At 64.8% G+C, this 356,826-nt stretch carries 332 protein-coding genes, 4 tRNA genes and 5 pseudogenes; 130 read left to right on the forward strand and 211 right to left on the reverse strand.

All coding sequences use genetic code 11. From position 1 onward, the window contains the following. From AC5RUM_RS08765 to glmS, 8 genes and pseudogenes are all read right to left on the reverse strand, one after another. A pseudogene (locus AC5RUM_RS08765) lies at window positions 1–112 on the reverse strand (inositol-3-phosphate synthase); the annotation flags it as partial. A 170-nt stretch (window positions 113–282) separates the two neighbouring features. Continuing rightward, entirely contained in the window at window positions 283–1,323 is a 1,041-nt protein-coding gene (mgrA, locus tag AC5RUM_RS08770; protein WP_494034576.1) for an L-glyceraldehyde 3-phosphate reductase, read from the reverse strand. 101 nt (window positions 1,324–1,424) lie between these two features. Next, on the reverse strand, window positions 1,425–3,215 hold the full coding sequence (treZ, locus tag AC5RUM_RS08775; protein WP_494034577.1) for a malto-oligosyltrehalose trehalohydrolase: 1,791 nt from the start codon (window positions 3,213–3,215) through the stop codon (window positions 1,425–1,427). Continuing rightward, on the reverse strand, window positions 3,212–5,539 hold the full coding sequence (treY, locus tag AC5RUM_RS08780) for a malto-oligosyltrehalose synthase (RefSeq protein ID WP_494034578.1): 2,328 nt from the start codon (window positions 5,537–5,539) through the stop codon (window positions 3,212–3,214). Before treY ends, treZ begins: the two co-directional genes overlap by 4 nt. After that, window positions 5,536–8,013, reverse strand: a complete 2,478-nt coding sequence (glgX, locus tag AC5RUM_RS08785; RefSeq protein WP_494034579.1) for a glycogen debranching protein GlgX — start codon at window positions 8,011–8,013, stop codon at window positions 5,536–5,538. Before glgX ends, treY begins: the two co-directional genes overlap by 4 nt. A gap of 94 nt (window positions 8,014–8,107) precedes the next feature. Further along, the gene (locus AC5RUM_RS08790) at window positions 8,108–9,652 is read right to left on the reverse strand and encodes an NAD(P)H-hydrate epimerase (protein ID WP_494034580.1); all 1,545 of its coding nucleotides are present in this window, start codon (window positions 9,650–9,652) and stop codon (window positions 8,108–8,110) included. A 16-nt stretch (window positions 9,653–9,668) separates the two neighbouring features. Next, complete coding sequence (locus tag AC5RUM_RS08795) at window positions 9,669–10,016, reverse strand: holo-ACP synthase (protein WP_494034581.1); 348 nt, start codon at window positions 10,014–10,016, stop codon at window positions 9,669–9,671. A gap of 4 nt (window positions 10,017–10,020) precedes the next feature. Continuing rightward, complete coding sequence (gene glmS / locus AC5RUM_RS08800) at window positions 10,021–11,913, reverse strand: glutamine--fructose-6-phosphate transaminase (isomerizing) (RefSeq protein WP_494034582.1); 1,893 nt, start codon at window positions 11,911–11,913, stop codon at window positions 10,021–10,023. A gap of 180 nt (window positions 11,914–12,093) precedes the next feature. Between glmS and coaA the strand changes: the two genes are divergently transcribed. The 4 genes from coaA (at window position 12,094) to AC5RUM_RS08820 (ending at window position 15,789) form a co-directional block, all read left to right on the forward strand. After that, window positions 12,094–13,059: a type I pantothenate kinase gene (gene coaA / locus AC5RUM_RS08805; protein ID WP_400580221.1), complete on the forward strand. Its 966-nt coding sequence runs from the start codon at window positions 12,094–12,096 to the stop codon at window positions 13,057–13,059. Between the two features lie 5 nt (window positions 13,060–13,064). Further along, window positions 13,065–14,048, forward strand: coding sequence for a M15 family metallopeptidase (locus tag AC5RUM_RS08810; protein ID WP_494034583.1), 984 nt, complete (start codon window positions 13,065–13,067; stop codon window positions 14,046–14,048). 90 nt (window positions 14,049–14,138) lie between these two features. Continuing rightward, window positions 14,139–14,528: a large conductance mechanosensitive channel protein MscL gene (mscL, locus tag AC5RUM_RS08815; RefSeq protein ID WP_494034584.1), complete on the forward strand. Its 390-nt coding sequence runs from the start codon at window positions 14,139–14,141 to the stop codon at window positions 14,526–14,528. Between the two features lie 94 nt (window positions 14,529–14,622). Then, entirely contained in the window at window positions 14,623–15,789 is a 1,167-nt protein-coding gene (locus AC5RUM_RS08820) for a hypothetical protein (protein ID WP_494034585.1), read from the forward strand. Here AC5RUM_RS08820 and glmM read toward each other — a convergent pair. Then, complete coding sequence (gene glmM / locus AC5RUM_RS08825; protein WP_494034586.1) at window positions 15,786–17,147, reverse strand: phosphoglucosamine mutase; 1,362 nt, start codon at window positions 17,145–17,147, stop codon at window positions 15,786–15,788. The two genes, AC5RUM_RS08820 and glmM, sit on opposite strands and share 4 nt — an antisense overlap. Window positions 17,148–17,517: 370 nt before the next feature. On the opposite strand from glmM, the gene AC5RUM_RS08830 reads away from it, so the two are divergent. The 4 genes from AC5RUM_RS08830 (at window position 17,518) to AC5RUM_RS08845 (ending at window position 25,192) form a co-directional block, all read left to right on the forward strand. Further along, window positions 17,518–18,630 (forward strand): acyltransferase family protein, encoded by a 1,113-nt coding sequence (locus AC5RUM_RS08830; RefSeq protein ID WP_494034587.1) that lies wholly within the window; start codon window positions 17,518–17,520, stop codon window positions 18,628–18,630. Window positions 18,631–20,137: 1,507 nt separating this feature from the next. Next, complete coding sequence (locus AC5RUM_RS08835; RefSeq protein WP_494034588.1) at window positions 20,138–21,376, forward strand: bifunctional glycosyltransferase family 2/GtrA family protein; 1,239 nt, start codon at window positions 20,138–20,140, stop codon at window positions 21,374–21,376. Between the two features lie 98 nt (window positions 21,377–21,474). Further along, window positions 21,475–23,262: a glycosyltransferase family 39 protein gene (locus AC5RUM_RS08840; protein WP_494034589.1), complete on the forward strand. Its 1,788-nt coding sequence runs from the start codon at window positions 21,475–21,477 to the stop codon at window positions 23,260–23,262. Window positions 23,263–23,326: 64 nt separating this feature from the next. Continuing rightward, entirely contained in the window at window positions 23,327–25,192 is a 1,866-nt protein-coding gene (locus tag AC5RUM_RS08845; protein WP_494034590.1) for a glycosyltransferase family 39 protein, read from the forward strand. An 83-nt stretch (window positions 25,193–25,275) separates the two neighbouring features. Here AC5RUM_RS08845 and rpsI read toward each other — a convergent pair whose 3' ends face one another. Then, window positions 25,276–25,785 carry a 30S ribosomal protein S9 gene (gene rpsI / locus AC5RUM_RS08850; protein ID WP_494034591.1) on the reverse strand — a complete coding sequence of 170 codons (510 nt, stop codon included), beginning with the start codon at window positions 25,783–25,785 and terminating at the stop codon, window positions 25,276–25,278. 36 nt (window positions 25,786–25,821) lie between these two features. Continuing rightward, window positions 25,822–26,265: a 50S ribosomal protein L13 gene (gene rplM / locus AC5RUM_RS08855; protein ID WP_400478972.1), complete on the reverse strand. Its 444-nt coding sequence runs from the start codon at window positions 26,263–26,265 to the stop codon at window positions 25,822–25,824. Window positions 26,266–26,561: 296 nt separating this feature from the next. On the opposite strand from rplM, the gene AC5RUM_RS08860 reads away from it, so the two are divergent. From AC5RUM_RS08860 to AC5RUM_RS08950, 19 genes are all read left to right on the forward strand, one after another. After that, complete coding sequence (locus tag AC5RUM_RS08860) at window positions 26,562–27,227, forward strand: prepilin peptidase (protein ID WP_494034592.1); 666 nt, start codon at window positions 26,562–26,564, stop codon at window positions 27,225–27,227. A gap of 269 nt (window positions 27,228–27,496) precedes the next feature. Then, entirely contained in the window at window positions 27,497–27,697 is a 201-nt protein-coding gene (locus tag AC5RUM_RS08865; RefSeq protein ID WP_494034593.1) for a Flp family type IVb pilin, read from the forward strand. An 89-nt stretch (window positions 27,698–27,786) separates the two neighbouring features. Next, window positions 27,787–28,185: a TadE/TadG family type IV pilus assembly protein gene (locus tag AC5RUM_RS08870; RefSeq protein ID WP_494034594.1), complete on the forward strand. Its 399-nt coding sequence runs from the start codon at window positions 27,787–27,789 to the stop codon at window positions 28,183–28,185. Then, entirely contained in the window at window positions 28,173–29,177 is a 1,005-nt protein-coding gene (locus AC5RUM_RS08875) for a TadE/TadG family type IV pilus assembly protein (protein ID WP_494034595.1), read from the forward strand. The genes AC5RUM_RS08870 and AC5RUM_RS08875 overlap by 13 nt, the downstream gene beginning before the upstream one ends. Before the next feature lie 19 nt (window positions 29,178–29,196). Then, the gene (gene cpaB, locus AC5RUM_RS08880; RefSeq protein ID WP_494034596.1) at window positions 29,197–29,997 is read left to right on the forward strand and encodes a Flp pilus assembly protein CpaB; all 801 of its coding nucleotides are present in this window, start codon (window positions 29,197–29,199) and stop codon (window positions 29,995–29,997) included. Further along, complete coding sequence (locus tag AC5RUM_RS08885) at window positions 29,994–31,196, forward strand: CpaE/TadZ family protein (RefSeq protein WP_494034597.1); 1,203 nt, start codon at window positions 29,994–29,996, stop codon at window positions 31,194–31,196. The genes cpaB (AC5RUM_RS08880) and AC5RUM_RS08885 overlap by 4 nt, the downstream gene beginning before the upstream one ends. After that, a complete protein-coding gene (locus AC5RUM_RS08890; RefSeq protein ID WP_494034598.1) occupies window positions 31,193–32,650 on the forward strand; it encodes a TadA family conjugal transfer-associated ATPase in 1,458 nt (485 codons plus the stop codon). The genes AC5RUM_RS08885 and AC5RUM_RS08890 overlap by 4 nt, the downstream gene beginning before the upstream one ends. 32 nt (window positions 32,651–32,682) lie before the next feature. Next, window positions 32,683–33,603 carry a type II secretion system F family protein gene (locus tag AC5RUM_RS08895; RefSeq protein ID WP_494034599.1) on the forward strand — a complete coding sequence of 307 codons (921 nt, stop codon included), beginning with the start codon at window positions 32,683–32,685 and terminating at the stop codon, window positions 33,601–33,603. Between the two features lie 9 nt (window positions 33,604–33,612). Then, window positions 33,613–34,485, forward strand: a complete 873-nt coding sequence (locus AC5RUM_RS08900) for a type II secretion system F family protein (protein ID WP_494034600.1) — start codon at window positions 33,613–33,615, stop codon at window positions 34,483–34,485. An 8-nt stretch (window positions 34,486–34,493) separates the two neighbouring features. Then, window positions 34,494–34,706 (forward strand): Flp family type IVb pilin, encoded by a 213-nt coding sequence (locus AC5RUM_RS08905; protein ID WP_494034601.1) that lies wholly within the window; start codon window positions 34,494–34,496, stop codon window positions 34,704–34,706. A 284-nt stretch (window positions 34,707–34,990) separates the two neighbouring features. Next, the gene (locus tag AC5RUM_RS08910) at window positions 34,991–35,236 is read left to right on the forward strand and encodes a Flp family type IVb pilin (RefSeq protein WP_494034602.1); all 246 of its coding nucleotides are present in this window, start codon (window positions 34,991–34,993) and stop codon (window positions 35,234–35,236) included. 94 nt (window positions 35,237–35,330) lie between these two features. Then, the gene (locus AC5RUM_RS08915) at window positions 35,331–35,735 is read left to right on the forward strand and encodes a TadE/TadG family type IV pilus assembly protein (protein WP_494034603.1); all 405 of its coding nucleotides are present in this window, start codon (window positions 35,331–35,333) and stop codon (window positions 35,733–35,735) included. Beyond that, complete coding sequence (locus tag AC5RUM_RS08920) at window positions 35,723–36,748, forward strand: pilus assembly protein TadG-related protein (RefSeq protein ID WP_494034604.1); 1,026 nt, start codon at window positions 35,723–35,725, stop codon at window positions 36,746–36,748. The genes AC5RUM_RS08915 and AC5RUM_RS08920 overlap by 13 nt, the downstream gene beginning before the upstream one ends. A gap of 42 nt (window positions 36,749–36,790) precedes the next feature. After that, on the forward strand, window positions 36,791–37,567 hold the full coding sequence (gene cpaB, locus AC5RUM_RS08925) for a Flp pilus assembly protein CpaB (RefSeq protein WP_494034605.1): 777 nt from the start codon (window positions 36,791–36,793) through the stop codon (window positions 37,565–37,567). Continuing rightward, window positions 37,564–38,754 carry a CpaE/TadZ family protein gene (locus AC5RUM_RS08930; RefSeq protein ID WP_494034606.1) on the forward strand — a complete coding sequence of 397 codons (1,191 nt, stop codon included), beginning with the start codon at window positions 37,564–37,566 and terminating at the stop codon, window positions 38,752–38,754. The genes cpaB (AC5RUM_RS08925) and AC5RUM_RS08930 overlap by 4 nt, the downstream gene beginning before the upstream one ends. After that, window positions 38,755–40,368: an ATPase, T2SS/T4P/T4SS family gene (locus AC5RUM_RS08935; RefSeq protein ID WP_494034607.1), complete on the forward strand. Its 1,614-nt coding sequence runs from the start codon at window positions 38,755–38,757 to the stop codon at window positions 40,366–40,368. Window positions 40,369–40,373: 5 nt separating this feature from the next. Then, window positions 40,374–41,306, forward strand: coding sequence for a type II secretion system F family protein (locus tag AC5RUM_RS08940; RefSeq protein WP_494034608.1), 933 nt, complete (start codon window positions 40,374–40,376; stop codon window positions 41,304–41,306). A gap of 7 nt (window positions 41,307–41,313) precedes the next feature. Beyond that, complete coding sequence (locus AC5RUM_RS08945) at window positions 41,314–42,201, forward strand: type II secretion system F family protein (protein WP_494034860.1); 888 nt, start codon at window positions 41,314–41,316, stop codon at window positions 42,199–42,201. 106 nt (window positions 42,202–42,307) lie between these two features. Beyond that, window positions 42,308–42,760 carry an Hpt domain-containing protein gene (locus tag AC5RUM_RS08950; protein ID WP_494034609.1) on the forward strand — a complete coding sequence of 151 codons (453 nt, stop codon included), beginning with the start codon at window positions 42,308–42,310 and terminating at the stop codon, window positions 42,758–42,760. 36 nt (window positions 42,761–42,796) lie between these two features. Here the strand turns inward: AC5RUM_RS08950 and AC5RUM_RS08955 are convergent, their stop codons facing one another. After that, window positions 42,797–43,585 carry a response regulator transcription factor gene (locus AC5RUM_RS08955; protein ID WP_494034610.1) on the reverse strand — a complete coding sequence of 263 codons (789 nt, stop codon included), beginning with the start codon at window positions 43,583–43,585 and terminating at the stop codon, window positions 42,797–42,799. 316 nt (window positions 43,586–43,901) lie between these two features. Between AC5RUM_RS08955 and AC5RUM_RS08960 the strand changes: the two genes are divergently transcribed. Beyond that, complete coding sequence (locus tag AC5RUM_RS08960; protein ID WP_494034611.1) at window positions 43,902–45,497, forward strand: sensor histidine kinase; 1,596 nt, start codon at window positions 43,902–43,904, stop codon at window positions 45,495–45,497. Window positions 45,498–45,552: 55 nt separating this feature from the next. Here AC5RUM_RS08960 and AC5RUM_RS08965 read toward each other — a convergent pair whose 3' ends face one another. The 33 genes from AC5RUM_RS08965 to rpsJ all read right to left on the reverse strand — a co-directional run bounded on the left by AC5RUM_RS08965 (window position 45,553) and on the right by rpsJ (window position 65,391). After that, the gene (locus tag AC5RUM_RS08965) at window positions 45,553–46,035 is read right to left on the reverse strand and encodes a sensor histidine kinase (protein ID WP_494034612.1); all 483 of its coding nucleotides are present in this window, start codon (window positions 46,033–46,035) and stop codon (window positions 45,553–45,555) included. Between the two features lie 85 nt (window positions 46,036–46,120). Then, window positions 46,121–46,861 carry a response regulator transcription factor gene (locus AC5RUM_RS08970; protein WP_494034613.1) on the reverse strand — a complete coding sequence of 247 codons (741 nt, stop codon included), beginning with the start codon at window positions 46,859–46,861 and terminating at the stop codon, window positions 46,121–46,123. Between the two features lie 105 nt (window positions 46,862–46,966). Beyond that, a complete protein-coding gene (gene truA, locus AC5RUM_RS08975; RefSeq protein WP_494034614.1) occupies window positions 46,967–47,857 on the reverse strand; it encodes a tRNA pseudouridine(38-40) synthase TruA in 891 nt (296 codons plus the stop codon). A gap of 31 nt (window positions 47,858–47,888) precedes the next feature. Next, entirely contained in the window at window positions 47,889–48,485 is a 597-nt protein-coding gene (rplQ, locus tag AC5RUM_RS08980; protein WP_494034615.1) for a 50S ribosomal protein L17, read from the reverse strand. Window positions 48,486–48,563: 78 nt separating this feature from the next. Next, window positions 48,564–49,574 carry a DNA-directed RNA polymerase subunit alpha gene (locus AC5RUM_RS08985; RefSeq protein ID WP_056626606.1) on the reverse strand — a complete coding sequence of 337 codons (1,011 nt, stop codon included), beginning with the start codon at window positions 49,572–49,574 and terminating at the stop codon, window positions 48,564–48,566. 131 nt (window positions 49,575–49,705) lie between these two features. Then, window positions 49,706–50,107, reverse strand: coding sequence for a 30S ribosomal protein S11 (gene rpsK, locus AC5RUM_RS08990; protein WP_003803734.1), 402 nt, complete (start codon window positions 50,105–50,107; stop codon window positions 49,706–49,708). A 52-nt stretch (window positions 50,108–50,159) separates the two neighbouring features. Beyond that, window positions 50,160–50,534, reverse strand: a complete 375-nt coding sequence (rpsM, locus tag AC5RUM_RS08995) for a 30S ribosomal protein S13 (protein ID WP_090950898.1) — start codon at window positions 50,532–50,534, stop codon at window positions 50,160–50,162. Between the two features lie 182 nt (window positions 50,535–50,716). Beyond that, entirely contained in the window at window positions 50,717–50,830 is a 114-nt protein-coding gene (gene rpmJ, locus AC5RUM_RS09000) for a 50S ribosomal protein L36 (RefSeq protein WP_009358722.1), read from the reverse strand. Between the two features lie 70 nt (window positions 50,831–50,900). Further along, window positions 50,901–51,122: a translation initiation factor IF-1 gene (infA, locus tag AC5RUM_RS09005; protein WP_009358723.1), complete on the reverse strand. Its 222-nt coding sequence runs from the start codon at window positions 51,120–51,122 to the stop codon at window positions 50,901–50,903. A 195-nt stretch (window positions 51,123–51,317) separates the two neighbouring features. Further along, the gene (locus AC5RUM_RS09010) at window positions 51,318–52,292 is read right to left on the reverse strand and encodes a P1 family peptidase (protein WP_494034616.1); all 975 of its coding nucleotides are present in this window, start codon (window positions 52,290–52,292) and stop codon (window positions 51,318–51,320) included. A gap of 128 nt (window positions 52,293–52,420) precedes the next feature. Beyond that, a complete protein-coding gene (map, locus tag AC5RUM_RS09015) occupies window positions 52,421–53,248 on the reverse strand; it encodes a type I methionyl aminopeptidase (RefSeq protein ID WP_494034617.1) in 828 nt (275 codons plus the stop codon). 121 nt (window positions 53,249–53,369) lie between these two features. After that, window positions 53,370–53,939, reverse strand: coding sequence for an adenylate kinase (locus AC5RUM_RS09020; RefSeq protein WP_494034861.1), 570 nt, complete (start codon window positions 53,937–53,939; stop codon window positions 53,370–53,372). Between the two features lie 5 nt (window positions 53,940–53,944). Beyond that, a complete protein-coding gene (gene secY, locus AC5RUM_RS09025) occupies window positions 53,945–55,255 on the reverse strand; it encodes a preprotein translocase subunit SecY (RefSeq protein ID WP_494034618.1) in 1,311 nt (436 codons plus the stop codon). A 193-nt stretch (window positions 55,256–55,448) separates the two neighbouring features. Further along, entirely contained in the window at window positions 55,449–55,943 is a 495-nt protein-coding gene (gene rplO / locus AC5RUM_RS09030) for a 50S ribosomal protein L15 (RefSeq protein WP_400580277.1), read from the reverse strand. Next, window positions 55,944–56,150 (reverse strand): 50S ribosomal protein L30, encoded by a 207-nt coding sequence (rpmD, locus tag AC5RUM_RS09035; protein ID WP_056626615.1) that lies wholly within the window; start codon window positions 56,148–56,150, stop codon window positions 55,944–55,946. It abuts the gene before it with no gap. A gap of 3 nt (window positions 56,151–56,153) precedes the next feature. Then, on the reverse strand, window positions 56,154–56,882 hold the full coding sequence (gene rpsE, locus AC5RUM_RS09040; protein ID WP_494034619.1) for a 30S ribosomal protein S5: 729 nt from the start codon (window positions 56,880–56,882) through the stop codon (window positions 56,154–56,156). Then, window positions 56,879–57,262, reverse strand: coding sequence for a 50S ribosomal protein L18 (rplR, locus tag AC5RUM_RS09045; protein WP_003803763.1), 384 nt, complete (start codon window positions 57,260–57,262; stop codon window positions 56,879–56,881). The genes rpsE and rplR overlap by 4 nt, the downstream gene beginning before the upstream one ends. Before the next feature lie 2 nt (window positions 57,263–57,264). Further along, window positions 57,265–57,801: a 50S ribosomal protein L6 gene (gene rplF / locus AC5RUM_RS09050; protein ID WP_400580281.1), complete on the reverse strand. Its 537-nt coding sequence runs from the start codon at window positions 57,799–57,801 to the stop codon at window positions 57,265–57,267. Window positions 57,802–57,819: 18 nt separating this feature from the next. Continuing rightward, window positions 57,820–58,218: a 30S ribosomal protein S8 gene (gene rpsH / locus AC5RUM_RS09055; protein WP_018769139.1), complete on the reverse strand. Its 399-nt coding sequence runs from the start codon at window positions 58,216–58,218 to the stop codon at window positions 57,820–57,822. A gap of 82 nt (window positions 58,219–58,300) precedes the next feature. Next, window positions 58,301–58,882: a 50S ribosomal protein L5 gene (rplE, locus tag AC5RUM_RS09060; RefSeq protein WP_400580283.1), complete on the reverse strand. Its 582-nt coding sequence runs from the start codon at window positions 58,880–58,882 to the stop codon at window positions 58,301–58,303. Continuing rightward, a complete protein-coding gene (rplX, locus tag AC5RUM_RS09065; RefSeq protein ID WP_494034620.1) occupies window positions 58,882–59,241 on the reverse strand; it encodes a 50S ribosomal protein L24 in 360 nt (119 codons plus the stop codon). The genes rplE and rplX overlap by 1 nt, the downstream gene beginning before the upstream one ends. Window positions 59,242–59,244: 3 nt before the next feature. After that, window positions 59,245–59,613 carry a 50S ribosomal protein L14 gene (rplN, locus tag AC5RUM_RS09070; protein WP_003803789.1) on the reverse strand — a complete coding sequence of 123 codons (369 nt, stop codon included), beginning with the start codon at window positions 59,611–59,613 and terminating at the stop codon, window positions 59,245–59,247. A gap of 407 nt (window positions 59,614–60,020) precedes the next feature. Continuing rightward, window positions 60,021–60,326, reverse strand: coding sequence for a 30S ribosomal protein S17 (rpsQ, locus tag AC5RUM_RS09075; RefSeq protein WP_400580287.1), 306 nt, complete (start codon window positions 60,324–60,326; stop codon window positions 60,021–60,023). Further along, window positions 60,323–60,658, reverse strand: coding sequence for a 50S ribosomal protein L29 (gene rpmC, locus AC5RUM_RS09080; protein ID WP_400580289.1), 336 nt, complete (start codon window positions 60,656–60,658; stop codon window positions 60,323–60,325). Before rpmC ends, rpsQ begins: the two co-directional genes overlap by 4 nt. 2 nt (window positions 60,659–60,660) lie before the next feature. Beyond that, window positions 60,661–61,077, reverse strand: coding sequence for a 50S ribosomal protein L16 (gene rplP, locus AC5RUM_RS09085; RefSeq protein WP_003803795.1), 417 nt, complete (start codon window positions 61,075–61,077; stop codon window positions 60,661–60,663). Further along, a complete protein-coding gene (gene rpsC / locus AC5RUM_RS09090) occupies window positions 61,078–61,920 on the reverse strand; it encodes a 30S ribosomal protein S3 (protein ID WP_400479013.1) in 843 nt (280 codons plus the stop codon). After that, window positions 61,921–62,286, reverse strand: coding sequence for a 50S ribosomal protein L22 (rplV, locus tag AC5RUM_RS09095; protein WP_003803798.1), 366 nt, complete (start codon window positions 62,284–62,286; stop codon window positions 61,921–61,923). It lies immediately after the preceding gene. A 38-nt stretch (window positions 62,287–62,324) separates the two neighbouring features. Next, a complete protein-coding gene (gene rpsS, locus AC5RUM_RS09100) occupies window positions 62,325–62,606 on the reverse strand; it encodes a 30S ribosomal protein S19 (protein WP_003803803.1) in 282 nt (93 codons plus the stop codon). 12 nt (window positions 62,607–62,618) lie between these two features. Then, a complete protein-coding gene (gene rplB / locus AC5RUM_RS09105; RefSeq protein ID WP_003803804.1) occupies window positions 62,619–63,458 on the reverse strand; it encodes a 50S ribosomal protein L2 in 840 nt (279 codons plus the stop codon). A 29-nt stretch (window positions 63,459–63,487) separates the two neighbouring features. Continuing rightward, the gene (gene rplW / locus AC5RUM_RS09110) at window positions 63,488–63,793 is read right to left on the reverse strand and encodes a 50S ribosomal protein L23 (protein ID WP_011692807.1); all 306 of its coding nucleotides are present in this window, start codon (window positions 63,791–63,793) and stop codon (window positions 63,488–63,490) included. Continuing rightward, window positions 63,790–64,410, reverse strand: coding sequence for a 50S ribosomal protein L4 (gene rplD / locus AC5RUM_RS09115; RefSeq protein ID WP_400580291.1), 621 nt, complete (start codon window positions 64,408–64,410; stop codon window positions 63,790–63,792). Before rplD ends, rplW begins: the two co-directional genes overlap by 4 nt. 4 nt (window positions 64,411–64,414) lie before the next feature. Next, window positions 64,415–65,065, reverse strand: coding sequence for a 50S ribosomal protein L3 (rplC, locus tag AC5RUM_RS09120; protein WP_354215548.1), 651 nt, complete (start codon window positions 65,063–65,065; stop codon window positions 64,415–64,417). Between the two features lie 17 nt (window positions 65,066–65,082). After that, complete coding sequence (gene rpsJ / locus AC5RUM_RS09125) at window positions 65,083–65,391, reverse strand: 30S ribosomal protein S10 (protein WP_003803825.1); 309 nt, start codon at window positions 65,389–65,391, stop codon at window positions 65,083–65,085. A 465-nt stretch (window positions 65,392–65,856) separates the two neighbouring features. On the opposite strand from rpsJ, the gene AC5RUM_RS09130 reads away from it, so the two are divergent. Next, window positions 65,857–67,305 carry a GH1 family beta-glucosidase gene (locus AC5RUM_RS09130; RefSeq protein WP_494034621.1) on the forward strand — a complete coding sequence of 483 codons (1,449 nt, stop codon included), beginning with the start codon at window positions 65,857–65,859 and terminating at the stop codon, window positions 67,303–67,305. Between the two features lie 11 nt (window positions 67,306–67,316). On the opposite strand, the gene AC5RUM_RS09135 is transcribed toward AC5RUM_RS09130, so the two are convergent. The 8 genes from AC5RUM_RS09135 to rpoB all read right to left on the reverse strand — a co-directional run bounded on the left by AC5RUM_RS09135 (window position 67,317) and on the right by rpoB (window position 84,308). Continuing rightward, window positions 67,317–67,442: a hypothetical protein gene (locus AC5RUM_RS09135; protein WP_494034622.1), complete on the reverse strand. Its 126-nt coding sequence runs from the start codon at window positions 67,440–67,442 to the stop codon at window positions 67,317–67,319. Between the two features lie 66 nt (window positions 67,443–67,508). After that, window positions 67,509–71,732, reverse strand: a complete 4,224-nt coding sequence (locus AC5RUM_RS09140) for a hypothetical protein (protein ID WP_494034623.1) — start codon at window positions 71,730–71,732, stop codon at window positions 67,509–67,511. Between the two features lie 162 nt (window positions 71,733–71,894). Next, a complete protein-coding gene (gene tuf / locus AC5RUM_RS09145) occupies window positions 71,895–73,085 on the reverse strand; it encodes an elongation factor Tu (protein WP_003803827.1) in 1,191 nt (396 codons plus the stop codon). A gap of 249 nt (window positions 73,086–73,334) precedes the next feature. Then, window positions 73,335–75,449: an elongation factor G gene (fusA, locus tag AC5RUM_RS09150; protein ID WP_494034624.1), complete on the reverse strand. Its 2,115-nt coding sequence runs from the start codon at window positions 75,447–75,449 to the stop codon at window positions 73,335–73,337. Between the two features lie 69 nt (window positions 75,450–75,518). Beyond that, window positions 75,519–75,989, reverse strand: a complete 471-nt coding sequence (gene rpsG / locus AC5RUM_RS09155) for a 30S ribosomal protein S7 (protein ID WP_011692813.1) — start codon at window positions 75,987–75,989, stop codon at window positions 75,519–75,521. Window position 75,990: 1 nt separating this feature from the next. After that, window positions 75,991–76,365 (reverse strand): 30S ribosomal protein S12, encoded by a 375-nt coding sequence (rpsL, locus tag AC5RUM_RS09160; RefSeq protein ID WP_018773658.1) that lies wholly within the window; start codon window positions 76,363–76,365, stop codon window positions 75,991–75,993. 419 nt (window positions 76,366–76,784) lie between these two features. Next, complete coding sequence (locus AC5RUM_RS09165; RefSeq protein WP_494034625.1) at window positions 76,785–80,684, reverse strand: DNA-directed RNA polymerase subunit beta'; 3,900 nt, start codon at window positions 80,682–80,684, stop codon at window positions 76,785–76,787. Between the two features lie 117 nt (window positions 80,685–80,801). Beyond that, window positions 80,802–84,308: a DNA-directed RNA polymerase subunit beta gene (gene rpoB / locus AC5RUM_RS09170; protein ID WP_400580302.1), complete on the reverse strand. Its 3,507-nt coding sequence runs from the start codon at window positions 84,306–84,308 to the stop codon at window positions 80,802–80,804. Between the two features lie 442 nt (window positions 84,309–84,750). Between rpoB and AC5RUM_RS09175 the strand changes: the two genes are divergently transcribed. Both AC5RUM_RS09175 and AC5RUM_RS09180 read left to right on the forward strand, forming a co-directional pair. After that, window positions 84,751–85,950 (forward strand): acetyl-CoA C-acetyltransferase, encoded by a 1,200-nt coding sequence (locus AC5RUM_RS09175; protein WP_494034626.1) that lies wholly within the window; start codon window positions 84,751–84,753, stop codon window positions 85,948–85,950. Further along, on the forward strand, window positions 85,950–86,471 hold the full coding sequence (locus AC5RUM_RS09180) for an aminoacyl-tRNA deacylase (RefSeq protein ID WP_494034627.1): 522 nt from the start codon (window positions 85,950–85,952) through the stop codon (window positions 86,469–86,471). The genes AC5RUM_RS09175 and AC5RUM_RS09180 overlap by 1 nt, the downstream gene beginning before the upstream one ends. A 70-nt stretch (window positions 86,472–86,541) precedes the next feature. Here AC5RUM_RS09180 and rplL read toward each other — a convergent pair whose 3' ends face one another. The 9 genes from rplL to AC5RUM_RS09225 all read right to left on the reverse strand — a co-directional run bounded on the left by rplL (window position 86,542) and on the right by AC5RUM_RS09225 (window position 93,197). Next, a complete protein-coding gene (gene rplL, locus AC5RUM_RS09185; RefSeq protein ID WP_494034628.1) occupies window positions 86,542–86,919 on the reverse strand; it encodes a 50S ribosomal protein L7/L12 in 378 nt (125 codons plus the stop codon). A 78-nt stretch (window positions 86,920–86,997) separates the two neighbouring features. Next, window positions 86,998–87,585, reverse strand: a complete 588-nt coding sequence (gene rplJ / locus AC5RUM_RS09190) for a 50S ribosomal protein L10 (RefSeq protein ID WP_400580309.1) — start codon at window positions 87,583–87,585, stop codon at window positions 86,998–87,000. Window positions 87,586–87,877: 292 nt separating this feature from the next. Next, window positions 87,878–88,993, reverse strand: coding sequence for a GNAT family N-acetyltransferase (locus AC5RUM_RS09195; RefSeq protein ID WP_494034629.1), 1,116 nt, complete (start codon window positions 88,991–88,993; stop codon window positions 87,878–87,880). Between the two features lie 87 nt (window positions 88,994–89,080). Beyond that, window positions 89,081–90,163, reverse strand: a complete 1,083-nt coding sequence (locus AC5RUM_RS09200; RefSeq protein WP_494034862.1) for a GNAT family N-acetyltransferase — start codon at window positions 90,161–90,163, stop codon at window positions 89,081–89,083. Window positions 90,164–90,318: 155 nt separating this feature from the next. Continuing rightward, window positions 90,319–91,026, reverse strand: a complete 708-nt coding sequence (gene rplA, locus AC5RUM_RS09205) for a 50S ribosomal protein L1 (RefSeq protein WP_400580313.1) — start codon at window positions 91,024–91,026, stop codon at window positions 90,319–90,321. Window positions 91,027–91,226: 200 nt separating this feature from the next. Then, a complete protein-coding gene (rplK, locus tag AC5RUM_RS09210; protein WP_003803853.1) occupies window positions 91,227–91,658 on the reverse strand; it encodes a 50S ribosomal protein L11 in 432 nt (143 codons plus the stop codon). A 132-nt stretch (window positions 91,659–91,790) separates the two neighbouring features. Beyond that, window positions 91,791–92,645 carry a transcription termination/antitermination protein NusG gene (gene nusG / locus AC5RUM_RS09215; protein ID WP_494034630.1) on the reverse strand — a complete coding sequence of 285 codons (855 nt, stop codon included), beginning with the start codon at window positions 92,643–92,645 and terminating at the stop codon, window positions 91,791–91,793. 114 nt (window positions 92,646–92,759) lie between these two features. Further along, a complete protein-coding gene (gene secE / locus AC5RUM_RS09220) occupies window positions 92,760–93,044 on the reverse strand; it encodes a preprotein translocase subunit SecE (protein WP_494034631.1) in 285 nt (94 codons plus the stop codon). Between the two features lie 80 nt (window positions 93,045–93,124). Beyond that, window positions 93,125–93,197 (reverse strand) — tRNA-Trp (locus AC5RUM_RS09225). A 294-nt stretch (window positions 93,198–93,491) separates the two neighbouring features. Here AC5RUM_RS09225 and AC5RUM_RS09230 point away from each other — a divergent pair. After that, entirely contained in the window at window positions 93,492–94,709 is a 1,218-nt protein-coding gene (locus tag AC5RUM_RS09230) for a pyridoxal phosphate-dependent aminotransferase (protein ID WP_494034632.1), read from the forward strand. A 67-nt stretch (window positions 94,710–94,776) separates the two neighbouring features. On the opposite strand, the gene AC5RUM_RS09235 is transcribed toward AC5RUM_RS09230, so the two are convergent. Together AC5RUM_RS09235 and AC5RUM_RS09240 are read right to left on the reverse strand one after the other, a co-directional pair. After that, complete coding sequence (locus AC5RUM_RS09235) at window positions 94,777–95,466, reverse strand: LuxR C-terminal-related transcriptional regulator (RefSeq protein ID WP_494034633.1); 690 nt, start codon at window positions 95,464–95,466, stop codon at window positions 94,777–94,779. Continuing rightward, window positions 95,463–96,896, reverse strand: a complete 1,434-nt coding sequence (locus AC5RUM_RS09240) for an ATP-binding protein (protein WP_494034634.1) — start codon at window positions 96,894–96,896, stop codon at window positions 95,463–95,465. The genes AC5RUM_RS09235 and AC5RUM_RS09240 overlap by 4 nt, the downstream gene beginning before the upstream one ends. Window positions 96,897–97,020: 124 nt before the next feature. On the opposite strand from AC5RUM_RS09240, the gene AC5RUM_RS09245 reads away from it, so the two are divergent. The 5 genes from AC5RUM_RS09245 to AC5RUM_RS09265 all read left to right on the forward strand — a co-directional run bounded on the left by AC5RUM_RS09245 (window position 97,021) and on the right by AC5RUM_RS09265 (window position 101,286). Next, window positions 97,021–98,622: a PspC domain-containing protein gene (locus AC5RUM_RS09245; protein WP_494034635.1), complete on the forward strand. Its 1,602-nt coding sequence runs from the start codon at window positions 97,021–97,023 to the stop codon at window positions 98,620–98,622. Window position 98,623: 1 nt separating this feature from the next. Beyond that, window positions 98,624–98,926 (forward strand): hypothetical protein, encoded by a 303-nt coding sequence (locus tag AC5RUM_RS09250; protein ID WP_494034636.1) that lies wholly within the window; start codon window positions 98,624–98,626, stop codon window positions 98,924–98,926. A 3-nt stretch (window positions 98,927–98,929) separates the two neighbouring features. Next, on the forward strand, window positions 98,930–99,184 hold the full coding sequence (locus tag AC5RUM_RS09255; RefSeq protein WP_494034637.1) for a PspC domain-containing protein: 255 nt from the start codon (window positions 98,930–98,932) through the stop codon (window positions 99,182–99,184). A 192-nt stretch (window positions 99,185–99,376) separates the two neighbouring features. Next, the gene (locus tag AC5RUM_RS09260) at window positions 99,377–100,402 is read left to right on the forward strand and encodes a 6-phosphofructokinase (RefSeq protein WP_494034638.1); all 1,026 of its coding nucleotides are present in this window, start codon (window positions 99,377–99,379) and stop codon (window positions 100,400–100,402) included. Window positions 100,403–100,569: 167 nt separating this feature from the next. After that, entirely contained in the window at window positions 100,570–101,286 is a 717-nt protein-coding gene (locus AC5RUM_RS09265) for a GNAT family N-acetyltransferase (RefSeq protein WP_494034639.1), read from the forward strand. A gap of 10 nt (window positions 101,287–101,296) precedes the next feature. Here AC5RUM_RS09265 and AC5RUM_RS09270 read toward each other — a convergent pair whose 3' ends face one another. The 6 genes from AC5RUM_RS09270 to AC5RUM_RS09295 form a co-directional block, all read right to left on the reverse strand. Beyond that, entirely contained in the window at window positions 101,297–102,844 is a 1,548-nt protein-coding gene (locus AC5RUM_RS09270; RefSeq protein WP_494034640.1) for a DHA2 family efflux MFS transporter permease subunit, read from the reverse strand. Window positions 102,845–102,931: 87 nt separating this feature from the next. Beyond that, on the reverse strand, window positions 102,932–103,354 hold the full coding sequence (locus tag AC5RUM_RS09275; RefSeq protein WP_494034641.1) for an ankyrin repeat domain-containing protein: 423 nt from the start codon (window positions 103,352–103,354) through the stop codon (window positions 102,932–102,934). Further along, window positions 103,351–104,436, reverse strand: a complete 1,086-nt coding sequence (ygfZ, locus tag AC5RUM_RS09280) for a CAF17-like 4Fe-4S cluster assembly/insertion protein YgfZ (protein WP_494034642.1) — start codon at window positions 104,434–104,436, stop codon at window positions 103,351–103,353. The genes AC5RUM_RS09275 and ygfZ overlap by 4 nt, the downstream gene beginning before the upstream one ends. Before the next feature lie 85 nt (window positions 104,437–104,521). Next, a complete protein-coding gene (locus AC5RUM_RS09285) occupies window positions 104,522–105,244 on the reverse strand; it encodes a flavodoxin family protein (RefSeq protein WP_494034643.1) in 723 nt (240 codons plus the stop codon). Between the two features lie 171 nt (window positions 105,245–105,415). Beyond that, window positions 105,416–106,045, reverse strand: a complete 630-nt coding sequence (locus AC5RUM_RS09290; RefSeq protein WP_494034644.1) for a nitrobindin family protein — start codon at window positions 106,043–106,045, stop codon at window positions 105,416–105,418. Window positions 106,046–106,214: 169 nt separating this feature from the next. Continuing rightward, window positions 106,215–106,994, reverse strand: a complete 780-nt coding sequence (locus tag AC5RUM_RS09295) for a permease (RefSeq protein ID WP_494034645.1) — start codon at window positions 106,992–106,994, stop codon at window positions 106,215–106,217. A 364-nt stretch (window positions 106,995–107,358) separates the two neighbouring features. Between AC5RUM_RS09295 and AC5RUM_RS09300 the strand changes: the two genes are divergently transcribed. From AC5RUM_RS09300 to AC5RUM_RS09355, 12 genes are all read left to right on the forward strand, one after another. After that, window positions 107,359–108,060: a winged helix-turn-helix transcriptional regulator gene (locus tag AC5RUM_RS09300; RefSeq protein ID WP_494034646.1), complete on the forward strand. Its 702-nt coding sequence runs from the start codon at window positions 107,359–107,361 to the stop codon at window positions 108,058–108,060. 262 nt (window positions 108,061–108,322) lie between these two features. Then, window positions 108,323–109,294 carry a mycothiol synthase gene (gene mshD / locus AC5RUM_RS09305; protein WP_494034647.1) on the forward strand — a complete coding sequence of 324 codons (972 nt, stop codon included), beginning with the start codon at window positions 108,323–108,325 and terminating at the stop codon, window positions 109,292–109,294. A 104-nt stretch (window positions 109,295–109,398) separates the two neighbouring features. Next, window positions 109,399–111,648 (forward strand): RNA degradosome polyphosphate kinase, encoded by a 2,250-nt coding sequence (locus AC5RUM_RS09310; protein WP_494034648.1) that lies wholly within the window; start codon window positions 109,399–109,401, stop codon window positions 111,646–111,648. A 9-nt stretch (window positions 111,649–111,657) separates the two neighbouring features. After that, window positions 111,658–112,629: an NUDIX hydrolase gene (locus AC5RUM_RS09315; RefSeq protein WP_494034649.1), complete on the forward strand. Its 972-nt coding sequence runs from the start codon at window positions 111,658–111,660 to the stop codon at window positions 112,627–112,629. A 49-nt stretch (window positions 112,630–112,678) separates the two neighbouring features. Beyond that, on the forward strand, window positions 112,679–113,482 hold the full coding sequence (locus AC5RUM_RS09320) for a thymidylate synthase (protein WP_400580347.1): 804 nt from the start codon (window positions 112,679–112,681) through the stop codon (window positions 113,480–113,482). Then, window positions 113,479–114,063: a dihydrofolate reductase gene (locus AC5RUM_RS09325; RefSeq protein ID WP_494034650.1), complete on the forward strand. Its 585-nt coding sequence runs from the start codon at window positions 113,479–113,481 to the stop codon at window positions 114,061–114,063. The genes AC5RUM_RS09320 and AC5RUM_RS09325 overlap by 4 nt, the downstream gene beginning before the upstream one ends. 6 nt (window positions 114,064–114,069) lie before the next feature. Continuing rightward, window positions 114,070–114,288: an NF038396 family protein gene (locus AC5RUM_RS09330; protein ID WP_205652827.1), complete on the forward strand. Its 219-nt coding sequence runs from the start codon at window positions 114,070–114,072 to the stop codon at window positions 114,286–114,288. A 117-nt stretch (window positions 114,289–114,405) separates the two neighbouring features. Then, window positions 114,406–115,497, forward strand: a complete 1,092-nt coding sequence (locus AC5RUM_RS09335; protein ID WP_494034651.1) for a WXG100 family type VII secretion target — start codon at window positions 114,406–114,408, stop codon at window positions 115,495–115,497. 9 nt (window positions 115,498–115,506) lie between these two features. Beyond that, a complete protein-coding gene (locus AC5RUM_RS09340) occupies window positions 115,507–116,154 on the forward strand; it encodes a hypothetical protein (protein ID WP_494034652.1) in 648 nt (215 codons plus the stop codon). Next, window positions 116,147–116,548 carry a hypothetical protein gene (locus AC5RUM_RS09345; RefSeq protein ID WP_494034653.1) on the forward strand — a complete coding sequence of 134 codons (402 nt, stop codon included), beginning with the start codon at window positions 116,147–116,149 and terminating at the stop codon, window positions 116,546–116,548. The genes AC5RUM_RS09340 and AC5RUM_RS09345 overlap by 8 nt, the downstream gene beginning before the upstream one ends. A gap of 85 nt (window positions 116,549–116,633) precedes the next feature. Continuing rightward, window positions 116,634–117,776: an aspartate-semialdehyde dehydrogenase gene (asd, locus tag AC5RUM_RS09350; protein ID WP_494034654.1), complete on the forward strand. Its 1,143-nt coding sequence runs from the start codon at window positions 116,634–116,636 to the stop codon at window positions 117,774–117,776. 207 nt (window positions 117,777–117,983) lie between these two features. Continuing rightward, window positions 117,984–118,970 (forward strand): NAD-dependent epimerase/dehydratase family protein, encoded by a 987-nt coding sequence (locus tag AC5RUM_RS09355; protein ID WP_494034655.1) that lies wholly within the window; start codon window positions 117,984–117,986, stop codon window positions 118,968–118,970. A 279-nt stretch (window positions 118,971–119,249) separates the two neighbouring features. Here AC5RUM_RS09355 and AC5RUM_RS09360 read toward each other — a convergent pair whose 3' ends face one another. The 8 genes from AC5RUM_RS09360 to AC5RUM_RS09395 all read right to left on the reverse strand — a co-directional run bounded on the left by AC5RUM_RS09360 (window position 119,250) and on the right by AC5RUM_RS09395 (window position 126,006). Beyond that, on the reverse strand, window positions 119,250–120,377 hold the full coding sequence (locus tag AC5RUM_RS09360) for a winged helix DNA-binding domain-containing protein (RefSeq protein WP_494034656.1): 1,128 nt from the start codon (window positions 120,375–120,377) through the stop codon (window positions 119,250–119,252). A gap of 122 nt (window positions 120,378–120,499) precedes the next feature. Then, entirely contained in the window at window positions 120,500–121,567 is a 1,068-nt protein-coding gene (locus AC5RUM_RS09365; RefSeq protein WP_400580368.1) for a UDP-N-acetylmuramate dehydrogenase, read from the reverse strand. Between the two features lie 58 nt (window positions 121,568–121,625). Beyond that, window positions 121,626–122,894, reverse strand: coding sequence for an MFS transporter (locus AC5RUM_RS09370; protein WP_494034657.1), 1,269 nt, complete (start codon window positions 122,892–122,894; stop codon window positions 121,626–121,628). Beyond that, window positions 122,891–123,328 (reverse strand): MaoC family dehydratase, encoded by a 438-nt coding sequence (locus AC5RUM_RS09375; RefSeq protein ID WP_494034658.1) that lies wholly within the window; start codon window positions 123,326–123,328, stop codon window positions 122,891–122,893. The genes AC5RUM_RS09370 and AC5RUM_RS09375 overlap by 4 nt, the downstream gene beginning before the upstream one ends. Before the next feature lie 2 nt (window positions 123,329–123,330). Beyond that, a complete protein-coding gene (locus AC5RUM_RS09380) occupies window positions 123,331–123,792 on the reverse strand; it encodes an FAS1-like dehydratase domain-containing protein (protein WP_400580374.1) in 462 nt (153 codons plus the stop codon). A gap of 53 nt (window positions 123,793–123,845) precedes the next feature. After that, window positions 123,846–124,070, reverse strand: a complete 225-nt coding sequence (locus AC5RUM_RS09385) for a DUF3188 domain-containing protein (protein WP_494034659.1) — start codon at window positions 124,068–124,070, stop codon at window positions 123,846–123,848. A gap of 97 nt (window positions 124,071–124,167) precedes the next feature. Further along, complete coding sequence (locus AC5RUM_RS09390) at window positions 124,168–125,115, reverse strand: DUF2797 domain-containing protein (protein WP_494034660.1); 948 nt, start codon at window positions 125,113–125,115, stop codon at window positions 124,168–124,170. A 27-nt stretch (window positions 125,116–125,142) separates the two neighbouring features. Next, on the reverse strand, window positions 125,143–126,006 hold the full coding sequence (locus AC5RUM_RS09395) for an HpcH/HpaI aldolase/citrate lyase family protein (protein ID WP_494034661.1): 864 nt from the start codon (window positions 126,004–126,006) through the stop codon (window positions 125,143–125,145). 362 nt (window positions 126,007–126,368) lie between these two features. On the opposite strand from AC5RUM_RS09395, the gene AC5RUM_RS09400 reads away from it, so the two are divergent. Further along, window positions 126,369–127,388 carry an ABC transporter substrate-binding protein gene (locus AC5RUM_RS09400; RefSeq protein WP_494034662.1) on the forward strand — a complete coding sequence of 340 codons (1,020 nt, stop codon included), beginning with the start codon at window positions 126,369–126,371 and terminating at the stop codon, window positions 127,386–127,388. A 45-nt stretch (window positions 127,389–127,433) separates the two neighbouring features. After that, window positions 127,434–128,357, forward strand: a complete 924-nt coding sequence (locus AC5RUM_RS09405) for a TauD/TfdA dioxygenase family protein (protein ID WP_494034663.1) — start codon at window positions 127,434–127,436, stop codon at window positions 128,355–128,357. A gap of 108 nt (window positions 128,358–128,465) precedes the next feature. Here the strand turns inward: AC5RUM_RS09405 and AC5RUM_RS09410 are convergent, their stop codons facing one another. From AC5RUM_RS09410 to AC5RUM_RS09430, 5 genes are all read right to left on the reverse strand, one after another. Continuing rightward, window positions 128,466–129,446 (reverse strand): aldo/keto reductase, encoded by a 981-nt coding sequence (locus AC5RUM_RS09410; protein ID WP_494034664.1) that lies wholly within the window; start codon window positions 129,444–129,446, stop codon window positions 128,466–128,468. Between the two features lie 148 nt (window positions 129,447–129,594). Next, on the reverse strand, window positions 129,595–131,304 hold the full coding sequence (locus AC5RUM_RS09415; protein WP_494034665.1) for a glycoside hydrolase family 13 protein: 1,710 nt from the start codon (window positions 131,302–131,304) through the stop codon (window positions 129,595–129,597). A 52-nt stretch (window positions 131,305–131,356) separates the two neighbouring features. Further along, window positions 131,357–132,250: a carbohydrate ABC transporter permease gene (locus AC5RUM_RS09420; protein ID WP_494034666.1), complete on the reverse strand. Its 894-nt coding sequence runs from the start codon at window positions 132,248–132,250 to the stop codon at window positions 131,357–131,359. Continuing rightward, entirely contained in the window at window positions 132,250–133,203 is a 954-nt protein-coding gene (locus AC5RUM_RS09425; RefSeq protein ID WP_494034667.1) for a carbohydrate ABC transporter permease, read from the reverse strand. Before AC5RUM_RS09425 ends, AC5RUM_RS09420 begins: the two co-directional genes overlap by 1 nt. 25 nt (window positions 133,204–133,228) lie before the next feature. Further along, window positions 133,229–134,536, reverse strand: a complete 1,308-nt coding sequence (locus AC5RUM_RS09430) for an ABC transporter substrate-binding protein (RefSeq protein WP_494034668.1) — start codon at window positions 134,534–134,536, stop codon at window positions 133,229–133,231. Window positions 134,537–134,761: 225 nt separating this feature from the next. Here AC5RUM_RS09430 and AC5RUM_RS09435 point away from each other — a divergent pair, with 225 nt between their 5' ends. Then, window positions 134,762–135,964 carry an ROK family transcriptional regulator gene (locus tag AC5RUM_RS09435; RefSeq protein WP_494034669.1) on the forward strand — a complete coding sequence of 401 codons (1,203 nt, stop codon included), beginning with the start codon at window positions 134,762–134,764 and terminating at the stop codon, window positions 135,962–135,964. Between the two features lie 30 nt (window positions 135,965–135,994). Here AC5RUM_RS09435 and AC5RUM_RS09440 read toward each other — a convergent pair whose 3' ends face one another. From AC5RUM_RS09440 to AC5RUM_RS09455, 4 genes are read right to left on the reverse strand one after another with little or no spacing between them, the layout of a single operon-like run. Further along, window positions 135,995–137,566 carry a Na+/H+ antiporter gene (locus tag AC5RUM_RS09440; RefSeq protein WP_494034670.1) on the reverse strand — a complete coding sequence of 524 codons (1,572 nt, stop codon included), beginning with the start codon at window positions 137,564–137,566 and terminating at the stop codon, window positions 135,995–135,997. Between the two features lie 7 nt (window positions 137,567–137,573). Next, a complete protein-coding gene (locus AC5RUM_RS09445; protein WP_494034671.1) occupies window positions 137,574–138,230 on the reverse strand; it encodes an NAD(P)H-binding protein in 657 nt (218 codons plus the stop codon). Window positions 138,231–138,285: 55 nt separating this feature from the next. Then, window positions 138,286–138,846: a dihydrofolate reductase family protein gene (locus AC5RUM_RS09450; protein ID WP_494034672.1), complete on the reverse strand. Its 561-nt coding sequence runs from the start codon at window positions 138,844–138,846 to the stop codon at window positions 138,286–138,288. A gap of 51 nt (window positions 138,847–138,897) precedes the next feature. Then, a complete protein-coding gene (locus AC5RUM_RS09455) occupies window positions 138,898–139,053 on the reverse strand; it encodes a hypothetical protein (RefSeq protein WP_494034673.1) in 156 nt (51 codons plus the stop codon). Between the two features lie 20 nt (window positions 139,054–139,073). Here AC5RUM_RS09455 and AC5RUM_RS09460 point away from each other — a divergent pair, with 20 nt between their 5' ends. Next, entirely contained in the window at window positions 139,074–139,799 is a 726-nt protein-coding gene (locus AC5RUM_RS09460; protein ID WP_494034674.1) for an HNH endonuclease family protein, read from the forward strand. 7 nt (window positions 139,800–139,806) lie between these two features. Here AC5RUM_RS09460 and AC5RUM_RS09465 read toward each other — a convergent pair whose 3' ends face one another. Together AC5RUM_RS09465 and yidC are read right to left on the reverse strand one after the other, a co-directional pair. Next, window positions 139,807–140,733 (reverse strand): LssY C-terminal domain-containing protein, encoded by a 927-nt coding sequence (locus AC5RUM_RS09465; protein WP_494034675.1) that lies wholly within the window; start codon window positions 140,731–140,733, stop codon window positions 139,807–139,809. A gap of 46 nt (window positions 140,734–140,779) precedes the next feature. Continuing rightward, window positions 140,780–141,586, reverse strand: a complete 807-nt coding sequence (yidC, locus tag AC5RUM_RS09470; protein ID WP_494034676.1) for a membrane protein insertase YidC — start codon at window positions 141,584–141,586, stop codon at window positions 140,780–140,782. 260 nt (window positions 141,587–141,846) lie between these two features. On the opposite strand from yidC, the gene AC5RUM_RS09475 reads away from it, so the two are divergent. After that, window positions 141,847–142,116, forward strand: a complete 270-nt coding sequence (locus AC5RUM_RS09475) for a DUF6221 family protein (RefSeq protein WP_494034677.1) — start codon at window positions 141,847–141,849, stop codon at window positions 142,114–142,116. A gap of 308 nt (window positions 142,117–142,424) precedes the next feature. Here AC5RUM_RS09475 and AC5RUM_RS09480 read toward each other — a convergent pair. The 4 genes from AC5RUM_RS09480 to AC5RUM_RS09495 all read right to left on the reverse strand — a co-directional run bounded on the left by AC5RUM_RS09480 (window position 142,425) and on the right by AC5RUM_RS09495 (window position 146,015). Continuing rightward, window positions 142,425–142,501: transfer RNA gene (locus AC5RUM_RS09480), tRNA-Met, on the reverse strand. Between the two features lie 61 nt (window positions 142,502–142,562). Next, window positions 142,563–142,634, reverse strand: a tRNA-Thr gene (locus AC5RUM_RS09485). A 276-nt stretch (window positions 142,635–142,910) separates the two neighbouring features. Then, window positions 142,911–144,953 (reverse strand): DEAD/DEAH box helicase, encoded by a 2,043-nt coding sequence (locus tag AC5RUM_RS09490; protein ID WP_494034678.1) that lies wholly within the window; start codon window positions 144,951–144,953, stop codon window positions 142,911–142,913. 408 nt (window positions 144,954–145,361) lie between these two features. Further along, window positions 145,362–146,015, reverse strand: coding sequence for an MOSC domain-containing protein (locus AC5RUM_RS09495; protein ID WP_494034679.1), 654 nt, complete (start codon window positions 146,013–146,015; stop codon window positions 145,362–145,364). Window positions 146,016–146,250: 235 nt separating this feature from the next. Here AC5RUM_RS09495 and AC5RUM_RS09500 point away from each other — a divergent pair, with 235 nt between their 5' ends. The 4 genes from AC5RUM_RS09500 to AC5RUM_RS09515 are packed head-to-tail and all read left to right on the forward strand — an operon-like array spanning window position 146,251 to window position 150,881. Further along, window positions 146,251–146,886 carry a Tat pathway signal protein gene (locus tag AC5RUM_RS09500; protein ID WP_494034680.1) on the forward strand — a complete coding sequence of 212 codons (636 nt, stop codon included), beginning with the start codon at window positions 146,251–146,253 and terminating at the stop codon, window positions 146,884–146,886. 2 nt (window positions 146,887–146,888) lie between these two features. Further along, a complete protein-coding gene (locus AC5RUM_RS09505; protein ID WP_494034681.1) occupies window positions 146,889–148,100 on the forward strand; it encodes a glutathionylspermidine synthase family protein in 1,212 nt (403 codons plus the stop codon). After that, window positions 148,097–149,629, forward strand: coding sequence for an APC family permease (locus AC5RUM_RS09510; RefSeq protein ID WP_494034682.1), 1,533 nt, complete (start codon window positions 148,097–148,099; stop codon window positions 149,627–149,629). Before AC5RUM_RS09505 ends, AC5RUM_RS09510 begins: the two co-directional genes overlap by 4 nt. A 31-nt stretch (window positions 149,630–149,660) precedes the next feature. Then, window positions 149,661–150,881 carry an acyl-CoA dehydrogenase family protein gene (locus AC5RUM_RS09515; RefSeq protein ID WP_494034683.1) on the forward strand — a complete coding sequence of 407 codons (1,221 nt, stop codon included), beginning with the start codon at window positions 149,661–149,663 and terminating at the stop codon, window positions 150,879–150,881. Between the two features lie 26 nt (window positions 150,882–150,907). Here the strand turns inward: AC5RUM_RS09515 and AC5RUM_RS09520 are convergent, their stop codons facing one another. The 8 genes from AC5RUM_RS09520 to AC5RUM_RS09555 form a co-directional block, all read right to left on the reverse strand. Further along, complete coding sequence (locus AC5RUM_RS09520; RefSeq protein ID WP_494034684.1) at window positions 150,908–151,720, reverse strand: SDR family oxidoreductase; 813 nt, start codon at window positions 151,718–151,720, stop codon at window positions 150,908–150,910. After that, window positions 151,717–153,171 (reverse strand): glycosyltransferase 87 family protein, encoded by a 1,455-nt coding sequence (locus AC5RUM_RS09525; RefSeq protein ID WP_494034685.1) that lies wholly within the window; start codon window positions 153,169–153,171, stop codon window positions 151,717–151,719. The genes AC5RUM_RS09520 and AC5RUM_RS09525 overlap by 4 nt, the downstream gene beginning before the upstream one ends. A gap of 85 nt (window positions 153,172–153,256) precedes the next feature. Continuing rightward, window positions 153,257–154,687, reverse strand: a complete 1,431-nt coding sequence (locus tag AC5RUM_RS09530; RefSeq protein ID WP_494034686.1) for an MFS transporter — start codon at window positions 154,685–154,687, stop codon at window positions 153,257–153,259. Beyond that, entirely contained in the window at window positions 154,674–155,219 is a 546-nt protein-coding gene (locus AC5RUM_RS09535; protein WP_494034687.1) for a winged helix-turn-helix transcriptional regulator, read from the reverse strand. Before AC5RUM_RS09535 ends, AC5RUM_RS09530 begins: the two co-directional genes overlap by 14 nt. 94 nt (window positions 155,220–155,313) lie before the next feature. Further along, window positions 155,314–156,651, reverse strand: coding sequence for a glycosyltransferase 87 family protein (locus AC5RUM_RS09540; protein ID WP_494034688.1), 1,338 nt, complete (start codon window positions 156,649–156,651; stop codon window positions 155,314–155,316). Further along, a complete protein-coding gene (locus tag AC5RUM_RS09545; protein ID WP_494034689.1) occupies window positions 156,648–157,811 on the reverse strand; it encodes a cystathionine gamma-synthase in 1,164 nt (387 codons plus the stop codon). Before AC5RUM_RS09545 ends, AC5RUM_RS09540 begins: the two co-directional genes overlap by 4 nt. Before the next feature lie 13 nt (window positions 157,812–157,824). Beyond that, a complete protein-coding gene (locus AC5RUM_RS09550; protein ID WP_494034690.1) occupies window positions 157,825–159,210 on the reverse strand; it encodes a cystathionine beta-synthase in 1,386 nt (461 codons plus the stop codon). A gap of 82 nt (window positions 159,211–159,292) precedes the next feature. Further along, complete coding sequence (locus AC5RUM_RS09555) at window positions 159,293–159,700, reverse strand: VOC family protein (RefSeq protein ID WP_494034691.1); 408 nt, start codon at window positions 159,698–159,700, stop codon at window positions 159,293–159,295. 174 nt (window positions 159,701–159,874) lie between these two features. On the opposite strand from AC5RUM_RS09555, the gene AC5RUM_RS09560 reads away from it, so the two are divergent. The 3 genes from AC5RUM_RS09560 to AC5RUM_RS09570 all read left to right on the forward strand — a co-directional run bounded on the left by AC5RUM_RS09560 (window position 159,875) and on the right by AC5RUM_RS09570 (window position 162,753). Beyond that, window positions 159,875–160,855 carry a DNA-3-methyladenine glycosylase family protein gene (locus tag AC5RUM_RS09560; RefSeq protein WP_494034692.1) on the forward strand — a complete coding sequence of 327 codons (981 nt, stop codon included), beginning with the start codon at window positions 159,875–159,877 and terminating at the stop codon, window positions 160,853–160,855. Window positions 160,856–160,975: 120 nt separating this feature from the next. Then, the gene (locus AC5RUM_RS09565; RefSeq protein WP_494034693.1) at window positions 160,976–161,944 is read left to right on the forward strand and encodes an ATP-binding cassette domain-containing protein; all 969 of its coding nucleotides are present in this window, start codon (window positions 160,976–160,978) and stop codon (window positions 161,942–161,944) included. After that, entirely contained in the window at window positions 161,944–162,753 is an 810-nt protein-coding gene (locus tag AC5RUM_RS09570; protein ID WP_494034863.1) for an ABC transporter permease, read from the forward strand. The genes AC5RUM_RS09565 and AC5RUM_RS09570 overlap by 1 nt, the downstream gene beginning before the upstream one ends. 15 nt (window positions 162,754–162,768) lie before the next feature. On the opposite strand, the gene AC5RUM_RS09575 is transcribed toward AC5RUM_RS09570, so the two are convergent. Then, window positions 162,769–164,445 carry an AMP-binding protein gene (locus AC5RUM_RS09575; RefSeq protein WP_494034694.1) on the reverse strand — a complete coding sequence of 559 codons (1,677 nt, stop codon included), beginning with the start codon at window positions 164,443–164,445 and terminating at the stop codon, window positions 162,769–162,771. A 103-nt stretch (window positions 164,446–164,548) separates the two neighbouring features. Here AC5RUM_RS09575 and AC5RUM_RS09580 point away from each other — a divergent pair, with 103 nt between their 5' ends. Continuing rightward, window positions 164,549–164,827: a putative quinol monooxygenase gene (locus AC5RUM_RS09580; RefSeq protein WP_494034695.1), complete on the forward strand. Its 279-nt coding sequence runs from the start codon at window positions 164,549–164,551 to the stop codon at window positions 164,825–164,827. Window positions 164,828–164,936: 109 nt separating this feature from the next. Here the strand turns inward: AC5RUM_RS09580 and trxA are convergent, their stop codons facing one another. Beyond that, a complete protein-coding gene (gene trxA / locus AC5RUM_RS09585; protein ID WP_494034696.1) occupies window positions 164,937–165,392 on the reverse strand; it encodes a thioredoxin in 456 nt (151 codons plus the stop codon). A gap of 78 nt (window positions 165,393–165,470) precedes the next feature. After that, complete coding sequence (locus tag AC5RUM_RS09590) at window positions 165,471–166,016, reverse strand: acyl-CoA thioesterase (protein WP_494034697.1); 546 nt, start codon at window positions 166,014–166,016, stop codon at window positions 165,471–165,473. Between the two features lie 311 nt (window positions 166,017–166,327). Here AC5RUM_RS09590 and AC5RUM_RS09595 point away from each other — a divergent pair, with 311 nt between their 5' ends. Next, window positions 166,328–167,209 (forward strand): LysM peptidoglycan-binding domain-containing protein, encoded by an 882-nt coding sequence (locus AC5RUM_RS09595; RefSeq protein WP_494034698.1) that lies wholly within the window; start codon window positions 166,328–166,330, stop codon window positions 167,207–167,209. 40 nt (window positions 167,210–167,249) lie between these two features. Beyond that, on the forward strand, window positions 167,250–167,984 hold the full coding sequence (locus AC5RUM_RS09600; RefSeq protein ID WP_494034699.1) for a potassium channel family protein: 735 nt from the start codon (window positions 167,250–167,252) through the stop codon (window positions 167,982–167,984). A gap of 66 nt (window positions 167,985–168,050) precedes the next feature. On the opposite strand, the gene AC5RUM_RS09605 is transcribed toward AC5RUM_RS09600, so the two are convergent. Beyond that, window positions 168,051–168,992 carry a hypothetical protein gene (locus AC5RUM_RS09605; protein WP_494034700.1) on the reverse strand — a complete coding sequence of 314 codons (942 nt, stop codon included), beginning with the start codon at window positions 168,990–168,992 and terminating at the stop codon, window positions 168,051–168,053. Window positions 168,993–169,333: 341 nt separating this feature from the next. Here AC5RUM_RS09605 and AC5RUM_RS09610 point away from each other — a divergent pair, with 341 nt between their 5' ends. After that, on the forward strand, window positions 169,334–169,507 hold the full coding sequence (locus tag AC5RUM_RS09610) for a hypothetical protein (RefSeq protein ID WP_494034701.1): 174 nt from the start codon (window positions 169,334–169,336) through the stop codon (window positions 169,505–169,507). Window positions 169,508–169,568: 61 nt separating this feature from the next. Here the strand turns inward: AC5RUM_RS09610 and AC5RUM_RS09615 are convergent, their stop codons facing one another. From AC5RUM_RS09615 to AC5RUM_RS09625, 3 genes are all read right to left on the reverse strand, one after another. Next, on the reverse strand, window positions 169,569–170,981 hold the full coding sequence (locus tag AC5RUM_RS09615) for an ABC transporter substrate-binding protein (protein WP_494034702.1): 1,413 nt from the start codon (window positions 170,979–170,981) through the stop codon (window positions 169,569–169,571). A gap of 206 nt (window positions 170,982–171,187) precedes the next feature. Beyond that, window positions 171,188–171,269: transfer RNA gene (locus AC5RUM_RS09620), tRNA-Tyr, on the reverse strand. A 116-nt stretch (window positions 171,270–171,385) separates the two neighbouring features. Then, entirely contained in the window at window positions 171,386–171,640 is a 255-nt protein-coding gene (locus AC5RUM_RS09625) for a hypothetical protein (protein WP_494034703.1), read from the reverse strand. Window positions 171,641–171,825: 185 nt separating this feature from the next. Here AC5RUM_RS09625 and AC5RUM_RS09630 point away from each other — a divergent pair, with 185 nt between their 5' ends. Next, complete coding sequence (locus AC5RUM_RS09630; RefSeq protein ID WP_400580448.1) at window positions 171,826–172,317, forward strand: YajQ family cyclic di-GMP-binding protein; 492 nt, start codon at window positions 171,826–171,828, stop codon at window positions 172,315–172,317. A gap of 99 nt (window positions 172,318–172,416) precedes the next feature. Further along, a complete protein-coding gene (locus AC5RUM_RS09635; protein WP_494034704.1) occupies window positions 172,417–172,872 on the forward strand; it encodes a GNAT family N-acetyltransferase in 456 nt (151 codons plus the stop codon). 128 nt (window positions 172,873–173,000) lie between these two features. Here AC5RUM_RS09635 and htpX read toward each other — a convergent pair whose 3' ends face one another. Further along, window positions 173,001–173,870, reverse strand: coding sequence for a zinc metalloprotease HtpX (gene htpX / locus AC5RUM_RS09640; protein WP_494034705.1), 870 nt, complete (start codon window positions 173,868–173,870; stop codon window positions 173,001–173,003). A gap of 47 nt (window positions 173,871–173,917) precedes the next feature. Then, window positions 173,918–175,189: an MFS transporter gene (locus tag AC5RUM_RS09645; RefSeq protein WP_494034706.1), complete on the reverse strand. Its 1,272-nt coding sequence runs from the start codon at window positions 175,187–175,189 to the stop codon at window positions 173,918–173,920. Between the two features lie 76 nt (window positions 175,190–175,265). Here AC5RUM_RS09645 and AC5RUM_RS09650 point away from each other — a divergent pair, with 76 nt between their 5' ends. The 3 genes from AC5RUM_RS09650 (at window position 175,266) to AC5RUM_RS09660 (ending at window position 178,045) form a co-directional block, all read left to right on the forward strand. Next, entirely contained in the window at window positions 175,266–175,724 is a 459-nt protein-coding gene (locus AC5RUM_RS09650) for a Fur family transcriptional regulator (RefSeq protein ID WP_494034707.1), read from the forward strand. Window positions 175,725–175,754: 30 nt separating this feature from the next. Continuing rightward, complete coding sequence (locus tag AC5RUM_RS09655; RefSeq protein WP_494034708.1) at window positions 175,755–177,254, forward strand: catalase; 1,500 nt, start codon at window positions 175,755–175,757, stop codon at window positions 177,252–177,254. Window positions 177,255–177,409: 155 nt separating this feature from the next. After that, window positions 177,410–178,045 carry a DUF2461 domain-containing protein gene (locus AC5RUM_RS09660; RefSeq protein ID WP_494034709.1) on the forward strand — a complete coding sequence of 212 codons (636 nt, stop codon included), beginning with the start codon at window positions 177,410–177,412 and terminating at the stop codon, window positions 178,043–178,045. Window positions 178,046–178,083: 38 nt separating this feature from the next. Here AC5RUM_RS09660 and AC5RUM_RS09665 read toward each other — a convergent pair whose 3' ends face one another. The 9 genes and pseudogenes from AC5RUM_RS09665 to AC5RUM_RS09705 form a co-directional block, all read right to left on the reverse strand. After that, window positions 178,084–178,764, reverse strand: coding sequence for a VOC family protein (locus AC5RUM_RS09665; protein ID WP_494034710.1), 681 nt, complete (start codon window positions 178,762–178,764; stop codon window positions 178,084–178,086). A gap of 82 nt (window positions 178,765–178,846) precedes the next feature. Then, window positions 178,847–180,406 (reverse strand): APC family permease, encoded by a 1,560-nt coding sequence (locus AC5RUM_RS09670; protein WP_494034711.1) that lies wholly within the window; start codon window positions 180,404–180,406, stop codon window positions 178,847–178,849. Window positions 180,407–180,674: 268 nt separating this feature from the next. Then, window positions 180,675–186,311, reverse strand: coding sequence for a peroxidase family protein (locus AC5RUM_RS09675; protein ID WP_494034864.1), 5,637 nt, complete (start codon window positions 186,309–186,311; stop codon window positions 180,675–180,677). Between the two features lie 389 nt (window positions 186,312–186,700). Then, a pseudogene (locus AC5RUM_RS09680) lies at window positions 186,701–187,128 on the reverse strand (DUF779 domain-containing protein). Between the two features lie 12 nt (window positions 187,129–187,140). After that, window positions 187,141–188,163 (reverse strand): alcohol dehydrogenase AdhP, encoded by a 1,023-nt coding sequence (gene adhP, locus AC5RUM_RS09685; RefSeq protein ID WP_494034712.1) that lies wholly within the window; start codon window positions 188,161–188,163, stop codon window positions 187,141–187,143. A 73-nt stretch (window positions 188,164–188,236) separates the two neighbouring features. Then, entirely contained in the window at window positions 188,237–189,760 is a 1,524-nt protein-coding gene (exaC, locus tag AC5RUM_RS09690; RefSeq protein ID WP_494034713.1) for an acetaldehyde dehydrogenase ExaC, read from the reverse strand. A gap of 149 nt (window positions 189,761–189,909) precedes the next feature. Then, window positions 189,910–191,289: a helix-turn-helix domain-containing protein gene (locus tag AC5RUM_RS09695; protein ID WP_494034714.1), complete on the reverse strand. Its 1,380-nt coding sequence runs from the start codon at window positions 191,287–191,289 to the stop codon at window positions 189,910–189,912. Between the two features lie 158 nt (window positions 191,290–191,447). Further along, window positions 191,448–192,881, reverse strand: coding sequence for an FAD-dependent oxidoreductase (locus AC5RUM_RS09700; RefSeq protein ID WP_494034715.1), 1,434 nt, complete (start codon window positions 192,879–192,881; stop codon window positions 191,448–191,450). Window positions 192,882–193,035: 154 nt separating this feature from the next. Further along, a complete protein-coding gene (locus AC5RUM_RS09705; protein WP_494034716.1) occupies window positions 193,036–194,034 on the reverse strand; it encodes a DNA topoisomerase IB in 999 nt (332 codons plus the stop codon). Window positions 194,035–194,229: 195 nt separating this feature from the next. Between AC5RUM_RS09705 and rarD the strand changes: the two genes are divergently transcribed. Further along, complete coding sequence (gene rarD / locus AC5RUM_RS09710; protein WP_494034717.1) at window positions 194,230–195,201, forward strand: EamA family transporter RarD; 972 nt, start codon at window positions 194,230–194,232, stop codon at window positions 195,199–195,201. A gap of 45 nt (window positions 195,202–195,246) precedes the next feature. On the opposite strand, the gene AC5RUM_RS09715 is transcribed toward rarD, so the two are convergent. The 3 genes from AC5RUM_RS09715 to AC5RUM_RS09725 form a co-directional block, all read right to left on the reverse strand. Beyond that, a complete protein-coding gene (locus tag AC5RUM_RS09715; RefSeq protein WP_494034718.1) occupies window positions 195,247–196,113 on the reverse strand; it encodes a universal stress protein in 867 nt (288 codons plus the stop codon). A gap of 252 nt (window positions 196,114–196,365) precedes the next feature. Continuing rightward, window positions 196,366–197,730: a 4-aminobutyrate--2-oxoglutarate transaminase gene (gene gabT / locus AC5RUM_RS09720; RefSeq protein ID WP_494034719.1), complete on the reverse strand. Its 1,365-nt coding sequence runs from the start codon at window positions 197,728–197,730 to the stop codon at window positions 196,366–196,368. Window positions 197,731–197,806: 76 nt separating this feature from the next. Beyond that, a complete protein-coding gene (locus AC5RUM_RS09725; protein ID WP_494034720.1) occupies window positions 197,807–199,237 on the reverse strand; it encodes a gamma-aminobutyraldehyde dehydrogenase in 1,431 nt (476 codons plus the stop codon). 143 nt (window positions 199,238–199,380) lie between these two features. On the opposite strand from AC5RUM_RS09725, the gene AC5RUM_RS09730 reads away from it, so the two are divergent. Beyond that, complete coding sequence (locus AC5RUM_RS09730) at window positions 199,381–200,817, forward strand: PucR family transcriptional regulator (RefSeq protein WP_494034721.1); 1,437 nt, start codon at window positions 199,381–199,383, stop codon at window positions 200,815–200,817. Between the two features lie 45 nt (window positions 200,818–200,862). On the opposite strand, the gene AC5RUM_RS09735 is transcribed toward AC5RUM_RS09730, so the two are convergent. After that, entirely contained in the window at window positions 200,863–202,473 is a 1,611-nt protein-coding gene (locus AC5RUM_RS09735; RefSeq protein WP_494034722.1) for a CYTH and CHAD domain-containing protein, read from the reverse strand. Window positions 202,474–202,612: 139 nt separating this feature from the next. Between AC5RUM_RS09735 and AC5RUM_RS09740 the strand changes: the two genes are divergently transcribed. The 4 genes from AC5RUM_RS09740 to AC5RUM_RS09755 all read left to right on the forward strand — a co-directional run bounded on the left by AC5RUM_RS09740 (window position 202,613) and on the right by AC5RUM_RS09755 (window position 206,646). Then, the gene (locus AC5RUM_RS09740) at window positions 202,613–203,848 is read left to right on the forward strand and encodes an MFS transporter (RefSeq protein WP_494034723.1); all 1,236 of its coding nucleotides are present in this window, start codon (window positions 202,613–202,615) and stop codon (window positions 203,846–203,848) included. A gap of 6 nt (window positions 203,849–203,854) precedes the next feature. Continuing rightward, window positions 203,855–204,535 carry a FadR/GntR family transcriptional regulator gene (locus tag AC5RUM_RS09745; protein WP_494034724.1) on the forward strand — a complete coding sequence of 227 codons (681 nt, stop codon included), beginning with the start codon at window positions 203,855–203,857 and terminating at the stop codon, window positions 204,533–204,535. A 175-nt stretch (window positions 204,536–204,710) separates the two neighbouring features. Beyond that, window positions 204,711–205,286 carry a hypothetical protein gene (locus AC5RUM_RS09750; RefSeq protein ID WP_494034725.1) on the forward strand — a complete coding sequence of 192 codons (576 nt, stop codon included), beginning with the start codon at window positions 204,711–204,713 and terminating at the stop codon, window positions 205,284–205,286. A gap of 163 nt (window positions 205,287–205,449) precedes the next feature. Continuing rightward, a complete protein-coding gene (locus tag AC5RUM_RS09755; protein ID WP_494034726.1) occupies window positions 205,450–206,646 on the forward strand; it encodes an AI-2E family transporter in 1,197 nt (398 codons plus the stop codon). Window positions 206,647–206,779: 133 nt separating this feature from the next. On the opposite strand, the gene AC5RUM_RS09760 is transcribed toward AC5RUM_RS09755, so the two are convergent. Continuing rightward, window positions 206,780–207,319: a hypothetical protein gene (locus AC5RUM_RS09760; RefSeq protein WP_494034727.1), complete on the reverse strand. Its 540-nt coding sequence runs from the start codon at window positions 207,317–207,319 to the stop codon at window positions 206,780–206,782. 170 nt (window positions 207,320–207,489) lie between these two features. On the opposite strand from AC5RUM_RS09760, the gene AC5RUM_RS09765 reads away from it, so the two are divergent. The 3 genes from AC5RUM_RS09765 to AC5RUM_RS09775 all read left to right on the forward strand — a co-directional run bounded on the left by AC5RUM_RS09765 (window position 207,490) and on the right by AC5RUM_RS09775 (window position 210,121). Further along, window positions 207,490–207,780 (forward strand): hypothetical protein, encoded by a 291-nt coding sequence (locus AC5RUM_RS09765; RefSeq protein WP_494034728.1) that lies wholly within the window; start codon window positions 207,490–207,492, stop codon window positions 207,778–207,780. Window positions 207,781–207,787: 7 nt separating this feature from the next. Continuing rightward, window positions 207,788–208,615, forward strand: a complete 828-nt coding sequence (locus tag AC5RUM_RS09770; protein WP_494034729.1) for a DUF1206 domain-containing protein — start codon at window positions 207,788–207,790, stop codon at window positions 208,613–208,615. A 99-nt stretch (window positions 208,616–208,714) separates the two neighbouring features. Further along, window positions 208,715–210,121, forward strand: a complete 1,407-nt coding sequence (locus AC5RUM_RS09775) for an SRPBCC family protein (protein ID WP_494034730.1) — start codon at window positions 208,715–208,717, stop codon at window positions 210,119–210,121. 120 nt (window positions 210,122–210,241) lie between these two features. Here the strand turns inward: AC5RUM_RS09775 and AC5RUM_RS09780 are convergent, their stop codons facing one another. After that, on the reverse strand, window positions 210,242–211,708 hold the full coding sequence (locus tag AC5RUM_RS09780; protein WP_494034731.1) for an FAD-dependent oxidoreductase: 1,467 nt from the start codon (window positions 211,706–211,708) through the stop codon (window positions 210,242–210,244). Window positions 211,709–211,744: 36 nt separating this feature from the next. Then, entirely contained in the window at window positions 211,745–213,031 is a 1,287-nt protein-coding gene (cobA, locus tag AC5RUM_RS09785; RefSeq protein ID WP_494034732.1) for a uroporphyrinogen-III C-methyltransferase, read from the reverse strand. 419 nt (window positions 213,032–213,450) lie between these two features. On the opposite strand from cobA, the gene AC5RUM_RS09790 reads away from it, so the two are divergent. Then, a complete protein-coding gene (locus AC5RUM_RS09790) occupies window positions 213,451–215,373 on the forward strand; it encodes an Rv1352/Rv1906c domain-containing protein (protein WP_494034733.1) in 1,923 nt (640 codons plus the stop codon). A gap of 70 nt (window positions 215,374–215,443) precedes the next feature. Here the strand turns inward: AC5RUM_RS09790 and AC5RUM_RS09795 are convergent, their stop codons facing one another. The 10 genes and pseudogenes from AC5RUM_RS09795 to AC5RUM_RS09840 form a co-directional block, all read right to left on the reverse strand. Next, a complete protein-coding gene (locus tag AC5RUM_RS09795) occupies window positions 215,444–216,457 on the reverse strand; it encodes an ABC transporter permease (RefSeq protein WP_494034734.1) in 1,014 nt (337 codons plus the stop codon). Beyond that, window positions 216,447–217,172 (reverse strand): ABC transporter ATP-binding protein, encoded by a 726-nt coding sequence (locus AC5RUM_RS09800; RefSeq protein WP_494034735.1) that lies wholly within the window; start codon window positions 217,170–217,172, stop codon window positions 216,447–216,449. The genes AC5RUM_RS09795 and AC5RUM_RS09800 overlap by 11 nt, the downstream gene beginning before the upstream one ends. A gap of 47 nt (window positions 217,173–217,219) precedes the next feature. Continuing rightward, entirely contained in the window at window positions 217,220–218,374 is a 1,155-nt protein-coding gene (locus tag AC5RUM_RS09805; RefSeq protein WP_494034736.1) for an ABC transporter substrate-binding protein, read from the reverse strand. A gap of 173 nt (window positions 218,375–218,547) precedes the next feature. Next, a pseudogene (locus tag AC5RUM_RS09810) lies at window positions 218,548–219,870 on the reverse strand (aspartate aminotransferase family protein); the annotation flags it as partial. Window positions 219,871–219,958: 88 nt separating this feature from the next. Next, window positions 219,959–221,125: an RtcB family protein gene (locus AC5RUM_RS09815; RefSeq protein WP_494034737.1), complete on the reverse strand. Its 1,167-nt coding sequence runs from the start codon at window positions 221,123–221,125 to the stop codon at window positions 219,959–219,961. 284 nt (window positions 221,126–221,409) lie between these two features. Then, a complete protein-coding gene (locus AC5RUM_RS09820) occupies window positions 221,410–222,831 on the reverse strand; it encodes a sulfate adenylyltransferase subunit 1 (protein WP_494034738.1) in 1,422 nt (473 codons plus the stop codon). Continuing rightward, window positions 222,831–223,778 carry a sulfate adenylyltransferase subunit CysD gene (cysD, locus tag AC5RUM_RS09825; RefSeq protein WP_494034739.1) on the reverse strand — a complete coding sequence of 316 codons (948 nt, stop codon included), beginning with the start codon at window positions 223,776–223,778 and terminating at the stop codon, window positions 222,831–222,833. Before cysD ends, AC5RUM_RS09820 begins: the two co-directional genes overlap by 1 nt. Beyond that, entirely contained in the window at window positions 223,775–224,542 is a 768-nt protein-coding gene (locus tag AC5RUM_RS09830; RefSeq protein ID WP_494034740.1) for a phosphoadenylyl-sulfate reductase, read from the reverse strand. The genes cysD and AC5RUM_RS09830 overlap by 4 nt, the downstream gene beginning before the upstream one ends. Then, complete coding sequence (locus AC5RUM_RS09835) at window positions 224,539–226,290, reverse strand: nitrite/sulfite reductase (protein WP_494034741.1); 1,752 nt, start codon at window positions 226,288–226,290, stop codon at window positions 224,539–224,541. Before AC5RUM_RS09835 ends, AC5RUM_RS09830 begins: the two co-directional genes overlap by 4 nt. 209 nt (window positions 226,291–226,499) lie before the next feature. Next, on the reverse strand, window positions 226,500–227,264 hold the full coding sequence (locus AC5RUM_RS09840; RefSeq protein WP_494034742.1) for a sirohydrochlorin chelatase: 765 nt from the start codon (window positions 227,262–227,264) through the stop codon (window positions 226,500–226,502). A gap of 60 nt (window positions 227,265–227,324) precedes the next feature. Between AC5RUM_RS09840 and AC5RUM_RS09845 the strand changes: the two genes are divergently transcribed. Further along, window positions 227,325–227,996 (forward strand): trimeric intracellular cation channel family protein, encoded by a 672-nt coding sequence (locus AC5RUM_RS09845; protein ID WP_494034743.1) that lies wholly within the window; start codon window positions 227,325–227,327, stop codon window positions 227,994–227,996. Between the two features lie 14 nt (window positions 227,997–228,010). Beyond that, window positions 228,011–228,433 carry a hypothetical protein gene (locus AC5RUM_RS09850; protein WP_494034744.1) on the forward strand — a complete coding sequence of 141 codons (423 nt, stop codon included), beginning with the start codon at window positions 228,011–228,013 and terminating at the stop codon, window positions 228,431–228,433. Between the two features lie 135 nt (window positions 228,434–228,568). On the opposite strand, the gene AC5RUM_RS09855 is transcribed toward AC5RUM_RS09850, so the two are convergent. From AC5RUM_RS09855 to AC5RUM_RS09870, 4 genes are all read right to left on the reverse strand, one after another. After that, window positions 228,569–229,411 carry a type IV toxin-antitoxin system AbiEi family antitoxin domain-containing protein gene (locus tag AC5RUM_RS09855; protein ID WP_494034745.1) on the reverse strand — a complete coding sequence of 281 codons (843 nt, stop codon included), beginning with the start codon at window positions 229,409–229,411 and terminating at the stop codon, window positions 228,569–228,571. Between the two features lie 348 nt (window positions 229,412–229,759). Next, window positions 229,760–230,860: a polyprenyl synthetase family protein gene (locus AC5RUM_RS09860; RefSeq protein ID WP_494034746.1), complete on the reverse strand. Its 1,101-nt coding sequence runs from the start codon at window positions 230,858–230,860 to the stop codon at window positions 229,760–229,762. A gap of 9 nt (window positions 230,861–230,869) precedes the next feature. Continuing rightward, a complete protein-coding gene (locus AC5RUM_RS09865) occupies window positions 230,870–232,213 on the reverse strand; it encodes a geranylgeranyl reductase family protein (RefSeq protein WP_494034747.1) in 1,344 nt (447 codons plus the stop codon). Between the two features lie 4 nt (window positions 232,214–232,217). After that, on the reverse strand, window positions 232,218–232,997 hold the full coding sequence (locus AC5RUM_RS09870) for a demethylmenaquinone methyltransferase (protein ID WP_494034748.1): 780 nt from the start codon (window positions 232,995–232,997) through the stop codon (window positions 232,218–232,220). A 102-nt stretch (window positions 232,998–233,099) separates the two neighbouring features. On the opposite strand from AC5RUM_RS09870, the gene AC5RUM_RS09875 reads away from it, so the two are divergent. From AC5RUM_RS09875 to AC5RUM_RS09890, 4 genes are all read left to right on the forward strand, one after another. Continuing rightward, window positions 233,100–234,473 carry an isochorismate synthase gene (locus AC5RUM_RS09875; protein WP_494034749.1) on the forward strand — a complete coding sequence of 458 codons (1,374 nt, stop codon included), beginning with the start codon at window positions 233,100–233,102 and terminating at the stop codon, window positions 234,471–234,473. Between the two features lie 183 nt (window positions 234,474–234,656). Beyond that, window positions 234,657–235,466 carry an ABC transporter substrate-binding protein gene (locus tag AC5RUM_RS09880; protein WP_494034750.1) on the forward strand — a complete coding sequence of 270 codons (810 nt, stop codon included), beginning with the start codon at window positions 234,657–234,659 and terminating at the stop codon, window positions 235,464–235,466. A gap of 103 nt (window positions 235,467–235,569) precedes the next feature. Beyond that, entirely contained in the window at window positions 235,570–236,361 is a 792-nt protein-coding gene (locus AC5RUM_RS09885) for an amino acid ABC transporter permease (protein ID WP_494034751.1), read from the forward strand. Window positions 236,362–236,373: 12 nt separating this feature from the next. Further along, on the forward strand, window positions 236,374–237,177 hold the full coding sequence (locus tag AC5RUM_RS09890; protein WP_494034752.1) for an amino acid ABC transporter ATP-binding protein: 804 nt from the start codon (window positions 236,374–236,376) through the stop codon (window positions 237,175–237,177). A 47-nt stretch (window positions 237,178–237,224) separates the two neighbouring features. Here AC5RUM_RS09890 and AC5RUM_RS09895 read toward each other — a convergent pair whose 3' ends face one another. From AC5RUM_RS09895 to AC5RUM_RS09925, 7 genes are all read right to left on the reverse strand, one after another. Further along, window positions 237,225–238,058, reverse strand: a complete 834-nt coding sequence (locus AC5RUM_RS09895; protein ID WP_494034753.1) for a hypothetical protein — start codon at window positions 238,056–238,058, stop codon at window positions 237,225–237,227. Between the two features lie 176 nt (window positions 238,059–238,234). Then, the gene (gene menD, locus AC5RUM_RS09900; RefSeq protein ID WP_494034754.1) at window positions 238,235–240,019 is read right to left on the reverse strand and encodes a 2-succinyl-5-enolpyruvyl-6-hydroxy-3-cyclohexene-1-carboxylic-acid synthase; all 1,785 of its coding nucleotides are present in this window, start codon (window positions 240,017–240,019) and stop codon (window positions 238,235–238,237) included. A gap of 78 nt (window positions 240,020–240,097) precedes the next feature. Continuing rightward, window positions 240,098–242,188 (reverse strand): PhoX family protein, encoded by a 2,091-nt coding sequence (locus tag AC5RUM_RS09905; RefSeq protein ID WP_494034755.1) that lies wholly within the window; start codon window positions 242,186–242,188, stop codon window positions 240,098–240,100. 108 nt (window positions 242,189–242,296) lie between these two features. Beyond that, complete coding sequence (locus AC5RUM_RS09910) at window positions 242,297–243,409, reverse strand: o-succinylbenzoate synthase (RefSeq protein WP_494034756.1); 1,113 nt, start codon at window positions 243,407–243,409, stop codon at window positions 242,297–242,299. A 73-nt stretch (window positions 243,410–243,482) separates the two neighbouring features. Further along, complete coding sequence (locus AC5RUM_RS09915) at window positions 243,483–244,142, reverse strand: class I SAM-dependent methyltransferase (protein ID WP_494034757.1); 660 nt, start codon at window positions 244,140–244,142, stop codon at window positions 243,483–243,485. Between the two features lie 135 nt (window positions 244,143–244,277). After that, window positions 244,278–245,726 (reverse strand): sensor histidine kinase, encoded by a 1,449-nt coding sequence (locus AC5RUM_RS09920; RefSeq protein ID WP_494034758.1) that lies wholly within the window; start codon window positions 245,724–245,726, stop codon window positions 244,278–244,280. Beyond that, window positions 245,719–247,299, reverse strand: a complete 1,581-nt coding sequence (locus tag AC5RUM_RS09925) for a response regulator (RefSeq protein ID WP_494034759.1) — start codon at window positions 247,297–247,299, stop codon at window positions 245,719–245,721. Before AC5RUM_RS09925 ends, AC5RUM_RS09920 begins: the two co-directional genes overlap by 8 nt. A 517-nt stretch (window positions 247,300–247,816) precedes the next feature. Between AC5RUM_RS09925 and AC5RUM_RS09930 the strand changes: the two genes are divergently transcribed. From AC5RUM_RS09930 to AC5RUM_RS09945, 4 genes are all read left to right on the forward strand, one after another. Then, window positions 247,817–249,415: a sensor histidine kinase gene (locus AC5RUM_RS09930; RefSeq protein ID WP_494034760.1), complete on the forward strand. Its 1,599-nt coding sequence runs from the start codon at window positions 247,817–247,819 to the stop codon at window positions 249,413–249,415. Next, window positions 249,412–250,158, forward strand: a complete 747-nt coding sequence (locus AC5RUM_RS09935; RefSeq protein WP_494034761.1) for a response regulator transcription factor — start codon at window positions 249,412–249,414, stop codon at window positions 250,156–250,158. The genes AC5RUM_RS09930 and AC5RUM_RS09935 overlap by 4 nt, the downstream gene beginning before the upstream one ends. Window positions 250,159–250,301: 143 nt before the next feature. Continuing rightward, on the forward strand, window positions 250,302–250,802 hold the full coding sequence (locus AC5RUM_RS09940; protein ID WP_494034762.1) for a hypothetical protein: 501 nt from the start codon (window positions 250,302–250,304) through the stop codon (window positions 250,800–250,802). Window positions 250,803–250,860: 58 nt separating this feature from the next. Further along, entirely contained in the window at window positions 250,861–251,181 is a 321-nt protein-coding gene (locus AC5RUM_RS09945) for a hypothetical protein (protein WP_494034763.1), read from the forward strand. A gap of 35 nt (window positions 251,182–251,216) precedes the next feature. Here AC5RUM_RS09945 and AC5RUM_RS09950 read toward each other — a convergent pair whose 3' ends face one another. Continuing rightward, complete coding sequence (locus AC5RUM_RS09950; protein WP_494034764.1) at window positions 251,217–251,612, reverse strand: hypothetical protein; 396 nt, start codon at window positions 251,610–251,612, stop codon at window positions 251,217–251,219. A gap of 62 nt (window positions 251,613–251,674) precedes the next feature. Further along, window positions 251,675–251,908 carry a hypothetical protein gene (locus AC5RUM_RS09955; RefSeq protein ID WP_494034765.1) on the reverse strand — a complete coding sequence of 78 codons (234 nt, stop codon included), beginning with the start codon at window positions 251,906–251,908 and terminating at the stop codon, window positions 251,675–251,677. A gap of 97 nt (window positions 251,909–252,005) precedes the next feature. Between AC5RUM_RS09955 and AC5RUM_RS09960 the strand changes: the two genes are divergently transcribed. The 3 genes from AC5RUM_RS09960 (at window position 252,006) to AC5RUM_RS09970 (ending at window position 255,209) form a co-directional block, all read left to right on the forward strand. Further along, window positions 252,006–252,926, forward strand: coding sequence for a phosphatase PAP2 family protein (locus tag AC5RUM_RS09960; RefSeq protein WP_494034766.1), 921 nt, complete (start codon window positions 252,006–252,008; stop codon window positions 252,924–252,926). A 127-nt stretch (window positions 252,927–253,053) separates the two neighbouring features. Continuing rightward, on the forward strand, window positions 253,054–253,935 hold the full coding sequence (locus tag AC5RUM_RS09965) for a class I SAM-dependent methyltransferase (protein WP_494034767.1): 882 nt from the start codon (window positions 253,054–253,056) through the stop codon (window positions 253,933–253,935). Next, window positions 253,935–255,209: an aminotransferase class I/II-fold pyridoxal phosphate-dependent enzyme gene (locus tag AC5RUM_RS09970; RefSeq protein ID WP_494034768.1), complete on the forward strand. Its 1,275-nt coding sequence runs from the start codon at window positions 253,935–253,937 to the stop codon at window positions 255,207–255,209. The genes AC5RUM_RS09965 and AC5RUM_RS09970 overlap by 1 nt, the downstream gene beginning before the upstream one ends. 36 nt (window positions 255,210–255,245) lie before the next feature. On the opposite strand, the gene AC5RUM_RS09975 is transcribed toward AC5RUM_RS09970, so the two are convergent. The 6 genes and pseudogenes from AC5RUM_RS09975 to AC5RUM_RS10000 all read right to left on the reverse strand — a co-directional run. After that, window positions 255,246–256,589, reverse strand: a complete 1,344-nt coding sequence (locus AC5RUM_RS09975; protein ID WP_494034865.1) for a GntP family permease — start codon at window positions 256,587–256,589, stop codon at window positions 255,246–255,248. Between the two features lie 106 nt (window positions 256,590–256,695). Continuing rightward, complete coding sequence (locus AC5RUM_RS09980; RefSeq protein ID WP_494034769.1) at window positions 256,696–258,456, reverse strand: ATP-binding cassette domain-containing protein; 1,761 nt, start codon at window positions 258,454–258,456, stop codon at window positions 256,696–256,698. After that, the gene (locus AC5RUM_RS09985) at window positions 258,449–259,294 is read right to left on the reverse strand and encodes an ABC transporter permease (RefSeq protein ID WP_494034770.1); all 846 of its coding nucleotides are present in this window, start codon (window positions 259,292–259,294) and stop codon (window positions 258,449–258,451) included. Before AC5RUM_RS09985 ends, AC5RUM_RS09980 begins: the two co-directional genes overlap by 8 nt. Beyond that, window positions 259,287–260,228, reverse strand: coding sequence for an ABC transporter permease (locus tag AC5RUM_RS09990; RefSeq protein ID WP_494034771.1), 942 nt, complete (start codon window positions 260,226–260,228; stop codon window positions 259,287–259,289). Before AC5RUM_RS09990 ends, AC5RUM_RS09985 begins: the two co-directional genes overlap by 8 nt. A 43-nt stretch (window positions 260,229–260,271) precedes the next feature. Next, the gene (locus AC5RUM_RS09995; protein ID WP_494034772.1) at window positions 260,272–261,819 is read right to left on the reverse strand and encodes an ABC transporter substrate-binding protein; all 1,548 of its coding nucleotides are present in this window, start codon (window positions 261,817–261,819) and stop codon (window positions 260,272–260,274) included. 211 nt (window positions 261,820–262,030) lie between these two features. Then, window positions 262,031–262,387, reverse strand: a pseudogene (locus tag AC5RUM_RS10000) (MFS transporter); the annotation flags it as partial. A 166-nt stretch (window positions 262,388–262,553) separates the two neighbouring features. Between AC5RUM_RS10000 and AC5RUM_RS10005 the strand changes: the two are divergent. Together AC5RUM_RS10005 and AC5RUM_RS10010 are read left to right on the forward strand one after the other, a co-directional pair. After that, the gene (locus tag AC5RUM_RS10005; protein ID WP_494034773.1) at window positions 262,554–262,811 is read left to right on the forward strand and encodes a hypothetical protein; all 258 of its coding nucleotides are present in this window, start codon (window positions 262,554–262,556) and stop codon (window positions 262,809–262,811) included. 2 nt (window positions 262,812–262,813) lie between these two features. Further along, entirely contained in the window at window positions 262,814–263,242 is a 429-nt protein-coding gene (locus AC5RUM_RS10010; protein ID WP_494034774.1) for a hypothetical protein, read from the forward strand. Between the two features lie 108 nt (window positions 263,243–263,350). Here the strand turns inward: AC5RUM_RS10010 and AC5RUM_RS10015 are convergent, their stop codons facing one another. Together AC5RUM_RS10015 and AC5RUM_RS10020 are read right to left on the reverse strand one after the other, a co-directional pair. Further along, window positions 263,351–264,028, reverse strand: a complete 678-nt coding sequence (locus tag AC5RUM_RS10015; RefSeq protein WP_494034775.1) for a DUF6766 family protein — start codon at window positions 264,026–264,028, stop codon at window positions 263,351–263,353. Window positions 264,029–264,109: 81 nt separating this feature from the next. Then, the gene (locus AC5RUM_RS10020; protein WP_494034776.1) at window positions 264,110–264,505 is read right to left on the reverse strand and encodes a hypothetical protein; all 396 of its coding nucleotides are present in this window, start codon (window positions 264,503–264,505) and stop codon (window positions 264,110–264,112) included. Window positions 264,506–264,686: 181 nt separating this feature from the next. On the opposite strand from AC5RUM_RS10020, the gene AC5RUM_RS10025 reads away from it, so the two are divergent. Both AC5RUM_RS10025 and AC5RUM_RS10030 read left to right on the forward strand, forming a co-directional pair. Beyond that, window positions 264,687–266,669, forward strand: a complete 1,983-nt coding sequence (locus AC5RUM_RS10025; protein ID WP_494034777.1) for an APC family permease — start codon at window positions 264,687–264,689, stop codon at window positions 266,667–266,669. A gap of 101 nt (window positions 266,670–266,770) precedes the next feature. Further along, window positions 266,771–268,123, forward strand: coding sequence for a TrkH family potassium uptake protein (locus AC5RUM_RS10030; RefSeq protein ID WP_494034778.1), 1,353 nt, complete (start codon window positions 266,771–266,773; stop codon window positions 268,121–268,123). A 71-nt stretch (window positions 268,124–268,194) separates the two neighbouring features. Here AC5RUM_RS10030 and AC5RUM_RS10035 read toward each other — a convergent pair whose 3' ends face one another. The 3 genes from AC5RUM_RS10035 to AC5RUM_RS10045 form a co-directional block, all read right to left on the reverse strand. Further along, entirely contained in the window at window positions 268,195–269,391 is a 1,197-nt protein-coding gene (locus AC5RUM_RS10035; protein WP_494034779.1) for a type II toxin-antitoxin system HipA family toxin, read from the reverse strand. Then, complete coding sequence (locus tag AC5RUM_RS10040) at window positions 269,391–269,588, reverse strand: helix-turn-helix transcriptional regulator (RefSeq protein ID WP_494034780.1); 198 nt, start codon at window positions 269,586–269,588, stop codon at window positions 269,391–269,393. Before AC5RUM_RS10040 ends, AC5RUM_RS10035 begins: the two co-directional genes overlap by 1 nt. Window positions 269,589–269,816: 228 nt before the next feature. Continuing rightward, a complete protein-coding gene (locus tag AC5RUM_RS10045) occupies window positions 269,817–270,665 on the reverse strand; it encodes a phosphatidylinositol-specific phospholipase C/glycerophosphodiester phosphodiesterase family protein (protein WP_494034781.1) in 849 nt (282 codons plus the stop codon). Between the two features lie 419 nt (window positions 270,666–271,084). Here AC5RUM_RS10045 and AC5RUM_RS10050 point away from each other — a divergent pair, with 419 nt between their 5' ends. Together AC5RUM_RS10050 and AC5RUM_RS10055 are read left to right on the forward strand one after the other, a co-directional pair. After that, on the forward strand, window positions 271,085–272,458 hold the full coding sequence (locus AC5RUM_RS10050; protein WP_494034866.1) for a TrkH family potassium uptake protein: 1,374 nt from the start codon (window positions 271,085–271,087) through the stop codon (window positions 272,456–272,458). Next, complete coding sequence (locus AC5RUM_RS10055; RefSeq protein ID WP_494034782.1) at window positions 272,451–273,143, forward strand: potassium channel family protein; 693 nt, start codon at window positions 272,451–272,453, stop codon at window positions 273,141–273,143. The genes AC5RUM_RS10050 and AC5RUM_RS10055 overlap by 8 nt, the downstream gene beginning before the upstream one ends. 3 nt (window positions 273,144–273,146) lie before the next feature. Here the strand turns inward: AC5RUM_RS10055 and AC5RUM_RS10060 are convergent, their stop codons facing one another. Continuing rightward, window positions 273,147–273,476, reverse strand: a complete 330-nt coding sequence (locus AC5RUM_RS10060; RefSeq protein ID WP_494034783.1) for a hypothetical protein — start codon at window positions 273,474–273,476, stop codon at window positions 273,147–273,149. A 153-nt stretch (window positions 273,477–273,629) separates the two neighbouring features. After that, the gene (locus AC5RUM_RS10065; protein ID WP_494034784.1) at window positions 273,630–274,043 is read right to left on the reverse strand and encodes an SRPBCC family protein; all 414 of its coding nucleotides are present in this window, start codon (window positions 274,041–274,043) and stop codon (window positions 273,630–273,632) included. A 363-nt stretch (window positions 274,044–274,406) separates the two neighbouring features. Here AC5RUM_RS10065 and AC5RUM_RS10070 point away from each other — a divergent pair, with 363 nt between their 5' ends. Then, entirely contained in the window at window positions 274,407–274,634 is a 228-nt protein-coding gene (locus tag AC5RUM_RS10070) for a hypothetical protein (protein ID WP_494034785.1), read from the forward strand. Window positions 274,635–274,687: 53 nt separating this feature from the next. Here AC5RUM_RS10070 and AC5RUM_RS10075 read toward each other — a convergent pair whose 3' ends face one another. Next, complete coding sequence (locus tag AC5RUM_RS10075) at window positions 274,688–275,722, reverse strand: NAD(P)-dependent alcohol dehydrogenase (RefSeq protein ID WP_494034786.1); 1,035 nt, start codon at window positions 275,720–275,722, stop codon at window positions 274,688–274,690. A 107-nt stretch (window positions 275,723–275,829) separates the two neighbouring features. On the opposite strand from AC5RUM_RS10075, the gene AC5RUM_RS10080 reads away from it, so the two are divergent. Next, a complete protein-coding gene (locus AC5RUM_RS10080; RefSeq protein ID WP_494034787.1) occupies window positions 275,830–276,513 on the forward strand; it encodes a TetR/AcrR family transcriptional regulator in 684 nt (227 codons plus the stop codon). A gap of 236 nt (window positions 276,514–276,749) precedes the next feature. On the opposite strand, the gene AC5RUM_RS10085 is transcribed toward AC5RUM_RS10080, so the two are convergent. Together AC5RUM_RS10085 and AC5RUM_RS10090 are read right to left on the reverse strand one after the other, a co-directional pair. Then, the gene (locus AC5RUM_RS10085) at window positions 276,750–277,547 is read right to left on the reverse strand and encodes a hypothetical protein (protein WP_494034788.1); all 798 of its coding nucleotides are present in this window, start codon (window positions 277,545–277,547) and stop codon (window positions 276,750–276,752) included. Window positions 277,548–278,265: 718 nt separating this feature from the next. After that, window positions 278,266–280,428 carry a S8 family serine peptidase gene (locus tag AC5RUM_RS10090; RefSeq protein WP_494034789.1) on the reverse strand — a complete coding sequence of 721 codons (2,163 nt, stop codon included), beginning with the start codon at window positions 280,426–280,428 and terminating at the stop codon, window positions 278,266–278,268. A gap of 341 nt (window positions 280,429–280,769) precedes the next feature. On the opposite strand from AC5RUM_RS10090, the gene AC5RUM_RS10095 reads away from it, so the two are divergent. The 3 genes from AC5RUM_RS10095 (at window position 280,770) to AC5RUM_RS10105 (ending at window position 283,220) form a co-directional block, all read left to right on the forward strand. Continuing rightward, complete coding sequence (locus AC5RUM_RS10095; RefSeq protein WP_494034790.1) at window positions 280,770–281,318, forward strand: signal peptidase I; 549 nt, start codon at window positions 280,770–280,772, stop codon at window positions 281,316–281,318. Window positions 281,319–281,350: 32 nt separating this feature from the next. Continuing rightward, the gene (locus tag AC5RUM_RS10100; protein WP_494034791.1) at window positions 281,351–282,013 is read left to right on the forward strand and encodes a TasA family protein; all 663 of its coding nucleotides are present in this window, start codon (window positions 281,351–281,353) and stop codon (window positions 282,011–282,013) included. 685 nt (window positions 282,014–282,698) lie between these two features. After that, window positions 282,699–283,220: a hypothetical protein gene (locus AC5RUM_RS10105; protein ID WP_494034792.1), complete on the forward strand. Its 522-nt coding sequence runs from the start codon at window positions 282,699–282,701 to the stop codon at window positions 283,218–283,220. On the opposite strand, the gene AC5RUM_RS10110 is transcribed toward AC5RUM_RS10105, so the two are convergent. Next, the gene (locus AC5RUM_RS10110; protein ID WP_494034793.1) at window positions 283,167–283,814 is read right to left on the reverse strand and encodes a sulfatase-like hydrolase/transferase; all 648 of its coding nucleotides are present in this window, start codon (window positions 283,812–283,814) and stop codon (window positions 283,167–283,169) included. The genes AC5RUM_RS10105 and AC5RUM_RS10110 overlap by 54 nt on opposite strands. A 236-nt stretch (window positions 283,815–284,050) precedes the next feature. Next, complete coding sequence (locus AC5RUM_RS10115) at window positions 284,051–286,177, reverse strand: FG-GAP-like repeat-containing protein (RefSeq protein ID WP_494034794.1); 2,127 nt, start codon at window positions 286,175–286,177, stop codon at window positions 284,051–284,053. Window positions 286,178–286,377: 200 nt separating this feature from the next. Here AC5RUM_RS10115 and AC5RUM_RS10120 point away from each other — a divergent pair, with 200 nt between their 5' ends. Beyond that, window positions 286,378–287,466 carry a YncE family protein gene (locus tag AC5RUM_RS10120; RefSeq protein ID WP_494034795.1) on the forward strand — a complete coding sequence of 363 codons (1,089 nt, stop codon included), beginning with the start codon at window positions 286,378–286,380 and terminating at the stop codon, window positions 287,464–287,466. Between the two features lie 8 nt (window positions 287,467–287,474). Here the strand turns inward: AC5RUM_RS10120 and AC5RUM_RS10125 are convergent, their stop codons facing one another. Continuing rightward, entirely contained in the window at window positions 287,475–288,065 is a 591-nt protein-coding gene (locus AC5RUM_RS10125; protein WP_494034796.1) for a hypothetical protein, read from the reverse strand. A 637-nt stretch (window positions 288,066–288,702) separates the two neighbouring features. On the opposite strand from AC5RUM_RS10125, the gene AC5RUM_RS10130 reads away from it, so the two are divergent. Then, a complete protein-coding gene (locus AC5RUM_RS10130; RefSeq protein WP_494034797.1) occupies window positions 288,703–289,212 on the forward strand; it encodes a GNAT family N-acetyltransferase in 510 nt (169 codons plus the stop codon). A gap of 41 nt (window positions 289,213–289,253) precedes the next feature. On the opposite strand, the gene AC5RUM_RS10135 is transcribed toward AC5RUM_RS10130, so the two are convergent. From AC5RUM_RS10135 to AC5RUM_RS10155, 5 genes are all read right to left on the reverse strand, one after another. Continuing rightward, window positions 289,254–289,469 (reverse strand): hypothetical protein, encoded by a 216-nt coding sequence (locus AC5RUM_RS10135; RefSeq protein ID WP_494034798.1) that lies wholly within the window; start codon window positions 289,467–289,469, stop codon window positions 289,254–289,256. 444 nt (window positions 289,470–289,913) lie between these two features. Further along, window positions 289,914–290,063: a hypothetical protein gene (locus AC5RUM_RS10140; protein WP_494034799.1), complete on the reverse strand. Its 150-nt coding sequence runs from the start codon at window positions 290,061–290,063 to the stop codon at window positions 289,914–289,916. Continuing rightward, window positions 290,063–290,575 (reverse strand): acyltransferase family protein, encoded by a 513-nt coding sequence (locus AC5RUM_RS10145; protein ID WP_494034800.1) that lies wholly within the window; start codon window positions 290,573–290,575, stop codon window positions 290,063–290,065. Before AC5RUM_RS10145 ends, AC5RUM_RS10140 begins: the two co-directional genes overlap by 1 nt. 2 nt (window positions 290,576–290,577) lie before the next feature. Continuing rightward, window positions 290,578–291,057 carry an acyltransferase family protein gene (locus AC5RUM_RS10150; protein WP_494034867.1) on the reverse strand — a complete coding sequence of 160 codons (480 nt, stop codon included), beginning with the start codon at window positions 291,055–291,057 and terminating at the stop codon, window positions 290,578–290,580. Window positions 291,058–291,239: 182 nt separating this feature from the next. Next, a complete protein-coding gene (locus AC5RUM_RS10155) occupies window positions 291,240–291,491 on the reverse strand; it encodes a hypothetical protein (RefSeq protein ID WP_494034801.1) in 252 nt (83 codons plus the stop codon). A 692-nt stretch (window positions 291,492–292,183) separates the two neighbouring features. Here AC5RUM_RS10155 and AC5RUM_RS10160 point away from each other — a divergent pair. Next, the gene (locus tag AC5RUM_RS10160) at window positions 292,184–292,978 is read left to right on the forward strand and encodes a hypothetical protein (protein WP_494034802.1); all 795 of its coding nucleotides are present in this window, start codon (window positions 292,184–292,186) and stop codon (window positions 292,976–292,978) included. After that, the gene (locus tag AC5RUM_RS10165) at window positions 292,975–294,135 is read left to right on the forward strand and encodes a hypothetical protein (protein WP_494034803.1); all 1,161 of its coding nucleotides are present in this window, start codon (window positions 292,975–292,977) and stop codon (window positions 294,133–294,135) included. The genes AC5RUM_RS10160 and AC5RUM_RS10165 overlap by 4 nt, the downstream gene beginning before the upstream one ends. A 112-nt stretch (window positions 294,136–294,247) precedes the next feature. Here AC5RUM_RS10165 and AC5RUM_RS10170 read toward each other — a convergent pair whose 3' ends face one another. The 4 genes from AC5RUM_RS10170 to AC5RUM_RS10185 form a co-directional block, all read right to left on the reverse strand. Continuing rightward, window positions 294,248–295,495 carry a MinD/ParA family ATP-binding protein gene (locus tag AC5RUM_RS10170; RefSeq protein WP_494034804.1) on the reverse strand — a complete coding sequence of 416 codons (1,248 nt, stop codon included), beginning with the start codon at window positions 295,493–295,495 and terminating at the stop codon, window positions 294,248–294,250. A gap of 219 nt (window positions 295,496–295,714) precedes the next feature. Continuing rightward, a complete protein-coding gene (locus AC5RUM_RS10175) occupies window positions 295,715–295,861 on the reverse strand; it encodes a hypothetical protein (RefSeq protein WP_494034805.1) in 147 nt (48 codons plus the stop codon). Between the two features lie 411 nt (window positions 295,862–296,272). Then, the gene (locus AC5RUM_RS10180) at window positions 296,273–296,557 is read right to left on the reverse strand and encodes a hypothetical protein (RefSeq protein WP_494034806.1); all 285 of its coding nucleotides are present in this window, start codon (window positions 296,555–296,557) and stop codon (window positions 296,273–296,275) included. Window positions 296,558–296,645: 88 nt separating this feature from the next. Then, window positions 296,646–297,461 (reverse strand): MBL fold metallo-hydrolase, encoded by an 816-nt coding sequence (locus AC5RUM_RS10185; protein WP_494034807.1) that lies wholly within the window; start codon window positions 297,459–297,461, stop codon window positions 296,646–296,648. A gap of 383 nt (window positions 297,462–297,844) precedes the next feature. Between AC5RUM_RS10185 and AC5RUM_RS10190 the strand changes: the two genes are divergently transcribed. Beyond that, complete coding sequence (locus tag AC5RUM_RS10190) at window positions 297,845–299,260, forward strand: phosphomannomutase/phosphoglucomutase (RefSeq protein WP_494034808.1); 1,416 nt, start codon at window positions 297,845–297,847, stop codon at window positions 299,258–299,260. Window positions 299,261–299,322: 62 nt separating this feature from the next. On the opposite strand, the gene AC5RUM_RS10195 is transcribed toward AC5RUM_RS10190, so the two are convergent. The 3 genes from AC5RUM_RS10195 to pdhA are packed head-to-tail and all read right to left on the reverse strand — an operon-like array spanning window position 299,323 to window position 303,135. Beyond that, entirely contained in the window at window positions 299,323–300,759 is a 1,437-nt protein-coding gene (locus AC5RUM_RS10195; protein WP_494034809.1) for a dihydrolipoamide acetyltransferase family protein, read from the reverse strand. Between the two features lie 4 nt (window positions 300,760–300,763). After that, window positions 300,764–301,876 (reverse strand): alpha-ketoacid dehydrogenase subunit beta, encoded by a 1,113-nt coding sequence (locus AC5RUM_RS10200; RefSeq protein WP_494034810.1) that lies wholly within the window; start codon window positions 301,874–301,876, stop codon window positions 300,764–300,766. Next, window positions 301,873–303,135 (reverse strand): pyruvate dehydrogenase (acetyl-transferring) E1 component subunit alpha, encoded by a 1,263-nt coding sequence (gene pdhA, locus AC5RUM_RS10205; RefSeq protein ID WP_494034811.1) that lies wholly within the window; start codon window positions 303,133–303,135, stop codon window positions 301,873–301,875. The genes AC5RUM_RS10200 and pdhA overlap by 4 nt, the downstream gene beginning before the upstream one ends. Before the next feature lie 159 nt (window positions 303,136–303,294). Here pdhA and AC5RUM_RS10210 point away from each other — a divergent pair, with 159 nt between their 5' ends. Next, the gene (locus AC5RUM_RS10210) at window positions 303,295–303,759 is read left to right on the forward strand and encodes an Lrp/AsnC family transcriptional regulator (RefSeq protein ID WP_494034812.1); all 465 of its coding nucleotides are present in this window, start codon (window positions 303,295–303,297) and stop codon (window positions 303,757–303,759) included. 125 nt (window positions 303,760–303,884) lie between these two features. On the opposite strand, the gene AC5RUM_RS10215 is transcribed toward AC5RUM_RS10210, so the two are convergent. The 8 genes from AC5RUM_RS10215 to AC5RUM_RS10250 form a co-directional block, all read right to left on the reverse strand. Then, window positions 303,885–305,276: an O-antigen ligase family protein gene (locus AC5RUM_RS10215; protein WP_494034813.1), complete on the reverse strand. Its 1,392-nt coding sequence runs from the start codon at window positions 305,274–305,276 to the stop codon at window positions 303,885–303,887. 80 nt (window positions 305,277–305,356) lie between these two features. Continuing rightward, entirely contained in the window at window positions 305,357–306,379 is a 1,023-nt protein-coding gene (locus tag AC5RUM_RS10220; protein WP_494034814.1) for a glycosyltransferase, read from the reverse strand. Between the two features lie 56 nt (window positions 306,380–306,435). Further along, a complete protein-coding gene (locus AC5RUM_RS10225) occupies window positions 306,436–307,473 on the reverse strand; it encodes a glycosyltransferase family 4 protein (RefSeq protein WP_494034815.1) in 1,038 nt (345 codons plus the stop codon). A 56-nt stretch (window positions 307,474–307,529) separates the two neighbouring features. Further along, complete coding sequence (locus tag AC5RUM_RS10230) at window positions 307,530–308,597, reverse strand: polysaccharide pyruvyl transferase family protein (RefSeq protein WP_494034816.1); 1,068 nt, start codon at window positions 308,595–308,597, stop codon at window positions 307,530–307,532. Then, window positions 308,594–309,655, reverse strand: coding sequence for a lipopolysaccharide biosynthesis protein (locus AC5RUM_RS10235; protein WP_494034817.1), 1,062 nt, complete (start codon window positions 309,653–309,655; stop codon window positions 308,594–308,596). Before AC5RUM_RS10235 ends, AC5RUM_RS10230 begins: the two co-directional genes overlap by 4 nt. Before the next feature lie 79 nt (window positions 309,656–309,734). Continuing rightward, a complete protein-coding gene (locus AC5RUM_RS10240; RefSeq protein WP_494034818.1) occupies window positions 309,735–310,874 on the reverse strand; it encodes a glycosyltransferase in 1,140 nt (379 codons plus the stop codon). A gap of 1 nt (window position 310,875) precedes the next feature. Then, window positions 310,876–311,205, reverse strand: coding sequence for an acyltransferase (locus AC5RUM_RS10245; protein ID WP_494034819.1), 330 nt, complete (start codon window positions 311,203–311,205; stop codon window positions 310,876–310,878). A gap of 274 nt (window positions 311,206–311,479) precedes the next feature. Further along, entirely contained in the window at window positions 311,480–312,949 is a 1,470-nt protein-coding gene (locus AC5RUM_RS10250; protein ID WP_494034820.1) for a tyrosine-protein kinase domain-containing protein, read from the reverse strand. Window positions 312,950–313,479: 530 nt separating this feature from the next. Between AC5RUM_RS10250 and AC5RUM_RS10255 the strand changes: the two genes are divergently transcribed. The 3 genes from AC5RUM_RS10255 to AC5RUM_RS10265 all read left to right on the forward strand — a co-directional run bounded on the left by AC5RUM_RS10255 (window position 313,480) and on the right by AC5RUM_RS10265 (window position 317,553). Further along, a complete protein-coding gene (locus tag AC5RUM_RS10255) occupies window positions 313,480–314,865 on the forward strand; it encodes a sugar transferase (protein WP_494034821.1) in 1,386 nt (461 codons plus the stop codon). Between the two features lie 267 nt (window positions 314,866–315,132). Further along, on the forward strand, window positions 315,133–316,794 hold the full coding sequence (locus tag AC5RUM_RS10260) for a DUF4012 domain-containing protein (RefSeq protein WP_494034822.1): 1,662 nt from the start codon (window positions 315,133–315,135) through the stop codon (window positions 316,792–316,794). A 156-nt stretch (window positions 316,795–316,950) separates the two neighbouring features. Next, entirely contained in the window at window positions 316,951–317,553 is a 603-nt protein-coding gene (locus tag AC5RUM_RS10265) for an LPXTG cell wall anchor domain-containing protein (protein ID WP_494034823.1), read from the forward strand. A gap of 138 nt (window positions 317,554–317,691) precedes the next feature. On the opposite strand, the gene galU is transcribed toward AC5RUM_RS10265, so the two are convergent. Further along, complete coding sequence (galU, locus tag AC5RUM_RS10270) at window positions 317,692–318,585, reverse strand: UTP--glucose-1-phosphate uridylyltransferase GalU (protein WP_494034824.1); 894 nt, start codon at window positions 318,583–318,585, stop codon at window positions 317,692–317,694. An 86-nt stretch (window positions 318,586–318,671) separates the two neighbouring features. On the opposite strand from galU, the gene AC5RUM_RS10275 reads away from it, so the two are divergent. After that, on the forward strand, window positions 318,672–319,151 hold the full coding sequence (locus AC5RUM_RS10275; protein ID WP_494034825.1) for a VanZ family protein: 480 nt from the start codon (window positions 318,672–318,674) through the stop codon (window positions 319,149–319,151). Here AC5RUM_RS10275 and AC5RUM_RS10280 read toward each other — a convergent pair. The 6 genes from AC5RUM_RS10280 to paaA are packed head-to-tail and all read right to left on the reverse strand — an operon-like array spanning window position 319,148 to window position 324,079. Next, entirely contained in the window at window positions 319,148–319,927 is a 780-nt protein-coding gene (locus AC5RUM_RS10280) for an enoyl-CoA hydratase/isomerase family protein (RefSeq protein ID WP_494034826.1), read from the reverse strand. The two genes, AC5RUM_RS10275 and AC5RUM_RS10280, sit on opposite strands and share 4 nt — an antisense overlap. A gap of 38 nt (window positions 319,928–319,965) precedes the next feature. Further along, window positions 319,966–321,204 (reverse strand): 1,2-phenylacetyl-CoA epoxidase subunit PaaE, encoded by a 1,239-nt coding sequence (gene paaE, locus AC5RUM_RS10285; protein ID WP_494034827.1) that lies wholly within the window; start codon window positions 321,202–321,204, stop codon window positions 319,966–319,968. Window positions 321,205–321,214: 10 nt separating this feature from the next. Then, complete coding sequence (paaD, locus tag AC5RUM_RS10290) at window positions 321,215–321,760, reverse strand: 1,2-phenylacetyl-CoA epoxidase subunit PaaD (protein WP_494034828.1); 546 nt, start codon at window positions 321,758–321,760, stop codon at window positions 321,215–321,217. Then, the gene (gene paaC, locus AC5RUM_RS10295; protein ID WP_494034829.1) at window positions 321,757–322,659 is read right to left on the reverse strand and encodes a 1,2-phenylacetyl-CoA epoxidase subunit PaaC; all 903 of its coding nucleotides are present in this window, start codon (window positions 322,657–322,659) and stop codon (window positions 321,757–321,759) included. Before paaC ends, paaD begins: the two co-directional genes overlap by 4 nt. Continuing rightward, a complete protein-coding gene (gene paaB / locus AC5RUM_RS10300) occupies window positions 322,656–323,051 on the reverse strand; it encodes a 1,2-phenylacetyl-CoA epoxidase subunit PaaB (protein WP_494034830.1) in 396 nt (131 codons plus the stop codon). The genes paaC and paaB overlap by 4 nt, the downstream gene beginning before the upstream one ends. Further along, window positions 323,048–324,079 carry a 1,2-phenylacetyl-CoA epoxidase subunit PaaA gene (gene paaA, locus AC5RUM_RS10305; protein ID WP_494034831.1) on the reverse strand — a complete coding sequence of 344 codons (1,032 nt, stop codon included), beginning with the start codon at window positions 324,077–324,079 and terminating at the stop codon, window positions 323,048–323,050. The genes paaB and paaA overlap by 4 nt, the downstream gene beginning before the upstream one ends. A gap of 465 nt (window positions 324,080–324,544) precedes the next feature. On the opposite strand from paaA, the gene AC5RUM_RS10310 reads away from it, so the two are divergent. The 3 genes from AC5RUM_RS10310 (at window position 324,545) to AC5RUM_RS10320 (ending at window position 328,847) form a co-directional block, all read left to right on the forward strand. Beyond that, on the forward strand, window positions 324,545–325,111 hold the full coding sequence (locus tag AC5RUM_RS10310) for an iron transporter (protein ID WP_494034832.1): 567 nt from the start codon (window positions 324,545–324,547) through the stop codon (window positions 325,109–325,111). Window positions 325,112–325,299: 188 nt separating this feature from the next. Next, window positions 325,300–325,821, forward strand: coding sequence for a hypothetical protein (locus AC5RUM_RS10315; protein WP_494034868.1), 522 nt, complete (start codon window positions 325,300–325,302; stop codon window positions 325,819–325,821). 290 nt (window positions 325,822–326,111) lie between these two features. Further along, on the forward strand, window positions 326,112–328,847 hold the full coding sequence (locus tag AC5RUM_RS10320; protein WP_494034833.1) for a galactose oxidase-like domain-containing protein: 2,736 nt from the start codon (window positions 326,112–326,114) through the stop codon (window positions 328,845–328,847). 123 nt (window positions 328,848–328,970) lie between these two features. Here AC5RUM_RS10320 and AC5RUM_RS10325 read toward each other — a convergent pair whose 3' ends face one another. Further along, a complete protein-coding gene (locus AC5RUM_RS10325; RefSeq protein ID WP_494034834.1) occupies window positions 328,971–330,047 on the reverse strand; it encodes a hypothetical protein in 1,077 nt (358 codons plus the stop codon). A gap of 327 nt (window positions 330,048–330,374) precedes the next feature. Here AC5RUM_RS10325 and AC5RUM_RS10330 point away from each other — a divergent pair, with 327 nt between their 5' ends. Next, the gene (locus tag AC5RUM_RS10330) at window positions 330,375–332,135 is read left to right on the forward strand and encodes a hypothetical protein (RefSeq protein ID WP_494034835.1); all 1,761 of its coding nucleotides are present in this window, start codon (window positions 330,375–330,377) and stop codon (window positions 332,133–332,135) included. A 56-nt stretch (window positions 332,136–332,191) separates the two neighbouring features. Here the strand turns inward: AC5RUM_RS10330 and AC5RUM_RS10335 are convergent, their stop codons facing one another. The 4 genes from AC5RUM_RS10335 to AC5RUM_RS10350 form a co-directional block, all read right to left on the reverse strand. Further along, entirely contained in the window at window positions 332,192–333,118 is a 927-nt protein-coding gene (locus tag AC5RUM_RS10335) for a hypothetical protein (RefSeq protein WP_494034836.1), read from the reverse strand. Between the two features lie 89 nt (window positions 333,119–333,207). Continuing rightward, the gene (locus AC5RUM_RS10340; protein ID WP_494034837.1) at window positions 333,208–335,487 is read right to left on the reverse strand and encodes a PKD domain-containing protein; all 2,280 of its coding nucleotides are present in this window, start codon (window positions 335,485–335,487) and stop codon (window positions 333,208–333,210) included. Window positions 335,488–335,750: 263 nt separating this feature from the next. Next, window positions 335,751–338,066, reverse strand: coding sequence for a PKD domain-containing protein (locus tag AC5RUM_RS10345; RefSeq protein WP_494034838.1), 2,316 nt, complete (start codon window positions 338,064–338,066; stop codon window positions 335,751–335,753). A 128-nt stretch (window positions 338,067–338,194) separates the two neighbouring features. Beyond that, complete coding sequence (locus AC5RUM_RS10350) at window positions 338,195–339,142, reverse strand: SGNH/GDSL hydrolase family protein (RefSeq protein ID WP_494034839.1); 948 nt, start codon at window positions 339,140–339,142, stop codon at window positions 338,195–338,197. 505 nt (window positions 339,143–339,647) lie between these two features. Between AC5RUM_RS10350 and AC5RUM_RS10355 the strand changes: the two genes are divergently transcribed. Then, window positions 339,648–340,040, forward strand: a complete 393-nt coding sequence (locus tag AC5RUM_RS10355) for a hypothetical protein (protein WP_494034840.1) — start codon at window positions 339,648–339,650, stop codon at window positions 340,038–340,040. 73 nt (window positions 340,041–340,113) lie between these two features. Beyond that, a complete protein-coding gene (locus AC5RUM_RS10360) occupies window positions 340,114–341,652 on the forward strand; it encodes a S24/S26 family peptidase (RefSeq protein ID WP_494034841.1) in 1,539 nt (512 codons plus the stop codon). A gap of 154 nt (window positions 341,653–341,806) precedes the next feature. Here the strand turns inward: AC5RUM_RS10360 and AC5RUM_RS10365 are convergent, their stop codons facing one another. Next, window positions 341,807–342,328 carry a hypothetical protein gene (locus tag AC5RUM_RS10365; protein ID WP_494034842.1) on the reverse strand — a complete coding sequence of 174 codons (522 nt, stop codon included), beginning with the start codon at window positions 342,326–342,328 and terminating at the stop codon, window positions 341,807–341,809. Between the two features lie 280 nt (window positions 342,329–342,608). Here AC5RUM_RS10365 and AC5RUM_RS10370 point away from each other — a divergent pair. After that, window positions 342,609–343,041: pseudogene (locus tag AC5RUM_RS10370) on the forward strand (integrase core domain-containing protein); the annotation flags it as partial. A 6-nt stretch (window positions 343,042–343,047) separates the two neighbouring features. Here AC5RUM_RS10370 and AC5RUM_RS10375 read toward each other — a convergent pair. Further along, complete coding sequence (locus AC5RUM_RS10375) at window positions 343,048–343,239, reverse strand: hypothetical protein (RefSeq protein WP_494034843.1); 192 nt, start codon at window positions 343,237–343,239, stop codon at window positions 343,048–343,050. A gap of 106 nt (window positions 343,240–343,345) precedes the next feature. On the opposite strand from AC5RUM_RS10375, the gene AC5RUM_RS10380 reads away from it, so the two are divergent. Next, window positions 343,346–343,552, forward strand: coding sequence for a hypothetical protein (locus tag AC5RUM_RS10380; RefSeq protein WP_494034844.1), 207 nt, complete (start codon window positions 343,346–343,348; stop codon window positions 343,550–343,552). On the opposite strand, the gene AC5RUM_RS10385 is transcribed toward AC5RUM_RS10380, so the two are convergent. The 4 genes from AC5RUM_RS10385 to AC5RUM_RS10400 all read right to left on the reverse strand — a co-directional run bounded on the left by AC5RUM_RS10385 (window position 343,549) and on the right by AC5RUM_RS10400 (window position 346,542). Beyond that, a complete protein-coding gene (locus AC5RUM_RS10385; RefSeq protein WP_494034845.1) occupies window positions 343,549–344,487 on the reverse strand; it encodes an SGNH/GDSL hydrolase family protein in 939 nt (312 codons plus the stop codon). The two genes, AC5RUM_RS10380 and AC5RUM_RS10385, sit on opposite strands and share 4 nt — an antisense overlap. 155 nt (window positions 344,488–344,642) lie before the next feature. Continuing rightward, the gene (locus AC5RUM_RS10390; protein WP_494034846.1) at window positions 344,643–345,380 is read right to left on the reverse strand and encodes a YcnI family copper-binding membrane protein; all 738 of its coding nucleotides are present in this window, start codon (window positions 345,378–345,380) and stop codon (window positions 344,643–344,645) included. A gap of 100 nt (window positions 345,381–345,480) precedes the next feature. Beyond that, complete coding sequence (locus tag AC5RUM_RS10395; protein WP_494034847.1) at window positions 345,481–346,113, reverse strand: hypothetical protein; 633 nt, start codon at window positions 346,111–346,113, stop codon at window positions 345,481–345,483. Between the two features lie 210 nt (window positions 346,114–346,323). Further along, entirely contained in the window at window positions 346,324–346,542 is a 219-nt protein-coding gene (locus tag AC5RUM_RS10400) for a DUF6766 family protein (protein ID WP_494034848.1), read from the reverse strand. Between the two features lie 55 nt (window positions 346,543–346,597). On the opposite strand from AC5RUM_RS10400, the gene AC5RUM_RS10405 reads away from it, so the two are divergent. Continuing rightward, a complete protein-coding gene (locus AC5RUM_RS10405) occupies window positions 346,598–346,825 on the forward strand; it encodes a hypothetical protein (RefSeq protein ID WP_494034849.1) in 228 nt (75 codons plus the stop codon). On the opposite strand, the gene AC5RUM_RS10410 is transcribed toward AC5RUM_RS10405, so the two are convergent. Beyond that, window positions 346,822–347,601 carry a hypothetical protein gene (locus tag AC5RUM_RS10410; protein WP_494034850.1) on the reverse strand — a complete coding sequence of 260 codons (780 nt, stop codon included), beginning with the start codon at window positions 347,599–347,601 and terminating at the stop codon, window positions 346,822–346,824. The genes AC5RUM_RS10405 and AC5RUM_RS10410 overlap by 4 nt on opposite strands. Before the next feature lie 282 nt (window positions 347,602–347,883). Between AC5RUM_RS10410 and AC5RUM_RS10415 the strand changes: the two genes are divergently transcribed. Both AC5RUM_RS10415 and AC5RUM_RS10420 read left to right on the forward strand, forming a co-directional pair. Next, window positions 347,884–348,531, forward strand: a complete 648-nt coding sequence (locus AC5RUM_RS10415) for an arsenate reductase/protein-tyrosine-phosphatase family protein (protein ID WP_494034851.1) — start codon at window positions 347,884–347,886, stop codon at window positions 348,529–348,531. A 395-nt stretch (window positions 348,532–348,926) separates the two neighbouring features. Then, complete coding sequence (locus tag AC5RUM_RS10420) at window positions 348,927–349,079, forward strand: hypothetical protein (protein ID WP_494034852.1); 153 nt, start codon at window positions 348,927–348,929, stop codon at window positions 349,077–349,079. Window positions 349,080–349,126: 47 nt separating this feature from the next. Here AC5RUM_RS10420 and AC5RUM_RS10425 read toward each other — a convergent pair whose 3' ends face one another. Genes AC5RUM_RS10425 through AC5RUM_RS10440 form a run of 4 tightly spaced genes read right to left on the reverse strand, consistent with a single transcriptional unit; the run spans window position 349,127 to window position 351,396 of the window. After that, the gene (locus tag AC5RUM_RS10425; RefSeq protein ID WP_494034853.1) at window positions 349,127–349,888 is read right to left on the reverse strand and encodes an ABC transporter permease; all 762 of its coding nucleotides are present in this window, start codon (window positions 349,886–349,888) and stop codon (window positions 349,127–349,129) included. Then, a complete protein-coding gene (locus AC5RUM_RS10430; protein WP_494034854.1) occupies window positions 349,885–350,688 on the reverse strand; it encodes an ABC transporter ATP-binding protein in 804 nt (267 codons plus the stop codon). Before AC5RUM_RS10430 ends, AC5RUM_RS10425 begins: the two co-directional genes overlap by 4 nt. Beyond that, a complete protein-coding gene (locus AC5RUM_RS10435; RefSeq protein ID WP_494034855.1) occupies window positions 350,685–351,065 on the reverse strand; it encodes a DUF1048 domain-containing protein in 381 nt (126 codons plus the stop codon). Before AC5RUM_RS10435 ends, AC5RUM_RS10430 begins: the two co-directional genes overlap by 4 nt. A gap of 1 nt (window position 351,066) precedes the next feature. Beyond that, on the reverse strand, window positions 351,067–351,396 hold the full coding sequence (locus tag AC5RUM_RS10440; RefSeq protein WP_494034856.1) for a PadR family transcriptional regulator: 330 nt from the start codon (window positions 351,394–351,396) through the stop codon (window positions 351,067–351,069). 209 nt (window positions 351,397–351,605) lie between these two features. Here AC5RUM_RS10440 and trxB point away from each other — a divergent pair, with 209 nt between their 5' ends. The 5 genes from trxB to AC5RUM_RS10465 all read left to right on the forward strand — a co-directional run. Beyond that, entirely contained in the window at window positions 351,606–352,583 is a 978-nt protein-coding gene (trxB, locus tag AC5RUM_RS10445; RefSeq protein ID WP_494034869.1) for a thioredoxin-disulfide reductase, read from the forward strand. A 32-nt stretch (window positions 352,584–352,615) separates the two neighbouring features. Then, the gene (locus tag AC5RUM_RS10450; RefSeq protein WP_494034857.1) at window positions 352,616–353,116 is read left to right on the forward strand and encodes a universal stress protein; all 501 of its coding nucleotides are present in this window, start codon (window positions 352,616–352,618) and stop codon (window positions 353,114–353,116) included. A 98-nt stretch (window positions 353,117–353,214) separates the two neighbouring features. Then, the gene (locus AC5RUM_RS10455) at window positions 353,215–353,490 is read left to right on the forward strand and encodes a hypothetical protein (RefSeq protein ID WP_400579188.1); all 276 of its coding nucleotides are present in this window, start codon (window positions 353,215–353,217) and stop codon (window positions 353,488–353,490) included. Window positions 353,491–353,639: 149 nt separating this feature from the next. Next, complete coding sequence (locus AC5RUM_RS10460) at window positions 353,640–353,897, forward strand: hypothetical protein (RefSeq protein ID WP_494034858.1); 258 nt, start codon at window positions 353,640–353,642, stop codon at window positions 353,895–353,897. Between the two features lie 225 nt (window positions 353,898–354,122). Continuing rightward, on the forward strand, window positions 354,123–356,826 hold a 2,704-nt coding region (locus tag AC5RUM_RS10465), incomplete at its 3' end, for a PKD domain-containing protein (RefSeq protein WP_494034859.1).

Consider the following 356,826-nt stretch of genomic DNA (forward strand, 5'->3'; position numbering starts at 1 on the left):
CCGGGATCGTGGCCTGCGGGTCCGCATCCCGGTAATAGTGGACACCCTGGACCAGCGAAGCGGCGCAGTTACCCACCCCGACGATTGCAACACGAATCGGATTTGAAGACACGGAACTCCTTTGAGAACAAAACTTCACGTGCCCTGCGCATCTGTACCTGGTTGTACGACGGCGGCTGACGGACACGGCGCCACACGGCGCGCTTATCAGTGTAACTAAACAGCGCCGGAGCCGCTGTTATTCCCGGCCGCTCCGGCTACTTCATTACCAAGCGCCGTTACTCAGACCCGCTGTGCCCAGAGGTTGATGTCCGATTCGACGGCGAATTCGTCGATGGCGGCCAGCTCCTCTGCGTCGAACTCCAGGTTGTTGATGGCTCCGAGGGTGTTTTCGAGCTGGGCCACGCTGGACGCGCCGATCAGGGCTGAGGTCACCGGGGATCCCTTGGGCTGGTCGCGGAGGATCCAGGCGATGGCCATCTGCGCGAGGGACTGGCCGCGGCCGGCGGCGATCCCGTTGAGCCCCCGGATGCGCTCCAGCTTGTCGTGGGTGATGGTCGATTCGGAGAGGAACCGGTCCTTGGCCGCACGGGAATCGGCAGGGATGCCGTGGAGGTAGCGGTCCGTCAGCATGCCCTGGGCCAGCGGCGAGAAGGCAATGGACCCGGCACCCACCTGGTCAAGTGCCTCGTACAGGTTGGGGCTGCCGTCCTCGGTCCAGCGGTTCAGCATGGAGTAGCTGGGCTGGTGGATGAGCAGCGGCGTGCCGAGTTCCTTGAGGATCCGGGCCGCCTCCAGCGTCTGCTCGGGAGTGTAGGAAGAGATGCCGGCATAGAGGGCTTTGCCGGAACGCACCGCGTGGTCCAGCGCTCCCATGGTTTCCTCAAGGGGCGTCTCGGGGTCGGGGCGGTGGCTGTAGAAGATGTCCACGTAGTCCAGTCCCATGCGCTGCAGGGACTGGTCCAGGCTGGACAGCAGGTACTTGCGGGAGCCCCACTCGCCGTACGGGCCGGGCCACATGTGGTAGCCGGCCTTGGTGGCAATGACCAGCTCATCGCGGTACGGCTTGAAATCCTCGCGCAGGTGCCTGCCGAAGTTGGTCTCTGCCGATCCGGCCGGAGGGCCGTAGTTGTTGGCGAGGTCGAAGTGGGTTACGCCCAGGTCAAAGGCACGGCGCAGGATGGCGCGCTGTTCGTCGAAGCGCTTGTCGTCGCCGAAGTTGTGCCAGAGGCCGAGGGAGATCGCCGGCAGCTTGAGGCCGCTGCGTCCGACACGGCGGTATGGCATGGTTTCGTAGCGGTGGTCTGCAGCCAAATAAGTCATACGTACCATCCTGCCAGCCAGACAGACGCGCTGGGGCCGGTGTCCATCATCCGGTCAGGGTGACGGGCACCGGCCCACGCAGCAGCCGGGAGGGCAGAGGGTCAGTCTCCGAGGACCGCCGCGCTTAGCCCCGGAAGTTCGACCTTGCCCCCCTCGATGCGGACGGCATCATCGGTGGCCAGGAGCAGCTCGGTGCCTGCCCTGTCCAGGGTGACGGACTGCTCGGCGAAGTTCAGCAGCACCTGCACGCCGCCGCGGCGGAAGCGCAGCCACCGGGCGTCGTCGTCGAACTCCGCGTCGGTGTCCTCGAAGCCCAGGGCGGTGAGGTCCGGCGTGGAACGCCGCAGCCGGATGAGCGCCCGGTACAGCTCCAGCAGCCGGGCGTGGTCACCCGTGGAGGCTTCCGCCCAGTCCAGTTTGGAGCGCGTGAACGTTTCCGGATCCTGCGGATCGGGCACGACGGCGGGATCCCATCCCATGCGTTCGAACTCCTTGATCCTGCCTTCCGCGGTGGCTTTGCCAAGCTCGGGCTCGGGATGGGATGTGAAGAACTGCCAGGGGGTTGTGGCGCCGTACTCCTCACCCATGAACAGCATGGGTGTGAACGGGCCGGTCAGGGTCAGCACAGCCGCGAGGGCCAGGCTGCCGTACGGCAACGACTGGGAGAGCCGGTCCCCGGTGGCCCTGTTGCCGATCTGGTCATGGTTCTGCGAGCAGACCACCAGTGCCGCCGGATGGACGGCGCTGAAGTTGATCGGGCGGCCGTGGCGGCGTTCGCGGAAGCTGGAGTAGCTGCCGTCGTGGAAAAACCCGTCCCGCAGCACCTTCGCGAGGGCGCCCAGCGAATCGAAGTCGCCGTAGTAGCCCGTGGTTTCCCCGCTGACGTTGACGTGGACGGCATGATGGAAGTCGTCGCTCCACTGCCCGGCCAGGCCGTACCCGTTGACATCCCGGGGGTACAGCAGGCGGGGGTTGTTGAGGTCCGACTCGGCGATCAGGGTCAGCGGACGGCCAACCTCGGCCGAGATCTGGTCGGCCAGCGCGCCGAAGTCCTCCAGGATGTGGACGGCGCGCTCGTCCTTCAGCGCGTGCACGGCATCCAGGCGGAGGCCGTCCACCCGGTAGTCGCGCAGCCACATCGCGACGTTGTCGAGGATGTACCGGCGCACGTGGTCCGAGCCCGGCCCGTCGAGGTTGACGGAGTCGCCCCAGGTGTTGCCCTCGCCGTGCTTGAGGTACGGCCCGAACCTGGGGAGGTAATTTCCGCTCGGCCCGAGGTGGTTGTAGACCACGTCCTGGATGACGCCGATGCCGGCGGCGTGGGCGGCGTCCACGAACCGCTGGTACGCGGCCGGCCCGCCGTAGCCCTCGTGCACGGCGAACCACTGCACGCCGTCGTAGCCCCAGTTGTGCGTGCCGTTGAACGCGTTGACGGGCAGCAGTTCCACGTAGTCGATTCCCAGCCCGGCCAGATAGTCCAGCTTTGAGGCAGCGGCGTCGAGTGTCCCCTCCGGCGTGAAGGTTCCGAGGTGGAGTTCGTAGATCACGGCCCCCTGGAGTGCCCTGACCTGCCACCCCGAATCCTGCCACCGGTAGGTTCCGGGATCGAATGTGCGGGACAGTGCGTGGACGCCGTCCGGCTGGCGGCGGGTCCGGGGATCGGGCAGCGGGATTTCGTCGCCGTCGAGCAGGTATCCGTAGTCGACCTCGCCGGCGGCGGGTGCCTCCGCGGCCGTCCACCAGCCCTCATCCTCCGGCCCGGTGCCGGTCCGGCCGGTCATCGGGTAGCGCTCCCCGCCGGCCAGCAGTGTCACGGAGCCTGCATTAGGTGCCCAGATGTCGAACCGCTGCGGCCCGTGGACGGGTTTGGCCGCGTAATTCTGCTGCGTCATGCCTTTTCTCCTGTCTCAGGAACGAGCAGCGCCACCGGGTAAATCCGGAAGATCTCCGATAGCGCCGCTGGCCCGGGGCCGAAGCCCGTACCGGTCAGTTCATCCTTCATGGCGGTCTCAAGCTCGACGGCGGTGTCCCGCCAGCCGCCCGACTGTTCCAGTCCGCGGGGCAGCCGGGTCGCCAGGGTCACCGCGCCCGGCGCTCCGCCCACTCCGCGGTCGAAGCCCAGCAGGTGCGCAGCCGCGGGGCCGCTCGCCTGCACCGGGCGGTACCCGCCAAACAGCTCCGGTCGCTCCCGGCGCAGCCGCAGGGCCCGGGAGGTCACCAGCAGCTTGGCCCGCTCGTCGGTGAAGGACTCCGGCCGTTGGCCGGCGTCCAGCTGTTCCAGGGCGCGTATCCGTTCCGGGAAGCTGAACGGGCGGCGGTTGTCCGGGTCGGTCAGCGAGCGGTCCCAGAACTCGGTGCCCTGATACACGTCGGGCACGCCGGGCATGGTCAGCTGCACCAGCTTCGCCGAGAGCGAGTTCGATGCGCCGTACGGTGCCAGGAGGTCCACGAGGGCCTCCAGTTCGGCGCGGACCTCCGGATTGTCGAACGCGGAGTCGACGGCGGCCGTCAGCTTCTCTTCGAACGCGCGATCGGGATCCGTCCAGGTAGTGGAGTTGCTGGCCTCGCGGGCTGCCTTGAGTGCGTAGGACTGGAGCCGCTCCCTGTCCGCAGGCCATGCGCCGGCAATGGCCTGCCATAGCAGGACGGACAGCGGTCCGTCAGGCAGCGGCGCCAGGGCGTTCAGCCGGTCCAGGGCCTTCTCCCAGTCGGCCGCCACCTCCGAGATGACCGAAATCCGTGCCCGGGTGTCTTCGCTCCGCTTCGTGTCGTGGGTGCTGAGGGTGGTCATGGAGAGCGGCAGCTCCGCCTGGCGGCGGGTCATTCGGCGGTGGAATTCCTCGCCGTCGATCGAGAACTCCGTGGGGTCCGCGCCGACTTCCGTGAGCGTCCCCAGCCTGTTGTAGCGGAAGAACGCGGTGTCCTCCACGCCCTTGGCCATGACCATGCCAGAGGTCTGCTGGAACCTGCGGGAGAGCTCAAGATCCGTGTCCTGCAGCAGCGGGTGCAGAATCCGGATGGCCTGGTCCAGCTCAGGGCGCCACCGGGCAGCGAGCTCGCAGGCTTCCTTCAGGACTTCCCCGCCCGTAGGCAGGTAGGTGCGGTAGACGGGGAACGCCGCGATGATTTCAGCGATCGCATCGGCTGCCGCTTCCGCGGAAATGCCCGAACCGGCCGGGACCAGACGCGCGAGCCGCAGGATCTCGGAGTGAAGAATGCCGTCCGTGATCCGGCGCTTGGTTGCGCGGATCATCTCCTGGTAGTCGGCAGTCTCGCCGCCGCGCAGCCGGGCCTCGATCCGGTCCAGCACGTCGCGTCCCTGCGGATCGACAAACACGCGGTCGACGTCGGCCAGGGCATCGTAGCCGGTGGTCCCTTCGCATTCGAAGCTGGCGGGCAGCTGCTCCCCCGGTTCGAGGATCTTTTCGACCAGCAGGTAGGCGCCGCCGGTTGCCCCCCGGAGCCGCTTCAGGTACCCCTCCGGGTCGGCGAGGCCGTCCGGGTGGTCGATCCGCAGTCCGTCCGCAAGTCCTTCGCGGAACCAGCGCACGACTTCCCCATGGGCCATATCGAAGACGGACGGCAGCTCGACGCGGACACCGGCCAGCGAGTTCACTGCGAAGAAGCGGCGGTAGTTCAGCTCGTTGTCGGCACGCCGCCAGCCCATGAGTTCATAATGCTGCCTGGCGTGCACATCCCGGGGGGAATCACCCTCGGTGTAGCTGCCCTCGGCCAGCGGGAAACGGTGGTCGTAGTACCGCAGTTCACCGTCCTTGATCTCGAGTTGGTCCAGGTCCTCGTCGCTGCCCAGCACCGGAATCCGGATGCGGCCGCCGGCAAGGTCCCAGTCGACGTCGAACGCCTCCGCGTAGGGGGACCCGCGGCCTTCCTTGAGCAGCGACCACCACCATGGATTCTGGGCCGGCGTGGCCACGCCCACATGGTTGGGCACGATGTCGATCAGGACGCCCATGCCGGCAGCACGGGCCGCCCGGGACACGGCGGCCAGGCCCTCGGGGCCGCCGCGCTCCGGGTCCACCACGGACGGATCCGTGACGTCATAGCCGTGGTCCGAACCGCTCTCGGCTTTGAGCACCGGCGACAGGTAGATCCAGTCGACGCCCAGTGAGTGCAGGTACGGCACGGTTTCGGCGGCGTCAAAAAGGGTGAACCCCTGCCTGATCTGGAGGCGGTACGTGGAGACGGGCGTCCTCATGCGTCCTCCCCTGCCTGCCTGCCTGCCTTCGGTTTCCCAGTGCGCTTCCCGCCACTATTCCCTGAGTGCTTTCCGGAATGATGTCCGGTGCGTTTTTCCAGCGGCTTCTCGGCCAGTTTCCCCGCTGGCTTCTCCGCCGGCTTCTCAGCCGGCTGCTCCGTCGGCTTTTCCGCCGGCTTCTCAGCCGTCTGCTCCGCCGGTTCTTCCGCCGGCTGCGGGCCTGGCTCCGGATCGATCTTCGGCGCCGCCTTCTTTGTTTTGCTCGGCTCCGGTACAGCGGGGGCTGTGAGCGCCGCCGTCTCGGTGCTTGTCGACTGCGTCAGGGCCGCCAGCGAGGCCGCCACGGAGTGGTCGGGCTCCTCCTCCGGGGCGCTGTGGGCACGCAGCACCACGAGCGACTTCGCCGCGACCGTCAGACCCTTGCCGGCAGCCACCGGCTCGGAGTCCGCGCCTTCGCCGGCGGTGTCGATGATGATATCCCAGGCCGGGGCGTACTCGTCCGGCGGCAGCTTAAACTCGACGTCACCGTCGTGGGCATTGAAGTACAGCACAAAGTTGACGTCCTGAATGCGCCGCCCGCGGCTGTCCTTGCCCTGGATGCCGTCACCGTTGAGGAAGACACCGACTGAACGACCGAAGCCGCTGTCCCAGTCCTCCGGCTGCATGACGGAGCCCTCCGGGTCCAGCCAGACGATGTCCGGCAGCCGCTCGCCTTCGCCCCGGCGGACCGGCCTGCCGTCGAAGAAGCGGCTGCGTCTGAACGTGGGGTGCTTGGCCCGCAGGGAGTTGACGGCGGCCGTGAACTCGATCAGGGGCTGGTCAACGTTATCCCAGTTGATCCAGGTCAGTTCCGAGTCCTGGCAGTAGCCGTTGTTGTTGCCCTTCTGCGTCCGGCCCAGTTCGTCGCCATGGAGCAGCATGGGAACGCCCTGCGAAAGCAGAAGCGAGCCGATGAAGTTCCGCTGCTGCCGGGCGCGGAGGGCGAGGACCTTGGCGTCATCCGTGGGGCCCTCCGCGCCGCAGTTCCAGGAGCGGTTGTGGGACTCGCCGTCGTTGTTGCCCTCGCCGTTGGCTTCATTGTGCTTCTCGTTGTAGGACACCAGGTCAGCCAGCGTGAAACCGTCGTGGGCGGTGACGAAGTTGATGGAGGCCACGGGCCGGCGGCCGGAGTGCTCATAGAGGTCGGCGGAGCCCGTGATGCGCGAGGCGAACTCGCCCAGCGTTGCCGGCTCGCCGCGCCAGAAGTCACGGACGGTGTCGCGGTATTTTCCGTTCCATTCCGTCCACAGCGGCGGGAAGTTGCCCACCTGGTAGCCACCGGGTCCAACGTCCCACGGCTCTGCGATCAGTTTGACCTGCGAGACTACCGGGTCCTGCTGGATGAGTTCGAAGAAGGTGGAGAGCTTGTCGACGTCGTAGAACTCGCGGGCCAGTGTGGAGGCGAGGTCGAAGCGGAAGCCGTCCACGTGCATTTCGGTCACCCAGTAGCGCAGGGAGTCCATGAGCAGCTGCAGGGAGTGCGGATGGCGGACGTTCAGCGAGTTGCCGGTGCCGGTGTAGTCCATGTAGTGCTGGAGGTCCCCCTCCATCAGCCGGTAGTACGCCTGGTTGTCGATTCCCTTGAAGGACAGGGTGGGCCCGAGGTGGTTGCCCTCTGCCGTGTGGTTGTACACCACGTCAAGGATGACTTCGATGCCTGCACGGTGGAGCGTGCGGACCATGGCCTTGAAGTCCTGGACCTGCTGGCCGGTGTCCCCGGTGGAACTGTAGCTGTTGTGCGGGGCAAAGAACCCGATGGTGTTGTAGCCCCAATAGTTGCTGAGCCCCTTGTCCTGCAGGATGCCGTCGTTCACGAATTGGTGCACCGGCATGAGCTCGATGGCCGTAACGCCCAGCTTCTGCAGGTGCGAGATGACGGAGGGGTGTGCGACGCCGGCGTAGGTGCCGCGCTGCTCCTCGGGGATCTCGGGGTGGAGCTGCGTGAGGCCCTTGACGTGGGCTTCGTAGATGACGGACTGGTGGTACGGGATGCGCGGGAGGTGGTCGCCGTCCCAGTCGAAGAACGGGTTGATGACCACGCCCATCATCATGTGCGGTGCGGAGTCCTGGTCATTGCGGGACACGGGGTCGCCCATGTTGTAGGAGAAGAGGGCGGGATCCCAGTCGATTTGGCCGTGCACTGCCTTGGCGTACGGGTCCAGGAGGAGCTTGTTCGGGTTGAAGCGGTTTCCGGAGGAGGGGTCGTACGGCCCGTGGACGCGGTAGCCGTACTTCTGACCGGGCTGCACGTGCGGCAGGTAACAGTGCCAGACATACCCGTCCACTTCCGCGACGTCCACTCTGGTCTCTGTGCCGTCGTCGTCGAAGAGGCACAGTTCAACCTTGTCTGCCCGTTCGCTGAACAATGCGAAGTTGGTTCCGGTTCCGTTGAAGGTGGCGCCAAGGGGATACGCCGATCCGGGCCAGATTTCCATTCGTGCTCCTATTACGTTGTCCAACATTGCCTCCGGCGGGTGTGTCGTGTACCACCCGCGGCGGGCTCGGTCTTACCGTAGCGGGTGGCGGTGACTATTTGCCGGTCCGCTGATTACTAAGCGTGCTGACTTTACCCCAAATTCCGGGTAAGGCGTCCGCAATCCTGCCTGCTGTCAGCGGCGCGCCGTCCGCGGCGGCCGCCCCCGCACGCGCATGAAGGCTCGCCGCCATGGCGGCAATGGCCGCCCAGCGCTCGTCCGGATCGATGCCCGCCGCCCGGAAGCGGACGACGTCGGGCCCCACCTGGGCGAGCAGAGCACCGATGACGCCGGCCAGCACGTCACCGCTGCCGGCGGTGGCCAGCCAGGGTGTGCCGTCGGACTGGCTGTAGAAGTCCTGGTAGGGCGAGGCCACCAGGGTGGTGGCGCCCTTGAGCAGGACCGTGGCCTCAGTCAGGCCCGCGGCCTGGCGTGCCGCAGAGAGGGTCGCGGCTTCCACGGCCCCACGGTCCAGACCGGCGCCGAGGCGCTGCAGCAGGGTGGCGAGCTCGCCCGCGTGCGGGGTCAGGATTACCTGCGGCGCCAGGACGTCCGGCAACGCCGGGATGGCGCCGGCGTCAGCGACGGTGGGCAGACCGGAGTCGGCGGCGTCGCGGACGTGCTGCATCTGCTCGTCGTCGGAACCGTCCATCCCGGATCCCACGAGCCATGCCTGGACGTGCGTGTCGGCGACGGTTCCGGTGCTGCACACCACTTCCGGGCAGCTTTGCCTGATGAGGTCGGCGACGTCCGGCGGGCCGAGGTAGCGCACCATGCCCACGCCCGCGGCGAGTGCCCCGCGGCAGGCGAGCACCGCAGCCCCCGGGTACGCGCTGGACCCCGCCACGACACCGAGGACCCCCCGGGAGTACTTGTGCGAGCGCCGTTCGGGGTTCGGGAGCAGCGTGGCGAGGTCAGAGGCCTCGAGCCGGCGCAGCGCCGGCCAGGGAAGCCCGTCCTCAATTCCGATCGGGACCACCCGGACCGCGCCGGCGAAGTCCGCTCCGGGGTCGGCCAGCAGCCCGGCCTTGGCGGCGCCGAAGGTGACGGTGAGATCGGCAGGCAGCACGGGACCCGCCGTTTCTCCGGTGTCGGAGTTCAGTCCACTGGGAACGTCGCAGGCCACGGCCAGGCGGGGCGGCTGTTCAGCAAGCAGGGACACCAGGGCGGCGGCGCTGCCGCGGAGTCCGCCTTGGGCCCCGGTGCCCAGCAGGGCGTCAATGACGACGTCGGCCCGGCCGGCCTGCGCTGCCAGGTCACCGGCATTGGCTTCGGTCAGGTGGATGCGGCGGCCGCCGGCCCGTTCGAAGGCGGCCAGCGCTTCGGGGTGGGCGCTGTCCGCGGCGAGCACCGCCGTCGTCCGCATTCCCCGTCCGGCGAGGTGCGCGGCCGCGAAGAGGCCGTCGCCGCCGTTGTTGCCCTTGCCGGTGAGCACCACAACGCTGGCGCCGTAGAGCCGCCGGCCACGGGCGCGCAGTTCCGAGACCACCGCGTTGGCAAGGCCGTAGGCTGCCCGCTGCATGAGAACAGCGCCCATACCGGAACCCAGCAGGGGCTTTTCAGCCTCCCTGATCTGGGTTCCGGTATAGGCGCTGATCATGGTGAGTCCGGAGGGGTCAGCCCTCGGCCAGGACGGTCGCGGTGGCGATGCCGCCATCGTGGCTCATGGACAGGTGCCAGCGTTTGACGCCCTTGGCGTCCGACACGGCCAGCACCGTGCCCTTGACCTGGATGGTGGGGCCGTTCTCGTCGAGTCCGATCCAGCAGTGCTGCCAGTTCATGCCGGCGGGCGCGCCCAGGACCTTGGCCACCGCTTCCTTGGCGGCAAAGCGTGCTGCCAGGGAGCGGGTGTTCAGCTCACGCTCGGCCGGTACGAACAGCCTGTCGCGCAGCCCGGGGGTGCGTTCCAGCTGGCGGCCGAAGCGCTCAATGTCCACGACGTCAACGCCGATGCCAATAATCATGGGCTTACTCTACGGTGACGCTCTTGGCCAGGTTACGCGGCTGGTCCACGTCGTAGCCCTTGGCGGCGGCAAGTTCACAGGCGAAGATCTGCAGCGGCACCGTGGTCAGTAGCGGCATAAGCAGCGTGGGCGTTTCCGGCACGTAGAAGACGTGCTCGGCGTAGTCCCGGACTGCCTCGTCGCCTTCCTCGGCGATCACCAGGGTGCGGGCACCGCGGGCGCGGATCTCCTGGATGTTGCTGACCACCTTGGAGTGCAGCGAGTCCCGGCCGCGCGGCGAAGGCACGACGACGAAGACCGGCTGGCCTTCATCGATGAGCGCGATCGGGCCGTGCTTGAGCTCGCCGGCGGCGAAGCCCTCGGCGTGGATGTAGGCGATTTCCTTCAGCTTCAGGGCACCCTCGAGGGCCACCGGGAAGCCAACGTGGCGGCCCAGGAACAGCACGGACTTCTCGTCTTTCATGCTGCGGGCGAGCTCGCGCAGCTCATCGGCGTTGTCGAGGATCTTCTGGATCTTGGCCGGGATCTTGCCCAGATCCGCCAGCACGTCCTTGATCTGTCCGGAGAAAATGTTGCCGCGCAGCTGGGCAAGGTAGAGCCCCAGCAGGTACGCCGCGGTGATCTGGGCCAGGAACGCCTTGGTGGATGCCACCGCGATCTCCGGACCGGCGTGCGTGTACAGCACGGCGTCGGACTCGCGCGGAATGGTGGAGCCGTTGGTGTTGCAGATGGAGATGGTCTTGGCGCCCTGTTCACGGGCGTAGCGCACGGCCATGAGCGTGTCCATCGTTTCGCCGGACTGGCTGATGGACACCACCAGGGTGTTTTCGTCAACGATGGGGTCGCGGTAGCGGAACTCGTGGGCGAGCTCCACCTCGGTGGGGATCCGGCACCAGTTTTCGATGGCGTACTTGGCCACGAGGCCTGCGTAGGCAGCAGTGCCGCACGCGAGGACGATGATCTTGTCCACCTGCTTGAGCAGCTGAGGATCGATGCGCAGCTCGTCCAGGGTCAGCTTGCCGTTCAGGTCCGAACGGCCCAGCAGCGTCTGTGCCACTGCATCGGGCTGATCGTGGATTTCCTTCTCCATGAAGGAGGCGAAGCCGCCCTTCTCCGCAGACGCCGGGTCCCAGTCAACGTGGTATTCCTTGCCCTTGGCCGGAGCGCCGAAGAAGTCTGTGATCTCCACCGTGTCAGCGGTGATCGTCACGATCTGGTCCTGGCCGAGCTCCACGGCACGGCGGGTGTAGTCGATGAATCCGGAGACATCCGAGCCCAGGAAGTTCTCCCCCTCGCCCAGACCCACCACGAGCGGGGAGTTCCGGCGCGCGGCCACGACGACGTCGGGCTGGTCCGCGTGCACGGCCAGCAGGGTGAACGCGCCTTCCAGGCGCTGGCAGGCGAGCTGCATTGCGGTGGTCAGACCGCCGTCGGTGACGTCGCCGCCGAGCTTGTTCCGGAAGATGTCCCCCAGCAGGGCAGCCGCGACCTCGGTGTCCGTCTCCGACTCGAAGACCACGCCCTTGGACAGCAGTTCCTGCTTCAGCTCGGCAAAGTTTTCAATGATGCCGTTGTGGATCACCGCGAGCTTGCCGCCGTCGGACAGGTGCGGGTGCGCGTTCTGGTCCGTCGGACCGCCGTGCGTGGCCCAGCGCGTGTGACCGATGCCGGTCAGCGACTCAGGCAACGGACGCGCCTCCAGTTCAGCGAGCAGGTTGCTCAGCTTCCCGGACTTCTTCCGCGAGGAAATCTCCCCGTCAGCCACTACGGCCACGCCCGCCGAGTCATACCCCCGGTACTCCAGGCGGCGCAGACCTTCAAGAACAACATCCAGCGCACCGTGGCCGGCATCAGCCCGGCCAGACGTACGCCCTACATAACCCACGATTCCACACATGGGTATAAGCCTAACCGGCTTTGAGGAGAACCGACGTCGGACAAGCTGCGGCACGGCGAGCGGCAAGGGCCTCCAAAGCGGTTGGATGAACGCCTGAAGCGGCAGGAAAGTGCCCGTCATCAGGCGCTTCGCGGCGGGCCGCATTTCGCTCTCGGCGTTGCGAGGGGCAGAATCTCTAGGGTGACTTCGCAACGCAATGAAGCGAACGGGGAAGGTGTCTCGCCGTTCGTGGAGCTGGACCGGCAAACCTGGTCCCGGCTCGCAGCCCAGATGGAGCAGCCCCTTAACGAAGAGGATGTGCTGCGTCTCCGCGGCCTCGGCGATCCCCTGGACATGAATGAGGTCCGGGAGGTTTACCTGCCGTTGTCACGCCTGCTGCACCTTTACGTCGAAGCCGCCGGCCAGCTGCATGCCGCCACCACCACCTTCCTGGGCGAACAGACCCAGCGGACGCCGTTCGTCATCGGCGTCGCAGGATCCGTGGCCGTGGGCAAGTCCACCATCGCCCGCGTGCTGCGGGAAATGCTCCGGCGGTGGCCAGGGACCCCCAACGTCGAACTGATCACCACGGACGGTTTCCTGTACCCGCTCGCCGAGCTCAAGCGCCGGCAGCTGCTCGAACGCAAGGGCTTCCCGGAATCCTACGACCGCCGGGCACTGCTGCGGTTCGTCAGCGAGATCAAGAGCGGAGCAGAGGAAGTCCGGGCACCCTGGTATTCCCACGTCACCTATGACATTGTCCCCGGCAAGGAAGTGGTGGTCCGCCGCCCGGATGTCCTCATTGTGGAAGGGCTGAACGTCCTGGCCCCCGCGAGGCCCCGGCATGACGGCCGCCAGGGGCTGGCGCTGAGCGATTTCTTCGACTTCTCCATTTATGTGGACGCCAAGACCTCCTACATCGAGGAATGGTACGTGGACCGGTTCCGCAAGCTCCGCTCCACAGCCTTCGCGCAGCCGGAATCGTACTTCCACCGCTACGCCACCCTCTCTGACGAGGAGGCCGAAGTTACGGCCCGCGACATCTGGAAGCGGATCAACGAGCCGAACCTCGAGGAGAACGTGTTGCCCACGCGTGGGCGGGCCCAGCTTGTGCTGACCAAGGAAGCGGACCATTCCGTCCGCCGCATGCTGCTCAGGAAGGTCTAGCACACGTGTGCTACGACTGCTCCCCCACACCGGACCTAACGGCAGATAAAGCGGTTTCTGCGCCCAGCCGACGCCTCATCGCGCGGCTGCTGTTCGCCGGAGCGGGGCTGTCCGCGCTGGCTGCCTGCACACCTGCAGGGCCGCAGCCCGCTCCCCCCTCCACAACGGGGACAACGCCGGCGCTGCCGACGGCGTCCGGCTCGCCCGGCGCTTCTTCCGGCTCGATGTCACCGTCGGGGTCGCCGTCCGGCTCCGCCTCTGCCCCTGCTTCCGTGGCTCCGACCGCGGCGACGCCTGCCACGCGCTCTGCGTCGGCAGCGCCGTCGGCCACCACCACCGCGACGGCGGCGCCAGCACCGCCGTCGGCTGCTGCCCGCCTGCCCCGGCAGTACTCGCTGACCGACCCGGCCAGCCCCTGGCTGGTGGTCAACAAGCGGCGCCCGCTGAAGCCCGCCAACTATGTCCCGCGTGACCTCGTCCAACCGCGGGTCGCCCTCGCCGTATCCGGCGAAGCGGCGCTCCTGAACCGCACGACGGCGGCTGCCGCGGAACGGATGTTCGCCGCCGCGGCGGCGGACGGCGTGACCATGACGCTGGCCAGCGGCTACCGTTCGTACACCACTCAGGCGGCGACATACAACGGGTACGTCAGTGCGCGCGGACAGGCGGCCGCCGATACCGCCTCAGCGCGGCCAGGGTACTCCGAGCACCAGACCGGCTGGGCGTTCGACCTCGGCGACGGCGGCGGAGCCTGCAGTTTCCAGCCGTGTTTTGCCGAGCAGCCTGCCGCAGTGTGGGCGAAGGCCAACGCCCACCGGTTCGGCTTCGTGGTGCGGTACCCGTGGATGCTGCACCCCATCACCGGCTATTACTACGAATCCTGGCACCTGCGGTACATCGGCGTGGATGCAGCCGCCGACATGCGGAAGCGCGGAATCGCCACGCTGGAGGAGTACTTCGGGCTCGGAGCTGCGCCGGGGTACCCCTAACGGAAGAGTTCGCGCAAAAAGTTCCAAAGTTTTCCCGGCGTTCCGTTTTGCCTTGGGCAGGGTTACAACGATTGCTATAGCTTGGTTCCCATGCTTACCGGATTCAAGAAATTCATTCTCAAGGGCAATGTCATTGACCTTGCCGTAGCCGTCATCATTGGCGCCGCCTTCAGTTCAGTCGTGGACGCATTGGTTAAGAGCGTCATGATGCCCCTCATCTCCTTGCTGGTGGGAGAGCCCAACTTTGACAACTTCCTCGCCTTCGGGGATGTACGGTTCGGGGTACTCCTGACCGCAGTGGTCAACTTCCTGCTGGTGGCCGCCGCGATCTACTTCGTCATCGTCGTGCCGATGAACCACATGATCGAACGCCGAAACCGCAAGCTGGGCATCAACCAGGACGTCAAGGAGGAAGCCGCCGAAGACCCGAAGATTGCGCTGCTCACCGAAATCCGGGATGCGCTCCAGCGCACTCCCTGAGGTCCCCAGCTACCAAAAGTGGTCTCTCGGGACACAGTCCACGAGAAGGACTATCCCATTGACAGCACCGCGTCCGGCACCAAATGATTGCGCAATGGGGGAATCTAAAAGTATTCAAACGGTAGAAATTGGGCCGCCACAGCGGCGACTACCCGTTTCGGTTGTCTGGATCTGTGGGGCTCTTGCCCTAGTAGCCCGCCTGGCACTGTTGCCTTATGTCAGCGAAGATTCCACGATCTTTCTGTTGCCATGGATGCAGGAATTCCGTGATAAAGGTGCCGCTGCCTTGGGCGGGGAATTCTCAAACTATAATTTTCCGTACCTATTCTTAATGTTTCTGGGGAGCCTCCTCCCCTTGGAACCGCTATTCGCAATCAAGGCCGTTTCTCTGGCCGGTGACATACTCCTCGCCCTCTCCGTTGGAGCCGTTGTGGGGCAGTTCCAGGCTGCGAAGCTACGCCCTGCCACCGCGGCTGTGATCACACTTATCCTGCCTACAGTGCTTCTCAATGCCGGAATGTGGGGGCAATGCGATTCGATCTATACATCTTTCCTGATGCTCTCCCTCAGAAGCCTTCTGCGGGATGAAAGACGCGCCACATGGTTTTGGTGGGCAATCGCCCTATCGTTCAAGCTGCAGGCAGTGTTTTTCCTGCCCGCCTTGGTACTCGTCTCCCTGAGGAACCGTTATAGCCCGGTGCTGCCCGCCATGGCCGTCGGCATATGGGCCGTACTCAGCATTCCCCCGGTACTATTCGGTCGTTCGCTCAGCAGTACGTTGAGCGTCTACATCCATCAAACTCAAGAAACCAGATTGGTGGCTGGTGCCGCGAACATCTATACGTGGTTCCCTCAGGCTTCGGCAGCCCAGGGCAGACTTCCGGCCATCCTCCTCTGCGGTGCCGTACTATTGCTGGCGGCCATGGCATACTGCCGCGGGCAAGATTCCCTGGATCGGCGCGTCCTCCTAGCCATAACGACGGCGGCTATTTGCCCGCTACTACTCCCGCAAATGCACGATCGCTACTTCTTTGCTGCCGAAGTCATGTCCCTGCTTCTCTTGAGACAAAAGAAGCTGTGCGTCGTTCCGTACCTCTTCGCGGCAACTGGTCTGGCTGTATATTGTCTGTACTTCTTGAGCAACCAATACGCGTGGCCCCTAGTTCTTGCGTCGGTCTTCCAATGTTTCGCAGTCGGAACGCTCCTGCGCGCACTTTGGCATAGGGATCAGCAGCCGATAAGTGGCATGTCGCCGGGTTAATCGGTAACCAGTTCAAGGGCGAGTTCAGTTCTGACTACTTGAGCCAGGCGTTCGGCGATGGTTTCGGCCGTGGCCTCGTCGCCCGCCTCCACCATGACGCGCACAACGGGTTCAGTGCCGGACGGACGCAACAGGACCCGTCCGGCGTCTCCCAGTTCGGCTTCCGCGGCCACCACGGCCTGTGTCAGTGCTGGTGTGCTGTGTACGCGGGCGCGGTCCACGCCCCGGACATTGATCAGGACCTGCGGGAGCTTGGTCATCACCGTGGCCAGCTCCTTGAGCGGCCGGCCGGTGAGCGCCACCTGGGCTGCCAACTGCAGGCCCGTCAGGACACCGTCGCCGGTGGTGGCATAGTCGGCGAGGATCACATGGCCGGACTGTTCGCCGCCGAGATTAAAACCGCCGTCACGCATCTGTTCGAGGACATACCGGTCACCCACCCCCGTCTCGCGGATCTCGATGCCGGCGTTCCGGAGCGCGATCTTCAGTCCGAGGTTGCTCATCACGGTGGCCACCAGGACGTTGTCTCTGAGCTTGCCGGCGTTCTTAAGGGCAATGGCGAGGATGGCCATGATCTGGTCGCCATCCACTTCGTTGCCTTCATGGTCAACAGCGAGGCAGCGGTCGGCGTCGCCGTCATGGGCGATGCCGAGGTCGGCGCCGTGCGCCACCACGGCAGCCTTGAGCGGGCCCAGGTGCGTGGAGCCAACGCCGTCGTTGATGTTCAGGCCGTCCGGCTCGGCGCCGATGACCACGACCTCGGCGCCGGCGTCCTTGAAGACCTGCGGGGAACAGCCGCTGGCGGCACCGTGGGCGCAGTCCAGGACCACCTTCAGACCGTGCAGGTTGTGCGGCAGGGTTCCCAGGAGGTGGACGATGTAGCGGTCCTCGGCGTCGGAGAAGCGCTGGATGCGCCCCACTTCGCCGCCGACGGGCCGGAACGGCTCCTTGCCCATCTGCTCCTCGATGGCGTCCTCCACCTCGTCGGGGAGCTTCTGGCCGCCGCGCGCGAAGAACTTGATGCCATTGTCCGGAGCGGGGTTGTGGGAGGCGGAGATCATCACGCCAAAGTCCGCCTTCAGGTCGGCCACGAGATAGGCAGCCGCAGGCGTGGGGAGGACACCGGCGTCGTAGACGTCGATGCCGGAGCTGGACAGGCCGGCCTCCACCGCGGCGGCGATGAACTCGCCGCTGGCGCGGGGGTCCCTCGCCACTACGGCGCGCGGGCGGGCACCTTCGGTGGTGCGTTCATGGCCAAGCACGACGGCGGCGGCCTGGGCAAGCTGCATTGCGAGCTCGGCGGTCAGCAGGCCGTTTGCCAGGCCCCGGACACCGTCTGTTCCAAATAATGTAGACATCGGGTCAAGTGTAGAGGATGGGGTAGGGGGCTGCCGAAGTGGCTTACGTCGTGACCTCCGTACCTGTTACTTGCAGCCCGGATACCTGCCACAGAGCCGTGGACTACCTGTATCCATTTGGACAGTACGTCTCTTTTTCGTGGCATTACCCCTCTTTCTGTTAGGGGTACCCCTCTTTGGGCAAAAGCCTCGCTATCGGTTTTGACACGCCCCTACTATTCCATGCATGACACCTAGCAATGGGGGCTGGCGCTCGAGTTGCCGCGTACAGCCACCGACATCGTGCTGGTCCTATCCGTCCTGATCTGATTCCGCGTACTGCGGGTTGCTCACCGCTGCAATCTGGACCGATGGCAAGGGGACCTACGGCATGTCAGTTCTTCGCATTCAATTGAATAGCCTTACAGGGCTTCGGTTCTTCGCAGCGATGGCTGTCGTCTTCTACCACGTCCATCTCTATTTCCCCGCGATAACGGACAGTCTTGCCATATTCCGGTACGGATTCACGGGTGTCACCTTCTTCTTCATCCTGTCCGGATTCGTCCTGACGTGGTCGCACCGTCCGGACGTCCGGTTCGGGCGGTTCTATTGGAATCGGGTTGCCCGTATCTGGCCTCTCCATTTGTTGACCATGATCCTCTCAATTTGGATTCCAATGTTGAGCGCCTCACCGCCGGCAGGTTGGTCCGCGACACCGTTTGTCCTGACCCTCACCCAAGCCTGGATCCCGGCAAGCGGCTTTCTCAACGCATTCAACGGGGTCTCGTGGTCGTTGTCGTGCGAGGCTTATTTCTACTTATTGTTTCCTTTACTTTTCAGGCACCTTAGCAGTCGCCTACGGGTGGCCAGTATTGCAGGGACCGTCTTCGTGGCGTTGATCATTGTTGGCATTTGCCTTTCCACGTACACCTCGATTCAAACAGCGAATTACCTTTTGGGAACCATGCCGCTTTACCGCATGGGAGAGTTCGTCCTAGGAATTTCCCTTGCGATGGTGATGCAACGGGGCTGGCGCCCAGCCTTTCGTCTGCTGCACGCAATTGGAATGACCGCGTTGCTCACAGTGGGCTTGTTCGTCGCGCCACTGTTCGTGAATGTGATGTCTGGGCCCGTGCCGGTGATCTACGCCAATTTGATCATGATCCCTGGCTTCCTCGCACTCATCGCTACGGCCGCAAGCCGTGACTTATACGGCAGTAGCACCGTGTTCGGTTCAAAGGCTTTGGTCCGGCTTGGCCAATGGTCGTTCGCCCTATACCTCGTTCACGAGTTGGTGATCAGGCTGGCCAGGCCTTTCCTGACTGACATACCGATTGACGGGACCTTCGGAGTCGCTGTCCTTGCCGTCGTTTCGTCGATCGCACTTTCTGGCGTTCTCCATGAGTTCGTTGAGAAGCCCGCAGAAAAATGGCTGCGCTCCCGGGGTGCCCATCAGACCGCGCAGACGGCGAACATAGTCTGGGCACACCGCCCAGAGAAATAGGAACTCTGACGATTCGGCGGTGGATCGGGTAACGGTGGATCGGGTAACCGCGATGCTTGGCTTTGGCTGAAGAGCGCTCGGCTTTGGCTAACGAGCGCTCGGCTTTGCCCTTATGTCGTTAGCCAACGCCGGATCGTTCACAGAGAGCCACCGACTCCGGCAGCGCCAGCCCGGAATCGAGAACGGCGTCAACTGCCTCGAAGCAGTTCGTTAGCGGGTAATGCAACGGCCTGCCTAAGGGCAGGCTATCGGAACTTTCGCCCGGCGACGCCCCCGATTCGTGACTGCCCTTCCGATCAACCCGGCGAGCCGGTGGCTCGGCTGCTCCACCAATCGAAAGAGGACCTCGGCTGCAGGAGCGAGAGTGGCACGGCGAATAGTTAGACATGAAGCAGATTTGTGGTGTGCAGAAAAAGGCGACGGGCACAAGGACCGGTTCGTGGACCAGATAGAGGCTGAAGGACCGCATGCCCAGCCAGTGAACGAGGGAGTTGTTTCCCCTGGCGATCGTCTGGGGCTACGCCATGAACGCATATGCCAGGAGTGCGCCGCCAAGAGTGGCCGTAGCACACCCGAGGAAAACCTAATTGAAGCTCGACACAACCATTGACGCCCCAAACAAGCTCATCAACCCCAACGCCCGATTCTTCGGGACCACGCCTCGAGAACGTCCAGCCGGCCATCAGCGCCCCGACGCCGAAAACGAGAATGTATACCGGACCGGTCATGTGCACCATGGCCCCTGCGCCGATCAGTACTACGAGCCCTGCAATACCAACAAGCCACCGACGCCGGAAGGATTCGGCAACAAACTACATAGAGCGGCAGGAGCAAGGAGAAGGTCATTTCCCACTGCAGGGACCAGAGGGGCGAGTTGAGCTACCCATCGCCCCACAGCAGCAAGGGTCACTGAGAACCTTCGGCAATTCGTCGTGTAGGTAAACCCAAGAACTGAATTCGGGGTCCGCCACCCGCCGAAATGCCCATGCCACGCCAAGCGCAAAAACTAGGGAAGCCCAGTCGGGCAAATAGATCCTGACAATACGTTTCGGAAATACGCCGCCCAGTTTAGTCGAGACTTTTCGACAAACGGAAGAGTCAGACCGAACTTTGTCAAGATGAAGAAAACGTACACCGCTTCCCGACCGGCCCAGATTCGATGAAGGGGCGTGAAGGTAGTCCACCATACCGACGCCTCGAACAATCCCGTCCCAGGCTGTCCACCACAGACAAGAGTTGCGGGGATCCAAGGAAGCAATGATGTATGAGTACGACGAATGCAGCTAGACCCCTCAACTCGTCGAATGACCTGTAGCGCGACGGCGCGCGTAATTCCTTGGAATCCCCCTTTCGCCGCAACATGGACCGCAGGTCACGTTGCACCCGAGTAACAACTACCTGTCCTCCCGGCTCCGCGGATCAGGCGGACTACTTGGTTTATTGGACTGTACCTGTCTTTGCTAAAAAGCCTCGCCCCCGTCCCTCCGGCGCCCATATTATTCGATGCATGACACCTAGCACTGGGGGCTTGGCGCTCGAAATCGTAGTACCGGTTTTCAATGAAGAAGCGGTACTCGAAAGCAGCATCACAAGGCTCGCCGAATATCTGACGCAAGAAATGCCTTCCACGTGGAAAATAACCATCGCGGATAATGCAAGCACCGACAGGACATCGGTGATTGCAGCTCGCCTCAGCGAGCATTTGCCCAACGTTGAGTACCGCCGTCTGAATGTAAAAGGACGGGGGTACGCTCTCCGGGATGCCTGGGGAGCTTCGGAGGCGAAAGTCCTCGCTTACCTTGATGTCGATCTCTCTACTGATCTGGCCGCGCTTCCACCACTGGTAGCACCTCTACTTTCAGGGCACTCGGATATTTCCATTGGTACCCGGCTGGGTCAGAGTTCACGCGTAAGCCGCGGGCCGAAACGCGAATTCATTTCCAGGTCCTACAATTTTTTGCTTCGCCGAACAATGCAGGTGCGCTTTTCCGATGCCCAATGCGGATTCAAGGCAATTCGTACAGACGTTGCACAGCGATTACTTCCGCACGTGGAAGATAACGGCTGGTTCTTTGATACCGAACTGCTGATTATCGCCGAGCGGTCCGGGCTGCGTATCCACGAGATCCCCGTGGATTGGGTGGATGACCCGGACAGCAGTGTCGACATCAGGAAGACTGCCCTCGACGACATCCGGGGCATGGTCCGCGTGGCCGGTTCCCTGGTCAAGGGGTCGATCCCGGTCCAGGCCATTTATGCGGAGTTGGGCCGGGGACCGATCGTACCGCCGGGCCGGCCCAGCTTTTTTGGCCAGGTGGTGCGATTTGGCCTAGTCGGCGCTGTTTCAACGTTCGCATTTGCGCTGCTCTATATGGTTCTCCAAGGTCCATTCGGAGCACAGCAAGCGAACTTCCTGTCCCTCCTCCTGACGGCTGTCGGCAACACCGCCGCCAACCGCCGGTTTACTTTTGGGATCAGCGGGCCGGAAAAGCTGTTTACCCAGCAAGTCCAAGGTCTGATGGTATTTCTGCTGGCATGGAGCATCACGTCGTCTTCGCTTTGGGTGCTTCACTCCGTCAACCTGGACGCCACGGCGAGCATGGAGCTGCTCACGCTGACGGCGGCCAACGTCCTCGCGACCCTAATGAGGTTCGTGCTGCTCCGGATCTGGGTCTTCCGGGTCCGCCGGCGGGATGAACAAACCGTGGTTCTTGCGCTGCGGCCTGCAGGGCAGTCGGTCCGTTGAGCGTCGCTGAGGCGAGGCGGACTGCGGCTCATCGAGTCGAAAGCGCCGCCCGCGGGCCACTGCCATGGGAGAGGATCGGGCTGGCTGCCCTTCTCCTAGTGACTGCTGCGTCCTTCCTGTGGGGGCTCGACCGCAACGGGTGGGCGAATCCCTACTACTCGGCAGCGGCCCAGGCCGGTTCACAGGACTGGAAGGCATTCTTTTTCGGTTCCCTCGACGCCGGCAACCTGATCACGATCGACAAACCTCCGCTGAGCGTCTGGATCATGTCACTCTCGGTGCGGCTCTTCGGGCTGAACGCATGGGCAATTCTGGTGCCCCAGGCACTCACGGGGATAGCGACCACCTGGCTCATCTACAAGATCATTCGCCGCAGCCACCCCGCTGCCCCGGCATTGCTCGGTGGCCTGATCTACGCAACGACGCCCGTTGTGGTCCTCATGTCGCGGTTCAACAACCCCGAGCCCCTCATGGGGCTGCTCACCGTCGCCGCCGTGTACTTCCTTATCCGGGCGCTGGAAGTCAACCGCTGGTCCTGGTACCTGCTGGTAGGGACGGCCCTTGGCTTGGCCTTCATGGCAAAACAGATCCAGGCCTTCCTCCCCATCCCGGCCCTGGTGTTGGCGGTGCTCTTGTTCGGCGCCGGCACCCTGGCCTCACGCCTGGTGAAGCTTCTGGGCGCCCTCGCCACGCTGATCGTCAGCGGCGGCTGGTGGATGGCAGTAGTGGACCTGACACCCAAAGAGAACAGGCCCTACGTCGGCGGATCCGCCACAAACAGCATGCTCGAACTCACACTGGACTACAACGGCCTTGCACGGTTTATTAGGCTTCCCATGAGTACAAGCGGAACAGCCGCAAATCCTGGCGCCGGTGATGAAGCACCCTACGATGGTGGACTGGCTCGGCTGTTTAATGGCAATTTTGCTCCCGAGGCTGCATGGCTACTCTTCACCGCGGGAGCGATCGTCCTGGTATTGGCGGTCTTGCCGTATCTTTTGGATAAATCGGCCTCAGTGCGGGTCATCACAATTGTGGCGGGCACCTGGTTCACCTCGACATACCTGCTGTTGAGTTTTATGGGAACCATGATCCACACGTATTACACTTACTCGTTGGCACCGCCCATGGCGCTCCTGATACCTCTCGGGCTGTCCGTCCTCTGGAAGGCAAGAAAGCGCCTGGCAGTTCGGCTCATTGGAGCTGCCGTCGTTGGAGGCTCCGCGTACGTTGCCATGAGGGTTCTGCAATACAGCGACCAATACCCTGGGTGGGTGACCGCGGGCATTCCCGTTTGCGGATTCCTGGCGGCGATCGGCTGGATTCTCGAGTTGCGGCCCTTTGCTGTTCGCATTCTATGGGCCCTACTGTTGGTCACCCTCGTCGGCAGTCCTGTGGCGACAAATGCATATACTCTGGTCAGCTCGCAAAAGGGCACAAATCCAGTCTCCGGGCCCCTCTCCAGTAATCCCCGCGCCATTTCGCGTCACCTCGAAGAGATACGTCGAGGCAACCCGGAATGGGCCCGGCAAATTGCCTATGGGGACATCCCTGGTCCAGCGGTGGTGGCAGCCCTGACCACCACACCCGCAGAGGCTACATGGATCGCAGCAACATACCCCGCTCAGAACGCCGCCCAGTACCAATTGGCTACTGGCCGGCCGGTGATGGCTATAGGCGGCTGGCTTGGAACGGACCCTGCTCCGACACTGGCGCAGTTCAAGGGGCTAGTGGCTGATGGACGAATCGGATACTTCATTTGGCAACAGGATCTCTTGGATAGGAACGAGCTGAGTGCAGCGACGCTTGAGATTTCGCGCTGGGTGGACGACAACTTTGAGGAGCAGATCATTGATAACGTCAGAATCTACGATCTCCGGCGCTGAGACCGTGCCCGCGGCGGCCCCCACTGCCACCCGCACAAAGTCCACGACGAAGCAGCGTGCAATCTTGGCGATTCAGGGGGTATTCAGGGGACCAGCGGATCACCGCGTTTGGGAACGCCCAGCGCTACTAGCGCTGTTGCTGTCCAATGCGGTGCTGAACTTCACCAACATCGGCATTAACGGCTGGGCCAACTACTTTTACAGCGCCGCAGTGCAAGCTGGCAGCATGGATGCAAGGGCGTTTTTCTTCGGATCCTCGGATTGGGGCAACTCCATCACGGTGGACAAACCTCCTCTCAGTCTGTGGGTGATGGGCCTATCCGTTCGGTTATTCGGATTCAACCCAGTAGCCATGCTCCTTCCTCAGGCGATAATGGGTGTCTGCACCACGTTGCTCATCTACATGATTCTCCGGCGGCATTTCAGTGGACCCGCCGCTCTCTTCGGTGCACTCGTATTCTTCACGACACCAATCGTCACGCTGATGTCCCGCTACAACAATCCTGACCCCCTAATGCTGCTGTTGATGGTGGCAGCCGTCTGGTTCGTATTAGTGAGCATTCAAAGCGGGCGCGGAGGCTTCTTTGTACTCGCCGCCGCCCTTCTCGGGTTGGCATTTATGACCAAACAAATGCAGGGCATGCTCAATGTCCCAGCTTTGGGACTCGCTTACCTATTATTCAGCCCGCAGCGCTGGTCCGGACGCCTCAGGACGGCGGGAGTGGGAATCGCAGTCCTTATCGTGACTGGCGGGCTATGGATGATAATCACGGAGCTGATTCCACAGGGCCACCGCCCCTATATCGGTGGCTCACCGACAAACAGCGTTCTGCAACTTACTCTCGGCTACAACGGCATTGAGAGGATCGTCGGTACCGAAGCGGCGCCGATCGCGAGGCAAATTCCGGATGAGTTCCGCCCTGTTGACAGCGACGCGGGGTTCTTCAGGCTTCTGAACTATAACTACAACCAGGAAGCAACTTGGCTACTCTTCGCAGCCCTCATGGCCTTGGTTATGCTGGCGGTCCTCTGGAACAAGCATCTGAAAACCCCCGCAGCACGCGCGCTGTCCTTGGTCTCGGGGCTCTGGCTGCTGACGGCGTTTCTGTTGTTGTGTTTTATGGGCGACCAGATTCACACCTATTACACCGTAGCCTTGGCGCCGCCGCTTGCATTGGTTCTAGCCATCTCGCTCGCCGGATTAATGGCCACATGGAGCTCGTTGAAGTTTCGGCTCATTGGCGCTTCAATTGCCCTAACGGCTCTACTCTCCTCGTGGCTGATCCTAGGAGGGACCCTGGGATGGCCTGACTGGCTGCCGACAGTCGTCCTCGGGGCGGGAATTGCTTCAATTTCTGCACTCCTGGTCCGGCCGCCAAGCCACAAAGTAGAGGCGGCTGCTGCTGTAGTCCTCTGCGCCTCGCTTCTGTGCGGACCAGTCATCACGTCAATTCACAACGTCACCGTTGGCTTCAACGGCTCCAATCCCCTCTCCGGAGTATTGTCCAAGAACCCAGCGGGCATTAGCCATCTGCTGGAGTCCCTGCGCAAGAATGATCCACCGTGGGCGCACGACGTCGCTTTTGGGCGGGTACCCGAAGCCGAGGTAGTTGACGTGCTGGCGGGAACAAGCGGCTGTACCTGGGCGGCTGCTAGCTATGCAAGCCAAACGGCTGCCCGTCTGCAGTTGGAGTCCGGCCGCCCCGTAATGCCGATTGGTGGTTTTGCAGGTAGCGATCCATCTCCGAGCCTCGAAGATTTCAAAGCCAAAGTGGCTGAAGGACAGATCTGCTATTTCGTCCAGCAGGAAACATTCCTGGAAGTCCAGACAAGCGAATCGAATGTCACAGCGATCTCGACGTGGATCCAGAGTAATTTCCGTCCGGAAAAGATCGGCACTACGACTGTGTTCCGGTTGAGCGCCGAGTAGGACAGCAGAGCCGGGACGGCAGAAGCCCGCCCCACCAACGGCGGGACGGGCTTCTGTGAAGCGGCAGCGCTTCTGAAGCGGGATTAGCGCTTCGAGTACTGCTGAGCCTTGCGGGCCTTCTTGAGGCCGGCCTTCTTACGCTCGATGACGCGGGCGTCACGGGTGAGGTAGCCGGCCTTCTTCAGGGTGGCGCGGTTGTTCTCGACGTCGATCTCGTTCAGCGAACGGGCGATGCCGAGGCGCAGCGCACCGGCCTGGCCGGAGGGGCCACCGCCGTGGATGCGGGCAATGACGTCGTAGGCGCCGTCAAGATCGAGGATCTTGAAGGGCTCGTTGACGTCCTGCTGGTGCAGCTTGTTCGGGAAGTAGTTAGCCAGCTCGCGGCCGTTGATGGTCCACTTGCCGGAACCCGGGACAACGCGAACGCGTGCAACGGCTTCCTTGCGGCGGCCAACAGCTGCGCCGGCAACGGTCAGTGCCGGACGCTCCTTCTTCGGAGCGGCGGCTTCGGCAGCGCTGCTTTCCGAGGTGTAGCTGGTCAGGTTTTCCTCAGCCTCAACGGCTTCGGTGGTCAGTTCATCGTTCTGAGCCACGGTTCTCCTTGTAGATAAAAGTGTTGGTGGCCAGGACTACTGGGCGACCTGGGTGATTTCGAAAGTCTTGGGCTGCTGGGCGGCGTGCGGGTGCTCTGCACCGCGGTAGACCTTCAGCTTGCCCAGCTGCTGTGCAGCGAGAGAGTTCTTGGGGAGCATGCCCTTGATGGCCTTCTCAACAGCGCGGACCGGGTTGGATTCCAGGAGTTCCGCGTAGTTGACGGAGGTCAGGCCGCCCGGGTAGCCGGAGTGGCGGTATGCGCGCTTCTGCTCCAGCTTGGCGCCGGTGAGGGCAACCTTTTCAGCGTTGATGATGATGACGAAGTCGCCCATGTCCATGTGGGGAGCAAAGGTCGGCTTGTGCTTTCCGCGCAGCAGTGTTGCGGTCTGGCTGGCAAGACGACCCAGGACAACGTCGGTGGCGTCAATGACGTGCCACTGGCGGTTGATATCGCCGGGCTTCGGGGTGTACGTACGCACGGTGTTTGCCTCGTTCTTGTTCTGGCGTTCTTGTTTTAGGCGTCACGCGGGGTGCGCCTACTATCTATGCGCGACCGGAACAGAGGTGAGGGCTCTATGTAACCAGTAGTCCCGTACATGCCCGTTGAGTAGCGATCCTGCAACTGGATCCCCAAGGGCACGCATCATCGAGAAAGGACACGCACAACGACTACCAAGAATAGCGTGAACGGGGCGTCGGGGTCAAAATGGGGTATCCGGTGGCGGGGGCTGGGATGCCCGCGGCGGCGCCGGGCCGATCCAGCCAGGGAGTCTTCGTGTCCATTGTAGGTGTGGCCGCCGGCGGCGGACCCGCATTCGTCGTCGCCATCGGCTTGCTCGGCACGGTCCTTGGTGTACTGGCTGAACGGCTCATTGCCCGCTTCCTCCCCCGCATCGGCGGCCTGCCTTCCGTCCGGTCAAGAATTACGACGGCGGCCCTCACCGGAGCCCTCTGCGCCACTTTGGCCCTGCGGCTGGGCATGGACTGGTCACTGCCAGCGTTCCTGGCTCTGGCGGTGCTCGGGGTGCAACTGGCGCGGATAGACCTCGCCCACCACCTGCTGCCCAATCCCCTCGTGCTGACCCTGTTCATTGTCGGGCTGGCGCTGTTCGCGGCCGGCAGCTCGGCCTCCGCAGGCTGGTCCCACCTGCTCCGCGCAGCCGCCGGAGCCGCCATATTGTTCGTGGTCTACCTGATCTTGGCCATTATTTCTCCCCGCGGCATCGGGATGGGAGACGTAAAGCTCGCCGCCCCCGTGGGCCTGTACCTGGGCTACCTAGGCTGGGGCCAGCTGTTCTATGGCGGTGCCCTGGGCTTTGTGCTGGGCGGTATTTTCTCCGTCGTTTTGATTTCTTTTAAGCGCGCCGAAAAACAGGCCGAAGTGGCCTTCGGACCAGCCATGCTGGCAGCAACACTCGGGATAGTTCTGCTCACGTCCTGACGAGCTGCATACGCTCTCCTGCTGCCTGATTCTCAGGAAATAAACGCCAGCCAGGCTTATCAAACCAAGTAGTTTCTCACCTTGGGATTTTCCGACTGAGTACTGCCTTGGGGGGCTTACTTGTGATTCCCCCGGGAAAGTCGGGTATGACTACGCATTGTTGCTTTTCCTTCTCGATGCAATTCTTTTTCTATCGAAGCTCCGGACCTTTCGGATTGGGGGGCCCCGGAATTCGAAGAAAATATTCCATCGAATTAAAGGAAAATACAATGACTACTCTTATGGTCTCCGTTCTTGCTTTCGTTGCGGGAGTTAAGGACCGGTTGTCGTCGGAAAAGGGCGCAACTGCGACGGAATACTCGCTTCTCGTCGGTCTCATCGCACTCATCATTGTCGCTGGCGTGGGACTCTTTGGAACAAACCTGAACACCTTCTTCAGCAACCTGGCCGGTACGGTCGGCGGCTGGTAAGTTCCGCGTTTCCACGGTGTGCCGCGTCCGTCTAGGCGGGCGCGGCACACTACATCTATTTTCAAGCTGCAACTGTCCAGGGGGACCCTTTGAAACGCAGCCAGAGAACTTCCGAGAACGGCGAACGAGGTGCTGTCGCCGTCGAATTCGCGCTCGTTGCCCCGATACTCATCGCCCTGATTATCGCGGTTGTCGAGTTCTCGAACGCATACAACGTCCAGGTTTCTGTGACTCAGGCATCCCGCGAAGCAGCCCGGACGATGGCTATCACAAAAGACTCGGCAAAGGCCACTGCCGCCGGCAAGGCAGGGGCGCCTTCAATCAATAGCAGCCTTCTCACTTTCGACTACTCCGCCGCAACATGTCCCACGGCAACACCGACTCCAAATGCCGTCGTGACCGTGACCTACACCGGCGCACCTCTGACTGGATTCTTCGGATCCTCTCTAATTCTCAAGGGCAAAGGAGCCATGCAATGCGGCGGCTGATCAATCGGATCAAATCCACCGACTCTGGCGAAAGCGGAGCAGCGGGTGTCATGGTCGCCGTGATGATGCTGGTCCTTATCGGTGCCGGCGCACTTGCTGTGGACGTCGGGCAGATCTATGCCGAGCGTGCTCAGCTACAGAACGGCGCCGACGCTGGGGCCCTCGCTGTGGCGCTAAGTTGTGAACAAGGCACCTGCAATTCAGCTTTAGCAGATAGCCTGGCCAACTCCAACGCGAACGACGCCGCTAGCACCGCGGCCGTCGACCTTACTGTGACCGGCCAGGTGACGGTAACTACGTCCACAAAGAATGGCTCATCCAGCTTTCTGACGAACTTGTTCGCAAATGCCCTAAATGCCGGCCCCGTGACGGTGGGCGCTCAGGCGACGGCCGGGCTCGGCCTGCCTGGAAGCGGATCGGGGTTCCCGCTGGCTCTTTCGGACAACTGCTTCAACCTAGCCTCAGGAAGCCAGACGGCCCAAGTCCAGAAAATCTCCTACAAGCCAGGTGGCACATGCACGGGGCCCTCTGGAACGCAAATCGCAGGAGGGTGGGGGTGGCTTGACGAAAGTTCGCCATGCAACGCCAATACAAATGTCGGCACAAACGATATGGGCTCAGATCCCGGAAACAATCCTCCCAGCGGATGTTCGGACGTCCTTGACGCCTGGAAGGCTACGTTGCTGGCAAGTGGCGAAGTCAAAGTCCAATTTCCAGTCTTCGATACGGCAACGGGTACCGGCAATACAGGAACGTTCCACATCATCGGCTACGCCACATTCAAAATCTGGGGCTGGAAATTCGGCAATAACCACCAGTACGAGTTCCGCAACACAAGCACCGACCCCGGTATGACGAGTCATCTCGCCTGTAGCGGAGGTCAGGACCGCTGCGTCATCGGGCAGTTCGTCAAGTACACCGCCATTGGCTCCGGAAGCATCTATCCCGGCGCCGTGAACCTGGGCACATCGGAAATCCGACTCATCAAGTAGTTCCATCTAAGGGGAAAAAATGAAAGCACGCCTACTGGGAGGCATCGCCGCATTGGTTGTAGCAATCGTTGGCACCGTCCTTCTATTCAATTACGTACAGGGCGCTGATCGACGCGCCCTCGCCAACACCGAAACAGAAGACGTATTCGTGGTCAAGCAAGAAGTGCCAGCCGGTACGCCCGGGAGCCAGCTTAGTCAGTACGTGGTCACCAAAGCCGTTCCACGCACGGCTGTGGCCATAGACAGGGTTGATGACCTTGGTACCCTGGGGTCAAAGGTAACTGCGGTGGCACTTGTCCCGGGAGAGCAACTGCTGAACAGTCGCCTCGTTGACGCCGGCGCATTCCTCGGGCCATCCCGTGTCAATGTCCCAGCTGGTCTGCAGGAGATTACGGTACGGCTCGGCATCGACCGCGTCGTCGGCGGCCATATCCAGGCGGGCGACACGGTTGGCGTGTTTATCTCGCTAGGGAACGGCGACGCCGCCACGACTGAAGAGGGCGCTGCCGCGGCCAGTGGAAACGGGACGCAACTGACGTTCCACAAAGTGCTCGTCACAGCCGTTCAATTCAGCTCCGGAGCTCCGGCTCAAACACAGGCAGAGGCGACACAAGCAAGCTCTCAAGGCGCGCTGAATGGAGAGAGCGACCGCAAGCAGGAATCCAGCGATTCTTATCTGATCACCTTCGCGAGGAATGCCGTTGACGCTGAAAAGTTGGTCTACGCTGCCGAGTTTGGGAAAATCTACCTCTCAAAGGAGCCGGCCAACGCCACTGAGGGCACTAAGGGAGTCGTCAATCAGACAAGGGTATTCCGATGAGCCGCTTCATCCTTATCTCCCCCTCTGCTGACTACGAACGGCGGGTCCGCGCATCCATCGCCCCGCTCCGCGGCTCCCTGCAGTGGTACCAGGCGGCCTACCTACCAGAAGCTCCTGAGGACATCCTGAGGCAACAAACAGGCGAATCACCCGAGGTCCTTATCCTGGGACCCGGCCTTCCCCTCGATGAGGCATTAAAGTTCGCGGCAGTGCTGGACCTTCAGTATCCAGAAATCAGCATCATTCTGACCGCCGAAGACGACGGCGAGACGGCTCTAAATGCAATGCGCTCGGGTATCCGAGACATCATCTCGCCGTCATCCGACTCTGATGCCGTGCGGGCTATGGTGGAGAGGGCCAGCCTCTCGGCAGCCGGCCGACGACGGGGGTTGGCACCGACGGCATCGGAAGGTCCGAATGCCGAAGGCGGCCGAATCGTCGCCGTTATGTCCCCCAAAGGAGGCGTGGGCAAGACCACGATTGCCAGTAACCTGGCGATCGGACTAGGTCAAATCGCGCCGATGAGCGTTGTCATCGTTGACCTCGACCTTCAGTTTGGCGATGTCGCCAGCGGTCTTATGCTCGACCCGGAGTTCACCATTACGGACGCGGTCGTGGGTGCAGCGAGCCAGGACGCAATGGTCTTGAAAACCTACTTGTCCGTTCATCCAGGAAGCATTTACGCGCTCTGTGCGCCACGAAACCCTATCGACATGGACAAGATCACCGGCGAACACATCAGCCACCTGCTGCGCCAGCTGCGTTCGGAGTTCCAATACGTGGTTGTGGACACTGCGCCGGGTCTCGGCGAGCATGTCCTGGCGACTCTTGAGCAGGCAACGGATGCAGTTTGGGTATGCGGCATGGACATACCCAGCATTCGCGGTATGCGCACGGGTTTCCAGATCCTCTCAGAGCTCGACCTGCTCCCTGACAACCGGCACGTGGTGCTGAACATGGCCGACCGCAAGACCGGACTGACAGTTCAGGACATAGAGGCGACAATCGGTGCCCCGGTGGACATCGTTCTCTCCCGATCACGGACAGTTCCGTTCTCAACCAACAAGGGCGTCCCCCTGCTGCAGGACGGAAGCCGGGATGGAGTAGCAAAGGGTCTTCGTCAGCTCGTCGAGCGGTTCAAACCCAGCTGGGAAGCACGTCCCCATAAGAAGCTGCATCGAAGGGTGGTAGTGTCATGAATCTTTCAAACCGATTTGCGAAGTTGCGCGCAGACGACGCCGAGGTATTCGAAGTCAGTACGCCGACGGTGTCGCCAGCCCCTCCCTCGACCCTGAGCTCTATCCAGCAAGCCCAGGCAGCCGAGCAGGCGTCAGCGCCGGTCAGCCTCCAGGTCAGCGCAGGAAATGCGAGCGAGGCACTCTCGGCCCTCAAAGAGCGCGCCAGCCAGGCACTCTATGAGCGCTTGGGGTCTCGGATCACCGACTCGTCAATGGAAGAATCCGAGCTCCATCAGTTTGTGAAGGACGAACTGAAGGCTGTAGTCGATGAAGAACAGGTTCCACTTTCGACCGGTGAGCGGCAGCGGCTGACCCGGGAGATCATCGACGACGTCTTGGGCCACGGACCGTTGCAACGGTATCTCGACGATCCAAGCGTCACGGAAATCATGGTCAATCGTGCAGACCAAATCTACATTGAGCGCCACGGCAAGTTGTTTATGACCGATACCAAGTTCGCCAGCGAAGACGCACTCCGTAAAGTTATTGAACGCATCGTCACTCGCATCGGACGGCGAATCGACGAATCCTCGCCATTGGTCGACGCTCGCTTGTCGGATGGTTCCCGTGTCAATGCCATAATCCCGCCGCTCGCTGTCAACGGTGCCTCGCTAACCATCCGAAAATTCGCACGGGAAGCACTCACCGTCGAGAAACTGGTTGGGTTCGGGAGTCTGTCGCCCGAGATGGCTGAACTGCTCAAAGCGTGTGTTTCGGCCAAGTTGAACATCATCGTCTCCGGTGGCACCGGCACCGGTAAGACCACGATGCTAAATGTGTTGTCATCCTTCATCCCTGCCACTGACCGCATCGTGACGATCGAAGATGCCGTAGAACTGCAGCTTCAACAGGACCACGTTGTCCGGTTGGAAAGCCGCCCTGCCAACATCGAGGGTAAGGGCGAGGTCTCAATACGCGACCTGGTCCGCAACTCCCTGCGCATGCGCCCTGATCGGATCGTTGTTGGTGAAGTCCGCGGTGGTGAGTCTTTGGACATGCTCCAAGCAATGAACACGGGCCACGACGGTTCGATTTCAACCGTCCACGCAAACTCACCCCGAGACGCCGTGGCCCGTCTGGAGACCTTGGTGTTGATGGCCGGCATGGACCTTCCCCTGCGTGCCATCCGTGAACAGATCGCATCTGCCGTGAACTTGATCGTTCACATTTCGAGGCTCCGGGATGGGTCCCGCCGGGTCACGCATGTCACCGAAGTGCAAGGGATGGAGGGCGATATTGTGACTCTGCAGGATGCATTTGTCTTTGACTACTCAGCCGGCATCGATGCCAACGGGCGCTTCCTCGGCCAGCCAATTCCGACGGGCGTGAGGCCGCGGTTCACCGACAGATTCGCTGAACTTGGGATCCAGATTTCTCCCGCAGTGTTCGGCGCCCAGGCAGGCAGGGGCCGGTGATGGAGGCTCCAGAAGTCCCGGCCAGCCTCTTCGTGGCTGGAATCCTGTTAGTCTTCACGGCCGTCATTATCTTGTTTGCCGTTGTCTTCAAATCCAAGAACGTCATACCCGTTTCCCGGCGGCGCCCGGATGTTGCTGTGACGCCGTCGGGATTGACGAGGCTCACGGATTCCGCGGTCGGTGCGATCAACAGGGGCCTCAAGGCCCGAAGTGGCTTCCTGGTGGACCGCGAAAAGCTGGAAGGGGCAGGCCTAAAAACCCAGCCTGCCAACTTCCTGCTGATGATGGGCGCTGGGGCGTTTGTCGGCTCGGTAGTCGGATTCCTACTTGGCGGATTCCTCATTGCAATACTTCTGGTCGCGGCGGTCCCGGCAGGGATGCTGGGGTACTTATCCCTGCTGACCTCCAAACGGAGAAGCAAATTCGGAGAACAACTTCCTGACACTCTCCAGATGCTGACCGGAAGCATGCGCGCCGGGCACAGCCTCTTGCGGGCCATCGATGCCTCAGCGCAGGAGTCTGATGCCCCGATGTCCGAGGAACTCAGCCGGATCATCAATGAGACAAGGATCGGGCGGGACCTTGGGGAATCCATGACGGATGTCTCCCGGCGAACCGGCAGCGAGGACTTCGCCTGGATTTCTCAAGCCATAGAAATCCACCGGGAAGTCGGCGGGGATCTGGCCGAGGTGCTGGATCACGTCGGCGAAACCATCCGCGACCGCAATCAGATTCACAGGCAAGTGAAGGCACTTAGTGCAGAGGGGAAAATGTCGGCGGTCGTCCTTATGGGACTTCCTGTTGTGCTCTTCTTCGCTCTGATCATGATCAATGCCCAGTACGCCAAGACATTTACGACCACGGTTCCAGGATTTCTTATGCTGGGCGCGGCCGGTGTGATGTTGACAGCTGGCGGATTCTGGGTCAGCCGTCTTATCAAGCCGAAGTATTAGGAGGGCGAAATGTCACCCATAGCACTTGGCGCAATGCTCGCCATTGTTCTTCCCATCTCGTTTCTGGTGTGGTTGGCCTTCGGAACGGATCGTGTGGCTATCCGCAATATCCAAGCCAACCTCGGGCAACGGGCACGGGAAACTAGCAACGAGAACTTCGCAGCAAAGTTCAACGGATTCGCCCGCCGGATCACACCCGGCAGCTACGAGGCCTGGCTGGACAAGCAACTGGCCGGCGTCGGCCGTCCCAAGGAGTGGCCTCTTGAGCGGCTTCTGGCCGTCAAGCCTTTGCTAGGACTTGGCGCAGGAATCCTTGGGCTTCTCAATTTCCTCGCCTCACCGTCTCCTGTGCGCGTGGCGATCATGATTGCGGCCATTGCCTTTGGCTATTTCGCGCCGGACTTGCTGCTGCGGACTAACGCCGAGAAGCGGAGGAAATCGATCCAACAAGAATTGCCGAACACCCTGGATCAAATGCTTATCTCGGTTCAGGCCGGACTAGGCTTCGAGGCCGCAATGGCCCGCGCAGCCCAGAGCGGTTCTGGCCCCCTGGCTGACGAGTTCATTCGCACGCTCCAGGACTTGCAGGTAGGGCGCTCGCGAAAGGAGGCCTATCTGTCAATGTCTGAACGGGCTGACGTACCCGACCTTCGTAGCTTCATACGCTCCATCGTCCAGGCAGATGCTTACGGCATCGCCATTGCAAAAGTGCTCAAAATCCAAGCGAAGGAAATGCGCATGAAGCGTCGCCAGCGTGCGGAGGAACATGCGATGAAGATCCCCGTGAAGATTCTTTTCCCACTCATTTTCTTCATTTTCCCATCACTGTTCATCATCCTGCTCGGTCCTGCAGTCATGAACATCGTCGCTGCATTCTCCTAGGAGGGGCAATGAAACATCCGCCACAAGTTTTGCCTCACGGCTGGAGTTCTCTTCAACGTTTTCGCACGCAGGAAGAGGGTGCAACGGCAACCGAATACAGCCTTCTCGTCGGTTTTATCGCCATTGTGCTAGTCGCCGGAGTGGGCGCACTCGGTACAGCCATCGACGTCGCCTACATGGGTCTCGTAAATGGCATAAAGACAGCCCTCGGCATCCCTTAGCAGCTTCCCCTTCAGCAGGCTGCCAAATAATCGCGCGCCCCCGCCGGCGCCCAAAAGACCGGACCCCCTCGGATCCCAGCACCGAGGGGGTCCTTTTGCGTGCTGAGGCAATTACGAAGAGGACCAATAACAGAGTAAGCGCAGGAAAAACGCAGGATATGCGCAGCTTGAGAAGGCTTGGCACAGGATGCTGCAAGATCCCTCCCCCTAGGGGAAATCGCGCCGCATTCTATTTACAGAGCTGGTGACGGACCAGCTTCCCAACACTCGCTCAGGAGTACAAAATGCTTGCTCTTTACACCAACCTCTCCGCCCGCCTCCACCGCGACGAGAAAGGTGCCACCGCTGTTGAATACGGCATCATGGTCGCCCTCATCGCCGTCGTCATCATCATCGCTGTGACTCTGCTCGGCGGGACATTGACCGACATGTTCGGAAAGGTCGCCTGCGACCTTCAGGGCGGCGGCAAGGTTTACACGCCGGGCGCCGCCGGCGCAGCTGCAACCTGCGCAGTGCCCGCGGGTCCCTAGCCTTCATTTGAGATCCAAGAGTGGTGGCGGTCTCTGACCGTCACCACTCTGGGAAGACATAGTATCCGGATAGCATTCGGCGGAAAGCAGCGGCATGACCAGGGCTACGGAACGCGGCGCGGTGGCCGTTGAGTTCGCAATTCTTGCGCCCGTCCTGATCATGATCCTCCTCGGCATCATGGAATTCGGCCGGGCCTACAACGTCCAAGTGTCACTGACGAATGCCGCCCGCGAGGGCGTTCGCGTAATGGCTATCGATAACAACCAAACGGCTGCGCTGGCAGCGACCACGAATGGCGCTGACACGCTGAGCCCGAGGCTAAGAAATTCGGACGTGACTATTGCGTTCCAGACCGTCCCACCAACAACGCCGGCTCCGACGTCATGTGCGCCGGGACGCCAAGTGACCGTGACCATCAACTACTCGCTCAGCACGATGACCGGTATTGCTGGTCCATTTGGCATGACTGGAAAAGGAACAATGCTGTGTGGCGGCTAGCAGCATCTGCTGACAGTGAGCGCGGCGGAATCGCCGTTATTGTCGCACTCGCGATGGTTGTAATGCTCGGCTTCGCAGCGATCTCCATTGATGTTGCAAAGCTCTACTCCGAACGCGCACAGCTGCAGAACGGTTCAGATTCGGTTGCCCTGATGGTGGCACACAAATGTGCTAAGAACCTGGCTGACGAGAACTGCTCCGCAACGGCTCCCAGGGCAGCCGACCTGGCCAATAACAATGCGGTCGATGGTTTAAGCAACGTGAAGTCCATCTCCCTCGATAAGTCCAATCGCACGGTTGTGGTGACAACAGGGGCAAAAGAAGCCGGCAGCACCGCAAACAGTGTCTCCCTCTTCTTCGCTGGCGTCCTTGGAATCCCCAGTGCCGAAGTTTCAGCCGCTTCGAGCGTGCACTGGGGAAGCCCTCTTGAGGGCACTACGCCTTTCCCGCTCGCATTTTCGGTGTGCCAGGTTTCGGGCATGGTGGACGGTGCGACGCAGTTGCTGCAGAACCACACCTCTAATGCCAACGCGGACTGTGGGCTGGGGCCTGCCGGAAAGACTGTCCCCGGTGGCTTTGCCTGGATCGTTCAGAGCACCGGCCAATGTGGCGGCCTTGTAAACTTGGCCATCAACCAGAGTGGCAGCGACACCGGCAACGACGGCCCCTCGAACTGTGATGCGGTCCTCAACAAGTGGGCTGCGGAACTTGGTGCCGGCAGACCCGTTACTGTCTTGCTGCCAGTTTACGAGGACGTCAGCGGAACCGGCTCCGGGGCCTCCTACGACTTGCTGGCCTTCGCCTCATTCAGTGTGCAGGGATGGGCATTCAGCGGCGCGGACAAGCTCCCGATGGTCTACAACAACGCCTCGTCTGCCGATAAGGACCTGCAGTGCAAAGGGAGCTGCCGCGGCATCATCGGAAAGTTCGTCAAGTACGTCTCCCTCGCTGACGGCTACAAGCTGGGACCCGTCAGCCCGTACGGCGCCACGGTCGTCGAACTCACCAGCTAAACCTAAGCATTTCAGTGAATCAAAAACCCTCAGGAGCAGATCGTGAAGTCTCGGTTGTTGGCAGGAGCGGCAGCAGTGGTCCTCGCCATCGTCGGCGCGATGTTGGTCATTTCCTACGCCCAAGGCGCGGACCAGCGTGCCGTCCAGAACCTCGAGCCCGTGGCGGTCCTGGTCGTGAAGACCGCGATTCCCGCCGGCACTCCGGTGGAATCCATGACTGCCTCTGTAACCACCGAACAGCTTCCTGCCGCGGCCGTCACTGGCTCCTCCCTCAAGTCCTTTGACGGATCCAAGGGCAAGGTCGCCGCCGTCGATCTTGTTCCCGGCGAACAGCTCGTGACCGAACGCCTGGTCGAGCCCGAAGAACTGAAGACGCAGGGATCGGTAGAAGTCCCCGCAGGCCTGCAGGAAGTCTCCTTCCAGCTCGAGCCGGTCCGCGTCGTCGGCGGCAGGCTGGCTCCCGGCGACCGTGTGGGCGTCTTCGTCAACCTTGAAAAGGGCGCCATTGAAGACAAGCTCGACGTTGAAACCACCAAGCTGACCGTCCGCAAGGCCCTCGTCACAGCCGTGCAGCGCGCCCCGGAGCCTGCCGCGACTGCCGCGCCGGCACCCACAGCGAGCGCCGACCCGAACGCCGGCAATCCGCAGGACACCACCCTCCCAACGGGCTCCCTAATGCTCACCGTCGCCGTCAGCGACGCCGACGCTGCAAAGATCGTTTTTGCCGCGGAGTATGCAGATATCTGGCTCAGCAAGGAGCCCGCGAACGCCAAGGACAGCGGTCCCCGGATCATTCAGCGGAGCGAGGTCTACAAGTGAGCCGCTTCGTCCTGATCACGCCGAGCGCGGACTTCGACAGCCGCCTGCGGCAGGCCGTGGAGGGCGGACTTCAGGGCGGCGTGCAGACGTTCTTCACGAATGTCCTGCCCGCCGGTCCCTACGACCTGTTCGCCCAGCTCAACCAGGAGCGGCCGGAGGTCCTCATCCTCGGCCCGGACGTGCCCATAGACGATGCGCTGCGCCTGGCCACCGTGCTGGACGTCCAAGTGCCGGATCTTACGGTACTCCTGGTGAGCGAACCTGATCCGGAACTCCTCCTGCAGGCCATGCGCGCCGGCATCCGGGATATCCTCAGCCCCTCCGCCGATCCGGCACACATGCGGGTCCTGCTAGAGCGCGCCTGCCAGTCCTTCGCCACTCGTCACCGGCCGGAACAGCCCAGGCAGGCTGAAAGCAAGGGAAGAGTGATCGGCGTCTTCTCACCCAAGGGTGGCGTGGGCAAGACCACCATCGCAACCAACCTCGCTGTAGGCCTTGGCAAGGTGGCGCCCATGAGCGTAGTCGTGGTTGACCTTGACCTGGAGTTTGGCGACGTCGCGTCCGGCCTCTACCTCAACCCAGAGCATACGGTTACGGACGCCGTCTCCCCCGCTGCCAGTGAAGACACCCTGGTGCTCAAAGCGTTCCTCACGGTTCACCCCTCGAGCATCTACGCTGTGTGCGCGCCTGACAACCCGGTCGACGCCGACGACATCGCGCCTGAACAGGTCACCCGCCTGCTGGAACAGCTGGCGGAAGAATTCCAATATGTCGTTGTAGACACTGCCCCGGGCTTGCCGGAGATAGGACTGGCTGCCATGGAAGCCTGCACCGACGTGGTCTGGGTCAGCGCCATGGACATTCCCAGTGTCCGCGGCCTCCGCTCCGGGCTAGAAGTTCTCCGCAAGCTCGACATTCTGCCCGAAGGAAGGCATGTGGTCCTGAACATGGCCGACGCCAAATGCGGACTCTCGGTCCAGGACGTCGAATCCACTATCGGCGCACCCGTGGACGTCAGCGTTCCCCGGTCCCGCGCCATCGCATTCTCTACCAACCGAGGCATTCCGGTACTGCAGGAATCCAAACGGGATCCCGCAGTCAAAGGACTCAATCAGCTTGTGGAGCGCTTCAGCCCCAATGGGCAAGCGAAGGGCCAGCGGCGAACCCACCGACGGGTGGTGGTCTAGATGAAGCTGTCCGAACGGATCCAGCGGGCCCAGCAAAAGTCTCAGGAGCCCGCAGCCGCACCGGCCAAGGCACCCGTCAAGGCAATGGCGACTGCCACTGCGGCCTCCCCTGCCGACCCGGCCCCCGCCGCTGCCACAACTGTGCCCCAGCCGACGCCCACACGGAGCGGAGCGGAAGGTGCGACGGCACAGGGTTCGACGACTGCGCCGGCGGTTCGCCGTGACCCTGCCCGCCCAAAATCCACCAAGCAGGAGCCAGGGGCGAAACCTTCGCAGCCGCCTGGGGCGCAGCAGGAAGTGTTCAAGCCCAAGGCCCAGCAGCCGGTGGACGCCTTTGCGGCGCTCAAGCAGCGTGCTGCAACCGCCCTCTTCGAACGGATGGGAGCCAGGTTCAACGACTCCTCCATCACGGAGAACGAACTGCGCAGCACGGCCAGGGAGGAGCTCATCCGCATCATCGACGCGGAACAGGTTCCCCTGACCGCGGACGAACGCTCCCGCCTGGTGCGCGACGTGGCCGACGACGTGCTCGGCTACGGTCCCCTGCAGCGGCTGCTGGACGATCCCGCCGTCACCGAAATCATGGTGAACCGGATGGACCAGATCTATGTGGAGCGCAAAGGCCAGCTGACGCTGACCGATTCCAGATTCAGCTCGGAGCAGCACCTCCGCAAAGTCATCGAACGCATCGTCTCCAAGGTGGGACGCCGCATCGACGAATCCTCTCCCCTCGTTGACGCGCGCCTGGAGGACGGCTCCCGTGTGAACGCCGTGATTCCGCCGTTGGCCGTGGGCGGTTCCTCGCTGACCATCCGTAAGTTCAGCAAGGTGCCCCTCACGGTCCAGAACCTCATCGACTTCGGAACGCTCACCCCGGAAATGGCGGAACTGCTCAACGCCTGCGTCAAGGCCAAGCTGAACATCATCGTCTCCGGCGGTACCGGCACCGGCAAGACCACGCTTCTCAACGTCCTGTCCTCGTTCCTTCCGGCCAACGAGCGCATCGTGACCATCGAAGATGCCGTGGAGCTCCAGATCCAGCAGGAGCACGTCGTCCGGCTGGAAAGCCGGCCGCCGAACACCGAGGGCAAGGGCGAGGTTACTATCCGCGAACTGCTCCGGAACTCGCTGCGTATGCGCCCGGACCGCATCGTAGTGGGCGAAGTCCGTGGCGGGGAATCACTGGACATGCTCCAGGCCATGAACACCGGCCACGACGGCTCACTGTCCACCGTCCACTCCAACTCGCCCCGCGACGCCGTCGCACGCCTCGAAACGCTCGTTCTGATGGCCGGAATGGATCTGCCGCTGCGCGCCATCCGCGAGCAGATCGCCTCCGCCGTCAACCTGATCATCCAGATTTCCCGGCTCCGTGACGGAACCCGGCGCATCACGCACGTCACCGAGGTCCAGGGAATGGAAGGCGACATCGTCACCCTCCAGGACGCCTTCGTGTTCGACTATTCGGCGGGCGTGGACCAGCACGGACGCTTCCTCGGTTCGCCCATCCCCACCGGCATCCGCCCGCGGTTCATCGACCGCTTTGAAGATATGGGCATCCACGTTTCGGCAGGTGTCTTTGGCGCCCCCGTAACCTCCAGTGGAAAGCAGTGACGTCCATGGTCCTGACGTTTGGAATCATTTTCGTGGTCGCCGCCATCGCCCTTGCAGGCGTGGCAGTGGTGATCCCCCGCACCCCCACAGTCCCGCTGGACCGCCGTCGGCCTTTCCGCACGGAGCCAGACTCGCAGCTGACCCGGTTTGCCGGGTCCGCAGTCCAAGGAATCGAGCGCTTCCTTGCCAAGCGGAACTTCCGCTTCTTCAACCGGGAAACCCTCGAAAACGCGGGCCTGCGCCTGACCCAGGCAGATTTCCTGCTCCTGGTGCTCATCGGCTCCTTCGTGGGCGCCCTGATAGGCCTCGTGGTTGCCGGGCCCTTGCTGGCCATTCTCCTGGTGGTCGCGGCGCCCTTCGTAGGCAAGCTTGTGCTGGGTTTCCTCACAGGCAAAAGGCGGACAAAGTTTGGTGACCAGCTGGGCGATACCCTGCAGCTCCTCTCGGGCAGCCTCCGTGCCGGACACAGTATCCTGCGGGCCATCGACGCCGCCGCCAATGAATCGCAGGCGCCAAGTTCTGAGGAAATGCGCCGGGTCGTGTCGGAGACGAGCCTCGGCCGGGACCTGCTGACTTCGCTCAACGACACTGCTGAACGGATGCAGAACGAGGACTTCGTCTGGATTTCCCAAGCCATCCAGATCAACCGTGAGGTGGGCGGCAACCTGGCGGAGGTCCTGGACCAGGTCAACGAGACCATCCGCGAGCGCAACGAGATTAAGGGCCACATCAAGGCTTTGGCCGCGGAAGGGAAGTTCTCGGCCTACATCCTCATGGCGCTCCCCATCGGCATCGTCGCCATGCTCATGGTGGTCAGCCCGGGATACATGGACAAGTTGGTTTCCACCGTCCTGGGCTGGATCATGATCGTTGCCTCGGTCATCCTGATGACCATCGGTGGTCTCTGGATGCGCAAGATCATCGACCTGAAGTTCTGAGGCAATGATGAATCCTTTGAAAATCCTCTCCCTCCTCCTGATCTGCCTGCCGATCGGCTACCTTGCCTGGTCGCTGCTCTCCACCGACAAAAAAGGCCCGGCGGTCGCCCGCGAGATCCTGTCCAGGGGCGCCGCCGAGGTGGCCGAAGTGGAGAAGGAGGTCAGCACCGGCCTTCTTGAGAAGATCGGCCGCCGACTCACTCCCTCCGGCTACGTGCAGAAACTCGACCGTCTGCTGTCCCTCGCCGGCCGGCCGGCGAACCTGCCGCTGGGCCGCGTGCTTGCCGCCAAACCAGCTTTGGGCCTGCTAGGCGGACTTTTGGGGCTGTACATCGCTTCCATCGCAACCACGCCGATCATCAAGCTCGTGGGGCTGTTCGTCCTGTTCCTTGGCTACTTCATTCCGGATCTGATGCTTTACAGCAAGGGGCAGGAGCGGCAAAAGGCGATGCAGCTGGAGCTGGCCAACACCTTGGACCAAATGCTGATTTCCGTGGAGGCGGGCCTTGGGTTCGAGGGCGCCATGGCCCGGGCGGGCGAGAACGGGAAAGGCCCCCTGGCCGAGGAACTGGTTCGGACGCTGCAGGACATGCAGGTGGGCCGCAGCCGCCGCGAGTCCTACCTCGCCCTGGCCGAGCGCACCAGCATCCCCGAACTCCGGAGCTTTGTCCAGGCGGTGGTCCAGGCCGACACGTACGGTATCGCCATCAGCCGTGTCCTCCGGGTACAGGCCAAGGTGATGCGTGTGAAGCGGCGCCAGCGGGCCGAAGAGAAGGCCATGAAGCTGCCCGTCATGATCCTCTTTCCGTTGCTGTTCTTCATTTTCCCGGTCCTGTTCATTGCCATCCTGGGACCGGCCGTCATCAACACCATCGAAACTTTCAGCGGGCAGTAGGGTCGGAATGCCGCATCTAATCCACGCACCACAAGGAACGCACAGGGTTTCCACAGGATCCAAGTCGGATCAGGTTTTTCCCAAGGTCAGAAAGTAGCCTTAACTCATGTCTAGTTCAGGGTCCAGCACAAGCGACGGCGGCGCCAACGGCGTTTGCCTGCCTGGTCCCGGGGCTGCCGCGCAGGACGAATCGGAACAGGCTGAGGGGATCCCAATCCTGGATCTCACTGTTCTTCGCGAACTCGAAGAGGACATGGGCGGCAGCGGCGCGGCCCGCGCGTTCGCCAAGGACTACATCGGCATCTGGGCGAAGCGGCTGGCATATCTGGAGCGTTCGGTCGCGGACAATGATCCGGAACTCGCCATGGATGCGGTCCTGAGCCTGAAGAATTCCGCGTTCATGGTGGGCGGGTCGCGTCTCGCCAGCCTGGCCGTGGAATCGGAGCGCCTCATCAGGGCCGGTGACCTTCCCGCGCTGAGGATGCTCTTGCCGGTGGTGGCGCAGACAGGCGTGCAGACCGTCACCGCGCTGAAGCGAGCTTATCTCAGAGGACGCTAGCCCGGCTGCCGCCGAAGCAGCCGGACACAGGCAGCGCTACTCCGCCCGCTTCGGCGCCAACCGGTATCCCACACCGCGTACCGTCACGAGCCAGCGTGGTTCCTGGGGATCCTCACGGAGCTTCCGGCGAAGGTTTCCTATGTGGACCTCGACGGCCCGCTCGTCGGCCTCGCTGATGTATGTGTCCTCACCGTAATATTCCCCGCGGACAACCCTGACCAGGTCGGCCCGTGTGCGCACGGCCCCTGTTCCCTTCAGCAGCTCCTGTAGCAGGTCAAACTCGCTGCGGGTCAACGCCAGCGGCGTGCCGCGAAGGGAAACAGTCCGCGTCTCCATGTCGAGCGACAGGCCATTATGCTGCAGCACCTTGCTTCGGCGGACGGTTGTAGCGCCACCGCCGGCGCCGCTGCCACCGGACGACAAGGCCGGAGCATCATCGTCGCCCGCCGATCCGTGCCGCGGCCGGCGCATCATGGCCGAGATGCGGGCCCGCAACTCACGGGGCCTGAACGGCTTGGTGATGTAGTCGTCCGCGCCGCCCTGAAGCGCCGTGATTGTGTCCAGTTCCTCGTCTCTGCCCGTGAGCATGACAACGTACGCGTCACTGAATTGCCGGATTCTGCGAAGAACCTCAAAACCGTCGATGTCCGGTAATCCCACGTCAAGCGTGATCACATTCACCGGATATTGACGCACAACGTCAACACCATCACGTCCCGTGGCTGCAGAGTGCACCTCGAAGCCAGCCTGCTGAAGGACCGCGTCAAGCAGATTGCGGACGTCGTCGTCATCTTCAATCACTACGGCCACGCCAAGTTCGCCCACGATTACCCCATATCAGGTAAAACCACCGCACCGCCCAGCGCAATGCGGAAAGCACTACCTGATTACCTAGGCTACAACGGACTCGGCAACCAGACACCCTAAATTGTGCATATGTTTTGCAACCTACAACCAAGAGCCGATTGGGACTGCCGACACAGAGGAAATGGTGTGCATAATGGCACCATGGGTGGGGACAAAATAATACGGTCTCACGTTTTGATATTCGACTCCAAGGGCGGGGGCTGCGCCCTTGGGTGAACACGTGTTGGTCCGTGACACTGACCGCTTTTACAGAAGGCTGAAGCCGAGAGTCCAGGTGGCGCTTTGCCAACTCCCGGTAACGCTCCTTCTTGCCGCCTTCGCCATAGCCGCGCCTTCAGTGTGGCCCAGGCTCATCGAGAATGCCGTCTTTCTTGCGTCCATAGCCCTGATGGGCGTGTTGTTCCTGGCGTGCTTGGTGGTTCCTTGGGAGCGGCTTCCGGCAAATTCCTACCTCATCATTCCGATTCTTGACCTCCTGGTGATCGGCCTCGCCCGCAACGGAGCCGTTCCTTCTGTAGCTGGCCTGGGAGTGCTGGCAATATTCCCGGTGATCTGGCTCTCGGCATCGGGTTCCTTCGTGAAGACCAGCATTTTGCTCAGTTTCTTCGGACCCCTGCTCATCGGGCTGCCTTCACTGGTGCAAAAGTTCCCCAATATTTCACCTTCGGACATTGCCACTGCCACCCTGTTGCCCCTCATGATGCTGGCCGTCTCCCTGGCAATCCGGTTCGCCAGCGCCAATATCCGTCTGCAGCGCCAACGGCTCGAAAAAAAGGATGCCGAACTCCGGGAACTGCTCATACAAAGCAGAGCTCGTGAAAGGCTTTTCAAAACCATCCTCGACACCATCGACGTCGGTATTGTGGCCGTAGACGCCGACGGCCATAAAGTGCTCGTCAACGACCAGCAAAAAATGTTCCAGCGTGCCGCATCTCCCGCGGGGGGAGCCGCGGAAATCGAGGAATCCAAGCAGCTCATGTTCGGCCAGGACAAGGTCACCCCGCTGCCGGAGGACAAGCGACCGATCCACCGGGCGATTGCGGGCGAGACGTTTGCGAACTATCTGGTGTGGCTCGGCGAAGGCAGCGCGCGGCGTGCCGTTTCCACGGCTGCCCGGATCATGAGGAACGACGACGGCGGGTTCAGCGGCGCTGTCATCGTCTACAGCGATGTGACCGGGCTCGTGGACGCGCTCTCCGCGAAGGAGGAACTGATCTCCAATGTCTCCCACGAATTCCGCAGCCCGCTGATGTCGGTGCTGGGGAATGTTGACCTGGTGCTGGATGAGGCTGACGCCCTGTCACCGGCGGCAGTGCAGCGGCTTGAAGTGGTGCAGAGGAATGCCGAACGGCTCCTGTCTCTGGTGTCCGATCTGCTCGTCTCGGCCTCCGCAGTGCTGGCGGTCCATGCCCGGAGGACAGATCTGGCCAGCCTCATCGACACCACCGTGGGATCCGCCCAGACGCAGGCCGACGCCTCCCACGTCTCCCTCAGCGTCGACGCCCCGGCACCCCTCTGGGCGCATGCCGATCCGCTCCGCATCTCGCAGGCACTCGACAATCTGGTGTCCAACGCCATCAAATACTCTCCGGACGGCGGTGCAGTGACGGTTCGCGCCCGCACCACTGATGACTGGGTGCAGCTACAGGTCCAGGACACCGGAATGGGCATCAGTGAAGAGGAGACCTCCCGGATCTTCACCAGGTTCTTCCGTACCCAGGCCGCCCAGGAGGCGGCAATCCCCGGAGTGGGCCTCGGCCTCTCCATTACGAAGACAATCGTGGAACGGCATGGTGGCGCCATCACGTGCGAGAGCAAGGCGGGCGCCGGGACTACGTTCACCATGACACTGCCCCGGGAACCTTCCTAACCTGTGCAGTTCCATTCGCCGGCTCCCAGCAAGGGCACTCTCAGCCCGGGGACACTCAGTCCAGCGGCAGCGTGATGTTCACGCACGTACCCGCGGAGGACGAGTCGATCAGCATGTGGCCGCCGGCCGTTTCCACGGCGAGCCGCATGAGCCGCAGCCCCATCCCGGAATGCCGGCCCTGGGTTGCTGCCTGGACATCGAAACCGGTGCCGTCGTCGGTCACTTTGAGCTGAACGTCATGGCAGAGGGGCGGATGGCTGAGGCAGCCCAGCCGAATGGTCACGGCCGAGGCGTGGGCGAATTTGTACACGTTGCTGAGGAGCTCCTGGGCGGCCCGATAGAGGAGGGTGGCACACTTCCGGTCCACCTCCATTCCGTGGTGCGGAGCCTCCAGGTGAACCACGGTCCCGCGCTCGCGCAGCGGAAGGGTCAAGCGGTCAATCGCCCCCGCGACGCCAAGCGCATAGAAATCGACCGGATGCGTATCGGTAAGAACGCCGCGGACTGCAACAACCTCGTCGCTTCGTAGTGATTTCATGCTCCTACGGTGCTCCTGCACCCTTGGCATTTTCTTAGGATTTTCCGTGCCACCCCCCGTTTGCAGGGGCACAGTCCACCGCGGGCTACGTCAGCGTGTATCCCAGGCCGCGGACTGTCTTGAGCCACTTCGGAGACCGTGCGTCGTCTCCAAGCTTTCGCCTCAGGTTTCCGATGTGGACTTCGATGACGCGGTCCGTGTCCACTTTCCGGGGGCGTCCGGGTCCCAGGTCCTCGAGCTGCAGGTGGCGGGCCAGCTCGGTCTTCGTCACCACGCGTTTCCCCTGCTCCACAATAAGATGGAGCAGGTCGAACTCTGTCCTGGTAAGTTCCACCGTCCGCCCTGCCAGTCGCACGCAACGGGCAACCGTGTCCACCTCCAGACCCTTGTGCTCCAGGCACCGTGTCACTGCTTCCACGACCGTTTCAGAAATTGCACGCCGGCTCTCCCGCAATTGCCGCGGGCGCCGCAGCATACCGTCGACACGCACGCGGAGTTCACGGGGCCGGAGGGGTGTGACCAGATAGTCGTCAGCTCCGGCATCGAAGGCCTGCACAGTGGCCCCAAGATCACTGCTTTCGCTGACAATCAACAGGTACGCGTGGCTGAACTTCCGGATGCGCCTCACCACCTCGAGGCCGTCCATGTCCGGCAGCGACCCATTCACCGTGACAGTATCCGGCTGCACCGCCCGGACCAGCGCCAGCCCTGCCTCGCCGGTGGCCGAGCAATGCACCTCAAAACCAGCGTCACCAAGGGTCTCGCACAACAGCGCGCTGACCTCCTGGTCCTGTTCGATAACCACAACAACGCGACGATCATTCATCCCTTACCCCCTGTAAGGACTACATGACTAAAGACTGCCTCCCAGCCTACTGGCAGCAGGCCCGGAACTGAGGCAGGGCCCTCAGAAGAGGGTTAATGCAGGGACTTACTCCCGCAGGGCACGCGTGAGTACGGCGCGTGCAAGCAGCTCGTCGTCCGACGGGTAGGCCACTTCCTCCAGCACCAACGGATGCGGGGCCGCCAGCACGGAGCGGGCGTCACGCTTCCTGGCCAGCAGCCGCTCGTGCAGCCATCCCGGCGGCTCGACCCCCTCCCCCACATACAGCGCCGAACCCACGAGCGCACGCACCATGTTGTGGCAGAACGCGTCGGCCTGGACCGTGGCCACAATAACGCCGTCCGGGCCGCGGGTGAACTCGAAGCGCTGCAGTTCGCGGATGGTGGTGGAGCCCTCGCGCGGCTTGCAGTAGGAGAGGAAGTTCTGCAGCCCCAGCAGCTTGGACGCCCCCTCGTTCAGGAGGTCCACGTCAAGCGGCGCCTTGTGCCAGAGCGTGTCGTACCGGCCCAACGGGTCCCAGAGCGCCGGCCCGTCGGCGATGCGGTAGCTGTAGCGGCGCCACAGCGCGGAAAAGCGCGCGTCGAAACCCTCCGGCGCGATGGACACCTGGTGCACCACAATGGCGCCCGTCAGGTCCCCGAGCCCCCGACTCAGTGCACCCCGCAGCCTGCGTAAAAGCGCGACGGCGGGATCAAGTTCGGCGCCACGGTTCAGTCCCAGCCACTCGGCTTCCGTCAGATCAAGGTGGACCACCTGGCCGCGGGCGTGAACACCGGCGTCTGTCCGCCCCGCTACGGTGACCCGGACCGGCCGGCGGATCACCAGCTCCAGCGCCGCTTCCAGGGTTCCCTGGACTGTGCGCAGTCCCGGCTGCACCGCCCACCCGCTGAAGGGGCCGCCGTCGTACGCCAAATCAAGCCGGATACGCAAAAACCCGCCGCCCCCCAATACGGGGGCCGCGGGTTTTTGGTCGTTCATAGACTTAAGTCTATGCGAAGGATTCAGCGAATTACTTCGCGTCCTTTTTGGACTCGTCAGCAGCTTCTTCAGCCGGAGCTTCCTCAGCGGCCGGAGCCTCTTCGGTTGCAGCAGCCTCAGTCTTGGAGGCTTCCGTAGCCTCGGGAGCCTCAGCGGCTTCAGTCTCAGCGGCCTCTGCCTCGGGGGCTTCCTCGGCAGCCGGGGCGGCCTTGTCTGCATCGCGCTTGGCAGCAGCAGTAGCCTCCGCGACTACGGCCTGCTTGGCCGAAACGGGCTCGAGAACCAGCTCGATGACAGCCATGGGAGCGTTGTCGCCCTTGCGGTTGCCGATCTTGGTGATGCGGGTGTAGCCGCCGTCGCGGTTCTCCACTGCCTGCGCGATGTCGGTGAACAGCTCGTGGACGACGCCCTTGTTGCTGATCAGGCCGAGAACGCGGCGGCGGGATGCGAGGTCGCCGCGCTTGGCGAAGGTGACCAGGCGCTCGGCGTACGGCTTCAGGCGCTTGGCCTTGGTGACCGTGGTGGTGATCCGCTTGTGCTCGAACAGTGCGGAAGCCAGGTTCGCGAGCATGAGACGCTCGTGAGCCGGGCCGCCACCGAGGCGCGGACCCTTAGTGGGGGTAGGCATAGTTGTTTCTCCTCATATGGAAGCCGGTGGGGCTGCGCACACCATGGTGCATCCAGCCCGCCGGCCAAGATCTGCTTGTTAGAGCTCGTCGTCGCTGAACGCGGCGTCGTCCTCTTCGATGGCTGCGGCGCGGGCGGCGAGGTCGAAGCCGGGAGGCGAGTCCTTGAGGGACAGTCCCAGTTCAACCAGCTTTGCCTTGACCTCATCGATGGACTTGGCACCGAAGTTACGGATGTCCATCAGGTCAGCCTCGGAGCGGGCAACGAGTTCACCCACGGTGTGGATGCCCTCACGCTTGAGGCAGTTGTAGGAACGGACGGTGAGGTCCAGATCCTCGATCGGCAGGGCCATGTCTGCTGCCAGGGCAGCATCCGTCGGCGACGGACCGATCTCGATACCTTCAGCTGCGGTGTTCAGCTCGCGGGCCAGACCGAAGAGTTCCACCAGGGTGGTACCTGCGGAAGCAACCGCATCGCGCGGGGCGATGGCCTGCTTGGTCTCGACGTCGACAATGAGCTTGTCGAAGTCGGTGCGCTGCTCAACACGGGTGGCTTCCACGCGGAAAGTAACCTTCAGCACCGGCGAGTAGATGGAGTCGACCGGGATACGGCCGATCTCTGCGTCGCCGGACTTGTTCTGAGCTGCCGAAACGTAGCCGCGGCCGCGCTCGATGGTCAGTTCGAGTTCGAACTTGCCCTTCGAGTTCAGCGTGGCAATGTGCAGATCCGGGTTGTGGAATTCGACGCCTGCCGGCGGAGCGATGTCCGCGGCGGTGACGACTCCGGGTCCCTGCTTGCGCAGGTAAGCAACAACCGGCTCGTCGTGCTCGGAGGACACGGACAGGTTCTTGATGTTCAGGATGATCTCGGTGACATCTTCCTTAACACCCGGAACCGTGGTGAACTCGTGCAGCACGCCATCGATCCGGATGCTGGTTACAGCGGCACCGGGGATAGAAGAGAGCAGGGTACGGCGGAGGGAGTTTCCGAGGGTGTATCCGAAGCCCGGCTCCAGCGGTTCAATGATGAAGCGGGAGCGGTTATCGGAGACGACCTCTTCGGAGAGGGTGGGGCGCTGTGCAATGAGCACTTAGGTTTCCTTTCGGCGAGCATCCGCTATATGACGCAACACAGGTGGTGGAAAATCGGTCTGAAGACTTAACGCGCTGGGCTTGCCCGGACCCGGTAAGGGTCCGGGCAAGCTCCGGGCAGCGGAAAAGCTTAGACGCGGCGGCGCTTCGGGGGACGGCAGCCGTTGTGCGCGGCGGGGGTGACGTCCTGGATGGAGCCAACCTCGAGGCCAGCAGCCTGCAGCGAACGGATGGCGGTCTCGCGTCCGGATCCCGGTCCCTTGACGAACACGTCAACCTTCTTCAGGCCGTGCTCCTGTGCACGCTTGGCAGCAGCTTCGGCAGCCATCTGTGCAGCGAACGGGGTGGACTTACGCGAGCCCTTGAATCCAACCTCACCGGCGGAAGCCCAGGAGATGACAGCACCGGTCGGGTCCGTGATGGACACGATGGTGTTGTTAAAGGTGCTCTTGATGTGCGCCTGGCCAAGCGCGATATTCTTCTTGTCCTTCTTACGCGGCTTGCGAACCGCGCCACGAGTCTTCGGGGGCATTTTTTCTCCTACAGAAAGTTATCGGGGGAAAACCGAGTTAATCCCTCAGGGATTAACGGGCCTTCTTCTTGCCGGCGACGGTACGCTTCGGGCCCTTGCGGGTACGCGCGTTGGTCTTCGTACGCTGACCGCGTACGGGCAGGCCCTTGCGGTGACGCAGGCCTTCGTAGCTGCCGATTTCAACCTTGCGGCGGATATCTGCGGCCACTTCGCGGCGAAGGTCACCCTCAACCTTGTAGTTGCCTTCAATGTAGTCACGCAGCTGGACCAGCTCGGCGTCGCTGAGGTCCTTTACGCGGACGTCAGCGCTGATGCCGGTGGCAGCCAGGGTTTCGTGTGCACGGGTCTTGCCCACGCCGTAGATGTAAGTAAGCGCAATTTCCAGCCGCTTTTCGCGGGGAATGTCTACGCCAGCGAGACGAGCCATAGTGGCAGTACTCCTTGAATAAACCGGAGGTCGTAGGCAGTACACCCGCACTTTCAGTGCGGCCCCAGCCTCCGACCGGGGGTTAGCTGTCCGGACTCTTTAGAGCTCAATGTTCCAGTTCAGCTTGTGCTGCCTTTTATTTACTTGCGTGGGTTAGCAACCCAGGGATTCCCGGAAGGGAATTAGCCCTGGCGCTGCTTGTGGCGCGGGTTCTCGCAGATCACCATGACCCGGCCATTACGGCGGATCACTTTGCACTTTTCGCAGATCTGCTTGACGCTCGGCTTGACCTTCATGGCGTTCCTTTGCGTGATAGCAGTTGGTCCGATGGACCGGCCTTCGGCAGTTGCTCTGGCCGCCCAACGTTTACTTGTAGCGGTAGACGATACGACCACGTGTGAGGTCGTAAGGGCTCAGCTCCACCACTACGCGGTCCTCAGGGAGAATCCTGATGTAGTGCTGGCGCATTTTTCCAGAGATGTGTGCCAGGACGATGTGCTTGTTGGTGAGCTCAACGCGAAACATCGCGTTGGGCAGCGCCTCAGTCACTACGCCCTCGATCTCTATGACCCCGTCCTTCTTGGCCATATCCTCCGCTAACTGTTGTTTGCCTCAGCCCACCCGAATTGCACCGGGCATGACTGCGGACGTTTTTTGATTGATTGATCGTCGCCAGCCGGCCGCAAATGGGCGTGGCAGGGCAGACAACCAACATGCAACACTACGGCATTCGGGCCGGAATGTTAAATCCAGCCATGGTAGCGCACAATGCCGCGGTACGCATCAAAATCGGGGCGCATCAAATCTGTATGCCGCGAAGGTGCCTGACTCAGTCGTTACGCCCTCCGCGCTGCGGACCCCGTCCAAAATGGCCAACCGCACGACGTCGGCTGCCGCACTCTGCAGGGTAATGAGGCTTACCTGCCGGGCAGTTTCCGTGCTCCGATCCAGGCTGGCGCCGCCGGTTGCCAGGCAGAACACCGTGTCCCCGTCTGCCAAGGTGTGGCTCGGGTTCAGCGCCCTGGCCAGTCCGGCATGGGCCGCGGACGCGGTCCGCTTGCATTCGGCCGGGTCAAGGTCCGCGTTGGTGGCGACAACGACGAGGGTGGTGTTGAGTGGCGGGTCCTCCCGGTCAGTGAGCTTGTCGAAATCGGTAGCCTCCGTTTTCCCCGGCTCAACAAGCGGCAGGCCCACCGCATTCACCACGGCCAGGGCTCCGACAACCACTCCGTTTTCCAGGGGAACCGAGGCGGTGCCTACTCCCCCCTTGTATTTGCCCCGTCCCATGACCGCTCCGGTGCCAGCGCCCACATTGCCGCGTTCGACGTCGTGCCCTTCCATTTGTGCGCCTGCGGCGGCGGCCGCTGCATAGCCCATCCCGGCGTCGGGGCGGGCCGAGAAGTCGCCGCCGCGGCCGAGGTCGAAGATGGCGGCCGCGGGGACGATCGGAACCACCCCGCCGGTGACTGCGAAGCCGCGTCCGTGCTCCTCGCACCAGCGCTGGACGCCGTGCGCGGTCACAAGGCCGTAGGCGCTCCCGCCCGTGAGGACCACAGCGTCCACGGTCGGGACCAGGGTGGTGGGGTCCAGCGCATCGGTCTCGTGGGTGCCGGGGCCTCCCCCGCGGACATCCACCGAGCCCACGGTTCCCGGCGGCGGCAGGACCACCGTCACGCCGCTCAGCCAGCCGCCGTCGGACTTCTGCCGGTGACCGACCCGCAGGCCAGGCACGTCAGTGATCTTTCCCGTCGCTCCCATGGCTCCCATTGTGGTCCACTCCCTTCGCTGCGATGCGCAAACTCGTCCATGACGCGCAAAATCCCTGGCGCTACCGGAATTCCGGTAGCGCCAGGGATTTTGAGTGTCGCGAGGGAAACTGAGCGTCGTCAGGGAATCGGAACCGGGACCACACCAAGCGGTGCCAGCTGGGCAGCGCCGCCGTCGGGCGCGGACAGCACCCAGATGCCCTTCTCATGGACGGCGACGGAGTGCTCCCACTGGCAGGACCGCTTGCCGTCCGTCGTGACCACCGTCCAGTCATCGTCCAGGACAGCGGTTTCGATGCTGCCGCGCACGAGCATCGGCTCGATGGCGAGGCACAGGCCCGGGCGGATCTTCGGGCCCCGGTGGCTTGAGCGGTAGTTCAGCACGTCCGGAGCCATGTGCATCTCGGAGCCGATGCCGTGGCCGACATAGTCCTCGAGTATGCCCAGTGGTTTGCCCGGCACGGAGGAGACGTAGTCGTCCACGGCGCAGCCGATGTCGCCCACGAATTTGCCGGTGGCCAGGGCCGCGATGCCCCGCCACATGGCGGCCTGGGTGACGTCCGACAGTCGCTGGTCCTCCGGATCAGCGGTCCCAACAATGACAGTGCGGGCAGAATCCGAGTGCCAGCCGTCCACGATCGCGCCGCCGTCGATCGAGATGATGTCACCGTCCCGCAGAACCCTGGGTCCCGGGATCCCGTGGACCACTTCCTCGTTCACGGACGTGCAGATGGTGGCGGGGAACCCGTGGTAGCCGAGGAAGTTGGACTTTGCGCCGGCTTCCAGGAGGACCCCGGCGAACACCTCGTCAAGCTGCTTCGTGGTGACCCCAGGTGCGGCCGCGGCCACAGCAGCGTCCAGGGCGCGGTTCAGGACCAGCCCGGCTTCGTGCATCGTGCGCATCTGGGCATTGGTCTTGTATTCAATCCGTGGCTGGCCGAATGCCATCTGCGGTTTCCTCTCGGTGGTGCCCCCGCCGGCGGATGCCAGCAGGGCTAGCCGTTGTACGGCTAAAAGCCGGAGGCCCCTCCCAATGAACCGGGAGGAGCCTCGTAGCGTGGTTACTGAATCAGGCTGCCTGAGCCTCTTTGATGGCCTGCATGACGCGGTCGGTGACTTCGTCGATGGCGCCGATGCCGTCCACCTGGGTCAGGATGCCGCGCTCGGCATACTTCGCCACCACAGCTTCGGTCTGCTCGTGGTAAAGGTCCAGCCGGTGGCGGATGACGGCCTCGTTGTCGTCGCTGCGCCCGGTTTCCTTGGCACGGCCCAGGAGGCGTGCAACGAGCTCCTCGTCGTCCGCCGTCAGCTGCAGGACCACGTCGAGCCTCTGGTCACCATTGGCCAGAATCTCATCCAGGTAGTCAACCTGGGCCGTGGTGCGCGGGTAGCCGTCCAGCAGGAAGCCGTCTTCGACGTCGGTTTCGCTGAGACGGTCGCGGACCATCTTGTTGGTCACGCTGTCCGGCACGAAGTCCCCGGCATCCATGTACTTCTTGGCCTCGACACCCAGCGGGGTCTCGCCCTTGACGTTCGCACGGAAGATGTCGCCGGTGGAGATCGCAACGACGCCAAGGCGCTCCGAGATGCGTTCCGCCTGCGTACCCTTGCCCGAACCCGGTGGTCCGATAATCAACATTCTGGTCATCGCAATAGCCCTTCGTAGTGACGCTGCTGTAGCTGCGCGTCAATTTGCTTGACGGTTTCCAGGCCAACGCCCACCATGATCAGAATCGAGGTGCCACCGAACGGGAAGTTCTGGTTCGCGTTGATCAGCACGAGCGCCACCAGCGGGATCAGCGCCACGAAGCCAAGGTAAATGGCCCCGGGAAGCGTAATCCGCGACAGGACGTACTGCAGGTAATCCGCGGTCGGCCTGCCGGCACGTATACCCGGAATGAAGCCGCCGTATTTCTTCATGTTGTCCGAGACCTCTTCAGGATTGAAGGTGATCGCGACGTAGAAGTATGTAAAGAAAACAATCATGGCGAAGTAGAGCGCCATGTAGATGGGGTGGTCACCGCGGGTCAGGTTGTTGTTGATCCACTCAACCCACGGCTGGATCGGCTCCCCCTGCTGCGGCTGGTTGAACTGCGAGATCAACGCCGGCAGGTAGAGCATGGAGGACGCGAAGATCACCGGGATAACGCCGGCCATGTTCACCTTGATGGGAATGTAGGTGCTGGTGCCGCCCACAGTCCGGCGACCGATCATCCGCTTGGCATACTGCACCGGGATGCGGCGCTGCGACTGCTCCACGAAGACCACCAGGGCAACCGTCAGGAGGCCGATGGCGAGGACGAGGAAGAACGTGCCCGGCCCCTGTGAGGTCCAGATGGCACCCAGGGAGGTGGGGAAGCCAGCCGCGATGGCGGTGAAGATGAGCAGCGACATGCCGTTGCCCACACCCTTTTCGGTCACCAGTTCGCCCATCCACATGATGAGGCCTGTGCCGGCCGTCAGCGTGATGATGATCAGGATCGTGGTGATGACGCTGTTGTCCGGGATGATCGGCAGGTTGCAGCCGGGCAGGAGCTGACCGGAGCGCGCGAGGGACACCAGCGTGGTGGCGTTCAGCAGGCCGAGGGCAATGGTGAGGTAACGCGTGTACTGCGTCAGCTTCGACTGCCCCGAGGCGCCTTCTTCATGCAGCTGCTGGAACCGGGGAATGACCACCCGGAGCAGCTGCACGATGATGCTTGCCGTGATGTACGGCATGATTCCCAAAGCGAAGATGGAGACCTGCAGCAATGCACCGCCGCTGAAAAGATTGACGAGCTGGTAGATCCCGCCCTGGGTCTGCCCGGTCGACAAGCATTGCTGGACATTCTGGTAGTTCACACCAGGCGAGGGGATGAAGGCTCCCAAGCGGAAGATTGTGATGATTCCCAGCGTGAACAACAACTTGCGTCGCAGATCAGGCGTTCGAAAAGCCCGGCCGAATGCGCTAAGCAAGCGTCCTCCTCAGAAATTAATAAGTCTTGTGATGCGGGACAATAAACCCAACAACCGAGTCTAACGGTTGATTGCGCTATGCGAACAATCCGAAAGACGTCGGGATACGGAAAACTCCCGGCACGGGGGCCTCGGCCCCGCGTACCGGGAGTTCAACGACGGGCATCAGCCCACCGTCCTCTGGAGGCGTCTCCTAGAGAGCGGTGGTGCTTCCGCCTGCTGCAGCGATCTTTTCAGTGGCGCTGGCCGAGAATGCGTGGGCGGTGACGTCAACCTTGACGGTGATGTCGCCGGTGCCAAGCACCTTCACGGGCTGGTTCTTGCGAACGGCACCCTTTGCAACCAGATCCTCCACGGTGACAGTGCCACCTTCCGGGAAGAGCTCGTTGAGACGGTCCAGGTTTACAACCTGGAACTCGACCCGGAACGGGTTCTTGAAGCCGCGCAGCTTCGGCAGGCGCATGTGCAGCGGCAGCTGGCCGCCGGCAAAGCCAGCCTTGACCTGGTAGCGGGCCTTCGTACCCTTGGTACCGCGACCGGCGGTCTTACCCTTGGAACCTTCACCACGACCAACGCGGGTCTTGGCGGTCTTGGCACCCGGGGCGGGACGCAGGTGGTGAACCTTCAGTGCGTTCTGCTTCTCAGCAGCGGCGCTCTGTGCCTTCTCAGCAGTGTTCTTCTCTGCCATTTACTTCGCCTCCTCTACCTTTACCAGGTGCGGAACCGTGTTGAGCATTCCAACGGTCACGGCGTCGGCGGTGCGGACAACGGTGTGTCCGATCCGCTTCAGGCCGAGGGACCGCAGGGTGTCGCGCTGGTTCTGCTTGCCGCCAATGGCGGACTTGATCTGAGTGATCTCCAACTGGGCGTCGGAGGGAATCAGGTTCTTTGCCATTGCTTAGACACCTGCCTTCTGGTTCAGGAGAGCCTTCACCAGTGCCGGCGGGGCGATCTCGTCCAGCGGGAGGCCGCGGCGTGCTGCCACTGCTGCCGGCTCTTCGAGGCGCTTCAGGGCGTCAACAGTCGCGTGAACGATGTTGATGGCGTTCGAGGAACCGAGCGACTTGGAGAGGATGTCGTGGATGCCCACGCACTCCAGTACTGCACGGACCGGGCCACCGGCGATAACACCGGTACCGGCGGAAGCCGGACGCAGCATTACGACGCCTGCGGCGGCTTCACCCTGAACGCGGTGAGGGATGGTGTTGCCAACGCGGGGAACGCGGAAGAAGGACTTCTTGGCCTCTTCAACGCCCTTTGCGATTGCAGCGGGAACTTCCTTGGCCTTGCCGTAGCCGACGCCGACCATGCCGTTACCGTCACCAACGACGACGAGTGCGGTGAAGCTGAAGCGACGACCACCCTTGACGACCTTGGAAACGCGGTTGATGGTAACAACGCGCTCTACGAACTGGCTCTTCTCGGCTTCACGGCCGCCGTCGCGGCCACCACGGCCACCACGGTCGCCGCGGCCCTGGCCACGGTCGCCACGCTCGCCGCGACGGGCGCCACCACGGCGGTCGTCGGCAGCTGCGGGGGCAGTGGTCTCAGTGGCCTCAGCAGCTACGGCTTCAGTCGCCTTCTGATCTGCAGACACAGTGTCCTTTTCCTTGTTTGCTTCCGTCACAGTGACAGCCCACCTTCACGTGCACCGTCAGCGACGGCGGCGATCCGGCCGTGGTACTTGTTACCACCACGGTCGAAGACCACTGCTTCGACTCCGGCAGCCTTGGCACGCTCGGCTACGAGCTCGCCAACGCGCTTGGCCTTGGCGGTCTTGTCACCGTCGAATGCACGAAGGTCGGCTTCCAGTGTGGATGCGCTCGCTACGGTCTGGCCGATGGTGTCGTCGACAACCTGGACAAATACGTGGCGTGCGGAGCGGTTGACGACCAGGCGGGGACGTACAGCCGTTCCGGAGATGCGCTTGCGGATACGAAGCTGGCGGCGGCTGCGCGAAGCAGACTTGCTCTTGTTCGTACGCTTCTTGTTAATTGCGATGGCCATGGTTACTTACCAGCCTTTCCGACCTTGCGGCGGATGACTTCGCCGGCGTAGCGAATGCCCTTGCCCTTATAGGGGTCCGGCTTACGCAGCTTGCGAATGTTGGCAGCAACCTCGCCGACCTGCTGCTTGTTGATGCCTGAGACAGAGAGCTTGGTCGGCCCCTCTACTGCAAAGGTGATGCCGGCCGGTGCCGAAACGCTGACCGGGTGGCTGTAGCCGAGAGCGAACTCAAGGTCAGATCCCTTGGCCTGAACGCGGTAACCGGTACCGACGATTTCAAGCTTCTTCTCGTAGCCTGCGGTGACGCCCTGGATCATGTTAGAGATCAGGGTGCGGGTCAGGCCGTGGAGCGAACGGGAGGCGCGCTCATCGTTCGGGCGGGTGACGGTCAGGGTGTTGTCGTCCAGAGCAACCTCGATCGGGCTGGCCACAGTGTGGCTCAGCTCGCCCTTGGAACCCTTGACGCTGACGACAGAGCCGTCAACCTTAACCTCAACGCCGGCAGGAACGGTGATGGGGAGACGTCCAATACGTGACATTATTCTCTTCCTTTCCCGTTACCAGACGTAAGCGAGGACTTCGCCGCCCACGCCCTTCTTGCCGGCCTGCTTGTCAGTCAGGAGGCCGGAAGAGGTGGACAGGATTGCGATACCCAGGCCACCCAGCACGTGTGGCAGGTTGGTGGACTTCGCGTAAACGCGGAGACCCGGCTTGGAGATGCGGCGGACACCGGCGATCGAACGCTCGCGGTTCGGACCGAACTTCAGCTCGAGGGTCAGCTTCTTGCCGACCTCAGCGTCTTCTTCCTTCCAGCCGGCGATGAAACCTTCCGCCTTCAGGATGTCAGCAACGCGTGCCTTGAGCTTGCTGTAAGGCATAGACACGGAATCGTGGTATGCCGAGTTTGCATTGCGCAGACGTGTAAGCATGTCTGCGACAGGATCTGTCATAGTCATTTGGGCTCTTGCCCTTCCTCGTAACGGTTTCCGCCGCGCTGTCCCTGAGGGATCAAAACGGCCGGACCTTTTACGTAGCTAATTAAGCTTCGGTCTTGAACGGGAAACCAAGCGCCTTGAGCAGCGCGCGGCCTTCGTCGTCGGTCTTGGCGGTGGTCACAACCGTGATGTCCATACCGCGAACGCGGTCAATGGAATCCTGGTCGATCTCGTGGAACATAACCTGCTCGGTCAGACCGAAGGTGTAGTTGCCGTTGCCATCGAACTGCTTGCCGCTGAGGCCGCGGAAGTCACGGATACGCGGCAGAGCCAGCGTGACCAGACGGTCCACGAATTCCCACATGCGGTCGCCACGCAGGGTAGCGTGTGCACCGATGGGCATGCCTTCGCGCAGCTTGAACTGGGCGATCGACTTGCGGGCCTTGGTTACCTGCGGCTTCTGGCCGGTGATCAGGGTGAGGTCGCGGACAGCGCCGTCGATCAGCTTGGAGTCCTTGGCGGCATCTCCAACACCCATGTTCACAACAACCTTGACCAGACGGGGAACCTGGTTGACGTTCTCGTACTTGAATTCATCCTGCAGCGCAGCCTTGATGGATTCTGCGTACTTGGTCTTCAGACGAGGAACGATCTTCGTTGCCGGAGTCTCGAGAGTCTCAGTCATTAGATGTCCTTCCCGGAGCTCTTGGCCACGCGGATGCGGACGGTCTTCTTGACGCCGTCCTTCTCAACGGTGTCGAGGCGGAAACCGACGCGGGTCGGCTTCTTGGTCGACGGGTCCACGAGAGCCACGTTGGAGATGTGGATCGGTGCCTCGACGACCTCGATGCCACCGGTCTTGGTGCCGCGCTGCGACTGACCGACCTTGGTGTGCTTGGTTACGCGGTTGATGCCTTCAACCAGCACGCGGTTGGTGTCGGGGAAGACGCGCAGAACCTTGCCCTGCTTGCCACGGTCGCCGCCGCGCTCAGCCTTGGCGCCAGTGATGACCTGAACCAGGTCACCCTTCTTGATCTTAGCCATGGACTAGAGCACCTCCGGAGCCAGAGAAACGATCTTCATGAACTTCTTGTCACGGAGTTCACGACCAACCGGTCCGAAGATACGGGTACCGCGGGGGTCACCGTCGTTCTTCAGGATCACAGCTGCGTTCTCGTCAAACTTGATGTAGGAACCATCCGCACGGCGGCGTTCCTTCTTGGTACGGACGATGACAGCCTTGACGACGTCGCCCTTCTTTACGTTGCCGCCCGGGATTGCGTCCTTGACGGTAGCGACGATGACGTCGCCGATGCCTGCGTAGCGACGGCCAGATCCACCGAGAACGCGGATGGTAAGGATTTCCTTAGCACCCGTGTTGTCGGCGACCTTCAGTCGCGACTCCTGCTGAATCACTATTTACTCCTTGCGTCGCGCGGGTTCTCAGACCGAAAATCTTCCTACGGAATGAGCCTTGCGGAACGGTTGATCGGGGTGTCTCTTGACCTGCCTGGATTTTGCCAGACCAGGCCTAAACGCCCGTGCCAAAAACATTTGCTTCCCAGGCGGTTTTGGACGCAGTCCAAGCGCAAGGGGGCACTATGCCGTGGCACGATTGTTTACGAGGTTTGCTGACGGCACAAAAGGCGCCATACAAACTCAAAATCTTAGCACAGTTCGCGCCCAGCCCCATATCACAGCAGCCGCCTCCGTGTTAAGCCGGGCGGCCGCCGTCGGACGTCCCATGTAAACGGGAAAACCCCCGCTCCCAAAGGGAACGGGGGTTTCCGGTGCAGCTACTGGAAACAGTAGGGCTGCAGGTGTTACTTGGCCTTCTCGAGGATCTCCACCAGGCGCCACCGCTTGCTGGCGGACAGCGGGCGGGTCTCGGCGATCACGACGAGGTCGCCGATGCCGGCGGTGTTCTCTTCGTCGTGGGCCTTCACCTTCGACGTGCGGCGGATGACCTTGCCGTACAGGGCGTGCTTCACGCGGTCCTCAACCTGGACAACGATGGTCTTTTCCATCTTGTCCGAGACCACGTAGCCGCGACGCGTCTTACGGTAACCGCGCTCGGCAGCTGCCGTTGCGGAACCAGTTTCCGTCACGTTCTCGTCCTTTTCACTCACTTGGCGTCCTCCTCGGTCTCAGCCTCGGCCGGCTTCTCAGCCTTCTCAGCCTTGGCTGTGGACTTCTTGGACTTCTTTTCTTCCTTGGCTTCCGCAACCGGTGCGGCAACCTCGGCACGAATGCCCAGCTCGCGCTCACGGAGAACGGTGTAGATGCGTGCGATGTCCTTCTTTACCGCGCGCAGACGACCGTGGTTCTCCAGCTGACCGGTGGCGGACTGGAAACGCAGGTTGAACAGCTCTTCCTTGGACTTGCGGAGTTCTTCAACGAGACGCTCGTTGTCGAAACCGTCCAGCTGTGCGGGTGCGAGATCCTTCGACCCTACTGCCATTTCTATTCACCACCTTCGCGACGCACAATGCGTGCCTTCAACGGCAGCTTGTGGATTGCCAGGCGCAGGGCCTCGCGAGCTACCTCTTCATTGACACCGGAGAGTTCGAAGAGAACCCGGCCCGGCTTGACGTTGGCGACCCACCATTCCGGAGAACCCTTACCGGAACCCATGCGGGTTTCGGCCGGCTTCTTCGTCAGCGGACGGTCCGGGTAGATGTTGATCCAGACCTTACCGCCACGCTTGATGTGGCGGGTCATCGCGATACGGGCAGATTCGATCTGACGGTTCGTGACGTAAGCCGGGCTCAGGGCCTGGATACCGTACTCACCGAAGGAGACCTTGGTGCCGCCCGTGGCAGCGCCGGAACGACCCGGGTGGTGCTGCTTACGGTGCTTGACTCGACGTGGGATAAGCATTTAAGCCTGTCCTCCTTCTGCTGCCTGTGCCGGAGCGGCAGAAGCAGCCTCGGCTGCCGGAGCTGCAGCAGCAGGTGCTGCGTCGGCTGCCGGACGGTCGGTACGACGGCGGCGGTCACCACGGTCGGCGCCACCGGGGCGGCCCGGACGGTCGCCGGAGCGTCCGCGGGACGGAGCAGCAGCTGCCTGCTGAGCCAGTTCCTTGGAGGTGACGTCACCCTTGTAGATCCAGACCTTCACGCCGATGCGGCCGAAGGTGGTCTTGGCTTCGTAGAAGCCGTAGTCGATGTTCGCGCGGAGGGTGTGCAGGGGCACACGGCCTTCGCGGTAGAACTCCGAGCGGGACATTTCTGCGCCACCCAGACGGCCGGAGCAGGCGATACGGATACCCTTGGCACCGGCACGCTGCGCGGACTGCATGGCTTTCTTCATCGCACGGCGGAACGCCACGCGGGAAGTCAGCTGCTCGGCAACACCCTGGGCAACAAGCTGGGCTTCCATCTCGGGGTTCTTGACCTCGAGGATGTTCAGCTGGACCTGCTTGCCGGTGAGCTTTTCGAGCTCGCCGCGGATGCGGTCTGCTTCAGCGCCGCGGCGGCCGATGACGATGCCCGGACGTGCCGTGTGGATGTCCACGCGGACGCGGTCGCGGGTGCGCTCGATCTCAACCTTGGCGATACCGGCGCGCTCCATGCCCGTGGACATGAGCTGGCGGATACGGATGTCTTCGCGAACGAAGTCCTTGTACCGCTGACCGGACTTGGTGCTGTCAGCGAACCAGTGCGATACGTGATCGGTGGTGATGCCGAGTCGGAACCCGTGCGGGTTTACTTTCTGTCCCACTTAGCGAGCCTCCTCTTTCTCCGGGGTAGCGACTACCACGGTGATGTGGCTGGTGCGCTTCTTGATCTGAAATGCACGACCCTGAGCACGCGGCTGGAACCGCTTCATGGTCGGGCCTTCATCAACAAACGCTTCGCTGATGATGAGGTCACCTTCGTCAAACGCAACGCCGTCGCGGTCCGCGAGGACCCGGGCGTTGGAGATTGCCGACTGAACTACCTTGAATACCGGCTCAGAAGCTGCCTGGGGGGCAAACTTCAGAATTGCCAGAGCCTCGTTCGCTTGCTTACCACGAACAAGGTTGACGACGCGCCGGGCCTTCATAGGCGTTACGCGGATGTGACGCGCAATTGCCTTGGCTTCCATTGCTTTCCTTCTCTCGTCTTTGACGTAAGTGCAGGCGCCTAGCGGCGCTTGCCCTTACGGTCGTCCTTGACATGGCCGCGGAATGTCCGCGTCGGAGCGAATTCGCCGAGCTTGTGCCCGACCATCGACTCGGTGACAAACACCGGGATGTGCTTGCGTCCGTCGTGCACGGCGATCGTGTGCCCGAGCATGTCGGGGATGATCATCGAACGGCGGGACCAGGTCTTGATGACGTTCTTGGTGCCCTTTTCGTTTTCCCTTGCTACCTTCACAAAGAGGTGCTGGTCAACGAAAGGACCTTTTTTCAGGCTGCGTGGCATGTGTCCAGGCTCCTATCGCTTGTTCTTGCCAGTACGACGGCGACGAACAATAAGCTTGTCGCTCTCTTTGTTGGGACGGCGGGTACGGCCTTCAGGCTTACCATTCGGGTTGACCGGGTGACGTCCACCGGAGGTCTTGCCTTCACCACCACCATGCGGGTGATCGACCGGGTTCATGGCGACACCACGGACGGTCGGGCGAACGCCCTTCCACCGCATACGGCCGGCCTTGCCCCAGTTGATGTTCGACTGCTCGGCGTTGCCGACCTCGCCGATGGTTGCGCGGCAGCGCACATCAACGTTGCGGATTTCGCCGGAGGGCAGACGCAGCTGGGCGAAACGGCCTTCCTTGGCGACGAGCTGAACAGAAGCTCCAGCGGAACGGGCCATCTTGGCGCCGCCACCCGGACGCAGTTCAACTGCGTGGATAACGGTACCGACGGGGATGTTGCGCAGGGGCAGGTTGTTGCCAGGCTTGATGTCAGCGTTGGCGCCGGCCTCCACGAAGTCGCCCTGGGAGAGCTTGTTCGGGGCGATGATGTAGCGCTTGGTGCCATCAACGTAGTGCAGGAGGGCGATGCGAGCCGTGCGGTTCGGATCGTACTCGATTTCGGCAACGCGGGCGTTGACGCCGTCCTTGTCGTGGCGGCGGAAGTCGATCAGACGGTACTGACGCTTGTGTCCACCACCCTTGTGACGGGTCGTGATCTTACCGGTGTTGTTACGGCCACCCTTTTTGGGCAGCGGACGTACCAACGACTTTTCCGGCGTCGACCGCGTGATTTCGGTGAAGTCCGCTACGCTCGAGCCGCGACGGCCCGGGGTAGTCGGCTTGTATTTACGGATTCCCATAATTCATTTCCTCGTTAAAGTGGTCTCCGCTACGCGAGCGGACCGCCGAAGATGTCGATAGTGCCTTCTTTGAGGGTGACAATCGCACGCTTGGTGTTCTTGCGGGTACCCCATCCGAATTTGGTGCGCTTGCGCTTACCGGCACGGTTGATGGTGTTGATCGATTCGACCTTGACGGAGAAAATCTTCTCCACGGCCAGCTTGATCTCGGTCTTGTTCGAGCGGGGGTCCACCAGGAAGGTGTACTTGCCCTCGTCGATCAGGCCGTAGCTCTTTTCCGACACGACGGGTGCAAGCACGACGTCGCGGGGGTCTTTGATGGTGGCTGCGCTCACTTGGCATCCTCCTCGTTCTTTGCAGCCTTGTCAGCAACGAATGCTTCGTAGGCAGCCTTGGTGAAGACTACGTCGTCAGAAACGAGAACGTCGTAGGTGTTCAGCTGGTCTGCGTACAGAACGTGAACTTCCTCGAGGTTGCGCACGGACAGTGCAGCAACATCGTTGGCGCGCTCAATGACAACGAGCAGGTTCTTGCGCTCGGAGACGCCGCGCAGCGTTGCCAGTGCTTCCTTGGAGGACGGCTTGGAGCCGGCAACCAGTTCAGCAACGACGTGGATGCGTCCGTTACGGGCGCGGTCAGACAGTGCGCCGCGGAGTGCAGCAGCAATCATCTTCTTGGGGGTGCGCTGGCTGTAGTCGCGAGGGGTCGGACCGTGGACAATGCCACCACCGGTCATGTGAGGAGCGCGGATCGAACCCTGACGGGCGCGGCCGGTACCCTTCTGCTTGAACGGCTTGCGGCCTGCACCGGAAACTTCGGCGCGGGTCTTGGTCTTGTGGGTACCCTGGCGAGCAGCAGCGAGCTGTGCAACGACGACCTGGTGCAGCAGCGGCACGTTGGTCTGAACGTCGAAGATCTCTGCAGGCAGGTCAACCTGGACAGTGTTAGCCATTGGACTAGGCTCCCTTCACGGCGGTGCGTACGAGTACGACCTGGCCGCGGGCACCGGGAACGGCGCCCTTGATCAGGAGCAGCGACTTCTCGACGTCAACCGCGTGAACAGTGAGGTTCAGCGTGGTGTGACGAACGGCGCCCATGCGGCCGGCCATTTTCATGCCCTTGAAGACGCGGCTCGGGGTGGATGCGCCACCGATTGAACCGGGCTTACGGTGGTTCTTGTGGGCACCGTGGGAAGCTCCAACGCCGTGGAAGCCGTGACGCTTCATGACACCGGCGAAGCCCTTACCCTTGGTGGTGCCGATGACGTCGATCTTCTGGCCGGCTTCGAAGACCTCTACAGAGAGCTCCTGGCCCAGCTCGTACTCGGCAGCATCTGCGGTACGGAGTTCGACGACGTGGCGGCGAGGCGTGACGCCTGCCTTCTCAAAGTGACCAGCCAGCGGCTTGGTGACCTTGCGGGGATCGATCTGGCCGTAGCCGATCTGAACGGCGACGTAGCCATCAGTGTCTGCGTTGCGCAGCTGGGTGATGACGTTCGAGTCAGCCTGGACAACAGTGACGGGGATGAGCTTGTTGTTCTCGTCCCAGACCTGGGTCATGCCGAGCTTCGTGCCCAGCAGGCCCTTTACGTTACGGGTTGCGGTCATAGTCTCTCAGCACCTCCCTACAGCTTGATTTCGATGTTCACGTCGGCCGGCAGGTCGAGGCGCATAAGCGAGTCAACTGCCTTCGGCGTGGGGTCGATGATGTCGATCAGACGCTTGTGCGTGCGCATTTCGAAGTGCTCGCGGCTGTCCTTGTACTTGTGGGGAGAGCGGATAACGCAGTAAACGTTCTTCTCCGTAGGCAGCGGCACGGGGCCGACTACCGTTGCGCCTGCGCGCGTGACCGTCTCAACGATCTTCCGTGCTGAAACGTCAATGACCTCGTGGTCGTATGACTTCAGCCGGATGCGGATTTTTTGTCCCGCCATGTCGCCTGACTCTCTTTCAGTCTGTGCTTCCCCTGGTTGGGGCTGCCCTGTTCACTTACTCGTTGTGTGGCTGCCGAAGCATTTGAAGTTAGGACTACCACCCGCCGCACAAGCTGAATCCGGAAGAATCCGGGTTCCTCAACCTGCCGGCGTAACCGACCCCCGCGGTCGGGCGTGTCGCACCTTCGAAGCGTGCGAGCCCGCAGTTCCATGGGGGGTGGGTTATGTTTGGACTTCGACTTGGACCCTGGCACCCGGCATTATCCGGATCGGGACGCGAAGAAGCGCTTGAACAACTCATCTAGTATGCCGGATTTTGCCCGGGGAAGCGAATCAGCCCGCAGCGCGCCCAGTACGGTCCAAGTTGGGGCCAGCGGGGGCCGGTTGGCCGGCACGTTGCCCGTCCCACCAGGCCCTATAAGCGGGGTCATTGCCTTCGGAAAATTTCGAATGGATGATAGATGAGTGGCCGGGCAGAATGCTGACGCCGTAGACAACTCTTCCGTGCAGGACCTCGCAGGGCGGCTCAGGCCCGGGTTCACCCTGGGAGTGGCGGCTGCAGCCTTTCAGATCGAGGGCGCCCTGGCGGCCGACGGCCGGGGCCCGTCAGGCTGGGATGCGTTCGCCGCCAAACCCGGCAAGATACTGAACGGGCACTCCCCCGCGGTGGCCTGCGACCATTACAACCGGGTTCCCGAAGACATCGCCCTGATCCGAGAACTGGGCATCGATTCCTACCGCTTCTCGCTGTCCTGGCCGCGAATCCAGCCGGACGGCCGCGGTGCCTTCAACTCCCAGGGGCTGGGTTTTTACGACAGGCTCATCGACCAGCTGCTCGCAGCCGGCATCTCCCCCATGGTGACCCTCTACCACTGGGACACACCGCTCCCCCTCGAACACAGCGGCGGCTGGATGAACCGCGCCACGGCGGAGCATTTCGCGGCGTATGCCGCGGCCGCCGGCAAACGGCTAGGCGACCGCGTTGCGCAGTGGGTCACGCTCAACGAGCCCGTCTCCGTGACCCTGAACGGCTATGCGCTTGGCGTGCATGCGCCTGGCCGGGACCTGCTCTTCAATGCCCTGCCCTCGGTGCATCACCAGCTGCTGGCGCACGGGCTTGCCGTCCAGGCGCTGCGTGCTGCCGGCGTTATCGGCGGCATCGGCGTGACGAATCTTCATTCACCCGTGCGTCCGGCCTCGGGGAGGTTCACCGACCGCCTGCTGGCCAAGGTGTTTGACCTGGTCCTCAACAGGATCTACGCCGATCCCATTCTCCTGGGCCGCTATCCCAAGCCTCCCGCCGCTGCCCGCCCCTGGTTCAGGTACCTTACGAGGGCTTCCGACGACGACCTCCGCCTCATCAGCCAGCCCCTGGATTTCTACGGGGTGAACTACTACTACCCGGTGAAGGTTGCCACCGGACGGGGTCCGGCCAGAAGTCCCGCGGGCAGGACCGAGGTCATGGCCCGTATGCCGTTCCATATGGCGCCCTTCCCGGAATACGACATCACGGGCTTCGGCTGGCCGGTGGCGCCCGACCATCTGGGAATTCTGCTGCGCGAACTCAAAGACAGGTACGGGGCGGCCCTGCCTCCGCTGTACATCACCGAGAGCGGCGCGAGCTTCCCGGAGCCGGAGCACGTCACCGGGCCCATCGAGGATGCCCGCCGGATCGAGTATCTGGCCCACCATCTCCATCATGCGATGGCTTCCACCGCACCGGGTGGGATTGCGCACGACGTGGAACTGCTGGGGTACTACGTCTGGACGCTGATGGATAACTTCGAATGGGCAGCCGGGTATTCGCAGCGCTTCGGTCTGGTCCATGTGGACTTTGACACGCTCAAACGCACGCCCAAAACGTCGTTCTACTGGCTGCAGGCCCTCAGCCGCGCCCGGCAAGCACGCGCTTAAAAGACCTGGCGCTATTTGTTCTTGTTGGCGCGGTTGATGCGCTTGGCGCGGTCAATCTCATTGCGGAAATACTTCTTGGCCCAGAAGACACCCGCCACAACCGCTGCAACCACGACCAGGAAGATCAGAAATTCCATGATGCGCCCCCTCTCTCTTGGGGCAACGATATCAGGGCACGGCCAAGCTATACGGACAGGTGCCGCTCAGTCCATCCCGGCCGGCTTACCGCGGCTGAGCTTCCAGAGGGCGAGTGCGATGAGGCCTGCTGCGATCAGGGCAAGAAGTGCATACGTGTACTGGCGCATGGCCCACATGATGCACAGTGCGACGCCCACCGCACCCCATCCAACAAAGAGCCGTTCGCCGTAGCCCAGCCCCGCCACGAGCAGCAGGGAGAAGAATGCCAACACCCAAAGCTGCTGGGCGCCATCGCCGCCGAGGATCACCAGGACCCCGCACAACGAGAGCAGACCGGCGGCAAGGCCCAGGTACAGCTTTCCGCCAGCGGCGTGGCCGGACCGGTAGCGCAGCACGCCCAGCGCCGCAGCCCACACGACGTACCACTGGAGCGTCCAGAATGGGTCGGGCGGGAGCAGGTCGGGCGAAATGGCATCATCCCAGAACGGGCCAGGCCACCCGGGTTCGGCAAAGAGCGCCGCGCGCTGGACCGCGGCAGTCACTGCCAGGGAACCGAGCTCCGCGGCAGGCCTCCGCACCGTGGCCGGTGCCTCCAGCCAGACGACGACGGCGGTTACGGTTACCAGCGCAGCCCCCGCCCAGGATGTAGCGCTGTACAGCAACCCCGTTAGACCTGCGGCGGCAAACCCCAGGACTGCTGCTCCCACCAGGGAGAGGTAGGGAATGTCGCGATACCGGCCGGCCGCCTCGACCGATCCGCCGGCCCGCCGCGTCGCATCTGGCAGCCGCCGGCCGCGGAGCCTGCCCGCCGCGTAGAGTGCCACGGCCGCTGCACCCCCGCCACCCAGCCACGGCAGGTAAAAGCCCCACGGTCCCGACGCGTCTCCCAGGGCGTCCTCCGCCGCCATGACCGCACCAGCCAGCGCCGCCAGAACTGCCGGCGGGTAGAAACCGGGGAGCGGGTCGAGGTGCGCAGCAGCGAAACATGCAGCCGAGAGCGCGAGCACAGCCAGCCCGGAAATCCACTCCGCGGACGGCGGAGCCAGCGCGGCCGACGCGGAGCCGAACGTGAGTGCAGCCGCCAGCCACAGCCAGCGGTCGACCCCTTCGCCTAAGCGGTGCCGCCACAGAATCCCCCCTGCCGTGGAGGCCAGGGACAGCGCCAGCAAAGCCAACGCGACGCCTGTGTGGGTCAGCACGGGGGCTGCGAGGAACACGGCAGCCGAGGAAAGCGGAGGGAAGGGCAGCAGCGGCCCCAGCGCGATCACGGCGAAGGCCGCAGCGTAGACGGTGAGGTAGACAGCTCCGCGGGCGGCAAAGAACCGGCCGGCCGCAACGGCGGAGAGCAGCAGCAGAAGCAGGGACAACAGCACGACCCAACGGCCGCCGTCGTCCGCGGTAAGGTCCCCACCGAACGGCTGGGCAAGATATACGAGCGGAAGCAGCGCCTGGCCTGCCAGCGTGATCCAGACCGCTGCCTGCTGGAACGGGACGTCTGTCAGCCGGTACCGCATGACCCAGCGGATGACGTGCTGCGCCGCGAGCACCAGCGCGAAGGCCACCGCGACGACGGTGGCTGATGCCGAGACGTCGTAGCTGAGCACCACCGCCAGCGCCGCAGCCAGGACGCGGGCCGTCGCGAAGTACCCGCCTCTCCACATGCGGTTCTCCATGCCAACCACCATGGCTGCGCTGAAGACCGCGAAGACGGCCAGCAGAATCTCAACGGCGGGAAGGTTGTCGCCGCGTATCAGCAGCAGGAAGGCGAGGGTAGCAGGAGCGAACACTGCCGACCATGGCTGACGCCGGAGCAGATAGCCCGCAGCGGCGGCACCGGTGGAGAGGAGCACCGTGGTGAACAGGGCATGCGTCGACAGCGTCTCCCGATCGAAGACGGATGCAGGGACATCCACCGCCACGATAGCTGCTGCCTGCAGCACGAGAAGGACGGCGGCGTCCGCCAAATCACGTCCTTCTGCCGTCCCCCGGAGTGCCGCCCGCAACGGAACAGCGAGCTGAAGGAACAGCGCGACGGCGAGGACAGTTGCCGGCGCAAGGTTCTCCCCGCCGAGCCGCACGGGGCCGGCGTCGCGGACGAGCTGGTGGAACAGGGTCAGCACCAGTGCCGTTGCGGCAGCACGGGCGAGCCACCAGTAGCATCGCCCGCGCGTGGTTCCTCCACGGACAAAAGGCAGGGCTGGCGCTCCCCTGTTCGCCGTGGGGGCAGCGTCTTTCCCTGCGCGGGCGGCCGTCAGCGCAAGGTAGGCCGTGGTGGCGAAAAGCGCAGCATTGCCCAGCGGGAGTGTGAGGGTTTCGAAGGCGAGGGGCACGGCCGCAGCGGAAACGAACAGCGGAACGGCCTCGGGGATGGATGGACGCCAGCCACCCTTGTTTTCCTGCCGCGCAAACAGCATCACGCCCACGACCAGCGAAGCAAGAAGCTGGGCACCGAGGGCTATGCCTCCTACGTGCTCCGCCTCAGGAAACAGCGAGGTCTCCTCCTCAACAAGTGCCAGCACCGTCATGGCTCCCACGCCTGCAGCGGTGAACAGCGCCAGGGTTGCCTGCGGCGCCAAGGCCCGAATGCGGCGCCGGAGCAAGGCAGCCGTGCCCAGCTGCTGAAGGGCCAGTACCAGGACCAGCACCAGGACGGCGTACTGGAACCGTGCGTCGCTGTCACCAACGACCGCTGCCGTCACAACCGGTGCAGCGAGGCTCACGGCCAGGCGCGCCGCGAGGAGGAAATGGAGCCGCAGCGGCGCAGCCGGCGGGAGGGACCGCAGGATCCATAAGACCGCTCCGGCGACGAGCAGTCCAGCCAGAGTCCACGCACCCAGCGGGCCCGCCAGGAGGATGGCCATGCCGAGCGCACCAACAGGGGCCCACTCCGCAGCCCCGCGTTGCTTGGCCGCAAGCACCATGCCTGTCAGGAGCGCCAACCACGTCAGTACCGGCAGCATCCACCCTTCAGCTGTGCCTGCCAGCCCCATCATCAGATCCAACGGCTCCGCGGCCGCGAAGACCACGGTCACCAGCAGCTGACCGCCAAAAGTGGCGAGCACGTCCGCCTGCCACCGGCGGTGGCGTATGACGCCGGTGACCGTGTCCTGGAACGGCCCCCTTCCCAGGCGGCCGGCAATAAGGACCGTTGCCAGTGCCTGGGCTGCCAGCAGCACGGCTGCCGCGGCGAGGGCGGCACTCCCCCGGTTTGTCAGGTCCCATACCGCGACGGCCGCCGCCACCGTCAGACTGACCCTGGCCGCCAGGAACTGAAGTGTTCGGAAATGCGTCCCTGGTGACACCGAGGTCACCGCGAAGTAGCAGCCGCACATCGCCATAATGCGCGCATAATCCCCCAGCCCAAGCATCAGCGGAACGACCGTGGCTGCAACCGCCACCGCCGGAACGATGAAGGGATGCAGCCGGGCTAGCGGCCGGAGGTACAGCGGCGGCAGCCACCGGGGCTGCAGGATGGCAAGGACGGTGAAGAACACCGCCACCCCAATAAGTGCCGTGAAATACCAGATCAGCGCCCCGCCAAGGACCGCGACCCCCGACCATGCGGTGGTTGCAAGGAATGACAGCGAGAGATAGACCAGGACCCGGCTCTCCAGGCGAACGGCCGCTACCGCATAGGCCGCAGTTCCTACGGCTGAGGTGGCCAGCCAGGAGAGCGGCGCATTCTCCAGGGCAAGGGTGTCCATGGCCAGGCCGGCAACCGGTATCAGGGCCAGCCCTGTTCCGGAGAAGGCGACGGCGGCCGGCTTAAGCCGCGGTGCACGTTGGTGCAGGACCAGGCCCGCCACATAGAACAGCGCCGTGATGGTGCAGACACCCGCGAACCGCAGCGGTGCGGGGAGTCCGGTGCCGATAAAGAGCGATCCGGCGGCGACGAGGAGCAGGCTGGCAACGTAGAGCGTCACGTTGATGTTTTGCCGCTCGCGCTTGGCCCGTGCCTGCTCGCGCTCGGCCCGGAGTTCGGCGTCTGTACGGAGTTCGATGTCTGCACGAGGAGGAACGGACGACGGACGTTCCGAGACGGCCGGTCCTGCTGCGTGACCGGCCCGGCGTGGCTGCGGTGCCAGCCGCCGGGGTTCGGGCCACGCAGACTTGGGCACGCTGGCTTGGGGTGCACCGGCTTGGGGTGCACCGGCTTGGGGTGCTTCCGCCGGGGGCGCAGCGCCCGCGGCATGAGCCGCAGCTCCGGACTGGGCCAGCGCGTCCACCCAGCCCTGAAGGTGTCCGGCCCGGTAGCCGGCGTTGTACGCCTCATCCGTTGAGGTCCACATGCCGCCGCCTTCCGACTATTGCTGACGGACATGAGGTCCCTGCAGCAATTAATCCAATGAATGGATTAAGAGTAGCAAAAAACAGCCCCGCTGCACTAGCAGCGGGGCTGTTTAGAAGATCCGTCCGGCCCTTAGGCCTTCCGATCCATGATCAGCAAGTTACTACTTGATGATCTTGGTGACACGTCCCGAACCAACGGTGCGGCCGCCTTCGCGGATAGCGAAGCCGAGGCCCTCTTCCATAGCGATCGGCTGGATGAGCGCAACGGTCATCTCAGTGTTGTCGCCGGGCATAACCATTTCCGTGCCTTCGGGCAGGGTGATAACGCCGGTGACGTCCGTGGTGCGGAAGTAGAACTGCGGGCGGTAGTTCGAGTAGAACGGGTTGTGACGTCCGCCTTCGTCCTTGGAGAGGATGTAGACGTTGGCCTCGAAGTCGGTGTGCGGGGTGATGGAACCCGGCTTGACGACAACCTGGCCACGCTCGACGTCATCGCGCTTCAGACCGCGGAGCAGGAGGCCACAGTTCTCGCCGGCCCATGCTTCGTCGAGCTGCTTGTGGAACATCTCGATACCGGTGACCGTGGTCTTCTGGACCGGGCGGATACCGACGATCTCGACCTCAGAGTTGATGGCGAGGGTTCCACGCTCGGCGCGGCCCGTAACAACGGTGCCACGGCCAGTGATGGTGAAGACGTCTTCAATCGGCATCAGGAACGGCTTGTCGCGGTCACGTACGGGGTCCGGAACGGACTCGTCGACAGCAGCCATCAGGTCCTCAACGGACTTGACCCACTCGGGGTCGCCTTCCAGGGCCTTCAGGCCGGAAACGCGGACAACCGGAGCTTCGTCGCCGTCGAAGCCCTGCGAGCTCAGGAGCTCACGAACTTCCATTTCGACGAGGTCGAGGAGTTCCTCGTCATCAACCATGTCTGCCTTGTTCAGCGCGACCAGCAGGTAGGGAACGCCAACCTGGCGGGCGAGCAGAACGTGCTCGCGGGTCTGGGCCATCGGACCGTCAGTGGCGGCAACCACGAGGATTGCACCGTCCATCTGAGCAGCGCCGGTGATCATGTTCTTGATGTAGTCAGCGTGACCCGGAGCGTCTACGTGTGCGTAGTGGCGCTTCTCGGTCTGGTACTCAACGTGGGAGATGTTGATGGTAATGCCGCGCTGACGCTCTTCGGGAGCAGAGTCGATCGACGCGAAGTCACGCTTCTCGTTGAGAGTCGGGTACTTGTCGTACAGCACCTTGGAAATGGCGGCCGTCAACGTCGTCTTACCGTGGTCAACGTGACCAATGGTACCGATGTTAACGTGCGGCTTAGTCCGCTCGAACTTTGCCTTTGCCACAGGTTCCTCCTAGAACGTTTTTCAAATGACTTACCCTTCGACCGCGCTTGTCGCGGCAGAAACTCCAGTAAGTCTACTTGGGGGGCTTTGGATTGGTGAAATTGCAGATTCAGGAACTAATACTAGCCCCTAGAGCCTGTTCGGCTCAGGCGGCCGGATCCGGTCTGGACCGGAGGCCGGCCGCCTGAGCCAGGCGGGTTCCCGTTGCCGGAAAACGCACCCGAGTTTTTCGCGTGAACAGTCGGAAGACTATTCGCCGCGGGTCTTCTGGATGATCTCGTCGGCAACTGCCTTCGGGACCTCGGCGTAGCTGTTGAACGTCATGGAGTACACAGCGCGTCCCTGGGTCTTCGAACGCAGGTCGCCGATGTAGCCGAACATGCCGGACAGCGGAACGTGCGCGCGGACAACCTTGACGCCCTGGGCATCCTCCATGGACTGCATCTGGCCACGGCGGGAGTTGAGGTCACCGATAACTTCACCCATGTATTCCTCAGGGGTGCGGACCTCAACATCCATCAGCGGTTCGAGCAGAACAGGGTTCGCCTTGCGTGCGGCTTCCTTGAAAGCCATACGGCCGGCGATCTTGAACGCCATTTCCGAGGAGTCAACATCGTGGTAGGCGCCGTCAATCAGCGTGGCCTTGATGCCGACAACCGGGTATCCGGCCAGGACGCCGTCGTTCAGCGCATCCTGGATACCGGCATCGACAGACGGGATGTACTCGCGCGGAACGCGGCCACCGGTGACCTTGTTCTCGAACTCGTACAGCTCGCCCTCAGCGGTGTCCAGCGGCTCGATCGCAATCTGGATCTTTGCGAACTGGCCGGAACCACCGGTCTGCTTCTTGTGCGTGTAGTCGTGACGCTCTACAGCGCGCTTGATGGTCTCGCGGTAAGCAACCTGCGGCTTGCCAACATTGGCTTCGACCTTGAACTCGCGGCGCATGCGGTCCACCAGGATGTCCAGGTGGAGCTCGCCCATGCCGGCGATGATGGTCTGGCCGGTGTCTTCGTTGAGGGAGACCTGGAAGGTCGGGTCCTCAGCGGAGAGCTTCTGGATGGCCGTGGAGAGCTTCTCCTGGTCACCCTTGGTGTTGGGCTCGATGGCAACCGAGATCACGGGCTCCGGGAAGCTCATGGACTCGAGGACGATCTGGTTGCTGGCATCGCACAGGGTGTCGCCCGTGGTGGTGTCCTTCAGACCGATGGCTGCGTAGATGTGGCCGGCGGTAGCGCCCTCAACAGGCATTTCCTTGTTGGCGTGCATCTGGAACAGCTTGCCGATGCGTTCCTTCTTGCCCTTGGTGGAGTTGACCACCTGTGCGCCTGCTTCCACGTGACCGGAGTACACGCGGATGAAGGTCAGCTGGCCGAAGAACGGGTGAGCCGCAATCTTGAACGCAAGAGCCGAGAACGGCTCTTCCGAAGAAGGTGCGCGGGTCAGTTCCTTCTCTTCGTCGCGAGGATCGTGACCGATCATCGGGGGGACGTCGAGCGGGTTCGGCAGGTAGTCGACGACGGCATCCAGCATCGGCTGAACGCCGCGGTTCTTGAAGGCGGAACCACAGAAGACCGGGTAGATCTCGGAGTTGATCGTCATCTTGCGGATGCCGGCCTTGAGCTCGTCGATGCTGATTTCTTCACCCTCGAGGTACTTCTCCATGAGTTCCTCGGAGGATTCAGCAACGGCCTCGACGAGGTTCGCGCGGTATTCCTCGGCCTTGGCCTGGAGGTCTGCCGGGATCTCGCGGATCTCGTACTTGGCACCCATGGTGACGTCACCCTTGGCATCGCCGGGCCACACCAGGGAGCGCATGTAGAGCAGGTCCACGACGCCGATGAAGTCGTTCTCGGCACCGATGGGCAGCTGCATGACCAGCGGCTTGGCGCCGAGGCGGCTGATGATGGTGTCTACGGTGAAGTAGAAGTCAGCACCGAGCTTGTCCATCTTGTTGACGAAGCAGATACGGGGAACGTTGTACTTGTCAGCCTGACGCCATACGGTCTCGGACTGCGGCTCAACGCCTTCCTTGCCATCAAAGACGGCAACGGCACCGTCGAGGACGCGCAGGGAGCGCTCAACCTCAACGGTGAAGTCCACGTGGCCGGGGGTGTCAATGATGTTGATCTGGTTGTTTTCCCAGAAGCAGGTCACGGCGGCAGACGTGATGGTGATGCCGCGTTCCTTCTCCTGTTCCATCCAGTCGGTGGTCGACGCGCCGTCGTGCGTTTCGCCGATCTTGTGGTTCACACCTGTGTAGAACAGAATGCGCTCGGTGGTGGTGGTCTTGCCAGCATCAATGTGGGCCATGATGCCGATGTTGCGGACCTTACTAAGGTCTGTAAGCACGTCCTGTGCCACGGTGTCTCCCTTTCGGATGGACTACGCGTTCGCCGCCGGCTCGTCTGAGCCGGCGGCGTCCGGGAAGTTTTACCAGCGGTAGTGTGCGAAGGCCTTGTTCGACTCGGCCATCTTGTGGGTGTCTTCGCGACGCTTCACAGCGGCACCGAGACCATTGGAGGCATCCAGGATTTCGTTCTGGAGACGCTCGGTCATCGTCTTTTCGCGGCGGGCCTTGGAGTAGCCGACCAGCCAGCGCAGCGCGAGGGCGGTGGAACGGCCGGGCTTGACCTCAACCGGAACCTGGTACGTGGCGCCACCGACACGGCGGGAGCGGACCTCGAGGGAAGGCTTGACGTTCTCCATAGCCTTCTTGAGGGCAGCAACGGGGTCGCCGCCGGACTTGGCACGTGCACCCTCGAGGGCACCGTAAACGATGCGCTCTGCAGTGGACTTCTTGCCGTCAACGAGCACCTTGTTGATCAGCTGGGTGACCAGCGGGGAGCCGTAAACGGGATCTAGTACGAGCGGCCGCTTGGGGGCCGGACCCTTGCGAGGCATATTACTTCTTCTCCATCTTTGCGCCGTAGCGGCTGCGGGCCTGCTTACGGTTCTTGACACCCTGGGTATCGAGGGCGCCGCGGACGATCTTGTAGCGGACACCGGGGAGGTCCTTCACACGACCACCACGAACGAGCACAATGGAGTGCTCCTGGAGGTTGTGGCCTACACCGGGGATGTAGGCGGTGACTTCAATGCCACCGTTAAGGCGCACACGTGCAACCTTACGCAGAGCCGAGTTCGGCTTCTTCGGGGTGGTGGTGTACACGCGGGTGCAAACACCGCGGCGCATCGGGCTGCCGTTAAGCGCGGGAGCCTTGGTCTTTTTGACCTTCGGCGTGCGGCCCTTGCGGACCAGCTGGTTAATCGTAGGCACTTTCGTGTTCTCCGTTTTATCCGGAGCGGCCTCTTACAGCCGCTCTCTTTTTGCTTTGCCCCGCCGCCCGAGCTTTGAAGAAGTCTCCAGAGCAGCTGAGGCGAAGCCTTAATAGTCGGATCGCACACATGGGGAATGACCGGACTTTCGTCCTCAAAGGTCCCTAGGCATGCAAAAATGTGGCATACGTTGCACAAGAACCCTGCAAACCGGAAACGTCGCTCTGGTTCTGCCTTTAGGCTGATACAGCCTTCTAGCTAAACCGGGCGCACTCATCCACTGCCACAATAACAATTGGTACTCAGTCTAACACGGACGGGTCCCAGGCCTTAATCGGGCCGGGACGGGACGGGAAAGGCCCCGCCCCCGCTCCGCTGAGGAAAGCAGAGCGCGAACGGGGCCTTTCGCCAGGCGTTCCGTTACCGGAAGTCGTTGCCCAGGTCGTAGTCATCCAGCGGGATGGCGTGGAACTCAGGAGCTCCGTCGCCGCCCAGGGAATCGTAGGAGAAGTCGCTGAATGCGCTCGGGCCGGTGAACAGGTTGGCCTTTGCTTCTTCAGTCGGTTCCACCGTGACCTCGGTGTAGCGCGGGAGACCCGTGCCGGCCGGGATCAGCTTACCGATGATGACGTTCTCCTTGAGGCCGAGCAGCGGATCGCTCTTGCCTTCCATGGCGGCCTGCGTCAGGACGCGGGTGGTCTCCTGGAAGGAAGCTGCGGACAGCCAGGACTCGGTGGCCAGGGAGGCCTTGGTGATGCCCATGAGCTCAGGACGTCCGGAAGCCGGAGTCTTGCCCTCGGACACAACGCGGCGGTTGGCATCCTCGAAACGGCTGCGCTCGGCCAGCTCACCCGGGAGCAGGTCGGATTCGCCGGATTCGATGACCGTGACGCGGCGCAGCATCTGGCGGACGATGACTTCCACGTGCTTGTCGTGGATGCCAATACCCTGGCTGCGGTACACGCCCTGCACTTCGTCCACAAGGAACTTCTGTGCGGCACGCGGGCCCATGATGCGCAGGACCTGCTTCGGGTCGACCGGACCGTTGATGAGCTTCTGGCCCACCGTGACGTGCTGGCCGTCCTCGATCAGGAGGCGCGAACGGCGCAGGACCGGGTACGCGATCTCCTCGGAACCGTCATCAGGCGTGATGACCAGGCGCATCTGGCGCTCGGACTCTTCGATGGTGATGCGGCCGGCTGCTTCAGCAATCGGCGCGACACCCTTAGGAGTACGGGCTTCGAAGAGCTCCTGGATACGGGGCAGACCCTGGGTGATGTCGTCACCGCCGCCGGCGGAAACAGCACCACCGGTGTGGAACGTACGCATGGTCAGCTGGGTGCCCGGTTCACCGATGGACTGCGCGGCGATGATGCCGACGGCCTCACCGATGTCCACGGTCTTGCCGGTGGCCAGCGAACGGCCGTAGCAGAGGGCGCAGGTGCCGACGCTGGACTCACAGGTGAGTACGGAGCGGACCTTGACCTCGGTGATCCCGGCGGCGAACAGTTCGGCAATGACGACGTCGCCGCAGTCGGTGCCGGCCGCTGCCAGGACGTTGCCCTTGGCATCGGTGACGTCGACCGCGAGCGTACGGGCGTAGGCGCTGTTCTCGACGTTCTCGTCCAGCACCAGTTCACCGTTGGCGTCGGCGACGGCGATCGGAGTCACCAGGCCGCGCTCGGTGCCGCAGTCCTCTTCGCGGACGATGACGTCCTGCGAAACGTCCACCAGACGACGGGTCAGGTAACCCGAGTTGGCGGTACGCAGCGCGGTGTCAGCCAGACCCTTACGGGCGCCGTGCGTGGCGATGAAGTATTCCAGCACCGACAGGCCCTCACGGTAGGAGGACTTAATCGGACGCGGGATGATTTCACCCTTCGGGTTGGCCACCAGGCCACGGATACCCGCGATCTGACGGACCTGCATCCAGTTACCACGTGCACCGGAGGACACCATGCGGTTGATGGTGTTCATCGGTGACAGGCTGTCACGCATTGCCTGGGCAATCTCGTTGGTCGCCTTGTTCCAGATCTCGATCAGTTCCTGGCGGCGCTCGTCGTCGTCGATCAGGCCCTTGTCATACTGGCCCTGAATCTTCGCAGCGCGCTCCTCGTAGCCGGCCAGAAGCGCCGGCTTGGAGGCCGGGACCTCAATGTCGGAGATGGCGACGGTGACGCCCGAGCGGGTGGCCCAGTAGAAACCGGCATCCTTCAGGTTATCCAGCGTTGCCGCGGTAACAACCTTCGGGTAGCGCTCGGCGAGGTCGTTGACGATGCGGGACAGTTCGCCCTTGTCGGCAACAGCCTCAACCCACGGGTAGTCCTCAGGCAGGGTCTCGTTGAAGAGGACCTGGCCCAGTGAGGTTTCAACCAGTGCGGGCTGACCCTGCTCCCAGCCTTCGGGTGCTTCCCAGCCGGCGTAGGGGACGAAGCCCTCGAGCCGGATCTTAACCTGGGAGTTCAGGTGCAGCTCGTGGGCATCGAACGCCATGATGGCTTCGGAAACCGAACCGAAGATCCGTCCTTCGCCCGCCGAACCGACACGCTTGGTGGTCAGGTGGTACAGGCCGATGATCATATCCTGCGAAGGCAGGGTTACCGGACGGCCGTCGGACGGCTTCAGAATGTTGTTCGAGGAGAGCATCAGGATGCGTGCCTCAGCCTGGGCTTCCGGGCTCAGCGGCAGGTGGACTGCCATCTGGTCGCCGTCGAAGTCAGCGTTGAAGGCACCACAGACCAGCGGGTGAAGCTGGATGGCCTTGCCTTCAACAAGCTGGGGCTCGAACGCCTGGATGCCGAGGCGGTGCAGGGTAGGTGCACGGTTCAGCAGCACGGGGTGCTCGGTGATGATCTCTTCGAGGACGTCCCAGACCTGCGGACGGTAACGCTCAACCATGCGCTTGGCCGACTTGATGTTCTGGGCGTGGTTGAGGTCAACCAGGCGCTTCATCACGAACGGCTTGAACAGCTCCAGGGCCATCTGCTTGGGCAAACCACACTGGTGCAGCTTCAGCTGCGGGCCGACGACGATGACCGAACGGCCGGAGTAGTCAACGCGCTTGCCGAGGAGGTTCTGACGGAAACGGCCCTGCTTGCCCTTGAGCATGTCGCTCAGGGACTTCAGCGGACGGTTGCCCGGTCCGGTGACCGGACGGCCGCGGCGGCCGTTGTCGAAGAGGCTGTCAACAGCTTCCTGAAGCATGCGCTTCTCGTTGTTGACGATGATCTCCGGAGCACCCAGGTCAAGCAGACGCTTGAGGCGGTTGTTGCGGTTGATCACACGGCGGTACAGGTCGTTGAGGTCGGAGGTCGCGAAGCGGCCACCGTCCAGCTGGACCATCGGGCGCAGTTCCGGCGGGATCACCGGGACAGCGTCCAGCACCATGCCGAGCGGGCTGTTGTTGGTGGTCAGGAACGCGTTGACAACCTTCAGACGCTTCAGGGCGCGGGTCTTGCGCTGGCCCTTGCCGTTGGCGATGACGTCGCGCAGTGCGTCCGACTCGGCCTGCATGTCGAAGCTTTCAAGACGCTTCTTGATGGCTTCGGCACCCATGGAGCCTTCGAAGTAGATGCCGTAGCGGTCGCGCAGCTCGCGGTACAGGCCTTCGTCACCTTCGAGGTCGGCGACCTTCAGGTTCTTGAACCGGTCCCAGACCTGCTCGAGGCGCTCGATCTCGGCGTCCGCACGCTTGCGGACATTCGCCATCTGGCGGTCAGCCGAATCGCGGGCCTTCTTCTTGTCGGCAGCCTTGGCGCCTTCACCCTCGAGACGGGCAAGCTCGTTCTCAAGGTCACGGGCGATCGTCGCGATGTCGGAGTCGCGGTTGTCGATCAGCTGCTTCTTCTCGATGTCGTGCTCAACCTGCAGGTTGGGCAGCTCCGCGTGGCGGCTTTCCTCATCGACGCTGGTAATCATGTAAGCAGCGAAGTAGATGACCTTTTCGAGGTCCTTCGGTGCCAGGTCAAGGAGGTAGCCCAGGCGGGAGGGAACACCCTTGAAGTACCAGATGTGGGTTACAGGCGCAGCCAGCTCGATGTGGCCCATGCGCTCACGGCGCACCTTGGCACGGGTGACTTCAACGCCACACCGCTCACAGATGATGCCCTTGAAGCGCACGCGCTTGTACTTGCCGCAGTAGCATTCCCAGTCACGGGACGGGCCGAAGATCTTCTCGCAGAAGAGGCCGTCCTTCTCGGGCTTGAGCGTGCGGTAGTTAATGGTTTCCGGCTTCTTAACCTCGCCGTACGACCAGCCGCGGATGTCTTCCGCGGTGGCGAGGCCGATCTGCATGAGGCCGAAGGAGGATTCGCTGGACATATGGTCCCTGTTCTCTCTTGTTCTCTAAATTCTGAAGTCTTGGTTGCGGGATGAGGAAGGTGACGCCTGGGAGAAGACAGCGCGGCGGGGCCGCGTGCTTTTCCCAGGTCGTACTCCTTAGACCTCTTCTACGGAACTGGGCTCTGCACGAGACAGATCGATGCCCAGTTCTTCCGCAGCCGTGAAGACTGCGTCATCAGAGTCACGCATTTCAATTGTGGTTCCGTCCGTGGAAAGCACTTCCACGTTCAGGCACAGCGACTGCATTTCCTTGATCAAGACCTTGAAGGACTCAGGAACGCCCGGCTCGGGGATGTTCTCGCCCTTGACGATGGCTTCGTAGACCTTCACACGACCGTGGATGTCATCCGACTTGATCGTCAGGAGCTCCTGGAGCGTGTAGGCGGCGCCGTAAGCTTCGAGCGCCCACACTTCCATTTCACCGAAGCGCTGGCCACCGAACTGTGCCTTACCACCCAGCGGCTGCTGCGTGATCATGGAGTACGGGCCCGTGGAGCGCGCGTGAATCTTGTCGTCCACCAGGTGGTGGAGCTTCAGGATGTACATGTAGCCGACCGAGATCGGATCCGGGAACGGCTCGCCGGAGCGGCCGTCGAACAGGCGGGTCTTGCCCGAGGAGTTGATCAGGCGCTCACCGTCGCGGGTCAGGTTGGTGGAGTCCAGCAGGCCCGTGATTTCCTCTTCGCGGGCACCGTCGAAGACCGGCGTTGCAACAGTGGTCTGGCCACTCTCGCGCGGCAGGTTCGGCAGCTGCTTGGCCCACTCGGGCTCGCCTTCGATCTTCCAGCCGGTCTTGGCAACCCAGCCCAGGTGCGTTTCCAGCACCTGGCCGACGTTCATACGGCCCGGCACACCCAGCGGGTTCAGGACGATATCGACGGGGGTACCGTCGGCAAGGAAGGGCATGTCCTCGACCGGAAGGATCTTGGAGATAACACCCTTGTTGCCGTGGCGGCCGGCGAGCTTGTCGCCGTCGGTGATCTTACGCTTGGCGGCCACGTAGACGCGGACCAGCTGGTTCACGCCCGGGGGCAGCTCGTCGTCGTTGTCGCGGTCAAAGACGCGGACGCCGATGACGGTGCCCGACTCGCCGTGGGGCACCTTCAGGGAGGTGTCGCGCACTTCGCGGGACTTCTCACCGAAGATGGCGCGCAGCAGGCGCTCTTCCGGGGTCAGTTCGGTTTCACCCTTCGGGGTGACCTTTCCGACCAGGATGTCGCCTGCTTCAACCTCGGCGCCGATGTGGATGATGCCGCGCTCGTCCAAACCTGCAAGGACTTCCTCGGACACGTTGGGGATGTCACGGGTGATTTCCTCGGCACCAAGCTTGGTGTCGCGGGCATCGATCTCGTGCTCCTCGATGTGGATGGAGGAAAGAACGTCCTCAGCCACGATGCGCTGGGACAGGATGATGGCATCCTCGAAGTTGTGGCCTTCCCATGACATGAATGCCACGAGGAGGTTCTTACCGAGGGCGAGTTCGCCCTGGTCCGTTGCCGGGCCGTCAGCGATGATGCCGCCGACTTCCAGGCGCTGGCCTTCGCTCACCAGAACGCGGTGGTTGTAGCAGTTGCCCTGGTTGGAGCGGGCGAACTTGTTGATGCGGTAGTTGGTCTCCGTACCGTCGTCGTTGAGCATGATGACGAGCTCAGCGGAAACCTCGGTGACCACACCGGCCTTCTTCGCGATGACAACGTCACCGGCATCGACGGCTGCTGCGCGTTCCATGCCGGTACCCACGAACGGGGCTTCGGAACGGACCAGCGGCACGGCCTGGCGCTGCATGTTGGCACCCATGAGTGCACGGTTGGCGTCGTCGTGCTCGAGGAACGGGATCAGGGCGGTTGCCACGGACACCATCTGGCGCGGGGAAACGTCCATGAACTGCACATCGGCTGCGGGAACGAGAACGGGCTCGCCTCCACCACCGCGGGCACGGACCAGGACGGTCTCTTCAGCGAACTTCTTGTTGGCGTCCAGCGGAGCGTTGGCCTGTGCGATCAGGACCTCGGCTTCGTCATCGGCCGTGAGGTACTGGACCTCGTCGGAAACCACGCCGTCCTTCACAAGGCGGTACGGGGTTTCGATGAAGCCGAAGGGGTTGATGCGGCCGTAGGATGCCAGCGAACCGATCAGACCAATGTTCGGGCCTTCAGGCGTTTCGATGGGGCACATACGTCCGTAGTGGGACGGGTGAACGTCTCGGACTTCCATGCCTGCACGGTCACGGGACAGACCGCCCGGGCCAAGTGCCGACAGGCGGCGCTTGTGGGTCAGACCCGACAGCGGGTTGTTCTGGTCCATGAACTGGGACAGCTGGGACGTTCCGAAGAACTCCTTGATCGCTGCCACCACCGGGCGGATGTTGATCAGGGTCTGCGGCGTGATCGCTTCGACGTCCTGGGTGGTCATACGTTCGCGGACGACGCGCTCCATACGGGACAGGCCGGTGCGGACCTGGTTCTCGATGAGCTCGCCGACGGCGCGGATGCGGCGGTTACCGAAGTGGTCGATGTCATCGATTTCGACGCGCAGCTCGTGGTCTTCGCCGTCGCGCTTGCCCATGAGGGTCTTCTCACCGGCGTGCAGCGCAACCAGGAACTTAATCATGGCGACGATGTCTTCAACGTGCAGGACCGAGGCTTCCTTGTCGCCAAGGGAGCGGTCGATGCCAAGCTTGCGGTTGATCTTGTAACGGCCGACCTTGGCCAGATCGTAGCGCTTGGAGTTGAAGTACAGGTTGTCCAGCAGGGACTGGGCAGCCTCGACGGTGGGCGGCTCGCCCGGACGCAGCTTGCGGTAGATGTCCAGCAGGGCGTCTTCGCGGGTTTCGGTGGCGTCCTTCTCCAGCGTGGCGCGCATGGAGTCGTACTGGCCGAACTCTTCGAGGATCTGGCCTTCGGTCCAGCCGAGGGCCTTCAGCAGCACGGTGACGGACTGCTTGCGCTTGCGGTCGAGGCGCACGCCGACCTGGTCGCGCTTGTCGATCTCAAGCTCGAACCATGCACCGCGGGACGGGATGATCTTTGCGGTGAAGATGTCCTTGTCGCTGGTCTTGTCGGCGGTGCGCTCGAAGTAGGCGCCCGGCGAACGGACCAGCTGGGAAACGACGACACGCTCGGTGCCGTTGACGACGAAGGTGCCCTTCTCGGTCATCAGCGGGAAGTCACCCATGAACACGGTCTGCTGCTTGATTTCGCCCGTGTTGTTGTTCATGAATTCGGCTTTGACGTACAGCGGTGCCGAGTACGTTGCGTCCCGGTCCTTGCATTCGGCCATGGTGTACTTCGGGTCAGCGAACTCGGGATCGGAGAAGCTCAGGGACATGGTGCCCTGGAAGTCCTCAATCGGGGAGATCTCTTCGAAGATGTCGGAAAGACCGGAGGTGGTGGCGACGCTGAGGTCGCCTTCTTCGACGGCCTTCGCTACGCGTGCCTGCCAGCGTTCGTTTCCGACCAGCCAGTCGAAGCTGTCCGTCTGGAGGGCAAGCAGATTCGGAACGTCAAGAGGTTCGTGAATCTTTGCGAATGAGAGCCGGCGAGTTGCACCATCGGTGCTTGCCGTGTTAGCGGTTTCGTTATTAGAGGTGCTCGAGGCGACCAAGAGGGATCCTTCCACAGACCTTCAGGCGTTTTCAGATCTCCCCCGCTATGTACCCTGCGAAAGTGACTCCGCAGTGCTACCAACCGGTTCCGCTATATGACCCGGACCTGGTCTGCCCATGCTGGTGACGTTGTACACGGCACATTGATGGAGCAGCTGCCAGGAGAAGCCCACCGCTATATGAAGGCTGAAGGTAAACAGGGAAGACGCAAATATCTACGATACGGCAAAACCTTACGCGTGTCTACCCCACTTCGGTTGGTATTGCAAGCACTGTTGCCGAAGGCACCTATTCATCAGCCGGAGGCGCCAATGTGTCAGGCACGATCTGCCCGCCGGAAAGCACTCCGGAATTCCGTCCGTCCGTACAACGTTTGAATGGATAGGTGACCATGTTCACGCTAACCTAGGCCTATATCGCCACAAATCAGGAGAGACTACCATGAGCAACTCCGCAGACAACAACGATGTTGTCGTCCTGTCCGGTGCACGGACGCCGCAGGGCCGTCTCAACGGCCAACTGGCGAGCTTCACCGCCGTCGAACTCGGGACGCACGCCATCACGGCGGCCGTCGCAGCCAGCGGTGTCCGCGCCGACCAAGTGGACGCGGTCATCATGGGGCAGGTGCTGCAGGCGGGCGCCGGGCAGAACCCGGCCCGGCAGAGCGCGATCGGTGCCGGAATCGGCTGGAACGTGCCCACGGTGACCATCAACAAGGTGTGCCTCTCCGGGCTGACCGCCGTGATCGACGCGGCGAGGATGATCCGCAGTGGCGATGCCGCCGTCGTCGTTGCAGGGGGCCAGGAGTCCATGACCCGGGCGCCGCACGTCCTTCCAGGTTCTCGGCAGGGCTGGAATTACGGCGCCGTCCAGGCACTGGACGTCGCCGCGCACGACGGCCTGACGGACGCCTTCGACGGACAGTCGATGGGCCTCTCCACGGAAAGCAAGAACCTTGTGCTCGGCATCGACCGTGCCTCGCAGGACAACGTCGCCGCCCAATCGCACCAGCGGGCGGCCCTCGCCGCGAAAAACGGGGTCTTCGACGACGAGATCGCGCCCATCAGCGTCAAGCAGCGCAAGGGTGATCCGGTGGTTGTCACCTCCGACGAAGGCGTCCGCCCCAATACGTCGGTGGAATCCCTGGCAGGACTCCGCGCCGCGTTTGTCACGGACGGCACCATCACTGCGGGCAACTCCTCTCCGCTGTCCGACGGCGCCTCCGCACTCGTCCTGACGTCCCGCAGGTTTGCGGAGGAGAACGGCCTGGAATACCTCGCCGTGGTGGGCAAGCCGGGCCAGGTGGCGGGCCCCGACAACTCCCTGCACTCGCAGCCCTCCAACGCGATCCGTAACGCACTGGACCGCGCCGGCTGGACCTTGGCCGACCTGGACTTCATTGAGATCAATGAGGCGTTCGGTTCGGTCGCCGTGCAGTCCCTCAAGGACCTCGACTATCCACTGGAACAGTGCAACATCCACGGCGGGGCCATCGCCCTGGGCCACCCCATCGGCGCCTCCGGTGCCCGGATCGCCCTCCATGCGGCGCACGAGCTGAAACGGCGCGGCCAAGGCAAGGCCGCGGTTTCCCTGTGCGGCGGCGGCGGCCAGGGCGAAGCCCTGCTGCTGTACCGCGACTGATGGAAGCCTTGTCGGCGCCCGGGGCTGACGGCTCCGGCGCGACCGGCGCCGGAAGGGAGCGCTTCCTCGCCGACGCCGCCGCCCGCGGCCTCGACGTCGAAATCGTGGAGCGGCTTGCCGCCCACAGCCTCGAGGAGGCCGCGCAGATCCTCGGGATCACGCCGGCCGACATCGTGAAGTCCCTCGTGGTGAAACACAAGGACGGCAGCTTCCTGTTCGCCCTCATTCCCGGGGACCGCCAGATTTCCTGGCCCAAGCTCAGGAATCTCGTGGGCGTCAATAAATTGTCCATGCCCACAGCGGACGTTGCCTTGGAAGCCACGGGCTACGAGCGCGGAACCATCACCCCGCTGGGCAGCACGAGGGCCTGGCCCGTGTATGCAGATGAGACCATTGCGGGCCGCCGCATCTCGATGGGCGCCGGCCAGCACGGCTACAGCGCCTTCGTCGAAGCCGATGCCCTGGTGGCCGCGCTCGGCGCCGTGCTGGCGGACATCAGCGACCCCAACCAGACCAGTTAAACGCTGGAATCCCCTTAAACGCAGGAATCCCCGCCCACCGGAGTGGACGGGGATTCCTTCAAAGCAGTCGTTACTTGAGGGTAACGGTGGCACCGGCAGCCTCGAGCTGCTCCTTTGCCTTCTCGGCAGCTTCCTTGGTGGCGCCTTCGAGAACAGCCTTGGGAGCGCTGTCAACCAGGTCCTTGGCTTCCTTGAGGCCCAGGGAAGTGATGGCGCGAACTTCCTTGATCACTGCGATCTTCTTGTCGCCGGCAGCTTCGAGAACGACGTCGAAGTCGGTCTTCTCTTCAGCCTCTTCTGCAGCGCCACCGGCAGCGGGGCCGGCAACAGCAACAGCAGCAGCGGTAACTTCGAAGGTCTCTTCGAAGAGCTTGACGAACTCGGAGAGCTCGATGATGGTCAGTTCCTTGAAAGCTTCAATGAGCTCTTCGTTGGTGAGCTTCGCCATGGTTGGCGTCCTTCCTATAGTGGTGATCGGCGGCGGCATGCCGTGCCTTTTCACCGGAGTCTGGTTTGAAAAGAGAAGTTACTTCTCTTCTGCGGCGGCTTCAGCCGGAGCTTCGGCCTCTGCTGCTTCTGCGGCGGGTGCTTCTTCAGCGGCGGGAGCAGCGGCTTCAGCCGGAGCACCGTTCTCTTCTTCAAGCTTGAGGCGCAGGGCGTCGATGATGCGTGCAGCAGCGGCGGCAGGGGCCTTGAGGACGCCTGCAACCTTGGCGAGCTGCAGCTCGCGGGACTCGAGTGCTGCCAGGGCAGCAACTTCGCTGGCGTTCAGTGCCTTGCCCTCGAAGTAACCGGTCTTGATGACCAGCTGCTTGTTGGTCTTGGCAAAATCCGTCAGGCTCTTGGCAGCTGCAACTGCGTCACCCTTGATGAACGCGATTGCAGTGGGGCCGGCGAGCTGGCCGTCGAATGCTTCGACACCGGCTTCCTTGGCTGCAATGGCGGTCAGGGTGTTCTTGACGACCGCGAACTTGGTGTCCTGGCCGAGAGAAACACGCAGCTGCTTGAGCTGTGCAACGGTGAGCCCACGGTATTCGGTCAGGACAGCGGCGTTCGATTCCTTGAAATCGTTAGTGATCTCAGCTACTGCTGAAACCTTGGTAGGCGTTGCCATAACCCTCCTTCCGGGGATAGTGCCGGTATTCCGGGTCCCCGCTCAGGTGAGCTAAAACTAAAAACGCCCCGCGCAGATGCACGGGGCTGGGCTCAACGCAGTAAGAACTGCGGAGCTTTGCTTCGTTCACCTGCGTTGGCCGCCCTATGTCAGGGTCCTTCGTCCGGAAACCCACTGGTTCTTCCGCGCGCAACTGCAGAGTTGAGCTGAGCTCGAAAGAGTGGATTTCCAACAACCGACGGTCTTTGGTAGTTCAAGCTTACGGGACACGGCACCGGACCGCCAAATCGGCCTAGCTGTTGCTGGGCCCGGTGTCCGGAAGTTCCTTCTGCCAGATCCCGGTGACGCCCGCCGTCGTGAACCCCAGTTGGCGGTTAACCGTCAGGAGGTACCGGTTCTCCGGGGCGTTCCACGTGTAGATCACGCGCGCGTCGGGGAACTGCTCCGTGAGCCGCTCCATGTTGGCCACCTTGATCAGCAGGCCCAGCTTGTTCCCGCGGTGTTCCTGCAGCACCACGGTGTCATCCTGAAAGACAACGTCCTGCCGCTGCGCCAGGACGCTGATGGTGGTCAGCCCCACCAGCGTTCCCGAGGCAATGTGTTCGACGGCGGTCACCACCGTGCGCCGTCCCTGGGCGATGGTCACGTCTTCCGCTTCCCGCAGGATGCGGGCATCGAACACCATTCCGTCGCCCTCGGCACCCGGGGAAGGCAAGGCATCCCCGCCGGCCTGGTTCTCCAGGACCGCGACGGCTTCCAGCCAGCGTTCCGGGCACCGGTCGGTCCAATGGTGCAGGCGGTACCGGCCGTTGTTGGTTTCCTGCGCCTCAGCCTCGAGTTCCGCCACGAGCTTGGTGTCGAGCGGCAGGGCGCAGGAACTGAACTGCTCGATGTGCTGGAGGGTGTAGCCGGTACGGCGTGCGAAGTCGACTTCCCTGCTCCCGAGCGGCACGAAGCCCTGCCCGGATCCCGGCACCAGCTGCTCCTCTGCAAATTCGTGCAGCGACGCCCCGGGGTGGTTCGTGTCGATCAGGATCATGGACCTGCCCTCGTCGCGGGCAAAGCCTTCCGCGGCCTCCAGCAGCTGCCGGCCGACCCCTTGGCCCTGGTATTCAGGCAGGATGTCCAGCGTGAACTCGGCCAGGTCAAGGTTGTCCGTCAGGGGCAGGGCGATGTCCACGGTGCCCACGATCTCGCCGTCAATCTTGGCAACGAGGATGACCTGCCGCTCATAGGGATCGTCCAGTTCCAGGAGCTTCTCCAGCGGGGCGTACGCGAGGTCGTCGCTCCCCCATGTCTGCATCCTGACCTTGCGGCCCACTTCCACTGCGGCCAAAAAGTCAGCAGCATCGGGCGCATCGATGGAACTTGGGATGAACAACTGCTCTATCCGCACTTCACTTGCCATGGGGCATCTTCCCAGCCGTTTCTGCCTCTTGCCGTCTCAGGGACGGGTTTAAGTCCACGCGGAGTATCCATCGCCAGCATATGCCGGTTAGCGGCGGCGCTGCCACTCACCGTCGTACCCGGCGGGCCGGAAGCCGAGCGCCACATTAATGGCGAGCATATGGCCGTTCTCCGCGGCGTTGAACGTGAGGACCCGCTCCACCGATGGATGTTCCGCTGCCATGCGCCGCAGATTGAGGATCTTGACCAACATGCCCAAGCGGTTGCCCCGGTGCTTCCCGGCCACGAGGGTGTCCTCCTGCTCCGCGATCCAGGGTTTCGAGGCGGAGTACTGCAGGACCGAATACGCGGCAAGCTCACCGCTTGCGGTGTGCCGTGCCACGGCAACGAGGGACTCCTGTCCTGTTGCCTTCCACTCATCCTCGACGTGCCGGACCCGTTTGGCATCCCATGTTTCCGGATCGTAGTGGAGCGCCCCGGCCGGGCTGTCGATGCTCATCCGGGACATGAGCACGGCCATCTGGTCCACATATTCCTCCGGGCACCGGTCCGTCCAGCTGAGGAGTTCATAGCGGTCGCCGGCGACGGCGGACGCCTCGCGTTCCAGCGCGTCCAGCATCCCGTCCGATGGCGGCATGTCCAGCGCACTGAACCGCGTCACCTGCTCCAGTGTGTAGCCGGCGGCCAGGGCGAACCTGACCGCGCGGGACTCCGCGGGAACTCCGCCGGTGCCTGTTCCCGGCTTGAGGATGCCGGATCCGTCCGGATCGAAGCCGGGAGGGTGCTCGGTGAAGCTCTGCAGGGTGGTCCGGCCGCTGTTCGCGGCAACATCCTCGGCGTGCTGCAGCAGCGCCCGCCCGATGCCGCGGCCGGTGAACTCGTTCAGCACGTCAACCCGGACCATGGCGTCCTGCAGGTTCTCCTCCAGTGGCAGCCTGATCCACGATCTGGCGGCCAAGCGCCCGTCAAGGCGCACGAAGAACAGGCGCATCTGCTGGTACTCGTCGTCCCGCCAGGCCTCAAGGCGGGCTTCGCGGGGCATGGCGCGGTCAAGGTTCCCCCACGTTTCCAGCACCAGGGCATCGCTGAGCTCGCTGTACTCCAGGAAGTCTGCAGCGTCCGGCGCTTCAAGGGAGGTGGGAAGTACCAGAGGTTCTATGCGGTAAGACATCGTCGTCACCGGTTCAGCCTAGCCTCGCGGCCCTGCCTGCTCCAGAGGAAGGCTCTGGCTGCCCGCAGCGAATCCGTGCAACGAAAGAACCGCCCGGCGCAGTGCCGGGCGGTTCTTTCGTGTCTGCCGGAAATCCCGGCGGGCGTTCGCGAGGATTAGGCCTCGATCAGCACCTTGGTGACGTTGGGGTCAACGGTGATGCCGGGACCGAACGTGGTGGCAACCGTTGCCTTCTGGATGTAGCGGCCCTTGGAAGCGGACGGCTTCAGGCGAAGCACCTCTTCGAGAGCGGCTGCGTAGTTCTCAGCCAGCTTGACGGCGTCGAACGAAACCTTGCCGATGATGAAGTGCAGGTTGGAGTGCTTGTCGACGCGGAAGTCGATCTTTCCACCCTTGATGTCGTTGACGGCCTTGGCGACGTCAGCGGTCACGGTGCCGGTCTTCGGGTTCGGCATGAGGTTACGCGGGCCGAGGACCTTACCGAGGCGGCCAACCTTGCCCATGAGGTCAGGGGTGGCAACGGCTGCGTCGAAGTCGGTCCAGCCGCCGGAGATCTTTTCGATCAGGTCGTCGGAACCAACGAAGTCGGCGCCGGCAGCGATTGCTGCTTCAGCCTTGTCGCCGGTTGCGAAAACGAGAACGCGGGCGGTCTTACCGGTGCCGTGCGGCAGGTTGACGGTGCCACGGACCATCTGGTCAGCCTTACGCGGGTCAACGCCCAGGCGGAAAGCGACCTCAACGGTCGCGTCGAACTTCGAAGGGTTGATTTCCTTCGCCAGGCTGATGGCCTCGAACGGGGCGTAAACCTTGTCTGCCTCGATCTTGGCTACGGCTGCCTCATATGCTTTGCTGCGCTTTGCCATGCTGCTTATTTCTCCTTGTGCAGTTGTGGTCTGCGGACCGCGCTGGGCCCTGCCACAGTCGGAAGTCCGGCTGGTTTCATCCGGAGCGGATTTCCGACATTACGGTTTGTGCCGGTTGTCCGGCGTTGGTGCCGGTTTCCCGGCGGTGCTGCCCGTCGTCGTCGTCGGTTTCCCGAACCCAACATCAGGCAGCGAGGGAATTAACCCTCGACGGTGATGCCCATGGAGCGGGCGGTGCCGGCGATGATCTTCGCTGCGCCTTCAAGGCTCGTGGCGTTGAGGTCTTCCATCTTGGTGGAGGCGATCTCATTGACCTGGGCCTGGGTCAGCTTGGCAACCTTGACGGTGTGCGGGGTAGCTGAACCCTTGGCGACGCCTGCAGCCTTCTTGATGAGCTCTGCAGCCGGCGGGGTCTTGGTGATGAACGTGAAAGAACGGTCCTCGTAGACCGTGATTTCAACGGGAATAACGTTTCCGCGCTGGGCTTCCGTTGCAGCGTTGTACGCCTTGCAGAATTCCATGATGTTGACACCGTGCTGGCCAAGCGCAGGACCGATCGGCGGGGCCGGGTTGGCGGCACCTGCCTGGATCTGCAGCTTGATGAGGCCGGTGACCTTCTTCTTGGGAGCCAATGTAGGGTCCTTCTCTCAAATACGTCCTGGGACACAGGAGCGTGCCTCAGGTGGTTGACCGCCATGGCGAGGCGGCCTGCCGTCCCGGAACTGCTAAAGCGGGCAGTTCCGGGACGAAATCTACGGGTGTTGCTAGATCTTGGAGACCTGGTTGAACGCCAGGGTAACCGGGGTTTCGCGTTCGAAGATGGAAACCAGCACCACCAGGGTCTGGGACTCCACCTTGATCTCGGAGATCGTGGCAGGGAGGGTCTCGAACGGACCTTCCTTGACGATGACCGATTCGCCGACTTCGAAGTCGACGTCGACCGGGGCAGCAGCGTGCTTGACCGGCTTGCCCTTCTCGGCCTGCTCTTCTTCGAAGACCGGGGCGAGCATGGAGAAGACCTCGTCCAGGCGCAGCGGCACGGGGTTGTGGGCGTTGCCCACGAAGCCGGTGACACCGGGCGTGTGGCGGACGGCGCCCCAGGAGGCGTCGGTCAGATCCATGCGGACCAGGACGTAGCCGGGGATGCGGACGCGGTTGATGACCTTGCGCTGGGCATTCTTGATCTCAACGACTTCTTCCATCGGCACCTGGATTTCGAAGATGTAATCTTCCATGTCCAGGGTCTGGATGCGGGTCTCAAGGTTGGCCTTCACGCGGTTCTCATAGCCGGCGTAGGAGTGGATGACGTACCAGTCACCCTCCTGGCGGCGCAGTTTCGCCTTGAACTCTTCGGCGGGATCCGTGGCCTTGGCGGCGGCAGCTGCCAGGGCGTCCGACTCGGCGGCCGGCTCCTCGTCGCCCTCGGCGGCGTCTTCGGAGTCAGCTTCATCGGCGCCGTCAGCAGCGCCGTCCTCAGCCTCTGAGGCGGAGTCGGCGTCAGCGGCGCCGTCGAAATCGGGTGCAGCAGACTCAACCTCAGACCCTTCGGCGGACTCCGCCGCCGGATTCTGGGTTTCATCCAGCTCAGTCTCAGTTACCTCGAGCTTGTGCTCAGACACTTGGTCTCCTGCTTCCTCATTGCCTAACTTGCCTATTTAAATGGCTCAATTCCGCACACTCCGCAGCTCCTCCGAAAATCGGAAGAGTCCACGCAGTCTGCGGACCGATCGCCCTTAGCGGTCCGAGGGGGCCGTACCGCCGAAGACCCAGCTCACCGCGGTGCCGAAGCCCAGATCCAGCAAGGTGACGATGACCATCATGATGACCACGAATACCAGCACCACGAGTGTGTAGTTGACCAGTTCCTTGCGGGTCGGTGCAACGACCTTCTTCAATTCGCCGATGACCTGGCGGATGAAGAGTGCGATTCGAGCGAAGAAGCCGGCCTTGGCGGCGTTCTTTGCGGGGCGGCCCTTGGAGCTGCTTGCAGCTGTTTCGGTCACCTGGTCCTCACTCATCCTCGCAATGTCGGATTACCCGGCTCTGAACTGAACCATGGTTGCTGCGCTTGCTCCGGCTTCCGCCGGAACAGCTTGCGCAGGGCAGACAGGACTCGAACCTGCAACCTGCGGTTTTGGAGACCGCTGCGCTACCAATTGCGCCACTACCCTATGGACCAACACTGATCCGTGTGGGTCGAAAACTGATTCAGGCCGCACTCGATCCCAGAACTTTCCTGAGGCGCACGTCATCATCGTGTTTTCAACACCGGAGAACTAGTCTACGCAACAACTTCGCTCACGTCGAACCAGCCTCGTTTCGGTCCGTTCTTCGACGGCGGAGTCCCACTGCCAAGCAGTCACAAACCCGCGCCCCACCTCGAACGATCCGGTGAACAGCATAGAGTAGATTCCGTCGAATTCCACCATTCAGCTACCGAGCTGCAATCGAAGAACGGACCCGCCATGTCTGCCGCCCGCGTTTCCCAGCGCATTTCCGCCATTGCCGAATCCGCCACCCTGGCTGTCGATGCCAAGGCCAAGGCGCTAAAGGCGGCCGGCCGGCCCGTGATTGGCTTCGGCGCAGGCGAGCCCGACTTCCCCACCCCGGACTACATCGTCAAGGCCGCCATCGAAGCCGCAGGCCAGCCGAAGTACCACCGCTACTCCCCTGCCGCCGGCCTGCCGGAGCTGAAGAAGGCCATCGCGGAGAAGACCTTCCGGGACTCCGGTTACAAGGCCGATCCCTCCCAGGTGCTGGTCACCAACGGCGGCAAGCAGGCCGTCTACAACACCTTCGCCACGCTGGTGGACCCGGGCGACGAAGTGATTGTCCCCACACCTTTCTGGACCACGTACCCGGAAGCCATCCGGCTGGCCGGCGGTGTGCCCGTGGAGGTCTTCGCCGGACCCGAGCAGGACTACCTCGTCACCGTGGAACAGCTGGAGGCTGCCGTGACGGACCGCACCAAGATCCTGCTCTTCGTCTCCCCTTCCAACCCCACCGGCTCCGTTTACTCCCCCGAACAGGTCGCCGAAATCGGCAAGTGGGCTGCCGCCAAGGGCCTCTGGGTGGTCACCGACGAGATCTACGAGCACCTCACCTACGACGGCGTCCCCTTCACCTCGATCGCGACCGCGGCCCCCGAACTCGGCGACAAGGTCGTCATCCTCAACGGTGTGGCCAAGACCTACGCCATGACCGGCTGGCGCGTGGGCTGGATGATCGGCCCGGCCGACGTCATCAAGGCTGCCACCAACCTCCAGTCCCATGCCACGTCCAACGTGTCCAACATCCCGCAGATCGCGGCCCTCGCCGCCGTGTCCGGTCCGCTGACCGCCGTCGACGAGATGAAGGTGGCCTTCGATCGCCGCCGCAAGGCGATCGTCGCCGGCCTCAACGCCATCGAGGGCATCGAATGCCCGACGCCGAAGGGCGCCTTCTATGTCTACGCGGACGTTCGCGCCCTGCTCGGCAAGGAGTTCCCGACGGCGAACGGCCCCGTCCGCCCTGCAACGTCCGCCGAGCTCGCGGCGCTGATCCTGGACGAGGTTGAGGTGGCCGTGGTTCCCGGCGAGGCTTTCGGCCCCTCCGGCTACCTGCGCCTGTCCTACGCCCTCGGCGACGACGACCTGGCCACCGGTGTTGCCCGTCTGCAGGACTTCCTGGGCAAGGCCAAGTAGCAGGCGCTCTCGCACTTCCCGCCGCGCTGGGGTTACGCGGCTGGACGTGAGGGAGGGTTCCGGCGGGTTACAGCAGCCGGCGCTCCGCGGCCCACTTGGTCAGTTCGTGCCGGCTGGAGAGCTGCAGCTTCCGCAGCACCGCCGAGACGTGCGTTTCCACGGTCTTGATGGAGATGAACAGCTCCTTCGCCACCTCCTTGTAGCTGTAGCCGCGCGCGATGAGCCTCATGACCTCGAGTTCGCGGGCTGAGAGCTTGTCCAGTTCGTCGTCGGCAATGTCGGCGGGGGCGGTACCGAACGCATCCAGGACGAAGCCGGCGAGCCGTGGCGAAAACACGGCGTCGCCGCCGGCCACCCTGAAGACGGCGTCGGTGATCTCCGCCCCGGAAATCGTCTTGGTCACATAGCCGCGGGCTCCTGCACGGATCACGGCGACCACGTCCTCGGCGGCGTCCGACACGCTGAGCGCCAGGAACTTCGTGGTGCCAAGCAGCGCAGCTGAGCCGGCGATGACCTCCCGTCCGCCCCCGCCCAGGCCGCCGGGGAGGTGCACATCGAGCAGCACCACCTCGGGCCGCGTGCGGGCGATGACCTCGATGGCCTGCTCCACCGTTCCCGCCTCCCCCACGACGATCACCCGCGGATCGAGGTCGGCCTTCAGCCCGGAGCGGAAGATTGCGTGGTCGTCCACGATCACCACCCTCACGGTTCCGTCGTGGCCTCCTGCCTGTGGCCCGTTCAGTGTCGGCGTGCTCATGGCTTTCCTTCCCCGTCTTCAGCCGCGGCGGCAGGAAGCTTCAGGCGAACCTCCGTGCCGTCCGGGCTGCTGTTGATGTCGGCGGTGCCGCCGTGCCGTTTCATCCGGCCAATGATTGATTCGCGGACGCCCAGCCTGTCTTCCGGGACCGCCTGCAGTTCGAATCCTGCGCCGCGGTCCTTCACGAAGACTTCAACGCCGCCGTCGGACACCTCAAGGTACACGGAGACGGGACCGCCGCCGTGGCGGGAGGCGTTGAGCATGGCCTCGCGGCTGGCCTGGACCAGGGCCTCGTGCCGGTCGGTCATCGCCGTGTCGCCCACGCTCACCACGTCCACCGCATTGCCCAGGCCGTCCTCGACCTCGGCAGCGGCCGCCTTGATCCGGTCAGAGAGCTGACCGGGCTCCTTGGCCGGGTCCTTGAAGAGCCAGCCGCGGAGTTCCCGCTCCTGTGCCCGGGCCAACCGCACGACGTCGTGCTCGTTGCCGGCGCGGCGCTGGATCAGGGCGAGGGTCTGCAGCACGGAGTCGTGCAGGTGGGCGGCGATTTCCGCGCGCTCGCTCTCGCGCACCCTGCCGGCGCGTTCGGTCTCGAGGTCGCGCCAGAACTTCAGGCCCCACGGCAGCAGCACCAGCGCTACACCGCCGAGCACCGCCACGGACGCCAGCAGCGCCAGCCAGGTCTGTTCCCAGGAGCCGGAGCCAGAGACCATCACGAGCACGCCGGCCACTACGAGCGCCAGCCCGGCGGCCAGCCGCGCCCAGCCGCCCGCCTGGTCCGCCTTGGTCTTGTCCATCAGGCCGGCGCGGCGTGTCTCGTCGAGTTGCATCCAGGCGATGGCGGCACCGCCGAGGATGGCCGCGGCGGGGATGAGGGTCCCCAGCGGGACGTCCGCACCGAGCAGCCTGGCAATCAGGATCCCCGCCACGAGCAGCAGGCCCGAACCAAGCAGGATTTCCTTGCCGTAGCGCATGCTGCGCACCCGGAACCAGGCCCCCGTGCTACCGGCGGAGACGCCCTCGGCAGCCGGGCCGGCCGGCGTCGGCTGGAACAAGGTTCCGGCGTCGTACGCTGCGGACGGGAAGGCGGCTGCGGAAGGTTGGGGGACGACGGCGGACTGGACTGCGGGATCGCCCGCCATGGGGCTGGTCACCGCGGGCCCGCTCACTGCGGGGCCGCTCACTGCCGGCGCAATGGGCGACGCCGGGCGCTTTGCGCTCCGCCGAGCGGCTTCGTCTGCGGTTGGAACCATGATCCAGAGCCACGCGTAGAAAACGAGCCCCGCGCCGCCGGCGAGCGCGGCCACGGCCATCCCGAGGCGCACCATGCGGACCGGCCAGCCGAGGTGCGCTGACAGGCCGGAGCAGACTCCGGCGATCACGCGGTCGCTGCTGCGGACGAGCGGCGGGCGGACGGGAACGGTGGTCATGCATCAATCCAAACACGGATCAGGGTTTCGGGGACCGCATTCCGGCCCGGACCAGGGGCCAGTCAGGGGCGGCTCAGGGTACTCCCCAATAGAGGCAGAGACCGTGGAACGGCAGTATCGAAGTATGAACTCGCAAAACCCAAATCCCTCTGATGGGCAGCAGCCCTCTGACATGTCGGACGACCAGACTCGTCCCCTCGAGGCAACCAAGCCATCCCCGCCGGAGCCCGGCGCCCCCGAACTGCCCGGCACTCAAGAGCTGCCCGGCGCCCACGAACTGCCTGGTGGCGACGGCGGATCCGGTGGTCCCGCCGCCGGCGGTCCTGTCTTCGGCACGGGCTATGGCCAGGCGCCCCGGCAACTGGACTTCTTCGACTGGATCCGCAGCCACGGCGTATACCGCGGACGCGACCGCTGGATCGGCGGCGTCTCCAGCGGCATCGCCGAGCGGATGGGCATCGATCCACTGATCGTGCGGGGCATCTTCATCGTGCTGACCCTGTTTGCCGGCATCGGTGTGGTGCTTTACGGCATCGGCTGGGCGCTCCTCCCGGAGCCGGACGGCCGGATCCACACGCAGGAAGCAGGGGCCGGCCGCTGGACCAGCGGCATGACGGGCGCCCTGGTCACCACGGTTATCGGCTTCACGGGCATGGGCGGCGGCTACTGGGGCTGGGGCCGCGACGGCTTCGGCTTCTTCTGGGCGCTGTTCTGGATCGGCGGCCTTGTTTACCTCATCTACTTCCTCACCCAGCGCAACAGAAAGCGCACTGGAGCAGCCATGAACCACACACCGGCGGACAGCCGCTCCGCATATGGATACACAGCCACAAGCGGTTCCCCCGCCGACGGCTCTGCAGCCGCGTTCGCTGCGGGCACGCCTGCCGCGTCGACGACGTACGGTGCCGGGCCGGCGTCGGAACCCCACCCGCCGTACGCGCCCAACAGCCCGTACGCCCCCAACACCCCGTACGGCGCCCAAACACCGTACCGCGGCACCGGCCAGGGCAATGTCCCCCCGTACGGCGGCGGCTTCGGCAGCGTACCGCCGCGCGGACCGGCACCGGTGCCGACACCCGTTCCGACACCGAAGTCAAAGCCGGCAGGCCCTGGCGCCCCCGCCGTGGCCATCACCGCAGGCCTCGCGCTGCTGGTCGGCGGCTCGCTCAAAGCGCTCGACGCCGGAAACGTGATTGATCTGGGCGATTCCGCGAACGCAATAGTTTGGGCCAGCGGCGCTGCCGTCCTCGGCCTTGGAATCCTCCTGGCCGGTCTGCGGGGCAGGACATCCGGGGTCCTCGGCTTCTTCGCCGTGGTTGCCCTGATCATCGGCGGCATCTTCAACTCGGTTCCGAACGGTGACCGCTTCCGCTTCCAGAACGCAGACTGGAACCCCGCGAGCATCGAGCAGGCCCGCGACGGGTTCCAGATCACCGGAGGCCGGGGAACCGTTGACCTCACCGGACTGAACCCGGCCGCGCCGCTGCCCGCCGACGTCGTCGTCCCCATGGACGTGACCGCCAGCAACGTCACGGTCATCCTGCCGAGGACAGTGCCGGTGGACGTCCGGGCCGACATGACGCTCGGGAACCTGCATGAAGGCACGAACCAGCGCGGCGGCATCACCTCCAGGCAGAGCAGCTACAACACGGACAGGCCCGGCGCCCGGCTGATCCTGCAGATCGACGGCACTGTCAGCACCATCACCATCCAGGAAGGAAACTGACATGAGCAGCTTCGACCCCAAACCGGCCCCCTCCTCCACGCCCGACACCTCCAAGGCCCCGGATCCGATGACGGCCGAGCCGGGTGAGCAAGCCCCCGCTTCGGCACGCGTCGGGACCATCGTCTGGGGGCTCGTGGTTCTCGCGCTGGCCGTCCTGATCATCATCTCCCAGCTGGGGATCGTGGTCCTGAACGGAACGTACGTCCTGATCGGCCTCATGATCGGCGCCGGCGCCGCCCTGGTCATCGGCGGACTACTTTCAGCCCGCCGACGTGACAATGGCCCCACAACCGGGAAGGCTTGAGGCATGGAAAAGTTCTACAGCATCGTCAGGGGCCTCGGCCTGAAACGCGGTCCGCAGCGCTGGCTCGGCGGAGTCTGCGGCGGGATCGCCGACAAGTTCAATGTGGACGTCGCCTACGTCCGGATCGGTTTCCTCATCTTCTGCCTCCTGCCCGGTCCGGCTGTGGTGTTCTACCTGGCGGCATGGCTGGTCCTGCCGAACCAGAACAACGTCATCGCCCTCGAATCCTTCCTCGAGAAGCGCGGCAACCGCTCCTGACGGACGACGGCGGCCGACCAGTTCGGTGCCCCTGCTCCACGGAGCAGGGGCACCGCTGCTTAAGCGGCACGCCCCCCGGCGGGCACTACATGTAATCGTTTGTGTCCTCGACCACACTGCCCACTAGAATCTAGGTGAGCTCAGCGTGGCGCTCTGCCTGTATACCTTCGAACCAGGATTTGAGCCGAAATAATGAAAATTGGAATCCTCACCAGCGGCGGCGACTGCCCCGGACTGAATGCCGTGATCCGCGGTGCGGTCCTTAAGGGCATCGCCATCCACGGCCACGAATTCGTGGGGTTCCTCGACGGATGGCGCGGCGTGGTCGAGGGGGACATCATCCCGATCCCCCGCACGCTCGTCCGGGGCATTGCCAAGCAGGGCGGCACCATCCTTGGTACCTCCCGCACCAACCCGTTCGAGGACGGCGGCGGACCGGAAGTCATCAAGGCCCACATGGACCGGCTCGGCATTGACGCCATCATCGCCATCGGCGGCGAAGGCACCCTCGCGGCCGCCAAGCGCCTCACAGACGCCGGCCTGAAAATCGTGGGCGTTCCCAAGACCGTGGACAACGACCTTGACGCCACGGACTACACGTTCGGTTTCGACACCGCCGTGCAGATCGCCACCGAAGCCATCGACCGCCTGCGCACCACCGGAGAATCACACCACCGCTGCATGATCGCCGAGGTCATGGGCCGCCACGTTGGATGGATCGCACTGCATGCCGGCATGGCCTCGGGCGCCCACGCCATTCTGATTCCGGAGCAGAAGGTCAGCATCGAGCAGATCACCAAATGGGTGACCGAGGCCCATGACCGTGGCCGTGCGCCGCTTGTGGTGGTTGCCGAGGGCTTCGTGCCGGAACACATGGAGTCCCCGCACTCCGAACGCGGCCTGGACACCTTTGGCCGGCCGCGGCTGGGCGGCATCGCCGACCAGCTCGCCCCGGAAATCGAAGCCAGGACCGGCATTGAAACCCGCGCCACCATCCTCGGCCACATCCAGCGCGGCGGTGTTCCGTCCGCCTTCGACCGCGTGTTGGCCACCCGCCTTGGCATGGCCGCCATCGACTCCGTGGTCGAAGGCCGCTGGGGCACCATGGTGTCCCTGAACGGCACCGACATCGACCACGTCGGCTTCGAAGCGGCCCTCGGCAAGCTCAAGACCGTCCCGCAGCACCGTTACGACGAAGCCGCGGTCCTCTTCGGCTAACCCGCCGCTCCTGCGCCCGCTCCTTCCCTCTCGTTCCCGCGGCGCGAACTGGCAGATAATGCCCGCTTCTCTGACTTTTGAGGGCATTATCTGCCGGTTCGCGCGTCCCGGAAGGGCTTAGATGTCCATTCGCGCTCGTGGGCGGCGGGGGTCGGTAGGCTGGAGTCATGAGCCTTGAGTCCCACTCCGCCGCCATCATTCAGCTGGCCTGGGCACGCCGGCTGGGGCTCGACGACGGCGCTTTCGCCAGCGCATTGGAAACCGGCGAGCGTATCACCCGGGCGGACGATTCGGCCCGCTCCGTGGAGTTCGTCCGCCTGTTCGGCAGCTCCGCGCTTGTGGGGCCGCAATGGGCCCTGGACGCCGCCGCCGGAATCGCCGATGAGGAAATGGCTCAGCACGTGACGCTGCTGACCATCACACGGCAGCACGGCGGCCACGGGCAAGGCTCTGCCGCGCTGTTCTTCGCCGACGACCTGCCGCTGCTGCAGCTCTCCGGGGAGCTGACCGTCTCCCACGGGAATCCGGAGGCCATCGAACTGGAGGGGCTGTGCCCGCCTGACGACGTCAACGAAGTGGGGCTCTCGGACCTCGAAAACCGCTACACGATCCTGCACCATGAGGATGGCCGCAACGTTCCTGTGGCCTGCGGCGCGTACTCCGAGTGGGAAGGGATCCTGGCCCACATGGGCGTGCTCGTGGCACCGCGGTGGCGCCGCCGCGGCGTGGGGTCGCTGGCAGCGTCGATCGCAGCCCACGAGGCGCTCGCATCGGGGCTGACGCTGCAGTGGCGCTCCGACGTCAGCAACAAGGGCTCGCTGGCCATTGCGCGGAGCCTGGGCTTCGCCACGGGCGGTATCGAGACCAGCGTGCTGCTGGGCTGAGGCATCGCGGCTAGGGCGACTTGGCCGCTGCCGTTTCCGCAGCCGCCGGCTGCTGCCCGCCCCAGCCCTGCACGGGATTTGGCCGGGCGAAGAAAAGGGCCACAGCGGCGCCCAGCACGATCACGGCCGCAGGCAGCATGATCGACTGGCCCATCGCCGTCGAAAATCCTTCATGGAGCGCCTCCGGAAGCTGGCCGCCGAAGCTCATTGCCTCGCCGCCCGGCCCGGCCGTAGCGGCTTCCCCGCCCGCGCCGGCCTCCCCTGGCGCGCCGGCGGCCGGAAGCTCGGCCGCGAGCCGGGCCTGCATGAGGACAGCAATGGCCGCACTGCCGAGGACGGCGCCGATCTGCCTGGTGGTGTTGTACACGCCGGCTCCGGCACCGGCCTGCCGCGGCGGCAGATTGCGGGTGGCCGTGGAACTCAGCGGAGCCCAGATGCCCGCGTTCGCGAAGCCAAGCAGGGCACTCGGCAGCAGGAACAGCCATACGGGGGTGTCCGGGTGCATGAGGGCAGAGTTCCAGAACAGCGCCACGGCCATGAGCAGCAGCCCGGCGGAGGTGAGGTATTTCGGGTTCACCCGGTCAATGATCCTGCCGACCGCCGGGGCCAGGCCGCCGGAAATCAGCGCCATCGGCACCATCATCAGCGCCGACTGCGTGGGCGTCATGCCACGCACCATCTGGTAGTAGAAGACCAGCGGCAGCCCGAAGGCCGTAACTGTGAACCCCACCGTGGTGATCCCGATGTTGGCGAGCGAGAAATTGCGGTCCTTAAAGAGGCCCAGCGGCAAGAGCGGTTCGCCTTTGTTCACGGCCTGCCAGCCGACGAAAAGCACCAGCACAACGATTCCGCTGATGATCAGTCCCCAGACCGTCACGGGTCCGGCAATGGTGCCCCAGCTGTACGTCTCGCCCTCCTGGAGGCCAAACACCAGCAGGAAAAGCCCGACGGCGCTGAGCACCACGCCGGGAACGTCGAACCTGTGCGGGTGGGTGGTCAGGGACGGCACGAAACGCCAGGCGAGGATGAATCCCACGATCCCGATAGGGACATTGATAAAGAAGATCCACTCCCAGCCCAGCCCGTCCACCAGCACGCCTCCGAGGATCGGACCCACCAGCGTGGCCATGCCTGCGGTGGCACCCCACAGCCCCATGGCGGCTCCACGCCGGTCCGGCGGAAAGATCCGGGTTATCACGGCCATGGTCTGTGGCGTCATGAGCGCAGCACCGAGACCTTGAAGGACACGGGCAGCGATCAGCATCTGGACACTGCCGGACAACCCGCACCACAGCGAGGCCACGGTGAAAACGACGAGTCCGGACAGGTAAAGGCGCTTGGGCCCGAAGCGGTCCCCCAGCCTGCCGGTGATCAGCAGCGGCACGGCATACGCCAGCAGGTAGGCGCTCGTGACCCAGATGACGGCGGTGATGTCCGTCCCGAGCCCTTCCATGATCCGCGGATTGGCCACGGAAACGATGGTGGTGTCGATCAGGATCATGAAGAATCCGATGACCAGAGACCAGAGGGCAGGCCACGGCCTGCTGACGTTTTCCAAAAAAATTCCTAAGGTGCGGGCGGCTGCTGGGAGCAGACAGCCAGTGAGTGCAGGCGGCTGCTGGGTGCTGGGGCTGGCGGTGAGTGCCTAAGCCAGCAGGTCCTGGATGTCCTTGCGGGCGAACATGTCCGCCGCGGCGCGCGCCGAGGGGGTTCCGGCGTCGGGATCGGCGCCGGCGTCGAGCAGTACCCGGGCCACATCCGTGTAGCCCTTGAAGACCGCGCCCGCCAGGGGTGTCTGACCGCGCCCGTTGGCCTGGTTCGCGTCGCCGCCGTGGTACAGGATTAGCTGCACAGTCTCTGCATGCCCGTGATAAGCCGCGAGCATGAGCAGCGAGTCCCCGGCGGCGTTGGTGAGCGTGGCCGGGGCACCGGCGTTGAGGTAGCTGCGGAGCATCTCGGTTTCGCCGTTGCGTGCGGCGTCGAAGAGCCGGTGCGCGAGTTCGAGCGTCTCTTCGTCCATTCCGGCGGCGGTGCTGCCCGGGGCGTTCGGGTCGGTCTGGTCTGTCATTTGTGGGTCCCCCTCAGGAATCCGGTCTGCCGGCCAACCACCTGCCCGGCGTCGGGAGCCACGATTACTTCCTGCGCGGCTGTGTACGGCTCTTCACCGTCCATGACAGTCAGTATTTCATCCGGCCCGACAGAACGCTTTATGACCGCCAGTGCAATGGGACCCATCTCGTAGTGCTGGGCCACGGACGTGACGGTGCCCACCTTGCGCTCGCCCACGAGCACGGAACTCCCGGCCTCCGGCATGGTGTGCTGCGAACCGTCGAGCTGCAGGAACACGAGCCTGCGCGGCGGGTGGCCCAGGTTGTGCACACGGGCAATGGTCTCCTGGCCCTTGTAGCAGCCTTTGGCCAGGTGGACGGCGGTCCGGAGCAGGTCCAGCTCGTGCGGGATGGTCTTGTCGTCCGTTTCGGCCCCGAGCCGGGGCCGCCAGGCCGCGATGCGCAGGGCTTCGGATGCCGAGACTCCGGCCAGCGGCCGGTCGGCCACCGTTGCTTCCAGCTCCGCGGCGGGGACCAGGTATTCGAACCACGGACGCTCTGCGCCGGGATGGGCGTCCTCGCCCACTACCGAATAGGCGTACCCGCCGGCGCCGACGTGCGGCCAGGGGTCCTGCCAGACCTTCAGCGCGGACCATTCCGGCACGGCCCGGGTGGATCCCAGCACGGCCCAGTCATCCGAGACGTCCGCAATTTCCACGCGCAGCATGAACTTCATCTTGTTCAGCCACTCCGCGAGCGGGGCAGCCTCGGCGGCTTCCACAATGAGCCAGGTGGTCCCGCCGTCGTCCACTACCCGGGCGTCGAATTCGATGCGGCCCTGCACACTCAGCAGCAGCAGCTCGCTGGACTCACCGGGCTGCAGGTTGGTGACCTGCTGGGAGGACAGCGTATTGAGCCAGCTCAAGCGGTCCGGCCCGCTGACGGTCACCACGCCGCGGTGGGAAAGGTCGACGACGGCGGTCCCGGCAGCGAGGGCGCGCTGTTCGCGCAGCGGCTCACCGTAGTGGGATGCGACGCCGGAATCGGCGCCGCCCGCTTCGACGGCTCCAGGGCGCGACAACAGAGGGCTCTTGATAGTCATATGAAGGGAACGTCCTTGGCTTGGCGGGTATTCCGGAGCAGCGAATCGGTGCACCGGCTCGGTGAGGTCCGGCGCCCCGGCCCGCTCAGCGGTATTCCGGGTTTTCGAAACCGAACTTCGATCCGGCCTTCCATTCTTCCGGAAGGTTGCCGTACGCGGGAATCCCGCCGGCGTCCTTGAGCGTCCGGGCCAGATGCAGAAGATTCCACGTCATGAACGTGGTGTTTCTGTTGGTAAAGTCACTCTCCGGGCCGCCGGACCCCTCGTCGAGGTAGCTGGGCCCGGGACCGACCGGGCCGATCCAGCCGGCATCAGCCTGCGGCGGAATTGTGAAACCGATGTGCTGCAGGCTGTAGAGGACATTCATGGAGCAGTGCTTGATGCCGTCCTCGTTCCCGGTGATCAGGCAGCCGCCCACTTTCGGATAGAACGCCCACTGGCCCTTGTCATTGAGCTGTCCGGAGTGTGCGTAGAGGCGCTCGATGAGCTTCTTGGTCTGGGATGAGTTGTCACCGAGCCAGATGGGCCCGGCGACCACCACGATGTCGGCCTCCTGCACCGCCGGGTACAGCTCGGGCCATTCGTCAGTTTCCCAGCCGTACTCCCGCATGTCGGGGTAGACGCCGCTGGCGATGTCATGGTCCACGGTCCGGATCAGGCGGGTGGCCACTCCCTGCTTTTCCATAATGCGGCGGCTGAGCCGGATCAGCCCCTCGGTGTTGCTCTTTTGCGGGGAGCGTTTAAGGGTGCCATTGAAGAACAGCGCCTTGAGGTCGCTGTAGTCCGCCGGGGCTTGGGCTTCATCCATGACGTGCTCCCTGGGTTGCGTCGGGCAGAGGGTCAGAGACCTCAGACCAACGTAACGGACGGAAGGCGCTTGGAACAGCAGCGAATACCGGCCGGACAACCGGCGGAGGCCGGGACGTCAGTGCGCTTTAAGGGGACGTCAGTGGGTAAAGCGGTGGGCGCTACCCGAGGATCAGGAGACGCGTTTCAGGAACGCCGAGGCGTGTGCTTCCAGGCCGTTGCCCGGCTCCGACGATTTGGCCGAGGAGGCGCCGCCGGTGGCAACATCCCACCGCCACAGCAGATTCCCGTCCACCAAACCGAAGATCCGGGTGGCCGCGCTGTAGTCCTTCGAGTGGCTCCCCCGCATCACCATGTCGGTGCTCAGCTGGATCTGCGGCCCCTTGATCTGGCCGTAGTACAGCTCGGAAATCCCGCCCGGATGGGAGATGGACACGGAGATGTCGAATCCGCCGTCCTTGTTCCGCAGCGCCTCCACCTCGTCGGCACTCTTTAACGCCGGCACGATATCCGCGGGAACAAGGCCGGGGCCGCCGTCGGCATCCAACTGTTTGCGCTCAAGCGCCCAAAATCCGGTCTCAACCGTGAGGGGCCGGAGTTTGGTGCCGTCCTCGTCGGTCAGCCAGCTTTCTGCACGGTACTGCAGGTACGGCAACCCGTTATGGGTGAACGAAACGTGCTGAAGAAAATGCTCAGACCCTTCGTCGCCTGACCCGAGCCGTCCGCGGCCCTCCCACTCACCAATGAGCCAGGATAACGGGACCAGTTCGGGAGTCAGGTCTGTGGGTATCTCGATAGGCACAGCTGTTACCTCTTGAAGCAGCTAACAGGGAAGTGGTTCTACTTCTGTCCCTTGAACAGGCGGTAGACCACAAAGCCGGCAAACCAAGCCATGGCAAGGCTCGCGATGCCGAGCAGGACAAGGAAGAAAATTTCATATGCAAGTACGGACATGGTGCCATCCTAACGCGTTAGTAGATGAGTAGTTTGTCTATGAAGTAGGCAAGTGATCCAACCGCCGAAACGGGCGCCAGTCCCATCCCCAGGGCAGCCGGAAAGTTCAGGGGGACACTCCGCAACGTCACGAGCCGCCGGAAGCTGACCAGCACCGACCCCACCACCACACCGAAAACTGCGGCAGGCAGCACGGCGACGTCGGAGAGAACGAGCCCGGCCAGCGGCCCGGCAAGTCCTGCGAGAATGATCCCCAGCGGAGCGACGATGCTGTCGGGCCAGCGGATCAGGCCCGCCAGCAGGGCAACCGCAGCGCTCACACCGGCCACAAGCATCATTTCCTTGACCCCGTTGAACCGGGCCCCGGCGATCCACCCCGCGCCCAGGCAGGACAGGAGAACCCCCACACAGCAGCCCAGCGTTGATTCCAGCCGTTGTGCCTGGCCCGTTCCGCGCACGATTTGGACGAGGAATACGGACATGACCCCCAAGGCGATGAATCCGGGCGTCCAGTCGAGGTAGCCGGGCGCGGGAACGGTGGCCGCCGCCACGGCCGAACCGGCGCCCGAGAGCCCGATCACCGCCGCGAGTGTCTTCTTGGCCGGGATGCCGAGGTAATGCGGCCAGCCCAGGCCAACGGCCAGGGCAACCACCACCGCCACAGCAAGCAGGACATCCGGCGTCCGGTAAATGCTGGCGATGATGACGGCCAGTCCGGCGAGGCCGATGACCCCGATGCTCCAGGACCCCACGGCGGCCCCGGAAGGCGCGGCAGCGCTCATCTCAGGCGCGGCCATCGCGTCCTCCTCTTGACTCTGCACTCAACTTCGCTGCGTCCTCATCTGCCTGTGCCTTGACGGGCTGGCCGTCGGCGGGCGGTGTCGTCGGCGGGTTGGGCCGTTGACGGGCTGGGCTGGAGCCCTGACGGTTCAATCCTGCCCTATGTGACTGCCATATGTCGCAAATGAGGCGCGTTGCAGGCGCGAATCAGTGTCGGCCAGAGAGGCGTTGGGTATACTCAAAGCTCAGCTACGCTTCCCGCAGGGAAATGGAGACACTGGCCCGCCAGCGTGTCCGAGGCTCCTGCGGCCAGCACAGTACCGACCGGTGAAAGCCCGGTTCAGTCGCCCAATGATGCGCGGACGGCCCCTTGGAGGAACAATGTCGCACATCCTGTTACTGACCAACAGCACCGGATCCTCGGTGGACATCCTGCCTGCCTTGGAGCTCCTGAACCACCGGGTTCACATCCTCCCGGCCGAGCCCACTGCCCTGCTGGAAACGGACCCCTGCGACATCGTCCTCCTGGACGCGCGTAAAGACCTCGTCGGGGCCCGGTCCCTCACCCAGCTCCTGAAAGCAACGGGCCTCAGCGCACCGCTGGTGCTGATCCTCACCGAAGGCGGCATGGCCGCCGTGTCTTCCGCCTGGGCGGTCGATGACATCGTCCTGGATTCCGCCGGCCCCGCCGAGGTGGAAGCCAGGATCCGCCTCTCTGTGGCACGGGCCGTCCCCGAGGAGGAGGACACCCCGTCCGAGATCCGGGCTGCCGGCGTCGTTATCGACGAGGCGAGCTACACGGCGCGGGTCAACGGCGCGGCGCTCAACCTGACGTTCAAGGAATTCGAGCTCCTAAAGTACCTCGCGCAGCACCCCGGCCGCGTATTCACGCGCCAGCAGCTGCTGACCGAGGTGTGGGGCTATGACTACTACGGGGGCACGCGCACCGTCGATGTGCACGTGCGTCGGCTGCGCGCCAAGCTGGGCGCGGACCACGAGAACCTGATCAGCACTGTCCGCAACGTCGGGTACCGGCTCACGCTGGTGCGCAAGCAGGAGGACGAGGAACTCGCCGAGGCCTGACCGGACCCGCCGCCAGCCTCAAGCAAGGCAATCTCTAAGCAAGGCAAACTCTGAGCAACGCAAAAGGCCCGGGCTATTTCGAGTCCGGGCCTTTTGCGGTTCTTCAGTGGAGGACATACGGGTCGAACGTATCGAGGCCACCCCAGTGGTGGATCCCCCTCACATTCAGCTTCAGAAGCCGAACGAGATATCAACTATACCGGCCTCTCCCGGCGGCTCCAAATCGGGCATCTCTGCGGTCACTGCGTATAGCCTTGACACCATGAGCCCTGCGCACCCGGAGAATTGGCCCGTCACCGTCGTCAAGGGCGGTGTTGACGAACAGCTGCTGCGGGACATCAGGACCCTGCTGGAAGCGGCCGAGGAGTCGGACGGCAACCCTTCCATCTCGGAACAGACCCTGGTGACGCTGCGCGCCGCGGACACCGGCCCCCATTCCCTGCTGACCCTGGCCCTCTACGCGCCGGACGAGGATTCCGATCCCGCCACCGCCCAGGATCTGGCGGGCTTCGCCGTCGTCGTTGAGGAGGAGGACGCCACGGGCGTCCTTGAGATCGCCGTGCACCCGAGCTACCGAAACCAGGGTGTAGCGGACAGGCTCGTGGGCTCCCTGAAGTCCGTCCGAGGATTCGACGGGCTGAAGGCCTGGTCCCACGGCAACCACGAGGCCGCCGCGGAACTGGCCGCCCGCTACGGATACGGCCCCGTCCGGGAACTGTGGAAGATGCGGCTGGCCACAGCGGCGGCTGAACTGCCCGACGTCAGCCTTCCGGACGGCGTGGTGCTCCGCGCCTTTGAGCCGGGCAAGGACGAGGACGCCTGGCTGGCGGCGAACCGCGAGGCGTTCGCCCACCACCCGGAACAGGGGTCCATGACCAGGGCAGACCTTGAGGCGCGGATGGCGGAGCCGTGGTTCGATCCCGCAGGCTTCCTCCTCGCCGAGGACAGGGACGGGCGGTTGCTCGGCTTCCACTGGACCAAGATCCACCCGCAGCACGGCGACCATCCCGCGATCGGCGAGGTTTACGTCGTCGGGGTGACGCCTGCAGCACAGGGCATGGGCTTGGGCAAGGCACTGACGGTTGCCGGCATCCGGTACCTGCAGCAGCAGGGCCTTCACGCCGTCATGCTTTACACGGATGCGGACAACGCCCCGGCCGTGTCGCTGTACCGTCGGCTGGGCTTCACGCGGTGGGACGTCGACGTCATGTATGGGCCGCTGGACGGGCGTTAGCCCAGCCATTCGACGCTGAGCGCGGTCCCCGCTAAATCTGCGGGTCCCGCCGGGGCGGATGATTGTAAGGTTGAAGCTAAATCCCCCAGCATCAAGGAGAGAGCATGCAACCGGAATCCGCCGGATCAGCAACGACCGAAATCAAGGCGGCCCCCGTGCGTGCCCGATTCGGCTCCTCCGAGGTGCCCGCGTCCCGTGCCACGCAGGACCGGATCGACATCCCTGAATTCGCCGCCATCCTTGAGCCGGAAGGCGAAATCAGCCCTGACCGGTTCCTGGACCGGGAACTGAGCTGGCTTGCCTTCAACGCCCGGGTCCTTGAACTGGCCGAAGACCCCAACCTCTACCTGCTCGAGCGGGTCAGCTTCCTGTCGATTTTCGCCTCCAACCTTGACGAGTTCTTCATGGTCCGGGTGGCCGGCCTGAAGCGCCGGATCGCCACCGGACTCGCGGTGCCCTCCCCCGCCGGCCTCAGCCCCGTCCAGGTCCTGGAACAGATCGGCGAGGCGGCGCACAAGCTGCAGGAACGCCACGCCAAGGTCTACGCCGAGCAGATCCGGCCCGCCCTCGCGTACGAGCACATCCACCTCATGCACTGGGACGAGCTCGACGACGACGCCAAGCACCGCCTCAGCGTCATGTTCGCGGAAAAGGTCTTCCCCATCCTCACCCCGCTCGCGGTGGACCCGGCCCACCCCTTCCCCTACATTTCGGGGCTGTCCCTGAATCTGGCCGTGGTGGTCCGGAACCCGGTGAGCGACAAGGAGCTGTTCGCACGTGTCAAGGTGCCGGACCAACTGCCGCGCCTGATCTCCATCGACGGCCCGCGCGCCGGGTCGGTGCCTGGGCGCGTTGCCCGGTTCATCGCCCTTGAGGAAGTCATCGCCGTCCACCTCGACCAGCTCTTCGCCGGCATGGAAGTCCTCGAGCACCACACGTTCCGCGTCACACGCAACGAGGACGTGGAGGTGGAGGAAGACGACGCCGAGAACCTCCTGCAGGCCCTTGAGAAGGAACTCCTGCGTCGCCGGTTCGGCCCTCCCGTCCGCCTCGAAGTCACCCACGACATCAACCCCAACATCCGGGCCCTGCTGATCCGGGAACTGGGAGTGGAGGAATCCGAGGTCTACTCGGTACCTGCCCCGCTGGACCTCCGCGGACTCTCCGTCATTGCGGGCATTGACCGGGCAGACCTGCACTACCCGAAGCACGTGCCGCACACGTCCCGGTACCTGAACGAATCCGAAACGTCCAAGGCGGCGAACGTCTTCGCCGCCATGCGCCGCCGCGACATCCTGCTGCATCACCCCTATGACTCGTTCTCCACGTCTGTGCAGGCGTTCCTGGAGCAGGCCGCCGCCGACCCGAAGGTCCAGGCCATCAAGCAGACCCTGTACCGCACCTCCGGCGACTCGCCCATTGTGGATGCCCTGATCGATGCGGCGGAGGCAGGCAAGCAGGTCTTGGCCCTGGTGGAGATCAAGGCCAGATTTGATGAACAGGCCAACATCTCCTGGGCGCGCAAACTTGAACAGGCCGGCGTGCATGTTGTGTACGGCATCGTGGGCCTGAAGACGCACTGCAAGCTGTCATTGGTGGTGCGCCAGGAAGTTGACGGTCTGCGCCGCTACTGCCACATCGGAACGGGCAACTACCACCCCCGCACGGCGCGCTACTACGAGGACCTCGGCCTTCTGACCGCCAATGAGCAGGTGGGCGAAGACCTCTCCAAGCTCTTCAACCAGCTCTCCGGCTACGCCCCGAAGTCCACCTTCAAGCGGCTCCTGGTGGCACCGCGCTCGGTGCGCTCCGGGCTGATCGACAGGATCGAGACCGAGATCCGCAACGCCCGCGCCGGAATTGCGGCCCGCGTGCAGATCAAGGTCAACTCCATGGTGGACGAGGCCATCATCGACTCCCTCTACAGGGCATCCCAGGCCGGCGTGAAGGTGGATGTCATTGTGCGCGGCATATGCTCGCTCCGGCCGGGCATCCCCGGGCTGAGCGAGAACATCACGGTGCGCTCCGTCCTTGGCCGTTTCCTCGAGCATTCCCGCGTCTTCGCCTTCGGCAACGCGGGCAACCCCGTGGTCTACATCGGATCGGCCGACATGATGCACCGCAACCTGGACCGCCGGGTTGAGGCGCTGGTACAGCTCTCCGGCGGCGAGGACACCACGTATGTCCTGGACATGCTGCGCCGCTACATGGACCCCGAAACCGCAAGCTGGCACCTGGACAGCAGTGGGGACTGGACCCGGCACCACCTTGACGAGGACGGCAGGGAACTCGACGACGTCCAGTCCTGGCTCCTGGCCTCCCGTTCCCGCCAGCGCGCAACAGCCCGGCGGTAGGACCAGAGTTTGAAGAGCGATTCACCGGTAGCAGACCAGACCGACCACCCCGGCGAGCCCGTTGCCGTTACCGCGGCCGGCGCCATACCTTGGCGCGTCAAGAACGACCAGCTGGAAGTCCTGCTGATCCACCGGCCCAGGTATGACGACTGGTCGTGGCCGAAGGGCAAGCTCGACGCCGGCGAGACAGTCCCCGAGTGCGCCGTCCGGGAAGTGATGGAAGAGATCGGGCTGCTGGCTCCCCTGGGCATCCCGCTCCCGCCGATCCACTACCACGTCCCTGCGGGACTGAAGGTGGTCCATTACTGGGCGGTGGAAGTCGTCAACGGAGCTCACCTGCGCCCTGACGGCAAGGAAGTGGACAGCGTCATGTGGTGCACTCCCGAGAGGGCGGCCACCATGCTGTCCAATCCATCGGACATTGGGCCGCTTGAGTTCCTGGCGGAGGCGCAGGCCCGGGGGGAGCTGCACACCTGGCCGCTGGTCATCGTGCGCCACGCAAAGGCCAAGCCGCGGTCCTCCTGGACCAAAGCCGAAGGCGAACGTCCCCTCGCGGCCACGGGTGTGCGGCAGGCCCAGGCCGTCAGCAGGCTTCTGCGGGTCTGGAAGCCGATGCGCGTGGTCACGAGTCCGTGGCGGAGATGCGTCTCCACCATCGCGCCCTACGCCAAGGCTTCGGACGCCAAGGTGAAGCTCGTGGACGCCCTGACCGAGCACCGGCACGCGCGGAACCCGAAGAAGACGGCGGCTGCTGTTGACGCGCTGTTCGACAAGCAACGGGCCGTGGTGCTGTGCACGCACCGCCCGGCCCTGCCCACCGTCCTGAAGCAGCTCAGTAACTCGATGAGCCCCAGGCTTCAGGGCGTGCTTCCCGTGGCCGACCCCTATCTGGCACCCGGGGAGATGATCATCTGCCACGTTGCCCACGGCAGCAAGAGCAGGATCGTGGCCGTGGAACAGTTCAAGCCGTTCGACGACTGAGCCGCCAGCCCTCCGGGGGCGGCGGGCTGGACTCCACTAGACTGGACGCGTGAGCATCCCAACGCCCTATGAAGACCTCCTGCGCGATGTCATGGCCCATGGCACGCACAAATCAGACCGCACCGGAACGGGCACCAGCAGCGTGTTCGGGCGCCAGATGCGCTTTGACCTCGGCAAGAGCTTCCCGCTCATCACCACCAAGCGTGTGCATTTCAAGTCAGTGGCCGTCGAGCTGCTGTGGTTTCTGCGCGGCGAAACCAACGTCAAGTGGATGCAGGACCAAGGTGTCACCATCTGGAACGAGTGGGCGGACGCCGACGGCGAACTTGGCCCGGTCTACGGCGTTCAGTGGCGCAGCTGGCCCACACCCGATGGCGGTCACATCGACCAGATTGCCGAGCTGGTCGCGAACCTGAAGGACAACCCCGACTCCCGCCGGCACATCGTGTCGGCCTGGAACGTGGCCGAGCTCAAGGACATGGCCCTCCCGCCGTGCCACGCGTTCTTCCAGTTCTACGTGGCCGACGGCAAGCTGTCATGCCAGCTGTACCAGCGTTCTGCGGACATGTTCCTGGGGGTGCCGTTCAACATCGCCTCCTACGCACTGTTGACGTGCATGCTTGCCCAGCAAACCGGGCTGGAACCGGGTGAGTTCGTCTGGACCGGCGGCGATGTCCACATCTACGACAATCACATGGACCAGGTCCTGAAGCAGCTGGACCGTGAGCCGTATGAGTATCCCCAGCTGAAAATCACCCGCAAGCCGGCCTCGATTTTCGACTACACGCTGGATGACTTCGAAGTGGTCGGCTACCGGCACCACCCCACGATTAAGGCACCGATCGCCGTATGAGCACCGAGGAGACCATAGATCCGCAGGCCTTCAGCGACGGGATCGCTGCGAACACGACCGGGATCGGGCTGGTCTGGGCGCAGACCACGTCGGGCGTCATCGGCAGGGACGGCGACATGCCCTGGCACCTCCCGGAAGACCTGAAGCACTTCAACAAGGTAACGAGCGGCCATCCGGTCATCATGGGCCGCAAGACGTGGCTGTCCTTCCCGGACAAGTACCGGCCACTTCCCAACCGGACCAACATTGTCATCACCCGGCAGGAAAACTGGGGCGGGACGCCCGAGGCGGAGGGCGCCGTCGTCGTCAAATCCCTTGACGACGCGCTTCTGGAGTCGCAGTTCGCGCCCGGCTGTGAGGCGATCTGGATCTTGGGCGGCGGCGAAATTTTCAGGCAGTCAGTGGACCTCGCCAACATTGCCGTGGTCACCACGATCGACGTGGAGGCCGACGGCGACACGCACGCACCACAGCTGGGCGCAGCCTGGGAGGCTGAGGACTCAGTACCCCGCGAAGGCTGGCTGACGGCAGCCAACGGCACCCGTTACCGGTTCACCAAATGGAACCGCAGAGAAGGTTAGACACCAATGCTTAAGAAACCCGAAACACTCTTCGTGCTCGGCTACATGCTGCTGCCACTGCTGGCCCTGTTGTCAGCCATTGTCGGCCTGACCATGATCCTCGGCGGAAACAAGATCGCGGGCATCATCGTGCTGGTCGTGGTCACCCAGGCGTTCGCCTTCGGGGCCTTCTTCGCCCTGCGCGCCCGCAAGAATGCCGTGCTGGAAGAGACCGACCGGCAGTAGGGACCACGCGATGGGGAGGGCTGCCCATCGCGGCGGCGCAGCGCTGCAACTACAGTGTTGCAGGACTCAGCAGCCGTTCAGACACAGAACGTTGAAACTTCGGGGGATGATGCCACAGTGGCAGGCAATTTGTGGGGCGCAGATGTGGCGCAGCTCCGCACACTCGCACAGCAGTTCGGAAAGGTTTCCGACAACCTGCTGCAAACGTCATCCCATCTGACCAACCAGATCAACAGCACCCCGTCGTGGAAGGGCAACGACGCCAGCCAGTTCCGCTCGGCCTGGAATGCCGACCACAGGGCACTCATCCAGCAGACTGCACGCGCCCTCAAGAACGAGTCAAGAAGGCTGCTGGACAACGCCAGTGAGCAGGAGAAAGCCAGCGATGCTGCCCCCGGGTCCGGCGGCGGACCGGGCACTCTCAGCGATCCGGGCGGGACGCTGCCAGGTGTGGTGGGCGGCGTGCTGCTCGGCGGGCTCGGCGGACTCAGGTCCTTCCTGACGTTCCAGAAGTACATCAAAGCTCCGCTCACACTGGCCAAGCACGTGGGGCAGTACGGCTGGGTGCTCAAGAACCATCGGGCGGACTTGGCCCAGGCGTTGCTGACCAAGGGCCGGCACCGGCTCGGCGGGCCCGTTTTTGACAGCCGCCACCTGCTGCAGACCACCAAAGGGACCGCCGCCCTCGAAGGCCTTCTGAGTAACTCTTCGAAGGCAAGCCGCGGTCTCGGCATCATTGACAAGGCGTCGGACATTGCCTCGCTGAAGAACCTGCATAATTACCCAGGACTTACCAGGCTCGCCCCGTTACTGGAAGAAAAGCCCTGGATTGGTGCGGGCTCTAAGTTCGAGTGGCTCGGCAAGTCGGGCCTGGCCCGGGGGCTGGGCTGGGCAGGCGTCGGCTTCAGCGCCGTTGACTCGGTTAACAGCTTTGCAAACGGCGATATCAAGGGCGGGGTGGGCAGCGCGCTCAAGGCAGGCCTGGGTGTTGGATGCTTTTTGCCGCCACCCGCTGGTACTGTCTGCCAGGTCGCCAGCGTTGGGGTGCTCGTCTACGAGAACTGGGACACCATCAGCAGCGTCGGAAAGAACATCGGCGAAGGCGTGGCCAACGCTGTGAAGGATCCCGGAAAGTTTGTCAGCGACACGAAAGATACGCTGGTGGATGCCGGCAAGTCCGTGGGCAATTTCCTTGGAATCGGCGATTAGGAGACAGGCATGACTGTTCAGGACCAAACCCAGCAGGAGCCGCGGCTCGGCGTCGACGTCATCGGCTTCGGTGTGGGCGAGTTTGCATATCTTCTGAACGTCTTCGAAGGTCCCGCACGGGATCGATCCGTCAGCGTGTTTCACGCGGAGGAAATGGTCGACGACGTCACCCTGTCCACAGCAGGTGCATCCTCGCTGTTGGCGCGGGACATGGCCACTGTCGATGAGGACGGCGAACTCGGCGTTAAGGGGGTGGCCGCTGCCGTGGCCACGGCGCTGGGGCAGGCCACCCGCTGGACTGAGATTTCCCTCCTAACAGCCGAAACCATGGACAACGTCGCCTTTATTGAAGGGTCCGATGTAGCCATCATGCTCCAGCCACGGCTGCTCGGAACATGGTTCGTGTTCGCCAAGGACCCCTCCCTGTCCTCGGCAGAAGCCATCCTGCGTATCGTCCGGCAGCACGTCTCAGAGAATCCAGAAGGCTCGGCATATCTCGTGTTCAAGACCCTGGACTCCGAGCAGCACCTCCTGGTCCGGCGCGAAGCCGACACCTGGACCACCGGGGTCCCGGACTTCGACAAAGATGAGGTCGCCGAGACTCCGCGCCGTGACGACGCCGGGCTGCTCGCTGCGATTGAGGATGCCCGTGGCTAGGCGCAGCGAAGGAGTCCCCCAGGACCCGGGCTATGCACCACCCGGGCCCTCTAAGGATCAGCTGATCCACCGTCGGATCGAGAACGGCGAGGTGGTGGGCTACACGCCTGCCGAGTACGGCGTACGCAAGGACGATGGCTTTAGCCTGGTGAAGCCGGTGAACAGCTCGGCCGGGCTGCTGTTCCTTGCAGTCCTGATCAGCCTGGCTTTTGGCGGCATGCTGTATGGAATTGTGCAAATGGCCCTCACCGACCAGTGGCATATCCTGGGCGAAATCTGGTGGATGTACGTGTTGATCCTCTTTCCCCTCTTTGCCGGCTGGTCCAGCTACTTCAAGGAACGCAAGGCCGAGAAGCTGCGCAAGTCCCGGAACCTGCCGCGGCCGGTTGACTAGTTCCAACGGGTGCAGCTGCCTGGCACGAGCGGCCGGAGTGACGTAACCGACTGCGCCCCGGCGCTGCAAAGTCTAAACTGGCCAAATGACTACAGCAGCTACTCCGTCCGTTGGACTGGTCGGTTGGCGTGGCATGGTCGGCTCTGTCCTGATGCAGCGCATGCAGGATGAGGGCGACTTCGCCAACATCAACCCGGTATTTTTCTCCACCTCAAACGCAGGCGGCGCCGCCCCGACTCTTGCCGGTACGGCCGCCGGTGCGGCCGGCAAGCTCGAGGACGCGTTCGACGTCGACGCGCTGGCGAAGCTGCCGATTATCGTCACCGCCCAGGGCGGCGACTACACCAAGCAGGTCCACGGCGAGCTGCGCAGCCGCGGCTGGGACGGCCTCTGGATCGACGCCGCGTCCACGCTGCGGATGAACGATGACTCCATCATCGTGCTGGACCCGATCAACCGCGACGTCATCGACAAGGGCCTGGCCAACGGCACCAAGGACTTCATCGGCGGCAACTGCACTGTCTCCTGCATGCTCATGGGCCTCGGCGGGCTCTTCAAGAACGGCCTCGTCGAGTGGGGCACGTCCATGACCTACCAGGCCGCCTCCGGCGGCGGTGCACGGCACATGCGTGAGCTCCTCAGCCAGTTCGGCACGCTCAACGCCGAGGTCAGCACCGAACTGGACGACCCGGCGTCGGCCATTTTGGACATCGACCGCAAGGTCCTGGCCCACCAGCGCACCGACATCGACGCCACCCAGTTCGGCGTGCCGCTCGCCGGTTCCCTGATCCCCTGGATCGACGCGGACCTCGGCAACGGCCAGTCCAAGGAAGAGTGGAAGGCAGGCGTGGAGACCAACAAGATCCTCGGCAACTCCGCCGACAACCGGGTTGTCGTGGACGGCCTGTGCGTCCGGATCGGTGCCATGCGCTCCCACTCCCAGGCGCTCACCCTCAAGCTGCGCGAGGACCTGTCCGTCACCGAAATCGAAGACATCCTCGCCAAGGACAACGAGTGGGTCAAGGTGGTGCCCAACACCAAGGAAGCCTCTATGGCCGACCTCACCCCGGTTGCAGCCTCAGGCACCCTGGACATCCCGGTGGGACGCATCCGCAAGCTGGAAATGGGCCCGGAGTACATCAGCGCCTTCACGGTGGGCGACCAGCTCCTGTGGGGAGCCGCCGAACCGCTCCGCCGCATGCTGAACATCGCCACCGGGACGCTTTAGCCCGACCGCATCCCCGCACGAGCGGCCCTGCCCCGCATAATCCGCCTTGCCCAAGGCCGCTTATGCGGGGCGGGGCCGCTTTTGCATCTCCGACCGGGCGAGGGTGGCCTGCAGGGCCCCAGCGGGTTGAGATCGATCTGACGGCTGACCATCTGCTGCCAGCGAAACCGTCTGGCCACGTGGTGATCCCGGTGCTTGTGTGTCGGTATGGAGATCCTGGTTCTGGGCGGAACGGCATGGGTGGGTCGGGAGCTGTCGCGCCAGGCGATCAAGCGCGGTCATCGGGTGACCTGCCTCGCGCGTGGCGAGAGCGGTGAAGTGGCGGACCGAGCGACACTGGTCGCCGCCGACCGGCGCGATCCGTCGGCGTACGGGCCCCTGCTCGACCGCGTGTGGGACGCGGTCGTCGAGGTGTCATGGCAGCCGGGCTTCGTTCGTGGGGCACTCGGTGTGCTGGGCAGCAAGGCCGGGCACTGGGTGTATATCTCGTCCGGCAACGCCTACGCTTCCCACGCCGCGCCGGGGGCGGACGAGTCCGCGGCCCTGCTCGCCCCGACTGACCGGAGCGAGGTCGATCGCGAGTTGTACGGTGAGGCGAAGGTCGCTTGCGAGCAGGCGTCGTCGGCCGCTGTGGGCGACCGCCTCCTGATCGCACGAGCCGGGCTTATCGGCGGCCCGGGCGACCACAGCGGGCGCTCCGGCTACTGGGTCGCCCGCGCTGCACGCGATCCGCAAGGGCCCCTGCTGGTCCCCGACACACCGGCCATGCCGACCCAGATAGTCGATGTGAGGGACCTCACCGCCTGGCTGCTCGACGCCGCAGAGAGGGGAACCACCGGCACCTACAACGCAGTCGGCCCGGTCGTTCCGTTCGGAGAGTGGATCGAGCTGTGCCGCGCCATTGGCGGGCACACCGGTCCGGTGGTCACCGCCGAATCGGCGTGGCTGCTCGCCAACGGCGTGGCCCAGTACATGGGGTCCGAATCGCTGGCGATGTGGCTAGTCGAGCCCGGCTGGGAAGGGTGGTCGGCCCGGGACGGTTCCTCGGCACGCGCCGCGGGGCTGCGTCACCGGCCCCGGGCGGAGATGCTGGCCGACACGCTGCGCTGGGAACGCGAGCAGGGGCTGGACCGGGAAAGGCGCGCAGGCCTCAGCGCGCAGCGCGAACGCGAGTTGCTTGACGCCCTCGGCTGATGGAGCTGGACTGGTCTCGCACACCCGTTGCGTTGATGCCGCTGGTGCGGGGAGCTACCCCGAGATCCCCCAACTCCGGGCAGCCCCGGCTCTGGTCTCAGCTCGAGGCTCGCAGATGGTTGACTGTTTGACAGATACAGAAGCATCCAAGACTGCCCAGGTTCGTTCCGGCCGCGGCGAGACGCGCCGTATGTGGACAACCAGCGGGCCTCCCCGGCTTGACCGGCCCTCGACCGCACAACCGTCGCTGCCAGGGCCGGTCAAGCGGGGCAGGGCCGGTCAAGACGCGAGGAATCTTTCGTACCGCTCAACAGCCCTGGTGAACGCCGCCAGGGGCGAGGGGCCGAGGGGCCTGGTGTCGTCGAAGGGCTCGGGAACGAACCGGGCAGCGCGCCCTGTCCCCTGCCGCGCCCATGTGCCGACCACTTCGCCGCCCGCGACGATCGCCTTCTTGAACACCCCGTTACCGCCCGGGACGATCTTCTGGGCGTGCTCCGGCGGCAGCACCAGGCTGCGGTCCGTGTATCCGAGCACGAACTCGTCGAACCCTGGCAGCGCGAGAACCGTGCGCTGCCCCGGCACACCGTCGTCCAGCAGCGCGGCTGTCCCGGGTGAGAGCCAGTAGCCCGTTCCGTCAAACTCCAGTTCCACGAGTTCCCCGCGCACCGCGGCCAGGGCTGCCCGTGCTTCCGTCAGAGTGGTGTTGGACCACCAGGCGAAGTCCCGCACCGTCGCCGGTCCGTGGCCTCGCAGGTACCGCAGCAGCAGTTCGGCGAGGCCCTCCTCGCGTCCGAGGTCCCGGGAGGTGGCGATCCAGTCGTCGAATGCCACGAACTTCTGTTGGTTGCCCTCCAGCGGCCCAGGCACCAACGAGGCGCTTTGACACAGCAGCCCCAGCAGGTGGACGCCGCGCTGCCCCGTGGGCGGTTGGCCGCCTGCTTCGAAGGCTGCGAACAGCTCGCCCCGGGTGGCCCCGGCCGGCCTGCCGGATTCACTGCCTGCCCCGGAAACCAGGTCCAGGGCGATCTTCCGGCAGACTTCGACGTCCCCGGCGGTGATCTCCAGCTGGCGGTGACGGCTCGCCATGCCCTGGACCAGCCGCGGTGTGGTGATGTTGAGGATCCACCGCAGATCCTCCGGGGCGAGCAGGTGGAGGGTGCCGCGCATCGGCCAGGACCGCACCACTGTTCCCGAATTCAGGGCGGCCCGCACGTCGCTGAGTCCGGCCCCGGGAACGCGCAGGCCAACTGCCCACATCGCCGCCTGCAGATCCTGCGCCTGCAGGGCAGTCATGCCGCGGACGGCCTCGGGCACGCCGGCGAACCCCTTCCCAAGCAGCCCTTGCGACGCCAGCCGCAGCCGCCCGATGATTCTAGGAGTGACCCGTGTCCGCGCCGGCGATGCCATGACCCCATCCTAAGACCGCAGAACCCCCGGCGGGCCGGGCCGCACCGGCGGGCGCAGGAGGCAGTGTCTGGCGCAGGAACAGTGCCTGGCACAGGAAGCACCGCCTGGTGCAGAAGAGGTGCCTAGAGCTCGACGCCGATCAGCAGGGGTTCCGGGTGCAGCTCAATGCCGAAACGCCCGACGACGCCGTCCCGCACCTCGCGCGCGATTGCCACCATATCGGCGGCGCTGGCGGAGCCGCGGTTCGTGATGGCGAGGGTGTGTTTGGTGGATAGCGAAGCCCGGCCGCCGGAAACGCTGCCGGCGTCCAGCCCGAAGCCCTTTCCGAACCCGGACTGGTCGATCAGCCACGCCGCGGAAAGCTTGACGAGGCCGTCCGAGCCGCCCGGGTACCGGGGCGCATTTTCCGGCAGGGCGGCCGCGACGTCCTCGGGCACCATCGGATTGGTGAAGAACGATCCCGTGGAGTAGGTGTCGCGGTCGGCGGCGTTTAGGACCATGCCCTTGGACGCACGCAGCCGGAGCACCTCCCGGCGGACATCGTTGGAGTAGGCCCGCTGCCCCTGGTCAACACCCAGGACCCTGGCCAGCTCAGCGTAGCGGACGGGGGCGCTCATCCTGCCCAGCGGAAGCTGGAACTCGACGGTGAGGACAATGTAGCGGGGGGACCCGTTGACCGTGGTCTGTTTGAGGATCGAATCCCGGTAGCCGAACTTCAGCTCGGAGTTGGTAAAGGTCTTCACGGCGTTGCGTTCCCTGTCCCACGTGCGGACCGCGGCGATGGTCTGGGATACCTCGGACCCGTACGCGCCCACGTTCTGCACGGGAGTGGCGCCGGTGGCACCGGGGATGCCGGCGAGTGCCTCGATCCCGGACCAGGCGTGCAGCACCGCATGCTCCACGAGGGCATCCCAGTTGTGGCCGGCCTGGACCACCACGGACACGCCGCCGCAGGAGTCCTCCGCGCTGACGGTGAACCCCTCCGAGGCGATCTTCACGACGGTCCCGGGGAACCCGTCGTCGGAAATCAGCAGGTTGGAACCGCCGCCGATGATCAGCACGCGCTCCCCCGCGGCGTCCGCCGCACGCACCGCCTCGATGATTTCCGCTTCCGTGCGGGCCTCGATGTAGTTGCCGGCCGGGCCGCCGACGGCAGCGGTGGTCAGATCGTAAAGCATGGTGGGAGTCACCTGTCCAGCTTAACTTGGATTGCCGGTGTGCCTGTTATCGGGCCTTCCGCGAGTGACGTTACGGCACTTTCCGTGCCACCGGAGAGAGCAGGAAGCTCACCACGAGGACAGCCATGACGGCGAGCAGGGAGTGCAGGATTCCGACGTGTTCGGCCAGGAGGCCCAGCAGCGGCGGCCCGCACAGGAAGGCACCGTATCCAATGGTCGACACCACCGACACACGGGCGGCCGCTTTGGCGGGATCATCGGCGGCGGCGGACATTCCGACCGGGAATCCCAGCGAGGCACCCAGGCCCCAGATGGCCAGGGCCGCGAATGCGAGCCACGGCACCGGTGCGAACACGAACAGGGCCAGTCCCGCGACGGCGAGCGCGGAGCACCAGCGCATGACGGGCACCCTGCCGAACCGGTCGAGCAGGACTGTTCCGGCGAACCTTCCGATGGTCATGAAGGTGACGAAAATTCCGTAGCCTGCTGCTCCGGCTGCGTCCGACTGGTGGTGGCCGTCCGCGAGCGCGAGCGCCACCCAGTCCCCCGCCGCGCCTTCGGCCAGTGCCAGGCCGAGGACCATGACGCCCAGCAGCAGCGTCCGTTTGTCCCGCCAGGCCTGCGCGATCTTGCGCTTGTTGTCCAGCGGGGCGTCCCCGCCTTCGGTTCCCGGGCGGATGATGGGGATCGGTCCGGTGGACGGGTTCTCGAAGGTGTCCGGACGGTAGGGGGCCGCGCGTTCAACAGGCGTGATGTCCGCACGGAACCAGCGGGCCGCCGTCGTCACCGAACCCGCCACCACCAGGCCCGCCGCCGCGAGGTGCCAGAACACGGGCACGTCCGCGCCCGCCGCCCAGGCCCCCAGCCCGGCACCGGCCACGGTTCCCAGGCTGAAGGCGCCGTGCAGCCGCGGCATGATGTGGCGTCCGACGGCACGCTCCACTGCGGCGCCCTCAACGTTGGACGCAGTGTTCCAGCTCGCGGTCCCGAGACCGATTACGACCAGTCCGGCAGCCACCGCCAGCGGACTGGCCAACACTGATGTGCCGAATCCGGCCAGGACCAGCCCGGCGCCCACCATGATGCTGCCGGTGCGGATGGTGCGCTTGGAACCGAGCCGCAGCACGATCAGTCCCGATGCGGATACCGACAGGAACGACCCGGCCGACATGCACAGCAGCAGCAGCCCGATGGTCGCCGGTGTAAGGTCCAGTCCGTCGCGGATGGCGGGCAGTCGTGCGACCCATGAGGCGAAAGCTAGGCCGCTCGCTGCATAGGCCACCACCACGGCGTTGCGCCAGTGGGTGACCTCCGGTGTCTGGACGGCGGTGGAACTCAAGGGAGCTTGACGAGCGCCTGGGCCTTCACGAGGACTTTCTGTCCGTCAAAGACGACGGCGAGGTCCACGCGGGCCGTGCGCGCATCGGCGTCGAGCGCACCGATGGTGCCGCTGACGTCGAACACGGCCCCGGGATCGGAGGATCCGGTGGTGTCGGTGACCAGCACCGGCTTCGTGAAGCGCGTTTGGTAATCGACGACGGCGGCCGGGTCGCCTGCCCAGTCGGTCACCAGCTGCACGGCGGCACCCATGGTGAACATGCCGTGGGCGATGACGCCGGGGAGTTCCACACCGGTGGCGAACGCCTCGTTCCAGTGGATGGGGTTGAAGTCGCCGGACGCGCCGGCGTACTTGACCAGGTCCTGGCGGGTGACGCCGATGCTCCGGCTGCCGATGTCCTGGCCGACGGTCAGTTCTTCGAAAACGGCATTCATGGTTACTGTCCCTCTCCGCGGACCAGGATGGACGACTTGGTGGTGGAAACGGGCTCCCGGCCGTCGCCGTCGGTGAGGGCGAAAATTTCAGCCCGGGTGGTGATCATGGCGCCGCCGCCCATGGCGCGGACGCCGTCCACATGCAGTTCCGCCACCAGGCGGTCGCCGGCGAAGATGGGGCGGTGGTGGGTGAAGCGCTGGTCGGCGTGGACCACGCGTGAGAAGTCGATGCCGGCTTCCGGGTCCTCGATCAGCTGCGCGTCGGCCCGCTGCGCAATGATGATGGCGAACGTCGGCGGGGCCACGAGATCGCGGTGCCCCAGGCCCTGTGCGGCGTCAACGTCGAAATGGGCGGGGTGGGTGGCCTTGACGGCCCGAGCGAACTCGCGGATTTTCTCGCGGCCGACGTCGTACACCTCTGCGGCAGGGTAGCTCCGGCCCTGCAGATCCGGATTGATAGTCATGGCCTCAACCCTATCGGGGGTGGGCGTGGACCACCCAGTCGGGCCGGCTGCCGCTACCTTTTATAGGACTTGCGGATCTGCTGGCCGCGGACCACGAGGGCGACGACGTGCAGGACCAGGCCCAGGCCGATCACGGGCAGCGAGGCGATCATCAGCCCCTGGTTGTGCGTGCCGTTCCCGGCGAGGTTGAGGATGATGCCCGCAGCGATCAGGCCCATCGCGCTGAATACCAGGACTTTGTAGGATGCGGGGGCCGTGGCCCAGAATTCGTTCAGCACCATGACAGTCTACAAGCCGCCCGAATCCTGGAGTTCACGACTGGAGTCCCGGAATGGCCTGGCAAGCCAGGACGGGGGCATTCCGGAGCGGGCGCCATTAGAACAGCGCTTCCTGCACTGCCGGCACGCCGGAACTGAACTCCCCGAGTTCCACGTACCTGGCCTTCAGCTGCCCCAGGCTGACCACGAAGTCGAGATCCGAGCCGTCGATGACAGCCAGGCCATGGCTTCCGCACAGTGCCCCGAGGGTGAAGCCGTGGCTCCCGCTGTACAATGCGTGCGGATACGCATGCCGCGCGGCGGCCCTGCAAATGCCGGCGGCTTGCCCGGGGCGCACCCACTGCTCGTCCACCGTTTCAAAACCCCCTGCTGCGGTGCCAGCCAGCAGCGACCGCACCTGGTCCGCGATCCGGCGGTTCAGCCGGTCCAACTCTCCGCCGGGCCGGGGATCCGCCAAGGCAGCGGCTTTCGCGGCCGAGCGCACCTGCTGGGCCAGGCCGGCCTCACGCGTGACCATGTCCTCCAAAAGACGCACGACGCGTCCGTCGTCGGCGTGCGCCACATAGCGGCCCACCACGGCACCCTGCTCGGCCAGCCGGTTCCATTTCCGGGGCTGCGATGCCGTGCCGATTTTGCTGGCGCCATTGGCGAAGGTGGCCACGTACAGCCAGTGCGGCTGCATGAGGTAGCTTCGCAGCCCAGGCGGCACCCGGCCGCCCCGGTGGAAGTCGTGGATGAGCCGGGAGTCGTCCACCACAAAGCAGCGCTCACACTGGCTGCCCCGTGCCGCCGGGAACCGGTTCGGGCACGGCACATGTTCCCGCTCCGATGCGGAAAAAACCCTGGTGTGCCCGAGGCAGTGCTTCCCGCCATCCGCGACCCGGAAGCCCAGCCGCGTGCCGGCGTCGAGCCTTAACCCGCGAAACCCATGCTCCGGCGAAAGCGGTTGCAGGCGCAGCACGGGACGGCCGCCGTTGGCCGCGGGAGACTCCGGAGGCGGGCCATCCCAAAAGACCCCGTGCACCAGATAACGGGTATCGGTCACGGGGTCTCCTGGCAGTACGGGGGCCGGCTACAGCGCCGGCTGCACCCCAAAGGCTACCGCGAGCTTCATGATCTTCTCGGCACGGCCCAGGCGCGGCAGATCGGAACCGTCGCGGATAACGCGGCCGTTGGCCTCGAAGTCGGCCATGAAGTCGGTGGCCCAGGCGACGTCGGACGGCGTGGGGCTGATGACCTCGTTGATGACGCTTGTCTGGTCAATGGCCAGGCACAGCTTGCCGGTCATGCCCATCATCACTGTGACGCCGGTCTGCTCGCGCAGGATCGGGTGGTTGGTGCCGACGGTGGGACCGTCGATGGGTCCGGGCAGGTTGCCGACGCGGCTGGCCACCACAAGCTTGGCGCGCGGGTATGCCATGGCTTCCTGGGTGTTGGCCATGCCGGTGTCGCGGCGGAAGTCGCCGGATCCGAAGGCGAGGCGGAACGCACCCTGGGCCTTCGCGATGTTGTTGGCTTCCTCAATACCGACGGCGCTCTCCACGAGGGGGATGACGGGCGTCTTGCCGTCCATGCGGTGGAAGCTCTCCGTGACCTGGTCGGCCGATTCCGTCTTGGCCAGCATGACGCCCAGCAGGCCGGGCGTGCCGCGGAGGCCCGCGAGGTCATCGGCCCAGAAAGGGCTGATGGCGTCGTTGATCCGGACCCAGGCCTGGCCGCCGGCTGTCAGCCAGTTCACCACGTTGTCGCGCGCCGTGTTCTTCTGTGAGGGGTCCACCGCGTCTTCGATGTCAAGGATGATGGAGTCCGCGCGGGACACCGCCGACTGGTCGAAAAGTTCGGTTTTCATTGCGTTGACCAGCAGCCACGAACGGGCGATTTCGGCAGGGATGTTGCGTTCGTGCCGGGTGATCTCGGCGGTGGAAGTAGACGTCATACATATACCGTATCGGGCCTGCACCTGCTAAGGCGAAGATGACCGGCCTGCCGCGGTGATCAATACGACCAAAAGCCCAATCCTAGGCTCCCGCGGGGACGTTCCGCCAGCCTTCCGTCACAGACGATAACACGCCGCAACCGGATGTCTCATGACCCTCCGTTGCGCCCTGTTTCCGCGGATTTCCAAGGGTGTCCCGCCATGAACCGTGCGCTTTTCCCGGCACCTGAAGTGCGCTTACATCGATCCATCGGCCGCCGCGGAGGCCGGCAGGAACGGCCCCAGGCCGCCCGCACCGAACCACCGGCACCAAGAAGCGCCTGTTACACCTGAACGCCAGCAATGAAACCGAAGGAACCCCCATGAAACGACACCTGACCATCCTGAGTGCTGCGGCCGCCGTCGTCATCGCCCTGACAGTGTCCGGCTGCGGCGGGCCCTCGGTGGCCGGCACCGCTGAACCGGGAGCCAATGAGGTCAAGGAGCTCCGCTACCAGGGCTGGGCCAACACCGTGACACTCCCTGAACTGGCCGAAGACCTGGGCTACCTGGGCGACGTGAAGCTGAACTGGGTGGGCAACACCATCAGCGGCCCGCAGGACATCCAGTCGGCGGCCACCGGCCAGACGGACTTCGGCGGCGCGTTCGCCGGGGCCGTGGTGAAGCTCGTCGAGGCCGGGGCGCCTGTCAAAGCCGTGATCAATTACTACGGCGAGGACAGCAAGACCTTCAACGGCTTCTACGTCAAGGCGGACAGCCCCATCAAATCCGCCAGGGACTTCATCGGCAAGAAGATCGCGGTGAACACCCTGGGCGCCCATTCGGAGGCCGTCATCAACACCTACCTCCGCAAGAACGGGCTCAGCGCGGACGAAATCAAGCAGGTCCAGCTCGTCGTGGTCCCGCCCAACGACACCGAGGAAGCCATCCGCCGCGGGCAGGTGGACGCAGGCTCCCTCGGCGGCGTCCTCCAGGACAAAGCCATCGCCAACGGCGGGCTGCGTTCCGTCTTCAGCGACTTTGACCTGTTCGGCAGCTTCGCCGGCGGACCGTATGTCCTGCGGGAAGATTTCATCGCCCAGAACCCGAACACCACCCGGACGTTCACCACCGCCGTGGCGAAGGCAATCGAGTGGGAACGCACCACTCCCCGCAAGGAAGTGATCGCCCGCTTCACCAAAATCCTGAACGAGCGCGGCCGCAATGAAAACCCGGCCGCCCTGCAGTACTGGAAGAGCGTGGGCGTTCCCGCCAAGGGCGAGATCAAGGATGAGGACTTCACCCGCTGGAGCGAGTACCTGAAGTCCGCCGGCATCATCAAGGACGGCTTCGACGCCAAGAAGCTCTACACCAACGAATTCAACGGCCTCATCTCCAAGTAACCGCCGCTCCATCACCGCAAGGAGCACAACAGTAAGGGAAGAACCATGACCGCCATCACCGAAACGAAACTCGAATTCGCCAAGCTGGGATCCCGCATCGGCGCCGAAATCCGCGGCCTTGACCTCAGCGGGGACCTCAGCGCCGAAACCGTGGCGCAGATCCGCGCGGCCCTGAACGAGCACAAGGCGCTCGTCTTCCGGGAAGCAAATATCCTCTCCGACGAGGCCCAGGTGAAGTTCGCCAGCCACTTCGGGCCGCTGACCAAGGCCCACCCCACCGTGGCGTCCGTGGAGGGCGAGGAAAACGTCCTGCCCGTGGACAGCGAGAACGGCGCCGCCAACAACTGGCACACAGACGTCACGTTCGTGGTCAACCCGCCGCAGGCGTCGACTCTGCGCAGCATCGACGTGCCGGCGTACGGCGGCGAGACACTGATTGCGTCCTCCGCCGCCGCGTACCGGGACCTGCCGGATGAGCTGCGGAACTTCGCCGACACCCTGTGGGCCATCCACACCAACGACTACGACTACTCCGTGCCCAAGAACCTGGAGCACGCCAACGCCGAGGAGCGCCGCAAGGAGTTCACCCGGCTCAAGTTCGAGACCGCGCACCCGGTGGTTCGCGTCCACCCGCTGACCGGCGAGCGCGGATTGTTTATTGGGGGCTTCGCGCAGCGTCTGCGGATCGTTGGACTGTCCAACACGGAGTCCAGGGACATCATCCGGCTGCTCCAGGCCTATGTCACGCGGCCCGAGAACGTGGTGCGCGTGGACTGGGAGCCCAACCAGGTGGTGCTCTTCGACAACAGGATCACCCAGCACTACGCTCCGGACAACTACGACGGCCAGCAGCGCAAGCTCAACCGCGTCACCATCGCCGGGGACATTCCGGTGAGCGTGGACGGTACCCCGAGCCAGGCGCTGAAGGGCGACTCGTCCACGTATTCGGAGGTTGCCCCGCTGAGCTGACGCACGCCGTCGGCCCTTCCAGGGACGCCCCCACCCAACTGGTTCGCAGCAGGCGCCGTTTTGAGCGTTCAGAACGACCGCAGCTGCGGGCCAGTTGGGTTTACGCGGTTAAGGGATGGTGCTCCCCCGGGCCGTGACCCACAGCCGGTACCATTCCTCGCGGGTCATGGTCTCCGCCACCCTGGACGCCCCGGCGCAGGCCCGGATCCGGTCCGGGTTGGCCGTGCCGATCACCGGAGCGATCCCGGCCGGGTGCTTCATCAGCCACCCCAGCAGCACGGCCTCCCTGGTGGTGTCCCTGTCCCGTGCCATGTCGGAGAGCAGCTGGGCGGTGGCCCCTTCGGCAAGCGTGGGCCGTTCGGGCGGATTGCCGGTGTAGTGGCCCCGCGCCAGGGCACCGTAGGCCTGCAGGGTGATCCCCCGCCGGGCACAGTATTCCAAGGTCCCGTGCGGGAAGCTGTAGTCCGCGGCGCCCGGGTGGTTGACCAGCACCGTGCTCTCCAGCCAGTCGCGCTTGAGCAGGCTCAGCTCGAGCTGGTTGGCGATCACGGGCGTCTCGAGGCTGTCCTGCAGGAACTCGATCTGGGCCGCGGACATGTTGGACACGCCCAGTGCGCGCACCTTGCCGTCCGCCATCAGCTTCCCGACGGCGGCGCTCACCTCTGCCGGGTCCATCAGGGGGTCGGGGCGGTGCAGCAGGAGGACGTCGACGTGGTCAGTGCGCAGCCGTTCGAGGCTGCCGTTCACCCGTTCGATGATGGCGTCACTGCTCAGGTCATAGTGAGTCTCCAGGCCCCGCTCATTGAGCCGGATGCCGCACTTGGTCTGCAGCTGGATGCGGTCCCGCAGCCCGGGAGAGGCGGCCAGGACTTCGCCGAAGACTGCCTCGGATTTTCCGTTCCGGTAGATGTCCGCATGATCGAACAGCGTGACCCCGATGTCCATCGCGGCTTCTACCGCCGCAGCCGCGGTTTCGACGTCGGTGACGGTGTACGGGGCCTCCGACCAGTTCCCGCCCAGGCCCATGCACCCATAGATCAGCCGGCCGGCGGTCCCCCGGTCGGACGCCGTTGCAGTTTGTTCAGTCATTGCATCACTCTTTCACTTCCGCCGGATAAGGCCCAGCGCTTAAATGCGCCGGTGGCGGCACCCTGGCACAGGGCACCGCCACCGGCGCGCTTTCACTCCTGTCCGCTGCTGCTGTGGTTCGCTGCTGCGGCGGTTCGCTGCTGCGCGGTTAGCGCAGCCAGGCCGTGGCGTTGGCCGGCAGCCTGCCGCCTTCCAGCGGGGCGCTGCTGACCAGCACGGTTCCGGCGGGAAGCTCGACGGAGGTGTCGCCGAAGTTGGTCACGGAGTGCCAGCCGCCGGGTCGGCTGAAGTGCAGGACCTCCGGGTTGCCGGTTTCGATCCATTCCAGCTCTTCCGCGGCCTGCAGTTCGCGGCGTAACTTCAGCGCCGTGCGGTACAGCTCGAGGGTGGAGCCTTCCCTGCCGTCCTGTGCCTCGACGGCGTATTTGCGGAACCAGTCCGGCTGCGGGAGGTGCGCCCCGCCGTCGCCGAACCCGAAGGACGTGCCCTCGACCGACCAGGGCAGCGGCACGCGGCAGCCGTCCCGGCCCACCTCCACACCCTTGTTGCGGAAGAACGAGGGGTCCTGGCGCTCGGATTCCGGGATTTCCGCGACTTCCTGCAGGCCCAGTTCCTCGCCTTGGTACAGGTAGGCCGAGCCGGGCACCGCAAGCATCAGCAGGGTGGCCGCACGGGCACGGCGCTCGCCGAGCTCAACGTCCAGGTCCTCCTTGGGACCGCCGGCCAGCAGCCAGTCCTTGCCGTCCTGGCCCTTGGCGTGCTTGCCTTTGGATCCCTTGGGCAGGCCATAGCGGGTGGCGTGCCGGACGACGTCGTGGTTGGAGAAGACCCAGGTGGAGGACGCTCCGGTGGCGGCGGCCTCTGCCAGGTTGCGGGTGATGATTTCCTTGAATTCCTCGGCGTCGAAGTCGGCCTGCAGCAGGTCGAAGTTGAACGCCTGGCCCAGTCCCTCGGGGCTGGCGTAGCGGGGACGGCGCGTGGCGTGCACCCAGGCCTCGGCGACGGCGGTGCGCGGCGGGTTGTATTCGTTGAAGACCTCGCGCCACTCGGCGTAGACCTCGTGGACTTCATCGCGGTCCCAGAACGGGTGGGAGCCGTCGGCGAAGCCGTCCGTGCCGGTGTTGGCCGCGCTCAGTTCCAGCTTGGACAGCAGCGGCTCGGTGAGATCCTTGGTCAGAGCGTGCGCGACGTCAACCCGGAAGCCGTCCACGCCGCGGTCGGACCAGAAGCGCAGGGTCTTGAGGAAGTCGTCGCGGATCTCGCGGTTGGCCCAGTTCAGGTCCGGCTGTTCCTTGGCAAAGATGTGCATGTACCACTGGCCCGGCGTGCCGTCCGGTTCGGTGATGCGCTCCCAGGCGGGACCGCCGAATACGGAGTCCCAGTCCGACGGCGGGAACTCGCCGTTCGGGCCCTTGCCGTCGCGGAAGATGTAGCGGTCGCGGGCAGGTGATCCCTTCGGGGAGGCGAGGGCCTCCCGGAACCATTGGTGCCGGTCCGAGGAGTGGTTCGGGACGATGTCGGCGATCAGCTTGATCCCGGCGGCGTGAAGTGCCGCCGCCATCTCGTCAAAATCGGCCAGCGTGCCGAGCTTCGGGTCCACGTCGCGGTAGTCGTCCACGTCGTAGCCGCCGTCGGCGAGGGCCGAGGGGTAGAACGGGCTCAGCCAGACGGCGTCGATTCCCAGCGACTTCAGGTACGGGACCTTGGCGGTGATGCCTTTGATGTCACCCAGTCCGTCCCCATTGGAATCGGAGAAGCTGCGCGGGTAGATCTGGTAGACAGACGCCTGGCGCCACCAGTTCGGATCGGCAAGATGGGCGGAATCGGACAGGGTTGCCAGAGTGGCAGTGGTGGACAAGGGATGATTCCTTTTCTTGTGGTTTGTTTCGTTGCTGGATGGAATGTTGGGTCTACTTGACTGCACCACGCATCACTCCGGACAGTACCCACCGCTGAGCCAGGATGTAAACCACCAAGGTGGGTGCCATGGCCATGAGGTACGACGCGAACGCGAGGCTGTAGTTGGTGTTGAATTCGCCTTGGAAAAGCATCTGCACGACGGGCAGGGTCTGAAGGGCCGGGTCGGCGATCATCATCTGGGGCAGCAGGAAGTCGTTCCACGAGCCGAGGAAGGCGAAGATGCCCACGGTCGCGTTCATGGGGGCCAGCAGCGGGAAGATGATCTTGCGGAACACCTGCCAGGTGGTGGCGCCGTCCATGCGGGCCGATTCCTCCAGTTCCACCGGGATGGAGCGGACAAAGGCGATGTAGAGCAGCGTGTTGAAGGAGATGCCGCCCAGCACGTGCAGGAACACGACGCCTGCGGGATTGTCCAAGCCAAGGAGCGCCGTCTGCTTGATCAGCGGCAGGATGATCACCGGGAACGGAATGAACATGGCCGACAGCAGGTACACAAACGAACCCCGGAAGAACTTCCGGTTCCAGTTCCGGGCGATGGCGTAGGCCACGAGCGAGCTGCAGACCAGGGATCCCAGGACGCTGAAGACCGTGACGAAGGCTGTGGACATGAAGGCCCGCGGGAAGTTCGTGGCCACGTACGCGGCGGCGAAGTTCTCCCAGTTCATCGGGGTCGGCCAGGCCAGGCCCGATCCGCCGATCTGGTCCGGGGACTTGAGCGCCATGGCCACGGTGAAGTAGAGCGGCAGCAGGACGGTCAGGGAGGCCACCAGCATCAGGGCGGTGAGCCACCAGTTGACCTTGTAGCCTTCGCGGCTGGACTTGCGGGTCCTGCCGGCCGGCGGTGCCGCAGGGTTCACGGGTTTGGAAAGTGTGGATGCGGTCATTAGAGAGAAACCCCCCGGCGCTGGATGAGGCGCAGCTGGATGACGGAGATCAGCAAGGTGATCAGGAAGTAGATGACGGCGTTGGCCATCTGGTAGGAGTAGTCCCCGCCCGTAAAGCCGGAGAAGATGCGCATGGCCACGGACTGTGTCGCCATGCCGGGTCCGCCTCCCGTGAGGCCAACGATGATCTCGTAGGTGCCCAGGAAGCCCTTGAAGCCGAGGATCACGTTGATCACCAGGTACCCCATGATCAGCGGAAGCGTGAGGCTGAGGAACTGCCGGAAGCTGCCGGCACCGTCCAGGTCCGCCGCCTCATACACCTCGGAGGGCACGCTTTGCAGACCGGCCAGGTAGATGATGGTGGCGCCGGGGGCGGCCTGCCACACCGTGACCAGCACAATGGCGATCCAGGCGAGGTTCTCGTTCGCCAGGATGCTCGTGGCCAGAGGTGTGTAACCAAGCCGTTCCATCAGCACCGGCAGGGTGTTGGAGAAAAGGTAGTTGAAGACGAAGGACACGATCAGCGCGGACAGCACCATGGGGATGAAGAACACGGTGCGGATCCCGGTCCGCCATTTGATCTTGGCATTCAGGCCCAGGGCAATGGCGAGTGCCACCACGTTCACCACCACCGTGGTGGTCAGGGCGAAAACGAACGTGAAAATGTAGGACTGCAGTACTGCCGGATCTTTGAAGATGTTGACGTAGTTGGACAGTCCGATGAACTTCCAGTCGCCGTAACCGGCATAGTTCGTGAGGCTGAAGAAGACGCCGACGAGCGCCGGCAGGGTGATGAAGAAGGCGAACAGTGCCAGGACAGGCACCACCATCCAGTAGTACGTGGGATCGATGCCGTTCCTGGACCGGAACGCTCGGGGTTTTTCCACGGCGGATGTCGGGGTCTTCTGTCCTGCGGGACGGGCTGTCTGGGCCACCCGGGAAGTGATAGTCATTGGGGCTCCTGAAGTCGGGGTGGGGTCAGACCGCGGTGCGCTCGGCGACGCGGCGCCATTCGTCGTCGAGGGCGGCGAGGAACTGCTTGCCGTTCCTGCCGTACACAAAGGACTGGACGTAGTTGTACAGCGGCACCGACGGCGGGAAGTAGGTGGTGGCTCCCTGGTAGTAGCGCCCCTCGTTGACGGAGGCGCTCAGGCCGGTGATCTGCGGGTTCTCGACGGCGGGTGCGTCCTTGAGGGGCGAGAATGCGGCGTTCTTCTCGTTGTAGGTATTCACCACTGACGGTTCCAGGAGGTAATTGACGAACCGCTGGGCCGCGGCCATGTTGGGGGTGTTGCGGGTGATGGACAGCGCCATGTCCACGTTCACGCGGGCTTTGGTGTCTGCGGGGTCATTGGTGACCGGCAGCGGGAAGGACCCGAGCCTGACGTTCTTGTTGGCTGCCACCAGCTGCGACAGCGCCCACGGGCCCTGCAGGTACATGGCGGCCTGCCCCTTGGCGAACGCGGCATTGCCGTCCGCGTAGTTCTTGCTGGCTGCGCCGTTTTGTGAGAAGGCTGCCAGTTGCAGCATTTTGGGCAGCGCCGGTGCAAAGTTGCTGGTGAAGGACTCCGGAGCGTCCTGGGTTATGGCGGCTCCCCGTGCAGTGAGCCTGGAGAAGAAGTCCGCCACGTCGAGCGTGCCGCCGGCAACGTAGTCGAACATGCCCTGCCCCAGGGTCCAGCTGTCCTTGAACGTTCCGTAGATGGGGGTGATGCCGGCTACCTTGAACGTTTCGCACGCGGCCACGAACCCGTCCCAGGTGGTGGGAACCTGCACGCCCTTGGCCTCGAAGATGTCCCGGTTGTAGATGACGCCGGCCGCGGCCAGCGAGAACGGCAGGGCGCTGGTTTCGTTGCCCTTGTACTGACCCCAGGAGCTGACCAGCTCCTGGATCTTGGGATCAATGGTGGCTGCGACAGGCATGTCGGACAGATCGGCAAAAACGCCCTTGCGGACGAAGTCGGCGGTTGCCTGCGCGAAGCCGCGGGTCACGACGTCCGGCGGATCGTTGCGCACGAGTCCGGGGACGAAGTTGCCCTCGTTGAAGTCCTGGATCACGCGGATATCCGGGTTCAGCGCTTCGAAATCCTTGATGACCTGGTTGAAGTAGGCCACGACCTCGGGCTTGTTCTGCATGAACCGCAGCGTGGTGATCCCGTTCTGCGTGCTGGGCGTCGCGCCGCAGCCGGCCAGGGGAAACATGGCGGCGGCGCCGGCCAGGCCGGCGGCCTTCAGCAGTGCGCGCCTGCTCAGGGGTGCAGCAGTGCTGCGCAGGGCGGCCTTCACAGGGCGGAAACCGACGTGCGGGCGGTGTGGGGCAGGCGGGTCGGGGGTCCGGGCGGGCAGTGCTTCAGGATGCTGTTCACGGTTGCTCCTTTGCAAAAGGCTGGGGGAAGGACTGGAAGAAAAGCCAGTGGTCGGCGGCCGTCCGGCCCACCGGGCAAGTTTATATGGAATCTAAATTTAGTTCCTCAAGTATTATGTGGTGAAAAGCACAAGGAGGTCAACACCATGTCTGAGATGACGGCGGCAACGCCCCAGCTGTTGCGGCGGGTCAGTGCCGGGGCTGTCCTGGACTTCATGCGCGCATCCCAGGCTGTGACCGTCACCGAAGTCATGCAGGCGACGGGCCTGACGCGGGCCACCGCCATCTCGGTGTGCGAAGACCTCATGGAGCGCGGCTGGATCAGGGAACTGGAAAACCAGCGGGCCTTCGGCGGCTACCAAAAGGGCCGGCCGGCGCGGCGGTTCGAGCTCAACGAGCGCGCCGGCTATGTCCTTGGCATGGACGTAGGCATCTCCAAGGCCACCGTGGTGGTGTCCGATCTCCGCGGAAAAGCCTTGGGTCGGTCCAGCCAGCCCTTTGCCGGCGCGGAAATCCCTGCCGAGGAACGCATCGCAGTCATTGACCGCACGGCCATGATGGCCCTGCACAGCGTGGGCGCCTCGCCCGACTCGGTGCTAGCCGTCTGCGCCGGCATCGCCGCGCCGGTGGACCGCAACGGGGACGTTCTCGTCACCCAGCACTTCTGGGGGCTGTTCGACGTCGGTCTGAAGGCCGCGCTCCGGGACCTCCGCGGATGGACGGTACTCCTCGAAAACGACGCCAACCTGGCCGCCCTGGGAGACCGCTGGCGCGGCGCGGCCGCCGGCGTGGACGACGTCGTCGTCATCCTGGCAAGTGAACGCTTTGGTTCCGGAATGATCGACGGCGGGCGGCTGCTGCACGGCAGCGGCGGCGGCGCCGGCGAACTGGCGTTCCTAGACATGGTGGAGGGCGTGGGCGACACCTTCGGCATCGCCACCCTGGCGCGGATTTGGGCGGCGGAAGCCCTTGCGGGGAAGGCCAAGACCTCACTCCGGGAGCATGCGGCCGAGGGCGCGGAAGCAGAACATGTCTTTGCCGCCGCCGCTGCCGGCGATGCGGTCGCCTTGAAGATCCTGGACCGGCTGGCCGACAGGATGGCCCGCGTCATCGGTGCCGTGGCCACCATCATCAACCCCGAGCTGGTGGTAATCGGCGGCGCCGTGGCAAACTCCGCAGGCGTGCTGCTCGACTCGATCGCGGAGCGGCTGAAGGAGTTCACGGTCACCCCGCCGCGGGTTGCCGTTTCCCCGCTCGGGGACTCGATCGTGACCGTGGGCGCCGTCAGGTGTGCCCTGGATTATGTGGAGAGAAACAGCCTGGATCTGGAGCTGTCCCTACCCGCCTAAACAGCGCATCGCCGCCAGGCGCCAGACGAACTACTCCGGCATGATCATGGTGCGCAGGTCGAGCTGCCGGAGCACCCTGTCGGCCACCTCGGGATCCATGTCCGGCTCATTGCGGGCCGCCACGACTTCCTGGCGCGCCGCGTCCAGGGCGATGGTCTGGACCGTGATGGCCAGTTCCCTCCCCCGCTCGCGCTTCTCGGCCAGGCTCTCATTGCGGAGGCTGCCGTCCAGCAGCTCGGCATGGAGCCTGGTCATCTTCTCCTTCACCAGGGCCACCTTCTCGGGCGGCAGCTCCTTCACGAGCTCGTTGTCCTTCAGGGCCGCCACGGCCGCCGCCTGCGCGCGCCGGGCCAGCAGCCGCGCCGCATCCCGCTCCTCGGTTCCGTCCTGGGTGGCCTTCAGGACCTTCATCAGCCACGGCAGCGTCAGCCCGGGCAGCACCAGCGTGGCCAGCAGCACCGCACACGCGATGACGAGCAGCTGGTCGCGGGCCGGGAACGGTGTGCCGTCCGCGAGGGTGAGCGGAAGCGCCAGCGCAAGGGCCAGCGTGGCGAGGCCGCGCATGCCGCACCAGGTCAGGATCAGGACCTCTTTTGCGGACGTCGGCTGCAGCACGTTCTTCCGCTTGCGGGCGGACACCGCCAGCAGCCCCAGCCAGCCGAACCGCACCGCGAAGACCAGGATGCAGACCACCACGGCCGTTCCCACCATGCCGAGGACCGCCGAGCCCTCCGTGCGGATCACATCCTGGATTTCGAGCCCCACGAGGCCAAAGGCCAGCCCGGTGACGAGGAGCTCCACCACGTCCCAGAACGCCGTTCGCGTGACCCGCTCGGCGGCGTCCTGCGGGCGGGCGTGCCGCTGCATTTCCAGCGCCGTGACCACGACGGCGATCACACCGGATGCGTGGAATTCTTCCGCCAGGATGTAGGCGGCAAACGGCACCACCAGTGTGACCGCGCTGCGCGCGACCATGGAGGCGACCAGCCGCGTGATCAGCGACGTCAGCCAGCCCATGGCGATGCCCACCACGACGGCAAGTGCCGCTCCCACGAGGAACTTGAGGACGACGTCGGGCCCCAATTTGGTGCCGGAGACGGCGGCCGCCACGGCGGCCTGGAAGATGACGATGGCGGCGGCGTCGTTGAACAGGCCTTCGCTCTGCAGCACCGTGATCAGGCGCCGCGGCATGTGGACGCGGCCGGCAACAGATTCCACGGCCACCGGATCCGGCGGGGCCACCATCGCGCCCAGGGCGATGGCGGCGGGGATGCCGATCCCCGGGATCATGAGCCACGCAGCGCCGGCCACTGCCGCGGTGGAGATCACCACGAGGGCCACAGCCAGCATGATGAGTGTGCGCCACCGGACCCGGAAGACGGCCCAGGAGCTGCGCTGGGCCGTGGCGAACAGCAGCGGCGGCAAGAAGAGGGGCAGGATCAGCTCCGGCGGGATCTCCAGGTCGGGGAATCCCGGAATGAACGTCAGGGCCACGGCCAGGAGGAGCATCAGCACCGGGTACGGCAGGCGCAGCCGGTCCCCCAGCCCCACGGCCACCACGGTGGCGAGCAGGAGTCCGATGATAAGTGCGAGCTGGTCCATGAGCCCCTTACTTGGGTTCCAGCGCAGCCGAAACGGGCAGGGTGCCGTCCCGGAATTGGATGGTCCTGCCGGCGCAGCCGGGCAGGTCCAGCACCGCTGCGGCGACGATGGCCACGTTGGCCCGGGACGTCGCGGTGCCGGACGATGTGTCGGACGGGTTGACGTCAATCAGCCCGTTGCCGGGTCCGTCCGTCAGGGAACCAGGTCCCAGGATGGTCCAAGAAAGCCCGGAGCCGCGGAGGTATTCGTCTGCCGCGGCCTTGGCCTCGGCGTAGGCGTGGAAGCTGTGGTCCGCGGGCACACCGTGGTCCGGGCCGGCGCCGAAGTAGGAGACCATGACGTACCGGTTCACGCCTGCTTCCACGGCGGCATCCATGGAGCGGATGGCGGCGTCGCGGTCCACCGCGTAGGTGCGCTGCGGGTTCCCTCCCCCGGCGCCGGCTGACCAGACCACGGCGTCGTGGTTCCGGAGCGCTGCGGCGATTTCCGCCGTCGTCGAATTTTCCACGTCAAGGACCGACGGCGACGCGCCGGTGGCAGCGACGTCGGCGGTGTGGTCAGGGTTGCGGATGAAGGACGTGACGCTGTGCCCCTCGTCCGTGAGCAGGGCGGACAGCTGGAGGGCCACTTTGCCGTGGCCGCCGATAATCGCGATGCGGGTCATGCACCCATTCTGTCCCAGCGTGCGGCTGCGTCCCAGCCGGGAGTCCAGCCGGGCGTCAGGTGCGGTTGGCGTAGCGAAGGAATACGACGCCGTTGCGGAAGCGCCGTTCTTCCAGCAGCTCAAGGCGCAGGCGGACGTCGTCCGGGAGGTACTTTTTGCCGCCTCCCACCGCCACGGGCGAGATGAACATCTGGAATTCGTCCACCAGGCCTGCCCGGATGGCGGCGGCGGCGAGCTCCGGACCGCCCACGGCAAGATCTCGCCCTGCGTCCGCCTTGAGCTGCCTGACGGCGCCGGCGTCGAACTCCCGTTCGATGCGCGTCCGTTCGCTGGACGGCCTGTCCAGTGTCCGGGAGAACACCACCTTGTCAGCCGCCTTCCAGAGCTCAGCGAAGTCCTGGATGTAGGGAGGTTCCTGCGCGTAGGCTGAGGGGTCTTCCCACGCCACCATCACCTCATAGAGGCGCCGCCCGAACAGATAGGTGCCGATGCCGCGCTGGAGTCCGTTGACGAAGGTGTGCACTTCCTCGTCCGGCTCGCCCCAGTCGAAGCGGCCGTCGCGGTCCGCCACGTAGCCGTCGAGGGACATGATGAACGAGTAGATCAGTTTGGCCATGCCGGGCCTCCTGTGGTGTGCCTGATGCGGTCCGAGCCTAGGCTCCCGACCCTAGATTGCCCGGCCCAGGATGACAACGTTCCAGGGCTTCCGGCGGCCAGCCGCAGCAATGGCACAGGATTCCATCAGGACCTCATCAAGAATCCGGCCCGGGGCAGCCACGACTGTAATGCTGGATTCCGCGTCAACTTCTGCGCCACTTTTCACGAACCTTTGATGGGGGAATCATGCCGGCATACCGGTTCAAGCAGGTCCGCAAACGGGCGGCAGCACTGGCCGCACTTATCAGCCCCGCGGCCTGGGGCAGGTCCCTTGCCGCGTCGGCCGTTGCGGGCGGCCTGCTGCTCGCCGGCGTGGCTGTCCCCGCGGAGGCCGCTTCCTACTACTCGGCGCCGTTGCGCACCGCGGCCCGGTCCCTTGCGGTGGCGGCCGAGAACAACACCGGGTACGACAGGAACCGCTACTTCGGCTACTGGAATGACGCCAACCGCGACTGCCAGAACACCAGGGCCGAAGTCCTCCTCCAGGAGACAAGGTCGGCCGTGACCTACACGACGGCGCGGCGGTGCACCCTGCGGACGGGCCGCTGGGTATCTCCCTGGGACAATCGGACCCACACCTCGGCGTCGGCCGTGGAGATCGACCACACCGTGCCGGTCCACGAGGCGTGGGGCTCGGGGGCGCGCTACTGGTCGCAGGCGCGGCGGGTGGCGTTCTACAACGACCTTGGCGACTCCCGCTCCCTGAACGCACTGACAGCGGCGCTGAACTCCGCAAAGCAGGCCAGGGGGCCGGAATCGTGGATGCCCCCCGCAAACCGCTGCGCCTACATCGGCCAGTGGGTTGCGGTAAAGATCCGGTGGGGCCTGCGGGTGGACAGCGCGGAGAAGGCCGCGCTGGTCCGCTATGCGGACTCCTGCCCGAATGTGCGCGTCAGCGTCACCAGGGTGTAGGGCTGCTTCATGCCGGGGCGCCTGGCGTTTTCTGCCAGGCGCCTGGGCTTGTTCCAGGCGCCGGCGGGTTCAGGTCGATGATCGGAAGGTGGCCGTCCGTGCGGATGGCGTCACCGCCGCCGTTGCGGTGGTGGTAGCCGGAGGAGAAGTTGCGGATCACGTGCACTGATTCCACCGCGTTGGCCGCCCGGAGGGTTTCGATGATGAAATCCCGCTCTTCGTCGGTCCGGTCCGCGATCTTGTGGGTGATTTGGAACGTGAAGAGGGACAGGCCCACGCTTCTGTCATACGTGCCGGCACCCACCCAGTCCACGGCGAGCCCGCCGGGCAGCATCCAGCCATCCGGACATTTCCAGAACCGGACATGGTGCCGTTTGCGGGGGTTCCCCTCGATCTCACGCTGGAACGCCATGTCCTGCCGGTTCCCGAAGACGTAAAGGGAACTCACGGGCGCTGCCGGATAACTGCGGCCCATGACGGTCGATTCCAGGGTTCGCCAGGCGGTGCGGGGCGTCACCGGGTCAGCCTCGACCCATCCCGCGGTGGTCATGGCGTGCCGCAGTTCCTCCGCCGGACCGACGACCGCCAGATTGACCGGATCACCGAGCACCCCGTCACCGGTGCGCGCACGGCCGATGAAGTAGTCCGGAATGTACAGGCTGCTGAGAATCTTGTGGATGCGTGGCAGGAGCGCGTAGGCCAGGATCAGCCACACGGGCAGGAACACCCACACCTGTTCGGGCCCCCGCGCGAGGCGTGCCAGCAGGAAGTAGTAGACCGCCCAGCCCACTGCCACAGTAATGGCCCCATACAGCAGTCGCTGAAGCACCGCCAGTACCGTGGCCCAGCGGCTCTGCCTGCGTTCCGTCCGGCTCTCCGGCCGGGAATGGTCCGGTTCAGCCGGAGCTGGCCTGTTCCCCTCACCCGACGTCACTGCCCGTTCTCCTCCCATTGGCGGATTGGTCACCATGAACACTCTGTCATCCCTGCCCGTCTTTGAGCGGGTCGGTGACAAACCAGTGCTGCACCATGGTCCACAGGTTGCTGACTGTCCAGTAGATCAGGACGCCGATGGGAAAGAGAACGCCGCCCACGCCGAACACGACCGGGAGGATATAGAGCAGCACCTTTTGCTGGCGCATGAATGGGGAAGCTATGGCCTCTTCAGGCATGTTCCTGGCCATGATCTTCTTCTGTGTGATGAACTGCGCGGCGGTCATGGTCAGGATCATGACGACGGTCAGGATGGTGACCACTGCCGGGTTGCCTTCGCCGCCGTGCAGCAGCGATGCGGACAGCGCGGCGCCGAAAATGGTGGACTCATCGAATTGCACCACCTGGTCATGGCTCATCGCACCGATGCCGCTGCCCTGGTCACGGGCCGCGCTTATGCCGGACAGCACGGTGAACAGCGCGAAGAAAAACGGCGTCTGGATCAGGAGGGGCAGGCACGCGGAGAACGGGTTAGTGCCGTGCTGCTTGTACAGGGCCATTTGTTCCTGGGCCATGGCCTGCCGCGACAGCTGGTCGGTCTTGCCCTTGTACTTGTCCTGCAGCCGCTTCAGGTCAGGCTGCAGGAGCCGCATGCGGCGCTGGGCTTCGACCTGCCTGAGGAAGACGGGAATCAGGGCCGCTCGGATCACACAAACGAGCCCGATGATGGACAGCGTCCACGTCCAGCCACTCGCTGCCGGCATGCCGAAAACGCTCAGGCCCTCATGGAAGCCAGCCAAAATAGCGGACACAAGCCACTTGAACGGAAACAGGATTGCTTCGAAGAAGTCCACCGATATCCCCATTCGTAAGGTGCTGCCAAGCTACGGCGAAAGGGGGCACTTGTCACGGTCCGTGGCGCGGGCTTTTTCAGATCGGGGCAAGCAGGGCGAACGGAGCAGCCCGCAACGCCCAGGTCACGGCCAAGCTGACCAGTATGCCGCTGTATCGCACTTCATCTTGGTCCCGGCCTCCTAATTCAGGGCCACGTCACTGACCGGTTGGGAACGATCAACCGCTCATGGGATGGATAGCAGGATGGCAGGATGAAGGCATGGATATCATTGATTTCCTCGAAGCACGCATCGCCGAAGACGAAACAGAAGCGCGGCGGGGCCTCGAGCAGCTCGGTACGGCCGCAGCTACGGCTGACCTACGCGCTTTCGCCGAGTGTAAGGCGAAACGCAAGATCATCGCCCACCACGACCGCATCGACTGGGACTTCGAACCCGCAGGTGACCGGGACTACGTGGAGAAATTCCTCTTCATCCTCGCCGAGGTCTACGCTGACCACCCCGACTACCGCGAAGACTGGCGGCCATGAACACCACGCGTTGGTCCGTCAGAGACCCGGGCTGAAGCCGAAACGCTGGCACCTGTAGCCTGGGGAAGCGGTGACCCCTATTGTGCAGGACCTGATTCAGTGCGGTGCGTAGCCGATACTGGCATCGATGCTGGATCTATCCCTGGAAGCGGCCCGCTCGACCAGTCCTATCGGGCCACGGGACTGGCCTCGCAGCTCCTCAGGAGGCTTAGCCGGCTTGGGGAATCATCCAGTTAGTTGGGTTTCCGTTGGATCGGGCACTTAAAACAAAAGCAGGCCAGCGGCGCAATGCCTCTGACCTGCAGTCTTGGTAGCGGTGGGGAGGCTCGATCTCCCGACCTCACGATTATGAGTCGTGCGCTCTAACCAACTGAGCTACACCGCCACGAATGAGAAAAACCTGTGTCACGCCGGTCAAGACCGCCCTGACACAGGCCCTCATTCAGAGCCCCCCACCGGAATCGATCCGGTGACCTCGTTCTTACCAAGAACGCGCTCTACCACTGAGCTAGGGGGGCAACGAGTAAATACTCTACCGGAAGATTTCATCCTCAACAAATCGGCGGAAGGACGGCTCCGGCACTACCGAAACAGTTGCGCACGAACGTTTTTTATGGGAGTCCGAACGGCTGTCCAAGGCCTCCACGGGGCTGGCCGGATTGTGAGATGCAGCTCCTTTAAAGCACTCAGGGACCGGCTCGAAAGCCGGTCCCTGAGTGTAACCGGAAACCACTGCCGGGAAACTACTCCCCCGGGCCCGCGGTCACCTGGCGGTGCTTACCATTTGGCTGTGGTTACCACTTGCCCTTGCGGTTGAAGTCGCGGTGTCCGCCTTCGCTGCCGTGGCGGGGCTTGCGTGCGCCGTCGCCATGGCCGCCGAAGCGGGAATCGCTGGCCTGGCCGCGGCTTGCACCGCTGTCAGCGCCGAAGCTGCGCTCGGAACGCTCGCTGTACGAGCGGCCGCCGCGGTCCGCCGAGGAGCGCTCGCCGTCGTTCTTGCGGAATTCCTTCTTGAAGCCGCCGTTGCCCTTGAAGTTGCCGCCGCGGTCGCCGCGGCCGCCCTGGTAGCCACCGCGGTCACCGCCGCCACCGGATGGCTTGCGCCCGTTGTCCAGCTCGAGGTGGATCAGCTCGCCGCCGATGCGGGTGCGGGACAGGGCGCGCAGCTGCTCGGGGCTCAGGTCCGCCGGGAGCTCCACGAGGGAGTGGTCCGAGCGGATGTCAATGCCGCCGATCTGGGCCGAGGAGATGCCACCCTCGTTGGCGATGGCGCCCACGATGGAGCCCGGCATGACGCGCTGACGGCGTCCGACGGCGATCCGGTAGGTGGCGTTGCCCTCGGTCAGCGCGCGGGTCGGGCCACGCGAGCCGAAGCCGTCCTTGGAGCGCTCACGCTTCTGGAACTCGGGAGCAGCAGGCAGTTCCTTGACCAGGAGCGGCTGTCCGCCCTGAGCCATGACAGCCAGTGCTGCAGCGATCTCCGCGGCGGGAACGTTGTGCTCTTCCTCGTAGGAGGCGATGAGGTCGCGGAACGCCGAGACATCCTCGGATTCCAGCGTCTCGGTGATGCGCTCGGCGAACTTGCCCAGACGCAGCGTGTTCACGGTCTCAGCGGTGGGCAGGTGCATCTGCTCGACCGGCTGGCGGGTGGCCTTTTCGATGGAGCGCAGCAGGTACTTCTCCCGCGGCGTCATGAAAAGGATGGCGTCGCCGGAACGGCCCGCACGGCCGGTGCGGCCGATGCGGTGCACGTAGGACTCGGTGTCATGCGGGATGTCGTAGTTAATCACGTGGCTGATGCGTTCCACGTCAAGACCACGGGCTGCGACGTCGGTGGCAACCAGGATGTCGATGCGGCCTTCCTTCAGCGCATCAACAGTGCGTTCGCGCTGCTGCTGCGGGATGTCGCCGTTGATGGCGGCAGCCTGGAAACCGCGGGACTTCAGCTTGTCGGCGAGGTCCTCGGTGGCCATCTTGGTGCGCACGAACGCGATGACCCCGTCGAACTCTTCAACCTCGAGGATGCGGGTCAGCGCGTCGAGCTTGTGCGGGCCCATGACCTGCAGGTAGCGCTGCTTGGTGTTGGCACCGGTGGTGGTCTTGGACTTCACCGAGATCTCGGCCGGGTTGTTCAGGTACTGCTTGGACATCCGGCGGATCTGGCTCGGCATGGTGGCCGAGAACAGCGCAACCTGGCGGTCCGAGGGGGTCTGCTGGAAGATCTGCTCCACGTCTTCGGCAAAGCCCATGCGCAGCATTTCGTCGGCCTCATCCAGCACGAGGTACTGAAGCTCCGACAGGTCCAGGGACCCCTTGGAGATGTGGTCAATCACGCGGCCCGGGGTACCGACAACAACCTGGGCACCGCGGCGCAGGCCTGCGAGCTGGGGGCCGTAGGCGGAGCCGCCGTAGACGGGGAGAACGGTGAAGTCTTCGATGTGCTTGGCGTAGGAGGTGAAAGCCTCGGCAACCTGGAGCGCCAGCTCACGGGTCGGGGCGAGCACCAGGGCCTGCGTCTTACGCGACGGGCCGTTGAGGTCGTGGAGCTCGGCAAGGCGGGACAGTGCCGGTACTGCGAATGCTGCAGTCTTACCGGTGCCGGTCTGGGCGAGGCCCACGACGTCGCGGCCTTCGAGCAGCAGCGGGATGGTTGCTGCCTGGATCGGGGATGGCTTTTCGTAGCCGACGTCCTGCAGGGCGGCGAGGACGCGGGGGTCGATGCCGAGGTCGGTGAAGCGGACGCCTTCTTCTTCGGTCGTGGCGGCAGCTTCACGTGCTGCGGCCTCGGGGTTGACCGTGTTCTCGGTGTCGATGGCGTCGTTGTGATTTTCGGGCATAGGGAAGTTTCCTCATCCATAGGGGGCCAGGCGGCACAACCCGAGGTGAGCGGAGCCGCAGTACATGTGCCGTGGTTGCCGGGCATACATTGACCGGCCGGTCACGTAGAAGTCCGGCGCTTTCGCAATCCCGTGGCAGGACTTCCCGCTGCATCTCTTGGCTGCTATCCCAGCAGTCTGTACAGCGTTTTCTTTAGCCGGCTCTCCCTATGAAAATGCCCGCATCACAGTTGCGGACTCCAACACTTGCCAGTCCTGCCTCAAAAATTGGGCAGGAATAAGGGATTTCCGGAGTGGGGGATGTTTCAAGTGTAGGGCATACTTCCGCCCAACGATAAACCGAGGCCCCTGCAGCACCGGTGACCTTGGCCACACGCCCAGCAGCCAACCTGCATTTTCCGCCCCGCTTCAGCTGCCGACGCGGCGGAGCAGCTTCTCGAACTCGTCGTGGTACTCGGGCTGGAGCCTGACCTCGCCGTCCGCCTCGGCGTCCCGGAGCGCCTCCATGGCTTCAACATCGGGTTGGCTGAACCAGCGCCCGATGGTCACACCATGCCTCGGCACGAACAGCCGGTGAATGTGGTCCCCCGCCTGGATGGATCCGGTGCGGATCACGCGAAGGTAGGTGCCAACACGGCCTGCCTCCGTGAAGCGCTTGACCCACTGGCTCTCCCCCATGCGCCGCTGGAACGCAGCGCAGGGCACGCGCGGCGAGGTGACTTCGACTTCCACATCCAGCCCGATCTTCCATCGCTCGCCAATGACGGCACCGGTGGCCTCGATGCCGGAAACCCTCAGGTTCTCCCCGAAAATGCCCGGCGGCAGTTCACGCTCCAGCTCGCCGACCCAGTAGTCGGTATCGGCCTGGGAATAGGCGTACAGGGCCTGGTCCTCCCCGCCGTGGTGGATCCGGCTGGCTTGGACATCACCATGCAGGCCGAGTTTATGCACCTTCACCGGCCCGTCGACGGGGCGCTTGTCGATTGCGGTGACGCCCACGCTCCCTTCATCAGGCAGGAGCTGGTGTACCCGGCAGACGGCGAGCAGAGTGGCTGTGTCCATGGCAACAGTCTAGGTTCTCGGGCCCACCGGGTCGTCCGGCGGGCTCCTGATGCGTTATCACCGCATTTTTTGTTCGCGGCGTGGCAGTGCAGACACTAGGCTGGCTGCAGGATTTGCGTGCGGTTTCGGCCCGCCAAGGACGGCAGCGCCAACGGCGAGGCCCGCCCGGCCGGGAACACATCAGCCAAGTACAGATCGGCCAGGAACAGATCGGCATGGACCAGCAGGGGGAACCATGGACCCGGAGAAAGACCAGTCCAAAGACCGCGACGACGGTGCAGGCGGGGACGCGTCTGGAGCCGGCGGCCCCAAGCCGCCGCCCTGGCAGGTGCCCAAGCCGGAGCTCCGCCCCGAGCTGCTGAACCCCGAGCTGTTAAACGCAGAAGCAGGGAAAGACGGAGCGGGAAAAGACCAGCCCGGGCAGCCCACCCCCATCGTTGACCCCTTCGCCCGGGAACGCGAGCGCGAACTGAGCTCGGCGGCGGCCCGGAAGAAGCGCTCGCAGCGCCGCACCGTAGTGGTGGGCCTGGGCGTGACCGCGTTGCTGGCGGGCACCATCACGGCGATCGTGGCCAGCAATGAACAGGAGCCCGACTACGCACAGGTGTGCTTCAACGAGGAAACCGGCGAACGCGTCGAAGACACCCAGTGCACCAGCACGGCAGGGCGCGGCGGCGCCCTGTACGCCTGGTACTTCTATGCCCGCGGCTCCAGCGTTCCGGGCGTGGGCCAGAGCCGGACCGCCTATCCGAACTTCACCAGGACTGTTCCGCAGGGCGCCAAGACATCCACGGGATACAGCACGAAGGGCGGCACGGTCAGCAGGGGCGGCTTCGGCAGCAGCTCCAAGGGCGGAAGCACAGGGGGCTAGGGGTGAAGAGACTGACCGCTGCGCCCCGGCCGGACTGGAAGCAGAAAATCGAAGAGCAGGGCCTGGTTTTCTCGACCACCACCATGCCCGACGGCAGAAAGATCGAGTACTGGAACGAGTCCGCGTACTACGAGTTCACCATGGACGAGGTGGAAGCGCTCGAGGTCACGGCCGAGGAGATGCACGCGATGTGCCTGGAGGCCGCGAAGTTCCTGGCCACCGGTGCCATGGGACCCATTGGCATCGGCCAGCAGGGCCTGGAGCTGGCGGCCGAGTCGCTGCAGGCCGGAGACATGGACATCTACGGCCGCTTCGACTTCATCTATGACGGCCAGGGCGGCGCCGCCAAGATGCTGGAGTACAACGCGGACACACCGACCGGGCTGATCGAGGCCGCCGTGGCCCAGTGGTTCTGGCTGCAGGACGTCTTTCCGGACAAGGACCAATGGAACGGCATTCACGAGGCCCTCATCCGGCAGTGGAAGAAGCTCCAGTACCGCACGGGCATGAGCACGCTCCACGTCGCCCACTCGGAGGCCGAGGAATCCGGCGAGGACTGGATGACCGCGGCCTATATGCGGGACGTTGCCAGCCAGGCAGGGTGGACCACCATCGGCATCAACATGTCGGACATCGGCTGGGACCCCAATCTGAACCGCTTCGTGGACCTGGACAACTTCATGATCAGCACCATCTTCAAGCTCTACCCGTGGGAGCTGATGCTGAAGGAGCCGTTCGGCCACCGCCTCCTGCAGCGTGCCCACAATCCGCGCTGGGTGGAGCCAGCCTGGAAAATGCTGCTGTCCAACAAAGCGCTGCTGGCCGCGCTCTGGCATTTGTACCCGGACCATCCCAACCTGCTGCCTGCCTACCTGAACGAGCCAGGGCCGCTGAAGGAGTGGGCGGCCAAGCCGCTGCACGGGCGCGAGGGCGACAACATCAAAATCCATGCCGAAGGCATCAGCCTCGAGCAGCCCGGCGGGTACGGCCGCGAAGGCTGGTGCTACCAGCAGTTCCACCCGCTCCCCGACTTCGACGGCAACCACCCCGTCCTTGGCCTCTGGGTGGTTGACGGCGAGTCCGTCGGCTGCGGCATCCGCGAATCCGACGGCCCCATCACCGACTACTTCTGCCGGTTCGTGCCGAACACCATCGACGCACCGGCGCCCCTTTCGGCCCAGGCCCATTCCAACAAGGCAGGTATCGCACTATGACCATCGGAACCACGACGGCGGGCGGAGGCGCCGGGAAGCAGCCAGGCGGCGCCGTCCCCGCCAAAGGACTGCACGCGGGGATCCTGGACCTGGGCGACTCCGTCATGCTGGGCTTGGCCTCCACCGCGCCCGTCTACTCGCTGGCTGCGACCCTGGGCCTGATCGTGGCTGTGAACGGCAACTACACACCACTGATCCTCGTCCTGGGCTTCATCCCCGTGCTGTTCATCGCCTACGCCTTCCGGGAACTCAACAGCGCCCTGCCGGACTGCGGCACCACGTTCATCTGGGCACGCCGCGCGTTCGGCCCGTGGGCGGGCTGGCTCGGCGGCTGGGGGGTGGCGCTGGCCGGCATCGTCGTCCTGGCCAACCTTGCCCAGGTGGCCGGACAGTATTTGTGGCTGCTGGTGGGAGACGGTTCCCTGGCAGAGAACACCGTGCTGGTCACCGCGACGGGGGTGGTGTTCATCGCCTTCATGACCCTGGTGAACTACCGCGGGATCCGGCTCGGCGAGCATGTCCAGCGCGTGCTGACATACATCCAGTACATCTCCCTGGGCGTCTTCGCTGTAGCGATTATCGTCAGGATCGCGGGCGGGGCGCCCGAGGGCCAGGCGTTCGATTTTGAGTGGTTCAATCCTGTCGGTGCCTTCGCTGATCCGGGCGCGGTGGTCCATGGAGCCCTGCTGGCCCTGTTCATCTACTGGGGGTGGGACACCTGCCTGGCGGTGAACGAGGAAACAGAGAATCCGTCCACCACCCCGGGACGGGGCGCCGTGATCTCGGCCTTCGTCCTGGTGGCCATCTACGTCTCCATGGCACTGCTGGTGATGATGTACGCCACGGTGGGGTCCGAGGGCATCGGCCTCGGCAACAGCGAGAACGAGAACGATGTGTTCCTTGCCATGAAGGACGTGGTGCTGGGCCCCTGGGGCTGGCTGATCGTCGTCGCCGTCCTGGCGTCCGTGCTCTCCTCGACGCAGACCACCATCCTTCCGACGGCGCGCGGCACCCTGTCCATGGGTGTCCACGGCGCGTTGCCGCCGAAGTTCGGCGAGGTCCATGCCCGGAACCAGACGCCCGGGTTCTCCACGCAGGTGATGGGCGCCGCGGCCATCGCGTATTACGTGGCGATGAGTTTCCTCAGCGAGAACCTGCTCTCCGACTCCATCAGCTCCATCAGTCTCTTCATCGCGTTCTATTACGCCCTGACCGGATTCGCGTGCGCCTGGTACTTCCGCGGGACCCTTCGCGACTCGGCGAGGAACCTCTGGTTCCGCGGCATCCTGCCACTGCTGGGCGCCCTCACCCTGACCGGCGCGTTTTTTGTGTCGGCGGTCCAGATGTGGGACCCGGCGTACGGTGACACAGAGATCTTCGGGGTTGGCGGCGCGTTCGTCAGCGGCGTGGTGCTGCTGGGCCTGGGCGTGGTCCTGGCCGTGGTGTGCCGGTTCCTGCCGTCGACGCGAGCCTATTTCCATGGCAGGCAGCCCGTTGCGGCTGCGCCCCAGGGCAGCCCCAACGGATAAGGCGGCCCGATGCGGGCCGTAGGATGCTGGCATGAGCAACGACGCCCTTGATCCCGCGGCAGCATCGGCCGAGTACGGTCTTTCCGACCCATCTGACATCCTGGCCCTGGATTCGCTGCTGACCCCGGACGAACTGGCGTTGCGGCAACGGATCCGCGACTTCACCGACCAGCAGATCCGGCCGGACATCGGCGACTGGTACGACCGCGGCGTCTTCCCCGGGCACCTGCCCGCGCAGCTGGGCGAGCTGGGTGTGCTGGGCATGCATCTGGAGGGCTATGGCTGTCCGGGCCGCACGGCGGTGGAATACGGGCTGGCCGCGATGGAGCTCGAGGCCGGCGATTCCGGGATCCGCACGTTCGTCTCGGTCCAAGGCTCGCTGGCCATGACCGCCATCCACAAGTGGGGCTCGGAGGACCAGAAGCAGGAATGGCTCCCCCGCATGGCCGCCGGCGAGCTGATCGGCTGCTTCGCGCTGACGGAGCCGTCCGCCGGGTCGGACCCGTCCTCCATGACCACCGTGGCCAGGCAGGACGGCGCCGGCGACGATGCCGGCTGGATTCTGGATGGCACCAAACGCTGGATCGGGCTCGCATCGATTGCCGACGTGATGGTCGTGTGGGCCAGGACCGACGACGGCGTCCGCGGCTTCCTCGTGCCGTCCGGCACCGCGGGGGTCACCGCGGCGCCGATCGACCGGAAACTCTCGATGCGCGCCTCGATCCAGTGCGACGTCACGTTCGACGGCGTCCGGCTGGGACCGGAGGCCCTGCTGCCGGGTGCGCGCGGACTCAGCGGACCGTTCTCCTGCCTCAACGAGGCCCGCTACGGCATCGCGTGGGGCGCGATGGGCGCTGCCCGCGACTCCTACGAGGCCGCCCTGAAGTACGCGATGGACCGGCAGCAGTTCGGCAAACCGCTGGCCGGCTACCAGCTCACCCAGGAAAAGCTGGTGAACATGCTGCTGGAGGTCCAGAAGGGCACCATGCTTGCCCTGCAGCTGGGCAGGCTCAAGGACTCCGGCAGGCTGCAGCCGGAACAGATTTCCCTGGCCAAGCTGAACAACGTCCGCGAGGCCATCAAGGTCGCCCGTGAGGCCCGGACCATCCTGGGCGGCAACGGCATCACGCTGGACTACTCTCCGCTGCGGCACGCGGCGAACCTGGAGTCGGTGCGCACCTACGAGGGCACGGATGAGGTGCATACGCTGATCCTCGGACAGCACATCACAGGGCTGTCCGCCTTCCGGTAGGCAAGAGCAGCTCAGTCAGGCGGAAGTCAGGCGGAGAAGCCGCCGTCCGCCTTGATCAGCTGGCCGGAGACCCAGCGTCCCGCCGGGGAAAGCAGGAAGGCCACCGTGCCGGCCACGTCGGCCGGCGTTCCCAGCCGTCCGCCCGGCTGGTGCCGGGTCACTTCGTCACGCACTTCCCGGCTCATCCAGCCGGTGTCCACCGGCCCCGGGTTCAGTACGTTCGCGGTGATGCCGAGCGGCCCGAGCTCCCGGGCGGCAGCTATGACGATCCGGTCCAGCGCACCCTTGGACGCGCCGTACGGAAGGTTGAACGCTGTGTGGTCACTGGTCAGCGCAACAATCGCGCCGCCGTCGGGCGCTGCCTGCCGGGCAAAGGCAGCGACCAGCTGCCAGCTGGCGCGGGTGTTCACGGCGAAGTGGCGCTCGAAGCTTTCCAGCGACGTGTCCAGGACGCCCGAGTCGACCGACTCCGCGTGGCTCAGCACCATGCCGTGGAGCGTTCCTGCCTGCTCCGCGGCAGCGGCCATCAGCCGGTCCACGGCCTGTGGATCCTGAAAGTCCGCGGGCAGGGACACTACATTGGCGCCGATGGCCTCCAGCTCTGCGGTGAGCCGTTCGACGTCGTCCGGCTGGATTCCCCACGGCATCCTGGCGTCATAGTCCCGCCAGTAGGTCAGAACCAGGTCCCAGCCGTCGGCGGCGAGCTGCCGGGCGAGGCCGGCGCCGATCCCGGCCAGCCGGCCGACGCCGGTGACGAGGGCCGTCCTGCGCTGATGTTCTCCAGGCTGGTGCTCTGCAGCCTGGTGCCCTGCAGGCTGGGGCTCCACGCCGTGGCTCATGCCGGCAGCTCCTTGAGGTTCCCCCGCCGCAGCACCATGAACCAGCAGGCCAGGATTGCCAGCGCGCAGAATACGCCTGCGCTGGATGCCATGATCCACAGCCCGGGCGTTTGGAGGTCGAGGTTCTCTGCTCCCAGGGCCGTCCCGATGGTCTTGGGTGAAAAGAAGAACACGATGGTCGAGACGCCCAGCAGGCAACCCATGAGGCAGCGTGTCGCACGATGCCGCCTCGGCATTTCACGAAGGGTCCAGGCGAAGGCCGGCAGCACCGCTGCCATCCAGACCCAGTGGTGGGACCAGGACACAGGACTGATCAGCAGCATGGTGAGGGCCGTGGCCGAAACGGCCACCACCCTGGCGCCTTGCTCGCTCGCGATCCTGATGACTGCCGCGCCCAATGCCACCGCGATCAGGCTCAGGACCAGCCAGGGGACGGTGACGCCGGCGGCAGGGACACCGAAGTGGAGCAGCGCACCCTTGATGGAAAGGTTGTCCACATACCCCGCCCCGCCGATCCGGGACGTGTCAGGAAGGATCTCAAGCCAGAACCGCACGGAATCCGCAGGCCGGAGGAACCAGCCGAGCAGCACGGTGGCGGCAAATCCGGCGCCCATGTTCAGGAGTCCGCGCCAGTCCTTGCGCATGAGGAAGTACAGGCCAAACACGAGTGGCGTCAGCTTGATGCCCGCCGCCACGCCCACCAGGAAACCGCGCCCGGGCAGGCCGCGGCTCCAGCGGGCATTTCGGCCCAGCAGGTCCGCCGCCATCATCCCCATGAGCAGGATGTTGATCTGGCCGAAGGCCAGGGTTTCCCGCCACGGGCCGAGATTCAGGACGGCCAGCAGCAGCACCACCGCCCCGAGCCGGTTCCGCAGGGAGGGCCACGTGGCCGCGGCGAAGGTGCTGCGCCAGTCGGATTTGGCGTTCCAGTACCGGACAGCCCCCGCCGCAACCCAGACTGCTACGGCCACTCCGGCCGCGTTGAACAACATCAGGGCGGCAGCCTGCGGCAGCTGCGCCAGCAGGCTGAAGAGAAGCGCAGCAAACGGCGGGTAGGTGAAGGGAAGCTGCGGGCCGCCTGCCCACTCCAGCGTCAGGCGGTACAGCCCCGACGGGCCCAGGCCCGTCTCGTGGAGCACCTTGCCGCCGTGCCAGTAGACGCTGAAGTCCAGGCCGCCCTTCTCGCTCCAGACGCCAAGCCGTGCGGATATGAAGACGGCGGCGGCCAGCACGGCAGCCACGGTGAGGAGCTCCGCGGCGGCGACCGCCAACCGGGGATCGCGCAGCGCGCCCGGCCCGGTAGTTTGCGCCGGGCCTCCGCGGGTCAGGGCGTCAGCGGGCAGGGCGTCAGCGTGCCGGGCTTCGGTGAGCGGGACATCAGGATGCAGGGCCTCAGTGAGCGGGGCGCCGGAACGCGGCCTGTCCTTCGCTTGGGCGTCGAGCAGTGCCATTGAGTGTCCCCCGTTGTGTGATGCCGCCAATCCCGCGGGGCCCGGTCCGGGTCAGGTGCCCGGGTCGGCGCCCGCGCTCATTGTACTAACGGCCTGCGGCTTCGATCGAAGCCTTGCGCCCCGTGTCCCCCACTTTCGAAGCGTCCTTCCGGATTGTGGCGCTGATGACCGCGGCAATGGTGCACATCGCCGCCGCGCCGAGCCAGGCGTAGGTGTAGTGGCCCGTGGCGTCCCGGATGGCCCCCGCGGCAAGGGCGGCTGCGGCGGCGCCCAGCTGGTGGGCGGCGAACACCCAGCCGAACACCACACTGCCGTCGGCGCCGAACACCTGCCGGCAGATGGCAGCGGTGGGCGGCACGGTGGCCACCCAGTCCAGCCCATAGATCACGACGAACACAATCATGCTGGGCTGGACCGTGGCGCTCAACAGGAGCGGGAGCACCAGCAGCCCGATTCCCCGGAACTGGTAATACACCGCGAGCAGGATCCTCGGGTTGAAGCGGTCGGTCAGCCAGCCGGAGGCGATCGTGCCAAGGATGTCGAAAATCCCGACGACGGCCAGCAGGCCCGCCGCCGTGGTTTCCGGCATGCCGTGGTCATGTGCGGACGGGATGAAATGCGTGCCGATGAGTCCGTTGGTGGTGGCACCGCAGATGGCGAAGCCGGCGGCGAGGGCCCAGAACGTGCGCACCTTGCTGGCCCTCTTGAGCACCTGAAGGGCGCGGACGGCGGCGTTGCCTGCGGGGCGCGCCGGCGGCACAGCGGCAGCCTGCGGCACAGCGGAAGCGGCTGCCCCTGGCCTGGCCTCCTGTGCGGCGTCACCTGCCGCAGCCTCCTCGCCGTAGGGCAACACCCCGACGTCGGCCGGTGAGTTCTTCAGGAACCTCAGCACCAGCGGGACCACGGCCAAGGCGCCGGCCGCGATCAGCAGCGAGGCCTGGCGCCAGCCGGGGTCCTGCGCCAGCATGGCGATAAAGGGCAGGAAGACCAGCTGACCTGCGGCGCTGCCTGCTGTCAGGATTCCGATGACCAGCCCGCGGCTCCTGGAAAACCACGTGTTGGCGATGGTGGCCGCAAAAACCAGCGCCATGGAACCCGTGCCCAGTCCGATCAGCAGTCCCCACGTCAGCAGGATTTGCCAGGACTGGTTGACCAGCACGGTCAGGGCACTGCCGGCGCCGATCAGCATGAGTGCGAAGGCTGTGACGGCGCGGATGCCGAACCGCTCCATGAGGGCGGCGGCGAAGGGGGCGGTGAGGCCGAACAGGACCAGGTTGATGCTGACAGCCGCGGACAGCACAGTGGTGGACCAGCCGAACTCCTGCTGAAGCGGAACCATGAGCACACCAGGTGCGGCCCGGAAACCTGCCGCGCCAACGAGGGCAAGGAACGCCACGGCGGCCACAACCCAGGCCGGGTGCAGGCGGCGCTTCCGGGAGGGCCCCGGCGTCCCTGGTGGCGTCCCTGCCTGCGCGTCATCTTCCTTGCTGGCGGCGGTCGCCTCAGGGCTGCTCATGCGGCTGTTCCTTTGTCTCCGGTTGCGTCTCTATGGTTCGGTGCTGCCTGGCGGTTGCCACAGGCACTGGCTTATCGGTCCTGGCCAGGCTGTGCCAGCTCGTGTTTTCCGCGGTGAGCCGCTCGCCGCACTCCAGGCAGGTGTCAGCCGAACTTGTCCGATGGCCGCACGTCGAATGAATAACATACATGTGGGCCTGGTCCGACGGGGCAGGCAGATGCTTTTCCGCCCAGATCACGACGGCGTTGAGCACCGGCAGGGCATCCTCGCCCTTCGCGGTGAGCACGTACTCCTGGCGGGTGCGGCCGCCGTCGTCGTACGGCTTTTTGGTCAGCAGCCCGGCGTCCACCAAAGCGGTGAGCCGCCTGGTGAGGACGGAATCCGCCACGCTGAGCCGTTCCCGCATAGCGTCAAAGCGCCCGTTGCCGAAAAACACCTCACGCAGGACAAGCATGCCCCACGGATCGCCAAGGATGTCGAAGCCGCGGGCCATGGCGCAGGTGTGGTGGGACCAGTCGGAACGAAGGGGCACGCTGCGACCCTAGCTGACTTCCTTGAAGAAAGCTAGCTGCTGGATCGAGAAGGCACTTCGCGGCAGTGTTGCCCGGAAACACTGCCGTGAAGTGTCATCTCGGCGAGGAGAAAAGGGTCCGGGACGGCCGGTAGGCCAACGCCCAGTACACCAGAAGGGCGATCCCGCAGAGCACACCCAGGCTGGCTGCCATCAACGGCCACTGGGTCGAAGGGTCCTTGCCCCACTCTTCGGCTCCGGCCATCATGGCGAGGTCTTTGGGCGCCAGGTAGAAAGCCACGGCGGACGCCGCCACGATGATCCAGCCGGCCAGCTGCATCTTCCCGCTCCGTGTGGGGACCCGGTGCATCGCAAAGGCCATGGACGGCAGCGCTACGGCCATCCACACCCAGTGGTGGGACCAGGAAACCGGGCTGATCAGGAGCATCAGCACGGCGGTTGCGGACACTGCCACGAAGTTTTCGTCGACCGCATGTGCCCACTTGATCACGAGCGCGGCCACGGCCACGAGGGCCAGCGAGAGAACAAGCCACACCACGCTGGTTACTCCGGAGTCCGGCATCCCGAAGTGCAGCAGCAGGCCTTTGACGGACAGGTTGTCCACGTATCCGGGGCCGCCGATGCGGCCGGTGTCGGGCAGGATCCTGGTCCAGAAGGCGGCCGAGGCATGCGGCAGCACCGCCCACGCGAGCGCGATGGAGCCGAAGAATCCGGCGGCCATCCAGGCCAGTGCCTTGAAGTCGCGGCGGACCAGGAAGTAGAGGCCGAACGCCAAGGGGGTCAGCTTGATGCCGGCGGCGACGCCGATCAGCAGACCCGCCGGCCACCGGATTTCGCCGGCCCGTGACTTCCCGTGCAGGGCAAAGTCGGTCAGGATCACACCCATCAGGATGATGTTGATCTGTCCGAAAACAAACGTGTCGCGCCATGGCCCCATGAGCAGGATCGCCCCGGTCCCGGCCAGCGCCACGGTCCGGAAGCGCCAGTCAGCCGCTGCCTCGCGCCACCGGCCCAGGCCGAAGTAATGGCGGCTGAGCCAGGCGGAGACCACAGCGGCTCCGCCGAGCGCGGCACCGATGAAGAGCGCGCTGCTCTCCCCGAATGACAGGGTTGCGAGGCCGGCGAAAAGCAGCGCGGCGAAGGGTGGGTACGTAAACGGCAGCCCATCACGTGCCGCGTACAGTTCACTGACTCCGCCCTCACCGGACTGCAGCACTTTGGTGCCGCCGTAGTAATACACCTCGAAGTCGTTCATCACCGGGGCGTAGTGGGAGTAGAGCACGGCCAGGGCGGCGGCGGCGGCGATTGCGCCGGCCGCCGTCGCCAGCCATCCGAAGATGGTCCGGCCGGCTTTCGGTGCTGCCGATGTGGAATGTACCGCCTCGGAAGGTGCTGCCTGTGTCTGGTCGGGGGCCTCCGGGGTCACCTTCACTGGATGAACGCGAAGGCTTGCTCGAGGTCCGCGATGAGGTCCTCAACGTCCTCGATGCCGCAGGACAGCCGGATGAGGTCGACGGGGACCGCCAGTTCGGTGCCCTTCACCGAGGCGTGCGTCATTTCAGACGGGTAGTTCATCAGTGACTCGATACCGCCCAGGGACTCCGCAAGAGTGAAGACCGACGTGGATTCGGCCACCTTGCGCGCCGCCGCCTCGCCGCCCTTGAACTGGACGGAGACTATGCCGCCGAACTTTTTCATCTGCTTCTTGGCCAGATCGTGGCCCGGGTGCGAGGGCAGGCCCGGATACAGCACCGCCTCAACCTCGGGACGTTCCAGCAGCCATTCCGCCACGGCCTGGGCATTGTCGCTGTGCCGGTCCATGCGGATCCCCAGCGTCTTCAGCCCGCGCGTGGTGAGGAAGGCGTCCATCGGCCCGGAGACCGCACCGACGGCGAACTGCACGAAACCGATCTTCTCTGCCAGGCCGGCGTCCTTGACCACAAGTGCGCCGCCCACCACATCGGAGTGCCCGCCGATGTACTTGGTGGTGGAGTGGACCACGACGTCGGCACCCAGGGCGAGCGGGGTCTGCAGGTAGGGGGACGCGAAGGTGTTGTCGACGATCAGGAGGGCCCCGGCGTCGTGCGCCACTGTGGCGAGCGCCTCGATGTCGGTGATCTTCATCAGCGGGTTGGAGGGGGTTTCCACCCACACGAAGCGCGTCTTGTTTGCGGCCACGGCAGCCGCCACGGCGTCCAAGTCCGACATGTCCACGGGGGTGTTGCCGATCCCCCAGTCACCGAGTACCCGGCTGATCAGGCGGTAGGTGCCGCCGTAGGCGTCGTTGCCGAGCACGATGTGGTCGCCCGGCCGCATCAGGGCCCGGATGAGCGAATCCTCGGCGGCGAGCCCCGAGCTGAAGGAGTAGGCGTGCGTGCCGCCCTCGAGCGCCGCGAGCTGTTCCTGCAGGGCGTCGCGTGTGGGGTTTCCGCCGCGGCCGTACTCGTAGCCGTCGCGGAGGCCGCCGATGCCGTCCTGTGCATAGGTGGAGCTGAAGTGCAGCGGCGGTATGACGGCACCGGTGCGGGGCTCAAAAGCCTGGCCGGCGTGCACGGCCCGGGTATTGAATCCTTGGTTTTCTGAGACAGACATGGGGCTCCTTGGGCTAGTTGCTGAGATACGCGAGGAGGTCGTGGCGGGTGAGGATGCCCACAGGGGCGCCGACGAACGTCACCATCACGGTGTCGACGTCGGAGAGCAGTTCACGGGCCGCGGAGATGGTCTCCAGCGAGCCGATGACCGGGAGCGGCTTCCCCATGTGCTCGGAGATCTTGTCCGTCAGATTGGCTTCGCCGCGGAACAGCTTGGCGGTCAGGGAGCGTTCGTCCACGGCGCCGAGGACCTCGCCCATCACCACCGGGGGCTCCTGGGACAGCACCGGTATGTGGCTGACGCCGAACTCATTCATGATGTTGATGACGTCGCGGACGGTCTCATTGGGGTGGATGTGGACCAGGTCCGGCAGTTCACCGGTCTTGGACTTGATGACCTCGCCCACGGAGGCTTCCTCGCCCCCGGAGAGGAAGCCGTAGGAGCGCATCCACTGGTCGTTGAAGATCTTGGCGAGGTAGCCGCGGCCGGAGTCCGGCAGGATCACCACCACCACGGCGTCCTCGGGCAGGTTCTTGGCGGTCTGGAGCCCGGCGACGACGGCCATGCCGGAGGAGCCGCCCACCAGGAGGCCCTCCTCGCGCGCCAGCCGGCGGGTCATGGCGAACGAGTCGGCATCGCTGACCGCGATGACCTGGTCCGGAACGGATTTGTCGTAGTTGGCGGGCCACATGTCCTCGCCCACGCCTTCGACGAAGTACGGCCGGCCGGTGCCGCCCGAGTAGACAGAGCCGGCGGGATCCGCCCCGATGATCTTGACCCGGCCGCCGTCGGACTCCGGGCGGTCCGCCGAGACCTCCTTGAGGAACCGGCCGGTGCCGGTGATGGTGCCGCCGGTGCCGGCACCGATGACGCAGTGCGTGACCTTGCCGTCGGTGTCGCGCCAGATTTCCGGGCCGGTGGTTTCATAGTGGCTGCGGGGCGCGGCGGGGTTGGAGAACTGGTCCGGTTTATAGGCACCGGGAATCTCGGTGACGAGGCGGTCCGAGACGCTGTAATAGCTTTGCGGGCTGTCCGGGGCGACGGCGGAGGGAGTCACCACCACTTCCGCGCCGTAGGCCTGAAGCACGGCGCGTTTGTCCTCCCCCACCTTGTCCGGGACCACGAAAATGCACTTGTAGCCCTTTTGCTGGGCCACAAGTGCCAGGCCGACGCCGGTGTTGCCGGAGGTCGGCTCGATGATGGTGCCGCCGGGTTTGAGCTTGCCGTCCCGCTCCGCTTCCTCGATCATCCTGGCCGCGATGCGGTCCTTGATGGATCCGCCGGGGTTCACATATTCCAGCTTCACGAGGACGGTGGCTTTGATGCCGTCGGTGACGTGGTTGAGCTTGATCAGCGGGGTATTGCCGATAAGGTCCAGAACGGACTGGGCGTACTTCATGGGTACCAACTTACCGTCTTGCCCGCAGGCCGGCGTTCCGGGTGGCAGCGGCCGCCCGGAGGTTCAGGATGACGTTGGCTCCTTAGCCTCCCGCTCCCTCTGCGCCCCCGGCGGGGAGGTTCTCCCACAGCCCCAGAACGTTCCCCTCGGTGTCCTTGAAGTAGGCGTAGAAGCCCATCCCCGGGATGGCGTCCTTCGGCTTGACCACGGAGCCGCCGAGCTTCTCCACCTGCGCCAGCGTGTCGTCGATGCTCTCCACGTCGACGGTGATGATGGGGGTCTTCAGTTCACCTTCGCGGGCGAACAGGCCGCCGTTGATGGCGCCGGGACTCTTCGGCATCCCGGTTTGCTCGTCGCTGGGCGTGGTGATCACCACGTTGTAGTCCATCTCCGGCATGGCGTTGATGGTCCACTGGAATGCCTCCCGGTAGAAGTCCGTGGCCCTGCCCTGATCGTCGGCGGGGATTTCGAAATGCACAATGCCTGCCATGGTGCCCTCCTGGGTTTGGCTGATCGGCGCGGACGCCCCGCGCCACACCTGGGATTGTAGTCCTCCCCGCTGCGGGGGATAAGGCCTGCCGGGCAAGGCCGCCCGGCCGTCCCTGATGTCAGCGGTCCGGATGTCAGCAGTCCCCATGTCAGCCGTCCGTGGGACGATGATTCCATGACCATCACGGACGTCCCCGCCAGCGTTGCCGCTGCCGCCGACGCCTCAGTGCGATGGTATGCCGGCGGCCCCTACAGCCTGCGCCAGACCCTGGGCACGCTCATGCGCGGCAACGGCGATCCCTCTTTTGCCTCACGCCCGGACGGCCTGTGGGTGGCATTCACGACGCCGGACGGCCCGGTCACCCTTCGCCTCACCAGCGCCGAACAGGGCCCGGACCCATATGTCGATGCACAGGCCTGGGGACCGGGTTCGGCGGCGGCCGTGGCCACCGTGCCGCGCCTGCTGGGAGCCGGCGACGACTGGTCCGCTTTTGACGAGCCCGGCTTCCACGCGACGCTCCCGCGGCTGGTCCGGGAAGCACGACGCCGGAACCTTGCGATCCGTCTCCCGTCCACCGGGCGGATGGTGGATTCCCTCGTGCCCACCATTTTGGAGCAGAAGGTCACCGTGATCGAGGCCCGCCGGGGATTCCGCTACCTCATGTACCGCCACGGCACTCCCGCCCCCGGAGCCTTGACGGTGGCGCCGGCCGGGCTGCTGGTACGGCCCACGCCTGAACAGTGGCTCCGCATCCCGTCCTGGGAGTGGCACAAGGCCGGCGTGGGGCCGCAGCGGTCGGCCACCGTCATGCGGGCGCTGCGTTCCGCCGTCGCGCTTGAACGGCTGGCCACTCTGCCGGCGGCGGAGGCTGCCGCCAAAATGCAGACCATCCCGGGCATAGGGGTGTGGACCACCGCCGAGGTGGTGCAGCGGACGCATGGCTGCCCCGACTCGATCGCGGTGGGCGATTACCATCTTGCGGCCGATGTGGGCGCTGCGCTGACCGGCAGGAGGACCGACGACGCCGGAATGCTGGCCCTGCTGGAGCCGTGGCGTGGCCACCGGCAGCGCGTGGTCCGGATGATCGGACTCAGCGGCTTCAGAAAGCCCACGTTCGGGCCGCGGATGACCATCCAGGACCACCGGCGCCACTGAGCCCGTCACCCGGCCGCAACTGTCCGTTCGGGTCGGGTCCCGCTCAGCGGACCGTGGACGCCGGAAACGTCACAGGTATACCGTGGGCGGAGGATGGAGCCCGGAACCTTGGAGCGTCCAGTGATTCACACCCGGAAACTCACCAAGAACTTCACGGTCAAGAAGGACACGGTGGAGGCGGTCAAGGGCGTCGACATCGACGTCGCCCCCGGCGAACTCGTGGCATTCCTCGGCCCGAACGGAGCCGGCAAGTCCACCACCCTGCGCATGCTGACCACGCTGCTCAGGCCGACCTCCGGTTCAGCCACGGTGGCGGGGCTGGACGTCGTGGCGGACCCGGCGGGGGTGCGGGCCAGGATTGGCTACATCGGCCAGGGCAACGGCGGCGGACACAGCTACCGCGTCATCGACGAGATGATGATGCAGGGCCGTTTCTACGGGATGAACACCACAGACGCCAAGGCGCGCGCCGAGGAACTGCTGAAATCGCTGGACCTGGCGGACCTCGCCAAGCGCACGGTCATCAAGCTCTCCGGCGGCCAGCGGCGGCGGATGGACGTTGCGCTGGGGCTGATGCACTCGCCCCGGCTGCTCTTCCTTGACGAGCCGTCCACCGGCATGGATCCGCAGAACCGCGCGAACCTTTGGGAGCACATCATGCGCATGCGGGCCGAGCACGGGACCACGATCGTCCTGACCACCCACTACATGGACGAGGCGGATTCCATGTCGGAACGCGTCATCGTCATTGATCACGGACGCATCATCGCGGACAACACCGCCGCCCGGCTCAAGGCCGACCTCGCCGGGGACCTGCTGGCCGTGGAGGTGGCTGCGGGTGCTGCCGCTGAAGTGCGCGGGCTGCTGGGGCGGGCCGCCGCCCAAGGGGAGATGGACGAATACGCCCACGACGGCGTCGTCCGCTTCCGGCTGCGCCTCACCGACGGCGCCCGGCTGGCGCCGGAGCTGCTGAGGAAAATGCACGACGCCGGCGCTCCCGCACAATCCGTGGAACTGAAACCGCCGACGCTCGATGACGTGTTTCTGGAACTGACCGGACGCAGTCTGCGCGAAGGGGCTGAGGTGTGATGGCTGGACCTGCCACACACATGGAGCCGTCCGAGAAACCGGGACTGGACCGCGTCCTGCGGGACACCTGGTACGTGTTCTGGCGGGAAATGCTGCTGCCGCTGCGGGACCCGTTCTCGCTCGTGTTCTCGCTGCTCCAGCCCCTGGTGTTCCTTGGTCTTTTCGGGCCCCTGCTCGGTTCGGCCGTGGGAGCCCCGGCGTTCGGCGGCCAGTCAACGCTGCAGTGGTTCCTTCCCGGCGTCGTCGTCATGATCGCCCTGTTCGGCACGTCCATGACCGGGTCCAACCTGCAGTACGAGCTGATGACGGGTTCCTACGAGCGGATCCTGGCCACTCCCCTGTCCCGCTCGTCGCTGATGATCGGGCGTGCCCTGAAGGAGTGGGCACCGCTCGTGGTCCAGGGCCTGCTGATTTCAGTGGTGTGCATTCCGTTCGGCTTCGTCCTCCATCCGCTGCACGTCCTTCTCGGGCTCATCATCCTGGGGATCTTCGGCATCGGGCTCGGCGCACTGTCGTACTCGCTGGCCCTGGTCTCGCAAAACAAGGAGTGGATTTTCTGGGGTGTGCAGCAGACCCTGCTGTTCCCCTTGATGATCCTGTCCGGCATCATGCTGCCCATCGAAGCGGGACCGGAGTGGATGAAGGTAGCCAGCCTCTTCAACCCGCTTACCTACCTGGTCAACGCCGAGCGCGAACTCTTCGCGGGCGCCGTCGGCGTTGACACGCTGTACGGCCTGCTCGCCGCCGTGGCAACAGCCGCCGTCGGACTCTTGGTGGGCGTCCGGGCGATCAGCCGGAACACGAGGTAGCCCCGCAGGGCCCCATCAGAGACCCAGCCGGGCCACCGCTTCCTCGCGCATCTCAACCTTGCGGACCTTGCCCGAAACGGTCATGGGGAAGCTCTCACGGACCTCGACGTACTTCGGGATCTTGTAGTGTGCCAGCTTGCCACGGCAGAAGTCGGCCACGGCGGCTGCGTCCAGCGGCTCCGCCCCAGGTTTGAGGATGATGCAGGCCATCAGTTCCTCGCCGTACTTGGTGTCCGGCACGCCGATCACCTGAACATCCTGGATGGCAGGATGCGTGTAAAGGTACTCCTCGATTTCGCGCGGATAGATGTTCTCGCCGCCGCGGATCACCATGTCCTTCATCCGGCCCTCGATCACCAGGTACCCGTCCTCGTCCATCCGGGCCAGGTCCCCGGTGTGCATCCAGCCTTCGGCATCGATGGCCTCGGCCGTCTTGTCCGGCTGGTTCCAGTAACCCTGCATGACGGCGTAGCCGCGCGTGCACAGTTCACCGATCTCCCCGCGCTCCAGGACCTCCCCGGTTGCCGGGTCCACGATCTTGCTCTCCAGCCGCGGCATGGTGCGCCCCACGGTCCGGGTGCGGTGCTCCAGGGTGTCGCCGCTGCGCGTCATGGTGGACACCGGCGAGGTCTCGGTCATGCCGTAGCAGATGGCCACATCCCGCATGTTCATCTCCGAGATGACCCGCTTCATCACCTCGATGGGACACAGTGAACCGGCCATGACACCGGTGCGCAGGGTCGACAGGTCGTAGGAGGCGAAGTCCGGCAGCGCCAGTTCGGCGATGAACATGGTGGGTACGCCGTAGAGCGACGTCCCGCCGAAATCCTGCACCGCCTCCAGGGCCGCCGCCGGCGTGAAGCTGCGTCCGGGAATGATGGTGGCGGCCCCGTGGCTGAGTGCATTGATATTCCCGATCACCATGCCGAAGCAGTGGTAGAACGGCACCGGAATGACCACCCGGTCGTGTTCGGTGTAACGCAGCAGCTCCCCGATCGAGTAGCCATTGTTGAGGATGTTGTGGTGCGTAAGTGTGGCGCCCTTCGGGAAACCGGTGGTCCCCGACGTGTACTGCAGGTTGACGGCATCGTGCGGATCCAGTTCGGACATGCGCGCCTTCAGGCTTGAATGCCCGACGTCGTCCGCCCGCTTGAGCAGCTCCGCGTACGTCAGTTCCTGCTCACTCTGGGGGACGCCGGCGTCGAGCCCCTCCGATTCGAAGTCCGGCAGGAACACCAGCTCGCGCAACTCCGGACATTCGCCAAGCGCCTGCCGTGCCATGCCCACGTAGTCGCTGTTCCGGTCCGTCGGCGCTGTGACCAGCATGCGCATGCCGCCCTGTTTGACCACAAATGCCAGCTCGTGGCTGCGGTAGGCGGGGTTCACATTGACGAGGATCGCGCCGATCTTGGCCGTCGCGTACTGCAGGATGGTCCACTCCGCGCAGTTGGGGCTCCAGATTCCGATCCGCTCCCCCTTCGCGACGCCCAGCGCGAGGAGCGCGCGGGCGAGGCGGTCGACGTCGTCGTTCAGTTTGGTGTAGCTCCAGCGCCGGGCGTCCGCGCCGGGCACTGCGGCCGCCTCGATCAGAGCGTCGTGGAAAGGAAACCGGGCCACGATCCGCTCGAAATTCTCGCCGATGGTTTCATCAAGCAGCGGAACGTCAGTGTCCCCGGCTGTGTAAGCGCGCATGTTGGCACGCTACCAACTGCCCCCGGGCAAAAGAAGCGCAACAGTCGAGTGTCCGGCGTAAACACGTCCGGGAGCGCCGGCGGTGGCCGGTATTGTGAAAGCCATGAGTGCACCCATCGACCTGCAGGCAACGTTCATCCCCAACGACGGCGAATTCTTCCGCGTAAAGCTCGCCCTCGAAATCGCCATCGACGAAGTGGTCAACGAGCCCGGCTGCATCCGCTACGAGCTCACCGAGGCCACCGAAGAAAAGCTGGTCCTGACCGAACGGTGGGCTTCCGAGGAGGACCTGGAAAAGCACTCCAAGGGCACCGCCGTGCAGGACCTCAATGAATCCCTCAGCGCGCTGCTCGCCGAGCCGGTCAGGCTCGAACGCCTGTAGTCAGCAGAAGCACAAAAGGCGGGATCACGCCGCGCCCGGAACCGAAATTCCCGGGCGCGGAATGACCCCGCCTTTGCGCTTGATGGAGCTTGGAAGGCTTCAGTGGACCTTAGAAGTCCGGGATCTGCGATCCGTCCTGGGTACCCGTGTTCTTGCCCGTGCCGTTACCGGTGCTGGTGCTGGTGCCTGCGGCCGCAGCGGCCTCGGCCTGCGAGCGCGCCACGTGGGCGTGGACTTCGGCCATGTCGAGCGCCTTGACGGCGTCGATGACCTGTTCGAGCTGGGGGGCATTCAGTGCACCGGGCTGGGAGAAGACCAGCACCTTTTCGCGGAAGGCCATCAGCGTGGGGATCGATGTGATGCCGGCTTCCGCAGCCAGCTGCTGCTCGGCCTCAGTATCCACCTTGGCGAAGACGACGTCGCTGTGCTTTTCGGAAACTGCGGAATACGTGGGCCCAAACTGCTTGCAGGGACCACACCATTCGGCCCAGAAGTCAACGAGGACAATATCGTTGTTCTCAACGGTTGATGCGAACTGTTCACCTGTAATGTCTACGGTTGCCATGTGTCCACGGTACGCGAGCCAGCTCCGGATGTCCCTTCGAAGCGGTCCTTGTTCGCTACACGCGTCACCGGGAATACATCAGGCCCAGGCGTGCGGCGCCGGCCGGCGTGAGCCGGGCAGCGCGTTGTTTTCCCGCCACTCGTGGATCCAGTCCGGAAGCTCCAGTTCTTCCGGGGGCGCACCAAACTCTGCAATGATCTCCTCCTGGCTGACTGGCCTTCCCCTGCTCACCAGCCGGGTGGCGATGTAGGCCCGGGCATAGATTTCACCGTCCACCACCATCCGCTGCTCAAAGTAGATGGCCTTGGCATCCAGTCCGATGATCCTGGACTCGATGGTGTACCGCTGCCACAGCTGCAGCGAGCGGCGGAAGGTGATGGTCTCACCCGCAGCCACCGGAGTCCAGCCCCGCCGCCGCATCCTCGCCCACGTGCCGCTGCGGACCATCAGATCGAAACGCCCGAGGTCCATCAGCGAGAAGTACATCCCGTTGTTCACATGCATGGCTATGTCTATATCGGTCGGAAGCACGCGGAGAGGGAGGGAGGACGCCTCCCATACGCTGAGCGGCGGGCGCCTGGAGGAAGTAACCAGCAGCAGGAGTGTTCGCAGAAGCAAGTGCATGACCTACATGTTACCCGCGGGTAACAAGCATGCCACTCGTGACATCTCCTCGCCGGTGCGGCCTGCGGGATTCAAGTAGGGGCTGCGCGGAAAGACAGGTATTGCCTACCCGTGCGCCGGCGGAAACGCCCCTCCTACACTCAACACTGCTGGGCAGACGCGTTAGTGAGCGCGTCCCTCTCTCAATTTAATGGTCAAGCGTAGCGTCAAGCGGTCCCGCCATTTCCGCGCGGGCGCCGTACCTTGTCTGCGCTTGACCGCCCAGCTAGCGGCCGCAGATTCTGCAGCCGCACGACGGTTCAGGGTCAGCCATGGATCAGCAGGAAAAAACCAGCCGGCACCGCGGGGCGGTCTATCTTTTTGGCCCGCAGCCCGGAACGCTGACCACGGGATTCGACATCAGGGCGCTCGTGCTCGCAGGAGTACTGCTGCTCAGTGCCGCAACCCCCATTTGGTCTGCGGCTCCGACCCACGACTCCCCCGCGGCGGCAGGCCAGGTGATATCGGCCCCGGCCAGGGACGATGCCATTCCATGGGCCGGCCTACCAGGCACCGTTACGGACATGGCGGCGTCAGCACCCGCTGCCAAGGGGCCTGCTACAGAGGCGCCAGCCGCCTCTGCTGCCCCGGCCGCCGTGTCCGCTGCGGGTCCGGCAGTGGCTCCGGCGGCGAAGGCACCCGCCCCTGCGGTGAAGGCCGCGGCCCCGGCTCCGGCCGTGAAGCCTGCAGGGCCCGTCCCGGCTGTGAAGGCTGCGGCACCCGCCCCGGCACCCGCTCCAGCCAAGCCAGCACCGGCCGCGCCCGCACCTGCTCCGGCACCCGCACCCGCACGGGCCCCCGCCCCTGCTCCTGCTCCGGCACCGCTGGTCCGGACCATCTATGTGGCGGGTGCAGGAGGGCAGGACATGGTGGACCGGTGCATTGGGCCTATCCATTTCACACCAACCGACGGATACTCGCTCTTCATCACGGAACACGACTTCTGCGGCGGCTGGGCCCGCTTCTCGGGCATCCAGGTCGGCGAGCGCGTCGACCTCGCGGGATATGGATCCTATACCGTGGCGGCACGCAGCCAGGTGCCCAACGGCGGCACAACGAACGATGTTGCGGCCGTGTTCGGCGGGTTCCCGCGGGCGGTCCTGCAGACCTGCATCCCCGGGACCACCCAAATGCTGGTCATAGCGCTGAACTGAGCGGGCAGCTGGGCCTGCCTGTGCCCGTATGATTTTGCGCATGACGCAGCAACGCTACCGGGACCTTGCCGAGTGGCCGCTGATGGGGACGGCCGTCGTCTTCCTCGCGGCCTATGCCTGGCAGGTCGTAGGCAAAGTTGAGGGCCGGGGCAACGAGTGGCTCGAGGCCACTCTGTGGATCACGTGGGGCATCTTCGCCCTGGATTATGCGGTGAACCTGTGGCTTGCGGAGAACCGCCGCCGCTGGTTCCTCTTGAACCTTCATGAGTTGCTGATCGTTGCCCTGCCGGTATTCCGGCCGCTGCGGCTACTGCGGCTGGTGACCCTGCTGTCGGTGCTCCACAGGACAGTGGGCGAATCGTTGCGGGGACGGGTTGCGACCTATGTGGCAGGCTCCGCCACACTTCTGGTCTTCGTGGGCGCGTTGGCGGTGCTCGACGCCGAGCAGTCGGCTCCCGATGCGAAGATCCTGACCTTCGGCGACGCAGTGTGGTGGGCAGTCACCACGATCACCACGGTCGGCTATGGAGACCTGTATCCCGTCACCGGCCTGGGCCGGGCGGTAGCCGCAGCCCTCATGATGAGCGGAATTGCCGTGCTGGGCGTGGTGACGGCCTCCATAGCTTCCTGGCTGGTCCAGCGGGTCAGCGAAACCGCCGAGACCGCCGTCGAAACAGCCGAACAGCCTGTCCTTGCAGAAGTGAATGACCTTACTGCAGAGGTGGCCGCCCTCCGCCGTGAAATTGCGCAGCTCAGGAGCGAACGGGCGTCCTAGAGCGTACGCTGCCTCAGGCAGCGGAGGGGGCTTTCCCTTTCATGTGCGGTTCGATGCGCGGTTGGCTCATTTACCGCCTGAGGTTTCTGTGGCTACCTCGGCACGGGCTGTTTTCGCATAGACCTCTTTGCTGACTTCATAGCCATGCTGGTCGAGCTTGAGCGCTTCCTTGTTGACCTCCACGAGTTTTGCGTCGGTGAGCTTTTCGACCTTGGACAGGTCCAGGGTTTCCTGGTCCGCACCGCCCACGGCGGTCACTTTCACAAGCCCGGTCCCTGCTGAATAGAACTTGCGCTGGTGGCCCACAGCGGGTTCCAGCGGATTGTGCTCGTCGATCACCAGCACGTCGTCGTAGCAACCCGTGGGCACGCAGACGCGCTCGTTCACCTGGAACACGTCGCCGCAGTCCAGGAAGTCCACGGAAGGCGCGTGCGCTTGGACATATTCAGGCGTACCAACCTGCGGGTCGGCCTGCATGGCTATGCCTGCCTGGCTCTCCTCGATCCCGTGGATGAAGGTATTGGGGGCGCCAATGAATTTGTCGTTTTCGAACTCCTCCGGATACTCCCCGAAGAGCCAGACCGTTCCTTCGTTGTCCTGGGCAAAGAAGGCCAGTTCGGATTCGACCAGCGAGCCGTCCGCGTAGTCGCGGTCCCACAGCACCTGTGTCTTCACCCCGTCTATGACCTTGGTCAGGCCCGTGACGGTGTGCGTCACCGTCCGCTCGGTGGTGCCCTCAGCACTGACCACCTTCCCGGTCGTCGTGTACTGCGTGCCCGGTGTCAGGGAGAACCATTTGTTGTCGATGACCGGAGCCTCCGGAAAAGCACCATTGTCGAAGTTAATGGCAGACCCGGGGCCGCACAGTTCCGAGGGGTCAGCCGCCTCTGATGGGGATTCCGAGGTCGTGCTGGTGGCGGGTGGCGTTGCCGTCGACGTTGCCGGCGATGCCGCTACCGTAGTTGTGGCCGGAGTTTGGCCGGCATTTGGCGCTGCGCATGACGCCACGGTGGAGACCGCCACAAGTAGCGTAAAAACAGAGCCCAAAGCTGATAGTCGTCTATGTGACTGACACATCCTGTTGCCTTTCGCGGTTGGAATTAACTGCGTTCAGCATCTGCCGCCCGTCCGCTGTCGATTACAGCTCACGGGGATGGCAGCGCTGCTGGAACCGCGCCTGGCGGGACACTGCGAAGATGTCCGATCAAGGCGCAAAAACAGAGCTTCTCGGGAGACTCGCCGAGGATACGACCAGAAGCGTGGGTGCAGCCTCCTCAACCTGAGACCTTGTTGTTCCGAACAGGCTTAGCAAAAATCATGACCCTAATTCGCCTGTTTGGAAAGAGCAAATGAATGCAGCGTTTTATCGCAGCAAGGACGGGCTAGCCGCACTGGAGAGTTTCCTTCAATTTGCAGAAAGAATGCAGGCTCTAAAGCAGGGTGATGCAACGTTCAATCATGAAGAAAAACAGGATAAAACAGCATTTCTGCCGTTTATCACGTTTACTCAGACGTTTTTGTGAACAGGGGTTCGCATCTCACTTCGGTCCCAGCCTCGTCGCCGTGAAGCGGGATTCCTCCAGGTCACCCCAGCGTGCGCAGGATGGAACGGAGCGTGGCCGCGGCCTTGGCTGCCGCTGTCCGCGGATCCGCTGCGCCGGAAGTGACCTGACCGACGGCCTCGGCGATCGGCAGTTCAGCCATCGCAGCCCCGGCAAGGTCGCCACGGCCCTGGAGGATGCCCCAGTGGTTGAGGTCCTGCACACCGTGCATCAGGACGGAAAGAACGTCGGGCGAGTAGAACTTGCCCAGCGGCTCCTTCTCGCTCATGCCCACAGGCATGGCCCTCCAGCCATCCGCATATTCCGTGGGCTTGCCCGGGCTACCGGAACGCACCGGAATACGCTCATCGGGGGCGACCGACAGCCAGTCGGTGTAGCCGTCGCTCACGAGATACTCCACGAACTTCCGGGCATGTTCGGTGTCAGAGTCGTCAGTAACCGTCCACGAGGTGATCTCCCCAAAGTGCGCAGGCCGCGTTCCGCCGCTTCCCAGGATGCCCGCCACCACACCGGTGTTCCTGACCAGGAATCCAGGGTCCAGCTTGCATTCAGGGCAGCTCGGCCTCGTGTCGTTGCGCAGTCCCGCCAACTCGTCCAGCATGAACGTCGGCCAGACAGCCATCGCGGCCTTGCCCGCGAAGTACGCAGTCCGGACAGTGCCGATGTCCTGGATCCCGGGGACAGAGTAGTTCTTCAGCATGTCCCTGTAGAAGCTGAGGGCGCCGACGCATTGCGGGCTGTCAAAGGTGATGGCGCCCTGGGCGCTGACGAGTTCACAGCCATTGCCCTGCGCGATGTGCTCGAAAGACTGCTGGGTGAAGGGCTCCCCTGCCTTGTTGGCCGCGACGAACCCCGCCATCTCCGGGGTGTGCAGCTTTTCGGCGGCCGCCTTGATGTCGGCGTAGGTATTGGGAGCCGCCAGCCCCGCTTTCGCGAATAGGTCCTTGCGGTAATACAGGACCTGCTGCCAGGAGGCGACGGGCACGGCCAGCTGGCTGCCGCCGTCGCGGGTAAGCTCCAGCGCGCGCCGGGACCACGTCCCTTCCCCAAGGTTCCTGACAACCGCGGCGTTGGCTCCGGTGTGGACGTGCTTGCCGGCCGCCAGGGTACGCACGTTGCCCAGCGAAATCGCGCCAATGACGTCAGGCAGATTGCCGGCCGCCGCCGAAGACGTCAGCGTCTGGTTGAACTCGTGCTCGGGCACGCTCACGAGATCCGCTTTCAGGCCAGTGGCGGCGGTGAAGCGGTCGGCGATTGCGTGCATTTTGGCGACGCGGTCCGGCACCGTGTCCGTAATCCAGACAGTGATGTCATGGGTGTCCGGAACGTTGGATGGGGAAACCGGTCCGGAGTTTGTGCAGCCTGCAAGAAGGGCTGCGATCAGCCCAGTCGCGGCAAGGACGCTGACCTTGGCGCTGCCTCTGGTTCTGTCCACCTCGGTAACCCTGCCTTGGATGTACCCGCTGGGGCTGCAACCGCCGGCCGTGACCTAAATCACAGCCGGGATTTACCCTTACAGAGTATCGCCGCGCCATCCCGATGTCAGCAGCGATTGGTGTGCAATAGCCCCGGCGGCTCGGCGGGGGAAAAGAAAAGCCCCGCCAGACCGGCTTGCACTGGTCTGACGGGGTTTCCCGCGGGTGGCAGATGAGGGATTCGAACCCCCGTAGGCGTTGCCAGCTGATTTACAGTCAGCCCCCTTTGGCCGCTCGGGTAATCTGCCGAACTTCAAAGAAGTTACCCGGGTTATTGCTTCCAGTAACCGCGGGCAAGACAACTTTACAGAACTTCTGCCGAAGAATCGAATCGAGCGAAAAACCGCTCAGAATCCGCGGAAATTCAGGCTTCGCCGAGGATGCGGCCCGCGAGTTTTGCCTCGAAGCGGAGTGCCTGCTCCTCCGTGATCTGGTTCAGCTGCACCGCCCGCTGGAGGTCGGCATGGACGCCGTCCAGCCTCGAGGACGCGTCGGGTGCCGGGCTCAGGATGATGGATGCGGCCACGGCCGCGGCTGTCACTGAGGTGGCGGCGGTGGCGATCGCTCCTGCGGCGGCTGCTGTGGATCGGCTGACATAGCGGACTGCCTGGTGGGTCATTGCGTTCCTTCCGGGGTCTTCCAACTCCTACAACTGTCCACGGCCATGCTCCGTTCCCGCCGTGCCTCAGCTATGAGAGAACTGTGAAAGCGGATTCACCGTCACGACAGGCCCATCCGTACTACGCTGGAATGCAGATATCAACGCCCCGTCCGGGCGAAGCAACCACGAGCAAAAGGAGAGTCATGGCCGGCGAGTCCACATTCGACGTCGTAAGCAAAGTAGATAAGCAGGAAGTGGCGAACGCACTGCACCAGTCCCAAAAGGAAATCGGCCAGCGCTACGACTTCAAGGGCGTCGGCGCCGAGATCGACTTCAGCGGGGAGAAGATCCTCCTGAAGGCCAACTCCGAGGACCGGGTCCTGGCGGTGCTGGACGTCTTCCAGTCCAAGCTCATCAAGCGCGGGATCTCCCTTAAGTCCCTTGAGCAAGGCGAACCGTACCCGTCAGGCAAGGAATTCCGTCTGGAATGCTCCATCAAGGAAGGCATCGCGCAGGATCTGGCCAAGAAGATCAACAAGCTGATCCGGGACGAGGCCCCCAAGTCCGTCAAATCCCAGATCCAGGGCGATGAACTCCGCGTGACCTCCAAGTCCCGCGACGACCTCCAGGCCACAATGGCCCTGCTGAAGGACTTTGACGAGGCCGACCTCCAGTTCGTCAACTTCCGCAGCTAGACCGCGAGTGGTTCCACGACGCGCATATCGGCTGGCGACACCCATATTCGGGTGTCGCCAGGTCTTTTGCGCGTCCTGAACGGAAAGACAGGAAGTCCCGTGAATTTCTCTGTGACGCCTGAGCCGTGGGATACCGAGGACGGCGCCCGGCTGCGGAGCATGCAGCGCGCCGAACTGGACGCGAGGTACGGCTCCGACGACCACGAACCCGGCACGGCTCCCAGCGCCGAGGACATCTCCTTCTTCGTCGTTGCCCGGGACGTCCAGGGCACGGCTGTGGCCTGTGGCGCGCTGCGGCAGCTGGACGTGGGCTCGGCGGAAATCAAGCGGATGTTTGTGCTGCCCAGCCACCGGGGAACCGGAGTGGCCCCGGCCGTGCTTCGCAGCCTCGAGGCCGAGGCCGTCCGTCTTGGACTGAAAGAGCTCAAGCTCGAGACAGGGACAGCCCAGCCCGACGCCATCCGGTTTTACGAGCGCGAGGACTATATGCTCATCGACAATTTCGGACCCTACGCCGGCGAGCCGCTGTCCGTCTGCTACGCCCGGACGCTCTGACGCTGCACAACTTCTCCGGCGACGCGCAAATTACCGCTCGCTACGGGTATTCCGGCCGCGCCGGGCATTTGCGCGTCGCCACGCATTTCGCGCGTCGCCAGGCATTTCGGGAGTACGACGGCGGGACGTCAGCCGAGCGGCCGGCCCGCCATCCGCTCCAGCCGGGCAATGCGGTCCTGCATGGGCGGGTGGGTAGCGAACAGCTTGGTCATGGCCCCGCCCCGGAAGGGATTGGCGATCATCAGGTGCGAGGCGTTGACGAGCCGCTGGTCCTGCGGCAGCGGCGCCGCCTGCACTCCCTGATGAATCTTGCGCAGGGCCGAGGCGAGCGCCAGCGGATCTCCCGTGAGCTGTGAACCGTCCTCATCGGCGTCGTACTCCCGGGTTCGGGAAATGGCTACCTGGATCAGGGTCGCCGCGAACGGTGCCAGCAGGGCCATCGCGATGAGGGCAAGCGGATTCGAGTTCCGCCGGTCCCCGCCGCCGAAGATCAGCAGCATCTGCCCCACGGAGGTGATGACGCCGGCCACGGCCGCGGCCACGGACGAGGTCAGGATGTCGCGGTTGTACACGTGCATGAGCTCATGGCCCAGGACTCCACGGAGCTCGCGGGGGCTCAGCAGCTGCAGGATCCCCTCGGTGCAGCAGACTGCAGCGTTCTGCGGATTCCGGCCGGTCGCGAACGCGTTCGGGGCCATGGTGGGCGAGACGAAAATCCGCGGCATTGGCTGGTTGGCGCGCACGGACAGCTCCCTGACCATCTGATACAGCTGGGGAGCCTGCGCCTCGGACACCGGATACGCCTGCATGGAGCGCAGCGCGATCTTGTCGCTGTTCCAGTACCCGTAGGCGGTGGTGACCACTCCGATCAGCGCCATGATCACGATCGGGGCCGTACTGCGGGTGTTGCCTGCGATCAGTGCTCCCAGGCCCAGCAGCACCGCCCACAGCACGCCGAAAAGCGCCGCTGTCTTCAGGCCGTTGTAGTGTTTGTGCACTCTTCCCTCCACAGCTCTTAACTCACGTCAGAACTCCAGCAGCACCGCTACGGAACAGGATTCCGCGCGTCGTACTTCAGGAAGCCGGATTGCCACCGCGCGGCTGTCCAGGCCACTCCGATGCACAGGACGCCGCCAAGCAGCAGGACCCAGCCTTCACTAAGAATTTTAGTGCCGGCACCGGCGAGCATATCGCCGATCCTCGGCCCGCCCGCGACCACCACAATGAAGACCCCCTGCAGCCGGCCGCGCAGGTGGTCCGGCGTTGCCGCCTGAAGGATGGTGGTGCGGAAGACCGCACTGACAGAGTCGGAGATTCCGGCCAGGGCGCAGCACAGGGCGGCGGGCAGCAGCCACAGCGTTACTCCCCCGGAACCGGACCGGCCGGCCAGCACCACCACCAGCCCAAATCCGGCAATCGACGCGCCCCACCCCATCACAGACCAGACCACTGCAGTTCCCTGCATCCTCACAGAGCCCAGCGGCCCGGAAAAGAGACCGGCCAGGAATGCACCGACCGCAGTGGATGCCAGCAGGATGCCAACCGTGGTTTCCCCGCCGCCGATCATGAGGGCGCCGACGGCGGGCAGCAGCGCCCGTGGCTGCGCCAGGATCATGGCAACGAGGTCGATGATGAAGGTCATGCGCACATTGGGCCGCGTGCCCAGGAACCGGAAGCCTTCCACCACGGAGCGCAGGCCTGCCCTGCCCGCCTCTTTGCCGGGCGGCATTGACGGCAGCCGCAGCAGTGCCCAGAACACGAAGGCGAAGCTCACCAGGTCCAGCGTGTAGGTCCAGCCGAATCCCACCGTGGCCACGAGCACCCCGGCCAGCAGGGGCCCGGCCGTCATGGCCAGGCCGAAGGTGATCATGCTGAGTGCGTTGGCTGCCGGAAGAAGCTCCTTCCGCACCAGCACGGGAAGGATGGCGCTGCGGGCCGGCTGGTTGATCGCCTGCGCTCCGCTTTGCACGGCCACGAGTGCATACAGAAGCCAGACGTTCCCCGCCTGGAGCCACGCCTGGAGTGCCAGGCCGGCCACGGCGGCCCACATCACCGAGGACGAGAGGAGCGCCACCGTGCGGCGGTCGTGGGAATCGGCGATGGAACCGCCCAGCAGGCCGCCGAGCACCAGCGGCACCAGGGCAAAAATGCTGAGCAGCCCGACGTAGAGGCTGTCCTGGGTCAGCCGGTACACCTCCAGGCTGACGGCCACCAGGGTCAGCTGGGATCCCACGTTGGAGACGGCGCCGCCCAGCCAAAGACGCCGAAAGTCCGGGCTCTCGCGCAGCGGAGTGATGTCGGCCAGTATTTTCCCCACCCGGCAACTCTAGCCGCGGACGGAAGTTAGCTTTGCCTTATTGTGATCTTGTCAAAATAAGTGTTTCAATGGAGTCATGACCGATCACCCGGAAAGCCACGAAGCATGGGCCGCGGCCCTGCGTGCCCACGGCCGCCGGGTGACCAAACAGCGGCTGGCCGTGCTGTCCGCCGTCGAACACAACCCGCACTCCCCGGCTGAGAGCATCCTGGCGGCTGCCCGCGAGGAATTGCCGGAACTGACGGCGCAGTCCGTCTACGTCGTGCTCGGTGACCTGACCGACCTGCACATGCTGCGCCGCTTTGAGCCTCCGCACTCGCCCGCACTGTACGAGACCCGCGTGGGCGACAACCACCACCACGCGGTCTGCGTCAGCTGCGGCAGGGTGGAGGACGTCGATTGCGCCGTCGGCCATGCGCCCTGCCTGACCCCGCACTGGAATGAGGACTCCCATCCCATGACCATCCAGATCGCGGACGTCATGTACCAGGGGATCTGCAGCGATTGCCAGCGGGCCCAGAAACTTCCTTCGTAACTGTCAAGTAATCAATAAATTAGGAGAAAGATGACTTCGAACATCTCTGCGCCTGCCGTGTCCACGACACAGTCCGGTGCTCCGGTCACGTCCGATGCCCATTCCAAGGCTGTCGGCGCCGACGGCGCGATCATCCTCACGGATCACTATCTGGTGGAGAAGCTCGCGCAGTTCAACCGCGAGCGGGTTCCGGAGCGTGTGGTGCACGCCAAGGGCGGCGGCGCGTTCGGTACCTTCAAGACCACCGAGGACATCTCCAAGTACACCAAGGCCGCGTTCCTGCAGCCCGGTGTGGAGACCGAGATGCTGATCCGTTTCTCCTCCGTCGCCGGTGAGAACGGCTCCCCGGACACCTGGCGGGACCCGCGCGGGTTCGCGGTGAAGTTCTACACCTCCGAGGGCAACTACGACCTCGTGGGCAACAACACCCCGGTGTTCTTCATCCGCGACGGCATCAAGTTCCCGGACTTCATCCACTCCCAGAAGCGCCTCCCGGGCACGCACCTGCGGGACGCGGACATGCAGTGGGACTTCTGGACCCTGTCCCCGGAGTCCGCGCACCAGGTGACCTGGCTGATGGGTGACCGCGGCCTGCCGGCGTCCTGGCGGGAAATGCAGGGCTACGGTTCGCACACCTACCAGTGGATCAACGCCGAGGGCGAGCGGTTCTGGGTGAAGTACCACTTCAAGTCCAACCAGGGCGTGAAGAACATCACCGGCGAGGAAGCCGAAGCCCTCGCCGGCTCGGACGCGGACTTCTACATCCGGGACCTGCACGAAAACATCGAAGCCGGCAACTTCCCGTCCTGGGACCTGCACGTGCAGGTCATGCCGTACGAGGACGCCAAGACCTACCGGTTCAACCCGTTCGACCTGACCAAGGTCTGGCCGCACGCGGACTACCCGCTGATCAAGGTCGGCACCATGGAACTGAACCGGAACCCGGAGAACTACTTCGCGCAGATCGAACAGGCCACCTTCGCGCCGTCGAACTTCGTGCCCGGCATCGCCGCGTCCCCGGACAAGATGCTGCAGGCCCGGATCTTCTCCTACGCCGACGCGCACCGCTACCGCGTGGGCACCAACCACGCCCAGATCCCGGTGAACCAGCCCAAGAGCCAGGTCAACAACTACAGCCAGGACGGCGCCGGACGCTACCTGTTCAACGCCCCGTCCGTTCCGGTCTACGCCCCGAACACCCTCGGCGGCCCGGCAGCGATCGAGCCGCAGAACCCGGCCGGCGGCTGGGAGAACGACGGCGAACTGACCCTCGCCGCGCACTCCCTGCACGCCGAGGACGGCGACTTCGTCCAGGCCGGCACCCTCTACCGCGAGGTCTACGACGACGCCGCCAAGGCCCGCCTGCTGGACACCATCACCGGCGCCGTGGGCGGCGTGAAGAGCCCCGGCATCAAGGAACGCGCCATCCAGTACTGGACCAACGTCGACGCCGAACTCGGCGCCAAACTCCGCGCCAACCTCGGCGCAGCCCCCCTCTCCGACGCAGAGGCAGCCAACAAGATCGGCTAACAAAGCCCCTTCCAGCTGAAAAGAACCCCGCCACGGCACCCACACTGCCGCGGCGGGGTTCTTTTGTTTCTGCATGGTTGTCCACATAGCCTGCGTTGTCCACATAGCCTGCGGCGGGGGTGGGCAGCGGTGCGCACCGTCCCTACTCTTCAATCATGAGCACGTTTGACGGCATTCCCGCTGCTGCCGCGGAATTCTACGAGGAACTGGAGCAGAACAACACCAGGGAATGGTGGCACGCCCATGAGGAGGTGTACGCGGCGTCCGTCAAGGAGCCGCTCACCACGCTCCTGGCCCGGCTTGAGCCCCGGTTCGGGCCGGGCAAGATTTTCCGCCCGCACCGGGACGTCCGGTTCTCGCAGGACAAGTCCCCGTACAAGACAGCCCAGGGCGCGTTCGCGTCGTACCAGGAAGGCGTCGGCTACTACCTGCAGCTCAGCGCTGACGGCCTGCTCGTGGGCGGAGGCTACCATTCCCACTCCCCCGCCCAACTGGCGCGGTACCGGAATGCCGTGGACGCCGCCGGCACCGGGGAACAGCTGCAGCACATCGTCGATTCCATAGCCGGGGCCGGGTTCCGCATCGAGGGAGAGAAGCTCAAGACGGTGCCCCGGGGTTACGCCCGGGACCACCCCCGCGGGGAGCTCCTGAAACACAAGTCGCTCGCCGCGAGTGTGGCTCTGGGCCAGCCGGAATGGCTTCCTTCACCGGCAGCGGAGGCCGAGATCGCCCGGCTATGGGAGCAGCTGCGGCCGCTGGTGGACTGGGTCGGACGGCACGCCGCGCCCTAGGACATGTCTCCGCTCCAGCGTGCCGGCTTCAGCGCTGTTCAGCCCCCGAAGTGCCATGCATCGAGCACAACACGGCCACGCGGCGATTCCAGCGTCGCGGTGAGCGGTGCCTTCTGCGCAGCGTCGATCGGGCTCGTCTGAACGGCCGGAAGCTTCAGAACGTCGACCGCCTGGGTGGGAACGCCGCGCAGCACCAGCCCCTGCAGCGCCACATCGGTGAGGGGCATGTGGGCACACGGATGTTGCCCTTCCCATTCGATCAAGCTGGGCAGCGCGCCGGCGCATTCAGCGCGGCCGTCGTCGCGGATGGTGATGCGCCACTTCAACTGTCCGTAAGGCGTGTCGCGCTGCGCTGCCACCAACTCGCCAGGGTCGAGCGCGAAGTTGGCAAGGTCCCTGCGCAGCATCTCGATCTTGCGAGTGCGCGCCACTGCGTGCACCAGCCGAGGGGATTCGCGGACAGCCTCGCGCACCTCGGGGTGGTCGAGCCCAAACCAGCGCGGCCTCCCCGGCGCCGGCGCGTCGGAATCGATCGCGATCACCTCGAGGTAGCAGTCGGGGAAACTCCCGCTGCTGATGGCCATCACCCGGTTGTGAGTACCCATCAGCGGGTGTTTGCCTCCACCGGAGGGCTGAATGCCGAACGTTGTCGCGCACCAGGCCGCGCCCTGTTCCAGCGAATCGGCGGCGATGACCAGGTGATCGATAGTGGCGTTCACAAGTCAACCGTACCGCTCCGGGCGTTTGGCAGATCGGGCCGCTGTCCCCACGCCGGCCGCCCAACGCCAGTCCAGCAGCGGGTCAGACCTTCGTCAGGGCATCCTCGTCGTCGTCCAGGTCGTCATCCGAGCTCCGGGCCGGGCCGCCGTTCACGGCGGCCTTCGCTCCGGCGAACTTTTCGTTGAGCCGGGAGTGGCGCTGGCCGTAGGCAAAGTAAATGCCCAGGCCCACCGCGAGCCAGATGGCGAAGAAGATCCACGTCTCCACGGCCAGGTTGGTCATGAGATACAGGCACAGCACCGCAGACAGGATCGGCAGGACCTTGCCGAACGGCACACGGAACGCAGGCTTGAGATCCGGCCGCTTCTTGCGCAGCACCAGGATCCCCAGGCTGACCATCACGAATGCGGATAGCGTGCCGATGTTGATCATTTCCTCGAGCAGATCAACGTTCGTCAGGCCTGCCACGAGAGCCACCGCGGCGCCGCAAATGATCTGGAGCCGCGCCGGCGTCGAACGCTTCTCGCTGGTCTTGGACAGGGACCGCGGGAGCAGCCCGTCGCGGCTCATGGCCAGGACCACGCGGGAGAGGCCCATCAGCAGCACCATGATCACCGTGGTCAGGCCCACCAGGGAGCCGAACGCGATGATCTTGGCGGCATCGGTGTTCCCGACGGCCTCGAAGGCCGTGGTGAGCGTCGGGTTCTCGACCTCGGCCAGCTGCTTGTAGGAGACCATTCCCGTGAGGGCGAGGGACACCAGGATGTACAGCAGCGTGACGAGGGCAAGGCCGCCGAAGATGCCGCGCGGCAGGGTCTTTTGCGGGTTCTTGACCTCTTCCGCGGACGTCGCCACCACGTCAAAGCCGATGAAAGCGAAGAACACCAGTGCTGCGCCGGCGAAGATGCCCAGCGTTCCGTACTGGGCGGGGGCGGCACCGGTGAGGAAGCCGAAGAAGGACTGCTTCATGACATCCGCTGCCCCGGTACCCGCGGTGGGCTCAGAGGCCGGAACGAACGGGGCGTAGTTGGACAACTTGACGTAGCTGAAGCCCACCACGATCACGAAGATGACGACGCCGATCTTGATCAGCGTGAAGACGTTGCCCACGCGGGCGGACAGTTTCGTTCCCAGCACCAGCAGAACGGTGAAGACGGCGACGATGAGGAACGCACCCCAGTACAGGTCCACGCCGCCGAGCGAGACAGCGGGCGGGATCTCCACGCCCATGAGCGCGAAGACCTTGCTGAGGTAGATGCCCCAGTATTTGGCAATCACGGCAGCAGCGGTGAACAGCTCAAGGATCAGGTTCCAGCCGATGACCCAGGCAAGAACTTCGCCCATGGTGGCGTACGTGAACACGTAGGCGGAGCCGGCCACGGGGATGGCAGTGGCGAACTCCGCGTAGCACATGATGGCCAGAGCACAGGTGATGGCAGCCACCGCAAAGGACACGGTGACCGCGGGGCCGGCGAAGTTGGCTGCGGCCTTGGCACCCACGGAGAAGATGCCGGCGCCCACTGCTACGGCGACGCCCATGATCATGAGGTCCCACGTGCTCAACGAACGCTTCAGCTGGCGTCCGGGCTCATCGGCGTCGGCCATTGACTGCTCGATGGATTTGGTCCGGAAGAGATTCATAGGTAGTCCACAATCCTGATCGGGGTTGGAAACAGACCTAGCAATAATAGAGTCCAGCCAATGGACGGCTGCATTTGTCCCAAATACTGAGACTGGAATGGTGTTCGACGGCACAAAACCACGCCCGGACCTCCCCCGCGCTGCGGCTGCGCGGTGTGGTGGAAGGTCCGGACGTGGTGGTTTGGGCCCGTATCAGCGCTGAAGGCTGATACTGGGGTGGAGCAGCCTCCCGGGCCCTTCCGGGTCCGGGAGGCTGCTGGGAAACGGACTAGCTGATGGCGTTCATGATGTTCCAGCCCGTGCCTGCCGAGACCCTCGTCGGGAAGATTCCCGCACCGTTGCCCAGGTAGGTCCAGAGCGTGCCGCCCGAGTCCCTGGCGACCAGGTCAGCCCTGCCGTCACCGTTCAGGTCACCGGCACCGCTGATTGCCGTCATGGTGTTCCAGCCGGCGCCTGCGCGGATCCGGTTCGGGAAGGTTCCGGCGCCGTTGCCCAGGTAGGACCACAGCACGCCGCTCGTGTCCCTGGCCAGCAGGTCAGCCCTGCCGTCACCGTTCAGGTCGCGGGAGGAGCTGATGGCATTCATGCCGCCCCAGCCGGCGCCGACGCGGATCCGGTTCGGGAAGATTCCGGCACCGTTGCCCAGGTAGGACCACAGCACGCCGCTCGAGTCCCTGGCCAGCAGGTCAGCCCTGCCGTCACCGTTGACGTCACCGGAGGCGCTGATGGCATTCATGACACCCCAGCCGCCGCCGACGCGGATCCGGTTCGGGAAGATTCCGGCACCGTTGCCCAGGTAGGACCACAGCACACCGCTCGTATCCCTGGCCAGCAGGTCAGCCCTGCCGTCACCATTCACGTCACCGGAGGCGCTGATGGCATTCATGACACCCCAGCCGCCGCCAACCCGGACCCTCGTCGGGAATGCTCCCGATGCGTTGCCCATGTACGTCCAGAGCACCCCGCTCGAGTCCCTGGCCAGCAGGTCCGCGTTGCCGTCACTGTTGAAGTCACGCAGCGCGGTCAGGATGCCCACAACGTTGGCTGCCGTTACTGCAGTCGAGGTCTGGGATGCCGTGGCATACCCGGCCTTCGAACCGGTGACCCTGACGGTGATTGCCTTGCCGGCATCGCCGGCCCTCAGGGTGTACGTGGCTGCCGTGGCTCCGCCAATGGCTGTGCCGTTGCCGAACCACTGGTAGCTGAACGTCACCGGCGCCGGTCCCCAGACTCCGGTGTTGGCGCTCAACAGGCCTCCGACCACGGCGGCTCCGGTAATGCTTGGAGCAGCAGTCACCAGTACCGGTACGGCAGGAGTGACCGGGTTGGACACTGCAGCCGCGCTGGAGCCGTGGACGTTCTTGGCTGTGACCTCGAAGCGGACCTGCACTCCGTTGGTCAGCCCGGTGACCACCAGGCTGGTGGCATCGCCCGGTGCCGTGCGAAGAGCGCCGACCTGGGTACCGTTGGCCACATTGACAACCCTGATGGAGAACTCGTCCGTGATTCCGCCGGCCACAGCAGCCGTGAAGTTCACGGTGGCCGAAGCGTTGCCGGTCACGGCCGTCACACCGGTGGGTGCGTTAGGCGCGATCGAGTCGGCGAAGATCAGCGTTTCGATGTTCCGGAGGGTGTCCGTTCCATCGGGGCCGGCGTTGTTGTGGGTCACCGTGGTCACCCCGGTCTCTTCGTTGACGTCGACGGTGTAGTTCGCCTCGATGTCAGAGAACACGGCCTTGTCGGTGCCACCGCTGGTGGAGAGGATTTCCCGCACCACCTCGATGTTGCCCGGGTCGACCTTGCCGGCGAACACGTCCGCCTGGAGGGTCGCTCCGGTCAGGGCACCGGCCTCGTTCTTCAGGTACTGCGTGGTCATGCCCGTGGCGCTGCCGATCACTTCGCCGGCGTCGTTCTTGACGCTCAGCCGGACGTTCAGGTAACGGTCACCGTCGATGATGTCGTTGCCTCCGCGGCCTTCGATAATGTCGTTGCCGCCGCCGCCGAGGAGGAGGTTGCCGTCGCCCCAGGCCATCGCGTTCTCGGACTTGTCCAGGATCGGGCAGTCCTTCGAGGCCGAAGCGGCAATCACATCGGCGATGGGGGTTGTCCGTGCTTCTGCCGGGATCAGCTCATTGAGGCCGGCGATGCGGTTCACACCGTGCTCATCAAGGACGTTGCAGCCGATGAAGCCGGCGCCGCCGATGTCAGCGGGAACCACGTCGTCACCGCGGAGTTTGTCGTCGAAGGGGCCTCCGGAGAGGGCTTCGACTTCGTTGTAGCGGTCGCGCACGCCGGTCTGGAGGATGTCCAGAGGCAGGATCTGCAGATCCAGGTCGGCATCCTGCGGCTGCGGATCGGCAATGCCGATCTCCCAGTCATAGCCGGAGCCGCCGGCAACCTTCTCGATGCCGGGACCTGCGAGGCCGATGTCGTCGCCGCCTTCCATGTCGTAGTCATCGTCACCGCCCTGGCCTGCCTGGATGTCGTGGCCCGGCTTCTGCGAATCGTCCAGGAAGAACAGGTTGCTGGAGTCACCGATCAGGAGATCGGGCTCGTCGCCGCCTTCCATCCAGTCACTGCCGCCATCGCCGAAGACCACGTCTTCGCCCTGGCCGGCGATCGCAAAGTCATCGCCTTCACCGGAGAAGGTTTCGTTGATGTTGGGTCCGCCGTTGGTGAAGTCCTTGCCGTCACCGGCCATGATGATGTCCAGGCCTGGGCCTGCATCGATGGCGTCGTTGCCCGGGCCGCCCTTGTGGACGTCGTCACCGGCGATATCGGTGATGATGTCGTTGCCTTCGCCGCCAAGTCCGACGTCGGCCCCGTCACCGCCCTCGATGATGTCGTTGCCTTCGCCGCCCCAGAAGGTGTCGTTGTCGTTGCCGCCGTAGACACGGTCAGGGTTGACAGTTCCGTTGAAGACGCTCTGGCCGTTGATGCCGGAGGGGTCCACGGTGTTGGTCATCCGGTACTTGATGGTGCCGTCAGCCATGCGGATCAGAACCTTGGTTTCGTTGCACTCCGAGGCCGAGTCGTCAGCGACGGTGTTGCCGAATGTGCTGAACCCGTCCCGGGTGCCGGCAAGGTTCTTCAGCTCGAACTTGCAGTCGGCCGTGGCAAAGGCGTCTGCCTTCAGGGCCTGCGCATTGGTGTTGCGCATCATGAGTTCGGCGAACGAGTTGCCTTCCAGCTGAGCCCGCAGGTTCATGCCGGGGGTGCGCGCCAGGTAGTAGAACCGGTCGCCGTTCTGCAGCTCCGTGAGCTGCTGCTCGAAGACGTGGTTGAACGTGCTGCCCAGCAGGCCACCGAACATGTTGGTGCGTTCCGCGAGGCCACCGACCCACAGTTCGACGTCGTCGAGGCCGGTCCGGGAGTGTCCGTTCTGGTCTGACCAGGTATCGCCGTCACTGTTCATGAACGCCGCGGCGTCCGCCGGAGGAACATCGCCGGCAAGGGCGTCCGGGTTGACGATGGCACGTGCGGCATCCCGGCGCGACTTCAGCGAAGCCGGTTTGTCATCGGCGTTGTCCAGTACCTTATCCGGTCCAGCATCCTTAAGGATCGTGGGGTGCTTGCCGTAGGCCGCCACGAAGTTGATCAGCGACTCAGGGTGCTTGAGGTTCTCACCGAAGTCGATCCAGTTCGTGTAGGGCTTGAGCTGGCCGTCATTGGTCTCAGCGTGGAGGTCCTTGCGGAATTCGTTGAGCGTCGGGACGCCTTCGGACCTGGCCCGCGTCATGTTGATCGTGGCAAGGTCAAGCGGAAGTCCCAGCAGGTTGTTCCGGAGCGTGTCCGTGACGAATTCGTCCAGTTCGTTGCCGGCCTGGTCGGACATGCCCATGATGATGCTGCCCGCTGCCTGTTCCGACGTCAGCTCACCCTCGGCGCCGCCGTCGGTGTAAGCAGGCGGGTTGAGGAATCCTTCGAGCAGTGAGATGTCGTTTTCGGAGCCCCGGATGTCGTCGGACGTTCCGTACGTGGCGTCGGGGCCGGGCTTGTCTTCATTCCTGCGCGAGATGGTCTCGGTCAGCATGGAGTGGCCGAACCGGTACACGGCGTGGGCGAATTCAGCCTTGATGGCCGGGTTGATTTCCGTCTGCGTGAAGGCAAACGGCTGGAACGGGTTGATCAGAGGCTGGATCTTGCGCGCGAACTCTTCGAAGACCAGGTGCTGGTACTCCATCTCGGTCACGAAGCGGGCCGCCTGGAAGAGGCGCTCGCCGTAGTTGAACGTAGCGTCACCGACGGCCTGGTAGTCGCCCAGCAGCGCGGCATTCTCCGGCTTGGCCAGCGTGGTCTTGATGTCGTCGATCAGGCGGTCGTGCTCGGAGTGGAACACCTGGTGAATGGCGGTCAGGCCGATGTTCTCGTTGACGCGGCCGTCGCCGGCGATGAAGTGCGCATCGAGCATCTCATCGTCGTAGGTGCCGGGTGCCTGGCTGGCGAAATCGGCCGAGGCGGTGGTGTCCGCGTCCTTGGTCGGGGCCACAGCCGGAGTCCCGGGGTTGTGGTCATGGTCCTTCTTTGACGGGTCCGCGTTGTGCGCGATGTCCGTCAGGAACGGAGTGTTGAAGTAGTGCACATCGGCAGGAACGAGCGTTCCCGTTCCGCCGTTGTCGGCGGGGTTCGCCTCAACGTCGCCGCTGGCGGTCATGAACACGGGAAGGCCGCGTTCCGGGCCGGGGACGAAGTTGCCGTACAGGTCAGACTTGATCATCGGGACGTTGAGGACATCCTTGTCCTCAAGCCGGATGCCGAGCTTCTCGAAGGCCTGCACCTTGGTGGTTGCCCACGTGGCCATGCCTCCTGCGGTCGGTCCGGCGGGGCCGCCGAGCAGCTTGCCGGTGGCCGCGGGACGGCCGGCCTCGTCTGTCACGTACTCGCGGAGGAACACCTGGTGCGAGGGGTGGGAGGTGTAGGTCTGGCTCTGGTCCACCCACGGGGAGTCGGTGTTAAGGGCGTCCTGGACATCGTCAGCACTTTCGTCGACTGCAGTGGCCGGGTTGTCGCCGAGGATGCCGTCCGCGCCCGGCTGGTTCAGGCCGCGGGTCAGGGCCATGAAACGCAGGTGCACGGGCAAGTCGTCACCTTCAACAACATCCCGTGTTGCCGGATTGTCCACGCCCTCGACGGCGGGAGTCGCCGGGTCGTCGTCAAATTTATGGTTGGGGCCCGCGATCAGCGGGTCGTCTGCCTTGAGTGGAACGTAGACGTTTCCGCCGCCTTTCACGGTCTGGTCGATGCCGTGGTCGAAGAACTGGCCGAACAGAGTGAAGAGGGAGTTGTAAGGCGGGGACAGCCCGACGTCCGTGGTCACGTTGGGGATGAAGAGCGTGCTGTAGGACGGAACGCAGTCCACGGGGTCAGCTGCTACCGGCGGATCGGACAGCGGGTCCGGGTCGGTGGTGCAGGGCTTGACCCCTTCATTGCCCTGGGTACGCACGGGATTGCCGGCAGCGGAAACGGCTGCCGGGTTCGTGGACGTCTGGTCCACGATCAGGTTGCTGATGACCCGTGGGTGCGAGTCGAAGACGTCGCCCTTCTTTTGGGAGTACTTGGTGGCGACGGGCGGACCGAAGGCCGCGTTTTCTGCGTCCTTGAAGGATGCGGCACCCAGGCGCGGGAACACCTGGTCGGCCGCGCCGAAGTTGTCCTGTCCGGGCTCGAGGTGGTTGCAGCTGCCGTCCACCGTCCGCAGTCCGAGGGAGAGCATCGGGCTTGCGAGCTGGTTTTTCAACGCGCCGCAGGGGCCGGTCTCGGCCGTCGTATCAGCCACGTGCTTTTCAGCGATCTTGATCTGCTTCAGGATGAACGACAGGTCCGAAGGGGTGACATTGAACCCCGCCCCTACTGGCCCCTGCACCGCGTTGGCTGCAACCACGGGCAGTCCCATGGCCGCGGGCATCGCCAGGGTGGTTGCTGCCGCAATCAGCCGGAAGGAGACCGGCCGCTTGTTTCGCTTGCTGCGTCGTCGACGCCGATTTATCGGTGGATCGGTGGGTGCTTCGGATCGGCTTTGATCCGCGCCCCCGTCTGAGTTCAAGGCTAAGAGTTTCATGGCACACCTGCCGCTAGGAGGGATGGAACACTGCCATGGTGTTCGGCCCCACTCCTAAAAACCTTGGAGTAAATAGGTCCTGCGGAGGCGCGGAGAACGGCTCCCTTCGAAAAGGCCACCCAGATTGGGGGTTCCCAATCTGGGCCTGAACATGCAACGCCCGGGCCGGTCCGCTCAATTGCGGCCCCGCCCGGGTGTCATTTTGTAGGGTTTTTTCTGTAACAAGCCGGACCGGTTTACATCGGCCAGTCCATCAGCCTTGACCGGATCAGGAAGCGTTTTCCTTCGGCGCTTCCACTGAAAAGCCGCTCCCTCTACCCTGCACCACATCCACCGTCAGGTGGGTGTGGCTCCAGTAGTTGAACTGCTCCCTGGACATCCAGAAGTCCAGCGGCATGGCGCCGCTTTCCGCTCCGGTGCCGGGGCCGCCGTCGGATATCTCAAAACGCCCCAGCAGGACGTCAGAGTCACCCGTCAGGAACTCCCCGACGGGGAAACACATCGGGGACGAACCGTCGCAGCAGCCGCCGGACTGGTGGAACATGAGCGGCCCGTGCTGCGTCCAAAGCTTCCGCAGCAGCGAAACCGCCGCGGCGGTGAGCGCCACCCGGGAGAAGCACTCCCCGGGCAGCGTCACCGCGGCATCGAGCCTGCCGTCAGGCATGTCGCCCCGCCATCAGAACCTCAGCACGACACGGCCGTCGATCTTGGCGTGCTTCATCTCGTCAAAGACCGCGTTGACCTCGGACAGGTCCCGGGCCGAAACCGTGGGGTGGATCTTTCCCTGAGCGTAGAAGTCGAGCGCTTCTTCCAGGTCCTGCCGGGTTCCCACGATGGAACCGCGCACGGTCAGGCCCTTGAGCACGATCTCGAAGATGGGTGCCGGGAAGTCCCCGGGCGGCAGTCCGTTGAAGACGATCGTTCCGCCGCGGCGGGCCATACCGATCGCCTGGCCGAACGCCGAGGGGTGGACGGCCGTGACCAGGACGCCATGGCAGCCGCCGGTTTCGCGCTGGATCACCTCGGCGGGGTCTTCGTGGAGGGCGTTAACCGTCAGCTCCGCGCCGTGCTGCCTGGCGAGGGCCAGCTTGTCGTCCTCGATGTCGACTGCTGCAACGCGCAGGCCCATGGCCACGGCATACTGGACCGCGATGTGGCCCAAGCCGCCGATGCCGGAAATCGTGACCCACTGGCCGGGTTTGGCTTCCGTCATCTTCAGTCCCTTGTAGACCGTGACGCCGGCGCACAGCACCGGTGCAACTTCCACCGGGTCCGAGCCAGCCGGTACGCGGGCCGCGAAGCGGGTGTCAACCAGCATGTACTGGCCGAACGAGCCGTCCACGCTGTAGCCGCCGTTCTTCTGCGCCTCGCAGAGCGTCTCCCATCCGGTGCGGCAGTATTGGCAGTCGCCGCAAGCGGACCACAGCCAGGCGTTGCCCACGAGGTCGCCAATGGCCAGGTCTGTGACTCCTTCTCCGAGGGCGACCACTTCGCCCACGCCTTCGTGGCCGGGGATGAACGGGGGCGAGGGCTTGACGGGCCAGTCGCCTTCCGCGGCGTGGAGGTCGGTGTGGCAAACGCCCGTGGTCAGCACCTTGACCAGCGCCTCCCCGGGGCCGGGCGTCGGGACAGGGACGGTAAGGATCTGAAGGTCCTTGCCGAATTCGGATACTACGGCTGCTTGCATTGTCGTCGTCATTGGCGAAATCCTTGCGTCGTTAAAGCGTTGAGTGGACAGAGTGAGGGTGCTGCCTTCCTGAGGGGTGTGCGGCCTAGAAGAAGCCGAGCTTGTTCTCGTTGTAGCTGACCAGCAGGTTCTTGGTCTGCTGGTAGTGGTCCAGCATCATGGCGTGGTTCTCACGCCCGATGCCGGAGGACTTGTAGCCGCCGAACGCGGCGCCGGCCGGGTAGGCGTGGTAGTTGTTGACCCAGACGCGGCCGGCCTGGATCTCGCGTCCGGCACGGTACGCGACGTTGCCGTTACGGGACCAGACGCCGGCGCCGAGGCCGTAGAGGGTGTCATTGGCGATGCCCATGGCGTCGCTGTAGTCGCTGAAACGCGTCACGGACACCACCGGTCCGAAGATTTCCTCTTGGAAGATGCGCATCCGGTTGTGGCCTTCAAAGACCGTGGGCTGGACGTAGAAGCCGCCGGCCAGGTCCCCTTCGAGCTTGGCGCGGGCGCCGCCGGTGAGTAGCTTGGCGCCCTCCTGCTTTCCGATGTCGATGTAGGAAAGGATCTTTTCCAGCTGGTCGTTGGACGCCTGCGCACCAATCTGGGTTTCCGTGTCCAGCGGGTTGCCCTGGATGATCTTCTCCACCCGGGCCACGGCGTCCGCCATGAAGGACTCGTAGATGTCCTCCTGGACCAGGGCTCGCGACGGGCAGGTGCAGACTTCGCCCTGGTTGAACGCAAAGAGCGTGAAGCCCTCCTGCGCCTTGTCGTAGAACGCGTCGTTGGAATCCGCCACGTCGTTGAAGAAGATGTTCGGGCTCTTGCCGCCCAGTTCCAGCGTGACGGGGATCAGGTTGTGGGAGGCGTACTGGCTGATCAGGCGGCCCGTGGTGGTTTCACCCGTGAAGGCGATCTTGCGGATCCGGGGGCTGGAGGCCAGCGGCTTGCCGGCCTCGACGCCGAAGCCGTTCACCACGTTGACCACGCCGGCCGGGAGCAGGTCGCTGATGAGTTCCATCAGCACCAGGATTGACGACGGCGTCTGCTCGGCCGGCTTGAGGACCACGGCGTTGCCTGCCGCCAGCGCCGGCGCCAGTTTCCAGACGGCCATCAGGATCGGAAAGTTCCACGGGATGATCTGGCCCACGACGCCGAGGGGCTCGTGGTAGTGGTAGGCGGTGGTGTCGTCGTCGAGCTGGGACAGCCGGCCCTCCTGGGCGCGGACGGCGGAGGCGAAGTAGCGGAAGTGGTCGGCGGCCAGGGGGATGTCCGCGTTCAGGGTCTCGCGGATGGGCTTGCCGTTGTCCCAGGACTCGGCGACGGCGAGCATCTCCACGTTGGCGTCGATGCGGTCCGCGATCTTGTTCAGGATCGCCGCGCGCTCCGTGACGGACGTCTTGCCCCAGGACGGGGCAATCTTGTGTGCGGCGTCCAGGGCCAGTTCGATGTCCTCTGCCGTGCCGCGGGCCACCTCGCAGAAGGGCCTGCCGGTGACGGGGGTAATGTTTTCGAAGTACTGGCCCTTGACGGGGGCAACCCATTCGCCGCCGATCCAGTTCTCGTAGCGGTCCTTGAAGGTGACCTTCGAACCCTCGGTACCGGGCTGTGCGTAAACGGTCATTGCTGGCTCCTTTGCTCTGCAACACGGTGGCGGTCCGTATGGTGACCGCCGTTGCACCCAGCGTAGGAGCGGGCAGGTTGCAGCCAGGTTGCAACCGTATGATCAGGGTCACTACTGATTGAGCCTGTCGAAACCCCGGGGGCCAGCAGTTAAGCGCTGAGCTCGGTTTCCAGCCGTTCCACGTCAGCGACGACGGCGGCCCGCTTGGGCGACCGCGGCGGCAGGAGCTTCAGGGCGGCGCGCCGGACGCCGACGTCGTTCCTTGCCTCTGGCAGTTCGGCATACCGGAGCAACGACTCGGCGCTGCCGTCCGTCAGGACGGCCTCGCGCAACAGGGAGGAAAGCCGGCCCCGCAGCTCCACGATGCCGGGCGCCTCGGACCGCGGCAGCACGGCGCCGCGGTAGATCTCAAGGGCGATCCGGTGCGCCCCGCGCTGCAGGCAGCTGAGCACCTGGCCGCTGTCCGGCACCAGGTCCACGGTCAGCCTGTACGGGCGGGACCCCGGCACGGCGGCAGGGTTGAGCTCCTGGAGGACCTTGCGGAGCCGGACCATCTCGGCACGCAGCGTGATGGTGGAGCCGTCACCCGGATAGAGCAGGACGCTGAGTTCCTCCGCGCTGAGACCGTCCGGATGGGTAGCGAGCAGGGCCAGGATTTCGCTGTGCCTGGCGGACAGCGCAACGGTACGGCCTTCGATGCTGAGCAGCGCCTGGTCGCGGCCCAGCAGCTGCAGGCTGTTGCGGTACAGGCGGCCCTCCACCGCGGAATCGGACTTTGCCACCGAACCGGAGCTCCGCCGTCGGGCAGCCGTCCGTGTTGCAGCTTTGGCGGCCGCCAGCTGGAGCCGCTCGACGCGTAACTGGGCTTGGGCGGCGGCAACCGTGGCCTCAACGAGCGAGAGGGTATGCGGCGCCACCGCAGACTCCGTGCCGGTGATGTCCACGACGCCCAGCAGCGCGCCGGAATCCGGGTCCTGGAAGGGCACCGCGGTACAGCTCCACGGGTGCACGGACCTTTTGTAGTGCTCGGCGCCGGAGATCTGGATTCCCCTGCCGAGGGCGAGCGCCGTCCCGGGCGCACTCGTGCCCACCATGGCCTCGGACCAGTCCGCGCCGGGAACGAACATCATGCGCTCCGCCCGCCGTTGCATCTCGGAGTCGCCCTCCACCCAGAGGAGCCGGCCCACGTCATCGCCGACGGCAACGAGCAGGCCGCTGTCGTGGCTGGGCTGGATGAGGAGCTTCTGAATCACGGGCATGATGGTGGCAAGGGGGTGCTGGCGGCGGTATTCCTCGAGCTCTTCCCCGTCCATGGCCAGCGGCGCCTCGGGGACATCCGGGTTGGCCTGCAGACGGGCCGAGCGCTGCCATGACTCACGGATGAGGCGGCGCAGGCCCGGGATTTCCGGCGCGTCCGGAAAGTCGCTGTCCAGGTGCTCGTGGGCTGCTAGGGCGTGCCGCTGGGCGAACTCAGCGGCATCTTCCGCAGCTCCGCCGCGGCGTGCTGCCGGCTGGATCAGGTTCCTCATCGAACTCCCGTTGCCACACAGTTGGTTGCGCCTGCCCGCGCTGTCGCATGTCACGGTCCCGCCAGTGGCCGCGCGCTTTGTCCGGCAAAGTCTAGTTGGCGTCACCCGCCGCCCGCCACACCCTCACATGCCTCCCGGATTTAGTGCGCACCAAAGTGTCAGGCGCGGGAAATGTCGATCATTTCCTCGCGCGGCACCACTTTGATGCGTTCACGCACGACGCCGTCAGGCGCCGCTGATTCGGACCACGCCGCTCCGAGCGCTGCTTCATGCGCGTTCAGCCGGTTCCAGCCCTCCCACGTGGTGTACTCGATGCCGCGTTCCTCGAGCAGGTCGATGATGGCCTGCGGATCCGGGTTTTCCGCGGGCGGCAGCGTCAGCCGGTCCTCCAGGAGGAAGCCGATGGTTTCCAGGGCGTCGCCCTTGGTGTGCCCGATCAGGCCGACAGGCCCGCGCTTGATCCAGCCCGTGGCGTAGATGCCGGGGACGGGCTTCCCCTCGGCGTCGAGCACGCGGCCGCCCTCGTTGGGGATCACCCCTCGCTCGGCGTCGTATTCCAGTTCGTCGAGCGGGGAGCCGTGGTAGCCGATGGCGCGGTAGACCGCCTGCACCGGGTAGTCGATGAACTCCCCCGTGCCCTTGACGTTTCCGGTGCCGTCCAGCTGCATGCGCTCGAACTTGATGCCGGCAACCTTGCCGGACCCGCCGTCGTCGTATATCTCGACGGGGCTGTGCAGGAAGTGCAGGTGCAGGCGGCGGGAGGACGGCTGTTCAGCCTCGGCGTGCTCTTCCACCAGCCAGTTGGTCATGGTGTTCACCATAGTCTTGGTCTGGTTGTTGGTGCGGATCGCCTCGTCCGAGGCCTCATCAAACTCAAAGTCCTCCGGGTACAGCACAATGTCCACGTCGCGGGCATGGCTGAGTTCGCGAAGCTCCAGGGGCGTGAACTTGACCTGCGCCGGGCCGCGGCGGCCGAACACGTGCACGTCGGTGACCGGCGAATTCTTCAGGCCCTGGTAGACGTTGTCCGGAATCTCGGTGACGAGCAGCTCATCGGCGTGCTTGACCAGCATCCGCGCCACGTCCAGAGCCACGTTGCCGTTGCCAATCACGGCGATTTCCTTGGCGTCCAGCGGCCACTCGCGCGGGACGTCGGGGTGCCCGTCGTACCAGGACACGAAGTCCGCGGCACCGAAGGAGCCCTCAAGGTTGATGCCCGGGATGTCCAGGTCGGCGTCCTTGATGGCACCGGTGGAGAAGATCACGGCATCGTAGAAGGCCCGGAAATCGTGGAGGGTGAGGTCCCGGCCGTAGGTGACGTTGCCGAGGAAACGGATGTCGCCGCGGTCCAGGACCTTGTGCAGGGCGTTGACGATGCCCTTGATGCGGGGATGATCCGGAGCAACCCCGTAACGGATCAGGCCGTAGGGTGCAGGGTAGGCCTCGAAAAGGTCGATGCTGACCTCCAGGTCCCCGCCCTTCACTTCATTGGATTTGGTCAGGATGTCCGCAGCGTAGACACCGGCGGGTCCGGCTCCGACAATCGCGACGCGGAGCGGCCTCTGGGAGGTGGATTCAGCTGAGTTGGACACCGGGAGCCCTTCTGGAACGGGAAATTGCGCGTGTCATCCTGCGCGCAGTTTTCAATTCTAATTGTCCTCATGATCCTGCGCTGAACCGTGACGCAGCGGGTCATTAGTGCATCGGGTCAGCGACGCAGCGGGGCAACCGCCAGGCCTCGGGCCATCAGCCGCTCTCCTTGAGGGGCACCACGTCGCCTTCGCGGTAGAGCAGGGCCCGCAACTCCGATTCCGCAGAATCCAGCCGTTTGGGGTCGATCGTCTCGCCGGCCGCGAAGTGGTCCAGCATGCGCGGATCCACGTAGCTTTTCCGGGCGATGGCCGGCGTATTGCCCAGCACGGCGGCGGCATCCTGCATGGCAGCTTTGACCGCGCCCTTCCGTGCCGCAACCTTCTTCTGCGGGCCGCTCCGGGCCAGGCTGACGGCGGCTGCGACGGTGCCGTGGAGGGTCCGGAAGTCCTTTGCGGTGAAGTCGGATCCGGTGCGCTCCTTGACGTATTCGTTGATGTCGGCGCTGGTCACCGGATGCCAGTTCCTCCCATCCTTGTAGGCCAGCAGGCGGGCGTTGCCGCCGCGCCGCTTGAGCACGCGTACCAGGGCGGCGAGGTCCTCGTCGGCGATCTCGGATTCCCAGTTCTTGCCGCTCTTGGCCGGGAAGCTGAGCAGCACGCGCCCTTTCCGGACCTGCACGTGCGCGCAGAGCAGCGTGGCCAGGCCGCGGCTGCCGTTTTCGTTGGTGTACCGTTCCGAGCCCACGCGCAGGGATCCGCTGTCGAGCATGCGAAAGGCGGCGGCGAGGACCCGGCGGCGGGTAAGGCCGTCGCTCCTCAGGTCCATGGTGACCAGCCGGCGGGCGGCGGGCAGCGACTCCGCGAGCTGGAGCGCGCGGTTGTACTTCACACGGTCCTTCCGCTCGCGCCATTCCGGGTGGTAGATGTACTGTCGGCGCCCCATCGCGTCCAGGCCGGTGGCCTGGATGTGGCCGTTCTCAAACGGCGAGATCCACACATCGGTCCAGGCCGGGGGGATGCCGATGCTTTCGAGCCGGTCCCGGACGGGCCCGGGCGGCAGGGTTGACCCGTTGAGGTCCCGGTAGCTGAACCCCTTGCCCGCCGCCACCCTGCGGTAACCGCGGCCGGAGGCGTTGCTGCGGCGCAGCCTCATCGCGCCTCATCCTGCCCGCTAAACATCCTCATAATAGAAAGCCTACTGACTATTCCTGTGCAGCACGCAACCCCCGGCCCCGCTGGACGGAATACGGCAGCGCCAGATGGTGTTATGGGTCTTGTGCCTACGTCTGACGGATCCGTCTCCTCCGCTGTACCTCCCGCCGCGCCGCCCACTGCCGAACCACCGGCGATGACCGCTTCCGGTGCGCAGACTCCGGGCTTGGAGGCCGTGGACAAGGACACGACGGCGGGGGTCCTGTTCGGCGTCGGCGCATATGGTCTGTGGGGGCTGCTCCCGCTGTACTTCTTCGTGCTGCAGCCGGCGGGAGCCCTCGAAATCGTGGCCAACCGGGTGGTCTGGTCCCTGCTGTTCTGTGCACTGCTGGTTACGATCACCAGGGCGTGGGGTGTCCTGGGCGCCGCCTTCCGGAACCGCTCCGTGCTGGGCACCCTCACGCTCGCCGCCGTCCTGATTGCCGTGAACTGGCTGACCTACACCTACGGGGTGACCACCGGCCAGGCCGTCGAGACCTCACTGGGCTACTTCATCAACCCGCTGGTCTCCGTCCTGCTCGGCGTGTTCGTACTGAAGGAAACGCTCCGCCCCCTGCAGTGGGCCGCCGTCGGAATCGGTTTCATTGCTGTCGCCGTACTCACGTATTCCTACGGCAAGCTGCCGTGGATCGCCCTCACATTGGCCGTCAGTTTCGGCCTGTACGGGTTCGTCAAGAAGCGCGTCGGTCCCAAGGTGGGCGCCGTCACGGGCCTCACGGTGGAGACCGTGGTGCTGACGCCACTGGCCGCCGCCACCATGATTTTCCTGGGCGTCAGCGGGAGTGCCACCCTGGCCAGCCACGGAGTCGGACACTTCTGGTTGCTCGCCGCATCCGGCATCATCACCGCCGTGCCACTGATGTTCTTCGGCGCGTCCGCCCGCAGGCTGCCGATGACCACCATCGGGCTGCTGCAGTACTTCGCGCCGGTGCTGCAGTTCATCGTCGCCCTGGCGGTCTTCCAGGAAGCCATGACCCTCGAGCGGTGGATCGGCTTCGGCGTCGTCTGGCTGGCGCTGCTCGTGCTCACCGTAGACATGCTTGCCACAGCCCGCAAGAACTCCGCTGCCCGCAGGCTCTCCCTTCGGGAAGCGCGAACGGACAGTTAAGCCCCGCCTCAGCCTGTGCTCGGTGGGGTCGGCTGGGCGGTGTCCTTAGAGCGCCGCGTCGATCTGCTCGTAGTCGCGCGGGACAACCACCATGGGCACTGGCAGTGCCCGCAGCACTTTGTTGGCCGTGCTGCCCAGGAATATGCGGTTCTTCTCCGCCAGGCGTGAGGAACCCACGATGAGGATCTCGCCGTCGTGCCATTCCAGCCCGTCGATCGCTTCCTCGATGGTGCGGCCATGCGCCACGGCCACGCTGACCTCATGGCCCGCGGGCACTTTCCCGGAGGCCGCGGTCAGGACGGTGTTCGCGTGGATGTGCGCGGCGTTGATTGCCTCCCCGGCGTCCCCGGCGGCATCCAGTTCGACGAGCGACACCAGGCGCAGGGGCACGCCACGCCTCTTGGCCGCGTTGATCGCCGTCTCAATCGCGGCCTCGGCCCCGGCACGCTGGCCCACGGCAAGGGTCAGGCGCGTCATGGGGGCTGTCCGCTGGTACCCGCGCGGGGCGAGGGCGACGGGAACCGGCGAGGCATGCAGCAAAGCGTTGGCCACAGTGCCCACGGTGTACCGCTTGAACAGGCCGGTGCTGGCGGCACCCACCACGATCAGTCCGGCCTTTAACTCCACGGCCGCATCGATCAGCCCGCCCGCAAAGGAATCGGCCTCCCGCACATGAAACGTGGCGGGAAGGCCCTGCGGAATGAGGCCGAGCCCCTGCCGTTCTGCCGCCAGCACCTCCTGCTCCGCCGCGCTGACATTGCCGCCCTCCGGGTTCAGTGCCACATAGGGGGCACCCTTCTTCACGACATAGACGAGGTCCAGGTGTGCGCCCTGGGCCAGGGCCAGCGACGTGCCGAGCGCGACGGCGTCCGCGCCGCGCTCGGTGGGTGTGTAACCGACGACGTATCGCATGCAAAACCCCTCTTCGGGTGAGGCAGGCGCCGGCGGCGCCGGATCCCCGGCGCTCCCCGGCCTGCGGTGTGGCGTGCAGTGGTGAGGACGACTTTACCCCGGGATACGACGGCGGGCCGGGCACCCGAAGGTACCCGGCCCGCCGTCGTCGTGCACGCCAGTGCAATCTCCCGCGCGAACGGGCAGATAAGGCCCTCAAAAGACGCGAAACGGGGCGTTATCTGCCTGTTCGCGCTCGAAGGGAGGGGTGGATTACGCGTTGGCCTTGATGGCGGCGGCGAGCACTTCGAGGCCGTCCAGCAGCAGCTCGTCGCTGATGACCAGCGGCGGCAGCAGCCGGATGACATTGCCGTATGTGCCGCAGGTCAGGATGATGACGCCTTCCTTGAGGCAGGCAGCCGCCACGGCCTTGGTGAGCTCGGGGTTGGGCTCCTTGGACCCGGCCTGGACCAGTTCGATGGCCAGCATGGCACCGCGGCCGCGGATGTCGCCGATCACGGAACGCTCAGACAGCTCAGCTACCAGTTCACGGAGGCGGCCCACCGCGAGTTCCTCGATGTGCTTGGCGCGGCCGTTGAGGTTGTGCTCCTCCATGGAGCCGATCGACGCAATCGCCGCGGCGCAGGCCACGGGGTTGCCGCCGTAGGTGCCGCCCAGGCCGCCCGGGTGGACGGCGTCGAGCAGGTCGGCGCGGCCGGTGATCGCGGACAGCGGCATGCCGCCGGCGATGCCCTTGGCCATGGTGATGATGTCCGGAACAACGCCCTCGTGGTTCACGGCGAACCATTCGCCGGTGCGGCAGAAGCCGGACTGGACCTCGTCCGCGATGAAGACGATGCCCTTTTCCTTCGCCCACGCGGACAGCGCCGGGAGGAAGCCGTCGGCCGGGACGATGAAGCCGCCTTCGCCCTGGATCGGCTCGATGATGATCGCGGCCACGGACTCGCCGCCGATCTGCTTTTCGATCATGGTGATGGCGCGCTTGGCGGCCTCGGCACCCGTGATTGCGGGGTTTTCCTCGCGGAACGGGTAGCTCATGGGCATGCGGTAGACCTCGGGCGCGAAAGGCCCGAAGTTGGTCTTGTACGGCATGGCCTTGGCGGTCAGCGCCATGGTCAGGTTGGTGCGGCCGTGGTAGGCGTGGTCAAAGGCGACGACGGCGTCACGTCCGGTGGCGAGGCGGGCCACCTTGACGGCGTTTTCCACGGCTTCGGCGCCGGAGTTAAAGAGGACGGTGCGCTTCTCGTGGCTGCCCGGGGTGAGGCGGTTCAGCTGTTCGGCGACGGCGACATAGCCTTCGTAGGGCGTGACCATGAAGCAGGTGTGGGTGAAGTGCTCCACGGCTTCCTTCACGGCCCCGACGACGGCGGGATCGGACGCGCCGACGCTGGTCACCGCGATGCCCGAGCCGAGGTCGATGAAGGAGTTGCCGTCAACGTCGTGGATGATGCCGCCGTCGGCGTCTGCAACATAGACGGGAACGCCGGAGGCGACGCCCGCGGCGACGACAGCCTTGCGGCGCTCGGCCAGCGCGAGGGACTTGGGGCCCGGGAAGTCGGCCTGGACGCGGCGCTTCTGCTCGAGCCGGTAGGTGATTTCGTTGGCGGTGGTGGTCATGGGAATGCCTTTCTGGTAGCTGCCGGTCCGTCTATCGACCAGCTCGGCCACCGGGTGGAGAGAAGTTTTGCGGCTGTTAGGAATCGAGTGCAGACATCACGTGCTTGATGCGCGTGTAGTCCTCGACGCCATACATGGAGAGGTCCTTGCCGTAGCCGGACTGTTTGAACCCGCCGTGGGGCATTTCGGCGGTGAGCAGGATGTGGGTGTTGATCCAGACCGCACCGAAGTCAAGATCGCGGCTGAGCCGCATGGCGGTGCCGTGGTCGGAGGTCCAGACGCTGGACGCCAGGGCGTAGTCGACGTCGTTGGCCATCTCCACCGCTTCCTGTTCCGTGCTGAACTTCTGCACGGTGATGACCGGGCCGAAGGTTTCCTTCTGCACGATGTCATCGGTCTGCTTGGCCCCGGTGACGATGGTGGGCTCGAAGAAGTAGCCCTTGTCCCCGGCGCGGTGGCCGCCGGTTTCGATCCGGCAGTTGGCCGGCAGGTGCTCAACGACCGAAGACACGGCGTTGAAGTGGTTGACGTTGTTCAGCGGACCGAAGTAGTTGTCCTCGTCGTTCTGGGAGCCGGTGTGCAGCGTCTTGGTGTGTTCCACCATGGCAGCGACCAGGTCGTCGTGAACGGAGTCCTGGGCCAGCACGCGGGTGATGGCGGTGCAGTCCTGGCCGGCGTTGAAGAACGCGAATTCGGCGATCGCGGCGGCGCTCTTTTTGATGTCCGCGTCCTTGAAGACGATGGCCGGGGCCTTGCCGCCGAGCTCCAGGTGGGCGCGCTTGAGACCCTTGGCTGCACCGGAGGCGACTGCGATGCCGGCACGGACGGAGCCGGTGATGGAGACGAGGCCGGGGACCTTGTGCTCCACCATCATGGAGCCGGTTTCGCCGGTGCCCAGGATGACGTTGAGGACGCCTGCCGGGAAGATATCCTTGGCCAGCTTCGCCAGCACCAGGGTGGACTCCGGCGTGGTGTCCGATGGCTTGAGCACCACGGTGTTGCCGGCGGCGAGCGCGGGGCCGATCTTCCAGATGGCCATCAGGAACGGGTAGTTCCACGGCGCCACCTGGGCCACGACGCCGATGGGTTCGCGGCGGACGAACGACGTGTGGCCCTCGAAGTACTCCCCGGCTGACTTGCCTTCGAGGATGCGGGCAGCACCGGCGAAGAAGCGCAGCTGGTCAGCGCCGGCGGCCACTTCCTCCGAGGCGATCAGCGAGCGCACCTGCCCGGTGTTGCGGTGCTGTGCCTCCACGAGTTCATCGCTGTTCGCCTCGACGGCGTCCGCGAGCTTGAGGAGCATGAGCTGGCGCTGGCCCGGCGTGGTGTGCTTCCAGGTCTTGAAGGCGTCCTTGGCGGCCGCCATGGCGGCGTCGACGTCTGCCGCACCGGAGATGGGCGACTTGGCCACGACGTCACCGGTCACGGGATTCACGATGTCAAGAAGTCCGGTGCCGGCGGGTGCAACGAACTCGCCGTTGATGAAGTTCTGCAAGGTTTGAACCACGGTGTACAACCTCTTTCGTCCTGAATGGTGTGATGAAGCTGCTCTGAGCCTATGCCAGCCCGTCGGCCCGGGGAATAGCCACCTGCACACCCTTGCGCCGGGGCTTTAGTGCGATCGGCCAGCCACCGGCTACCCTTGATTCCATGGCAATATCCCTCGCGGCCCTCCTCGCCGTGCAGTCTCTGGGACTTAAGAAATCCGGCCTCGCTGAGACCACCTCGCACCAGGACATCCGCTGGGTCGCGGTCACGGAACTCGAGGACCCGCAGCGCTTCCTCAACGGCGGCGAACTGGTGTTGACCACGGGATTGCGGATGCGCACCGCTCCGGAACAGCGCCGCTTTGTCCGCCAGGTCCAGCGCGCCGGCGCTGTGGGGATTGGTTTCGGCGTGGGGCTGACGCACGACGCCGTGCCGCCGGCTTTGGTTGCAGAGGCTAACCGCTGGGGGCTGCCGGTGGTGGAAGTGCCGTACGGCACGCCGTTCATTGCGATCAGCAAGCTGGTGGCGGATGCGCAGTCCGCGGATCACTATTCCAAGCTGGAACGCCTCATCGCCGGCCACCAGATCCTGGCCCGCGCGCTGCTCACGGGCGGCGGGCTGGCCGAACTGCTCAAGCACCTCGGCGGCATGCTGCGCACGGACGTCGTCCTGACCCAGTTCACGGCCGAGCTGTACAACAGCGGTTCCGTACCGCCGGAGGCCAACTCCTGGTCCTCGTACCCGATCCCCACCGGCCGCCGCGACGCCTGCACGCTGTGGGTGAAGCAGCCGTTCGAGGACTCCGGCATCATCGGCTACGCGCAGAACCTCATCAGCGTCGAGCTCAACAACATGGTCAAGCAGCGCCAGGCCGAGCGCGCGCTGTGCGGGCAGGTCCTGGAGGACGTGATCCACGGAACCCTCGACCCCAGCGAAGCCACGCGCCGCCTGGCGGGCACCGGTATCAACAGCACCCGCAAGAACGTCGTGCTCCTGGCCAGTTCCGAGGCGCACCACAAGCAGCTCGTCACCTCATCGCTGCCGCGGGCCCTCGAGAAGGCGGTGACCGCCGTCGTCGGCAAGGACCTGATCACCGTAATCGCCGACGACGGCCGAGGCGCCACGGCGCTGGCGCGGAGCCTGAGCGACCATCTCGCCGAGGCGGGCATCCATGCGACGATCGGCATCGGCGGCGCCTACACGAAGCCAAACGGCCTGCGCTGGAGCTACTTCGAGGCGCGCGACGCTGCGAGCCACGGACTGCCCGTCAACGAGCCGGAGCGGCTCAGCCTGACGTCACTGCTGCTGGCGAGCGAGGACGTGCCGCTCGCGGACATGGCCCATGAGTCGCTGAATCCGCTGCGCACCTTCGACGCCGCCCACGGGGCTGAGCTGATGACCACGTTGGAGAGCTACCTGAACAACAACGGCTCGGTGGCCGCCGTCGCCGAAGCCCTGACCCTGCACCGGAACACGGTCCGCTACCGTCTGGCCCAGATCACCGAACTGACCGGCTACGATCCCTCCATCACCGCCGACCGCGTTCAGCTGTGGCTTGCCCTCGCGGTCTCGCGGCTCGGATCGCGGCACCAGGCGTAGTTCAGCGCGCGCGTGGACCAAGCCACCGATGGAGGCGGAAACCGGCTAGCTGACTCCGCGCTTCAGGAGCTTGCGTGCCTTCCGCCTGGACTTGCTGTACTTGGCTTCGGTGCGGGCGGTGATCCTGGCTTCAGTTTCGAGCAGGGAGCCGTAGGCGGCCGTCACCTGCTCCGGCAGCTCCGGACCGCGCGCCATCTTGTCCAAGAGCGTCCGTGCCACCACGCTGTCGTGGTACTCGCCCAGGATCTTCTGCTGCCGACGGGCGGCCTTGGCCAGTTTGGTTGCCCGCTTCCCGTGGACCGGCACGGCCGATTCCGCGGCGTGCCGCAGGCGCTTGGCGTCCTTACGCACCTGGTGCAGCGCGGTCTCATGCTCCGGTCCCTTCTTCTCGCGCAGCGCCGCCTTGTGCGAGCGGCGCAGCCGCCGGGCCGTCTTCTTCACCCGTTTGCGGGTCACGGTTCCGGCGGGGGCGGCCGCAGCCGGGCGGACCGGAGGGTTGTCCCGGAAGTCCTCAAGGTCATCCAGCAGCCGGAAGTAGCGGTCCGCCATGAGCACTTCCTGCACCTTCCGGTAGCCCGCGTCGAACCGGGCGCCCAGTTCGCGGTCCAGCCTGTGGTTGACGGCGCGGGCCTGCTCTGACGGAAGGTCGGCAACGTGGGTGCGCAGCCGCTCGCGCATCACTTCGGCGTCACGCGGTGAACCGAGGATCCGGCCAAGCCACTGCAGTTCATCGCGGAGCCTCCGGACCGCGGCGGCTCCGAACAGCTTGCGGTACACCGCCAGGGCGGAGCGCATCCGTCGTGCGGCGGAGCGCATTTGGTGAACGGCGTCGGGCTCTTCCAGCCGCACCGCAGGATCGATCGCCAGCAGCTCCCCGATCTGCTCGCCAAGATAGGCCGTCACGACGCCGGATGCCGGCGCCTTCTTACCGGCCGGCTGCTGGCCCCCGTTTCCGGCACCGTCCGCCCGGGTTTCATCGGCAGCGGTGTCCGGCGCTGCTTCCCCGCCCGGCCAGGCCTCCCCCAGTACCCGCGCCAGCTTGGACTCGTGGGCTGCCGGCTTCGCCTCCGCCTCGTCGAGGGCGGCAGCGGCGGCAGGGAACAGCTCCGCGTCCCCGTGGACGAGTTCGAGTTCCCACTCACGCCATTCCTTTTTCTGGCCCCCGCCGCCCAGGCCCGCACCGCCCAGGGGTTCGGCCTCCACCCTGTCGTCGGCAAAGTCGGCCAGGTGCACGCCGTCGTTTCCGTAGAGGGCATGCGTGGTGCGCCTGGTCTTCAGCCGGGCGACGGGCGCCGGCTCGGCGCCGCGAAGGTAGACGTGCAGGTGCGCCAGCAGGTCCCAGGGGACGACGGCGGCCTGTCCCAGCGGCGCATGAATCTCCCGCCGCTCCCGGGGTACTTTCTCCGCAGTCGCCGCCTCGCCGGGTTCCGCCGGCAGCTTGAGGTGCCAGCCGGCGTCGGCTCCCCCGGTGCGGCGCCGGAGGGTGATCCGGCGCGAGGCCAGGGCGAGGTCGTCGGTGTCGAAATAGACCGCCTCGAGGTCGGCATCGGACGGCTCGCCCACGCGCTCCACTCCGGGTATATCCTGCAGTGCCGGCAGCGCGGTGCCGGGATCGACATCGTATTTCTTCTCGGTTTCAACGCCTTCAGGAGTCATGGCACGAACGCCATCCTTTCGGTTCGGCGGCCCCAGTCGCCCCTGTTCCTGTGCCCGAGTCTATTCCTCGTGCCCGGGAGCCGCGAGAGCTTTGCCACAAAACCCTAGACATCAAACGTCTAACGTCTAACCTTAAGGAATGACCTCCGTTTCTTCAGCTCCCGCCTCGACCGCTGCCCGCCCGCCCAAGGCCCGCGCCGCCGTCGTCGCCAGCGTTATTGCGCTGGTGCTGATTGGACTGAACCTCCGGGCGGGCATCACCGGTGCCTCGGCGCTCCTTCACGATCTTCAACTGGTGCTGGGCTACGGCCCTCTGGTGGCGTCGGTGATCCCGTCCATTCCCACGCTGTGTTTCGCGGTGGCGGGGGCGGCGACGTCGTGGCTCACAGGGCGGCTGGGCGTCGAGAAGTCCATCCTTCTGAGCCTCGCGATGCTGGCCGGCGGGCTGATGCTCCGCGGCATCCCCTCGACCGGCATGCTGCTGGCCGGAACGGTGCTGGGAATGTCCGGCTTGGCCGTCTGCAACGTGGCCATGCCGTCATTCATTCGCGAGCATTTCGCCCACCGCACATCCCTCATGACCGGCCTCTACACCGTGACCATGACCACCGGGGCCACCGTCACGGCCGTGGCCGTGGTGCCCGTGGCCCAGCTGCTTGGCTCGCCGTCCGCGGGCGTGGGCGCGATCGGCATTCTCGCCGTGACCGCCTTCCTGGGGTTCCTGCCGGTGGCGCTGCACGCCCACCGCCACAGCGTTCGCGGGACGTCAGCGCCTGTATCGCCGTGGCCGCTGCTGCGGACCCGCAAGGGAGCGCTGCTGACGGCAATCTTCACACTGCAGGCCCTGCTCGCCTACGCGCTGCTGAGCTGGTTCCCGTACATGCTCACCACCATGGGGCTCAGTGCCGCGGACAGCGGCCTGATGTTCGGGCTCATGCAGCTGGTTTCGGTTCCGGCCGGCATGGTGCTGATCGCCATTGGCTCCAGGCCACGCATGCTGCGCCCGGCCTTTTACCTGGTCAGCCTCACGATGCTCATCGGGATCGCCGCGCTCCTTATCTTGCCGGTATCCCTCGCGGCCGTCCCGGCTGTGCTGCTCGGATTTGGGCTTGGCATCTTTCCGCTGGTTATGGTGATGATCAGCCGCAGCGGCCAGGACACCGCCGAGACCACCGCGCTCTCCACTCTCGCCCAGTCCACCGGCTATCTCCTGGCCACCGTGGGTCCGTTCGGAATGGGTCTGCTGCACAGTGCAACCGGAGGCTGGACGCTGCCGCTGGCGTTGCTGCTGGCCATCGCCGTGGCGCAGATAGTTGTGGCCCACCACCTCACCGCCAACAGCACTGCCAAGAGCACCGCCAAGACGAAAGGCTAGGACGCCATGACGCTAAGCACCTCGCACCGCCAGCCGCTGGCCGACGAAGTCACCGCCAAACTCCGGGCCATGGTCCACTCCGGCGAGTGGCCGCTGCAGCAGCGGATCCCCTCCGAAACAGAGCTGATGGCCGGCCTTGGCGTGTCCCGCGGAACGCTCCGCGAGGCGATTAAGGCCCTCGCCCACAGCGGCATGCTGGAGGTCCGCCGCGGTGACGGCACATACGTCCGCGCCACGAGCGAGATTTCCGGCGCTGCCCGCCGCATGTACCAGGACCACACCGAGGAGCACATCCTCGAGGTTAGGGTCGGACTGGACACCCAGGCGGCCCGCCTCGCCGCCCGCAACGCAACGGCCGACGACGTCGCCGCCCTGCGCGCGCTGCTCGCCGAACGCGAAGCCTCCTGGAACACGGCGGACTACGCAGCCTGGGCACGCGCCGACTGGGGCTTCCACGTGCGCGTGGCACAGGCCTCCGCGAACCCGCTGCTGCACGAGTTGTACACCAGCTTCGGTGAAGTCTTCCATGACGACCTGCTGAAGCAGCACGGGCGCCCCGGATTCCAGGGAGTGCCGCGCGAGGGCCACGAAACACTCGTCGATGCGATTGAGGCACACGATGTTGAGGCGGCGGTGGCGAGCGTCAACCGCAACCTCAACTCCTGTGCCGAATGGCTAAGGGAGTAACAGCGGCTGTTACCCCTCACTCAGGGGGACCAATCGGAGGGGGTGAAAGCCCCTCTCACAGGGTTTTTCCAAGGTTTTTCCAAGGTCCCGGTTCGATCCTCGATTTAGCGGTTTACCTCGCGGCAGCACCCGCCACCCATGAGCAACGGTCCTTTCAGGCAGTTGGAGGTAGACCATGACATACAGTGCAGCCGCGGGCCGCAAGATCCCGCGGGAAGCCCACAAATCGTCCCGCCGTCTGGTCGGGATTCTCTGCGTCATCGCCGCGGCGGCGTGGGTGCTCGCCGTCGCCGCGGGGTTGTCCGTAACGGTCGAGGGATCGGCCCGCGTCATGAGCCTCACCGTCCACATCCTCGCCATGGTGCTGGCGTTCGGCGCCATCCTGCTGGTGGATTGGCACGGTTTCCTGTGGCTGATCGGGAGGCGCGAACTTGCCGAGACGATCCGCCTCGACGGCGCCGCCGGTCCCCTGATCTGGTCGGGCACTGCCATACTCCTGTTAACCGGCGCTTTGCTGAGCCCCGACGTCAGCAATCCCTGGACGCTGGTGAAGCTGGCGGCCGTGCTGGTGCTGATGCTGAACGGCATCATGCTGATTCCGCTCATGCGCCGCCTCGTTGTCATGCCGCCCACGACGACCTTTGCGGCCCTGCCCCTGGGCCAACGCATCCACATGCTTCTGTGCCTGGGCATCTCGCAGACGTGCTGGTGGGCGGCCATCGTGATCGGCTTCGTTAACGCGGAACTCTGACGTTCCCCGCGGGTTACTTCTGCACAGCGGGCCTTGCTCACCGGGCTGCCCCGAGCGTTGCCCAGCGCGTGCGGGTTTCACCGCCATCCTTTACATCAGTAGGCTTACTATCTGATTGGGGAGCCAGACGCTGTCCACTGCCCGCTGAGTACTAGGAGTTCCCATGGCCCGCGCAGCACAACTGTCCGAGCAAGAATTACCTCGCGACCATAATCCCGCCGGTAAGGACGCAGCCCGGCCGGCCAACAAGACCCCTGCCGCATCGAAGCAGCCCCGCGAACTGTGGACCGACAGCCTGGGCCGGGTGGCCACCCGGTCCGCGCAAATACTGCTGATCCTCGCCGTCGCCAGCGTGTCCGTGTATGCGCTGCTGCAGATCAGGCTGCTCGTCATTCCGGTCCTGATCGCAATGATCCTCGCCGCAGCCATCGGTCCGTTCGTGAACATGCTCCGGCGCAGGGGCGTTCCCGGTGCCGCAGCCACGGGCATAGCCTTTGTGGCACTGCTGGCGCTGCTGGCCGGCGTCACCACGGTGATTGTCCTATCGGTACGCAGCCAGTGGAACGACCTGGTGCAGCAGGCCGCCTCCGGCCTCGACGAACTGGAAAAGTTCCTCCTCACCGGCCCCTTCCCGCTGGATCGTGAACAGCTGAACCAGGCCAGGGACGGCATCATCCAGTTCGCCTCCAGCAGCCAGGTCCGCTCGGGCGCACTTTCCGGACTGTCGGTGGTCACCGAGTTCCTCGCCGGCGCCATCCTCATGGTGGTGATCCTGTTCTTCTTCCTCAAGGACGGGTCCCAGATCTGGAACTTCTTCCTTCGGCCCTTCAGCGGCCAGCGCGAAGCCAAGCTCCGCCGGGTGGGTAGTCGCACCCTGGAAGTACTCGGCGGCTACGTCCGCGGGACGGCCATCGTGGCACTGGTGGACACAGTGGCGATCGGCGCCGCCCTGTTGATCCTGCAGGTGCCGCTGGCCATCCCGCTGGCCATCATTGTCTTCATGGGCGCGTTCATCCCCCTGGTGGGGGCGACAGTGGCGGGAGTCCTTGCCGCACTCGTGGCCCTTGTGGCCAATGGTCCGGTGGTCGCCCTGATCGTGGTGGCGGTGGTCATTGCCGTGAACCAGCTGGAAGGTGACCTGCTGCAGCCGATCGTCATGGGCAAGGCCGTCCAGCTCCATGCCCTTGTCATCCTGATGGCCTTGACCGCCGGCACCATCCTCGCAGGCATCATCGGCGCTGTGCTGTCGGTACCGATCGCGGCTGTCGTCTGGGCCGTGATCCAGGTGTGGACGGCCGAGGATCCAAACCTTGAACCGATGAACCCCAACCTTCCGCCGGCGAACAGCCAGCCGGTGTAACGTCCTCGACCTGTGCGCAGGACTCTGGGCGCACGACTCTGGGTACACGACGACGGCCGGGTCCCCTCATACGGGATCCGGCCGTCGTCCTTTGCCTCCTCAGCCAGCCACCGTTTGGCGCTGACCGCCTGCGTCAGCGGTCGCGGAGTCCCATGAAGACATTCTTGGGCCGCTGCATCTCGCCATGCTTCGCGCCGAGCACGATGACCCAGGCCGCAAATGCGGGGATAGCCCACTGCAGCGCCTTCAGCTGCTTCTGCGCGGCCTGCAGCTTGTCCGACGCGCCGGGTCGCGGCTCCGTGGCGCCTTCCGCACCCTCGTCCGCCAGTTTCTCGACCTTCTTGCCCAGAATCCCGGCATACAGCGTCACGGCGGCGCCCGCCAGGGTCGCGGCTGTTTTGTAGAGGGTGTCAGTACCCACGCCGTCCTGCTTGGCGATGCGCTCCCTGTTCTCCCAGGCGATGGCCAGGTCAGCCACGAGGTGTGTGGCGAAGGCCGCCGTCTGGATGGGCGCCCACTTCATCCACCCCAGGCTTGAGAGCCTGGTGCGTTCCGCGGGGTCCTTCGCTTCTGCGGCGGCTCCGTTCAGGCCGATGGCCCCCATCAGCGCACCGCCGAACCAGGCAGCCGCCGTCAGGTCGTGAATGGAGCGTGCCAGTAGATTTCCTGCCATGATGTGCTTCCTAACGTAGAGGACGGATCGGGAACGATGGCTTCCACGCCGCCGTCGGGGTTGCCCGCCGGCAGCAGCCACACCAAAGTCATGGTGGACATATGGTAAGCACACTTACTAATGTTACGGAAGCCCGTAACAGCGCATCCCTTGAGCGTAAAATCATCGCCATGGAAGCAACAGGAACCTTGTTCGGCTGGGCCTTTGGCGACTCCGCCCGCGAGGACGACCAGAGCTATGTGGACCAACTCCGGCGCGAAGCGCTGGAAAATGCCCGACAGGCCGCAGCGTCCAGGGGCTTTGGCGTCGAGCCCGGGTCGGAGGGGTTCGCCGTACTCAGGGCCGGCGACACACTGGTGGAGCTCGACACTGCGCCCGACACACTCGTGGTCCGCTGCACGGTGAAACTCACGGGCGAAGGAGCCGAGAGGGTCCACGCCGAAGGACCCATGAACGGCTGACGAAGCCATGACGGACAAGGCGAGCCCGATAGGCGAAGCGTTCGACGCCGCGGAGGCGGCGTCGAACATCAAGGCGCTGGACGTCGTCGCGCGGTCGGGGTTTGCCGTGATTGCGCTGCTCCACATCGTGGTCGGCGCCATCGCCATCGCGCTGGCACTGGGCGAGCCTGGCCAGGCCGAGGCCACCGGGGCAATCGAGCAACTGGCTGCCAATCCATGGGGACCCGCCCTGATGTGGGCGGGCATGATCGCCTGCCTTGGCCTCGCGCTCTGGCAGTTGAGTGAGGCGACGCTGCGTGCCCGCCATTTGCCGACGAAGGAGAGAATCGGCAAACACATTTCTTCGGGCTTTTTGGCCATCGCCTATGGCAGCGTAGGCCTGAGCTTCGGCGGCTTTGCAGTGGGCCTGCGCAGCGATTCGGGCGAGTCAACGAAGGACATCAGCGCCGCACTCCTGACCTCGCCGTTCGGCACGGTGGTTCTGAGCGCGCTCGGCCTCACGATCGTGGGCGTCGGGGTCTACTTCATCGTGAAAGGCGTCCGGCGGGGGTTCAAGGAGGAACTCTTCCAGTTCGAGGGCACGCGGAGGGGGAAGCTGATTGATTCCCTGGGCGTCACGGGCCACGTGGCCAAGGGAATCGCGCTAATCCTTGCCGGCCTGCTCTTCGTCATCGCCGCCGCCAAGCACAGCCCGGACGAATCCACCGGGCTGGACGGCAGCCTCAAAGCCCTGCTCGACCACCCCTATGGGCCCTATCTGCTGCTCGCGATCGGCGCCGGCTTTATTTGCTACGGCGTTTTCGCCCTGGTCAGGTCAAAGTTTGGCAGGATGTGACCCGCATGGCAGCGTGCGGGGCAACCCGGTGGAAGCGGCGGGCGAAACCACTCGGGCGATATCCGCAGCCCGCATGACGTGAAGCAACGAGGAGGGCTCATGACGCAGGAATCGCGTGAAGCCGTGGGACTGGCAGTTGGGTTGGACGGCAGCGGAGCCGGGCCGGCGGCTGGACTGGCGGGCCGGGCAAGCGGGCTGGCAGGGCGGGGTTTCGCCGCAATCTTCAAGGCCATCAAGACCATCCGCCCGGTCCGGCCGATTCATCCGCGGGGCATCAGCCTCATTGGCGAGCTGACCCGGCATGGCCGGCAGGGCGGCTTGCCCGGCGGGCGGAGCGGCATCAGCTGGCTTGACGCACCCGGTACCGATCAGGTGCAGGCCCGGTTCTCCCGCTCGGTAGGGCTCCCGGATGCACTCCCCGACATCCTGGGGCTCGCCCTGCGCATTGGCGGCACCGGTTCCCGCACCCGCGCCACCGGCCCCGGTGCTCCCGGCACGGCGGACCTCCTCTTCGCGACCACCGGCTGGGGATTTCCGGCGCGGTTCCTGCTGCTTCCCAGGCTGGATGTCGGCGCCGCCCGGTTCACGACGCTGATGCCATACCGGGGCGCGGACGGGCCGGTGCTGCTGGGGCTGCGGACGCTTTCGCTGCCGCCGCGGGCCACCGGCCGGGCCGAAACCGGCGGCGACTTCAGAACGGCCTTGGCCGAAGATGACTGGGTACTCGCCCTGTCCTACGCCACGCCCGCCGGCCCCTGGGTCAACGCCGGAACCCTGCGGCTAAGGGCCGATCCCGACCAGGACGACACCTCCGCCCGCTTCGACCCGCTCCAACACCCGCTGCCGGGTGCCCGCACCTACGCCTGGACGCGGCGCCTCCGGGAAAATTCGTACCGCACGGCACGTGGTCCGGCGCCGGGCCTTCCTGCGGTGCAGAGTCTGACGGCTGGCGTGTTCAGGCCCAGGGTTCTCACACCCCGGCTTCTTACAACACGCCGTTCCGGCCGGCGGCGGGCTGACCAGAATTCCATTCCGCAGCACCCGGCCCCGCATGAGAGGAAACCGATGGCCACGATAACCCAGGTCTACAACTCCCCCGCAGCAGACGTCTGGAAGGTGATCGCGGATGGCTGGCTCTACTCCGGCTGGGTTGTCGGGGCCTCGAGGATCCGCGCGGTGGACGCCAAGTGGCCCGAGCTCGGCTCACGGCTCTACCATTCCGTGGGCGCGTGGCCGCTGGTGATCGATGACAGCACCAGGGTCGCTGCCGTTGAGCCGGGCAAATCGCTGGAACTGACCGCCCGCGGCTGGCCCATGGGCGAGGCCAAGGTGGTGATCACGCTCGAGGACCTGGGCACGCAGTGCCGGGTCACGATCGCCGAAGACGCCATCCGCGGCCCCGGCCTGGCGGTTCCCAAAGCCCTGAGGGACGCGCTCATCTCCGTCCGCAACCGTGAAACCCTGAAGCGGCTCGAACTCATGGCCGCGGGCGGCGCGGGGAGTTAGTCCCGCCGGGTTGAAACTACAGCACCAGCGTTAAAGCACAGCGCGAACTGGCAGCAGATGACGTCAAAACCGAAGTTTGCGGTCATTAGCTGCCAGTTCGCGCCGTAAAGGGGAACCGGGTCAGACGCTGGCGGCCACTCCGTCGCGGGAGATGGCTACCATGTCCTCACGCGGCACAACCTTGATGCGCTCACGCTTGACCTCAACACCGTGCGAGCCGCCGGCCGCGGTGGCTTCGGCGCCCAAGGCGAGCTCGTGCGCGTCCAGGGCCAGCCAGCCTTCCCAGCTGGTGTACTCCACGCCGCGGCTTTCCAGCAGGTCGACGACGGCGCTGGCGGCGGGTGCCTCGGCAACCGGGAGGTTCTCGCGGTCTTCCAGCAGGTACGTCACGGTTTCGAGGGCGTCGCCCTTGGTGTGGCCGATGAGGCCGACGGGGCCGCGCTTGATCCAGCCGGTGGCGTAGATGCCCGGCACGTGCTCGCCGGACGCGTCCAGGACACGGCCCCCGTCGTTCGGGATGACGCCCTTCTTGTGGTCGAACTCGATCTCGGGCAGGGCCGAACCAAAGTAGCCGATCGCGCGGTACACGGCCTGTACCGGGTAGTCGATGTATTCGCCGGTGCCGCGGGCGTTGCCCGTGCCGTCCAGTTCGGTGCGTTCGAACTTAATGCCGCTGACGCGCCCGGGGTTCGCGGCGTCGTCGTAAATCTCCACGGGGCTGTGCAGGAAGTGCAGGTGCAGGCGGCGGGAGGCCTTGAGCTCGGAGACGTCCTCGGGCTGCTCGGCGATCCAGTTGGTGAGCGTGCCGACCATGGTCTTGGTCTGGTTGTTGGTCTGGACCTGGCGGTCGGACTCTTCGTCGAACTCGAAGTCCTCCGGGTACAGGATGATGTCCACGTCCTTGGAGTGGGACAGCTCGCGCAGCTCCAGCGGGGTGAACTTCACCTGGGCCGGGCCGCGGCGGCCGAAGACGTGGACGTCCGTGACGGGCGATGCCTTCAGGCCGGCGTAGACGTTGTCCGGAATCTCGGAGACCAGGAGGTCGTCGGCGTGCTTGGACAGGACGCGGGCCACGTCCAGTGCGACGTTGCCGTTGCCGATCACGGCGATTTCCTTGGCCTCCAGCGGCCATTCGCGGGGAACGTCCGGGTGGCCGTCGTACCAGGAGACGAAGTCGGCGCCGCCGTAGGAGCCCTCGAGTTCGATGCCCGGGATGTTCAGGTCCGCGTCCTTGATGGCGCCGGTGGCGAAGATGACGGCGTCGTAGTGCTTGCGGAGGTCCTCGATGGAAAGGTCCGTACCGTAGTCCACGTTGCCGAAGAACCTGATGTCTCCGCGGTCCAGCACCTTGTGCAGCGCGTTGACGATGCCCTTGATGCGCGGGTGGTCCGGGGCAACGCCGTAGCGGATCAGGCCGTAGGGCGCAGGGTAGCGGTCAAAGAGGTCGATGCTCACGGTCAGCTCGCCGCTCTTGACGGCCTCGCTCTTGGTGAGGATGTCCGCGGCGTAGACGCCGGCCGGGCCGGAGCCGATGACGGCCACACGCAACGGGCGGGCAGCGGTTCCTACGGTGGTGCTGGTTGACACGGCTGTGTTCCTTTTCTTCGGTCCCGACTCGGGGGGCTAGGGGGTGAGAACGCGGGTGGTGCTTGTACGGGGCTTGTTGGGGCTCGTGGTGCTGTAGTCAGCGGTCTTGAAGTGCGACGGCGCGAAAGGGCTCACGCGGACAACGTCACCAATGACGATCACGGCAGGGTTCGCGACGCCGGTGGCCTCGGCTTGGTCGGCGATGGTTGCGAGTGTGCCAATCGTCACGCGCTGGTTCGGCAGGTAGCCGTTCTCCACGATACCAACCGGGGTGTCCCCGGGCAGGCCGGCTTTGCCGAGAGCGGAGGCCGATTCACGCAGCTGGCCGACGCCCATCAGGAGCACCACGGTGTGGTCGGGGCGGGCCGGGACCTCTGACAGTTCCTCGTGCCCGGTGACCACGCTGAAGCCCTTGGCCAGGCCGCGGTGTGTCACGGGGATGCCGGCGGCTGCGGGTACGGAGATGGCCGATGTCACGCCGGAGACCACTTCAACCTCGACGCCGTGCCGGCGGCAGAATTCTGCTTCCTCGCCGCCGCGGCCCAGGACATAGGGGTCGCCGCCCTTGAGGCGTACAACGCGGTGGCCTTTCAGGGCTTCGTCGACGAGGATCCGGTTGATCTCGGCCTGCGGAACGGGGTGGTGGCCGGGGGTCTTGCCCACCTCGATGACGCGGACGTCAGGGGCCAGTTCGTTGAGCAGCTCACGCGGGCCGAGGCGGTCTGCCACCACGACGTCGGCCTGACCAAGGAGCCGGCGGCCGCGGACGGTGATGAGGCCGGTGTCGCCCGGGCCGCCTCCCACGAGGGCCACGGAACCCGCGGTGGCGCCGTCCTTCGAAATACGGCGGCGGCGGAGCGGCAGGTCGCCGGATTCGAGGGCGGTGGCGACGGCGTCGCGCAGGGCCATCGCACGGCGCGGGTCTCCCCCGGCGTTCACGGCGATCTTGACGTCGTCAACCACGGCCACAGCCGGCGTCCAGGCGGCGGACGCTTCATGGTCGGAGGCGTTGACGCACCAGATGCGCTGCGCTTCGGCGTCGGCCGATACCTGGGCGTCCACAGCGGAATCGCCGGTGGCTGTCTGAACGAACCAGACGCCGTCGACATCCTCGGAGCGGTAAGCGCGCGGCTCCCAGATGAGCAGGCCGGCGTCGGCGAGTTCACGGAGCGGGTCGGAGGCAACGGGGGCCACCACGGTAACGCGGGCACCGGCGTCGAGCAGGCCCTTCGCGCGGCGCGTGGCCACAGGCCCTCCGCCCACCACGAGCACGGGTCGGCCGAGCAGGCGCAGTGCCGTTGGGTAGATGTCCTGAATTGCCATGAATCAACGGTAGGGCCGCGTCACATTCCCCAACAACGGCAACGGAAACACCAGTTCACGCAAGGTAACGCAGCGTCACATTAGTTTCTCCCAAGGATCAACCCAGCGCGTGCATGCGGGACGAAGAATGTCTGTGCCAAGACCTAGAATAACTGCGATCGGGATCTCCGATCAGTCTCAACATGGGGGAAGGGGACTCGTTGTCTCTGCACGAAAACGTCCGTACTCGGACGTGCCCTGGTCTTGTCACCAGGTGCATTGCCACAGCCGGCAGCATTGCTTTGCTTGCTGGCCTTTTTATGGCTCCGGCAGCACAGGCGCTGCCGATGGAAACCGGCACTGTCACGGAGCCAGCACCGGCTCCGGTAGATCCGCCCGCGGAAGAACAGCCTCCAGTCGAGGCTACGCCGACGGAAACTATGCCCACCGAAGTGACGCCAACTGAGGTGGCGCCTACGGAGGAGGCACCGGCCGAGGAGACGCCGGCCGCTCCTGTAAACATCGGCCTTCCTGCGGTTGAAGGGGATCCCGTCGTCGGCGGCTCCCTGTCCTCCACAGGCGGACAGTGGACCGGAGCCGGCTGGATCAAGTACAGCTGGATCATCGACGGCGTTCCCATCCAGACTGCCGGTCATGCGATTGGCGAGGCTGATGTCCTGCAGATCCTTCCGGCCATGGCCGGAAAGAGCATTCAACTCACCGTGGTGGCTTCGCCAGACGCTCAGACTCCCGGAACCGAAGTTTCAGCCCTTCCGGTGACGGTGCGCCCGGCCGCCTTCACCGGGGTTGCGTGGAGCAACCCCGTGACGGGCAGGCCGGCCGTGGGCCAGGAACTATCGTTGAGCGTTCCCCAGTGGGATAACTCCGCCAGCCATGGCACGCTCACCTACCAGTGGTTCCGCGGAGCCGTTGCCATCCCATCGGCAACTGCCTCCCGCTACACAGTTACCGCCGCCGATGTTGGACAGAAGCTGTGGGGCAAAGTGACGCTGTCCGCGCCAGGCTTCTCGTCTGTGGAACTGGCCTCCGCTCAGGTCACCGGGGTCATCGCGACCTTTGTAACCGCACCGGTACCTACCGTCAGCGGAACGGCCCGCGTGGGCCAGCTACAGACGGCGAATGCAGGAACGTGGGCGCCCACAGGCGCAACCCTGTCCTATCAGTGGTACCGCGGCACGGCGGCCATCACGGGAGCGGTCGGTCGAACCTACGCCACCACAGCGGCGGACTATGGAAAGACGATCAAGGTAAGAGTCCGGGCAAGCAAAGCGGGGTTCACAAGCCTGGACCGCTACTCGGCGGCACGCATGATCTACTCCGGAACCATCGTGGCCACCAAGTCCCTGCTGGTGACCGGTGTTCACCGCTACGGTCAGACGCTGCGCATTTCCCAAGGGTGGACGCCCGGCGTTTCCCTCAAGTACCAGTGGTACCGCAATGGCGTGGCGATCAAGGGTGCAACCGGCTCTTACCTCTATCTCAATCCTGGATTCATCGGGTCACGGGTGAACGTGAAGGTCACGGTCTCCAAAGCGGGTTATCTTACGCGCGCGGCGGCCACCAAACTCGTTACCGTGGGAAAGGCCGTGTTCACCGCGACTTCGTCGCCGAGGATTACCGGCGGCCAGTGGCTTGGAGCAACGCTCACAGCCAACCCCGGTACGTATTCGCCGGCACCAACCGCGTACGGATACCAGTGGTACCGCAACGGTAGTGCAATCACGGGGGCGCGGTACAAGACCTACCGTGTCGCTGCAGCAGACAACGGAAAGTCCATCGCGGTGCGGGTCTGGGTCAGCAGGGTGAACTACGATACCCGGGCACTCGGCAGCCCCGCCGTCAAACTCCCCGTGTGGGCAGTGACCGTGCTCCGCGGCGACGGCACTTACAAAGTGGGAACCCATATCAAACCGGGGCTGTACAAGGCGACCGGCACAGGCAGCGGGTGCTACTGGGAGCGTCTCAGCGGCTTTTCAGGAGGCTTCGATGACATCAACGCAAACTATTTTGGTGCCGCGCGCACCTATGTTCAGATCTTTCCTGGCGACGTCGGATTCATGACCAGCGGGTGCGGCTCTTGGACGACCGTCCCTTCAACGGGAGCCAAAGCCACACGCATCACCGCTGACGGCACCTACCGAGTTGGGATCGACATTCTGCCGGGGACCTATTACGGCTACGGCACCGGAACTTCCTGCTACTGGGCAACCCTCAGCGGCTTCAGCGGAAGCTTCGACGACATCTATGACAACTACTTCGGTTCGGCAAGAACCATAGTGACCATCCCTTCCTGGGCTAAGGGCATTGAAGTCGACGGCTGCGGCACGTTAACGCGCGGCTGACCACTCCGGACAGCAGAAAGCCCGACGGCGATTATCGCCGTCGGGCTTTCTTTGGGTCTGTTGGGGGTGCTTAGCGGGTGCTGCCGGCCAGGAGGCCGCGGCGGCGGAGGAGGCGCTTTTCAATGGGGCCGAAGACGAGCAGCTCGATGAGGATGCCCACTGCGAGAATCAGCAGGATCGCGGACATCACGATGGTCATGTCGGCGAGGTCGCGGCCCTGGTTCAGCATGGAGCCAAGTCCGAAGCCGATGGTGCCGCCCACGGCGATGATTTCCGCGGCCATGAGTGAGCGCCAGGAGAACGCCCAGCCCTGCTTCAGGCCACTCAGGTAGCCGGGAAGGGCCGCAGGGAGAATGATCTGCACGGCCATCTCCAGCCGTGAGGCACCGAGCACCGTGCCGACCCTGCGGTACTGCGGCGGAATCTGGTCCACGCCCGAGATCAGGCCGTTGATGATGGACGGGATGGCGCCCATGAACACCACGAAGTAGACCGTGGCGTCGGTGAGGCCGAACCAGATAATCGCCGCGGGGACCCATGCCACGGACGGCAGGACCTGCAGTCCGGAGATCAGCGGGCCGAACGCCCGGCGCAGCGGAGCCACCTGGGCCAGCAGCAGGCCGATCGGCGTGGCGATGACAACACTGATCAGGAAGCCCAGAAGCCCTCGCTGCAACGACGTCCACACAGCCTCCACGAGCGATCCCTCAGCCCACAGCGCGCCGAACTGCTCGAGCACATCCATCGGGCCCGGCACCTGGTCGCGGCGCTTGAGGCCGAGCGAAACATAGAACTGCCAGATGATCACGAGCACCACGATGGCGGCGATCGGCAGCAGCACACGGCTCCATTCGATCCTGGCCTTGCGGGCAGCGTCGGACTGCAGGGAATCCAGCCCGGATTCGAGTTCGCGCAGGTCGGCCGAGCCGGTGGAGGACCGCGTTAGTGCGGCGTGGATTTTGGTGGACTCCCCGGTTCCCGAAGCCGGGGTCTCGCCGGGCTCGCCCAGCGGCGCCTCAGCGGGCTCGACCGGCAGGGCGGGGGCGGCATCCGGCGCGGGGTCAGACAGGAACTTACTTGGCATGGCGGCGGATCTCCTCTCGCAGCCGGGCGGTGATGACCCCGGTCAGCTGTCCGGCAAGACCGGCGTCGGTACGGTGTTCTTCGGTGACGTTCCATTCCTGGACGACGCGGCCGGGCCGGGAGGACAGCAGCAGCACGCGCTGGCCGAGGCGGACGGCCTCGCGGACGTTGTGCGTCACGAACACGATGGTGCGGCCCGTTTCCTTCCAGATGCGCTCGAGTTCGTCATGGAGCAGGTCACGGGTAATCGCGTCAAGGGCCGCGAACGGCTCGTCCATCAGCAGCAGCTGCCGGTCCTGCGCGAGCGAACGCGCCAGTGCCACGCGCTGGCGCATGCCGCCGGAAAGCTCATGCGGGCGCTTGTCCGCCGCCTCGGCCAGATGCACGAGGTCAAGCAGCTCGGCAGCCTTGGCACGGCGGTCGGCCTTGCCCACGCCGCGCAGCTTCAGGGCGAGCTCAACATTCTCCCTGGCCGTCAGCCAAGGGAAAAGAGCGGAGTCCTGGAACATGAAGGCGGCACCGTCGCTGGGCACCTCAAGAGCGCCCGACGTCGGGACCTCCAGTCCCGCCATGATGTTCAGCAGGGTCGACTTGCCGCAGCCGGACGCACCGAGGAGGGCGACGAATTCGCCTTTGCCGATGGTGGCGTTGACGTCGTCCAGCACCGGGGCGCCGTCGCCGAAGCGCTTGCCCAGGTTTTCCAGTACGACTGGCATGGTCCCGTCCTTTGTTCGTGGTGCGTTGTGTGCTGCCTCAGCAGGGGCTAGTCCTGGCCAAGCCCTGCTGCGGAAGTCTTTGTCTGGGTCACCGTGTTGAGTGCACGGAGGTCGAAAATGCCGTTGAGGTCGGTCTGCTTGGTGGTTCCGGCGTCCACGCCGTCCTGCAGCAGCTTCTTATAGGTGCCCGCCAGCGGGTCCACCGTGAACACGATGTTCTGCAGCGATCGGTCGATGACGTTCTGCTGCAGCGCCTTGCCGGAGTCCTTCTTGAGGGCGGCGTTTACCTTGCTGGCCTTTTCGGCGGCCGGGGTGTCGTTGAGCCACTGCACGGCTTGGACGTGGCCCTTCAGCAGCGCTTCCACCGTCTGCGGGTGCTCTGCGGCGAACTTCTTGTTCACGATCAGGACGGTGGTGGGGAACTGGCCCGGTTTGCCGGTCTGGGATCCGTCCCACAGGTCCTTCTCATCGACCAGGACCTTCGCCCCGGCCTGGAGCACCAGACGGGACGCCCACGGCTCCGGCACCCACGCGCCGTCGAGCTTTCCGTCCTGGAACAGCTTCAGCGTCTGGGCATTCTCGGTCGGGTTGATGGCGACGTCCCCGCCGCCGTCGGGAGTGGTCTTGAAGCCCTGCTTGGCGAGCCAGGCGCGCAGCGCCACATCCTGTGTGCCGCCCAGCTGCGGGGACGCCAGGGTCTTGCCCTTCAAATCCGCAGCGTCCTTGATCCCGGGCTTGACCACAAGCTGGGCACCGCCCGAGGCAGCGCCGGCGATGATGCTGATCGACTCGCCCTTGCTCTTGACGAACGAGTTGATGGCCGGATTCGGCCCGATGTAGGTCGCGTCGATGGCCCCGGCGTTCAGTGCCTCCACCGCGGCGGGGCCGGCGTTGAAGACCTGCGTGGACAGCTTGGTGCTGCCCAGGCTCTTCGCAATGAAGCCTTCGTTGACGCCCACCAGGGCCGGGGCATGCGTGATGTTGCCGAAATAGCCCAGCTTGAGCTCATCGGCGGGGCCAATGGGGGCTGTAGGTGCTGCAGACGCGTTGGTATCCCGCGACACTGCGGAGGCCACAACAGCCCCCACGATGATCAGCAGGACCAAGCCAAGGGCCAGGGCGATCTCCAGGGCACGCCTCCGCTTGGGCACGTGGCTGTCGCCGGCCTCAATGCGGGTCATGCCCGGCCTGGAACTAGTCATGGATTCACCATAGGGAGTGTCGTTAACCCGGTTCAATGAGTCGGAAACCGGGGGTCACGCGCGTTCATCTAACGTCACATTCGGACGGGTGCCAGCATGCGCTATCTGCCCCCGCAGCCGCCCGGTTCCGCCCAGTCCCTGCGGTGGACTCAAGCCCTTCGGCGCACACGGGCCTAAGTCAGGTACGTATCGGCTGCAGCGAGCGCGTCGTCCAGGATGGCCAGCCCCGCGGCGGCATCGGAGTCGTTGACGTTGAGGGGAGGCGCGACATTGACGCGGTTGCCCATGGTCAGCGGCAACAGACCCCGATCCAGGCACGCCTTGACGAAGGCGCCCATCGGCGCGTTCGCCGGGCCAGTGGCTCCTGTCGGCACGAGCGGCTCTTTGGTCATCGGGTCGCGGACGAGTTCGACGGTCCAGAGCCCGCCGATGCCGCGAACGTCGCCGACAGACTCGTGCTTCGCGGCAAGCTCCCGGAGTCCCGGCCCAAGGACGTCCGCGCCGAGGCGGGCAGCTGCCGCCACGGTGCCCTCCTCGTGCATCGCGCTGATGGCGCCGACAGCTGCTGCGCAGGCGAGTGGGTGGCCGCTGTACGTCATGCCCGCGGGGTAAGGGCGTCTGGTGAACATCTCGTAGATCGGGTCGCCGACCAGCACACCGCCCAGCGGCACGTACCCGGAGTTCACTCCCTTTGCGAACGCCATCAGGTCGGGTGACACGTCATCGTGGTCGACACCGAACCAGGCTCCCGTGCGGCCGAAGCCAACCATCACTTCGTCGGCGATGTAGACGATGCCGTGGCGGTCGCACAGCTCGCGTACCCCACGCAGGTAGCCGGTTGGCGGCACGATGACGCCCGAGCTGCCGATCACGGATTCCAGGACCAGCCCGGCGATCGTCGTCGGGCCTTCCAGGAGAATCACTTGCTCGAGATGGGCCAGCGCCCGCTCGCACTCTTCCTCCAAGTTCCTCGACCCGAACGCCGACCGGTACAAGAAAGGACCGAAGAAGTGGACGGCTCCCGCCGCGCCGCTGTCCGAGGCCCAGCGGCGCGGGTCGCCGGTGAGGTGGATTGCTGCCGCCGTCGAGCCATGGTACGAGCGGTAGGCGGCGAGCACTTTCGGTCGCCCGGTGTAAAGGCGCGCCATTCGAACCGCATGCTCGATGGCCTCCGTTCCGCCGGTCGTAAACAGCACGTGCCCGAGGCCCTCCGGCGCGACCTCCACAATCAGCCGCGCCGCTTCACCCCGGACGTCGGACGCGTGGCCAGGTGCGAGCGTGCACAGTCGGTCGGCTTGCTCCTTGATCGCAGCGACGATCCGGGGATGTTGATGACCGAGGTTGGTGAACACCAGTTGCGAGCTGAAATCCAGGTAGCGCCGGCCGCTGGCGTCGATGACATAGCTCCCGGAGCCGCCGAAGAAGGTAGGCACGTCGCGCGGCCCCTGCACCGCCCAGGGGTGGAAGACCAGTTCATCGAGATTCATGACATCCTCCGTTGCTTCAGTGCCGGAATGTTCACGCCTACTGCTTCACCTTGGCACCGCCCTGCAGCAGCGTCCAGAGCACCTCGACGGTCCAGGTTCAGTCCCCTTTAACGTTGATGATCTGCCGCAGTTTGTGGCGCACACGAACGAGGTCTGCGGCGTCGTGCATGACTTGGTCTATCGGCTTGTAGGCGGCAGGAATCTCGTCGATGAAGGCCTCCGTGGCGCGGAATTCGATCCCGTGCATGGCCTGCTTCAACTCCGTCAGGGAGAACGTCTTGCGTGCCGCATTCCGTGAGTATTCCCGGCCCGCTCCGTGCGGCGACGAGTTCAGGGACACCGGGTTTCCGAGCCCCTCCACGACGTAGGAAGCTGTGCCCATGGATCCGGGAATCAGGCCCGGATCCCCCGCTTCGGCCTTGATGGCCCCCTTCCGTGACACCCAGACGGACTTTCCGTAATGGGTCTCCTGCTGCGTGAAGTTGTGGTGGCAGTTGATCCGCTCCTTTTCGTGGACGGGGCCGCCCACCCAGCGGCCAAACTGGGTGATCACGCGGTCCATCATTTCCTCGCGGTTCAGCAGGGCGAAGCGCTGGGCCCAGCGGAGCTCCTTGATGTAGTGCGTGAATTCGGCGGTGCCCTCTTCCAGGGAGGCCAGGTCCGGGTCCGGCAGGGCAGTCCCTTGCGCTGCGGCCAGCCGGCGCGCCACATTGATGTGGTGCTGCGCGATCTTGTTGCCGATCCCCCTGGAGCCGGAGTGCAGGAACAGCCAGACGGCGTCCGTTTCATCCACGCAAACTTCGATGAAGTGGTTTCCGGATCCAAGTGAGCCAAGTTGCAGCGCCCACTTCGGCACATACTGGCCCGGGTCAAACCCGGCCTTGGCAGCCAGTTTCTTCAGCTCAGCGACGCGCGGTTCGGCGGTGGCGAGGACGCTCCGGTTGTTGTGGCCCGCCGACAAAGGAATGACGCGCTCAATGTCCTCGCGCAGCCGCTTCCTGTCCTTGGGCAGGTCTTTCAGCACGTACTGCGTCCTGACGGCGATCATTCCGCAGCCGATGTCCACGCCCACAGCGGCTGGAATGATGGCGCCGAGCGTCGGGATGACGGAGCCGACGGTGGCCCCCTTGCCGAGGTGCGCATCCGGCATCAGCGCCAGATGCGGGTAGATGAAGGGAAGCCGGGCGGTTGCCAGCGCCTGCTCGCGCGTCTTGTCATCCAGAATGGACGCCCAGTTGATGAGCCGGTTGTTGATGGTTTCCACTACTTCCCCTCCCGCTGGATGGGCTGGGCCCGGCTGGGGCCACGATCCGGCTGGACAGGGTGAAACTATTGCCCACGTGCCGGGCTGAGTCAAGGGATGCTGCCTGCTGCCTGCCGCCCTCGACCGGCCCTGGCCCGCTTGAGCGGCCTTGGGCGGGGCCGGTTGTGCGGGTAGGGGCCGGTTGTGGCGGGGCCGGACCGGGCGGGGAGGGCCGGGCCGGGAGAACAGCGAAGGCCCCGGTCCGGAAATTCCGAACCGGGGCCTCTGCGGTCAGAGCAGGCGCATCAGATGCTGTAGCGCTCGTCCTCGTGGTCGCCGGGGTGGTCCTTGACCAGGCCGGCGGCGAGGGTGTTGCCGTCCAGCGGGTCGATCACCAGGAACGCGCCGGTGCGGCGGTGGTGCAGATAGTTCTCCAGCGGCAGCGGCGCGGCGAGCCGGAGCTGCGCGTGCCCGATGTCGTTAAGCTCCAGGCTGGACGCACCTTCGAGGTTGAAGGTGGCCAGGTCCAGCTTGCCGCTCACGCTGCGGACCAGCGCCTGCACGGTGCGGGCGCCGTGCTTCACCAGGACCTTGGCGCCTTCACGGAGCGGCTTCGGGGACAGCCAGCACAGCGCCGCATACAGGTCGGCGGAGCTCTCCCGGACGGTGCCGGCGGCTGCGATGGTGTCACCGCGGGCGACGTCGAACTCGTCAGCCAGGCGGATCGCCACCGACTGCGGCGCGGCTGCCTCCTCCAGCGAGGTACCGGCGAAGTCAATTCCGATGACGGTGGTGGTGCGCGGGTCCTGGCCGGGCGTCAGGACGCTGACCTTGTCCCCCACCTTGACCGATCCCTCGGTGATCTGGCCGGCGTAGGCGCGGTAATCCCGGTACGCCTCCGGGTCGAGTCCGCCGGCAACGGCGTCGGGGGCCAGCGCGCCCTGTGGCCGGATGACCAGCTGCACCGGGAAGCGGAAGCTCTCGAGGTGGCTTTCGAGTTCGTCGGCGGCGGGAAGCGTCTCCAGCACCTCGAGCAGCGCAGGCCCGGTGTACCAGGGGGTGCGCTCCGAGCGCTCCACCACATTGTCGCCGTCGAGCGCGGAAACCGGAACCACCAGCAGGTCGGTGATGCCATCGGAACCGAGGCCGAGTTCGCGGCCCACCTGCTGCACGTCCGCCTCGATCTCGCGGAACACAGACTCGCTGAAGTCCACGAGGTCGATCTTGTTCACGGCCACGATCACGTGGGCAACCCGCAGCAGCTGCAGCACGGAGAGGTGCCGGCGGGTCTGCTCCAGGACACCCTTGCGGGCGTCAATAAGTACGACGACGGCGTCCGCGGTGGACGCGCCGGTCACCGTGTTCTTGGTGTACTGCACGTGGCCGGGGCAGTCCGCGAGGATGAAGCTGCGGCGGTCCGTGGCGAAGTAGCGGTAGGCGACGTCGATGGTGATGCCCTGCTCGCGCTCGGCACGCAGGCCGTCGGTCAGGAGGGCCAGGTCAATGCCGCCTGCCGCCCCGCCGAACCCACGGTCCGCCGAGGTGCGGGCCACGGCGTCGAGCTGGTCGGCGAGGATCGCCTTGGAGTCGTGAAGGAGGCGGCCCACGAGAGTGGACTTGCCGTCGTCGACCGATCCTGCGGTCGCGAAGCGGAAGAGGGTGGCGTTGGTCAGGGGTGCTTCGTCAAGAAGAGCGGCCGCGCGGGCGGTGTCGATTTCGGTGCTCATTAGAAATAGCCATCCTTCTTGCGGTCTTCCATGGCGGCCTCGGAGATGCGGTCATCCGCACGGGTGGCGCCACGTTCGGTGATAGTAGAGGCGGCAACTTCGATGACGACGTCGCGCACGGTGGCGGCAGCCGATTCGACGGCGCCGGTGCAGGACATGTCGCCGACGGTGCGGTAACGGACGGTCTTGGTGATGACTTCCTCATCGGGCCGCGGCTGGGAGACCTCGCCGACTGCACGCCACATGCCGTCGCGGGCGAAAACCTCGCGCTCGTGGGCGTAGTACAGGCCGGGCAGCTCGATGTTTTCGCGCTCGATGTAGCGCCACACGTCCAGCTCGGTCCAGTTGCTGATGGGGAACGCGCGGACGTGCTGGCCCACGGTGTGGCGGCCGTTGTACAGGTTCCACAGCTCGGGGCGCTGGTTGCGCGGGTCCCACTGGCCAAACTCGTCGCGGAGGCTCAGGATGCGCTCCTTGGCGCGGGCCTTGTCCTCGTCACGGCGGCCGCCGCCGAAGACGGCGTCGAACTTGTTGGACTGGATGGCGTCCAGCAGCGGGACGGTCTGCAGCGGGTTCCGGGTGCCGTCGGCACGCTCTGCCAGCTCGCCGCGGTCGATGAATTCCTGGACGCTGCCGACGACTAGCTTGAGTCCCAGACGTTCCACCGTCCGGTCACGGAAGTCGATGACCTCCGGGAAGTTGTGGCCGGTGTCCACGTGCAGCACCGGGAACGGAACCTTGCCCGGCCAGAACGCCTTGGTGGCCAGGTGCAGCATGACCACGGAGTCCTTGCCGCCGGAGAAGAGCAGCGCAGGCTTCTCGAACTCGGCAACAACCTCGCGGATGATGTGGATGGCCTCGGACTCGAGGGTGTCCAGGCTGGAGAGGCGCGTGGAAGCTGCGACGTCGGTCACCTGGGTGGGCTCCTCGGTTAGAAAAGTGCTCATACGTGTAGTCCGCATTCTGTCTTGTTGGTTCCTGCCCAGCGGCCGGCGCGGGGATCATCGCCGGGTGCCACCTTGCGGGTGCAGGGCTGGCAGCCGATCGACGGGTAGCCCTGGGAGAGGAGCGGGTTGACGGGAAGGAGGTTGTCATCGGAGTACTGGACCAGCTGATCGAAGGTCCATGCGGCTACCGGATTGACCTTGACCAGGCCGTTGGCTTCGTCCCAGGTCACCAGCGGGGTGTTGGTGCGCGTGGGGGCTTCATCGCGGCGCACGCCTGTGAACCAGAGTTCGTAGCCGGCGAGCGTGCGGCGCAGCGGGGCCACCTTGCGGAGCGCGCAGCACTGGGCGGCGTCGCGGGCAAACAGGTCCTTGCCCAGGAGCCGGTCCTGCTGTTCCACGGTGTTCTCCGGAAGGACGTCCACCACGTTGACGCGCAGGTTCGCGGCCACCTCGTCGCGCGTGGCGTAGGTTTCCGGGAAGTGGTAGCCGGTCTCGAGGAACAGGACGTCGACGCCGGGAAGCTGGTCCGCGACGAGCGCCGGCAGCACGGCGTCGGCCATGGAGCAGGCGACGGCGACGGCAGGCATCTCGAAGTTGCGCTCCACCCAGGCGATCACGTCGCGGGCGGGGGCGTCCCAGCCGAGTTCGGCGGCGCCGGCCTCGGCGAGGGCCTTGAGCTCCTCGTGCGAGCGGAGTGTGGGCCCACGGCCACCGGGGTCCCCGGCCGAGCTTGCGAGGTTGGGGTGTGGCTGGGGAGCCGTCACTGGAGGGCCTCCTCGTCTGCGGCGTGGGCCCACTCGGCGAAGGTCTGGCCTTCGGCGCGGTCGGCCACGAACTTCCGCACCACGCGTTCCACGTAGTCCGGCAGATCCGCCACGTAGACCTTCAGGCCGCGGACGGTACGTCCGAGGCCGGCCTCTTCGCGGTCGGCGGAAGCCAGCCCGCCGCCCAGGTGAACCTGGAAACCCGGGGTGGGGTCGCCGTCGGGCGTGGGGAGCATCATGCCCTTGAGCCCGATGTCCGCGGTCTGGATGCGGGCGCAGGAGTTGGGGCAGCCGTTGATGTGCAGGGACAGGGCCTGCGGCAGCTGGCCGCTGTCGGCCAGGTCCGCGAGGCGGCGCTCCAGCTCGGCAACGGCGGTGGCAGCGGTGACCTTCGTTTCCACGATGGCCAGCTTGCAGTACTCGATGCCGGTGCAGGCGATGGTGCCGCGGCGGAAGACGGACGGGCGGGCGGAAAGACCCAGCGCGTCCATTTCGGCGACCAGCGGTTCAACCTCGTCCTTGGGCACATCCAGCACCACCAGCTTCTGGTGCGGCGTGGTGCGCAAGCGGTAGGAGCCGCGGGCTTCGAGGGTGTCCGCGAGCTTCACCAGCTGGGAGCCGGAGAGGCGGCCCGCAATCGGGGTGGCGCCGATGAAGAACTTGCCGTCCTTCTGCTCGTGCACGCCCACGTGGTCGCCCGGGGTGGACGGCTTGGGGGCGGCGGGGCCGTCAGCCAGCTTGTAGCCGAGGTATTCGTCCTCGAGGATCTGGCGGAACTTTTCCGGACCCCAGTCAGCCATCAGGAACTTCAGGCGGGCCTTCGTGCGCATGCGGCGGTAGCCGTAGTCGCGGAAGATGCTGGTGACGCCGAGCCACACGTCCGCGGCCTGCTCCGGCTTGACGAAGGCGCCGAGGCGCTTGCCGAGCATCGGGTTCGTGGAGAGGGCACCGCCGGCCCAGAGGTCGTAGCCCACACCCAGTTCAGGGTGCTTGACGCCAACGAGAGCGAAGTCGTTGATCTCGTGCACCACATCCTGGCTGGGGTGGCCGGTGATCGCCGTCTTGTACTTGCGCGGCAGGTTGGACAGCAGCGGGTTTCCGATGAAGCGCTCCCCCAGCTCGGCGATGAGCGGGGTGGGGTCGATGATCTCGTCCTTGGCGATGCCGGCCACCGGGGATCCCAAGATGACGCGCGGCACGTCGCCGCAGGCTTCCGTGGTGGACAGGCCGATGCCTTCCAGGCGGCGCCAGATCTCCGGGATGTCTTCGACGCGGATCCAGTGCAGCTGGATGTTCTGGCGGTCGGTGAGGTCCGCGGAATCGCGGGCGAAGTCGACCGAGATGTTGCCGATGACGCGCAGCTGCTCGGTGGTGAGCGCGCCGCCGTCGATCCGCACGCGGAGCATGAAGTACTTGTCCTCAAGCTCATGCGGCTCAAGCGTGGCGGTCTTGCCGCCGTCGATCCCGGGCTTGCGCTGCGTGTAGAGGCCCCACCAGCGGAACCTGCCATGCAGGTCCTGGCTGGGGATCGCGTCGAAGCCTTCCTTGGAATAGATGGACTCGATACGCTCGCGGACGTTGAGGCCGTCGTCTTCCTGCTTCCAGGTTTCGTTGGCGTTCAGCGGGGTGGTTCCGTCCACCTTCCACTGGCCGTGAGGCTTGGCTGCGGGGCGCGAGGCACGGGCTGGGCGCGCGGGCTTTTCCGCGGGCTTGTCGGTGGCCGCTCCGGCTAGAGCTGTATCAGTCATGCATCGACTGTAGAGCCGCCCCGAAACCCGCCACAAAGGCCCCGGAAACGCTAAGTCACCTAGGGAAATATTTCGTCATGAATCGCCGGAGGGCCTTGAACGGACCCGCAGGCTGTGCTTCCGGCGGTGCCTTGGACGAAGCCGCGGACCGGCGACATCCGTGGACCGTCCGGCCCGCGGCGCTCAGGCCCGCGCGGCGCCCGCGGCGCTCAGGCCCGGGCGGCGTGCGCGGCCAGGGCGGCGTCGTAACGTTCCAGCGCGATCTCGGCGAGCACCGGCGACGGCAGCAGCGGCGCGGTCACAAGATCGGCACCGGCCTTGGCGAGCTGGTCGTGGAAGAAGCCCGGCGCGAGGAGGTAGGAGGCGATGACCACCCGGCCACCCAGATCCACTCCCCCCGCGGACTCCCCCGCGCCCGCACCGCCCGCGGCTTCCTCACGGAGGATGGCGACGGCCTCGGGCACCGAAGGCTTGGCGGACGCACCGTAAGCGGGAAGGATGCGGTTGGAGCGCAGGGCGCGAAGCTGGTCGGCGAGTTCTTCCACGCTGACCGCCGCGTTGGGGTTTGACGAGCCGGCGGCGGCGAGGACCACGGCGTCGTTGTCTGTCACACCGGCCTCGCGGAGCCGCTGGTCCAGCAGGGCCGCCAGGCGGGGGTCCGGGCCCAGCGGCGCCGCGGCGACGCTCCCGGGGCGGCTCTTGACGGCACGCGCAATGTCCACCTTCACGTGGTAGCCCACGCTAAGCAGCAACGGGACCACGACGGCCGACGCGACGGACGTTCCGCCGTCGGGATCCTCGGGAAGGCCGGCCATCACGTCCACAAGATCGGGCTCCTGGACGTCCACATACGCCTCGCGGACATCGAGCCCGGGCCGGAGCGCCGCGATGGCGTCACGGAGGGCGTTGACCTCGGCTGCCCCCTGCGCGTTGGAGGTCCCGTGGGCACAAGCGATCATGATCGGGCTGTTCATAGGGGCTAGCGTAACGTTGGAGCTGCACTGTCCGCCCCCTGAAATTAGCCGGGACGCTTCATGACATTCCCTTTTGACATCGCCCTGGTATGGCTGGACCTGGCCGGCATCTTCTTCTTCGCGGTTTCCGGATCCCTGCTCGCGGCGCGGAAGCAGTTCGACTTCCTCGGCTCGCTCCTCCTCGCGTCCCTTGTTTCGCTCGGCGGCGGGGTGATCCGCGACATCATCCTCAACAGCGGCCCGCCCGCGGCCTTCACCAATCCCGCGTACCTCGTGCCTCCCCTGCTCGCCACGGTGCTCGTGTACTTCCTGTTCTCCAGCGTCCAGCGCTTCACGTCCCTGCTCGTCCTGTTCGACGCCGGGGGCCTGGCGCTGTTCTGCATCACCGGCACCCTCAAGGCTCTGGCGTTGGGAATGAACCCGGTGGCGGCGGTCCTGTTGGGCGTGACGACGGCGGTGGGCGGAGGCCTGCTGCGCGACATCACCGCCAACGAGGTGCCCCAGCTGTTCGACGCCAGCGACATCTATGCCCTTCCGGCCTTCACCGGCGCGGCGCTCACCACCATCCTGTGGGGCCTTGGTGCCTTCAACCCCCTGTCCGCGTGCGGCATCGCGGCCGTGGTCTTTGCGTTCCGGGTGGTGGCCTGGCGCCGCTCATGGCGCATTCCGCTGGCTGTCCGTGGGTGGTCCCGGCTGGGGCTGGACACCGGCAATTCGAGGGGCCGGGATTAGCTAGGATAAGAGCCATGACTGACATGTTCCTCGAGAAGTTCCGCGCGCTTGTTCCGAAGTATCTCGAAGACGAATGGCAGGAAGAGGACGGGCTGCCGGCTGACGAGCTCGATTCCGCCCTCGCCGAGCACCAGTTCACCGTTCCCCTGGTGCTGCGCGAGTTTTACCTGGCCCTTGGCGGCTGCGAGGACCTCATGGAGGCCTACCACTACTTCTGGGACCCCGAGGAACTCGAGGTGGACGACGAAGGCTTCCTGATGTTCCTCGAGGACGAGGAAGAAAACTTCACCTGGGGCTTCCGCGTGGGCGACCTCAGCGTCCCCGACCCCATCGTGTACCGCCGCAACAACGCCCGCGGCCAGTGGAAGAGCGAAGAGGGGACCTTCTCCGAGTTCGTCTTCGACATGTTCGACTGGGCGTTCAACGACGAGGGCTAGGCCGGCCTCTTTCTCTGGTGCCGTCCTGACCCTCTTTGGCGACCGACGGGCCGCGACTCGCCGCTGAGCCTGCGTGTCGTGGGCCCCGCTGTGGCAAAGAAAGTCACGACGGCGGTACTCGCTTGGCGGCGCCAGTCACCAGTCAGGCGCGAACCTGCCCAATGCCCGGAGACGGAGCACTGCACGGACCTGATACACCATGGCCTCAGGGCGGTGCACCACGTCGTCGTAGTAATAGCGCAGTGTGAGACGGCCCCCGAGCATGCCGGCGTTGTTCCGCCGCTGGTCCTTCTTAACCTGCCGGGGTTCAAAGTGCGTGGAGCCGTCCAGCTCCACCACCAGGCATTCCTCCACCAGACAATCCACTTCGCCCACCCCCGGCAGGTTGACATGCATGCGGACTTTGAGCCCGGCGCGGATGAAGTGCGTACGGGCCAGAATCTCCAGCACGGAGTCCGCCCGCGGAATCAGCAGATCCAGTACGGCACGGGCCTTGCCATTCCTGTTCCCAACGAGTTTGCCCCTCAGGAAGTCGGCGGATATCTGGCCTCTGCCGGTGGCTGACTGCACGAGGACCAGCGCTTCAAGCTCTGGCAGGCATTTCAGTGCATGAAGGAGCACATCGGCCAGGCCGGCCACGGGACTCGCGGGGTGGGGTGGATGCGTGCACGGGCCGTGGTTAATCACGCCGGCCTTTGGCACACCGTTCCCGCAACTCAGGTGCACGGCTTGCGGCGGATGGAGGGCCCAGAGGCTGTAGAACGGCGCTGCCGACGCGCAGGTGAGCCGGCCATTCGCCCTGAAGGCGGCCAGGACGCCGTCGTCCGCGTTGGGCAGTGCGTACACCCCGCGGAGAGGCCGGAACAGCCGGCCGGAGTCAACGGCAGCCTCAAGCGCGGGCCGGTGGAACCCGGCCCGCAGGAGGACACTCCGCCGGGCGGCTCCGCCGCGTCGCACCAGGAAGGCTTCAAGGTCCATGGATCAACGGTGCCCCTGACCCGCGGCAATGGGCAGATCCTAACTGCGCCATGTGGACAACGCTGCCTTTGTCCGTCGTGACCCACTTTGGCGGCTGACTGCCCACGGCGCGCTACTCCAACGGCGTGTCCCTCCCCGTTGGAGCCCAAACAGGGTGGGGACGGCTGCCTGCCCCCGTGACACACCGATTAACAAGCAACTTGAATAATGTGACAAACCTGTCATAGACTTATTCACGGGTCCACTAAATGCCTCCGGTGGATTTGATGCGAACGGAGAAACGGCCCCGGTTCCAAGCAGTGTGGCGCTGCTGGGAACCGGGGCCGTTCCGTTTAAGCGGGTCGAGCGCTAGCTGGCGCGGTCCACCACGGCCCGGGCGAAGCTGGACAGCGACGCCTTCACAACACCTTCGGGCAGCGGGGCGAGGGCGGCAATCGCCTCGTCGGCCCATGCGCGGGCAACCACCCACGATTCGGCGGTCACGGGGTGCTCGCGCAGCCCGGCGACCGCTTCGGCCAGGGCCTCGTCGGAGGAGAGGTCGCCGTCGATCAGTTTGAGAAGTTCGATGGCGGACTGGTCGCCTTGCGCCGCGGCGCTGCGCAGGAGCAGCACGGGCAGGGTGGGGACACCTTCGCGCAGGTCGGTGCCCGGAGACTTGCCGGACTTCACCTTGACCCCGGTGACATCGATGACGTCGTCGGCGAGCTGGAAGGCCACGCCGACCTTTTCGCCGTATTCCACCAGGACGTCCTCGTAGGCCTCGTCGGCGCCGGAGAAGATCGCGCCGAACTGGCCGGAGGCCGCCACCAGGGATCCGGTCTTGTCAGCGATGACGGAGAGGTAGTGCTCAACGGGGTCCTCGTCCGGGCGCGGCCCCACGGTTTCGTGCAGCTGGCCCAGGCACAGCCGCTCAAAGGTGCGGGCCTGGATGCCCAGGGCCCGGGAACCCAGCTCGGACACGAGGATGGAAGCGCGGGCGAAGATGAGGTCTCCGGTAAGGACAGCCACGGAGTTTCCCCAGACCTCATGCGCCGTGGGGGCGCCGCGGCGGAAGGGGGCCGAGTCCATGACGTCGTCGTGGTACAGCGTGGCGAGGTGCGTCAGCTCCACCACCACGGCGGCCTGCACCACGGCGGGCAGCGAGGCGTCGCCAAGGTGGGCGCACAGCAGGGTCAGCAGGGGCCTGATGCGCTTGCCCCCGGCCTCCACGAGGTGACGCGACGTTGCGTCAGCCAGCGGGTCCGAGTTGGCAATGGCCTCGCGGAGCTTTTTCTCCACCCGGGCCAGATTGTTGGTGATGGCGGGGCCGAGGTCAGGGTCCTCCGCAATGGCCGCGAATCCTGCCGGCAGCTGCAGTCCGGTGGCGATGGCGGTGGTGTTGAGGCTGGGTTCGGAGGCCGGCAGTCCATGCCCGGCGTGCGTCCAGCTGTGGTTAGCGGAGTTGGTCACGGGTTAACCCTAACTTTTTGTTGCGGAAACCGCTGATTTGATGCGGGAGGGCGACGGGGCGGACGTGTTGGAAGTGGCCGGCACCAGAAGTTCCAGAACTCGGATCACGCGGTCCTCGAAGCCCCTGGCCGACGGGTCGGTCAGGTTGGCCAGGAGCCGGACCACGAAACGCATCAGCACAGGGATGGGCATGCCGGTGCGCAATGCGAGCTTCATGACCGCCGGCTTGCCGATCAGCGCGGCAAACGCCCGGCCCAGCGTGAAGTGCGAACCCCACTGTTCCCGCACGTAGTCCGCGTACCCGGCAAGGTGCGCATCGGCGTCGTCCGCGGACAGGCCGCCGGAAGCAGGCCCGCCAGCAGACCGGGCAGCGTCCGTGATGAACTCGGCCGCGAACCGGGCGGACTCCATGGCGTAGGAAATGCCCTCGCCGTTGAACGGGGACACCATGCCGCCGGCGTCGCCCAGGAGCAGGAGCCCGGGCGAGTAGTGGGGCGTGCGGTTGAACCCCATGGGCAGGGCGGCGCCGCGGATCTCCCCCACCTGATTCTCCGGCGTGAAGCCCCACTCGGCGGGCATGCCGGCGGTCCATTCACGGAGCACCTGCTTGTAGTCCAGCTTGCCGAATTCCTTGGAGGAGTTCAGGATTCCCAGGCCAACATTGGACGTGCCGTCGCCGACGCCGAACACCCAGCCGTAGCCGGGCAGGAGCTTGCCGTCGCGTCCGGGGAGTTCCAGCCAGCCTTCCATCCAGTCGTCCTCGTGGCGGGGCGAGGTGAAGTACGTGCGGACGGCCACGCCGAGGGGGCGGTCGTCGCGCTTCCGGATGCCGAGGGAGACGGCGGTGCGGCTGGAGTTACCGTCCGCGGCGAGCACGACGTCGGCGGTAAAGTCGCGCGTCTCCCCCGTCTTGCGCCCTGACTCGTCCAGGATGGCGACGCGGACGCCGGCAACCCTGCCGTCGTCGCCGTGGAGCGCTTTGGTGACGCTGTGGCGTTCCAGCACAACGGCGCCCACGGACTGTGCATGCCGGGCCAGCTCCTCATCAAAGCCGAGGCGGGTGCGGATCAGGCCGTATTGCGGAAAGTCCGAGACCTCGGGCCACGGCAGCTCGATGGAGCGGCCGCCAGCGAGCAGGCGCAGGCCCTTGTTTCGGCGCCAGCCGTCCTCCTCGGGGTGCGGCAGTCCCAGCTTCTGAATCTCTCGCACCGCCCGGGGCGTGAGCCCGTCGCCGCACACTTTTTCACGCGGGAAGCTGGTCTTTTCCAGGACCGTGACCTCGATGCCGGCCTTGGCCAGGTAATACGCGGCGGTGGATCCGGCCGGACCCGCGCCAACAATCAGTACTTTCACAGTGTCAGCGGGTGATACGCGGGATGTTGCGGCGCAGCTTGGCCACCGGGCCGGTGTGTGCTGCGATCGCGGCAGCCGAGCCGTTGCCGACGGGCGGCTTGTGGGCACGGTGAACGGCCACGATGCCACCGCTGAGGTTGCGGTACGTGACGTCGTCCCAGCCGGCTTCCTGCAGCCACGCGGCGAGGTGGTCCTGGTCCGGCCAGGCGCGGATGGACTCGGCGAGGTACACATAGGCGTCCGGGTTGGAGGACACCTTGACGGCGATCGCAGGCAGCGCGCGCATGAGGTATTCGGTGTACATGGTGCGCCAGAGGGGCACCACGGGCTGGGAGAACTCGGCAATAACGAGCTTGCCGCCGGGCTTGGTCACGCGAAGCATCTCGGCTAGGGCCTTTTTCGGCTCGTTGACGTTGCGCAGGCCGAAGGAGATGGTGCTGGCATCGAAGGTGTTGTCCGCGAAGGGCAGGTTGGTGGCATCGCCGGCGATGAAGTCGATGTCCGGACGGCGCCGCTTGCCCACTTTGAGCATGCCAAGGGAGAAATCACAGGCCACCACGTCTATGCCCGCATCGGCATATGGCTCGCTGGAAGTACCTGTTCCCGCGGCCAGATCGAGAACGCGCTGGCCGGGCCGGACATCCATGGCTTCCACCACAACCTTGCGCCAGCGGCGGGTCTGCCCCATCGACAGGACATCGTTGACGACATCGTATTTCGGTGCGACGTCGTCAAACATCGTGGCTACTTCGTCCGGACGCTTTTCCAAGGATGCTCGGTTCACCCTGTCAATCTACCCGAATGTCCTGGAATTCACGTGCCAGACCGTTGCCGCAGCTGGCAGAAAAGTACTTGGAATTACTTACCAGAGTAGTGTTGATCCATCATGACCAGAACGCTCCGCACTCTGACAGTCCCTTTGGATGGAGAATCGACCCCCGGGGGGCTGCCGTCGTATCTGGTGCGGGACGACGTTCTGTGCTGGACGCGGCGCGAGGCGGGACTCGTGGGCTTCGGCGAGGTAGCCCGGTTTACAGCCACCGGCCCCGAGCGGTTCCTCGAGGCGGACATATGGTGGCGGCACCTTGTCATCGAGGCCGACATCACGGACCACGTCGAATGCCCTGGCACCGGCCCGGTGGCCTTCGGATCGTTCGCCTTCTCCAAGGTTTCGGCGCATGAATCCCGCCTCATAGTGCCCGAGATCGTGGTGGGGCTCCGGGACGGCCGCACTTGGCTCACCCAGATAGCGGCCGACGACGGCGAACTCACCCAAGAGGGCGCACTCGCCGCACTGAGGGGGTGGCTGGAGTCTGGCTCGTCCCCCGCCAGCGGCGAGACGCCAGCCGGCGGCGAGACGCCCGCCGGCGGCGAGTCGCCCGCGGAGCCGGGCTCCGCCGTCGGGCCTTCCGGAACCGCCACCCTGGAAACAGGCTCGCTCAGCGAAGAGGACTGGATGGCCGCCGTGGCGGCCGGTGTTGCCGAGATCCGCACGGGCAGGCTGGAAAAGCTGGTACTGGCCCGGGACGTCGTGGCCACCGTGCCGGAGGGTGTCAACGCGGCCGAGGTCCTGCGGCAGCTCGCCATCCGGTACCGGGAATGCTGGACCTACGGAGTGGACGGCCTCGTGGGCGCCACCCCCGAAATGCTGATCCAGGTGGAGGGCCGCACCGCCCAGGCGCGGGTCCTGGCCGGGACGCTGGACCGCCGCGACGCCGTGGGCGAGGCCGGGCTGCCCCTGGACTACGCCGAGCGGGTACTGGCTGGCTCCGAAAAGCAGCGGCACGAGCACGAGATCGCGATCCAGTCGCTGACCACGCAGCTGGCGCCGTTCTCGGAGGCCATGAATGCACACAGTGAGCCGTTCATCCTGGAGCTGCCGAACGTGTGGCATCTGGCGTCGGACGTCAAGGCCGAGCTCACCGAGGTGGAGGGGCACGTGCCCACTTGCCTGGCCCTGATCAACGCCCTGCACCCCACGGCCGCGGTCTGCGGCACGCCCACCCAGGTGGCGGGCGCGTTGATCCGCAAGCTTGAGCACATGGACCGTGGCCCCTACGCCGGACCCGTGGGCTGGCTCGACGCGGCGGGGAACGGCGAGTGGGGCATTGCCCTGCGCGGGGCCGTCATCGAGTCGCCGACCACGGTCCGCCTATATGCCGGATGCGGCATAGTCGAAGGCTCCCATCCCGACGCGGAACTGGCCGAGACCTGGGCCAAGTTCCGTCCGATGCTGGAATCGCTGGGCATCAGCCACTAATGCAGCGGGCTAGCGGCAGGCTTTGCCCGGGATACCAGACGGTTGCAGCCGGAGCGGGCTTGCCAAGCGGCTATGTTTAGTTATCCAATAGTGAAACTTAGTTTTCTGTGACGCACATCTCACAAACAGCGTTACACTATTAGCCGTCTTAGTTCCGCATCCCCTGCAACAAAAGGTAAAGAAATGCAGCTCAAGTCCCTCGCCGCGGCCAAACTCAGTGCCAAGGCAGCCGCGCTCCTCGCCGTTGGGGCCCTCAGCCTCACCGCATGTGGCGGCGGCGGCGCGACCCCCGCAGCCACAAGCAGCGACGGCGCCGTGCAGCTCATCAACTCCGGCAAACTGACCGTCTGCTCGGATGTCCCCTACGAGCCCTTCGAATTCCAGAAGGACGGCAAGATCGTCGGCTTCGACATGGACATCGCCGCCGAGGTCGCCAAGGACATGAAGGCCGAACTGAACGTGGTGGACAGCTCGTTCGAAGCCATCGAGACCGGCACGGCCCTGACCCAGTGCGACGTTTCCATCTCCTCGATTTCGATCACGGAACCGAGGAAGGCCGTCATGGACTTCTCCGAGCCATACCTGAACGACGACCTGACACTGGTCGCTGCCGACGCTTCCGGCATCACGAACCTCGACAGTGCCAAGGGCAAGAAGGTGGGCGTCCAGCAGGCCACGACTGGCGCCAAGTTCGCGCAGGAGAAGGGCTTGGACGCCCAGCAGTTTGAGGACACGGGCCTGCTGGTCCAGGCGCTCAAGGCCGGCACCATCGATGCCGCCCTGGGCAACCAGTCGGTCCTCGGCTACGCCATCAAGGACGACCCCAAGTACAAGCGCGTGGAGAACTACGCCACCGGTGAAAAGCTGGGCATCTCGATCAAAAAGGGCAACACCGCCGTGCTTGACCAGGTCAACGCCACTCTGAAGCGCCTTACCGACGACGGAAGCCTCAAGAAGTTTGAGACCACCTGGTTCGGCGAAGCCACCAAGTAGCCAACGCGCCTGAGACCTACGCAGCAGGGGCCCCGTTCAGGATCTGTCCAGCAGTCCGTTCGGGGCCTCAACTGCGCAAAACGATTGTGAGTAGACCATGGCAATGACAATGACCGCACGTCAGCGAGCCAGAGTAAGCCTGTATGTCCAAGCCGGAATCTTTGTAGTGGCCATGGCCGCGCTGATCCTGGCCACTGACTGGAAAACCGTCGGCAACAGCGTCTTCAACTTCGGCAAGATTGGGCCGATGTTCCCGGACATCTTCGTCTCGGGCCTGAGGAACACCCTGATCTATACCTTCCTCGGATTCATCGTGGGCCTGTCCGGCGGCCTGCTGCTGGCCCTCATGAAGCTCTCAAGCTTCCCGCTGTACCGCTGGATTGCCACCGGCTACATCGAATTCTTCCGCGGCATCCCGGCCCTGCTGGTGTTTATCGCCTTCGGATACGGCGTTCCGCTGGCCTTCGGCGTTTCATGGAACGTGACCGTTGTGGTGATGATTTCCCTCGGCATGGTCGCCGCGGCCTACATCGCCGAAACCCTCCGCGCCGGACTGCAGGCAGTACCGAAGGGCCAGATGGAGGCCGCGCGTTCCTTGGGCATGCCCCAGTGGCGGGCCATGGTCACCATCGTGATCCCTCAAGCCTTCAAGATCGTCCTGCCGCCGCTGACCAACGAGGTCATCCTGCTGACCAAGGACTCGTCGCTGATTTACGTGCTGGGCCTGACCGCTTCGCAGTACGAGCTCACGAAGTTCGGCCGGGACGGCATCTCCAGCCTCGGCGCGGGCCTGACGCCGCTTCTGGTGGCGGGTGCGTTCTACCTGGTGATCACCATCCCGCTGAGCCTCCTGGCCCGGAAGTTCGAAAGCCGCTCCGCGCGGACCAAGCGATAGGCAGAGAAGTCAATGAACGACGTCGTAACCAACTCCCGCAACCACACCGGTTCCATCAACGCTGCCGGCGTTTCCATCCAGAACTTGCGCAAGTCCTACGGGACCAACGAAGTCCTCAAGGGCATCAGCCTGAACGTGGCGCCGGGAGAGGTCGTCTGCCTGATCGGTCCGTCCGGATCCGGCAAATCCACCCTCCTGCGCTGCGTGAATCTCCTGGAGCAGCCCAACGAGGGCAGCATCCACGTGGGTGGCTTCGACGCCACGGACCCCGACGTGGACATCGACAGGATGCGCCGCAAAGTGGGCATGGTGTTCCAACAGTTCAACCTGTTCCCGCACCTGAGCGCCCTGCGGAACTGCACCGTCGCCCAGACCAAGGTGCTCAAGCGCTCCCAGTCCGAGGCGGACAAGGTGGCAAAGGCCAACCTTGAGCGCGTGGGGCTGGGGCACCTCGCCGACCGGTACCCGGACCAGCTGTCCGGCGGCCAGCAGCAACGCGTGGCCATTGCCCGGGCGCTGAGCATGGACCCGGAGCTGATGCTGTTCGATGAGCCCACATCGGCACTCGACCCGGAGACCGTGGGCGACGTCCTCTCCGTCATGCGGAACCTGGCCAAGGAGGGCATGACCATGCTCGTGGTCACGCACGAGATGGGCTTCGCCCGTGAAGTGGCCGACCGCGTGGTCTTCATGGACGGCGGCGTGGTGGTGGAGGAGGGCGTGGCCGAACAAGTCATCAGCTCCCCCAGCCAGGCCCGCACCAGGGAGTTCCTCAAGCGCGTGCTGGACCCGACCCACATCGACATCACGGAGTAGGCTCGACGCGCTAGTTGCGTGGCGACGCGCAAACGGTCCGGGGACACTCATATTCGGGTGTCCCCGGACCGTTTCTGCGTCCTGGCACCATTGGCGTGTCCTGAGGAGGACCGACGACGGCGCGGCACCCCCGCCGCCGTGAGCTTGCGATCGAGTTCACCCGGCTTCCAGAGATCGGCCCAGACCCATCGCACGACGTTTCGGCCCGTCGCCCGGATGCGGTCCTCGCGCAGCTTTTCGTCGACCACAACCTGACCAGGGGTCCTGCCGTTGAGGTACTCGGGTTTCTGGTACTTGGCAATCCCGTCGAACTCCCCCACGGTCCGGCTCTCCTCCCAATAGAAGTCCGAGTACCCTATCCGGCCGGTCGAACTGCGCACCTCATACTGCAGGACCGGCAGGGCAAACCCTGCTGCATGGATCAGGCCGCGGCTATAAGATTCGCCGGCAGAGCCAGAGGCCGGGTCCGCAAACCTAACTGTCTGAATGCGGGATGTGACCAGGAGACCGTCCAATTCCTCGGCCTCGACGCGGCTAGGATCAACCAGGTGCCGCCGAACTCCCGCCCGGGATCTCCCACCGCCCCGATAGGTGGTCAGTGCATGAACGGGTTGCCCGCGCAGAATGGTGGGTATCTCCCACGGCGATGCGGCGGAATGATGCGAGAAGATCGTGGGAGCCCAGCACGTTTCGGCCACGGCCTCGATCCGCAGCCTGTACTGCTGCCAGCTGTTGAGTCCCCTCCATGCCGCGGCGTCCGCATAGACACCGTGGCGGATTCGCACCAGGCTCCCCGCCTTAAGAGCGGCGGACAGTGGACGCGGGCTGGCGCCAATCTCGGTCAGGTCCTTGGCCAGGATCAGCCGGGGAAGATCTTTCATGGTGACAAAGTCGCACTAAATGGCTCTGCCGCTGAAGGGCGAAGGGCGGCTATGTGGACAACCCGAAGCAGCCGGCGACACGGTTCTTGCCTCAAGACGCGCATCCGGCCCGGGGACACCCAAATATGCGTGTCCTCCGCCCGGATGCGTGTCCCGGGGCCATCTGGGGCGTCCCGCTACTCGGCCAGTACCCCGGCCACGGCCGCGCTTATGGCCGCCCTGATCCGGCGGTGCAGGTCCCTGAGCCCGTGCCGGTCCGTGCGGACCTCGACGATGGTGCGGCCTGCGAAGGGAACGGTGAGCGCTTCGGCGAGTCCCGCCGTCGTGCTTACCGTACTGTGCCCGACGCCGTACGCTGCCGCGAGTGCCGCAATGTCCACCGAGTGGGGGGTGCCGAAGAGCCGTTCGACGGCGTCTCCGTAGCCGCCTGCCTCGTCCACCGCGCCGTGCTCGAGAAGGCTGAAGATCGCCCCGCCGGAGTCGTTGAGAACCACGATGCGCAGCTGCGGCTGGTCTTCGCCGGCCCCGAGGAGGAGGCCGCCGGCGTCGTGCAGGAAGGTGACGTCGCCGAGCAGCAGGGTAGTTTCCTGGTGGCCGCCGAGGGCGATGCCGGTGGCGGTGGAGATGGTGCCGTCGATGCCGGCGAGGCCGCGGTTGGCGAAGACCGTGGCGGCGGGTTCGGTGCCGGGCTGGCCGGCGAGGTCCACGTCGCGGATGCCGTTGGAGGAACCGAGGACGAGTTGGCCGCGGGAGTGTTTCCAGACGAGGGCACCCACGGACGGCCCGGTCGCCGCCTCATGGCTGGAGAGCACGCCGTCGAGCGCGTGCTGTGCCGCAGCACCGGCCAGCAGCCACGCGTCGAGCCACCCGGCGGAACCTCGGCCGGCGAACTCGGCGAGCTCGGTCAGGCTGGCAACGGACGTTTCGCGGCGGCGGCCGGGCTCGTGCCAGGCGACCGGTACGGGTTCGTACAGAGCGGCGGGAACGTCGGTCCGGGCCAGCAGCGCCGAGACCGGCCGCGACAGGGTGGGGCGTCCGAACACCACCGCACGCTCGATCGGCAGCGCTGAGTCGGGGCCGAAGTGCTCCAGCAGCAGCCGGTATGGGCCTACGGCGTTCGGGCCGAAGCGCGAGTTCGATGACGGCTCGGCCAGCAGCGGAAGGCCGTGGGCCCGGGCGAAAGCCTCGGCGACGGGACCGGCGTCGTGCCCGGCGAGTACTACGGTGCGCCGCTCCGGCAGGTCCGCCGTCGTGTGAGTCAGGGCCATGGTGAGCGGCTCGGTGCCGATGCGGAACGTGCCGTGGCCGCGCTGCTCCGGCAGGCGCTCCCCCGCCTCCGGGACCAGGGGGTCGCGGAACGCGAGGTTGAGCTGCACGGGCCCGGGCGGCGTGTCCTCGAAGGCGCCGGTGGCGGCGGCGAGCGCCGTCTCCACGGCACGCTGCGGACTCACGCCCGCGGGGACGTCGACAGCGAAACGCACGTGCTCGCCGAACAGGTCCAACTGGACGGTTGTCTGGTTCGCGCCGGTTCCGCGGAGCTCGTCAGGCCTGTCGGCGGACAGCACCACGAGCGGGACGGCGGCGTGGTTGGCTTCCATGACGGCCGGAAGGAGATTCCCGACGGCGGTCCCCGAGGTGGTCAGGACGGCCACCGGAGCGCCGGTCACCAGGGCCAGGCCGAGGGCGGTGAACCCCGCGGAACGCTCGTCGATCCGGACCAGAAGCTCCACCCGTCCAGCCGCCGAGGCCTCGGCCAGTGCGTATGCCATAGGCGCGGACCGCGATCCGGGGGCCACCACCACGTACCGGACCCCGGCGGCGAGCAGCCCTGTAACGGCGATGCGGGCGGCCGCGATCGAGGTCAGCGTTCGCTCCGGATCAGTGCCCGGATGGGCAGGCGCCGGGGCTGACACGGCGGGGAAAGCAGGAGGGGAAGGCTTGGTTGGATCCTCGGAAGTCACCGAACCAGTCTGCCACCATCCAGCCCTCCCTCACCTCCCGCCCGAACTGAACAGGAGGTGAGGGAGGGCTGGTGATCCTTAGGCGTCTGTGCGGAAGACCTGGATGACGGACGGGCGCGGCGCGCGGGCCTGGCCGCTCTTCACCGGGGCTCCGGCGCGCACGTAGTCCGGGAAGTACGAGTTCGGTGCCTCGAACGTTCCTTCCTCGCCCGGGTGTTGGACGGAAACGAACACGTGGCCTTCGGTGTCGTGGACGATCGGCCCGCACGTCTCCGCGTCACGGGGAACCGCGAGGAACTGCTCCACGCGGCCGCGCTCGGCTCCTTCGAGAGTGACCTTGAACAGGCCGTCGTTCTTGCCGATGCCCGAGGGCGCCCCGTCAGTGGAGATCCAGAGGTTGCCCACGGAGTCGAAGGCGAGGTTGTCCGGGCAGGAAATCGGCGAGACCTGGTTCGCCGGGAAGCCGGAGAAGTAGGTGACGTCCCCCTGCGCCGGATCGCCGCACACCATGAGGAGGTTCCACGTGAACTTCCTCGAGGTCTGGTCGCCGATTTCGGTGATCTCGACGATGTGCCCGTCGCGGTTTTCGTTGCGGGGGTTGACCTCGGTGGCGCCTTCCTTGCCAACCTTGCCGCGGTCCGAGTTGTTGGTGCAGGCCACATACACCTTGCCGGTGCGCAGGCTGGGCTCCACGTCCTCGCAGCGGTCCATCTTGGTGGGGCCAACCTTGTCCGCGGCCAGGCGGGTGTACACCAGCACCTCCTCGACGGACATGCCCTTGACCTTCGACTTGCCATTGACCACGAGAGGCAGCCATTCGCCGGTGCCGTCGAACGAACCGTCGGCAGGCACCTTGCCGGACCCGTCGATCTCGGCCGCGGGTGAGTCGCCGGTGAACTTGGCCACGTAGAGGTCGCCCTCGGACAGCAGGGTCATATTGTGTTTGCGGTCGCCCTCGCGGTACTTGCCCTTGGAGACGAACTTGTAGAGGTAGTCGAAGCGCTCGTCGTCGCCCGAGTAGGCCACCACGTGCCCGGATTTGGCCACGATCACGTTGGCGCCCTCGTGCTTGAAGCGTCCCAGGGAGGAGTGCTTTTTCGGGGTGGAGGTGGGGTCGAACGGGTCGACCTCCACGATCCAGCCGAAGCGGTTGGCCTCGTTCTCGTAGCCGGGGTTATTCGTGTTGAAGCGGGGGTCGTCCAGTTCCCACTGGCGTGCGGTGGGCTTGCTGGTGAGGCCGTAGCGCTTGTCCTCGGCGGAGGTTCCGGGGGCAACGAAGTAGCCGTTGAAGTTCTCTTCGCCGGACAGGATGGTGCCCCACGGGGTGGTGCCGCCGGCGCAGTTGCCCAGCGTGCCGTTGATCCAGCGGCCGTCGGGATCGGCAGTGGTCTTGACCAGCGGGGAGCCGGCAGCAGGCCCGGTGAGTTCGTAGCGCGTGCTGTTCAGGTAGCGGCGGTTCAGCTTCGCGCCCTGCACGTATTTCCACGGCGAGGTCTTGTTCGCGCGCTCCAGTTCGACGACGGAGAGCCCGTGCGCTGCCTGGCTGACGGCGCGGACGTCCGCGGCGGCCATGGACGGCGGGAACATGATGGCGTCGTTCGTGTACTCGTGGTTGGCGAAGAGCACCGCACGGCGGCCCTTGCTGCCGGGGATTTCCAGGATGTCCGTGTAGTCGTTGTTGTAGCCGAACTGGCGTTCCTGGGCCGCGGCAGTCTGCTTGGCGAGGTCGAACGCGGGGGCATCCTGGAAGATGGGGTCGCCCCACCGGATGACCGGCTGCCAGGTAAAGCCGGCGGGCACGGTGACGGCGTCGACGTCTGCCGGGACTGAGGGGATGGCGGTGAACTGCAGCTTGGAGGCGCCAGGGATGTAGCCGCTCTTGGCGGCGTCCGAAAGGCCGGTTCCGCCGTCCGCTACCGCAGTTTCCGGGGATGCCAGGGAACCGCCGAGGACGACGGCGAGGGCACCGGCGGCGCCGAAGCCCAGGGCGGCGCGGCGGGACAGCGTGGTGGATGCGATGTCACGGAAGTAGCTGTTGGAGCTGGTGTTGCAGACGTCGCCCGAGCAGGCGTTGTCGCACTTGAGTGCGCAGGTGACAGGGCTGCGCTTGCCTTTGGTATGGCCAAGCATGGGCAGCAGGGCAAACTTGCGCCCGGGGGTTTCAGACATGGAGGGACCTTCCAAGGGGTGTGATGCGGTCCCGCCCACCCTGTCAGCGACACCTAAAGACGAGAGGTCACTCCGGTTAAGATCCCGTGAACTTACAGGCCTGTAAGTTCACCCTGCCGACACCGGAGGATGCAGGCCCTGCGCCAGCTCCGCGTAGACGCGGCGCAGCCGGGCCAGCCACCACTCCTTCCGATCGGCGGGAGCGGCATACTGTTCCAGCAGGCCCTCGTCGGCGACGGCAGCCCGCAGCCGGATGGCGCCGTCGTCGGGCACGAGCGGATCGGCAGTGACGTCCCCGGCGAGCAGCGAAACGGTGCCCAGACCGCAGGCGAAGGGCAGTTCGGGCAGCGCTGCGGCGAGCGCCAGCCCGGCGCGAATCCCGACGGATGTGTCCAGCGCGGAACTCACGACGGCGGGCAGCCCAGCCTGGGCCACGATGTCCAGCGCCCGCCGGACTCCGCCAAGCGGCGCCACCTTCACCACGATCAGGTCGGCGGCACCGGCACGGGCCACCCTGAGGGGATCGTCCTCCTTGCGCACGCTTTCGTCGGCCGCGATCAGCACCGGAACCCCGGCCCGGCGCAGCTGCCGGCGCACTTCCGCCAGGCCGTCGATGTCCGGCACGGGCTGCTCCGCGTATTCCAGCCCCGCACCGGCCAGCCGGGTGAGGGCTTCCACAGCTTCCGGGACGCGCCAGCCTCCGTTGGCGTCCACGCGGATGGCGGCGTCCGGCAGTTCGGCGCGGACGGCCGCGACCCGGGCGGCGTCGTCGTCGAGGGATTGCCCGCGTTCCGCCACCTTGATCTTGACCGCATCCACCCGGCCAAAGCGGGCCAGGATTTCCGGCACGCGCGCAGCGGGGACGGCAGGCACCGTTGCGTTGACGGGGATGCTGGTCCGGAGCGGCTCAGGGAATCCGTGCCAGCCGGCCTCAATGGCGGAGGCGAGCCAGCGGGAGGCCTCCGCATCGCCGTATTCCGGGAACGGGCCAAACTCGCCCCAGCCGGCGGGCCCCTTGAGCAGCAGCGACTCACGCTCCAGGATGCCGCGGAACTTCACGCGCATCGGCAGTGCCACCACGCGCGCGGCACCGAGCAGCTCCTCGACCGGCGGCAGACTACCCCACAGGCTCTGCCCGGAATGCAGGGTCTGCCGGTAAGACTCGGACTGCCCTGAAGACGGCGGAATCTGGGAAGCCACGGGAGGCGGTTCGGCAGGCATGACTTCACTGTACCGGCGCCTGCACACCCCGGCCGGCAGGAGTTCGGCTATGTGGACAACCCCGCCCAGGCGATCAGTCAGGACGCGTGGCATGCCCCAGAATATGCGCCACCGGCGGGGCCAGCGCCTGGGGCGCGAAACCGAAGCGCTCGTTGTCCGTCACGTGGAATCCTGCGGCCCGGACCGCTTCCAGGGTGTCTCTGTTGGGGTGGCAGCCGCCGGCCATCCGCTGCCAGACCGGCGCCATCACATCCTCCGCTGCGGCGAGCAGGCGGCTGGCCGAGCGGACATGTTCGTAGTACGCCAGCGTTCCCCCGGGGCGGAGGACCCGGAAGATTTCGGCGAGCGCCTTGCCCTGATCGGCAACGCTGCAGAGAACCAGGCTGCAGACCACTGCATCTGCGCTGGCATCGCGGGCCGGGATCCGCTCGGCCGAGCCCGCCGCCACCACGACGGGGACAGGGGCCGACTTGGCCCGGAGATCGGCCAGGCTGCGCAGGTAGTCATCGGGCTCAATGGCCAGAACGTCCGTCACCGCGGCGGGATACAGCGCGAACGACGATCCCTCGCCGGCGCCGACCTCAATGACGTTGCCCTGCAGACCCGACAGCAGGCGGCGACGATGTTCAGCGCCGCCGCGGCGGTTCATGCCGACCACGGCGCGTGCGTAGGCATGGGCGAATCGCGGATGCTGCAGTGCGGCGGGTCCTTCGGGGCTCTGCGGTGACGTCACGGTGTGCTCCCTTAAACGACGCCGGCCCCTACGTCGTTGGAGGGGCCGGCGGTATTGGGGGCGGCGCCTTGGGGCACCGCCGGTTTTGTCATAGAAGTCGGGGCGGCGGACCGCCCGGACCTGTTCCTCCGTTCGCTAGCGTACCGGCTGCGGCACTTCAGGAGCTCCGCTGAGCGCACCGATGCCCGAAGGCTGGCGTGAAGCGCGTCGTGCACCGCCGCGGGGCTCGTCGTCGATCTGGTCACCCTCGATCCCGCCCCCGAACCGCGCAGTCACTGTTGTGCCCTGCCCAGGCCTCGAGAGGACCTGCAGGGATCCGCCGGCTTCACTGATGGTGTCCTTCATGATCCGCAGACCGAAGTGCCCCTCAGGCGATCCGAGGCTCTGGTCAAAGCCGCAGCCGTCGTCCGAGATGCGTATTTCAGACCGCTTCCCCTGCTGTCGCAGCAGCAGCTCCGCCCTGGTCGCTTTGGAATGCTTGGCGGTGTTCGCCAGGGCCTCCCGCGCCACCCGGTAGAACAGGGCGGCACGGTCGCGGTCCAGCTCGAACGTGGGCGGGAGGTCCAGGCTGAGGCTGATCCCGCGTTCCTCCAGCGGATCGCCCAGCCTCGCCAAGGCACCGGACAGGCCCAGCCGGCTGAGATCTGGCGGGTACAGTTCGCTGGTCATCGCGCGCAGGTTCCGCACGTTGTCCTGGAGGATACGCCGGGCTTCCGAGAACAGCCGGCGCTGGCCCACAGGGCGGTGCAGTTCCTCGGATTCCAGCACGTACGACAGTCCGGAGAGGTCCTGGATGACTTCGTCGTGCAGGTCGCGGGCGATCCGCTGGCGTTCCAGCTCCGAGGCTTCGATGGCACGGTGGAGCAGCCGGGTCCGGCTCGCTTCATAGGCTTGGATCCTGCGGGCCAGCCGCACTGCCGGCAGGAGCTGCGCCAACTGCAGGACTGCCAGCGCCAGGAGGAACGGCGGAGCCATGTCCAGCAGGACCGCGGCCTGTTCCTGGCGGACGGCGTCGTCGTCGTAATACGCCTCGAAGGCGAGGCGCTCCCCGTTGGGCGCCGTGACCGGTACGTAGACTTCCACCAGCTCGCCCGTGTTTACGCCCTCCTGCACCTCGTCCGCCTGCAGTTCCAGCGTGGCTTTGACGGGCTTGCCGGCCAGGACCTCCAAGGCGTCATGGGGCAAATCGAACTTCTGGCCGATGAGTTTCTCGTCGTCCGAGTAGACCATGCGCCCGTCCGCATCCCAGAGCCTGATCTCGAACACGGACCGTTCCCCTACCCAGGGGCGGAGCCGCTCGTCCAGCCGTGCGATGCCGGCCGGATCCCCGGACAGCGCCGCCTCGTCCAGAAGCGGCGCCACCACGTTTTGGGCCAGGTGTTCGGTGGCCAGCTGCGAGTTCTCCAGGGCGTGGTGCTCCGCCTCGGACCAGATCCAGAAAGCCACCGGGGTGGTAACCACTACCAAGGCCGCGAGACCCATGACCAGGAACTGCCGCACCGCATTGAAGACCTCGGAACGCTCGGCCTGCGCCAGATCAAATGGGTTGAACAGGGCTGGCCTCCGGAATGACGGCCTAGCCATCGGACGGCTGCTCGAGCATGCCGCGCCGTGAGGCTTCCATGACCGATTCGAGCTGCGAGTGGGTTCCAAGCTTGGCGAAGATCGCTTTCACGTATCCCCGGCAGGTGTTGAGCGAGATGTCCAGCTTGCTGGCCACTTCCTTGGATCCGTGGCCGCCGGCCATCAGCCGGAGGACATCCAGCTCCCGCGGGGTAAGGACAGGACCGCCGGGCTCCACTTCCCGGACGGCAGGTGCCGGCTTCGGGGTGCTCATTCCCAGCTGTGCCACCAGGGACGGGTGGACCACCATGTTCCCGGCCCGCGCGTACCGGAGGGTGTCCAGCAGCGTGGACAGCGAGCCGCCCTTGGGAAGGAAGGCGCAAATGCCCATCGAGGCGGCAGTGCGCAGGGCTTCCGGAGTCGGATCTCCCGTGAGCATCACGATCCGCGTCTGGGGGGCATCCGCCAGGATCCGGGCGGCGGCGGTGAGGCCGTCGCCGTCGGGCAGGTGGTAGTCCATGATGACGACGTCGGGCTTGAGCGCCATGCTCTGTTCCACGCCGCTCTTCGCGGTGGTGGCCGAAGCGACGCTGCGGAGGTCCGGCTCGCGGTCCAGGGCGGCGGTCAGCAGTTCCGTGAACGTGCTGTGGTCGTCGATGGTCAGGATGCTGATTTCGCGCATGCTTTGTGAACTAACGGGAGGAAGCGGTGAGTCGGTGTCTGACAGGTCGGCCGCTTCGTCGTCGCTGGCGGCCGTGGCCTGAAGCAGCCTGGCGTGTGCGTCGCGGAGCGCCCGGCCGGGAAGGCAGCCGATCTCCTGGTCCATGACCCGGCGGCACCGTCCGTAGGCGCGCAGCGCCTCCATGTACTGTCCGGATTCTTCGAGCCCGAGCACCAAGGCGGTCCAGGCCCGCTCGTTGATTGGATCGTCAAGCAGCAGCTCGCTGGCCAGGGCCACGGCGCGTTCCGGCTGTCCCACGGCGACGGCGGCTTCGGCGGCGCGGGCCTTGATGCCGGCCACGCGGGCTGCATGCAGTGCCCGTTCCTCTTCGGCCCAGCCGGCCAGGAGTTCGTCGCCGAGCAGCGGCACGGACGCGATCTCCAGTGCCTTCTCGAGCATCTTGTAGGATTCCTGCGGGCTGGCGTGTCCTGCCTGCTTGAGGAGGTCGTCGAACCGGTCAAGGTCCAGGTCAACCATGCTGCGGTCCATCATGTAGCCGCCGGTGACCGTCCGGAGGGCGCCGCCCTTGCCGGAGCCGGGCTGCAGGTGGCGGCGCAGTACGCTGACGTAGCTTTCGAGGGTGGAGAGCGCCTCGGCCGGAGGCTGCCCGTTCCAGAGGACGTCGATCAGGTGGTTCTTGGAAACCGGTGTGCCCAGCTTGAGCAACAGGATCTCCAGCACCTGGCGTGGTTTGGGGCCGCCCAGCTCGTGTGATCCGATAACCACGTTTCCGCGGCGGACCTTGAGCGGACCCAGGATGCTGATGGACAGCTTCGTCGCCGCTCCACCTGCACCATTTGTGGCTGTCGGGAGGAACTCGTCGTCTTGTGCCCTGCGAGACCAGCGAGTGTCCTCTGCAACTGTCTGAACCATGTGTGCACCTACTATCCCCATAAACTGCATTCCCCATGAATGGCTTGACCCTCATATTTGTCACTTGTGCAAGTACGGGCACGAGTAGCGAGTACTCGATTTTTCGGGGAAGGACTACTTGGATGCGTCGCAGTTCGGGGCAGCCCGCCCGGCCCGCCGGCCCGGCGGTCATGCCGCGCCACCCCTCCAACCGCGGGGACGAAGCCCCATCGACGGAGGACATCACCAAGTTTTTCCCAAGAATGCAGGCCTATCTTGGTATTGCCGCAGTTCCCAGCGGCTTTATGCGATCCTCGCCCCCCGGAGGACCGCCGGATAAGCATGGAATGAGTGACCCGATGAGGCGGAGCGTGGCAGTACAGGGTGCAACCAAGTACTCCGAGTACCCCGCTGTGAGTATTGGGGCCGGCACGTCCGGGAACCAAAAATTTTTTGTGGCCGGCGGGAAAATGTGTGCTGCGTTACACGAACGGTGTCGGAACGTGGGGCGGACAAGACATCTGCGACGGGCAAGGCAATGAAGTCTGCCAGTGTCCTGCGGGCGGAGCTGCGGAGTGAAATCCGTTCCGTCCGGTTCCGGGTGCTGGCCACACTCCTTATTTTCATGGCGGTGGGCCTCATGGTCTCCGGAGCAGTCACCTATGCGGCCCAGCTCAGGAGCCTCGATGACCGTGTTAATGAGGAGCTGCAGCAGCCGAGGAAGAACCTGAACGCCCTCGCTCAACCGGCCCCGGGTCCTGGGTTCAGGTCGCTGGACGAACTGTTCACACTGTTCCTGAGATCAGAGACGCCCGGCGGGCACGAGTCGCTGATAACACTGATCCGGGACGGCAACACGATCCTGCCAGGCGGCCAGCAGGCCACCAACCTGCGCACGCTGGCGGTCAGGGAGCAGATCTGGGCCTGGAGCCGGCCTGACCGGACCGTGGTGCAGGACACCGTGATCGATGGCCGGGAAGTGCGCCTGTCCATCACGCCGGTGAAGCTGCAAGGCAAGCCGCAAGAGGGGCTCCTGGTGGTGGCCAATGAGATCGGCCGCCAGCGCGACCAGATCGTCAATTCCATGTGGACCTACGCCTTGGCGGCCCTGGTGACCCTCGCCATCGCCGGTTTCATGGGGTACGTGTTCATCGGGCGGCTGCTCAGCCCTATCCGGCGCTTGCGGGAAGCCACCCAGAACACCACGTTCGAAGACCTGACCAAGCGTGTGGACGTCACGGGGAGCACGGACGACGTCGCCCAACTGGCCATGAACTTCAACCACATGCTGGAGCGGCTCGAGTCCGGTTTCGAGAATCAGCGCCGCTTCGTCCACGACGCCGGCCATGAACTCCGCACGCCCATGACGGTCATCCGCGGTTATCTGGAACTGCTGCGCGCGGGCGACCCCGAGGACGTGGACCAGACCCGCGTCCTGCTCCTGGACGAGCTGGACAGGATGCAGGTGCTGGTGGAGGACCTGCTGATCCTTGCCCGCAGCGGCCGGCCCGACTTCGTGTCCCCGGAGTGGATCGAGGCCGATATCTTCCTGGAGAACATCCTGAACCGCATCAAGGTCTTCGCTCCGCGCCGCTGGGAGCTGGAGGCCAAGCCGGGCGGCCTCATCCGCGCCGATCGGCACCGGCTCATGCAGGCGCTGGAACAGCTCGCGGTCAACGCCGTCAGGCATACGGCGGAGACGGACCGGATTTCCGTCGGGGCCGCCTGGGCAAAGAACGACGACGGCGGCGCACCTTTGGGTGCGCGGCCGCACCAGTCGACGGACCTCGAAATCTGGGTCTCGGACACCGGCACCGGCATCCCCGCCGAGGATCACGAGCGCATCTTCGAACGTTTCGCGAAGGGCCGCAATGCCGCGGGATCGTCCGAAGGCTCCGGACTGGGCCTCTCGATCGTCAAGGCGATCGCCGAGGCGCACGGCGGAACTGTCCGGCTGGAATCGACTGTAGGCAAGGGAAGCCGGTTTGTGCTGACCATCCCGGCAGGGGGTGGGGACAGCGCCGAGGAGGACTCACCCGGCGCGGCGAAAAGAGCCGCCGGCCCGCACGCAAAATCGCGGCTGACCAAGCCGTCGTCGGGCACTGCCGTCCTCTCAGGTCACGGAGGCAGCCTGTGACCCGGATCCTCATCGCCGATGACGAGCCCCGCATTGCGGCCTTCCTCGTTAAGGGCCTCACGGCGGCGGGATACACCACCACCCAGGTCTCTGACGGCGTGAAGGCGCTGGACTATGCCACGTCCGGCGAGTACGACCTCCTCATCCTTGATATCGGAATGCCCCGCATGGACGGGCTTACCGTCCTCCAGAACCTCCGCGCCATGCACTCCGCCATCCCGGTGATCGTCCTCACCGCCGCGGACAGCCTGGAAAGCACGGTATCCGCGCTCGAGGGCGGCGCCGATGACTACATGACCAAACCCTTCAGGTTCGAGGAACTGCTGTCGCGCGTGAAGCTGCGGCTCCGGGGCACGTCGCCCGTCACGGCAGCACCCACGCTCGTCTGCGGCGACCTGACGCTCGATGTCAACCTGCGGACCGCGCAGGTCGGCGGACGCGTCATTGACCTTTCGGCCAGGGAGTTCGTCATGGCGCGGACCCTCATGGAGAACGCCGGCCGGGTACTCAGCCGGGAGCAACTGCTGAGCCGGGTGTGGGGCTACCACTTTGAAGGGTCCTCCAACGTCGTGGACGTCTACGTACGATATCTGCGGCACAAGCTCGGCCAGAACCGCATCCAGACAGTCCGGGGCGTGGGCTACCGCCTCGTGTGCCTGCCCGAAGAAGCGACCCCCGCCGGCGACGCTCCGGACAGCCCCCGCAACGGGGACCCTAACGGCCAGGAGCCAGCCCCGGTCTGAGCCGTCTTGGACTAAACACGTTCTGGATTGAAGCACCGGCACCGTGCCCGCCGCGGGCTGGATGAGAGGATTCTCATCCACGTCTCATTCTTGCCTCACCTTCGCGCCTCACAGTGGAATCACCAACGAGGGAAGGCATGCCGGTGAAGAAGTTATCCGTGCTGAGCGTTCCCCTGATCGGACTTGCCGGTCTTGCAGTCTGGACACAGTCGCTTGCAGGGGCGCCTACGGACCAGCCTGCCGGTGTGGTGGTGGTCGATACCGTCCGGCAAGGCGCCGTTCCCGGGACGAGCGACGCGGCGTCGCCCGCCGAATTGTCCCCCCGCAGCAAGCCCCTGACGACTGCCGAGGCCACGTCCCCTTCGCGCAAGACCATGCCCCTCAATACTGCCGCTCCCGCCAGTTCAGCGCCGGATGCGCCCGGTTCGGCGCTGAACTCCCCGCCGGTCCAGATGGCCCAGACCCAGGCCACCGACGCGCCCGCCGGCGTTTCCGTCGGCGAGGACCCGGGCGCTGTCCAGCACGTCGCACCGACGCAGGTGACCTCTCCCGCCGTGGCAGCAACAGAAGAAGATTCCTCATCCCCGGTGAAGCCCGACGACAAGGGCGGCCTGGACGTCAGCGGAGATGCCAGCGATGAATGAGCGCCAGCGTGAGAGTACCGCCCAGGTTTCCCAGATTTCCCCAAAGAAGGAGTCCGTGATGCACAGGAACTTCCGTGACCTGCATGAACCCATCCCGCCGGAACGCCGCGGTTACACAATCGGCGTGCCGAACAGCCAGCCCTCCACCATCACCATTGACGATTCCGAACTGCACCAGCAGGTCCTGGACATCATCCAGAGCGTGCTTACCACGGCCGACCCGCGGTCAGAAGTGCGGCGCCGGCTGCTCCGGCACCTTGCGGAGAACCCCGGACATCCCGAGCAGGCGCTGCTGGATCACCTGAAGGAACGGAACAAGCGCAGCGGCACTCCACAGCCGGCACGCGGCCACGCGGTCCGGCCCAGCCCGGGCCATTAGCCGGGCCTTTAGAAGGAGTCCGCCAGAGGGGACCGTTAGAAGAGCAGCAGCACGAACCCGCCCACCGTGCACAGAAGCCCGAGCCCGGTGAAGATCCAGCCGAGGATCAGGACGGTGTTGTCGTGTTTGGGAGGCTCGAGGCCCCAGCGGGAAGGGTGGCAGAGGTCGTAGTGGAGTTTCACTTCGTTGCCTGCCACCAGTCCGCGCGCCACCTCCGCGTCAACGAGTGTCTGCCGGGGCACGTTTTCCTGATCGATCCAGCGGAATCCGGTGAAGCCGCCGGCCGTGTACACCTCGCCGGACGTGCTCGTCCACTGGCACCGCCGTTTCCTGATGACCAGGCCCCACACGAGCAGCGGCACGCCGGGAATGAACCCCACCCAGGACATCAGTTCCAGAACGGGGCCAAGAACATCTGCGAGTCCGGCCATGCTCAAACTCTATCCGCCGGCGGGCCCCTGGATGGTCAATATGTCTTGGCACGGAACGCCGCTCAGCTGCCGGTTTCCTCCGGGTGTTCCCGGGTCCGTTCCACTTCGGGGGTATCGCCCTGCTGCGGAATGAAGTCGGGGTCCAGTTTACTGCTCAGGTCGCCTGCGGGAGAGCCGTGGGCGGCCTCGTCCTCGCCGCGGCCGGGTCCATCATCTTCGCGGGCAGTGCCGGTGTCTTCGCGGGCAGTGCCGGTGTCTTCGCGGGCAGTGCCGGTGTCCTCCGGGTTTTCAGTCATACGCCCAAGCTAATTCGCGCCCGGCGCGCTGTCGAGGGCCGCTGGCATGCACCCGGCAGTCAGGCGGCTCCCAGCAAACTGTGACACCCTTTATACGATGATTTCTCAGCCCAGGGACCCCAGACGCAAGCAGCCCGCGGGCCGGATGCGCCTCGCGAGGGGCACCGGCTTCCTCTTCTTCGTTGCCACCCTGGCCTGCATGGCCGGGCTCGCGGCCACGTACTACTACTTTGTCCGCACCACCACCGGCCAGTTCATCGACGAGTCCGCCCTGGTGGAGGCCGTGGAAATCCATGGACCTGCAGGCAAGGTCACCACCCGGTTCCTGGACTGGCTGCCCACCATCTCCTTGGTGATGGCCGCCGTCGTCGTTCTGTTTGTCACGGTGATCCACCGCCGCTGGCGGGCGGCGGGCATCGCCCTGGCGGCGTGCGTGGCGGCGAACATCGCCACGCAGGTTCTCAAGCAGCTGCTGCCGGTGCGGCCGGACCGGGGCGTGGAGACGCTGGAGCTGAATTCGCTGCCGTCGGGGCACACCACGCTGGCGGCCTCTGCGGCCGCCGCGGTGTTCCTCATGGCGTCGCCGCGCTGGCGGCCGCTTGCGGGATTCGTGGGCGGCAGTTTTGCGATCGCGTCGGGAATGTCCACGCTGGTGAACCAGTGGCACCGGCCCGCGGATGTGGTGGCCGCGTTCCTGCTCGTGGGCTGCTTCATGATTCCCGCCGGCTGGCTCATCATCCGCACGGGCACCCATGAGTGGAATGTGTGGGACGGCTTCAACGGTCATTGGGCCTCCGCGCGGTTGTGGCTCGGACTGCCGGTGGCGATCGGCCTGGCCTCCGCCGCGGTGGCTGTGTTTTCGTTGGTCACCATCGCACCGCCTGGCCAGGAGGGCAGCACCACCAATTACTTCTGGGCGGGAATTTCACTGATCGTGATCGCCGGATACCTGGCTACCGTGGGGACGACGTCGCTGTTCGCCTACGCCGCCCGACGCCGGAAAGCACCTGCCAGGTAGCGGCTCCTTCTTTACAACCCCGGCACCGAAGCCGAGAATAAGTCGCACCACAGCCTCCACTGGGCCAGCAGCGGGCTGTCCATGACAACCTGCACCGGCAATGATGCACACACGCGGAGGGGTTCGGATGAATGACAAGGATGCAACCACGGCGGATGCCACCGCGGACCGGGCACTCAAGGAGAAGCACCGGGCCATGTGGGCACAGGGGGATTACCCGGCCCTCGCCAGCGAACTCATCCCCAATCTCGGCGCCATCCTCGTTGAGGCCTGCGGCATCAAACCGCGGCAGCGGGTGCTGGATGTCGGCGCGGGCGCCGGCAACGCCGCCATTCCCGCGGCCATGATGGGGGCCCAGGTGGTGGCCAGCGACCTCACCCCGGAGATGTTCGACGCCGGCCGTCACCAGGCAGCCGACCGCGGCGTCGATCTGGAATGGATGGAAGCGGACGCCGAGGCCCTTCCGTTCCCCGACGGCGAGTTCGATGTGGTGATGTCCTGCCTCGGCGTCATGTTTGCCCCGCACCATGAAAAGAGCGCCAGTGAGCTGCTCAGGGTCTGCCGCCCCGGCGGCACGATCGGCCTGCTGAGCTGGACGCCGGAAGGGTTCATCGGGCAAATGTTCGCCACCATGAAACCATTCGCTCCCCCGCCTCCCCCCGGCGCCCAACCCCCGCCGCTGTGGGGCAGCGAGGACCATGTGCGCAAGCTCCTGGGCAGCAACGTCACCGACATCGATGCCCGGAAGCAGACGGTCACCATTACCAGCTTCCACCAGCCCAACGACTTCCTGCACTACTTCAAGTCCCACTACGGCCCCACGATCTCGGTGTACAAGTCCCTTGGCGGGGACGAGGAAAGAGTCAAAGCCCTGGACGAGGCCCTCACGGAACTCGCCGCGGCCTACAGCGATGCCCACGGCGACGCACCGTCCCAGATGGACTGGGAGTACCTGCTGCTCACCGCCAAGAAGGTGCGGCCAGGTGCCAACACCGGAGGCGCGCAGTGATGGACTCCGCTGCATCCCGGCGCGCGCTCAGCGTCGCGTCCATCCCGTCCTTCCAGCGGATCAGCGCGTTCCTCAACGACTCCACGTACTCCCGGCGGCACCTTCTGCCCGGGGTCTGTGACTTCACGCTGGGCAATCCGCACCAGATGCCCCAAACCGCGTATGTGGACGCGTTGCGGGATGCGGTCAACCCCCGTGACGACCAGTGGTTTGCCTACAAGTCCAACGGCGCCTACCCGCGGGAGGTCGCCGCGGAGTCCCTTCAAGGACTGCTGGACGTGCCGTTCGCAGCCGAGGACCTGTACCTGACAACCGGCGGATTCACTGCGATCGCCATGGCGCTGAAGGCGGTGGCCGATCCGGGTGATGAAGTGATTTACAGCCTGCCGCCGTGGTTCCTGTACGAGCCGCTCGTCGTCGAGGCCGGTCTTGTCCCCGTGAAGGTCCGGATCAACACGGAAACGTTCGACCTTGACCTGGAGGCCATCGGGGCTGTGATCACGCCGCGTACCCGGGTGGTGATCGTCAATTCGCCGAACAACCCCACTGGCCGGATCTACCCGCCGGAGCTCCTGCAGCGCCTCGCCGACCTGCTGGAGGACGCCTCCGCGCGCATCGGACGCCGGATCTATCTCGTGTCGGACGAGCCCTACAACCGGATTGTGTTCGACGGCGCCCGTTTCCACAGCCCTGCCGAGTTCTACCCCCACACGCTGCTGGCCTACTCGTACGGCAAAACGCATCTGGCACCGGGTGAGCGGATCGGATACCTTGCCCTTCCTTCCACCATGCCTGACCGGAAGGACCTCGCACCCGCCATGGGCGCGCTGCAGGTGGCGATGGGCTGGATCTATCCCAACGGCACGCTGCAGCATGCGCTGCCCAAGCTGGAACGGTTCACCATCGACGTCGATCAGCTCCAGCGCAAACGGGACTGGCTCGTGCGGGAGCTGCGCGGGATGGACTACCGGCTGCAGCCTTCCGAGGGGACGTTCTACCTGTTCGTCCGCTCCCCCATAGCCGACGACGAGGCCTTCACCGAGGCCCTCAGCCAGGAGGATGTGTTCGTGCTGCCCGGCACCCTGTTCGAAACGCCCGGTTTCTTCCGCATCTCCCTCACCGCAAGTGAAGAGATGGTGGAACGAAGCCTGCCCCACTTCCAGGCTGCCATCGAGCGCGCCGAGCAGGACCGTCCCGAGGACTCGGAGTACCACCTGCCCACCGGCCTCATTCCGGTGATTCCGGCCGCTAAGGCGCACCCGCCGGCACCGTAGCAGCAGCCGTCACTGTAGCTGCGAGAGGAGCAGACCCTATGCGATGAGCGCCACCGCCATGACCATCGGCAGCGAGACCACCGAGGCGATGGAGGTGACCATCGTTAGCGTCTTGAACGTCCCCTGAGTCGACAGTCCGAGCAGCGACTTGAACATCCAGAAGAAGTTGCTGTTGACCTGAAGAGCGAACATCGCGCCCGAGGCGATGGCGAGGCCGATGGCGATCGGTGAGACGTCGATCGAGCCGAGCACCGGACCGATGATCCCGGCAGCCGCGATGGCCGCAACCGACACCGACCCGATCGCCAGGTGCAGCACTGCGGCGATGAGCCAGGCGAGCAGGATGCTGAGGATGACCGGCGCCCCTGCGTCGGCAGTGAAGAGGTCGGCCAGGATCGTGTCGAGCCCGGTCTCCCCAATGACGGCGCCCAGCGACCCGCCGATGCCGGTGATGAGCAGGATCTCGCCGGTGGTGTGGAAGCCCTCGCTCATTGCCGTGTCCGTGCCCTTCGAACCCAGGGTGCGCCGGCAAAGCACGTAGGCGCCGAGCAGGCCGACGAACAGCGCGAAGTTGGCGTCGCCGAGGAAGGCGATGAAGTCGTTGGAGAACCCCAACAGGTCGGCGAAGGCCCCGAAGGCGATCATCACCAGCGGAACGAGGATGGGCAGCAGGCAGACGAACAGCGGGGGCGTCGCGGTGTCCTCCTCGACCAGCTCGGTCGTCTCCAACTCGACCATCGCCTCATCGACCTCTTCGTCCTTGGCCGCTTTCCAGTAGCGGCCCCGCAGGAGCAATCGGAAGATCAACGTCGTCGCGATCGCGGTCAATGGCCCGAGCACGAGGCCGTAGATGAGCCAGATGCCCAGTGGGATGTTTAGCAGGCCCGCGATGGAGACTGCGGCCAGTCCTGGAAGCACGAAGACGTAGCCGGCGAAGATCCCCGTCCCGAGCGCACCTGCCATGTGCGGCAGACCGGTCAGGCCGATGAAGGGCCCGGTTGAGCGCGCCACCGGAGAGGCCAGCACGACCTGCACGTCCACGTAGATTGAGGGGAAGATCGTCGACATCGCTGCCGTCAAGGCATACGGGAGCCGGCGCGCACCGACACCGTTGACGAGCATCGTCACCATCTTCCGGAAGGCGCCCATCGCATGGAGCATCGCCCCGATGAGCACTCCGAAACCGATGAGCAGGCCGACCTCGCCCATGATTTCGCCGAAACCGGTGGTGATCGCCATGATCGTCGCCGTGAAACCGACCCCGGTCGCGAGGCCGAGGTAGAGCGAACCGATGATCAGCGAGATCACCGGGTCGACCTTGACCTTGATGATGAGCAGGATGATGACCACGATGGCTATCACGGTGTGAAGGGCGATCATGGCCTGCTCCTTGAACACTGCGGTGTTCCCGCCGGCTTCTACACGGGAACCCGTTTGGTATGCCTCAACTCCAGTTGCCCCAGTTCATACTGGGAGGTCGGCACTGTCAAGGGCGGGCGGCAGCCACAAGCTGTTTGCTGTGCCCGTGCACCGGGTTCGCAAAGAAGTCGGTGGTGCGTGCCAGTTCCACGAGGGCGCCCTGGTACAGCACGGCCACCCGTTGGCTCATGTACCTGATGACGTTCATGTCGTGGGAGATCATAATCAGGGACAGCGGGCGGTCGCTGTGCAGGCGCAGCAGCAGATCGAGAATTTTGCGTTGCGTGACCGCATCCAGCGCCGAGGTGGCCTCGTCGCAGATCAACACCGCCGGCTCCAGAAGAAGCGCCCGGGCAATCGTCAGCCTCTGCAGCTGGCCTCCCGAGCACTGGCCCGGATACCGGTCCAGCAGGTCCGGCTCCAGCTCAACATCGCGAACGGCCTTGTGGATGAGCTCCCGGCGCTCGTCCGCCGTGCAGTCCCGGCGGCGCAACAGCGGAGCTTCCAGGCTGGCGCGCAGTTTCATGCGCGGATCGAAGGCATCGTGCGGTTCCTGGAAGACGAGCTGCACCTCTGTGCCGTCGGCACCGGTGCGGCCCTCCCCCGTGCGGAGCGCCCGGGTGACGCTGCCGCGGTCCGCGGTCTCGATCCCGACGAGCAGTCGGGCCAGCGTGCTCTTCCCGCAGCCCGATTGGCCCAGGACGCCAAGAATCTCGCCCTCCCGAAGGCTTAGCGAGACGCCGTCCAGAGCCGGACGGGCGCCGCGCCCCTTGGAGGGAAACCGTTTGGTTACATCGTCCAGCGCCAGAATTGTGCGCGGCTCTGGGGCCTCGGCTGCGGGTGCTGCGGGCTTGCGGACCGGAATGCGGACCGGAGTCCGCAGCGACGTCCGCGGCGCCGGCGTCCGGCCCGGAATGCTGACCGGAATCCCCAGCGGCGTCCCTACCGTCAATGTCCGCACGGGAAAACGGACTGGAATTCGCGCAGGAGTCCGGGCCGGGGTCCGGGCAGTCGTGAGGGCCGATGCCGCCAGGAGGTCTCTGGTGAACGTGGTCCGGGGCGCCTCGAAGACGGTCCTGGCCGGTCCTGCTTCCTGGACGCGGCCGCAGTCCATCACCACCACCCGGTCAGCGAACGCGGAGACGGTGGCGAGGTCGTGGGTGATGTACAGGACTCCGAGGCCGTGGTCGCGCCGCTGCCTGTCGATCAGCGCCAGGATTTGTACTTCCAGCACCTTGTCGAGGGCGGAGGTCGGCTCATCGGCCAGCAGCAGTTCGGGCTGGCCGGCCATGGCAACGGCCATCATGGCCCGCTGGGCCATGCCGCCTGAGAGCTGGTGCGGGAACGAGCGGGCACACCGGACCGGATCCTCGAATCCCGCCTCCGCGAGCAGCGCCAGCGCCTGTGCCCGGGCGGCGCGTCCGCGCAGTCCGCGGTGAAGCTTCAGCGGTTCGGCCAGGTGCCCGCCAATCGTCATGCGGGGATTGAACATCCGCTTGGGCTGCTGGTACAGCATGCCGATCCGGCCGCCGCGGACCCGGTTGAGCTCCTTATCGCCGGCCCGGATGAGGTCGGTTCCGCCCAGCGTCACGGACCCGGACTCGACATGGATCTGCGGCGGCAGGAGCCCCATGACGGACAGGGCCGTCATGGACTTGCCGCTCCCCGAGGCGCCCACCAGGGCAACGAACTCCCCCGGGGCCACGGAGAGGCCGACGTCGGAGAGGATCGGGCGCGAGTCAGAACGGTCGCCGGAGGCGGGGCGGCGCCTGGCCAGGGGTGCCCGCTGGCTCACGTGCAGTTTTTCGATGAACAGGCCCTCAGGCATGGGTGACCGCCAGGTCAGGGGACGCGGCGAGCATCAGGCGGCTGCTGGACATCCGTGCCAGATGCTGGCCGATGAGGGTGACGCACAGCGCGACGGTGAAGATCACCAGGCCGGGGGCGAGGATCGTCATTGGCGCCCTCAGGGCGTAGGGCTGGGCCGCGGCGAGCATCGATCCCCAGTCCGACTGCGGCGGCTGCACCCCCAGTCCCAGGTAGGACAGGGCCCCGACGTTGATAAGGAACTGTCCGAACCGGAGCGTGGCCTGGCCTAGGAGGGGCCCGGCCAGGTGGGGCAGGATGTGCCGCAGCACAATGAACGACGGCGGGCAGCCCACCACGCGGGCTGCCTCGATGAACCCCCGCGCTGAGACGTCGTAGGCGAGTGCCCGGGCCAGCCGGGCAAAGGGTGTCCAGCCCGTCACGGTCAGGGCCAGCAGCAGCGTCGGGTATCCGGTTCCCAGGGCGGCGACCAGGAACAGCGCCACAACCATCTCCGGCACTGCAAGCAGGACATCGTTCGTGCGGGTGAAGAACTCGTCGAGCCAGCCCCGCCGGCGGGCGCTGAGTACGCCGACCGCCGTGCCAATTATTGCCGTGAGGACGGTGGCCAGCGCCGCGATGGTCAGGGAGAAACCTCCGCCTTCGAGCAGCCGGCTCAGGGTATCGCGGCCCAGGTGATCGGTGCCCAGCCAGTGGGCTCCGCTGGGCGGGGCCATCCGGGCGGCAAGGTTTTGTTCGGCAGGCGGATAGGGGGCGATCCAGCCAGCCAGGACCACGCACAGCAGGATGATGCCCAGGACCGAGGCGGCGGCCAGGACGTGCGGAGGCAGCTTACGCATGGAGCATCCTCACTTGGGGGTTGAGGAGGCCGTGGATGAGATCCGCGGCCGTGGTCAGCAGAACGGCGAGTCCGACCACCACCACCACCGCGCCCTGGGCGAGCGGAATGTCACTGTTCAGGACGCCGTCGAACATCAGCCGTCCCATGCCGGGGATGGCGAAGATGACCTCGACGATGACCGATCCGCCCAGCAGGCCCGCGAACCACACGGCTGCCAGGGTGGTTAGGGGCAGCAGCCCGTTCGGGATGACATGCTTCCACACGGCCTGGGCGCGGCTGAGTCCGCGGCTCCGGGCAGCGACGACGTGCTCGGCGCCGAGCGCCTCGAGCATTCCCTCACGCACGGCGGACAGGAAATGACTGGTCGGTCTCAGGGCCAGGACGGCTACGGGCAGGACCGCGGAGGCCGGGCCCTCCCACCCGGCTGAGGGCAGCAGGGAGAGCTGGATCGCGAAGACCAGCACGAGCATCGGCGCGAGCCAGTACTCGGGGATGGCGATCAGCGCCTGGTTAACCGCGGTGATGGCCCGGTCAGCCAGCCGTCCCTCGTTCAGGGCTGCCGTGATGCCCAGAACCACCGAAACCGCGGCCGCCACGGCCAGGGCCAGGACCACCAGGCTGAGCGTGATCCACAGGGCGGGCAGCACGTGGTCGACGACGGGCGTGCGGCTCGTGTAGGACAGGCCCATGTCGCCGCTGATGAACCGCCCCAACCAGCGCAAGTACTGCAGCCACAGGGGGTCCTGCAGGCCCAGCTGAAGCGTGAGCGCTTCGACGGCGGAGTCATCGATCGCGTCTCCGGTCACCCGGGACCGGATGATTTTCCGTACCGGATCCCCGGGAGTGACATAGGGGATGAGGAAGACAACGAAAGACGCCAGAAGAACGGCGACCACCAGGGCCGCCGTTCTCCGGGCGAGGAACAGCATCATGCCGGGCCCGGCCGAGGCTGGATTCCGTCGGGAAACGTTACGCTCACGATCCCGGCTTTGCCGTTTCCGCCCGGAGCACGTACCGGGCGAGGGGGTCCTGGACGTGGTTCTGAAGGTCGGACCGGACGGCGTCGATGGCCTGCTCGTTGACGAGCCACACGTTCACGGCCTGGTCCTGGAGGATCTGGCCGGCTTTGGCGTAGAGCCGGTACCGTTCCGCGGAGTCCGCGGTCGTGGAGGCCTGGGCGATCGTCTTGTCGTAGTCGGCGTTGCAGAAGTGGCTCAGGTTGTAGGTGCCGTCGCAGGTGTAGTCCGCGGTGAGGAAGCCGATGGGGTCGGCGATGTCGATCAGGCGATTGCGCTGGCTCAGCACCATGTCGTAGTTGCCGGACAGCAGGTCCGGTTCAACCGCGGCATACTCCTTGGTCTGGATCTTCACCGGAACGCCCACGGCCTTCAGGTTTTCCTGGATGACGGCTGCCACGTCCGCGAACTCCGCGCGCTCGACGATCGCGATGATCTCCAGCGGCCGGCTGGCGGTGTAGCCCGCGGAAGCGAGGAGCTTCTTCGCGCCCTCGACGTCCTGCTTCGGCGCCGCAGCACCCTCAATGGCCCAAGGCTCCGAAGGGGCAAAGGGGCCGGTAGCCGGGAGGGCGGCACCTTCATAGACGCTTCCGGCGAGCGCATCCAGATCGAGAGCCGAGCGGACCGCCTTGCGGAAGTCGACGTCGTCGAACGGCGCCCTTTTGTTGTTCATGTACAGCGTGGCGGTCCGCGGCGAATCGGCTTTGAGGACCTTGACCTTGGAATCCCCCTCCAAGGTGGCAAGGCCGGAGACGGGGATCGACATCGAAACGTCAGCTTCGCCGGTCTGGACCTGGGTGGTGCGGGTGGCGCCGTCGGTGATGAACCGGACCTCGGCGCCGGCAAGCTGCACCTTTCCGCCCCAATAGTTCTCGTTGCGGTCCAGGGTCAGGGACTGCTTCGGCTTTTCGGATACGGGTTTGAAGGGGCCGGTGCAGTGGCCGAACGGGTCAACGGATTCACCCTTGAAGGCGGCCGGCGACAGCACGCCCGTGTTGACGCTCGCCAGCCGGTAGGGCACCAGCGGGCTCTCCGTCGGAGTGGTCACGCGGACGGTGCGGTCGTCGAGGGCCTTGACGCCGCTGGCCACCTTTGGGCTGAAGGCGCGGGCCGGGACCTTGGCGTCAAGGACGGTCTGCAGGGAGCGCACCACGGCCTCGGCGTTCAGCGGGGTTCCGTCCTGGAACTTGACTCCCTCACGGAGGGTGAAGTCCCATTCGAGGGCAGAGGCCTGCTTCCACTCGGTTGCCAGCGAGGGCACGATCTTGCCCTGCGCAGCGTCGTAGCGCGTCAGGGTCTCCAGGCATCCGGACAGGGACAGGATGTACGCGGCGTCGCTCTCCAGGGTCCAGCCGGCCACCGGGGCGCGGAAGTTGTCAACGACGATGCGCTGGTCGGTGTCGGCCGCTTGGTTTGTTCCTCCTCCGGACCCGCTGAAGCCGCAGCCGGACAGTGAAAGAATCGCCACGAGTCCCAGGGACACGGACGATGGGAGCGAAATGCGCAACGGAACCACCTAGATTAAGCGCCTGCAACCTTGCAGACGCAGTGAAACGGCCGGAAAGACACTGCAAAGTGTAGGCTTACCTAACTTCCCCGTTCAAAACGGCCGTTCCCGGGTCACGTAATATACCAGCCGGTTAGCAGGTGAGGCGGCTGGGTGGCGCGCTAATAGTTCCGGCGGTGCTTCAGTCTGGGAAGAACGACGGCGAACACGGCTGCCGCCGCGAACCCCAGACACTGGCGGCCATTCCGACGACGGCCATCGCCAGGGCGAGTAGCCAGAGTCCGCCGGGAATCACCGAGAACAGCCCCGCGGCCAGCAGCGCCAGTGCCCCGACGGCCGCCGCCCCCACGATGGACCAGCGCTCACCAAGCTTCAGGGTGATCATCGAGGCGGGCAGGTTGAAGAACCACGAGCCCAGCCCGATCAGCGTGACAATCAAGGCGGCAACGGCCACGGAGGCCCCCAGCCCTCGGGCGGACAGCGCCACCACAGGGAGGACCGCCCCCTCCCCCACACTGAACAGGAGCGCGGGCCCGAACGCCGGTACGGCAACACCGCGGAGATCTATTCAGCGATACGTGTAGACAGACGGATCGGAACTACGTAGATTCTAAAGAGGAACCGGCCGCGTTAATGCCGGACCGAACCCCCTTTCCGGTTGCGTGCACGGCCGGGAGACTCGCTGCTGTAGCAACATGGCGGCACATGATGCACAACGCGGAAAGAGCCTGATAATGGCCATCTCGCACGTGGAAAAGTTCCTTGACCAAGCCACTTCCTTTGACCCTGACGCAGACTTCCCCTTGGGACGCGACTGTCTCTACGGTCTTTACACCAGCTGGTGCCTGCTGCACGGCCATGATCCACAATCGGACACCGCCTTCTGGGCGGGCATGCGCCGGTGCGGTATCGACCTGCACAACACGCGCCTGCGGATGAAGGGGCCGGCTGCGGCCGACTACATCCTGTCCAGCTACCCCGCCCTGGTCTGATCATGTCCATCAGTTCCAACGCGTATGTTCCAGGCGGCGCGCATGTCCCGGGCGGAAAGCCGCTGCGGTGCACGGCGTGCCGGAACGACACCCATCTGGTCATCAGGTCCATCGAATCCCGTCAAGGGCCGGCGGATGCACTCGTGGACGTGTCCTACTCCTGCACTGCCTGCGGACGGTACCACGCCCAGGCGGCCGACGTCGCCGATGTGGCATTCGTCCTGAACCGTCAAAAGAATGTGTCGGACGTCTTGCTGTTCGGCGGACACTACATTCACTGCGGACGGCCGATGGAACGGGCAGGGCACGAGCTCCGCAGGCTCCATGCGTCCGTAAGCAGCAGCCGCCCGGACGGCGAAGCATTGGACGTGTACTTATCCACCCGCGTGATCAGGTGCGTCTGCGGTTTTCAGATGGAGCTTCCCGAATAGCGCCGCCGGGCAGGAAATCCTCCGAGTACGGCGCCCGTGGCGGTGGCGGCAGTTCAAAACTCTCCGGCTTGACGACGTACTTCGACGAATAGCAGCCTTCGTCCAGTCCTAGTTACTGACTCCTGTTGCGTCGTGGGCTTCACCCACGGGTTTGGATTCCGGCGACCCCCGCTGGCGCAGGTAGACGCTCAGGATGACCATGGACCACACGGCGAGGAACTCCGACTGCCAGTTCTGCAGGGTGCGGTTCCAGAATTCAGGGGAAGCCACATATTCTCCCCAGCTGCCCGGGTCCTGCAGGTTGGTGATCTGTTCCTCCGCGTAAGCGCTGAAGCCCGCTACGGACTGGACCAGCCAGGACAGGACGAAGACTGTACCCATGACCAGCCCCAGCGAATTGGCGAAAATCCAGGTCTTCATGCCGCCGGCCTTGGCCCATTTCGGGGATTCGGGCTTGGCGAACTGTCCGATCAGCTGATCCTTTTCAGACCCGTGGCCGCGCTTTTCAATCGCTTTGGACTCAGGCGAGCCCTTTTGGACCAGCCACACGGTCAGAACGATAAAGAGCAGGAACTGAAGGTACTCTGACTGCCAGTTTTCGGCCACGTCCACCGCAAAGCTCGAGGACGTCACGTATTGCCAGAAGCTAATTCCGTCCAGATTCGCCGCCATTTGCTGTTCATTGAAATAGGCGAGCCCGCTGAACGCCTGGCCCGTCAGTGAGGCAAAGAACAGGGCAGCGAACGTTATGCTCAGGCCGTTCGTGAGCCACGGGTTGTGCTTCATCGGCCCATCACCCCTATGAGAAGCAGGTATGCCAGTCCGACGGCGATGACTCCAAGACAAATCCAGAAAGCCCAGCGCATGTCAGCTTCCATCCACATCACAGTCGTAGGGACGTTCACCCCTGGAAGTGCACCCCGCCGTCGTGATCTTCCAACTGTCCCCGGACTTGGTCAGAAACACGGTGTCTTCATCCAGGAAAACCTGCGCGCTTGAACCAAAGGCTTTGGCCTCGGTTGACCGTGTTGCCGGCGGCAAGTTCAGGGCAGAGAGCTTCTCGCCGCAGGTACCGGCGGAGCCGTTCTCAAGCTTCTCCACAACGGCCGGGGCCAGGAGGCCGCAGCCAGCCGAAGGATCCCCAGCGGACACCATCTTGTGGAATTCCACGGCGACCTGGGCGGCACCATCCGCTCCCGCGTTGGAACCTGAGCATCCGGTGATTACAAGAACCGTGGATGCCAGCGCTGCCGCTGGCAGCATGTGGGCCTTCCCTGTCTTTCTGAAGCGCATACGCAAAGCCCCCTTACGAAAACTGCCCTCAGCCTATACAGGCGTTAAGAAAACATTAAGATCCCGCGGATTACCCGCTGATGCTGTCTGAGCCGGTGCTACGGTCTGGTGGTTATCCTGCCAGTTCCCTGCAGCCCAGAAAGACACGTCATTGACGGCATCCGCCCAGTTTTCAATCCCAGCGACCGTTCCAAAACCCGCACGGGAAGCTGAGCCCGGCACTTCGCTGGTCAGATGGCTGCTGGAACACCAGGTCCACCAGCCTGTCGGGCCGGAAACAGCCGAAGACCACGCACCCCAGCAGAGCTGGTGGAAGGTCATGTGCCTGACAGGCGTGGACTACTTCTCGACCCTGTCGTACCTGCCCGGCATCGCAGCCCTCGCCGCGGGCGCACTATCCCCGCTGGCCACCCTGCTGATCGTGGTTCTGACCCTGCTCGGCATGCTGCCGATGTACCGGCGCGTGGCCAAGGAAAGCCCGCATGGGCAGGGATCCGTGGCAATGCTGGAAAACCTGCTGCCCTTCTGGCGCGGCAAAGTCTTTGTGCTGGTCCTGCTCGGCTTCGTGGCAACGTCCTGGATCATCACCATCACCCTGTCCGCTGCCGATGCCACCGTCCACCTGCTGGAGAATCCTTATCTGCCGCCGTTCCTGGAAGGCCAGGCAGTCGCTGTCACAGTGGTGCTCCTCCTGATCCTTGGCGGAGTCTTCCTGCTCGGTTTCACCGAGGCCGTTGCCGTCGCCATCCCGCTGGTGGGGGTTTTCCTCCTGCTGAACGCCGTCATCATCGGAGCAGGAATTTACGACGCCGTCACGCAGCCTGGTGCCTTGGCTGACTGGAGCGCTGCACTCACCTCGTTCGGCGGAGGTTTCGGTGACATCGCAGGCCCCGCACTCCTGGCGTTCCCGCTGTTGGTCCTCGGACTCTCCGGTTTCGAGACGGGTGTCAGCATGATGCCGCTGGTGGCAGCGAAGGGCGCCACGCCCGCGGAACAGCTGGCGAGCAAGATCCGGAACACCCGCCGGCTCCTCACCGCAGCTGCCGTGATCATGAGCGTCTACCTGATCGGCAGCAGCTTCGTCACCACCGTCCTGATCCCGGCCGAAGCGTTCCAGGAGGGCGGCGAGGCGAACGGCCGGGCCCTGGCCTACCTGGCCCACGAACGTCTTGGGAACGGCTTCGGCTCCGTCTACGACGTCAGCAGCATCCTCATTCTTTGGTTCGCCGGTGCCTCCGCCATGGCCGGGCTGATCAACATTGTCCCGCGCTACCTGCCGTCCTACGGCATGGCTCCGGACTGGTCGCGCGCAGTGCGGCCCGTGGTCCTCGTCTACACCGCCATCAGCATCCTCATCACCATCGGCTTCAACGCGGACGTCAATGCGCAGGCCGGCGCCTACGCCACCGGAATCCTCGCCATGATGGTTTCCGGCGCCATCGCTGTCACCATCTCCGCCATCCGGAAGAAGCAGCGCGGTCCCGCCATCGGATTCACTGTACTGACTGTGGTGATGCTCTACGCCCTGGCCGCGAACGTGATTGAAAAGCCGGACGGCATCGCCATCTCGGGGTTCTTCATCCTGGGAATCGTCGCGGTTTCCCTTGTCTCCCGGGTGAGTCGGACCACTGAGCTGCGCGTGCACCGGATCGAATTCGACGAGACAGCCCGCCGCTTCATCACCGACACCTTGGACTTCGACGGGCGGATCAACCTCATCGCCAACCGCCCCCAGGCAAGGGATGCGGCGGAATACGCCAGCAAAGAAGCTGCCCAACGCCAAAACAACCCGGTCCCGGGCACGGCCGACGTCATCTTTCTGGAAATCGACATCACCGACCCGTCCGGTTTCAGCGAAGTGCTTGAAGTGCGGGGCGTGGAAGTGGACGGACACCGCGTCCTGCGTGCGGAAAGCCCGGCCGCGCCTAACGCCATCGCAGCCATCCTCCTTGCCCTCCGCGACGCCACGGGAGTCCGCCCTCACGCCTACTTCGAATGGTCCGAAGGCAATCCTTTGGCCCACCTCATGCGCTACTTGCTGCTCGGCCGAGGCGACACCGCCCCGGTGGTCCGCGAAATCATCCGCGAGAACGAACCGGCCCCGGACCGCAGGCCGGGCATCCACGTTGGATGAGCCGGGAGGCGACCCGGATGAGGCCCAGGACCGAGGGCCCTGACACAGGCAAAACGCTCAAAGTTGCGCTGCAAGTCGTCCTTCAGAACGGCAAGGATGGAATGGCTAAGAAGGAGAGCGCGGTGCGTCGCGCGCTCTCCCATCCGGTCCGTTCTGTTCCCCTGGCGTTCCTCTCCGTCATCATCGTCGGCGCCGGGCTCCTGGTCCTACCCATATCCCGCATCGGCAGCGACCCCGACGCTCTGCTGGCCGCACTGTTCACTTCCGTATCCGCCGTCTGCGTCACGGGCCTGATAACCGTGGACACCGCCACGTACTGGACGCCGTTCGGCCAAGGCGTCATTCTGGGGCTCATCCAGGCCGGCGGCTTCGGCATCATGACCCTCGCCACCCTCCTCGCGCTGCTGGTCCGCAAGAACATCGGCCTGCGCGGACAACTCGTCGCCCAGTCCGAGACCCACACCCTGAACCTCGGCGATGTCCGCAATGTGCTGTTCAGGGTCGCGAGAATCATGCTCATCTTCGAAGGGTGCACGGCCGCCGTTCTCACAGCCCGATTCTGGATCGCCTACGACCAGAACCCTGCCACGGCCTTGTGGCACGGCGGCTTCCATGCCATCTCAGCCTTCAATAACGCCGGCTTTTCCCTGTACAGCGATAACCTCATCGGCTTCGCCGAAGATCCTTGGATCATCATTCCGATCTGCGCAGCGATTATCGCCGGAGGGCTCGGGTTCCCGGTGATCATCCAGCTGATGCGTGGCGAAATCAGGGCGAGGGACTGGAGCGTCCACCTCCGCCTGACCGTCTACGGCACGTTGGTGCTCTTGGCCGTCGGCATTAGCCTCTTCGGAGCCTTCGAATGGAACAGGAACGAGACCCTCGGCCAGCTCTCCCTCACCGGCAAGCTGCTGGGGTCCCTCGCCGGCGGCGTCTTTCCCCGGACGGCAGGATTCAACAGCATCGATTACGGTGCCGCGGCACCGGAAACCCTCATGGTCACCAACGTGCTGATGTTCATCGGCGGCGGCAGCGCAGGGACCGCGGGCGGCATCAAGATCACCACGTTCCTGGTGCTGGGCTTCGCCATCTGGAACGAGGTCCGCGGCCGTGACCAGGTCACCATCGCTCACCGCTCCATCAGCTCATCTTCACAGCGCCAGGCACTGTCCGTGGCGCTGCTCGGTGTGGCCGCCGTCGTCAGCGGGACCATGCTCTTGCTCATGTTCACCGACTACAGCCTTGAAAAGGTACTCTTTGAGTCCATCTCCGCCTTCGCGACGGTCGGGATGAGCACCGGCATTACCTACAACCTGCCCCCGGCCGCGGAATGGGTGCTGATGGCCCTCATGTTCATGGGGCGTATCGGAACCGTGACTGTCGCCTCCGCACTCGCCCTCTCCTCACGCCCGCGCCTATACCGGCTGCCGGAGGAACGGCCGATCATCGGGTGAAACCGCGTCGCTGTGCCTCGGCGTGGTGCCCGCGGGGGAATCATGTAAACGAAGGTGACAGTTCTGCCGCCCTAACCCTCCAGTTCAGCCCTTCGGAACCGCAGCTCACGTTGGCTGCCGCGCACTACGGAGCCGCTGAACGGGAGGACGTCGAGATCCACCCCGGCGGCTGCCGCCAGGGCGATGGCCTTGGCCGACGAGGCAGCGCGAGCGGGCAAGCCGATGCTGTCCGCGAACTCGGCCCAGTGCCGCGATCGGAGGTTCTTGGTCTTACCCGCGAGGGGCAGCGCCATCGTGTCGTCCCCGTACAAAAGCGTGCACGGGACGTCGTAGACCGGGGCGGCTGAAAACCCCTTGGTGCGGCTGCCCAGAACGGCAACATTTTTCGCGTGGAGGTCGCCATTGCCGGTCAGCCAGGCGAAGAGGAACTGCAGATAGAGGTTGCGCACGGCTACGAGGGGCGCCTTGCAGTGCCCGGCCAGGGCCAGGACCACCTCCTCCGAGTTGATCGCATACTTGGAGGCCGGCGGAAGGCCAAGAACCTGGGTCCCGTCTTCCAGCGGCAGGCGCAGCCACGCGCCGTCCGGGGCCTGGGCGCGATCGAATCGCTCGACGAGCAGGCCGGGCAGGCCGTTCCTGTCGGCAATGACCGAGCTGTCCGCCACGGGAATCTTCAGCGCCTTCGCCGCCGCCAGGTGGACGGCTTCGTTCTCCACCAAATGCGGATGCTCCGGCGGATCGAGCTTCAGCAAATACCTGCGTCCCCGAATGGTCAGCGGCGTGGTCATCATCGAGGCGCTGGCTTTTGTCTGGACTCCGGGCAGGCTGTGCTGGTCGACGGCGTTGGCCAAAGCCGAAAAATCCAGCTCGCCGGGCTGCGAGGGGTCCGCCAGCGCCGGGGTGTCTTCCGGAACTTCGCCTGCGGGAACCACCTGGACGTCGCCCGGAACGTCCGAGCCGACCGCCAGCAGCAAGGTCATTTCATCGCTGAAGCTCGTCTTGGCCGCGTTCTTCAGCACGGTCAGCCGGTGGCCCTCAGGGAGCAGCCCCGCGAAAAAGGCGGGCACCGCACCCGCAGGGGTCTCGACGGCGGCATCGGACAGGGGCAGGGAAAATGCCACCGCAGCGTGGCCCCGTGCCAGGTACTCCGGCAAGTACTGAAATGCCACGCCTCCCCTCTCAGTGCGCGTCAGACTCCCGGCCAGAACCCCGTCCTTATATACGTCCGCGGCCTTGATGAACTTGAGGTCCTGCAGGTCAGCGGCCATCAGCGCACCGCCACATGCAGTCCCAGGACGTTCGCTGCCGCAACAACCGCCTTCAGTGACGGATTGCCGGTGCCTGTTTCAATCGCCCTGACAGTCCGCTGGGACGTCCCGGCCAAGTGCGCCAGATCCTCCTGGGAAAGCCCTGCATCCTTTCGGGCGTTCCGAATGCCGGTACCTATTGAGGCGAAGTCGTCCACGGATCTCCTTCCGGCAATATCCTGCCGTTACTGGCCTAACTCCCACCAAGGATCCCCGAAAGGAGCGCTTTAGGCAATATCCTGCCGGTTGACCCGGTTTCGCCTCCTGCGACGCGGCGGGAGGGGCACTATCGGCAATATATCGCCGATCCCTCCCGCACATCAGGTGCAGGAGGGATCGGCAGCACGCGGCAAAAAGTGCGGGAGGGTTGCAGCTGCCGGCAGGCCTTACTCGCCGCGAGCGCCGAGGAACGCGTCCAGGGCGGCGAGGTCATCGGTGTTGATGTGGTCCACTCCGGCATTATGCAGCTCCGTCCAAATGGCTTCCCGGGCAGCACCCGGCTGGTCCGGAGTGGCCCAGAAGCGCACCCGGTAGCCGATGGAGTGGGCTGTTTCCACGTAGGCCCGGAGCTTGGCCCGCTCGACTTCCGGCATGGGGCCCACTCCCTGCCAGGTGAACAGCTTGGTCCAGTTGTCGCTGACCAGCGGCATCAGCTCTGCGGGAGTGCCCGAAGCAAGGTCGACGGAGCGGCCGTCGTAGAACCCGAATCGCTTGTCCGCGGCCTGCATCGTGGCCAGCGGGCGGTTGCCGCTGATGACGGCGGTGACCGGCCCCTCGGTGACCTTGCCCTTCGCGTACCGGGTCATGAGCTGGGGGTGTTCGGCCAGCTCCTGCTCAACGGCCGCGTACGTCGCCTCGCCTTCGCTCTTGATGTCGATCAGCAACTGCAGGCTGCCGTCCCACCCGGGGTAGACGCTTCGGCCTTCCTGCCGCACGAGCGCGTCGAGTGGATCCAGGTACAGGCTTTCCAGCGTGACACCGGCGCGCGTGTCTTCCAGGTCGTGGGCAACACGGAGCTCGCCGTCCACCAGCCAGACGTCGGCCTCCACGCTGGTGAATCCGTGTTCGAGCGCGTCGAGCAGCGGACGGCGGTGCTCGTAGTCGTTATGTGCGTGGGCTGCAGCCCGCGGTTCCCCGAGGACGACCTGGGGTGCCTGGGTTGCCGAGGACGGGGCGGCGGTTCCGGCCAGGGCCGTGAGGGCGATGAGCGCGGTGACGGTGCTTTTGAACAGCACAGGGTTCTCCTTCAGTGCGGGTTTGGAATCGCCGCCGGGCTTCCCGGATAGGTAACGTCCGACGGCGTTGCCCCACCACACTGCCAAGCGGCAGCTAACGCCTGCCCACGGGAGGCTGACGCCCCGCTGAACACGAGATGTCCGCCGCCGCCCAAAACCCAACCCTCCCTCACATCGAACCGCCCTCTTCAAGAAATGAGCGAGCGTCCCACAGAAAGCGACCAAAAATGCGGGAGCGTCGGGGTGAACCGGCAGGAGGTGAGGGAGGGTTAGGAAAAATGGTGGCGAAAAGTGCGGGGGCGTTGGGATTCACCGGTGGTAGCGTGACGCGTATGCAGGACGTTCCCGGCCGCAAAGCCCGGCCCGCCGCCTCCGCTGCCGGTGGGGGCGGGCGGAACTCCCGCGGAGTTGTCGGCCGCATGGGCCTGGGGAAGAGCTCGAAAGTCTTCCCGCGCATCCTCAACGTCTTCGCCCCGCAGCACCCGGCGCAGGTGATCGTCCTCGGGTTCGCCGCCGCGATTGCCGTGGGGACGGCGCTGCTGATGCTGCCCGTCGCCAGGAACGGCCCAGGCTCCGCGCCCTTCATGGATGCCCTGTTCACGTCGACGTCGTCGGTGTGCGTGACGGGGCTGGTCACCGTTGACACGCCCGTGTATTGGAGCGGCTTCGGGAAGGTGGTGATCCTGGCCCTGATCCAGATCGGCGGGTTCGGGGTCATGTCCTTCGGCACCCTGCTGGGCGTGCTCCTGGCCCGCAGGCTGGGCCTCCGCTCCCGCCTCGCCGCGGCCGCCGAGTCGCAGGCGACCGGCCTGGGCGCGGTCCGCCAGGTCATCCTGGGTGTCCTTGCCATCAGCCTCGCCGTGGAAGTGATCCTGGCCGGGCTGCTGGCGGCGCGGTACGTCGACGGCTACGGGTACTCCCCCAGCCGCGCCCTGTGGCATGGCATCTTCCACTCGGTGTCCGCCTTCAACAACGCCGGGTTCGCCCTGCACTCGGACAGCCTGATGGGATTCGCGGGCGATCCCTGGGTCTGCCTGCCGATTGCCGCCGCCGCGATCATCGGCGGCCTCGGCTTTCCGGTGCTGTTCGAACTGCACCGGCAATACCGCCGGCCCATCCACTGGAGCATGAACACGAAGCTGGTCCTGGTGGGCACCGCCGCGCTCCTGGTCGGGGGCGCCGGCTTCCTGACCGCCGTCGAGTGGTCCAACCCGGCCACGCTGGGAGGACTCAGGCCGGGTGAACGGGTGCTGGCCGGTTTCTTCCAGTCGGTCATCACCCGCACGGCCGGCTTCAACAGCATCGACATCGGGCAGATGCATCCTGTGTCGTGGCTCGGCATGGACATCCTGATGTTCATCGGCGGCGGCCCCGCGGGCACGGCAGGCGGCCTGAAAATCACCACGTTCGGCGTGCTGTTCTTCATTCTTGTCACCGAGCTGCGGGGCGGAACGAGTGTGAACATCTTCGGCAAGCAGCTGCCCCGCGCGGTGCAGCGCCAGGCGATCACCGTGGTGCTGCTGTCCATCGCCCTGGTGGTCGGCTCCACCGTTTTCCTGATGCTCATCACGGACTTCGGCCAGGAACGGATCCTGTTGGAGGTGGTCTCGGCCTTCGCGACGGCGGGACTCTCCACCGGGATCACGGCGGCTTTGCCGCCGGCCGGGCAGCTGGTCCTGGTGCTGCTGATGTTCGTCGGGCGCCTCGGCCCGGCAACCCTGGGCGCGGCTCTGGCACTGCGCGAGCGCCCGGTCCTGTATGACTACCCGAAGGAAAGGCCCCTCATTGGCTAAGAACATGTTCTCCCGCAGCGGCGACCGGCCAGCGGTGGCGGGCTCCGTCGTCGTCATCGGCCTGGGCCGCTTCGGCGGCGCCCTGGCGCTGGAACTTGAGGCGCAGGGCACCGAGGTCCTCGGCATCGACGCGAACGAGGAAATCGTGCAGTCCTACAACGGGCGCCTGACCCACGTGGTCCGGGCGGACTCGACCAAGGAGGAGGTGCTGCGCCAGCTCTCCGTGCACGAGTTCGACCGGGCCGTGGTGGGCATCGGCAGCGACATCGAGGCGAGCATCCTGACCACGTCGCGCCTCCTCACGTTCCGCAAACCGCAGATCTGGGCGAAGGCCATCAGCGATCCCCATGCCGAGATCCTGGAGCAGCTCGGCGTCAACCACGTGATCCGCCCGGAGCATGACATGGGCAAGCGCGTGGCCCACCTGGTCCGCGGCACCCTGCTCGACTACGTGGAGTTCGAGGACGACTTCGTGATGATCCGCACCAGCCCGCCGTCGGAAGCGCAGGACCGCCCCCTCGGCGTGCTGGGGATGCGGGACAAGTACGGCATCACGATTGTGGCGGTCAAGCGCCCCGGCGGCATCTGGGGACACACCACCGCCCAGACCGTCCTGTACGAGGAGGACCAGATCATCGTCCAGGGCAGCAAGACCCAGGCCGAATTCTTCAGCAACCTCCCCTGACGGTCACCCTGCCTCGACGAACGCCACCTGCCGCCACGCGCCGGGGCCCGGCTTCGGCACCGCCGGCTCCTGCTGTCCGGAGGCAGGACCGGGTTTCCCGACGACGGCGGTGGCCCCTCCGGCCGGTACCCGCCGAACGCTGAGCTGCTCAAGGTCCAGCAGTCTCCGGGCACCGGTCCGGGCATCGATGATCCAGAACAGGTTGATGTCCTCCAAGGTTCTGCTCACCCTTCCCCGGTGGGCGAGGCGCCCGCGGTGCCAGGCCTCGATTTCGTCCCCTGCCGCAAGCTCCGCCACCGAACGTACCTGAAGATCCCCATCCTCACCCATCATCGGGCCCCCTTTCACGAAACTGCTTCAACAAGGCCAGCCTGCACCATGGAGTTTTCTGCAGCGTTTCAGGATGGTGTTTCCGACGTGTCAGTCCTGTTTCCTGTTCCGACGGAAAACCGCACCGCCTGCTCTGTAGGCAGCCGGCGGGCCTGGTCAGCCGATGAGTTCGGCGCGTTCTTTGACGGCGTTGATGTATCCGGTGCAGTCCTGCCCCATGGCCGGCCTCCACATCAGGTCCAGCAAGGGGCCGCTGAATTCCTCCGTCACGCGCAGGTGAGTCTTCCCTCCGTGAGGTGAAAGTGTGAACGTCCGGACACCCCTGAAAAGGCCCAGAGGCAAGCCGCCGGTCCACGTCATCAGTTCTCCGGGGACCTGCTGGACACGCAGCCGGAAGGTTCGGTTTCCGCCGGTCCGGGTCCGGATTCTGATGGTGCCGCCGTTGCGCACCTGGCCTTCGATGCGGGTGATTCCGGAGTCCCAGACGGTGTAGTTGCCGTCATCGGTGATGATGTCCCACACAGTGGAGGACCGGGCGTAGATCGTTGCCTCTGCCTCAAAGAATTTCATAGCCGACAGAGTACGGCGCGCAGTTGACGCCGGGCGGCTGGGTTGGAGGCGGCTGGGTGAACATCACATGTCATATGCGCACTTTGGGGCTGGGGATCCCGGAGCGGGTTCCGGATCAGTGAGCGACGCGACTTTTTCGGACTTCGTATTGCGCCCGGGCCAACGATGCTCCACACTGACTACAGATCCGCAGGAAGGTGCTTCCGCCGATCCAGCCCGCCGGAAACCACGGCCGGCACAGCCCCATCAGAAGATGCCGGGCACCCCCTCTCGAATCACCGCTTCCGCCTCCCCGGCCATGCCCGGACCCGGAAGCCTGTGCGCGCTGAGAGCCCGTCACATCCCGTTGAGAAAGAGACCACGATGATAAAGCGCCACTCGGACCTAGTCCTGGAAATCACCGCCCACGACCCCGACACCGTCGAAAATGACCTGAACACCGCCGTCGAGATCGCCCGCCAACACGCCATGGAGGAACGCCGCCACGGCATCCTGGTCACGCAGCATGGCTACACGAGCTACACCGTCGCGGTCAGCCGCGATGTCCCGTACGGTCAGACACACGAACGGCGCGAACAAGCGCAGAACTGACCGAGCAAGACCGGGCCGCTGAGTACCCGCGGGGCGTGAAAACCCCGCGGGGCTCAGACGGTGACGGCGATCTTCCCGCGGACCTTGCCGGCGTCGAGATAGCGCATGGCGTCCGGAACCTGGTCAAGCGGGTAGGTCCGGTCGATGGCCGGGGCGAGGGACCCGGCGTCGAACAATCCCGCAAGGTGCTCAAGGTCCTCGTGGCCCTCGCGGGCGGCGAGCATGGTCAGCCTCTGGCTGATGAACGGGGACAGTGCCAGCGCCCGGAGCTGCCGGTCCAGGCCGCCGGTCAGGGGGCCGCCTTCCTCCCCTCCCGCAATGACGGCCGTGCCCGACGGCGTGAGTGCGCGGCGCAGTCGCGCCAGGGAGGGATTTCCGGCGAGATCCAGGATGACGTCGTATTGCCGGGTGCCGTCGGCGAAGTCCTCCCGGGTGTAGTCGATGACTTGATCGGCACCGAGGTCACGGACCAGATCCATCTTCGACGTGCTGCACACCCCCGTGACCTCCAGCCCGGAGGCCTTGGCGAGCTGCACCGCGTAGCTGCCCACGCCGCCGGAAGCACCGAGGATCAGCACCTTCTGGCCGGCTTTGATCCCGCCGGCACGGAGCCCCTGCAGGGCAGTACTCGCGGACACGGGCACCACCGCAGCCTGTTCGAAGGAGAGGCTGCGGGGTTTGTGCGCGAGCTTGTCCTCCCGCGCCACGGCGTACTGGGCGAACGAGCCACTGCCGATGCCAAACACCTCGTCGCCGGCGCGGAACCGGGTGACGGCCGATCCCACCGCTGATACGGTCCCGGCCATGTCGACTCCGGGGACGGGGTTCTTGGGCCGGCGGATGCCGAAGAAGAGACGAAGGAGGTACGGCTTGCCCGTCATCAGGTGCCAGGTGCCGCGGTCCAGTCCGGCGGCGTGCACCCGGACGAGAACCTCGTTGGCCTTCGGCGTGGGCCTCGGAATGCTCGCCGGCCGCAGGACGTCAGCCTGGCCGTAGGCGTCCTGCACAATGGCACTCATTGAAGTCCCGCCGAAAGAAACATCCTCCGCAAGTTGGAGCTCTGTGACGCGCTGGCCGTCAGAATCCATGACCGTTTCCTTTTCGGGTAGGGGTGCAGCCGAACAATTCGTACGCTGTACGACAAACGTTAGCGTACAGTGTACGAAAGAGCTAGAGCCGGGGGGATAAATTGTCGATGCCAGCGCAGGACCGTCCGCCGAAACGCGTTGTCCTCAGCCGGGAAAGAGTGCTCCGGTGCGCGCTGGACCTAGCGGACGAGTCGGGAATCGCCGCGCTGACCATCCGTTCGCTGGCCGAGCGCATGGGAACGAAGGCCATGTCCCTGTACCACTACGTTGCCAATAAGGATGAGATCCTGGACGGCATCGTGGACCTGGTCTTCAGCGAAATCGCCGCTCCCTCAGCGGAGGGCGACTGGCGGGATGAGATGCAGCGCCGGGGGCATGACGTGCGGGGCGCGCTGAGGCGCCACCCGTGGGCTGTGGGCCTGCTGGAATCCCGGACGTCCCCAGGACCTGCAACACTGCGCCACCACGAGGCCACTCTTGCCACACTGCGCGCCGCGGGTTTCTCCGTACAGATGACAGCCCACGCCTACGCACTTCTGGACAGCTACATCTACGGCTTCGCGCTGCAGGAAGCCGCCCTGCCGTTCACAGGCCGGGACACCGCCGCCGAGGTCACGGCGCCGATCGTCGAGAGGTTCTCCTCCGGCCAGTACCCGCACATGGTGGAGATCGCCACCGAGCACGTCCTGAAGCCGGGCTACGACTTCGGGGACGAGTTCGACTTCGGGCTGAACCTCATCCTCGACGGCCTCGGCCGCCTGCGCTCCGACAGTGACGACGAGGCGACCTGACGGCGAGGAGACCTGACCGCGGTGTGCCCTAGTTCCAGCCGCCGCCCGTCCGGATCCTTGGTAAGCCAACCCGCCAGCCCCCGCGCGTGTGCACTTCAGTGCATTTCGGTCTCCTTAGAGGCGCACCCGCAGGTTCAGTTTTAAGTGGTTGAGAGTGGCACTTTGCGCTCAGACGCGAACGCTCCCGTGGTTGACCAGTCGTCACGGGGGTGCCGCGGCACCCCCGTCACCACTTCCTAACCGTGTGCCTTCCGGGATTGCACTCCGCTCCTCAAGAGCACGGCCGCAGCCACGCCTGCGAACAGGCACGTCACGGCCGCAAGCCACGCGGGAATCCCGGCGCCAGGCTCACCTCCGGCAGCTGTCTGAACGTTGTAGCCGACATTGCTCGCAGCAATCCCGCTTCCTGTCCGTGCTACTGGCGTGGCCGGCGTCATCACCGGGGCTACGGGTTCAGCCAGGGTGGCAGCCGGTGGCACTGCCGGAGTCACGGGTACAACAACCGCGGCAGCCGGCGGCACAACCACCGCCGGCGCCGCCGGGTCAACTGCCAAATCGACTGCCGGGTCAACCGGGTCCACCACCGGGTCAACCGGATCCACCGGATCCACCACCGGATCAACCGGCACCACCGGGTCAACCGGATCCACCGGATCCACCACCGGGTCAACCGGATCCACCACCGGGTCAACCGGATCCACCACCGGGTCAACCGGATCCACCGGATCGACCTGATCAACAGGGTCAACTGGGACCACCGCCACGCAACCGTTGTTGAGGAGCGCGATGTTTTCCGGTGTCAGGTTCTGCCCGTTGGGCATGTCGTTCCCCGAGTTTGCTGGAACAATATCTTCCGTGTCCCCGACGTGTGCCGACAGGGCGCTGACGCTGATGGTCTCAGCGATATATGGGTTCGTTTCTGAGCTGGTGGCGTGGCAAATAGTAATCTTTCCAGGCGGTGCAGCATTCGCCGAGACGGTCGCGCCCAGCAGTCCAAGGCCCACCACCCCCAGAGCGGCAATGGTTCGTTTCATTTCGGTCCTCCATCAAATATCCGATTCAACTGATCAGACCGCGCGGAGTAACCTTTGAGACCCGGAAGAAACTGGTTGAGACCTCAATCAGCGAAAAGAATGGTGACAGTTACTCCCCACGCAGTGTCATCAGTTCGCTTGCTTGTTCAGGCTAGAATGCCGTCGGGTCTTAAGCTCGAGTACCCGGTACGCGTTTACTGGGCTCCTCTCTTACCTGTTCCACAGGTAACTACCCCAAGCAACTCGTCCCTGGACCGGGAGTCCAAACAGGCAGCCGGCCCACCAAGCTAGCGATTCAACGGGCACAGGCAGCACCAGACTGAGCAGGCCGTCGCACCGCAGTGCCCTGCGTTTTCTGCCTTTCCATTGAGGCAACTGTGATGCCCCGGACCGCGGTTTCCGCTCACGGCGGTGACTCTGCGTTAGGGATGGCCGGACGCTATTGGGGAATGCAGCGGGGCCGGGCTGCCCTGTTCCTCGAAGACGGTTGACTGGCTACCTCGGCGCGGGGACACCGCCCAGCCTCGCCGATATGGCTTGGGAAAGGCCCAGCTTCCGCCGTCAACCGGACTCATAGCGCACAACCCCCTTTTTAGGGGCCTGGGACTCGAACCGGCAGCTGAACTGAACCAGACAGGGTTTCACCGGCGAAGCGGGAAGCCGTTTCGCACCATGGCGCCCCGGACGACGGCAGCTAAGAATGGATTACCGAAGGCCTCTAGTTCCAGCCGCCGCCCATCCGGATCCGGCCAGTCAAGCCCGAGGCGCCGTTGCCGGTGTACAGCCAGAGCACACCGGCCGTATCGACGGCCAGGAGGTCGTTGCGGACGTCGCCGTTGAAGTCGCCGCGGCCGGCCATGACGGACATGTAGTTCCAGCCTGTGCCCATCTTCGCCCTGGGACCCCAGCCCGAGCGCCCGTTTCCGGGGTAGAGCCACAAGTTGCCGCTGGTGTCTCGCGCCATCAGGTCGGCTCGGCGGTCGCCGTTCATGTCGCCGGCACCGACGAAGGCGGTCATCACGTTCCAGCCGCCGCCGGCGGGGATGCGCGGCAGCCAGCCGCTGCGCCCGTTACCCGGGTACAGCCACAGCATCCCGCTGGTGTCCCGCGCCAGCAGGTCCGCTTTGCCATCGCCGTTCATGTCGCCCGGACCCACCATGGCCGTCATGGTGTTCCAGCCGCCGCCCACGCGGATGCGCGGCAGCCAGCCGCCGCTCCCGTTGCCCGGGTACAGCCACGATGTTCCGCCGGCGTCACGGGCCAGCACATCGGCCCGGCCGTCACTGTTCATGTCGCCGGTTCCGACGACGGCGGTCATCCCGTTCCAGCCGCCCCCCACGCGGACGCGCGGCAGCCAACCGCCGTTCCCGTTGCCCGGGTACCGCCACAGGGTTCCGCCTGAGTCACGGGCCAGGACATCCGCCTTCCGGTCGGAGTTCAGGTCTCCGGCCGCGACGATCAGGTTGATGCGGACGCGGTCCGGCAGGACCGCGGCCGCGGCATCCACCAGGCCGGCACCGCACCCGAGGAGGCATCCGGCGGGCAGGGGCCGTGCCGTGGCCTTGAGGCGTTCCTCCACGGCGGCGGGATCTGCGGTCGGTCCAAGCTTGGCCATCAGCAGCGCGGCTGCGCCGGCAACGTGCGGGGCAGCGGAGGATGTGCCCTGGGACGGGTAGTACGTGTCCGCTGCCTCCGTGGTATCGCCTTCATTCGACGCCGAAAAGATGCCGTCGTAGCCGCTAACGGTCATATCTCCCCCCGGCGCCGTGACGTCAACGGCTGGTCCGAAGTTGGAGTAGTAGGCACGGGCTCCGGTGCGGTCGCTGGCCGCGACGGTAATGACGTTCTGGCAGTTGGCGGGTTCAGACTCCGAAGCGGGGCCGTTCTCGTTCCCGGCAGCTACTACGACGACTGCACCCTTCCGATAGGCAGTGTTGATCGCCTGCTGAAAGGTTGCCGAGCATGGAAAAGTGCCACCCAAACTCAGATTTATGACGCGGGCGGGGTTGGGGTTGAGAGGCAGATCGCCTACTTGCTCCCCGACCGCCCAGAGAACGCCTTCGGCAATGTCCGTGAGCTGCCCCTGACCGCACGCCCCGAGCGCCCGTACCGGGAGGATTTTGGCATTCGGAGCCACACCTGCGATACCTTCCCCGTTCCCGGCGAATGCAGCGATGATCCCTGCCACATGAGTGCCGTGCCAGGACGACGGAGAGCCCAGGTCGCAGAGCGCAGGTTCGCCCCAGTCTCCCTTGTCGGTGGGATCGGGATCGCGGCCGTCCTCATCACGCGCGTACGCGGGTTCCTCGATCATGTCATAGCCCGGAAGCACGTTCGATTGCAGTCCGGATGCCAGGTCGGGGTGTTCGATGATGCCGGTGTCCACCACGGCCACCACCTCACCTTCGCCGCGGGTGACGTCCCAGGCTCCAGCGGCGCGGAGGCCGGCCGGTTCTTGGAACAGGTTCCACTGGTAGGGCGCGCCCGGATCGTTCGGCAAGGCAGCCTGCGCCTGCAGGATGGTGTCCGGTTCGGCATACGCCACGGCGGGGTCGGTCCGCAATGAGGCCAGGAGCTTTTCTGCGTCGGCGGCGCCCAGCTTCTTGCCGGTGCGCAGAATGCGTGCGCCGCCAACGGTAGACCGGACGTCCTTGACCTGGGTTCCAAGCCTAGCGGCAGCGGGGCCGAACGCCTTGGCCCGGTCCGCAGGAGCGGCGGCCCCGTCCTTGTACTTGACGATGAACTGGTCAGTCGGGACCGCGCTGCGGGCCGGGTTGAGTGCGGCCCGAGCCACCTTCGGCGCAGCAGGGAAGGGTGCGGGCTCATCCTGAGCCGCTGTGGCAGGCGGCGCGATCAGCACGGCCGCTACCAGGGCGGCCACGCCTGTCAGTGTCAGGGATGCGCGGAAGTGAGATTTGCGCGGGTGAGGCATTAAGACCATCCTGTGCTGCATGCGTCCGGCCCTAAAGGCTCAGACATGATTAAGGCGCGACCCCCCGCCGCGTCCGAGACAAGTCTACCGGCGGGTGTGACATCCGTCGCTCCGCAGGTGCAGGCCGATGTTCGCTTGATCCAATCCTGAGCAAGTGCTGATCGAGGATTGATTGGAAGCAGACGTTTTCCTGAGCGGCGCCGTGCATCGTAGCGGTGTCAGAAGAAAAGGTCTCTAGAAACGGAACAGTCCCCATGGGCACGTCAGCCAGTTCAGATACAGCCGGCTCAGTGGCAGGAGCACCTCTTGCCGCCGCCCGGCGCATTCTGGGCCTGGTCGTCGGCACCGTCATCACGGCCGTTTTCCTGGCTGTCTGTGTGGCGGCACCCCTGCTCCACATCGGCTTCTCACCGGTGCTAACCGGCAGCATGCGCCCGGCTTTCGCCCCCGGCGACCTGCTGATCACCGCGCCGCAGACTGTGGCCGGCCTGCAAACAGGCCAGGTGGCCGTCTTCACCCCGCCGGGCGAAACCGTCCCCTATGCCCACCGCATCACGGCCCTGGGCGGCACCAACCCGGACCGCCCGCTGCTCACCACCAAAGGCGACGCCAACCCGGCTCCGGACCACTGGCGAGCCACGCTGAACCAGGACCAGGTACCCGTGGTCGTCGCCACCGTCCCGCTGGCAGGCAACGCGCTGCTCTGGGCACAGAATCCGGTCCAGCGTGCCATCTTCACCGCGTTGTTCGGGCTGTCTGTCACAGCCGCCAGCGTGGTCTGGATCCTCCGCACACCACCCACAGTTTCCGGGCAGCCCAGCCCGGCGCCCTCCCCCTAACTCAATACCCAACACCCAAGTAAGGATCTCCAATGTCCGGTCTCTCAGCCCGCCCTGCCCGCCGTCCAAACCCCCGCCTGCTGGCCGCCTTCGCAGTCGGCGCCGCCGGCCTCGCCATCACCGGCGGCGGCGTCTACGCAGCACTGAACGCCACCGCCTCCAACACCACCGCCCAGGCCGCCACCAGCGGCGTCCTGAGCCTGACCATGGCCAACAACGGCACCGGATTCAGCCAGGGCGTCTCCAACCTCGCCCCGGGCGATATTGTGAACCGCTACGTCACCCTGACCCAGGGCGCCGACCTCGCCGGCAAGGACCTCACGCTGGCTGTCGCTGATGCCACTCCGACCGTTCTCACCACGAACGCCACGAAGGGACTCCGCGTCACGGTCACGCAGTGCGTCGGGGGCGACTGGACCGTTACGGGCGCCGGGACCTGCACCGGCGATGGTTCCAGCACCGCCGTTCTGGCCACCAGCGTGCCCCTGAGCACCCTTGCCACGACGCCGGCCGCACTGGCCAGTACCGTCGCGGCCGGCTCCACCGTGAAGCTGCAGCTCGCACTTTCCCTGCCGGACCAGGCCGAAACGACGGTCAACGGCGCAGCACCCGCCGGCACGGTCCAGGGCCTGTCCTCTGCCCTGACCTGGACCTTCGGCGAAACCCAGCGTACCGCCAGCACCACCGGAAGCTAAGTGAAGTGAGTGTGCACTCTCTAAGCAGCAGAGCGGGGGCCGCAGTGTCGGTCACCGCTCTGCTGCTGTGCACGTCACTTGCAGTGGCTGACGCTGCCAGCAGCGCGCAGGCCGCATCGGCGTCGACGATCGCCAGCAGCGCAAGCTGGGGAGCAGTGGCAACCACGAGTACGGCGGCGCCGTACAGTCCAGGTCCCCTTGTACTGACGTTCCCGATTGGAGCAACAGGGCACGGTAACGGGTTGAGGGAACCAGCCCAGTTCTTCACTGTCGGGAACTCGGGAACCCTCACCCTTTCCGCGGCCACGTACACCGTGACATCAGTGGCAACAAACTCCGCACCGGTGGCGTTCAGCGTGGACTACTGCAGCACCGGATGGAACGAGTCCGCCAATACGTGCTCCGTGCCCTTTGCTGTAGTGACAAGCACAAGCGCCCCAACATTATCGGCCGTCGCACCCTCTGCACCTGGAACGGGACTCCGACTGCGGGCCCGGCTAACGGGCACCAGCTCTAGAAGTACTGCTGTCACCATCAATCTGGAAGTCGCCAGGGCCCAGGTCCGGTCGGCCACCACCACAGGAAGCTGATTCCACGCAAGCGGGACATCCTGCTGCGGATACGCCAAGAAGAAAGGAGCCGCCATGGCCCGGAAGGCACTGCCGCAGTCTTCTCCTCCACGCCCTTGCTTCGCCTCGCCGAGGACATCCAGAACAGCACGGCCGCGGCAAGCTACGCGGGCGATTTCCTGCAGCTGTTGCCTGCCAGGGTGAAACGCATCTGCAACGCCCTGCGGGACCAGGACACTGCAGCGGCTTTGGATGCCGTCCTCAGCCTGAAAGTGAATGCCCACATGGTCGGCGGGCTGGCGGTGGAACGGGACTGCTGCGCCCTGGAACAGTGCCTGCCCGACGGCGACGCCTCCGCCGCGGTCGGCGTCGCCCGAAATGTTGCCAGGGACAGACCCAGAGCGGAAGCAAGTTCGCTCGGGCTCCGCGGCTCCAGGTACAGGAGCGTGATGATCTTCTGCCGGGCGGGACTATCCAGCACCGGCGCAATCACTGCCTTCATTCCCCTACCCCGCCGCTTCAATCGCCGGCCGGCCCCGGAGCTCGTAGAGGTCCACGATTCGTCCGAAAGAACGCCCACGCGGTCAGCCCACTGTGCCCAGTCGGCGAGCAGGGACTCGGCGAGGGCCAGTGGATGATGGACGGCGCGGCGATGCCGCCTTCGTGGGTCCACTTCTTGTACAGCAGGAACGGGGTGCTGGAAAGGTTTGCCCACGCCCGTCCGTAGCTGGAGTAGGTGTTTTCCGGCCCGGGAACGATGCCGGGTTCGTTGTCCAGCTGGACGGGTTCGCCGTCGCGCGTGTGGGAACGGAAGATGTCCTTGCGCTTGACGAACGTGTCCCGCTCGAGGTGCAGGATCTCCTCCAGGGAGGCCCGTTGTCGGAGAGGAAAATGAAGACGGTGTTCTCGAACTGGTTCCTGGCCTTGAGCTCGGCAATGACCCTGCCGATCCCCTGGTCCATCTTGTCGACCTGTGCCGCGTAGGTCTGCATGCGCCTGGCCTGCCAGGCTTTATCGGGCATGTCGTCCCAGGCGGATTCCCCGGGATCCCGAGGGCTGAGCTGGCTGCCCGGCTCCACGATGCCCAGCTCTAACTGGCGGTTGAAGCGTTCCCGGCGCAGCTGGTCCCAGCCGGCGTCGAAGCGGCCCTCGTACTTGTCGATGTCGCGTTGCGGGGGCATGCAGCGGCCAGTGCGGCGCGGTGTACGCAACATACGCGGTGTACGCATCATAAAGGAAAAATGGTTCGTTGTCGGAGGAGGTCGCACGGCCGAGGAAGCTGACGGCTTCGTCAGTGATCGCGTCGCCTACAGCAAGGGGACCATGGGCACCCGGACCATCCTCAGCGGAGGCTGGGGCAACTACAACATCCTCCGTTGCTGATCCCGCTCCATGTACCGGTTCCCCATGAGGCTGACGCTGGGCGGGAAACCTTGGATCATTCTTGGGACGGCATGGGACGGAGGCGTCAGCTGATCGCCGTCATCACGTTCCAGCCGCTGCCAATACTCCTCCTGGGCCCAAACTCACCCCTGCCGTTTCCGGGGTAGAACCACAACACCCCGCTGCTGTCCCTGGCGATTATGTCAGCCCAGCCGTCGCCTACCCACCCGCTGACTTCACGCCGTTCGCTGTTAAAGTCCCCGGTGCCGACAATCGCCGTCATGCCGTTCCAGCCAGTACCAACACGTAGCGGGTATTGCAGCCCGCCGGCACCGTCACCTGGGTAGAACCACAACACACCGTTCCGGTCCCTGGCGAGAACATCCGCTCTGCCGTCGCGCTTGCGATCCTCCCCTGGCGCGATCGCCGTCATGGGGTTCCAGCCGCTGCTGACCTTGGCCCGGGTGGGAAAGCCGCCTTTGCCGTTGCCTCGATAGGACCACATCACACCGGTTCGGTCCCGGGCCAGCAGGTCGGCCTTGCCGTCGTCGTTAAAGTCCTCAGCGGCGGCGAGCGCTGTCATGACGTTCCAGCCGCCGCCAATCTTCACCCGGGTTCCGAAGATGCCTTTGCCAGTACCCGGATAGAACCACAACACCCCGCTGCTGTCCCTCGCCACGGCATCAGCCTTGCCGTCGGTATTCAGATCCGGGGCGCCGGCAATCGCCGTCATGACATTCCAGCCGCCGCCCACCCTCGTACGCGTCAGGAAGCCACCGCTGCCGTTGCCGGAGTAGAGCCAAAGCACGCCGCTGCTGTCACGGGCCAGCACATCTGTCCTGCCGTCGCCGTTGAAGTCATTCCGCATAGCGGGGTATCCGAAGGCTGGTCCTCGTCCCAAGTCATAGCGGGCCCAGCCGTACGGGTACGACTCAACAGGATTGCGCGGGTCGTCCCCAACCGAATTGATCCGGCCGGTTGCAACCATGTCCCCGTCAGGTGTCAGGGTCGCATCAGCCATGTAGGCGTCCCCCTCAGGGAACGTGGACATCACCACCCCGTTTGTGCCAAAGCTTCTGTCCGGCATCCACTCTGCGTTGAGCCGAACGAGGGCGTAAGCGCCGGTGCTATGCAGCACTTTGATTCCTGCGAGCAACACTCTGTTGGCACCGTCTATATGGAGGCTGGCGATTTGCATTTCCCGTGGTGCAGCCAGATCTGTCAGGAGAGTCCCGTCGGCATTGTACGCGTTTATCCGCTGGTCCCGGACAACGACGATGCGGCCGTCCGGGTACGCAGCAACCTCGCGGCCAGGTGAGGGCTGGCGAACCAGGCCGCCTTCACCGAATGAAGAATCCAATTGTCCGTCGGGCAGGAAGCGAAGCAGTCGTCCTTGGATACCATCCGCAGCTCCCGCCACAACTACTCGTCCCGCACCATCGAGTGCCATGGCCTGTGGGGTCCAGATGCTGTCGGGGTTTTCAGAATTCACCGGGAACTGGGCGAAGCTGGATACCAGCACTCCATCGGCCGTGTAACGCCAACCTGCTACTTCTTGATTCCAGCGGGCACCGTCGAAAACCGTCGCGGTCCCGACCACCACGATGGTTCCATCCGCAGCAGTGTCGAAGTAACTGAATACGTTGTTCTGTTGGAAATTGCTGTCGCCGCTTGGGCCAGGAGCCACATATCCTGATGCGCCAAAGGTTTCGTCCAAAGCACCGTGCTCATCCAAGCGCATCAACTGGCGTTGGCTGAGCACCAGGACTTTGCCGTCATCTTGGACTTTCACATCCGAGACGTCCGGGTGTACAGATAGCGTCCCGTCATCTCGGACTTCTTCGTCTGCAAGGTATGGGAGTTCGCGGAACGCCGCCACGCCGCCTTGGCCGAAAGCTAGATCCGGTACCCCGGTCTGAAGAAGGCGCATCACCTGCAGGAAATGGTGCGAGTTTTCATCCTGGGGCAGGCCTACGGTCACGGTGCGCCCCTGCAGATCGACGTCGACAGCAACTGCATTCGCGCCTTGCCCGCCGAAATCAACAACTGCCCTGCCGCGCTCCCCGAAGGCAGGGTCCAGGTATGGTGTGTCTGCTGCTACAGCCTGAGGCGGGGCCACGAGGACGGACACAATCAGCGCCCCGGCGTACGTTAGGGCGACAAGGCCCTTCCTCAGACCCTGAACCGCCGACTGCGAGTCAGAAGTGATCATGCCGTCCCCCAGAGCATCCCCAGTTTGCTATACGAGAACAGTAGCAACGATGCAGCCCGGCAACCATGGCTGGCAGACGCAAGTACATGCAGGCATCCGCAGGGCCTGCCGGCATCAACGCGGTCGACGATTCCTCTAGTACTCAGACGCACCGAGTGGGACAGTTTTACGTAAGCGGGACGACGAGGATTGGGGCTGTCATGATGCGCACGGAGGCACACGATAACCACCGCGGCAGTTGGCTCCCGCTGCACCCGCCGTTCCTAGTTGTCATCCTTACGCTCCTGCTGCTGGTGCCGTCGGCCGTGGCCGTTCCGGCCAGCCGAGCCATGGCTGCCCCGCCGCCAGGGACGGCTTCACCGAAGGTCCTGGCGACGTTCCCCTTGGGGTATCACTTGAGGGACGCCGTCGTCAGCCCTGACGGGAAACGCCTGTATGTTCTTGACAGCGGCAACGTTTTCCCCGAAGAAGAACCGTACACGGCCGGCGTGCACGTACTGGACACGGCGTCGAGGAAAGTCGTTGTGAAAATCAACGTGGGACTGAATCCCGTCAATATCGTCCTCAATCGGGCGGGAACACTGGCCTACGTGGTGAATTACGGTTCGCACACCGTCTCCGTCATTGACACGCGGACCAGCACTGTCATCCGAACCCTTCCCGTCCCGGTGGGGCCCACGCAGATCGTCCTCAATGCAGCCGAGACCCTCGGCTACCTCGCCACTGGGAGCACATTGGACGGAGTGGTGCTTCTGGACCTCAAGACGGGCAAAATCCTGACACGCATACCCGCGGGCGGGGACATGTACACGTTGGCCGTCAATGCTGCAGAAACTCTCGCATACACGGTCAACGTCTCCGCCGGTACGTTGACGGTGGTCAACCTCCGGGCACGAAAGGTCAAGTCCATAATCTACGTTGGTTTCGCGTATGGCGTGAGCGTCAATCCGAGTGGAACGCTGGCCTACGTCAACGGCTTCAACGCTGTGGCGGTGGTCAATGTCGCAACGTCGAAAATCGTCGCCACGATACCCCTGACCGTGTCACCTGCAAACCGGGTGCACCTCAACAAAGCGGGAACGCTGGCGTTCGCCGTTGGGGGTCATGACGGGAAGGCACCGGCCGGGGGCATCCTCCACGTCATCGACGTGTCGACGAATACAGTAGTGGGGACGGCGCCGGTACCGTTTTCGGCGTCTTCCATTGCCTTCGAGCCCTCAGGACTCAGGGCCTATGTGCCGGGCGGCGCCAGTGAAGGCACTGTGGCTTGGCTGCAGATGCCCCAGTAGCCGGAGCTTCAGGCCCTGGCACAGTTCACAGCTGAGGCCCTGTTCCGGGAGCCTGGCCTCTGCTGCCCGTGACCCACTAATCCAGAGGCGGCGCGCCGCTTGGCAAGTTTGCGGCGGTGGACCTCCGCGACGAGCAGAGCCACACCTAAGGCCACGCCTACCCAGAGGGTGGAACCCAGAATGCCCTGTTTACAACAAGGCTGATCCCACGCTGGCCGCCGCAGCGGTTGCAGCCAGCCGGACCTGGCGCCGTTGCCGGTACCCTTCACGGCCAGCAGGCACAGACAGACAACAAGGAAGCTGACGCTCAGGAGCAGGGTTGAAGAGTACTTGAAGAAAAACACCAACCCCAGGCCCAGACCCATCATCCACAGCCCCCGCACGCTGGATCCCCTCAGCACATGCACCAGGCCAAGAGTCATGACCAGTGCCGCAGACAGCGTGGGCCCCTCAGCCAGCAGAGCCAGGCCATGGGGCAGGCTGACCGGCAGTGCGTAAAAGGCAATCTGCGCCAGCACGGCAGGAATGAGCGCCAAACCGGCCAGCCGGGCCAGCTTCACCATCAGCAGCCCGCTGACGGTCGTGGCGGCGACAGCCACCAGCTACAGGCCTTCCCGGTCACCCAGTAGCCGCATGAACGGAATCGACAGCAGCGGATAACCTATCCGCGGCGAGAAGATCTCCTGGTACTGCGGATTCCTGTCAATCCACCCGATGATCGGGCCCCGGCCGGCCATGGTCGTGGTGACGCAGTTATCGAGCGTGCCCCGGGTAGGCCAGGGAAGGGTGCATGCACCACAGGGTGTAGGCGTCCAGCCATGCCCGTTCTACCGGTACGCCCTGGAGGACATAGGCAATCCGCAGGTACTGAACGGTGTCGGCCCAAACGACGCCCGGCCCTATGGCGGCGGCAAGGGCAACGACAGCCAGGGCAACCGCCCACGGTGTGCCTTTAAGCCAACTTTTGGGAATTCGGCCCAGGCCTCTAGCCTCCGCGGACGGACGCTCCTCATGGGTCATCCCGAGCCCAACAAGAAGAAACTCGGGATTCGGAAATTATCTGGGTGTAAAGGGACGCGACCGCTGTGTGGAGAAGCGCCATCATAAGTTACTGAACTGCGGGCGCTCCCAGCGCCTCTGCCCGCGCCGCGACACGCCCGGTTCTCTTCCCCCGGAGCCCGTCATGCTCCACACTATGGGCAGGAGTCGTTCTTACCCGCGGAAGGCAGGTCAACCATGGTTCCTCTCATCTCCCTTGCAGCTCTCGTCGGCCCGCAGGAGCACAGACCCGGAGCAAGCATCCCCCGGCCCGTGGAGTCCACGGATCTTATGGAACTGACGGACCTGTATCTCCGGTCCTATCATCCCGAAGCGGACCGTCTGGACGCCGAGAAAGCTGCCGCCAAGATCAGCAGGATCTTTTCCGGGGCGCACGGAAACCCCATCCCCCAGGCGTCCCTGGCAATCGTCAATGCGGTCGGGCAGATCACCGCGGCCATCCTGGTCACGGACCGCAGTGTCGGCAGCGCCGCACCGGGAACGGCGTACATCGCCGAGTTGTTCACCCACCCCGACCACCGCAGGCAGGGCCTCGCCGAAGACCTCCTGCGCCGTGCCATGGATGTGCTGCACACGCTGGGACACAGGACCGTAGCCGTCACGGTGCACAGCGCTAACGCCCCCGCCATGGCCCTGTACCTCTCCAGGGATTTCCGCCGCCTCACACAGCGGGCCGGGGACGACTAACCGGATATCCAACTTGGCGGCGGTTCACCACCGCCGCCCAGTCATTCAGTGCCGGCGGCTGGTCCACTTTCGCGGGAAAGGGGAAGGTCCATGAACTCGTACAGCTCCCGCCATAGGTTATCCAGCCGCAGTTCAGCCAGGACGAGCTCCTCTTTGCCCGGCTTGCCTCCGGCCTTGGCGCCCTCCCGCAGCGCAACGACTTCGTGATAAAGCGCGTCAACGCTGTTTAACAGACTCTTGAATTGGTCGTCAGCCATGGCAAGAGACTATCCGACAGGCAGGCACATATACACGGTTGAATCCTCTTCCATCACGGGTCTTTCAACGGTGAACACGAATCTTGTGTTGTTCGATCCATCAGTTCAGCCCGCCCGCGTGGTGTTCGAGGCACGTTCAGGTTTCCGGAAACTTACCCGTACGCGTCCTCGCTCACCACAGCGATCTCTTCAAGTCCGCTGCTTCTCTGGCTTCAGTACGTCCGTCATCAGGTCTCCGCCGGTTCGTGCAGGTGCCGCTCTCCCGCCAAGATAGATGCGCCGCATCGAGTGGTGCCAGCGTCCCAGTTTCTGGGTATCGCTCAGGAAGCCACTGACACGATCTACCCGGCCACGGCCCCCCCGCTGGACATCCCGCCGCTGTTCCTCGGTGAAGCTCCAGCAAGGGGCTAGCGCGTGTTGAGGGCCCAGACCGGGGAAATGAGCTCATGGTCCTACGAGGCGGCGGACATCCTCGGGTGAAACGACGTCATGGAAGACGCCCAGGGCGGGTACACGAACAGCGGCGGAGCCGGCGATGGCTACCTCGCCGTTCCTGTTGCCGCGAGCGTCGGAGATCCCGCCTGCCTCTGGCATCAAGCGTGGCTGAAGTGCTGGCCTCTGGCCCGCTGGATTCCACGATCAGAACTCTTGCTGGCCAGGCGCTGGCCCATCTTGCGGAAAGGTTCCTCCACTACCCTGTGTAGAACCTCCGCGAGGGCAATGGTCAGCAGGATCGTAGCTGCGAAGTGCACCCACTGAAGGACAGACCCCCGGTCAACAGGGAGCACGGTCTGGACAACTTTTCCCACCAGCGGGTGGAAGAGGTAGATGGCGTAGGCACGCCGGCCAATGTAGGTCACCCATGGGTGGCCCAACCATCCAGTGAAGCGCCCGTCGCCAAACAGCAAGAACGGGAAAGCCAAGGCAAAAGCGAGACCGCCCATAACCTGCGTGTGGCTCTCAGGTGAAAAGACGACGGACAGCAGGATTAGCACGGCCATCAGGATCCCCGCTGGAGGCGAGGCAAGTCTGGCGACCTGGCGGTATCCCCGCCGTGAGTTTGCGATTACGGCCAAGACACAGCCAGCGATAATCGGAGCGTACATCCCTACCAGCCGCTGCCTGGTGCGATTAGCCCTACAGCGCACGTAGCGGTCAGCAATGCCCAGGCAATCATTCCCCGCCGCCGTATGGCGAACGGGACCACGAAGGCCAAAGCCGGCCAGCGGAGATAGAACTTCTCTTCGATGGCGAGTGACCACGAGTGCTGGAACGTACCGGCCCCGACAAACTCGTTCATGTAAGTCAGGAAGTACGGGAGTCGGTCCCAGTAGTTTGTTCCCTTGTCGCCAAAGCCGAGTATGACGGCAAGCGTCGTGAGGGCCAGGGCGACGTAGTAGAGCGGCAGGATTCGGAACGTCCGACGAATGTAGAAGGCGCGGAGCGAGACTTTTCCGTACTTCTCTTCTTCACGCAGCAGCAGTGTTGTGATGAGAAACCCGCTGATGACGAAGAATATCGTGACACCTACTCGACCGTTCAAGGCCACGAGACCGGTCACGCTGCTGTGGTAAGCAACGACGAGCAGGACGCTTCATGCACGCAGCCCGTCTAGCCGCGGAAAGTATTTGGCAGCCTTGAACTGATCGAACGTCTGCAGCGGTCCCCCCAAGAAGTGTTTGCCCTAATCATAAGGGTTCCATAGGGCTGGTTAAGTTCCCCTGCCATGAGGAGAGAGCCAGCCGCCCCGATATACGGCTGTCCGTCCGATCAGACCGCCGTTCGTATTATCCGGCAACCGGGAGTCGGCCTAGCCGTTCCCGCGTCCCCTACCGGTACCCGTCGACAACCGCTCGTTTCCGGCTTCAGCACGTCCAGGGTCATCAGGTCCCCGTCGGCCACTCCTCCTGGCAGCGCGGCGGCGATGGGCTCGCTGCACATCCCGGCGAGATGCTCCTCGATAGCGTCCTTGTCCACGCGACTGGCCACCTCATCCTTATCCGTGATCATCGCGGTCGCCAACTGGCGTCCTTCAGACCAACTGTGGCGCAACCGCGGCGGGGAAGAACGCCGACCTCGCCGCGAAGGCAGAAGCAGCAGGGAGTCTTTCTAAATGCGCTCCTGTGTGCTGTAGGCCTCGCCGGTTTCGCTCGACCAGGATAAGTCTCCGGAACAGCAAGTAAGCCGGACAAGCTGGAGGTCGAGGCGCTCAAGGTTCCTTCCCGCGTAGCCAGAAATCTATTTGCGAATAACTGAGTACAGATGGTTTCCATTACGTGCTCGCCAAGAATAAAAGCGCGTAGCCGCTACGGTGGTTTGTGCCATTCCAAGGAAATAGCTTCTAGAGACGACAATTTATGAGTTTTGGAGGCTCAGAATGTTGACTCTTATACCAGTCCAAAGAAACGGTGGAGTGACAGCCACGCTCGTCGGCACCGTGCCGTCGTCTCTGTTGTGCGGTTCCGTTAGGTAGCGTCGCAGCCATGGCCGGGGAGACTGAAAATACGGATCATGCGGCGTCCCAATCCGACGCCGGGGTAAAGCGACGCGGGCTGCTCAGATCCGGCACCCTAATAACTGCGCTAACGGGTGCTTCCGCGATTTCAGCTATTGATTCCAGCAGCGCCGAAGCCGCCCCGGGCGATAAAACCCCGCCTACCACGTATATTCCCACGTTCGAAAAGGGCGCTCCGCTAGGTGTGGCAACACTAGACATGGAATCAAAGATTCCGTCAGCCCTACTCCCAGACCTTTCGGCCAAGTTTGCCGGGAAGGACGAGACCGCCAAGGCGCTGGCGCTCCGCGCCCCCATCGTCCGTAGGGGCACGCTCGCCGCGCGGCCAGCCACGCCCGCCGCCGGTACGGAATGGATTCAGACCGACGCGGCGGGCGGAAACCTCGCCGGCACCCGGACCTACTTCGACGGCGGCGTATGGTCTGCGCAGACACCTGGCCAGATTGCAGTGGTAGGGTGCCAGTCCAACAATTGGTTCACCACCATGCCTGACCCAAATCCGTCCATCGCCACTATTGCGGTAACGGCGCACCCCGGCGGTGCCGGTGGCCTGATGCTCCAGCTCTTCCGACTCCGAAAAGACATTACAGTGGCCTCCCTCGCACTCCGCAAGGGTGGCGGGACCGCGAACTACACGCAAGCCCTGTATCGGCTGGACGGCACGATCCTGACACGGGTGGCCACGACAGGGGACTTGGCTAATCCCAACGTGGACAACAACATCAGGCGGGACCCGCTGCTTGCCCCAATTACTCTGACCGCTGGCACGACGTACTACTACGCCGTGACCATCGGCAATGGAATCTTCCAGTATTACACCCGAAGCCAGGGGTCCATCCACTCGTTCAAGATAATGGGCGCAGCTTTCGGGGATGCCACTGGCCTCTACCAGGCTGGGGCATTCCACCCCGCCCCGGCAAGCGTCAATACCACGGCCGGAACATGGTCGTACCTACAGAGCTCCCCCCTGCATTTCGGCCTGGCGGGCGTATGATTCCGATTGGCGTCCACGCCCTCATGCACCAGCGCACACCCGCGGACCGTCCCGGTACTGCCGCGCGCATCGTGTCCGGTGTTGGCCCGGGTGCCTACTCGCGGGAAGAATTTGTTTGGTCCACCATCCAGCCGGCCTCCCGTACCGCGTGGAGCTGGTCCGGGATTGACGCATGGGTTAAGGACTGCGCAAGCGCCGGGCTGCGAATCTTCGGTATCCTCTGCAAACCGCCGACATGGGCAGTGGGAGGCGCGAACACAAGCGAGTCATGGCCGCGGCCACCGGCCACCCCACAGGCCATTGCCGACTATGCCGCTTACTGCGGACAGGTTGCGGCACGGTACGGGCCTGGCGGCACGTATTGGGCTGCTAACCCGTCCGTCAACTACCTGCCAGTGACCGAGTTTGAAATCTGGAACGAACCCTATATGTTCGCCCCGTGGAAAGACTCGACCGGCGGGCAGTTGCCGGGCGACACCGACCTGTACGCCCGTATCGTGCTGGCCGCCGCGGCGGCGATCCATGCGACCCCCGGCTGCAAGGTGTTCGCTGCGATGGACACCGGCACGAACAACGCAGCCGTTGCCCCTGCCCCCTACACTGGACCGTTCCTCGCCTACCCGGGGACCATCAACGCGATCGACGGGCTGTCAGTTCATCCCTACGCCGACCGCTGGTATCCGGCGGGATATGACCCGGCCGGCACGCCACGGGCTGTCCCGGACATTGAGTGGCGACGCAACTTCTACCACACGGCGAAGCTAACGGACTTCCGTGCCCTGCTGGCAGCCGCCGGAAAGCCTGATCTGCCGGTCTGGATCACCGAAATCGGATATCCCACCCACACCGCCGGCACCGGCACACTGCTCGGCACCACGCAGGCGCAGGCGGAACAACAGCAGGCCGCACGAATTCATGCCCTATTTGCCTACCTCCGCCGCAACTACGGACTGGTCCAAGGGCTGATCTTCTACACGTGGCAGACGATGCCGTGGCAGGCTGACATCCCTGGTTCGCCGAACTTCAACGCCGAGAACCCGGAAAACTTTTTCGGGCTGGTTCACAACGACGGCGTCGACGGCTATGGCGATGGGACGACGTGCACGGCGAAGCCGGGCTGGGCGGCATTCTGCGCTGAAGCTGCCAAGGGCATATGAGTCCGCATCCGTCCATAAGGGGACTTTCAACGCTGAACTCGCATCTTGCGTTTCCAATCCACCAGTTCAGCCCACCCGCGTGATGTCCGGGCCACGATCACGTTTCCGGACCTTACCTATACCCGTCCACAATCGCAGCAGCAATCTCTTTGTAGGCCCGCCGCGTCTCCGGCTTCAGCACATCCAGCGTCACCAAATCCCCATCTGCCACTCCCCTGTCGTGCGGGACGGCGATGAGCTCGCGGCACATCCCGGAGAGGTGCTCCTCGATCGCGTCCTTGTCCACGCGGGAGGAGACCTCGTCCTTGTCTGTGATCACCACAATCGCATTGCGGGCCAGATCCTCGTAGCCGTGGCTGGCGAGCCACTGCAGGGTGCTGCGGGCCCGTTTGGCGCCGCTCACCGCGTAGCCGGCGGCAATGATGAGGTTGTCCGCTGACTGCAGGATCCCGCTCATCGCGTTGTGCGTCACGCCTGTCCCGCAGTCGGTCAGAGCCACCGAGTAGTAGCTCGCGATGACCTTCCGGATCCGCAGATACTCCTCCGCGGTGAGCGAGTCGGAAACCTCGGGGTCCTGTTCCCCGGCGATGAGATGCAGCCGGCCTGAGTGGTGCATGTAGCGGGACAGGCCGGTCAGCGAATCGATGGCATCGATGTTCTTGAGCAGGTCGGTAATGGTCCGCGGCGTGGCCTGCTGGTAGATGCCCTCGCCCAAGGCGCGCTCCACGAGGTCGCCGGAGTCCGGGTTCGCGTCGATAGCGCACGGCGGATCGCCGCGGAATTCGGCGAGGGTCAGACCCACGCCCACGGTGGTGGAGGTCTTGCCGATGCCGCCCTTGAGGCTGAGCACGGCGGTGTTGAAGCTGCCCTGCAGCTGGCGGGAGATGCGGCGGGCGAGCTCGTCCTCCTCGCGCTCCTGCGGGCTGGGGCCCATGTTCCAGGAGCCGCCGGTCACCCGGTACACGAAGCCGCGGAAGCCACGCTTGGGGCGGGGCTTCTGCTCGCGGACGAACGACGTCGGCAGAGCGGTGGCGTCCGCCGTCGGCAGTTCCGGTTCGGGGGCAGCTTCCGGGCCGGACGAGGCCGGTGCTGCCGCCGGCCTGCGGGCCGGCGCGGGCGGGGCGGCCGGTGCCTCCGGTGTTCCAGAGAGCGCGTCGGCCGTGGCCGCCGCCTCGGCCCAGGATGAGCTGCGGACCGGGAGTACGGGGACGGAACTGGTGTTGGGTGTCACAGCGTCAAAGGATCCTGTCCAGTCGTCGGAGTCGCTGCCGTCTCGGCGGCGGACACGGCGGCGTCGCAGCTCGGGCTGCTCCGTGTCGGTGTCTGCTTCGGCCATTTGGTTTTCCACCGGTTTGGGCATGTTTGGTCCCCCAGGGCTCACAGCAATATCCCGCTGCGCTTCTCGATTGGATAGGTTCAAACAGTAATTCTAGGCGCTGGCGCACCTGACGCTGTCATCAGCCCCGCAGGAGTGCCGCCGCGACGACGGCGGCCGTGAGGAGGATGAGTATCCCAAGGATTACGTAGCTCCACCACTTGGGGCGGCTGCGGTGGGGATTGATGTCGATGTACGGCACGGCTACTCCACCCGTGCCGGGACGGGCTGGGACACGACTGGAGCCACCGCACGGCGCTTCAGGCGCAGCAGCCCATAAAGGCCTGCGAACGGAACCAGGAGGCTGCCCAGCACGGCGGAGAGCGCAAAGATGAAGTCGGGAAATGCCACGGTGAACCTCCGAGACGGTGAGACCTGCGACGCAACCGCATTAAGGTCTGGCAACGGCGACAGTAACTGGCAATGAGATCCCCCATAGATCTGCGGTCAGACTACTTAGCAGTCAACGTGGCTGTCCAACTGGACACGCGGTCGACACGAATTGTCTCTGCGTCAGCATGGCGCAGCAGCGCCCTCTCCGGGTCTATTTCTGGAGCGCGAGCACCACCACGGTTGCGGTTCCCAGAGCCAGACATGCCAAGCCTACGTAGGCCAGCGCCCGAAGATGACGGCGGCGGCTCTCCCGCAGCCTATCCCTGCCGTATCTGTTGCCCCGTAAGCACTCATGCCGGCGACGCTAGCGGCACAAGCTCAAGAAAAGCTCAAGTCACACGCAATGTGACGCAGACACGGCACCGCCCGTCAGATCTTGTCACTCACCTCATCCAGCGAGCCGATGGCACGATGGACACGCGCAGCCCGCCGTCCCTTCAGCCTGCCGAAGGACTGCAGGTGCGGTACTGCGCTGTGCCGTCCAGGGAGGGGGGCCAGCGGAGCCCCGGGCAGCCCGGAAACGGGAGCGTCTATGCTCCGCTCCCGGCTGGGCAAGTCCTGCTGGTCTAGCCAGGACCGCTGGGGCAGAGGGTCGTCGGCGATAATGTTCCGCTCGATAAACTGGCGGATCGAGTCGCGGATTCCGGTCTTCATGCACTCAAAACTAGAGCGAGTGCGATCGGGGCCCCAGAGTAGCTGGTACCTGTTTTTCGGGCCGAGCCTCTACGGTGTGTACTCAGCCTCAGTGTTGCGGCCGCGTCTCCTGCAGGCGCTTGATGAACCAGCGGGACTGCTCCGGCCCGTACGGCAAAACAGGAATGGCCTTCGTGGCGTCGGACGGCGTATCCCGGATCGACTGGCGTGCCTGCCGGACGGCGGTAGACATGGTGTCCGCCATGGTCCTGACGAAGCGGTCACTGCACGGCTCACCGTGTCCGGGAATTAGGAATTCGTAGCGGTGCCGCAGCGCCGAGAGGTGGCGCAGGGCGTCGGCCCATTCCTCCGGATACGAGTCTTCGAACGAGGGGTGCGCTCCCTGCTCCACCAAGTCTCCCGCGTACAGCGTTGTCGTGGTACCGGCCAGCAGGTCGCCGTCGGTATGCCCGCGGCCAAGGTAGAACAGTGTGGCTGTCTGTCCGCCCAGATCCACCAGGACCGGCTGGTCCCGGACAAGCGCATTGGGCACCACCAGTTCAACGTTTGCGCCTTCACCGGTGGCCATTTCCGGCTCCAGTTCAGCAACGGCGGGCCGCTGGGCATCCCCGTTTTCACCGATTTCCTCGGCGCAGTTCTCGTGAGCCCAGAATTCGGTGGCGCCGTCCTCGGCGAACACTGCGTTACCAAAGAAGTGGTCGTAGTGCGCATGCGTGTTCACGACAACCAGGGGCAGCTGAGTCTTTTCCCGCACAGCGTCAAGAATCTCGCGCCCTTGCCGCGGCCCGCATCCAGTATCGATCACCATGGCCCGTTCCGTGCCGATAATCAGGCCGGTGTTGAGCTTTGAACCTTCCGTCGTCAGCACGTAGTTGTCCGCGCCGACCTCGAGCCATCGTGACATTCGTTCTCCGTAAATCTTGGGAGCATCTGCGGTCTTCAGGCCTCGATTCTACCCAGAGGGAGTCCTCGACCGTCGGCGAACGCCGTGGTCGGAGCCAAGAAAAGTTCGGGTAGGCGCCTTCCGCACTCTTTGGTCGGCAACCAGAATTGCTCTGGCATTCCTACAGCGGCGTATGAAAGTTGAGCCAAACGAGTATTTGCAGTGTATTCCGCTGTGGCTACGAAACAACATGTCAACTATTGCGACCAATGTGGGAAGAGAACAAACCATGTAACGTCCTACCAAAAAAGAGGGATCCGCTCTTGTGGCCATGGCTAAGTGGGCCGAACACGGAGACTAGCTCGATGACATGGCACGCTCTACCAGCGCTTACGATAAATCCCGTGACTAGCAACCAGACCAATACTTTTGACCTTTCAGCCTCGTTCAAGGCGTATGACGTCCGCGGCATCGTGGGCGATTCCATCACCGCTGAAATCGTCGAAGCCGTGGGGGCCGCCTTCGTTGACGTGCTGGAACTGGAAGGCCAGACGGTCCTGGTCGGCGGTGACATGCGCCCCTCCTCCCCCGAGTTCAGCAAGGCCTTTGCCAGCGGCGCCGCCACCCGCGGGGCAAACGTCCAGCTGCTGGACCTCATCTCCACGGATGAGCTCTACTACGCGTGCGGCGCCCTCAACGCGGCCGGTGCGACGTTCACGGCAAGCCACAACCCGGCCGAATACAACGGCATCAAGATGGCCAAGGCAGGCGCCGTGCCCATTTCCTCGGAATCAGGGCTTAAGGAGATCCAGGCCCTGGCCGAGCAGTACCTCAACGCAGGCTCCATCCCCGCCGCCGCGAACCGCGGCCAGATCGGCGTCCAGGACATCCTCAAGGGCTATGCCGAATACCTGCGCACGCTCGTGGACCTCTCCGGGTCCCGCCCGCTGAAGGTCGTGGTGGATGCCGGCAACGGCATGGCCGGACTCACCACCCCCGCAGTCCTCGGCGACACCCTGCTGCCGAAGCTGCCCCTCGACATCATCCCGCTGTACTTCGAGCTGGACGGCTCCTTCCCGAACCACCCGGCCAATCCCCTGGAGCCGGAAAACCTGCGCGACCTTCAGGCCGCCGTCGTCGAGCACGGCGCGGACATCGGACTGGCCTTCGACGGCGATGCCGACCGCTGCTTCGTCATCGACGAAAAGGGCCAGCCCGTCTCGCCGTCGGCCATCACCGGAATGGTTGCCCGCCGTGAGATCGCACGCGCCAAGGCCCAGGGTGAGGAAACACCCACCATCATCCACAACCTGCTGACCTCCCGTGCGGTGCCAGAGCTCGTGGCGCAGGAGGGCGGCCGGGCCGTCCGCACGCGCGTGGGCCACTCCTTCATCAAAGCCGTCATGGCCACGGAAGGCGCGGTGTTCGGCGGCGAACACTCCGCCCACTTCTACTTCCGCGACTTCTGGAACGCAGACACCGGCATGCTCGCCGCGATGCACGTGCTGGCCGCCCTGGGCGAGCAGGACGGCCCGCTGTCCGAGCTCGGCCGCGAGTACGAGCCATACGTTTCCTCCGGCGAGATCAACTCGGAGATCGAAGACAAGGCCGGCGCCGTGGAGCGCGTCCGCGCTGATTTCGCCGGGGAGGACGTCACCGTGGACACCATGGACGGCAGCACGTTCACGGCAGCGGACGGCAGCTACTGGTTCAACCTTCGCCCGTCCAACACCGAGCCGTACCTGCGCCTCAACGCCGAAGCCACCGACCACGCCACCATGGAGCGCGTCCGCGACCGCGTGCTCGCCCTGGTCCGGTAAAGGCAATACACGCTTCTGTGCGCTGGCACCCCTGTTCTTCCCGCTAACCCTTGTTCGGGTTGTTACAAGTCAGCCAGCACAGAGCCGGGCTTCTCGATAGCGTCTGCAACGAATCGCAGGAATCCGCCTGCAATTCCGCCATCGCATACCCGGTGGTCGAAAGTCAGTGTCAGTTCTGTGACCTTCCGGACTGCGAGTTCGCCGTTGACTACCCACGGCTTGTCGATGATCCGGCCCACACCGAGGATTGCCACTTCCGGATAGTTGATGATGGCCGCGGAGCCGTCCACGCCGAACACACCATAGTTGTTGAGCGTGAAAGTGCCGCTCCCAAGTTCAGCAGGTGTCGCCTTGCCGTCACGCGCGACGGCGGTGAGCCGCCTGATCTCGGCGTCGAGTTGGCGGGAGCTGAGCTTGTCTGCGTTGCGGACCGACGGAACCATCAGGCCCCGCTCAGTCTGGGCCGCAAAGCCCAGGTTGACGCCGTCGAAGGCCACGATCTCCTGCTGTTCGCCGCCGGACGTGTCCTCAGCCGTGACGATTCTCGTATTCAGCTCCGGATACTTTTTTAACCCGGCCGTGACAAAACGGGCGATGAACGCCAAGAGCCCGGGAGTGTTGTGACCGTCTTTCTTCTTCAGCTCGGCCCGCATCTCAACGAGAGCCGTGGCGTCGACATCCACCCAGACGGTTGCTTCGGGGATCTCCGAGCGGCTCCGGCTCATGTTGGCGGCGACGGCCTTGCGGACACCGCGGACCGGCGTCCGGCTCACGATGCCAAGGCCGGTACGGGGATCGGCATTGGTCGTGCTGGATTCGACAGGCCCAACCAGCGGTGATGGCTTGGTTTCAACAGGTTCAACGACCGGGGTTTGCGTGATGGCGGCTTCGACGTCGCGGCGCATGATCAGGCCACTTTCACCCGAGCCCTGAACATGTCCTAGGTCCACGCCATGCTCCTTAGCCATCCGGCGGACCAGCGGGGAAATGACCGCCCCCAGCTTGCCGGGAACCCGGGTGCGCTTCAGGATGAGGTCGTCGGCGGCAGTGGTCAGCTTCGGCTGGGTGCCGGTTTCGGCGGTCCTGGTTTCGTCAGGCTCAACCAACGAGAGAGTGCGGCGCGGGCGGGTCCGACGGACCGTTGTCGCACCGCCCGGAGTTCCGTACCCGATCAGGACGTTGCCGGAGCCCGCCTTTTCTTCCTCGCGGTAGGTTTCGGCCGTCACCTCAGCAGGCTGCTGCGCCATCGAGCCACCGACAGGTGTCACCGAAATCAGCGGCTTGCCCACGTCCAGCGTCTGGCCCGGTTCGCCGTGCAGCTCGGCGACGGTGCCGGCGTAGGGTGACGGGACCTCCACCATGGATTTGGCGGTCTCCACTTCAGCGATGGGCTGGTCCACGCGGATTTCATCGCCGACGGCCACGAGCCAGTTCACGAGTTCGGCTTCTGTGAGGCCCTCGCCCAGGTCGGGGAGGAGGAATACTTTGGTTTCGCTCATCTGATCAGTCTTCCCACTGGAGGTCGTCCACGGCGTCGAGGATGCGGTCCACGCCGGGCAGGTAGTAGTGCTCGAGTTTCGGGGCCGGGTACGGGACGTCGAAGCCCGTCACCCTGCGGATCGGCGCCGCAAGGTAGTGGAAGCAGCGTTCCTGAACGCGGGCCACGATCTCGGAGGACACGGAGGCGAAGCCGTGTGCCTCGGCGATGACCACGGCCCGGCCGGTCTTCCGGACGGAGACGGCGACGGTTTCATCGTCGAACGGCACGATGGTGCGGATGTCGATGACTTCCAGGGAGCGGCCTTCCTCGGCCGCGGCGGCAGCGGCCGCGAGCGCCGTCGGCACGGACGGCCCGTACGCGATCAGCGTTGCGTCGGTGCCGGGACGGGCGACGGCTGCGCGGCCTTCCGTGGACGTCCCCCGTTCGGCGTTGGCTTCGTGTTCCCTGCGGAGCGCTTCGAGGTCCACCAGGTCTTTGGACCAGTAAAGCTTCTTCGGCTCCATGAACATCACAGGATCGTCGGAGGCGATGGCTTCGCGGAGCATGCGGTAGGCGTCTGCCACCGTGGCCGGGGTGTAGACCTTCAGGCCGGCGGTGTGGGCGTAGTAGGACTCGGACGAATCGCAGTGGTGCTCCACTCCCCCGATGCCGCCGGCATACGGGACGCGGATGACCATGGGCAGTTTGAGCGCGCCCTTGGTCCGGTTGTGCATCTTGGCCACGTGGCTGACGATCTGTTCGAATGCCGGGTACGCGAATGCGTCGAACTGCATCTCGATGACAGGGCGCATGCCGTTGATGGCCATGCCCACGGCCATTCCAACAATGCCGGACTCAGCCAGCGGCGTATCGAAGCAGCGCTGCTCGCCGAAGGTCTTGGTGAGGCCGTCGGTGATGCGGAAGACCCCGCCGAGCATGCCGACATCCTCGCCGAACACCAGCACGGACTTGTCGGCGTGCATGGCGTCGGCCATGGCGGTGTTGAGGGCCTTGGCCATGGTGACGGGCTGGGGGCCGGCTGCCTCGGCGGACGCCGCAGCAGTGGCGGCCGCCCTAGCAGTGGCGGAACTGACGTTACCGTTGGCCTCGGACGAAGTGGTGATGGTGGGGCTCATTCTGCGGCCTCCGTATCGGATGCAGCGCCGGCGCTGGCGTCGCGGGCGAGCTCGTCGGCGAGCAGGGCGGACTGTTCCTTCAGCTGTGGCGTCGGGGCGGTGAAGACGTGTTTGAAGAGATCCTGCGGATCCACGGGAACGTCCGCACTAAGGCCGTTGCGGAGCTGCGCGGCAACTGCTTCCGCTTTGTCCGCGATTCTGGACTCGCCGTCGTCGTCCAGCAGCCCCTTGTCCGTCAGGTACTTCTTCATCCGCGTCAGCGGATCGCGGGCCACCCACTGGGCCACCTCGCTGTCCTGGCGGTAGCGCGTGGCGTCGTCTGCGTTGGTGTGCGCCTGCATGCGGTAGGTGTGGGCCTCCACGAGGAGCGGCCCGGAGCCTTCGCGGGCGAGTTTTACGGCGCGGTCAAGAACCGCGAGGAGGGCAACGACGTCGTTCCCGTCCACGCGCTCTCCGGCCATGCCGTAGCCGACGGCCTTGTGGGCAAGCGACGGCGCAACGGACTGGTGGGCCAGCGGCACCGAGATTGCGTACTGGTTGTTCTGCACGAAGAAGATGACCGGGAGGTGGAAGACGGCGGCGAAGTTCAGGGCTTCGTGGAAGTCCCCCTCACTCGTGGCGCCGTCGCCGCACATGGCCAGGACGACCGTGTCCTCCCCGCGCAGTTTGGCGGCGTGCGCGACGCCGACGGCGTGCAGCAGCTGGGTGGTGAGCGGGGTGCACTGGATGCCGACCTTGTGCTCGGCAGGGTTGTAGCCGCTGTGCCAGTCGCCGCGGAAGAGTGTCATCGTCTGTACGGGGTCCACGCCGCGGGCCATGACGGCCACGGAGTCACGGTACGTGGGGAACATCCAGTCGCCCGCCGACAGGCACAGGGCGGCTGCGACCTGGCAGGCCTCCTGGCCGTGGCTGGAGGGATAGACGGCCATGCGGCCTTGGCGGACCAGTGCTGAGTTCTGGTCATTAACGCGGCGGCCGACGACAAGCTGCTCGTATGCGGCCAACAGTTCCTCGTCGCCAGGCAGGGGGTACTCATGCCCAGGCTCGGTGCCCTGTTCGGAGTGCGGCTTGAGGTTGCCGTCCTGGTCCACCATCTGGATCTGGTGGCGGGCCGGGAGCAAGTAGTCCTCAACAGTGATGCCGAACTTGCGCACGGCCTCGGCAACAGGGCCCTCTACGTGAAGGTCCTCATCTTGGTCCGGCATCTGCCGGTCCTGCGCTGCCCGGTCTCGGGCAGTGTGGTCCGCGGAGATCGTCATTGGTCCGTCCTTCTGTAGCCACTATTCGCTTTCAGTATCATCCCGGACGATGTTTCGTATCCAGCCTCAGCGCGAATCGTGGAGAAGTTTTAGATATTGCCCTACCCTGAAAGACAAATCGTAAGTGTGAGCTGGCTTACCGACGGGAGTAGTAGACAAATGGCAGAAGCCGAGCCTGGGCAGGCCGCGGTGCCGCTGGATGATGTGGACCGCAACATCATCGCGGAGTTGACACGGGACGGGCGGATGTCAGTGACGCAGGTGGCCGAGAACGTCCATATCTCGCGGGCGCACGCCTACACGCGGATCGCCAGGCTGACCGGAGAGGGCGTGCTGACCAAGTTCACGGCGCTGGTGGATCCGATCAAGGCCGGTCTGAAGTCCTCCGCCTACGTGACGCTCAAGGTGCGGCAGCATTCCTGGCGTGAGCTCCGGGAGCTCCTGCGGGCAATCCCGGAGGTGCACCACATCGCGCTGGTGGGCGGGGACTTCGACGTCATCCTGCTGGTGCGGGCCGTGGACAACGTGGACCTGCGCCGGGTGATCTTTGATCAGCTGCAGTCCATGCCCGGCGTGCTTGATACACAGACGTTTCTAGTGTTTGAGGATGTGGATACGCGGTAACTTCTGTCCGGTTGAAGATATTGTCCGATGATCGTGTGTTTGAATGGCAAACCTCTATACGCAGAAAAATCAACGGATGGGTTGCTGCCAGCAGCCAAGGAAGTGTGGCGAAAGATGTAACAGCCTTACATCACGCGCGATCGCGTCGGCGCGGAGCCTGGTGCCTTCATTCGTTGGGCGCGCCGTTGAAGGGGACTCAAATGTGTCGCCTCGGCTTCGAGATTCGAACCCAATTGCATCTGATTCTCGCTTGGCGCGCCCAAGAAGGCGTCCATCCGAATTATCACGAGCAGAAGTAAAGACATCAAGGCAGTCATGGGAGTAATCGTGATGACGCCGTAGCCGGTTTGCAGCGCACCGATGAAACCCAGCACCATGCCACCGGCTGCCACACTCCGCCACGATCCCATACGAATCATCACCATTGCGGCCCATACGCTTACGAGAAGCAGCATGAGGAAACCTGTTCCAGCCACCAGACCGGCCCGATACACACTGGCAAGGGGAGCATTCGCCACCATATTAACTGCGTATGACACGGCCGCATTTCGAAACTCTGGGCGTCCCCAGCCGAGACCCCATAACCAATCGTTGGTCATGATGGACGAAAATTGGTCCAGAGCTTCGAGACGGTCCACAGTCCCTATGTCCTGCTGACCGAAACTTGTCAACAGCCGTTGCCTCGTAACAGGTATCGCAAACACCAGCGCAGTGAATCCACCACTCGCAACCAGAATGCCCGCCCTCCGCCCGAGATTTTTCCGATTGAACACCACAAACACAATCAAAGTCGAAGCGAGCGCGAGCATTCCACCGCGACTGAGCGTTGCCACGAGCGCCGCGAGAAGTACACAGACTAGCCAAAACCGAGCGTGACCTTTGAAAAGTAAGAAAGCAAAAACAACCGCCACAAAAAAGAACATCGCTGCGATGTTGGGATCCACGAAACTGCCAGATAGTCTGGCAGCCACCCGTTCGCCATTTTGCAGAAAATAAGCCTGGCTGTCGTCCGCATTCCGCTGATATCCGATCGCACCCAAGAGGTTTAGAAGGAATGATCCGCCAGGAACGATACTGGCTAGGGCAAAGACCGCACCCGCGGCGGTCGAGACAACGAACGTTCGAGCTAGCCTGCGTATTTCATGTGCAGCGTGGCGAGCTAGAACTAAAACAAGACTGACTGCAATGGCCCATTTCCAAAACTCGATATCGTCGGCAAGGCCGAACTGTCCTCGAGTTGCGATGTACGCCAGGAAGCTTGCAAATAACAACCCGAAAATCGCTATGAGTCCAGGCTTCCAGACCTCTCCAGAGGCGGCTTTCGGGATCAATCCAATGGCGATAGATATCCAATAGATGACAGTCAAAAAGAGAATCAACTGAATCTGAAACCCAAATACTGGCAACGAGGAAAAAGGTGCGACGCCAAGGACGATCATTATGGTTCTGGCGATCAACATAGGTCGACGAAAAATGATGGCGACGGCAATAGGTCCGACGATAAGGGCGAAAGCCACCGCCCGCCACATCCCATCGGCTATGGCTACTACTCCCGATACTAGAATTACGACGGGAAGCAGAATAAGGAAATAGGGGTCTAGCCTATGCCGGCCAAGAAGCTTTTGATCGCTTGGCGGAACGTTGCTGCCCGATATGGATCGCCACATCGCGCCACCTCCTTTCGGTTCCATGATTGAAGTTCAAACTCATGCAACCCGCGGAGAATGCCGCGCGGTGAAGACTCATCGTAAAGAATTCCAGAAACACAATGCGTCACCGTGTCAAGCGCACCGCCGCCTCTGAAAGCAACTACCGGTGTACCGGTTGAGATGGCCTCTGTGGCCACCATGCCGAAATCATCCTCACTCGGCATTATGACCGCGGACGCCCGCCGAAAGATCTCCGCCAGAGCCTCCGAACTGGCTGGGCCGACGAACTTTACGTTGCGAGGCGCTCTTGCTTCCAAGGCATGCCGATCTCGCCCATCGCCGACGACTGTGAGCATTCGGCCCGGGGAGTCGGAAAATGCATCAATCAGAATTCCGAGCTTCTTATAGGGCTCGACGATCCGACCAGCCCAAACGTATTCCTTATGATCGGCCGTAGGTTCAAAAGACGGATAGAAGAAGTCCTCGACAGGGGGAGGAATGATTTCAGAGTCACGGCCATAGTAACTACGGATACGCGCTTGAACGGCCCTACTAGTCGATATGAAGTGGTCCGTGGAGCGAACAGAGTGGAGGTCAAGGCCGCGTACCAGAGGAGCAGCGCCGAATCGCCAGGCAGATCCGACGATTTTACCCATGGATCTGGAATACTCCTCCACCCCGCTCCATGCTTGGCGCAACGGTGAATGACAGTAGACAACCTTTGAACCCTCGCTTCTCAGCATGTGTGCGAAGCCATAGGAAGAGGCCAACAAATTTCCATGAACTCTTGAACGCATTAGGGCATTTAGCGCATGCATGACGGCTAAGGGCCGGTAATTTCCTTCATGGACCCAGCTAGGCGACAAGAATTCATGGCAGTCACCGATTCCCATCCGCTCAACAGTTTCAAAATTCCCAGCCAGGATTTTTACTTTCTCGGTTCCGACAGCGGTGTGCAACTGTGCGGTCACACGTTCAGCACCGCCGAAATGGAACGCAAAGTCATGGGAGATAGTCCAGGGAGAGTTCAATGTCCAACCAGCCAGTCATGAATAACAGTATGCGGAGCCTTTTCGGTCCAGCGATCGGCGTTTACTTGAAATAGAGCCGTCCCCGTTCGCCTGGCGAGTTGAGGATCCATCAACATGGCACGGGACGCCTCGACCAGACTGGCGTCATCGTCATGTTCATCCAGCGGTAGAACATCTCGCAATGACCCCAAGGCAGCCCGCGTCCCCAATACGGGGAGCCCAATTGAGGCCGCTTCGAGTACCTTCACGCGGACACCGCCACCAGTCTGTACTGGTGCAATCAGTGCCCGCGCACTGGATAACAGTCCATCCAGATCTGACACGAAATTCATGTCCTGAACATCAGGCGGCAGTCGCCTGGGCCGCGACCCCTTGGCGGGCTTACCGACGAGCACAAGTTGGGCATTGGGGATTCCCGCTGAGATAAGGGGCCACAATTTCAATGCGCGTTGGGCTGCGTCTTCGTTGGGTGGCCAAGTACGATCTCCGAGAAACACAAGGATCGGAGGCGTCAAGGAACGATCAATCGCCGCCTTGGGCGCGAGCGTCAAATTAAGCCAATAGGGTTTCGCTGCCGGTGAACTCAATGCTTCTTCTCGATCGAAGTAAGCGGTTGATCGCGCCAGCGTAGCAATGCGGTTTTCGTCATTGACAAGCCGGCGGTGTTCAAATTGCATGACTTTCGGTCGGGTATTTTTCCAAACATCGGCTTCAGATACGTGACTATTGACCAACAGGGATTCCCGAGCTTCACTCGGCCTCGCGGTAAGGAATGATTCAGCCATGTAGGCGTGCTCCGCGACGAACCGGTCTGCTTTTGATTCTGCAATAACTCTCGCAAGTCCTGGCGTCTCAAAACGACAGTGAATCAGGCTCTTCTGAGTTTGCATACTTCTAACTAACAATCCAACATTGTTCAGCGGCGGCTTTGGTGTACGCCTGATGCCGTCACTGCTGATCTGAAAGTTGGAGCTCAAAGCTATGCCCCCGACTGCGAAGCTTTCCCGCGCCAGAGACATTACGAGCTTAGTCATGGCGACGTCACCACCATGTTCAGTTGCGGGATCCTTGGATAATAGAAAGTCCACTCTCAATTAACGCCACTTCCCTTACCTACGAGTTCCAGCTCCACCGTCTCGCAATAGCTGTCCAAAATCTGCATTTCTTCGTCTGCAACTGCAGGCATCAAACATGCCTCGACAATCTTCGAGCCAAATGAAAGATATTGAGCACCAAGGGATTCTTCGTCCAACACAGAACATTGAGGAAGCATAGATAGGGCTTCACGTACCTTGTGCGAGCGACTGACAGCGACGACGCGACTGCCGGCTATGGCACCCAATACGCCGGCGTGCAACCTATATCCGCCGACCACGCTTGCTTCTTGTAAGACAGCGTAGAGCTCCCGATAGTTTTCCGGGTGGCTCACAGAGACACGGTTCGATGCAAGCGACCGCTGGATCGAGCACAGGGACCGGTAATCATCAAGAGCTGGCACCGCGCTGGTCTGCATAGCAATAAGCACGACGTCCTTATCGGTTTTCTGCAAAACCTCTGCTACGGCGACTCGAATGACTTCTTCACGAGTCGATCTGAACGATTCATTTTCGATTGCGATCGTGAACACCACAAGTTGTCTTGGTGCCGAGAGGCTTGCAGCGGGCAGGTGACGTCGTGCCAACCATCCGATGTCCGGAATCACCTGTGCAGTGCCACCTATGCGTTCAATATTCGTCTTAGATGGCCGGTCCCTAACGGAAACGGACCGAGCCAGGCCTAACGCGACACGGGCCAACATAGCTCCGAGCCTTGTCTTGAAGCCCTCTACGCCGATCCCAACGAATGAGTGCTCTATCCCCTTCAGGCGGAGCGCAACGGCCAGAGACGCAAAATGCATCAAGAAACCGTGCCCAAAATGATCGTTAAGAAGACCTCCTCCCACGATGAGGAGCCGGTCCCGCCTACGCAAATTCGCGACTATGGCTCGTCGTCCATGAACCGAGTCTTTGGCGAAAGGAAAAAACTCACCAGCGAACACCTTGGGGCGCAGACCCGCAGACTCAAGTGACCTACGGGCGAGATCGCCCAGCATATCGTCCCCAAGATTCCCATTTCCATAGGCACCCAACAACCACACGGTCCCAGCATTCTTCTTCATACGATTTCCCTGGTTCTTGAGCCGATATATGCAGAGACATTCTTGTGCGCTCTTAAATAGACAAGACATAGAAGAGCCTCGCTAATGACTGCAGCCACGGCGGCACCAATGCTGCCTTGCGACACGAAGACAAGCACCAAGCAGAAATCCACCAGCGTTGTGGCAACGGTCGCCAACGTGCGTGTCATGTCCTTCCGCGCCACTGTTAGAGCAACAGTACATACATGATTTATCGCTCTGAGGACTACGAATAGGGACAAGACGGTCAGAGTCGGGCCGAGAGGGTCCATCATCCCCAGCCAGATCAACAGAAGGCCGCTGAACAGCACGACGGAACCTATACCAATGGCTGGGGGGACAACGCGCACCAGACGCGCGCCCGGCCCCCCTGCCCGCAACTCTTTAACATGAGTGTTCGCGTGATTCAGAAATAATCCGGCTGCAGACCACGCGATAAGCGAGGCAATCGAATAGGTCCCCGCCGCTTCCTCGCCAGCCACGACCCCGAGGACCAATACGTCACCTTGCGCGTATCCGGCGCCAGCCAGCGCCCCGAAGCTGAGCAGGATCGATTCTCGGGCCTTCCCGGGCAACCGCGGGAGGGCAAAGCCATATCGCAGAGCGGCAATGAGAATTGCACCCATATATGCTCCGGCATAGAGAAGCGAGGCCATTTCGACACTTGGATCCGCTGCCATGACCAGGTACGCGCCGCCAACAGCAATGCTTAGAGCTTGTCTAACAAGATCCAAAAGCATCACTCGGTCTACTAAACCACCACGAACTGAGTGCGACTTAAGCGCATTCAATGCTATTTCTCCGCCGGCTATCACTATAGCGAACCCAATAATATAGTTGAGTTGAATCAGGCTTAAGCCGGCCAGAACCAAGCACACGCTAAAAGACGTGCGCACGCGTCGCTCACGTTCAAAAGCACGCTCGGAGATTCGAATCGATCTGACAAGAAACGGATTGTCAATTACGCCGACAAATATTCCGGAGGCCGCAAAAGCCATGGCGTATCGACCGTAATCGCCCACATCCAGTTGGGCTACCACCACGACTGTCCAGCCCAAGCCCAAGAAGCGTCCAAGATACATCCAGCCGGAGGCCCATAGGGCGGTTAATATCTTGGACTCACGCCGGAGATTTCGAAGCAACTTTTCCCCAACGTTCCCTGAAAGGCGTCACGGCTTCGGCCAGTGACCGAGCAGCTTGCAACAGAGTTGCTTGTTCCCCAAGGAGTCTCAGAGTAGCGTCGTCGGTTACAGTACTGAATGTGAGCTCTGACAAGAGCTGGACATCGTTCGGCGCGGTGACGAGCCCACCATCTCGCGAAGCCTCCGATAACGTGCCCGACTCGGACGCAACAACCGGAGTTCCGTACGCAAAGGCCCTAGCAGCCACGCCGGAGACCGAAAGGATTTCGCCGTATCGGCTCGTGTTTGCGTACGGCAAAAGTATGGCCCTCACCGAGTTGAAGAAGTCATCCTCGGCCGCGGCATCGACGCCGCCCAAGATGGTCACTCCAGGTACAGGGGCCAACTTCTCCGTACCCCGGCCGGCAACAATAATGTCAACTTGGTCCGGAAGAACCTTCCGAAGCTCTACGAGTCTGTCGAAGCCCTTGCCTTTGTAGGCATGACCAAAGAGTCCAATGGCCAGCGGCCGCTGTTCGACTGGCGTTGATTTCGGTCGCGAAGGCACGTAGTGCCGGGCACTGAGTACTTCACAGCCTGGAAACTTTTGCTGCAATCCGGTCTTACCCAGATCACTAAGAGCAATAAGTACCGTATTCTTCAACACCCGTCGCTCGAGAGCCGCGCTCAGCCTACGCAACGGGAAGTGCAGCCCATGATTAATCCATCTGTTCTTGGCGATCAGTTGTGACCTAAAAGGCCACCAAACGCTAAAGGGCGGATCGTGGACTGTGGCCGTCGTGAGTGATCCCCTTTGCCCGGCCAATAACCAGAAGGGGGCTAAGGAACCAGCAGACAGTTCAAAGTGAAGAACGACTGGTCGTCCGTCGCCTCTCACTTGCTTCAAAACCTGCTTGAGACGTAGGCGGTCCTTTATCAGGTCAAGGATCCCCACCTGCCCAGGGCCACCGGTGCGAATTTCGTGGAAGCTCTGGAAGCCTTTAGCCGCCTCCGATACGAAGTCTTCAGCGTAGTCACCGACTCCACCTGAGTTCCCGCGTGGTGCAACGACTACAAGCGTCGCAGGAATCTGTTCAAGATCGTGGTTGGTGTCATCCTGTGTAGATATCACGGTCACCCTAATAAAATAGCGGCCGGTAGGCTGGATCATAATCGAGTTCGGCCTCTCGATGACCAACCTTCTGAGCTGGATTTCCCACCACGATTTCCTGAGAGAGCACGTCTTTCCGGACCAAGGAGCAGGCGCCGACGACCGCTCGGTCACCAATGGAGACACCCGGAAGTACCGTCACACGACTCGCGAGCCATACATAGGAACCGATGTCCACCGGCTTCATGTATGCAGCGAAGCTCGGAGAGTGGACCTCGTGCGCGGCGGTGATGATTTGTGTATCGCTTGCAATGACGGTCCTGTCGCCGATGACCAGCCCGCCGCGTGAGTCCAGCATGCAACGGAATCCTACCGAGACGCTGTCTCCTACCTCCAGACGGTCCGCCGCAAGCACAGTTGTCCCACGAAAGATCGATGTCGACTGGCCAATCTTCGCTCCAGCTAATCGTAGGACTGATAGGCGCACGGTATGGGACGGAAAGTGCGTGAAAAGGAGGTTGTAGGCCACCTCCATCAATCTTCTGAGCTTTCTGACTGCAACCTTAGGCATGGTGAACCCTTTCAAGCACTGCTGGCTTTCGACATCATCGAACCAGCCGAAGCGGTATTAGCTAATTTGAGCGGAAGCGCTGAGGTGCACGTTCGCTGCCGGGCAGCATAAGTTCCCCAAATTGTGAGGACTGGAGATGGGCTTTATCGGACAAACGCCTGCCTCCAGGGGAACGTCCATCGTGCTGGCTCAACTGAGGCTCTGTCTGGCGAACCTCCTTACGGCTTTCGTACCGGTAGTAGCCGCCATATGCGTAGGCATCAGGACCCTTGGCAGGGATCCGGTTCAAAACTAGTCCAAGTACTTCAGCTTCAACCATTTCGAGGGCCGTGAGCGACTTTTCAAGTTCCGCCTGGCGGACGCCCTGCATCCCAACGACGAGGACGACGCCGCCGACCAGCTGAGAGAGCACCGCTCCGTCAGTCACGGGAAGTAGCGGCGGTGCGTCAATTATGACGGCGTCAAATGTCGCCTCCAACCTCTCCAGTAGTCGACGCATCTGATCTGAGCCCAAGAGCTCACTCGGATTTGGCGGAATCTGACCGGAAGTTAGAACGTAAAGATCATGCGCTCCCCAGCTTTGCAGGAGGTCCTCGACCTCAGCCTGACCAATAAGCGCGGTAGTAAGCCCCACCGTCCTATCAAGTCCCAGGTAGTCTCCCACCATGGGCCGCCTCAGGTCTGCATCTATCAACACGACAGACTGCCCCGACTGCGCCATTGATATGGCCAAGTTCGTAGCGGTTGTGCTCTTACCCTCGCCTGGAAGCGACGAAGTGATGAGCACGGTCTTGCTCTTATTGCTTATATGGGCAAACTGGAGGTTCGTACGCAACTGACGAAAGGACTCAGCTCGTGGACTCAGCGCTTCGACGTGGGTGATAAGAGGCTTCTTAACGGCGTCTGCATCGAAGGTGATGCCTCCGAGGATAGGAGTTGAGGTTACGTTGCGTACATCGACTTCACCGCGGATTTTATTGTCCAAGATGGTTCTGAGTACTGAAGCGGCAATACCTGAGACAAGTCCGATAGCCAAGCCCAAGATCAGATTCAGTTTAGTGTTGGGCGATGTCGGCGCGTCAGGTGCTGTTGCTGGAGTGACGACGGAAAGTCGCACTGGAGATTGCCCGCCATTCTGCGGCTTTTCTAGGCTGTCAACAGCTTTCACCAAGCTGTCTGCCACAGCGGCGGCGATTGCGGCGGATTGCACCGGTGAGTTGTCATTGACCGAAATCGTAATGAGCACAGTATTGAGGTCAGAGCTGGCCTTTATTTCATTAGCCAGTTCGATCGCTGTCATGTTCAACCCGAGCTTTTCAATTACGGGGTCGAGAACGGCTGGCGTCGTCACTGTTTTGACGTAAGACTGAACGCGCGCCTGGCTGAACGTGTTCCCCTGCTGTAGCTCGGTTACACTGCCAGAACTCTGGATGGCAACAAAAAGTTGGGTCGTCGATGAATAGCTTGGTTTTGCCAGAAGGGACGCCGTTCCGCCAGCTATCAAGCCGGCGAGAGCCAGCACCACGATCATGATCCAGTTACGTCTGAGCAACCGAAGGTAGTCACGTATTTCCAAACTCCGAAGTCCCCCCTTGGGCTTGTGCCGAGACCCGCCCGAGGCACGTCAGCAGAACGGCAATATTCGTGCGGTCACAACTATACTAGACGCTCAGCCGCCGCCGATCGCCTGAGAAAACAGGCTGCTTGCCTGGCCCTTCCCCCCGCCCAATCCAAACTGGCGCCAGAAAGTGCCCCGCCGGCGCATCTATTGCTAATGAGCCGTGCTCTGCAAGCTGAAGATAGTCCAAGTCCTAGAAGATCTACCGGATGCCAGCCACACTGCACGGCTGTCACACTGATTAGCCCTAATGGCCTCTCACTCGCTCCTAACTATGAATGGGCAATGAACGCCCACTGGAATGTGACGAGTACCCGGATCGGTCAAGTCAAAAGAACCTGTAATCTGATTCCGATCAGAGTCTGGAACTAGCGGGGTAATTGGGGGACTTGATGGGGCGCACTCTTGACTGGCGACTCAAGTACTCAAGACGCATCGCCGTTGTGGACGCTGCAGTCATTGTTTGGGCGGTTGCTGGCGCATACATCATTCGGTTCGGACTGGAGTCGGAGCAGCGCGGGTCGGATGGCGACTCAATGTATCTCTGGATCTCCGGAGCTCTGGTCATTGGCTGGTGGCTTATGCTGGCGGCTTGGAACAGCCGGCAAAGCCGCATCTTGGGAGCCGGGACCGAGGAATACAAGAGAGTGGCTGCCGCCTCACTGTGGCTGTTTGGGCTCGTGGCCATATTTTCTTACGTGTCACGGATCGACACGGCACGCGGCTATGTCGGCGTTGCGCTACCGGCAGGCTTGCTCGGGCTAGTCCTAGCCCGTTGGCTAATGAGGCAGCACCTCAGCGTTGACCGGCAAGGCGGCAACAGCATGTCTCGACTGATGCTTATCGGCGGAGCCAGTGCCGTGGCCCACTTGTCTTCAAGCCTGGCTCGGGCAAAACACGCGGGATACCTACCGGTTGCCGCCTACATTCCCGGTACCGTCCATACGGAACCGAATGAACCCGTATCCGGTCTCCCCATTTTGGGCCACGACCCTTCTACGTCTGCGATTATGGCTGCCATCGACCTGTGTGAGGCCGACGCGGTGGCCGTGTCTGCAGGCGTTCAGCTTCATCCACAGACTATCCGTCACCTAGGCTGGGAACTGGCCGCGCGCAATGTCGGACTCATCATGGCCCCTGCCCTTACAGACATTGCTGGACCGCGGATCCACACTCAACAGGTCGCAGGATTGCCCCTGATACACGTAACGACTCCGACTCTTGAGGGCGGCCAGCGTGTTGCCAAACGCCTATTTGATGTAATCGTCTCGGGGTTGCTTATAGTGGCCGCTTCGCCCCTGATGGCGGTGATAGCAATCGTGGTGAAGGCAGATAGTCGGGGACCCGCCCTTTTCAGACAGGAACGAGTGGGGATCGAGGGACGTACCTTCAAGATGCTGAAATTTAGGTCGATGGTCGTAGACGCCGAGGCTCGCCTTGCCGAACTAGAACACCAGAACGAAGGTCACGGGGTTTTATTCAAAATCAGGAACGATCCACGCGTCACGCGTGTCGGTAGCTTTCTCCGAAAACTAAGCCTGGATGAGTTACCCCAGCTATTCAACGTTTTTGGAGGCTCCATGAGCCTTGTCGGCCCCCGCCCGCCCCTGGCCAAAGAAGTAGCAGAATATGAGCACGACGTACGACGCCGACTGCTGGTCAAGCCCGGTCTGACGGGGCTCTGGCAAGTGAGCGGACGATCCAATCTCTCCTGGCAGGACTCGGTTCGCTTGGACCTTTATTACGTCGAGAATTGGTCGCTAGCCGGCGATTTTGTAATCCTTCTCCGCACAGTTCGGGCGGTTTTCCGTAGCACTGGCGCATATTAGCCGCCGCAATCATCTTCGAAGAGGTTACTTTTGTCCATGACTGACTTACCCGTATCACCCCGAGGAGACCGAACCGGGTCATCAAGTGACGCCCCTGGCCGATCTCGGCGGTTGTTTCGGTCCCGACTCGTTGCCCTTACCCTCTGGCTGGCCGTTGGGGCAGTCCTCCTTTTTGCGGCCGCAGGCTGGCTGGGCATTAAGGCAAGTGTCGTCAAATCTGAACTAGATGCTGCAGCGAAGATATTGCCTCAGCTGAAAAAGTCAATCTTGGACAATAAGAATCAGGCTGCCGCCGAAGCTGTTGAAGAGATGGCAACCCATACAGCGAAGGCGCGGACTGCCACTGAAGATCCGCTGTGGATACTAGCCGCGGCGCTGCCCTGGATCGGACCAAATTTTAGCGCGACTTCGGAAGTTACGCGCGCCGCAGATGACGTCGTGACCCTAGGGGCAAAGCCGCTTGCAAATGTTTACGGACTTTTGGAGTGGAACAGCCTTTTTCCCAGCGGCGCAGGCATGGACCTCGGTCGCCTTCAACGTGCGTCACCGGCTGTCACGTCCGCAGCTCATGCCGTGAGCGTGTCTGCGGATCGGCTGCAAAATATCGATAAGACGGCGTTGCTCCCGCAGGTTGCTGTCCCTTTATCAAACGCGTACAACGAGCTACGAGCTGTGTCGGCCACATTGGAGGGGTCGGCCGACGCAGCATTGCTTGCCCCCGACATGCTAGGGGCTTCAACTCCACGAAACTATCTCCTCCTCATCCAGAACAATGCCGAGACCCGAGCCACCGGGGGAATACCCGGTGCCTTGGCTGTGATGAAGGTGGATCACGGGAAGGTATCGCTCGACAGGCAGACAAGCGCAACCCAGCTGGGGGCCATGTCGCCAACGATTCCGATCGATCCCGAACAACGTCAGATCTATTCAGGTCGCGTCGGCAAATTCATGCAGGATGTAAATCTCACGCCAGACTTTCCGACGTCGGCGACTGCTGCAATAGCCATGTGGCAGCAAAAGACTGGTGAACGCCTCGACGGAGTTGTTTCCATTGACCCTGTTGCTTTGAGCTACCTGCTGACCGCTACTGGCCCTGTAACTTTGTCCGATCCTCAGGTGCAAGACCTGCTGGATGGCGCATTGCCTAGCGAACTGAATCAAGAAAACGTAGTAAAGACGCTACTTTCAGACGTTTACGCAGAGATACCCGAACCCAGGATGCAAGACTTGTACTTTGCTAGCGTCGCTAAGGAGGTATTTGGGGCGTTGTCGTCCGGCAAGAACGACAACCGAAAGCTAATGGAAGGCATTTTTAGGGGTGTCGGCGAAGGCAGGGTTTTCGTCTGGTCGGCTGATTCCGCCGAACAATCCGTAATCGCTAAATATCCCCTTGGCGGCTCGATCTCTGCCAGCAGCAACTCGCCAGCGCAGTTCGGCGCATACTTCAATGATGGTACTGGCGCGAAGATGGACTTCTACGTCAAGCGGACCGCGCAGCTTATCAAGGAATGCACCACAGACGGCTACGCCCAAGTCAAGGTGCGCATTACCAGCACCAACACAGCACCCAAAGACGCGGCCACCTCCCTTCCCGAATACGTGACCGGTGGAGGTGCATTCGGGGTTCCTGCGGGTAGCGTTCAGACGAACATCATTGCGTATGGCCCCGTGCAGTCAAACGTCGAAACGGTGTTTGTGGCCGGTAAGAAGACAGGGTTCGCCTCTCATAGACACAACGGTCGCCCAGTAGGAGCGGTCACGGTACAGCTCGCCCCCGGCCAAAGCAGCACGGTCGAGTTCAATTTCGACAAGATCGTGCAGCACGCAGAGCCGAACCTGTCCGTTACACCAACCGTTCAGGGGCTCAAGGACGTCGTTTTAGGCACTATTTCCGAGAAGTGCGTTCCGGCTCCACAGCCAACTCATTAACAGTATGTAAAGTGTTTGGATTCACTTTGGTGGCACCCGTACAGGGATGCTAATCTTTGGTGGGCAGGACAACGAGATTCACCCCACGGTCACATGGGGATGGGGAATCTCCACTATAATGTGACATCCGTGTTATAAGGTCTCAGGGGGACATAAATGAAGAAGTCTATTGCTGCGCTCGCGCTCGCAGGAACCATTGCGCTGACCGGCACCGCACCGGCCATGGCCGCCAACTACCCGGCACCGCCCGCCAATGCTGCTGTTTCTGACGGCGTGGTTGGTCCCGGCGAAACCTTTACCTTCTCCGGCCAGGGCTTCCTCGCTGGTGAACAACTCATCATCCGCGTAACGCCGGGCACGCCTCCAGCATCGACTGGCGCAAGCATCGCAGGCGGTCCGAGCCGCTCCGTACCCGGCAAAATAAACGTCGTTATGGCGGCACAGGAGTTCCGCACCACGGCTGACGCCAATGGCTCCTTCGCTTTCCCGTTGTCCATCAGCGAACCTGGCGTCTACACGCTGACTGCTACCGGCGTCACCTCTGGCAAGGTCGCAACCCAGACCGTCACCGTCGCAGGCGCAGCCGGCGGCAGCGGTGCTGGCCTGGCCAACACCGGCGGTAGCGGTGCTGGCCTCGCTAACACCGGTGCTGACTCCAGCCTCGTGCTGTGGTCGCTCGTTGGCGGCGGCGCACTGGCAGCCGGTGCTGCTTCGGTGATTGTAGTTCGTCGCCGTGCCAACGCTGAGGCTTCTGCCTAAGCATTAAGTTCTAACGCTCCATAAGAGGCGGGTGCTTCTCTGGATTTCCAGAGAAGCACCCGCCTCTTTGTTTCCGTCCACTACTCCAGAGAGGAGCCCGGTGCATTCGCACCGGCTCTTTCAAGCAGATTCAATTGATCAGCCGTTGAACGCTTTCATCCAGGACTTCAGGTCCTCACCAAATTCAGCGCGTTCTGAGGCCAGTGTGATCACGGCTTTCAGATAGCTCAGCTTGTCGCCGGTGTCGTAGCGACGGCCCCGGAACACGACGCCATAAACGCCAGAACCCTCCCCCTCCCCTGCGGCGAGGGTCTGCAGGGCGTCCGTCAGCTGGATCTCGCCGCCGCGTCCGGGCTCCACAGTCTCCAGGACATCGAACACCGCCGGGTGCAGCACATAGCGCCCAATGACAGCCAGGTTGGAGGTCGCCTCGTTAATGGACGGCTTCTCCACCAGGCTGTTGACACGGACGTAGTCCTCGCCATCAATCGAGGTGATGTCAGCGCAGCCGTAGGCGCTGATCTGGGACGGCTCCACTTCGATGAGCGCAATCACTGATCCGCCGGTCTTCGCTTGGACCTCCATCATCGTGGTCAGAAGCTCGTCCCGCTCGTCGATGAGGTCGTCACCCAAGAGGACCGCAAAGGGCTCGTCGCCCACGTGCTGGCGGCCACAAAGGACAGCATGCCCGAGCCCCTTCGGTTCGCCCTGACGGACATAGTGGATTGGCCCAAGCCCGGAGGCGTGCTGCACGGCGTCAAGACGAGCCTGGTCGCCCTTGAGTTCCAAGGTCCGCTCCAGTGCAGGAGCGCGGTCGAAGTGATCCTCAAGGGCACGCTTGTTGCCGCCAGTGATCATCAGGATGTCAGTAAGGCCGGCCGAGAGGGCTTCCTCGACAACGTACTGGATGGCCGGCGCATCCACCACCGGCAGCATCTCCTTAGGCATCGCCTTGGTGGCGGGCAGGAAGCGAGTTCCCAGGCCGGCCGCAGGAATGACTGCCTTACGAACTGATTTCCCCAATGTTTTCATGAACGAACCCTACAAATTCACTTGCCCAATACAAAATCTCCGTCCGCTGATTTCGACGCGGGAAGAGAGTCCCGTAGCTTTTCCCTATGGGCAAATGGGAGGACTTCGACGCCGTAAGCGTGGCGCGCGGCCTCTTGGCCATCTACCTCACCGGACTCGCCCTGGTGGCTTATTGGCCCACGCCCGTTGACCGGCCGGTCACCGGCAGGCTGCAGACGGTGCTCTTCGGCCTCCACTCGGCCGGTCTCCCCCAGCTGATCAACTACAGCTTCGTTGAGTTCGCGTCCAACATCCTCATGTTCACGCCGATCGGAACACTGGCCGCGTTGGCATTTCCGGCACTCCCTCGCGGACGGATCATCCTTGCTGCGTTCCTGGCATCGTGCTGCATGGAGGCTGGCCAGTTGCTGTTCCTGCACAACCGGTTCCCCAGTGCAATGGATCTCGTGGCGAATACCAGCGGCGCAATGCTGGGGCTTTGGATTTTGGGCAAGCTGGAGGAGCGGCTTCGACAGGTCGAACCAGCACTGCCGCCGAAACCTGACAGGCCTCCGAGGGTTGGTTAGCCCTTGAACTGCGGCTCGCGCTTCTCCTGGAACGCCCTGAACCCCTCGGCGTAGTCCTCGCTCTTGCACAGCCTCGCCTGCTCGGCGTTTTCCTCCTGCATGGACGCCCACAGGCCCAGGCGCTGGTCGCGGATGTGCGCCACCAGCTCCTTGCTGGCCTTGAACGCGCCGGTCGCCCCGGTTGCCACCCGCGAGACGATGGCCCGCGTGGACTCCAGCAGCTCGTCCGCCGGCATGGCCCGGCTGAACATCCCCTGCGCCACAGCCTCGGTTCCGGACATCAGCTCGGCCGTGTAGATCAGATCGAGCGTGCGGTGCATGCCCAGCCGCTCGGTGAAGTACCAGTGCCCGCCGGAGTCGAGCGTGGCGCCCAGCTTGGCGAACGGCGAGCCGAACTTCGCGTTCTCCGCCACGTACACCACATCCGTGGCCAGCAGCAGTCCCAGTCCCACGCCCAGGCAGGCGCCCTGGGCCGCCGCAAACGTGGGCGCCGGGAACGACGCCATCTTCTGCAGCAGCGGCTGCACCAGCCCGCCCAGGTACGCCTCGGCGTCGTCGCTCTCCGGCGTCACGCCGGAAATGTCCCGGCCCGCGCAGAAGGCGCGGCCCTCTCCCCTGAGCAGCAGCGCCCGCACCTCACCGCGCGAGGCGGCGGCAGCGGCGTCGTCGTACGCCTGGGCTAAATCCGCCAGCGCCTGCTCGTCGAGGGAGTTCAGCTTGTACGGGGCGTTCAGGACGACTTCGGCGACGCCGTTGTCGATGGAGAGGGAGATCATGGGACTCCTTGGGTTGAGACCGGATGTTCGGAAAAGACCTACACGTCGAAGTCGACCGTGACTTCCTTGCTGGTGGGGTGCGACTGGCAGGTCAGGACGTAGCCCTTGTCCAGCTCATCCTGCTCCAGTGCGTAGTTTTCGTCCATGGTCACGCTGCCGGTGACCACCTTGGCCCGGCACGTGCCGCACACTCCCCCGGCGCACGCGAACGGCACGTCCGGGCGGACGCGCAGCGCCGCGTTCAGGATGGACTCGCGGGCGTGCGTGGGGCTGGCCACCTCGCCCTGCAGGCCGTCCAGCTTGAACGTGATCTTGTAGGTGTCCGCCGAGGTGTCCTCGATGACGGGACGGCCGGCGTTGCCCTCGGGCCGGTCCGGCTTGCCTGAGGTGAACAGCTCGAAGCGGATGTGCTCCGGCTTCACGCCACGCTCGGCCAGGGTGTCGCGGCACAGCTGCACCAGCTCGAACGGCCCGCACAGGAACCACTCGTCCACGTCGTCCGCGTGGATGGCGGTGCCCAGCAGCGCCCGGAGCTTCTCGGCGTCGATCCGGCCGCTGAGCAGCGGGGCGATCCGCTGCTCGCGGGACAGCACGTGGTGCAGCGCCAGGCGCTGCGGGTACTTGTCCTTCAGGTCCGCGAGCTCCTCCAGGAACATCACGTCCATGGCGGCCTTGTTCGCGTAGATCAGGTCGAAGCGGGTGCCCGGGTTCGCGGCCAGCAGCGTGCGGGCGATCGCGATCACCGGGGTGATGCCCGAGCCCGCGGCGATCGCCACGAAGTTGCCCGGCTGCCCCGCGAGCTCGCTTGCCATCTGCTGGGGACGGTTCATGGAGTTCATGACGTTCTGCTCCACGGCCTGCCCGTCCCGGCCGTGCTTGGAGACGAACGCCCCCATCGGGCTCATCACCTCGAGGGTGTCGCCGGCCTTCAGCTCGGCGTTCGCCCACGTGGAGAACAGGCCGCCCAGGTCCTTCTTGATGGCCACCCGGATCTCGCTGCTGCCGTCCTCGAAGCTGCGCGGCTCGGCGCAGATGGAGTAGCTGCGGCGGATCTCCTTCGGCTCGCCGGTCTCATCCGGCAGCGTGGTGCGCAGGGCCACGTACTGGCCCGGCAGGTAGTCGAAGTGCCCGGCCAGCTCGGCCGGCACCGCGAAGGTCACCTCAATGGCGTCCTCGGTGAGCCGGCGCACCTCCGCGACGGTGAGGGAGTGGAAGGACGGACGACGGCGGCCGGTGGCCTGCGCCGTTTCGGCGGCAGTCTGGCGGACAACGGGCATGGGGTTTTCCTTACAGGACTTTGAAGTAGTCGAACGGTTCCTTGCAGTCCTGGCAGACGTACAGCGCCTTGCAGGAAGTGGAACCGAAGCGGGTGAGTTCCTTGGTGTTCAGCGACGAGCACTGCGGGCATTTCACCGCCAGGCTCAGACGGACCGGCCCGTTATGGCCCAGCGCCGCGCGGCCGCTGGGCGGGGCGATGCCGTACTCCTGCAGCTTGGCCTTGCCGGCGTCCGTCATCCAGTCGGTGGTCCAGGCCGGGGCGAGCACCAGCTCAACATGGACGCTGGGGTAGCCCTCCTTCTGGAACGCGGCCCGGACGTCGTCCCGGATGGCGTCCATCGCGGGGCAGCCCGAGTACGTCGGCGTGATGGTGACCTGGACAGCGGGCACCATCCCGCCGTCGTCGAACAGCCGGACATCACGGAGGATGCCCAGGTCCTCAATGGTGAGCACGGGGATCTCAGGATCGCAGACGGTGGCGGCGATGGCCCACGCCTTCTGCTCGGCAGTCTCCGCGCGCCGGGTGCCCGGTTCCGATACGTACACGGCAGTCACCAGCTGGCTCCGGGATGCTCGCGGGCCAGGACCTGCATTTCGGCCAGGATGTAGCCCAGGTGTTCCGAGTGCTTGCCGCGGCGGCCGCCGCCGGGCGCTGCCGGAACCTCGGGCACCTCCAGCTCAGCTTCGGCGAGCACCTCTCCGGTGAGGCGGTCGAAGTCGGCCCTCAGGCTGGAAGGCTCGACGGCGGTCCCGGCGTCGGCCAGGCGGGAGGTCAGGTCGTCGTCCACGAAGAGCTCCTCGACGTACGGCCAGATGAGGCGCAGACCGTGGATGATGCGGCGGCGCGACTCCTCCGTGCCCTGGGCCAGCCGGAGGATCCACTGGGCGCTGTGGTCGCGGTGGTAGTCCACTTCCTTGACGGCCTTGGCGGAGATCGCGGCGAGCGTGGCGTCCGTGGACTGGGTCAGCCGGCGGTACAGCTCGAACTGGTAGTAGCTCACCACGAACTGGCGCGCGATGGTGACGGCGAAGTCCCCGTTCGGCTGCTCGAAGAGGTGGGCGGAGCGGAACTCGTGTTCGCGGCGGAAGTAGGCGAGCTCGTCCTCGCTCTTCTCCCATGCTCCCCCGGCGTAGCTGAGGAAGGACCGGGCGTGGCCCAGCTGGTCCAGGGCGATGTTGCCCAGGGCCACGTCCTCCTCCAGCTCCGGCGCGCGGGAGATCCAGTGGCCCAGCCGCTGGGCGAGGATGAGGGCGTCGTCGCCGAGGCGCAGGGCGTACTCGGCCGCGTCCTCGGAGGGCTTTACCAGGCCGGTGCGGACCTCGAGCGCGATGTCCTCCGGGCGGAGCGCGTTGCCAGGTGTGATGCGGGTGGCGCTGGCGGAGGAGTCGCCGCTGCCGGCGACGCCGACGGAGATGTCGCCGTGGCCTTCGGTGTGGGTTTCCGGAGCGGTCACAGGTGCTTCACTCCTTCGCTCTTGGTGTAGTAGGTGGCGTGGCGGTAGTCCTTGCCCTGCGGGGATTCGAAGAACGAGCCCTTGGCATCGGGATCGCTGGCGGCGATGGCGTCCGCCGGAACCACCCAGATGGACACGCCTTCGTTGCGGCGGGTGTACAGGTCGCGGGCGTTGCGCAGGGCCATAGGGGCATCCGGCGCGTGCAGGCTGCCCGCGTGGACGTGGCTGAGCCCGCGGCTGGACCGCACGAAGACCTCCCACAGCGGCCAAACGCTGCGGTGCGCTGAGGCTTCCTCGGTGGTTGGGGCCGGAGTCGCCGGGACCTGAGCCGCGGAACTGTCTACTTCTCCGCCGGAGCTGGCCGGTACTTCCGGGTTGCCGTGGGGTGTCATGCTGCGTATTCCTTCTGCTTGTTAACCTGCTTGGCCAGCTGTTTTGCTGCGTAAGCAGCCGCTGCCTCACGAACCCAGGCGCCGTCGTCGTGCGCTTCCCGGCGGCGTTCCAGCCGCTGGGCGTTGCAGGGACCGCGGCCGGCGAGGACTTCCTTGAACTCCTCCCAGTCCAGCGGGCCGTGCTCCCACTTCCTGGTCTCTTCGTTGAAGCGGACCTCGCTGTCCGGGAGGGTGAGGCCGAGGACCCGGACCTGCTCCATCATCATGCCGACGAACCGCGAGCGCAGCTCGTCGTTGCTGAAGCGCTTGATGTTCCAGGCCATGGACTGCTTGGAGTTGGGCGAATCGTCATCCGGCGGGCCGAACATCATCAGGGCCGGGGCATACCAGCGGTTCACGGCGTCCTGCGCCATCTGCTTCTGCGCGGGCGTGCCGTTGGAGAGTTCCAGCAGGATCTCGAAGCCCTGGCGCTGGTGGAAGGATTCTTCCTTGCAGATGCGGACCATCGCCCGGCCGTACGGTCCGTAGGAGGCGCGGCACAGCGGCACCTGGTTGCAGATGGCCGCGCCGTCAACGAGCCAGCCGATGGCGCCCATGTCGGCCCAGGTCAGGGCCGGATAGTTGAAAATCGAGGAGTAGCGGGCCTTGCCGGCGATGAGGTCGTCCATCATCTTGTCGCGGGACTGGCCCAGCGTCTCGGCGGCGGAGTAGAGGTAGAGCCCGTGGCCGGCCTCGTCCTGGACTTTGGCCATGAGGATGGCCTTGCGCTTCAGGCTCGGGGCGCGGGAAATCCAGTTGGCCTCCGGCTGCATGCCGATGATCTCCGAGTGCGCGTGCTGCGAGATCTGGCGCAGCAGGGTCTTGCGGTACGCCGCCGGCATCCAGTCCTTCGGCTCGATCCGGGAGTCGTCTGCCATGACCTTGTCAAAGTATTCCTGGCCTTCGGCCTCCAGCTGCTGTTGGCGTGTTTCGTCCGCCGCGGCCGCTGCCGGCTGGTCAGGCACTGACTGCAGATTCTGCGCTGCCATGGTTGCTCCTATGCATTCACGTCCGTACTCGGAATTTATTTACCGACCGTTCGTTCAGGATATGCGGAAGCGGCGAAGGGCGTCAAGCACGAGGGGTGGTTATCGCGCGGGAGCAGCCGCGATTCGTTTGTCGAGTCCGACGGCGTAATGTGCGGGCAATTAGCGCATGAAACATTTGCATAATTAGCGGCACTGGGTAATCTTCTCGTTTAGGCGAGCCTTACCTGACTCTCAGGAGCCCAGGTGGATCGCGGCATGACCACGATCTTCTTGAACAGCCTCTGAGTTGCCCAAGTAAGGACCACTTCCCAGGAACCGTCCCCTCTGATGTGGCCGACCCCAGCCACAGTTCGTACCGGGGGCGGCGGTGCCCCCAAGGTGAGCGCCAGCGTAGTCGCCGCCATCTCCTGGGCTCCCCGCAACACCGCAACTCCCTCCCCAACGCTCGCTAACTAAGGATTTACGATGCTTCGTGCCACCCTCGCCACCCTGACCGTCCCGCTTGTCCTCGCTGCACTCACCGGATGTGGCGCCCAGGCCGCCACAAAGGACGATGGTTTCGCCGTCCCGGCCGGCGTTCAGGAGCAGTACCAGGTGCTAGCCACTGAAATCGCCGAAAAGGGTAAAACAGTCGAGTCCGGGGAATGGACCGTCAACCTGATCACCGAGGCTGCCGAACCATGGTTCGACAAGCACGGTGCGCATTTCCGTGCACCGAAGGCTGGGGAGACCCATCACATCGAGATCATTCCGACCGAGACCTCGACCGGCCGAATCGTCCCCAATGTGCCGATCACACTGGAAGTGATCGACGCAAAGGACAAAGTCGTGCAGAAGCTGGACCTGAACTTCTACTACTCGACCTTCTACCACTACGCCAACAACTTCACCGTGCCCGAGGCCGGGACCTACACACTGCGCGCCACCCTCGGCGTCCCGGCATTCAACCGCCACGGCGAGGAGTCCGACACGCCCGCCCTGGCCAAGGGCACGACCGTGGAGTTTACAGACGTCGAGCTGACCAAGGGGTGAAGGCCTAACGTCCTTCGAGGATCAAGGATCATGATGACTTCTTCCACGCCATCGTCGCTTTTCAGGGTTCAGCGCACTGACAGGTCCCCGCGATGATGGGCATGGCACCGGTCCGGCAGGGACCACCACAGACAGAGCGGGCGACCCCGCCTGCATCACTGACACGACGCCAAAAGCAACGCTTGGTCGTGCTCGGGATGCTGTGCACGGCTGGATGGCTGGCTTCGGTGCTCGTCGGGCATTATGTGGACTGCGGACCTGAACTCCATCGGGTCGGGCTTGCCGTTCACATCCTGGCTCTGGTGCTGTCCTTTGGCACCATCCTCGTGGTCGACTGGCTGGGATTGCTGTGGTTGTTCGGCAAGGTAGAGATGCACGCGTCCGGGAAGCTTGAAGCCGCTGCGAAGCCGCTGATCTGGGGCGGACTGGCCCTGCTGCTGATATCCGGCGCCCTGATCGACCCCGACCTGACCAGCCTGGTCACAGTGGTCAAACTCGTTTCCGTCCTGATACTGATGCTGAACGGCCTCAGCATCGCACCGGCCATGCACCGGTTGCTTTCGCTCCCGCCCCGCACACGCTTCACCGAGCTAACCCGCAGACTGCGCTTTCGGCTCGTGATTGCACTCACCGTCTCCCAGACCTGCTGGTGGACCGCCGTGCTCATCGGCCTCATCAACAGCACGCTGCGTCGCTGGACGGGCGCTTAACCCTGGTCACGAGAACGTCGTCGAGAACCGGCGACCGAAACCGTCTTCGTGGCAGCCCGAAACTATGAGTCCGGGCTGCCACGAAGGCGAACTGCGACGCGTCTCCTCACTAGACGAAGAGGCAGCCAGCCTTACGATGTCCGTTTCTGCCGCCCAAGGTTTTTCCAAGGTCCCCGCGCTAACCTTCGCCCATGCATGGGGATTGAATCCAGGCGGAGGCGAAGATGTCTCGACTTGTGTCCGCGGTTGCGGTCGCATCCCTGCTGCTAGGAGCATCGGTGGCGTGGAGCTTGACCGATTCGCAAATGGTTGCCCCGTACGAGTCCCCGGGTGCGAACGGAAGACACCACCACGTCCCGGCAGTGCTGCCGGCCGCGGCCGTGGAGCCGGCCCCCGATCCGTTGCAGCGCGCAGGCTGGACGGTGTCAGCCAGCGACGAGGAGGATTCCGGCGGGAGCGGCCGGGCCGCCAACGTCCTTGACGGGGACCCCGCCACATTCTGGCACAGCAGGAAGACCGCGGCTGCTGCCCCTTTGCCGCATACCCTGACGATCGACACCAAAACAACCCAAACCATCTCGGGGTTCCGCTACCTCCCTTCCACCGATGAGTACGGGCGAATCGGCAGCTTCGAGATCCGCGTCAGCACCGACGGCAGCACCGCGTGGGGCAACCCGGTGGCCCGCGGCACCTGGGCGGACACCGGTGACGAGAAAAGCGTGACGTTCGCAGCGGTAACAGCACGCTATGTCCAGCTGCGCGCCGTCGCCGAGGCCGGCAGCCGCGGACCGTGGAGCCACGCAGCGGAGATCAACCTCGTCGGCCAAACCAGCGGGAACCTGACAATACAGGCGGTGGCGAGCGGGTCAGCGGGATCCTGGAGCCCGACGATTAACTTCCCGATTGTCCCGGCCGCGGCGGCGCTGCTCCCAGGCAACAAGCTGCTGACCTGGGCCGCCTACTCCCCCACCACATACGGCGGCAGCACAGGCCTCACCCAGACGTCCACCCTGAATCTCACCACCGGCGCGGTGCGCCAGGCCGAGGTGGCCAACACCGCCCACGACATGTTCTGCTCCGGGACCTCGATGCTGCCGGACGGGCGGATCATGGTCAGCGGCGGCAGCAACAGCACCAAAACCACACTCTACAATCCGGGAACGAACACCTGGACTGCAGGGCCGGCCATGAAGACCGCCCGCGGGTACCAGTCCAACGTGACCACGTCCACCGGTGAGGTGTTCACCCTCGGCGGGTCATGGTCCGGCGGCATCGGCAACAAGCACGGCGAGGTATGGTCCGCCGCCGGCGGCTGGCGGACACTGCCGATCGTGCTGGTCGACAACATCCTGACCAAAGATCCCGCAGGCGAATTCCGGTCCGACAACCATGCCTGGCTGTTCGCCGCCCCTGGCGGCCGCGTTTTCCACGCCGGACCGAGCAGCCAGATGAACTGGATCTCCACCACAGGCAATGGCAGCATCAGCTCCGCCGGTCTGCGCTCTGACAGCGCGGACGCGATGAACGGCAACGCCGTGATGTTCGACGTCGGCAAAATTCTCACCGTGGGCGGGGCACCCGCCTACTCGAACGCTCCTGCCACGGCACGGGCCTACACCATCGACATCAATAACGGAGTCACCGCGGCCCGGACCGCAGACATGGCCGTCAGCCGGTCGTTCGCCAACGGAGTCGCACTGCCCGACGGCCAAGTGCTCGTCGTCGGCGGTCAGGCCACTCCTGCTCCCGCCACCGACGTTGGCGCCAGGATGGCTCCGGAAATCTGGAACCCGAGGACCGGACGGTGGACCACGATGGCTCCGATGGCTATTCCCCGGACCTATCACAGCGTGGCCCTGCTGCTCCCGGATGCCCGGGTCTTCGTCGGCGGCGGCGGGCTGTGCGGCAACTGCACCACCAATCATCTGGACGGGGAGACTTTCACACCGCCCTACCTGCTGAACGCAGACGGCAGCGCACGTACTCGGCCGCGGATTGTGACCGCGCCGACCGCCGGCGCACCCGGCAGCACCATTGCGGTAACGACCGGAGCGCCGACCACCACTTTCTCCCTGATCAGGATGAGCACGGTGACCCACACCGTGAACACCGACCAACGGCGGATCCCGCTGACCGCAACCGCCATCTCAGGCAACACCGCATCGCTGAGGTTGCCGGCCGATCCCGGCGTGCTGGTGCCGGGCAACTACCTGCTCTTTGCAATGGACCACAACGGGGTACCGAGCGTCGCCACAACCATCAAGATCGGCACCCCATCGGCCCCCGCTCCAATCCGCCCGAGCATCGGCAGCGCCGCTGACATTGTGGCGGCCGGGCCGGACGGCGTGCTGTGGAACTACCCGGCCACAGGCCAGGGCCGCTTCCAGCCCCGGGAAAGGATCGGCGGCGGGTGGGCTGGCCTGGCCAAGGGGTTCGTGTCCGACTGGAACAATGACGGCGTCTTCGACATCATCGCGCAATGGAAGGACGGGCGGCTGACCTACCTCTCCGGAAAGCAGGCCGGAGGATTCGCTGCGGCCCAGTCCCTCGGCGGAGGATGGGGCCCTTACCACCTGACGGTCGGCCGCTGGCGCACGGCGGACAAGTACCCGGGCGTCCTTGCCTACGACGCGGCCGGAACTCTCTATTACTACGGCAACGGCACCGGAAAAACGTTGTCGCCGCGCACCAAAATCGGAACCGGCTGGCGCGGCGTCTACCTCACCATGGTGGACTTCGATCAGGACGGAAAACAGGACATCCTGGCCAAACGCAGCGACGGCAAACTGTCGCTTTACCGCTCCAACGGAACCGGCGGCTTCGTCAACGAAACCAGGCGCGTGGTAGGCGCCGGGTGGAACACCGTCAACAGCATCGCCAAAGTGTCGGCATTCACCAGCGGAAGCCATGGAGTCATCGGCCGGCTGACCGACGGCAGGCTCGCCCACTACCCCTTCAGCAAGGGGACCTGGGGTACACGGACCATCGTCAGCTCAGGCTGGGGCGGCTACAACATCTTCCGGTAACCCACGAGGCAACAAGCATCCCCCAAATCAGGGGGTAAGCGGCGCCAGATGGGAAGGCCGCCGGGTGTGGCGCCTCCGCGGTTGGACGCTTGGCCGTCGTAAAGAAGGTCGATCTGGTGCCGGTTACGGGGTCAGCGGGGCGGTGAGTCCGTCCGTCGAGGTCCGCGGTGCCAGGCGGCTGCCATCGCCCACGGGGAACGGGAAGCCGAGCACCTCGAGGCGGCCGCGGACCTGGTTCTCGGCCTGGCAGTCCTGCACGCAGTCGGTCGGGGAGTTGGCGACTTCCACGGCGTCCTCGCCGGTGACCATGCCCATCCGTCCGCCGCTGGCGACATCCCAGATGGACATGCCGCCGCAGTGGTCGCGGGTCTCCGGGAGGCCCAGGCTGTTGGCGAAGTCCGGGCCGCAGGCAGGCTGCGGAACGCGTTCGGCCACCTGGGCGCTGTCGCGGACGGCAAACTCGGCCGACACGCTGTTGCCGATGTTCACCCGCGGCCGCACCTGGACGCAGAACTGGCTCGGCGGCCCGGTCTGCTCGCTGGTACAGGCAGAGCCGACAAAATCACCCAGCCGGGCGCGGAAGTTGCGGTTGTCAAAGTAGAAGGCCTCGGCGGCGAGGCGGTGCACGACCCGGGTCCGCGTCTCGTCGCCGCGTTCGGGTTCCATCTGGAACAGCCCGCCCTGGGCGCAGTCCTTGGCCTGGATCTTCATGGCCAGCCCTCCGGTGCCCGTCCGGAACAGCGTCATTTCCTCGTCCTTGACCTCCAGCGTGATGCTGCTGGTCAGCGCGAGCCCGCGATGGTCCGGGATCTTGCTGGCATAGACCGGCGTTGCCCGGCCTCCGGTGATGTCGAGTTCGTTGGCGGCACCGGTGAAGGCATAGTTGTAAATCGCGAAGTTCGCCGGGTCCACCTCGAACCTGACGTACTTGCCCTGGACCAGGAACCGGCCGCCCGGCGCAGCAACAGTGCCGTCAAACTCGCCGGCTTGCCCCAAAACCTGGAACCCGCCGCCCACGCAGCCCTTCGACGACGCCGCCTGGGCCGGGGCCGTGACTGTCAGGAATCCCGCGGCCAGGCCCGCCGCGGCGACGGCCGCGGCAGCCACCCGGGCCGCCGGCTTTGGTAATCGGCCTGCCCGCGCCCTGGTTGTGGTGTGCCGGGGTGTGGCATGCTGTGCGGATCGATCGTTGGAAGTCATCTCGCTTGCTCCGTTCCTGAAAACGCGCAAGAACAGACGGGTCCGGCCAGCACCTGCGCTGAAAACAGGTCAACGGCGGCCGCGACGCCGGAAACCGATAACGTTTCGGATCCTACGCCGGCCGACACATCATGACAACACTTGTAAATCCATATTCCGTATGTTCCGCGCCGGGCACGCACAGCCGAAAATGGCGGTCAAATCTATACTCGAGGGTAGCCCTCGTGGCACTCCATCGAGCGGATTCGGTATCCACAGGAAACGCACTATCCTCGGTTATGACCGGCAGGAACAGCCCGGTGCGTGCTGAGTATCGGGGAGAGAATCATGGCTTACCAGACGGCTGCGGGCCTGGAGTACCACCGGGAAATTGTGGACCGGGCCATACGCTCGTCGGGACTGAGCTGGACTGACTGGCCGCAGCTGACGCTGGATGAGCCGCTCGCTCCTGATGCCAGGTTGTCCGCGCTGCTGCTCCTGCTGTCCGCTCCCCGGGACCGGTCGTCCGTTACAGCCATCGACAGGCTGAGGCGGCGCCGCCTGCCGTGGGATGCAGCCACGTCCACGCTTGCCGTTCGCATTGTGGCCGGCACAGGCTTCGACGGCCGGCGAGCCTGCGTGGCCCTGCGGGCAGCAGAGCAGGTGTGCGAGGGCGGCACCGCAACGGAAGGCTTGCTGTCCGCTGTCAGGGATCTCAAAGCTGTCCTCATGGCTGTTCGCCCGCCCTCGGAAATACTTGGCCCCTTGGATTATTGGCAGATGCCAGAGACGCTGAATCTGATTGAGCGGGTCTTGTCCGCAGCCACGCCACCAGACATCCTTGACCTTGCCGTTCTGCGCGATGGAGACGGCTGGGGCCCAGCAGCGAGGGAAACGGCACGCAGTTTTCCGGCGGACGTGATCGCCCCATTGGTCAGGCTGTTGACGAGCCTCGGGCCAGGAAAACCAACCAAGGCCTGGCGCGTAAAGATCGCTTCCTGCCTTGCCACCCCGGAGGCGCTGCGGCTGTTGCGGGAATGGCTTACGCTGGCTGCTCACACCGACGTCGTATCCCCGGACGAACACGCCAAGGTTGGATTCGCCGGTGCGATGCTGTTTGCCATGGGCAATGACGATCTTGCCCGTGCCGTAGTGTTCGCAGCACGGGAGATACCGGACGAGCCATGGGTCCCGGAGCTCTTGGGGATTCTTGCGAGGCGCGGGTCCGCGACAAGCGGCGTCCCTGGCATGACCGGAGCCCTGGCCCTTGGGGTGGCCAGCGCGGCCGTGGACACCTTGGCCGCCCGGGCAACGCCAGACGACAGGGCTGTCTTGGGGGAACTGTTTGAGGATCTCACCCGGCGTGATCTTGTCAAGCGGACAGCCAAGCATCTCGAGCTCGATGAGGACGTCATCAGCCATCGTGACCAGGAGCTCCGCCGGACCAAGGCGGCCAACGCCAGGCGTAAGGCGGATCCGGCGCCGCGTCAGGCACGTGCAGCCATGGATGCACTCATCCGTCAGAATTTCGCCCCGGTTCTAAGGCAGCTCGGCTTCACAGCCACAGGACGGACCTACCGCCGGGTCTGCCCCGGCCGGGTCGATGTCATAGCCATCGGTTCAACCGGGATGGACCGCTTTCACGTCTCCTACGGGACCCGCTTCACCACCAGCTGGCCGGCACGAGATCCATCGGAGCTGACCGAATCAGGGGCGGACATTCGGCGATCCGAATCGCACGGCATCGCCCCCGACGACGTGAGGGCGCTGGCAGACCGGCTGCCCCGCGTCATCGTACCGTTCCTTGATTCCATGGGAAGGTATGAGTTCGTACGGTCCTTTGTGGAGAACGAATCGGGCGCTCCTGCCGGATCCAAGGCAATTGCGGGCCATATGTGTCCCAATACCTGGGAATTCCTCGGACCTCTCGCGCTGTCAGCAGGAGACAGGGAGACGGCTGTTGAGATGTTTACCCTCACGCTCGACTTTGTCCGTGAATGCGCCCAAAAGTACGGCGGATACGAGCTCCAGCTCGAGCTCTGGAACCAGTACCTTGAAACGGCCTCACGCCTGCCTGACGCACCCACGACGGGCGCCGGAAGCAACTGAGCGTCAGCTGGGTCCTCGAGAGACGTCATGAAGAAGATCTGAAACTCCTGCGTTTTCTACTTCTTCCAGGCTTCGAACGAGACAGCCTCGGACGCCTTGCTTCGGCAGACGACGTCGGCCTGTCCGTTCTGGCTCTCTACGATGCTTGGGTAGAAGCAGAGGTAGTCAGCTGTTTCAAGGTTTCGGGCACCGTTTCCGGCTCCGGTCCTTTCCACCCGGGCCAGGACGGCAGTCGCCTCCTCACAGCTGAGTCCGGCGATCTTCTCGTACCGGTACCGGGCACCGAGGCATCCTGCCTGGGCGACTTTGGCCTTGTTGAGCCGCAGAGATGTGATCACCTTGGCGGTTTCCCCGAACGCGGCGGATCCCGCAAACTCCGCAGCGGCGCTGAACAGTTCTTCCTTGCTCAGCGTCTGTACGTCACGCCGCAGCGGAACGAAGCCGCTGAAACTGACGTAGTAGCCCCCCTCGCTCACTTCCACGGCAGAGCGCCCGATCGGTTCGGTGTCGTTGATGCTGCTGATCGCGTACATGGCGCCCTGGCCGCCGGCGGCCTGGCCGAAGACTCCGTGCACCACAAGTTCAACGTCCCTGCCGCCCGGGCCCGTGACGCCGGGAACGGGGCCCCGGAAACCGCTGTCCAGCCCGGCCGGTACGCTGACGTTCGGCAGACTCTTTAGCTTGTCCCGCAGGGTGGCGCGCGTGGCACCTGCCTCGTCCGTCACGGCGTAGGAGCGACTTTGCCCCGCTACTGCCGTGACCTTCCACGTCTGCGGGTAGGTGAAACTCAGGGAGCCGTCCGGCGTGGTGAAGGTTGCCAGGGCCGGCGTGGGCGTCGGGGTGGGGACGGACGACGGCGACGCTGCCGCCGTCGTCGTCGTTTGTGCGGGTGCAGAAGTAGCGCCGCCGGAAGCTGCCTGCGGCTGCGACGCATCCCCGGAGGCCGGGCCTCCGGGGATGCATCCCGCGATTGATAGCGTCAACAGTAAACTGACCCCTACGGCCCCCAATTTTGTCATCCCGCAGTCTAACCCGGTCCATTCATTTCGATGGAAAAACTGCGCGGTGCTCCTTACCGGAAGATGTTGTAGGGACCCCAGCCGCCGCCCTCCAAGGTGCGGGTGCCCCAGATGCCGTTAAGGATGGGGTAGTAGGCAAGCTGGCCGTCGGTGAACCGGGCCATCAGCCCGTATGTACCGGCGCCCTGGTAGCCTGCGAGGGTGGTGATGCTGTTGACGCTGCTCCAGCCCCTGCCGATCACGGGGTGGGTGCCGGGCTGGAAAGTTCCCAGACCGGTTGAGCGGTACAGCACCAGGCTGCCGTCGCTGCGCTTGGCCAGGATGTCCTGCGCGGTGTCCCGGTCGTAGTCGGCCATGGTGAGGTAAAGCCCGCCCCAACCACCACCGAGCCTGGTGCGGCTACCCAGCGTCCTTCCGTTGGTGTTGGGATAGTGCCACAGGACACCCGCCGCGTCACGGGCCACCAGGCCGGGGTACGCGTCAGCCTTGCGCCAGCGGCCCACGATCACCTGGTAGCCGCTCCAGCCGGAGCCGATGACCTGCCCTGGGGCGAATCCTCCTGCTGCGTTTCCCTGGTAGTAGCTCATGCGGCCGTCTGTCCATTGGGCGATCACGTCAAACACGCCGTCCTGGTTCCAGTCGGTGGCGAATCCGTTCTTCAGCCCGCTCCAGCCGGAGCCGATCCTCACGCGGGGCTGGAATCCGCCCTCGCCGTTGGCCGGGTAGTTCCAGAGCACCGCGTCGGATCCTGCGGCCAGGATGTCAGCCGCTCCCCTGATGGAGGGGCTGTTGGCGGGGCCGACGGTGATTGTCGTGGTGCTGGACGTTGAGCCAGCTTCGTTGGTGGCGGTCAGCGTCGCCGTGTAGGTCCCGGCCGCGGTGTAGATGTGGGACGGGTTCTGCGCGGTGGCTGTTTCACCGTCACCGAAATCCCACGCCCACGACGTCGGCGAGCCGGTGGAGGTGTCCACGAAGTTCACCGTCAGCGGTGCCGTGCCGGACGTCGGCGTCGCAGTAAATGAGGTGACCGGGGCGGCCGGATCTGGCGGCGTACCCAGGCTGCGGTCCGAGAACCAGTAGCGCTTGGCGACATGGTCGGTGGCCATGACAACCAGGCCGGTGGTGGCATTCACGCTCTGCTTGGTGCTCGTCACGTCGTTTATGTTGGCGGACGCTTCGTCTTCAATGACCACCGTGCCGCGGCCGGCCTCGAAGACAGGGTTGTCTATCGAGGCGGTTTTTTCGTAGATGCTGCCGGCCACACCGGAGAAAGGACAGCCGCTGACCGAGGTCGCCGGCGCGGTGTAGAGGGCGCGGACCAGGTTGTTGGCGGTGTCGAGCATGATCTGCGGACGGGAGACACAATCCCCGGCCTTGGCAATCGTCGTCTGCTCAAAGGAACCCGTGCCGGGCTTGAATACCACCAGCAGCAGCTGGGGCAGATTCGGGTCGTGCAAGCCTTCGTCGACGGCGGTCTTCACTACTGCGAACACCCGTCCGGCGGGGTCGGCCTGCAGCGATTTGATGTTCAGGTGATCATTGACCATCTTGTCTCCCTTGATGGCCTCCTTCACCTGCCACGATGTGGCCGCCACTGGATCCTCGCCGTCCTTGTGAGTGGCCCAGTACGCCGTTCCGGTGGCCTGGTCGGTCCACATGACCCCGATTTCGTCGCCTTTGAAGGCGACGATGGCCGAGAGGTCATCCGGCGTCGGGTTCGGGTCCGCGGCGGGCACGATGAACGGCGTCCCCCACCCGGTGCCCTCGGGCTGGGACTTGTTGACATAGACCGTGCTGGTGGTGCCGACGACCTGCGTCCAGGTGGCCCAGATCGCGCCAGTGGAGTCCTGGGCAATGGTCAGCGTCTCGCTGCTGCTCCCCGAGATGACGGTGGGGAAGCCATTGTCCAGCGTGTAGGCGCCGCCGGAATAGCTGTAGCGGTACAACCGGGCCTGGGCTGTCACGGAGCTGCCTGTCGTCACGTAATTGGAGGCGATGTACAGGTGGGTGCCGTCCCAGAGCGCGTCCGACGACGTGGTCCCCCGGCTGTCGCTCCTGACCCCGGTGTCCACCCAGGCGGCTGCTTCCCGGTCCAGCCGGTAGATGCTCCAGCCGCTGCCGGTGGTCCACATGTTCGCCCACCAGGAACCGTCGTTCCACCACAACTTGCTCTGTGGTTTATCCGACGTCGGAGGGTTATTGACCCCCGAATAGGTGATGCTCGGCGTTCCGACAGTGGCCGCCTGGGCGGCGGTGGAAGTACCCACCAGGCCCCCCGCGACAACAATGGACAGGGCGACCAATTGGCTCAGTCGGCGGAGGGTCTTCTTCATCTTGCTCGGCGTTTCTGTTGGGCGGTGAAAAGTATCTGTTCATCCGGATCGGGCAGCGCCTGGTCCAGGATCCGCGTGGGCCCATCCACTTCGTGGCCCGGGCCCACGTGAACTGCGATAGCAATTCATGGTGCACTGGCAAACTCTTGAAAACCTTGGAGAAAATACCGCTGCAGGCGGTGCCCCACCGGTGTTGGGGGTTTGTGGTTTGCCCTGACAGAAACTAGGCGTGCCTGGCCCGTCCCCACCGGAAGATCCCGTCCCTACCGGAAGATGTAGTACGCCCCCCAGCCGCCGCCCTCCAGGGTGCGGGTGCCCCAGGTGCCATTAAGGATGGGGTAGTACGCAAGCTGGCCGTCGGTGAACCGGGCCATCAGCCCGTACGTGCCGGCGCCCTGGAAGCCTGCGACCGTAGTGATGCTGTTGATGCTGTTCCAGCCGCCACCGACAGCGGGGTGCGGTCCGGGCTGGAAAGTTCCCGCGCCGGTTGAGCGGTACAGCACCAGAACGCCGTCGCTGCGCTTGGCCAGGATGTCCTGGGCGCTGTCCCGGTCGTAGTCGGCCATGGTGAGGTAAAGCCCGCCCCAGCCGCCACCGAGTCTGGTGCGGCTACCCAGCGTCCTTCCGTTGGTGTTGGGATAGTGCCAGAGAACACCCGCCGCGTCATAGGCCACCACGCCGGGGTATGTATCAGCCTTGCGCCAGCGGCCCACGGTCACTTGGTAGCTGCTCCACCCGGAGCCGATGACCTGCCCTGCCGCGAATCCTCCTGTTGCGTTTCCCTGGTAGTAGCTCATGCGGCCGTCTGTCCATTGGGCGATCAGGTCAAACACGCCGTCCTGGTTCCAGTCCGTGACGAATCCGTCCTTTAGCCCGCTCCAGCCGGAGCCGATCCTGACGCGGGGCAGGAATCCACCCTCGCCGTTGGCCGGGTAGTTCCAAAGCACCCCGTCGGGTCCCGCGGCCAGGGTGTCAGCCGCTCCACGAATGGAGGCATCAGCCGGCGTGTGGGGCGGCCCGTCGTCGGCCGGGCTGACGGTGATCGTCGTCGCGGCTGTTGACGAGCCGGCTTCGTTGGCAGCGGTCAACGTCGCCGTGTAGGTCCCGGCCGCCGTGTAGGTGTGGGACGGGTGCTGCGCGGTTGCCGTTTCACCGTCACCGAAATCCCACGCCCAGGACGTCGTATCCGCGGTGGAGGAGTCCGTGAACTCCACCGTCAGGGGAGCCGTGCCCGAGGTCGGAGTGGCGGTGAATGAGGCGACCGGCGCTGTCTCCTCGGGCGGGTCCACCGTGCCGAGGCTGCGGTCCGAGAACCAGTAGCGTTTGGCAACGTGGTCGGTGGCCATGACAACCAGGCCGGTGGTGGCATTAACGTTCTGCTTGGTGCTGGTTACGTCGTTCATGTTGGCCGAGGTGGCGTCCTCGATGATCGGGGTGCCGCGCCCGGCGGCAAACACCGGGTCGTCCATGGACGCGGTTTTCTCGTAGATGCTGCCGGCCACTCCCGTGAAGGCGCAGCCGCTGACCGAGCTCGAGGGCGCGGTGTGGAACGCATGGATCAGGTTGTTCTGGGTATCGAGCATGATCTGGGGACGGGACACGCAGTCACCGGTCCGGGCGATCGTCGTCTGCTCAAAGGAGCCGGTGGCGGGTTTGAAGACCACCAGCACCAGCTGGGCCAGGTTCGGATCGGACGAGCCGTCATTGAAACTGGTCTTCACAGCCGCGTAGACCCGGCCGGTGGGGTCGGCCTGCAGCGTCTTGATGTTCAGGTGGTCATCAACCAGCTTGTTGCCCTTGATGGCTTCCGTCACCTTCCACGATGCGGCGTCCCGCGGGCTTTCGTCGTCCTCGTGGGTTGCCCAGTACGCCGTCCCGGTGGCCTGGTCCGTCCACATGATCCCGATTTCGTCGCCCTTGAAGGCCACGATGGCCGAGAGATCATCCGGTGTTGGATTGGGGTCCGCAGTTCCGGGCACCACGAACGGGATCCCCCAGTTTTCGCCGCCGGGGGCGGAGCTGTTGACGAAAACGGTGTTGATGGCGCCGGCGACTTGCGTCCAGGTGGCCCAGATGACGCCGGTGGAGTCCTGGGCAATAGTCAGTGTCTCGCTGCTGTTGTTCGAAATGGTCTCGGGGAATCCCTCGTCCAGCGTGTAGGTTCCGTCCGAGTAGCTGTAGCGGTACAGGCGGGCGGGCTGCCCCGCCGCGGAGTTGCCGGAAGTCACCACGTTGGAGGCGATGAACAGGTGGTTTCCATCCCACAGTGTGTCCGAGGACGTAGTGCCCCTGCTGTCGCTCCGGGCCCCGGTATCCACCCACGAAGCCGTGTCCCGGTCCAGCCGGTAGATGCTCCAGCCGGCGCCGGTGGTCCACATGTTCGCCCACCAGGACCCGTCGTTCCACCACAGCTTGCTCTGCGGTTTGTCCGCCGTCGGAGGGTTGCTCACGCCGGCATACGTGATGCTCGGAGTGCCGACGGTGGCCGCCTGCGCTGGACCAGAAACGCCCACCAGACCCCCCGCGACGGCGACGGACAGGACGACCAGTTGGCTTAGCCGGCGGAGGATCTTTTTCATCTTTGAGGCCGTTTCAGTTGAACCACTGGGGCCATTCATGGTGCATCGGCGAACTCAGGAAAACCTTGGAGAAAAGGTGCACCACGAATAACCCCCACCCGGCGTTGGGGGTTCACTGCAGTCAGTGCCTAGGCCTGTTTCAGCCCGTCCTCGTACTCCGCCTCAGCACGGACGGCCTCGCCCCCGGGCGGCGCAGCCGGCATCTGCGGCTGCCTCTGCAACTGCTTTCCGGCAGACAACACCGGCGCGGCCGCCGGACGCTTCGGCCGCAGCACCTCGGGCCGCCGCCCATAGATCCGCCGGATAAGCGGGGGCTCTTGCTGCAGCCGCCGCAGCACCCACGGCAGGAAGTAGGTCCTCGCCCAGACCAGGTCACCGGCTCCGGCCTGCCGCCAACTCCGCTCCGGCAGCTCCCGTGGCTCCAGGGGCTGGAGAGTGTGCGGCACGTTCAGCGTGTCCAGCACCATCATGGCAATGGTGTGGTGCCCCAGCGGGGAGAAATGCAGCCGGTCCGGGTCCCACATCTGCGGATCCCTCAGTTCGCGCAGGGCCCACAGGTCGGCAACAAGGCAGTGGTGCCGGTAGGCGATGGCACGCAGGTTCTCGTTGTAGATGGCTATCCTGGCCCGGTTCCGGCCCAGGACGGGCGTGTGCCACCAGTCAGGACCCGTGAAGAGCACAATGGTGGCCCCGGTGGTGCTCAGCCGCTCCACGCCGGCGTCGAGCCGGGCAGCAAGTTTGTCCGGATTGCTGTTGTGGAACACCATGTCGTTTCCGCCGGCGGACAGGGTGATCAGGTCCGGCTTGAGCGCGAGCGCCGGCTCCGTCTGCCGGTCCAGAATCTCCTGCAGCAGCAGGCCGCGCACGGCCAGGTTGGCGTAGGAAAAGTCCTCGCGGCCCGAGCTCAGTTCTTCGGCCACGCGGTCTGCCCAGCCGCGCAGCCCGCCGGGACTGCGCTCTTCGGGATCACCCACACCTTCGGTAAATGAATCTCCCATGGCTACGTACCGGCTCCAGGGGTGCGGAGCCTGTCCCTTGCCGGAACCGCTTGGGGTGTAGCGGTCGACGGCGTTCATCGCCCATTCCTTTCGCTCGCCGCCCGCAGGCTCCCCAGCAGCTTGGGGCGTTACTGAGGTAACGCTTTCGTTTGTCCCGGAATTCCGCAAAATCGGGAGAATTTTCCCGCGGCCGTTGCTGGTGTGAACAATGCTTCCAGCGTGACAAGAGTGGCGCCACAGTACTAACGACCTGGTCCTGTTCCGCGGCTGATGGGCCAGATTGTGCCCGGCCCACCACGGTTTTTCCGCAGGGTTCCCGCAGGAGAGCAGCATTTCCCTGAGGTTCGGCTGAGGTTAGTCCAAGGTCCGTACTAATTCGCAAAAGCATTGCTAACTTCGAATTGTCGATGTGCGTTCCGCCACACAGTGTCAGGAATCTTAGACCCTGTTGGTTGGAATGCGGCGATCGCGGCTTGGGGGGCTGCATTGGTTTCTTTCTTCCGCGCTTAGCTGCTGGTTTTGTCGACTGCCGCCGGGGCCCGCTCAGGGGTTGCCGGCTTCCTAAAACCGAAAGAGAATCATCATGCGCAAATCCGCAAAGATCATCACTGCCCTGTCCGTCGCCGGCCTCGCTGTTGCCGCCGGTTCCGCCTTCACCGGCACCGGTCTCGCCACTGCAGGCCAGGCCGCTGACGACCAGTTCGTCGGCGGTACCGTGAGCCAGTCCGTGGACGGCGCGACGCTGAACAGCATCGTGTACGGCTTCACCGATGGCACGAAGACCGCTGTCAACAAGGTGACGCTGACGTTCGCGGACGCCACCGGCGGCGAGACCCCGACCGTTGCCCTGACTGGCGGATCGGCCGCGACATTCACCTGCACGCCCATTCACGCGACAACTTTCGTGTCGGTGTGCGATGCCGCTGAGGGCACTAGCCAGATCGGTGTGACCAGCGCCTCCGTCACCGTTAGCTAGTTCCCAGACCAGGACCGGCCCGTCCCGCTGGGGGACGGGCCGGCCCTCATCTTCCTGCAGTGAGAGAGTCCCCATGCCGAACCGGTTGTTACAAGGCCTGATTGCCTCCGCCCTTGCGGCGCTGGCGGGACTGGTCGCCGTCGCCGGGATTGCCTTGGCGAGCGGCCAGATAGCGATCGTCGTCACCCGCGGCGTCAGCATGAACCCGGTCTACTACCAGGGGGACCTGGTCATCGTTGCCCCGGCACCGTCGTATTCGGTGGGCGATATAGCCGCCTACAACCTTCCCGGTAAAGACGAGGTCGCGCTTCACCGCATCATCGGCGGGGACCCGGGAGCATTCGTGTTCAAGGGCGACAACAACCAATCCATAGACCCTCTCACGCCCGGCGCCGGCCAACTCGTCGGCCGTGCCGTACTCCACATCCCCCAGGCAGGGGTGTGGCTCGAACGATTCACCAGCCCACCCGTACTGGGCCTGGCCGCCTTTGCCCTGCTGGCCGGCGGAGGCACCGCAACCACCCGACACCGTCGCAAACGTAGGAGAACAGCCATGTCCCGCCATACCGGCGACCGGCCAGCCCAATTCCTGGCCGTGAACAGCCTCCCGCCGTCATTGCGGACATCCGCGGCCATTACCCTTGTGCTGGGAATCCTCGGAGCCACGCTCGGTGTCCTGGCCTGGACGGGCCCCCTCGAAGGCCCTTCGACGGCCGAAGTCAAGAGCGGCACCCGGATGGACTTCTCATACACCGCGGACGTCGGACAGACCCCCGCCTATGACAGCACCACCGCACACTCCCCGGACCCAATATTCCGCAAGCTCGCCGACACCGTCGACGTGCACTTCACCTACCACGGCGAACCCGGCAACGTCACCGTGGCGGCGGAACTGACCACCCCGGAGGGTTGGCACTCAACCTTTCCGCTCGCCAGCGCCGCCACCTTTACCGGCAACGAGTATGAGGGAACCGTCAGGCTGGATCTGAAGGCATTCGACGCCAAGGCCAAGGCCGCATCCGCCGTCACCGGCATAGCCGCAAGCCAGGTCAGTGTCACTGTCGTCCCGCGGGTGAAGACCACAGCGGGCGCCGACTTCCACCCCGAGCTCAAACTCAACCTGACCCCGCTCCAGCTCTCCCTGGCCAACGGCGAGAAAGACCTTACCGTCACCGACGCCGCTACCGTCCAGCACGCCATCATCGCCCCGCGGACACTGGGGATCAACGGCTGGACCGTCACCGCCGCCAATGCGCGGATCATCTCCGTGGTGCTGCTACTGGCAGCCCTGGCCACCGCCGCCGTCGTCGTCCTGTTCGCCCGCCGGACCGCACCGAGTGATGAAGCCGCAGCCATCCGCCGCCGCTACGCCGCCCTGCTCGTCCGCGTCCATCCGATGCCCGCGCCCCAAGGCCGGCCCGTCATCGACGTCACCACCTTCGCAACTCTGGCCAAACTTGCCGAGCGCTACGGCCTGCTCGTCCTTCACTGGACACGCAGCGGCGTGGAGACCTTCGTTGTCCAGGACGAAAACATCACCTATCGCTACCGTGCCGGGGTGATCACGTCCGAGCCGGATGTCGGAGCCGACCTCGTCGACGCCGGAGCATGACTGTCAAGCGCACGCCCGTTCGCCCGTCGGGACCTGTCAAGGTCGTCGGCCTGGGGGACTGCCGGTGAAGGCTCCGGCGGTGCCGGGACATCGGCGGCGCTGAGAGGTCCGCAGGCCCCGAACGCCTGGCGCCTTTGGGTCAGGTCAGGTCAGGTCAGGTCAGGTCATCGAGATTGTTCCCCTGTGCCTGAACTTGGCGGGCCCGGTTCATGCACCGGCGAGAGAGCTGGGCAAGGCGGTCGCGGCCAGCAGTCCGGTACAGGTCGTGGGCCCATTCGAATTCGGCTGCCGCATCACGGTAGCGGGCTTCATCGAACAGACGCCTGCCGATCTGGTGGCGGACGAGCGCTTCTGTAGCTGGTGTGCGGGCAAGACGCAGGGCTTCTTCATGCAACCTGGCCGCTTGGTGCCATTGGTACCTGCGCTGATAGGTCTGGGCAAGCACGAGCAGTGGCCTGAGCCGGTCCCGGGACGCCGCCAGTAACGCCAATCCTTCGGCGAGGGATTCTTGCTCCCTGCCCAGCAGGGAAAGGATCCATACCCGTTCCAGTGCCGTGCAGTCCCCAAGCCGCGCCTCCATGGCATCCCGGTCCAGGACGACGTCGCGCAGGGTTGCCGGATCCATGACCCAGATCTCGCTGGTCCCCGCCCCGGACAACTGGACGTCTGCGCTCATCATCTTTTCCTCGCTCTGGAATTGGGGTTCCGGACCGCAGAGTCCTCGCCCCCTTTCCGATAAGACGGGCCAGAGGTGGGCTGCACGCACGTACCAGCATAGGCCCGTCCCCTGCGACGGCACCGCATGAGATGACGGGGATCTAGCTGTACTGAGTCAGGACGTTGGTTACATCGTGAAAGGGTGAAGACCTCTTAGGTTGGTGGTTACCACAACTGCAACTGAATCTAAGAGGTCTTCACTATAGGGTGCGGCCAACCATCGCTCCTCCGACCAGAAGCTGGGCTTCGACTACGTCCACGTGGCCATTCACGGGCTGGCGTACGCTGAGGTGCTGCCGGACGAGAAAGGCCGGACCTGCGCCGGGTTTCTCACCCGGGCCGCCGCTGCCATGGCATCCCAACGGATACCCGTGAAGCAGGTTATGACCGACAACGCCTTTGCGTACCGACTCTCCCGCGACTTCCAGGACACGCTGGCAGCCTTGGGAGCCAACCACATTCTGGTCAAACCCTGCCACCCTTGGCAGAACGGCAAGGCAGAACGCTTCAACCGCGCCCCAGGACTGTTGGGCCTACCGGCAGCCCTTCACATCCAACCAGGCGCGCACCGACGCCCTACAGGCATGGCTCGACTTCTACAACAACCACCGACCCCACGGCAGCCTCGGAGGCAAGCCACCCATCAGCAGGTGTCACCAACCTACTGGCTAAGTACACCTAGTCGGCCTCGGCTGCGTCCGTGGGCGCGGTGTTGTCCTCGCAGAGGCTTTCGGGGTCGGTGAGAATGGTCTCCCCCACCTCGCTGGGTTCGTACCCCCAAGCCATGAGCGCTGTCAGGTAGTAGCGGTCGTCGCTGTAGCGGTTCCGCCAGCTCGTGCGGTCGATGTTCGCCTCGTAGGCGGTGATCATGGTGGCGACGGTGACCAGTTCGGGTGAGGAGGGCTTTTGACAAACGGAGTTTTCCGGGAAGGTAGTAGGTGCACTTACTAGTTCTGGCAAGCAGAAGGAGAACGCCATGCAGATCGATAAGAATCAGATCCTCGAGCTCCTCAGGTCCCGGGGAGACAATGACAAAGCCGCCCAGGCCGAAACGGAACTGCCCGACCAGGTCGACACCGACCAGCACGCAGGACTGCTGTCCAAGCTCGGCATCAACCCCGCGGACCTGCTGGGCAAGCTTCCCGGCGGCCTCGGCGACAAGCTCGGGGGCCTGGGCCTCTAGACGGGGCCTGGCATTTCCGAGCCGAAGACCGGGCCCGGCACTGGCCGCTTGGCCCTGAGCTCCTCCTCCGTCTGGTGCCGGATCCGCTTCAGCACCCAGGGGACCAGGTACTTGCGCGCCCAGACGAGGTCCTCGGCGCGCGCATGGCGCCAACTGCTCTCCGGCATGTCCTTGGGCAGGTAGGGCTGAAGCGTATGCGGGACGTTGAGGGTGTCCAGCACCATCTTGGCGATGGTGTGGTACCCCAGCGGCGAAAAATGCAGGCGGTCCGGATCCCACATGCGCGGATCGGCGAGCTCCTGCAGCGCCCACAGGTCTGCGATCACGGCGTCGTGCCGATGGGCAACGGTGCGGATGTTCTCGTTGAAGATGGCGATCTTCGCCCTGTTGTGCCCGATCACCGGCGTCCCACCCCAGTCCGGCCCGGCGAACAGCACGATCGTGGCCCCCGTGGTACTCAGCAACTCGACGCCGGCGTCCAGCCTCCCGGCCAACTTGTCCGGATCGCTCCCCCGGAAGACAAGGTCGTTTCCGCCCCCGGAGAGGGTGATGAGGTCCGGCTGCAGGGCCAGCGCGGGCCCCGCCTGCTGGTCCAGGATCTGGCCGAGCAACAGGCCGCGCACGGCCAGGTTCGCGTAGGCAAAGTCCTCGTGGCCCATGCTGAGCTCCTCGGCCACACGGTCTGCCCAGCCGCGCAGCCCGCCCGGGCTGCGCGGCTCTGGGTCGCCCACACCCTCCGTGAACGAGTCCCCCAGCGCCACGTACCTGCTCCACGGGTGCGGGGCCGGCTGTGCCAAACCGCGTGTCTCAGTTCCGGCACCCAAGGCGGCGCCGCTTCCGCCGTCGGCCGCTGTCAACGGAAGACGTACGACGCCGGTCCGGTCACCCTGGGAGGTGACTGAACCGGCGTCGTACTTCTTGAATGGACGGTGCATTGGACTGTCAGGTTTCTGCCTGGGAGGCGTCCTCGAGATTCAGTTAGCGATTGCCACTCATCATGGCCCCCGACTCCCAGAAAAACCTTGGGAAAACCTTGGAACGGCCCCGCCCTTTCCGGGCAGCTTCCAAGGGGCGGCGCCGGTCCGGTTCCTTAGGCCTTGCGGGTGCGCACGAGGGCGGCTACGCCTGCCGCCAGCCCCAGCAGTCCTGCAACCAGGCCTGCCCACCCGAGGGCGGTGGAGTCGCCGGCGGCAGGGGACGTTGCCGACGCGGAGGTGGACTCTGCGGCAGGCGTCTCAGCCGCCGCACCGTGGGCTCCGTGTGTGCCATGTTCCGCCGCCGCTGCCGTGGTGACGAAGGAGGGCGCCGGGTGTTCGGGCTCTGCCCCACCGGCAGCTGGCGTCTCGTTCCAGTTCACCACCGTGCCGTCCGTGTAGGCCTGGGCTGCGGGCAGCACTACCGTGGTCCCTGCCTTGGGCAGCCGCCCCACGGAAATGGAGAATGTCTGGTATTCCTGCTGTGAAATCTGGTGGGCTGCGTCCGCCGTCCAGGTGACGGACGCGGCAGCCTTGGTGATGGTTGCCCCGTTGGCCGTCACGGGCTTGGGAAGGGCCGCTTCCTTGATCTCGGCCTTCCAGCCGTCCATGGGCTTGACCGACACGGACGTGAAGGGCGTGTCCTTCGGCAGGGTGACGGTCAGCTTGGACGTCTTGGCCGTCTCGGACTCATTGGGAACCCGGAAGGTCAGCTGGGCGAAGCCGCCCTCCGAGGTTGAGGCAGGATCAACGTTCACGTGGGCGGACGCCGCTCCGGCGCCGAGGATGGTCAGGCCCGCTGCAGCGGCGAGAACCGCGGTTGTCTTGAAGGTACGGAGTGCTGTGGTGTTCATGGCGTGTTGCCTTTCGCAGGCGCCGCCCGTTTGCCGGCCCGGCGCGCATGGGTGTGGGGAAAGCTGCTTCCCGCGCACCCATCTGCGACGCCGGGAGGGGTCAGCAGGGCAAGGCACGCAGGAGGGCCGCGGCAGGCGGTCCCCGAAGGCTGTGCAGGCGCAGGTTGCGCCACGGAGCAGGGATGACAACGGGGTTGCGGGCAAAGGTCCGCGGGCCCGCAACCGGGATCGCGGCCGGGCGCAAAACGTGGACCAGGGGACGCATCCAGGCAAGGAGCTGCCACAGCGACGCCTCGCCCCGCCGCAGGAACCAGACCGTGGCAAGAACGGCAAGCACGTGGCCGGCCAGCATGGCCATCGGATCAACCCCGGCCGCCGCGTGGGCGTCCATCCCTACAGCAGCGGACGGGAGGCACTGAAGACTCGACGTGCTCGCGTGATGGTGGCTCCCGCCGGACAGCGGGGCCTGGCACACGGCGCTGACGGACAGCGTGGTGAACGCCTCGTGCAGCACCAACTGGCCGGCGCCGAGCAGGCCGAGCAGGGTTGCGAAGGACAGTTCCCGTCGGGTCAGCCAGGTCACGGGGACCAGCACAAGCGCGGCCAGGGCCACCGCGATCATCGGTGCGGGAAGGGTGCCGCCGCCGGCCACGTGGCCCGCGGCAGCCAGCCCCACGGTCAGGCCGGTGACGATCAGGGAGCGCAACAGGCGCAGGGGAGCATGGGGCTGCATCTGCTCCTCCTGTTCTCCTGATTGCATTGGCGTTCCCACTGGTTCCCAAGCTAGGAACCGGAGGATGGGGAAACCCTGCGCGGCGGCTCCCCAGAACCGGGGCCCAAACCTTGGGGCATGCCGGAATTTAGCCGCTGAACGGCTGCCCCGGGTGCCCGTCCAGCATACCTGCCGCCCGGGTTTCCGCCGTTCCTCAGCTGCTGCCCGTTCTCAGCTGCCGGTCTCGTAATGGGGCTCAGCGACGGGTTTGGACTCCGCGGAGCGGATCTCCCGCAGGTACACCGACGCGCCGACCATAACCGCCACGGCCAGGAACTCGCTCTGCCGGTTCTGGAACGACTCAAACCAGAACTGCGACGTCCCAAGGTACTCAAGGATGGTCACCGCCGGCTGGCCGTGGCACCGCAGGACTCCAGGCAGCCGAAACACTGGACCTGGACCTCATCACCCTGGACCTCGGCCTTCCGGACCTAACGGCCTGGACGTGGCGCGCCATCTCCGGGCACTCTCGACGGCGCCGATCCTCATGATCACCGCGTGGGCCGAGATTAGTGACGAACTCAACGGCGTAGCCTCCGGCGCCGACGCGTACCTCACCAAACCCTTCCACCCTCACACGTTCCGGGAACTCGTGCAGCGGCTCTGTCCGCCGGAGCCCCTCCACGCTCCGCCGGCACACCTCCAAGGCACAAACAAAGAATCACGGGCTTAGCCGGCCGGCCGCAGCGAGGTAATCATCCGCTTGATGTCCCGGTACTCGGCAGTGCCGGCATACCTTTCCGCCTTCTCCAGGTACGGCAGGGACGGATCGCCGGGCGTCTCGTTGTTCGCGGGGTTATAGAACGCCCCGAACATGGCAGCAGTGGGCGGCCACGTGAAGAAGTGGAAGATGGGGCAGGCAGAGTTCCCGGTCGGCGCCGGGCCGGACGCGATGCCGTAGGCCGCCCCCGGAGTGTTCGCCGGCCCCGGGTCCGTGGCATTGCCGCGGGTCTCGAACACATACCGGGGCGTGAGGCCTTTCTGCGTCAGAGCCGGCATCTCCTGGGAGTCCAAAACTGAGTACGGATGCCGTTCCGTACACGTGGAACCGGTGGCCATATTGGTCCGGAGGGTAGCCAGCGGCTTGCCCGCCTGGTTCGTAATTTCCGCGAACGCGCCGCCGCCTTCGGGAAGTTCGCCCGCGGGATCCCTGACGCTCCACGCCGCGGGCAGGTCGAAGGTCAGCTGGCCGTCCGCCGTCGTGTATGTCGTCCAAGCTGCCGCCGGCGGCGTGGTGGCGCCGGTCGGGCTGGGTGCCCCGTAGGAGTCCGACGTCGGCGTTGGGCCCTGCGGGGCGGCCGTGGTTGTCGAGGTGACCGGGTCGGTCACGGTGCCTGGATTGGTCGCGGTGCCCGCCGGCGGCGCTGCCTGCTGTCCGCATCCGGCAAGCATCACAGCGAAAAGAAATGCCGCGGAAACCGCGGCGCGGGACGAGGCTGTTCTGCGCATGTCATTCTCCAGGGGCCGGAAATAGGTCTCTTAAGTGTTGCGCCTTCCGCAGCTCCGTGATCTGGGCCGGGAGTGATTGACGCTGAACCGTTGTTGGCAATAACGATCGGCCCTGCGCCCTCAACTGTTCGAGTTAATGCCGGTGTCCGTTAAGTTATGGTCCCGTCCACGTGACGCTGCCGCCGCGCCTCCTGCTTCCCGGCGCCGCGTGAATGCTAGGTTCGATGGAGAAGAACCGTCCGTGCCATCCCCATCTCCAAACCCATCGAAAGAGCAACAACAGTGGAATCGCCTGCACCTGTCCGGATACTGACCGTTTGCACGGGGAACATCTGCCGCTCCCCCGTGGCTGAGCGGCTGCTCCAGGCAGGGCTGGACCAGGTGCTGCCCGGCGGCTTCGAGGTCCGCAGCGCCGGCACCCGGGCATTGGTGGGTGACCCCGTCCAGCCCCTGTCCGCGGACATCATTCACACGTTCGGAGGAACCGCGGAAGGATTCGCCGCACGGCAGCTTACGGGCAAGATACTGCGCCCGGTGGACGTGGTCCTCACCATGACCTCCGCGCACCGCGGCGAAGTCCTCCAGCTCGACGCTTCCCTGCTCAAGCGCACCTTTACCATCCGCGAGTTCGCCCGGATGCTCGATGTCCTGGAGGAACGGGAGACCCCGCCGCCAGGAGGGAGCTTTCAGGCGGGAGACGAGCATCGCGGCAACCACCATCACCGGATCAGTGCAAACACCGAGCTCTGGCGCGCCCTCCCGGCCCGTGCGGCTTCGGTGCGGCACCTGGCGCTGGCTCCCGAAGCGGCCGACAATGACGTCGTCGATCCCTACCGGCGCAGCGCCGACTACTACCGGCAGATGGAAGACGAACTCGCGCCGGCCATCATCTCGGTCCTCCGCTTCGCCAGGCTCAACGCCCCGTCCTAGGCCGGTTAAACAGCGTACGACGCCGACGCGGTCACCTTGCGTTGGTGACCGTGCCGTCGTCGTACGCCCTATGGGTTCCCCCAGCAGACCCTGACATTCGTCACCGTATTCCCGCCCCCCACGGTCCGCGCGCTGTTCGCAGGTGCCGCTTTCCTGCTGCGCGTCCCGCACCGGGATCCGGAAGTCCGAAGCATCGGGTGCTTGCCTTTATGACTATGTGGGAGCCAGGTTGGGAAAACCCTGTGGGCCGGGTGCCCCTTCATTCCGTCAGCCCTGTTCCGTCAGCTCCGGGTTCACCCGCCTTCTTGCGTGCCCTTTCGAGCCGGATGTATAGTCGCTCATCCCCGTACGGGGCGGCCCGGAGGTCAGGACTGGTGACTGCGATGAAGAAGATAATGTGGACCATTGCAGCCGTGGCGGTGGTCTTCCTGATCATTGGCGTCACTGTAGAGGCCGTCGGATTCCTGCTGTGGGTGGCACCGTTCCTGCTAATTGGTGCTGTGCTGCTGTTCTTCCTGAGCCGCTCCGGCGGCCGCCGCATCCCCTGACATCTTCACCGAGGGCGGAGGCACCCAATGCTGGGCAGCGCGCCCCCTTAGCTGATCCTGCGCCGATAGGCAGCCATGGCGAAGGAATAGGCGAGAACGAGGCCTCCGAGGCACCAGGCGAGGGCGATCCATATGTCGCTGCCCACCGGCTGTTGCGCGAACAGGTCCTGGATGGTGTTGACGATGGACGTGACCGGCTGGTTCTCAGCGAAGGCACGCACGGGCCCAGGCATGGTGTCTGTAGGGACGAACGCCGAGCTGATGAACGGCAGGAAGATGAGCGGGTAGGAGAACCCGCCCGCGCCGTCAACAGACTTCGCTGTCAGGCCGGCAATGATGGCGAGCCAGGTGAGCGCCAGGGTGAACAGCGCCAGGATTCCGGCAATGGCGAGCCAATCCAGGACGCTTGCCGATGTACGGAAGCCCATGAGGAGGGCTACCAGCACAATGATGGACACCGAGATGCCGTTGGCAACCAGCGAGGTAAGAACATGGGCCCACAGCACAGATGACCGCGCGATCGGCATGGACTGGAAGCGCTCGAAAATGCCGCTTTGCATGTCGGTGAACAGCCGGACGGCGGTGTACGCGATGCCCGAGGCGATCGCGATCAGCATGATGCCCGGCAGCAGGTAGTTCACATAATTGTCCGTGTCGGTCCTGATGGCGCCGCCGAACACGTAGACGAACAGCAGCATGAGGGCGATGGGCGTGATCGCGGTGGTGATGATCGTGTCCACGCTGCGGAAGATGTGACGCATGGAGCGGCCCAGCAGTACGGCTGTGTCTCCGAAGAAGTGGCTTCTCATGACGCGTCCTTTCCTGCCTCGACCTTGCCGTCGTTACCCACGAGCGCGAGGAAGACTTCCTCCAGGGTCGGCTGCTTTTCGACGTATTCGACCGTCGCCGGCGGGAGCAGTTGTTTCAGCTCTGCGAGAGTGCCGTCGGCGATGATGCGCCCCTCATGAAGGATGGCGATCCGGTCCGCGAGTTGCTCAGCCTCCTCCAGATACTGCGTGGTGAGCAGGACGGTGGTTCCCTGGCTGGCGAGGTCCTTGACCACCTGCCACACCTCTTTGCGCGCCTCGGGATCGAGTCCGGTGGTCGGTTCATCGAGGAAGATCACTTTCGGCCGCCCGATCAGACTCATGGCGATGTCAAGACGGCGGCGCATGCCACCTGAGTACGTCGCTACCTTCCGCGATGCGGCATCGGTGAGGTTGAAGCGTGCGAGAAGATCATCCGCAACCTGGCCGGGGTCTTTCAGATGCCGCAACCTGGCAACCAGCACCAGGTTCTCCCGGCCGGAGAGGACCTCATCCACCGCTGCGAACTGGCCGGTAAGGCTGATGGACTCCCGAACTTGGAGAGGGTGCGTCGTGACGTCGAATCCCTCGACGGCGGCCGTGCCGTTATCCGCTTTCAGCAGCGTGGACAGGATTCTCACCATCGTGGTCTTTCCCGCTCCGTTGGATCCGAGCAGGGCGAAAATGCTGCCCGGTGCCACGTCGAAGCTCACGCCCCGCAGTACGTGCAGCTCCTTGTAGGACTTTTCGATGTCATGCACACGGATGGCAGGCCCGCGGGCTGCTGTGGGGGTTGCGCTCATGATCGCTGCTCCTCGCCGCCATGGCCTGCAGCGGCGTCGATCGCCTTGGTCAGGCGCTCACGCTCTTTGTTGATCCACTGACCGCCCGCGTAGTTGCGCATGAATGTCTCCGCAAACTCCACCGGGTCGTCACCGACGATTGCGCGGATGGGCGTTCCGTCCGCGGCGCTCTGCTCGAAGAGATCGGCGAGGTCACCGAGCATCAGCAACAGCACATCGCCCTTCGTGATGGACCCGAAGTACATCAGGTACCGCTCCAGCGCGGTCGCCGCCGCGCGGTAATCCGCAGGAAGCTGCTCCACGCGTGTCTTGTATTGCCGGTACTGCTTCTTCTGCTCGAGCGATCCCGTCAGCTGCTCGATCCACCCTGCGACCATGTTATTTTCCTCCCTTGTGGAGCTCTTCGATCCGTTCTGACAAGAAGCTCCATGTTCTCCAGAACTCCTCTAGTTCCTTCTCGCCCTGGGCGTTGAGGGAGTACACCTTGCGCGGCGGCCCTTTCTCAGACGGGCGTTTCTCGACGTCGACAAGGCCCTTCTGCTCAATCCTCACGAGCAGCGCGTAAACGGTGCCCTCAGCGATCTCGGAGAAGCCCTTCGCCCGGAGCAGCGTCGTGATTTCGTACCCGTACGCCGGCTTCCCGGTCAGGAAAGCAAGAACAATGCCCTCCAGCGTCCCCTTGAGCATCTCCGTCATTTGCCTGCCCATCGGACACCTCCTCCAGCTACTCAGTGTTACTAGCTACCAGTACATAGTAGCGCTAAGTAGCAGAAGCGCAAGGGTCCCTTCGTCAGGCCCTTGATTGAAGTCCCCGTCCTTGTTGCACTTGTCTAGCGGCCCTTTGGGACCGCACGCGCTTGAACGAGCCTGAGGACAAGGAGCCAGCAGTGAGCACCAGGAAAGCCAAGCCCGGGGACGTGGCCACGCACCAGCTGATCATCATCGGGTCGGGCCCGGCAGGTTACACGGCTGCCATCTACGCTGCCCGGGCCGGCCTGGAACCACTCGTGCTGGCCGGCTCGGTCACCGCCGGCGGTGCCCTGATGAACACCACCGAGGTGGAAAACTTCCCCGGCTTCCCGGAGGGCGTCCAGGGCCCCGAACTGATGGACGGGCTGCAGCAGCAGGCCGAGCGCTTCGGCGCCAAGGTGGTGTTCGACGACGCCACGGACCTCCAGCTCAAGGGCCACCTCAAGCGGGTGGTCACCGGCGGCGGCGAGACGCACGAGGCCCCCGCGGTCATCCTGGCCACCGGCTCTGCTTACAAGGAACTCGGTTTGGCGGAGGAAAAGAAGTTCAGCGGCCACGGCGTCTCCTGGTGCGCCACCTGCGACGGGTTCTTCTTCCGCGACCAGGACATCGTCGTCGTCGGCGGCGGGGACTCCGCCATGGAGGAAGCCACCTTCCTGACCCGCTTCGGAAAGTCCGTGACCGTCGTCGTCCGCAAGGGCGAACTGCGTGCCTCCCGCATCATGGCGCAGCGGGCCAAGGACAACCCGAAAATCAGCTTCGCCTGGAACTCGGCCGTCACCGCCATCCACGGCGACGGCAAGGTCAGCGGCGTCACCCTGACGGACACCCGCACCGGCGAAACCCGGCAGCAGTCCGCCACCGGGATCTTCGTCGCGATCGGTCACGTGCCGCGCACCGAGCTGGTGGCCGGGCAGGTCGAACTGGACGCCGAGGGCTACATCAAGGTCGACTCACCCACCACCGTCACCAACCTGTCCGGCGTCTTCGCATGCGGGGACGCCGTGGACCACCGCTACCGCCAGGCCATCACCGCCGCGGGAACCGGCTGCGCTGCGGCCCTGGACGCCGAGCGCTACCTCGCCGCGCTCGAGGATGCGGACAGCATCGCCACCGCGCTGGTGGAAGAACCCACCCACTCCTGACATCTGCCCGCCAACTACGAACTGAGGACATCTTGGAGTGGCCGGCACATGAAGAATGGCCGGAGCGAGAGTGGCCGGACGGGCCACTAGTGCTCGGCGTCTACTGGAATTTCCCGGAGCATCTCGTCCGCACGGCGGCCGACCTCGCGGCCGCACTGGGACAGCATCTCGTGTGCGCCTTCGTGGATCCGGCCAGCTACCTGACCGAGTGGGACCCGAGCGGCGAGCTACTGGCCCATTCCCTGGATCCGGCGATCAACGAGGAAGCTGATTTCCCGTCCCGGGAACTGCTGCAGGCCCTCACATCTGTCCTCGGGGCACCTGGCGAGGGCTGGTCGTTCCGGTTGCTCAACGGCGATGTTCCAAAAGCCCTCGGCCGCCTGGCGGAGAGCACCGGCGCGTCACTGATCATCGTGGGCGCCGACCGGCCCGGAGCCGCGGCGTGGGTGGACAGGCTTCTCGCCGGGTCCGTGTCGGGGAGCCTGACCAGCCGTGGGCAGTGGCCCGTGCTCATCGTGCCGGACATCGAGTGATTGGGGTCTGGTCCGGCCTGCGGAGTGGGTCTACATTGCTTGGTGGGATGCTGCACCCGCGGCTCCCGGAACACGCATGCATGGTCCAGGAGGAAATGATGAGCCCCAACCCCAAGCAGCCCATGACCGATGACAGCATCAAGGTCCGCCAAGTCAACCACTACCAGTTCAGCTGGGTGGCAGGCGACCCCGGCAAGCCCGGAACCTGGACCCTCCAGCTGGTCCTTGACCAGGGCGCCTGGGAGGAAGTCCTCACCCTCGACTCGCAGGATGCCGACAACCTTCAGGACCTGCTCTCGACGTCGGAAACGGTGTTCTACGACGTGCCCCGCCGGACCCTGATGTTCGGCACTACCAGCGCCGGACACCAGTAACCACGGGCATCACTGAGAACGGGCATTACTCGAGCGGACACTGCACCGGGGCTCGAGAATAACCGAAAACTCCATCCTGCGTACACCATGGCGAAACCTTCCAAGAGCAAACTGGGATCGGATGCCGATTACCTGGAAGGGAATCCACAATGGGGACTCAGGACGAACTCACTGCCGCGGCGCGCGAAGACCTCTCGCCCGGTGACCTTGTTGAAGCGCGGCGCGGCGGGCGTCTGCTGCACCGGGGCACCGTAACGGATGTGGCCCACAACCACGGCCTGCTGTGGATCATGGACACCCTCACGGGCGGGCGCAGGTTGCTTGACCACTCCGAACTGGAGATCACCCGCGCCCCGGCACCTGAAGGTCCCGCGGCCGTCCCGCCCCAGGTCCCGGCGGCCGGCTAGCACCCCCCATATGGGCGGTTTGTCGCCGCCGGTTTCCAAGGTTTCTTGGAGCGAGATGACGCACGATGGGCGTAGTCGCGCCGGAGTTGAGAAGCATGTCTTCCCTCCATTGACACGCAGTTTCCGCAGGCCATAGCCATGGGGGCCGGGCTGGGCCGTAGCTGATCCCGGACGGGTTGGTTTTCCTCGTCCGGATGACTTTCATCGCCGAAGAGAAACTACGAAATGATGAAAAAAACGCTCCGCTGGTTCAGCCGTTTGCTCGTTCTGTCCGTTGTCGCCGCGGGAGGCCTGGTGGGCGTTTCAGGCCCAGCGCAGGCGGCCACCGTCGGCACTCCGAGCATCACGTATTCCGGGGTGAGCAACCCTCCGACGGCGGATAAACCGCAGAGCAAGCTGTGGTGGAATGACGGGTCCTGGTGGGCGAACATGTGGACCACGGGCAGCGGGTGGAGCATTTACCGGCTGGACCGGGATACCGACACGTGGGTGGATACCGGGGTGCGGAGCGACAGCCGGGGCAGCAGTTCATCGGACACGTTGTGGGACGGCAGCAAGCTGTATATCGCCTCGAACGTGGTGACTTCCGGTTCGTCGGCGTCCGGGCAGCCCGCCCGGCTGTACCGTTACAGCTACTCGGGCGGGAGCTACTCTCTGGACGGCGGGTTCCCGGAGACCATTTCGAACAACAGCAGCGAGTCGCTGACCATCGATAAGGACTCCACCGGCGTCATCTGGGCCACCTGGACCCAGGCCACGAGCACCGCGAACACCGTTTTCGTGAACAGTTCCGGCCCCGGCGGCACGGGCTGGGGGACCCCGTTCGTGGTGCCCGGCGCGGCGGATCCGAACCCGACGCCGGATGACCTGTCCGCCATCGTGGCGTTCCGGAACGACCAGATCGGGATCATGTGGACGGACCAGGCCACCGGGACCGCGCACTGGGCTACGCATACCGACGGGGAGGATCCCCGGGCGGCGTCCTCGTGGCGGCACCGCGAAGCGATCCGCGGGAACCGGCAGGTGGATGACCATCTGAACATCAAGACGCTGCAGGCCGACCCGACCGGCCGGGTCTACGCCGCGGTGAAGACCAGCCTCAATGACGGCTCGACGGACCCGAACCTGGCCCAGGAGGTGCTGGTGGTGTTCAAGCCGGGCACGGGGGCCTTTGAGCAGACCACGATCGCCCGGACCGGGGACTGCGTCTCGCGTCCGCAGATCATGCTCGATACCGAGAACAACCTGGTCCGCGCCTTCCACACCGCACCCTCGACCACGGTCAGCGGCTGCCCGTTCTCCGGGGTGGCCGGCAGCATCTATGAAAAGACCGCATCGATGGACAACCCGGTCTTCGGGACCGGCCGCGGCACCCCGGTCATCGAGGACGCCAACTCGGCCAACATGAACAACGTGACCAGCACCAAGCAGAGCGTGAACGCGGCCACCGGGATCGTCGTCATGGCCACCGACCACGTCGCCAAACGCTACTGGTATTCGGACCGCAGCCTCGGCACCCCGCCCCCGCCGCCCGACGGCGCCCCGACCGCGTCGTTCACGGCCTCGCCGACGTCCGGCACGGCACCGCTGACGGTGAACTTCACCGACACCTCCACCGGCGGCCCGCTGTCCTGGGCGTGGGAGTTCGGTGACGGCGAAACCGCCACCGCGCAAAACCCCTCGCACACCTACACCACCGCCGGGACCTACACCGCGACACTGACCGTCACCAACGACGAAGGCTCCGATACCAGCACCAGGACCATCACCGTCAATCCCGACGGCGGCACCTCACCGGAGATCGCCGTGCGCAGCACGCGGACGGCGTCCACGGAAACGGCGACCACCACGGTCTCCCTGCCCGCACCTGCCGGCCGGGCCGCCGGTGACGTCCTGGTCGCGTCCTTCACCGCGGACAAGAACCCCACGGTTGCCGTCCCGGCGGGCTGGACCGCGATCACCAGCGGGCTCTCCATCGGCAGCGGCGCCCGCGCCTTCGCCTACTACCGGGTCGTTGGCTCCGCCGACCCCGCCACCTACACCTGGACGCTCAGCACGGCCGTGAAGTGGGGCGGCGGCATCACCGCCTACACCGGCGTCAACACCACCACACCGCTGGACAGCACCGTGGCCACCGCCGTCAACGCGACGTATCAGGCGACCAGCATCGCCGTGGGCAGCATCACCACGGCCAGCAACGGCGCCCTGCTCATCGGCGGCCTCGGCTTCGACAGCTCCAGCCCGGCAGCCACCGCTCCCACCGGCTGGACCGAGCGCTGGGAAACCACCGGCGGCCAGGTCGCGGAGCAGGCCGACAGGACCCAGGCCACGGCCGGCGCCGCCGGCACCGCCACCTGGACCTTCAGCACCGCCAAAGCCGTCGCCGCCTGGCGCACCGCCCTGAAACCGGGCGGGACGGTGCCGCCGCCCGGGCCCACCGCGCCGGTCGCGTCGTTCACCGCGACGCCGACCTCGGGCACGGTCCCGCTGGCGGTGAACTTCACCGACACCTCCACCGGTTCGCCGACGTCGTGGGCGTGGGAGTTCGGTGACGGCGCCACCGCTACCACGCAGAATCCGTCCCACACCTACACCACGGCAGGGACCTACACCGCGCGGCTGACCGCCACCAACGCCGCCGGCTCGAATTCCACCACGCGGACCATCACGGTCAACCCGGTCAGCGGGCCCGCCGCCCCTGTCGCGTCGTTCACGGCGACGCCGACCACGGGCACGGCACCGCTGGCGGTGAACTTCACCGACACCTCCACGGGTTCGCCGACGTCGTGGGCGTGGGAGTTCGGTGACGGCTCCACGTCAAGCTCGCAGAACCCGTCCCACACCTACACCACGGCAGGGACCTACACCGCGCGGCTGACCGCCACCAACGCCGCCGGCTCGAATTCCACCACGCGGACCATCACGGTCA

It is taken from the genome of Arthrobacter sp. B2060 (assembly GCF_059090445.1).

Coding starts and splice junctions, on each gene's coding strand:
- rplD (WP_400580291.1), bottom strand. CDS start 64,410: ATGGCTAACACTGTCCAGGTTGACCTGCCTGCAGAGATCTTCGACGTT.
- AC5RUM_RS09705 (WP_494034716.1), bottom strand. CDS start 194,034: ATGAGGCTGCGCCGCAGCAACGCCTCCGGCCGCGGTTACCGCAGGGTG.
- secE (WP_494034631.1), bottom strand. CDS start 93,044: ATGAGTGAGGACCAGGTGACCGAAACAGCTGCAAGCAGCTCCAAGGGC.
- AC5RUM_RS09405 (WP_494034663.1), top strand. CDS start 127,434: ATGACCGCCATCACCGAAACGAAACTCGAATTCGCCAAGCTGGGATCC.
- AC5RUM_RS10345 (WP_494034838.1), bottom strand. CDS start 338,066: ATGAAAAAGATCCTCCGCCGGCTAAGCCAACTGGTCGTCCTGTCCGTC.
- AC5RUM_RS10195 (WP_494034809.1), bottom strand. CDS start 300,759: ATGAGCGAAACCAAAGTATTCCTCCTCCCCGACCTGGGCGAGGGCCTC.
- AC5RUM_RS09985 (WP_494034770.1), bottom strand. CDS start 259,294: ATGCGTAAGCTGCCTCCGCACGTCCTGGCCGCCGCCTCGGTCCTGGGC.
- AC5RUM_RS10385 (WP_494034845.1), bottom strand. CDS start 344,487: ATGCACCGTCCATTCAAGAAGTACGACGCCGGTTCAGTCACCTCCCAG.
- AC5RUM_RS08910 (WP_494034602.1), top strand. CDS start 34,991: ATGCTTGCTCTTTACACCAACCTCTCCGCCCGCCTCCACCGCGACGAG.
- AC5RUM_RS09980 (WP_494034769.1), bottom strand. CDS start 258,456: ATGCCTGAGGGCCTGTTCATCGAAAAACTGCACGTGAGCCAGCGGGCA.
- rpsM (WP_090950898.1), bottom strand. CDS start 50,534: ATGGCTCGTCTCGCTGGCGTAGACATTCCCCGCGAAAAGCGGCTGGAA.
- AC5RUM_RS09475 (WP_494034677.1), top strand. CDS start 141,847: ATGGATATCATTGATTTCCTCGAAGCACGCATCGCCGAAGACGAAACA.
- AC5RUM_RS10030 (WP_494034778.1), top strand. CDS start 266,771: ATGGCTAAGAAGGAGAGCGCGGTGCGTCGCGCGCTCTCCCATCCGGTC.
- AC5RUM_RS10200 (WP_494034810.1), bottom strand. CDS start 301,876: ATGAGCCCCACCATCACCACTTCGTCCGAGGCCAACGGTAACGTCAGT.
- AC5RUM_RS09230 (WP_494034632.1), top strand. CDS start 93,492: ATGTCTGCCGCCCGCGTTTCCCAGCGCATTTCCGCCATTGCCGAATCC.
- AC5RUM_RS10085 (WP_494034788.1), bottom strand. CDS start 277,547: ATGAAACGAACCATTGCCGCTCTGGGGGTGGTGGGCCTTGGACTGCTG.
- AC5RUM_RS09435 (WP_494034669.1), top strand. CDS start 134,762: ATGTCTGAGATGACGGCGGCAACGCCCCAGCTGTTGCGGCGGGTCAGT.
- AC5RUM_RS09360 (WP_494034656.1), bottom strand. CDS start 120,377: ATGGCATCGCCGGCGCGGACACGGGTCACTCCTAGAATCATCGGGCGG.
- AC5RUM_RS09840 (WP_494034742.1), bottom strand. CDS start 227,264: ATGAACAGCCCGATCATGATCGCTTGTGCCCACGGGACCTCCAACGCG.
- mscL (WP_494034584.1), top strand. CDS start 14,139: ATGCTTACCGGATTCAAGAAATTCATTCTCAAGGGCAATGTCATTGAC.
- AC5RUM_RS10065 (WP_494034784.1), bottom strand. CDS start 274,043: ATGAAATTCTTTGAGGCAGAGGCAACGATCTACGCCCGGTCCTCCACT.
- AC5RUM_RS09600 (WP_494034699.1), top strand. CDS start 167,250: ATGACGCAGCAACGCTACCGGGACCTTGCCGAGTGGCCGCTGATGGGG.
- AC5RUM_RS09520 (WP_494034684.1), bottom strand. CDS start 151,720: ATGAGCCACGGCGTGGAGCCCCAGCCTGCAGGGCACCAGGCTGCAGAG.
- glmM (WP_494034586.1), bottom strand. CDS start 17,147: ATGTCTACATTATTTGGAACAGACGGTGTCCGGGGCCTGGCAAACGGC.
- AC5RUM_RS10350 (WP_494034839.1), bottom strand. CDS start 339,142: ATGAACGCCGTCGACCGCTACACCCCAAGCGGTTCCGGCAAGGGACAG.
- AC5RUM_RS09745 (WP_494034724.1), top strand. CDS start 203,855: ATGACGCTAAGCACCTCGCACCGCCAGCCGCTGGCCGACGAAGTCACC.
- rpsH (WP_018769139.1), bottom strand. CDS start 58,218: ATGACTATGACAGATCCTGTCGCAGACATGCTTACACGTCTGCGCAAT.
- AC5RUM_RS09875 (WP_494034749.1), top strand. CDS start 233,100: ATGACCAGAACGCTCCGCACTCTGACAGTCCCTTTGGATGGAGAATCG.
- AC5RUM_RS09250 (WP_494034636.1), top strand. CDS start 98,624: ATGAGCAGCTTCGACCCCAAACCGGCCCCCTCCTCCACGCCCGACACC.
- AC5RUM_RS10355 (WP_494034840.1), top strand. CDS start 339,648: ATGCGCAAATCCGCAAAGATCATCACTGCCCTGTCCGTCGCCGGCCTC.
- AC5RUM_RS08885 (WP_494034597.1), top strand. CDS start 29,994: ATGAGCCGCTTCATCCTTATCTCCCCCTCTGCTGACTACGAACGGCGG.
- AC5RUM_RS10020 (WP_494034776.1), bottom strand. CDS start 264,505: ATGCTGCCAGCGGCAGCGCTGGCATCCACGGTTCTTGTAATCACCGGA.
- AC5RUM_RS09885 (WP_494034751.1), top strand. CDS start 235,570: ATGACAATGACCGCACGTCAGCGAGCCAGAGTAAGCCTGTATGTCCAA.
- AC5RUM_RS08905 (WP_494034601.1), top strand. CDS start 34,494: ATGAAACATCCGCCACAAGTTTTGCCTCACGGCTGGAGTTCTCTTCAA.
- AC5RUM_RS09310 (WP_494034648.1), top strand. CDS start 109,399: ATGCAACCGGAATCCGCCGGATCAGCAACGACCGAAATCAAGGCGGCC.
- AC5RUM_RS09855 (WP_494034745.1), bottom strand. CDS start 229,411: ATGGACCTTGAAGCCTTCCTGGTGCGACGCGGCGGAGCCGCCCGGCGG.
- AC5RUM_RS10250 (WP_494034820.1), bottom strand. CDS start 312,949: ATGATCGTGGTGCTGGCTCTCGCCGGCTTGATAGCTGGCGGAACGGCG.
- AC5RUM_RS10440 (WP_494034856.1), bottom strand. CDS start 351,396: ATGGGCAGGCAAATGACGGAGATGCTCAAGGGGACGCTGGAGGGCATT.
- AC5RUM_RS09275 (WP_494034641.1), bottom strand. CDS start 103,354: ATGACAGACCAGACCGACCCGAACGCCCCGGGCAGCACCGCCGCCGGA.
- asd (WP_494034654.1), top strand. CDS start 116,634: ATGACTACAGCAGCTACTCCGTCCGTTGGACTGGTCGGTTGGCGTGGC.
- AC5RUM_RS09460 (WP_494034674.1), top strand. CDS start 139,074: ATGCCGGCATACCGGTTCAAGCAGGTCCGCAAACGGGCGGCAGCACTG.
- AC5RUM_RS10005 (WP_494034773.1), top strand. CDS start 262,554: ATGGCCATCTCGCACGTGGAAAAGTTCCTTGACCAAGCCACTTCCTTT.
- AC5RUM_RS10360 (WP_494034841.1), top strand. CDS start 340,114: ATGCCGAACCGGTTGTTACAAGGCCTGATTGCCTCCGCCCTTGCGGCG.
- AC5RUM_RS09925 (WP_494034759.1), bottom strand. CDS start 247,299: ATGGTTCAGACAGTTGCAGAGGACACTCGCTGGTCTCGCAGGGCACAA.
- AC5RUM_RS09450 (WP_494034672.1), bottom strand. CDS start 138,846: ATGGCCAAACTGATCTACTCGTTCATCATGTCCCTCGACGGCTACGTG.
- cysD (WP_494034739.1), bottom strand. CDS start 223,778: ATGAGCACTTTTCTAACCGAGGAGCCCACCCAGGTGACCGACGTCGCA.
- AC5RUM_RS09890 (WP_494034752.1), top strand. CDS start 236,374: ATGAACGACGTCGTAACCAACTCCCGCAACCACACCGGTTCCATCAAC.
- AC5RUM_RS09775 (WP_494034730.1), top strand. CDS start 208,715: ATGACGCAGGAATCGCGTGAAGCCGTGGGACTGGCAGTTGGGTTGGAC.
- paaE (WP_494034827.1), bottom strand. CDS start 321,204: ATGCCCGTTGTCCGCCAGACTGCCGCCGAAACGGCGCAGGCCACCGGC.
- AC5RUM_RS09490 (WP_494034678.1), bottom strand. CDS start 144,953: ATGCCCGAAAATCACAACGACGCCATCGACACCGAGAACACGGTCAAC.
- AC5RUM_RS09610 (WP_494034701.1), top strand. CDS start 169,334: ATGAATGCAGCGTTTTATCGCAGCAAGGACGGGCTAGCCGCACTGGAG.
- AC5RUM_RS10410 (WP_494034850.1), bottom strand. CDS start 347,601: ATGCGCAGAACAGCCTCGTCCCGCGCCGCGGTTTCCGCGGCATTTCTT.
- AC5RUM_RS09660 (WP_494034709.1), top strand. CDS start 177,410: ATGAGCACGTTTGACGGCATTCCCGCTGCTGCCGCGGAATTCTACGAG.
- AC5RUM_RS09180 (WP_494034627.1), top strand. CDS start 85,950: ATGGAAGCCTTGTCGGCGCCCGGGGCTGACGGCTCCGGCGCGACCGGC.
- galU (WP_494034824.1), bottom strand. CDS start 318,585: ATGAAAACATTGGGGAAATCAGTTCGTAAGGCAGTCATTCCTGCGGCC.
- pdhA (WP_494034811.1), bottom strand. CDS start 303,135: ATGACGATCTCCGCGGACCACACTGCCCGAGACCGGGCAGCGCAGGAC.
- rpsJ (WP_003803825.1), bottom strand. CDS start 65,391: ATGGCGGGACAAAAAATCCGCATCCGGCTGAAGTCATACGACCACGAG.
- AC5RUM_RS10010 (WP_494034774.1), top strand. CDS start 262,814: ATGTCCATCAGTTCCAACGCGTATGTTCCAGGCGGCGCGCATGTCCCG.
- AC5RUM_RS10265 (WP_494034823.1), top strand. CDS start 316,951: ATGAAGAAGTCTATTGCTGCGCTCGCGCTCGCAGGAACCATTGCGCTG.
- AC5RUM_RS09755 (WP_494034726.1), top strand. CDS start 205,450: ATGGCCCGCGCAGCACAACTGTCCGAGCAAGAATTACCTCGCGACCAT.
- AC5RUM_RS09515 (WP_494034683.1), top strand. CDS start 149,661: ATGAGCAACGACGCCCTTGATCCCGCGGCAGCATCGGCCGAGTACGGT.
- AC5RUM_RS09695 (WP_494034714.1), bottom strand. CDS start 191,289: ATGAGGAACCTGATCCAGCCGGCAGCACGCCGCGGCGGAGCTGCGGAA.
- rplE (WP_400580283.1), bottom strand. CDS start 58,882: ATGACTGAGACTCTCGAGACTCCGGCAACGAAGATCGTTCCTCGTCTG.
- rplF (WP_400580281.1), bottom strand. CDS start 57,801: ATGTCACGTATTGGACGTCTCCCCATCACCGTTCCTGCCGGCGTTGAG.
- rpmC (WP_400580289.1), bottom strand. CDS start 60,658: ATGGCAGTAGGGTCGAAGGATCTCGCACCCGCACAGCTGGACGGTTTC.
- mgrA (WP_494034576.1), bottom strand. CDS start 1,323: ATGACTTATTTGGCTGCAGACCACCGCTACGAAACCATGCCATACCGC.
- AC5RUM_RS10140 (WP_494034799.1), bottom strand. CDS start 290,063: ATGCCAGAGGCAGGCGGGATCTCCGACGCTCGCGGCAACAGGAACGGC.
- treZ (WP_494034577.1), bottom strand. CDS start 3,215: ATGACGCAGCAGAATTACGCGGCCAAACCCGTCCACGGGCCGCAGCGG.
- AC5RUM_RS08890 (WP_494034598.1), top strand. CDS start 31,193: ATGAATCTTTCAAACCGATTTGCGAAGTTGCGCGCAGACGACGCCGAG.
- AC5RUM_RS09295 (WP_494034645.1), bottom strand. CDS start 106,994: ATGGCCGCGCCTGAGATGAGCGCTGCCGCGCCTTCCGGGGCCGCCGTG.
- rplX (WP_494034620.1), bottom strand. CDS start 59,241: ATGGCTAAGATCAAGAAGGGTGACCTGGTTCAGGTCATCACTGGCGCC.
- AC5RUM_RS10275 (WP_494034825.1), top strand. CDS start 318,672: ATGGGCAAATGGGAGGACTTCGACGCCGTAAGCGTGGCGCGCGGCCTC.
- mshD (WP_494034647.1), top strand. CDS start 108,323: ATGAGCCCTGCGCACCCGGAGAATTGGCCCGTCACCGTCGTCAAGGGC.
- AC5RUM_RS08915 (WP_494034603.1), top strand. CDS start 35,331: ATGACCAGGGCTACGGAACGCGGCGCGGTGGCCGTTGAGTTCGCAATT.
- AC5RUM_RS09380 (WP_400580374.1), bottom strand. CDS start 123,792: ATGACTATCAATCCGGATCTGCAGGGCCGGAGCTACCCTGCCGCAGAG.
- AC5RUM_RS09730 (WP_494034721.1), top strand. CDS start 199,381: ATGGCAATATCCCTCGCGGCCCTCCTCGCCGTGCAGTCTCTGGGACTT.
- AC5RUM_RS10145 (WP_494034800.1), bottom strand. CDS start 290,575: ATGTACGCTCCGATTATCGCTGGCTGTGTCTTGGCCGTAATCGCAAAC.
- adhP (WP_494034712.1), bottom strand. CDS start 188,163: ATGACGACGACAATGCAAGCAGCCGTAGTATCCGAATTCGGCAAGGAC.
- AC5RUM_RS09375 (WP_494034658.1), bottom strand. CDS start 123,328: ATGAATGCCGTTTTCGAAGAACTGACCGTCGGCCAGGACATCGGCAGC.
- AC5RUM_RS09955 (WP_494034765.1), bottom strand. CDS start 251,908: ATGACTGAAAACCCGGAGGACACCGGCACTGCCCGCGAAGACACCGGC.
- truA (WP_494034614.1), bottom strand. CDS start 47,857: ATGAACGACCAAAAACCCGCGGCCCCCGTATTGGGGGGCGGCGGGTTT.
- AC5RUM_RS09400 (WP_494034662.1), top strand. CDS start 126,369: ATGAAACGACACCTGACCATCCTGAGTGCTGCGGCCGCCGTCGTCATC.
- AC5RUM_RS09820 (WP_494034738.1), bottom strand. CDS start 222,831: ATGAGCACCGAAATCGACACCGCCCGCGCGGCCGCTCTTCTTGACGAA.
- AC5RUM_RS10080 (WP_494034787.1), top strand. CDS start 275,830: ATGCCAGCGCAGGACCGTCCGCCGAAACGCGTTGTCCTCAGCCGGGAA.
- AC5RUM_RS09760 (WP_494034727.1), bottom strand. CDS start 207,319: ATGGCAGGAAATCTACTGGCACGCTCCATTCACGACCTGACGGCGGCT.
- AC5RUM_RS09770 (WP_494034729.1), top strand. CDS start 207,788: ATGACGGACAAGGCGAGCCCGATAGGCGAAGCGTTCGACGCCGCGGAG.
- AC5RUM_RS08940 (WP_494034608.1), top strand. CDS start 40,374: ATGGTCCTGACGTTTGGAATCATTTTCGTGGTCGCCGCCATCGCCCTT.
- rarD (WP_494034717.1), top strand. CDS start 194,230: ATGACCGCTTCCGGTGCGCAGACTCCGGGCTTGGAGGCCGTGGACAAG.
- AC5RUM_RS09800 (WP_494034735.1), bottom strand. CDS start 217,172: ATGCCAGTCGTACTGGAAAACCTGGGCAAGCGCTTCGGCGACGGCGCC.
- AC5RUM_RS10160 (WP_494034802.1), top strand. CDS start 292,184: ATGGAATCAAAGATTCCGTCAGCCCTACTCCCAGACCTTTCGGCCAAG.
- AC5RUM_RS09575 (WP_494034694.1), bottom strand. CDS start 164,445: ATGCGCGCTTACACAGCCGGGGACACTGACGTTCCGCTGCTTGATGAA.
- AC5RUM_RS09630 (WP_400580448.1), top strand. CDS start 171,826: ATGGCCGGCGAGTCCACATTCGACGTCGTAAGCAAAGTAGATAAGCAG.
- AC5RUM_RS10180 (WP_494034806.1), bottom strand. CDS start 296,557: ATGAAGACCGGAATCCGCGACTCGATCCGCCAGTTTATCGAGCGGAAC.
- AC5RUM_RS09530 (WP_494034686.1), bottom strand. CDS start 154,687: ATGAGCAGCCCTGAGGCGACCGCCGCCAGCAAGGAAGATGACGCGCAG.
- AC5RUM_RS08790 (WP_494034580.1), bottom strand. CDS start 9,652: ATGATCAGCGCCTATACCGGAACCCAGATCAGGGAGGCTGAAAAGCCC.
- AC5RUM_RS09445 (WP_494034671.1), bottom strand. CDS start 138,230: ATGACCCGCATCGCGATTATCGGCGGCCACGGCAAAGTGGCCCTCCAG.
- rplO (WP_400580277.1), bottom strand. CDS start 55,943: ATGGCAGAGAAGAACACTGCTGAGAAGGCACAGAGCGCCGCTGCTGAG.
- AC5RUM_RS09010 (WP_494034616.1), bottom strand. CDS start 52,292: ATGGGAGCGACGGGAAAGATCACTGACGTGCCTGGCCTGCGGGTCGGT.
- AC5RUM_RS10340 (WP_494034837.1), bottom strand. CDS start 335,487: ATGAAGAAGACCCTCCGCCGACTGAGCCAATTGGTCGCCCTGTCCATT.
- AC5RUM_RS10395 (WP_494034847.1), bottom strand. CDS start 346,113: ATGCAGCCCCATGCTCCCCTGCGCCTGTTGCGCTCCCTGATCGTCACC.
- AC5RUM_RS10280 (WP_494034826.1), bottom strand. CDS start 319,927: ATGATCTCCCTCTCCATCGACAACGGCGTCGCCGAAGTCGTCCTGAAC.
- AC5RUM_RS09975 (WP_494034865.1), bottom strand. CDS start 256,589: ATGATCGCCCTTCACACCGTGATAGCCATCGTGGTCATCATCCTGCTC.
- AC5RUM_RS09420 (WP_494034666.1), bottom strand. CDS start 132,250: ATGACCGCATCCACACTTTCCAAACCCGTGAACCCTGCGGCACCGCCG.
- paaB (WP_494034830.1), bottom strand. CDS start 323,051: ATGACACCCCACGGCAACCCGGAAGTACCGGCCAGCTCCGGCGGAGAA.
- AC5RUM_RS10380 (WP_494034844.1), top strand. CDS start 343,346: ATGCAGATCGATAAGAATCAGATCCTCGAGCTCCTCAGGTCCCGGGGA.
- rplP (WP_003803795.1), bottom strand. CDS start 61,077: ATGCTTATCCCACGTCGAGTCAAGCACCGTAAGCAGCACCACCCGGGT.
- AC5RUM_RS08875 (WP_494034595.1), top strand. CDS start 28,173: ATGCGGCGGCTGATCAATCGGATCAAATCCACCGACTCTGGCGAAAGC.
- AC5RUM_RS08820 (WP_494034585.1), top strand. CDS start 14,623: ATGGGGGAATCTAAAAGTATTCAAACGGTAGAAATTGGGCCGCCACAG.
- treY (WP_494034578.1), bottom strand. CDS start 5,539: ATGAGGACGCCCGTCTCCACGTACCGCCTCCAGATCAGGCAGGGGTTC.
- rpsG (WP_011692813.1), bottom strand. CDS start 75,989: ATGCCTCGCAAGGGTCCGGCCCCCAAGCGGCCGCTCGTACTAGATCCC.
- rplQ (WP_494034615.1), bottom strand. CDS start 48,485: ATGCCTACCCCCACTAAGGGTCCGCGCCTCGGTGGCGGCCCGGCTCAC.
- AC5RUM_RS10390 (WP_494034846.1), bottom strand. CDS start 345,380: ATGAACACCACAGCACTCCGTACCTTCAAGACAACCGCGGTTCTCGCC.
- AC5RUM_RS09625 (WP_494034703.1), bottom strand. CDS start 171,640: ATGACCCACCAGGCAGTCCGCTATGTCAGCCGATCCACAGCAGCCGCC.
- AC5RUM_RS10460 (WP_494034858.1), top strand. CDS start 353,640: ATGGGGACTCAGGACGAACTCACTGCCGCGGCGCGCGAAGACCTCTCG.
- AC5RUM_RS09255 (WP_494034637.1), top strand. CDS start 98,930: ATGGAAAAGTTCTACAGCATCGTCAGGGGCCTCGGCCTGAAACGCGGT.
- AC5RUM_RS10170 (WP_494034804.1), bottom strand. CDS start 295,495: ATGCCCAAACCGGTGGAAAACCAAATGGCCGAAGCAGACACCGACACG.
- AC5RUM_RS09650 (WP_494034707.1), top strand. CDS start 175,266: ATGACCGATCACCCGGAAAGCCACGAAGCATGGGCCGCGGCCCTGCGT.
- AC5RUM_RS08945 (WP_494034860.1), top strand. CDS start 41,314: ATGAATCCTTTGAAAATCCTCTCCCTCCTCCTGATCTGCCTGCCGATC.
- AC5RUM_RS09020 (WP_494034861.1), bottom strand. CDS start 53,939: ATGTTGATTATCGGACCACCGGGTTCGGGCAAGGGTACGCAGGCGGAA.
- AC5RUM_RS10015 (WP_494034775.1), bottom strand. CDS start 264,028: ATGAAGCACAACCCGTGGCTCACGAACGGCCTGAGCATAACGTTCGCT.
- AC5RUM_RS09795 (WP_494034734.1), bottom strand. CDS start 216,457: ATGCCAAGTAAGTTCCTGTCTGACCCCGCGCCGGATGCCGCCCCCGCC.
- AC5RUM_RS09560 (WP_494034692.1), top strand. CDS start 159,875: ATGACCATCACGGACGTCCCCGCCAGCGTTGCCGCTGCCGCCGACGCC.
- AC5RUM_RS08865 (WP_494034593.1), top strand. CDS start 27,497: ATGACTACTCTTATGGTCTCCGTTCTTGCTTTCGTTGCGGGAGTTAAG.
- AC5RUM_RS09960 (WP_494034766.1), top strand. CDS start 252,006: ATGATTTCTCAGCCCAGGGACCCCAGACGCAAGCAGCCCGCGGGCCGG.
- AC5RUM_RS09895 (WP_494034753.1), bottom strand. CDS start 238,058: ATGAAAGATCTTCCCCGGCTGATCCTGGCCAAGGACCTGACCGAGATT.
- AC5RUM_RS08835 (WP_494034588.1), top strand. CDS start 20,138: ATGACACCTAGCACTGGGGGCTTGGCGCTCGAAATCGTAGTACCGGTT.
- AC5RUM_RS08795 (WP_494034581.1), bottom strand. CDS start 10,016: ATGATTATTGGCATCGGCGTTGACGTCGTGGACATTGAGCGCTTCGGC.
- AC5RUM_RS09440 (WP_494034670.1), bottom strand. CDS start 137,566: ATGGACCAGCTCGCACTTATCATCGGACTCCTGCTCGCCACCGTGGTG.
- AC5RUM_RS09850 (WP_494034744.1), top strand. CDS start 228,011: ATGACTGACATGTTCCTCGAGAAGTTCCGCGCGCTTGTTCCGAAGTAT.
- AC5RUM_RS09285 (WP_494034643.1), bottom strand. CDS start 105,244: ATGGATGAAGCCCAAGCCCCGGCGGACTACAGCGACCTCAAGGCGCTG.
- AC5RUM_RS09950 (WP_494034764.1), bottom strand. CDS start 251,612: ATGGCCGGACTCGCAGATGTTCTTGGCCCCGTTCTGGAACTGATGTCC.
- paaA (WP_494034831.1), bottom strand. CDS start 324,079: ATGGCAGCGCAGAATCTGCAGTCAGTGCCTGACCAGCCGGCAGCGGCC.
- AC5RUM_RS09340 (WP_494034652.1), top strand. CDS start 115,507: ATGACTGTTCAGGACCAAACCCAGCAGGAGCCGCGGCTCGGCGTCGAC.
- glgX (WP_494034579.1), bottom strand. CDS start 8,013: ATGGAAATCTGGCCCGGATCGGCGTATCCCCTTGGCGCCACCTTCAAC.
- AC5RUM_RS08935 (WP_494034607.1), top strand. CDS start 38,755: ATGAAGCTGTCCGAACGGATCCAGCGGGCCCAGCAAAAGTCTCAGGAG.
- AC5RUM_RS10035 (WP_494034779.1), bottom strand. CDS start 269,391: ATGGCCGCTGACCTGCAGGACCTCAAGTTCATCAAGGCCGCGGACGTA.
- rpsS (WP_003803803.1), bottom strand. CDS start 62,606: ATGCCACGCAGCCTGAAAAAAGGTCCTTTCGTTGACCAGCACCTCTTT.
- AC5RUM_RS09510 (WP_494034682.1), top strand. CDS start 148,097: ATGACCATCGGAACCACGACGGCGGGCGGAGGCGCCGGGAAGCAGCCA.
- AC5RUM_RS10120 (WP_494034795.1), top strand. CDS start 286,378: ATGATGCGCACGGAGGCACACGATAACCACCGCGGCAGTTGGCTCCCG.
- ygfZ (WP_494034642.1), bottom strand. CDS start 104,436: ATGACTATCAAGAGCCCTCTGTTGTCGCGCCCTGGAGCCGTCGAAGCG.
- AC5RUM_RS09990 (WP_494034771.1), bottom strand. CDS start 260,228: ATGATGCTGTTCCTCGCCCGGAGAACGGCGGCCCTGGTGGTCGCCGTT.
- AC5RUM_RS09580 (WP_494034695.1), top strand. CDS start 164,549: ATGAGTGCACCCATCGACCTGCAGGCAACGTTCATCCCCAACGACGGC.
- AC5RUM_RS10210 (WP_494034812.1), top strand. CDS start 303,295: ATGGCAGAAGCCGAGCCTGGGCAGGCCGCGGTGCCGCTGGATGATGTG.
- AC5RUM_RS10455 (WP_400579188.1), top strand. CDS start 353,215: ATGAGCCCCAACCCCAAGCAGCCCATGACCGATGACAGCATCAAGGTC.
- AC5RUM_RS09550 (WP_494034690.1), bottom strand. CDS start 159,210: ATGAAGTACGCCCAGTCCGTTCTGGACCTTATCGGCAATACCCCGCTG.
- AC5RUM_RS09355 (WP_494034655.1), top strand. CDS start 117,984: ATGGAGATCCTGGTTCTGGGCGGAACGGCATGGGTGGGTCGGGAGCTG.
- AC5RUM_RS09750 (WP_494034725.1), top strand. CDS start 204,711: ATGACATACAGTGCAGCCGCGGGCCGCAAGATCCCGCGGGAAGCCCAC.
- AC5RUM_RS09300 (WP_494034646.1), top strand. CDS start 107,359: ATGTCGCACATCCTGTTACTGACCAACAGCACCGGATCCTCGGTGGAC.
- AC5RUM_RS10435 (WP_494034855.1), bottom strand. CDS start 351,065: ATGGTCGCAGGGTGGATCGAGCAGCTGACGGGATCGCTCGAGCAGAAG.
- AC5RUM_RS09920 (WP_494034758.1), bottom strand. CDS start 245,726: ATGGCTAGGCCGTCATTCCGGAGGCCAGCCCTGTTCAACCCATTTGAT.
- AC5RUM_RS10070 (WP_494034785.1), top strand. CDS start 274,407: ATGATAAAGCGCCACTCGGACCTAGTCCTGGAAATCACCGCCCACGAC.
- AC5RUM_RS09165 (WP_494034625.1), bottom strand. CDS start 80,684: ATGTCCAGCGAATCCTCCTTCGGCCTCATGCAGATCGGCCTCGCCACC.
- AC5RUM_RS09740 (WP_494034723.1), top strand. CDS start 202,613: ATGACCTCCGTTTCTTCAGCTCCCGCCTCGACCGCTGCCCGCCCGCCC.
- AC5RUM_RS09260 (WP_494034638.1), top strand. CDS start 99,377: ATGAAAATTGGAATCCTCACCAGCGGCGGCGACTGCCCCGGACTGAAT.
- exaC (WP_494034713.1), bottom strand. CDS start 189,760: ATGACCGTTTACGCACAGCCCGGTACCGAGGGTTCGAAGGTCACCTTC.
- AC5RUM_RS10165 (WP_494034803.1), top strand. CDS start 292,975: ATGATTCCGATTGGCGTCCACGCCCTCATGCACCAGCGCACACCCGCG.
- AC5RUM_RS10245 (WP_494034819.1), bottom strand. CDS start 311,205: ATGCTGGACTCACGCGGCGGGCTGGTCATCGGCGACAGGACCGTCATT.
- rplR (WP_003803763.1), bottom strand. CDS start 57,262: ATGGCCATCGCAATTAACAAGAAGCGTACGAACAAGAGCAAGTCTGCT.
- AC5RUM_RS09330 (WP_205652827.1), top strand. CDS start 114,070: ATGCTTAAGAAACCCGAAACACTCTTCGTGCTCGGCTACATGCTGCTG.
- rpmD (WP_056626615.1), bottom strand. CDS start 56,150: ATGGCAAAGAACCTGATTCCCTCCGACGCCCAGTTGGAGATCACTCAG.
- AC5RUM_RS10130 (WP_494034797.1), top strand. CDS start 288,703: ATGGTTCCTCTCATCTCCCTTGCAGCTCTCGTCGGCCCGCAGGAGCAC.
- rpsK (WP_003803734.1), bottom strand. CDS start 50,107: ATGCCCCCGAAGACTCGTGGCGCGGTTCGCAAGCCGCGTAAGAAGGAC.
- AC5RUM_RS08965 (WP_494034612.1), bottom strand. CDS start 46,035: ATGAAATCACTACGAAGCGACGAGGTTGTTGCAGTCCGCGGCGTTCTT.
- trxA (WP_494034696.1), bottom strand. CDS start 165,392: ATGGCAACCGTAGACATTACAGGTGAACAGTTCGCATCAACCGTTGAG.
- AC5RUM_RS10325 (WP_494034834.1), bottom strand. CDS start 330,047: ATGACTTCCAACGATCGATCCGCACAGCATGCCACACCCCGGCACACC.
- AC5RUM_RS09325 (WP_494034650.1), top strand. CDS start 113,479: ATGAGCACCGAGGAGACCATAGATCCGCAGGCCTTCAGCGACGGGATC.
- AC5RUM_RS08830 (WP_494034587.1), top strand. CDS start 17,518: ATGTCAGTTCTTCGCATTCAATTGAATAGCCTTACAGGGCTTCGGTTC.
- AC5RUM_RS09525 (WP_494034685.1), bottom strand. CDS start 153,171: ATGGCACTGCTCGACGCCCAAGCGAAGGACAGGCCGCGTTCCGGCGCC.
- AC5RUM_RS09905 (WP_494034755.1), bottom strand. CDS start 242,188: ATGTCTGAAACCCCCGGGCGCAAGTTTGCCCTGCTGCCCATGCTTGGC.
- AC5RUM_RS09245 (WP_494034635.1), top strand. CDS start 97,021: ATGAACTCGCAAAACCCAAATCCCTCTGATGGGCAGCAGCCCTCTGAC.
- map (WP_494034617.1), bottom strand. CDS start 53,248: ATGGCATTCGGCCAGCCACGGATTGAATACAAGACCAATGCCCAGATG.
- AC5RUM_RS09735 (WP_494034722.1), bottom strand. CDS start 202,473: ATGACTCCTGAAGGCGTTGAAACCGAGAAGAAATACGATGTCGATCCC.
- AC5RUM_RS09500 (WP_494034680.1), top strand. CDS start 146,251: ATGGACCCGGAGAAAGACCAGTCCAAAGACCGCGACGACGGTGCAGGC.
- AC5RUM_RS10310 (WP_494034832.1), top strand. CDS start 324,545: ATGCTTCGTGCCACCCTCGCCACCCTGACCGTCCCGCTTGTCCTCGCT.
- rplL (WP_494034628.1), bottom strand. CDS start 86,919: ATGGCGAAGCTCACCAACGAAGAGCTCATTGAAGCTTTCAAGGAACTG.
- AC5RUM_RS09590 (WP_494034697.1), bottom strand. CDS start 166,016: ATGCACTTGCTTCTGCGAACACTCCTGCTGCTGGTTACTTCCTCCAGG.
- AC5RUM_RS10420 (WP_494034852.1), top strand. CDS start 348,927: ATGTGGACCATTGCAGCCGTGGCGGTGGTCTTCCTGATCATTGGCGTC.
- glmS (WP_494034582.1), bottom strand. CDS start 11,913: ATGTGTGGAATCGTGGGTTATGTAGGGCGTACGTCTGGCCGGGCTGAT.
- AC5RUM_RS09595 (WP_494034698.1), top strand. CDS start 166,328: ATGGATCAGCAGGAAAAAACCAGCCGGCACCGCGGGGCGGTCTATCTT.
- AC5RUM_RS09195 (WP_494034629.1), bottom strand. CDS start 88,993: ATGGCAAGTGAAGTGCGGATAGAGCAGTTGTTCATCCCAAGTTCCATC.
- AC5RUM_RS09495 (WP_494034679.1), bottom strand. CDS start 146,015: ATGGACACAGCCACTCTGCTCGCCGTCTGCCGGGTACACCAGCTCCTG.
- AC5RUM_RS09765 (WP_494034728.1), top strand. CDS start 207,490: ATGGAAGCAACAGGAACCTTGTTCGGCTGGGCCTTTGGCGACTCCGCC.
- AC5RUM_RS10365 (WP_494034842.1), bottom strand. CDS start 342,328: ATGAGCGCAGACGTCCAGTTGTCCGGGGCGGGGACCAGCGAGATCTGG.
- AC5RUM_RS09945 (WP_494034763.1), top strand. CDS start 250,861: ATGCACAGGAACTTCCGTGACCTGCATGAACCCATCCCGCCGGAACGC.
- AC5RUM_RS09910 (WP_494034756.1), bottom strand. CDS start 243,409: ATGCCTGCCGAACCGCCTCCCGTGGCTTCCCAGATTCCGCCGTCTTCA.
- AC5RUM_RS09175 (WP_494034626.1), top strand. CDS start 84,751: ATGAGCAACTCCGCAGACAACAACGATGTTGTCGTCCTGTCCGGTGCA.
- AC5RUM_RS10050 (WP_494034866.1), top strand. CDS start 271,085: ATGGGCCTGGGGAAGAGCTCGAAAGTCTTCCCGCGCATCCTCAACGTC.
- rplV (WP_003803798.1), bottom strand. CDS start 62,286: ATGGAAGCCAAGGCAATTGCGCGTCACATCCGCGTAACGCCTATGAAG.
- AC5RUM_RS09670 (WP_494034711.1), bottom strand. CDS start 180,406: ATGAATCTCTTCCGGACCAAATCCATCGAGCAGTCAATGGCCGACGCC.
- AC5RUM_RS09570 (WP_494034863.1), top strand. CDS start 161,944: ATGGCTGGACCTGCCACACACATGGAGCCGTCCGAGAAACCGGGACTG.
- AC5RUM_RS09970 (WP_494034768.1), top strand. CDS start 253,935: ATGGACTCCGCTGCATCCCGGCGCGCGCTCAGCGTCGCGTCCATCCCG.
- AC5RUM_RS10135 (WP_494034798.1), bottom strand. CDS start 289,469: ATGGCTGACGACCAATTCAAGAGTCTGTTAAACAGCGTTGACGCGCTT.
- AC5RUM_RS10375 (WP_494034843.1), bottom strand. CDS start 343,239: ATGATCACCGCCTACGAGGCGAACATCGACCGCACGAGCTGGCGGAAC.
- AC5RUM_RS08950 (WP_494034609.1), top strand. CDS start 42,308: ATGTCTAGTTCAGGGTCCAGCACAAGCGACGGCGGCGCCAACGGCGTT.
- AC5RUM_RS10225 (WP_494034815.1), bottom strand. CDS start 307,473: ATGACTAAGCTCGTAATGTCTCTGGCGCGGGAAAGCTTCGCAGTCGGG.
- infA (WP_009358723.1), bottom strand. CDS start 51,122: ATGGCCAAGAAGGACGGGGTCATAGAGATCGAGGGCGTAGTGACTGAG.
- AC5RUM_RS09965 (WP_494034767.1), top strand. CDS start 253,054: ATGAATGACAAGGATGCAACCACGGCGGATGCCACCGCGGACCGGGCA.
- AC5RUM_RS09715 (WP_494034718.1), bottom strand. CDS start 196,113: ATGCGATACGTCGTCGGTTACACACCCACCGAGCGCGGCGCGGACGCC.
- AC5RUM_RS09135 (WP_494034622.1), bottom strand. CDS start 67,442: ATGGAATTTCTGATCTTCCTGGTCGTGGTTGCAGCGGTTGTGGCGGGT.
- AC5RUM_RS10060 (WP_494034783.1), bottom strand. CDS start 273,476: ATGATGGGTGAGGATGGGGATCTTCAGGTACGTTCGGTGGCGGAGCTT.
- AC5RUM_RS09265 (WP_494034639.1), top strand. CDS start 100,570: ATGAGCCTTGAGTCCCACTCCGCCGCCATCATTCAGCTGGCCTGGGCA.
- AC5RUM_RS10430 (WP_494034854.1), bottom strand. CDS start 350,688: ATGAGCGCAACCCCCACAGCAGCCCGCGGGCCTGCCATCCGTGTGCAT.
- rplB (WP_003803804.1), bottom strand. CDS start 63,458: ATGGGAATCCGTAAATACAAGCCGACTACCCCGGGCCGTCGCGGCTCG.
- AC5RUM_RS09200 (WP_494034862.1), bottom strand. CDS start 90,163: ATGTCTTACCGCATAGAACCTCTGGTACTTCCCACCTCCCTTGAAGCG.
- AC5RUM_RS08900 (WP_494034600.1), top strand. CDS start 33,613: ATGTCACCCATAGCACTTGGCGCAATGCTCGCCATTGTTCTTCCCATC.
- AC5RUM_RS09545 (WP_494034689.1), bottom strand. CDS start 157,811: ATGTCTGTCTCAGAAAACCAAGGATTCAATACCCGGGCCGTGCACGCC.
- gabT (WP_494034719.1), bottom strand. CDS start 197,730: ATGACCACCACCGCCAACGAAATCACCTACCGGCTCGAGCAGAAGCGC.
- AC5RUM_RS09235 (WP_494034633.1), bottom strand. CDS start 95,466: ATGAGCACGCCGACACTGAACGGGCCACAGGCAGGAGGCCACGACGGA.
- cpaB (WP_494034596.1), top strand. CDS start 29,197: ATGAAAGCACGCCTACTGGGAGGCATCGCCGCATTGGTTGTAGCAATC.
- AC5RUM_RS10115 (WP_494034794.1), bottom strand. CDS start 286,177: ATGATCACTTCTGACTCGCAGTCGGCGGTTCAGGGTCTGAGGAAGGGC.
- AC5RUM_RS10110 (WP_494034793.1), bottom strand. CDS start 283,814: ATGATGCGTACACCGCGTATGTTGCGTACACCGCGCCGCACTGGCCGC.
- AC5RUM_RS09425 (WP_494034667.1), bottom strand. CDS start 133,203: ATGACTATCACTTCCCGGGTGGCCCAGACAGCCCGTCCCGCAGGACAG.
- AC5RUM_RS09395 (WP_494034661.1), bottom strand. CDS start 126,006: ATGACGTCTACTTCCACCGCCGAGATCACCCGGCACGAACGCAACATC.
- rplA (WP_400580313.1), bottom strand. CDS start 91,026: ATGGCAAAGCGCAGCAAAGCATATGAGGCAGCCGTAGCCAAGATCGAG.
- rpmJ (WP_009358722.1), bottom strand. CDS start 50,830: ATGAAGGTCAAGCCGAGCGTCAAGCAGATCTGCGAAAAGTGCAAAGTG.
- AC5RUM_RS10075 (WP_494034786.1), bottom strand. CDS start 275,722: ATGGATTCTGACGGCCAGCGCGTCACAGAGCTCCAACTTGCGGAGGAT.
- AC5RUM_RS10425 (WP_494034853.1), bottom strand. CDS start 349,888: ATGAGAAGCCACTTCTTCGGAGACACAGCCGTACTGCTGGGCCGCTCC.
- AC5RUM_RS10100 (WP_494034791.1), top strand. CDS start 281,351: ATGTCCGGTCTCTCAGCCCGCCCTGCCCGCCGTCCAAACCCCCGCCTG.
- AC5RUM_RS10230 (WP_494034816.1), bottom strand. CDS start 308,597: ATGAAGAAGAATGCTGGGACCGTGTGGTTGTTGGGTGCCTATGGAAAT.
- AC5RUM_RS09790 (WP_494034733.1), top strand. CDS start 213,451: ATGCCCACCGAAGTGACGCCAACTGAGGTGGCGCCTACGGAGGAGGCA.
- rplJ (WP_400580309.1), bottom strand. CDS start 87,585: ATGGCAACGCCTACCAAGGTTTCAGCAGTAGCTGAGATCACTAACGAT.
- AC5RUM_RS09675 (WP_494034864.1), bottom strand. CDS start 186,311: ATGCCCGCGGCCATGGGACTGCCCGTGGTTGCAGCCAACGCGGTGCAG.
- AC5RUM_RS09140 (WP_494034623.1), bottom strand. CDS start 71,732: ATGTGGACCTCAACGGATGAGGCGTACAACGCCGGCTACCGGGCCGGA.
- AC5RUM_RS08970 (WP_494034613.1), bottom strand. CDS start 46,861: ATGAATGATCGTCGCGTTGTTGTGGTTATCGAACAGGACCAGGAGGTC.
- AC5RUM_RS10330 (WP_494034835.1), top strand. CDS start 330,375: ATGGCTTACCAGACGGCTGCGGGCCTGGAGTACCACCGGGAAATTGTG.
- rplC (WP_354215548.1), bottom strand. CDS start 65,065: ATGACCGCAACCCGTAACGTAAAGGGCCTGCTGGGCACGAAGCTCGGC.
- AC5RUM_RS09835 (WP_494034741.1), bottom strand. CDS start 226,290: ATGACTGATACAGCTCTAGCCGGAGCGGCCACCGACAAGCCCGCGGAA.
- AC5RUM_RS09555 (WP_494034691.1), bottom strand. CDS start 159,700: ATGGCAGGCATTGTGCATTTCGAAATCCCCGCCGACGATCAGGGCAGG.
- AC5RUM_RS10185 (WP_494034807.1), bottom strand. CDS start 297,461: ATGTCACGATGGCTCGAGGTCGGCGCGGACAACTACGTGCTGACGACG.
- AC5RUM_RS09655 (WP_494034708.1), top strand. CDS start 175,755: ATGACTTCGAACATCTCTGCGCCTGCCGTGTCCACGACACAGTCCGGT.
- cobA (WP_494034732.1), bottom strand. CDS start 213,031: ATGGCAATTCAGGACATCTACCCAACGGCACTGCGCCTGCTCGGCCGA.
- AC5RUM_RS09240 (WP_494034634.1), bottom strand. CDS start 96,896: ATGACCACCGTTCCCGTCCGCCCGCCGCTCGTCCGCAGCAGCGACCGC.
- AC5RUM_RS09410 (WP_494034664.1), bottom strand. CDS start 129,446: ATGACTGAACAAACTGCAACGGCGTCCGACCGGGGGACCGCCGGCCGG.
- AC5RUM_RS09880 (WP_494034750.1), top strand. CDS start 234,657: ATGCAGCTCAAGTCCCTCGCCGCGGCCAAACTCAGTGCCAAGGCAGCC.
- AC5RUM_RS09805 (WP_494034736.1), bottom strand. CDS start 218,374: ATGACTAGTTCCAGGCCGGGCATGACCCGCATTGAGGCCGGCGACAGC.
- AC5RUM_RS09845 (WP_494034743.1), top strand. CDS start 227,325: ATGACATTCCCTTTTGACATCGCCCTGGTATGGCTGGACCTGGCCGGC.
- AC5RUM_RS09930 (WP_494034760.1), top strand. CDS start 247,817: ATGAAGTCTGCCAGTGTCCTGCGGGCGGAGCTGCGGAGTGAAATCCGT.